This is a genomic window from Methylobacterium sp. 1A (assembly GCF_058072805.1).
The window spans coordinates 386,171-826,707 of sequence record NZ_JBYQVE010000001.1; the positions used below are offsets into that span (position 1 = coordinate 386,171).

Annotated in this window: 439 protein-coding genes, 4 tRNA genes, 4 pseudogenes and 1 riboswitch (1 of these 448 cut by a window edge); of the genes and pseudogenes, 220 read left to right on the forward strand and 227 right to left on the reverse strand. The window is 70.9% G+C overall.

What is annotated here, in order from left to right; all coding sequences use genetic code 11:
- On the forward strand, positions 1–195 hold the end of the coding sequence (locus tag ACX9MN_RS01835) for a DUF4194 domain-containing protein (RefSeq protein ID WP_020095807.1). Its footprint begins 432 nt before the window's first position; only the last 195 of its 627 coding nucleotides appear in the window; the start codon falls outside the window, past its left edge; it ends in the stop codon at positions 193–195.
- 168 nt (positions 196–363) lie between these two features.
- Here the strand turns inward: ACX9MN_RS01835 and ACX9MN_RS01840 are convergent, their stop codons facing one another.
- Complete coding sequence (locus ACX9MN_RS01840) at positions 364–2,040, reverse strand: methyl-accepting chemotaxis protein (RefSeq protein WP_489723601.1); 1,677 nt, start codon at positions 2,038–2,040, stop codon at positions 364–366.
- Positions 2,041–2,216: 176 nt separating this feature from the next.
- On the opposite strand from ACX9MN_RS01840, the gene ACX9MN_RS01845 reads away from it, so the two are divergent.
- Positions 2,217–5,654 carry an SbcC/MukB-like Walker B domain-containing protein gene (locus ACX9MN_RS01845; protein WP_489723602.1) on the forward strand — a complete coding sequence of 1,146 codons (3,438 nt, stop codon included), beginning with the start codon at positions 2,217–2,219 and terminating at the stop codon, positions 5,652–5,654.
- A gap of 70 nt (positions 5,655–5,724) precedes the next feature.
- Here ACX9MN_RS01845 and ACX9MN_RS01850 read toward each other — a convergent pair whose 3' ends face one another.
- Positions 5,725–5,940 carry a hypothetical protein gene (locus tag ACX9MN_RS01850; protein WP_042674010.1) on the reverse strand — a complete coding sequence of 72 codons (216 nt, stop codon included), beginning with the start codon at positions 5,938–5,940 and terminating at the stop codon, positions 5,725–5,727.
- A gap of 413 nt (positions 5,941–6,353) precedes the next feature.
- On the opposite strand from ACX9MN_RS01850, the gene ACX9MN_RS01855 reads away from it, so the two are divergent.
- The 3 genes from ACX9MN_RS01855 to ACX9MN_RS01865 are packed head-to-tail and all read left to right on the forward strand — an operon-like array spanning position 6,354 to position 8,494.
- Complete coding sequence (locus ACX9MN_RS01855; protein ID WP_489723603.1) at positions 6,354–7,484, forward strand: S1C family serine protease; 1,131 nt, start codon at positions 6,354–6,356, stop codon at positions 7,482–7,484.
- Positions 7,481–7,729, forward strand: a complete 249-nt coding sequence (locus tag ACX9MN_RS01860) for a hypothetical protein (protein ID WP_020095812.1) — start codon at positions 7,481–7,483, stop codon at positions 7,727–7,729. The genes ACX9MN_RS01855 and ACX9MN_RS01860 overlap by 4 nt, the downstream gene beginning before the upstream one ends.
- Before the next feature lie 3 nt (positions 7,730–7,732).
- Entirely contained in the window at positions 7,733–8,494 is a 762-nt protein-coding gene (locus ACX9MN_RS01865; protein ID WP_489723604.1) for a J domain-containing protein, read from the forward strand.
- Between the two features lie 138 nt (positions 8,495–8,632).
- Here the strand turns inward: ACX9MN_RS01865 and ACX9MN_RS01870 are convergent, their stop codons facing one another.
- Complete coding sequence (locus ACX9MN_RS01870; protein ID WP_091924950.1) at positions 8,633–10,102, reverse strand: D-alanyl-D-alanine carboxypeptidase; 1,470 nt, start codon at positions 10,100–10,102, stop codon at positions 8,633–8,635.
- A gap of 338 nt (positions 10,103–10,440) precedes the next feature.
- Here ACX9MN_RS01870 and ACX9MN_RS01875 point away from each other — a divergent pair, with 338 nt between their 5' ends.
- From ACX9MN_RS01875 to ACX9MN_RS01895, 5 genes are all read left to right on the forward strand, one after another.
- Positions 10,441–10,785, forward strand: coding sequence for a phasin family protein (locus ACX9MN_RS01875; protein ID WP_091679819.1), 345 nt, complete (start codon positions 10,441–10,443; stop codon positions 10,783–10,785).
- A 205-nt stretch (positions 10,786–10,990) separates the two neighbouring features.
- Entirely contained in the window at positions 10,991–11,377 is a 387-nt protein-coding gene (clpS, locus tag ACX9MN_RS01880) for an ATP-dependent Clp protease adapter ClpS (RefSeq protein WP_026605344.1), read from the forward strand.
- Between the two features lie 38 nt (positions 11,378–11,415).
- Positions 11,416–13,902: an ATP-dependent Clp protease ATP-binding subunit ClpA gene (gene clpA / locus ACX9MN_RS01885; protein WP_026605345.1), complete on the forward strand. Its 2,487-nt coding sequence runs from the start codon at positions 11,416–11,418 to the stop codon at positions 13,900–13,902.
- Positions 13,903–13,994: 92 nt separating this feature from the next.
- On the forward strand, positions 13,995–14,279 hold the full coding sequence (locus ACX9MN_RS01890; RefSeq protein WP_020095819.1) for a hypothetical protein: 285 nt from the start codon (positions 13,995–13,997) through the stop codon (positions 14,277–14,279).
- Between the two features lie 67 nt (positions 14,280–14,346).
- A complete protein-coding gene (locus ACX9MN_RS01895) occupies positions 14,347–15,645 on the forward strand; it encodes a flavin monoamine oxidase family protein (RefSeq protein ID WP_489723605.1) in 1,299 nt (432 codons plus the stop codon).
- A gap of 21 nt (positions 15,646–15,666) precedes the next feature.
- Here the strand turns inward: ACX9MN_RS01895 and ACX9MN_RS01900 are convergent, their stop codons facing one another.
- From ACX9MN_RS01900 to egtB, 3 genes are read right to left on the reverse strand one after another with little or no spacing between them, the layout of a single operon-like run.
- Positions 15,667–16,731 (reverse strand): adenylate/guanylate cyclase domain-containing protein, encoded by a 1,065-nt coding sequence (locus tag ACX9MN_RS01900; RefSeq protein ID WP_056525392.1) that lies wholly within the window; start codon positions 16,729–16,731, stop codon positions 15,667–15,669.
- Between the two features lie 27 nt (positions 16,732–16,758).
- Positions 16,759–17,733 carry an L-histidine N(alpha)-methyltransferase gene (gene egtD / locus ACX9MN_RS01905; RefSeq protein WP_489723606.1) on the reverse strand — a complete coding sequence of 325 codons (975 nt, stop codon included), beginning with the start codon at positions 17,731–17,733 and terminating at the stop codon, positions 16,759–16,761.
- Between the two features lie 18 nt (positions 17,734–17,751).
- The gene (gene egtB / locus ACX9MN_RS01910) at positions 17,752–19,020 is read right to left on the reverse strand and encodes an ergothioneine biosynthesis protein EgtB (protein ID WP_056525387.1); all 1,269 of its coding nucleotides are present in this window, start codon (positions 19,018–19,020) and stop codon (positions 17,752–17,754) included.
- Positions 19,021–19,314: 294 nt separating this feature from the next.
- On the opposite strand from egtB, the gene murI reads away from it, so the two are divergent.
- Positions 19,315–20,190: a glutamate racemase gene (gene murI / locus ACX9MN_RS01915; protein WP_205833387.1), complete on the forward strand. Its 876-nt coding sequence runs from the start codon at positions 19,315–19,317 to the stop codon at positions 20,188–20,190.
- Between the two features lie 113 nt (positions 20,191–20,303).
- Positions 20,304–21,020 (forward strand): cache domain-containing protein, encoded by a 717-nt coding sequence (locus ACX9MN_RS01920; RefSeq protein ID WP_489723607.1) that lies wholly within the window; start codon positions 20,304–20,306, stop codon positions 21,018–21,020.
- A gap of 59 nt (positions 21,021–21,079) precedes the next feature.
- Here the strand turns inward: ACX9MN_RS01920 and ACX9MN_RS01925 are convergent, their stop codons facing one another.
- Positions 21,080–21,271, reverse strand: a complete 192-nt coding sequence (locus ACX9MN_RS01925; protein ID WP_489723608.1) for a hypothetical protein — start codon at positions 21,269–21,271, stop codon at positions 21,080–21,082.
- 425 nt (positions 21,272–21,696) lie between these two features.
- Entirely contained in the window at positions 21,697–21,909 is a 213-nt protein-coding gene (locus ACX9MN_RS01930; protein ID WP_020095827.1) for a hypothetical protein, read from the reverse strand.
- A 242-nt stretch (positions 21,910–22,151) separates the two neighbouring features.
- On the opposite strand from ACX9MN_RS01930, the gene ACX9MN_RS01935 reads away from it, so the two are divergent.
- The 4 genes from ACX9MN_RS01935 (at position 22,152) to ACX9MN_RS01950 (ending at position 24,505) form a co-directional block, all read left to right on the forward strand.
- Positions 22,152–22,364, forward strand: a complete 213-nt coding sequence (locus ACX9MN_RS01935) for a hypothetical protein (protein ID WP_020095828.1) — start codon at positions 22,152–22,154, stop codon at positions 22,362–22,364.
- A 106-nt stretch (positions 22,365–22,470) separates the two neighbouring features.
- Complete coding sequence (locus ACX9MN_RS01940) at positions 22,471–22,728, forward strand: hypothetical protein (protein ID WP_042673854.1); 258 nt, start codon at positions 22,471–22,473, stop codon at positions 22,726–22,728.
- A 133-nt stretch (positions 22,729–22,861) separates the two neighbouring features.
- Positions 22,862–23,503 carry a DUF47 domain-containing protein gene (locus ACX9MN_RS01945; RefSeq protein WP_042673855.1) on the forward strand — a complete coding sequence of 214 codons (642 nt, stop codon included), beginning with the start codon at positions 22,862–22,864 and terminating at the stop codon, positions 23,501–23,503.
- Between the two features lie 15 nt (positions 23,504–23,518).
- Positions 23,519–24,505, forward strand: a complete 987-nt coding sequence (locus ACX9MN_RS01950) for an inorganic phosphate transporter (RefSeq protein ID WP_489723609.1) — start codon at positions 23,519–23,521, stop codon at positions 24,503–24,505.
- A gap of 30 nt (positions 24,506–24,535) precedes the next feature.
- Here ACX9MN_RS01950 and ACX9MN_RS01955 read toward each other — a convergent pair whose 3' ends face one another.
- The 4 genes from ACX9MN_RS01955 to ACX9MN_RS01970 all read right to left on the reverse strand — a co-directional run bounded on the left by ACX9MN_RS01955 (position 24,536) and on the right by ACX9MN_RS01970 (position 27,538).
- Complete coding sequence (locus tag ACX9MN_RS01955) at positions 24,536–24,901, reverse strand: GCG_CRPN prefix-to-repeats domain-containing protein (RefSeq protein WP_489723610.1); 366 nt, start codon at positions 24,899–24,901, stop codon at positions 24,536–24,538.
- A gap of 84 nt (positions 24,902–24,985) precedes the next feature.
- On the reverse strand, positions 24,986–25,249 hold the full coding sequence (locus ACX9MN_RS01960; protein WP_489723611.1) for a GCG_CRPN prefix-to-repeats domain-containing protein: 264 nt from the start codon (positions 25,247–25,249) through the stop codon (positions 24,986–24,988).
- A gap of 181 nt (positions 25,250–25,430) precedes the next feature.
- Positions 25,431–26,804: a sensor histidine kinase gene (locus ACX9MN_RS01965; protein WP_489723612.1), complete on the reverse strand. Its 1,374-nt coding sequence runs from the start codon at positions 26,802–26,804 to the stop codon at positions 25,431–25,433.
- On the reverse strand, positions 26,804–27,538 hold the full coding sequence (locus tag ACX9MN_RS01970) for a response regulator (RefSeq protein WP_020095835.1): 735 nt from the start codon (positions 27,536–27,538) through the stop codon (positions 26,804–26,806). Before ACX9MN_RS01970 ends, ACX9MN_RS01965 begins: the two co-directional genes overlap by 1 nt.
- Positions 27,539–27,689: 151 nt before the next feature.
- Between ACX9MN_RS01970 and ACX9MN_RS01975 the strand changes: the two genes are divergently transcribed.
- Positions 27,690–28,769: a tartrate dehydrogenase gene (locus ACX9MN_RS01975; protein WP_489723613.1), complete on the forward strand. Its 1,080-nt coding sequence runs from the start codon at positions 27,690–27,692 to the stop codon at positions 28,767–28,769.
- A 25-nt stretch (positions 28,770–28,794) separates the two neighbouring features.
- Here ACX9MN_RS01975 and ACX9MN_RS01980 read toward each other — a convergent pair whose 3' ends face one another.
- Positions 28,795–29,850, reverse strand: a complete 1,056-nt coding sequence (locus ACX9MN_RS01980; RefSeq protein ID WP_489723614.1) for a serine endopeptidase — start codon at positions 29,848–29,850, stop codon at positions 28,795–28,797.
- Positions 29,851–30,090: 240 nt separating this feature from the next.
- Between ACX9MN_RS01980 and ACX9MN_RS01985 the strand changes: the two genes are divergently transcribed.
- The 4 genes from ACX9MN_RS01985 (at position 30,091) to ACX9MN_RS02000 (ending at position 31,489) form a co-directional block, all read left to right on the forward strand.
- Entirely contained in the window at positions 30,091–30,552 is a 462-nt protein-coding gene (locus ACX9MN_RS01985; protein ID WP_489723615.1) for a cupredoxin domain-containing protein, read from the forward strand.
- A gap of 22 nt (positions 30,553–30,574) precedes the next feature.
- The gene (locus ACX9MN_RS01990; protein ID WP_489723616.1) at positions 30,575–30,976 is read left to right on the forward strand and encodes a thiol-disulfide oxidoreductase DCC family protein; all 402 of its coding nucleotides are present in this window, start codon (positions 30,575–30,577) and stop codon (positions 30,974–30,976) included.
- Positions 30,977–30,980: 4 nt separating this feature from the next.
- A complete protein-coding gene (locus tag ACX9MN_RS01995) occupies positions 30,981–31,196 on the forward strand; it encodes a hypothetical protein (protein ID WP_012317770.1) in 216 nt (71 codons plus the stop codon).
- Positions 31,197–31,354: 158 nt separating this feature from the next.
- A complete protein-coding gene (locus ACX9MN_RS02000; RefSeq protein ID WP_267965754.1) occupies positions 31,355–31,489 on the forward strand; it encodes a hypothetical protein in 135 nt (44 codons plus the stop codon).
- Between the two features lie 467 nt (positions 31,490–31,956).
- On the opposite strand, the gene ACX9MN_RS02005 is transcribed toward ACX9MN_RS02000, so the two are convergent.
- Positions 31,957–32,041: transfer RNA gene (locus tag ACX9MN_RS02005), tRNA-Leu, on the reverse strand.
- A gap of 67 nt (positions 32,042–32,108) precedes the next feature.
- Entirely contained in the window at positions 32,109–33,521 is a 1,413-nt protein-coding gene (gene leuC, locus ACX9MN_RS02010) for a 3-isopropylmalate dehydratase large subunit (protein WP_042673866.1), read from the reverse strand.
- 244 nt (positions 33,522–33,765) lie between these two features.
- On the opposite strand from leuC, the gene ACX9MN_RS02015 reads away from it, so the two are divergent.
- On the forward strand, positions 33,766–34,731 hold the full coding sequence (locus ACX9MN_RS02015; protein WP_447683647.1) for a 2-hydroxyacid dehydrogenase: 966 nt from the start codon (positions 33,766–33,768) through the stop codon (positions 34,729–34,731).
- Positions 34,728–35,639, forward strand: coding sequence for an AprI/Inh family metalloprotease inhibitor (locus ACX9MN_RS02020; RefSeq protein WP_489723617.1), 912 nt, complete (start codon positions 34,728–34,730; stop codon positions 35,637–35,639). Before ACX9MN_RS02015 ends, ACX9MN_RS02020 begins: the two co-directional genes overlap by 4 nt.
- Before the next feature lie 42 nt (positions 35,640–35,681).
- Here the strand turns inward: ACX9MN_RS02020 and ACX9MN_RS02025 are convergent, their stop codons facing one another.
- The 4 genes from ACX9MN_RS02025 to ACX9MN_RS02040 form a co-directional block, all read right to left on the reverse strand.
- Positions 35,682–36,296 (reverse strand): cytochrome b, encoded by a 615-nt coding sequence (locus tag ACX9MN_RS02025; RefSeq protein ID WP_091679862.1) that lies wholly within the window; start codon positions 36,294–36,296, stop codon positions 35,682–35,684.
- A 67-nt stretch (positions 36,297–36,363) separates the two neighbouring features.
- Entirely contained in the window at positions 36,364–36,930 is a 567-nt protein-coding gene (locus tag ACX9MN_RS02030; protein ID WP_489723618.1) for an NAD(P)H-dependent oxidoreductase, read from the reverse strand.
- Between the two features lie 184 nt (positions 36,931–37,114).
- The gene (locus ACX9MN_RS02035) at positions 37,115–37,774 is read right to left on the reverse strand and encodes a class I SAM-dependent methyltransferase (protein ID WP_489723619.1); all 660 of its coding nucleotides are present in this window, start codon (positions 37,772–37,774) and stop codon (positions 37,115–37,117) included.
- A 2-nt stretch (positions 37,775–37,776) separates the two neighbouring features.
- The gene (locus tag ACX9MN_RS02040; protein WP_056525341.1) at positions 37,777–38,940 is read right to left on the reverse strand and encodes a glycosyltransferase; all 1,164 of its coding nucleotides are present in this window, start codon (positions 38,938–38,940) and stop codon (positions 37,777–37,779) included.
- Positions 38,941–39,077: 137 nt separating this feature from the next.
- On the opposite strand from ACX9MN_RS02040, the gene ACX9MN_RS02045 reads away from it, so the two are divergent.
- Positions 39,078–40,289, forward strand: coding sequence for a DNA topoisomerase IB (locus ACX9MN_RS02045; protein ID WP_489723620.1), 1,212 nt, complete (start codon positions 39,078–39,080; stop codon positions 40,287–40,289).
- 35 nt (positions 40,290–40,324) lie between these two features.
- Here ACX9MN_RS02045 and ACX9MN_RS02050 read toward each other — a convergent pair whose 3' ends face one another.
- Both ACX9MN_RS02050 and ACX9MN_RS02055 read right to left on the reverse strand, forming a co-directional pair.
- Positions 40,325–41,011, reverse strand: coding sequence for a LuxR C-terminal-related transcriptional regulator (locus tag ACX9MN_RS02050; RefSeq protein ID WP_020095849.1), 687 nt, complete (start codon positions 41,009–41,011; stop codon positions 40,325–40,327).
- A gap of 212 nt (positions 41,012–41,223) precedes the next feature.
- Positions 41,224–42,120, reverse strand: coding sequence for a GGDEF domain-containing protein (locus ACX9MN_RS02055; protein ID WP_489723621.1), 897 nt, complete (start codon positions 42,118–42,120; stop codon positions 41,224–41,226).
- Positions 42,121–42,194: 74 nt separating this feature from the next.
- Here ACX9MN_RS02055 and ACX9MN_RS02060 point away from each other — a divergent pair, with 74 nt between their 5' ends.
- Positions 42,195–42,551 (forward strand): hypothetical protein, encoded by a 357-nt coding sequence (locus ACX9MN_RS02060; protein WP_489723622.1) that lies wholly within the window; start codon positions 42,195–42,197, stop codon positions 42,549–42,551.
- Here ACX9MN_RS02060 and ACX9MN_RS02065 read toward each other — a convergent pair.
- Both ACX9MN_RS02065 and ACX9MN_RS02070 read right to left on the reverse strand, forming a co-directional pair.
- Entirely contained in the window at positions 42,523–42,912 is a 390-nt protein-coding gene (locus ACX9MN_RS02065; RefSeq protein ID WP_489723623.1) for a hypothetical protein, read from the reverse strand. The genes ACX9MN_RS02060 and ACX9MN_RS02065 overlap by 29 nt on opposite strands.
- Positions 42,913–43,061: 149 nt before the next feature.
- Positions 43,062–43,292 (reverse strand): hypothetical protein, encoded by a 231-nt coding sequence (locus ACX9MN_RS02070; RefSeq protein ID WP_026605348.1) that lies wholly within the window; start codon positions 43,290–43,292, stop codon positions 43,062–43,064.
- A gap of 345 nt (positions 43,293–43,637) precedes the next feature.
- Between ACX9MN_RS02070 and ruvB the strand changes: the two genes are divergently transcribed.
- The 3 genes from ruvB (at position 43,638) to ybgC (ending at position 46,329) form a co-directional block, all read left to right on the forward strand.
- Positions 43,638–44,693: a Holliday junction branch migration DNA helicase RuvB gene (gene ruvB / locus ACX9MN_RS02075; RefSeq protein WP_042669274.1), complete on the forward strand. Its 1,056-nt coding sequence runs from the start codon at positions 43,638–43,640 to the stop codon at positions 44,691–44,693.
- A 367-nt stretch (positions 44,694–45,060) separates the two neighbouring features.
- Positions 45,061–45,786, forward strand: coding sequence for a DUF4142 domain-containing protein (locus tag ACX9MN_RS02080; protein WP_042669273.1), 726 nt, complete (start codon positions 45,061–45,063; stop codon positions 45,784–45,786).
- A 90-nt stretch (positions 45,787–45,876) separates the two neighbouring features.
- Positions 45,877–46,329: a tol-pal system-associated acyl-CoA thioesterase gene (ybgC, locus tag ACX9MN_RS02085; protein ID WP_042669272.1), complete on the forward strand. Its 453-nt coding sequence runs from the start codon at positions 45,877–45,879 to the stop codon at positions 46,327–46,329.
- A 3-nt stretch (positions 46,330–46,332) separates the two neighbouring features.
- On the opposite strand, the gene ACX9MN_RS02090 is transcribed toward ybgC, so the two are convergent.
- Positions 46,333–47,121 carry an HpcH/HpaI aldolase family protein gene (locus tag ACX9MN_RS02090; RefSeq protein ID WP_020093362.1) on the reverse strand — a complete coding sequence of 263 codons (789 nt, stop codon included), beginning with the start codon at positions 47,119–47,121 and terminating at the stop codon, positions 46,333–46,335.
- A gap of 308 nt (positions 47,122–47,429) precedes the next feature.
- On the opposite strand from ACX9MN_RS02090, the gene tolQ reads away from it, so the two are divergent.
- The 4 genes from tolQ (at position 47,430) to tolB (ending at position 51,371) form a co-directional block, all read left to right on the forward strand.
- Entirely contained in the window at positions 47,430–48,146 is a 717-nt protein-coding gene (gene tolQ / locus ACX9MN_RS02095) for a protein TolQ (protein ID WP_012317751.1), read from the forward strand.
- 27 nt (positions 48,147–48,173) lie between these two features.
- Entirely contained in the window at positions 48,174–48,620 is a 447-nt protein-coding gene (locus ACX9MN_RS02100) for an ExbD/TolR family protein (RefSeq protein ID WP_020093363.1), read from the forward strand.
- A 9-nt stretch (positions 48,621–48,629) separates the two neighbouring features.
- A complete protein-coding gene (gene tolA, locus ACX9MN_RS02105) occupies positions 48,630–49,967 on the forward strand; it encodes a cell envelope integrity protein TolA (protein ID WP_489723624.1) in 1,338 nt (445 codons plus the stop codon).
- A 66-nt stretch (positions 49,968–50,033) separates the two neighbouring features.
- On the forward strand, positions 50,034–51,371 hold the full coding sequence (gene tolB / locus ACX9MN_RS02110; protein WP_091976958.1) for a Tol-Pal system beta propeller repeat protein TolB: 1,338 nt from the start codon (positions 50,034–50,036) through the stop codon (positions 51,369–51,371).
- 231 nt (positions 51,372–51,602) lie between these two features.
- On the opposite strand, the gene ACX9MN_RS02115 is transcribed toward tolB, so the two are convergent.
- The 7 genes from ACX9MN_RS02115 to secA form a co-directional block, all read right to left on the reverse strand.
- Positions 51,603–52,835 (reverse strand): MFS transporter, encoded by a 1,233-nt coding sequence (locus tag ACX9MN_RS02115; protein WP_489723625.1) that lies wholly within the window; start codon positions 52,833–52,835, stop codon positions 51,603–51,605.
- 37 nt (positions 52,836–52,872) lie between these two features.
- On the reverse strand, positions 52,873–55,482 hold the full coding sequence (locus tag ACX9MN_RS02120) for a sensor histidine kinase (protein WP_489723626.1): 2,610 nt from the start codon (positions 55,480–55,482) through the stop codon (positions 52,873–52,875).
- 373 nt (positions 55,483–55,855) lie between these two features.
- Entirely contained in the window at positions 55,856–57,256 is a 1,401-nt protein-coding gene (gene ahcY, locus ACX9MN_RS02125; RefSeq protein ID WP_091679894.1) for an adenosylhomocysteinase, read from the reverse strand.
- A 158-nt stretch (positions 57,257–57,414) separates the two neighbouring features.
- On the reverse strand, positions 57,415–57,819 hold the full coding sequence (locus ACX9MN_RS02130; protein WP_056525297.1) for a hypothetical protein: 405 nt from the start codon (positions 57,817–57,819) through the stop codon (positions 57,415–57,417).
- Positions 57,820–58,126: 307 nt separating this feature from the next.
- Positions 58,127–60,070 (reverse strand): potassium transporter Kup, encoded by a 1,944-nt coding sequence (locus ACX9MN_RS02135; protein WP_489723627.1) that lies wholly within the window; start codon positions 60,068–60,070, stop codon positions 58,127–58,129.
- A gap of 114 nt (positions 60,071–60,184) precedes the next feature.
- A complete protein-coding gene (bioD, locus tag ACX9MN_RS02140; RefSeq protein ID WP_489723628.1) occupies positions 60,185–60,856 on the reverse strand; it encodes a dethiobiotin synthase in 672 nt (223 codons plus the stop codon).
- 7 nt (positions 60,857–60,863) lie between these two features.
- Complete coding sequence (gene secA, locus ACX9MN_RS02145) at positions 60,864–63,755, reverse strand: preprotein translocase subunit SecA (protein WP_489725203.1); 2,892 nt, start codon at positions 63,753–63,755, stop codon at positions 60,864–60,866.
- Between the two features lie 261 nt (positions 63,756–64,016).
- Here secA and ACX9MN_RS02150 point away from each other — a divergent pair, with 261 nt between their 5' ends.
- Complete coding sequence (locus ACX9MN_RS02150) at positions 64,017–64,940, forward strand: peptidylprolyl isomerase (RefSeq protein WP_489723629.1); 924 nt, start codon at positions 64,017–64,019, stop codon at positions 64,938–64,940.
- A gap of 46 nt (positions 64,941–64,986) precedes the next feature.
- On the opposite strand, the gene ACX9MN_RS02155 is transcribed toward ACX9MN_RS02150, so the two are convergent.
- Positions 64,987–65,145: a hypothetical protein gene (locus tag ACX9MN_RS02155; RefSeq protein ID WP_020093373.1), complete on the reverse strand. Its 159-nt coding sequence runs from the start codon at positions 65,143–65,145 to the stop codon at positions 64,987–64,989.
- A gap of 93 nt (positions 65,146–65,238) precedes the next feature.
- Positions 65,239–66,321, reverse strand: coding sequence for a ferrochelatase (gene hemH, locus ACX9MN_RS02160; RefSeq protein WP_020093374.1), 1,083 nt, complete (start codon positions 66,319–66,321; stop codon positions 65,239–65,241).
- A 292-nt stretch (positions 66,322–66,613) separates the two neighbouring features.
- On the opposite strand from hemH, the gene ACX9MN_RS02165 reads away from it, so the two are divergent.
- On the forward strand, positions 66,614–67,303 hold the full coding sequence (locus ACX9MN_RS02165) for a uracil-DNA glycosylase (RefSeq protein ID WP_489723630.1): 690 nt from the start codon (positions 66,614–66,616) through the stop codon (positions 67,301–67,303).
- Positions 67,304–67,328: 25 nt separating this feature from the next.
- On the opposite strand, the gene ACX9MN_RS02170 is transcribed toward ACX9MN_RS02165, so the two are convergent.
- The gene (locus ACX9MN_RS02170; RefSeq protein ID WP_489723631.1) at positions 67,329–67,742 is read right to left on the reverse strand and encodes a hypothetical protein; all 414 of its coding nucleotides are present in this window, start codon (positions 67,740–67,742) and stop codon (positions 67,329–67,331) included.
- Between the two features lie 285 nt (positions 67,743–68,027).
- On the opposite strand from ACX9MN_RS02170, the gene ACX9MN_RS02175 reads away from it, so the two are divergent.
- The 4 genes from ACX9MN_RS02175 (at position 68,028) to ACX9MN_RS02190 (ending at position 71,392) form a co-directional block, all read left to right on the forward strand.
- Positions 68,028–68,498, forward strand: a complete 471-nt coding sequence (locus tag ACX9MN_RS02175) for an AMP-dependent synthetase (protein ID WP_427509327.1) — start codon at positions 68,028–68,030, stop codon at positions 68,496–68,498.
- Positions 68,499–68,616: 118 nt separating this feature from the next.
- Positions 68,617–69,429 carry an enoyl-CoA hydratase gene (locus ACX9MN_RS02180; RefSeq protein WP_489723632.1) on the forward strand — a complete coding sequence of 271 codons (813 nt, stop codon included), beginning with the start codon at positions 68,617–68,619 and terminating at the stop codon, positions 69,427–69,429.
- Positions 69,430–69,569: 140 nt separating this feature from the next.
- Positions 69,570–69,890, forward strand: coding sequence for a hypothetical protein (locus ACX9MN_RS02185; RefSeq protein ID WP_020093379.1), 321 nt, complete (start codon positions 69,570–69,572; stop codon positions 69,888–69,890).
- Between the two features lie 65 nt (positions 69,891–69,955).
- A complete protein-coding gene (locus ACX9MN_RS02190; protein WP_020093380.1) occupies positions 69,956–71,392 on the forward strand; it encodes a phospholipase D-like domain-containing protein in 1,437 nt (478 codons plus the stop codon).
- Here the strand turns inward: ACX9MN_RS02190 and ACX9MN_RS02195 are convergent.
- On the reverse strand, positions 71,310–72,095 hold the full coding sequence (locus ACX9MN_RS02195; protein ID WP_170862974.1) for an endonuclease/exonuclease/phosphatase family protein: 786 nt from the start codon (positions 72,093–72,095) through the stop codon (positions 71,310–71,312). The two genes, ACX9MN_RS02190 and ACX9MN_RS02195, sit on opposite strands and share 83 nt — an antisense overlap.
- A 263-nt stretch (positions 72,096–72,358) precedes the next feature.
- On the opposite strand from ACX9MN_RS02195, the gene ACX9MN_RS02200 reads away from it, so the two are divergent.
- Positions 72,359–73,597 (forward strand): metallophosphoesterase family protein, encoded by a 1,239-nt coding sequence (locus ACX9MN_RS02200; RefSeq protein WP_489723633.1) that lies wholly within the window; start codon positions 72,359–72,361, stop codon positions 73,595–73,597.
- Positions 73,598–73,619: 22 nt separating this feature from the next.
- Positions 73,620–77,096, forward strand: coding sequence for an ATP-binding protein (locus tag ACX9MN_RS02205; RefSeq protein ID WP_489723634.1), 3,477 nt, complete (start codon positions 73,620–73,622; stop codon positions 77,094–77,096).
- Between the two features lie 47 nt (positions 77,097–77,143).
- On the opposite strand, the gene ACX9MN_RS02210 is transcribed toward ACX9MN_RS02205, so the two are convergent.
- From ACX9MN_RS02210 to ACX9MN_RS02230, 5 genes are all read right to left on the reverse strand, one after another.
- Positions 77,144–78,643 (reverse strand): carboxypeptidase M32, encoded by a 1,500-nt coding sequence (locus tag ACX9MN_RS02210; RefSeq protein WP_489723635.1) that lies wholly within the window; start codon positions 78,641–78,643, stop codon positions 77,144–77,146.
- Between the two features lie 44 nt (positions 78,644–78,687).
- Complete coding sequence (locus tag ACX9MN_RS02215; protein ID WP_489723636.1) at positions 78,688–80,490, reverse strand: ATP-binding cassette domain-containing protein; 1,803 nt, start codon at positions 80,488–80,490, stop codon at positions 78,688–78,690.
- A gap of 66 nt (positions 80,491–80,556) precedes the next feature.
- The gene (locus ACX9MN_RS02220; RefSeq protein ID WP_020093386.1) at positions 80,557–80,799 is read right to left on the reverse strand and encodes a hypothetical protein; all 243 of its coding nucleotides are present in this window, start codon (positions 80,797–80,799) and stop codon (positions 80,557–80,559) included.
- A 74-nt stretch (positions 80,800–80,873) separates the two neighbouring features.
- Positions 80,874–81,188, reverse strand: a complete 315-nt coding sequence (locus tag ACX9MN_RS02225; RefSeq protein ID WP_020093387.1) for a polyhydroxyalkanoic acid system family protein — start codon at positions 81,186–81,188, stop codon at positions 80,874–80,876.
- Positions 81,189–81,311: 123 nt separating this feature from the next.
- Positions 81,312–81,662, reverse strand: a complete 351-nt coding sequence (locus ACX9MN_RS02230) for a septal ring lytic transglycosylase RlpA family protein (RefSeq protein ID WP_100252147.1) — start codon at positions 81,660–81,662, stop codon at positions 81,312–81,314.
- A gap of 586 nt (positions 81,663–82,248) precedes the next feature.
- On the opposite strand from ACX9MN_RS02230, the gene ACX9MN_RS02235 reads away from it, so the two are divergent.
- The gene (locus tag ACX9MN_RS02235; RefSeq protein ID WP_489723637.1) at positions 82,249–83,439 is read left to right on the forward strand and encodes a site-specific DNA-methyltransferase; all 1,191 of its coding nucleotides are present in this window, start codon (positions 82,249–82,251) and stop codon (positions 83,437–83,439) included.
- Positions 83,440–83,539: 100 nt separating this feature from the next.
- Here ACX9MN_RS02235 and mutY read toward each other — a convergent pair whose 3' ends face one another.
- A complete protein-coding gene (gene mutY, locus ACX9MN_RS02240) occupies positions 83,540–84,883 on the reverse strand; it encodes an A/G-specific adenine glycosylase (protein WP_100252247.1) in 1,344 nt (447 codons plus the stop codon).
- Positions 84,884–85,017: 134 nt separating this feature from the next.
- Between mutY and ACX9MN_RS02245 the strand changes: the two genes are divergently transcribed.
- The 8 genes from ACX9MN_RS02245 (at position 85,018) to ACX9MN_RS02280 (ending at position 90,643) form a co-directional block, all read left to right on the forward strand.
- Positions 85,018–85,500, forward strand: coding sequence for a DUF721 domain-containing protein (locus tag ACX9MN_RS02245; RefSeq protein WP_020093391.1), 483 nt, complete (start codon positions 85,018–85,020; stop codon positions 85,498–85,500).
- A gap of 89 nt (positions 85,501–85,589) precedes the next feature.
- Entirely contained in the window at positions 85,590–86,234 is a 645-nt protein-coding gene (locus ACX9MN_RS02250) for a DsbA family protein (RefSeq protein ID WP_100252149.1), read from the forward strand.
- A gap of 191 nt (positions 86,235–86,425) precedes the next feature.
- The gene (locus ACX9MN_RS02255) at positions 86,426–86,800 is read left to right on the forward strand and encodes an AtpZ/AtpI family protein (protein WP_056525259.1); all 375 of its coding nucleotides are present in this window, start codon (positions 86,426–86,428) and stop codon (positions 86,798–86,800) included.
- Between the two features lie 74 nt (positions 86,801–86,874).
- Positions 86,875–87,630, forward strand: coding sequence for a F0F1 ATP synthase subunit A (locus ACX9MN_RS02260; RefSeq protein WP_020093394.1), 756 nt, complete (start codon positions 86,875–86,877; stop codon positions 87,628–87,630).
- Between the two features lie 66 nt (positions 87,631–87,696).
- Positions 87,697–87,924: a F0F1 ATP synthase subunit C gene (locus ACX9MN_RS02265; protein WP_007566773.1), complete on the forward strand. Its 228-nt coding sequence runs from the start codon at positions 87,697–87,699 to the stop codon at positions 87,922–87,924.
- A gap of 144 nt (positions 87,925–88,068) precedes the next feature.
- Entirely contained in the window at positions 88,069–88,647 is a 579-nt protein-coding gene (locus ACX9MN_RS02270) for a F0F1 ATP synthase subunit B family protein (RefSeq protein WP_020093395.1), read from the forward strand.
- Between the two features lie 15 nt (positions 88,648–88,662).
- Positions 88,663–89,148 (forward strand): F0F1 ATP synthase subunit B family protein, encoded by a 486-nt coding sequence (locus ACX9MN_RS02275; protein WP_170855147.1) that lies wholly within the window; start codon positions 88,663–88,665, stop codon positions 89,146–89,148.
- Between the two features lie 214 nt (positions 89,149–89,362).
- On the forward strand, positions 89,363–90,643 hold the full coding sequence (locus tag ACX9MN_RS02280) for an NAD(P)/FAD-dependent oxidoreductase (RefSeq protein WP_091976979.1): 1,281 nt from the start codon (positions 89,363–89,365) through the stop codon (positions 90,641–90,643).
- Between the two features lie 79 nt (positions 90,644–90,722).
- On the opposite strand, the gene ACX9MN_RS02285 is transcribed toward ACX9MN_RS02280, so the two are convergent.
- On the reverse strand, positions 90,723–91,592 hold the full coding sequence (locus ACX9MN_RS02285; protein WP_091976981.1) for a formate/nitrite transporter family protein: 870 nt from the start codon (positions 91,590–91,592) through the stop codon (positions 90,723–90,725).
- Positions 91,593–91,635: 43 nt separating this feature from the next.
- Positions 91,636–92,376, reverse strand: a complete 741-nt coding sequence (locus ACX9MN_RS02290) for a competence/damage-inducible protein A (protein ID WP_020093399.1) — start codon at positions 92,374–92,376, stop codon at positions 91,636–91,638.
- Positions 92,377–92,453: 77 nt separating this feature from the next.
- Between ACX9MN_RS02290 and sfsA the strand changes: the two genes are divergently transcribed.
- The gene (gene sfsA / locus ACX9MN_RS02295; protein WP_091924979.1) at positions 92,454–93,167 is read left to right on the forward strand and encodes a DNA/RNA nuclease SfsA; all 714 of its coding nucleotides are present in this window, start codon (positions 92,454–92,456) and stop codon (positions 93,165–93,167) included.
- On the opposite strand, the gene ACX9MN_RS02300 is transcribed toward sfsA, so the two are convergent.
- The gene (locus tag ACX9MN_RS02300; RefSeq protein ID WP_100252151.1) at positions 93,154–93,996 is read right to left on the reverse strand and encodes an FkbM family methyltransferase; all 843 of its coding nucleotides are present in this window, start codon (positions 93,994–93,996) and stop codon (positions 93,154–93,156) included. The genes sfsA and ACX9MN_RS02300 overlap by 14 nt on opposite strands.
- A 116-nt stretch (positions 93,997–94,112) precedes the next feature.
- On the opposite strand from ACX9MN_RS02300, the gene ACX9MN_RS02305 reads away from it, so the two are divergent.
- The gene (locus tag ACX9MN_RS02305; RefSeq protein WP_091679936.1) at positions 94,113–94,877 is read left to right on the forward strand and encodes an alpha/beta fold hydrolase; all 765 of its coding nucleotides are present in this window, start codon (positions 94,113–94,115) and stop codon (positions 94,875–94,877) included.
- Positions 94,878–94,881: 4 nt separating this feature from the next.
- On the opposite strand, the gene ACX9MN_RS02310 is transcribed toward ACX9MN_RS02305, so the two are convergent.
- The 12 genes from ACX9MN_RS02310 to ACX9MN_RS02365 all read right to left on the reverse strand — a co-directional run bounded on the left by ACX9MN_RS02310 (position 94,882) and on the right by ACX9MN_RS02365 (position 105,444).
- On the reverse strand, positions 94,882–95,643 hold the full coding sequence (locus tag ACX9MN_RS02310; protein WP_042673785.1) for an ABC transporter permease: 762 nt from the start codon (positions 95,641–95,643) through the stop codon (positions 94,882–94,884).
- A gap of 14 nt (positions 95,644–95,657) precedes the next feature.
- Positions 95,658–96,593 (reverse strand): ABC transporter ATP-binding protein, encoded by a 936-nt coding sequence (locus tag ACX9MN_RS02315; RefSeq protein ID WP_042673784.1) that lies wholly within the window; start codon positions 96,591–96,593, stop codon positions 95,658–95,660.
- A 171-nt stretch (positions 96,594–96,764) separates the two neighbouring features.
- A complete protein-coding gene (locus tag ACX9MN_RS02320) occupies positions 96,765–97,016 on the reverse strand; it encodes a hypothetical protein (RefSeq protein ID WP_056525243.1) in 252 nt (83 codons plus the stop codon).
- Positions 97,017–97,289: 273 nt separating this feature from the next.
- Positions 97,290–97,616: a hypothetical protein gene (locus ACX9MN_RS02325; RefSeq protein WP_100252152.1), complete on the reverse strand. Its 327-nt coding sequence runs from the start codon at positions 97,614–97,616 to the stop codon at positions 97,290–97,292.
- Between the two features lie 300 nt (positions 97,617–97,916).
- On the reverse strand, positions 97,917–98,234 hold the full coding sequence (locus tag ACX9MN_RS02330; RefSeq protein ID WP_447680647.1) for a hypothetical protein: 318 nt from the start codon (positions 98,232–98,234) through the stop codon (positions 97,917–97,919).
- Between the two features lie 261 nt (positions 98,235–98,495).
- The gene (locus ACX9MN_RS02335) at positions 98,496–98,879 is read right to left on the reverse strand and encodes an SUF system Fe-S cluster assembly protein (protein WP_020093409.1); all 384 of its coding nucleotides are present in this window, start codon (positions 98,877–98,879) and stop codon (positions 98,496–98,498) included.
- Positions 98,880–98,929: 50 nt separating this feature from the next.
- Positions 98,930–100,174, reverse strand: a complete 1,245-nt coding sequence (locus ACX9MN_RS02340) for a cysteine desulfurase (protein ID WP_489723638.1) — start codon at positions 100,172–100,174, stop codon at positions 98,930–98,932.
- Between the two features lie 203 nt (positions 100,175–100,377).
- Positions 100,378–101,700 (reverse strand): SufB/SufD family protein, encoded by a 1,323-nt coding sequence (locus ACX9MN_RS02345; RefSeq protein ID WP_100252155.1) that lies wholly within the window; start codon positions 101,698–101,700, stop codon positions 100,378–100,380.
- A gap of 3 nt (positions 101,701–101,703) precedes the next feature.
- Positions 101,704–102,456 (reverse strand): Fe-S cluster assembly ATPase SufC, encoded by a 753-nt coding sequence (sufC, locus tag ACX9MN_RS02350; RefSeq protein ID WP_020093412.1) that lies wholly within the window; start codon positions 102,454–102,456, stop codon positions 101,704–101,706.
- 15 nt (positions 102,457–102,471) lie between these two features.
- A complete protein-coding gene (locus tag ACX9MN_RS02355; RefSeq protein WP_100252156.1) occupies positions 102,472–102,711 on the reverse strand; it encodes a cytoplasmic protein in 240 nt (79 codons plus the stop codon).
- 25 nt (positions 102,712–102,736) lie between these two features.
- A complete protein-coding gene (gene sufB / locus ACX9MN_RS02360; protein ID WP_331297408.1) occupies positions 102,737–104,206 on the reverse strand; it encodes a Fe-S cluster assembly protein SufB in 1,470 nt (489 codons plus the stop codon).
- A 68-nt stretch (positions 104,207–104,274) separates the two neighbouring features.
- Positions 104,275–105,444 (reverse strand): cysteine desulfurase family protein, encoded by a 1,170-nt coding sequence (locus tag ACX9MN_RS02365; protein ID WP_020093415.1) that lies wholly within the window; start codon positions 105,442–105,444, stop codon positions 104,275–104,277.
- Between the two features lie 273 nt (positions 105,445–105,717).
- Between ACX9MN_RS02365 and ACX9MN_RS02370 the strand changes: the two genes are divergently transcribed.
- From ACX9MN_RS02370 to ACX9MN_RS02380, 3 genes are all read left to right on the forward strand, one after another.
- Positions 105,718–106,374: an alpha/beta hydrolase gene (locus ACX9MN_RS02370; RefSeq protein WP_010686946.1), complete on the forward strand. Its 657-nt coding sequence runs from the start codon at positions 105,718–105,720 to the stop codon at positions 106,372–106,374.
- Positions 106,375–106,459: 85 nt separating this feature from the next.
- Positions 106,460–106,846, forward strand: coding sequence for a response regulator (locus ACX9MN_RS02375; RefSeq protein WP_026604970.1), 387 nt, complete (start codon positions 106,460–106,462; stop codon positions 106,844–106,846).
- A 58-nt stretch (positions 106,847–106,904) separates the two neighbouring features.
- Positions 106,905–108,197 (forward strand): O-acetylhomoserine aminocarboxypropyltransferase/cysteine synthase family protein, encoded by a 1,293-nt coding sequence (locus tag ACX9MN_RS02380; RefSeq protein WP_100252158.1) that lies wholly within the window; start codon positions 106,905–106,907, stop codon positions 108,195–108,197.
- Between the two features lie 130 nt (positions 108,198–108,327).
- On the opposite strand, the gene ACX9MN_RS02385 is transcribed toward ACX9MN_RS02380, so the two are convergent.
- Together ACX9MN_RS02385 and ACX9MN_RS02390 are read right to left on the reverse strand one after the other, a co-directional pair.
- Positions 108,328–109,497, reverse strand: a complete 1,170-nt coding sequence (locus tag ACX9MN_RS02385; protein WP_091679956.1) for an acetyl-CoA acetyltransferase — start codon at positions 109,495–109,497, stop codon at positions 108,328–108,330.
- A 200-nt stretch (positions 109,498–109,697) separates the two neighbouring features.
- On the reverse strand, positions 109,698–110,267 hold the full coding sequence (locus ACX9MN_RS02390) for an NUDIX domain-containing protein (protein ID WP_100252159.1): 570 nt from the start codon (positions 110,265–110,267) through the stop codon (positions 109,698–109,700).
- A 129-nt stretch (positions 110,268–110,396) separates the two neighbouring features.
- Between ACX9MN_RS02390 and ACX9MN_RS02395 the strand changes: the two genes are divergently transcribed.
- The 7 genes from ACX9MN_RS02395 to ACX9MN_RS02425 are packed head-to-tail and all read left to right on the forward strand — an operon-like array spanning position 110,397 to position 114,617.
- Positions 110,397–110,900 (forward strand): hypothetical protein, encoded by a 504-nt coding sequence (locus ACX9MN_RS02395; RefSeq protein WP_100252160.1) that lies wholly within the window; start codon positions 110,397–110,399, stop codon positions 110,898–110,900.
- Positions 110,897–111,148, forward strand: coding sequence for a monovalent cation/H+ antiporter complex subunit F (locus tag ACX9MN_RS02400; protein ID WP_020093421.1), 252 nt, complete (start codon positions 110,897–110,899; stop codon positions 111,146–111,148). The genes ACX9MN_RS02395 and ACX9MN_RS02400 overlap by 4 nt, the downstream gene beginning before the upstream one ends.
- Positions 111,145–111,429, forward strand: coding sequence for a monovalent cation/H(+) antiporter subunit G (locus ACX9MN_RS02405; protein WP_100252161.1), 285 nt, complete (start codon positions 111,145–111,147; stop codon positions 111,427–111,429). The genes ACX9MN_RS02400 and ACX9MN_RS02405 overlap by 4 nt, the downstream gene beginning before the upstream one ends.
- Positions 111,426–111,677 (forward strand): Na(+)/H(+) antiporter subunit B, encoded by a 252-nt coding sequence (locus ACX9MN_RS02410; RefSeq protein WP_100252162.1) that lies wholly within the window; start codon positions 111,426–111,428, stop codon positions 111,675–111,677. The genes ACX9MN_RS02405 and ACX9MN_RS02410 overlap by 4 nt, the downstream gene beginning before the upstream one ends.
- Positions 111,674–112,450: an MnhB domain-containing protein gene (locus tag ACX9MN_RS02415; protein WP_100252163.1), complete on the forward strand. Its 777-nt coding sequence runs from the start codon at positions 111,674–111,676 to the stop codon at positions 112,448–112,450. The genes ACX9MN_RS02410 and ACX9MN_RS02415 overlap by 4 nt, the downstream gene beginning before the upstream one ends.
- Positions 112,447–112,866 (forward strand): sodium:proton antiporter, encoded by a 420-nt coding sequence (locus tag ACX9MN_RS02420; RefSeq protein ID WP_100252164.1) that lies wholly within the window; start codon positions 112,447–112,449, stop codon positions 112,864–112,866. The genes ACX9MN_RS02415 and ACX9MN_RS02420 overlap by 4 nt, the downstream gene beginning before the upstream one ends.
- Positions 112,863–114,617, forward strand: coding sequence for a complex I subunit 5 family protein (locus tag ACX9MN_RS02425; RefSeq protein WP_100252165.1), 1,755 nt, complete (start codon positions 112,863–112,865; stop codon positions 114,615–114,617). The genes ACX9MN_RS02420 and ACX9MN_RS02425 overlap by 4 nt, the downstream gene beginning before the upstream one ends.
- A 111-nt stretch (positions 114,618–114,728) precedes the next feature.
- On the opposite strand, the gene ACX9MN_RS02430 is transcribed toward ACX9MN_RS02425, so the two are convergent.
- From ACX9MN_RS02430 to ACX9MN_RS02440, 3 genes are all read right to left on the reverse strand, one after another.
- A tRNA-Thr gene (locus ACX9MN_RS02430) sits at positions 114,729–114,804 on the reverse strand.
- A gap of 109 nt (positions 114,805–114,913) precedes the next feature.
- The gene (gene aroB, locus ACX9MN_RS02435; RefSeq protein WP_100252166.1) at positions 114,914–116,053 is read right to left on the reverse strand and encodes a 3-dehydroquinate synthase; all 1,140 of its coding nucleotides are present in this window, start codon (positions 116,051–116,053) and stop codon (positions 114,914–114,916) included.
- Positions 116,054–116,072: 19 nt separating this feature from the next.
- Entirely contained in the window at positions 116,073–116,696 is a 624-nt protein-coding gene (locus ACX9MN_RS02440) for a shikimate kinase (RefSeq protein ID WP_020093428.1), read from the reverse strand.
- Between the two features lie 244 nt (positions 116,697–116,940).
- Here ACX9MN_RS02440 and ACX9MN_RS02445 point away from each other — a divergent pair, with 244 nt between their 5' ends.
- The 3 genes from ACX9MN_RS02445 (at position 116,941) to ACX9MN_RS02455 (ending at position 118,682) form a co-directional block, all read left to right on the forward strand.
- Positions 116,941–117,093 (forward strand): hypothetical protein, encoded by a 153-nt coding sequence (locus ACX9MN_RS02445; protein WP_012317685.1) that lies wholly within the window; start codon positions 116,941–116,943, stop codon positions 117,091–117,093.
- Positions 117,090–118,034, forward strand: coding sequence for a site-specific tyrosine recombinase XerD (locus tag ACX9MN_RS02450; protein ID WP_100252167.1), 945 nt, complete (start codon positions 117,090–117,092; stop codon positions 118,032–118,034). Before ACX9MN_RS02445 ends, ACX9MN_RS02450 begins: the two co-directional genes overlap by 4 nt.
- 129 nt (positions 118,035–118,163) lie before the next feature.
- Positions 118,164–118,682: a MarR family winged helix-turn-helix transcriptional regulator gene (locus ACX9MN_RS02455; RefSeq protein WP_170862975.1), complete on the forward strand. Its 519-nt coding sequence runs from the start codon at positions 118,164–118,166 to the stop codon at positions 118,680–118,682.
- Between the two features lie 63 nt (positions 118,683–118,745).
- On the opposite strand, the gene ACX9MN_RS02460 is transcribed toward ACX9MN_RS02455, so the two are convergent.
- Together ACX9MN_RS02460 and ACX9MN_RS02465 are read right to left on the reverse strand one after the other, a co-directional pair.
- Positions 118,746–119,111: a c-type cytochrome gene (locus ACX9MN_RS02460; protein WP_042673136.1), complete on the reverse strand. Its 366-nt coding sequence runs from the start codon at positions 119,109–119,111 to the stop codon at positions 118,746–118,748.
- A gap of 210 nt (positions 119,112–119,321) precedes the next feature.
- Positions 119,322–120,338 carry an NAD-dependent epimerase gene (locus ACX9MN_RS02465; RefSeq protein ID WP_100252168.1) on the reverse strand — a complete coding sequence of 339 codons (1,017 nt, stop codon included), beginning with the start codon at positions 120,336–120,338 and terminating at the stop codon, positions 119,322–119,324.
- Positions 120,339–120,484: 146 nt separating this feature from the next.
- On the opposite strand from ACX9MN_RS02465, the gene ACX9MN_RS02470 reads away from it, so the two are divergent.
- The 7 genes from ACX9MN_RS02470 (at position 120,485) to xseA (ending at position 126,555) form a co-directional block, all read left to right on the forward strand.
- Positions 120,485–120,715: a hypothetical protein gene (locus ACX9MN_RS02470; protein ID WP_020093433.1), complete on the forward strand. Its 231-nt coding sequence runs from the start codon at positions 120,485–120,487 to the stop codon at positions 120,713–120,715.
- A gap of 148 nt (positions 120,716–120,863) precedes the next feature.
- Positions 120,864–121,136 carry a hypothetical protein gene (locus ACX9MN_RS02475; protein WP_100252170.1) on the forward strand — a complete coding sequence of 91 codons (273 nt, stop codon included), beginning with the start codon at positions 120,864–120,866 and terminating at the stop codon, positions 121,134–121,136.
- 104 nt (positions 121,137–121,240) lie between these two features.
- Positions 121,241–121,498: a DUF6894 family protein gene (locus ACX9MN_RS02480; RefSeq protein WP_020093435.1), complete on the forward strand. Its 258-nt coding sequence runs from the start codon at positions 121,241–121,243 to the stop codon at positions 121,496–121,498.
- Positions 121,499–121,565: 67 nt separating this feature from the next.
- Positions 121,566–121,772 (forward strand): ribosome modulation factor, encoded by a 207-nt coding sequence (locus tag ACX9MN_RS02485; RefSeq protein WP_020093436.1) that lies wholly within the window; start codon positions 121,566–121,568, stop codon positions 121,770–121,772.
- A complete protein-coding gene (locus ACX9MN_RS02490; RefSeq protein ID WP_100252171.1) occupies positions 121,772–123,088 on the forward strand; it encodes an MFS transporter in 1,317 nt (438 codons plus the stop codon). Before ACX9MN_RS02485 ends, ACX9MN_RS02490 begins: the two co-directional genes overlap by 1 nt.
- A gap of 182 nt (positions 123,089–123,270) precedes the next feature.
- Positions 123,271–124,743 (forward strand): MDR family MFS transporter, encoded by a 1,473-nt coding sequence (locus tag ACX9MN_RS02495; protein ID WP_100252172.1) that lies wholly within the window; start codon positions 123,271–123,273, stop codon positions 124,741–124,743.
- 111 nt (positions 124,744–124,854) lie between these two features.
- Positions 124,855–126,555 (forward strand): exodeoxyribonuclease VII large subunit, encoded by a 1,701-nt coding sequence (gene xseA / locus ACX9MN_RS02500; RefSeq protein ID WP_100252173.1) that lies wholly within the window; start codon positions 124,855–124,857, stop codon positions 126,553–126,555.
- 49 nt (positions 126,556–126,604) lie between these two features.
- Here xseA and ACX9MN_RS02505 read toward each other — a convergent pair whose 3' ends face one another.
- Positions 126,605–127,357, reverse strand: a complete 753-nt coding sequence (locus ACX9MN_RS02505; protein WP_100252174.1) for a GNAT family N-acetyltransferase — start codon at positions 127,355–127,357, stop codon at positions 126,605–126,607.
- Positions 127,358–127,482: 125 nt separating this feature from the next.
- On the opposite strand from ACX9MN_RS02505, the gene ACX9MN_RS02510 reads away from it, so the two are divergent.
- Positions 127,483–128,910: an alpha/beta hydrolase gene (locus ACX9MN_RS02510; protein WP_100252175.1), complete on the forward strand. Its 1,428-nt coding sequence runs from the start codon at positions 127,483–127,485 to the stop codon at positions 128,908–128,910.
- Positions 128,907–130,454 carry a GMC family oxidoreductase gene (locus tag ACX9MN_RS02515; RefSeq protein WP_489723639.1) on the forward strand — a complete coding sequence of 516 codons (1,548 nt, stop codon included), beginning with the start codon at positions 128,907–128,909 and terminating at the stop codon, positions 130,452–130,454. The genes ACX9MN_RS02510 and ACX9MN_RS02515 overlap by 4 nt, the downstream gene beginning before the upstream one ends.
- Before the next feature lie 6 nt (positions 130,455–130,460).
- Here the strand turns inward: ACX9MN_RS02515 and ACX9MN_RS02520 are convergent, their stop codons facing one another.
- Together ACX9MN_RS02520 and ACX9MN_RS02525 are read right to left on the reverse strand one after the other, a co-directional pair.
- On the reverse strand, positions 130,461–131,177 hold the full coding sequence (locus ACX9MN_RS02520; RefSeq protein WP_100252177.1) for a GNAT family N-acetyltransferase: 717 nt from the start codon (positions 131,175–131,177) through the stop codon (positions 130,461–130,463).
- Entirely contained in the window at positions 131,174–131,800 is a 627-nt protein-coding gene (locus ACX9MN_RS02525) for an FMN-binding negative transcriptional regulator (protein ID WP_100252178.1), read from the reverse strand. The genes ACX9MN_RS02520 and ACX9MN_RS02525 overlap by 4 nt, the downstream gene beginning before the upstream one ends.
- Positions 131,801–131,898: 98 nt before the next feature.
- Here ACX9MN_RS02525 and pdxR point away from each other — a divergent pair, with 98 nt between their 5' ends.
- Complete coding sequence (gene pdxR / locus ACX9MN_RS02530) at positions 131,899–133,404, forward strand: MocR-like pyridoxine biosynthesis transcription factor PdxR (RefSeq protein WP_100252179.1); 1,506 nt, start codon at positions 131,899–131,901, stop codon at positions 133,402–133,404.
- Here pdxR and ACX9MN_RS02535 read toward each other — a convergent pair.
- From ACX9MN_RS02535 to ACX9MN_RS02575, 9 genes are all read right to left on the reverse strand, one after another.
- The gene (locus ACX9MN_RS02535; protein ID WP_100252180.1) at positions 133,376–134,650 is read right to left on the reverse strand and encodes a hypothetical protein; all 1,275 of its coding nucleotides are present in this window, start codon (positions 134,648–134,650) and stop codon (positions 133,376–133,378) included. The two genes, pdxR and ACX9MN_RS02535, sit on opposite strands and share 29 nt — an antisense overlap.
- A gap of 88 nt (positions 134,651–134,738) precedes the next feature.
- Positions 134,739–135,764 carry an ABC transporter ATP-binding protein gene (locus ACX9MN_RS02540; protein WP_091679999.1) on the reverse strand — a complete coding sequence of 342 codons (1,026 nt, stop codon included), beginning with the start codon at positions 135,762–135,764 and terminating at the stop codon, positions 134,739–134,741.
- Between the two features lie 8 nt (positions 135,765–135,772).
- The gene (locus ACX9MN_RS02545; RefSeq protein WP_100252181.1) at positions 135,773–136,828 is read right to left on the reverse strand and encodes an ABC transporter ATP-binding protein; all 1,056 of its coding nucleotides are present in this window, start codon (positions 136,826–136,828) and stop codon (positions 135,773–135,775) included.
- The gene (locus tag ACX9MN_RS02550; RefSeq protein ID WP_091680005.1) at positions 136,825–137,760 is read right to left on the reverse strand and encodes an ABC transporter permease; all 936 of its coding nucleotides are present in this window, start codon (positions 137,758–137,760) and stop codon (positions 136,825–136,827) included. Before ACX9MN_RS02550 ends, ACX9MN_RS02545 begins: the two co-directional genes overlap by 4 nt.
- Before the next feature lie 14 nt (positions 137,761–137,774).
- Positions 137,775–138,728, reverse strand: a complete 954-nt coding sequence (locus ACX9MN_RS02555) for an ABC transporter permease (RefSeq protein ID WP_056522601.1) — start codon at positions 138,726–138,728, stop codon at positions 137,775–137,777.
- A 159-nt stretch (positions 138,729–138,887) separates the two neighbouring features.
- Positions 138,888–140,510 (reverse strand): ABC transporter substrate-binding protein, encoded by a 1,623-nt coding sequence (locus ACX9MN_RS02560; RefSeq protein ID WP_091680008.1) that lies wholly within the window; start codon positions 140,508–140,510, stop codon positions 138,888–138,890.
- Between the two features lie 107 nt (positions 140,511–140,617).
- Positions 140,618–141,001, reverse strand: coding sequence for an oxalurate catabolism protein HpxZ (hpxZ, locus tag ACX9MN_RS02565; RefSeq protein ID WP_091680011.1), 384 nt, complete (start codon positions 140,999–141,001; stop codon positions 140,618–140,620).
- Positions 140,998–142,398, reverse strand: a complete 1,401-nt coding sequence (locus ACX9MN_RS02570) for an AtzE family amidohydrolase (RefSeq protein WP_100252182.1) — start codon at positions 142,396–142,398, stop codon at positions 140,998–141,000. The genes hpxZ and ACX9MN_RS02570 overlap by 4 nt, the downstream gene beginning before the upstream one ends.
- Positions 142,395–142,589, reverse strand: coding sequence for a DUF4089 domain-containing protein (locus ACX9MN_RS02575; RefSeq protein ID WP_020093454.1), 195 nt, complete (start codon positions 142,587–142,589; stop codon positions 142,395–142,397). Before ACX9MN_RS02575 ends, ACX9MN_RS02570 begins: the two co-directional genes overlap by 4 nt.
- Before the next feature lie 767 nt (positions 142,590–143,356).
- Here ACX9MN_RS02575 and ACX9MN_RS02580 point away from each other — a divergent pair.
- From ACX9MN_RS02580 to ACX9MN_RS02590, 3 genes are all read left to right on the forward strand, one after another.
- Entirely contained in the window at positions 143,357–143,737 is a 381-nt protein-coding gene (locus tag ACX9MN_RS02580) for a DUF6481 family protein (RefSeq protein ID WP_020093455.1), read from the forward strand.
- A 171-nt stretch (positions 143,738–143,908) separates the two neighbouring features.
- Complete coding sequence (locus tag ACX9MN_RS02585) at positions 143,909–144,214, forward strand: hypothetical protein (RefSeq protein ID WP_100252183.1); 306 nt, start codon at positions 143,909–143,911, stop codon at positions 144,212–144,214.
- A 104-nt stretch (positions 144,215–144,318) separates the two neighbouring features.
- Entirely contained in the window at positions 144,319–144,606 is a 288-nt protein-coding gene (locus tag ACX9MN_RS02590; RefSeq protein ID WP_100252184.1) for a hypothetical protein, read from the forward strand.
- 15 nt (positions 144,607–144,621) lie between these two features.
- Here the strand turns inward: ACX9MN_RS02590 and ACX9MN_RS02595 are convergent, their stop codons facing one another.
- The 4 genes from ACX9MN_RS02595 to ACX9MN_RS02610 form a co-directional block, all read right to left on the reverse strand.
- Positions 144,622–144,828, reverse strand: coding sequence for a hypothetical protein (locus ACX9MN_RS02595; protein WP_091680024.1), 207 nt, complete (start codon positions 144,826–144,828; stop codon positions 144,622–144,624).
- Between the two features lie 189 nt (positions 144,829–145,017).
- The gene (locus ACX9MN_RS02600; protein WP_100252185.1) at positions 145,018–145,683 is read right to left on the reverse strand and encodes an HAD family hydrolase; all 666 of its coding nucleotides are present in this window, start codon (positions 145,681–145,683) and stop codon (positions 145,018–145,020) included.
- Positions 145,684–145,837: 154 nt separating this feature from the next.
- Positions 145,838–146,275 carry a DUF2934 domain-containing protein gene (locus ACX9MN_RS02605; protein WP_100252186.1) on the reverse strand — a complete coding sequence of 146 codons (438 nt, stop codon included), beginning with the start codon at positions 146,273–146,275 and terminating at the stop codon, positions 145,838–145,840.
- A gap of 109 nt (positions 146,276–146,384) precedes the next feature.
- A complete protein-coding gene (locus ACX9MN_RS02610; RefSeq protein ID WP_091680183.1) occupies positions 146,385–146,852 on the reverse strand; it encodes an atp-dependent helicase in 468 nt (155 codons plus the stop codon).
- A 190-nt stretch (positions 146,853–147,042) separates the two neighbouring features.
- On the opposite strand from ACX9MN_RS02610, the gene ACX9MN_RS02615 reads away from it, so the two are divergent.
- From ACX9MN_RS02615 to ACX9MN_RS02665, 11 genes are all read left to right on the forward strand, one after another.
- Positions 147,043–147,609, forward strand: a complete 567-nt coding sequence (locus ACX9MN_RS02615; RefSeq protein ID WP_020093462.1) for a NifU family protein — start codon at positions 147,043–147,045, stop codon at positions 147,607–147,609.
- Between the two features lie 288 nt (positions 147,610–147,897).
- Positions 147,898–148,572 carry a tRNA (adenosine(37)-N6)-threonylcarbamoyltransferase complex dimerization subunit type 1 TsaB gene (gene tsaB / locus ACX9MN_RS02620; protein WP_026604975.1) on the forward strand — a complete coding sequence of 225 codons (675 nt, stop codon included), beginning with the start codon at positions 147,898–147,900 and terminating at the stop codon, positions 148,570–148,572.
- On the forward strand, positions 148,569–149,084 hold the full coding sequence (locus tag ACX9MN_RS02625) for a GNAT family N-acetyltransferase (protein WP_100252187.1): 516 nt from the start codon (positions 148,569–148,571) through the stop codon (positions 149,082–149,084). The genes tsaB and ACX9MN_RS02625 overlap by 4 nt, the downstream gene beginning before the upstream one ends.
- 4 nt (positions 149,085–149,088) lie before the next feature.
- Positions 149,089–149,955 (forward strand): lysophospholipid acyltransferase family protein, encoded by an 867-nt coding sequence (locus ACX9MN_RS02630; protein ID WP_020093464.1) that lies wholly within the window; start codon positions 149,089–149,091, stop codon positions 149,953–149,955.
- A gap of 343 nt (positions 149,956–150,298) precedes the next feature.
- A complete protein-coding gene (locus ACX9MN_RS02635; protein ID WP_056522564.1) occupies positions 150,299–152,035 on the forward strand; it encodes an L-lactate permease in 1,737 nt (578 codons plus the stop codon).
- 154 nt (positions 152,036–152,189) lie between these two features.
- Positions 152,190–153,527: a tRNA (N6-isopentenyl adenosine(37)-C2)-methylthiotransferase MiaB gene (gene miaB / locus ACX9MN_RS02640; protein ID WP_020093466.1), complete on the forward strand. Its 1,338-nt coding sequence runs from the start codon at positions 152,190–152,192 to the stop codon at positions 153,525–153,527.
- A gap of 37 nt (positions 153,528–153,564) precedes the next feature.
- The gene (locus ACX9MN_RS02645) at positions 153,565–154,671 is read left to right on the forward strand and encodes a PhoH family protein (RefSeq protein ID WP_091977046.1); all 1,107 of its coding nucleotides are present in this window, start codon (positions 153,565–153,567) and stop codon (positions 154,669–154,671) included.
- Positions 154,672–154,673: 2 nt separating this feature from the next.
- Positions 154,674–155,153: an rRNA maturation RNase YbeY gene (gene ybeY / locus ACX9MN_RS02650; RefSeq protein ID WP_100252188.1), complete on the forward strand. Its 480-nt coding sequence runs from the start codon at positions 154,674–154,676 to the stop codon at positions 155,151–155,153.
- 36 nt (positions 155,154–155,189) lie between these two features.
- Positions 155,190–156,323 carry a hemolysin family protein gene (locus tag ACX9MN_RS02655; RefSeq protein ID WP_020093469.1) on the forward strand — a complete coding sequence of 378 codons (1,134 nt, stop codon included), beginning with the start codon at positions 155,190–155,192 and terminating at the stop codon, positions 156,321–156,323.
- 88 nt (positions 156,324–156,411) lie between these two features.
- Entirely contained in the window at positions 156,412–158,043 is a 1,632-nt protein-coding gene (gene lnt / locus ACX9MN_RS02660; protein WP_244534924.1) for an apolipoprotein N-acyltransferase, read from the forward strand.
- Entirely contained in the window at positions 158,040–159,284 is a 1,245-nt protein-coding gene (locus tag ACX9MN_RS02665) for an MFS transporter (protein ID WP_100252190.1), read from the forward strand. The genes lnt and ACX9MN_RS02665 overlap by 4 nt, the downstream gene beginning before the upstream one ends.
- Here the strand turns inward: ACX9MN_RS02665 and ACX9MN_RS02670 are convergent.
- Together ACX9MN_RS02670 and ACX9MN_RS02675 are read right to left on the reverse strand one after the other, a co-directional pair.
- A complete protein-coding gene (locus ACX9MN_RS02670) occupies positions 159,236–159,712 on the reverse strand; it encodes a cupin domain-containing protein (RefSeq protein ID WP_091977050.1) in 477 nt (158 codons plus the stop codon). The two genes, ACX9MN_RS02665 and ACX9MN_RS02670, sit on opposite strands and share 49 nt — an antisense overlap.
- 85 nt (positions 159,713–159,797) lie before the next feature.
- Complete coding sequence (locus tag ACX9MN_RS02675) at positions 159,798–161,387, reverse strand: catalase (protein WP_020093473.1); 1,590 nt, start codon at positions 161,385–161,387, stop codon at positions 159,798–159,800.
- 136 nt (positions 161,388–161,523) lie between these two features.
- On the opposite strand from ACX9MN_RS02675, the gene ACX9MN_RS02680 reads away from it, so the two are divergent.
- From ACX9MN_RS02680 to ilvA, 5 genes are all read left to right on the forward strand, one after another.
- Positions 161,524–162,459: a LysR substrate-binding domain-containing protein gene (locus tag ACX9MN_RS02680; protein ID WP_100252191.1), complete on the forward strand. Its 936-nt coding sequence runs from the start codon at positions 161,524–161,526 to the stop codon at positions 162,457–162,459.
- A gap of 90 nt (positions 162,460–162,549) precedes the next feature.
- A complete protein-coding gene (locus ACX9MN_RS02685) occupies positions 162,550–164,040 on the forward strand; it encodes an argininosuccinate lyase (RefSeq protein WP_100252192.1) in 1,491 nt (496 codons plus the stop codon).
- Positions 164,041–164,150: 110 nt separating this feature from the next.
- Positions 164,151–165,209, forward strand: a complete 1,059-nt coding sequence (locus ACX9MN_RS02690; RefSeq protein WP_100252193.1) for an AbrB family transcriptional regulator — start codon at positions 164,151–164,153, stop codon at positions 165,207–165,209.
- Positions 165,206–165,553, forward strand: coding sequence for a diacylglycerol kinase (locus ACX9MN_RS02695; RefSeq protein WP_020093477.1), 348 nt, complete (start codon positions 165,206–165,208; stop codon positions 165,551–165,553). Before ACX9MN_RS02690 ends, ACX9MN_RS02695 begins: the two co-directional genes overlap by 4 nt.
- Before the next feature lies 1 nt (position 165,554).
- Positions 165,555–167,171, forward strand: a complete 1,617-nt coding sequence (ilvA, locus tag ACX9MN_RS02700; protein ID WP_331299481.1) for a threonine ammonia-lyase, biosynthetic — start codon at positions 165,555–165,557, stop codon at positions 167,169–167,171.
- Positions 167,172–167,205: 34 nt separating this feature from the next.
- On the opposite strand, the gene ACX9MN_RS02705 is transcribed toward ilvA, so the two are convergent.
- The 3 genes from ACX9MN_RS02705 to ACX9MN_RS02715 all read right to left on the reverse strand — a co-directional run bounded on the left by ACX9MN_RS02705 (position 167,206) and on the right by ACX9MN_RS02715 (position 170,297).
- A complete protein-coding gene (locus ACX9MN_RS02705; protein ID WP_020093479.1) occupies positions 167,206–167,865 on the reverse strand; it encodes an MgtC/SapB family protein in 660 nt (219 codons plus the stop codon).
- Between the two features lie 82 nt (positions 167,866–167,947).
- The gene (locus ACX9MN_RS02710; RefSeq protein WP_489723640.1) at positions 167,948–168,886 is read right to left on the reverse strand and encodes an EcsC family protein; all 939 of its coding nucleotides are present in this window, start codon (positions 168,884–168,886) and stop codon (positions 167,948–167,950) included.
- 25 nt (positions 168,887–168,911) lie between these two features.
- Positions 168,912–170,297, reverse strand: coding sequence for an AmpG family muropeptide MFS transporter (locus ACX9MN_RS02715; RefSeq protein ID WP_056522528.1), 1,386 nt, complete (start codon positions 170,295–170,297; stop codon positions 168,912–168,914).
- Between the two features lie 203 nt (positions 170,298–170,500).
- Here ACX9MN_RS02715 and ACX9MN_RS02720 point away from each other — a divergent pair, with 203 nt between their 5' ends.
- Together ACX9MN_RS02720 and ACX9MN_RS02725 are read left to right on the forward strand one after the other, a co-directional pair.
- Positions 170,501–171,577: a histidine kinase dimerization/phosphoacceptor domain -containing protein gene (locus tag ACX9MN_RS02720; RefSeq protein ID WP_100252196.1), complete on the forward strand. Its 1,077-nt coding sequence runs from the start codon at positions 170,501–170,503 to the stop codon at positions 171,575–171,577.
- A 57-nt stretch (positions 171,578–171,634) separates the two neighbouring features.
- Positions 171,635–172,072 carry a response regulator gene (locus ACX9MN_RS02725; protein ID WP_020093483.1) on the forward strand — a complete coding sequence of 146 codons (438 nt, stop codon included), beginning with the start codon at positions 171,635–171,637 and terminating at the stop codon, positions 172,070–172,072.
- 40 nt (positions 172,073–172,112) lie between these two features.
- On the opposite strand, the gene mutS is transcribed toward ACX9MN_RS02725, so the two are convergent.
- From mutS to ACX9MN_RS02750, 5 genes are all read right to left on the reverse strand, one after another.
- The gene (mutS, locus tag ACX9MN_RS02730; RefSeq protein ID WP_100252197.1) at positions 172,113–174,830 is read right to left on the reverse strand and encodes a DNA mismatch repair protein MutS; all 2,718 of its coding nucleotides are present in this window, start codon (positions 174,828–174,830) and stop codon (positions 172,113–172,115) included.
- A gap of 142 nt (positions 174,831–174,972) precedes the next feature.
- On the reverse strand, positions 174,973–175,281 hold the full coding sequence (locus ACX9MN_RS02735; protein ID WP_026604979.1) for a hypothetical protein: 309 nt from the start codon (positions 175,279–175,281) through the stop codon (positions 174,973–174,975).
- A gap of 237 nt (positions 175,282–175,518) precedes the next feature.
- The gene (locus tag ACX9MN_RS02740) at positions 175,519–176,376 is read right to left on the reverse strand and encodes an alpha/beta fold hydrolase (protein ID WP_100252198.1); all 858 of its coding nucleotides are present in this window, start codon (positions 176,374–176,376) and stop codon (positions 175,519–175,521) included.
- A gap of 70 nt (positions 176,377–176,446) precedes the next feature.
- Positions 176,447–176,650: a hypothetical protein gene (locus ACX9MN_RS02745; protein ID WP_020093487.1), complete on the reverse strand. Its 204-nt coding sequence runs from the start codon at positions 176,648–176,650 to the stop codon at positions 176,447–176,449.
- Between the two features lie 140 nt (positions 176,651–176,790).
- The gene (locus ACX9MN_RS02750; RefSeq protein ID WP_489723642.1) at positions 176,791–178,524 is read right to left on the reverse strand and encodes a patatin-like phospholipase family protein; all 1,734 of its coding nucleotides are present in this window, start codon (positions 178,522–178,524) and stop codon (positions 176,791–176,793) included.
- Between the two features lie 210 nt (positions 178,525–178,734).
- Between ACX9MN_RS02750 and ACX9MN_RS02755 the strand changes: the two genes are divergently transcribed.
- The 4 genes from ACX9MN_RS02755 to mmsB all read left to right on the forward strand — a co-directional run bounded on the left by ACX9MN_RS02755 (position 178,735) and on the right by mmsB (position 183,961).
- Entirely contained in the window at positions 178,735–179,484 is a 750-nt protein-coding gene (locus ACX9MN_RS02755) for an SDR family oxidoreductase (RefSeq protein ID WP_056522513.1), read from the forward strand.
- Between the two features lie 545 nt (positions 179,485–180,029).
- Positions 180,030–181,103 (forward strand): multiple monosaccharide ABC transporter substrate-binding protein, encoded by a 1,074-nt coding sequence (chvE, locus tag ACX9MN_RS02760; RefSeq protein ID WP_331299471.1) that lies wholly within the window; start codon positions 180,030–180,032, stop codon positions 181,101–181,103.
- A 99-nt stretch (positions 181,104–181,202) separates the two neighbouring features.
- A complete protein-coding gene (gene mmsA, locus ACX9MN_RS02765) occupies positions 181,203–182,738 on the forward strand; it encodes a multiple monosaccharide ABC transporter ATP-binding protein (protein WP_489723643.1) in 1,536 nt (511 codons plus the stop codon).
- A gap of 95 nt (positions 182,739–182,833) precedes the next feature.
- A complete protein-coding gene (mmsB, locus tag ACX9MN_RS02770) occupies positions 182,834–183,961 on the forward strand; it encodes a multiple monosaccharide ABC transporter permease (protein ID WP_331299480.1) in 1,128 nt (375 codons plus the stop codon).
- A 205-nt stretch (positions 183,962–184,166) separates the two neighbouring features.
- Here the strand turns inward: mmsB and ACX9MN_RS02775 are convergent, their stop codons facing one another.
- Positions 184,167–185,138 carry a polyprenyl synthetase family protein gene (locus ACX9MN_RS02775; protein WP_026604982.1) on the reverse strand — a complete coding sequence of 324 codons (972 nt, stop codon included), beginning with the start codon at positions 185,136–185,138 and terminating at the stop codon, positions 184,167–184,169.
- Between the two features lie 35 nt (positions 185,139–185,173).
- On the opposite strand from ACX9MN_RS02775, the gene mtgA reads away from it, so the two are divergent.
- Both mtgA and ACX9MN_RS02785 read left to right on the forward strand, forming a co-directional pair.
- Complete coding sequence (gene mtgA / locus ACX9MN_RS02780) at positions 185,174–185,944, forward strand: monofunctional biosynthetic peptidoglycan transglycosylase (RefSeq protein ID WP_489725204.1); 771 nt, start codon at positions 185,174–185,176, stop codon at positions 185,942–185,944.
- A 62-nt stretch (positions 185,945–186,006) separates the two neighbouring features.
- Positions 186,007–186,651, forward strand: coding sequence for a hypothetical protein (locus ACX9MN_RS02785; protein WP_091977071.1), 645 nt, complete (start codon positions 186,007–186,009; stop codon positions 186,649–186,651).
- A gap of 49 nt (positions 186,652–186,700) precedes the next feature.
- Here ACX9MN_RS02785 and ACX9MN_RS02790 read toward each other — a convergent pair whose 3' ends face one another.
- Positions 186,701–187,939: an argininosuccinate synthase gene (locus ACX9MN_RS02790; protein WP_020093496.1), complete on the reverse strand. Its 1,239-nt coding sequence runs from the start codon at positions 187,937–187,939 to the stop codon at positions 186,701–186,703.
- A 212-nt stretch (positions 187,940–188,151) separates the two neighbouring features.
- Between ACX9MN_RS02790 and ACX9MN_RS02795 the strand changes: the two genes are divergently transcribed.
- The 7 genes from ACX9MN_RS02795 to ACX9MN_RS02825 all read left to right on the forward strand — a co-directional run bounded on the left by ACX9MN_RS02795 (position 188,152) and on the right by ACX9MN_RS02825 (position 195,046).
- Complete coding sequence (locus ACX9MN_RS02795; RefSeq protein ID WP_489723644.1) at positions 188,152–188,778, forward strand: 2-hydroxychromene-2-carboxylate isomerase; 627 nt, start codon at positions 188,152–188,154, stop codon at positions 188,776–188,778.
- A 129-nt stretch (positions 188,779–188,907) separates the two neighbouring features.
- Positions 188,908–189,606, forward strand: coding sequence for a DsbA family protein (locus tag ACX9MN_RS02800; protein ID WP_056522497.1), 699 nt, complete (start codon positions 188,908–188,910; stop codon positions 189,604–189,606).
- Between the two features lie 216 nt (positions 189,607–189,822).
- Positions 189,823–190,395 (forward strand): F0F1 ATP synthase subunit delta, encoded by a 573-nt coding sequence (locus ACX9MN_RS02805; protein ID WP_020093499.1) that lies wholly within the window; start codon positions 189,823–189,825, stop codon positions 190,393–190,395.
- Between the two features lie 54 nt (positions 190,396–190,449).
- Positions 190,450–191,982 (forward strand): F0F1 ATP synthase subunit alpha, encoded by a 1,533-nt coding sequence (gene atpA, locus ACX9MN_RS02810; RefSeq protein ID WP_091977076.1) that lies wholly within the window; start codon positions 190,450–190,452, stop codon positions 191,980–191,982.
- Between the two features lie 134 nt (positions 191,983–192,116).
- A complete protein-coding gene (locus tag ACX9MN_RS02815; protein WP_489723645.1) occupies positions 192,117–193,007 on the forward strand; it encodes a F0F1 ATP synthase subunit gamma in 891 nt (296 codons plus the stop codon).
- 42 nt (positions 193,008–193,049) lie between these two features.
- A complete protein-coding gene (gene atpD / locus ACX9MN_RS02820; protein ID WP_020093502.1) occupies positions 193,050–194,504 on the forward strand; it encodes a F0F1 ATP synthase subunit beta in 1,455 nt (484 codons plus the stop codon).
- 140 nt (positions 194,505–194,644) lie between these two features.
- Complete coding sequence (locus ACX9MN_RS02825) at positions 194,645–195,046, forward strand: F0F1 ATP synthase subunit epsilon (RefSeq protein ID WP_020093503.1); 402 nt, start codon at positions 194,645–194,647, stop codon at positions 195,044–195,046.
- 7 nt (positions 195,047–195,053) lie between these two features.
- Here the strand turns inward: ACX9MN_RS02825 and ACX9MN_RS02830 are convergent, their stop codons facing one another.
- From ACX9MN_RS02830 to hrpB, 7 genes are all read right to left on the reverse strand, one after another.
- Complete coding sequence (locus ACX9MN_RS02830) at positions 195,054–196,292, reverse strand: CCA tRNA nucleotidyltransferase (RefSeq protein ID WP_489723646.1); 1,239 nt, start codon at positions 196,290–196,292, stop codon at positions 195,054–195,056.
- Complete coding sequence (locus ACX9MN_RS02835) at positions 196,289–196,546, reverse strand: DUF6111 family protein (RefSeq protein WP_020093505.1); 258 nt, start codon at positions 196,544–196,546, stop codon at positions 196,289–196,291. Before ACX9MN_RS02835 ends, ACX9MN_RS02830 begins: the two co-directional genes overlap by 4 nt.
- A 9-nt stretch (positions 196,547–196,555) precedes the next feature.
- Complete coding sequence (locus ACX9MN_RS02840) at positions 196,556–197,227, reverse strand: CoA pyrophosphatase (RefSeq protein ID WP_056522483.1); 672 nt, start codon at positions 197,225–197,227, stop codon at positions 196,556–196,558.
- Entirely contained in the window at positions 197,224–197,808 is a 585-nt protein-coding gene (locus tag ACX9MN_RS02845) for a DUF1285 domain-containing protein (RefSeq protein WP_489723647.1), read from the reverse strand. The genes ACX9MN_RS02840 and ACX9MN_RS02845 overlap by 4 nt, the downstream gene beginning before the upstream one ends.
- Before the next feature lie 90 nt (positions 197,809–197,898).
- Positions 197,899–199,122 carry an SMP-30/gluconolactonase/LRE family protein gene (locus tag ACX9MN_RS02850; protein ID WP_489723648.1) on the reverse strand — a complete coding sequence of 408 codons (1,224 nt, stop codon included), beginning with the start codon at positions 199,120–199,122 and terminating at the stop codon, positions 197,899–197,901.
- Positions 199,123–199,196: 74 nt separating this feature from the next.
- Positions 199,197–199,634, reverse strand: a complete 438-nt coding sequence (locus ACX9MN_RS02855) for a PaaI family thioesterase (protein WP_489723649.1) — start codon at positions 199,632–199,634, stop codon at positions 199,197–199,199.
- A gap of 41 nt (positions 199,635–199,675) precedes the next feature.
- A complete protein-coding gene (gene hrpB / locus ACX9MN_RS02860) occupies positions 199,676–202,141 on the reverse strand; it encodes an ATP-dependent helicase HrpB (RefSeq protein ID WP_489723650.1) in 2,466 nt (821 codons plus the stop codon).
- A gap of 185 nt (positions 202,142–202,326) precedes the next feature.
- On the opposite strand from hrpB, the gene ACX9MN_RS02865 reads away from it, so the two are divergent.
- From ACX9MN_RS02865 to ACX9MN_RS02880, 4 genes are all read left to right on the forward strand, one after another.
- Positions 202,327–202,974: a carboxymuconolactone decarboxylase family protein gene (locus ACX9MN_RS02865; protein WP_020093511.1), complete on the forward strand. Its 648-nt coding sequence runs from the start codon at positions 202,327–202,329 to the stop codon at positions 202,972–202,974.
- Positions 202,975–203,124: 150 nt separating this feature from the next.
- Positions 203,125–203,358, forward strand: coding sequence for a hypothetical protein (locus ACX9MN_RS02870; RefSeq protein WP_056522462.1), 234 nt, complete (start codon positions 203,125–203,127; stop codon positions 203,356–203,358).
- Positions 203,359–203,465: 107 nt separating this feature from the next.
- Positions 203,466–203,837 carry a hypothetical protein gene (locus ACX9MN_RS02875; protein ID WP_020093513.1) on the forward strand — a complete coding sequence of 124 codons (372 nt, stop codon included), beginning with the start codon at positions 203,466–203,468 and terminating at the stop codon, positions 203,835–203,837.
- 112 nt (positions 203,838–203,949) lie between these two features.
- Complete coding sequence (locus ACX9MN_RS02880) at positions 203,950–204,648, forward strand: YoaK family protein (protein WP_489723651.1); 699 nt, start codon at positions 203,950–203,952, stop codon at positions 204,646–204,648.
- Here ACX9MN_RS02880 and ACX9MN_RS02885 read toward each other — a convergent pair.
- From ACX9MN_RS02885 to ACX9MN_RS02905, 5 genes are all read right to left on the reverse strand, one after another.
- A complete protein-coding gene (locus tag ACX9MN_RS02885) occupies positions 204,638–204,886 on the reverse strand; it encodes a flagellar protein (protein WP_091977090.1) in 249 nt (82 codons plus the stop codon). The genes ACX9MN_RS02880 and ACX9MN_RS02885 overlap by 11 nt on opposite strands.
- Positions 204,887–204,988: 102 nt before the next feature.
- Positions 204,989–205,171, reverse strand: a complete 183-nt coding sequence (locus ACX9MN_RS02890) for a hypothetical protein (protein ID WP_020093516.1) — start codon at positions 205,169–205,171, stop codon at positions 204,989–204,991.
- A 25-nt stretch (positions 205,172–205,196) separates the two neighbouring features.
- Positions 205,197–205,283: transfer RNA gene (locus tag ACX9MN_RS02895), tRNA-Leu, on the reverse strand.
- Between the two features lie 33 nt (positions 205,284–205,316).
- Positions 205,317–206,510 (reverse strand): FAD-dependent monooxygenase, encoded by a 1,194-nt coding sequence (locus tag ACX9MN_RS02900; protein ID WP_489723652.1) that lies wholly within the window; start codon positions 206,508–206,510, stop codon positions 205,317–205,319.
- 12 nt (positions 206,511–206,522) lie between these two features.
- Positions 206,523–206,780: a zinc-finger domain-containing protein gene (locus tag ACX9MN_RS02905; RefSeq protein ID WP_020093518.1), complete on the reverse strand. Its 258-nt coding sequence runs from the start codon at positions 206,778–206,780 to the stop codon at positions 206,523–206,525.
- A gap of 200 nt (positions 206,781–206,980) precedes the next feature.
- Here ACX9MN_RS02905 and map point away from each other — a divergent pair, with 200 nt between their 5' ends.
- The 6 genes from map to ACX9MN_RS02935 all read left to right on the forward strand — a co-directional run bounded on the left by map (position 206,981) and on the right by ACX9MN_RS02935 (position 212,750).
- Positions 206,981–207,808, forward strand: a complete 828-nt coding sequence (gene map / locus ACX9MN_RS02910) for a type I methionyl aminopeptidase (RefSeq protein WP_489723653.1) — start codon at positions 206,981–206,983, stop codon at positions 207,806–207,808.
- Positions 207,809–207,814: 6 nt separating this feature from the next.
- Complete coding sequence (gene radC, locus ACX9MN_RS02915) at positions 207,815–208,561, forward strand: RadC family protein (RefSeq protein ID WP_091680120.1); 747 nt, start codon at positions 207,815–207,817, stop codon at positions 208,559–208,561.
- 96 nt (positions 208,562–208,657) lie between these two features.
- Positions 208,658–210,091, forward strand: coding sequence for a circularly permuted type 2 ATP-grasp protein (locus tag ACX9MN_RS02920; protein WP_020093520.1), 1,434 nt, complete (start codon positions 208,658–208,660; stop codon positions 210,089–210,091).
- Between the two features lie 65 nt (positions 210,092–210,156).
- The gene (locus tag ACX9MN_RS02925) at positions 210,157–211,104 is read left to right on the forward strand and encodes an alpha-E domain-containing protein (protein WP_020093521.1); all 948 of its coding nucleotides are present in this window, start codon (positions 210,157–210,159) and stop codon (positions 211,102–211,104) included.
- A gap of 21 nt (positions 211,105–211,125) precedes the next feature.
- Entirely contained in the window at positions 211,126–211,953 is an 828-nt protein-coding gene (locus ACX9MN_RS02930) for a transglutaminase family protein (protein WP_020093522.1), read from the forward strand.
- A 44-nt stretch (positions 211,954–211,997) separates the two neighbouring features.
- The gene (locus ACX9MN_RS02935; RefSeq protein ID WP_020093523.1) at positions 211,998–212,750 is read left to right on the forward strand and encodes a proteasome-type protease; all 753 of its coding nucleotides are present in this window, start codon (positions 211,998–212,000) and stop codon (positions 212,748–212,750) included.
- Between the two features lie 58 nt (positions 212,751–212,808).
- Here ACX9MN_RS02935 and ACX9MN_RS02940 read toward each other — a convergent pair whose 3' ends face one another.
- The 4 genes from ACX9MN_RS02940 to thiO are packed head-to-tail and all read right to left on the reverse strand — an operon-like array spanning position 212,809 to position 215,700.
- On the reverse strand, positions 212,809–213,465 hold the full coding sequence (locus tag ACX9MN_RS02940) for a thiamine phosphate synthase (RefSeq protein WP_489723654.1): 657 nt from the start codon (positions 213,463–213,465) through the stop codon (positions 212,809–212,811).
- Positions 213,462–214,265 (reverse strand): thiazole synthase, encoded by an 804-nt coding sequence (locus ACX9MN_RS02945; protein WP_489723655.1) that lies wholly within the window; start codon positions 214,263–214,265, stop codon positions 213,462–213,464. Before ACX9MN_RS02945 ends, ACX9MN_RS02940 begins: the two co-directional genes overlap by 4 nt.
- 2 nt (positions 214,266–214,267) lie before the next feature.
- Complete coding sequence (thiS, locus tag ACX9MN_RS02950; RefSeq protein ID WP_103985296.1) at positions 214,268–214,480, reverse strand: sulfur carrier protein ThiS; 213 nt, start codon at positions 214,478–214,480, stop codon at positions 214,268–214,270.
- Positions 214,477–215,700, reverse strand: a complete 1,224-nt coding sequence (thiO, locus tag ACX9MN_RS02955; RefSeq protein WP_489723656.1) for a glycine oxidase ThiO — start codon at positions 215,698–215,700, stop codon at positions 214,477–214,479. Before thiO ends, thiS begins: the two co-directional genes overlap by 4 nt.
- Positions 215,701–215,764: 64 nt before the next feature.
- Positions 215,765–215,893, reverse strand: a riboswitch (TPP riboswitch).
- 233 nt (positions 215,894–216,126) lie between these two features.
- Here thiO and ACX9MN_RS02960 point away from each other — a divergent pair.
- Complete coding sequence (locus ACX9MN_RS02960; RefSeq protein ID WP_244526933.1) at positions 216,127–216,633, forward strand: retropepsin-like aspartic protease family protein; 507 nt, start codon at positions 216,127–216,129, stop codon at positions 216,631–216,633.
- A gap of 397 nt (positions 216,634–217,030) precedes the next feature.
- Positions 217,031–218,152 (forward strand): glycosyltransferase, encoded by a 1,122-nt coding sequence (locus tag ACX9MN_RS02965; protein ID WP_244603205.1) that lies wholly within the window; start codon positions 217,031–217,033, stop codon positions 218,150–218,152.
- An 88-nt stretch (positions 218,153–218,240) separates the two neighbouring features.
- On the opposite strand, the gene ACX9MN_RS02970 is transcribed toward ACX9MN_RS02965, so the two are convergent.
- The 4 genes from ACX9MN_RS02970 to ACX9MN_RS02985 form a co-directional block, all read right to left on the reverse strand.
- Entirely contained in the window at positions 218,241–219,500 is a 1,260-nt protein-coding gene (locus tag ACX9MN_RS02970) for an adenylate/guanylate cyclase domain-containing protein (RefSeq protein WP_489723657.1), read from the reverse strand.
- A 76-nt stretch (positions 219,501–219,576) separates the two neighbouring features.
- Positions 219,577–221,559 (reverse strand): RNA polymerase sigma factor RpoD, encoded by a 1,983-nt coding sequence (gene rpoD, locus ACX9MN_RS02975; protein WP_020093531.1) that lies wholly within the window; start codon positions 221,557–221,559, stop codon positions 219,577–219,579.
- A gap of 198 nt (positions 221,560–221,757) precedes the next feature.
- Entirely contained in the window at positions 221,758–223,647 is a 1,890-nt protein-coding gene (dnaG, locus tag ACX9MN_RS02980; RefSeq protein ID WP_103985292.1) for a DNA primase, read from the reverse strand.
- A 100-nt stretch (positions 223,648–223,747) separates the two neighbouring features.
- A complete protein-coding gene (locus ACX9MN_RS02985) occupies positions 223,748–224,209 on the reverse strand; it encodes a GatB/YqeY domain-containing protein (protein ID WP_020093533.1) in 462 nt (153 codons plus the stop codon).
- Positions 224,210–224,401: 192 nt separating this feature from the next.
- On the opposite strand from ACX9MN_RS02985, the gene carA reads away from it, so the two are divergent.
- Positions 224,402–225,625 (forward strand): glutamine-hydrolyzing carbamoyl-phosphate synthase small subunit, encoded by a 1,224-nt coding sequence (carA, locus tag ACX9MN_RS02990; protein ID WP_489723659.1) that lies wholly within the window; start codon positions 224,402–224,404, stop codon positions 225,623–225,625.
- Between the two features lie 187 nt (positions 225,626–225,812).
- Positions 225,813–226,190 carry a hypothetical protein gene (locus ACX9MN_RS02995; RefSeq protein ID WP_020093535.1) on the forward strand — a complete coding sequence of 126 codons (378 nt, stop codon included), beginning with the start codon at positions 225,813–225,815 and terminating at the stop codon, positions 226,188–226,190.
- 33 nt (positions 226,191–226,223) lie between these two features.
- Here ACX9MN_RS02995 and ACX9MN_RS03000 read toward each other — a convergent pair whose 3' ends face one another.
- Entirely contained in the window at positions 226,224–226,658 is a 435-nt protein-coding gene (locus ACX9MN_RS03000) for a pseudoazurin (protein ID WP_489723660.1), read from the reverse strand.
- 308 nt (positions 226,659–226,966) lie between these two features.
- On the opposite strand from ACX9MN_RS03000, the gene carB reads away from it, so the two are divergent.
- The 7 genes from carB (at position 226,967) to ACX9MN_RS03035 (ending at position 235,070) form a co-directional block, all read left to right on the forward strand.
- Entirely contained in the window at positions 226,967–230,440 is a 3,474-nt protein-coding gene (gene carB / locus ACX9MN_RS03005) for a carbamoyl-phosphate synthase large subunit (protein ID WP_489723661.1), read from the forward strand.
- Between the two features lie 90 nt (positions 230,441–230,530).
- Positions 230,531–231,007 (forward strand): transcription elongation factor GreA, encoded by a 477-nt coding sequence (greA, locus tag ACX9MN_RS03010; RefSeq protein ID WP_170855149.1) that lies wholly within the window; start codon positions 230,531–230,533, stop codon positions 231,005–231,007.
- A 4-nt stretch (positions 231,008–231,011) separates the two neighbouring features.
- Positions 231,012–231,512, forward strand: coding sequence for a hypothetical protein (locus ACX9MN_RS03015; RefSeq protein WP_020093539.1), 501 nt, complete (start codon positions 231,012–231,014; stop codon positions 231,510–231,512).
- 51 nt (positions 231,513–231,563) lie between these two features.
- The gene (locus ACX9MN_RS03020; protein ID WP_020093540.1) at positions 231,564–232,613 is read left to right on the forward strand and encodes a mitochondrial fission ELM1 family protein; all 1,050 of its coding nucleotides are present in this window, start codon (positions 231,564–231,566) and stop codon (positions 232,611–232,613) included.
- A gap of 14 nt (positions 232,614–232,627) precedes the next feature.
- The gene (gene trxB / locus ACX9MN_RS03025; protein ID WP_020093541.1) at positions 232,628–233,608 is read left to right on the forward strand and encodes a thioredoxin-disulfide reductase; all 981 of its coding nucleotides are present in this window, start codon (positions 232,628–232,630) and stop codon (positions 233,606–233,608) included.
- A gap of 269 nt (positions 233,609–233,877) precedes the next feature.
- Complete coding sequence (locus tag ACX9MN_RS03030; protein ID WP_012317569.1) at positions 233,878–234,768, forward strand: LysR family transcriptional regulator; 891 nt, start codon at positions 233,878–233,880, stop codon at positions 234,766–234,768.
- A gap of 41 nt (positions 234,769–234,809) precedes the next feature.
- Complete coding sequence (locus tag ACX9MN_RS03035; protein WP_132366935.1) at positions 234,810–235,070, forward strand: YARHG domain-containing protein; 261 nt, start codon at positions 234,810–234,812, stop codon at positions 235,068–235,070.
- Positions 235,071–235,166: 96 nt separating this feature from the next.
- On the opposite strand, the gene msrP is transcribed toward ACX9MN_RS03035, so the two are convergent.
- The 4 genes from msrP to ACX9MN_RS03055 form a co-directional block, all read right to left on the reverse strand.
- Positions 235,167–236,120 carry a protein-methionine-sulfoxide reductase catalytic subunit MsrP gene (msrP, locus tag ACX9MN_RS03040; RefSeq protein ID WP_489723662.1) on the reverse strand — a complete coding sequence of 318 codons (954 nt, stop codon included), beginning with the start codon at positions 236,118–236,120 and terminating at the stop codon, positions 235,167–235,169.
- 161 nt (positions 236,121–236,281) lie between these two features.
- Positions 236,282–238,027: an AMP-binding protein gene (locus tag ACX9MN_RS03045; protein WP_489723663.1), complete on the reverse strand. Its 1,746-nt coding sequence runs from the start codon at positions 238,025–238,027 to the stop codon at positions 236,282–236,284.
- A 99-nt stretch (positions 238,028–238,126) separates the two neighbouring features.
- Positions 238,127–238,858 carry a hypothetical protein gene (locus ACX9MN_RS03050; protein WP_489723664.1) on the reverse strand — a complete coding sequence of 244 codons (732 nt, stop codon included), beginning with the start codon at positions 238,856–238,858 and terminating at the stop codon, positions 238,127–238,129.
- 47 nt (positions 238,859–238,905) lie between these two features.
- On the reverse strand, positions 238,906–240,417 hold the full coding sequence (locus ACX9MN_RS03055; RefSeq protein WP_091680146.1) for a leucyl aminopeptidase: 1,512 nt from the start codon (positions 240,415–240,417) through the stop codon (positions 238,906–238,908).
- 184 nt (positions 240,418–240,601) lie between these two features.
- Here ACX9MN_RS03055 and lptF point away from each other — a divergent pair, with 184 nt between their 5' ends.
- From lptF to rsmA, 5 genes are all read left to right on the forward strand, one after another.
- The gene (lptF, locus tag ACX9MN_RS03060; RefSeq protein WP_482960337.1) at positions 240,602–241,750 is read left to right on the forward strand and encodes an LPS export ABC transporter permease LptF; all 1,149 of its coding nucleotides are present in this window, start codon (positions 240,602–240,604) and stop codon (positions 241,748–241,750) included.
- An 8-nt stretch (positions 241,751–241,758) separates the two neighbouring features.
- The gene (lptG, locus tag ACX9MN_RS03065) at positions 241,759–242,847 is read left to right on the forward strand and encodes an LPS export ABC transporter permease LptG (protein ID WP_091977151.1); all 1,089 of its coding nucleotides are present in this window, start codon (positions 241,759–241,761) and stop codon (positions 242,845–242,847) included.
- A gap of 77 nt (positions 242,848–242,924) precedes the next feature.
- Entirely contained in the window at positions 242,925–245,504 is a 2,580-nt protein-coding gene (locus ACX9MN_RS03070; RefSeq protein WP_489723665.1) for an LPS-assembly protein LptD, read from the forward strand.
- A 110-nt stretch (positions 245,505–245,614) separates the two neighbouring features.
- Entirely contained in the window at positions 245,615–246,730 is a 1,116-nt protein-coding gene (gene pdxA / locus ACX9MN_RS03075) for a 4-hydroxythreonine-4-phosphate dehydrogenase PdxA (protein WP_489723666.1), read from the forward strand.
- A 10-nt stretch (positions 246,731–246,740) separates the two neighbouring features.
- Entirely contained in the window at positions 246,741–247,619 is an 879-nt protein-coding gene (gene rsmA, locus ACX9MN_RS03080; protein ID WP_489723667.1) for a 16S rRNA (adenine(1518)-N(6)/adenine(1519)-N(6))-dimethyltransferase RsmA, read from the forward strand.
- Between the two features lie 43 nt (positions 247,620–247,662).
- Here rsmA and ACX9MN_RS03085 read toward each other — a convergent pair whose 3' ends face one another.
- The 3 genes from ACX9MN_RS03085 to ACX9MN_RS03095 all read right to left on the reverse strand — a co-directional run bounded on the left by ACX9MN_RS03085 (position 247,663) and on the right by ACX9MN_RS03095 (position 250,684).
- Complete coding sequence (locus tag ACX9MN_RS03085) at positions 247,663–248,649, reverse strand: TIM44-like domain-containing protein (RefSeq protein ID WP_482960335.1); 987 nt, start codon at positions 248,647–248,649, stop codon at positions 247,663–247,665.
- 172 nt (positions 248,650–248,821) lie between these two features.
- Positions 248,822–249,919, reverse strand: a complete 1,098-nt coding sequence (locus ACX9MN_RS03090; protein WP_020093553.1) for a two-component system sensor histidine kinase NtrB — start codon at positions 249,917–249,919, stop codon at positions 248,822–248,824.
- 132 nt (positions 249,920–250,051) lie between these two features.
- Complete coding sequence (locus ACX9MN_RS03095) at positions 250,052–250,684, reverse strand: S24 family peptidase (RefSeq protein WP_489723668.1); 633 nt, start codon at positions 250,682–250,684, stop codon at positions 250,052–250,054.
- Between the two features lie 316 nt (positions 250,685–251,000).
- Between ACX9MN_RS03095 and ACX9MN_RS03100 the strand changes: the two genes are divergently transcribed.
- From ACX9MN_RS03100 to ACX9MN_RS03115, 4 genes are all read left to right on the forward strand, one after another.
- Complete coding sequence (locus tag ACX9MN_RS03100) at positions 251,001–251,351, forward strand: DUF952 domain-containing protein (protein WP_020093554.1); 351 nt, start codon at positions 251,001–251,003, stop codon at positions 251,349–251,351.
- A complete protein-coding gene (locus tag ACX9MN_RS03105) occupies positions 251,348–252,424 on the forward strand; it encodes a quinone-dependent dihydroorotate dehydrogenase (RefSeq protein WP_103985279.1) in 1,077 nt (358 codons plus the stop codon). Before ACX9MN_RS03100 ends, ACX9MN_RS03105 begins: the two co-directional genes overlap by 4 nt.
- A 199-nt stretch (positions 252,425–252,623) precedes the next feature.
- Complete coding sequence (locus tag ACX9MN_RS03110) at positions 252,624–254,921, forward strand: FdhF/YdeP family oxidoreductase (protein ID WP_489723669.1); 2,298 nt, start codon at positions 252,624–252,626, stop codon at positions 254,919–254,921.
- Positions 254,918–255,214: a hypothetical protein gene (locus tag ACX9MN_RS03115; protein WP_056522370.1), complete on the forward strand. Its 297-nt coding sequence runs from the start codon at positions 254,918–254,920 to the stop codon at positions 255,212–255,214. Before ACX9MN_RS03110 ends, ACX9MN_RS03115 begins: the two co-directional genes overlap by 4 nt.
- 78 nt (positions 255,215–255,292) lie before the next feature.
- Here the strand turns inward: ACX9MN_RS03115 and ACX9MN_RS03120 are convergent, their stop codons facing one another.
- A complete protein-coding gene (locus tag ACX9MN_RS03120) occupies positions 255,293–256,186 on the reverse strand; it encodes an HpcH/HpaI aldolase/citrate lyase family protein (protein WP_489723670.1) in 894 nt (297 codons plus the stop codon).
- Between the two features lie 215 nt (positions 256,187–256,401).
- Between ACX9MN_RS03120 and ACX9MN_RS03125 the strand changes: the two genes are divergently transcribed.
- Positions 256,402–256,743 (forward strand): YMGG-like glycine zipper-containing protein, encoded by a 342-nt coding sequence (locus ACX9MN_RS03125; protein WP_427509414.1) that lies wholly within the window; start codon positions 256,402–256,404, stop codon positions 256,741–256,743.
- A gap of 29 nt (positions 256,744–256,772) precedes the next feature.
- On the opposite strand, the gene ACX9MN_RS03130 is transcribed toward ACX9MN_RS03125, so the two are convergent.
- Together ACX9MN_RS03130 and ACX9MN_RS03135 are read right to left on the reverse strand one after the other, a co-directional pair.
- The gene (locus ACX9MN_RS03130) at positions 256,773–258,137 is read right to left on the reverse strand and encodes an MATE family efflux transporter (RefSeq protein ID WP_489723671.1); all 1,365 of its coding nucleotides are present in this window, start codon (positions 258,135–258,137) and stop codon (positions 256,773–256,775) included.
- Between the two features lie 142 nt (positions 258,138–258,279).
- A complete protein-coding gene (locus ACX9MN_RS03135; RefSeq protein ID WP_020093561.1) occupies positions 258,280–258,633 on the reverse strand; it encodes a DUF6460 domain-containing protein in 354 nt (117 codons plus the stop codon).
- A gap of 276 nt (positions 258,634–258,909) precedes the next feature.
- Between ACX9MN_RS03135 and ACX9MN_RS03140 the strand changes: the two genes are divergently transcribed.
- From ACX9MN_RS03140 to pdeM, 3 genes are read left to right on the forward strand one after another with little or no spacing between them, the layout of a single operon-like run.
- Complete coding sequence (locus ACX9MN_RS03140; protein ID WP_091680189.1) at positions 258,910–259,866, forward strand: alpha/beta hydrolase; 957 nt, start codon at positions 258,910–258,912, stop codon at positions 259,864–259,866.
- The gene (locus tag ACX9MN_RS03145) at positions 259,863–262,460 is read left to right on the forward strand and encodes a ligase-associated DNA damage response DEXH box helicase (RefSeq protein ID WP_132366993.1); all 2,598 of its coding nucleotides are present in this window, start codon (positions 259,863–259,865) and stop codon (positions 262,458–262,460) included. The genes ACX9MN_RS03140 and ACX9MN_RS03145 overlap by 4 nt, the downstream gene beginning before the upstream one ends.
- Before the next feature lie 41 nt (positions 262,461–262,501).
- The gene (pdeM, locus tag ACX9MN_RS03150) at positions 262,502–263,215 is read left to right on the forward strand and encodes a ligase-associated DNA damage response endonuclease PdeM (protein WP_091680165.1); all 714 of its coding nucleotides are present in this window, start codon (positions 262,502–262,504) and stop codon (positions 263,213–263,215) included.
- A gap of 9 nt (positions 263,216–263,224) precedes the next feature.
- On the opposite strand, the gene ACX9MN_RS03155 is transcribed toward pdeM, so the two are convergent.
- Both ACX9MN_RS03155 and ACX9MN_RS03160 read right to left on the reverse strand, forming a co-directional pair.
- Positions 263,225–264,685: a methyl-accepting chemotaxis protein gene (locus ACX9MN_RS03155; RefSeq protein WP_489723672.1), complete on the reverse strand. Its 1,461-nt coding sequence runs from the start codon at positions 264,683–264,685 to the stop codon at positions 263,225–263,227.
- Between the two features lie 208 nt (positions 264,686–264,893).
- A complete protein-coding gene (locus ACX9MN_RS03160; protein WP_020093566.1) occupies positions 264,894–265,880 on the reverse strand; it encodes a CorA family divalent cation transporter in 987 nt (328 codons plus the stop codon).
- A gap of 211 nt (positions 265,881–266,091) precedes the next feature.
- On the opposite strand from ACX9MN_RS03160, the gene groES reads away from it, so the two are divergent.
- Positions 266,092–266,382 carry a co-chaperone GroES gene (gene groES, locus ACX9MN_RS03165; protein ID WP_020093567.1) on the forward strand — a complete coding sequence of 97 codons (291 nt, stop codon included), beginning with the start codon at positions 266,092–266,094 and terminating at the stop codon, positions 266,380–266,382.
- Between the two features lie 71 nt (positions 266,383–266,453).
- Positions 266,454–268,094: a chaperonin GroEL gene (gene groL, locus ACX9MN_RS03170; protein ID WP_132366947.1), complete on the forward strand. Its 1,641-nt coding sequence runs from the start codon at positions 266,454–266,456 to the stop codon at positions 268,092–268,094.
- 100 nt (positions 268,095–268,194) lie between these two features.
- Here groL and ACX9MN_RS03175 read toward each other — a convergent pair whose 3' ends face one another.
- The 8 genes from ACX9MN_RS03175 to ACX9MN_RS03210 all read right to left on the reverse strand — a co-directional run bounded on the left by ACX9MN_RS03175 (position 268,195) and on the right by ACX9MN_RS03210 (position 275,500).
- Complete coding sequence (locus ACX9MN_RS03175; RefSeq protein ID WP_100252936.1) at positions 268,195–268,485, reverse strand: hypothetical protein; 291 nt, start codon at positions 268,483–268,485, stop codon at positions 268,195–268,197.
- Between the two features lie 295 nt (positions 268,486–268,780).
- The gene (fae, locus tag ACX9MN_RS03180; RefSeq protein WP_012317540.1) at positions 268,781–269,293 is read right to left on the reverse strand and encodes a 5,6,7,8-tetrahydromethanopterin hydro-lyase; all 513 of its coding nucleotides are present in this window, start codon (positions 269,291–269,293) and stop codon (positions 268,781–268,783) included.
- A gap of 238 nt (positions 269,294–269,531) precedes the next feature.
- Entirely contained in the window at positions 269,532–270,371 is an 840-nt protein-coding gene (locus ACX9MN_RS03185; protein WP_489723674.1) for a triphosphoribosyl-dephospho-CoA synthase, read from the reverse strand.
- Positions 270,368–271,276 (reverse strand): ATP-grasp domain-containing protein, encoded by a 909-nt coding sequence (locus ACX9MN_RS03190; RefSeq protein ID WP_020091842.1) that lies wholly within the window; start codon positions 271,274–271,276, stop codon positions 270,368–270,370. Before ACX9MN_RS03190 ends, ACX9MN_RS03185 begins: the two co-directional genes overlap by 4 nt.
- A 121-nt stretch (positions 271,277–271,397) precedes the next feature.
- Positions 271,398–272,372, reverse strand: coding sequence for a methenyltetrahydromethanopterin cyclohydrolase (gene mch, locus ACX9MN_RS03195; protein ID WP_020091841.1), 975 nt, complete (start codon positions 272,370–272,372; stop codon positions 271,398–271,400).
- Entirely contained in the window at positions 272,369–273,520 is a 1,152-nt protein-coding gene (locus tag ACX9MN_RS03200) for an ATP-grasp domain-containing protein (protein ID WP_489723675.1), read from the reverse strand. Before ACX9MN_RS03200 ends, mch begins: the two co-directional genes overlap by 4 nt.
- 22 nt (positions 273,521–273,542) lie before the next feature.
- Positions 273,543–274,436 carry an NAD(P)-dependent methylenetetrahydromethanopterin dehydrogenase gene (locus ACX9MN_RS03205; RefSeq protein ID WP_489723676.1) on the reverse strand — a complete coding sequence of 298 codons (894 nt, stop codon included), beginning with the start codon at positions 274,434–274,436 and terminating at the stop codon, positions 273,543–273,545.
- An 86-nt stretch (positions 274,437–274,522) separates the two neighbouring features.
- Complete coding sequence (locus ACX9MN_RS03210) at positions 274,523–275,500, reverse strand: beta-ribofuranosylaminobenzene 5'-phosphate synthase family protein (protein WP_489723677.1); 978 nt, start codon at positions 275,498–275,500, stop codon at positions 274,523–274,525.
- Between the two features lie 398 nt (positions 275,501–275,898).
- Here ACX9MN_RS03210 and ACX9MN_RS03215 point away from each other — a divergent pair, with 398 nt between their 5' ends.
- The 16 genes from ACX9MN_RS03215 (at position 275,899) to folK (ending at position 289,618) form a co-directional block, all read left to right on the forward strand.
- A complete protein-coding gene (locus ACX9MN_RS03215) occupies positions 275,899–276,969 on the forward strand; it encodes a formyltransferase (protein ID WP_489723678.1) in 1,071 nt (356 codons plus the stop codon).
- Positions 276,963–278,609, forward strand: coding sequence for a formylmethanofuran dehydrogenase subunit A (locus ACX9MN_RS03220; protein ID WP_100252943.1), 1,647 nt, complete (start codon positions 276,963–276,965; stop codon positions 278,607–278,609). The genes ACX9MN_RS03215 and ACX9MN_RS03220 overlap by 7 nt, the downstream gene beginning before the upstream one ends.
- Before the next feature lie 27 nt (positions 278,610–278,636).
- Positions 278,637–279,584, forward strand: a complete 948-nt coding sequence (gene fhcD / locus ACX9MN_RS03225) for a formylmethanofuran--tetrahydromethanopterin N-formyltransferase (protein ID WP_020091835.1) — start codon at positions 278,637–278,639, stop codon at positions 279,582–279,584.
- A 3-nt stretch (positions 279,585–279,587) separates the two neighbouring features.
- Positions 279,588–280,382 (forward strand): formylmethanofuran dehydrogenase subunit C, encoded by a 795-nt coding sequence (locus ACX9MN_RS03230; protein ID WP_489723679.1) that lies wholly within the window; start codon positions 279,588–279,590, stop codon positions 280,380–280,382.
- 84 nt (positions 280,383–280,466) lie between these two features.
- Positions 280,467–280,673 carry a hypothetical protein gene (locus ACX9MN_RS03235; protein ID WP_020091833.1) on the forward strand — a complete coding sequence of 69 codons (207 nt, stop codon included), beginning with the start codon at positions 280,467–280,469 and terminating at the stop codon, positions 280,671–280,673.
- A 78-nt stretch (positions 280,674–280,751) separates the two neighbouring features.
- Positions 280,752–282,410 (forward strand): sensor histidine kinase, encoded by a 1,659-nt coding sequence (locus ACX9MN_RS03240; protein ID WP_489723680.1) that lies wholly within the window; start codon positions 280,752–280,754, stop codon positions 282,408–282,410.
- Positions 282,407–283,111, forward strand: coding sequence for a response regulator transcription factor (locus tag ACX9MN_RS03245; protein WP_020091831.1), 705 nt, complete (start codon positions 282,407–282,409; stop codon positions 283,109–283,111). The genes ACX9MN_RS03240 and ACX9MN_RS03245 overlap by 4 nt, the downstream gene beginning before the upstream one ends.
- Positions 283,112–283,335: 224 nt before the next feature.
- Positions 283,336–283,425: a pyrroloquinoline quinone precursor peptide PqqA gene (gene pqqA, locus ACX9MN_RS03250; RefSeq protein WP_012317526.1), complete on the forward strand. Its 90-nt coding sequence runs from the start codon at positions 283,336–283,338 to the stop codon at positions 283,423–283,425.
- 33 nt (positions 283,426–283,458) lie between these two features.
- Positions 283,459–284,358: a pyrroloquinoline quinone biosynthesis protein PqqB gene (gene pqqB, locus ACX9MN_RS03255; protein ID WP_489723681.1), complete on the forward strand. Its 900-nt coding sequence runs from the start codon at positions 283,459–283,461 to the stop codon at positions 284,356–284,358.
- A 186-nt stretch (positions 284,359–284,544) separates the two neighbouring features.
- Positions 284,545–285,630 (forward strand): pyrroloquinoline-quinone synthase PqqC, encoded by a 1,086-nt coding sequence (pqqC, locus tag ACX9MN_RS03260; RefSeq protein ID WP_020091829.1) that lies wholly within the window; start codon positions 284,545–284,547, stop codon positions 285,628–285,630.
- Positions 285,627–286,772, forward strand: coding sequence for a pyrroloquinoline quinone biosynthesis protein PqqE (pqqE, locus tag ACX9MN_RS03265; protein ID WP_489723682.1), 1,146 nt, complete (start codon positions 285,627–285,629; stop codon positions 286,770–286,772). The genes pqqC and pqqE overlap by 4 nt, the downstream gene beginning before the upstream one ends.
- Entirely contained in the window at positions 286,769–287,494 is a 726-nt protein-coding gene (locus tag ACX9MN_RS03270; protein ID WP_489723683.1) for a hypothetical protein, read from the forward strand. Before pqqE ends, ACX9MN_RS03270 begins: the two co-directional genes overlap by 4 nt.
- Positions 287,475–287,837 (forward strand): hypothetical protein, encoded by a 363-nt coding sequence (locus tag ACX9MN_RS03275; RefSeq protein WP_489723684.1) that lies wholly within the window; start codon positions 287,475–287,477, stop codon positions 287,835–287,837. Before ACX9MN_RS03270 ends, ACX9MN_RS03275 begins: the two co-directional genes overlap by 20 nt.
- A gap of 97 nt (positions 287,838–287,934) precedes the next feature.
- Positions 287,935–288,771 carry a dihydropteroate synthase gene (folP, locus tag ACX9MN_RS03280; protein WP_331297458.1) on the forward strand — a complete coding sequence of 279 codons (837 nt, stop codon included), beginning with the start codon at positions 287,935–287,937 and terminating at the stop codon, positions 288,769–288,771.
- A 2-nt stretch (positions 288,772–288,773) separates the two neighbouring features.
- Entirely contained in the window at positions 288,774–289,151 is a 378-nt protein-coding gene (gene folB, locus ACX9MN_RS03285) for a dihydroneopterin aldolase (RefSeq protein WP_489723685.1), read from the forward strand.
- A complete protein-coding gene (gene folK, locus ACX9MN_RS03290) occupies positions 289,148–289,618 on the forward strand; it encodes a 2-amino-4-hydroxy-6-hydroxymethyldihydropteridine diphosphokinase (RefSeq protein WP_489723686.1) in 471 nt (156 codons plus the stop codon). Before folB ends, folK begins: the two co-directional genes overlap by 4 nt.
- Before the next feature lie 27 nt (positions 289,619–289,645).
- Here folK and xoxJ read toward each other — a convergent pair whose 3' ends face one another.
- The 6 genes from xoxJ to ACX9MN_RS03320 all read right to left on the reverse strand — a co-directional run bounded on the left by xoxJ (position 289,646) and on the right by ACX9MN_RS03320 (position 295,822).
- On the reverse strand, positions 289,646–290,491 hold the full coding sequence (gene xoxJ, locus ACX9MN_RS03295; RefSeq protein WP_244526844.1) for a rare earth element methanol dehydrogenase accessory protein XoxJ: 846 nt from the start codon (positions 290,489–290,491) through the stop codon (positions 289,646–289,648).
- Positions 290,491–291,102: a c-type cytochrome, methanol metabolism-related gene (locus ACX9MN_RS03300; RefSeq protein WP_020091821.1), complete on the reverse strand. Its 612-nt coding sequence runs from the start codon at positions 291,100–291,102 to the stop codon at positions 290,491–290,493. Before ACX9MN_RS03300 ends, xoxJ begins: the two co-directional genes overlap by 1 nt.
- 133 nt (positions 291,103–291,235) lie before the next feature.
- The gene (xoxF1, locus tag ACX9MN_RS03305; protein ID WP_026604740.1) at positions 291,236–293,041 is read right to left on the reverse strand and encodes a lanthanide-dependent methanol dehydrogenase XoxF1; all 1,806 of its coding nucleotides are present in this window, start codon (positions 293,039–293,041) and stop codon (positions 291,236–291,238) included.
- Positions 293,042–293,744: 703 nt separating this feature from the next.
- A complete protein-coding gene (locus tag ACX9MN_RS03310) occupies positions 293,745–294,032 on the reverse strand; it encodes a hypothetical protein (protein ID WP_020091819.1) in 288 nt (95 codons plus the stop codon).
- Between the two features lie 110 nt (positions 294,033–294,142).
- Positions 294,143–295,330: a ribonuclease D gene (rnd, locus tag ACX9MN_RS03315; RefSeq protein WP_056522182.1), complete on the reverse strand. Its 1,188-nt coding sequence runs from the start codon at positions 295,328–295,330 to the stop codon at positions 294,143–294,145.
- Positions 295,331–295,423: 93 nt separating this feature from the next.
- Positions 295,424–295,822 carry a hypothetical protein gene (locus tag ACX9MN_RS03320; protein WP_020091817.1) on the reverse strand — a complete coding sequence of 133 codons (399 nt, stop codon included), beginning with the start codon at positions 295,820–295,822 and terminating at the stop codon, positions 295,424–295,426.
- A gap of 144 nt (positions 295,823–295,966) precedes the next feature.
- On the opposite strand from ACX9MN_RS03320, the gene aspS reads away from it, so the two are divergent.
- The 4 genes from aspS to ACX9MN_RS03340 are packed head-to-tail and all read left to right on the forward strand — an operon-like array spanning position 295,967 to position 300,106.
- Entirely contained in the window at positions 295,967–297,811 is a 1,845-nt protein-coding gene (gene aspS, locus ACX9MN_RS03325) for an aspartate--tRNA ligase (RefSeq protein WP_100252948.1), read from the forward strand.
- A 20-nt stretch (positions 297,812–297,831) separates the two neighbouring features.
- Complete coding sequence (locus tag ACX9MN_RS03330; RefSeq protein WP_489723687.1) at positions 297,832–298,701, forward strand: glycosyltransferase family 2 protein; 870 nt, start codon at positions 297,832–297,834, stop codon at positions 298,699–298,701.
- Positions 298,701–299,777: an acyltransferase family protein gene (locus ACX9MN_RS03335; RefSeq protein ID WP_489723688.1), complete on the forward strand. Its 1,077-nt coding sequence runs from the start codon at positions 298,701–298,703 to the stop codon at positions 299,775–299,777. Before ACX9MN_RS03330 ends, ACX9MN_RS03335 begins: the two co-directional genes overlap by 1 nt.
- Entirely contained in the window at positions 299,774–300,106 is a 333-nt protein-coding gene (locus tag ACX9MN_RS03340) for a hypothetical protein (RefSeq protein ID WP_020091813.1), read from the forward strand. Before ACX9MN_RS03335 ends, ACX9MN_RS03340 begins: the two co-directional genes overlap by 4 nt.
- Here the strand turns inward: ACX9MN_RS03340 and ACX9MN_RS03345 are convergent.
- Positions 300,076–300,327 carry a DUF3297 family protein gene (locus ACX9MN_RS03345; protein WP_020091812.1) on the reverse strand — a complete coding sequence of 84 codons (252 nt, stop codon included), beginning with the start codon at positions 300,325–300,327 and terminating at the stop codon, positions 300,076–300,078. The genes ACX9MN_RS03340 and ACX9MN_RS03345 overlap by 31 nt on opposite strands.
- Entirely contained in the window at positions 300,324–300,986 is a 663-nt protein-coding gene (locus tag ACX9MN_RS03350; protein WP_427510105.1) for a CatB-related O-acetyltransferase, read from the reverse strand. The genes ACX9MN_RS03345 and ACX9MN_RS03350 overlap by 4 nt, the downstream gene beginning before the upstream one ends.
- A 66-nt stretch (positions 300,987–301,052) precedes the next feature.
- Here ACX9MN_RS03350 and ACX9MN_RS03355 point away from each other — a divergent pair, with 66 nt between their 5' ends.
- Together ACX9MN_RS03355 and ACX9MN_RS03360 are read left to right on the forward strand one after the other, a co-directional pair.
- Positions 301,053–303,380: an NADP-dependent malic enzyme gene (locus ACX9MN_RS03355; RefSeq protein ID WP_020091810.1), complete on the forward strand. Its 2,328-nt coding sequence runs from the start codon at positions 301,053–301,055 to the stop codon at positions 303,378–303,380.
- Between the two features lie 82 nt (positions 303,381–303,462).
- Positions 303,463–304,908 carry an acetamidase/formamidase family protein gene (locus ACX9MN_RS03360; RefSeq protein WP_020091809.1) on the forward strand — a complete coding sequence of 482 codons (1,446 nt, stop codon included), beginning with the start codon at positions 303,463–303,465 and terminating at the stop codon, positions 304,906–304,908.
- A gap of 12 nt (positions 304,909–304,920) precedes the next feature.
- Here the strand turns inward: ACX9MN_RS03360 and ACX9MN_RS03365 are convergent, their stop codons facing one another.
- The 5 genes from ACX9MN_RS03365 to ACX9MN_RS03385 form a co-directional block, all read right to left on the reverse strand.
- Positions 304,921–307,380 carry a methyl-accepting chemotaxis protein gene (locus ACX9MN_RS03365; protein WP_489723689.1) on the reverse strand — a complete coding sequence of 820 codons (2,460 nt, stop codon included), beginning with the start codon at positions 307,378–307,380 and terminating at the stop codon, positions 304,921–304,923.
- A gap of 458 nt (positions 307,381–307,838) precedes the next feature.
- A complete protein-coding gene (ppx, locus tag ACX9MN_RS03370; RefSeq protein ID WP_020091807.1) occupies positions 307,839–309,392 on the reverse strand; it encodes an exopolyphosphatase in 1,554 nt (517 codons plus the stop codon).
- A gap of 82 nt (positions 309,393–309,474) precedes the next feature.
- Positions 309,475–311,862 (reverse strand): RNA degradosome polyphosphate kinase, encoded by a 2,388-nt coding sequence (locus ACX9MN_RS03375; protein ID WP_020091806.1) that lies wholly within the window; start codon positions 311,860–311,862, stop codon positions 309,475–309,477.
- A gap of 98 nt (positions 311,863–311,960) precedes the next feature.
- Entirely contained in the window at positions 311,961–312,671 is a 711-nt protein-coding gene (locus tag ACX9MN_RS03380) for a P-loop NTPase family protein (RefSeq protein ID WP_020091805.1), read from the reverse strand.
- Between the two features lie 13 nt (positions 312,672–312,684).
- Positions 312,685–313,809 (reverse strand): AI-2E family transporter, encoded by a 1,125-nt coding sequence (locus ACX9MN_RS03385; RefSeq protein WP_489723690.1) that lies wholly within the window; start codon positions 313,807–313,809, stop codon positions 312,685–312,687.
- A gap of 143 nt (positions 313,810–313,952) precedes the next feature.
- Between ACX9MN_RS03385 and purM the strand changes: the two genes are divergently transcribed.
- Together purM and purN are read left to right on the forward strand one after the other, a co-directional pair.
- Positions 313,953–315,032, forward strand: coding sequence for a phosphoribosylformylglycinamidine cyclo-ligase (purM, locus tag ACX9MN_RS03390; RefSeq protein ID WP_489723691.1), 1,080 nt, complete (start codon positions 313,953–313,955; stop codon positions 315,030–315,032).
- Positions 315,032–315,682 (forward strand): phosphoribosylglycinamide formyltransferase, encoded by a 651-nt coding sequence (purN, locus tag ACX9MN_RS03395; RefSeq protein WP_489723692.1) that lies wholly within the window; start codon positions 315,032–315,034, stop codon positions 315,680–315,682. Before purM ends, purN begins: the two co-directional genes overlap by 1 nt.
- Before the next feature lie 141 nt (positions 315,683–315,823).
- On the opposite strand, the gene ACX9MN_RS03400 is transcribed toward purN, so the two are convergent.
- Positions 315,824–316,189, reverse strand: coding sequence for a hypothetical protein (locus ACX9MN_RS03400; RefSeq protein WP_020091801.1), 366 nt, complete (start codon positions 316,187–316,189; stop codon positions 315,824–315,826).
- Between the two features lie 173 nt (positions 316,190–316,362).
- Complete coding sequence (gene ndk, locus ACX9MN_RS03405; protein ID WP_091924736.1) at positions 316,363–316,785, reverse strand: nucleoside-diphosphate kinase; 423 nt, start codon at positions 316,783–316,785, stop codon at positions 316,363–316,365.
- A 268-nt stretch (positions 316,786–317,053) separates the two neighbouring features.
- Here ndk and ACX9MN_RS03410 point away from each other — a divergent pair, with 268 nt between their 5' ends.
- Positions 317,054–317,518 (forward strand): DUF2147 domain-containing protein, encoded by a 465-nt coding sequence (locus ACX9MN_RS03410; RefSeq protein ID WP_020091800.1) that lies wholly within the window; start codon positions 317,054–317,056, stop codon positions 317,516–317,518.
- A 6-nt stretch (positions 317,519–317,524) separates the two neighbouring features.
- On the opposite strand, the gene ACX9MN_RS03415 is transcribed toward ACX9MN_RS03410, so the two are convergent.
- Complete coding sequence (locus tag ACX9MN_RS03415; RefSeq protein ID WP_056521224.1) at positions 317,525–318,160, reverse strand: glutathione S-transferase N-terminal domain-containing protein; 636 nt, start codon at positions 318,158–318,160, stop codon at positions 317,525–317,527.
- Positions 318,161–318,400: 240 nt separating this feature from the next.
- Between ACX9MN_RS03415 and ACX9MN_RS03420 the strand changes: the two genes are divergently transcribed.
- The 5 genes from ACX9MN_RS03420 to ACX9MN_RS03440 all read left to right on the forward strand — a co-directional run bounded on the left by ACX9MN_RS03420 (position 318,401) and on the right by ACX9MN_RS03440 (position 322,702).
- Positions 318,401–318,709, forward strand: coding sequence for a hypothetical protein (locus ACX9MN_RS03420; RefSeq protein ID WP_020091797.1), 309 nt, complete (start codon positions 318,401–318,403; stop codon positions 318,707–318,709).
- Positions 318,710–318,835: 126 nt separating this feature from the next.
- Positions 318,836–320,875, forward strand: coding sequence for an FUSC family protein (locus ACX9MN_RS03425; protein WP_489723693.1), 2,040 nt, complete (start codon positions 318,836–318,838; stop codon positions 320,873–320,875).
- A gap of 23 nt (positions 320,876–320,898) precedes the next feature.
- Entirely contained in the window at positions 320,899–321,093 is a 195-nt protein-coding gene (locus ACX9MN_RS03430) for a DUF1656 domain-containing protein (RefSeq protein WP_020091795.1), read from the forward strand.
- Positions 321,093–322,148 carry an efflux RND transporter periplasmic adaptor subunit gene (locus tag ACX9MN_RS03435; protein WP_489723694.1) on the forward strand — a complete coding sequence of 352 codons (1,056 nt, stop codon included), beginning with the start codon at positions 321,093–321,095 and terminating at the stop codon, positions 322,146–322,148. The genes ACX9MN_RS03430 and ACX9MN_RS03435 overlap by 1 nt, the downstream gene beginning before the upstream one ends.
- A gap of 71 nt (positions 322,149–322,219) precedes the next feature.
- Positions 322,220–322,702 (forward strand): DUF3280 domain-containing protein, encoded by a 483-nt coding sequence (locus ACX9MN_RS03440; protein WP_103985179.1) that lies wholly within the window; start codon positions 322,220–322,222, stop codon positions 322,700–322,702.
- Between the two features lie 592 nt (positions 322,703–323,294).
- Here ACX9MN_RS03440 and gatB read toward each other — a convergent pair.
- From gatB to ACX9MN_RS03465, 5 genes are all read right to left on the reverse strand, one after another.
- Positions 323,295–324,767 carry an Asp-tRNA(Asn)/Glu-tRNA(Gln) amidotransferase subunit GatB gene (gene gatB, locus ACX9MN_RS03445; protein WP_091978070.1) on the reverse strand — a complete coding sequence of 491 codons (1,473 nt, stop codon included), beginning with the start codon at positions 324,765–324,767 and terminating at the stop codon, positions 323,295–323,297.
- A gap of 184 nt (positions 324,768–324,951) precedes the next feature.
- Positions 324,952–325,251, reverse strand: coding sequence for a hypothetical protein (locus tag ACX9MN_RS03450; protein ID WP_020091791.1), 300 nt, complete (start codon positions 325,249–325,251; stop codon positions 324,952–324,954).
- Positions 325,248–326,726, reverse strand: a complete 1,479-nt coding sequence (gatA, locus tag ACX9MN_RS03455) for an Asp-tRNA(Asn)/Glu-tRNA(Gln) amidotransferase subunit GatA (RefSeq protein ID WP_489723695.1) — start codon at positions 326,724–326,726, stop codon at positions 325,248–325,250. The genes ACX9MN_RS03450 and gatA overlap by 4 nt, the downstream gene beginning before the upstream one ends.
- A gap of 78 nt (positions 326,727–326,804) precedes the next feature.
- Positions 326,805–327,092, reverse strand: a complete 288-nt coding sequence (gene gatC, locus ACX9MN_RS03460; protein WP_020091789.1) for an Asp-tRNA(Asn)/Glu-tRNA(Gln) amidotransferase subunit GatC — start codon at positions 327,090–327,092, stop codon at positions 326,805–326,807.
- Between the two features lie 169 nt (positions 327,093–327,261).
- Positions 327,262–327,402 carry a hypothetical protein gene (locus ACX9MN_RS03465; RefSeq protein WP_012317484.1) on the reverse strand — a complete coding sequence of 47 codons (141 nt, stop codon included), beginning with the start codon at positions 327,400–327,402 and terminating at the stop codon, positions 327,262–327,264.
- Positions 327,403–327,574: 172 nt separating this feature from the next.
- On the opposite strand from ACX9MN_RS03465, the gene ACX9MN_RS03470 reads away from it, so the two are divergent.
- Together ACX9MN_RS03470 and ruvX are read left to right on the forward strand one after the other, a co-directional pair.
- Positions 327,575–328,144 carry an SMI1/KNR4 family protein gene (locus tag ACX9MN_RS03470; RefSeq protein WP_489723696.1) on the forward strand — a complete coding sequence of 190 codons (570 nt, stop codon included), beginning with the start codon at positions 327,575–327,577 and terminating at the stop codon, positions 328,142–328,144.
- Positions 328,141–328,653 (forward strand): Holliday junction resolvase RuvX, encoded by a 513-nt coding sequence (gene ruvX / locus ACX9MN_RS03475; RefSeq protein WP_489723697.1) that lies wholly within the window; start codon positions 328,141–328,143, stop codon positions 328,651–328,653. Before ACX9MN_RS03470 ends, ruvX begins: the two co-directional genes overlap by 4 nt.
- On the opposite strand, the pseudogene dprA reads toward ruvX, so the two are convergent.
- The 21 genes and pseudogenes from dprA to ACX9MN_RS03580 form a co-directional block, all read right to left on the reverse strand.
- A pseudogene (dprA, locus tag ACX9MN_RS03480) lies at positions 328,643–329,842 on the reverse strand (DNA-processing protein DprA). The gene ruvX and the pseudogene dprA overlap by 11 nt on opposite strands.
- A gap of 46 nt (positions 329,843–329,888) precedes the next feature.
- Positions 329,889–330,491, reverse strand: a complete 603-nt coding sequence (plsY, locus tag ACX9MN_RS03485; RefSeq protein WP_244534981.1) for a glycerol-3-phosphate 1-O-acyltransferase PlsY — start codon at positions 330,489–330,491, stop codon at positions 329,889–329,891.
- Positions 330,491–331,795, reverse strand: a complete 1,305-nt coding sequence (locus ACX9MN_RS03490) for a dihydroorotase (RefSeq protein WP_056521246.1) — start codon at positions 331,793–331,795, stop codon at positions 330,491–330,493. Before ACX9MN_RS03490 ends, plsY begins: the two co-directional genes overlap by 1 nt.
- A complete protein-coding gene (hisF, locus tag ACX9MN_RS03495; RefSeq protein ID WP_053620281.1) occupies positions 331,792–332,595 on the reverse strand; it encodes an imidazole glycerol phosphate synthase subunit HisF in 804 nt (267 codons plus the stop codon). The genes ACX9MN_RS03490 and hisF overlap by 4 nt, the downstream gene beginning before the upstream one ends.
- A 32-nt stretch (positions 332,596–332,627) precedes the next feature.
- Positions 332,628–333,371 (reverse strand): 1-(5-phosphoribosyl)-5-[(5-phosphoribosylamino)methylideneamino]imidazole-4-carboxamide isomerase, encoded by a 744-nt coding sequence (gene hisA / locus ACX9MN_RS03500; protein ID WP_489723698.1) that lies wholly within the window; start codon positions 333,369–333,371, stop codon positions 332,628–332,630.
- Positions 333,372–333,408: 37 nt separating this feature from the next.
- Entirely contained in the window at positions 333,409–334,068 is a 660-nt protein-coding gene (gene hisH / locus ACX9MN_RS03505; protein ID WP_489723699.1) for an imidazole glycerol phosphate synthase subunit HisH, read from the reverse strand.
- 19 nt (positions 334,069–334,087) lie between these two features.
- Positions 334,088–334,567, reverse strand: coding sequence for a DUF2628 domain-containing protein (locus ACX9MN_RS03510; RefSeq protein ID WP_026604734.1), 480 nt, complete (start codon positions 334,565–334,567; stop codon positions 334,088–334,090).
- A gap of 73 nt (positions 334,568–334,640) precedes the next feature.
- Positions 334,641–335,228 (reverse strand): imidazoleglycerol-phosphate dehydratase HisB, encoded by a 588-nt coding sequence (gene hisB, locus ACX9MN_RS03515; RefSeq protein WP_020091778.1) that lies wholly within the window; start codon positions 335,226–335,228, stop codon positions 334,641–334,643.
- An 84-nt stretch (positions 335,229–335,312) separates the two neighbouring features.
- A complete protein-coding gene (locus tag ACX9MN_RS03520; RefSeq protein ID WP_091678413.1) occupies positions 335,313–336,188 on the reverse strand; it encodes an S-methyl-5'-thioadenosine phosphorylase in 876 nt (291 codons plus the stop codon).
- Between the two features lie 300 nt (positions 336,189–336,488).
- The gene (locus ACX9MN_RS03525; protein ID WP_020091776.1) at positions 336,489–337,400 is read right to left on the reverse strand and encodes a cytochrome c1; all 912 of its coding nucleotides are present in this window, start codon (positions 337,398–337,400) and stop codon (positions 336,489–336,491) included.
- Between the two features lie 18 nt (positions 337,401–337,418).
- A complete protein-coding gene (locus tag ACX9MN_RS03530) occupies positions 337,419–338,705 on the reverse strand; it encodes a cytochrome b (protein WP_020091775.1) in 1,287 nt (428 codons plus the stop codon).
- A 13-nt stretch (positions 338,706–338,718) separates the two neighbouring features.
- Positions 338,719–339,303, reverse strand: a complete 585-nt coding sequence (gene petA, locus ACX9MN_RS03535) for a ubiquinol-cytochrome c reductase iron-sulfur subunit (protein WP_489723700.1) — start codon at positions 339,301–339,303, stop codon at positions 338,719–338,721.
- Between the two features lie 182 nt (positions 339,304–339,485).
- The gene (locus ACX9MN_RS03540; RefSeq protein ID WP_489723701.1) at positions 339,486–341,351 is read right to left on the reverse strand and encodes an ABC transporter ATP-binding protein; all 1,866 of its coding nucleotides are present in this window, start codon (positions 341,349–341,351) and stop codon (positions 339,486–339,488) included.
- A gap of 88 nt (positions 341,352–341,439) precedes the next feature.
- On the reverse strand, positions 341,440–342,027 hold the full coding sequence (locus ACX9MN_RS03545) for a protease inhibitor Inh/omp19 family protein (RefSeq protein WP_056521266.1): 588 nt from the start codon (positions 342,025–342,027) through the stop codon (positions 341,440–341,442).
- A gap of 171 nt (positions 342,028–342,198) precedes the next feature.
- Entirely contained in the window at positions 342,199–343,023 is an 825-nt protein-coding gene (locus ACX9MN_RS03550; RefSeq protein WP_024831121.1) for a succinate dehydrogenase iron-sulfur subunit, read from the reverse strand.
- Positions 343,024–343,108: 85 nt separating this feature from the next.
- The gene (sdhA, locus tag ACX9MN_RS03555; protein ID WP_056521268.1) at positions 343,109–344,926 is read right to left on the reverse strand and encodes a succinate dehydrogenase flavoprotein subunit; all 1,818 of its coding nucleotides are present in this window, start codon (positions 344,924–344,926) and stop codon (positions 343,109–343,111) included.
- A gap of 31 nt (positions 344,927–344,957) precedes the next feature.
- Positions 344,958–345,377 carry a succinate dehydrogenase, hydrophobic membrane anchor protein gene (sdhD, locus tag ACX9MN_RS03560; RefSeq protein WP_042674306.1) on the reverse strand — a complete coding sequence of 140 codons (420 nt, stop codon included), beginning with the start codon at positions 345,375–345,377 and terminating at the stop codon, positions 344,958–344,960.
- A 10-nt stretch (positions 345,378–345,387) separates the two neighbouring features.
- Complete coding sequence (sdhC, locus tag ACX9MN_RS03565; protein WP_026604731.1) at positions 345,388–345,789, reverse strand: succinate dehydrogenase, cytochrome b556 subunit; 402 nt, start codon at positions 345,787–345,789, stop codon at positions 345,388–345,390.
- Positions 345,790–345,918: 129 nt separating this feature from the next.
- A complete protein-coding gene (locus ACX9MN_RS03570; RefSeq protein ID WP_489723702.1) occupies positions 345,919–347,220 on the reverse strand; it encodes an SLC13 family permease in 1,302 nt (433 codons plus the stop codon).
- A gap of 224 nt (positions 347,221–347,444) precedes the next feature.
- The gene (locus tag ACX9MN_RS03575; RefSeq protein ID WP_489723703.1) at positions 347,445–348,023 is read right to left on the reverse strand and encodes a hypothetical protein; all 579 of its coding nucleotides are present in this window, start codon (positions 348,021–348,023) and stop codon (positions 347,445–347,447) included.
- Between the two features lie 155 nt (positions 348,024–348,178).
- Positions 348,179–349,672, reverse strand: a complete 1,494-nt coding sequence (locus ACX9MN_RS03580; RefSeq protein ID WP_489723704.1) for an AMP nucleosidase — start codon at positions 349,670–349,672, stop codon at positions 348,179–348,181.
- Between the two features lie 125 nt (positions 349,673–349,797).
- Between ACX9MN_RS03580 and tsaA the strand changes: the two genes are divergently transcribed.
- Together tsaA and ACX9MN_RS03590 are read left to right on the forward strand one after the other, a co-directional pair.
- Positions 349,798–350,307 carry a tRNA (N6-threonylcarbamoyladenosine(37)-N6)-methyltransferase TrmO gene (tsaA, locus tag ACX9MN_RS03585; RefSeq protein WP_489725205.1) on the forward strand — a complete coding sequence of 170 codons (510 nt, stop codon included), beginning with the start codon at positions 349,798–349,800 and terminating at the stop codon, positions 350,305–350,307.
- Complete coding sequence (locus ACX9MN_RS03590) at positions 350,304–350,996, forward strand: SGNH/GDSL hydrolase family protein (RefSeq protein WP_091978058.1); 693 nt, start codon at positions 350,304–350,306, stop codon at positions 350,994–350,996. The genes tsaA and ACX9MN_RS03590 overlap by 4 nt, the downstream gene beginning before the upstream one ends.
- 130 nt (positions 350,997–351,126) lie before the next feature.
- On the opposite strand, the gene guaA is transcribed toward ACX9MN_RS03590, so the two are convergent.
- From guaA to ACX9MN_RS03630, 8 genes are all read right to left on the reverse strand, one after another.
- On the reverse strand, positions 351,127–352,683 hold the full coding sequence (gene guaA / locus ACX9MN_RS03595) for a glutamine-hydrolyzing GMP synthase (protein WP_012317458.1): 1,557 nt from the start codon (positions 352,681–352,683) through the stop codon (positions 351,127–351,129).
- Between the two features lie 187 nt (positions 352,684–352,870).
- Entirely contained in the window at positions 352,871–353,290 is a 420-nt protein-coding gene (locus ACX9MN_RS03600) for a hypothetical protein (RefSeq protein WP_020091761.1), read from the reverse strand.
- Positions 353,287–353,679 carry a hypothetical protein gene (locus ACX9MN_RS03605; protein ID WP_489723705.1) on the reverse strand — a complete coding sequence of 131 codons (393 nt, stop codon included), beginning with the start codon at positions 353,677–353,679 and terminating at the stop codon, positions 353,287–353,289. The genes ACX9MN_RS03600 and ACX9MN_RS03605 overlap by 4 nt, the downstream gene beginning before the upstream one ends.
- Positions 353,680–353,918: 239 nt before the next feature.
- Entirely contained in the window at positions 353,919–355,286 is a 1,368-nt protein-coding gene (locus ACX9MN_RS03610; protein WP_020091759.1) for an NTP/NDP exchange transporter, read from the reverse strand.
- Between the two features lie 108 nt (positions 355,287–355,394).
- Complete coding sequence (locus ACX9MN_RS03615; protein ID WP_482959223.1) at positions 355,395–356,150, reverse strand: NADPH-dependent F420 reductase; 756 nt, start codon at positions 356,148–356,150, stop codon at positions 355,395–355,397.
- Positions 356,140–357,045 carry an aldo/keto reductase gene (locus ACX9MN_RS03620; protein WP_091924670.1) on the reverse strand — a complete coding sequence of 302 codons (906 nt, stop codon included), beginning with the start codon at positions 357,043–357,045 and terminating at the stop codon, positions 356,140–356,142. Before ACX9MN_RS03620 ends, ACX9MN_RS03615 begins: the two co-directional genes overlap by 11 nt.
- 114 nt (positions 357,046–357,159) lie before the next feature.
- Positions 357,160–357,498: a hypothetical protein gene (locus ACX9MN_RS03625; protein WP_056521301.1), complete on the reverse strand. Its 339-nt coding sequence runs from the start codon at positions 357,496–357,498 to the stop codon at positions 357,160–357,162.
- Between the two features lie 75 nt (positions 357,499–357,573).
- Entirely contained in the window at positions 357,574–358,029 is a 456-nt protein-coding gene (locus ACX9MN_RS03630) for a CHRD domain-containing protein (protein ID WP_489723706.1), read from the reverse strand.
- A gap of 259 nt (positions 358,030–358,288) precedes the next feature.
- On the opposite strand from ACX9MN_RS03630, the gene ACX9MN_RS03635 reads away from it, so the two are divergent.
- Together ACX9MN_RS03635 and ACX9MN_RS03640 are read left to right on the forward strand one after the other, a co-directional pair.
- Positions 358,289–358,365, forward strand: a tRNA-Met gene (locus ACX9MN_RS03635).
- Positions 358,366–358,633: 268 nt separating this feature from the next.
- A pseudogene (locus tag ACX9MN_RS03640) lies at positions 358,634–359,742 on the forward strand (IS5 family transposase).
- Positions 359,743–359,895: 153 nt separating this feature from the next.
- On the opposite strand, the gene ACX9MN_RS03645 reads toward ACX9MN_RS03640, so the two are convergent.
- Together ACX9MN_RS03645 and ACX9MN_RS03650 are read right to left on the reverse strand one after the other, a co-directional pair.
- Positions 359,896–360,273, reverse strand: a complete 378-nt coding sequence (locus ACX9MN_RS03645) for a hypothetical protein (protein WP_489723707.1) — start codon at positions 360,271–360,273, stop codon at positions 359,896–359,898.
- A 239-nt stretch (positions 360,274–360,512) separates the two neighbouring features.
- Positions 360,513–360,851: a hypothetical protein gene (locus tag ACX9MN_RS03650; protein ID WP_489723708.1), complete on the reverse strand. Its 339-nt coding sequence runs from the start codon at positions 360,849–360,851 to the stop codon at positions 360,513–360,515.
- A gap of 415 nt (positions 360,852–361,266) precedes the next feature.
- On the opposite strand from ACX9MN_RS03650, the pseudogene ACX9MN_RS03655 reads away from it, so the two are divergent.
- Together ACX9MN_RS03655 and ACX9MN_RS03660 are read left to right on the forward strand one after the other, a co-directional pair.
- Positions 361,267–361,536: pseudogene (locus ACX9MN_RS03655) on the forward strand (DUF433 domain-containing protein); the annotation flags it as partial.
- A gap of 395 nt (positions 361,537–361,931) precedes the next feature.
- Positions 361,932–362,678 carry a hypothetical protein gene (locus tag ACX9MN_RS03660; protein ID WP_489723709.1) on the forward strand — a complete coding sequence of 249 codons (747 nt, stop codon included), beginning with the start codon at positions 361,932–361,934 and terminating at the stop codon, positions 362,676–362,678.
- A gap of 136 nt (positions 362,679–362,814) precedes the next feature.
- Here the strand turns inward: ACX9MN_RS03660 and ACX9MN_RS03665 are convergent, their stop codons facing one another.
- Positions 362,815–363,210, reverse strand: a complete 396-nt coding sequence (locus tag ACX9MN_RS03665; protein ID WP_489723710.1) for a hypothetical protein — start codon at positions 363,208–363,210, stop codon at positions 362,815–362,817.
- Positions 363,211–363,480: 270 nt separating this feature from the next.
- Here ACX9MN_RS03665 and ACX9MN_RS03670 point away from each other — a divergent pair, with 270 nt between their 5' ends.
- From ACX9MN_RS03670 to ACX9MN_RS03685, 4 genes are read left to right on the forward strand one after another with little or no spacing between them, the layout of a single operon-like run.
- Positions 363,481–365,175: an AAA family ATPase gene (locus tag ACX9MN_RS03670; RefSeq protein WP_489723711.1), complete on the forward strand. Its 1,695-nt coding sequence runs from the start codon at positions 363,481–363,483 to the stop codon at positions 365,173–365,175.
- 21 nt (positions 365,176–365,196) lie between these two features.
- On the forward strand, positions 365,197–365,784 hold the full coding sequence (locus ACX9MN_RS03675) for a hypothetical protein (RefSeq protein WP_489723712.1): 588 nt from the start codon (positions 365,197–365,199) through the stop codon (positions 365,782–365,784).
- The gene (locus tag ACX9MN_RS03680) at positions 365,762–366,118 is read left to right on the forward strand and encodes a hypothetical protein (RefSeq protein ID WP_489723713.1); all 357 of its coding nucleotides are present in this window, start codon (positions 365,762–365,764) and stop codon (positions 366,116–366,118) included. The genes ACX9MN_RS03675 and ACX9MN_RS03680 overlap by 23 nt, the downstream gene beginning before the upstream one ends.
- A gap of 5 nt (positions 366,119–366,123) precedes the next feature.
- On the forward strand, positions 366,124–366,447 hold the full coding sequence (locus ACX9MN_RS03685) for a hypothetical protein (RefSeq protein ID WP_489723714.1): 324 nt from the start codon (positions 366,124–366,126) through the stop codon (positions 366,445–366,447).
- A 148-nt stretch (positions 366,448–366,595) separates the two neighbouring features.
- Here the strand turns inward: ACX9MN_RS03685 and ACX9MN_RS03690 are convergent, their stop codons facing one another.
- Together ACX9MN_RS03690 and ACX9MN_RS03695 are read right to left on the reverse strand one after the other, a co-directional pair.
- The gene (locus tag ACX9MN_RS03690) at positions 366,596–367,549 is read right to left on the reverse strand and encodes a BRO family protein (protein WP_489723716.1); all 954 of its coding nucleotides are present in this window, start codon (positions 367,547–367,549) and stop codon (positions 366,596–366,598) included.
- 2 nt (positions 367,550–367,551) lie between these two features.
- A complete protein-coding gene (locus tag ACX9MN_RS03695; RefSeq protein WP_489723717.1) occupies positions 367,552–368,217 on the reverse strand; it encodes a hypothetical protein in 666 nt (221 codons plus the stop codon).
- Between the two features lie 163 nt (positions 368,218–368,380).
- Here ACX9MN_RS03695 and ACX9MN_RS03700 point away from each other — a divergent pair, with 163 nt between their 5' ends.
- The gene (locus ACX9MN_RS03700; RefSeq protein WP_489723718.1) at positions 368,381–368,611 is read left to right on the forward strand and encodes a helix-turn-helix domain-containing protein; all 231 of its coding nucleotides are present in this window, start codon (positions 368,381–368,383) and stop codon (positions 368,609–368,611) included.
- On the opposite strand, the gene ACX9MN_RS03705 is transcribed toward ACX9MN_RS03700, so the two are convergent.
- From ACX9MN_RS03705 to ACX9MN_RS03805, 21 genes are all read right to left on the reverse strand, one after another.
- Positions 368,598–368,831 carry a hypothetical protein gene (locus tag ACX9MN_RS03705; protein ID WP_489723719.1) on the reverse strand — a complete coding sequence of 78 codons (234 nt, stop codon included), beginning with the start codon at positions 368,829–368,831 and terminating at the stop codon, positions 368,598–368,600. The genes ACX9MN_RS03700 and ACX9MN_RS03705 overlap by 14 nt on opposite strands.
- Complete coding sequence (locus ACX9MN_RS03710; protein ID WP_489723720.1) at positions 368,828–368,995, reverse strand: hypothetical protein; 168 nt, start codon at positions 368,993–368,995, stop codon at positions 368,828–368,830. Before ACX9MN_RS03710 ends, ACX9MN_RS03705 begins: the two co-directional genes overlap by 4 nt.
- A gap of 129 nt (positions 368,996–369,124) precedes the next feature.
- Positions 369,125–369,730 (reverse strand): hypothetical protein, encoded by a 606-nt coding sequence (locus tag ACX9MN_RS03715; protein WP_489723721.1) that lies wholly within the window; start codon positions 369,728–369,730, stop codon positions 369,125–369,127.
- A 2-nt stretch (positions 369,731–369,732) separates the two neighbouring features.
- Positions 369,733–370,089 carry a hypothetical protein gene (locus ACX9MN_RS03720; protein ID WP_489723722.1) on the reverse strand — a complete coding sequence of 119 codons (357 nt, stop codon included), beginning with the start codon at positions 370,087–370,089 and terminating at the stop codon, positions 369,733–369,735.
- Positions 370,089–370,388 carry a hypothetical protein gene (locus ACX9MN_RS03725; RefSeq protein WP_489723723.1) on the reverse strand — a complete coding sequence of 100 codons (300 nt, stop codon included), beginning with the start codon at positions 370,386–370,388 and terminating at the stop codon, positions 370,089–370,091. Before ACX9MN_RS03725 ends, ACX9MN_RS03720 begins: the two co-directional genes overlap by 1 nt.
- A gap of 1 nt (position 370,389) precedes the next feature.
- Entirely contained in the window at positions 370,390–370,599 is a 210-nt protein-coding gene (locus tag ACX9MN_RS03730) for a hypothetical protein (RefSeq protein ID WP_489723724.1), read from the reverse strand.
- Entirely contained in the window at positions 370,596–370,814 is a 219-nt protein-coding gene (locus ACX9MN_RS03735) for a hypothetical protein (protein WP_489723725.1), read from the reverse strand. Before ACX9MN_RS03735 ends, ACX9MN_RS03730 begins: the two co-directional genes overlap by 4 nt.
- 1 nt (position 370,815) lies before the next feature.
- Complete coding sequence (locus ACX9MN_RS03740) at positions 370,816–370,995, reverse strand: hypothetical protein (RefSeq protein WP_489723726.1); 180 nt, start codon at positions 370,993–370,995, stop codon at positions 370,816–370,818.
- A complete protein-coding gene (locus tag ACX9MN_RS03745) occupies positions 370,995–372,050 on the reverse strand; it encodes a glycoside hydrolase family 108 protein (RefSeq protein WP_489723727.1) in 1,056 nt (351 codons plus the stop codon). Before ACX9MN_RS03745 ends, ACX9MN_RS03740 begins: the two co-directional genes overlap by 1 nt.
- A 1-nt stretch (position 372,051) precedes the next feature.
- The gene (locus ACX9MN_RS03750; RefSeq protein ID WP_489723728.1) at positions 372,052–372,351 is read right to left on the reverse strand and encodes a hypothetical protein; all 300 of its coding nucleotides are present in this window, start codon (positions 372,349–372,351) and stop codon (positions 372,052–372,054) included.
- Positions 372,351–372,806 (reverse strand): hypothetical protein, encoded by a 456-nt coding sequence (locus ACX9MN_RS03755; protein ID WP_489723729.1) that lies wholly within the window; start codon positions 372,804–372,806, stop codon positions 372,351–372,353. Before ACX9MN_RS03755 ends, ACX9MN_RS03750 begins: the two co-directional genes overlap by 1 nt.
- Entirely contained in the window at positions 372,803–373,060 is a 258-nt protein-coding gene (locus tag ACX9MN_RS03760) for a hypothetical protein (RefSeq protein ID WP_489723730.1), read from the reverse strand. Before ACX9MN_RS03760 ends, ACX9MN_RS03755 begins: the two co-directional genes overlap by 4 nt.
- Positions 373,057–373,467, reverse strand: coding sequence for a hypothetical protein (locus tag ACX9MN_RS03765; RefSeq protein ID WP_489723731.1), 411 nt, complete (start codon positions 373,465–373,467; stop codon positions 373,057–373,059). Before ACX9MN_RS03765 ends, ACX9MN_RS03760 begins: the two co-directional genes overlap by 4 nt.
- Positions 373,468–373,564: 97 nt before the next feature.
- The gene (locus ACX9MN_RS03770) at positions 373,565–374,515 is read right to left on the reverse strand and encodes a hypothetical protein (protein ID WP_489723732.1); all 951 of its coding nucleotides are present in this window, start codon (positions 374,513–374,515) and stop codon (positions 373,565–373,567) included.
- Between the two features lie 146 nt (positions 374,516–374,661).
- Positions 374,662–376,650, reverse strand: coding sequence for a hypothetical protein (locus ACX9MN_RS03775; protein ID WP_489723733.1), 1,989 nt, complete (start codon positions 376,648–376,650; stop codon positions 374,662–374,664).
- 705 nt (positions 376,651–377,355) lie between these two features.
- On the reverse strand, positions 377,356–378,045 hold the full coding sequence (locus ACX9MN_RS03780; protein WP_489723734.1) for a helix-turn-helix domain-containing protein: 690 nt from the start codon (positions 378,043–378,045) through the stop codon (positions 377,356–377,358).
- A gap of 86 nt (positions 378,046–378,131) precedes the next feature.
- The gene (locus tag ACX9MN_RS03785) at positions 378,132–380,000 is read right to left on the reverse strand and encodes a hypothetical protein (protein WP_489723735.1); all 1,869 of its coding nucleotides are present in this window, start codon (positions 379,998–380,000) and stop codon (positions 378,132–378,134) included.
- Between the two features lie 2 nt (positions 380,001–380,002).
- Positions 380,003–380,494: an ABC-three component system middle component 2 gene (locus ACX9MN_RS03790; RefSeq protein ID WP_489723736.1), complete on the reverse strand. Its 492-nt coding sequence runs from the start codon at positions 380,492–380,494 to the stop codon at positions 380,003–380,005.
- Entirely contained in the window at positions 380,491–381,504 is a 1,014-nt protein-coding gene (locus ACX9MN_RS03795) for an ABC-three component system protein (RefSeq protein ID WP_489723737.1), read from the reverse strand. The genes ACX9MN_RS03790 and ACX9MN_RS03795 overlap by 4 nt, the downstream gene beginning before the upstream one ends.
- Before the next feature lie 115 nt (positions 381,505–381,619).
- The gene (locus ACX9MN_RS03800) at positions 381,620–382,204 is read right to left on the reverse strand and encodes a recombinase family protein (RefSeq protein ID WP_489723738.1); all 585 of its coding nucleotides are present in this window, start codon (positions 382,202–382,204) and stop codon (positions 381,620–381,622) included.
- Between the two features lie 373 nt (positions 382,205–382,577).
- Complete coding sequence (locus tag ACX9MN_RS03805; protein WP_489723739.1) at positions 382,578–382,922, reverse strand: response regulator; 345 nt, start codon at positions 382,920–382,922, stop codon at positions 382,578–382,580.
- Positions 382,923–383,142: 220 nt separating this feature from the next.
- On the opposite strand from ACX9MN_RS03805, the gene ACX9MN_RS03810 reads away from it, so the two are divergent.
- On the forward strand, positions 383,143–384,120 hold the full coding sequence (locus tag ACX9MN_RS03810) for a sensor histidine kinase (protein ID WP_489723740.1): 978 nt from the start codon (positions 383,143–383,145) through the stop codon (positions 384,118–384,120).
- A 379-nt stretch (positions 384,121–384,499) separates the two neighbouring features.
- Positions 384,500–385,537, forward strand: coding sequence for a patatin-like phospholipase family protein (locus ACX9MN_RS03815; protein ID WP_489723741.1), 1,038 nt, complete (start codon positions 384,500–384,502; stop codon positions 385,535–385,537).
- A 375-nt stretch (positions 385,538–385,912) separates the two neighbouring features.
- On the opposite strand, the gene ACX9MN_RS03820 is transcribed toward ACX9MN_RS03815, so the two are convergent.
- Positions 385,913–386,695 (reverse strand): FCD domain-containing protein, encoded by a 783-nt coding sequence (locus ACX9MN_RS03820; protein WP_489723742.1) that lies wholly within the window; start codon positions 386,693–386,695, stop codon positions 385,913–385,915.
- 253 nt (positions 386,696–386,948) lie between these two features.
- Here ACX9MN_RS03820 and ACX9MN_RS03825 point away from each other — a divergent pair, with 253 nt between their 5' ends.
- The 3 genes from ACX9MN_RS03825 (at position 386,949) to ACX9MN_RS03835 (ending at position 390,365) form a co-directional block, all read left to right on the forward strand.
- Positions 386,949–388,616 carry an L-lactate permease gene (locus ACX9MN_RS03825; RefSeq protein WP_489723743.1) on the forward strand — a complete coding sequence of 556 codons (1,668 nt, stop codon included), beginning with the start codon at positions 386,949–386,951 and terminating at the stop codon, positions 388,614–388,616.
- 82 nt (positions 388,617–388,698) lie between these two features.
- Entirely contained in the window at positions 388,699–389,844 is a 1,146-nt protein-coding gene (locus tag ACX9MN_RS03830; RefSeq protein WP_489723744.1) for an alpha-hydroxy acid oxidase, read from the forward strand.
- 299 nt (positions 389,845–390,143) lie between these two features.
- Positions 390,144–390,365 (forward strand): hypothetical protein, encoded by a 222-nt coding sequence (locus ACX9MN_RS03835; protein ID WP_430911147.1) that lies wholly within the window; start codon positions 390,144–390,146, stop codon positions 390,363–390,365.
- 687 nt (positions 390,366–391,052) lie between these two features.
- Here the strand turns inward: ACX9MN_RS03835 and ACX9MN_RS03840 are convergent.
- Positions 391,053–391,616 carry a TetR/AcrR family transcriptional regulator gene (locus ACX9MN_RS03840; RefSeq protein WP_489723745.1) on the reverse strand — a complete coding sequence of 188 codons (564 nt, stop codon included), beginning with the start codon at positions 391,614–391,616 and terminating at the stop codon, positions 391,053–391,055.
- Between the two features lie 514 nt (positions 391,617–392,130).
- Here ACX9MN_RS03840 and ACX9MN_RS03845 point away from each other — a divergent pair.
- From ACX9MN_RS03845 to ACX9MN_RS03870, 6 genes are read left to right on the forward strand one after another with little or no spacing between them, the layout of a single operon-like run.
- Positions 392,131–392,358, forward strand: coding sequence for a ferredoxin (locus ACX9MN_RS03845; protein WP_043074396.1), 228 nt, complete (start codon positions 392,131–392,133; stop codon positions 392,356–392,358).
- Positions 392,355–393,641 carry an NAD(P)/FAD-dependent oxidoreductase gene (locus ACX9MN_RS03850; protein WP_489723746.1) on the forward strand — a complete coding sequence of 429 codons (1,287 nt, stop codon included), beginning with the start codon at positions 392,355–392,357 and terminating at the stop codon, positions 393,639–393,641. The genes ACX9MN_RS03845 and ACX9MN_RS03850 overlap by 4 nt, the downstream gene beginning before the upstream one ends.
- Positions 393,642–393,676: 35 nt before the next feature.
- Positions 393,677–394,939 carry a cytochrome P450 gene (locus tag ACX9MN_RS03855; protein WP_043074394.1) on the forward strand — a complete coding sequence of 421 codons (1,263 nt, stop codon included), beginning with the start codon at positions 393,677–393,679 and terminating at the stop codon, positions 394,937–394,939.
- A complete protein-coding gene (locus tag ACX9MN_RS03860) occupies positions 394,936–396,060 on the forward strand; it encodes a catalase family protein (protein WP_489723747.1) in 1,125 nt (374 codons plus the stop codon). The genes ACX9MN_RS03855 and ACX9MN_RS03860 overlap by 4 nt, the downstream gene beginning before the upstream one ends.
- Positions 396,061–396,096: 36 nt before the next feature.
- Positions 396,097–396,708 carry a hypothetical protein gene (locus ACX9MN_RS03865; protein WP_427454413.1) on the forward strand — a complete coding sequence of 204 codons (612 nt, stop codon included), beginning with the start codon at positions 396,097–396,099 and terminating at the stop codon, positions 396,706–396,708.
- 3 nt (positions 396,709–396,711) lie between these two features.
- Positions 396,712–398,103, forward strand: a complete 1,392-nt coding sequence (locus ACX9MN_RS03870) for a Dyp-type peroxidase (RefSeq protein ID WP_489723748.1) — start codon at positions 396,712–396,714, stop codon at positions 398,101–398,103.
- 637 nt (positions 398,104–398,740) lie between these two features.
- On the opposite strand, the gene ACX9MN_RS03875 is transcribed toward ACX9MN_RS03870, so the two are convergent.
- Both ACX9MN_RS03875 and ACX9MN_RS03880 read right to left on the reverse strand, forming a co-directional pair.
- The gene (locus ACX9MN_RS03875) at positions 398,741–399,664 is read right to left on the reverse strand and encodes a diguanylate cyclase domain-containing protein (RefSeq protein WP_489723749.1); all 924 of its coding nucleotides are present in this window, start codon (positions 399,662–399,664) and stop codon (positions 398,741–398,743) included.
- Positions 399,665–400,388: 724 nt separating this feature from the next.
- A complete protein-coding gene (locus ACX9MN_RS03880; RefSeq protein WP_489723750.1) occupies positions 400,389–402,362 on the reverse strand; it encodes a methyl-accepting chemotaxis protein in 1,974 nt (657 codons plus the stop codon).
- 1,186 nt (positions 402,363–403,548) lie between these two features.
- On the opposite strand from ACX9MN_RS03880, the gene ACX9MN_RS03885 reads away from it, so the two are divergent.
- The 7 genes from ACX9MN_RS03885 to ACX9MN_RS03915 all read left to right on the forward strand — a co-directional run bounded on the left by ACX9MN_RS03885 (position 403,549) and on the right by ACX9MN_RS03915 (position 410,831).
- Positions 403,549–404,355: an AraC family transcriptional regulator gene (locus ACX9MN_RS03885; RefSeq protein ID WP_179239944.1), complete on the forward strand. Its 807-nt coding sequence runs from the start codon at positions 403,549–403,551 to the stop codon at positions 404,353–404,355.
- A 241-nt stretch (positions 404,356–404,596) separates the two neighbouring features.
- Positions 404,597–404,788, forward strand: a complete 192-nt coding sequence (locus ACX9MN_RS03890; RefSeq protein WP_043074405.1) for a hypothetical protein — start codon at positions 404,597–404,599, stop codon at positions 404,786–404,788.
- A 215-nt stretch (positions 404,789–405,003) separates the two neighbouring features.
- Positions 405,004–405,603 carry a TetR/AcrR family transcriptional regulator gene (locus ACX9MN_RS03895; RefSeq protein ID WP_489723751.1) on the forward strand — a complete coding sequence of 200 codons (600 nt, stop codon included), beginning with the start codon at positions 405,004–405,006 and terminating at the stop codon, positions 405,601–405,603.
- A gap of 582 nt (positions 405,604–406,185) precedes the next feature.
- Positions 406,186–406,398: a YtcA family lipoprotein gene (locus ACX9MN_RS03900; RefSeq protein ID WP_052516914.1), complete on the forward strand. Its 213-nt coding sequence runs from the start codon at positions 406,186–406,188 to the stop codon at positions 406,396–406,398.
- Positions 406,399–406,413: 15 nt separating this feature from the next.
- A complete protein-coding gene (gene mdtN, locus ACX9MN_RS03905; protein WP_489723752.1) occupies positions 406,414–407,442 on the forward strand; it encodes a multidrug transporter subunit MdtN in 1,029 nt (342 codons plus the stop codon).
- Positions 407,429–409,315, forward strand: a complete 1,887-nt coding sequence (locus ACX9MN_RS03910; protein WP_083461035.1) for an FUSC family protein — start codon at positions 407,429–407,431, stop codon at positions 409,313–409,315. Before mdtN ends, ACX9MN_RS03910 begins: the two co-directional genes overlap by 14 nt.
- Entirely contained in the window at positions 409,308–410,831 is a 1,524-nt protein-coding gene (locus ACX9MN_RS03915; RefSeq protein WP_244573431.1) for a TolC family protein, read from the forward strand. The genes ACX9MN_RS03910 and ACX9MN_RS03915 overlap by 8 nt, the downstream gene beginning before the upstream one ends.
- A gap of 76 nt (positions 410,832–410,907) precedes the next feature.
- Here ACX9MN_RS03915 and ACX9MN_RS03920 read toward each other — a convergent pair whose 3' ends face one another.
- The 8 genes from ACX9MN_RS03920 to ACX9MN_RS03955 all read right to left on the reverse strand — a co-directional run bounded on the left by ACX9MN_RS03920 (position 410,908) and on the right by ACX9MN_RS03955 (position 420,814).
- On the reverse strand, positions 410,908–411,852 hold the full coding sequence (locus ACX9MN_RS03920) for an electron transfer flavoprotein subunit alpha/FixB family protein (protein ID WP_043074428.1): 945 nt from the start codon (positions 411,850–411,852) through the stop codon (positions 410,908–410,910).
- 70 nt (positions 411,853–411,922) lie between these two features.
- The gene (locus ACX9MN_RS03925) at positions 411,923–412,672 is read right to left on the reverse strand and encodes an electron transfer flavoprotein subunit beta/FixA family protein (RefSeq protein WP_059409523.1); all 750 of its coding nucleotides are present in this window, start codon (positions 412,670–412,672) and stop codon (positions 411,923–411,925) included.
- A 64-nt stretch (positions 412,673–412,736) separates the two neighbouring features.
- On the reverse strand, positions 412,737–413,045 hold the full coding sequence (locus tag ACX9MN_RS03930) for an SCP2 sterol-binding domain-containing protein (protein ID WP_043074401.1): 309 nt from the start codon (positions 413,043–413,045) through the stop codon (positions 412,737–412,739).
- Positions 413,046–413,109: 64 nt separating this feature from the next.
- A complete protein-coding gene (locus tag ACX9MN_RS03935; RefSeq protein WP_059409522.1) occupies positions 413,110–414,894 on the reverse strand; it encodes an acyl-CoA dehydrogenase C-terminal domain-containing protein in 1,785 nt (594 codons plus the stop codon).
- Positions 414,895–414,898: 4 nt separating this feature from the next.
- Complete coding sequence (locus tag ACX9MN_RS03940) at positions 414,899–417,220, reverse strand: 3-hydroxyacyl-CoA dehydrogenase/enoyl-CoA hydratase family protein (RefSeq protein WP_043074400.1); 2,322 nt, start codon at positions 417,218–417,220, stop codon at positions 414,899–414,901.
- Positions 417,220–418,356: a thiolase family protein gene (locus ACX9MN_RS03945; protein ID WP_059409521.1), complete on the reverse strand. Its 1,137-nt coding sequence runs from the start codon at positions 418,354–418,356 to the stop codon at positions 417,220–417,222. The genes ACX9MN_RS03940 and ACX9MN_RS03945 overlap by 1 nt, the downstream gene beginning before the upstream one ends.
- Before the next feature lie 274 nt (positions 418,357–418,630).
- Positions 418,631–419,062, reverse strand: a complete 432-nt coding sequence (locus tag ACX9MN_RS03950) for a MerR family transcriptional regulator (RefSeq protein ID WP_043074399.1) — start codon at positions 419,060–419,062, stop codon at positions 418,631–418,633.
- A 30-nt stretch (positions 419,063–419,092) separates the two neighbouring features.
- A complete protein-coding gene (locus ACX9MN_RS03955) occupies positions 419,093–420,814 on the reverse strand; it encodes a long-chain-fatty-acid--CoA ligase (RefSeq protein WP_489723753.1) in 1,722 nt (573 codons plus the stop codon).
- Positions 420,815–421,419: 605 nt separating this feature from the next.
- On the opposite strand from ACX9MN_RS03955, the gene ACX9MN_RS03960 reads away from it, so the two are divergent.
- Positions 421,420–422,733 (forward strand): OmpP1/FadL family transporter, encoded by a 1,314-nt coding sequence (locus ACX9MN_RS03960; protein WP_043074398.1) that lies wholly within the window; start codon positions 421,420–421,422, stop codon positions 422,731–422,733.
- Here the strand turns inward: ACX9MN_RS03960 and ACX9MN_RS03965 are convergent.
- Positions 422,734–423,578, reverse strand: a pseudogene (locus tag ACX9MN_RS03965) (DUF4113 domain-containing protein); the annotation flags it as partial.
- A 656-nt stretch (positions 423,579–424,234) separates the two neighbouring features.
- Between ACX9MN_RS03965 and ACX9MN_RS03970 the strand changes: the two are divergent.
- Together ACX9MN_RS03970 and ACX9MN_RS03975 are read left to right on the forward strand one after the other, a co-directional pair.
- On the forward strand, positions 424,235–424,585 hold the full coding sequence (locus tag ACX9MN_RS03970) for a hypothetical protein (protein ID WP_489723754.1): 351 nt from the start codon (positions 424,235–424,237) through the stop codon (positions 424,583–424,585).
- A gap of 226 nt (positions 424,586–424,811) precedes the next feature.
- Entirely contained in the window at positions 424,812–425,144 is a 333-nt protein-coding gene (locus tag ACX9MN_RS03975; RefSeq protein ID WP_489723755.1) for a hypothetical protein, read from the forward strand.
- A 70-nt stretch (positions 425,145–425,214) separates the two neighbouring features.
- Here ACX9MN_RS03975 and ACX9MN_RS03980 read toward each other — a convergent pair whose 3' ends face one another.
- Both ACX9MN_RS03980 and ACX9MN_RS03985 read right to left on the reverse strand, forming a co-directional pair.
- Positions 425,215–426,012, reverse strand: a complete 798-nt coding sequence (locus ACX9MN_RS03980) for a hypothetical protein (protein ID WP_489723756.1) — start codon at positions 426,010–426,012, stop codon at positions 425,215–425,217.
- A gap of 84 nt (positions 426,013–426,096) precedes the next feature.
- A complete protein-coding gene (locus ACX9MN_RS03985; RefSeq protein ID WP_489723757.1) occupies positions 426,097–426,900 on the reverse strand; it encodes a hypothetical protein in 804 nt (267 codons plus the stop codon).
- Between the two features lie 143 nt (positions 426,901–427,043).
- Between ACX9MN_RS03985 and ACX9MN_RS03990 the strand changes: the two genes are divergently transcribed.
- The 11 genes from ACX9MN_RS03990 to ACX9MN_RS04040 all read left to right on the forward strand — a co-directional run bounded on the left by ACX9MN_RS03990 (position 427,044) and on the right by ACX9MN_RS04040 (position 432,884).
- Positions 427,044–427,337: a hypothetical protein gene (locus ACX9MN_RS03990; RefSeq protein WP_489723758.1), complete on the forward strand. Its 294-nt coding sequence runs from the start codon at positions 427,044–427,046 to the stop codon at positions 427,335–427,337.
- Positions 427,338–427,399: 62 nt separating this feature from the next.
- Complete coding sequence (locus ACX9MN_RS03995; RefSeq protein WP_489723759.1) at positions 427,400–427,648, forward strand: hypothetical protein; 249 nt, start codon at positions 427,400–427,402, stop codon at positions 427,646–427,648.
- Between the two features lie 77 nt (positions 427,649–427,725).
- Positions 427,726–429,573: a ParB/RepB/Spo0J family partition protein gene (locus ACX9MN_RS04000; protein WP_489723760.1), complete on the forward strand. Its 1,848-nt coding sequence runs from the start codon at positions 427,726–427,728 to the stop codon at positions 429,571–429,573.
- Positions 429,574–429,629: 56 nt separating this feature from the next.
- A complete protein-coding gene (locus ACX9MN_RS04005) occupies positions 429,630–430,010 on the forward strand; it encodes a hypothetical protein (protein WP_489723761.1) in 381 nt (126 codons plus the stop codon).
- The gene (locus tag ACX9MN_RS04010; RefSeq protein ID WP_489723762.1) at positions 430,010–430,177 is read left to right on the forward strand and encodes a hypothetical protein; all 168 of its coding nucleotides are present in this window, start codon (positions 430,010–430,012) and stop codon (positions 430,175–430,177) included. The genes ACX9MN_RS04005 and ACX9MN_RS04010 overlap by 1 nt, the downstream gene beginning before the upstream one ends.
- 135 nt (positions 430,178–430,312) lie before the next feature.
- Positions 430,313–430,570 carry a hypothetical protein gene (locus tag ACX9MN_RS04015; protein WP_489723763.1) on the forward strand — a complete coding sequence of 86 codons (258 nt, stop codon included), beginning with the start codon at positions 430,313–430,315 and terminating at the stop codon, positions 430,568–430,570.
- A 157-nt stretch (positions 430,571–430,727) separates the two neighbouring features.
- Complete coding sequence (locus ACX9MN_RS04020; RefSeq protein WP_489723764.1) at positions 430,728–431,156, forward strand: hypothetical protein; 429 nt, start codon at positions 430,728–430,730, stop codon at positions 431,154–431,156.
- A gap of 94 nt (positions 431,157–431,250) precedes the next feature.
- On the forward strand, positions 431,251–431,508 hold the full coding sequence (locus tag ACX9MN_RS04025; protein WP_489723765.1) for a hypothetical protein: 258 nt from the start codon (positions 431,251–431,253) through the stop codon (positions 431,506–431,508).
- 114 nt (positions 431,509–431,622) lie between these two features.
- On the forward strand, positions 431,623–432,105 hold the full coding sequence (locus ACX9MN_RS04030; protein ID WP_489723766.1) for a hypothetical protein: 483 nt from the start codon (positions 431,623–431,625) through the stop codon (positions 432,103–432,105).
- Positions 432,096–432,521, forward strand: a complete 426-nt coding sequence (locus ACX9MN_RS04035; RefSeq protein ID WP_489723767.1) for a DUF6011 domain-containing protein — start codon at positions 432,096–432,098, stop codon at positions 432,519–432,521. Before ACX9MN_RS04030 ends, ACX9MN_RS04035 begins: the two co-directional genes overlap by 10 nt.
- A gap of 12 nt (positions 432,522–432,533) precedes the next feature.
- Positions 432,534–432,884, forward strand: coding sequence for a hypothetical protein (locus ACX9MN_RS04040; RefSeq protein WP_489723768.1), 351 nt, complete (start codon positions 432,534–432,536; stop codon positions 432,882–432,884).
- Here the strand turns inward: ACX9MN_RS04040 and ACX9MN_RS04045 are convergent.
- The 4 genes from ACX9MN_RS04045 to ACX9MN_RS04060 form a co-directional block, all read right to left on the reverse strand.
- The gene (locus ACX9MN_RS04045) at positions 432,881–433,432 is read right to left on the reverse strand and encodes a hypothetical protein (protein WP_489723769.1); all 552 of its coding nucleotides are present in this window, start codon (positions 433,430–433,432) and stop codon (positions 432,881–432,883) included. The two genes, ACX9MN_RS04040 and ACX9MN_RS04045, sit on opposite strands and share 4 nt — an antisense overlap.
- A gap of 146 nt (positions 433,433–433,578) precedes the next feature.
- Positions 433,579–433,761, reverse strand: coding sequence for a hypothetical protein (locus ACX9MN_RS04050; protein ID WP_489723770.1), 183 nt, complete (start codon positions 433,759–433,761; stop codon positions 433,579–433,581).
- Positions 433,762–434,106: 345 nt separating this feature from the next.
- On the reverse strand, positions 434,107–434,667 hold the full coding sequence (locus ACX9MN_RS04055) for a metallophosphoesterase family protein (protein WP_489723771.1): 561 nt from the start codon (positions 434,665–434,667) through the stop codon (positions 434,107–434,109).
- Positions 434,668–434,841: 174 nt separating this feature from the next.
- Positions 434,842–436,368, reverse strand: a complete 1,527-nt coding sequence (locus ACX9MN_RS04060) for an integrase family protein (RefSeq protein ID WP_489723772.1) — start codon at positions 436,366–436,368, stop codon at positions 434,842–434,844.
- 747 nt (positions 436,369–437,115) lie between these two features.
- On the opposite strand from ACX9MN_RS04060, the gene ACX9MN_RS04065 reads away from it, so the two are divergent.
- A complete protein-coding gene (locus ACX9MN_RS04065) occupies positions 437,116–440,361 on the forward strand; it encodes a PAS domain S-box protein (protein WP_489723773.1) in 3,246 nt (1,081 codons plus the stop codon).
- The last annotated feature ends 176 nt before the right edge of the window (positions 440,362–440,537 follow it).

Here is a 440,537-nt window from a genome sequence, read left to right on the forward strand (position 1 = left end):
CGCAACGAGCCCCCCGAGGAGGGCCGGCTCGCCGACATCCTGCGCCTCTACGCCAAGCGCGGCGGCCTGCGCCTCGGCGAGCGCGACCGGGTCGAGCGGGTCACGCCGCTGTCGCTCCTGCCGGGGCTGACGGTGCTGGCCTCCGACGCCTGGATGGAGCGCCTGCGGGCGTGGTCCGAGGCCGGCGAGGCCTGATTCCGCCGTCCGGTCGACCAGTTCGGCGCCGTCTTTGCGAGCGGAGCGAAGCAATCCAGCCGCGCCACGCTCACGGATGTCGCGCTGCCCTGGGTCACTTCGCTGCGCCCGCGATGACGGGGTGAGATACGTCAACCGCGACGTGCGGCCGAACCCACGTGACCGCGCTCAGGCCGCCCGGACCGTCGCCAGGAAGTGCTCGACCTCGCTGCCGAGATGGGCCGCCTGGCGGGCCATCTCGGAGGCCGAGGCCAGGACCTGCGCGGCGGCCGCGCCGGTTTCCTCGGCGGCGCCGGCGACGCCGCTGACATTGACGGTCACCGACTCGGTCCCGGTCGCGGCCTCGGCGACGTTGCGGACGATCTCCTGCGTGGCCGCGCCCTGCTCCTCCACCGCCGCCGCGATGGAGTTGGCCATGCCGCTGATCTCGCGGATGCGGCCGGCGATGCCGTCGATGGCCTGGACGGCCTGGCCGGTCGAGCCCTGGATCTGCGCGATCTGGGCCGAGATCTCGGCCGTCGCCTTGGCGGTCTGGTCGGCCAGCGCCTTCACCTCGGTGGCGACGACCGCGAAGCCGCGGCCGGCGACGCCGGCCCGGGCCGCCTCGATCGTGGCGTTCAGCGCCAGCAGGTTGGTCTGGCTGGCGATCGCCGAGATGAGGTCGACCACTTCGCCGACCCGGCGCGCGCCGGTGCTCAGGGCTTGGACGAGGTCGGCCGTGGCGGCGGCCTCGCGGACGGCGGCCTGCGCCAGGTCCGCCGAGGAGCCGACCTGGCGGCCGATCTCGTTGACCGAGGAGCCGAGCTCCTCGGCCGCCGCCGCGACCGTGGTGACGTTGGAGGAGGCCTCCTCGGCCGCCGCCGCCGCGCTGGTAGACTGGCCGGCCGTCTGCGTCGCCGTCGCGGTGAGGCTCTGGGCCGTGGACTGGAGCTGCGTCGCCGCCGACGTCACCGAGCCGACGATGCCGCCGATGGCGGATTCGAACCGGTCGGCGAGTTCGCGCGTCGCCTGCCGGCGCTGCACCTCGGCGCCGGCCCGGGCCTGCGCGGTCTCGGCCTCGAGGGCGCGGGCGTGGAGCAGGTTCTCCCGGAATACCGCGACGGTCGCCGACATGGCGCCGATCTCGTCCCGCCGCGCCGCGTAGGGGATCTCGGCCTGGGTGTCGCCGTCGGCGAGCCGCCGCATGGACAGCGTCATCCCGGAAAGCGGCCGCGACACGCCCGTGAAGGCGTACAGCATGGCGCCGAGCGCGATGACGAGGCTGACGAGCAGGCTCACGACGGTCGTCCGGACCGCGTCGGCCTGGCTGTCGCGGGCCGCGCGCCCGGCCGCCTCGCCGTTCCGGATGTTCAGGTCGGCGAGGGCGCGGGTCGCGCTGGAGGCCGCGAGGTAGTTGGCGTTCATCGGCCCGCGGAAATAGGCGAGCGCCTGGTCGTGCTGGTCGGCCGGGAAGGCGCGCAGACGGGTCCAGTCGGCCTGCTGCACCGCCAGCTTGGCGAGCAGGTCGTCGTAGATCCCCTGCTCCTCCTTCGACGCCACCAGGCTGCGGTACGCCTCGGCCTTGGCCTGGCGGTTCCGCATCATCTCGTCGGCGTTCTTCAGGCTGGTCTCGCGCTCGGCGTCGGTATCCGCCGTCACGTAGCGGAACTGCCACAGTCGCGAGCGCATCACGAGGGCGTTGATCGCCTGGGCCTCGTTGATCGACGGCACGGCGTTGTCGATCAGCTCCGCGAGCCGCTGGTCGACCGCCTGCATCTTGTAGAGGGTCACGCCGCCCTGAACGATCGCCGCCAGGAGCAGGAGGGCGAAGAGGCCGCTGAGTTTTGCTTTGAGACTGAGACGCATCGGTCGGTTCCGGTCGTGCAGGCGAGACCCGCAGGACATGAACAGTTTGTGCTAACAGGGTTATAACCTGAGGTAGGATCAGGCTTCACGGGTTCGCGTGTGTCGGCTTGCATACGCGGCCGAGTCCGGCCAACTGGGCCGCTCATTCCTCGCCACCGACCCGACCCACCGACACCGTGTACGTCCTCACCGACATCGCCATCTCGAACTGGTACCTGATCCGCCGCGAGCAGATCCGCCTGCGCGGCGCCGCGGCGCTGGTCGGGCCGACCGGCGCCGGGAAGTCGACGATCTTCGACGCGGTCGGCACGGTGCTGGCCGGCAACAACGCCAGCCGCCTCGCCCTCAACGCCTCGGCCTCCGGCCGCAGCGCCCGCACCGTGCGCGACTACTGCCTGGGCTGGATCAGCGACCCGGCGGAGGGCGGCCGCCCGACGCGGGAATCCTGCGAGACCGTGCTGGTGCTGGTCTTCGAGAACCCCGATTCCGGCCGCGTGGTCTCGGTCGGCCTCGCCCTGGCGGCGCGGGCCGCCGAGCCGAAGGAGACCGTGCTGTCGCGCTTCATCGCGGTCGGGCACCGGTTCGAGGTCTCCGACTACGCCCGCACCGCCCCCGGCGGCACCTACACGGCGCCCTGGAGCGAGATCGCCGCGGAGCTGCGCGCCCGCGCGTCGAGCTTCACCGAGTACCGCACCTCCGGCGAGCGCTTCACGGCCGACGTGCTGGCGACCCTGCGCGAGGGCGCGCCGGCGCCGGAGCCGCGCCACTTCCTGCGCAGCTTCGCCAACGCGGTGGCGTTCAAGCCGATCTTCGACACCAGCGCCTTCGTGCGCGCCTTCGTGCTCGAGCCGGAGCCCCTCGACGTCGAGCGCGTGCGCCACTCCATCGCCAACTGGCGCCGCCTCCGGGAGACCATCGCCGAGCTGGAGACCCGGCTCGGGCGCCTGCGGCGCCTGCGCGACCGCTACGAGGCCTGGGGCGAGGCGGTCCTCGCCGCCGCGACGCACGAGCTGCGGGCGGCCAGCGCCGATCTGCGCCGCCGCAGTCTCGACCTCATCGCCGTCCGGGGCCGCCTCCGCGAGGGCGCCGACACCCTGCGCATCGCCCGCGAGCGCGTCGCGGCGAGCCGCGGCTACGTCCGCGAGATCGACGGCGAGATCGCCGAGAAGAAGGCGCTGGCCGCCGCGGGCGCCGCCGAGGGCCGGCTCGCGGCCTCGACGCTCGGCCTGTCCATGCTGGAGCGCGACCGCAAGGAGCTGATCGGCCGGATCGGCGACCTCGTCGCCCTCGTCGGGCAGATGGCCAAGCTCCAGCCGGTCACCCCGATCCTGCGGCAGAGCTGCCCGCAGGCTGCCCGCCTCGCCGAGGCCTGCGCCCGGGCGGGCCTGCGCCGGGACTCCTCGCCCGAGGAGATCCTGCGCCCCGACGGCCCGCTGGCCGAGCTGGCCGACGGGCTGGCGCGCCTGCCCGACTTCGACGAGGCCCTGGAGCGGGCCGCCGAGGACGCGGCGCTCAAGGCCCGCGCGCAGGAGAGCGAGGCCGAGCGCACGGCGCCGCGCACCGGCGGCGGCCCGGCGGCGCGGCTGTCCTCCGACACGGTGGCGTTCCGCGGCGAGCTGGGGCGGCGCGGCATCGACGCGCTGCCGATCTGCGAATTGGCCGAGATCGTCGACCCGACCTGGGGGCCGGCGCTCGAAGGGCTGCTCGGGCGCGCCCGCGAGGCCCTGGTGGTCGCCCCGGACCGGCTGAGCGAGGCCCTCGGCGTGCTGCAATCGGGCCGCGACCGCTTCAGCCGCTGCATCCTGGTCAAGACCACCGACACCGCCAAGCAGCGCGTCCGCCGCTACGACGACGGTCCGCTCACCGTGATCGAGACCAGCGACCCCCACGCCGAGGCGTTCCTCGGCGTGCGGCTCGGCGGCTACGACCTCGCCCGGGACGATGCCGAACTGGCGCGCCTGTCCCGGGCCGTGGCGCCCAGCGGCCGGACCACGGCCGGCATGGCCTACACGGTCACCCGCAGCGTCGACCTGCTGATGACCCGCGGCCATCGCGGGCCGACCGCCGACAGCCGCCGCGCCCACGAGATCGCCGTCGCGGAGGCGCGGCGCCTGCGCGGCGAGGCCGCGGTCCTGCGCGAGGCCGCCCGGACGGCCGCCGCGATCCGGGCCCGCGTCGCCCGGGGCCTCGACGCGGTGGAGGCGCTGCGGGCCGAGCTCGACGGGCTGGAGGGGCGGCGGCGCACGCTCCAGACCGAGCGGGAGGGGATCGAGAAGCGCGACACGGCCGGGCTCGCCGCCGAGATCGCCGCGCTGACCACCGAGCGGGTCGGCTACCTGCGGGAATTGTCGGAGGAGCTGGAGCCGAAGCTCGACCGCCTGCTCGCCGACGAGGCGGCCCTGCGCGCCCGGATGGGGCCAATGCGCGAGGCCGTCCGCGCCGCCCTGTCGGCCCGCCGGGCGGCCCTGCGCCAGCTGAACGCGGGCGACGCGGCGCGGGTGCGCCTCGCCCGGGCCGAGCCCTTCGACCTCGGCGCGGTCGCCGAGGCGCGGCGGGCGCTCGCCGGCCTCGACGCCAAGGCGGCCGGGGCGCGGGTGAGCGCCGAGCGCGGCCTCGCGCGGGATTCCGCCGAGGCCGCCCGCTCGCACGGGCGGATCGCCGAGCGCGAGCTGGCGGAGGCCTGCGCCGCCTGGCGGGTCGAGAACCCGCTGGCCTCGGGGGACGCCCCGGCGATCGACGGCTTCGCCTGGGTGCGCCGGGAATACGAGGCGGTCGAGGGGCACGAGCTGCGCCGCTACCGGGCGCAGGCCGAGCGGGCCGAGTCCGAGATGCGCCGCCTCATGACCGAGGACCTGCTGACGCGCCTCGCCGACCGGTTCGAGCGGGTCCATGCCCGGCTCGCGGCCCTGAACGAGCGGCTCTCGGCGCGCAGCTTCACCGGCCAGACCTACGCGTTCGAGGCGGCGGTGGACCGCCGCTACGCCGCCGTCCACGCGCTGGCCACCGAGACCGCCCGCTCGCCCGAGGCCGCGCAGGCGCTGCTCGCCGGCGAGGCGGAGGGGCCGATGGCGGCCGCGCTCGAGGAGATCACCGCGCTGATCGCCGGCGCGGACGACGCGGCGCGGCTCGCCGATTACCGCAACTACTTCGTCTACGAGATCGGCATGCGCGACCGGGCGGGCAACCGCACCACGATGTCGGCCCGGGCGCTGCGCGGCTCCGGCGGCGAGGCGCAGGCGCCGTTCTACGTGGCGATCGCCGCGTCGCTCGCCAGCGCCTACTATCCGGGCGACCGGCCGGGCGACGAGAATCCGGGGCTCGGCCTGTGCCTGCTCGACGAGGCGTTCTCGAAGCTCGACGTGCGCAACAGCCAGGCGCTGGTCGATCTCTACCGCGCCTGGGGGCTGCAGCTGCTGATCGCCGCCCCCGAGGACAAGCGCACGACGCTGACCGAGGTGATGGACACGATCGTGACGGTCTACAAGAGCCCGGATCTGACCTCGGTCCGGATCGAGGCCGAGCACCCGCTCGAGGCGGCCCGCCGGGCGCTGCACGCGATCAACCCCGACCAGGTCGGGATCGAGGGCTTCCGCCAGTCGGACGCCGCGGAGTGAGCCCGCGGGGCACCGGGGCGGGGCTTCGCGCCGCCGTCCCCGGTATCCCCGTTCTCCGGGAGATCGATCGTCAGTTCAGGTAGGTGCGGATCCAGTTCGGCGAGAGGATCTCGCCCTCTTCGGTGATGATCCAGGGCTGCTTGGCCGGGTCGGCCAGGGCGCCGGCCGCGGCGGCGATCGCCTCCCGCAGGGTCCGGTAGCGCTCGGGCTGCGCGAGCGGGGCGCTCGCCGGGGCCGTGCGCCAGATCGTCAGATCCGCGGGCCGTTCCAGAGCTTCGGTTTCCATGGGTACTCGTCCTTCCGAACCGTTTTGGACCGTTCAGATCGCCGCCGCCGGGCTCTGCCGAGGGGCTGCGGCGATCGATGGTCTGAGCGTCAATGCAAGCATCTCTGCGGCAGCTTTGCGATCAATTCGGGCGGTTCTCGAAACCAGCATCCGGTGCCGAGGCACGAGTTCGGGCGCGGTTCGGTGTTCCATGTCCGTATTGAGCGCGACTGAGCTGCCCTGGACTTGCGAGAATTGTGGCTCCTGAATGATGACCATTCCGTTAGCCAGTCTGCGCCGGTCGCCGACGTGCGCCAGAACACGTCAGGGGCCTGTCGGCGGCGGCGCCCCTCTGTGTTGACGCCCCGATCCTGAACGCGCACTTAAGGCTCGGCCCGTCGGGGCCCGCCTACGCGCTTCTCTCGGAGTCACCCGTGCCGGATCGTACCGTGCGCATCGTCCTCGCCGCGGTCGTGGTCCTGCTGGCGCTCTACGTCGCCCAGCCCTACCTGCAGCCGCTGCTCTACGCGGCCGACACGCCCCGGGCGATCACGGCCCGCGGCGATCTGGCGCCGGCCGAGTCCTCGACGGTCGCGCTGTTCGAGCGCGCGAGCCCGTCCGTCGTTCACGTTTTCGCGCAGGGCGCCGCGCAGAACCGCGACCTGCTCGACCTCGACGACCAGGGCGGCGAGCAGGGCGGGACGCAGACCGGCACCGGCTTCGTGTGGGACGGCGCCGGCCACATCGTCACCAACACCCACGTCGTGCAGAACGCCGCGCGGAGCGGCGGCTCGGTCTCGGTCCGGATGAGCGACGGCGAGGTCGTGCCCGCCACCCTCGTCGGGATGGCGCCGTCCTACGACCTCGCGGTCCTGCAATTGGGGCGGGTGCGCCACATGCCGCCGCCGCTGGCGATCGGCACCTCGGCCGATCTCAAGGTCGGGCAGTCGGCCTTCGCCATCGGCAACCCGTTCGGCCTCGACCACACGCTGACCACCGGCGTCATCAGCGCCGTGCGCCGCCGCATGCCGACGAGCGAGGGCCGCGAAGTGTCCGGCGTCATCCAGACGGACGCGGCGATCAACCCGGGCAATTCCGGCGGCCCGCTCCTCGATTCCGCCGGCCGGCTGATCGGCGTCAACACCGCCATCGTGTCACCGTCCGGCGCCAGCGCCGGCATCGGCTTCGCGATCCCCGTCGACGTGGTGAACCGGATCGTGCCGGAGCTGATCAAGGCCGGCCGCGTGCGCAATCCCGGCATCGGCATCATCGCCGCCCAGGAGGCGGCCACCGCGCGGCTCGGCATCGACGGCGTGGTGATCGTGCGGGTGCTGCCCGGCTCCCCGGCCGCGCAGGCCGGTCTGCGCGGCGTCGACCCGCAGACCGGCGACCTCGGCGACGTGATCGTCGAGGCCAACGATCGCCCGGTCCACCGCCTCGCGGACCTGACCGCGGCCATCGAGGAGGCCGGCCTCGGCGCCGGGGTGACCCTCAAGGTGGAGCGCGACGGCCGGATCCGGCAGGTCCGCGTCACCACCGCCGAGGTCGCGGAGAACCGGCGATGACGCGCGCGGCCCTCCTCCTGACCCTGATCCTCCTCGCCGCCGCCGCGCGGGCCGGCGAGGCGCCGACGCGCGCGCGCCTCTGCCCGGAGAACCTGCCCGAGGGCGTGCGTCTCCCGCCGCAGCCCGGCTGCGACGCGAGCGTGCGCCCGCCGACGCCGCGCCGGCCGGGCCACTTCGATCTCGGGGACGGGACGAGCATCCAGATCGGCGGGAGCGCGTCCGCCCTCTACGGCGTGCGGCGCTGAGCGATGGTGCTGTTCGCCGGCCTGCTCGCCTGCCTGACCCTGTGGTGGCTGTCGAAGAACTCGGGCGGCCTCGGCCGGAGGCTCCGCGGCGGTCTCCGGGCGGGCCTCGGCGCCGCCCTCGGGCGGTCGCGTCTGCCGACCTTCGGCGCCTTCGCGCTGCTCGCGGCCGGGTTCCTGCTCCTGCGCGGGAACTTCGTCCTCGCGGCACTGCTCGGGCTGAGCGGCGTCTGGATGATCGAGGGCCAGGCCGCCATGACCGCGCGGCTGCGCCGGCTGATCCGGCCGGGATCCGGCGAGCGCCCGCGCGACCCGGAGGACCGCCGCTTCCGCACGGTCCTGATCGACGCCCTCGTGCGCCCGGACGGCAGCCTGCGCACGGGCCGCGTCATCGCGGGGCCGGGCGCCGGCGCGTGGCTCGACAGCATGCCCACCGGGGCCGTGGTCGAGCTGCTGCGGCTCTGCCGGATCCGCGACGCCGCCGGCGCCGCCCTGCTAGAGCCGTATCTCGACCGCCGGTCGCCCGGATGGCGTGTAGACGCTGAGGGCGATCGCGACCCGCGGCCGCGCCGTCCGCCGCATCCAGGGGCGATGACGCAGGAGCAGGCGTACGAGATCCTGGGGCTTCAGCGCGGGGCGACCGCTGAGGAGATCCGGTCGGCCCACCGGTCTCTCATGAAGCGCGCCCACCCCGACCAGGGGGGCAGCGCCGAGGGCGCGGCGCGCGTCAACGCGGCCCGGGACAGGCTTCTGAACCGACATCGCTGAACTCCACGCGCGTTGTCAGAGAGTTACCGATCGTCGGCCGCGGACGAACTCGGTCGCGGCCGTTCCGTATCCGGCGCGCGGGCGCGCCGGTGGCTCGCGAAACGCGGCGCGCGGGCGCGCCGGCGGGTCTCGCGGGTCTCAGCTCCGGGTGGCGAAGCAGCTGAAGCCGCTGCGCTTCAGGGCCGAGCAGGCCTCCTGGGCGGAATCCTGCTCGGCGAAGCCCGAGAAGCGGGCGCGGAACAGCGTGGTGCCGCCGTGCTCGACCTTGACCGTGTAGGGCGCGGCCTTCGACAGGCTGCCGCCGACCTTGGCGCGCGCCTCCGAGAGCATCGTCCGGGCCTTGGACTCGTCGTCCATGGCGCCGAGCTGGATCACCCAGGCGGTCGGGACGACGCGGGCGCCGGAGACCGCCTTCGGCGGCTCGTCGCGCTCGAGGGAGGCCACCCGGGCCGTGGACTTGGACGCGCCCGGGAAGGGCGGCTGGGCGTTGCCGCCGCCGGCATAGGCCTGGGCCGCCTTCGGGATCCCCTGCGGGCCGGGCTTCCAGGTGCCGCCCGGCGTCGTCGTCTTGGCGGGGGACAGGTCGAGGGGCTCGCCGGTGGTGCCGGTCGTCTCGACGTCCTCGTCGTCCGCCGAGGCGACCTGCGTGCGGGTCCGCGAGACCGCGTCGGCGACGACCGCCGGGCGGGCGCGCTCGGCGACCTCGGTGACCGGCGCCGAGATCCGGGCGCCGGCATAGGCGCGCGGCAGGCTGGCGCGGACGAGGTCGGCCATGATCCGGTCGCGGCTCGCGCCGGACTTGCCGCCCAGCACGATCGCCACGATCTGGCGCCCCTCGGACTTCGCCGCGGTCATCAGGTTGAAGCCGGAATCCCGGGTGTAGCCGGTCTTGATCCCGTCGACGCCCTGGACGTTGCCCAGCAGGCGGTTGTGGTTGCCGATCACCCGGCCGCGGAACGCGAAGGACCGGGTCTGGAAGTAGCGGTAGTAGTGCGGGAACCGGTCCTGGATCGCCCGGGCCAGCACGGTCAGGTCGCGCGCGGTGGTCAGCTGGTCCGGATCGGGCAGGCCCGAGGCGTTGGCGTAGTGCGTGCGGCTCATGCCGAGGGCGTGGGCCTTCGCGGTCATCATCTGGGCGAAGCGCTCCTCGGAGCCGGCGATGTTCTCGCCGATGGCGCAGGCCACGTCGTTCGCCGACTTCGTCACGATCGCCTTGATGGCGTCCTCGACCGAGATGGTCTGGCCGGGGCGCAGGCCGAGCTTGGACGGCGCCTGGGCTGCGGCGTGGGCCGAGATGGTCAGGTCGGAATCGAGGGCGAACTTGCCCCGCTCCATCTGCTCGAACAGCATGTAGAGCGTCATCACCTTGGTGATCGAGGCCGGGTGCCGCAGGGCGTCCTCGTTCACCGCGTGCAAGGTCTTGCCGCTCTTCACGTCCACGACCATCGCCGCGTAGGGCGGGTTGTAGCCGCCGCCGGCGCGGGCATGGTGGTGGTGCCGACCGCGCCGGGCGTCGGCCGGTGAGGCCATGGCCGTCAGGACGGCGGCGGCCAGGATCGCGGCCGGGAGCGCTGGAATCGTCCGGGAGCGGCCTACTACGCTACGCATCACGCCTGATTGCCTCGCGAGACCGGATCTGGCCGGTCGTATCCCCTGCAGAGCCTTCCGCCGATCACGTGGCCCCGCTGCATCAGTGGAGAGTTAGGCAAGTGCAGTTACAGGCCCGTTAATGCGATCGCGGCGAGTGCCGGATCGTGCCGGTCCGGCATCCGCTTACCGGCCGTTCCCGACCCGCTGTTGCCGGTCGGCCATGCCGTGCCGGTCGCGGCCGGCCGCTCTTACAGGCCCGAGCTTGACGCTGGCTGTCGTGCCGCACACTCTCGCGGCGATCCGAAACTGTCGGTCGCGGATGGCGGGCCGGCTCGGCGGCGGACCGGAGATCGGCGATGCAGAGACCCCCTGCCCTCCCCCTGAGCCCGGTCGCCTCCGGCTTCGGGACGCCCCTGCGGCGGTTCGGGATCGCGAGCCGGGCGGCCCAGACCCTCGGCATCGAGTATCTCGACTCGGTCAAGAAGGCCCTCGACGATCTCGGGGCGACCTGGGGGGCGCTGGCGGCGGCCCGCAGCCCGACCGAGATCCTGGCGGTGCAGGCCGCGTACCTGCAGCGGGCCGGGGAGCGCGCCGCGGCCCGCTCGGCCGCCGCCGGCGACGCGATGCTGGGCCTGACCGGCGCGTTCCTGCGGCCGAAGGCGGTGGCGCCGGCCGCGGCCCGTCCCGGCCCGGCGCGCTAGCGGGTCGGCCATCATGCATCGGGGACGCGCGGTGCAGGGCGGACAAGTGCGCACAGGCGTCTGGCGAAGTCGGCTCACCGTCTGTAGATTAAACGGCGTGGAGCTGAGCGCTGCTCCCGGCAGGCCAGGATCAGGATCGGCCGTGAGGGCCGGCGGCGCCCGCTCCGAGCAAGGGATCGGTTCGACGCACATGAGACAGGTCCCCATGCAGGGCACCGCGAGTTCGACCAGGGAGCACCGGCCGGCGCGTATCGCGGTCACGGCATCCGGTTCGCGCACGCCCGGGGGCGACGACCGGTCCAACACCGCGATCATCACGCGCACGAAGCCGCGGACCAAGCGGCCGAGTCTGTACCGGGTACTCCTTCTGAACGACGACTATACGCCGATGGAGTTCGTGGTCCTGGTGGTCGAGCGGTTCTTCAACAAGAGCCACGAGGACGCCTACCAGATCATGATGCACGTGCATCAGAACGGGGTCGGCGAGTGCGGGGTCTTCACCTACGAGGTGGCGGAGACCAAGGTGACGCAGGTCATGGACTTCGCACGCAAACACCAACATCCTCTCCAGTGCGTTATGGAAAAGAAATAGGCGCCGCTCGCGGTAGGCACGAAGGACAGAGGCCAGCTTTGCCAAGCTTCTCACGCAGCCTAGAACAAGCCCTCCACCGCGCCCTGGCGCTCGCCGGGGAGCGCCGGCACGAATACGCGACGCTGGAGCATCTCCTGCTCGCCCTGGTGGATGACCAAGATGCGGCCGCGGTCATGCGCGCCTGCAACGTCGAGATCGACACGCTCAAGCGCAGCTTGGTCGACTACGTCGACACCGAGCTCTCCAACCTCACCGGCGATGGCCGGCAGGACGCCAAGCCCACGGCCGGGTTCCAGCGCGTGATCCAGCGCGCCGTGATCCACGTCCAGTCGTCGGGCCGCGAGGAGGTGACCGGCGCCAACGTGCTGGTGGCGATCTTCGCCGAGCGCGAGAGCCACGCCGCCTACTTCCTGCAGGAGCAGGACATGACCCGCTACGACGCGGTCAATTACATCAGCCACGGCATCGCCAAGCGGCCCGGCGCCTCCGAGGCGAAGCCCGTGCGCGGTGCCGACGAGGAGGGCGCGTCCGAGCGTCCGAGCGACGAGGGCGATCCCCGCGGTGCCAAGAAGAAGGGCGACGCGCTCGACGCCTACTGCGTCAACCTCAACAAGAAGGCCCGCGACGGCAAGATCGACCCGCTGATCGGCCGCGAGAGCGAGGTCCAGCGGACGATCCAGGTCCTCTGCCGCCGGCAGAAGAACAACCCGCTGCTGGTCGGCGATCCCGGCGTCGGCAAGACCGCGATCGCCGAAGGTCTGGCGCGCAAGATCATCCAGCACGAGGTGCCGGAGGTTCTCGCCGACGCGACCGTCTTCTCCCTCGACATGGGCACGCTGCTCGCCGGCACCCGCTACCGGGGCGACTTCGAGGAGCGCCTCAAGCAGGTGATGAAGGAGATCGAGGCGCACCCGAACGCCATCATGTTCATCGACGAGATCCACACGGTGATCGGCGCCGGCGCGACCTCGGGCGGGGCCATGGACGCGTCGAACCTGCTCAAGCCGGCGCTCGCCTCCGGCACGCTGCGCTGCATCGGCTCGACCACCTACAAGGAGTACCGCCAGTACTTCGAGAAGGACCGCGCCCTGGTGCGGCGCTTCCAGAAGATCGACGTCAACGAGCCGTCGATCCCCGACACGATCGAGATCGTGAAGGGCCTGCGGCCGTACTTCGAGGAGTTCCACAAGCTCAAGTACACGACCGAGGCCGTGAAGGCCGCGGTGGAGCTGTCGGCCCGCTACATCAACGACCGCAAGCTGCCCGACAAGGCGATCGACGTGATTGACGAGACGGGCGCCTCGCAGATGCTGGTGCCGGAGGCGCGCCGCAAGCGCACCATCGGCATCAAGGAAATCGAGGCGACCATCGCCACGATGGCCCGGATCCCGCCGAAGACCGTCTCCAAGGACGACGCGGTGGTGCTCCAGCACCTGACCGAGAACCTGAAGCGCGTGGTCTACGGACAGCCGAACGCCATCGAGGCCCTGACCTCGGCGATCAAGCTGGCCCGGGCCGGCCTGCGCGACCCGGACAAGCCGATCGGCTCGTACCTGTTCGCGGGCCCGACCGGCGTCGGCAAGACCGAGGCCGCCAAGCAGCTCGCCGCCTCGCTCGGCGTCGAGATGCTGCGCTTCGACATGTCGGAGTACATGGAGCGCCACACGGTGAGCCGCCTGATCGGCGCGCCCCCCGGCTACGTGGGCTTCGACCAGGGCGGCCTGCTCACCGACGGGATCGACCAGCACCCGCACTGCGTGCTCCTCCTCGACGAGATCGAGAAGGCGCATCCGGACCTGTTCAACATCCTGCTGCAGGTTATGGATCACGGGAAGCTAACCGACCACAACGGCAAGCAGGTCGATTTCCGCAACGTCATCATCATCATGACGTCGAACGCGGGCGCCTCGGACCTGGCCAAGGCGGCCTACGGCTTCACCCAGTCGAAGCGCTCCGGCGACGACGTCGAGGCGATCAACCGGCTGTTCGCGCCGGAATTCCGCAACCGGCTCGACGCGATCATCTCGTTCGGCCACCTGCCGAAGGACGTGGTGGCGAAGGTGGTGGACAAGTTCGTCCTCCAGCTCGAGGCGCAGCTCGCCGACCGCAACGTCACGATCGAGCTCTCCGATGAGGCCCGGGACTGGCTGGTGGAGCACGGCTACGACGACGCGATGGGCGCGCGCCCGATGGCCCGGCTGATCCAGTCGACCATCAAGACGCCGCTCGCCGACGAGGTCCTGTTCGGCAAGCTGAAGGACGGCGGCGCGGTCCGCGTGGTCGTCCGCAAGCCGGAGGACGGCGAGGCCAAGGCCGGCGCCAAGGACAGCCTGGGCTTCGACTTCCCGGCGGGTCCCGTGACGCCCAAGCCCGAGAAGGACGTGACCAACGCCGCCAAGCGCCACAAGCGCGCCAAGCCCCGCACCGCGGCCCGGAAGAAGACGCCGAAGGACAACAAGGGCGGCGGCGGCAGCTCGGGCGGCGGCGTCCGGACCGTGCCGAAGGTGCCACTCGTGCGCGCCTAATGGTGTGCAGGCCGGCCGGCGGCCTTCCGGACTCGGGGGCCGCCGGTCTATGACCGCCGCGACGCGCATGCGCCGCGGCGAGGAGGCGCCCGATGACTGACAACCTGCACGAGGGACCTCTGTCCCCCGTCGCGCAGCCGGCGCCCCCCAAGAAGCTCACCCGGCGCGAGGAGCGGCGCCGGCGTCGCCAGCGCCGCCGGCGCGGCGAGGAGGTGCTGGCCTGGGTGCTCGTGCCGTTCATCTGCTTCGGCATCTACTGGGGCATCGCTGCCGGCTTCGACTTCTTCGGCACCTCGCCGGGCCAGGTCTGGGACCAGCTGATGCAGGTCAAGGCCATGATGGAGAAGCGTTCGGGTCCCCAGGGCGCGCGCGGCTAGCGCGCCGCCGCGGGTCCCGGCGCGCGGGAGGCGACGCCTCCGGAGACGGTTCCGAGCGGGCGCGCCCATGACACCGACCCGTCGATCGCTGCTCGCCGCCCCCCTCCTGGCGATGCCGGCCCTCCGGGCCCGCGCCGGCGGCGGATCCGTGGTCGTCGTCGGCGCCGGGGCCGCGGGGCTCGCGGCCGCCGCCCTCCTGCGGGCGGCCGGGCAGAGTTTCACCCTCGTCGAGGTCCGGGACCGGATCGGCGGCCGCGCCTTCACCGACCGGGCGCTCGGCGACGCGTGCCGGTTCGACGCCGGCGCCGAGTACATCCACTGGGCCGAGCGCAATCCCTGGGCGCCCATCGCCCGGGCGGCCGGGGCGCACGTCGCTCGCGAGGACGGCTGGGCGCGGCGGCTCGTCGTCGACGGCCGTCCCGCCACCGTCGCCGAGGCGGCGCAGCGGCGCGCCGGCTTCTCCGGCCTCGACGCGCTGCTCGCCCCGAGGGGCGGCGACCCGTCCCTGGCGGAGGCGGCCCGGGCCGGCGGCCCCGACGCCGCCCTGGCGGCGGCCGGCCTGAGCCGGCTCTCCCTCGGCGAGGATCCCGAGCGGGTCTCGGCCGTGGACTACGACCGGCTCTGGTCCGGCTCCGACCTCTGGATCGACGGCTACGGCGACCTCGTGGCGCGGCACTTCGCCGACCTGCCGGTCAGCCTCGGCTGCCCCGTGCGGGCGATCGACTGGTCGGGCCGCGGGGTCCGGGTCGAGACGGCGCGGGGCACGATCGCGGCCGCCGCCGCCATCGTCACGGTGCCGGTCGGGGTGCTGAAGGCCGGGGCCGTGGCGTTCGCGCCGGACCTGCCGGACGCCGCCCGGACGGCGCTCGACGGCCTGTCGATGGGCGCCTACACCAAGATCGGCCTGCGCCTCGACCCCGCGCGCCTCGACGGTGCCGACCTCGGCGACGCGGTCTCGGTGGCGACGGGCGGCCCGACGATCTACTTCGAGATGCAGCCCTTCGGCCGGTCCCTGGCGGTGGCCAATCTGGGCGGCGACCTCGCGCGCGACCTGTGCCGGGCCGGCGAGGCGGAGGCGGTGGCGCTCGCCACCGAGCGCCTGGTCGCGGTCCTCGGCGGCGGCGCCCGCAGCGCCGTCCAGGCCGGGCGCCTCGCCGGCTGGTGGACGGACCCGCACGCACGGGGCTCCTACTCGATCGCCGCCCCCGGCCACGCGGAGGCCCGCGACCGCCTGCGCGCGCCGGTCGGCGGGCGCGTGTTCTTCGCCGGGGAGGCGCTGGCGGGCGGCGGCGCCATGACGGTGGGCGGGGCGACCCTCGACGGCGAGCGCGCGGCCCGGGCGGTGCTGAAGGCGCTCGGCGCCTGACGGGCCCGTCGCCGCGGCGGTTCAGGCGGTCGCGGCGCGGCTCGGAAGCGGTCGCGCCGGTGCCGCGACGGCGGCCCGGCGCCGGATCGCCGCCACCGCCAGGGGCTCGGCGCGGCCGCGCAGGGCGTGGGCCCCGAGATCCTCCGCCACGAGGTCGTCCGGCAGCGGGCCGAGCCGGGCGAGGAGGTCGGCCGAGACGAGGACGTCGACCCCCAAGGTCTTCGACAGGGCCTCCAGCCGGGCCGTCGTGTTCACGACGTCGCCGAAATACGCGATCTTGTGCCGCTCCAGCCCGATCTCGGCGGTCACGACCGGGCCGCAATGCAGCGCGGCGCGGAACTGCGGCACCTGCCCGAAGCGATCCCGCCAGCTCTCCGCCTCGGCGGCGAGGCGCTCCTGGAACGCGAAGACGCAGCGCAGGCAGGCGGCGTCGCGCAGGCCCCGCTCCATCGTCCAGGTCACCAGCGCGAGGTCGCCGACGTAGTCGTCGATCGAGCCGCGGGCGCGCGCCACCGGCAGCGCCAGGGCGTTGAACACCTGCCCGAGATAGGCCTGCGCCGCCCTGTCGCCGTGGCGGTCGGCGAAGCGCGTCGACCCGGTCACGTCGAGGAAGAGGAAGATCCGCTCCTCGCTGATCGGCCGGTGGTAGCGCCCGATCAGCAGGTTGGCGAAGACGCCGGGGCCGATCAGGTCGCGGACCCGGAACACGAACACCACCAGGGCCGAGATGCCGAGCGCGTAGAGCAGGCCGGACTGCGACATCAGCATCGCGTTCCGCTCGCTGTACATGAAGCGGAACAGCTGGTTGAGCACCGTGCTGGCGACCGCGTTCCCGACCACGATCAGCGCGATGTAGAGCGCCACGGTGGCGAGAAGGAACAGCGGCGTCGCGAGGCCGCGGATGCGGTCGCGCAGGCGCGGCGCCAGCAGCTGGCGCTCGTAGAGCAGGATCGGCGTGCCGATGATCGCGCCGCGGATCGCCGTCCCGGTCAGCGGGGCGATCCCGAAGATCACCCCGTAGAGGAGCCCCGCCAGGGCTCCCAGGGCGGGCGCCACCAGCAGGAACCAGCGCGGGCCGAAGCGCATGGGTTCGCGTGCCCCGCCCGGCCCCGCTCAGTCCAGCCGGAGCGCGTGGACCGAGAACAGCTGGTCCGGGTCGGTCCAGACCGTCAGCCACGTCCAGCCCGCCCGCTCGGTCAGCGCGCGGAACGTGGCCGGCGTGTACTTGTAGCTGCTCTCGGTGTGGATCGTCTCGCCCGCCGCGAACGCGAAGGTGTCGGCGCCGACCCGCACCGCCTGGGCGTCGCGGGCGACGAGATGCATCTCGATCCGCGAGGCGTCGGTGTTGAACACCGCCCGGTGGCTGAACGCGCCGGGCTCGAAGCGGCCGGCGAGTTCCCGGTTGATCCGGGTCAGGAGGTTAAGGTTGAAGGCCGCCGTCACGCCCTGCGCGTCGTCGTAGGCGGCCTCCAGCACCGCCGCGTCCTTCACGAGGTCGACGCCGACGATCATGTGGGCGCCCGGCCCCAGGATCCGCCCGAACCGGCGCAGCAGCGCCTCGGCCTCGTGCGGGTCGAAGTTGCCGATGGTCGAGCCCGGGAAGAACCCGGCGCGCGGCAGGCCGTTCAGGCTGTCCGGCAGGTCGAAGTCTCGGGTGAAGTCGGCCACGACCGGCTCGACCCGCAGGTCCGGGAAGTCGCCCCGCAGGACCTCCGCCTGACCGCGCAGGAACTCGCCGGAGACGTCCACCGGCACGTAGGCCGCGAGGGTGTCGAGGTGGCGCAGGAGACGGCGCAGCTTCACGGTCGAGCCGCTGCCGAACTCCACCAGCGCCGCGTGGGCCGGCAGCAGCGCGGCGATCTCGGGCCCGCAGGCGTCGAGGATGCCGATCTCGGTCCGGGTCGGGTAGTATTCCGGGAGCCGGGTGATCGCCTCGAACAGCGCGGACCCGGCCTCGTCGTAGAAGTATTTCGGCGACAGGGCCTTCTGGGGCTTGGACAGGCCCGCGCGGACGTCGTCGAGGAAGCTCAGCGGCGGCGCGTCCAGCGTGACCGGCGTCGCGTCGGCGAAGGTGGGCTTGATGGTCAAGGGCGGCTCCGGGGCGCGTCAGGCGGCGTCGGCGAGGCGCAGGCCGGTGAACTGCCAGCGCTGGTGCGGATAGAAGAAGTTGCGGTACGGCAGCCGGGCATGGCCCTCGGGGGTCGCCACCGACGAGCCCCGCAGCACGAACTGGTTGGCCATGAACTTGCCGTTGTACTCGCCGAGCGCCCCCGGGAGCGGCCGGTACCCCGGGTAGGGAACGTAGGCGCTGCGGGTCCATTGCCAGACGAGGCCGAAGGCGTCCGGCAGACTGCCGTCGCGGGCCGCGACCTCCCACTCGAACTCGGTCGGCAGGAAGCGGCCGGCCCAGCGGGCGTAGGCGTCGGCCTCGTAGTAGCTGACGTGGGTGACAGGGGCGTCGAGATCCACCGGGCGCTCGCCGCCCAGCGTCATGGTCGCCCACCCCTCCCCGTCCCGGCGCCAGTAGCCGGGGGCCTCCCAGCCCTCCGCCGGCCCGGCATACCAGCCGTCGGAGAGCCACAGCTCCGGCTTGGCGTAGCCGCCATCCTCCATGAAGGCGAGCCACTGGCGGTTCGTCACCAGCGCCCGGTCGAGGCGGCCGGCCGGGATCAGCGTCTCGTGCCGGGGCGACTCGTTGTCGAACGAGAACCCCTCGCCCGCATGCCCGATCCACGCGATCGCGCGGTCGAGGGTGACCTGGCCGGCCTGCGCCGCCGCCTTCGGGAAGCGCCAGTCCGGGTCGTAGGCCGGGTTCAGCGGGTTCTGCGCGAAGGCGTGCAGGATGTCGGTGAGGAGGAGCTCCTGGTGCTGCTGCTCGTGGTAGAGGCCGATCTCCAGGATCGGCAGCACTGCCTCGAGCGCGCGCTCGGAGGCCTGGCCCAGCAGGGCCTCGACCGCCCGGTCGATATGGGCGCGGTAGGCCGCGACCTCCGCCATGGTCGGGCGGGTGATCATGCCGCGCTGGATGCGCGGCTGACGGGGACCGGCCGCCACGTAGTACGAGTTGAACAGGTAGTGCAGCCGCGCGTCGTAGATCGCGTAGCCCGGCAGGTGCTCCCGCAGCAGGAACTGCTCGAAGAACCACGTGACGTGCGCCCGGTGCCACTTGGTCGGGCTGGCATCGGCCATCGACTGGACCTGCTGGTCTTCCGGCGAGAGCGGCGCGGCGCGGCGCTCGGTCTCGCTCCGGACCTGCCGGTAGGCGGCGATCCAGGCGGCCCGGTCGATCGGCCTGGCCGTGACGTGCGGCGGCGGGAAGGCCGGTGCCGCGGGGTCGCGTCTCTCGTCCGGGCGCAGTGCGGCTGTCGCTGCCATGACGATGATCCCTTTTTTCGGGCCTGACCGAGAACCGTCTTCTCGACCCCGGCCGGCGCGCAGAAGATATGTTCCGGCCGTGTTCCGACAACCTCTGCAAGAGCGGACGCGGCGGCTTCGCGTGCGCCTGGTCGGCGCGCGGTCGCCGCTCGGCCCACCGGGCCTCTTCGCCGCGTCGGCGCGCCGGTTAACGGAACGGGTTGGGGATCACGGGTCTTTCTCTCGCCGCAGTGACACCGCCTTAACCCTCGCTGCCGAGATTTTGGGACGCTCTTCGAGGAGTCCGGGGTTCTCATGCGGATCGATCTGATGGCCGGGGCCAGCCTGTCCGCCGCCGCTCTGCGCTGCGCCGCAGAGCCGACCATCCTGGTGTTCGATTCCGGCCTCGGCGGCCTGACCGTCCTCGACGCGGTGCGGCGCGCCCGCCCGGATGCCCGCTACGTCTATGTTGGCGACGACGCCGCCTTCCCGTACGGCCGGCTCTCGGAGGCGACCCTCGTCGCCCGCGTCCTCACCGTGATGGAGCGGCTGGTCGCGACCCACCGGCCCGACCTCGTGGTCATCGCCTGCAACACCGCCTCGACGCTGGTGCTCCCGGCGCTGCGCCAGCGCTTCACGACGCCCTTCGTGGGGGTGGTCCCGCCGATCAAGCCCGCCGCCGAGGCGACGCGCTCGCGGCTCGTGACCCTGCTGGCGACGCCCGGCACGGTGGCGCGCTCCTACACCCACGACCTGATCGCGACCTACGCGGGCTCCTGCGCGGTGACGCTGGTCGGCTCGCAGAACCTCGCCGGCTTCGCGGAGACCGAGCTCGCGGGCGCGCCGGTTGACGACGCCACCCTCGCCGCCGAGATCGCCCCCTGCTTCGTCACCGAGGCGGACGGGCGGCGCACCGACGTGGTCTGCCTCGCCTGCACCCACTATCCGCTGCTGCTGCCGCGCCTCCAGGCGGTCGCGCCCTGGCCGGTGACCTGGATCGACCCGGCGCCCGCCATCGCCCGGCGCGTCGTGCAGCTGATCGGCCCCCTCCCCCGCGAGGCGGACCGGCACGGCTCGGCGCTCGGCGCCTTCACGGCCGGCACCTGCCTGACTGACGCCCTGCGCGCGGCCCTCGCCGCCCGGGGCATCGGCGACGTCGCCGTGGAGGCGGTGCCGCTGCCGATGCAGTGAGGCAGTGCGGCGTCTCTCGCCCTGTCATCCCTTGTTCGGGTGATGACCGGTTCAGGCTGACAGGTCTCTCATTCCACCGGTTCGACACGTCATGTTGAAAGCGGGAGAGGCCGATGGCGTCCAGGGCTTCGAGACTGGCGATCCTCGCGCTGCTCGGACTGGGACCGGTCGCGCCGGCCCGGGCCTGCGGTGACGGTGAGGCTCCGGTATCCTGCGGCGATCCGAGCCCGAATGGCTTCGCCTCCTGGATGCTCGGCCGCGTCGATCGGGCCCTGAAAGCCGACCGGACCCGGGCGCTCCAGGACTTCACCGACGGCACGCGCGGGTTCCGCACCGCCGACACCTACGTGTTCTGTATCGATGCGGACGGCGTCATGACCGCCCACCCGAACCCGATCCTGAAGGGGCACGACGTCCGCGACCTGCACGACCGGACCGGCCACCACTTCATCCGCACGATGCTGGACACGGCCAGGCCCGGCCAGATCTCGGTGATCCGCTACCTGTTCCCCAAGCCGGGCAGCACCGTCGAGGAGCCCAAGACCACCTACTACACCCGGGCCGGGGACCAGACCTGCGCGGTCGGCGTGTACGACGCCGACGCCGCGGCCCCGACGGTCGCGACGCCCGAGGGCCGCGTCGCCCTGCTGCGCCAGAAGCTCGACGGCCAGATCCCGAGCAGTGCCCGCGCGGACTGGACCGCCTTCCTGGAGGCCCTGAACGCGCAGGGCGCCGAGAAGGCGACGGCGATCGCCGAAGCCCGGCGCGAGCTGAGGGCGGCCGCGAGTGCGCTGGATCAGGCCGGGCTCGGCGCGGCGCGCGGCGAGTAGGCGGGGCGGCCGGGGGCGGCTCGGGCGCCGCGTCGGGGTCGCCTGTCAGGCCGTGCCCGTCACCGCAGGATCTGGGCGCCCGCGATCTGCGCCGTGGCGACCGGGGCCGCGTCGGCCTCGGCGGGAACGACCAGATGGACGAACAGCATGCCGGCCGCGACGATGAGCGCCAGGGCGAGGATGCGCCACAGTTCCAGGATCGGCTCCTGCGCCGGGGAATCCTGAATCGCTCGGTTCGTCTCGCTCGGCATCGCTTCCGCTTTCCCGCCTGTGACCCTCCGGATCGGACACCCGGAGGATGAACGCTTGGTAAAATCCGCCCCGATCGGCCCGGCCCGCCGAGGCGGGCTCGGCGGGGAGCGGGGGGCCGGCGTCGGGATCGTCGCCGCCACCGCGAGGCAGAGGGAGCGGGCGCTGGCGATCGCCTCGCCGACCGGGGCCGTGTCGCAGCGGAATGGGGCCGCAGCAGGACGGGCCCGGTCCCGCGGCGTGCGGTGCCGCACCCGCTGACGTTGCGGCCGGGGCGCGGTCCCGGTCACGAGGCCGAGCGCGGAGGCCGCACCCCGTCGTCTCGGATCCACCCGCACGTCCCGGAAGCGAGTGGGACGGGCTCGGGTGAGACGTCGATGGCCGGCGCGGATCCGGGCCGGTCCCGGTGCCCGCAGGTCCGGTCGACCTACGCGGCGGCCGGCAGGGCGGCGACCTCGCAGCTGTCGGCGCGCAGGCGCCAGTCGACCACCCGGGCCCCCGCGCAGAGCAGCGCCTTGGCCTGCCAGACGGCCGACACCTCCGACGGCGCCCGGACCAGGATCGCGCGCTGCCGCACCCGGTGCTCGTGGCCGGTATCATCCGCGACGGTCTTGTAGAAGGTGACGCGATAGAGGCGCATGGTCCGGGCTCCGGTTGGGCGCGGGGATCTTGGGAGACCGGGGCGGCGCGCGCATTGATCCCGCGCAAGGACGGGACGCCCGCCACGCGCGCGGGCGTCGCGGGTGGGCGCAATCAGTTGTCGACAGTTGAATACGGGGCGATACAGGGCGTTGATTACATTCGCGGGAATGGTCTAGCTTCATCAGCAATCGTCCGCAGTCCGGAACGGTCCGCGGCGGGGCTCCAGACCGGGAGTGCCTGATGTTCGAGAGCGTGTTCTGGGGTGCGGTACTCGTCGCGCTGATCGGTTCGGCCGCGCTGGTGGCGATCGGCGCCAGCGTCCAGCCGCGGTTGGGTCGCAAGATGGAGATGGACGCGCGCCTCGCCGATCCGCGCCGCACCTTCGGGCGCAAGCGGCGCTGGGCGCGTCCGCCGCGGACGATGCGGCGCCCCGGCCTGCTCCCCATGCGGTGACTAGCGCTGCACCAAAGACGTACATCTCCCGCCGCCGGCTCGCGTGATAGCTACCTGTTCACTGCGGAAATGCAGTGTTCACGCCGGGCTGGAGGGATCGGTACTGATGAGCGTGCGTCAGATTTGTGATCAGGTTCGGATCGCCGAGCAGGCCTTCACCGCCGCGCTCGGCAACATGAAGGCCGCAGGCCTGCGCGAGTCGCTGACCCGCGAGCTCCAGGAGATGGAGAGCGCCGAGATCGACGCCGGGCAGGACGCGGCCGCGGCGCGGTCGGCCTCCTGGAAGCGGGTCAAGATGCTGCACGGGCTCGGCTACCCGGTGGATTTCGGCTGGCTCCACGCCGCCGCCAGCCCGGTCCGCTGAGCGGCGCCGGCCGGCGCCGCCCCGCTGGCAGATTGTTTGCCGGCTCCCGGATCGGGTCGGCGCTCTCGCCCGTTGTGCCTGCCGGGTGTCGTCGCACCCGGCCGCCGCGCCGACCTCTCGATCCGGACACGCCATGCTGGCTTGGTTTCGCGCCCTGATGCCGCGGGAGGACCGGTTCTTCGATCTCTTCGAGCGTCACGCGCGGACGCTCGAGGACGGCGCGGCCGCCCTGCGAGGACTTCTCGACGGGACTCAGGCCGTCCCGGCTGCCTACGCGGCGATCGCGGCCCACGAGGACGCGGCCGACGGGATCACCCGCGAGGCGCTGCTGGCGGTCCGCCGGACCTTCATCACCCCGTTCGACCGCGGCGACATCCAGGCCCTGGTCGGCTCCCTCGACGACGCCATCGACCAGATGCTCAAGACCGCCAAGGCGGTCCAGCTCTTCGAGGTGACCACCTTCGAGCCGGCGATGCGCGAGATGGGCGCGGTCATCCAGGAGGCCGCGCAGGTCACCGCCGAGGCGCTGCCGAAGCTGCGGGCCCTCGGCGAGAACGCCGCCGCGCTGAACAGCCTGACCGAGCGCGTCATCGAGCTGGAGGGGCGGGCCGACGACCTGCACAATGACGGGCTGAAGGCCCTGTTCAAGGCCTCGGGGCGGGACCCCATGGCCTTCCTCGTGGGGTCCGAGCTGTACGGCCACCTGGAGAAGGTCATGGACCGGTTCGAGGACGTGGCGAACCAGATCAGCAGCATCGTCGTCGAACATGTCTGAGCCGCAGGTCGCCGCGTGACGCTCCTCGTCGTCCTCATCGTCCTCGCCCTGGTCTTCGACTTCCTGAACGGGCTGCACGACGCCGCGAACTCCATCGCCACGATCGTGTCGACGCGGGTGCTGGCGCCCCGTTACGCCGTGTTCTGGGCGGCGTTCTTCAACTTCGTGGCCTTCCTGGTCTTCGGCCTGCACGTCGCCGGCACGGTCGGCTCGGGCATCATCGACGTCGCCACGGTGGACGACCGGGTCATCATGGGCGCGCTCGGCGGCGCCATCACGTGGAACCTGGTCACGTGGTACGCCGGCATCCCGTCCTCCAGCTCCCACGCCCTGATCGGGGGCCTGCTCGGCGCCGGCATCGCCAAGGCGGGGGTCGGCGTGATCGTCTGGCCCGGCGTCATCGCCACCAGCGCCGCCATCGTCCTCTCGCCGGCCCTGGGCTTCGCCCTCGGGCTGCTGCTGATGCTGGCGGTCTCGTGGATCTTCGTCCGCTCGACGCCGCACGCCGTGGACCGCCTGTTCCGGGGCCTCCAGTTCGTCTCGGCCTCGCTCTACTCCCTCGGCCACGGCGGCAACGACGCCCAGAAGACCATGGGCATCATCGCGGCCCTGCTCTACGCCCACGGCGAGAGCGGGGCGTTCCACGTGCCCCTCTGGGTGGTGCTCTCCTGCCAGACCGCCATGGCCCTCGGCACCCTGATGGGCGGCTGGCGCATCGTCCACACGATGGGGTCGAAGATCACGCGGCTGTCGCCCATGCAGGGGTTCTGCGCCGAGTCCGGCGGCGCCGCGACGCTGTTCGCTGCGACGGCCTTCGGCATCCCGGTCTCGACCACCCACACGATCACGGGCGCCATCGTCGGCGTCGGCGCCGCCCGCCGGGTCTCGGCGGTCCGCTGGAACGTCGCGCAGGGCATCGTGATCGCCTGGGTGATCACGATGCCGGCCGCGGCCCTGGTCGCGGCCCTGACCTACGCGGCGTCGGGGCTCGTCCTGCCGTAGGGGACGGGCGCGGCCGGATCCGGCACGGGGTCACCAGCGATGGTGCCAGCCGCCGTGGTGCCAGCCCCCGTGCCAGCCACCGTGCCAGCCCCGATGCCAGCCGCCGCGCCATCCCCCATGCCATCCCCCATGCCAGCCGGCATGGCGGAAGCCGCCCCAGCGATAGCCGCCGCCCCACGCGAAGCGTCGGTGCCAGCGGTACCCGTAGTGCCACCGGTAGCCGACGCGCGGATAGACCGGGACGTAGACGAACGGCCTGTAGCCCAGATTCGGCCGGCACCAGCCGTAGACGTTGCGGTGGAAGCCGGGCCCGCAGCCGTCGCGCGCCTCGGCGCTCGAGCCGGCCAACAGGACCCCCGCGGCGAGCGCCACGGGCAGGACGAGAGTGCGGATCATGACCCAACTCCGGGAGTGTCTCCACGGGAGTCCGGCCGCGGGGCCGGACGCGGAACGGGGGACGCGATCGAGCGTCCCGGCGTCTCAGTTCGGCCAGCAGCGGCGGCCGTAGGGGCCGATGTGGAAGCCCGCCGGGCACGAGCGGCCGCGGATGTAGCCGCCCCACTGGCCGCCGGTGCGGCAGCCGCCGTACGGGCCGCGATGGCCGTAGGGACCGCAGCCGCCGTAGACCTGGATGATCCGGGCGCCGTCGGCGCTGTCGGAGACGGCGTCCTGCACCAGCGGCAGCGCCGAGGCGGGCACCGCGAGGCTCACGAGGAGGGCGGCGGGAGCGAGAACCTTCAGCATCGGTGATCTCCTTCTGCTCGATCGGTCAGCGCGGCCCGGGGCCGGCTGCCGCCGCCGGGACGGAGGATCCGCCGCGGCGTGTGAGCGAAGGTTCGTCCACGCGCGCTGCCCGGATGTGACCGGGGAGCGCCGTCCTGTAACGATGTGTAACGGCCGGTTGCGGGCCCGTTGCGGGCCGCCTTCAGGACAGGCTCGGCAGGGTCACGACGAGCCGCGCGCCGCCGTCCGCGCCGGCCTCCGCCACCACCGTGCCGCCGTGGGCCTCGGCGATCTGCCGGCTGATGGCGAGGCCCAGGCCTGTCCCGCCGGTCTGCCGGCTGCGCGAGCGCTCGACCCGGTAGTACGGGCTGAACACCGCCGTCCGCTCCGCCTCGGGAATGCCCGGCCCGTCATCCTCGACGACGATCCGGCACACCGTCCCGGCCCGGCTCACCGCCACCGCCACCGAGGAGCGTCCGAACTTGACGGCGTTCCCGATCAGGTTGGCCACGACCCGGCGCAGGGCGACCGCGTCGCCGGCCACGGTGGCGTCCCGCACCTCCTCGCCGGTCAGGCTGATCGTGGCGCCCTGGGCGGCGTGCTCGGCCACCTCGACGGCGACGAGATCGGCGAGATCCACCGGCGCCCGGGTCGCCTCGACGGCAGTGCCGCGGGCGAACCCCAGGGACGCCTCGATCAGCTCGGTCATGGCGTCGAGATCCGCCACGAGCTTGTCCCGGAGCAGCGGCTCCGCCACCACCTCGGCGCGGAGGCGCAGCCGCGTCAGGTAGGTTTTGAGGTCGTGCGAGATGGCGCCGATCAGCAGCGAGCGCTCGGCCATGAGGCCGGCGATCCGCTGCTGCATGCCCTGCACCGCCTGGGCGAGACGCCGGATCTCGGGCGCCCCCCGGGGCGCGCTCACCCGCTCCGGGGCGCGGCCGTCGAACCGGGAGACCGCGTCGGTCAGGCGGCGCAGCGGCGCGAGTTCGTGGCGCGTGCCGACCAGGACGAGACCGGCCGCCGCGGCGCCGAGCACAGCCACCCAGAGGCTCAGCGGCTGGCCGAACAGCCACGGCATGAGCGAGCGATGATGCTCGGCCGCGCTGATCACGGCGTACCGGCCGTCGGGCAGCCGGTAGGTCGCCAGCGCGAGGCGTCCGATCGGCCCGGCGCGCTCGGCCTGCGCGATGTTGGCCGGATCGACGCCGCGGCGCAGCAGGGCGGCGTCGGTGTAGGCCTGGACGCGGTCGGCCGGCTCGGCCGTCATCCGCCGGATCCGGGTTTCCAGGCGGGGCTCGCGGATCAGGTCGACGGTGTCGGGCGGCGCGTCGACGATCTCGGCCCGCAGCACCTCGCCGCTGACCGCCTTCAGGATGGCCGGCCTCTGGGCGGAATCCGCGTCGCGCAGCAGCGTCATGATGCCGGCGGCCTGGTCGACCCGCGGGAAGCGCGAGCCCGAGGGCAGCCGCTCCTCCCGGCGCTGCCAGTGATCCAGGGCCACGGTGGCGAGGACGAGCAGGGAGAGGGCGCCGAGCAGGAGCAGCATGATGCGCCCGAGGAGCCCGACGCGGCCCATCACGGCGTTCCGGAGCGGACCGGAGCGGCCAGGATGTAGCCGGCATTGCGCACGGTCTTGAGCAGGGACGCGGCCTGACTGCCCGAGGCGTCGAGCTTGTGCCGCAGGCGGCTGACCTGGACGTCGATGGTGCGGTCGAAGGCGTCGGCGGTCCGGCCCCGGGTCCAGTCGAGGAGCTGGTCGCGCGAGAGCACCCGCTGCGGCCGGGTGACGAAGCAGTGGAGCAGGTCGTACTCGGCGCTGGTCAGCGGGATCTCGGCGGCGGGATCGCCGGTGATCACGGTGCGGGCCGCGAGATCGACGACGAGGTCGGCGACACTGAGACGCTCGGAGGCGGCCGCGGCGGGATGGCCGCCGGCGCCATGGGCCCGTCGCAGGACCGCGCGGATCCGGGCCAGCAGGACCCGCGGGTTGAACGGCTTCGAGACGTAGTCGTCGGCGCCCATCTCCAGGCCGAGGACCCGGTCGATGTCCTCGTCCTTGGCGGTCAGCATCACGACGGGCGGCCCACCGGCGTCGCGGAGGCGGCGGCAGATGGAGAGGCCGTCCTCGCCGGGCAGCATCCAGTCGAGGACGACGAGGTCGGGCGCGGGGCCCGCCGCGATCAGGCGGTCGAGGGCCGCGCCGCCGTCGAGGGCGACGGCGCGGAACCCCTCGCCCTCCAGGTAGCCGGCGAGCAGGGCGCGGATGTCGGGATCGTCCTCGACGATGGCGATGGTGGTGCCCTCGTGCATGGGGCGAGCATAGGGGCGGCCGGCGGCACGGCAACGCGAAACTGCACAGTGTCACAAAACGTTACACGTCCCGATCCGGACACCGAGCCCGCGCCCACCGTCACGCGCTCGCTTTCTCGTCTCGCCCCCGAAGACACACGAGAAGACACCCATGACGAAGACCTACACCATCGCGGCCATCCCCGCGGACGGCATCGGCGTCGAGGTCATCGCCGCCGGCATCGAGGTGCTCGACGCGCTGGCCGAGAAGACCGGCGCCTTCGCTTTCCAGTTCGACCATTTCGATTGGGGCTCGGACTACTACAAGAGGCACGGCGCGATGATGCCGGCCGACGGCCGTGACCAGATCCGGAACCACGACGCGATCTTCTTCGGCGCGGTTGGGGCGCCGGACGTGCCCGACCACATCACCCTCTGGGGCCTGCGGCTCGCGATCTGCCAGCCCTTCGACCAGTACGCCAACGTCCGCCCGACCCGGATCCTGCCGGGCATCACCAGCCCGCTGCGCAACGTCTCGGGTCCGGAACTCGACTGGGCGATCGTGCGGGAGAACTCGGAGGGCGAGTACGCCGGCGTCGGCGGACGGGTCCACCAGGGCCATCCCAACGAGGTCGCCACCGACGTCTCGATGATGACCCGCTCGGGGGTCGACCGGATCATCCGCTACGCGTTCGAGCTCGCCCGCTCCCGTCCGCGCAAGCTGCTCACCGTGGTCACCAAGTCCAATGCCCAGCGCCACGCCATGGTGATGTGGGACGAGATCGCCGCCGCGGTCGCGAAGGACTTCCCGGACGTGACCTGGGACAAGATGCTGGTCGACGCCATGACGATGCGCATGGTGACGAAGCCCGAGACCCTCGACACGATCGTGGCGACGAACCTGCACGCGGACATCCTGTCGGACCTCGCGGCGGCGCTCGCCGGGTCGCTCGGCATCGCGCCGACCGCCAACATCAACCCGGAGCGGACCTACCCGTCGATGTTCGAGCCGATCCACGGCTCGGCCTTCGACATCGCCGGCAAGGGCATCGCCAACCCGGTCGCGACCTTCTGGACGGCGTGCCAGATGCTGGAGCACCTCGGCGAGAAGCCGGCGGCCGACCGGCTGATGCGCGCGGTCGAGCGGGTCACCGCGGATCCGAACCTGCACACGCCGGACCTCGGCGGCACGGCGACGACCCGTCAGGTCACCGACGCGGTCATCGCGGCGATCCGGGGCGACAACGCCTGAGGCGTGCCCGGGTGTCCGGGCAGCCTCAGGGCGCCTCGCTCGCGAGATCCGGGCTCCGGGTGCCACAGGCCCGGCAGAAGCGCTCGAAGGTGCTCTTGCGCTGCGCGCAGGACGGGCAGTGCGCGAAGATGCCGAGCCCGCAATGGGGGCAGAAATTCGTGCTCGCGTCGTCGAGGGCGATCGGCCGCTCGCAGCCCGGGCACGCCTTCTTGGCGAGGCGCGCCAGGGCCTGATCGGTGGCGATCTCGATCCGCCGCTCGGCGTCCGGGCGCGCCTCCACCACGGCCTGGCGGGCGCGGTAGGCGTGCAGCGCGTTGATCGCCGCCCGGCCCGCGACCAGGGTGACGATCACGCCGACGCCGTACTGCACGTAGCCGCCGTAGCTCGGCATGTAGGGCACGAGTTCGACGAAGAACGCGAAGGCCGCCGCGAAGGCGAAGCCCCACACGAAGGGCCAGTTGCGGGTGCGGCGGCGCTTGAGCAGGAGCCATCCGGCGAGGGCCAGCAGCGGCAGGGTCAGGGCGAGGCGATAGCCGAAGACGCGCAGCTCCTGGCCGCGCTCGGCCGCGTCGAGGCGCGTCTGCGCGGCGGCCCGCAGATCGGTGTCCACGCGCAGCTGCGCCGCCTCGCGCTCCGACAGGTCGAGCCCCGTCCGCGCCAGGGCCGCGAGCCGCTCCTCGATGGTGCGCTCGGCGGCCTTCAGCGCGTCGAGCTGCTGCGTGCGCGCGATGAGCCCGGGATCCTGGTCGACCCGCTGCGTGGCGTCGCGGGTCTTCAGCCAGTTGGCGAAGGTCTCGCGCGCGCCCTCGGAGGCGGCCTGCGCAGCCTCGAGGGCGAGCTGGTCCTGCTCGACCGTCCGGCGGTTGTCGTCCTGCTCCCGGCGGATCTGCTTGAGGGCCTCGGCCGACGCCGTGCCCTGGTCGGTGTCGAGGAACTGGTCGAGAGTGTAGCGGTGCTCAACCTGCGGCAGATCGCCGACGACCAGCGAGCCGAGCCCGATCAGGAACCACGCGAAGACCAGCGCGACGAGCCAGAGCGCCAGCGTGAACCAGCGTTCGGAGAGCCTTGTACCGGACCGCACGCGAATCGACCTCGCCGAAAACCGAAGCGGGTCCTTATACCGCGCGACGCGCCCGGGATATGCCGGCTGGCCCGGCTTCCGGGCCCGCGGCCGCGAGCGCGGGCAACTTCCTGCCGCGACCGGGATCGCTCGCATCCGCCCGGGTGCGGCGTTGCGCCCGGGAACGTCGCGGACCGAGCCGCCTTTCCCGGCGGTGTGCTCGGCGGAGCGCGCTGCCCCTCCAATCGGGACTGAACCCACATGCTGACACTCGCGCGCGGATCGGCGACGCTCCTGGCTCTCTCCGCTGTCCTGGTCGCAGGGCCGGCCCTGGCTCAGGGCAAGCCCCTGCCGCCGCCCGCCACAGACGCGATGCCGCCCGTGGAGCTGACGATCAGCCTGAAGGACGGCAAGCCGGTCTGCGACCCGGCCGAGCTCAAGCTTCCGGCCGACACCAACGTCGCACTGAAGATCGTGAGCAGCGCCGACGCGCCGGTGACGATCACCGCGCCCGGGCAGTTCGAGAACGGCCTCGTGCTGCACGCCGACGGAGACCTCGTGCATGTCGCCAGCGAGAAGGGCTACACGGTCAAGCAGAACGGCAAGGGCACGCTGCGCCTGCGGACGATGAAGGCCGGGCAGGAGGAGTACGCCTGCACCAGCACGCGCAACGCCGACGCGCCCTTCAAGGGCAAGCTCGTCCTGAGCCCGCCCGCGAACTGAGCCCCTGAGCACCGGCGCGGCCATGGCCGAGGATCGCTCCGACGGGCGGCTCAGCGTCTACTACGACGGCGGCTGCCCACTGTGCCGGGCCGAGATCGACCAGTATCGCCGGTGCGCCGGCGCGGACCGGCTCGCCTTCGTCGATGTCGGCTCCGGGGCGCCCGAGCTGGCGCTCGGCGCGGATCTCGACCGAGCTCGGGCCCTGCGCCGCTTCCATGTCCGGACCGCGGACGGGCAGCTGATCTCCGGAGCCGCCGCGTTCGCGCGCCTCTGGCGTACCCTGCCCGGCTGGCGCTGGCTCGGCTGCCTGGTCGACCTGCGCGTCCTCGGTGTCCGGCCGATTCTGCCGGTCGCCGAGCTGGCCTACCGGCTGTCGCTGCCGCTGCGACCGCGCCTAGCCCGGCTGATGGCCCGCCTCCGGTGAGCCGATGGCGACCCGCTGCGTCCACTATGTCGGCTTCCGGGACGACCGGTACTGGAACGCCTACCGGATCTTCGGCGGCCCGCGCGTGATCCACCGGCGCTGGGATTTCTACGCGACCCGCGACGTCGGACCGGACGACGTGGTGGTGTTCGCTGAGGGTGACGAGACGCAGCCCGTCGCGGACAGGAACGCCACGGATCTCGACGAGCGCTGGCTGTAGCGGTCACGCGGGGCGTGCCCCTGCCGGGAAATGGGCTCCCGCGGATGCCGCCGCGTCTCCGTGCCGGAGGAAACCCCAGCACCTTAAGAGGTATTGCGCCCCCACAACAATTCGCGAGAGTAGCGGTGAGCTTCCACTCGCAATCGAGGAGGTCCGCGGTGGTCGAGATCCGTATATCGGAGGACAACGACGGCCGCTGGACGGTCTACGCGCCGGGGCTGGTGGTCACCGATCTGACGCACGAGGAAGCCCAGGCTTTCGCGGCGAGCTACCGGCGCGTCACCGCAGCGTGATCGGGAGAAGCCGGCGCGGCCGTGCCGGCGAGTTTGCGTGGATCCCCGGAGGGACGTCACGCCGCCGCGAGCACGGCGCTGTCGCAGCGTGGGGCACGAAAAAACCGCCGCGGCCGGAGCCGGGCGGTTCGAGGTGATCTCGCTGGGGGAATGTCGAGACCTCGTCTACGCGCGGGATGGCAGCGCGGTTCCGGTCTCCAGTTCGAACGGTGCCCCCTGAGGCCCGGACGACCACTCCTACGGCCGTGCCTCCTCGCCGCTCCGTGATCGCATGGCTCGCCACAGCCGAGGAAACGGCGGCACAGCGCCGGGGCCGGTCGGTCGGACGGGGCGACCGATACGCGGACAGTGGGTCGGGCTTTGACGGCCCGAGAGGCGGGACGGGCGCCCGCATCCTCGGTCCGCAGATCCCGCACCCCAGAAACAACAAAGCCCGCCATTGCGTTGGCGGGCTGCTGTCAGGCATTTGGTGCCCAGGAAAGGACTCGAACCTTCACCTCTCGCGAGACTGGTACCTGAAACCAGCGCGTCTACCAATTCCGCCACCTGGGCTCGCCGTCGGCCATCGGCCGGCGACGGCTCCGTTTAGGCAACGGAGCCGCCGGCGTCAATCGCGATTTCAGCCCTGCGGCCACTCCCGGATGTCGACGAAGTGTCCGGTGACCGCCGCGGCCGCCGCCATGGCCGGAGAGACGAGGTGCGTGCGTCCGCGGGGACCCTGGCGGCCCTCGAAGTTGCGGTTCGACGTCGAGGCGCAGCGCTCGCCCGGACGCAGCTTGTCCGGGTTCATGCCGAGACACATCGAGCAGCCCGGCTCGCGCCAGTCGAAGCCCGCCGCCTTCAGGATCTTGTCGAGACCCTCGGCCTCGGCCTGCGCCTTCACGAGGCCGGAGCCCGGCACGATCATCGCCGAGACGCCCTCGTGCACCTTCCGGTCGCCGACGACCCGCGCGACCTCGCGCAGATCCTCGATGCGGCCGTTGGTGCAGGAGCCGATGAAGATCCGGTCCAGGGTGATGTCGGTGATCCGGGTGCCCGGCGTCAGGCCCATGTAGGCGAGCGCCTTCTCCTTCGACTGCCGCTTGTTCTCGTCGGCGATCTCGGACGGGTCCGGCACGCGGCCCTGGATCGAGATCACGTCCTCGGGGCTCGTGCCCCAGCTGACGATCGGCGGCAGGTTGGCCGCGTCGAGACGCACCTCGCGGTCGAAATGCGCGCCGGCGTCGGTGACGAGGCTCTCCCAGTAGCGGCGGGCCGCGTCGAAGGCCGCGCCCTTCGGCGCCTTCGGGCGGTCCTTCACGTAGGCGAAGGTCGTCGCGTCGGGGGCGACCATGCCGGCGCGGGCACCGCCCTCGATCGACATGTTGCAGATCGTCATCCGGCCCTCCATCGAGAGCGCGCGGATCGCCTCGCCGGCATACTCGATGACGTGGCCGGTGCCGCCGGCAGTACCGATCTCGCCGATGATCGCCAGGATGATGTCCTTCGCGGTCACGCCGGGCGGCAGCGTGCCATCGACGGAGACGCGCATGTTCCGGGCCTTGCGCTGCACCAGGGTCTGGGTGGCGAGCACGTGCTCGACCTCCGAGGTGCCGATGCCGTGGGCCAGCGCGCCGAAGGCGCCGTGCGTCGAGGTGTGCGAATCGCCGCACACGATCGTCTGGCCGGGCAGCGTGAAGCCCTGCTCGGGGCCGATGATGTGGACGATGCCCTGGCGCCGGTCGAGGGCGTCGTAGAACTCGATGCCGAAGTCTCGCACGTTCTCGGCGAGCGCCTCGAGCTGCGTGCGGCTCTCGGGATCCTCGATGCCCTGCGAGCGGTCCGAGGTCTGGACGTTGTGGTCCACGACGGCCAGCGTCTTCTCCGGATGGCGCACCTTGCGGCCGGCCACGCGAAGACCCTCGAAGGCCTGCGGGCTCGTCACTTCGTGGACGAGGTGCCGGTCGATGTAGAGGAGGCTGGAGCCGTCCGGCTGGACATCGACGACGTGGTCGTCCCAGATCTTGTCGTAGAGGGTGCGCGGGCTGGTCATCGGTCTTCGTCTTCGGCGATTGGGGTCGGTGCAGAACTCTCGCGATGATGCGTGGTCCTTAGTAGGCATCGCGCGCGGTTTTCGAAAGAGGCGAGCCCTGTGCCGGCCGAACGGCCGCCCGGCTGATCCGCGCGGTTGTCACCGCCGGCCGCTCCTGCGCGCTGGCGCCCCACCCCGCACAGGCTCTATGCCGGGACGGGGGAGGCGGCCGACACCGACGCGCGGCCGAACGTGGGAGTGAACGATGGCTGAGGCCCCGGTCGAGATCCTGTTGCTCCGGAAGATGCACCCGCTGGTGGAGAAGGCCTTCGCGGGGCGGTACGGGGTCCACCGGCTGGCGGAGGCCGCGAACCCGGAGGCCCTGCTCGCCGAGATCGGCCCGAGGATCCGGGCGCTCTGCGTCGGTGGCGGGGTGGACGGGGCGCTGATGGACCGGCTGCCGAACCTCGAGCTGATCGCGAATTTCGGCGTGGGCTACGACGCCGTCGACGCCGCCGGGGCGCAGCGGCGCGGGATCGTCGTCACCAACACGCCGGACGTCCTCACCGACGAGGTCGCCGACCTCGCCCTCGGCCTCACCCTCGCCACCCTGCGGCGGATCCCCCAGGCCGACCGCTACCTGCGGGACGGCCACTGGCCCAAGGCGCCCTTCCCGCTCACGGCATCGCTGCGCGGGCGGCGGGTCGGCATCCTCGGTCTCGGCCGGATCGGGCGGGCGATCGCCCACCGCCTGGAGAGCTTCGGCGTCGCGATCGACTATCACGGCCGCAGCCGGCAGGCCGACATACCCTACACGTATCACGATACGTTGATCGGCCTCGCCCGCGCGGTCCACATCCTGATCGTGGTGGCGCCCGGCGGCGCCGACACGCGCAACCTCGTGGACGCGGCCGTGCTGGAGGCGCTCGGTCCCGAGGGCATCCTGATCAACGTCGCCCGGGGCACCCTGGTCGACGAGGCGGCGCTGACCGCGGCGCTGAAGGCGGGCACGATCCTCGGCGCCGGCCTCGACGTCTTCGAGAACGAGCCGCACGTGCCCGCGGATCTCGCCGCCCTCGACAACACGGTGCTGCTGCCGCATGTCGGGTCGGCCTCCGAGCACACCCGCGCGGCGATGGCCCAGCTCGTCGTCGACAACGTCGTCTCGTGGTTCGAGGGACGGGGTCCGCTGACGCCCGTCGCCGAGACACCCTGGAGACCGACCGCGTGAGACAGGCTCGGGCCGCCCTGCTGGCCGCATCGGCGCTGATCGCGGCCGCCGCGATCGTCCGACCGGCCGCCGCCCAGGACGTGCCCGCCGCCATAGACGAGGCCGCACCGCCGTCCCCTCCTCCGGCCGCGGAGACGCTCGCGGCGCCCCCGGCTCCGACCGCGCCGCCGAGCCTCCCCGAGAAGCTCGGGCAGGTGCCGGGAACCTGGGACCTGTCGCGGGACGGCACCAACCGCCGCTGCGTCATGACGCTGGTGCTCGACAGCGGCGAGGCGGGGCAGCGGCTGCGCTTCCCGGCCGGATGCCGACGGGCCCTGCCGGTCCTGAACAGCGTCGCCGGCTGGCTCTTCGTCGACGGGGCCGTCCGCCTCGTCGACCGCAACGTCCGCCCGGTCCTCGATTTCGCCAAGCGGCCGGACCAGCGCAGCCTCGTCGCCCAGGCCGAGGGCGGCGAGCGCTACAGTCTCGTTCCCCTCGACATCGTCGCGATGCGGCCGGCCGACGCGGCCGCCGCGCCCGAGACCGCGCCGACGGATCCGGCGAGCCCGGCCCCCTCCCCGCTCCAGACCGCGGCCCCGGTGCCGGCCGAGCTGCAGCCGCCGGCGACCGCTTCGGCCGCGACCGCCTCGGCGGGGCCGGCGCCGGGCCTCTACGCCCTCGACCGCTTCCAGCAGCGTGATACCTGCCGGATCAACCTCGACGGGGTCGGCGGCGACGTGCGCATCGTCCCCGGCTGCCACGACAGCGGCCTGGAGGTGTTCGATCCGGTGCGCTGGCGCTACGCGAAGGGCCGGATGACGCTGACCGCCAAGCGGGGCCACAGCATCGACCTCGTGCCGAGCGGCGACGGCCGGTGGCGGCGCGATCCCGAGGTCGGCACCACCTTCGTCCTGCGCCGCGTCGATTGAGCGCACCGCGCGACGACGGCCGCGCGCTCAATGACGGGCGCGTCAGCGCGACGAGCCGCGCCCGTCCTGGACCGGCAGCATCCGCTCCAGCAGACCGTCGCGGCGGATCACCAAGTGCCACGCCGTGCCGGCGACGTGCAGCAGGACCAGGGCGTAGACGAGCCACTGGCCGAACACGTGGATCGACTCGAAGATCTTCTGCGTCGCGTCGTCCTTCGGCAGTCCCGGGATCGTGAACAGCCAGAAGTACGGCGTGTCCCGCCCGGACAGCGCGCTCAGCAGGTAGCCGCTGATCGGCATGATCAGGAAGATCGCGTAGAGCAGGAAGTGGTTGACGCGCCCGATCAGCGTCAGCAGCCGCGGCGCCTGCGGGTCCGGCGGCGCGGGCCGGATCATCCGCCAGAGGATCCGCACGACCACGATCGCGAGGATCGTCAGGCCGACCGACTTGTGCAGCACGAACATGCTGCCCTTGGCGGGCGTCGGCGGCAGGCTGATCGCGACCCAGGCGAGCGGCAGCACGGCCAGGACCAGGGCGGCGTTCAGCCAGTGCAGCGCCTGCGAGACCGGATGGTAGCGCGGCAGTCCGGACGCCGTGACGTAGGTGGCGGGCAGCGCGGTCGGCGCCTTGCCGGCCGTGAGCGGAGAGCCTGACATGATCCCTCGCGGATGAGCGTGGTCCCGCTTCGATCTAGGGCTCGCCTCCGGCCGGAATAGTCTCCCGTCAGACGGATACGCCGGTCGCGGTCGTCCGCGACACGTCGAGCAGGGCGGCGAGTTCCGCGGCCGCGGCGCGCAGCCGGATCGCCACGGTCTCGTCGACGATGCGGCCGTCCACCAGGTCGTCCGACCCGGCATAGACCGAGGTCGGCGCGACGTGGGCCGCGAAGAAGCCGAACAGGGGTCGGAGCCCGTGCTCGACCACCAGGGCGTGGCGCAGGCCACCGCCCGTCGCGGTCAGCGCCACCGGCATGCCGATCATCCGGGCCGGATCGACGAAGTCGAAGACGTGTTTGAACAGCCCGGCATAGCCGCCCTGGTAGACAGGCGTCCCGACGATCAGCGCGTCCGCCGCCTCGATCGCCTCGACGAGGCGCGCGGCGGGCGCCGAGAGATCGTCCCGCTGCGTCGCGCCGAGGCCCGGGCCGGCATCCATCAGGTCGTACACGGTGAGGTCGATCCCGCGCAGGCGACCGAGTTCGGCGCCGAGGGCCTCGACCAGGATGCGGGTGCGCGAGGGTCGCTTGGCGCTGCCCGAGAAGGCGACGACGCGGGCACGGCTGGGCTTCACACTCGACTCGACACTCACCACGAAACCTTCCGCCGCAGCACGCCCTGATCCGGGACTCCGAATACCCTGGCGCATGCGCGGCACGCGACGCGGGTCGATTCGACGGTAACGCATTCCCGCGCCGGATAAAGCCTCGGCGCGGCCGCGCGGGCGGCGGTCCGGCGGGACCGTCTCGGCGGATCCGTCATCCGCGGAGCCGCCAGACGTGGCTGCGCTTGATCTCGGAATCCTCCAGCGCGCGCGAGACCGGAACCTCGTAGGTCGCGAGGCAGTCGAGGCGGTCCCGCGGAAGGTAGGTGCGGCCCGGATCGCCGATCAGCACGGTGACGCCGCGCGCCTGCAGGCGAACGAGCCAGGCGGTCACGGCCTCGGCGAGGTCGCGCTCGTAGAACACGTCGGCCGCCAAGACGAGATTGGCCCGGGGATCCGTGGCGAGGAGATCGTCGGCGATCGCGGCGACGCGGTCGCCGACGCCGTTGGCCGCGGCGTTCAGCCCGATCGCCGCGACGGCGAAGGGGTCGAGGTCGCTGGCGACGACGTGGCGCGCCCCGGCGCGGGCCGCCGCGATCGCGACGAGGCCGGACCCCGAGGCGAAATCCACCGCGCGCGCGCCGTCCGCGACGTCCGGGTTGTCGAGGACGTAGCGGGCGAGCGCCTGGCCGCCCGCCCAGGCGAACGCCCAGAACGGCGGCGGCAGCCCGATCGCCTGCAACTCCTCCTCGGTCCGCTGCCAGAGATCGGTCGCCTCGTCGGCGACGTGCAGGCGGATCTCGGGCGCGTGGGGGACGGGCAGCAGGCGGGTGTTGGCGCGGATGAAGCCGGCGGGATCGTCCGGTGCGCGCACGGTCAGGCCTCCAGCAGGTCGCGCCACACGGCGCGGACTTGGTCGGTCACCGCCGTCTCGGTGAAGCCCCCGGTCTCGATCCGCGCCCGCGCGGCCGCGCCCAGGCCGGCGACGAGACCGGCATCGCCGCTCAGGCGCGCCAGGGCGGCGGCCAGAGCCGGCGCGTCGTCCGGGGGAACGAGCAGGCCCTCGACGCCGTCGCGCACGAGGCTGCGGCAGCCCGGGACGTCGGACGCGACCAGCGCCCGGCCGCAGGCGGCGGCCTCCAGCAGCGTCCGCGGCAGGCCCTCCCCGCCGCGCGAGGGCAGGCAGGCGACGTGGTGGCCGGCCCAGACCCCCGCGACGTCGGTCGTCGGCCCGTGCCAGACGATGCCGTCGCGGCTCCAGGCGCGCAGGGTATCGGCGCCGATCGCCCGCCGGTTCGACGGGTCCGGCGCGCCGTACAGCGCCAGCTCCACCGGCGCGCCCTGGCTCCGGGCGAGGCGGACGGCCTCGACGGCGACGTCGATCCCCTTCGACCACAGCATCCGGGCGACGACGGCCACCCGCAGCGGCGGCATCGGCGGCAGCGGCTGCGGGACGAGGATCGCGGGATCGACGCCGGCGCCGCCCACCACGGTCACCGACCGGTCGAGCGGGTCCAGGCCCAGGGCCAGGGCGTCGTCGGGGTTCTCGAAGAGGAAGCGCGTCCGCGACGAGGCCAGCGGCCCCCGGATCAGCGCCCGCAGGGCGAGGCGCGCCGCCCGGCCGAGGCGGTCGCTCCGGGCGCCGACGAGCCCGAGGCCGGTCAGGGCGAAGACGCGGGACGGGATGCCCGCCATGGCGGCGGCCGTGCCGCCGACCAGGATGCCGCGCAGGGCGATGCAGTGGACGATGTCGGCCTTCAGCGCCTTGAGGATCGCCGCGAGCTGCCCGGCCGCGTAGCCCGCGGCCATCGGGTTGAGGCTCGCCCGCTCGGCCTCCAGATTGACGACCTGCGCGCCGGTCGCCTCGATGGCGGCCCGGTGCAGGCGGACCCGCGTCACCACCGCGACCGAGAGACCCATGCCGACGGCGGCGCGGGCCATCGGCAGGAAATGCGAGGCGAAGAACCAGTCCTCGGTCACCACGAAGACCAGGCGGCGCATCGGAACGGGCAGGTTCCCGGGTTCGGCATCGGACTGCATCCGTCCCCTCTAGCACGGCGGCGGGGCCCGTCCTGCGACGGATGTGCAGGCCCGGAACGGCGATCCCGTGCCGCCGGTTGTCCAAGGCCTTCTCGCCGGGCGAGGCAGCCCGGCGGCGTCGATGGGAGGGGCTGTTCATGGCGTGCGTCGAGACGGCGGAGAGCGGCGGAGACCTCCGCGCCGCGGCCGAGGAGGCCGGGCTCGTCTACGTCGATGACGGCCGGCCCGGGCTGACCCGCCGCCGGAGCGGGACCGGCTTCCGCTACTGCGACGCGAAGGGTGCGCCGGTGCGCGACAAGGGGGTGCTGGCCCGCATCCGCGGCCTCGCGATCCCGCCGGCCTACACGGACGTCTGGATCTGCCCGCGCCGGAACGGCCACATCCAGGCGACCGGCCGCGATGCGAAGGGGCGCAAGCAGTACCGCTACCACCCGGACTTCCGGCAGGCGCGGGAGGCCAACAAGTTCTCGCGGATCATGGCCTTCGCGGACGCGCTGCCCGGGATCCGCCGGCGCGTCGACGCCGACATGAGGCGGCCGGGCCTGCCCCGCGACAAGGTGCTGGCCACCGTCGTCCACCTGCTGGAGACCACGCTGATCCGCGTCGGCAACGACGACTACGCGCGGACCAACAAGAGCTACGGCCTCACGACCCTGCGCGATCCCCATGTCCGGATCGAGGGTTCGGCCCTGTCGTTCCGCTTCAAGGGCAAGAGCGGCAAGACCTGGGACGTGTCGCTGAAGGACCGGCGGGTCGCCCGGATCGTCAAGGCCTGCCAGGACCTGCCGGGCCAGGAGCTGTTCCAATATCTCGACCCGGACGGCACCCAGCGCGACGTCACCTCCTCGGACGTGAACGCGTACCTGCGCGAGATCACCGGCGAGGACTTCACCGCCAAGGATTTCCGGACCTGGGCCGGCACGGTGCTGGCGGCGCTGGCGCTGCGGGAGTTCGAGAGCTTCGACAGCGAGGCCGGAGCCAAGCGCAACATCCGCGCGGCCATCGAGAACGTCGCGGGCCGCCTCGGCAACACGCCGACGATCTGCCGCAAGTGCTACATCCACCCGCAGATCCTCGACTGCTACCTGGAGGGCGGCCTGCTCCTGCAGGTGAAGGACGCGGTCGAATCGGAGCTGAGCGAGGACCTGTCGAGCCTGCGGCCCGAGGAGGCGGCGGTGCTGGGCCTCCTGCAGGCGCGCCTCTCCGCCGCCGAGGACGCCGTCAAGGCCGGAGGTCGGGTCAAGCCGGCGGGCGCGCGGAAACGCGGGGCGAAGACGCCAGAGCGGTCCAAGAGCGGGACGGCAGCCAAGCGCGCGTCCGGTGCCCGGAAGGCGGCCGCGGCCGCTTAGGGGGGCGGTCTCGCCGAGACCGCCCGATCCCCCTCTCAGTGCCGGGACTGGTTGTCGTTGCCCGAGGACCGGTTGTCGGTGCCGCGCCGAACCTGATCGCTGGAATCGACCACGGGGGCCAGGCCGAGCTGGCGGGCCAGCGAGACCAGGTCCTTGAGCCGGCCGGTCTGGGTCTTGCGCCGCAGGTTGAGCCGGTGGGTCTCCACCGTGCGCACGCTGAGCGCCAGCCGCCGCGCGACCTCCTTGTTGCTGAACCCGGAACTCAGGAAGCGCAGCACCTCGGCCTCGCGGGGCGTCAGCCCGAGGCTCTCGCCCGCCTCCGGCGGCATCGCCACCGGCTGCTCCGGCGGGACCAGCACGTCCGAGCCCTCCGCCAGCGCCAGCAGCGCCGCGCCGAGGTCCCGCGGCGACTTGGAGCGCGCCACGAAGGCGTCGGCGCCCGCCGCCAGCAGGGCGCGGAGGTCGTCCGCCGTCAGCGCGCCGAAGGCGACCAGCGTGCGCAGCGCCGGCTGGCGCTCCTTCAGGGCGACGATGCGGGCGATCCCGTCGGCCAGCCGGATCTCGTCGAGGAAGACCAGGGCGACGCTGCTGCCGGCGTCGGCGCGGTCGAGATCGGCCTCGCCGATGGTGTGGAATTCGGGCATGTGCTCGAGGGTGGCGCGAACCGTCGCGCTCAGGTCCTCCGGCTCATCCAGGATCAGGACGCCAACGGCCGTACTCATGACCTCGCACCTCTCTCTCCCGGCTTGATACAGGCGGCCGGGATCGAAGGCGAAGTTCCAAGATCCGTTCCAGCAACAACTCGCGAATATTAAGCTTTATATTGGCCGAATCGCTCCCCAGAAACGGATACTCGGCGAATCAATGCGCCGATCTGGGACGACGGTGGGACACCGCTCGACGGACTGTGCCAATCCGGGACGGGCGGTCCGGTTCAGCCCGCGACGGCGCGGATACCCTCGCTCTGATCGGGCACCACCCGGTTCCGGCCGCCGCCCTTCGCCGCGTAGAGCGCGACATCGGCCCGCTTGACCAAGGCCTCGACGCTGTCGCCGTCGCGCCACGTGCTGACGCCGAAGCTGCAGCTCAGCGCGATCGGACCCCGCGCCCCGCGGATCCGCAGGGCCTGGACGTCGGCGCGCAGGCGCTCGGCCTGCGCCACGGCCTCCGCGAGCCCGCGGCCGGGCAGGATGACCGCGAATTCCTCGCCGCCGAGGCGTCCCGCGATCCCGGCACCGGCGATCAGCTCGGCCACGGCCTTGATCGCCACGTCGCCGACATCGTGCCCGTGCTCGTCGTTGATGCGCTTGAAGTGATCGATGTCGAGGAGGATCGCCGAGACGGCGCCGGGCCTCGGGTCTCGCGCCGCGGCGGCCCGCGCGCGCTTGAAGAAGGCACGCCGGTTGTAGGAGCCGGTCAGCGGGTCCGTCTCGGCGAGGCGGATCAGCTCCTCCTGCATGGTGGTCAGGCGCTCGGCCGCGCGCAGGCGCGCGTTCAGCTCCTCGGCGCTCGGCGGCTTCTCGATGAAGTCGTCGGCGCCGCTGTCGAGGGCCTCGGCCAAGCTGCGGACGTTGCGGGCCGACGACATGGTGATGACGTGCAGCGGCCCGCGGGATTCGGCGAGGAGCCGGGCCGACCAGCAGAGCTCGAGCCCGCAGAGCGGCCGCACCTCCAGGCTGGTGATGAGGACCCGGACCGCGGGCGTCGCCGCCAGGAACTCCAGCGCCCGCTCCGAATCCGTGAACGGGTGCACCGCGTGGCCGCGCGGCTCGATCAGGGACGCGATGATCTGCAGCACGACGCGGCTCGAGTCGACGATGACGATCTGCATGGCGTGACCCGCACCCGATATCCGCGGTGTAAGCTGGAAGGCTTAACCGCCCCCCAACGGAGCTGAACCCCGGTATGAGCGTGGCCATTACCACTCCGGATCGGCGCTATATCGTTGTCCGGGCGCGTCTGTGGCGCCGCGCGAATCCCGACCTGTCGGAAACCTGTCGGGCCGCGCTGGTGCAGCGCCTGATGGCGGCGCGCCGGGGCGTGAAGGAGGCCAAGCGGGCCGAGCGCGCGGGCGAGACGGGCGCCGCGGAGGCGCTCGCCGCCGCCAGGGCCGAGGTCGATGCGGCGAAGGTCGGACTCGGCGAGCGCGGGCCGGTCTGGTGGACGGACGGCGCGCCCGACCTCAACCGGCACCTCGTCCGCAACACGCCCTACGCGGCGTGGTTCGCGGCGCTCAGCGACGGGGAACCTGAACCGCGATGACCCGGGCCCCCGCGACCGGGTCGGCCTCGACGGCGCGCGCGCCGCGGCGGCCGTAGGGGGCGGCGTTGATCACCGTCAGGGTCGGCTCGGCCGCCGGAGCGGCCTGGATGCCGGTCACCGTCGGGACGCCGTAGGTGCCGTAGCTCCAGGGCGTGGGCACGATCTGGGTCGGGCGCGGCACGCGGGTCAGCGGGGCGCCGATATAGGTGCCCCGCACGAACTCGCCGGCAAAGCCCGGATCGGCGGCGTAACCGGGCGCGTAGGCGACCGGAGCGTAGGGATCGGTGCTCCGGAAGGTCTGCGCCGACGCGGGCGCCGCCGCCGCCAGAGCGAGCAGGGTCACGATCGTCCGGTTGGCCATGGGTCCGGCTCCGAGGGGTGTCGGCGGGCGCGGTGCGCGCCGGGTGCGGGGCCAACAGACCGGATCACCGGCCGTTCCGCGTCTCCAGTCGCGCAGAGTGCGTAACGGTCCCGTCATGCCCAGCCGATCGGCCCCCGGGTGCGCACCGGTCAGCGGCAGGTGGTGATCCGCCGGACCACCCAGCCCTCGCCCTCGATCCACAGACGGCGGCGCGCCCGGCTGCATGTGACGTCGTCCTCCCGCTCCGCCGAGACGGGATGAACCTGCGGGTTGGCCTCGGCGACCTTGGTCTCGGCCGGGCCGTTAGCGGCCTGGGCCGCGAGCGGAACGGCGAGCATGACGGTGCCGGCTGCGGCGGCAGCGATCGTACGGAGTTTCATCGGGGAGAAGCGCCCTGCGGCCATGCTTGGAGGTTTGGTCCAGGAATGCGCGGGCCGGCGGTTCGGTTGCATCCCGGTTGCGTCGATCGCGACGGCCCGTGCGCTCGCTCACATCGCCGGTGGCGCCACACGGGCTGACGCCCGGCCACGACACTTGGCCACGACACTTGGCCACGACACTTGGCCACGACACTTGGCCACGACACTTGGCCACCTTGCCCGGCCGCGGCGCTTAGACTTCCCGGCTTTCACGGGTAAGGAAGAACAAAACCGGACGCGCCGGTGCCCAGCCGTCCTGCGAGACCGCCCATCGCGGGCCGCGGCACGGTCCACGAAGCAGGGTTCATGAGCAAGTCGAAGCCTCCGACCAACGCGCTCCTGACACCGGAGAAGCGCACCGAGGACGTCGATCAGACGATCCGCCCCCTGAGCCTGTCCGAGTTCATCGGTCAGCGCGCGGCGCGGGCGAACATGCAGGTGTTCATCGAGGCGGCGAGGAAGACCGGGCAGGCGCTCGACCACGTGCTGTTCGTCGGGCCGCCGGGCCTGGGCAAGACCACGCTCGCTCAGATCGTGGCGCGCGAGCTCGGCGTGAACTTCCGCTCGACCTCCGGGCCGGTGATCGCCAAGGCCGGCGACCTGGCCGCCCAGCTCACCAACCTGGAGGAGCGCGACGTCCTGTTCATCGACGAGATCCACCGGCTCAACCCGGCGGTCGAGGAGATCCTCTACCCGGCCATGGAGGATTACCAGCTCGACCTGATCATCGGCGAGGGCCCGGCGGCGCGCTCGGTCAAGATCGAGCTGCCGAAGTTCACGCTGGTCGGCGCCACGACGCGGGCGGGGCTGCTGACGACGCCGCTGCGCGACCGGTTCGGCATCCCGATCCGGCTGGAGTTCTACGAGATCGACGAGCTGGAGCAGATCGTGGCGCGCGGCGCGCGGGTGCTGGGCTTAGGGATGTCGGCGGAGGGCGCCAACGAGATCGCCCGTCGGGCGCGGGGCACGCCGCGGATCGCGGGGCGGCTCTTGCGGCGGGTGCGGGACTTCGCGGTGGTGGCGGAGGCCGAGACGGTGACGCGGGCGATCGCCGACCGAGCGCTGCAGCTCTTGGACGTGGACGGGGCGGGTCTCGACGTGATGGACCGCAAGTACCTGAGCCTGATCGCGCGCTCGTTCGGGGGCGGGCCGGTGGGCATCGAGACAATCGGGGCGGCGCTGTCGGAGCCGCGGGACGCGATCGAGGACATCATCGAGCCCTACCTGATCCAGCGCGGCTTCGTGCAGCGCACACCCCGCGGACGCGTCCTCACCCGACACGCCTACCGGCACATGCAGATGCCGGAACCGAAGCGCGAGACGCCCGGGCAGTTCGGCTTCTTCGGTGACGGAGAGCCCTGAGGACCGGTCAACGCGTCTCCATGCATTGCATTCGGACCAGCATTTCACCGGGCACATGCACGGATCGCGCGATGCTGCGCGCGGCAGACGGGTGAGTTCCGCGTCGCGATCTCGGCAAGTCGCTGCCGTAACAGCCATTTTGTCGATCGTCTCGGAACAATATTGCCAAGCTTAGGCGGGGATCTCGTCGATCACGTAAGTGTAAAAACTGCCGGATCGCGTGGAACAGCGCCGAAACGCGACAGTTGGGGAGGCGACCGCGCCGGGTCCGCTCGGCGCCGGCAAGGCTGTCCCGATCAGGGTCCTGCCCTCCGATCGCGGCAGATCTTCGCGATCTCAAGAACAACGTCAGGGATAAACTTCCGCCATGAAGAAACTCACGCTCGCCGTGCTCGGCCTGTCCGTCGCCGCCATCTCGGCGCCCGCCTTCGCGCAGGACGCCCTGCCGATCCGCGTGCTGCCCTTCGCCAATCAGGACGGCGTCGGCGCCGCCGCGACCGAGACGCCCGCCTTCCGGGCCGAGGCGCTGCGTTCGGACGCCGCCAGCATCGAGGCGAGCCGGATCGCCCTCCAGCGGTCGCGCAACCCCCGGGTCCGCAACTACGCCAACCGCGTCCTCGTCGAGCGCAAGGCGACCACCGACGCGCTGCTGCCGCCGAACACCTCCCTCACCCGCAACGGCTCGGTGGTCTCCGACAACCAGGGCATCCGCACCGACCTGAGCAACCCGGTCGGCCTGGTGCTCGCGCCGGTGACGGTGGCCGCCAACATCGGCACCGGCATCGTCGGCGGCGCCCTCGGCGCGGTCGGCATCGTCGACAACAGCCCGGCCGAGCCGGGCCGCCGCGTGGCCCTCGGCGAGCGCGGCCAAGCGCGTCTGGCGCAGCTCCAGGCGGCCCCGAACGGCCGGGCCTTCGACCGGACCTACATCGACCAGCAGGCCCGCTCGGACGCCCGCACCCTGGCGCTCTACGACGCCTACGCCAAGCAGGGCGACAACGCTCAGGGCCGCAAGTTCGCCACCGAGGCCCTGCCCTACATCGCCGACGAGCACGCCCACTCGGCGAGCCTCGCGGCCCGCATCGGCGGCTGAGCGCCGCGCATGGCGTGATCTGCGCGAGGGCCGCCCCAGGGCGGCCCTCGTCGTGTTGCGCCGTCGCACCGCCCGTCGCTAAAGGGGCGCATGAGCGCGATCGAGCCCGCCAGTGACGGACCCGCGGAGGACGGTGCCCCGCCCCACCGGATGGGCGTGCGCGTCTACTACGAGGACACAGACTTCTCCGGCTTCGTCTACCACGCCAGCTACCTGCGCTTCCTCGAGCGCGGCCGCACCGAATTGTTGCGGGAACTCGCCGGCGACCAGTCGGACCTGCACCGCGACGCACGCGGCCTCGTCTTCGTGGTGCGGCGCATGAGCCTCGATTTCCTCCGGCCGGCCCGGATGGACGACCTGCTCACCGTCGTGACCCGCACGCGCGCCCTACGCGGCGCGTCGATGCAGCTCGCCCAGGATGTCCGACGGGGCGACGAAGTGCTGGTCTCCGCGGAGGTCACGGTCGCCTGCGTGCGGGACGGCCGCGCCGTCCGCCTCCCGGACGCGCTGCGGCGGCGGCTCGCGCCCGGCGAGGCCGCCTAGACCTCAGCCGGCCCGCGCCGGGTCGGCCTCGCAGAGCACCCGCGCGAAGGCGTTGACGATGGTCAGCGCGTCGTACTCGACCGAGACCAGCTGGTAGCCCATCCCGACCATCTCCCGGGCGCGCGCCGGCGACGGCGCGAAGGCGCAGGGAATCTTGCCCGCCGCCCGGGTCTTGCGCGCGATCTCCCCGAGGGCCGCCGTGACCGCCGATCCCAGCGGGTCGATGGCCGCCCCCTTGGACAGGGCGATCGACAGGTCGGCAGGGCCGACCAGGACGCCGTCGATGCCCGGCACGGCGAGGATCGCCTCCAGGTCGGCGATCCCCGCCTCGGTCTCGCACATGGCGATCGTGAGCGCCCGATCGTTGGCGCCCGCGAGGTAGTCCGCGCCGTTCCGGAGCCCCGAGAGCCACATGGCCCGATCCGGTCCCCAGCTCCGCTGCCCAACCGGCGGGAATTTCGCGGCCGCGGCCAGGGCCTCGGCATCCGCGACGGTGTTGATCATCGGCGCCACGACGCCGGCGGCGCCCGCGTCGAGCATCCGCGAGACCATGGCGAAGTCGCCCACCGGCACGCGCACCAGGGTCGATTTGCCGGCGAGGGCGACCTCGGTGATCGCCGCACACGACGTCTTGTAGTCGTAAGTGCCGTGCTGCTGATCCAGCAGGACGGCGTCGAAGCCGGCGCGCGCCAGGAAGCCGGCCAGCATCGGGTCGGCGATCATGGACCAGCCCAGGAACCGGGCCGGGCCGGTGGGCAGCAGATCGGGCAGGCTGGGAACGGGGAGGGTCATGCGCGTCCTGCGTATCTCAGGGCTGTCGACTCGGCGCCGTGGGCCGCGACCATACGGGAGGCGCTTTCGGCAGGTCCAGCCCGGACGGCCCGTCGGACGGCGGCACATGCCTCAGGATCGCCCGGATCGAAACCGATCCTTAACCCTGCCGCGCCCTTAACGGAGGCGATGCCACGGCGGGGCGCGGGGGCCGTCGACGGCCCTTACTTTCGACAGATTCGCGGGCGACAGCGTTGATATCGCTCACGGATCCGGCGGACGCGGGCCTCGCCCGGCGCATCGCGATCCGGAGCAGGAGACCTCGACGGATGAACCCAGCCGACGCGATGCAGGCCGCGCCTGTCGCCGACATGACGCTGCTCGGCCTGTTCCTGCAGGCCCACTTCGTCGTGAAGATCGTGATGATCGGGCTGCTCAGCGCCTCGATCTGGTGCTGGTCGATCATCGTCGACAAGACGCTGCTGTTCCGCCGGACCAAGGCCGAGATGGACGCGTTCGAGGACGCGTTCTGGTCCGGCCGCTCCCTGGAGGAGCTGTTCCGCTCGTTCAACGATCGGCCGGCCACGGGCCTCGCCGCCGTCTTCGTCGCCGCCATGCGTGAGTGGAAGCGCTCGTTCGAGGGCTCCGGCCGGCAGATCCAGTCGCTGTCGCAGCGCATCGAGAAGCAGCTCGACGTCACCATCCACCGCGAGGTCGAGCGGCTCGAGTCGCGCCTGCTGTTCCTCGCCTCGATCGGCTCGGCCGGCCCGTATATCGGCCTGTTCGGCACCGTCTGGGGCATCATGACCGCGTTCACCTCGATCGCGGCCTCGAAGAACACCTCGCTCGCGGTCGTCGCCCCCGGCATCGCCGAGGCGCTGTTCGCCACCGCCATCGGCCTGTTCGCCGCGATCCCGGCGGTGCTCGCCTACAACAAGCTCCAGGCCGAAGTCTCCAAGGCGCAGTCGCGGCTGGAGAGCTTCGCCGACGAGTTCTCCGCCATCCTCTCCCGCCAGATCGACGAGCGGCTGCCGCTCGCCGCCTGAACCGGCTGATCCAGAGGAGACCGATCCATGGGCATGGCAGCGGGCGCATCGCAGGGCGGCAAGCGCCGCCGGCGCCGGGGCCGCCGCGGCGGACCCATCAACGAGATCAACATGACGCCGTTCATCGACGTCGTGCTCGTGCTCCTGATCATCTTCATGGTCGCGGCGCCGATGATGACCGTGGGCGTGCCCCTCGACCTGCCGCAATCCAAGGCCTCGCCGCTCAATTCCGACGTGAAGCCGATCACTCTGTCGATCCGCCAGACCGGCCAGGTCTTCCTCGGCGAGGACGAGCTCACCGACGACTCGATCGTGCCGAAGCTGATGGAGACCGCCAAGACCGGGACCGAGGAGCGCGTCTTCGTCCGCGGCGACAAGCGGGTCGATTACGGTCGCGTGGCGCAGGTGATGGCGATCGTGACCGGCGGCGGCTTCAAGAAGGTCGCCCTCGTCACCGAGCCTGAGCATCAGTAGGGCCGTCCCGTGGAGTTCCGCTTCGACCGCAAGGAACCGGGTGTCTGGATCTCCGCCGGCACCCACGTCGCGCTCCTCGCGCTGGCGCTGGTCAGCGTCGCGGCCCCGGCCCTGCCGGAGGCCCAGGAGGGCGTGCCCGTCGAGGTGATCACCGAGAACCAGTTCTCCGAGATCACAAAGGGCGAGCGTCAGGCCGACAAGCCGATGCCGAACGCCACCTCGCGGGCCGACCGCAAGGCCGAGAAGCTCGAGGACCGCGAGCCCGAGAATTCCAAGCAGGACGCGCCGACCGCGCCGACCCGCACGGCCGAGATGAAGCTCGCCAACGCGGACGAGATGCCGCTGCGCGCCGAGCCCGATCCGCAGGAGGCGGCCCAGGCCGCCAAGGCGGCGGAGAAGGCGGCGCAGGAGAAGCGCGACGCCGAGAAGGCTGCCGCCAAGGCGGCCGAGAAAGCGGCCGAGAAGGCCGCCGCGGAGAAGGCTGCCGCCGCCAAGGCCGAGGCGAAGGCCAAGGCCGAGGCGGTCGCGAAGGCCGAGGCCGAGAAGCGCGAGCAGCTCGAGAAGCTGATCGAGAAGCAGGAAGCCGAGGCCGCGGCGGCCGCCCAGAAGGCCGCCGCGAAAAAGGCCGAAGCTGCCAAGGAAGCGGCCAAGGAAGCGGCCAAGAAGGCCGCCGACGCGAAGGCCAAGGCCGAGGCCGAAGCCGAGCGTCAGAAGGAGATCGCGGAGGCCAAGGCGGAAGCCGAGCGCGAGAAGGCGGAGGCCGCCGCCAAGGCGAAAGCCGAGGCCGCGAAGGCCGAGGCGGCCGCCAAAGCCGAGGCGGCCGCCAAGGCGAAGGCGAAGGCCATGGCGGACGCGAAGGCCAAGGCCGATGCCGAGGCCAAGGCGCGCAAGCAGGCCGAACTCGCCGACAAGTTCAACGCCGGCGACATCCGCTCGATGCTCGCCTCGAAGGCGCCGTCGCAGTCGACCGGCGCCACAGGCCACGCGGTGCAGAAGGTGGCGGCGCTCGGCGCGGCGACCGGCAACGCGCAGCGCCTCTCGCCGTCGCTGCGCGACGCCCTGGTCGGCCTGCTCCAGCAGCAGATCGAGCGGTGCTACTCGGCGCCCCCCGGCGCGGCCCAGGGCGTGGTCCTGCCGGTGCTCGACATCCGCCTGAACCCGAACGGCTCGCTCAGCACGGAGCCGCGGATCATGCGCGGCGGGGCGAGCGCGGTCGATCAGTCGATCGCGCAGGCCGCGCTCCGGGCGGTCCGCCGCTGCGCGCCGTACAACATTCCGGCCACCTATGCGCCGTACTACAACGACTGGAAGGCTATCAACGCGGAGTTCGAGTTCACGGCGACCTGAGGTCTTCCAGCCAGTGTCCCGCCGTCCCCGCGTTCCCGTCTGATCGTCACTCGGATCCGACCCACCATGCTGCACCTCCCCTCCGTCGGGCGCCTCCCGACGTCCTATGCCGCGCGCCTGCTCGCGCTCCTCGTGATGCTGACGGGCCTCCTGGCGGGGCCGGCCCAGGCGCAGCTGCAGCTGCGCATCGGCGGCGGCAACTTCCAGCCGATGCCCATCGCCATCGCGGATTTCGGCGGCGACCCGAGCCTCGCGGGCCTCGTCTCCGGCGTGGTCACCAACGACCTGCGCCGCTCCGGCTACTTCACGCCGCTCGACCACGCCCGCTTCCCCGAGCAGCCGAACTTCGACGCCGCGCCGAACTTCGAGAAGTGGCGCGCCACCGGCGTGCAGGGCCTCGTCACCGGCCGGGTCGTCCGCGAGGGCGGCCGGGTCAAGGTCGAGTTCCGGCTCTGGGACGTGACCAACGGCCAGCAGATGACCGGCCAGCAATACGGCACCGACGCCGCCAACGTCCGGCGCACCGGCCACCTGATCGCCGACGGGGTCTACACCAAGATCACCGGCCTCGGGCCCTGGTTCGACAGCCGCATCGCCTTCGTGGACGAGACCGGCCCCAAGGAGAACCGCCGCAAGCGCCTGATGGTCATGGACCAGGACGGCGCCAATGTCCGGGCGATCACCACCGGCGAGATGTCGATCGTGGCCCCGCGCTACTCGCCGGCCACGCAGGACATCGCCTTCATGGCCCAGGCCACCGGCCACCAGCCGCGGGTGCAGATGATCAACCTGGAGACCGGCTCCCGCCAGGCGCTCGGCAACGTCGATTCGATGAGCGCGAGCCCGCGCTTCTCGCCGGACGGCCGCAAGATCGTGATGAGCGTCCAGCAGGGCGGCAACGCCGACATCGTCACGATGGACCTCGCCTCGAAGGCCCAGCGCTCGATCACCAACGGCATGGCGATCGACACCTCGCCGACCTACTCGCCGGACGGGTCGCAGATCGCCTTCGAGTCCGACCGCGGCGGCTCCCAGCAGGTCTACGTGATGGGGGCGGACGGCTCGAACCCGCACCGGATCACCTTCGGCCCCGGCTCGGCCTCGCAGCCGGCCTTCTCGCCCCGAGGCGACCTGATCGCCTACACCCGCCAGCGCAACGGCGGCTTCGCCATCTGCGTCTCGAAGCCCGACGGCTCGGGCGAGCGCGTGCTCACCGAGGGCTTCCACAACGAGGGCCCGACCTTCGCGCCGAACGGCCAGTACGTGCTGTTCTTCCGCGATCCGGGCGGCCAGGGCGGCGGCAAGCTGTTCATGGTCGACATCACCGGCAAGGTGGAGCAGCCGGTCCCGACGCCCGCCTACGCGTCCGACCCGACCTGGTCGCCGCTGCTGTCGGGCCGCTGAGCCCGTCGCGGAGCCCGTCGCGGAGCCCGGCTCACGAGGCGGGCTCCGGGGCCGTTCCCGATTCTGGTGGAACGGTTCGGCAGGACGGCGGCTCCAATCGAGAGAGCTGCGCCTTACCCCTCCCCCACACGGGAGAGGGGACCCGCGTTTCGTGCGGCGCCGGCTCGCGGGGCCACGATCGCCACGGCCGTCATCCGGGACGCGTCGCGTCCCGAGCCGCGCGACGGCGCGCTAGCCCTGCACCATCAGCCGGTCGCGCGCCTTCAACGCCGGGAAGAGCCTGCCCCAGAGCAGCGCGACCCCGACCGTCGCGGCCCCGCCGACCACCACCGCCGGGACCGCGCCGATCGCGGCGGCGAGCAGCCCCGATTCGAACTCGCCGAGCTCGTTCGAGGCGCCGATGAACACCGTGTTCACCGCCGAGACGCGGCCGCGCATCGCGTCCGGCGTCTCGCCCTGCACGAAGGTCTGGCGCACGTAGACCGAGATCATGTCGGCGGCGCCCGTGACGAACAGGCAGGCCATCGATAGCGGCAGCGACGTCGACAGCCCGAACGCGACCGTGGCGGCCCCGAACACCGCGGCGGCGCGGAGCATGCGAACGCCCGCGTGGCGCCGCAGGGGGTAGTTCGCCAGCAGCACCGCCATGGCGACAGCCCCGAAGGCCGGCATGCTCCGGAGCGCGCCGAGGCCGAGCGGGCCGACGTGCAAGACCTCCGCGGCGTAGATCGGCAGCAGCGCCGTGGCGCCGCCGAGCAGCACCGTGAACAGGTCGAGGCTGATCGCCCCGAGCACCACCGGCTGGGAGCGGATGTAGTCGATCCCGGCCGAGAGCGCCGCCCAGGTGATCGGCGGCCGCTCGCTCACCGCCGCCGGCCGGTAGCGGATCAGCAGGGTCAGGGCGCTGGCCAGGGCGAAGCTGCCCCCTGCGCCACCGAACACGACGGCGGGTCCGAGGGCGTAGAGGAAGCCGCCGAGCGCCGGCCCCATCACCGACGCGCTCTGCCAGAGGGACGCGTTCCACGCGATCGCCGAGCCGAAAAGCGGCCCGGGCACCAGGGTCGGGAGCAGCGCCTGCAGGGCCGGGTTGGCGAAGGCCCGGGCTGTGCCGACGACGATGACTAGGGCGTATATCGGCCAGACGGAGTGCACGCTCGCGAGGGCGCAGGCGAGGAGGCCGAGGCTCGCGGCGCTCTGGAGCGCGAAGGCGGCGGCGCCGACGAGGCGCCGGTCGTAGGCGTCGGCGACGTGGCCGGTGATCAGCGCGCACAGCACCGCCGGCAGGAAGCCCGCGAGGCCCACCAGGCCCAGCGCCAGGGCGGAATGGGTCAGGTCGTAGACGTACCAGCCGATCGCCACCGCCTGCATCTGGTAGGCGAGGCCCGTGAGGAACCGGGCCGAGCCGAACAGGCGGAAGTCGCCGATGCCGAAGACGGCCCAGCCGGAACGATCATGCGCGGACATGCCTCCTGCTGCGCGGGACCGGCCGCGGAATCAAGCGCTACGGTGACGTTCGCCGGTCGGATGTCGGCGGCTCCGGCCTGCTCGACTGCAGCGTCAGGGTCGGCTTGCGCGGCGGCGGCGGCGGCGGCGGAGGCGGCGACAGGACGGGCGGCTCGGGTTCGAGCGGCGGCGCGCGCCGGCCCTCGCCCGCGAGGTCGGTGGGGAACGTGCAGGTGACGCGGGTGCCGCTGCCCGGCGCGGTCTCCAGCTGCACCCGTCCCCCGTGCAGCTCGACGAAGGAGCGCACGATCGACAGGCCGAGGCCGACGCCCCGGTGGCGGGTTCCGAGGGTGTGGCTCTCGAAGCGGTTGAACACCGAATCGGCGATCTCGGGGGGCATGCCCCGGCCGTGGTCGCGCACGCTGAGGAGAAGCTCCTGCGCGGTCCGGCGGGCATGGACCTCCACGCGCTGGCCGGCATCCGAGAAGCCGACGGCGTTCGAGAGCAGGTTGAACAGGATCTGGCGCACCCGCTTCCCGTCGGCGTGGACGCTGCCGATATCCTCCGGCACGTCGAGGGCGAGGGTGATGTGCGATTCGGCGAGCCGGTCCTCGATGCCGCGGACGGCGGCCTCGACGGTGGCCTGGACGTCGACCTCCTCCCGCTGCAGCTCCAGCGAGCCGGCGTCGATCGAGGCGAGGTCGAGGATGTCGTTGATGATGACGAGCAGCGCCGCAGAGGAGCGCATGATGTGGTCGGAATACTCGCGCTGGCGCTCGTTGAGCGCGCCGACGGTCTCGTCGCCGAGAAGCTGGGTGAAGCCGATGATGTTGGTGAGCGGGGAGCGCAGCTCGTAGGAGACGTGGTGCACGAAGGTGTCGCGCAGCTGCGCGGCTTTCTCCAGGGCATCGTTCTTCTCGGTGAGCGCCCGCTCGACGTTCACACTCGCCGTGACGTCGATCAGGGTCAGGAGCGTCGCGCCCTCCGGGAGCGGCTGCGCGGCGCAGTCGAGCACGGTGCCGTCGACCACCTCGAGGCGGCACGTCCGGGCCGTGCGCGATTCGAGGCCGACCACCGCGTCGCGGATGTCGAGCCACGGCTCCTCGACGGGGGCGAGCGCCCGGCAGGCGGCGATCACCGCGTCCACGTGCGGGCGCTCCTCGATCATCTCCGGGTCGAGCCGCCAAACGGTGAAGAAGGCGCGGTTGGCGAGGGACAGGCGCCCGTCCGCGCCGAACACGGCCACCGGCTCGGCCAGCGTATCCAGGGTCTCGGCCTGCAGGCGGCGCAGGGCGTTGTAGCGGGACTCGGCGTTCAGGCGGTCGGAGACGTCGTCGAACAGGTAGGTCAGGCCGCCCTGCGGGTTCGGGTCCGCGACCACGCGCAGGGTTCGGCCGTCGGGCAGGTACCACCAGGTCTGGTTCGCCTCCGCGGCCCGGTAGGCGGACAGCACGCCCTGCTTCCAGCCGCGGAAATCCGCGTGCTCCTCGAGCTTCCGCTCCGCCCGCAGGTGGTCGAGGATCTCGCCGTCGGAGGGCCGGCCGTCGAGGAAGGCCTGGTCGAGGTCCCAGAGCTGCCGGTAGGCGGCGTTGTGGAAGATCAGCCGCTGCGACACGTCGAACATCGCGACCGCGGTCGGCAGCTGGTCCAGGGTCCGCACGTTGGCGTTCATCTGCCGCTGCAGGTCGGCGCGGACGCTCTCGAGTTCCGACACGTCGATGGCGATGCCGACGCGGCCGGTCTCCAGCCCGGTCTCGAATACGTCGAGCATCCGCCGGTTCCCGGCCACGATGGCCGAGAGGCGCGGGACGCTCCGGGTCAGGCCGGCGAACCGGGCCGCCTCCTCGCGGGCGATCGTCTCGCGGGCCGGCCGGTCGAACAGCTCCAGGCCGGCATCGAGGGCGGCCTCGCGGCTCTCCGCCTCGACCGCCGCCACGTAGGCGGCGTTGATCCAGCTCAGACCACCGTCGCGGTTGCGCCGCCAGACCGGCTGGGGGATCGCGTCGAGGAGCCCCGACAGGGCCGAGAGTCCCCGGCGGCTCTCGTCCAGGGTCGCGCGCAGGTCGGCGATCTCGCAGCGCTCCTGGCTGGTCTCGCGCAGGCGCAGGAGCGCCCGCCCCGCCACGGCCTGCCCGTGGGCCTCGATGTTGCGGCCGGTCTGGGTCCGCAGGCTCAGCGCGAAGCTGGTGCCGCGCGCCCGCAGGGTCTCCACGGCGGTCTCGACGGCGGCCGCGTCCGCGGCGACGAGCCACGTGCCGAAGGCCAGGACGCGGCGGGCGTAGCCGGAGGTCGGCCGCTCGCCGTGGATCGCGAGGCTGATGTCGCCCTCGACCACCGGCTCGCTGCGATGATCCCAGGTGACGATGATCTGCCGCTCGGCGTTGAGGAGCATCTCGGCCCGGTCATGGGCGCCGCGCAGGACGTCGAGGGTCGCGGCGAGCTCGCGCTCGCGGCGGGTCCACCGGCCGCGCTCGTAGAGGTGGAGGAGCGACAGGATCACCGCGAAGGCGACGAGGCCGCCGAAGATCGCCAGGGCGGCCACGCTGTGGATCTCCCGCGCGGGATGCGCGGCGGTGGCCTCCGGCAGCTCGGCGAAGGCCGCGCTCGCCGTCGTCAGCGCGAGCGCGCCCACGCCGATCCGAACGTGTGTCGCACGACCGACACCCATGGTTTGCCCCGCCCCCGTACCCGATGGCTGTCCGACCGGCGCGCGTCGCCGCGCGGCGCAGAAGGCACCGTTCCCGCGGCGATTCTCCCGAACCGCCGCAGCCCCATCGATCTAAGATTCGCCCGCACTCTAGGTGCGGCGGAATCGCCCCGGAAGGGGAACGAAGCGTGGCTTTGGGCAAAGTCGGCATAATCAGCCGTTAACGACACACAGAAGACACAGTTCGATTCGGCCGTCTGCGCTTGACAAACGAGAAGGCCCGGCGCAGCGCGCCGGGCCTCCAAGTCTCTCCACCGGGCCGCGCCGCCGGATCGCGGCGGCACGGGGTGCCGGCCCCGGAAACGAGGCCGTCCGCGCCACCGGCGATGCGGGCTCAGTAGCGGTAGTGCTCGGGCTTGAACGGGCCGCTCTCGGAGACGCCGATATAGGCGGCCTGATCGGGGCGGAGCTTCGAGAGCTTCACGCCGATCTTCTCCAGATGCAGGGCGGCGACCTTCTCGTCGAGGGTCTTCGGCAGGGTGTAGACCTGCTTCTGGTACTTGCCCGGGTTGGACCAGAGCTCAATCTGGGCCAGCGTCTGGTTGGTGAACGAGGCCGACATCACGAAGGACGGGTGACCGGTGGCGTTGCCGAGGTTCACCAGGCGACCCTCCGACAGGAGGATGATGCGGTGGCCGTCCGCGAAGGTGATCTCGTCCACCTGCGGCTTGATGTTCGACCACTTGAGGTTCTTCAGGCCGGCGACCTGAATCTCGTTGTCGAAGTGGCCGATGTTGCAGACGATCGCCCGGTCCTTCATCGCCCGCATGTGGTCGATGGTGATGATGTCCTTGTTGCCCGTGGCGGTGACGAAGATGTCGGCGCGCGGGGCCGCATCCTCCATGGTCACGACCTCGTAGCCCTCCATCGCGGCCTGGAGTGCGCAGATCGGGTCGATCTCCGACACGAGCACGCGGCAGCCGGCGTTGCGCAGGGACGCGGCCGAACCCTTGCCCACGTCGCCGAAGCCCGCGACCATCGCGACCTTGCCGGCCATCATCACGTCGGTGCCGCGGCGGATGCCGTCGACCAGCGACTCCTTGCAGCCGTACAGGTTGTCGAACTTCGACTTGGTGACCGAGTCGTTCACGTTGATCGCCGGGAAGAGCAGCTTGCCCTCCTTGGCCAGCACGTAGAGGCGGTGGACGCCCGTGGTGGTCTCCTCGGAGACGCCCTTGATGCTGTCGGCGAGGCCGGCGAACCAGCCCTTCGGCTTCTCGGCGAGCTTGCGCTTGAGGAGCGCGAAGAAGACCTCCTCCTCCTCGCTCTCCGGCTTGTCGAGGAACGCGGTGTCGCCGTTCTCGGCGCGCAGGCCGAGATGGACGAACATGGTCGCGTCGCCGCCGTCGTCGAGGATCATGTTCGGCATGCCGCCGTCGTGCCAGTCGAACAGGCGCGAGGTGTAGTCCCAGTACTCCTCCAGGGTCTCGCCCTTCACGGCGAAGACCGGGATGCCGGCGGCCGCGATGGCGGCGGCGGCGTGGTCCTGGGTCGAGTAGATGTTGCACGAGACCCAGCGGATGTCGGCGCCGAGCGCCTTCAGGGTCTCGATCAGCACAGCGGTCTGGATCGTCATGTGGAGCGAGCCGGCGATCTTCGCGCCCTTCAGGGGCTGCGCGGCGCCGTACTCCTCGCGGACCGCCATCAGGCCCGGCATCTCCGTCTCGGCGATCGAGATCTCCTTCCGGCCGTAATCGGCCAGCCCGATATCCTTGACGATGTAATCCTTGGCCATGAGTCGATGGCTCCGTGTTCGCGTTGCGGGTCGGGGCAACCCCCTACCACCGCGCGGCCTACGAAGCAATCAAGACATAAAGATGTCTTTATGCGTTCTGATCGGCGGGGCGGCCGTGCGAACGCCCGCCCCGCTCCGGATCAGGTCCCGCCCGCCGCTCAGCGGGTCGGCCTCGCCAGCCACCCGAGGCCGAACGCGACGGCGGCCACCAGGGCGAGGGTCGTGCCGCGGTTCTCGTCCGCGCGCGCCGCGAGGGTGCGCCCGTGGCGCACGGCGCGGTCGCGGTAGTGCTGGCCGCGCTCGAGCGCTTCGTCTGCCAGGGCGTGCCCGCGCTCGCTGGCGTCGCGGAACCGAGCGCGCCCCTCCTCGACGAGGTGCTCGCCGCCGTCGCGCAGGTCGCGGACCGTATCCCGGGCCTCGCCGTAGGCGTACTGGGCAGCGCCGGCGGCCTGATCGTAGGCGCCGTCGAGCTGGTCGACGGCCCGGCCGCGCACCGCGCCCGCCGCCGTCTTGATCCGGCCGCGCAGATGGCGAACGCCGCCCTCGAGGTGATCCCTGTTCATGCTGTCTCTCCATTCCGGCGCGCACCCCGGGGGCGCGACGCCTGCGTCGGGGCGGAACGACGGCGGAAGGCTACGGTTCCCTGAGGAGCGGCGGAACGGCCTCAAGTTTCCGTGCATCGGCGAGCCGGCGCTGGAAACAGGTCCGGACCGGCGCAGCGTCCAGGAGGGGCGCGGCGTCAATCGCCGGGATCAGATCGAGGCACATCGCGGCCGGGCGGGTGCTCCGATCTCTGCGCACGACTCCGCCTGTTCTGGACCGCGCCGCCGCGGTGACTTGCCGGGCGGCGGGAATGTCTCGGGCCGGGGCCTAGATCTCGATCTCGGTGCCGACCTCGACGACTTGCCGGGTCGGCACCCCGAAGAAGGCGCCGGTGCGCTCGGCGTTGCGCTGCATGAAGGCGAACAGGTTCTCCCGCCAGGGCGCCATGCCCCGCTTGTCCCGTCGCGGGATGATCGTCTCGTGCCCGACGAAGACGGTCATGTCGTCGAGGACGTGCGGCGGCAGGTGGCGCGATTCCACCGCGCAGGCCAGCCCCTCGGGGATCGAGGCCTCCTCCATGAAGCCGTAGCGGAGGATCACCCGGTAGAAATCCGGCGCCAGGATCGTCACGTGGGCGCGCCGGTCCCGCGGGACGGTGGGCGTCTCCTCGTAGAGCGCCGTGATGATCAGGATGCGCTCCATCAGGGCGTGGTTGCGCTCGACGAAGCGCGAGAGATGCAGCGGGATGCCGTGCTCGGCCGCCGAGAGGAACGCGGCCGTGCCCGGTAGCCGCAGCAGGTCACGGTGCTGGAGACCGCCGAGGAAGACGTCCTCCGGCAGGCGCAGGGCGGCCCTCGCCTCCTCGACCAGCTCGTTTCCCTTCTTCCAGGTCAGCATCATCGCGGCGACGAGCCCGGCGAGCACCAGGGGAAACCAGCCGCCCTCGAGGATCTTCACGCTGTTGGCGGCGAAGAACACGAGGTCGATGGCGAGGAAGAATCCGTTGACCGCGAAGACCAGGATCGGGTTGTAGCCCCAGCGGAGCGCGATCAGCGCGGCGAGCAGCGTGGTGATGCCCATCAGCATCGAGACCGCGATGCCGTAGGCGCCGGCCAGGGCGTCGGAGGAGCCGAAGACCACCACGGCCGTCAGGGTCGCCACGGCGAGCAGCCAGTTCACCGCCGGCACGTAGATCTGGCCGCGCTCCTCGTGCGCCGTCTGGACGATGCGCATGGCCGGCAGGAAGCCGAGCTGGACCGATTGCTGGGTCAGGGAGAACACGCCCGAGATGATCGCCTGCGAGGCGATGATGGTCGCCATCGTGGCGAGCGCCACCAGGGGCAGATGGCCCCAGTCGGGGCTGAGGCGGAAGAACGGGTTCTCCAGGGCGTCGGGCGCGGCGATCAGCAGGGCGCCCTGGCCGAAATAGTTGAGCACCAGCGCCGGCAGGACCAGCGCGAACCACGCGATGCGGATCGGCAGGGCGCCGAAATGGCCGAGATCGGCGTACATCGCCTCGCCGCCGGTCACCGCCAGGAAGGCCGCGCCGAGCATCGCGAAGCTGACGTGCCAGCCGGCATGGAGCATGAAATCGACGGCCCGGAACGGGTTGGCCGCCGCCAGAATCTCGGGCTTGGCGACGATCCCGGCGATCCCGAGGAGCCCGAGGACAACGAACCAGACGAGCATGACCGGTCCGAACACCCGGCCGATGGCGGCGACGCCCTTGTGCTGGACCAGGAACAGACCGACCAGGATCACCAGCGTGATCGGCACGACGTACGGCCCGAGTGACGGCGCGTCGACCTTCAGGCCCTCGATCGCCGAGAGCACCGAGATCGCCGGCGTGATCGCGCCGTCACCGTAGAGCAGCGCCGCGCCCACCAGCCCGACCACCAGGAGCAGCGCCTTCCACGTGCCAGGCCGGGCCTGACGGGCGCCGAGCAGCGCCAGCATGGCGACGATGCCGCCCTCACCCCGGTTGTCGGCGCGCAGGATCAGCACCGCGTATTTCAGCGACACGATCAGGATCAGTGACCACAGGATCAGCGACACCGCGCCGGTGGCCGCCGCAGCAACCGAGGCGCCGCCGGCGGTCGCGGCCTTCACGGCCTCCTTGAACGCGTAGAGCGGGCTCGTGCCGATATCGCCGTACACGACACCCAGCGCGCCGAAGACGAGGGCCGGCCGGAGCCTGTCGCGCGCCGCTCCCGCGTCGACCGGGCCGGTCTCGGATCGGGGACTCGCCGTCGGGGCAAGGGTCTGGCTCACCGCAGGATTCCCCCACGGCGCCACCCGGCCTCGACCATTCGTGCGCCGGGCGCGACGCCGCAGCGGTAAAGCTAGGGGCAGCGGCCGCGCCGTCCAGCGACGCTGTCGCGGCGCTCAGATCGAGCCGGTCAGCCCCTCCGGGCAGGCGTCGCCACGGCGCAGACAGAATACGGGCGCGCCGGCATGACGGGCGATGGCCGCGGCCACGGTCGCGGCGGGCGCCGGCGCGCCCGGGCTCTCGCTGACCACCACCGCGCGCAGCGACACATCGTGGAGCCGCAGGGTCTCGCAGGCCGTGAGCGCGTGGCTGATCGCCCCGAGATAGCTCCCCGAGACGAGGAGCGCCGGGACGCCGAGCGCGCGGAGCCAGTCCAGGCCAGTGGCGGCCTCCGTGACCGGGCTCATGAGCCCGCCGACACCCTCGATCAGCAGCGTGTCCTGGGTGCGGGCGATCTCAGCCCGGCACCAGCCGACGAGGTCGGCGAGGTCCAGGGTGCGCCCCTCCAGCACGGCGGCCTGATCCGGCGAGAGCGGTGCCGAGAACCGCCAGGGCGAGCAGGCCTCCACGGCCTCCTCGTCCAGGGCGAGCCCCTGCGCGTCCAGCAGCCGGGCGGTGTCGCTCTCGACGAAGCCGGGATCGCTCAGCGGCGGGACACCGCTCGCGAGCGGCTTCACCGTCCGCACCGTCCGGCCCTGAGCCCGCAGGCGGCGGGTCAGGGCGGCGGTGACGTAGGTCTTGCCGATCTCGGTCCCGGCCCCGGCGATGAACAGCGCCCGCGCGGGCATCCCCGCCTCAGGCCTGGAGGCTGCCGTGGCAGTGCTTGTACTTCTTGCCCGAGCCGCACGGGCACGGCTCGTTGCGGCCGACGCGGCCCCAGGTGGCGGCGTCGGTCGGGTCGCGCTCCAGCACGGCGCCGTCCGCCGTGAGGCCCTGGGCGGCGAAGCCGTAGGCCGGCCCCCCGCCGCCGTCGCTGCCCGAGCCGAGACCGGCGTAGTCCATCTCGTTCTCGCCGGTGACCGGGTCGAGATGCTGGGCGAACATCGGCGGCAGCGCCGGACCGCCGGGCGGGTACTCCTCCTGCGGCTCCTGCATCATGATCTCGACCCGCGAGAGCTGCGCGGTCACCTGCTCGCGCAGGGCGGTCACGAGACCGTTGAACAGGTCGAAGGCCTCGGACTTGTACTCGTTCAGCGGGTCCCGCTGGGCGAAGCCGCGCCAGCCGATCACCTGCCGGAGGTGGTCCAGCGTCACGAGGTGCTCGCGCCAGAGATGGTCGAGCGTCTGCAGGAGGACCTGCTTCTCGATATAGGCCGTGACCTCGGCGCCGTTCTTCTCGGTCCGCTCGGCGTAGGCGGTCTCGGCCGCCTTGAGCAGGCGCTCGCGCATCTCCTCGTCGGCGATGCCCTCCTCCTTGGCCCAGTCCTCGACCGGCACGTCGAGGTTGAGGATCTCCTTCACCTGCTCGCGCAGGCCGGCTACGTCCCACTGCTCGGCGTAGGCGTTCTCCGGGATGTGGCGGGCGACGAGGTCGTCGATCACGCCCTCGCGCATCTCGTCCACGGTCTCGCGGACGCTGTCCTGGCCCATGAAGTCGCGGCGCTGCTCGAACACGACCTTGCGCTGGTCGTTCATGACGTTGTCGTACTTGAGCACGTTCTTGCGCATGTCGAAGTTGCGCGCCTCGACCTTCTGCTGCGCCTTCTCGATGGCCTTGTTGATCCAGGGGTGGATGATCGCCTCGCCCTGCTCCAGGCCGAGCTTCTGCAGCATCCCGTCCATGCGGTCGGAGCCGAAGATGCGCATCAGGTCGTCCTGAAGCGACAGGTAGAACTTCGAGCGGCCGGGATCGCCCTGGCGTCCGGAGCGGCCGCGGAGCTGGTTGTCGATGCGCCGCGATTCGTGACGCTCGGTGCCGATGATGTAGAGGCCGCCGGGCAGCGCCTTCTTGCGGCCCGCCTCCGGATCGGCCGGCTCGCCCGAGGCCAGCACCTTGGTGCGGTTCTCGGCGATCTCCGCCTTGATCGCCGCGATGGCGGCGTCGCGCTCCGGACCGTCGGCGAGGTGGCCCAGCTCCTTCTCGATCCGCATCTCGAGGTTGCCGCCGAGTTTGATGTCGGTGCCGCGGCCGGCCATGTTGGTGGCGATGGTGATCGCGCCCGGCACGCCCGCCTCGGCCACGATGTAGGCCTCCTGCTCGTGGAAGCGGGCGTTGAGCACGGCGAAGCGCTTGGTCACCCGGCCCTCGCGGGCGGCGGCGTAGACGTCGGTCAGCGCGTTCGGGTCGGAGTAGTCGAGCAGGCTGTAGCCGGCCTTCTTGAGCATCTCGGCGAGGTGCTCCGACTTCTCGATCGAGCCGGTGCCGACCAGGATCGGCTGGTGGCGCGCATGCGCCTTGTCGATCTCGGCGATGATGCCCTCGTACTTCTCGCCGACGGTCCGGTAGACCTCGTCGTCCTCGTCGACGCGCTCGACCTCCTTGTTGGTCGGGATGTCGACCACGTCGAGCTTGTAGATCTCGGCGAACTCGTCGGCCTCGGTCGAGGCGGTTCCGGTCATGCCGGCGAGCTTCTTGTAGAGGCGGAAGTAGTTCTGGAAGGTGATCGAGGCGAGCGTCTGGTTCTCGGGCTGGATCGTGACCCGCTCCTTGGCCTCCAGCGCCTGGTGCAGGCCTTCCGAGTAGCGCCGGCCCTGCATCATGCGGCCGGTGAACTCGTCGATGATCACCACTTCGTCGTTCTTGACGATGTAGTCCTTGTCGCGGGTGAACAGCGTGTGGGCGCGCAGGGCCTGGTTCACGTGGTGGACCAGCGTGACGTTGTGGGCGTCGTAGAGGTCGCCCTCTTTCAGGAGGCCCGCCTCGCGCATCGCCTCCTCGATGAACTCGTTGCCCTCCTCGGTCAGCGAGACCGTGCGCTGCTTCTCGTCGAGGTCGTAGAACTCCTTGCGCAGGCGCGGCATCAGCGCGTCGACCGCCACGTAGAGTTCCGACCGGTCATCCACCGGCCCTGAGATGATCAGCGGCGTGCGCGCCTCGTCGATCAGGATCGAATCGACCTCGTCGACGATCGCGAAGTTGTGCCCGCGCTGTGCCAGCTGGGACAGCTCGTACTTCATGTTGTCGCGCAGGTAGTCGAAGCCGTACTCGTTGTTGGTGCCGTAGGTGATGTCGCAGGCGTAGGCCTCCTTGCGCTGCGCATCGTCGAGCCCGTGCACGATCGTGCCGACGGAGAGGCCCAGGAACCGGTAGACCTGACCCATCCAATCGGCGTCGCGCGAGGCGAGGTAGTCGTTCACGGTGACGACGTGGACGCCCTTGCCCTCCAGGGCATTGAGGTAGACCGGCAGCGTCGCCACCAGGGTCTTGCCCTCGCCGGTCTTCATCTCGGCGATGCCGCCCTCGTGGAGCACCATGCCGCCGATGAGCTGCACGTCGAAGTGGCGCTGGCCGAAGACGCGCTTGGCCGCCTCGCGCACCGTGGCGAAGGCCGGCACGAGGATGTCGTCGAGACTCTTGCCGTTGGCGAGTTCGGCCTTCAGCATGTCGGTGCGGGCGCGCAGGGCCTCGTCCGAGAGGGCCTGGATCTCCGGTTCCAGCGCGTTGATCTGCGCGACGCGCGGGCGGTAGCCCTTGACGCGGCGGTCGTTCGAGGAGCCGAAAATCTTCTTGGCGATGGAGCCGAGCATCATAGACCTGCGGACGCGCGAGCCCGCCCACGGGTGAGCGTGGCGGGCCGGCCTGGACGGAGTTGGCCGGGCTTATAGAGGTAAACATCGCCCGGCGCACCTGGAAGGGGCAGCCCTCAACGCATGCCGGTACGGTCACGGTTCCGGCACCGGTGAAATGGCCGCGCTTGCCTTCTCGCCCGACGCGGGCCACCTGTGCCGCGGCGCGACGCCCGGCCGATCCGGCGCGACGCCGAGACGTGAGCCGAGGACTTCGCCCGTATGCCGAACACCGCCCTTCTCCGGCGCGTCAGCGCGCTCGCCGTCATGATCGCGATGCCGGGACTGGCGCTGGCCCAGGCACCCCAGAAGGCCCCGACGCCGGCCGCCAACACGCCGGCCGCCGCCTTGCCCGCCGCGCCGGCCGCGGCGCCGAGCGCCGACGCGGTCGTGGCGAGCGTGAACGGCAAGCCGATCACGCAGGGCGACCTCGCCATCGCGGCCGATGACCCGGCCCTGTCGCTGCCCGGCGTCGACGAGGCCCAGAAGAAGAGCCTGCTCGTCGACTACATGGTCGACCTCCGCGTCGGCGCGCAGGCCGCCGAGGCCGCCAAGATCGGCGACTCGCCGGAATTCAAGCGCAAGCTCGCCTACTTCCGCGACAAGCTCCTGCTCGACGACTACCTGGAGCAGGAGGCCAAGCGCGCGGTCACGCCCGAGGCGGAGCACGCGATCTACGACCAGACCGTCAAGCTGATGAAGCCCGAGGAGGAGGTGCACGCCCGCCACATCCTGGTCGACAACGAGGCCGAGGCGAAGAAGATCGCCGCGCGCATCAAGGGCGGCGAGGACTTCGCCAAGGTCGCCGCCGAGGCGTCCAAGGACCCGGGCTCGAAGGCCGAGGGCGGCGATCTCGGCTGGTTCACCAAGGAGCGGATGGTGCCCGACTTCGCCAACGCCGCCTTCGCGATGAAGCCCGGCCAGGTCTCCGACCCGATCAAGACCCAGTTCGGCTGGCACGTGATCAAGGTCGAGGAGAAGCGGACCAAGCCGCAGCCGACCTTCGACGAGCTCAAGGAGCAGATCGACCAGCACCTGATCCGCAAGGCGCAGCAGGACATGATCCTGAAGCTCCGCTCGGAGGCCAAGATCGACCGCGCCGACGCGCCGCCGGCGGCTCAGGCCGCGCCCGAGCCGAAGAAGTGACGGTCCGGGGCTGACCGGCGCGGCCCTGCGGGGCCGCGCCGTGTCGTCAGTACGGCCGATCCGGGACGAGGTAGCTGGATCGCGCCGGGGCCGGCTGGGGCGTGATGCCGAGGGCCGAGAGTTCGGCGCCGCGGCGCCCCTCGGCGATCCTGTCGAGCACCGCGATCAGCAGCCACGGACACGCGATGCCGATGAAGAACGCCATGTGATCCTCCCGCGCCGAACCGATGGGCCCGTTCGGCTTAGGAAAATAATAGGCGGGCCGGGCCGCGCCGCAAGCGGCATCCCGGCCGGGATCTCAGATCCAGCCCTGAAGCTCGCGGCGCACGACGTGCTCGATCACCCGCATGCCGAGGTCGCTGTCGTTCAGGCAGGGGATGTAGGCGAAGCGCTCGCCGCCGTTCTCCTCGAAATAGTGCCGGTTCTCGCCGTCGAGCTCCTCGAGGGTTTCCAGGCAGTCCGCCGTGAAGCCCGGGGCGACGATCGCCATCCGCTTCACGCCCGACTTCGCGAGTTCCATCACCGTCTCGTCGGTGTAGGGCTTCAGCCACTCCTCGTTGCCGAAGCGCGACTGGAAGGTGACCCGCATCTTCTCCGGAGACAGGCCGAGCGCCTCGCGGATCAGGCGCCCGGTCTTGTGGCACTGACAATGGTACGGGTCGCCCTTGAGCAGGTAGCTCCGCGGCACGCCGTGGAACGAGGTGAGGATCACCTCCGGCTCGAAGTCGAGCTTGGCTAGGCCCTCGCGGATCGAATCGGCCATGGCGGCGATGTAGACCGGGTCGTCGTGATAGGGCGGCGAGACCCGCACCGTGGGCTGCCAGCGCATGTCCATCAGCGCCCGGAAGGCCTGATCGCAGGCCGTGGCCGAGGTCGCGGCGGCGTATTGCGGGTAGAGCGGCACCAGCAGGATCCGGTCGCAGCCCTGGTCGAGCAGCGCCTGGATCCGGCCGGCGACCTCGGGCTTGCCGTAGCGCATCGCCCAGTCGACGACCACCGACTCGCCCATGGCCGCCTGGAGGCGCTCGCTCTGGCCGCGCGTGATCGTCTTCAGCGGCCCCTCGTTGAGCGCGTTGTTCCAGACGCTGGCGTAGTCGCGGCCCTTCGGCCCGGGGCGCTTCGTCAGGATGATCAGGTTGAGGAGCGGCCACCAGATCAGCCGCGGCACCTCGATCACCCGGCGGTCCGACAGGAACTCCTTGAGATACCGGCGCATCGGCCAGTAGGACGTGCCCTCGGGTGTCCCGAGATTCATCAGGAGCACGCCGACGCGGCCCCAGGCCACCTTCGGGTGGTCGGCCGGAAGGGTGTTCGCCGCGGGCTGCAGCGGTGCGAGGGGCCGGCCATTCGCCAGCGCGGCGGGTTCGACGCGTTCGTTCATGGCAGCGTTCCGGCGCCGCGCGCCGAGATCCTTCCTCTGGCTTCCGATATCCGGCGGCCGGCGCGTACGCCCTGGTACGCCTCGGCTTGGCCGGCGCTTAAACCCCGTCGGGTGCGCTTCCATGTAGGGTGCGAAGCCGCCCGGCGAAGGGCGGACGCGACATGCCGCACCGAGACAGGCCGCGCGCTCGACCCCCGTCCCTAAACACGGGCGGCTCCCGGCCGCAACCGCCGCGCCGATGACGGTGCGCGTCCGCCTCCTATCTCGGCGTGGAAACCGATCGCGAGAGACCATGGCCGCCACACCCGTCGCCGACGCCCTCACGGCCTTCCGCGTCTCCGGTTCGCCCTGGCTGAGCCTGCCGTTCTTCGCCGGCGGGGAGGCCGACGCGGTTGCGGCGCGGGTCGATGCCCGAATCGCCGCGGGCGCTCGCGTCCTGCCGGCACCGGACCGGATCTTCCGCGCCCTGGCCGAGACCCCGCTGCAGGACGTGCGGGCCGTGATCCTCGGGCAGGACCCCTACCCGACCCCGGGCGACGCAAACGGCCTCGCCTTCTCGTTCGTGGGCTCCGGTCGCCTGCCCGCCTCGCTGAAGGTGATCCTGGCGGAGGCGGGATCCGACCGCGCCGCCGGCGGCGACCTGACGCCCTGGGCGCGGCAGGGCGTGCTCCTGCTCAACAGCGCGCTCACCGTCGAGTCCGGCAAGGCCGGGGCGCACCTGCGCTACGGCTGGGCCGCGCTGACCGATCAGGCCGTGAGCGCCGTCTCGGCCCGCGCGGAGCCCGCCGTGTTCCTGCTCTGGGGCGCCCAGGCGCGGGCCAGGGCCGCGCTCATCGACGCGACCCGCCACGGCGTGTTCGAGAGCGGACACCCCTCGCCGCTCAACCGGGCGCGGGATTTCCCCGGCTCCGACCCGTTCGGCCGGGCCAACCGGTGGCTCGCCGCGCACGGGCGCCCGCCGATCGACTGGCGCCTCGGCTGAGGCCGGCGGCGATCCCGCGAATGCGCTATTGCGGCTTGGCGGTCTCGGCGGGCTTCGCCGGCGCGGCGGGGTCCTGGCCGGCGGGCAGGAGCACGTTCTTGGCCACCGTGCCCTCGGGCCCGTACTCGCCGGCCACCGCGAGGCAGGCCTGGTCGCGGTTCTGCGCCATCTGGTTCGACATCAGCGTGAACATGGTCTGCACCCGGTTGCCGAACGGTCCGCGCGGCTGGACGTCGCCGATCTGCACGTTCTGCTTCGCCAGCAGGGCCTCGAACTGGTCGCTGCCGATCCGGTAGCCGCAGACGTTCGAGGCCGCGAAGATGTAGGCGGCGAATTCCAGGGCCCGCGGCGACGGGGCGTTCCGGATCTGCGCCTGCGCCGGCAGGGCCGCGAGCGTGACGGCGGCGAGGAGTGTGATCCGGGTCGTTGTGGGGCGCATGCGCGGCGGTTCCTCGATCGGGGGCGGCCTCTCGCGGGCCGCCTCTGGCGGGCGGGACATAGGCCGGACCCGCGCGCGCGCCAATGCGACCGAAGATGCGACCCGAGATGTCGGCAATTCACCCGTCCCGGTTCACGGCCCGTTCGCCATAGGTCCAGTCGCCGGCCCGCGCGTCGACGAAAAGACGGTCGTTTTTCGACGGAACGCCCGGGTGAGAGAGAGTGTTAACCTGCTCGCGTCACGCCAGGACCTGCAGTGTGTCCAGATTCAGGCGGTCCGCATCGCATGTACGGCGTCCATCACCCGGCGGCCTCCATCCCACTCCCGGCTCGCGACGCCGACCGGCGCGCCCGGCCGGGTGCGCAAGGAGCCGCCAGCGCGGAGCGGCGCGGCGCGCCGGCGGTGCCGGTCGCGGCGGTCTGTCCGCACCGCGTCTCGCGCTGGGCCTGGGGCGAGGGCCTGCGGGCCGGGCAGGCCGTGGCGCTCCTGGTGCAGGATCTCGGGCAGGTCGAGGCCATGCGCCTCGGCCTCACCCGTCTCGGGCTGCGCGTCGTCTGCCTCGACTGCGCCGGCCGCGACCAAGCGCTGGCGGAAAGCCTCGCGCAGTCGGGCGCCGAGCTGGTCGTGGTCGATACCGCGCTCGCCGACGCCTATGCCGGCGTGATGGGCCGGCTCACCGCCTATCCGGCGGTGTGGTGGAACGGTCCGGGCGCCGACTACGCGAGCCTCGACCTCGCCCTCGCCGAGCACGCCTGACAACCGCCGCATCGCGGATCGCGCGCCGCGGCACCGTCGCGGACCTGAACCCTGCGTGCTACCGTCCGACGACGCGACCGGCCCCGTGCCAGGGAGGCCGGCGCCGGGAGACGTCGCCATGACCGCAGCCCTTGCCACGGCCCACGCCGCCAGCCCGGAGACGCCGGTGCTGTTGCGCATCCACGCCGACGGGGTCGCGACGCTGACGCTGAACCGGCCGCAGGCCCGCAACGCCCTGTCGATGGCCCTGATGGGCGCGCTCCAGGAGCAGCTCGATGCGATCCGCGCGGATCCGTCCGTGCGGGTGGTGATCCTGCAGGGGGCCGGCCCCGCCTTCTGCGCCGGGCACGACCTCAAGGAGATGCGCGCCGATCCGTCCCGCGAGGCGACCGAGGCGGTGTTCCGCACCTGCGCGCGGCTGATGCTGAGCCTCACGCGCCTGCCGCAGCCGGTGATCGCCCGGGTGCACGGGATCGCCACCGCCGCCGGCTGCCAGCTCGTCGCCACCTGCGATCTCGCCGTGTGCGCCGAGACCGCCCGCTTCGCCACGCCGGGGGTGCAGATCGGCCTGTTCTGCTCGACCCCGATGGTCGCCCTGTCGCGCGCCGTATCGCGCAAGGCCGCCCTGGAGATGCTGCTGGTCGGTGAGCCGATCGACGCCGCGGAGGCCCAGCGGATCGGGCTGGTCAACCGCGTCGTGCCGGAGGCGGAGCTCGACGCGGCGGTGGGCGCCCTGGCGGCCCGGATCGCCGGGAAGGCCCGGCGCGTCCTGGCGATCGGCAAGGAGGCGTTCGGCCGGCAGATCGAGATGGGCCTGGAGGACGCCTACGGCTACACCGCCGAGGTCATGACCCGGAACATGATGATGGCCGACGCGCAGGAGGGGATCGACGCCTTCCTGGGCAAGCGGCCGCCCCGCTGGGAGCCGTGAGCCGGCGTCCCGGTCCGCGCACTGGCGCGATACGACGCAGGCCCTCCGGCGCGGCGCGCATAGGTGATGGCGCCGCCCTGCCCTAGGATGAGGGGCCTGTCCGACCCTGCCGGGCTCGGCGCCGCCACGCGGAACGGCTGATGAGCACCCTCGACCTGCTCGGTCTGACGCTGTCCTTCTACGGCACGATGCCGCCGCCGCGGCCCCCGCGGCCGAACCGCAACGGCGCGACCTGGGCGGCCGCCGTGATCTTCGGCGGCGTCTGCCTCGCGACGATCGGGCCGATGATCACCATCTGGAGCTTCCACCGGCCCTATGCCGAGGCCAAGGCGCGCTGCATCGCCTCCGGCGGCCGGGTCCTGTACGGGGCCCTCGACGGCAGCGGACCCTATCGCTGCGAGCGGCCCGCGGCCGCCGCGGCCGCCGCGCCCATTGCGCATCCGGCCAAGCCGGCGGATTAATCCGCCCGCCGCATGCGCTTCAGGTCGATCCGGCGCCTCCCGACGCGAACCCGGATAGCCTCACCTTGGAAAACGCGATCACCCGCTGGGTCCAGTCGACCGCCCTGATGCGGTCGGATGTCGAGGCCCTGATCGGCTTCGCGCTGGCGATCGGCGTCACCCTGCACGCCCTGCTGCGCAAGCGCCGGGTCAGCGTGGCGGTGGGCTGGATCGGGCTCGCGTGGCTGTCGCCGATCTTCGGCACCGCCCTGTACCTGACCTTCGGCATCAACCGGGTCTCGCGCCGCGCGCGGCGGCTGCGGACCAAGCCGTCCGACGCGACGCAGCTGCCCGACACCGACGACGCCGTGGTGCCGGAGGCGCTCTGGCCCCTCGACCGGGCGATCCGGCGGATCACGAGCCTGCCGGCCTTCGCGGGCAACACCGTGCAGATGTTCCGCAACGGCGACGCCGGCTATCCGCAGATGCTGGCGGCGATCCGCGAGGCGCGGTCCAGCATCGGCCTGTCGAGCTACATCTTCCGGGACGACGCCACCGGCCGCGAATTCTGCGACGCCCTCGTGGAGGCGAAGGCCCGGGGCGTGCAAGTCCGCGTCATCATCGACGGGATCGGCGGTGGCTATTTCCGCGCGCCGGTCTACCACCGCCTGACGGCCGCCGGGGTGCCGGCGGCCCTGTTCATGCACTCCGCCCTCCCCTGGCGGATGCCGTTCCTTAATCTGCGCTCGCACAAGAAGCTGCTGATCGTCGACGGTCGGATCGCCTTCACGGGCGGCCTCAACATCTCGCACCCGAACCGCGTCGCCCTGAAGCCCGAGCACCCGATCCGGGACACGCATTTCCGCCTGACCGGTCCCGTGGTCGAGCAGCTCGCCGCCGCGTTCGCGGCCGACTGGGCCTTCGTGGACGGCGAGATCCTCGACGGCCCCCCGTGGTTCGTCGACCTCGAGCCCTGCGGACCGAGCGTCGCCCGGGCGGTGACCTCCGGCCCGGACGCGGACGTCGAGAAGATCGAGCAGGTCATCCTCCAGGCGCTCGCCTGCGCGCGCCGGTCGGTGCGCTTCGTGACGCCCTACTTCCTGCCCGACGAGCTGGTGACCGGCGCCCTGGCCCAGGCCGCGACCCGGGGCATCACCGTCGACGTGATCATCCCGCGGGTCAGCGACCATCCCTACATCGACTGGGCGACCCGGGCGCATCTCGACCCGCTGCTGCGGGCCGGCGTGAACGTCTGGCTCGACGAGCCGCCTTTCGACCATTCCAAGGCGATGGTGGTCGACGACATCTGGTGCTTCGTCGGCAGCGCCAACTGGGACATGCGCAGCTTCCGGCTCAATTTCGAGCTGAACGTCGAGATCATCGACGCCGACCTCGCCGCCGACCTCGACCGGTTCATGCGCGGCAAAATGGAGGCGCGGCTCAGCCGGGAGGATCTCGCCGCGCGCGGCCTGCCGATCCGTCTGCGCGACGCAGGCGTGCGACTGCTGCTGCCATACCTTTGAACCGGGCGGGGGCGTGCGCCTCCGGCGCCGGGCCGAGATGGACGACGATCGGCCGGTGATCGGAGCGTCCCCGCGGCAGCACCGCGTGCGCGTGGCAGACGAGCCCGCGGGCGAGGCAGCGGTCGAGCCGCAGCGGCAGCACCTCGACCATCGCGTGGGTCGATTGCCGCGGTCCGACGTCGCGGAAGCCCGGGATCAGCGCCGGTCCGACGATATTGTAGTCGCCGAGCACGGCCGCTCGCGGCGGCAGCTCGCTGACGATGCGCCGCAGCTGGCGCCGGTTCAGCATCTGTCCGTGCGACAGGTGGACGTTGGCCACGCCGAACTCGCCGAGATCGAGGATCTGGCAGACCCGGTGCACGAGGGCGCCGGAGGGGAGCGCGATGACCCGGGGCGGCGCCGCCCAGGGCTTCGGGCTCCACATGGCGAGCCCGTGGATCCGGCCCGGCAGGGGCGCCCAGGCGTAGTGGCCGCCGATCCGGTCCAGCAGGAAGCCGATGGCGCGGGTCGCCTCCTGCATCAGCAGCAGGTCGGGCTTCTCCTGCGCGACGAGGGCGGCGACGTCGTCCACCGCCGCGCCGGTGCGCCGCAGCAGGTTCCAGCTCACGATCTTGAAGGGCTGGTGCGGCCGCTCGGCGGGGCGGATCGGCGTGACGGGCGACGGTGCGGGGGTGGAGCGGGCCGGGCGTGCAGCAGGATTCATCGGGCCGGTCTCGTACCTCAACGCGCGGCGCTCCCGCCACCGCCACGCTCTAACGCGCCCGGAGCCGGGACGTTCGACCGCTTTCGCGCCGGGCCCGGGCGCGCCGCGGTCGGCGCCGGCGCGGTCCGACCTGGGCGCCCCACAGCCCATCGCCGGGCGACGCTTGAGGCGGACCCGGTCGGCGGCCTAAGAGCCGGCATGGCGACGCCGGCCGCTCCGAGAACCGCCGCGCGCCGCCATCCCACCGATCCCGTCCGGAGGCCATGACGGCGTTCAGCTTCATCCATGCCGCCGACCTGCACCTCGGCAGCCCGCTGTCGGGCCTCGCCGCGCGCGACGCGGAACTGGCCCGGCGCCTCGCCGCGGCGAGCCGGCAGGCCTTCGAGGATCTGGTGACCCAGGCGATCGAGCGGTCGGTCGCCTTCGTGGTTGTCGCGGGTGACGTCTACGACGGCGACTGGGCCGACACCACGATCGGTCTGTTCTTCGCCCGGCAGGTCGCCCGCCTCGACCGCGCCGGTATCCGGACGATCCTCGTGCGCGGCAACCACGACGCCGAGAGCGTCATCACGCGCTCGATCACGCTGCCGGCCTCCGTCCACGTCTTCCCGACCGCCCGCGCCGGCACCCTGCGCCTCGACGCGCTCCGCGTCGCGGTCCACGGCCGCAGCTTCCAGGGCCGGGCGGTGGAGGAGAACCTCTCGCTCACCTACCCGGCCGCCGTGCCGGGCTGGTTCAATCTCGGGGTCCTGCACACCTCCTGCACCGGCCACGCTGCCCACGAGACCTACGCCCCCTGCTCGGTCGCCGACCTCGCGGCCCGGGGCTACGAGTACTGGGCGCTGGGCCACATCCACGAGTACGCGGAGCTGTCCCGGGATCCCTGGATCGTGTTCCCCGGCAATCTCCAGGGCCGGAGCGTGCGCGAGTGCGGCGAGAAGGGCGCCGTCGTAGTCGACGTCTCCGACGGTCGGGTGACCGGCGTCAGCCGCCTGCCCCTCGACCGGGCGCGATTCGAGCAGATCACGGTCGACCTCGCGGCGGTGGCCGACGCGCGCGGCGCCGTCGAGGCCGTCGAGGCGGCGCTGAGGCCCCTGGCCGGGATCGCGGCGCGCCGGCTGCTCCTGGTCCGCGTCCACCTCGCCGGGACGACCCGGGCCCACGACGCCCTCGCGGCCGATCGCGAGTCCCTGACGGCCGAGATCCAGGCGGCCGCGCACCGGCTGCACGAGGACATCTGGCTGGAGCGCCTGAAGATCGAGACCCGCCGCCCGCGCGCCGCGGCGGAGCCGACCGGCGCCACCATCGACCCCGCGGCCCTGCTCGCCGACCTCGACCGCGACCCCGAGTTCCGCGCCCGGGCGAAGGCGGCGCTGGCCGAGATCGTCGGCCGGATGCCGGGGACGGCCGCCGCCGAGGCCGACCTCGACGCGGAGTTCGACGCGCTCTGCGCCGAGGCCGAGGCCCTCGTCCTCGGACGCCTCGGCGGCCGGCACTGCTGAGGCGCGCGCCCATGGACCCCCGATGCGCCTGATCCGCCTCGCCTTGGAGCGCTACGGCGCCTTCACGGACCGCACCGTCGCGTTCCGGCCCGACGCGCGCCTGCACGTCGTGCTGGGCGCCAACGAGGCCGGCAAGAGCACCGCGCTGGCGGCGGTCACCGACCTGCTGTTCGGCTTCGGGAAGACCACGCCCTACGCCTTCCTGCACGACATGCCGCAGCTGCGCCTCGGCGCGGAGATCGCCGCCGCCGACGGACGCCGGCTGTCTTTCCGCCGCCGGAAGGGCAACAGCCGCACCCTCATCGACGCCGCCGACGCGCCGCTCGCCGACGACGCGCTGGCGCCGTTCCTCGGCGGCCTGTCCCGGACGGTGTTCTGCCGGGCCTTCGGACTCGACGCGGCGAGCCTCCGGGCCGGGGGCCGCGAGATGGTCGACGTGGAGGGCGAGGTCGGCGCGAGCCTGTTCGCGGCGGGCTCGGGCCTGCGCGGCCTCACGGAGCTGCAGACGACGCTCGACGCGGAGGCCGACGCCATCTTCGCCCCGCGCCAGGCCAAGCACCGGACCTTCTACCAGGCGCTGGAGCGCCACGAGACGGCCCGGCGGGCGATCCGCGAGCGGGGCCTGCGCGCCGGCGACTGGCGCGCCCTGAACGACGAGATCGCCGCGGCGGCCGCGCAGCTCGAGGCGCTCCGGTCCGAGCAGAAGGCCGGCGCGGTCGCGCGCGCCCGGCTGGAGCGGTTCAAGCGCGTCCGCCCGATCATCGCCGAGATCGACGCGCTGGAGCGGCGCATCGCCGCCGAGACCGACCTCGTCGACGCGGATCCCGCCTGGATCGCCCGCCTGGGGGCGGCCCTGGACGCGTGCCGCGCCGCGGACGCCGAGGCGGAGCGGGCCGAGACCGCGCGCGACCGGGCCCGCGGCGAGGCCGAATCGGTGCCGGTCGAGCCCGGGCTGACCCATCGGGCGGACGAGATCCTGGCGGCGTTCAGCGGCACCCGGGAGTTCGAGAAGGGCGGCACCGACCTGCCCCGCATCGAGGGCGACGCCCACAAGGTCGGGCTGGATCTGGAGCGGCTGCGCGCCCGGATCGGCGTACCCGACCTCGCCGCGCTCGAGGCCCGCCAGCCCCCGGACGCCGCGCGGGCGCGGACCGAGCGGCTGATCCGCGACGGTCGGACCCTGGCGGCCGCCGAGGAGCAGATCGCCCGCGACCTCGCCGCCGCCCGCGCCGAGCGGGAACGCCTCGCCCGCGAGGTGGAGGCGGCCGACGCGGCCCGGGATCCGACCCCGCTCCGGGAGGCGCTGAAGCCCCTCGCCCGACTGCACGAGTGGATCGCCGCCCGGGACACCCTCGACGGCGCGATCCGCCGGGAGGCGGCGCTGCTGCGCAACCAGGCCGAGCGGCTGTCGCCGCCGGTGCCCGACCTCGCCGCCCTCGTGCGGACGCCCCTGCCCGCCCCCGACACGGTCGCGCGCTACCGTCAGGGCCTCGAGGCGAAGACCCGCGAGCACGAACGGGCCGCCGACCGGTGCGACGCGGCCCGCCGGCAGGTCGCGGTCACCCGGGCACGGCTGCGCGAGCGCGAGGCCGGCCGGCCCGTCGCCACCCGGGAGCGGCTCGACGCCCTGCGGTCAACCCGCGACGCGGCGTTCGCGCCGCTGCGCGACGCCCTCGCGGCCGGCCGGGCGGCCGCCGTCGCCGAGGTCGCGGCCTTCGAGCGCGCGCTCCTCGAGGCCGACCGCGTCGCGGACGAGCGCGCCTCCGACGCCGCCCGGGTCGCCGCCCACGCGGCCGACCTGGAACGGCTCGCCGCCGAGGAGGCGGAGGCCGCGCGAGCCGACGACGTCCTCGCCGGTCTCGCCGCGGAGATCGCGGCGGGCGAGGCGGCGTGGCGCGAGGCGTGGCGGCCCGCCGGGCTCGTGCCCGGTCCTCCGACCGAGATGGCGGCCTGGCTCGCCGAGGTGGAGAGCCTGATCGAGGCCGAGCAGCGCCTCGCCGCGCAGCGGATCGAGGCCGACCGGCTCCTGGCACGGATCGAGGCCGCGCGGGGGCCCCTGGCCGACCTGCGCAGCCGCGCCGGCCTCGACGCCGCGCCGGACCTCGAGATCGCCGCCGCGCTGGACGGTCTCGAAGCGCGGATCGCCGCCCTGGCGAGCCGCTGGGAGGCCAACCTGCAGACCGCCGGCCTGCTGCGCGCGGCCGGACTGTCCGTCGGGCGGCTGGAGGCGAGCCTCGCGGAGACCGCCGCCCGCCGCGCCGCCTGGCGGGCCGACTGGGAGGCTGCGCTGCTGCCCCTCGGCCTCGATGGCACGGCCGGTCCGGAGGAGGCCGAGGGCGCGCTGGAGGCGTGGCGCAGCGTGCCCGACCGGCTGGCGGAGCGGGCCGCCCTACAGCGCCGCTCGGCGGGGATCCGCCGGGACATGGAGGCGTTCCGAGCCAACGCCGCCGCCCTGGTCGAGGCCCTGGCGCCCGACCTCGCGGAGGTGTCGCCCGCCGGCGCGGTCCGATCGCTCCACGGCCGCCTCGTCGCCGCGCAGGCCCGCGAGGCGCGCCGCGCCGAGCTCGACCGCCGCCGCGACGAGGCCGAGGCCGCCCATCGCGGCGCCTGCGACTCGCGCGACGCGGCGCGGGCGACGCTCACCCGGCAGGTGGCCGAGGTGATGCCGGACCTCGCTGCGGCACCGACGCCGGAGATCGACCGGCTGTTCGGCCGCCTCAGCGCGCGCGAGGCGCTGCGCGCCGAGCGCCTGCGGCTCCGCGGCACGCTCGCGGGCGCGGCGGACGGGCTTCCGGAGGCCGAGCTGCGCGCCGGCCTGGAGACCGTGTCGCCGGAGGCGATCGAGGCGGAGCTGGCGCGGCTGTCGCTCGAGGCCGACGAGCAGGCCGAGCGCGGGCAGGTCATCTTCGCGGACCGTGACCGGGCGGAGCGGCGGCGGGCGGAGCTCGAGGGCGGCACCGGCGCCGAGCTGGCCCTCGCGGAGCGCAAGGCCGCGGAGGCGGATCTCCAGGCGGCTTCCCGATCCTGGGCCGTGCTGCGACTCGCCGGGCTGATGCTCGGGCAGGCGGTCGCCCGCCACCGCGCGGGACAGCAGGACCCGCTCGTCACCCGGGCGGGCGCGCTGTTCCAGGCTCTCACCGGCGGCGCGTTCTCCGGTCTGGCGCAGATCTACGACGAGGCCGACACGCCGAAGCTCGCCGGGCAGCGCGCCGGCGGCGGCACGGTCGCGATCGAGGGCATGAGCGAGGGCACCCGCGACCAGCTCTATCTCGCCCTGCGGTTAGCCTATCTGGAGGATTACGCCGGCCGCGCCGAGCCGGCCCCCTTCATCGGCGACGACCTGTTCTCGACCTTCGACGAGACCCGGACCGGCTACGGACTGGACGCCCTGGCCGCGATCGGCACGCGGGTCCAGCCGATCCTGTTCACGCACCACCGCCACGTCGCGGATATCGCCCGCGACCGGCTCGGCGACGCCGTCGACGTGGTGACGCTCTAGGCGTCGCCGGCGGAGGGGTCGTTCGTCCCCTCCCCGGCCACCGCGTCTCAGGCGCCCGCGCCTCCGAGGTAGCGCGCCTCCAGATGGGCCCGGAACGCCGCCGTGCCGAGCCTCGTCCCGGTGGCGCGGGTGAGGAGGTCGTCGGTGTCGAGCAGGCTCCCCACCGCGTGGACATGCGTGCGGAGCCAGTCCCGCAGGGGGCCGAAATCGCCCTGCGCGAGGCAGCCCGGCAGCGCCGGCTCGGCCGCGCGGGCCGCCCGGAACAGCTGCGCGGCCGCCAGGGCGCCGAGGGTGTAGGTCGGGAAATAGCCGAACGCCCCGCTCGGCCAGTGGATGTCCTGGAGGCAGCCGACCCGGTCGTCGGGCACCGTGAGCCCGAGGAGGTCGCGCAGGCCGTCGTTGAACGCCCCCGGCAGGTCGCGCACCGCGAGGTCGCCCGCGATCATCGCGGTCTCCAGCCGGTAGCGCAGCAGGATATGGGCCGGGTAGGTCGCCTCATCGGCATCCACCCGGATGAAGCCGGGCGCCACCCGGGTGTTGAGCGCGTGCAGGTTCTCCGGCGACCATTCGGGCCCGGATCGCCCGAACGCCGCCTGCAGGAGCGGCGCCAGGAAGGTGAAGAACTCCCGGCTCCGGCAGGCCTGCATCTCGACGATGAGCGACTGGCTCTCGTGCAGGCTCATGCCCCGCGCCGCGCCGACCGGCTGGTTGCGCCACGCCGCCGGCCGCCCCTGCTCGTAGAGGGCGTGCCCGGTCTCGTGGAGAACGCCCATCAGCGCCCGGCCGAAATCGGCCGCGTCGTAGCGCGTCGTGATCCGCACGTCGTCGGTGGCGCCGCCGCAGAACGGGTGCAGGCTGATGTCGAGCCGGCCGCGGGTGAAGTCGAAGCCGACCGCCGCCATCAGCTTCAGGCCGAGATCGCGCTGCACCGCCACGTCGAACGGGCCGGCGAGCGGGAGCGGTGCCGGCCGGGACGCCTGGATCTCCCGGGCGCGGGCGATCAGGGCCGGCAGCCAGTCGGTCAGGTCCGCGAAGAGCGGGTCGATCGTCGCCCGGCGCATGCCGGGATCGTAGCTGTCGAGCAGCGCGTCGTAGGGATCGAGGCCGAGGGCCGCGCCCTTCGCCTGGCCGATCTCCCGCTGGAGCCGCAGCACCTCGGCGAGGTGGGGTTCGAGGCGGCCGAAGTCGGCGTCGCGCCGCGCCTCGCGCCAGACCATCTCCGAGCGGGACACGGCGCGGGAGCTGGCCTCGACGAGGTCGCGGGGGACCGCCGTGGCGTGTCCTTGCGCGCGGCGCATCTCGCGCAGGTTGGCGGCGGCCCAGGGTTCGAGGCCCCCGCCCTGCTCGGCCGCCGCCAGCTCCTCGGCGGCCTCGGGGGCCGTGAGCATCCCGTGGGCGAGCCCGCGCAGGATCGCGAGCTGGTCGCCGCGGGCCTCGGCGGCGCCGTCCGGCATCAGCGTCTGCGCGTCCCATCCGAGGATGCCGGCCGCGCCCTCCAGGGCGGCGAGCCGGGCGAAGCGCTGTTCGAGGGTCTGATAGGCGGTCATGCGGTCTCCGGTCGGGTACGTCTCGCGGCGCGACGGTGCGGCTCTCACCCCGCCTGAAGCATCTCCAGTTCCAGCCAGCGGTCCTCCGCTTGTGACAGCTCGGTCTCGGCCTGGGCCAGCATGGTCGAGGCCTTGTCAAACCGGGCCGGGTCGCGGGCGTAGAGCTCGGGGTCGGCGAGGATCGTGCGGAGCTGGGCGATCGCCGCCTCGAGCTTCTCGATGCGGGCCGGCAGGGTCTTCAACTCGTGCTGGTCCTTGAAGCCGAGCTTGGGCTTGCCCGACGGCTGGGCGGCCGGCGCGGCGGCGCGCTCGCGCGACTCCTTCGCCTTCGGCGCGACGGTCCGCGCCTCGACGCCCTGGCCGCGCTGGACCAGCATGTCGCTGTAGCCGCCGGCATACTCGACCCAGCGGCCGGCGCCCTCCGAGACCAGCACGCTGCCGGCCACGCGGTCGAGGAAGTCGCGGTCGTGGCTCACCAGGATCAGCGTGCCCTGGTAGTCGCCCAGCATCTCCTGGAGCAGGTCGAGGGTCTCGAGGTCGAGGTCGTTGGTGGGCTCGTCGAGGACGAGGAGGTTGGCCGGCTGGGCCAGGGCGCGGGCGATCAGCAGCCGGTTGCGCTCGCCGCCGGACAGCACCGAGACCGGCGTGCGCGCCTGCTCGGGCGTGAACAGGAAGTCCTTGAGATAGCCGATCACGTGGCGGCTCTGGCCGTTCACCGTGACGCTGTCGCCGCGGCCGCCGGTCAGCACGTCGGTGACGGTCATGCCGGGCTCGAGCACGGCTCGGGCCTGATCGAGCACCACCGGCAGCAGGTTGGTGCCGAGCACCACCTGCCCGGCATCCGGCGCGAGCCGGCCCATCAGCAGGTTGATCAGGGTGCTCTTGCCCGCGCCGTTCGCCCCGACGATGCCGAGCCGGTCGCCCCGCATCACCCGCAGGGACAGCCCGTCGACGATCCTGCGCTCGCCGTAGCTCTTCGCGATGTCGCGGGCCTCGACGACGAGGCTCCCGGAAGATTCGGCGTCCGAGGCCTGCATGCTGACGCTGCCCACGGGGCGGCGCACCTCGCGGCGGTTCTGCCGGAGTTCGTGCAGGTTGCCGAGGCGGCGGACGTTGCGCTTGCGCCGCGCGGTGACGCCGTAGCGCAGCCAGTGCTCCTCGGCGGCGATCTTGCGGTCGAGCTTGTGCTGGTCCCGCTCCTCCTCCTCGAAGAAGGCGTCGCGCCACGCCTCGAAGCTGGAGAAACCCTGGTCGATCCGGCGGGTCTCGCCGCGGTCGAGCCAGATCGTGGCCCGCGACAGCGCCGAGAGGAATCGCCGGTCGTGGCTGATGAGCACGAGGGCCGCGCGGGTGCCCTTCAGCTCCGTCTCGAGCCACTCGATCGCCGGCAGGTCGAGATGGTTGGTGGGCTCGTCGAGGAGCAGCACGTCGGGCTCGGGGGCGAGCGCCTGCGCCAGCGCGGTGCGGCGCCCCTCGCCGCCGGAGAGCTTGCTCGGATTCTCCGCGCCGGTCAGGCCGAGGCTCTCCAGCAGGTAGCGGGCGCGGTGGGTCGATTCGCCCGGCGGCAGACCGGCCTCGACGAAATCCAGGGTGGTGGCGAAGCCCGTGAAATCGGGTTCTTGCGCGAGGTAGCGGATCGTCGTGCCGGGCTGGACGAAGCGCCGGCCCCGGTCGGGCTCCGTGAGGCCCGCGGCGATCTTCATGAGCGTCGACTTCCCCGACCCGTTCCGGCCGACGAGGCAGGTGCGCTCGCCCGGCGCGATGGCGAGGCTCGCGCCCGTGATCAGCGGCGTACCGCCGAAGGTGAGCGCGACGTCCTGGAGGGTGAGGAGCGGGGGAGCGGCCATGGGCCGGCTTATGGCAGCGCGGGGCGGCCTGTTCAAACAGAGCCGCCCCCGTCGGTCGGCGCCCGGTCAGGCGATCGGGTTGGCCGGTCCTGTCGGCGGGCTGATCTCGGGCACGCCCGGATCGTTGACGGGGATCTCGGGCGGCTGGATGCCCGGCGCCTCCGCCGGGGTGTTCCCGGGGATCTCCGGCCCGGGCGGCTGGGTCGGCGCCTGCGGCGGATCGTAGGGGCGGTCCGGCACCGGCGTCGGCTGCGGCGGCACCTCGGGGACCTGCCCCGGGTCGGCGAGCGTGAAATCGGGCACCGTCATCCTCCGCGAGACCGGCGGTGCACAGCGGCACCGGTCCCGCGGAAACAGAGTGCGGCGGATCCGGTTCCGGAGGGCTACTTCTTCGTCAGCAGGAGGTTGCCCTCCTTGCTCGCCACCTTCTGGATCTTCTCGGCGAACAGGGCGAGGAGGAACGGCAGCTTCACCTCGAGGCGCACGCTCTCCGCGCCCACGTCAATCGTGCCGGCGATCTTCTGCGCCACCGCGGACACGCCGAAATCGAGCCGGTCGCCCGTCCAGGCGAGCTGGTCCACCGTGATTCCGCTCTTGGCCAGGAGGGCCCGCGCCTGATCCGTGCCGTGCTCCAGGCGCCGCTTGGCCTCGTCGCGGCCGAGGTCGTGCGGGATGTCGACGATGAGGGGCTTGGGCATGGGTGGGTGATCCGAGCTGAACCCGGCAGCAGATGGTGCGTCCGGGTCCGGCAGACAACGCCCCGGAGGCTGCGCCGCCCGCGCGGGCGGAGGCGCGCCGGGGCGCTCGATGCCCGTGAAGGGTCAGTGCACGACGTGCAGCGACACGTAGCTGACGCCGCCCATGCCGAGGGCGCGGGCGGAGCCGCGCGACAGGTCGATGATGCGGCCGCGCACGAACGGACCGCGATCGTTGATGCGCACGACGATCGAGCGGCCGGTCCGCTTGTTCTCGACGCGGACCCGGGTGCCGAACGGCAGGCTGCGATGGGCGGCGGTCAGTCCGTTGGGGTTGAAACGCTCGCCGTTGGCGGTGCGATGGCCGCTCCCGTACCAGGAGGCCGCTCCGCTCTGGGCGGCAGCCGGGAGGCTTGTTCCGACGACGGTGGACAGCATTCCAAGCGAGACAACGAGCTTACCGAAACCGAACGACATTCTCGACGCATTCCCATTGTTTTTGTCGGGGCGGCGCCAGTCGTGCCCGAAACGGGCCGGAATATGGCAGGCTTTTTCGGGCTGTCGGGGTCACATTTTGGCCGATTTCGCGCTGGTCATCCCCATTACATGGCGGCTTATTTCAGTTTATTTCCGCTCTTGTTGCGGGTGATGCATTGGCGTGTGGTTCTGCGTATTCAGCAAGAACTGCTCGCCTCCGTCGGGGAGGATGCAAAATAGGACATCATTCTTAAGCCTTGCGCGGAGCGTGACCCTGCGTCCCGCTGAGGTGGAAGCGCGACCCGCCCGGCGCCCCTGGCACGACGATGATTGTCGTGCGCGGCTGTTTCCCAAGCACAGGCTGCCGCGGCCGCGCGCGACCCGCAGGGATAGAGTGTTGTCGCCCGATCCCGGCGGCGCGGCGCAGCCGGGTAACGGTTGCTTAATCTGTCGGAGGATTGTCCGGGCGCCCGGTCGGCAAAATCTGCAGCCCCAGAACGGGACGCGCCGGACGCGAAATCGACAACGTGACCTTTACCGTACCCGGCGCATGGTCTGCCGGTCAGTCGCGTAACCGGTGTTTGCCATGGCTTCCCCGCGTACCGTGGCTGCCGACGCCGTCGCCCGGAAACAGGTCTCGCGTGCCGGGCGGCCCGCGTCGGCGCCACGGATGGGTCTCGTACCCGCCCAGCGTTCTCTGCCCCTCGACCAGGTACTCGTCGGGGACTGCATCGCGGCCATGAACGCCTTGCCGGCGTCGAGCGTCGACTGCGTGTTCGCCGACCCGCCCTACAACCTTCAGCTCGGCGACGCCGGCCTCCTGCGCCCGGACCAGAGCCGCGTCGACGCGGTCGACGACGACTGGGACAAGTTCGCGACCTTCGAGGCCTACGACACCTTCACCCGGGACTGGCTCGCCGCCTGCCGCCGCGTGATGAAGCCGAACGCGACCCTCTGGGTGATCGGGTCGTACCACAACATCTTCCGGGTCGGGAGCGCGTTGCAGGATCTCGGTTACTGGATCCTCAACGACATCGTCTGGCGCAAGGCCAACCCGATGCCGAACTTCCGCGGCAAGCGCTTCACCAACGCCCACGAGACCCTGATCTGGGCCTCGCGCTCGGCCGACTCGAAGGGCTACACCTTCCATTACGAGGCGCTGAAAGGGGGCAACGAGGACCTCCAGATGCGCTCGGACTGGTTCATCCCCATCTGCACCGGCGAGGAGCGGCTGAAGGATGCGGAGGGCCGCAAGGTCCACCCGACCCAGAAGCCCGAGGCTCTGCTCGCCCGGACGCTGCTCGCGGCGACCAATCCCGGCGACGTGGTGCTCGACCCGTTCTTCGGCACCGGCACGACCGGCGCCGTCGCCAAGCGCCTCGGCCGCCGCTTCATCGGCATCGAGCGCGAGGCGACCTACGCCGAGGCGGCCCGGGAGCGGATCGCCGCCGTGGAGACCCTGTCGAGGGCCGCCCTCATGGTGGCGCCGACCAAGCGCGCCGAGCCGCGGGTCCCGTTCCTGTCGGTGATCGAGGCGGGCCACATCCGCCCCGGCGAGACCGTGACCGACGAGCGCCGCCGGTTCCGCGCCACGGTGCGCCCGGACGGCCAGCTCGACAACGGCCTCGTCATCGGCTCGATCCACAAGATCGGCGCGCTCGTGCAGGGCCTGCCGGCCTGCAACGGCTGGACGTTCTGGCACGTGGAGCGCGGCGGCAAGCCGGTGGTGATCGACAGCTACCGGGCCGGTCTCCGGCAGGCGATGGCCAACGGCTGAGCCAGCACACCGTCTCTGCGAGCGGAGCGAAGCAGTCCAGCAGCGCCACGCAGACAGATGTCGCGCTGCCCTGGGTCGCTGCGCTCGCGATGACGGTCGGCTACCGCTTCCGGGCCGGCCCCGGCCGCCGCGGCGATGACCGGGCCCGCGCCGGTGCGGGCGATGGCTCGACCTCGCCTTCGAACAGTTCGTCCGTCTCCTGCGGCGGCACCGGCGCCGCCTTCGGCTGCGGCTTCGGGACAGCGCGCACGCGCGGGCGCGGGTCCGGATCCGGCATCGAGACCGGTGGCTCCATCGCCGCCAGCAGCGGCATCGGCGGCGGTTCCTTCCTCGGGCGCCCGCGCGGCTTCTTCTCGGGCTCCGGCTTCGGGTCGAAGGCGTGCGCCAGGACCTTGCGCATGAGGCCGGGCAGCGGTTCGTCCGCGAGGGCGCCGCGCGGCGTGAAGCGCATGCCGGCCGGAGCCGGCGTCGCCAGCGCGACGCGGGCCACGAACACCGTCAGCTCCAGGGGAAAATGCGTGAAGCCGTGGCGGACGAGGCCCGGGAGCCGCTTCCAACGCGCGTCGAGGGGCGCGTCCAGCAGGGCGGCGGCCACGTCGTAATCCGGCTCCCAGGCGCTCCCCGGCGGCTCGGCCATGTTGCCGAGCAGCCCCTCGGGGGCGCGGGTCCGCAGCAGCACCGCCTCGTCGCCGCTGCGGATCGCCACGAAGGCGGCGCCGCGGCGGAGCGCCCCCTTGGCGACCCTGATCTTGCGCGGGAAGGTCTCCTGCGTGCCCAGCGACCGCGCCCGGCAGGGCCGCATCCACGGGCAGAGCGCGCAGGCGGGGCGCTTGGGCGTGCAGATCGTCGCGCCGAGATCCATGAGCGCCTGGGCGAAGTCGCCCGGCCGCTCCTGCGGGACGAGCGCCTGCGTCAGGCGGCGGATCTCCGGCCGGCTGCCCGGGAGCGGGGCCGCCACCGCGTAGGCCCGGCTCAGGACCCGCTCGACATTGCCGTCGACGGCGGCCTCCGGCCGGTCGAACGCGATCGCGGCGATCGCGCCGGCCGTGTAGGCGCCGATTCCCGGGAGCTTGCGCAGGCCCTCGGCGGTGTCGGGGAAGTGGCCGCCGGCCGCCGCGACCGCCTTCGCGCAGGCGTGCAGATTGCGCGCGCGGGAATAGTAGCCGAGGCCGGCCCAGGCCGACATCACCGCCTCCTCGGGCGCCTCGGCCAGGGCGAAGATGTCGGGGAAGCGCGTCAGGAAGCGCTCGAAATACGGCCGCACCGCCGCGATGGTGGTCTGCTGCAGCATCACCTCGGACAGCCAGACCCGGTAGGGATCGGGGACTGCGCCGGCGAGCGCCCGCCAGGGCAGCACCCGCCGATGCCGGTCGTACCAGGCGAGCAGGTCGTCGGCGCGCGGTCCGGGACCGGCTTCAGGATCCGTGGCTGTGCGAGGCGGCATGGGCGGGTCGACAGGGGTCGCGCTGCATAGCCGGAGCGCCGCGGCGATCATAGGGCGGCGAAAGCGCCGGCGCGTGCTCCCTTCGTCAACCATCCTGCGCTAACCTTCTCCGGATCCACGGGGCCGGAACCACCATGGCGCGCGTCAAACCGCTGGCCGAACTGATCGAGAGTTGCATCGGGCCGGCCTTCGCGGCGCAGGGTTTCGCCTCGACCGACATCCTGGCCGCGTGGCCGGAGATCGTCGGCGAGCGGCTGGCGCGCTACTGCCGCCCGTCCAAGCTGGAATGGCCGAAGCGCCGCCGGAGCGAGTCCGCCGCGCCCGAATCCGGCACGCTGGTCGTGCGCGTCGAGGGCGTCTTCGCGCTCGAGTTGCAGCATCTCGCGCCGGTGGTGATCCAGCGGATCAACGCCCATTACGGCTGGGCCTGCGTCTCCCGGATCGTGCTGCAGCAGGACCGGGTCGGGCGCGCCGGCCGGGCGCCCGCCCGCGCGCGGGTCGATCCGGCCGCCGCCGTCGAGGTCCAGCGCGCCGTGGCGGGAATCGCCGATGACGGCCTGCGCGCGGCCCTCGATCGCCTCGGCACCGCCGCCGTGGCGACGCGCCCGGAGCGGTGAACGGTCGATTCGGTCACCTTGCCAGGACGGTCGCGCCCGAGTACCGGCATCCGGACGCCACGACTGATCAATCCGGCGGAGCCTGCCCGATGACGACGCGACGCGACGCTCTCAAGTTCTCCGGCCTCGCCCTCGGCGCCGGCCTCGCCCTGCCGTATCTCGGACGTCCCGCCCGGGCGCAGAATTCCGAGATGGCGGCCCTGCTGCAGCCGGGCCCCCTCGGCGACGTCTGGCTCGGCCCGGCGGACGCCAAGTGCACGATCATCGAGTACGCCTCGATGACCTGCTCGCACTGCGCGGCTTTCCACCGGACCACGTGGCCGACCCTGAAGGAGCGCTACATCGACGCCGGCAAGGTGCGGTTCACGCTCCGCGAATTCCCCCTCGACCCGCTGGCCACCGCGGCCTTCATGCTGGCGCGCTGCCAGGGCGATGCCAAGTACTACCCGATCACCGACCTGCTGTTCGATCAGCAGGCGGCCTGGGCCTTCACGCCGAAGCCCGTGGACGCGCTGGAGCAGATGCTCCGGCAGGCGGGCTACAACAAGCAGACCTTCGAGGCCTGCCTGAAGGACCAGAAGATCTACAGCGCGGTCAACGCCGTGAAGCAGCGCGGCCTCGACGTCTTCAAGGTGGATTCGACCCCGACCTTCTTCATCAACGGCGAGCGCTACACCGGCGAGATGACCGTCGAGGGGATGGAGAAGGTGATCAAGCCGATCATCGGCGCCTGATCGGCCCGCCGGGGCCTCGCGCGCGGCGCGGCTCCGGCGCATCGCACAAAGTTGGAATACCAAAATAAAATCAATTACTTACGGTGTATGGGGTTCGCCTTGACACTCAAGATAGGCGAAACTATGGTGCGCCCCGCTTGCTGGGGGTGTCCAGCCGGTTCCACAGCTTCCCGCCCGATGAGTTTTGAGCCGTGAACGGCGACGATCCGAGGGACGGGAGAGGGACCGAGCAGACGCCGACGGACAGCGAACTCTCCGCGAGGCTCAGACGTCTCGAGACGCAGATCGAACGGAAGCGGCCGCAGGCTGCTCCCGGTCATTCCACGCGCCCTCGGGACGGCGGGCCATCCTCGCTGGGCCAGGCCATGACGCTCTCCACGGAGTTCGTCGCGGGCGTGATCGCGGGGGGCATACTCGGCTGGATCGTCGATCATGTCTTCGGGACGAAGCCCTGGGGCCTGATCGTCCTCCTGATGCTGGGGTTCGTCGCGGGGGTCTACAACGTGATGCGGGCGTCGGGTTTCGCCGGCGCGCGTCCGGGACGGCGCGATCGGCAGGAGCCATAAGGCGCGCCGGTCAGTGGGGAATGTGGGGCGGCCGACACCCGTCGGCGCGCCGGACAAGAAGGGCGGAAGCGGGAATGGCGGTCACGATCGACCCGATCCATCAGTTCGAGCTGAAGCCGCTCGTGTCGCTGGGCCATATCGGCCACCAGCAGCTCGCGTTCACGCAGTCGGCCCTCTACATGTTCGCCGCCGTCGGCGTGATCGCGCTCATCACCATCGTGGCGACCGCGTCCCGCTCGGTCGTTCCGGGCCGCATGCAGTCGCTGGCCGAGATCTTCTACGAATTCATCGCCGACACCGTGCACCAGGCGACGGGCGACGGCGGCAAGCGGTTCATGCCGCTCGTGTTCTCGCTGTTCATGTTCGTGCTCGTCCTGAACCTGTTCGGCATGATCCCCTACGCCTTCGCGGTGACCAGCCACCTGATCATCACCTTCGGCCTCGCCGCGCTGGTGATCTCCACCGTGGTGATCTTCGGCGTGATGAAGCACGGCACCCACTTCTTCGGCCTGTTCGTGCCGTCGGGCGTGCCGAAGCCGCTCCTCGCGATCCTGGTCCCGATCGAGGTGATCTCGTTCATCTCGCGCCCGATCAGCCTGTCGGTCCGTCTGTTCGCCAACATGCTGGCCGGCCACATCGCGATGAAGATCTTCGCGTTCTTCGTGGTCCAGCTCCTTCTCGCGGGCGCCTGGAGCGTGCTATCGCCGCTCCCGCTGTTCCTGACGATCGCGCTGACCGCTCTCGAGTTCCTCGTTGCGGCGCTTCAGGCCTACGTCTTCGCGACGCTGACGGCGATCTACCTCAACGACGCCCTTCACCCCGGCCACTGATCGGCCGGCTCCACCCGCCGCAAACGTCACCGCACGTTTCGATCTGAAGAGACCTCAGGAGTTACCATGGATCCCGTCGCTGCGAAGTACATCGGCGCCGGCCTCGCCTGCCTCGGCATGGCGGGTGCGGGCATCGGCCTCGGCAACCTGTTCGGTCAGTTCCTCGCCGGCGCCCTTCGCAACCCGTCCGCGGCCGACGGCCAGCGCGCCACCCTGCTCCTGGGCTTCGCCCTCACCGAGGCGCTCGGCATCTTCTCGCTGCTGATCGCGCTGCTGCTGCTCTTCGCCGTCTGATCGGCGCCAGAGGCCGCGGTCCCCGCGGTCTCCTCCCGGGCCCCGGCCCGATGAACGGGTGGACGCTCCCGCAACGGGGCGTCCGCCTTCGTCCGTCACCGCGCCGGCGGTGGCCTCAGCGAACGGTGTCAGTGTAGCGGTCTCATGGCGCAGCCCAATCCCCTCACCACGCCGCCCCCGGGCGCCGACACGCAGGTCGTGCCGGGCCATGTCGAGCATACGGAAGCGCATTCCGGCGCCTTCCCGCCCTTCGAGACCTCGGGCTTCCTGGCGCAGCTGATCTGGCTCGCCCTGGCCTTCGGCCTCCTCTACTACCTGATGGACAAGATCGCGCTGCCGCGGATCCAGTCGATCCTGCACGCCCGCGCCGAGCGCCTGCGTGCCGACCTGGACCAGGCGCAGGCGATGAAGGCCGAGGCGGATGCCGCCGGCGTGGCCTTCGAGACCGCCCTCCGGGACGCCCAGGGCAAGGCGCGCGACATCGCGCAGACCACCCGGAACGAACTGGCCGCTGAGGCCGAGACCAAGCGCAAGGCGCTGGAGGACGAGCTGAACGCCAAGCTCTCCGCCTCCGAGGCGACGATCCGCACGCGGACCGAGGCCGCCATGGGCAACGTCCGCTCGATCGCGGGTGAGGCCGCGTCGGCCATCGTCGAGCGTCTGACCGGGCAGGCCCCGGACCGGACGAGCCTCGACCGCGCCCTCGACGCCACCGCACACTGACGGGATCCCACGATGCTGCTCGAAGCCGAATTCTGGGTCGCCGTCGCGTTCGTCATCTTCATGGGCATCGCCTGGAAGGCCGGCGCCTTCTCGACGATGCTCAAGGGCCTGGACGGGCGCGCCAACCGCGTCCGCCACGAGCTCGACGAGGCCAAGCGCCTGCGCGAGGAGGCCGCCGCCGTGCTGGCCGACTACAAGCGCCGCCGCGCCGAGGCCGAGAAGGAGGCCGAGTCGATCGTCGCCGGTGCCCGCGAGGAGGCCCAGCGCGCCGCCGAGGAAGGCCACCGCAAGCTGGACGATTTCCTGGCCCGCCGCACCAAGGCCGCCGAGACGAAGATCGCCCAGGCGGAAGCCCAGGCCGAGGCTCAGGTCCGCGCCGCCGCCGCGGAGGCCGCCGTGAAGGTCTCGGAGACGATCCTGCGCGAGCGGATGCAGGGTGACGCCGCCCAGAACCTGATCCGCGCGAGCCTCGGCGAGGTGCGGACCCGCATGCGCTCCTGATCCGGAGGCAGCAGCGCGACGTTCACGAAAGCCGCCTCCGGGCGGCTTTTTTCATGGTCGACGGCCCCTGTCGGCCGACGCGATCCCGCCCGGCGCGGGATCGGGGGACGGGCCGCGCAGGACGCGCTTCCGACGCCGGGCGGAATCGGCGCGCGCCGCGGCGAACATCGAGGCCGTGACCGGCGTTCCCGACCCGTGAGGATGCGGAGACGTCATGGCGGAGAGACCACGGATCGTGATCGTCGGCGGCGGCGTCGCCGGGATCGAAGTGGCGACCAGCCTCGGACGCGGCGGCCGGGCCGACGTCACCCTCGCCGATCGCAGCCTCTCGCACGTCTGGAAGCCGATGCTGCACACCTTCGCGGCGGGTACGGCCCGGGCCGACCGGCAGAAGGTGGATCTCTTCGCCCAGGCGCGCCGCAACGGCTTCCGCTTCCAGCCCGGCGCCCTCGTGGGCATCGACCGGGCGGCCAGGCGCGTCCGGCTCGCGGTCGAGGCCGCGGAGGGGGTTCCGGAAGTGGAGCGCGCCTACGACCTGCTGGTGCTCGCCATCGGCAGCCGCGCCAACGATTTCGGCACGCCGGGCGTGGCCGAGCATTGCCTGACCATCGACGACCTGACCGAGGCCGAGCACTTCCACGAACAGCTGCGGTGCCATCTCCTGGCCCGGCTCGACGGCGGCGGCCTGCTGGAGATCGCCATCGTGGGCGGCGGTGCGACCGGCGTCGAGCTGGCCGCCGAGCTCAAGCACGCCATCAACCTCTTCGCGGCCTACGGCTCGCCCGACCTGCCGGGGCGCCTGCGCCTGACGCTGATCGAGAGCGGGCCGCGCCTGTTGCCGGCCTTCCCCGAGAAGGTGTCGCGCGCCGCCGCCCGAACCCTGTCGGATCTCGACGTGGAGGTCCGGACCGGCGCGACGGTGACGGCCGCGGACGCGGACGGGTTCATCCTGAAGGACGGCCGCCGCATCCCGGCCGGGCTGAAGGTCTGGGCCGCCGGCGTCAAGGCGCCGGACGTGCTCGCCGGCCTCGACGGCCTGGAGCGCTCGCGGGCCGGGCAACTCGTCGTCCGCCCGGACCTGCGCACGACCCGGGATCCGGCCATCATCGCCCTCGGCGACTGCGCCAGCCTCACCGACTCCCGGACCGGCCACCCCGTTCCGGCAACGGCGCAGGCCGCACGCCAGCAGGCGCAGCATCTCGCGCGCCATCTCGGCCGCGCGCTGGCCCGCGGGGATGCGCCCGACGCGGACCTGCCTCCGTTCCACTATGCCGAGAAGGGCGCGATCGTCTCGCTCGCGGATTTCAACGGCTGGGGCACGCTCGGCCGCTACACGTTCGGCGGCGGGCGCCTGAACGGGCTCTCGGCGCGGCTGACGCACGACCTCCTCTACCGGCAGCACCAGATCGGGCTCTACGGGCCGCTGCGCGGGACGATGACGTGGGTCCTCGACGATCTCGACCACCTGATCAGCCCGCCGGTGCGGCTCGACTGAGGCGGCCGGCGCGGATCCGGCGTCGCGGGCGGCGCGCGGTGCCGCCGGCGGCCCGAGTCCTCGGTCCAAGTCCTCGGTCTCAGTCCGGACGCTCGCCCTCGACCGCCTTGGTCTCCTCGACCTCGGGGGCGACCTGCCCGTAGTTCAGCACCGCCACCAGCGCCACGCCGCCGAACGTGTTGCCGAGCAGCGTCGGCAGGAAGAACTTCACCGCGTAATCGTGCAGCGACGCGGCGCCCGTGACCACGAGGTAGAAGGCCTCGACGGAGCCGGCCACGATGTGGGCGAGGCTGCAGAGCGCGACCAGCCACGTCATCAGGAGGATCACGAACGGCGCCGCGCTGGCGGTGGCCGGCAGGAACCAGACCATCAGGGCGATCATCCATCCGGCGAAGACGGCCTTGACGAAGGTCGCCCAGAACCCGTGCGCGATGGCGTCGTGGCTGATCTCCGCGAAGGCCCTGAGGACCGGCGGCTCGAAGGCGCCCGAATAGGCCAGCACCGTCGCGATCGCGAGCGTGCCCAGGATGTTGCCCGACAGCACAATCGTCCAGAGCCTGACGACGCGGAGCGCCGTCTTCACGGAGCGGTCGTGCAGGAGCGGCAGGATCGGCGTGATGGTGTTCTCGGTGAAGAGCTGCTGGCGCCCCAGGACGACGACCAGGAACCCGACCGCGTAGCCCATCGAGCCGACGATCTTGGCCCAGTCGGTTTCCGGCAGGTGGCTCCGCAGGACGCCCGGCACGATCAGCGACAGGGCGATGCTGAGCCCGGCCGCGAAGGCCGAGAGGAACAGCGCGAGGCCGTGGCGCCGCAGCTCCTCGTCGCCCTCGAGCCGGATGACCTCGTGCAGGACGTAGGCGTCGGGCCGGCCGATCTCGGAGACTTCCTTCAGCAGCTCGTCCCGGCGCGTCTCGGGGTCGGCCCGCTTGTCCCTATCCCGCACCATCCGACAGCTCCGCTACGCAACACGATCGATCGGACGGGACGAGTCAGGCCGAGAGCCGCGCCAGCAGGGCCTCGACGGCGCCGCGCGCCTCGGCGAGGGCCTCCGGGTCCCGGCTGCGCACGACGATCCGGTTGCGGAAGCCCTCCGGCGTGATCGCCGGGTACGAGCCGATGGAGACGGCTTGCCGCGCCCTCGCGATCTCGCCGAGGCCGCCCGCGTAGCTGCCCTCCGGGAGGCCGGCCGCCTCGATCGTCTCGGACAGCATCGCGGCGCCGCCCGTCAGCGTCGGGGCGATCGAGTCCAGCATGGCCTGCATGATGCTGGGCACGCCGGCCATCACGTGGACGTTGCCGATGCGGAAGCCCGGCGCCTTCGAGACGGGATTGGCGATCAGGTCGGCCCCGAACGGGATCCGCGCCATGCGCAGGCGGGCCTCGTTGAGATCCTCGGGTTTGTGCCGCTCCAGCAGCATCGCCCGGGCGCGCTCGTCGACGTCGATGCCGACCCCGAAGGCCTCGGCCACGCAGTCGGCGGTGATGTCGTCGTGGGTCGGGCCGATCCCGCCGGTGGTGAACAGGTAGGTGTAGCGGGCGCGCAGGGCGTTGACCGCCTCGACGATCATGGCCGCCTCGTCGGGCACGATCCGCACCTCGCGCAGGTCGATCCCGGCGGCGGTGAGGAAGTCGGCGATGGTGCCGATGTTCTTGTCCTTGGTGCGACCCGAGAGGATCTCGTCGCCGATGACGAGGATCGCGGCGGTGACGGATTCGGAAGGCTGGCTCATGGAACTCTGGCGTCGGGCGGGTCCTGCAGGCAGATAGCGCGACCGCGGCCCGCGACTACGTGAACCCCGAGGATCCCATGCAGTTCGCCGCGTCGCTGGTGCCGGGACGGCTCGTGCAGCGCTACAAGCGCTTCCTCGCCGATATCGACACCGATGACGGCCGCGTCACCGTTCACTGCCCCAATCCCGGAGCCATGCTCGGGCTCAATACGCCGGGCGCGCGCGTGCTGCTGTCGCGCTCGAGCAACCCCGCGCGCAAGCTGCCGCTCACCTGGGAACTGGTGGAGGCCGACCTCCCCGGCGGGGCGCAGTGGGTCGGCATCAACACGATGCGGCCGAACGCGCTCGTGGCCGAGGCCTTCCGGGCCGGCGCGATCGCGGCGCTCGACGGCCACGACGCGCTGAGGCCCGAGGTGCGCTACGCCGCGGCCAGCCGGGTCGACTTCCTCGCGAGCGGCGCGGCTACGGGGCCATGCCACGTCGAGGTCAAGAACTGCCACCTGATGCGGCGGGCGGGCCTGGCCGAGTTCCCGGACTGCAAGGCGGCCCGCAGCGCCCGGCACATGCGCGACCTGGCGCAGGTCGTGGCCGAGGGCGGTCGCGCGCTGGTGGTCATCGTCGTGCAGATGCGGGCCGAGGCCTTCGACGTCGCCCGGGACATCGATCCCGCCTTCGACCGGGCGTTCCGCGAAGCGCGCGCGGCGGGCGTGGCGGTCCGCGCCTATCGCTGCGCCGTCGCGCCGGAGGGCGTCGCCATCGCCGAGGAGATCCCGGTGATCACGCCGGCCTGACGGCGCCGCGCTCGAACATCAGGTTGAGACGCGAGCGCGCGATCTCGCGGTAGCCGTAGCGCCCCAGATGCCGCAGCAGGTCGAGCTGCCACTGGCCGGTGCCGTTCTCGACCAGCAGGATCCGCGGCAGGAGCGCGTCCGGCGCCTCGCGGAGGAACGGCTCGAGGATCAGGTCCTCGGCTCCCTCGACGTCGAGCTTGATGGCGTCGACGCGGTCGAGGCCCTCGCTGCGCAGCAGGTCGAGGAGCGTCACCGCCGGCACGGTGATCCGCGCGCCCTCGTTGGTGCCGACGATGCGCAGGCTCGACTCGCCGCGGTTGCGCGGATCGATGAACAGGGTCAGCTCGCCGGCCTTGTCGGCCACCGCGCAGGCGACCGCCTTGACGGTGTGGAACGGGTTCTGGGCGATGTTGTAGGTCAGGCGGTCGAACACGTCCGGCTGCGGCTCGACGGCGACGATCCGCGCCCCCGGCCCCGAGAACGCGGCCACGCAGAGGGCGTAGGCGCCGACATTGGCGCCGATGTCGAGGAACACGCAGTCCCGCGGCAGGCGCTCCTGCAGCAGCGCCCGCTCCTCCGGGTCGAAGAACTGCGGGGTGAAGAGCACCTTCTTCTCGCAGTTGTTGTTGTACGGGTGCAGCCGCATCCGCGCGCCGTAGCGGGTCACGTCGAGGGGCCTGCCCCCGAGGCGCGCGATCGCGATCCGGCGCAGGAACAGCGCGAGGCGCCGCCCGTACCAGGACTCGGCCGGGATCCGGTTCGTGCGGCGGGTGATCGCCGCCACGAGGCCGGACGGTTCGTAGGTGCCGTAGGGCTGCGTGTCCGTCATGACCGGGGCGGTTTGCCAGCCGGCGCTCCGACCCGCAAGCGGATCGATCCGCGTTGCTCCCGCGCGCCCGGGTGGTCTAAGCCGTGGCCGAGCTTGATGAACACAGGTTGCGTGGCATGGAGACCTTCAATTCCGACGGCGTGCGGATCGCCTATATCGACGTCCCGCCGGCGGACGGTCCGGGCAAGCCGATCCTGCTGATCCACGGATTCGCGTCGAACCACGCGGTCAACTGGGTCAACACCCAGTGGGTGAAGGCCCTGACCCAGGCCGGCTACCGCGCGATCGCGCTGGACAACCGCGGCCACGGCGAGAGCGAGAAGCTCTACGATCCGGCCGCCTACAGCTCCGAGGCCATGGCCGGCGACGCGGTCCGGCTCCTCGACCATCTCGGGATCGGGCGCGCCCACGTCATGGGCTACTCGATGGGCGGGCGGATCACCGCGCATCTCGCGCTCGACCACGCGGACCGGGTGCGCTCGGCCCTGATCGGCGGCCTCGGGATGCACCTGATCGAGGGCAAGGGCCTGCCCTCCGGCATCGCCGAGGCCCTGGAGGCGCCCGCCGGGACGCCCGCGCCCAACCCCACGGCGGCGGCCTTCCGGATGTTCGCCGAGCAGACCCGGAGCGACCTGCGGGCGCTCGCCGCCTGCATGCGCGGCTCGCGCCAGACGCTCAGCCGGGGCGAGCTCGCGCAGATCGAGGTGCCGGTCCTGGTCTCGGTCGGGACCCTCGACACGGTCGCGGGCTCGGGGCCGGCCCTCGCCGCCCTGATCCCGGACGCCCGGGCGCTCGAGATCGAGGGCAAGGACCACTCCACGGCGGTCGGCGCCAAGCCGCACCGGGACGGGGTGCTGGCCTTCCTGGCCGCGCAGCCCTGAGGCCTCAGCTCTTCAGCCGGTAGCCCGTGCGGAAGATGTAGGTCACGAGGCCGAGGCAGATCACCAGGAACAGCGCGGTCATGCCGAGGCTGACCGCGATGTTCACGTCCGCCTTGCCGAAGAACGCCCAGCGGAACCCACTGATCAGGTACACGACCGGGTTCAGCAGGCTCACCGCGTGCCAGAACGGCGGCAGCATGCTGATCGCGTAGAAGCTGCCGCCCAGGAAGGTCAGCGGGGTCACGACGAGGAGCGGGACCAGCTGCAGCTTCTCGAACCCGTCCGCCCACAGGCCGATGACGAAGCCGAACAGGCTGAACGTCACCGCGGTGAGCAGCAGGAACCCGATCATCCAGAGCGGGTGGTCGATCCGCAGCGGCACGAACAGGGCCGAGGTGGCCAGGATGATCAGCCCGATCAGGATCGACTTCGAGGCCGCGGCGCCGACGAAGCCCAGCACCACCTCCAGCGGCGAGATCGGCGCCGACAGGATCTCGTAGATCGTGCCGGCGAAGCGCGGGAAGTAGATGCCGAACGAGGCGTTGGAGATGCTCTGCGTCAGCAGCGAGAGCATGATCAGGCCGGGCACGATGAACAGCCCGTAGGGCACGTCGTCGACCGCCGAGACCCGGGAGCCGATCGCCGCGCCGAACACCACGAAGTACAGGGTCGTCGAGATGACCGGGGCCAGGATGCTCTGCCCGGCGGTGCGCCAGAAGCGTCCCATCTCGAACAGGTAGATGGCCCGGATCGCCGGCCAGTTCATGCTGAACGCCGCGCTCATGGCTGTGCCCTCTCCTCGCGCACGAGGCCGACGAAGATGTCCTCCAGCGAGCTCTGCTCGGTGTGGAGGTCGTTGAAGCGGATGCCCGCCGCCGCGAGGCCGGTCAGGAGCCCGGTGATGCCGGTGCGCTCGGCGCGGGTGTCGTAGGTGTAGACCAGCTCGGTCCCCTCCCCGCCGAGCGCCAGGCCGTAATCGGCGAGTTCCGGCGGTACCGCGGCGATCGGCTGCTGGAGGTGGAGCGTCAGCTGCTTGCGCCCGAGCTTGCGCATCAGCGCGGCCTTCTCCTCCACGAGGATGATCTCGCCCCGGCGGATCACGCCGATGCGGTCGGCCATCTCCTCGGCCTCCTCGATGTAGTGGGTGGTGAGGATGACGGTGACGCCCTGCTGGCGCAGGTCGCGCACGAGGCGCCACATGTCCTGGCGCAGCTCCACGTCGACGCCCGCCGTGGGCTCGTCGAGGAACAGCACCCGGGGCTCGTGCGACAGCGCCTTGGCGATGAGCACCCGCCGCTTCATGCCGCCCGACAGGGTCATCAGCCGGCTGTCGCGCTTGTCCCAGAGGGACAGCGCCCGGAGGATCCGCTCGATATGCCCGGGATCCGGCCGCAGCCCGAACAGGCCGCGGGAGAAGCTCACGGTGTTCAGCACCGTCTCGAAGGCGTCGGTGGTGAGTTCCTGCGGGACGAGCCCGATGGCCCGGCGCGCGGCACGGTAATCCGCCGCGATATCGTGGCCGTCGACCAGGACGGTCCCCGCACTCGCGGTGACGATCCCGCAGACGATGTTGATGAGCGTGGATTTGCCCGCTCCGTTCGGACCGAGCAGCGCGAAGATCTCGCCGCGCTCAATGGCGAGGTCGATGTCACGCAGGGCTGTGAAGCCGGACGTGTAGGTCTTCGACAGCTTCGAGATGGAGATGATCGGCATCAGAGCCTGGTGCGAGCGGGAGCGTGCACGGGTCCGGCAGCTATGCTCAGGCGCCGGACACGCGAGGGGCCGGCCGAGCGGGACGCCTCCGGCGGCGGGCGCCCCTATAGCATGGTGAATGACCGGCGCTGACCGAGCCCGTGTGCGCCACCGCACCGCGAGGGCGCCCGCCGCTCACCGGCGGCCGAGGCGCTCCGCCAGCGCGAGGCACTCCTTGCGGAGTTCCGGATCCTCGATGCGCGAGAACGCGGTCAGCAGGGCGGCGCATTCCGCGGCGCTCGGGCCGCCGGCTGCCGGGGACCCCGGCGGCCCGCGGAAGATCGAGACCGGGACGTTCAGCGCGTGGGCGATCTGGCGAAGCAGCACTTCCCGCTCGTGAGCGGAGTTCGCCGTGCCGTCGAGATCGAATCCGCCCGCGTCCGTCATGATCTCTTCGAAACCAGTCCTTCGGCCGAGCTCGGATGCACGGGATGCCCACAGACGCTGCTCACGCGGCGCGCGGCACGACCATCCACACTTTCTCGGCGGGTGCAACCTACCGTTATGGTATCAGCTTGGCAGGGCCGCACTGTCCAGAACGCGCGGACAGCCACCCCGGACCGAGATCTTGTGCCGCTCATCTGTAATCGGCGAAGTCGGTTCAGCCTCCGTTCCGAATCAACATCCAGAAATACAATTGCCGGTAGCATGGTTCCGGCGCTAGGCCGCTCGCCGAAGCGTGATCAGCGCGGCCAGACCGACAAGCGTCGCCGCACCGAGGATCCGGCGCCAGGGATTCACGCCGCGCAGGAGCTCGTCAATCGCCCACCATGTCAGCGCGATGTCGGCCCCGAAGGACAGAGCGGAGGCCGGCAGCCAGGGGGCCAGCTCTCCCCTGTCCCGAGCCAGCCAGGCCGCGAGGCTCAGGCCCGCGAAGAGCCAGAGCGGCAGGTTCGGCCACTGCGCCACGGTGATCGCGCCGGTGGTCCTGTCGCGAAACATCCAGTCGACGGCCCGCCCGAAGGTTGTGCGCGGACGTGGAGACATGGCTCGAACCTTCGTGAGCTCCGGCCGGCGCAGATCGTGCCGCCCCGCCGGACCAGAATGAGCCGACGGCTCCGGAAGAGGCCTTAACACATCGGTAACGTTAGCGAACGGAAACCGTCGGTAAATCCCTAACGGATCCTGAAAGGACTCGCGAAAAATTCGTTAATCTGGTGATCATCGGTCATCGGAACGGCGGCCAACCAGCCGAACATCGAGGATCGATCATGAGCGCCCGTCTCGAAGACCTGAAGTTCATGCTGACGCTCAGCGCCGTGGTCCTGCTCGGCAGCGGCCTCGACGTCATCCTGCGCTGATCGCGCCAATCAACCCGGCGCGCGGCGCCGCGCCGCCGGACGTGAAGGCGCGTCCGAGCGCCGCGCGGGCGGCCGACGGCCGAGCCTCCGGAGCACCGCCCCGGCCGGTCGTGTACGGGACGGCGATCAGCCGCGCGGCAGCGTCCGCGGGACGGCGCATCCCCCCTATCTCGACAATCGGGATCTGTCCGGAGCGAAGGAAGCTCCGCAAGTCCGCGGCCCGCGCCCGCCGCTCCGTCCGCATCTTGAGCACGGCGATCACGAGGCCGGCCAGCCCGGCCGCCTCCAAGAACGCCGCGACCACGTAGCCCGCAGCCATCCGCTTCCACCAACTGTATCGAGGAGAGGCCGCCCTCGCGGCGGCCGCCACCGATCTGCGGGGTCATGGTTAGCGGGGCCTTAACGGCTGCGTAGAAGTCCGCAGATCGCGCCGGCGTCGACACTCGCCGCCCGCGACCGGGGCGCGGTGCGAGCCTTTCCCGTGCAGCGATAATCGGGCGCCGCGCAGGGTCCGCGCGTCGCGCCCGGGAGTCCCTTCGGGAAGCCGTGACGCTCCGCGGGGGCGCTACCACATGTCGAGGGCGACGCGGGCCTCGTCGGACATGCGGCTCTGGTCCCACGGCGGGTCGAAGACCATGGTCACCGCGCAGGACTGGACCCCCGGCACGGCGGACACCGCGTTCTCGACCCAGCCGGGCATCTCGCCCGCGACCGGGCAGCCGGGCGCCGTGAGGGTCATGTCGATCGCGACGACGCGATCGTCGCCGATATCGACCTTGTAGATCAGGCCGAGCTCGTAGATGTCGGCCGGAATCTCGGGATCGTAGACCGTCTTCAGCGCCGCGACGATGTCGTCGGTCAGGCGGTCCAGTTCCGCCTGCGGGATCGTCGAGTCGCCGGCGACGTCGGGGGCGTTCTTGCCGCCCGTGATGGTGGCGTCGGTGCTCATCGCTTCACTCTCCCCGGGCCCGCGCGGGCGGGACCAGCCTCATCCCAGTATCAGGTGAACAGCATTTCTGCTCTGCCGAGCGCCTCGGCAAGGGCATCGATCTCGGCGGTCGTGTTGTAAAGCCCGAACGAGGCGCGGCAGCTCGAGGTGACGCCGAAGCGGTTGAGCAGCGGCATCGCGCAGTGGGTCCCGGCCCGCACCGCCACGCCCTGCCGGTCGATCACCGTGGCGATGTCGTGGGCGTGCGCGCCCTTCATCTCGAAGGCGATCACGCCGCCCTTGCCCGGTGCGGTGCCGATGAGGCGCAGGGAATTCATCGCGCCGAGGCGCTCCTGCGCGTAGGCCGTGAGCTTCGCCTCGTGGGCGGCGATCGCGTCGCGCCCGAGATTCATCATGTACTCGAGCGCGGCGCCGAGACCGACCGCCTCGATGATGGCCGGGGTGCCGGCCTCGAACCGGTGGGGCGGATCGTTGTAGGTGATCGCGTCCTCGCTGACCGTCCGGATCATCTCGCCGCCGCCCTGGTAGGGCGGCAGGCGCTCCAGCCATTCCTTCTTGCCGTAGAGCACGCCGATCCCGGTCGGGCCGTAGACCTTGTGGCCGGTGAAGACGAAGAAGTCGCAATCGAGCGCCCGCACGTCGACGGGCTGGTGCACCGCGCTCTGGGCCCCGTCGAGCAGGACCGGCACGCCGTGGGCATGGGCGATGCGCACGATCTCGGCGGCGGGCGTCACCGTGCCGAGCACGTTCGACATGTGGGTGATCGCCACCATCTTGGTCCGCGGCGAGAACAGCTTCTCGTATTCCTCGACCAGGAAATTGCCCTGGTCGTCCACCGGGGCCCACTTGATCACGGCGCCCCGGCGCTCGCGCAGGAAGTGCCAGGGCACGATGTTGGAGTGGTGCTCCATGATCGAGAGGATGATCTCGTCCCCCTCCCCGATCAGGCCGGCCCAGCCCATCGACGAGGCCACGAGGTTGTAGGCCTCGGTGGCGTTGCGGGTGAAGATGATCTCGTCCGTCGAGGCGGCGTTGAGGAACTGGCGCGTGGTCTCGCGCGCGCCCTCGAAGCCCTCGGTGGCGGCGTTGGCCATGTAGTGCAGGCCGCGATGGACGTTGGCGTAGCCGGTCTCCATGCAGGAGACCATCGCGTCGATCACCTGCCGGGGCTTCTGCGCCGAGGCGGCGTTGTCGAGGTAGACGAGCGGCTTGCCGTAGACCTGCTGGCCCAGGATCGGGAAATCCTTCCGGATCGCCTCGACGTCGTAGGTGGGGGTGAGGACGGGTGCGTTCATGGTCGCGACCTTCCGAAGACTTCGCCGATCCCGGGAACAGCCCTCATCCTGAGGTGCCGGAGCGAAGCGGAGGCCTCGAAGGAGGCCTCCAGCTAGCGTTGCGATCCCCGGATCCCGCCTGTAGGGCCCGCTGCCGCGGTGGCCTCGGGATGGGATCAGGCATCGAGAAGGGCCGGTCCGCGGAGCGGACCGGCCGGGTCCGATCAGCCGCGCGCCTGGAGCCAGGCCTCGATCTCGCCGATGAGCGCCGCGCGGGCGCCCTCGTGCGTGACCGCCTCGACGGCCTCGCCCACGAAGGCCTGGACGAGCAGGCTCTCGGCGGTCGCGCGCGGCAGGCCGCGGGCCATCAGGTAGAACAGCAGGTCCTCGTCCGGCGCACCGCAGGTGGCCCCGTGGCCGCAGGCGACGTCGTCGGCGAAGATCTCCAGCTCCGGCTTGTTCATCATCTGCCCCTCGTCGGTGAGGAGGAGGCAGTCGGACTTCATCTTGCCGTCGGTCTGCTGGGCGGCCTGACGGACGATGATCTTGCCCTGGAACACGCCGGTGGCGTCGCCGTCGATGATCCACTTGAACTGCTCGCGGCCGACGCCGCCGACAGCGGCGTGATCGGCGAGCAGCGTCGAGTCGGCGAGCTGACCCTTGCGCAGCATGGCGGCGCCGTTGACCACGACGTTGGTGTCGTCGCCCGCGACGTGGACGAAGATCTGGTGGCGCGACAGGACCGCTCCGGTCACGAGGTTCACGGTCTCGACCTGACCCTCGGCCTCGACCTTGAGCGACAGGGTCGAGAGCGCGATGGCGGCGTCGCCCTGCTTGTTCAGGCGGGTGTGCCGGAAGGCGGCCTTGGGGCCGACCACCACGTCGAGGGCGTCGTTCGGCTGGCAGGTGAGCCCGTCCGGACCCTCGTGGCTCTCCAGGAGGCCGAACTCCGCGCCCTCGCCGATCTGGACGAGCACGCGGGTCGCCGTCGAGAACGGCGTGTTCCCGGCGCCCACGAAGCGCAGGTGCAGCGGCCGCGCCGGCTTCGCACCGGGCGCCACCGTGATCAGCGCGCCGTCCGCCAGGAAGGCGGTGTTGAGCTGGTAGACCGGGTTCTCCCGGGCCTGCGCCACCGGCGCGAGCTGCTTCAGGTCGACATGCGCCTTCGTCAGCGCCTCGGACATCGGGACGACCGTGACCCCCTCGGGGATCCGGTCGAGATCCGACAGCTCGCGGACGAGATGGCCGTTCACGAAGGTCAGGCGCGCGGCCTCGATGCCGGAGAAGCCCTTCGCCCCCGCGACGGCCGCCCGGGCGGCGTCGAGGCTCGGCGCCTCGGCCGGGGGCGCGGCCTCCGTGATGGCGGCGCGCAGGTCCGTGTACTTGAAGGCCTCGACCCGCCGGCTCGGCAGGCCGGTCGCCTCGAAGAAGCGGAAGGCCTCCTCGCGGGCGATCGCCTTCTCGCTGGCGAAGCTCTGGCGGGCCGACTCGAACAGCTTCGACAGGCCGGCCTCGGCGGGGGAGCGGAGGTTCGTGACGTCGGCCATGGCTCAGGCCGCCTCCCCGGTGCGGTACTCGGCGTAGCCGGAGGCCTCGAGCTCGAGGGCGAGCTCCTTGCCGCCGGTCTTCACGATCTGACCCTTCGACATGACGTGCACGGTGTCGGGCACGATGTGGTTGAGCAGGCGCTGGTAGTGGGTGATCACCAGGAACGAGCGGCCCTGGTCGCGGAGCGCGTTCACGCCCTCGGAGACGATCCGCAGGGCGTCGATGTCGAGGCCGGAATCGGTCTCATCGAGCACGCAGAACTTCGGCTGCAGCAGCGCCATCTGGAGGATCTCCATGCGCTTCTTCTCGCCGCCGGAGAAGCCGACGTTGAGGGCGCGCTTGAGCATCTCCTTGTTGATCTCGAGCTTGTCGGCCGCGCCGTTCACCGCGCGGATGAAGTCCGGGGTCGACAGCTCGGCCTCGCCGCGCGCCTTGCGCTGCGCGTTCAGGCAGGCCTTGAGGAAGGTCATGGTGCCGACGCCGGGGATCTCCAGCGGGTACTGGAACGCCAGGAAGATGCCGGCCGCGGCGCGCTCGTCGGCGGCCATCTCCAGAACGTTCTGCCCGTCGAGCAGGATCTCGCCGTCGAGAACCTCGTAATCCTCCTTGCCGGCGATGACGTAGGAGAGGGTCGACTTGCCCGAGCCGTTCGGGCCCATGATCGCCGCGACCTCGCCGTCGTTCACGGTCAGGTTGAGGCCGTTCAGGATGCGGTTGTCCTCGATCTGCACGACGAGGTTCTTGATTTCCAGCATGTCAGTCCAAGTCCTTCAAAACCATTCGTCCCGCATCGCCCGCAGGAACGCGGCGCTCCCGGCCGGGTAGCCGGAGAGGTCGCCGATCACCGCGTCGATGCCGCACCGGGGACAGAGGGCGGTGCCCTCATCGGCGATCCAGCCCGCGATCTCGTCCGGCGCGAAAACCTCGAGGTAGAAGAAGCACCCGCACAGGACGCTGCTCCGGACCTCGTCGGCGTGCCGCGCGCTGTGCCGATGGGCCGCGCGCAGCACGTCGTCGTCGTATCCGCCCAGGTGGTCAGCCCACCGAGCCTTCCAGGCTGATCGAGATCAGCTTCTGGGCTTCGACGGCGAACTCCATCGGCAGCTGCTGCAGCACGTCCCGCACGAAGCCGTTGACGATGAGCGCGGTCGCCTCCTCCTCGGAGAGGCCGCGCTGCTGGCAGTAGAACTTCTGCTCCTCGGAAATCTTCGAGGTCGTCGCCTCGTGCTCGAAGACGGCCGAGGCGTTCTTCGACTCGATGTAGGGCACGGTGTGCGCGCCGCACTGGTCGCCGATCAGCAGGGAGTCGCAGTTCGTGAAGTTGCGCGCGCCTTTGGCCTTCCGGTGCGCCGAGACGAGGCCCCGGTAGGTGTTCTGCGACCGGCCGGCCGAGATGCCCTTCGAGATGATCCGGCTCGTCGTGTTCTTGCCGAGATGGATCATCTTGGTGCCGGAATCGACCTGCTGCATGCCGTTCGACACCGCGATCGAGTAGAACTCGCCGCGGGAATCGTCGCCGCGCAGGATGCAGGACGGGTACTTCCAGGTGATCGCCGAGCCGGTCTCGACCTGCGTCCACGAGATCTTCGAGCGGGCGCCGCGGCAGTCGCCGCGCTTCGTCACGAAGTTGTAGATGCCACCCTTGCCCTCGTTGTCGCCCGGGTACCAGTTCTGAACGGTCGAGTACTTGATCTCGGCATCGTCCAGGGCGACGAGTTCGACCACCGCGGCGTGGAGCTGGTTGTCGTCGCGCTTCGGGGCGGTGCAGCCCTCGAGATACGAGACGTAGGAGCCCTTGTCGGCGATGATCAGCGTGCGCTCGAACTGGCCGGTGTCGCGCTCGTTGATGCGGAAGTAGGTCGACAGCTCCATCGGGCAGCGGACGCCCGGCGGGATGTAGACGAACGACCCGTCGGAGAAGACGGCGGAGTTCAGCGTCGCGAAGAAGTTGTCGGTCACCGGCACGACCGAGCCGAGGTACTTCTGCACCAGCTCGGGATATTCCTGCACGGCCTCGGAGATCGGCATGAAGATCACGCCGGCCTTCGACAGCTCCTTCTTGAAGGTGGTGGCCACCGAGACCGAGTCGAACACGGCGTCGACCGCGACGCGGCGCTCCGGCGCGATGCCTTCCAGCACCTCGACCTCGCGCAGCGGGATGCCGAGCTTCTCGTAGGTCTTCAGGATCTCGGGATCGATCTCATCGAGCGATTCCGGGCCCTGCCGCTTCGGGGCGGCGTAGTAGTAGATGTCGTTATAGTCGACCTTGTCGTAGGAGACGCGGGCCCACTCCGGCTCCTTCATGGTCAGCCAGCGCCGGTAGGCGTCGAGGCGCCACTCCAGCAGCCACGCGGGCTCGTTCTTCTTGGCCGAGATGAAGCGGACGACGTCCTCGGAGATGCCCTTCTCGGACTTCTCCATCTCGATCGTGGTCTCGAACCCGTACTTGTACTGGTCGAGGTCGATCGAGCGGACCCGATCAATGGTTTCCTGCACAGCAGGCATCAGCGTCTCCTAGGCATCTCCGGCGTCAAGGACCGGGAAGCGTCTGTCGGAAAGCGGGGGGGCGGCGCTCAGGCCGCCTGGCCTCGCCGTCTATATAGGGTCTCCAAGACCCGTTCGAAGGCGTCGAGGAAGCATGCCACCTCCTCGTCCACCGTGTTCCAGCCGAGGCTGACGCGCAGCGCCCCCCCGGCGAGGTCGGAACCGACGCCCATCGCGGCGAGCGTCGCCGAGCGCGCGACCTTGCCCGACGAGCAGGCCGAGCCCGACGACACCGCCACGCCGGCGAGGTCGAGGGCGATCAGGGCCGAGGGCGCGTCGAGCCCCGGGACCGAGAAACTCAGGGTGTTGGGCAGGCGCGGCGCCCCGGCGGCGAACACCACCGCGTCCGGCGCCATGGTGCGCACGCCGGCCTCGACCCGGTCCCGGAGCGCGGAGAGGCGCGCGGCCTCCGCGTCGAGCGCCGCGCGGGCGATCCGGGCAGCCTCACCCATGCCGACGATGGCCGGCAGGCACTCGGTGCCGCAGCGCAGCCGCCGCTCCTGGCCGCCCCCGCGCAGGAAGGCGCTCTCCAGGCTGACGCCCTCGGCCAGGACCAGCGCGCCGACCCCCTTGGGCGCCGCGAACTTGTGGCCCGAGAGGGTCAGCGCGTCGAGGCCGAGCGCCGCCATGTCGAGGGGGATCTTGCCGACGGCCTGCACGGCGTCGCTGTGAACCAGGGTCCGGCCGTGCGCCCGCGCCAGGCCGACGATCTCGGCCAGCGGCTGCACCGCGCCGGTCTCGTTGTTGGCGGCGTGGACCGAGAGGAGCAGGGTCTCGTCGGCGAGAGCACCCAGGCGCGCCTCCAGGGCGGCGAGATCGACCACGCCCTCGGCGGTGACCGGGACTTCCTCGACGGCCGCGTCCGGGAACCGGTGACCGGCCGCGACGCAGGGATGCTCCGTGGCGGAGTGGAGCAGCCGCCTCGGGGCCGCCGCGCCGCCGCGACGGAGGGCGCCCGACAGGACCGCGTTTGCCGCCTCGGTTCCGCCGCTGGTGAAGACGACCTGCTCGGGCTGGGCGTTCACGAGCGCCGCCACCTGGGTGCGGGCCGCTTCGAGGGCGGCCCGGGCCGCCCGCCCCTCCGCGTGGATCGAGGACGGGTTCCCGGGGAGCGTGAGCGCGCGCGCGACCGCCTCCGCGACGTCCGGGCGGACCGGCGCGGTGGCGTTGTAGTCGAGATAGGCGCGTGCCCGGCTCATCCGCGTTCCGTTAAGCCCTCTGCTGCGGCGCGTCACAATTCCTTGCCCGCGCGCCGGCTCGCCGTGCTAAGGCGCGCCGAGACAATGAGATCCCGCCGACCCGGCACGGTCGGCGTGGCAGCCAACGCGGTGCATCGGACGGGTTGTTTAGAACAGTTCTAATCGCCTAGAACTGTTCTAAGACTGCTTTTATGGTGCGCGCGCGACGAGTCAAGGCTGCTGCGCCGCCGGGCCGATAGCCCGGCGGGCGATCTCCGGAGCGAGAGACGAGCGATGCCCGAAGTGATCTTCACCGGCCCGGCCGGCCGCCTGGAAGGCCGTTACCAAGCCCCCAAGAAGCGCGGCGCGCCGATCGCCATCATCCTGCACCCGCACCCCCAGTTCGGGGGCACGATGAACAATCAGATCGTGTACAACCTGTTTTACACATTCGCCAATCGCGGTTTCGCGGCCCTGCGCTTCAATTTCCGCGGAGTCGGACGCAGCCAGGGCTCGTTCGACCACGGCTCGGGCGAGCTGTCGGACGCTGCGGCCGCCCTCGACTGGGTTCAGTCGGTCAACCCGGAGGCGAAGTCCTGCTGGATCGCCGGCGTGTCCTTCGGCTCTTGGATCGGGATGCAGCTCCTGATGCGCCGCCCCGAGATCGAGGGATTCATCTCCATCGCCGCCATGGCGAACCGCTACGACTTCACCTTCCTGGCTCCCTGCCCCTCCTCCGGCCTGTTCGTGCACGGCTCCGAGGACCGGGTCGCGCCCGCCCGCGAGGTCATGCCGGTGATCGAGAAGGTGAAGACCCAGAAGGGCGTCATCATCGAGCACCAGATGGTCGAGGGCGCCAACCATTTCTTCGACGGCAAGGTCGAGGAACTGACACAGACGGTCGACACCTACCTAGACAAGCGCCTCGGCAAGCGCGAGGAGGCGGCCTGACGGATCCGATCCCGCGCCTTGACGGGGGGAGCCCCGGAGGAATAGGGCGCGGGTTTCGGAATTGAGACGCACCTTCGCAGGTCTGATGTCAGATAGCCCGTCCGACCACCCCGTCGTTCTCCTCGTGGAAGATGACGGCCTCCTTCTGATGGAGGCCTCGGACACCCTCGCGGATGCGGGCTTCACCGTCGTCGAGGCGACGCATGCCGACAAGGCGCTGAAGGTTCTGGAGAACCGCGACGACGTCGGGGTCCTGATGACCGACGTCGACATGCCGCAGGGGTCGATGGACGGCTTCGCCCTGGCGCGCCTCGTCGCGCATCGCTGGCCGTCGATTCCCGTGCTGGTGGTGTCGGGCATGGGCACGCCCGGTCCCAACGACATGCCGGAGGGCGCCCGGTTCATCCCGAAGCCCTACGAGCCGACCACCCTGGTCCGGACCCTGCAGGCCTTCATCCGCCGCGCGGCTTGACGCACGGATCCGCTCGGGCTGACACCCGGTCCGGGCCCTGAACACCCGACCGAGAGCCATGACGGACCAGAACCGACCGCACCGCTTCGCGACCCGGGCCATCCACGCCGGCGCGGCGCCCGATCCCGCCACGGGCGCCCGGGTCCAGCCGATCTACTTCACCAACGGCTTCGTCTTCGACTCGACCGAGCAGGCCGCCGACATCTTCGCGGGCCGCCGGACCGGCTTCTCGTATTCGCGCGGATCCAATCCGACCGTCGCCGCGCTGGAGCGCCGGATCGCCGACCTCGAGGGCGCGAAGGCGGGCGTGGCGGTGTCCTCCGGACAGTCGGCCATGCAGCTCATTCTGATGACGCTGTTGAAGAGCGGCGACGCCTACGTCGCGTCTCCGCGCCTGTTCGGCGGGTCGCTCGGCCTGATGCGCCGGCTCGACGGCCGCTACGACCTGAAGCCGCGCTTCGCGCGCGGTATGGCCCCGGAGGATTTCGAGGCGGCGATCACCCCGGACTGCCGGGCCATCTTCTGCGAATCGATCGTGAACCCCTGCGCGTCGGTGGTGGACCTCGACGGCATCGCCGCGGTGGCCCGCCGCCACAACCTGCCGCTCGTCGTCGACAACACCCTCGCCTCGCCGGCCCTGATCCGGCCGATCGAGCACGGCGCCGACATCGTCTGGCACTCCACCTCGAAGTTCCTGAGCGGCTCCGGCCAGACCATCGGCGGCGTGATCTGCGACGCCGGCGGCTTCGACTGGGCGAAGGCCGGCGGCTACAACCTGATCACCGAGCCCTGGCCGGACTATGACGGGCTGGTGCTCACCGAGGCCTTCCCGGCGACCCCCTTCGCGGCGGCGTGCCGGTTCTTCGGCCTGCGGGACCTCGGGCCCGGCCTGTCGCCGATGAACGCGTTCCTGACGCTGATGGGGATCGAGACTCTGCCGCTGCGCATGGAGCGGCATTGTGCCAACGCGCGAGCGGTGGCGGCCTTCCTGAATGATCACCCGGCCGTGGCCTGGGTGAGCTACCCGATGTTGCCGGGCCAGACCGGCGAGGACCTCGCCCGCCGCTACACCCCGGACGGGCCGGGCTCGATCTTCACCTTCGCGCTGAAGGGCGGCGAGCCGGCGGCGCTGCGGTTCATCGCCGGCCTGGAGCTGATCTCTCACTTGGTGAACATCGGCGAGATCAAGTCGCTGGCGATCCACCCGTCCTCGACCACGCACCGGCAGCTGCCGGAGCACGAGAAGGCCGCCGCGCAGGTCGGGCCCGAGACCGTGCGGTTGTCGATCGGGCTGGAGAACGAGGCCGACCTCATCGCCGATCTCCAGCAGGCGCTGGATCGCCTCCTCTAGTCCGTCATCGCGAGCGCGGCGAAGCGACTCAGAGCCGCGCGATCTCGACGATCGTGAGGCCGCTGGATTGCTTCGCGCTGCCCGCGAGGACGGCCACGGCGGGCAGGGATTGGCCGCAACCGGGACGGCCTCAGCGCCGCCGCTCCAAGATCGACACGTAGTTGGCGACCGCCGCGCCGCCCATGTTGAAGATCCCGGCGAGCTCCGCCCCGGGCACCTGCATCTCACCGGCCTCGCCCATGAGCTGGAGGCAGGCCATGACGTGCATCGACACGCCGGTCGCCCCCACAGGATGACCCTTGGCCTTCAACCCGCCGGACGGGTTGATCGGCAGCCGGCCGCCCTTCTCGGCGAGTCCCTCGCGCACCACGCGAAAACCCTCGCCCGGGGCGGCGAGGCCCATCGCCTCGTACTCGATCAGCTCGGCGATGGTGAAGCAGTCGTGGGTCTCCACGAAGGAGAGGTCCTCATTGGCGATCCCGGCCTGGGCCCGCGCCCTCTCCCAGGCCATTCGCGCGCCCTTGAACTCCACCGGGTCGCGGCGGGACAGGGGCAGGATGTCATTGACGTGCGCCCGGGCGCGGAAGCCGATCGCCCGCTCCAGGCCCTCGGCGGTCTCGGCATCGGCCACCACAAGCGCCGCCGCCCCGTCCGAGATCAGCGAGCAGTCCGTGCGCCGCAGGGGGGCGGCCACGTAGGGGTTCTTCTCCGAGACCCGGTTGCAGAAGTCGAAGCCGAGGTCCTTGCGCAACTGCGCGTAGGGGTTGCCGACGCCGTTGCTGTGGTTCTTGGCGGCGATGCGGGCCAGCTCCTCGCTGCGGTCGCCGTAGCGCTGGAAGTAGCCCGCCGCGATCCGCCCGAACACGCCCGCGAAGCCGCCCTCGATGTCGGCCTCCTCCTTCCGGTAGGAGGCGCCCAGCAGGATGTCGCCGGTCTCAGCGACGGTCTTGGCGGTCATCTTCTCGGCGCCGATCACCAGGGCCACGCGGCCGCGGCCGCTGTCGACGAAGTCGAGGGCCGCGTAGAGCGCCGCCGACCCGGTGGCGCAGGCGTTCTCCAGGTGGGTCGCCGGCGCGTGGGCGAGGCCCGGCCGGTTCACCGCCACCAGCGAGCCCTCGAAGCCCTGCTTCGAGAAGCCGGTGTTCATCGAGCCCACGTAGATGCCGTCGACCTGCGACTCCTCGACGCCGGCATGGGCCAGCGCCTCGCCCGAGACCCGGGCGATCAGCCCCTCGACATCGGGCTCCTCGAGCTTGCCGAAGGGGGTGTGGGCCCAGCCCACGATGCAGGCGCGCGTCATCCGGTGACCTCCCGTGTCCGGCCCGGACGATGGGCCTGCGGCGGCCGGCGATCAAGACATGCGCGGATTGTTCGACGCGCCGGACACGCCGGACGAAACCCGCCCGGGCCCGGCTCAGCGCAGGTGAAAGGCCACCCACGCGACGCCGACGAGCACTAGCGCGGTCAGCAGCCCCCGGGCGAGCGCGCGTCGGCGGTGTCTCACGGGGCGAACAGCTCCGGGTGGCGTGCGCGGAGCGCCAGGATCAGGGCCAGCGTCTTCAGGTCGGTGATCTTGGCGCGGTCGGCGCGGGCGGCGAGCTCGGCCAGCGGCATCTCGACCACCCGGATGTTCTCGTGCTCGCCCTCGGCCCCGCCGCCCGCCTCCGCGCGATCCGCCCGGCCGTAGGGCGCGAGGTAGAGGTGGATCTTCTCGGTGGTCAGGCTGGCGCAGGAATAGGTGGCGCCGACGAACTCGAGCGCCCACAGGCGCAGGCCCACCTCCTCCAGCGCCTCCCGGCGGGCGTTCTCCTCCGGGCTGCCGGCGTCGATCAGGCCCGCCGGTGCCTCCAGCTGGACCTGCTCGCCGGCCGCGAACAGCGGCGGCACCCGCAGCTCGCGCACGAGCGTCGCGACCTTCCGCTCCGGGTCGTAGGGCAGGATCCCGACCGAGTTGCCGTGGTCCTCGATCTCGCGCTCGACGACGGCGCCGTCGGCGAGGCGCACCCGCGCGATCCCGAAGCGGCTCCAGCCCTCGTGGACGAAGCGGATAGTGAGGATCTCGGCTTTCATGGGCACTCCCACTCCTCATCGCCCTACACGGAACCGTGTCCCCGGGTTCCGGGAACGCCGACGACCGCGGCCACGTTTGGTCGGACACGCGCATGGTCACGCTTCCGCGGGGCGCGCCGGTCAGGATCGATGCGGGCAGGATCGACGCAGGCAGGACCGATCGGCGGGATCCGGAAGCGTTCGCGGCGGGACGGCGCCGCGATCTGGGTCGTCCTCGCGCTCACCTACATGGTCTTCGCCGGCTCGGTCAGCCTGAACGAGGGGATGGCCGCCGTCGGATGCGCCAGTCTCGGCACGCTCTGGTGGTGGGGCGTCGGACGGCCCGGCGGGCTGCGCTTCCGCTTCGACCGGGCGTCGCTCTACCCGCTCGGCCCGGCCGTCCGCGACATGCCGCGCCAGACCGCCCGCGTCGGGCTGCACCTCCTGCGCGCGATCCTCGGTCGCGCCGGCGGCGGCGCGACCCGCGAGCGGAGCGCCGCCGAGATCGCCTGGGCCACGCCGGAGGGCGACGCCGCGCCGGCGGCGCGGGCGGTCGGGTTGCTGGCCGCGTCGCTCGCCCCCGACAGCTACGTGCTCACCCTCGACCGCGCGCACGGAACGGTGGTGACGCACGGCCTTGAGGAGGCTCGATGAGCGTCTGGACGGTCGCCATCCTGGCGCTGCTGCCGCCGCTCGCCGTGGCCGCGGTCCTCGCGTGGCGGGGTCGGCCCGGCCAGCGTTTCGCCGCCTACCAGCTCGCCGGCAGCGTCACGGTCCTGATCCTGACGCTCATGGCTTTCGCCACCGACCAGGCGTCGATCACCGATCTCGCCCTCACCCTGGTCCTGCTCAACCTGCCCGGCACGATGCTGCTCGCGGTCTTCCTGGAGCGCTGGATATGAGCGTCGCGATCGGCTCGGTCCTGGTCCTTGCCGTGGCGTCCGCTTGGCTCGCGGCCCTCGCCCTCTGGCGCCTGCCCCGGGCGCTCGACCGGATTCACGCGCTCGCGTTCCTGAACGTCGCGGCCGCGATCCTCGTGACGGTGGCGGCCTTCCTGGCCGACGGCGTCTCCGGGCGCTCGCTCAAGATTCTGGTGATGATGGTGGTGTTCCTCGCCTGGGCGGCGGTGCTGTCGCACGTGTCCGGCCGGGCCGTGCTGATGCGCGAGAGCCGCTCGGCATGACGGTGATCCTGCCGCTGCTCTTCCTCTTCACAGCGATCTCCGGCACCGCCGTGGTCCTCGTGCGCGATCCTGCGCGGCAGGTCTTCGCCATCGCGGTCAACGGGCTCGTCCTGGCGATCCTGTTCGACGCCCTCCAGGCCCCCGACGTCGCGCTCTCGGAGCTGGCGGTCGGTTCGGCGGCGGTGCCGCTCCTCTTCCTCGTGGCCCTGATGGCCGTGCGGACGCAGCCGCCCGAGGAGGAATCGTGAGCCCGCGCGCCCGCGTCGCGCTCCTGGCCGTCGCGGGCCTCGTCCTCCTCCCGGGCGCGGCCGCGGTCATCGCCGGCCTGCCGCCCTTCGGATCGACGATCGCCCAGTACGGCGCGCGCATCAACGCGATCGTTCCGGAGGCCCGGCACGTCGCCAACATGGTCAGCGCGATCAACTTCGACCTGCGCGGCCTCGACACCCTCGGCGAGGAGTTCATGCTACTCGCCGCCATCACCGGGACGGTGGTGCTGCTGCGCGGGCGGCGCGGCGAGGGCACGACCGGGCGCGCCATGCGCCGGCCCGGCCGGGCCGTGATCCCGCGCTCCGAGGCCGTCGTGCTCGCGTGCCGCGTCGCCAGCCCGCTCACCGCGCTGTTCGGCCTCTACGTCGTGCTGCACGCGACCGTCACGCCGGGCGGCGGCTTCCAGGGCGGCGTCATCCTCGCCTCGGGCACCCTCCTCATCTACCTCGGCGAGGGCTATGCCGGCTGGCGCGACGCCATCCGCAGTCACTGGCTCGATGCCCTGGAGGGTGGCGGCGCGCTGCTCTTCGCCCTGTGCGGGCTCGTGCCGATGCTCACCGGCGCCGCTTTCATGCAGAACATCCTGCCGCTCGGCACCTTCCGCGACCTGTTCTCGGGCGGCCTGATGCTCGTCGAGAACCTCGGCGTCGCCCTGGCGGTGACGGGCGGCTTCACGCAGCTCTTCCTGGAATTCATGGAGGAGACCCGCGCGGCCGACGCGCCCGAGGAGCCGGGGGAGGAATCCGCGTGAGTGCGGTCACCAGTGTCCTGCCCTACGCGGTCGCCGCGTGGCTGTTCGGAATCGGCCTCTACGGCATCGCCACGAGCCGCAACTTCATCCACCTCGTGGGCTGCCTCGGCGTGTGCCAGTCGGCGACCTACGTGCTCCTGCTCGGCCTCGGCTATCGCTGGGGCAGCATCGCGCCGATCTTCTACGACCACCCGCCGGGGACGCCCGCCGTGGACCCGGTCATGCAGGCGCTGGTGCTCACCGACATCGTGGTCGGCGCGACGCTCACCGCCCTCCTCCTCGTCCTGACCATCCAGGCCTACAAGCGCGGCGGAAGCCTGGACCCGGAGAAGCTCCGGCCGATGCGCGCGGGCGGCCGGTCCGGGCGCGATGCCGGAACCAGCCGCGCGCGCGACGCGGAGCGGGGCGGCCCGTGACCGTCCTCCCGGCCGCCCTCCTGCCCCTGCCCGTCGCGATCCCGCTCGTGGTCTGCGCCGCGATGCTGGCGACCGCGCACGTCCTGCCCGGCCGCCTCCCCGACATCCTGGCGACGCTGGCGGCGCTCACCGTCGCGGTGCTGTGCGGCATCATCGCCAGCCACGCCGCCGGCGGGCCGCTGGTCTACTGGTTCGGCGGCTGGGAGCCCCGCGACGGCGTCCACCTCGGCATCGGCTTCTCGGTGGACGAGGCCAGCGGCTGGGTCGCGGCCTTCATCGGGCTGCTCTACGCCCTGACCTTCGTGTTCGCCTGGGGCTTCTTCGACCGCACCCACGGCCACTTCCACATCCTGATGCTGCTGTTCCTGGCCGCCATGGTCGGGTTCTGCTTCACCCGCGACATGTTCAACCTGTTCGTGTGGTTCGAGGTGATGAGCGTCGCGGCCTTCGCGCTCACGGCCTACCATCTGGCGGAGTCGTCGCTGGCGGGCGCCATCAACTTCACGGTGGTGAACAGCCTCGCGGGCTTCCTGATGCTCGGCGGCATCGGCCTGATCTACGCCCAGACCGGCACGCTCGACTTCGAGGGCATCGCGGCCGCGGTGGCGCGGGGCGGCCGGGATCCGGTGGTGGCCGGGGCGTTCTGCCTCGTCGCGGCCGCCCTGATGATCAAGGGCGCGATCGTGCCGTTCCAGTTCTGGCTCGCCGACGCGCACGCGGTCGCGCCGAGCCCGGTCTCGGTGATCTTCTCCGGATCGATGGTCTCGCTCGGCCTGTTCGGGCTCGCGAAGGTGAGCGCCGTCGTGTTCGGCGGCTCCGATCAGGTCCAGCACGCCCTGCCGGGGCTCCTCATCGGCCTAGGCAGCTTCACCGCCCTCCTGGGCGGCTGGATGGCGCTGCTGCAGCGGCACCTCAAGCGGCTACTCGCCTTCTCGACCATCTCGCACGCCGGCATCATGCTCACCGGCCTCGGCGCCCTCTCGGTCGACGGGACCGGCGGGATGCTCGTCTACGTGGTCGGCCACGGGCTGGTGAAGGGCGCCCTGTTCATGATCGCTGGCATCCTGCTCGCCACCCAGGCCAGCATTGACGAGATCGCCCTGCGCGGCCTCGGACGGGGGATCTGGCCCGCCGGCGTCGCCATGGCTCTGGCCGGGCTGCTGCTCTGCGGCCTGCCCCTCGGTGTGCTCGACCAGGGCACCCGCCTCGTCCAGGGCGCGCTCTGGCAGCAGGGGCACGGGGTGGCGCTGGCGGCCGGTGCCATCGGCGCGGCGCTGACCGGGGCCGCGGTGCTGCGGGCCGCGGGCCGGATCTTCCTCGGGCTCGGGCCCGATCCCGGCGACGAGGCCGGCGCCCCGAGCGCGGACGAGCGCGAGAAGGCCAACCGGCCGCTCTGGCTGATGCTGGCGCCGTGCTGCCTTCTCCTCGCGCTCGATATCGGTCTGCCGGCGGCTCTCATCGAGCACGCCCTGCCGCGGGCGGCGTCGGCCTTCATGCACCGGCCAACCGTGCACGCGCTAGCGGAGGGGCCCGGCTGGCTCCCCTGGGCCTCGGTCGCCGCCGCCCTGGCCGGCGCGGGCTACGGGCTGTTCCGCAAACACCTGCCCGCGTTCGTGGTCCGGCCGGTCAGCGCGACGCAATCGGCGCCGACCCGCGTGCTGGAAATGCTCCATAGCGGCTTGATCGGCGATTACGCCGCCTGGCTCGCCGTGGGCGTGGCGGCGATCGCGGCCGTGCTGGCCATCGCCTGAGCGCGCCGGTCGCCGCGCGCCTCAGCCGAGGGGCTCACGCGGGCTCGAGCCGGCACAGGCCATCGGCCAGCGGCTCGCTCGTGTATGCTTTCGGGAAACGCCTGGGGGAAATGGTGCCGCAAGAGGGATTCGAACCCCCGACCCCCTCATTACGAATGAGGTGCTCTACCAGCTGAGCTATTGCGGCCCTGGCCCCGACGGGACCGTCGGCGGCGCGCGGTGACCGGCGCCGGACGTGGCAGGCTCATAGCGGCCTGGCCTGCGTTAGGCAAGGCCACAGCAGGCGCTCGCGAGCGTCAGGCGGCTTGGTCCGACGCCAATTCATCCTGCAGGAACGCTGCCACCTCCGCCCGGTCCACGCCGGGGGCGATGAAGCTCTGGCCGATCCCCCGCGCGAGGATGAAGGTCAGCGCGCCGTCGCGGACCTTCTTGTCCTGGGTCATCGCGTCGAGGAGCGCCTCGGCGTCGCCGCACCCGCCCGGAACGGCCTGCAGACGGGTCGGCAGGCCGGCGAGCGCGAGATGGTTGGCGACCCGGCCCGCATCCTGGCCGGCGCAGAGCCCGAGGCGTGCCGAGAAGCGGAAGGCGAGCGCCATCCCGATCGCGACGCCCTCGCCGTGGACCAGGCGGGCGGAATCGTAGCCGGTCAGGCGCTCCAGGGCGTGGCCGAAGGTGTGGCCGAGATTGAGCAGCGCCCGCTCGCCGTCCTCCCGCTCATCGCGGGTGACCACCGCGGCCTTGGCCCGGCAGCAGGCGGCGACCGCCTGCTCGCGCTCCGGGCCGCCGGCGAAGATCCCGCGCCAGTTCGCCTCGCACCAGTCGAAGAAGCCCGGATCGGCGATCAGCCCGTACTTGGCGACCTCGGCGTAGCCGGCGCGCATCTCGCGCTCGGACAGGGTGTCGAGGGCGGCCGTGTCGGCCAGGACGAGGCGCGGCTGGTGGAAGGCGCCGATCAGGTTCTTGCCCAGCGGCGCGTTGATGCCGGTCTTGCCGCCGACCGAAGAATCGACCTGCGCGAGCAGGCTCGTCGGCACCTGCACGAAGCGCACGCCGCGCCGCAGGGTGGCGGCCGCGAAGCCCGCGAGGTCGCCGACCACGCCGCCGCCCAGTGCCACGACGAGGTCGCCGCGCTCGACCTTGAGGGCGAGCAGACCGTCGCAGACCTCCGCGTAGCCCGCGTAGGATTTGGAGGCCTCGCCCGGCGCCACCGTCACCACGCCCGCCTGGAGGCCGGCGCGCTCCAGGCTGGTTCGCAGCCGCGCGGCGTAGAGCGCGCCGACCGTCGCGTCCGTCACGATCGCTGCCCGGCGGGCCCCGAGCGCGGCGACCGCGGTGCCGGCGGTGTCGATCAGCCCGCGTCCGATCTGGATGTCGTAGGCGCGGTCGGCGTCGAGGGGCACGTGGACGGTCAGGAGGTCCGGACGGGGCTCGGTCATGGATCGGTTCGCTCGGGTCTCACTGGGCGGCCACGGGGATGGATCCTTCGCCGCTGAGATGGGCATCCAGCGCCTCCAGCACGTCCTGGACGACCCGGTCGTGCGAGACCTCCCGCGAGATGACCATCACGTCGGCTGCGGCGTAGACCGGGTGGCGCACGGCCATCAGGTCTCGCATCGTCGCCTCGGGATCCTCGGTCTGCAGCAGCGGGCGGTTGCCGCGCTTGCGCACGCGCCGCATCAGCACGTCCAGATCGGCCTTCAGCCAGACGGAGACCGCCGATTCCGCGATGCGCGCGCGGGTCGCCTCGCGCAGGTAGGCGCCGCCGCCCGTCGCCAGGACCAGCGGACCGGCCCGCAGCAGGCGCGAGATCACCCGCTCCTCGCCGTCGCGGAAGCTCGGCTCGCCGTAGATCGCGAAGATGTCGGGGATCGTCAGGCCGGCCGCGGCCTCGATCTCGATGTCGGCATCCTTGAAGATCAGGCCGAGGCGGCTCGCTAGACGGCGGCCGACGGTGCTCTTGCCCGCTCCCATGAGGCCCACGAGCACGATCGAGCGCAGGCCGAGCGCGCGGCGCAGACGCGCCTCGATCGGTTCCCCCGCCTCCTCCCCGCTCATGGCCTCCTGCATCGACTCCTGCATCGCATCCGTGCGGCGTCCCCGCCTCTCCACCGGCCCCCGCGCGCCTGTCGCCCGGGCAGCCTCACATCCTGCGGCAGGCTCTTAGCGCGATTCAAGCGGCCTGCGAAACGCATCCCTGTGTCGTCGTGGGCCTTGTCAGCGCCTCGTTCACGTGGTCGAACCCGGGCATCGGCGGCGGCTCGGAGAAGGCCTTCGCCCGCCCCCTCCCCGCCGCCAGCGCCCGTCTGCCCGAGGTTCGACCGACGTGCCGACCCTGTTCCGTTTCTTTGCCACCCTCGCGATCCTGGCGGGTCTGGTCTACGCGGCCATGTTCGCGCTCGCGCATTTCGTCCAGCCGACGCCGCGGGAGATGAGCGTGACCATCCCCGCCTCGAAGCTGCAGCCGGGCAACCGTTGAGCGGGCCGGAGGGCAGCGGCGACGCCGCCCGGGCGCCCCGCCCCGAGGTCGCCGAGTACCTCGACATGCTGGCCGCCGAGCGCGGTGCCGGACTGAACACCCTGAGCGCCTACCGCCGGGACCTGGACGATTACCTCGACTATCTCGCGCGCTCGGGCACGGCGCTCGGCGACGTGGAGGCCGGCACGCTGCGGGCCTTCCTGATCGACCTCGAGACCCGGGGCCTGAAGGCGTCCTCGGCGGCGCGGCGCCTGTCCTGCGTGCGCGGTTTCCACAAGTTCCTCTATGCCGAGGGCGGCGCCGAGAGCGATCCGAGCGTCGCGGTGTCCGGTCCGCGCCGCGGGCGCGCGCTCCCCAAGGTGCTGTCCATCGCGGAGGTCGACCGGCTGCTCGCCACGGCGCAGGCGGCCGCCGCCGCCGATCAGGCCCCCGGCCCGGCCCGGCGGGCACGCCGGATGGCGTGCCTGCTCGAGTTGCTCTACGCCACGGGCCTGCGCGTCTCGGAACTGGTCGCCCTGCCCCGCGCGGCGGGCGCGACGCGCGAGCGCTACCTCATCGTCAAGGGCAAGGGCGGCCGCGAGCGCCTCGTGCCCCTGACCGATGCGGCCCGCACCGCGATGGCGGCGCATCTTCCGGCCGTGCCGGAGGACAACCCGTGGCTGTTTCCCGCCGACAGCGACAGCGGCTATCTCACCCGGCAGGCCTTCGCCCGCGATCTCAAGGTGCTGGCCTCGGCAGCGGGGCTCCACCCGGATCGGGTGAGCCCCCACGTGCTCCGCCACGCCTTCGCGAGTCACCTCCTGCAGAACGGCGCCGACCTGCGCATCGTCCAGGAGCTGCTCGGCCACGCCGACATCTCGACGACGCAGATCTACACGCACGTCCTCGACGAGCGCCTGAAGGCGATGGTCCGCGATCTGCATCCGTTGATGGATGGCTGAGCGCTGCCGGGCGGATGGTGTGGCAACTCTCGGTCGGTCGCCCCAATTGTATACGTTTAGCGAACTGCCTAGAAGTAGCCCCTCGCCATACCGGTACGCGAGCCAGCCTTTACCAGAGAGAGTTTTCCTATGTCAGGCCCCACGGCCTCGCAGATCGGCATCGAGCCGGATCGAGCGGGGCACACGCGTGCCGACCAGCTTTCGCAGCGGGAGCGGCAGCGCCTCGACAATCAGCTGTGCTTCGCGGTCTACGCCGCCGCGCACGCGTTCGGCCGCGCCTACCGCAACCTCCTGGGGCGCCACGAACTCACCTATCCGCAATACCTCGTCCTGCTGGTCTTGTGGGAGCAGGACGGATTGTCGGTCAAGGAGATCGGGAACCGCCTGTTCCTAGACTCGGGGACGCTGACGCCGCTCCTGAAGCGCCTGGAAGCCTCCGGGCGGGTGCGCCGCGCCCGCGACCGGGTCGACGAGCGTCAGGTCAGCATCTTCCTCACCGCCGCCGGCGAGGCCCTGCGCGAGGAACTCGCCTGCCTGCCCGACGAGGCGGGGGGCATGACCGGTCTCGATATCCAGGGCCGCAAGGACCTGCTTCACGATCTCGTCACGCTCAGGCTGAGCCTGCAGGCCGGCCTCACGACCGACTAGGGCGCGGCCGGAGCGCCGGGAGCGGCCGGGCGGCCGCTCCCGGTTCGTGCCGATCTTCGCGTCTCAGGACTGCGTCTTGAGGTAGGCGATGACGTCGTTGATCTTCTTGTCGTCGGGGTAGCCCTGGAAGATCATCTTGGTGCCGGGCACCTTCGCCTTCGGGTTCTTCAGCCACTCGTGCAGGTTGGCCTCGTCCCAGGTGATGCCGGAGTTCTTCAGGGCGGCGGAGTAGTTGTAGCCCTCGTAGGTGCCCGCCTTGCGGCCGACGACGCCCTTCAGGTCAGGACCCACGCCGTTCTTCTGGAAGTTGTGGCACGCCTTGCAGGGGGCGAACGCCTTCTCGCCGGCCGCGGCGTCGCCGGCGTCCTGGGCCTGCGCGGCGAACGGCATCACGACGGCAAGGACGGCGCCGAAAACGAGTGAACGCATGGATTTCCTCCTGTTGGCCGCCGCTTGGGCAGCGATGCGGGCAGAGCTTGCCTGCCTGGAACAGCTCTAAATGAATGTGCCCGGCGCGCGCAACGGCCCAGTCTGGGATAGCCGTCATCCGGGGCCGGTTGGCGGCTGCTGCGGGCCGCCGCCCCACTCAACACCGCGTGAACGGATTGGCTCCGTGCGACGGCGCGCGGCGCCGTTCCCTCAGATTCCGTGATAGGTCCGATACCAGTCGACGAAGCGCCCGATCCCCGTCTTCAGTGGCGTGGCGGGCCGGAAGCCGGCGTCCCGCACGAGGTCGTCGATGTCGGCGTAGGTCGCCGGGACGTCCCCGGGCTGCATCGGCAGGAGGATCTTCTCCGCCTTGCGGCCCAGGGCGTCCTCGAGGAGCGCGATCATATCCAGGAGCGCCACCGGCTCGTTGTTGCCGATGTTGTAGATCCTGTAGGGGGCGGAGCTGGTCCCGGGATCCGGCGCCGCGCCGCTCCACGCGAGGTCCGGCGCGGCCGGCCGGTCGGCCAGGGCCCGGATCCCCGCGACGATGTCGTCGATGTAGGTGAAGTCCCGGAGCATCCGCCCTTCGTTGAACACGCGGATCGGTTCGCCCGCCAGGATCGCGCGGGTGAACAGGTACAGCGCCATGTCGGGCCGGCCCCAGGGGCCGTAGACGGTGAAGAAGCGCAGGCCCGTCGTCGGCAGGCCGTAGAGATGGCTGTAGCTGTGCGCCATCAGCTCGTTCGCCTTCTTGGTCGCGGCGTAGAGGCTGAGCGGATGGTCGACGTTCTGGTGCACCGAGAACGGCATCGCGGTGACGCCGCCGTAGACGGAGCTGGAGGACGCGTAGAGGAGGTGTCCCACGCCGCCGTGGCGGCAGGCCTCGAGGACGTTCAGGAAGCCGACGAGGTTGCTCGCCGCGTAGGCGTGCGGATCGGTGAGCGAGTAGCGCACGCCGGCCTGGGCCGCGAGGTGGATCACCGTGCGGAACGCGTGGCGGCGGAACAGCGCGTCGAGGCCGCCGCGGTCGGCGAGGTCGAGGCGCGCGAAGCTGTAGCCCGGGAAATCCGGGAGGCGTTGCAGCCGGGCTTCCTTGAGGCGCACGTCGTAATAGGCGTTGACGCTGTCCAGCCCGACGACCTGCCGGCCCTCTTCGAGGAGGCGCAGGGCGAGCTGGTTCCCGATGAAGCCGGCCACGCCGGTGATCAGAACAGGTGGCAGGGACATGCGCGCGGACCGACGGGCTGACTGGCCGCCCGGGGTCGAGCTGTAGCATGGGGTATGGGCGCGACAAATCGGTGTCCGACATGAGCCTGCCGACGCTCCGAGCGGCCTGTCGCGCGGGCGCGTGACGCGCTAGGCTCGCGGCTGCCGTGCAGCCCGATCCGAGACCGCTCCCCGACAGCCTGACGCGCCTGCTGACCGTGCCCGAGCAGCGCCCGGTCCGGGCGCGTCCCGAGCCTTCGCGGAGGGAGCGGGCTTCGGAGCCGCGCTCCGCACACGCGGCGCTGGAAGCGGCGATCCTCCGCGGCTTCGTGTTCGGTCTCTCGGGGCTCGTCTGGCTCGTCGTGCTGGCGCTGTCGGTCCGGCATATCGCGCACTGATCGCGCCCCGAGCCCCCCGCAGCCCCGGCGTGACGCTGTGGATATCGGTGGTGCGCCTGTTCGCCCGCGTCCTCAATCAGTACGCGAACAGCCAAGTTCGCTATTGAGGCGGCCAGACCGGGGGCGGCTCGACGGCGAGGATGGGACGATGTCTCTGACAGGGCGTTTCTGGTTCCGGAAGACCTGGACGGGGCGGCTGGTGCTCCTGGTCGAGGAGGAGCGCCCCCGCTGGTTCGGCCGCGGCTCCGGCAAGCCGCGCTGGCGCAACGCCAAGCTCCTCGATTTCGCCGAGCCCGAGCTGCGGCCGCTCATGGCGATGGAGAAGCAGCACCGCGCGGGCGGTTCCAGCGGCCAGGTGCGGGCGCTGCGCCCGGTCCCGGCCGCGCCGGCCGCGCCGGCCGCGCGCGCCGCGCACGGCTGAGGGCCGAGGCAGGGGCGCGCGCCGCATCTGGTCCGACGCGCGGCTATCACCACCTGTCGTGGGTCGCTCCGCCCGGGGCGGCACTCCTGCAATCGGTGAAGACCATGCCGCGCTACTTCTTCCACACGCAGATCGGCGAGGACGTCATCTCCGACCCGACCGGGATCGAGCTGCGGGATCCGGACGCGGCCTGGGAGGCGGCGCGGGAGACGATCCGCGCCGCCCTGCGCCAGCCGCAGGATCAGGCCCGGCTGATGACGGCGTGCCTCGTGGTCACGGACGACGACGGCGAGGTCGTGCTGGAATTCCCGTTCAGCGAGGCCGTGGCGCTGCCCGCCGACGCGGACCCGACGCGTCACTGAGATCGGCGACGCGCGCGCTCCGCGCCCTACATCGCGCCGCAGCCCACCGGAACGGAGCTGCGCCCGTATGGATACGCCACCGAACGACCTCGATGCCCGCGCCCTCGGCCGGGCCGCGCCCGCCAAAGGGCTCGCCCGGGAAGCCTGCCCCTACGCGGAGGGGACGGAAGCGCGCGCGCTCTGGCTGGCCGGTTACGACGCGGCCCTGGCGGAGGGCGAGACGCCCGTGACCGGCGGTCTCGCCAAGCACCCGGTCGACGGGTCGGCCCGCTGATGGACGCCCGGACCGCACCGCATCCCGGCGCGCATCATTCGACTCTCGACCGCAAGTCGGTCGGGGCCGTCGTCCTGGGCAACGCCCTCGAATTCTACGACTTCACCGTCTACGCCTTCTTCGCCAAGCCGATCGGCGAGGCCTTCTTCCCGGCGAACGACCCGACCCACAGCCTGCTGGCATCGCTCGCCCTGTTCGGCATCGGCTACGTCATGCGGCCCATCGGCGGTGTGCTGATCGGCGCCTTCGCGGACCGGGCCGGCCGCAAGCCCGCGATGCTGATCACCATCGCGCTGATGGCCGTCGGCATGCTCATGCTGGCCGCCTGCCCCTCCTACGCGACGATCGGCGGCTGGGCGCAGGTCATCGTCATCGCCGGACGCCTCGTGCAGGGCCTCGCCCTCGGCGGCGAGGTCGGTCCCTCGACCGCCTTCCTGCTGGAGGCCGCGCCCCCGGACCGGCGCGGCTTCGTGACGAGCTGGCAGATCGCCAGCCAGGGCTGCGCGGCCCTGTTCGCCGGGATCATCGCGACCGCCCTGGCGCTCGCGGTCGGCGACCAAGCGATGGCGCAGTGGGGCTGGCGGCTGATGTTCGCCCTCGGCCTGTGCGTCGTACCGGTCGGCCTCGTCATCCGCAGCCACCTGCCCGAGACCGCCGGCGCCGAGGAGGATCCGCACGCGGCGGCCTCGACGATGGCGGTGGTCGGCCGGCTCCTGCGCGAGCACGGCCGCCTGCTGGGCCTGACCTTCCTGGTCATCGCGGCCTCGACCGTGTCGAACGCGGTCGGCACCAACATGCCGGTCTTCGCGGGCGCGACCCTCGGCCTGAGCGAGACCGCCGCGACGGCGGTGCCGATCGCCCTCGGGCTCGCCTCGGTGATCTTCCCGCTGCTCGGCGGCTGGCTGGCCGACCGGTACGGGCGGCGACCGGTGATGATCTGGCCGCGGGCGCTGATCCTCATCCTGGCGGTCCCGGCCTTCGCCTGGGTGGTGCGGGCGCCGAGCGCTGCCAGCGTCTACGCGGTCACCTTCCTGCTCTCGGCGCTGTCGTCCATCAACGCGGCGGCCGTGATCGTCGGCATTCCCGAGGCCCTGCCGCGGGCGGTGCGCAGCGCCGGGTTGTCGATCGTCTACGCGGTCTCCGTCTCGGTGTTCGGCGGCAGCACGAACTACGTGGTGAACTGGCTGATCGCCGCGACCGGCGACCGGCTCGCGCCGGCCTACTACCTCGCCGCGTTCAGCCTCGTCGGGACGATCGCCGCGTTCCTGCTGCCCGAGACCCGCGGGAGGGACCTCGACGCCGACGCGGAGGCCTGAGTCGGTCGCGCCTGGGCATTTCGCATTATGTATGCACGGGCTGCATCGGGGCGCGTCATCCATGCGCCCATCGCGGGGCCGACGCCGAGCGCATGTGCGCCCGCGCACGGATCTCGCCGCGAAGAGGCCGGTTGCCCGAGCCAACGCTAGGTGTGCAGGCGCGGCGGGCCTAGATCGGCCCGATGCCCAAGTCCTTCGAGACGCGCCGCCCGCTGGTCCTCGCCGCGGTGATGGCGTCGATGTTCATGATCGCCATCGAGGCGACGATCGTCTCGACGGCGATGCCGCAGATCGCCGGTCATCTCGGCGACCTTCACCTCTACGCCTGGGTATTCGCGTCCTTCCTACTGACGCAGACGGCCACCACGGTGGTGTTCGGCAAGCTCTCGGACCTCTACGGACGCCGGCCAGTCCTGCTGTTCGGCATCGCGGTGTTCCTGGCGGGCTCCCTCCTGTGCGGGCTCGCGTGGTCGATGCCCTCGCTGATCCTGTTCCGCCTCATCCAGGGCGTCGGCGCAGGGGCGATCCAGCCGGTGAGCCTGACCGTCATCGGCGACCTTTACGCGGTGCGGGAACGCGGCAAGGTCCAGGGCTACCTCGCGAGTGTCTGGGGGATCTCGTCGGTCGCCGGCCCGCTGGTCGGCGGCCTGATCATCGGCCACCTGAGCTGGCCCTGGATCTTCTGGATCAACCTGCCGATCGGCGTGATCGCGGCCGGCCTGTTCCTGTGCTTCCTCCACGAGGGCGTCGAGCGCCGCCCGCGCCAGATCGACGCGATCGGTGCGGCCCTGTTCACCGCCGCCATCGCTGCGCTGATGATCGCACTGACCGAGGCGGGCGAGTCGGCCGAAGCGGCCCTGTGGCCGGCGCTGGCCTTCGTGGTGGCCGCGACACTGTTCGTCGTCCAGGAGCGGCGCGCGCCGGACCCGATGCTCGACATCCGCCTATGGTTGCAGCGCCCCATCGCGACCGCCAACACCGCGACGCTGCTCTCCGGCATGACGGTGATCGGTCTCACGGCGTTCCTGCCGATGTACGTGCAGGGCGTCATGCGGCAGTCGCCCCTGATCGCCGGCCTGACCCTGACCCTGATGGTGCTCGGCTGGCCGATCGGCGCCACGACGGCGGCGCGCAGCTTCGTGCGGTTCGGCCTGCGCCCGATCCTGCTGGTCGGCGCGACGCTTCTGCCCCTCGGCGCGGTCGCCTTCGTGGCCCTCGGGCCCGACACCTCCCCGGCGGTGGCGGCCTGCGGCTCGGTCGTGATGGGCCTCGGCATGGGCTTCCTGTCCACGGCCGCCATCGTGATCATCCAGGACAGCGTCGCCTGGGCGCAGCGCGGGGCGGCGACGGCCTCCAACATCTTCTCGCGCAACCTCGGCTCGACGCTCGGCGCGACCGTCCTCGGCGCGGTGCTGAATTACCGGCTCGCGAACCCGTCGAGCGGCCCGGCGGTGAACTCCGATCAGCTGCGGCGCCTGCTCGACGATCCGGCAAGCCTCGGGGCCGGCGGCGAGGCGATCCGGGCCGGCCTGGAGCACGCCCTGCACGGCACGTTCTGGACGGTGTTCGCCGTGGCGGGGCTGACCCTGCTCCTGTCGCTGCTGGTCCCGCCGGTGGCGATCTCCGACCGGCCGCGCGAGCTCGCCGTCGAGTGAAGGGAGCGGCATTCGCCGAGGGAGAGGCGCCGCAGGCGCGGCGCCGGCCGAGCGATCCCGTCTCCACAGCGGGCCTTTGACTGTCCCGCCGGAGGCCCCTAGCGTCGGCTCATGCCCCTCGTGCCGCCCCCGCGCCCCGCAGCCCAGCAAGCGGCGGACATCCCTCCGACCAGCGTGCTCAACGCCAACCAGCCGGAATGGTCGGTCGGCGAGCTCGCGGGCGCCCTGAAGCGCACCCTCGAGGACGCCTTCGGGCACGTCCGGCTGCGCGGGGAGATCTCCGGGTATCGCGGCCAGCACGGCTCGGGCCACGCCTACTTCTCCCTGAAGGACGGGCAGGCGCGGATCGACGCGGTGGTCTGGAAGGGCGTGTTCGGACGCCTGCGCCAGCGGCCGCAGGAGGGGTTGGAGGTCGTCGCCACCGGCCGCATCACGACCTTCGCGGGCAAGTCCTCGTACCAGATCGTCATCGAGAGCCTGGAGCCCGCGGGGCTCGGCGCCTGGATGGCGCTCTTGGAGGAGCGCAAGAAGCAGCTCGCGGCCGAGGGCCTCTTCGCGCCGGACCACAAGCGGCCTATCCCCTACCTGCCGCGGGTCGTCGGCGTCGTCACCTCGCCGACCGGCGCGGTGATCCGCGACATCCTCCACCGGCTAGAGGACCGCTTTCCCCGTCCGGTCCTCGTCTGGCCGGTGCGGGTCCAGGGCGACGGCGCGGCCGAGGAGGTCGCGGCCGCGATCCGCGGCTTCAACGCCCTCGCGGCCGGGGGGCCGATCCCGCGCCCGGACGTGCTCATCGTGGCCCGCGGCGGCGGCTCGATCGAGGATCTCTGGGCCTTCAACGAGGAATGCGTCGTCCGCGCCGCCTTCGCGAGCGCGATCCCGCTGATCTCGGCGGTGGGGCACGAGACCGACACCACGCTGATCGACTACGTCTCGGACCGCCGCGCGCCGACCCCGACGGGCGCCGCCGAGATGGCGGTGCCGGTCCGCGCCGACCTGATCGCCACGGTGGCGGACCTGTCGGCCCGCGGCCGGGGGGCGGTCGGGCGCCGGGTCGACCGCGACCGGTCGGACCTGCGCGCCCTCGGACGCGCCCTTCCGAGCGCCGACGCCCTGCTGGCGGCCAAGCGCCAGCGGCTCGACCTCGCCGAGGCGCGCCTCGCCCCGGCGCTGGCGGCGGGCGCGAGCCGCCACCGCGCGCGGCTCCAGCTGCTCCTCGACCGGATGGCCCGCCGCTCGCCCGACGTGGCCCTCGCCAACGCCCGCGCCCGGCTGGCGCGGATCGACCACCGGCCGCTCCACGCCCTGCGCAACGACGTCCAGCGCAAGGGCGAGGCCCTGGTCCAGCTCGGGCGCCGCCTCGTCGTCGCGCGCGAGGCCAGCCTGGAACGGGCCCGGGCGCTGCAGGCGCGCCGCACCGACCGGCTCCTCGCCCTGTCGGAGCGCCTCACCCAGGCGGGCGCGCGCGGCATCGAGCGTCGTCGCGACCGGCTCGACGGTCTGGCGGGCCTGCTCGGCTCGCTCAGCTACCGCGCGGTGCTCGACCGGGGCTACGTGCTGGTGCGCGACGCCGCGGGGCTGCCCGTCCGCCGCGCCGCGGAGGCGGCGGCCGCCCAGCGCCTCAGCCTGCAATTCGCCGACGGGACCGTGACGGCCGTGCCCGACGGGACGGCCGATCCGTCCCTGTCGGCCGCTCCATCCCCGGCCGCGAAGCCCGCTCGGCGCGGCGGCGCGGCCGCGCCGGCGACGGCCGGCAAGCGGACCGGCGCGAGCTCCGCCCCGACGCGGCAGGGCTCGCTGTTCGACGCCTGAAACGGTCGCCGCGGCCGGATGTAAGGGCCGGCCCGCGACCCCCCGCGTCTCAACCGGGCTCCGGTCCGACCCGGTAGTGATAGCGGTACAGTTCGCGCTCGAATCCGAGGGCGCTGTAGAGCGCCCGCGCCGGCGTGTTCGCGGCCACGACCTGCAGGCAGGCGGCCCGGGCGCCCTCCCCGCGGCCCCAGCGCAGCAGCGCGCCGACCGCGCGCCGGGCATGGCCGCGGCCGCGCAGGAGTTCGGGCGTCGCCACCGCCTCGATGACCATCAGCTCCCGGTCGAGCACCCCGAAGGCGATGGCGCCGATGCACCCCTCGGCCGCGGCCGCCGCGAAGGCCCGCGGCAGGGCCAGGGCCGCGACGGTGTCGCGGAACACCCGCGCGGCCGCTTCATCCGCGCGGTTCACCGCGTCGCGCAGGGCCAGCCAGTCCGGCCCGGGCGCCGCGGCGACCGCCACGGCCGGATCGGGCGCAATCGGCAGGTCGTCGAGACCGCGGATCAGCGTGCAGGTCTCGTCGACCACATCGTAATCGCTGCCGGCGAGGAGCGGCTCCATCTGCGGGGCGATGGCCGGCACGCGGAAGATCGGGCGCTGCCCCAGGCGGCCGTAGATCGCGCGCGCCGCCGCGATGGCCGGTCCGGGCGCGCCGCTCCCGCGCATGGGGTTCACGGAATTCTGCCGCTTCGAGCGGCCGCCGGCGGCGCGCAGCAGGTAGCCGTTGACCAGGAGCTCGCGCGGGCTCGGCCAAGCGTTGAGGCAGGCCTCCTCCACGCGCCAGGCCTGTTCGAGATCCGCCATCGCCGCCTCCTCCGATGCTCCTGATCGCACGCGGCCACGACTCGGCCAATGAGTCCGAGACAAGACTTCGGCCATGCGGCGTCGCGTACGCTTGAAGCATTCCGGCGCCGCGCGATGTCTCGCCGATGTCCGAGCCCGAAGTCCTGTTCTGCCTGCACTTTCTGGGCGGAAGTGCCCGAAGCTGGGAGCGTCTCGCGCGCGCCCTCGACGGGACGCCGTTGACTTGCGTGCCCGTAGACTTGCCGGGCTTCGGCGATGCCGCCGGCACGCCGGGCTACTCCGTCGCCGCCATGGCCGATCACGTGGCCGAGGCCATCCGCGCGCGGGCTCCGGCGCGCTACGCGATTGCCGGCCACAGCATGGGGGCCAAGGTGGCGCTGGCGCTCGCGCGCCGGGCCGAGGATGGCGAGGCGGGGCTGGCGGGGCTCACCGACCTCGTCCTGGTCTCCGGTTCGCCGCCGAGCCCGGAGCCGATCCCGGAGGACCGGCGCGCCGACATGCTCGCTTGGATCGACGCGGATCCCGAGACCCGGCGCCGCGAGGCCGAGGCCTTCGTGCGCGCCAACGTGGGCGACGGCCTGGATCCCGAGAGCGAGGCGCGGGCGGTGGCCGACGTCCTGCGGGCCGAGCCGGCCGCCTGGAAAGCCTGGCTCGAGGAGGGCGCCAACGAGGATTGCTGCCGCCGGGTCGGCGTCCTGCGCACCCCGGCGCTGATCCTCGCGGGGTCCGAGGATGCCGATCTCGGGCCTGACGCGCAGCGGGCCCTCACGGCGCCCCACCTCGCGCACCATCGTCTCGTCACCGTGGACGGCGTCGGCCACCTCCTGCCGCTGGAGCGGCCCGCGGCCCTGGCCGACCACCTGCGCGCCCATCTCGGTGACCGGCCCCGGCCGCCCATCGAGGCCGGCCCGGCGGTGCCGCCGGACTACGCGGCGCTGATCGCCTCCGAGCGCGTGAACAGCCGCCTCCGTGAGGCGCTCGCGGAACGCGCCGCGCCGGGCGATCCCGCCTATCGGCCGGCGGCCCTCGACCCGGTGGAACTCGCGATCCTGCGGGCCGCCCTCGCCCGCGTCGTGCCGGTGCCGCACCTCGATCTGGCCGGCCGCCTCGACCGGCGGCTTTCCTCCGGCGACGGGGACGGCTGGCGCTTCTCGACCCTGCCGCCGGACGCGGAGGCCTACCGCGCCGCCCTTCGGACGCTCGACGCCGCCGCCCGCATCGCCCGCAACCGCCCGTTCGTGACCCTCGACGCGGCCGAGCAGGACGGGCTGCTCACCCTGTGCGCGCGCGCCGCGCTGAAGGTTCCGGAGAGCCTCGGCGGCCGCCTCGACGCCGACCGGATGCGGTTCTGGTTCGAGGATCTCCGCGCCGACGCGGTCCGCCTCTGGCTCGGCCACCCGGCGGCCCTGGCGCGGATCGGCTTCTCGGGCATCGGTGCCGGCGGCGACCGGCCGGGCGAGATCGCGGACGGCCTGCCGGGCTTCCACGCCGTCGGACTCGACGCGCCGGAACCCTGGGAGCCGCGGGCGCTGCGGACGGAGGCGGGACGATGAACCTCGCGGGGATGCGGACCTACCGCGCGGACGAGGCCGTCGACGCGGTCGTGGTGGGGACCGGTGCCGGCGGCGCGCCGCTCCTCGCGCGCCTCGCCGCGGCGGGGCTGAAGGTCGTGGCCCTGGAGGCCGGACCGAACTTCACCCCGGAGCGCTTCGCCTTCGACGAGACGCTGGCCGACGAGATCTACTGGACCGAGGAGCGGCTGAGCGGCGGCTCGACCCCGGAGGCCTTCGGGGCGAACAACAGCGGCACCGGCGTCGGCGGCTCGACACTGCACTGGGGCGCCTTCGTGCCGAGGGCCGACGCCCGCGACCTCCGACTGCACACGGAGAGCGGCGAAGGGGTCGACTGGCCGCTGACCTACGAGGACCTGCTCCCGTTCTATGAGCAGGTCGAGCGGTTCCTCGGCGTCTCGGGCGCGCAGAGCTACCCGTGGGACGCCGGCCGCCGCTATCCCCTGCCCCCGGTCCCGCGCAACGGGCCGGCGCAGATCATGGCGCGGGCCTGCGAGGCCCGCGGCATCCGGTGGGCGGACGCGCCCGCCGCCGTGGTCTCGCGGGACTTCCAGTCCGAGGACGGGCCCCGCCGCAACGCCTGCATCAATTGCGGCTACTGCCACCAGGGCTGCCGCACGGGCGCCAAGGCCAGCATGGACGTGACCTACCTGCCCTACGCGGTCGCCCACGGCGCCGAGATCCGGGCCGAGGCCTTCGTCCATGGCCTGGAGCGGGGCGCCGACGGCCGGATTACCGGCGTGGTCTACCGGCAGGACGGCGCGGAGCGGCGGCAGCGCTGCGGCGCCGTCTTCCTCTGCGCCGGGGCGGTCGAGACGCCGCGCCTGCTGCTCCATCTCGGCCTGGCCAATTCCAGCGGCCAGATCGGGCGCAACTACATGGGCCACGTGGCGACCCAGGTCTGGGGCACCTTCGACCACGAGGTGCGCATGAACCGGGGCTATCCGTCCTCGCTGATCACCGAGGACTTCATCCGCGCCGGTGCCGACTTCGCCGGCGGCTACCTGATCCAGAGCCTCGGCGTGGTGCCGTTGACCTTCGGCAGCTCGGCGGCGCGGGGGCGCGGCCTGTGGGGGCAGCCGCTGCTCGACTACCTCGACCGCTACAACCACTTCGCCGGCATCGGCATCAACGGCGAGACGCTGCCCTGCGACGCCAACGTGCTGACCCTTGCCGACGAGACCGACGCGCACGGGATGCGCAAGGCCCATATCAGCTTCGGCTACAGCACCAACGAGAACCGCCTCAACGCGCACGCCACCAAGGTCATGCGCGATCTCTGGGAGGAGGCGGGGGCCGACGACGTCTGGGTGCTGGAGCGCGTCGCCCACACGCTCGGGACCTGCCGGATGGGCCGCGACGGGACGAGCGCCGTCGTCGACCCGCACGGCCGCAGCTTCGACATCGACAACCTGTGGATCTGCGACGGCTCGACCTTCCCGAGCTCGCTCGCGGCGAACCCGGCCCTGACCATCATGGCGCTCAGCCTGCGCAGCGCGGAGGCGTTCCTGACCGGCGGCTCCTGAGCCGGCTCAGCCCGCGGCGGCGCGCAGGTCCGCGAGCCCGCGCCGCTGGCGACCCGCCCCGTCGAAGTTCGACGGGTCCAGCCACGCCGCGAAGCCGGCGCGGGCTCGCGGCCACTCGGTATCGGTGATGGAGAACCACGCCGTGTCGCGGGAGCGGCCCTTCACCACCACGGCGTTGCGGAAGATGCCCTCGAAGGTGAAGCCGAGCCGCAGCGCCGCCGCCCGGGACGGGGCGTTGAGGCTGTCGCATTTCCACTCGTAGCGCCGGTAGCCGAGCTCGTCGAAGGCCCGGGCCATCATCAGCGCCATGGCCTCCGTGGCGGCGGGCGCCCGCTGCAGCCGGGGGCCGAAGTGGAGGTGGCCGACCTCGATCACGCCGTTGGCGGGATCGATCCGGAGATACGAGGCGATCCCGAGGGCGTCGCCGCTCTCGGGATCCAGGATCGCGTGGAACAGCGGGTCCTCGCTCGTCTGCTGCCGCGCGAGGCGCGCCCGGTAGGCCTCCGCGCTCTCCGGCATCTCGTCGCCGAGATAGGTCCAGCCGCGCGTGTCGGGGGCGGCCCTGTAGGTGGCGTAGAGTGCGTCCGCGTGCGCCGCGGCGTCGAGCGGTACGAGCCGGCAGAAGCGGCCCTCCAGGGGCGTGCGCGGCGGCCGCGGGCGCGGGCTCCAGTCCGGCAGCGCCGGGCCGACGGGCTGGCCGAAGCCGTTGAGGCGCGCGCTCACAGCCCGCTCCGCTCGGCGACCAGGCCGGCGAGACCCGCCTCGCCCTCGGCGCGCAGCCCCGCGATGACCCCGTGCCGGTCGGCCTCCGGCCTGTTCTGGCTCATCTTCCACTTCCCCTCGATCCGCATGATCGGAATCTCGATGCCGATGATGCCCCGAACCTGCGCGGCGACGAACGGCGCCGGCGCGTCCGCGACCGCCCACGGCTCGGCCCGGGACGCCTCGCGCAGGGCGGTGAGGTCGGCGATCTGGCGCCCGAGCCAGTCCGTATCCTCGATCATCCGCGGCCGGCCCCAGGCATGGACGGTGGCGTAGTTCCAGGTCGGGACCACCCGGCCGTGCTCGCGCTTGCTCGCGTACCAGCTCGGCGTGACGTAGCCCTGCGGCCCCTGGAACACGATCAGGCACTCCTCTGCCGCGGAGAGATCCTGACCCTGCGGGTTGGCGCGGGCGAGATGCGCCCGCAGCACCCCGTGGGGACCGTCGTCGTCCAGGAGGAACGGGATCGGATTGGCGGTCAGGCCACCCGCGCCGGCGGTCACCAGCAGGCCGAGGGGGTTGGCGCGGATCAGCGCGTGCTGCGCGGCGCGTGAATCGTCCCGGAAATGGGGCGGCTGGTACATGGGCCTGTCCTGCGGCGATCTTGCGGATCCGGGCTTGACCGTTCGGCGGTCCAGGCGAAAGGTCCAATTCTCGCACCGCGACTGGACCAGTTTGCCGCATGGCCCGGGCTCCCCTGCCCCTGACGCTCACCCTCGACACCGCGGCCGCGGCGCCGCTGCACGCGCAGCTCCGGGAGGGCCTGCGCGCGGCGATCCTCGAGCGCCGGCTGCCGCGCGGGGCCCGGCTCCCGGCCTCGCGGGTCCTGGCCGCCGACCTCGGCTGCGCGCGCGGGACCGTCGTCCTGGCGCTGGAGCAGCTGACCGCGGAGGGCTACCTGACGGCGCGGCCGGGCTCCGCGACGCGCGTCGCCGCGACCCTGCCGGACGACGCGCTGCCCGCGCCCGGCCCCCTCCGCCGCCCGGGTGACGAGCCGGCCCCGACCCTGTCCCGTCGGGGCACCCGCCTCGTGTCCGCTTCGAGTCGGCGCTACATGGCGGGTCCGGGCGTGCCCGACGCCTTCGCGCTGGGCCGGCCGGCGCAGGACGCTTTCCCCTTCGAGGTCTGGGGTCGCCTGCTCCAGGCCGAGTGGCGCCACGGCCCGACCGAGCGGCCGGACCCGCGCGGCTCGCCGGCCCTGCGCGGCGCCATCGCCGCCTACCTGGCGCAGGCGCGCGGCGTCGCCTGCGAGGCCGACGACGTCATCGTCACCGCGGGTATCCGACAGAGCCTGCGCCTGCTCGCCGAGCTGCTCCTCGATCCCGGCGAGACCGCCCTGGTGGAGGAGCCCGGCTTCCCGGGCATCGCGCAGGCCCTCGCCGGCGCCGGCCTGAACCCCATCCCCGTCCCGGTCGGACCCGGGGGCCTGTCGGTGGCCCTGGCCGCCGCGGGGGCGCCCGGCGCGCGGCTCGCGGTGGTGACGCCGGCCCACCATTACCCCCTCGGGCACGCCATGAGCCTGGAGAACCGCCTCGACCTGCTGGCCTGGGCCGAGGCGGTCTCGGGCTGGATCGTGGAGGACGATTACGACGGCGCCTACCGCTACGCCGGACGCCCGCTCGCGCCGTTGCGCGCCCTCGATCGCGGCGGCCGGGTGATCTACGTCGGCAGCTTCTCGAAGCTGCTGCTGCCCGCCCTCGGCCTGAGCTACCTCGTGCTGCCCCGCGGCCTCGTCGCGCCGGTCAATCAGGCGCTGGCCGAGACGGGCCCCGCCCCGTCCGGGATCGGCCAGTGGGCGCTGGCGCGCTTCATCGAGGACGGCCACCTCGCCGGCCATCTGCGCCGGACCCGCCGCCTCTACGCCCTGCGCCAGGAGGCGCTGATCGAGGCCGCGCGCCGCCACGCCGGGGACGTCGCGGCGATCGCCGCGATGGAGGGTGGGATGCACGTTATCGCCCGGCCGGGGCCGGCTTGGCGCCCGGCCCTCACCGACGTGGCCGCCGCGGCGGCGCTCGGCCGCGCGGGGATCTCGGCGGTCGCGCTCTCGGCCTACCACGCCGGCCCGGCGGAGCCGGGCCTGCTCCTCGGCTACGCCGCCGTGCCCGAGCGGGCGATCGAGCCGGCGGTGCGGCGCATGGCGGAAGTCCTGCGGGCGGCGGTCAGTGGAGGATCGCGCCCGTCTCCATGAACCGGTTCAGCCGCTCGATCAGCGGCGCGACCATCACCCGCTCGTACTGCGGCAGCAATCCACGCCGCGCGTGGGCCACGTTGGCCTCGGCCTGCTCGCGGGCGAGGCGGTGCCAGCGCGCCCGGTCGTCCCGGCACGCGGCCCAGGCGCGCTCGATCGACCGGAACACGAGCGGCAGCCGCTCGGCCGGGTCGGACACGAGGTCGTAGTGGTGGTCAATCAGGCCGCCGAAGGTCTCGAAGCCCAGCTCGGACAGCCGCGCGACGGCGCGCGGCGCGCCCACCGTCACGAAGGGCAGGCCCGTCGCCGCTGCCTTGATCGCCTTCTCGGTGATCCGCTCGACGCCCGGCTCGAAGAAGTCGGTCTCCGAGATGACGGTCAGGTCGCACGCCGCGTAGGCCTGGGTGTCGAGGGTCATGACCATGTCGGTGCCCTGATCGGCATCGATCCGCCGCGCCCGGCGCGGGATCCAGCTGCCGACATCGGCGAGCAGCGGCCCGAAGGCCGCCTCGATCTCCGGCGGCGCGTGGAAGACGTTGATGCCGCCCGCCTTCGGGTTGTCCTCGCCGATGCCGTGGAAGGAGATCAGCCCGTCGCGGTCCAGCCCGCTGAGCTGGAACCAGCGGTAGAGCAGCACCCGGTGCCAGCGCAGGGCCGCGTTCTGGCAGAGGAACCGGGCCGGGCCGGCGGCGCGGGCGAAGGGCGCGTAGCCGGTGCGGTCGAGGGGGTGCTGTGGGAAGAGCCGCGGACCCTCGGCGTCGTCCAGCCAGAGGGCGACCTGGAGCGGGAAGAACTCGAAGGTCCAGAACCGCAGGCCCTCGCCGTAGAGGCGCTCGTAGTCGAGCCGCAGCAGCCGGTTCTGCGTGACCAGGATCACCCGCTCGCGCGGGATCCCGCGGTCTTCGAGGTTCCGGTGCAGCGCTTCGAAGGTCGGCGCGTGCAGGCCCGGCCCCTCGTTCGAGAGGTCGAGGAGCAGCGCGGCGCGCCCGGCGCGGAGGTTCTCGGCGTCCCCCGGTTCGAGGAGGTCGAGGCGCCCGTTCGCCTCCGGGAAGCCCAGGCGCACGAAATCGAGGACCGGCAGGCAGAGGACGTGGTTCGCCGGGCCGGGTTGGGCGGTGACGGTGACCCGCTTGCCCAGCCAGCCGAGGGCCGCCGGCAGGAAGTGCCCGGCCTCGCCCCGCGGGACGAGCAGGATCTCGGACGGGACTGGCCCGGATAGGACTGGCCCGGATAGGACTTGGCTCATCGTGACGCCCGCGCGGCCGGTTCGGACGCGGTCCGCCGCCGCGGGACCGCGCCGAGCCGGATAAAGCCTCGGCGCGGGTGCGTCGAGGTCAGGCCGGGACCGGCTCGGCGGCGCGCACCGGGGTCGGGCCGGCCCGGTAGGCCGCCGAGGCCTCCTCGGTCCGCCAGCAGGCGACGCGGTGGCCGGGGGCGATCTCGACGACCGGCGGCATCTCCCGGCGGCAGCTTTCCTCGGCCAGGAAGCAGCGCGGCGCGAACGGGCAGCCCGGCGGGCGGTTGGCGAGGTCGGGCGGGCTGCCCGGAATGGTCTGGAGCCGGGAGCCCTTGGCGAGCGCCCCCTCCGCGCGGCTGCGCAGCAGGCCGATCGTGTAGGGGTGGTGCGGGTTCAGGACCACCTGATGCGCCGTGCCGGTCTCGACGATCTTGCCCGCGTACATCACGGCGATCCGGTCGGCGACCTCGACCGCCGCGCCGAGATCGTGGGTGACGATCACGATCGACAGGCCGAGGTCGCGCTGCAGCTCGCGGAGCAGCAGCAGGACCTGGATCTGCACCGTGGCGTCGAGCGCCGTGGTCGGCTCGTCGGCGAGCAGGACTTGCGGCCGGCAGGCCAGCGCCAGCGCGATCATGGCCCGCTGGCGCATGCCCCCCGACATCTCGTGCGGGTAGTTGTCGAGCCGCCGCTCCGGGCTCGGGATCCGCACCCGCTCGAACAGGGCGAGCGCCCGCTTCCGCGCCGCGTCCTTGGAGATCGTCTCGTGGCGCAGGATCGCCTCGGTGATCTGCCGGCCGACCGTGTAGACCGGGTCGAAGGCGAGCAGCGGCTCCTGGAAGATCATCGAGACGTCGCCGCCGCGGAAATCGGCGAGCTGGCGCCGGGTCAGCGCCTGCACGTCCTTGCCGGCGGCCCGGATGCCGCCCTCGATCCGGCTGCGCCCCTCCGGGAACAGCCGCAGGATCGCCCGCAGGGTCACGCTCTTGCCGGAGCCGGATTCGCCGATGAGCGCCAGCGCCTGCCCGCGCTCCAGGCTCAGGTCGACGCCGTCGACGACCTGCACCTTGCCGAAGGCGACGCGCAGGTTCTCCAGGGCGACCGCGGGTTCTGAACCGGACATCGGGGTGCTCATGCTGCCAGCGCGCCCGCAAGCGCCGCGGAGTGGCCGGAACCCGGCTGGCGGGCGAGGCAGGCGACGCGGTGCAGCGGCCGGATCGTGTCGAGGGGCGGCTCCGTCCGGCCGCAGACGTCCTCCGCCAGGGCGCAGCGCGGGTGGAAGCGACAGCCCGACGGCGGGTCGATCGGGTTCGGCGGGTCGCCCGCGAGCAGCGCCGCCTGAGTGCGGTTGTCGGGATCGAGCGACGGCATCGAGGCGAGCAGCGCCTCGGTGTAGGGGTGCGCCGGCGCGTCGAGCACCGTGTCGGACGGGCCGATCTCGGAGACCCGGCCGAGATACATCACCATCACCCGGTCGGAGATGAAGCGCACGACGTTCAGGTCGTGGCTGATGAAGATGTAGGTCAGGCCGAACTCGGCCTTGAGGTCGAGGAGAAGGTTCAGGACCTGCGCCTCGACCGACTTGTCGAGCGCCGAGACCGCCTCGTCGAGGAGCACCAGCCGCGGCTCCAGGGCGAGCGAGCGGGCGATGTTCACCCGCTGGCGCTGGCCGCCGGAGATCTCGTGCGGGTAGCGGCCGGCGAAGCGCTTCGGCTCCAGCCCGACCCGGGCGAGCAGCCCGCGGGCGCGCTCCACCGCCTCGCGGGCGGGCACGCCGTTGACCTTCGGGCCGAAGGCGATCGACTGCTCGACGGTCATGCGCGGGTTGAGGGACGCGTAGCTGTCCTGGAACACCATCTGGGCCTGGCGGCGGTAGGACCGCCAGGGCATGGCGCGCTCGCCGACCGGCTGGCCGTCGTACAGCATCGTGCCGGCATCGCGCTCGATCAGGCCCATGAGCAGCTTGGCGGTCGTCGACTTCCCGCAGCCGGACTCACCGACGATGCCGAGCGTCTCGCCCTTCAGGACGTCGAAATCGACGCCGTCGACCGCGCGGACGACCTGCTTCTTGCCCCCGGCCTTGCGGACCGGGAAGTGCTTGACGAGGCCCGAGACCGACAGGAGCGGCTGGGCGGGTCCGCCGCGGTCGCGGGCGAACGGGTCGGGGGCGTCCGGGATGACGCTCACTGGCGAATCTCCATGGCGGACCGGAGGCCGTCCGAGAACAGGTTGAAGGCGATCGAGACGACGAAGATGCAGACGCCCGGGAGGGCGGCCACGACCGGGTTCACGTAGATCGCCGTGCGCAGGGTGTTGAGCATCAGGCCCCATTCGGGCTCGGGCGGGCGCACGCCGAGGCCGAGGAACGACAGGCCGGAGGCTAGGATCATCGAGACCGAGATCAGGCTGGTCGCGTAGACGAAGATCGGCCCGACGACGTTGCCGAGCACCTGCACGCGCATGATCGTCAGGGCCGAGGCGCCTGACAGCTTGGCGGCGTCGATGTAGTCGCGCTTGCGGATGCCCGTGGTGACGCTCTCGGCGACGCGGGCGATCTGGGGCACGAACACGCAGGTCAGCGACACGATCGAGTTGAAGATGCCGGCGCCGAGTGCCCCGGACAGCGCGATCGCCAGCAGCACCGACGGGAAGGCGAAGAAGACGTCGATGGTGCGCATCAGGATCGTGTTGGTCCAGCCGCCGACGTAGCCGGCGAGGATCCCGATCGCGGAGCCGATCACGAAGGCGATCAGCACCGGCGTGACGCCGATGAACAGCGACAGCCGCGAGCCCAGCATCAGCCGGCTGATCATGTCGCGGCCGAGCTCGTCGGATCCGAGCCAGTAGGTGGCGTCGCCGACGTGCCTGAGGCGGCGCAGCATGGAGCCCTTGTAGGGGTCCATCGGGGTGATCCAGGGCGAGAGGATCGCGATCAGCACGACGATCAGGATCACGGCGCCCGCGCCCATGGCGACGGGGTCGCGCACGAGCCGGTGGCCGACATGGCCCCAGAAGCCCCGCGACGGGGCGAAGGCGGCCTCGGGCCCGTGGGTCACGTCCTCGGCGGCGAGGACGCCGCCGTCGAGGGCCACGGAGGCCGCGGTGACGGGAACGGTCATCGTCGGGCTCCGGCTCAAGCGCGCTCGATGCGCGGGTCGAGGGCGGTCTGCATCACGTCCACCAGCAGGTTGAGGAGCACGAAGAACATCGCCAGCACGAGGATCGAGCCCTGGAGCAGGGGCAGGTCGCGCTGGAAGATCGCGGCGTTGAGAAGGAAGCCGGTGCCCGGCCACGCGAACACGGTCTCGACCAGGATCGAGCCGCCGAGCAGGTAGCCGAGCTGCAGGCCCATGATGGCGAGCGCGGTCGGGGCGGCGTTGCGCACGACGTGGCGGAACACGCCGCGCTCGTCCATGCCCTTGGCGCGCAGGGCCTCGACGAAGTCCTGGGACAGGATGTCGGCCACCAGCGCCCGGACCGTGCGGGCGATGATGCCCATCGGGATCACCGACATCGTGATGGCCGGCAGGATCAGGTAGCGCAGGTGCTCGAAGTCGGGCCGCCAGTTGCCGGAGCCGTCGGGCCCGGCCCCGGTGGGCGGCAGCCAGCCGAGATTGGCCGAGAACACGATCACCAGGACCATGCCGAGCCAGTAGTGCGGCACGCTCACGCCGAAGACCGACACGGCCGAGGCGGCCCGGTCGGCCAGGGAGTTGCGGTGATAGCCCGCCACGAAGCCGAACAGGGTGCCGAAGGTGAAGCCGATCACGGTCGCCACCGAGGCCAGGATCAGCGAGTTCACCACGGCGCGGCTGACCTCGCCGAGCACCGGCCGGCCGGTGGCGATCGAGGTTCCGAGATCGCCGTGCAGCACGTGCCACAGCCAGATCAGGTACTGGACCGGCAGCGGCTTATCGAAGCCGTAGGCGGCCCGCATCTCGTCGATGGTGGCCTGGGTGGCGTCGGCGGGCAGGACCGCGCTCAGGGGATCGCCCGGCGCGAGGTGGACGAGGAGGAAGCAGACGACGCTGACCCCGAACGCCACGGGCGTCACGTAGACCAGACGTTTGAGGATGTAGAGCAGCATTCAAGGGCCTGTTGTCTACTCAGCCGAGACTATTCCCCTCCCCTTGTGGGGAGGGGTCAGGGGTGGGGGTGGTTCAGGAGGCACCGCAACGCCCTATCCTGCACCACCCCCACCTCCGGCTCCTCCCCACAAGGGGGAGGAGAGAGGCGCCCCGTTACGCTACCGCCCCGCGGTCGCCATCGTAATCTTCGAGAAGTCCTGGAACCAGTTCTGCGCCTGGACGAAGCCCTTCACCTTGGGGCTCATCGCGCGCGGATTGACGTCGTGCGTGATCATGATGAACAGCGCGTCGTCGACGTACTTCTCGTGGACCTTCTCCAGGACTTTCGTCTGCTCGGCCTTGTCGAAGGTGTTGCGGACCTGATCGAACAGCTTGTCCATCGCCGGATCGCAGTAATAGCCCCAGTTCGTGCCGTTCGGCGGGGCGAAGTTGCACTGCAGGTGGCGGATGAAGCCGGTGAAGGGGTCCTGGATGAAGTACGAGTAGTTGATCGCCGAGACGCCGCGGGAGATGTCGGCCTTGGCCCCGGCCCGCCAGATGTTGATCAGCGTGTTCCACTCCACGACCTCGTAATCGACCTGGATGCCCACGTCGGCGAGGTTCTGCTGGACGAACTCGTTCATCGGCAGCGGCTGCATCTGGCCCGAGCCCGAGGCCGAGATCGCGACCTTGAGCTTCAGGGGCTTGGCCGCGCTGTAGCCCGCCTCGGCCAGCAGCTTCTTGGCGGCCTCCGGGTCGTACTTGATGTCGAAGGTCGGGTGGCCGAACCACTGGTGGCCGGGCGGCATGAAGCCCTTGGCGGGGATCGCGAGGCCGCCGAGCAGCTCCTTCAGGCCCTCGCGGTCGATGGCGAGGTTCGCGGCCTTGCGGACGCGGATGTCGTTCCAGGGCGAGCCCTCGACCCGCGACAGGTGCCACGTCCAGTTATGCGGGTAGGCGTTGGTGACGATGGTGAAGCCGGCGCTCTTCAGCGAGGCCACGGAATCCGGCGCGGGCGCCTCGATCCAGTCCACCTGTCCGGAGCGGAGGGCGGCGGTCCGGGCGTTGGCCTCCGGCAGCGGGATCAGCACGAGCTTGTCGAGCTTCGGCACGCGGTCCTTGTCCCAGTACTCTTTGAACGGGACCATCTCGGCCCGCTCGCGCGGGGCGAACAGGGTCAGCTTCCACGGGCCGGTGCCCGAGGGCTGCTTGGCGAAGGCGTCCCAGGACTTGCCGAGCTTCTCCCACTGGGCCGGCGACGACATCATGATCCAGGCGATCTGGTAGGGCAGCGTCGCGTCGGGGGCCTTGGTGGTGATCTCGACGGTCAGCGGGTCGACCACCCGGTAGCTCGCGACCGCCGGGATGCGGGTCTTGCCCTGCGCGGACTGGCGCGGGTCGTATTGCGGCGCGTCGGCCTTCAGGAGCTTGTCGAGGTTCCAGACCACCGCGTCGGCGGTGAAGTCCGAGCCGTCGTGGAATTTCACGCCCGGCCGGAGCTTGAAGGTCCACTTGGTCTTGTCGGTGGCGTCGACGCCCCAGCTGGTGGCGAGCCCCGGCACGAGGTCGGAGGCCAGCTCGGCGCTCGACAGGTCCCAGTTGATGAGGCCGTCATAGACCGTGTAGCCCATGAACCGCATGCCCTCGCCGCCGTTGTCGGTCTGGCCGGTGGTCAGCGGGATGTCGGAGGCGGTCATGCCGATCCGCAGCGTCCCCTGCGCGAGGGCAGCGGTGCTCGCGGAGAGCGCCAGGGCACCGGCCAGCGCCGCACGGGCGCCGAGTTTTCTCAGACGGGACAGCATCTTGGGTCGGGTACTCGCGTTGGTCCGCGCCAGACGGCGCGGAATACGCTCGACCGTATGCAAGCCCGCGGCCACACGCCCCCGCCGGGGCGCGGGCCGCTCCGCGGCTAGTCCGCATCGATCAGGCTCACGTGGGCTGCGACCACCCGCCAGCCCTCCGGGAAGCGCGCCCAGGTCTGGCTCTGGCGACCGATCTTCCCCGGTGCGCTGGCGCGCGTGAACAGCGTCATCGCGGTGGCGAAGTCGCGCCCGTAGGTGGTGATCTGCGTCCGCGCCAGGGTCCGCTCCAGGCCCACCGGGGAGCGGGCCCGGCGGAAGGCGCGGATCGCGTCCATGCCGTAGAGGTTCTCGCCGATCCCGTAGCGGATGGTCAGCGGATCGTCCCGGAACAGCGCCTCCAGGGTCGGGACGTCGTTGGTGGTGAGCGCCGTCTCGTAGGCCCGGAACGCGGCCTCGACCTCGGCCTTCACGGCGGGATCGTCGATGATCATCGGGCAAGCTCCGCGATGGGCGCCGTGCTGACGCCGGTCCGTTCGAGATAGCGCGCCGCGCGCAGGACGAGATCCTCGCGCCAGGGCGCGGCGATGATCTGGACGCCGAGCGGCAGACCGGCGTCGAGCCGGACCGGCGCCGCCACGACCGGGAGGCCGATGAAGCTGACCGGCTGCGTGAACACGCCGATATTGGCGCGCACCGGCAGCGTCACGCCGTCGAGGACGAAGTGGGTCTGGCCGCCCCTCGGCGCGCGGCAGGGCGTGGCCGGGGCCAGGATCACGTCGACGGTCTCGAACAGCTCCAGTACCCGCGCCCGGTACCAGCGGCGGAACCGCTGCGCCCGCTCCACGTGGGGCGCCGGGATCATCGCCCCGGCGATCAGCCGGTCGCGCACCGCCGGGTCGAAATCCTGCGGCCGGGTGCGGAGACGGTCGAGGTGGAGCGTGGCGCCCTCCGCGGCGGTGATCAGGTAGGCGGCCGCGCGAGCGCGGTGGGCCTCCGGCAGCTCGACGGTGCGCCGCGCGCCGAGCGCCTCGGCGGCGCGCGCCACCGCCGCGAAGGCTTCCGGATCGCCGTTGCGGGCGAAATGGCCGCCGGCCACCGCGACGCGCAGGCCGTCGATCCCCGCCTCGAGCCGCGGCAGGACCGGTTCCGCCGGGCGGAGCGTCGCCACCGGATCGTCCGGATCGGGGCCCTGCATGGCGTCGTAGGCGAGCGCGAGGTCGGTCACGCTCCGGGCCATCGGCCCGAGGTGGTCGAGGCTGCCTACGAAGGGGAAGCTCCCCGCGCGGGTCAGCCGGCCGTAGGTCGGCTTGAGGCCGTAGCAGCCGCAGAACGCGGCGGGGACGCGGATCGAGCCGTTCGTGTCCGAGCCCAGCGTGAGCGGCACCATCCTGGCGGCGATGGCCGCGCCCGAGCCGCCCGACGAGCCGCCGGTCATGTGATCCAGGGCGTGCGGGTTGTGGGCGTCGCCGTCGTGGATGTTCTCGCCGGTGAAGTCGTAGGCGTACTCGCCCATGTTGAGGGCGCCGACGAGGATCGCCCCCGCGGCCTCCAGGCGTCGGACCAGGGCGCCGTCCCGCTCCGCCGGCGGCCGCTCCCGGTTGATCTTCGATCCGGCGCGGGTCGGCAGGCCGTCGATGTCGATCAGGTTCTTCACCGCGAACGGCACGCCGGCCAGCGGGCCCGGCGACGCCCCCTCGCGGCGCGCCGCGTCCTGCGCGTCGGCCCGGGCCAGGGCACGGGCGGACAGCACGTCGGTGAAGGCGCCGACCCGGTCGTCGAGGCGCCCGATCCGGTCGAGCGCCGCCGTGACGGCCTGCCGCGCGGTGGTCCGGCCATCGGCGATCGCTGCGGCGATCGCCGTTGCCGTCGAGGGATCGCTCGCGCTCACGCTTCGAACCTCGGGGCCGCGTCGATCTCGTCGGCGAGCGGGAAAGCCTCCACCAGCTCGGCCGCCGCGGCCAGGACGCGCAGATTCGCGGTCACCGGGGCGATCCACGCGGGGTCGAGGGTGAGGCCGAGGAGGGCCGCCGCGGCCGCGGCGTAGCTCTCGGGATCGTACGGGGGGCGGGTCTCGGACATGGAACTCCTCAGGCCGTTCGCGCGGGACGCGATCGATCGCGGCAAGCAGGCCCTGTGCCGCGAGCCCGCGCGCAGTGCCGCGAACCGGCGCGCCCGCGTGCCTAGATCATAGGCAGGCAGGGACGTGCTGGCGATGGATTCGATGCGCTCCGATCCGCGTGCACAAGAATTAGGCGGCGGTGGGAGGGCCGTTTCTGGGCACGCCCGCGCGCCGGAGCGGAATCGCGACCCCTCGCGGGATCGAAGGTCCGGCAACGAATTCGCTGTCGATTTTGCAGGTCTGCTTTGTGATGGAAGTATAGGTCCGTCCAGCGGACAGCTGCGCGACGGGCGCCGGGCGAACACGAATCTTGTCTTCGCCCGGCGCGCGACCCATCTAGGACTGGCAGGCAAGTCCAGGGGATGGATGCGCGCCCACCTGTCGAGCACCGAAGCCCTTGCCGGCTGCCGGCCTGAGGTATTTCCGCACCGCGGCTCGAAACTCTTACAGAGTGGGCCGGGATTGTCGCTGGACCGGCCGCCTGCGCAGGTCTCGCCGATTGCATCTCGCGTGAAGCTCTGATTAAGGGCTCTGCGATCTTCGAACAATGGTCCGACCCGAGCGTTCAGACGCAGGCCGAACGCTCGGGTCGGACCATCGGTACAGCCGGTGGATCGGTGCGGTTCCGGGGCGCGGGGATGGCGTCGGAACCTGCAGACTCCGTACGTGCCCGGCCCCGCCGGATGTCCCCGCGACACGCGAGACGTACCCAACTGAGAAAGGTCAGATGAGCGCATTCGACTACAGGAATTTCGACGACCGTCGCCAGAACTCGCAGAACGCGAAGGCCGCCCTGCTGGCCAAGTTCAAGGCGCGCCCCCCGTCCGACGACCCCGAGGTGATCGCCAAGGCGAAGGCCCGCGCCGAGGTTGCCAAGGCCCGCGAGGAGCGCTCCCGCGAGCGCGAGGCCGCCCGGATCGCCGCCGAGCGGAAGGCCGCCGAGGAGAAGCGTCAGCGGGAGGAGGCGGAACTCGCCGCCCAGATCGCCCGCGAGGCCGCCGAGCTGGCCGCCGCGCAGGAGCGCAAGTCGGCCGACCTGGCCGCCAAGAAGGCCCAGCGCGACGCGCGCTACGCGGCCCGCAAGGCGAAGGTCAAGACCAAGCGCTGAGCGCAGGCCGTCGGCTCACCCGAGCTTCGGACGCCCACGACGCCCGCCCCCAAGGCGGGCGTCGTCGCGTTCGGGGGAGCGTGTCCGCACGCGGCAACCAACGCGCGCGGCAACGCGTTGAGGGCGGCCGAACCGCGACGCGCCCGTCCGGCGCGGGCAGCCGAGGCCGCGATGCTTTCCCGATCCCGACAGGTTCTCCCCGCGGTCCTCGTCCTCGCCGCCCTGTCCGCCGCCGTCGCGCCCCGGACGGCCCGCGCGCAGGGGGAGGACTCGGTGATGGCCTGCGAGACGCTGATCGCCGCCCGGCGGATCGACGCGTCCTCGGGCAGCGGTGGCCCCGTCCCCACGGAGGCCGGCTGTCGGCGGATCCCGCGCAGCGCGATCGGCACCGTGGAGCAGCGGGCCCTGATCGGCGGGGCGCCCTACGAGTGCCTGACCGTCGCGGGCGGGGGGGCGTGCCGTTGGATCGTGCCCTGACGCGAAGGCTGTCGATTATTGCCGGAGCCCGCACTCTGACCAAGCTTCACGGGTGATCGAGACGCTCTATCTGTGTCTCGAGCGAGTGAGGTCCGAACGTCAGTATGCCGAGTACCCTGGCAAGCACGCGCGTATCGATCGTGGCAGCGACCTGGATCGTCTCGGCCCTGGCCGGCGGGGCCGCCCGGGCGGAGCCGCCGATCCGGAGCCCGGAGGACGCGGCCTGCCGCAACGACGCCCGCGCGAAGGTGTTCTCGGCGCCCAACCCGCAGGGTCTCGAACTCGAGGAGATCGGGCGCCGGATCTACTTCGCCTGCATGGACCGCGTCGCGAAGGCGGCCGCACCGGCGGCGAAGCGGGGTGGCCGGCGCCATCGGCACCGGCGGCATTGACCCGCGACGCGGGGGTCAGGCGTCGAGCGGCGCGCCGATCCGGGCGCGGAGCCGCAGCCGCAGGGCCTCGTTACCGCCTTCGGCATCGAGGGCGGCCATCAGGCGGAGCAGCTGGCTGAGCGGGGTCGACCGGCTCTCGACCGCGTCGGCGATCTGCTCCGGCAGCGACTTGGCGACCGGTACGAAGCGCGGTGCCGGGCCGGCCTGGTGAGTCTGGGGCATGCGAGGCGCTCGTCCTTCGAAGGAGTCCAGATTGGCGGGCGGGTCGCTACGCCTTTCGATCGACGGGCACCAGTCCTTTTCGCGTGAATACGTAGCCGGCATCGCTCCGCGTCACCGCGCTGCAACAGCGTGGCGGGAATGTGTGGACGACGCCGGACCCGCCGCGGAATCCGCTTGCCGGGCCGGCGCTCAGCCGCCCGCCAGCGGCGACTCCGCGAATCGGTCGAGCAGATTCTCGGGGTCCCGGTAGATCGCCGCGCAGCCGGCCGCCCTCAGGTCCGCCTCCGGAAAGCCGCCGCAGAGGAGGCCGACGGTGCGCAGGGCCGCCTTCGCGGCGGCTTCGGCGTCGTAGGGGGTGTCGCCGACGACGATGATCGCGTCGGGCGGGACGCCGTCGAGCTTCGCCAGGGCGGCCTCGAAGATGTCGGGGTGCGGCTTGGACCGGTCCGCGTCGTCCGAGCTCGTGGCGACGTCGACGAGGTCGCCGATCTCCAGGATCTCGGTGTAGTGCTCGACCTCGGAGCGCTTGCCCGACGAGGCGAGCGCGATCTTCAGCCCGGCGGAGCGGATGTGCTCGAACAGCGGCCGGACACCCGGGAACGGCCGGACCTCGGACAGGTAGCGCCGTTTGAACAGGTCGGAGCGGTAGGCCTCGATGGTCTCGCCCTCCCGCGCGATCCGCTCCTCCGACAGGAAGACCGGCATCAGCTCGTCGCCGCCCTTGCCGATCTGCCGGCGGACTTCGGCGAAGCCGGTTTCCACGCCGAAATGCGCGAAGGCCTCCACCCAGGCGCGGGCATGCAGGTCGACGCTGTCGAGCAGCGTCCCGTCGATGTCGAAGATCACCGCGCGCATCGCAGCCCCGTCGCGGAGCCCTGCGCCCGCATCAGGCCGGACAACCTGCCGGCGCCCGGCCTGTTCCGCGCCGGGCCCACGAACGACGGAAGCCCGCCCCTGCGCGAGGGGCGGGCTCCGGGAAAGGCCGGGGTGGCGCCGCGGCGCCGACCCTTCAGTGCATCGAGGCCGGGGTCCGGGCAGGCTTCGCCTTGGCGGCGAGGCCGGCGGTCACCGCGGCCTTGGAGGCGCGGGCGGGCTTCGGGGCCGCCGGCTTCGCGGCGGCCTTCACGGCCGCGGGCTTGGCAGCGGCGGTCTTCGACGCGGCGGGCTTGGCAGCGGCGGGCTTGGCAATGGCGGTCTTGGTGGCAGCGGTCTTGGCGACCGGCTTGGCGACCGGCTTGGCGGCGGTCTTCACCGGCGCGGCCTTCGCGGCGGCCTCGACGAGCTTGGCGGCCTCGACCGTCTCGGACGCGGCGGCCGCGAGCATCGCGTTCGCGCGCAGCTCGGACTCGGCGCGGATCCAGTGGGCCGCAGCGTGCCCGTGAATCCGGCCCTCGTTCTCCCAGATGTAGTAGGCGCACTCGCGCACGTGGTGCTCGCTGATCAGCATGCGGTCGATCTCCTGTCCGTCCCGGGGACGACGATGGGAGAGCCGGGTTAAGCGTCGGTTAACCCTGCCGCCGGCGACCGGTCGCGGTGCGCGCGCGCTTCGGGCCGCCCTACTGGGCGATCCCCAGCACCCGCCGCGCCTCGGTCAGCAGCACGGCGTGCCGGGCCGCGCCAGGACCCTGATCCGGCGCCTCGCGGCCGGCCCGGGCGATCAGGTCCTGGAAGCGCCGCCGGTCGAGGGCGCGGTGCCCGATGCTGGCGAGGACCGCGCCCAGGACGGTCCGGACCGCCTCGGTGCGCTCGTCGGCCATCGCGGCGGCTTCGGACGCGGCCGCGTTCGCCTGCGCGTCCACCTGCGTCTCGGCCCGCGCGGTCGTGGCCGCCTCCGCGCGGGTCTGCGCCTCCGCGAGCGCCGCGGCGAGGCGCTGCCCCTCCTGCCAGGCCTGGTCGTGCTGATGCGTGCGCAGCGCGAGCAGCACCTTGAGCGAGGCCGCTTCCGCGCGCGCCGCGTCCAGCTTGGCTTGGGCCTCGCGCAGATCCTTCAGCAAGTCCTGCGCGAGGGTCTGGTCCGCGGTCATGTCCACTGCCGGCTCCTCTGGCGTTCGACGGCGTTCGTCCTGTCGCGCCGTCGGCCGAATGTCCACTCTCGCGCGCCGGCGGGACCGGACGACAGGTTGAGAAAATCCGATCGCCGGTCCACATGGGAGGCGGCGCCTCGCGGCGCCTGTCCCGGCCGGCCTTGAACCGGCGCAGCGGAGTATCGCCACCATGTTCATCCAGACCGAAGCCACGCCGAACCCGGCCACCCTGAAGTTCCTGCCCGGCCGCGTCGTGCTGGCGGAATCGACCTTCGAGGCGCGGGACGCCGAGGCCGCCGCCCGCTCGCCCCTGGCCGCGGCGCTGTTCACCGTCCCGGGCGTGGCGGGCGTCTATTTCGGCCACGATTTCATCTCGGTGACCAAGGCCGAGGACGGCTCGGACTGGGCGCAGGTCAAGCCGGCGGTGCTCGGCGCGATCATGGAGCACTTTCAGTCCGGCGCGCCCGTGATGGCCGAGGGCGGCCACGGCGAGATCGAGCCGGGCGACGAGTTCTACGACGAGGCGGACCACGACACCGTCGTGACCATCAAGGACCTGCTCGAGACCCGGGTGCGCCCGGCGGTGGCGGGCGACGGCGGCGACATCACCTTCCGCGGCTACAAGGAGGGCGTGGTCTATCTGGAGATGAAGGGGGCCTGCTCGGGCTGCCCGTCCTCCACGGCGACCCTGCGGCACGGCGTGCAGAACCTGTTCCGGCACTTCCTGCCGGAGATCCGCGAGGTCCAGGCGATCTGAGGATTCGCGCCCGCGCCGCGGTGCGGGCGGCACGCCGGAGGGCCGGAACGGCCCTCGGCTGCCCCCCGGCTCCCGCCTTCGCGGCGGAGCCGGGGGCCGGTGCGCCGGACCCGTCCGAGGCCGCGGGCGCGCACCGGCGCAAGCCGGCAACACTCCACCGGTGATCCGCCCGGTGCGGGCGCCCCGCCGCTGACGAGGCGTCGGTTTTGCTCTAACGCTGGAGGCTCTTCGCGCCCGTCGCGGCGCAGGGAGGCAACCGTCGGCGCGGACCGGCCTGTGGGAGTGAGCGTGCGTATCCTGGCCATCGACACAGCGCTGGACACCTGCGCCGCCTGCGTCATGGCGGAGGAGTCCGAGGCGCCCCTCGCCGCCGAGTCGCTGCCCATGGCGCGCGGCCACGCGGAATCCCTGCTGCCGCTGATCGAGCGGGTGATCGCTCGGGTCGAGGGCGGATTTGAGGCGATCGACCGGGTCGCCGTGACGGTCGGGCCCGGCAGCTACACCGGGCTGCGGGTCGGCCTGTCGGCGGCCCGCGCCATCGGCCTCTCGACCGGCAAGCCCGTCGTCGGCGTCGGCACCCTCTCGGCGCTCCTCGCGCCGCTCCTGGCCGACACCGTCGCGGGCACGATCGCCGCGGTGATCGACGCCCGCCACGGCGCTGTCTACGTGCAGGCCCTCGGGCCGGGCGACGGCCTCGCGCCCGCGCATCTCGCCGTCGAGGCGGCGGCCGAGCAGCTGGGCGACGGCCCGGTGGTGCTGACCGGCTCCGGCGCGCCGATGCTGGCCGCCGCGCTCGCCGCACGCGGCGTCGCGGCGCGCGTCGCCCATGTCGGCGGTCCCGATATCGCGGCGGTGGCCTCCCTCGGCCTCGTCGCCGACCCGGCGCAGGCCCTGGCGCGGCCCCTCTACCTGCGGGGGCCGGATGCCCGGCCGCAGGACCACGCGCGGATCGCACGGCGATGACGCGCCCGCTGCCCTTCTGGCCCTTCGACTGGTGGTTCGCGTGGTGGGACGCGCTGACCCCGGAGCCCTACGTCGCGCCGCTCCGCGACGCCGCGCAGGCCCCTGCCCTCGCCCGCCTCCACGCGACCGCCTTCGCGCGGCCCTGGGACGCGCACGAGTTCGAGCGGATGCTCTGCGAGCGCTCGACCCACGCGCACGCCCTCTGGCGCGCGGGCGTCCTCCAGGGCTTCGTGCTCTCGCGCCGGGCCGCCGACGAGGCCGAGATCCTGACGGTCGTGCTGTCCCCGGCTCTGCGCGGCGGCGGCCACAGCCGCACGCTGCTCCGCGAGCACCTGGCGAGCCTCGCCCTCGACGGCGTCGCCCGGGTGCATCTGGAGGTCGACGAGGGCAACGCTCCCGCGCTGCGGCTCTACGCCCGGCACGGCTTCCGGCAGGTCGGTTCGCGCACCGGCTACTATCTCAAGGCCGACGGCAGCCGGGCGACCGCGCTGACGATGAGCGCCGACCTGTGACGCCGTGAGCCGCCTCGGCATCGCCTGGCGCGTCGCGGCCCTCGCCCTCGCCTTCGCTGTGCTGGGACCGCCCCACTGGATCGCCCTGCGCCTCCTCGGCCGCCGCGCGACCCTGGCGCCGATCCTGTTCCACCGCGTCTTCCTGTGGCTGTTCGGGGTGCGGGTCACGCAGAGCGGGACGCCCCCGGCCCCCGGCGAGGCGGCTCTGGTGCTCGCCAACCACGTCTCGTGGCTCGACATCATCGCGGTGGGCTCGCTGCGGCCGCTCTCCTTCGTGGCGAAGTCCGAGATCGCCGGCTGGCCGCTGATCGGCGTCCTCGCGGGGCTCCAGCGGACGATCTACATCGACCGGCAGCGCCGCGGCGCGACCGCGAGCGTCAGCACCGCCATGGGCCACCGCCTGGCCGAGGGGGAGCTGGTCGTCCTGTTCGCGGAGGGGACCACCGGCGACGGGACCCGGCTCCTGCCGTTCCGCTCCTCCCTCGTCGGCGCCGCCCGCGCGGCGCTGCAGGCCGAGGCCGGGCGCGGACGGGTGCGCCTCCAGCCGCTCGCCATCGCCTATCCACGGCGCAACGGCCTGCCGGTCACGCGCGCCGAGCGCGCGGAGATCGCGTGGTACGGCGACATGGAGCTGGTGCCGCACCTCGCGACCTTCGTGCAGGGCGGCCCCATCGACGTGCACGTGGTCTGGGGCGCGCCGATCCCCTTCGAGGCGACCACCGACCGGAAGGTCGCCACCGCGGCCGCCGAAGCCGAGGTGCGCGCGGCCCTGCGGGGCGCCGGCACGGGCGCCGGCACCGCCCCGGCACCCGACACGCGGCCGGCCGCCCCGGGGATCGGTCTCCAGGGGCCGGAGATCGCGCCGGTCTGAACCCTCGGCGCTGCGCCGGACGCTGCTCCCGCGTCGGGATCCGGAGCCGGCGCGCCCGCGACCCCGGCACCGTGGGAGGCGCGCGCGGCCTGCTTTTCCACGCCTAAGCTCCTGGACGCGAACGGAATCCTGTCTCAGATCCAGATTTTACGCCTGGTCCGGACGGGTCTGATCCTTTCGAGACCAGCTCGTCGCTGTTCGACCGGGCGGATCCGCCGATCCGCGCGAGAGTAAGCCGGTGGAATCACCGTCAGAATACATGATTCAACGCATTGAGCGGCCGGAACACGTCTGCTAGCTAGGCCGCAATCCGGAACAGACGGAAATTATTGGAGGACGCCCGGTGCAAACCTGGAACCAGGTTTACGACCCGTTCGGGAGCCCGTGGCTCTCGACGCTCGCCGCTTCAGTGCCGGTCATCGCACTGCTCGCCATGATCGCCAGCGGGCGCGTGAAGGCCCATATCGCGGCGGTCATCGCCCTCGGCCTCGCCATGCTGGTGGCCATCGTCGGCTTCGGCATGCCGACCGATCTCGCCACCCGCGCCGCCATCCTCGGGATGGTCACGGGCTTCTTCCCGATCGGCTGGATCATCCTCAACGTCATCTTCCTCTACCGGCTCACGGTGGAGAAGGGCTGGTTCGCGATCCTGCAACAGTCGGTGGCGGGCATCACCGCGGACCGACGCCTCCAGCTGCTCCTGGTGGCCTTCGCGTTCGGCGCCTTCTTCGAGGGCGCGGGCGGCTTCGGCACGCCGGTCGCCGTCACGGGCGCGATCCTGATCGGCCTCGGCTTCTCGCCGCTCGCCGCGTCCGGCCTGTCGCTGATCGCCAACACCGCGCCGGTGGCCTTCGGGGCGCTCGGCGCGCCGATCCAGGGCCTCGCCTCGGTCACCGGCTACCCGCCCGAGATCCTCGGCGCGATGATCGGCCGGCAGCTGCCGCTGTTCTCGCTGATCGTGCCGTTCTGGCTGATCTGGGTGTTCGCGGGGTTCCGCGGCATGATCCGGGTGTGGCCGCCGATCCTGGTCTGCGGCGCCTCCTTCGCGGTCGCGCAGTTCCTGATCTCGAACTACGTCAACCCGTGGATCGTCGATATCGGCGCCTCGCTCGCCTCGATGCTCGCGCTCGTGCTGTTCCTGAAGGTCTGGCAGCCCAAGGAGATCTGGTCGTCGCCGGCTCTGCGCGGCCACGATCCGTCGCTCGCCGTCGCCGGTCCGCGGCCCGTGGCGCTCGGCGCCGGCGTGCCCGGCACGCCCCCGGTCCATACCGGCGCCCGCACCGCCTCGCAGGGCGAGATCCTGATGGCCTGGGTGCCGTGGATCATCCTGTCGATCGTCGTGGCCATCTGGGGGACCGGCTGGTTCAAGGGCATCGTCAACCCGCTCTTCACCTGGAAATACGAGGTGCCGGGCCTGCACAACGTGATCATGAAGGTGCCGCCGGTGGTGGCCAAGCCGGTGCCGGAGGGCGCGGTCTTCCTGTTCACCTACATGTCGTACACCGGCACCGGCGTGCTGATCGCGGCGATCATCTCCGGCCTGATCATGCGGTTCTCGCCGCTACGCCTCGTCACCGCCTACTTCGAGACCATCTGGGCCCTGCGCTACTCGCTCATCACCATCGCGGCGATGCTCGCGCTCGGCGTCCTCACCCGCTACGCGGGCGTCGACGCCACGCTCGGGCTGGCCTTCGCGGGCACCGGCATCCTCTACCCGTTCTTCGGGACGCTGCTAGGCTGGCTGGGCGTGGCGCTCACGGGTTCGGACACGGCCTCGAACGTGCTGTTCGGCGGCCTCCAGAGGATTACCTCCGAGCAGCTCGGCCTCTCGGGCGTGCTGATGGCGGCGGCGAACTCGTCGGGCGGCGTGATGGGCAAGATGGTCGACGCCCAGTCGATCGTCGTCGCCTCCACGGCCACCGGCTATTTCGGCCAGGAAGGCAAGATCCTGCGCTTCGTGTTCTGGCACTCGATCGCGCTGGCCTGCCTCGTCGGGCTGTTCGTGATGCTGCAGGCCTACGTGCCGTTCTTCCAGCAGATGGTCATCGACCTGCCCGCGGCGGCGCCGGCCGCCCACTGAGGCCGGTTCGACCGGCCAGCCTCTGACCGGCCGCCCGCGGGCGGCCGGTCGCGTTTCGGGCGCCGCGACGGCCCCCGCGATCCGTGCTACAGGCCGCGTGCCGGGCCCCGCGGGGCGGGTGCAAGGATCATCGGACGGTTCGGGACGGCGCGCGTTGAAGAAGGCTTTCGTCAAATCCTACGGTTGCCAGATGAACGCCTACGACGCGGCCCGCATGGCCGACGTCCTCGGCGCCGAGGGCTACACGGCGACCGACACGGTCGAGGACGCGGACGTCGTCGTCCTCAACACCTGCCACATCCGCGAGAAGGCCGCCGAGAAGGTCTATTCCGAACTCGGCCGCCTGCGCGTGCTCAAGGGTGAGCGGAAGGCGCAGGGCCTCGACACGCGCATCGTGGTCGCGGGCTGCGTCGCCCAGGCCGAGGGCGCCGAGATCCAGGCGCGCCAGCCCGCCGTCGACGTGGTCGTCGGCCCGCAGAGCTATCACCGGCTGCCGGACCTGCTGGCGCGCTCCCGCGAGCGCCGCGTCGTCGACACCGAGTTCCCGGTCGAGGACAAGTTCGACCACCTGCCCCGCCGGCGGACGCTGGGTTCGTCGGCCTTCCTCACCGTTCAGGAGGGCTGCGACAAGTTCTGCGCCTTCTGCGTGGTGCCCTACACGCGGGGCGCGGAGGTCTCGCGCTCCGTGGCGGCGGTGCTCGCCGAGGCCGAGAAGCTCGCCGACGGGGGCGTCCGCGAGATCACGCTGATCGGCCAGAACGTCAACGCCTATCACGGCGACGGCCCCGACGGCGCGCCCGCGGGCCTCGCCGACCTGGTGCGCGCGGTGGCGAAGATCCCCGGCATCGCGCGGATCCGCTACACGACGAGCCACCCGAACGACTTCGACGACGCCCTGATCCGGGCGCACGCCGAGGTGCCGGCCCTGATGCCCTACCTGCACCTCCCGGTGCAGTCGGGCTCCGACCGGATCCTCGCCGCGATGAACCGCAAGCACACCGGCGACCAGTACCGCCGGCTGATGGACCGGATCCGCGCGGCGCGGCCCGACATCGCCCTGTCCTCCGACTTCATCGTCGGCTTCCCCGGCGAGACCGACGCGGACTTCGCCGAGACCCTGCGGCTCGTGCGCGACGTCGGCTTCGAGAGCGCCTTCTCGTTCAAGTACAGCCCGCGCCCCGGCACGCCGGCCGCCGACCGCACCGATCAGGTGCCGGAGGCCGTGATGGCGGCCCGGCTCGCCGAGCTGCAGGCGCTCCTCGACGGCCAGCGCCACGCCTATCAGCGGGCGGCCGTCGGCCGGGTCTTCGACGTTCTGGTCGAGAAGCCCGGGCGGCACCCCGGTCAGGTCGCGGGCAAGACGCCGCACCTGCTGGCCGTCCAGTTCGACGCCGCGCCTCACCATATCGGACAGGTCGTGCCCGTGCGGATCACCGAGGCAGGGTCCAACAGCTTGTTCGGGGAACTCGTCTCCGCGGCTGCGGCGGCGTGAGGAGCGGAGCGGTCGGGATGATGGCGAGGATGGCGGCTTGAGCGCGTCGGACGGTGCGGGCGCGCGCGGCGCGCTCAAGGGGCGCGGCCCGGCGGCGCGGCCGGCCGGATCGGACGAGGCGGTCGAGGTGCCGCTGACCTTCGACGACAACCGCCTCGCGAGCCTCGTCTTCGGCCAGTACGATCAGAACGTCGCCCATATCGAGCGCCGGCTGGAGGTCACCGCCACCGCGCTCGGCAACCACCTCGTCATCAAGGGGCCGGCCGACGCCGCCGAGACGGCGCGGCGGGTGTTCCAGAAGCTCTACGCCCGGGTGCGGACCGGCGGCAGCACGCTGACCCTTGGCGACGTGGACGGCGCCATCCGTGAGGCCACCGCGCAGGCGACCCTGTTCCCGGCCGAGGTCATCGCGGCCGAGGCCGACAGGCCGCATTTCGAGCAGATCGCCACCCGCAAGCGCGGGGCCGTGCGGGCGCGCAACCCGGCGCAGGACGCCTACATCAAGCTCCTGCGCACCAACGAGCTGGTCTTCGCCGAGGGCCCGGCCGGGACCGGCAAGACCTGGCTCGCCGTCGGCCACGCCGTGTCGCTCCTGGAGCAGGGCCATGCCGAGCGGCTGATCCTGTCCAGGCCCGCGGTCGAGGCCGGCGAGCGCCTGGGCTTCCTGCCGGGCGACATGCGCGAGAAGGTCGACCCCTACCTCCGCCCGATCTACGACGCCCTGTACGACTTCATGGAGGCCCGCCACGTCGATCGCGGCCTCCAGACCGGCCAGATCGAGATCGCGCCGCTCGCCTTCATGCGCGGCCGAACCCTCACCAACGCGGTGGTGCTGCTCGACGAGGCGCAGAACACCACCTCCATGCAGATGAAGATGTTCCTCACCCGCCTGGGCGAGGGCTCGCGCATGATCATCACCGGCGATCCGAGCCAGATCGACCTGCCGCCGGGCCAGAAATCCGGCCTCGTGGAAGCGGTCAGCGTGCTGGAGGGCGTCGAGGGGATCGGGCACGTGCGGTTCAAGGACGTCGACGTGGTCCGCCACGACCTCGTCCGCCGGATCGTGACCGCCTACGAGCGCGCCGCCCACGGCAGCGCGGAGGCCGACCGCAACCCGAATCCCCGCCGCCGGCCCCTGGCGTGACCATGCCCCACGAGATCGACCTCGCCGTCGAGGACGCGCGCTGGGAGACGGCGGTTCCGGATCTCGAGGCCCTCGTCACCCGCGCCGTCGAGGCCGGGCTCGCCGTCGCCCCCGGGAGGCCGGACGGTCCCGTCGAGGTCAGCGTCCTGCTAACCGACGACGCCGCCGTCCAGGAACTCAACAGGACCTGGCGCGGCAAGGACAAGCCCACCAACGTCCTGTCCTTCCCGGCCGCCCCGCAGCCGCGGCATGCCGGGACCGCCGCGCCCCTCGGCGACGTGGTCCTTGCGTACGAGACCCTGGTGCGCGAGAGTGCGGAGCAGTCGAAGCCGCTCCAGAATCACCTCGCCCACCTCCTCGTCCATGGCACCCTGCATTGTCTCGGTCAGGACCACGAGATCGGCGAGGCCGAGGCCGATGCCATGGAAGCCCTCGAGGTCGCGGCACTCGCGACCCTCGGCATCCCGGATCCCTATGCCTGAGCGCGCGACGTCCGAGCGACCCCAGACCCGAGAGACATGAGCAACGATCGAAGTCGCGGCGCGGCCCTGGCCGCGCCCAGTTCCACCGAGGGCGAGTCCCAGCACCGGGAGCCCTGGTACGACCGCCTGCTCCAGGCGCTCCATCTCAAGCCGCGCGATTCGCTGCGCGAGGGTCTTGAGGAGGCGCTGGCGGAGCCGGACGCCGGCGAGAGCGGCCTCACCCCGCTCGAGCGCGTCATGCTCAAGAACGTCCTCGGCCTGCACAAGGTGCGCGTCGACGACGTGATGGTCCCCCGGGCCGACATCGTCGCCGTCTCGAACGACACGAGCCTCGGCGAGTTGCTCAAGCTGTTCCGCACGGCCGGCCATTCCCGGCTGCCGGTCTACGGCGAGACCCTCGACGATCCCCGCGGCATGGTCCACATCCGCGACCTCGTCGACCACATCGCCGCCAAGGCCGAGCCGGCCCGGCGCAGCGCGCCCGCCGTCTCGAAGCCCGCCGAGGTCGCGGCCGACGGCGCGGCGGACGCGCCGGCCGCGCCGCGCCCGCGCCGGCCGGCGTCGCGCCTGCCGCGCGGCCTGGACCTCGGCAAGGTCGACCTGACGACCACGCTGGCGGCGGCGCGCATCCAGCGGCCGGTCCTGTTCGTGCCGCCCTCCATGCCGGCGATCGACCTGCTGGTGCGGATGCAGGCGACCCGCACCCACATGGCGCTGGTCATCGACGAGTACGGCGGCACCGACGGGCTGATCTCCATCGAGGATCTGATCGAGGTCGTGGTCGGCGATATCGAGGACGAGCACGACGTTGCCGAGGACAAGTACGTCCAGCGCGTCGAGGGCGAGGGCGAGGTCTTCGTGGCCGACGCGCGCACGCCGCTGGCCGAGGTCTCCGAGGTGACGGGCGTCGACCTCGTCGCGGCCGTCGGCGAGATGGCCGAGGAGATCGACACGCTGGGCGGCATGATCGTGACGCTGGCGGGCCGCGTCCCGTCGCGCGGCGAGCTGATCGCCGGCCCCGGGGACCTCGAGTTCGAGGTGCTCGACGCCGATCCGCGCCGCCTGAAGCGGCTCCGGTTCCACAAGGGCGCGGCGCGCATCGGCAACGTCGTGCCGCTCGCCCTGCCGCCGCCCGCGAACGCCCCGGTCGCCGAGACGCCGCACCCGTGACGGTCGCGGCGTGACGGGTCTGGTGGACGGTTTCGCCCGGTCGCCCGCGGCGGCCGGCGCACCGATGCGCGGGCCGATCCCGGGTCCCATGTCCGATCCGGAGCGGGCGCGCGTCCCCGGCGCGGTGCTGGCGATCGCGCGCCTGACCGGCTGGCGCCGGCTCGGGCTGGCGTGGCTCGCCGGCGCCCTGGGCGCGCTGGCGATGCCGCCCTACGGGCTCCTCCCGGCCCTCGCAGTTTCCCTGACAATCGCGGTCTGGCTGCAGGACGGGGCGGCCGCCGGCCGGACGACACTCCGGCGGTTCGCGCCCTGCTTCCTCATCGGCTGGGCCTGGGGCTTCGGCTACCTCACCGCCGGTCTCTGGTGGCTGGGCCAGGCCTTCCTGGTCGAGGCCGACGAGTTCCTCTGGGCCCTGCCGCTCGGCGTGATCGGCCTGCCCTTCGTCCTCGGCCTGTTCTACGGCGCCGGTTTCGGCGCCGCGGGCCTGCTCTGGGGGCGGGGCGCGGCGCGGATCGCCGCCCTGGCCTTCGGGCTCGGCGCGGCCGACTGGCTGCGCGGCCACCTGTTCACGGGGTTCCCCTGGAACACCCTCGGGATGGCGCTGGCCCAGAACCTCTGGCTGATGCAGGGGGCGGCGGCGATCGGGCTCTACGGCCTGTGCATCCTGGCCGCGCTGGTCTGCGCGGCGCCCGCGACGCTCGCCACCGGCGCGCATCCGCGCGCCCGGTTCGGGCCGAGCGTCGCCGCCGCGATCGTGCTCGCCGGCCTGGCGCTCTACGGGGCCGAGCGGCTCGGTCCGCCCGACCCGGTGGTCGCGGGTGTCCGGCTGCGGCTCGTCCAGCCCAACCTGCCCCAGGACGCCAAGTTCAGGCCCGAGAACCGGGCCGACATCGTCGACCGCTACATCGAGCTGAGCCAGCGCCCGACGGAGGCCGGTGCGCCGGAGCCGACCCACATCGTCTGGCCGGAATCGGCCTTCCCGTTCCTGATCCAGCGCGACCCCGACGCCCTGGCCAAGGTGGCGGCCGGCCTCAAGCCCGGGCAGCACCTGATCACCGGGGCGGCCCGCGCCGAGGAGCCGCTGCCGGGCGAGCGCCTGCGCTTCTACAACGCCGTCCTGGTGATCGGCCCGGACGGCCGGATCTCCGACAGCTACGACAAGGTCCACCTCGTCCCGTTCGGGGAGTACCTCCCCGCGCCTCTCGACGCCGCCCTGCGGGCCGTGGGGCTGCGCCAGTTCGTGGCGATCCCCGGCGGGTTCTCGGCCGGGACGCTCGCCGGGCAGCGGATCCTGACGGTGCCGGGCCTGCCGCCGGTCGCGGCGACGATCTGCTACGAGGCGATCTTCCCGGGCGCGATCCTGCCCGCCGGGCACGCCGCGCCGTCCCCGCAGCCGCCGGGGCTGATCCTGAACGTCACCAACGACGCGTGGTTCGGCGACACGCCGGGGCCGCGCCAGCACCTGGCGCAGGCGCGCCTGCGCGCCGTCGAGGAGGGTCTGCCGCTCGTGCGCGACGCCAATACCGGGATCTCCGCGGTGATCGACCCGCACGGCCGCGTCGTCGCCCGCACCGCGCTCGACACCGAGACCTGGCTCGACGCCGACCTGCCCGCCCGCATCGTCGGCGGCACGCTCTACGGTCAGTTCGGCGACGCCGCCTTCGCGCTGATGCTGGCCGCCTGCCTCGGCGGGGCCGTGATCGCGCGGCGGCGCCCGTGAGCGCGGACCGGGCGACCGCCAACCGGTTCCTGCTCGGCCTCGCGCTGATGCTGGTCGCGTTCAACCTGCGCCCGGCGCTGAGCACGGTCGGCCCCCTGCTGGCGACGATCCGGGACGGCACGGGGCTCGGCGCCGGCGGCGCCGCCATCCTCACGACGCTGCCGGTCCTGTGCCTCGGCATCGCCTGCGCGCTGGCCGCGCCGCTGATCCGCCGGATCGGGCCCGACCTCGCCGTGCTCGCCGGCTCGACCATCCTCGTCGCCGGCCTGACGCTCCGCGGTCTCGGCGGCCTCGTGCCGCTCTTCGCCGGCACGGCGCTCGCGGCCATCGGGATCGGGCTCGACAACGTCCTGCTGCCGGCGCTGGTGAAGCGCGATTTCGCCGGCAACGGCGGCCTGATGACCGGCCTCTACACGATGACCCTGTGCCTCGGCGCGGCCGCGGGCGCCGGGGCCTCGGTGCCGGTGGAGCACGCCCTCGGGGGCGGCTGGCCCTCCGCCCTGGCGATCTGGTCGCTGCCCGCGCTGGTGGCGGCCTTCGTGTGGATCCCGTTCGCCCGCCGGACCGCCTCGACCGCCGCGCCCTCCGCCGGGCGGCTGCTCCGCAACCCGCTCGCGTGGTGGGTGACGGGCTTCATGGGCCTGCAATCCTCGCTCGCCTACATCCTGTTCGGCTGGCTGCCGCTGCTGCTGCAGGGCCGCGGGCTGACGCCGCTGAATGCCGGGCTCTACGCCTCGCTGGCGACGCTGGTTCAGGCGCCGGGCGCCCTGCTCGTTGCCATGCTGGCGGCCCGCGCCCGGGACCAGCGCGCCTGGATCGTCGTGATACCCGGCCTGACGGCCGCCGCCTTCGTGGTCCTCGCCTTCGGGGCGGATTCTCTGCGGATCCCCGCCGCCTGCGCGCTGGGCTTCGGGATCGGCGGCTGCTTCGGGCTGGGCCTGACCCTGATCGTGCTGCGCGCCGCGGACGCGGCGAGCGCCGCCGGCCTCTCGGCCATGGCGCAGGGCATCGGCTACACCTGCGCCGCGCTGGGGCCGCTGGTCTTCGGTCTCGCCCACGAGGCGACCGGCGGCTGGGCCGTGCCAGGCGCCCTGTTCGTCGGCATCACCGTCGCGGCGATCCTGATCGGGCTCGCCGCCGGACGCGACCGGAAGGTCAGCGCGGCCGAACCCGAGCCGCGGGATCCGGCCGCTCAGCCGCTGACCGAACTCCAGCCGGCGAACCCGGCCAGCGGTTCCTGATCGTAGCGGGCCATCAGGTCGGTCATCGCGGCGGCGTCGCCGAGCCGTCCCTCCGCTGCGAGGCGGGCCAGACCCTCGAAGAAGCCCTCGCGGCCGAGCGCCGGCGCGAAGCTCAGCGTGAAGCGCACCGTGCGGTCGCCGCGATTGGCGAAGGCGTGCGCGACGCCGGGCGGGATCAGCGCGAAGTCGCCGGGTCCGAGGTCGTGATCCGCACCGTCGACGTGCAGGGCGAGCCGGCCCGCCTCGACCGAGAAGGTCTCGGTCAGCCGGGCGTGGCGATGCAGTCCCGCGCCCGGCGTCCGGGGATCCATCGCGACGCGGTAGATGCCGAGGCCGTCGCCGGTCTCGTCGCTGCGCGCGAGATAGGAGACCCGCATGCCGCCGATGACGGCGTTCGGGCCGGGCCCGCGGTGCACGACACTCGCCATCTTCGCCCCCGTCCGTTCCGCAAACGAGAACCCCGCGCGGCCGGGTGACCGCGCGGGGCTGTGTCGATGAGCGCGCGCGCGAGGCTTACTCGGCGGCGACCCGGTGCGCCTGCGAGCCGTCGGTCAGGGTCTCGGACTGCAGGCGCTTGCCCGGGGCGGCGCGACCCGGCAGCGGCGGCAGGGCCTTGGCCTTCTCCAGATCGATCCCGGCGCCTTCGGCGACGCGGCGGCCGTAATCCTCGTCGGCGTGCCAGAAGTGCCAGACCATCCGCAGCTGGATCGGCTCGGGGCACTGCTTCATGTCGGCCACGAGGTTGGCGATCAGGTCGTCACGCTCCCAATCCTGGAACGAGCGGTACCGGACGCCGGCTTGGGTGTAGTCGTCCTCGGTCCGCGAGGTCTGGTAGCGGCCGAGGCGGCCCTCCACCGGCTGGTGGTAGTCCTTGGCGGGCTTCGGCGCCTCGCGCAGGCCCTCGGCCAGCGTCGACGGCTCGTAGTTGATGTGCTTGTTCGGGCCGGTGCCGTCGACCGTGTAGGCCATCTGACCGTCGCGCTGGTTCGAGTAGACCTTCACGCCGGGCTGCGGCGCGTTGATCGGCAGCTGGAGGTAGTTGGCGCCGACGCGGTAGCGCTGCGTGTCCGAGTAGGACAGCGTCCGCCCCTGCAACATCTTGTCGTCCGAGAAGTCGATGCCGTCGACCAGCACGCCGGTCCCGAAGGCCGACTGCTCGACCTCGGCGAAGAAGTTGTCCGGCACGCGGTCGAGCACCATGCGGCCCACCGGCAGCAGCGGGAACTGGTCCACCGGCCACAGCTTCGTGTCGTCCAGCGGGTCGAACGACAGGTGGTCGTTCGGGCCATCCGGCATGATCTGGACGCAGAATTCCCACTCGGGGAAATTGCCGGCCTTGATGTTGTCGTAGAGGTCGCGGGTCGCGTGGCCGACATCCTTGGCCTGGATCTCGGAAGCCTGCTGCGAGGTCAGGTTGCGCACGCCCTGCTTCGGCTCCCAGTGGAACTTGCAGAGCACCGCCTCACCCTGGTCGTTGACCAGCTTGTAGGTGTTGACGCCCGAGCCTTCCATCTCGCGGTAATTGGCCGGGATGCCCCAGGGCGACTTCAGGTGCGTCACCATGTGGATCGACTCGGGGTGCTGGGCCACGAAGTCGAAGAAGCGCCACGCCTCCTGCCGGTTCGTCACCGGGTCCGGCTTGAACGCGTGGATCATGTCGGGGAACTTGATCGCGTCGCGGATGAAGAAGACCTTGAGGTTGTTGCCCACGAGGTCCCAGTTGCCGTCGACGGTCTTGAACTTGACCGCGAAGCCGCGCGGATCGCGCTCGGTCTCCGGGCTCTCCTTGGCGCCGGCGACCGTCGAGAAGCGCACGAACATCGGCGTCTTCACGCCGGTCTCGTTCAGCACCCGGGCGCGGGTGTACTTGGAGGCCGGCTCGTCGCCGATCTTGCCGTAGGCCTCGAACCAGCCGTGGGCGCCGGCGCCGCGGGCGTGGACGACGCGCTCCGGGATCCGCTCGCGGTCGAAATGCGTGATCTTCTCGATGAACTGGTAGTTCTCGAGCGTGGCCGGGCCCCGCTCACCGACCGTGCGGGTGCTCTGGTTGTCGCGGACCGGATGGCCCTGGCGGGTGGTCAGGATCGGGCGTTGATCGCTCATGCGTACCGTCTCTCCGTACTGCGAAGGCTCTCGGTGGACATCGGAGTCAGCCTGGAACCGTTCTGGTGAAGGGTTATGACCGGGGCGTGACCCCGAGGCAAATGCATCGTCACAAAGGTTCTGATAGACGCAGCCTATGAATCTGGCCGGCCTCTCCCTCCGCGATCTCGAATACGTCGTCGCCGTCGCCGACGAGGGGCATTTCGGCCGGGCCGCCGAGCGCTGCAACGTCAGCCAGCCGACGCTGAGCGTGCAGGTCCGTAAGCTGGAAACCGCGCTCGGCCTGACTTTGTTCGAGCGCTCGAACCGGCGGATCCTGCTCACCGAGGCGGGCCAGGCCATCGTCAGGCAGGCGCGGGTCGTCCTGGCGGAGGCGCAGCGGCTCCTGGCGCTGGCCAGCGAGGGCCGCGGCTCGCCGCTCACCGGGCGTCTCGTGCTGGCGGCGATCCAGACGCTCGGCCCCTATTTCTTCCCGCTGGTGCTGCGGCCCCTGCGCGAGCAGTACCCGCTGCTGATGCTCTCGCTGTCCGAATCGCGCACGGCCGACATCGTCGAGGGGCTGCGCGACGGGCGCATCGACGCGGCCCTGGTCTCGCTGCCGCTGCCCTCGCACGGGCTCGCGGTCTCGCCGCTGTTCGTCGAGCCGTTCTGGCTCGCCTGCCCGGCCGAGCACACCCTCGCCCGGGGCGGCGCGCTCTCCGCCAACGAGATCGCTGGGCCGGACCTGCTGCTCCTCGACGAGGGCAACTGCCTGCGCGACCAGACGATCGCGGCCTGCGGCGCCGGCTCCTCGGTCGGCCGCCACGCGACCAGCCTGGAGACGCTCCGTTCGATGGTGGCGGCGGGCGCCGGATACACGCTGCTCCCGGCCCTGGCGGTGCCGGCGAGCCCCGATCCCAGCGGCCTGACGGTCACCCGCGCCTTCGACGTCGACGGTCCCGGTCGGACCATCGCGCTGGTCTGGCGCGCGAGCGATCCGCGGACCGCCGGCCTCGCGAGCCTGGCCGCCTTCTTCCGGGCGCACGCGCCAGCGGGCACGGCCGCCTGCCGCGACGGCGAGGCCGTCGCCTGAGCCGCCGCGGACGCCCACCTTGAGCGGTTGTGAATAGGAAGAGGAGCCGCGACCGGTCTATCAGGACGGGTGACGACAGGGAGCGGCTCGATGCGGAGCACGATGGTCTGGGCCGTACTGGCGCTGCTGATCCCCGCGGGCGCGCGCGCCGAGCCGAAGGACAGCTTCGCCCGGATCGACCAGATCAACCGCGCCTCCCTGGTGATGACGGTGGAGACCGGCATCGTGCCGCGGGCGCTGGGCGCGACCGTCGCCCGCACCCTCGACCAGGTCGCCGCCGACGCCGCCAAGCCGGGCGCCGAGCGGCCGGACGATTACCTGCGGATCGAGCCGCTGATCACCGCCATCGCGGGGGCCGACGCCACGCGGATGCATTCCGGGCGCAGCCGCCAGGACATCATCCCGACGGTGCTGAAGCTCGAGCAGCGCGACCGGCTCCTGAACCTGGCCAAGGCGCTCGACGAGACCCGGGCGGCCCTGCTGGCAGTGGCCGAGCGCGAGGCCGACACGATCGTCCCGGCCTACACCAACGGGGTGCAGGCCCAGCCGACGACGCTCGGCCACGTCTACCTGGGCTACGCATCCGTCCTCGCCCGCGATGCCGACCGCCTCCGGGAGACCTGGGCGCGGCTGAACCTGTCGCCCCTGGGCGCGGCCGCCCTCGGCACGTCGAGCTTCCCGGTGGATCGCGAGAGGCTGGCAGCGCTACTCGGCTTCGACGCGCCGGTGGAGAACAGCTACGATTCCGGCCAGCTCGCGCCCATGGACATGGGGCTCGAGCTGACCGGGCTCGCGGCGAACCTCGCCACCACGGCCGGCAGCTTCGCGCAGGATCTCTACGCGCAGTACCACCAGACCCGGCCCTGGATCCTGCTGCGGGAGGGCGCGCTCACCGGGCCGAGCAGCATCATGCCGCAGAAGCGCAACCCCGTCGCGCTCTACAGCCTGCGCATGAAGGCCAGCGACGTCGTGGGGGCCGCCCAGGCCTTCGTCGTCATGGCGCACAACGTCGATTCCGGCATGCCGGACTACAAGCGCAACCAGGCCGAGCCGCCGGGGCGGACCCTGGCCGAGGCCGCCGAGATGTGCCGGCGCTGGACGCGCGTCCTCGACGGGCTGGTCGTGGACCGGGCGCGCGCCGCCGACGAGGTCGCGGCGGACTACTCCACCACCACCGAGCTCGCCGACACGCTCCAGCGCCAGGCCGACGTGCCGTTCCGGCTCGGCCACCACTTCGCGTCCGAGCTCGTGAGCTACGGCCGCAGCCACGACCTGCGCCCGGCCGACCTGCCCTTCCCGGAGGTGCGGCGCATCTACGCCGAGGCCGCGGCGGGGTCGGGGCTGAAGCCGGACCTGCCCCTCGACGAGGCCCGCTTCCGGGCGGCGCTGTCGGCCCGCGGCATGATCGACGCCGCGAAGGGGCTAGGCGGCCCGCAGCCCGCGGAGGTCCGGCGGATGCTGGGCGCCGCGCAGGCGCGGCTGCGGACCGACCGCGACTGGCTCGACGCCCGCCGCAAGGGCCTGGCCGATGCCCGGGCGCGCCTCGACGCCGCCTTCGCGGCCCTCACGCGCGAGCCCTGAGTTCCGCGCGGGGGCGCCGTGCCGAAACTCTGCCGTGACAGGGCCAATATTGCGGTATAGCGCGCGCCTGACGCCTGCCGGCTGAAGCGGGCCTCTCCCGATCGGTCGCCTTGCCCCCTCTCCGCACCCTCGGCCTCTGGGCCGCCCTCGCCGCCGCGTCGGCGGCCGTGTCGTACGGCCTGATGCAGGCGCAGTTCCCGGCCGCGCTGCTGCTCGGGCCGATGATCGCGGCCATCGCCTTCGGCGTCGGCGGTTCGCGCCTGCGCGTCCCGCGGCCCGCGTTCCAGGCCTCCCAGGCGGCGATCGGCTGCCTCGTCGCGCACGCCGTCACCGGGCAGATCGCCCAGACCCTGATGGAGGACGGGCCGCTCATCGTCGCGGTCGTGCTGGTCACCGTCGCGGTCAGCGGCCTCGTCGGCTGGATCCTGACCCGCCTGCGCGTGCTCCCCGGGACCACCGCGGCCTGGGGCTCGTCCCCCGGCGGCGCCTCCGCCATGGTGGCGATGGCCGAGGATTTCGGCGCCGATCCGCGCCTCGTCGCCTTCATGCAGTACGTGCGCGTCGCCGCCGTGGTGTTCTCGGCCTCGCTGGCCGCCCGCTTCCTGATGGAGGCCCCGGTCCCGGGGGCGTCGGCCGGCGCCGGCGAGGTCACCGGTCCGCTCTCGCTGCTGGCGACGCTCGTTGTCGCCGCCGTCGGCGCGGGCGCGGCGCTCGCCCTGCGGGTTCCGGCCGGCGCGCAGATCGGGCCGATGGTGCTGGGCAGCCTGCTCCACGCTACCGGGCTCGTCCGGATGGCGCTGCCGGTGCCGCTCCTCGAACTCGCCTACGCCTGCATCGGGATCTACGTGGGGCTGCGCTTCACCCGTGAGACGCTGCGCCTGACCGTCACCGCCCTGCCGGGCATCCTGGCGGCGACCTTCTCGGTCATCGCCCTCTGCGCGGCGTGGGGCTGGGGACTGACCCTCCTGCTGCCCATCGACCTGCTGACCGCCATCCTCGCCACGAGCCCCGGCGGCCTCGACTCGGTGGCGATCATCGCGGTCGGCTCGAAGGCGGACGTCTCCTTCGTGCTGGCCGTCCAGACCCTGCGCCTGTTCGTGGTGCTGCTCACCGGCCCGCTGCTCGCCAAGTGGATCAGCCGGTCCGTGCCGGAGGCCGCCATCCGATGAACGCCCTGGTCCTCGCCTTCCTCAATTCCTGGCGCGGCCTGCGCCACGGCGCGCGCACCGAGCGGGCCGTGCGCCAGGAACTCGTGCTCCTGGCGCTCGGGATCCCGGTCGCGCTGTTCCTCGGCGCGACGCTCTGGGTGCGCGTCGCCCTGATGGTCAGCCTGCTGCTGATGCTGGCCGCGGAGTTCCTGAACACCGCCGTCGAGAAGCTCTGCGACCACGTCCATCCGGGCCATCACCCGATGATCGGGACCGTGAAGGACCTCGCCTCCGCCGGCACGTTCATGGCGCAGATGGCGGCGCTGCTCGTCTGGGTGGCGGCGCTGGTGGACCGTCTCGGCTGACCTGCCGCGCGCGGGGCGCGCTCGCATCCGCGGGCCGGAGGGTCTATCTGGCCGGCATCGCCCCGCGCATCGGCCGAGACTGCACACCGTGACGGACTACATCCGCAAGATCCTCACCGCCCGCGTCTACGACGTCGCGATCGAGAGCCCCCTCGATCCGATGCCGCGCCTGACGCAGCGGCTCGGCCGGCCGGTCCTGCTCAAGCGCGAGGATCTCCAGCCGGTTTTCTCGTTCAAGCTGCGCGGCGCCTACAACAAGATGTCGGGCCTGCACCCCGACCAGATCGCCCGCGGCGTCGTCTGCGCCTCGGCGGGCAACCACGCCCAGGGCGTCGCCCTCGCCGCCGCCAAGCTCGGCGCGCGGGCCGTCATCGTGATGCCGCGCACCACCCCCTCGATCAAGGTCGATGCCTGCCGGGCGCGCGGGGCCGAGGTCGTGCTGCACGGCGACGCCTTCGACGAGGCCCTGGCGCAGGCCAAGATCCTCGAGGCCGAGCAGGGCCTGACCTTCCTGCACCCCTTCGACGATCCGGACGTGATCGCCGGCCAGGGCACCATCGGCAAGGAGATCCTGGAGCAGCATACCGGACCGATCGAGGCGATCTTCGTGCCGGTGGGCGGCGGCGGGCTGGCCGCCGGGATCGCGACCTTCGTGAAGTACCTGAGGCCCGGCACCAAGGTGATCGGCGTCGAGCCCGAGGACGCCGCCTGCATGGCCGCCGCGCTCGCGGCCGACACCCGGGTCAGCCTGCCGAGCGTCGGCCTGTTCGCCGACGGCGTCGCCGTGCGGCAGGCCGGCGAGGAGACCTTCCGGCTCTGCCGCGAGCATCTCGACGAGGTCATCACCGTGGACACCGACGCCATGTGCGCCGCGGTCAAGGACATCTTCGACGACACCCGCGCGGTGTCCGAGCCCTCCGGGGCGCTGAGCCTCGCCGGCGCCAAGCTCTACGCGGAGCGCGAGGGCGGCGACGGCACGCTGATCGCCATCTCGTCGGGGGCGAACCTGAACTTCGACCGCCTGCGCCACATCGCCGAGCGCGCCGAGATCGGCGAGCAGCGCGAGGTCCTGATCGGCGTGACGATCCCGGAACGTCCGGGCGCCTATCGCGCCTTCATCCAGGCCCTCGGCCCGCGCGCCGTCACCGAGTTCAACTACCGCCACGCCCCGGGCTCCGAGGCGCAGATCTTCGTGGGCATCAACGTCGGCGGCGGCAAGCGCGAGAAGCAGGCGCTGATCGGCTCCCTGCGCGACGCCGGCTACCGCGTCCTCGACATGAGCGACAACGAGATGGCCAAGGTCCATGTCCGCTACATGGTCGGCGGCCGGGCCGTGGGGGTGGCGCACGAGCGCCTGTTCCGCTTCCAGTTCCCGGAGCGGCCGGGCGCGCTGATGAAGTTCCTCGAAGCGCTGGGCCCGGACTTCGACATCACGCTGTTCCACTACCGCAACCACGGCGCCGATTACGGCCGGGTGCTCGCCGGGATCGCGGTGCCGCCGGCCGAGCGCGCCCGCTTCGACGCCGTGATCGAGGCGCTCGGCTACCCGGCCACCGACGAGACCGAGAACCCGGCCTACCGCCTGTTCCTCGACGGCGAGGGCGCCGGGGCGCTCTGAGCCCCGGCGGCGGCTCGCACCGCATCACCCGCCGTCAGCTCTCCGCCACGTCGACGGAGGTGACGTCCGGCATCGCCCGCAGCTTCGCCGCGATGGTCTCGAAGCTCGTCCGCGACAGGCGCACGAAGGTGACGGTGACCTCGTCGAGGTCCGGGTCGGGGCCCGGATGGACCGTGAAGGTCCGGACGCGCGAGGCACGCTCGCCGGTCGCCGCCTGGAGGGTGTCGATCGACATGGTGCCGCGCTTGGCGGTCAGCCGCAGCGTCTGGGCGCGCATCCGGTCGCGCCAGCGCTCCTCGAAGGGCTTCACGCCGGCCAGGATGCCGACGATGAGCGCCGTCGCGGCGAGGGCCGGCACGTAGAGGCCGCTGCCGATCGCCAGCCCGATCGCCGCCACACCCCAGAGGCTCGCGGCCGTAGTGAGGCCCTTCACGACTTCGCCCCGCAGCAGGATCGTCCCCGCGCCGAGGAAGCCGATGCCGGAGACGACCTGCGCGGCGATCCGGGACGGGTCGAGGACGACGTGCTCGGCGCCCAGCACGTCGGCGAAGCCGAAGGCCGAGACTAGCATGATCAGGCAGGAGCCGACGCAGACCAGCATATGGGTCCGCAGGCCGGCCGCCCAGAGCAGCCGCTCGCGCTCCAGGCCGACCACACTGCCGAACAGCGCCGCCAGCGCCAGCCGGGCCACCATCTCGCCGTTGCCGATCAGGACCGCCTCCGTGCCTCCGCCCCGTGCGGATGGCGCGGATCCTTGCGGCTTTACCGCGGGCGGATCAAGCGATCCCGAGGGCCGCCTTCTCGACCTCGTAGGCGGCCCGCACCGCGGCGGCCCCGTAGGCGCGCTCCAGGCGCCGCACGGTGAAATGCGCCCGCGCGGTCGATTGGAAGTGGTTCATGAAGGCGGTGTTGACCGCCGCGCCGCCGAAGGCGCCGAGGATCGGCACCGCCTGCGCGGCGACCTTCTGGGAGACGACCAGACCGAAGCGCGCGGCGATCTGGGCGGTGAAGCGGATCAGCGCCGGCGCCGACTGGTCGAGGAGCGTCTTGCTCCCGGCGTAGCGCGCCGCCTCCGACAGGGTCTTGGCCAGCGCGGCGCGGACCGCGAAGTAGCCGCTCTCGGTGAGCGCCGAGCCCGCCTCGGTCTCCGCCATGGCCCGGCCGCCGAGGGCGAAGACCTGCACGCAGGCGAGCGCGCCTTCGGGGGTCTCGAGATCCTCCCCCTCCTCCCGGGCGATCTCGGCGATCGAGCGCAGCATCAGCGTGGTCGAGACCGGCAGCTCGACCGCCAGCGTCGCGAGGCCGAACGCGCCGCCGACCGCGCCCGAGAGCGCCGCCATCGCTCTGTGCTTGGCGTCGCCCGAGCCGAGCAGCCGCGCGAGACGGCTCTCGGCCTTCGCGGCGACGGCGCCGAGACCCTCGCCCTCGGCGGGGACGAGTTCCTTGCGCGGCAGCGTCGCCAGCGCGACGCGCAGCGCGCCCCGCATGGCCACCTCGGTGCTGCGGCTGACGGCCTCGGTGACCGGGGTCGGCAGCGATCGGCCGATGATGTCGAGGGGCGCGCCGGCCGCCGCGGAGAGCCGCGCCGCGAGGCTCGGACGCTCTAGCACCTGCACGGCGCGGCGCAGGGCGGCGAGGTCCGCGTCGCTCAGCGCTATCTCTGGCGTCTCGGCCGGCAGCGTCTCGCCGGCGCGGGTGAGGTCGCTCGTGCTCATCCGTCGATCCCTGGATCTGTCCCGCTCACGCGGCCCCGGGGGCGCGCGCCGTGGTAGGAAGCTCGGGCCCCGGGATGCGGTTCCCCGGCTCCTGGGCGTCCCGCGCCGGGGCCGCGGCCTCCACCCGACCGCTCCGGCGCCCGACCGCGAGGCAGAGCACGAGGACGGGGATTCCCACGAGGGAGGTCATGACGAAGAAGGCCGGGTAGCCGATCGCCGCGACCACGAAGCCCGACGAGCCCGCGATCAGCTTGCCCGGCAGCGCGTAGAGCGAGGAGAACAGCGCGTACTGCGTCGCCGCGTAGGCCGGGCTGGTGAGGCTCGACATGTAGGCGATCAGCACGATCCCCGCGAAGGAGCCGCAGAAGTTCTCGATCGAGATGGCCACGGTCAGGCGCCAGATCTCGGGCGCGCCGGCCGCCAGCCACGCGAAGGCGAGGTGGGAGGCGGCGGCCAGGAAGGCGCCCAGCAGTAGCGTCGGGAACAGGCCGAAGCGGGCGAGCGCCCAGCCGCCCGCGAAGCCGCCCGCGATGCCGACCCAGATGCCGTAGAGCTTGGTGACGGTGGCGATCTCCTTCAGGTCGAAGCCCAGCGTCCGGTAGAGCGGGCTCGCCATGACGCCCGACAGGAAGTCGGGCAGCCGGAACAGGGCCACGAGCAGGAGGATGCCCCAGAGCGCGCCGCCGAACCGGCCGTGCAGCTCGGTCAGCGGCTCCAGGATGGCGCGGCGCATCGACCAGAACCGGGACCGGCCGGGCGTCTCGGCGGGGGCCGCGCGCGGTCTGTCGAAGGCCGGGGCCAGCAGGGCGGCGATCATCCCGACCAGCATGAGGGCGGCCATGATCAGGTAGGCCAGCGTCCAGCCCCCCGCGGAGGCGATGAACAGCGCGCCCGCGCCGGCGCTGATCAGGCCGAGGCGGTAGCCGAGGTTCGAGGTCGCCGCCAGGATGCCCTGGAAGTCGCTGCCGGCGGCGTCGATGCGCCAACCGTCGATCACGACGTCCTGGCTCGCCGCGCAGAACGCCACCAGGAAGGCCCCGAGCCCGAGGAGGGCGAGGTTGGTCTTCGGGTCCGAGAAGGCCATCAGGATCAGGCACAGGGCGACCGCGGCCTGCGTCGTCACCATCCAGGCGCGGCGGCGCCCGAGCCGGGCGCTCAGCACCGGCACGTTCAGGCGGTCGATCGCGGGCGCCCAGAGGAACTTCAGCGAGTAGGGCAGCGCCACGTAGCTGAACAGGCCGATCGCCCGCACGTCGATGTCCGAGAAGGCGAGGCGGAGCGTGAACGTCCCCAGCACCAGGAGCAGCGGCAGTCCGGACGAGAATCCGAGTGCCAGCATGAGCGCGATCCGCCGGTCCTCGACGATGTCGCGGAGCCGGAAGCGACGCGTCGCCTGTGGCTGGTTCGCCATGGCATGGAACTCCTGAGCGTTCGTGGCCTTGATCCCGCGAAATCGTGGCAGCCTTACGCCGCACCTGTCTCCGCTGGATCGTGCTGTCTTGCGCCCCAATCTTGGTAGAAGCTTGCTTAACGCGGTGTCCACGTCCCGCGGTCGGAGCGCGATGGTGGCGCCGCCGGACGAACGGGGCCACCGCCTGACTGTGGAATGATGCGTTGAGTGCCCGATCCGAGACCGGTCCGCCCCTCGCGACGCTGGTCGACGCGTTCGCGTCGAGCCCGTCGCCGATGGTCATCACCGATGCGCGCGCGCCCGACAACCCGATCGCCTGGGCGAACGACGCGTTCCTGAGCGCCACGGGCTACGCCGCCGACGAGATCGTCGGGCGCAACTGCCGCATGCTGCAGGGGCCGGCCACGGACCGGTCGACGATCCAGCGGATCCGCGCGGCCGTCGAGTCCGCCGAGGCGATCTCGGTGGAGCTGCTCAACTATCGCAAGGACGGGTCGTCGTTCTGGAACGCGATGACCATCACGCCGGTGCGCGACGCCGAGGGGCTCGCCTACTTCTACGCCGCGCAGGCGGACATGACCCATGTCCACCAGATGGAAGTGTCGATGCGCGGCACCAACGACGAGCTGGAGCGCCTCGTCGCGGCGCGGACCCAGGACCTGACATCGGCGCTGGAGCAGAAGACCGCCCTCCTCCACGAGGTCGACCACCGGGTGAAGAACAATCTCCAGGTGATCTCGTCGCTGATGCTCCTGAAGGCCCGGCGCACGCCCGAGGGCGAGGCGCGCGACGCGCTCCAGGGCATGGCGGAGCGGATCGGCGCCCTCTCGACCGCCCACCGGATGCTCTACTCCGAGGGCGACTGCACGCACTTCAACCTCGGCGACTTCGCGGCCGAGTTCCTGGCCGACATGAATGCCGGCCTGGACCCGGAGCGGCGCCGGGTGGAGGCCGATGTCGAGCCGATCGCGGTGGCCGCCGCGATGGCGGCGCCTCTCGCGCTGATGATCCACGAATTGACGGCCAACGCCCTGCGCCACGCCTTCCCGGGCGAGCGCGAGGGGCGCGTGTCGATCGTCGCCCGCCGCACCGAGGGCGGGATGCACATGACGATCCGCGACGACGGCGTCGGCGTCGCCGCGGCGGCCCCGAACCCGGCGGGGTTCGGGCGCAATCTCGTGGAGATGGTGGTTCGGCAGATGCGCGGGACCATCGCCTGGGCGGATGCCGGCCCGGGCACGACCGTCGAGATCGACATCCCGCTCCAGCAGCCGGCTTGAGAAATCGACGTGGAGGCATCAAGCTCGTCGGCCGCGGGGCCGGAGGACGAAGAGCGCATGGGGACCGGGAACGCCGCCGCGGACGCCGCCCTCCGCATCCTCGTGGTCGAGGACGAGGCCCTGATCGCCCTCGAGCTGGAATGCCTGCTGGACGATCTCGGGCACGTCACCGTCGGCGTCGCCGGCAACGCGACGGAGGCCATCGCGATGGGCCGGTCCACGGCGCCCGACGTCGCCCTCGTCGACATCCACCTCGTCGACGGCCCGACCGGCATCGACGTGGCCCGGGCGCTCTCGGCCGACCGGCGCACCACCGTGGTGTTCATGACCGCCAACGCCAAGCGCATCCCGGCCGATTTCGCCGGCGCGATCGGGGTGATCGCCAAGCCTTATTCCGAGCGCGTCGTGGCCAGCACCCTCGACTACGTGGCCGATCGCCGGGCCGGCCGCGACGGGCCGGCCTGCCCGGACGGGTTCTCGCCCGCGCCCGTCTGAGATTCTTCGGGTCAGGCCCCCGGCGCGCGGCCCACGGGTCTCAGCCCCGCGCCGCCCGCTCGCGCTTCAGCCGGTACAGCGCGTCCAGCGCCTCGCGCGGCGTCAGCGCGTCCGGGTCGATCCCGTCGAGCAGCGCGCCCAGCGGATCCTCCGGCGGCGGCTCCGGCGGCGGGGGTGGCGCGAGGGCCGCGAAGAGCGGCAGGTCGTCGATCCGGGCGCGGGCGGGACGGCCCCGCTCGGCCTTCTCCAGGCTCTTGAGGATCGCCCCGGCCCGGGTCACGACGCTGCCCGGGAGGCCGGCGAGCCGTGCCACCTGCAGCCCGTAGCTGCGCTCGGCGACGCCCGGCACGACCTCGTGCAGGAACACGACGCCGTCCCGGTGCTCGGCCACCTTCAGGGTGGCGTTCTCCAGCCGCGCCAGCCGGTCGCCCAGCGCCGTCAGCTCGTGGAAATGCGTGGCGAACAGCGCCCGGCAGGCATTCACCTCGTGGAGGTGCTCCAGGCAGGCCCAGGCGATCGACAGGCCGTCGAAGGTCGCGGTGCCGCGGCCGATCTCGTCCAGGATCACCAGGGAGCGCCGGGTCGCCTGGTTGAGGATCGCCGCGGTCTCGACCATCTCGACCATGAAGGTCGATTGCCCCCGGGCGAGGTCGTCGGCGGCGCCGACGCGGGAGAACAGTCGGTCGACCCGGCCGATCCGCGCCTCCGCGGCCGGCACGAAGGCGCCGATCTGGGCGAGCACCGCGATCAGCGCGTTCTGGCGCAGGAAGGTCGACTTGCCGCCCATGTTGGGGCCGGTGATCAGGCGGATCCGGCCGCGCGTGTCGCCGGACAGGTCGCAGTCGTTGGCGATGAACGGCTCGCCGGCCCGGCGCAGGGCCGCCTCGACCACCGGGTGGCGGCCGCCGACCACGACGAAGCTGAGCGAGTCGTCGACCACGGGACGCCGCCAGTCGAGCTCGACGGCGAGTTCCGCGTGGCTCGCCGCCACGTCGAGCCCGGCCAGCGCCTCGGCCACCTCGGCGACGGGCTCGGCCTGGGCCAGCACACGGGCCGCGAGGTCGTCGAAGACGGCGGCCTCCAGAGCCAGGGCCCGGTCGGAGGCGCCCGAGATCTTCGATTCGAGTTCGCCCAGCTCGACGCTGGTGAAGCGCATCGCGTCCACCATGGTCTGGCGATGGACGAACTCGCTCTGCAGGCCCTTCAGGCAGGCCTCGCCGACCGATTGCGGGACCTCGATGAAGTAGCCCAGCAGGTTGTTGTGCTTGATCCGCAGGGTCCGGCAGCCGGTCTGCTCGGCGTAGCGCGCCTGAAGGGCCGCGATCACCTTGCGGGAATCCTGTCCGAGGGTCCGCGCCTCGTCGATCTCCGGGTGGTAGCCCGTGCGGACGAAGCCGCCGTCGCGCCGGCTCAGGGGCAGCTCGTCGGCGAGCGCCGCCGCCAGGGTCGCGATGAGCGCCCGGTCGGCCTCGGCCAGATGCTCGGCCAGCCGGGCGAGTTCCGCCGGGAGGCCGTTCATGGCGGCGAGGCGCGCGCCGAGATCCGCCGCGACCGCGAGGCCGTCGCGGATGGCCGCGAGGTCCCGAGGACCCGCGCGACCGAGCCCCGTCCGCGAGAGCGCCCGCGCGAGGTCGGGCGCGCGGGCCAGGGCGTCGCGCAGGAAGCCGCGCAGGCGCGCGTCCTCCACCAGATACGCCACCGCGGCGTGCCGCCGGGCGATGGCGTCGAGATGGGTCAACGGGCCCGCGAGGTGCTCGGCGAGCAGCCGCGCCCCGTTCGCCGTCACGGTCCGGTCGATCGTGGCGAGGAGGCTCCCGGCGCGCTCGCCCGACAGGGTGCGGGTGAGTTCGAGATTGGCCCGCGTCGCCGCGTCGATCGCCAGGGTGGCGCCGCCATCCTCGCGGGTCGGGACCGCCAGGGGCGGACGGGCCGCGAGCTGCGTCCGGGCGATGTAGAGCAGCGCCGCCCCGGCGGCCGCGATCTCGGCCCGGGTGAACTGGCCGAACCCCTCCAGGGTCGAGACCCCGTACTGCTCGCGCAGGCGCCGCTCGGCGGCCGCGGGCTCGAGCTCGGCCTGCGCCAGAGGTACGACGGCCGCGCGGCTCTCCTGCCAGAGGCGCGCCAGGGCCGGATCGGCGTGGATCGCCTCCGACAGGACGATCTCCCGCGGGTCGTGCCGGGCGATGGCGCCGGACAGGTCGCCGCCCGCGACCTCGCTGAGGGAGAAGCGGCCCGTGGAGATGTCCACCGCGGCCAGGCCGTAGGCGACCGCCCCCTCCCCCGTCTTCCGGCGGCCGATGGCCAGGAGGAGGTTGGCGCGGGCCGGGTCGAGGAGCCGGTCCTCGGTGATCGTGCCGGGCGTGACGAGCCGCACGACCTCGCGGCGGACCACGGATTTCGGCCCGCGCTTCTTGGCCTCGGCCGGATCCTCGGTCTGCTCGCACACCGCCACGCGGTGGCCGAGGGCGATGAGTCGGTTGAGATAGTCGTCGGACCGGTCGACCGGCACGCCGCACATCGGGATCTCGCCGCCCGCGTGCTTGCCGCGCTTCGTCAGGACGATGCCGAGGGCCCGGGACGCGATCTCCGCGTCCTCGAAGAACAGCTCGTAGAAGTCGCCCATCCGGTAGAACAGCAGGCAGTCCGGATTGGCGGCCTTGATCTCGATGTACTGCGCCATCATCGGCGTCGCGCCGGCCGGGTCCAGGCCGGGCGTGGGCGTCGTGTCGGCGGCGGGGCGGACGGCGGTTCTGGCCATGCCGCCTCTTAGCAGAGCGACGCCGGCGAATCAGGCCGGGCGAACCGATGCGACTGGGGAGAAGGCGCCCGGACTCCGCATCGCCGGTGGATGGCGCCCGGATCCGCCACAGCCTGCGCGGAATCCGGGCGCGGTCGCGATGTCAGTAGCGCGGGCCGCCCGTGGTGTTGCCGAGCTGCTGCTGGTAGCCCGGGCGCGACGGGTTGCGGGCGTTCGGGTTGCCGTGGCGCATCGTGTTCATGCGCCGCATCCGGCGCTCGTGCCGGGTCGAGTGATGGCGGTGCATCCGGTGATGATGCATGCGGTGATGGCGATGCATCGCCACGGTCTCGACCATGTCGGATCCGGCGAAGCCGGGCTGCGCGATCGCGGGCGCGGCCTGCGACGCGACGGTTCCGGCCAGGAGGCCGCCGAAGACCACACCCGCGGTCAGGAAAGAACGAAAAGACATCGTGGAGTAGCTCCGATCAGCCCTCATGGGCCACCACCAAGTGACAAGTGCTCGTCATGTTCCGGAGCGGCGAGCGAAAAATAGTACGTGGCTTCCGAGAAGCGAACGGATTACCGCACCGCCCGACGCGCGTCCGCACTCGCCGGCGCGGAGACTTGCGAGATCCGGCCGTGCATTGAATATCGCTCTACAACTTGCCCGCGTGGACCGGCCCGCTTTCACGCGGGTGCAAGGCGGCTAGCGGAGGAACGCGCCGAGGTCGGCGTTGACCGCCTCGGGCTCCTCGTGGGCGAGCCAGTGGCTGGCCCGCTCGTACCAGCGGAGCCGGCCGGCGTCGCAGTACGCGAGGCTCGCCTCCGCCAAGCCGGGCTGCAGCGCCGTATCCCGTCGCCCCCAGAGGATCAGCACCGGCACGCGCACCCGCGGCGGCCGCGCCCGGGGCAGCTGCACAAGGGCCCGGTACCAGTTCAGCATGCCGGTCATCGCGCCGGGCCGGAGCCACGCCGCGACGTAATGGTCGAGATCGGCCTGCGCGAAGGTGCCGGGCCAGCTGGAGGTCGTCAGCGCGCGCCGCAGGGCCCGGCCGCGATCCGCCGTGAGCAGCCGCTCGGGCAGGCGCGGGAGCTGGAAGAGGCCCACATAGGTGCTGCGCAGCCACTGACCGGGATGGCGCCGCATGTAGGCGCCGACGATCGCGGGATGCGGCGCGTTGAGGATCGCCAGCCGGTCGATCCGCTCGGGGTGGCGGCTCGCCACCCACCACGCGACGAGGCCACCCCAGTCGTGGCCGACGAGCCGCACCGTGGGCGCGCCGTAGGCGTCGGCCAGGGCCAGGACGTCGCCGGCTAGCCGGTCCAGGTGGTAGGCGGCGATCCCCGCCGGCTTGTCGCTGAGGCCGTAGCCGCGCTGATCCGGTGCGATGATCCGCAGCCCCGCCTCGGCGAGCGGCCCGATCTGGTGGCGCCAGCCGTACCAGGATTCCGGGAAGCCGTGCAGCAGGATCGTCGGCGGCCCCGTCTCGGGGCCTGCCTCGGCCACGTGCAGGCCGACCTCCGGCAGGGCGATCCGGCGAAACCTCACTCCCGCGACGGTCATCCTCGCGCGCGCTCCGTCATGTCGGGCCCCCCCGCGGCGGAGAACGCGCGCATCCTCCGGTCCGGTCCGCTCAGAAGCCGAGCGCGGCGCCGTCACCGGCGTCCGGGGAGAGCTGGTCGCGCAGACGCTCCGGCGCGGTCCGCGTCCAGAGGCACAGCAGCACGAAGGCGGCGCCGTGCAGGAGGGCGTGCGGCCCGGAATGGTCGGCTGCGGCGCGCCGGTCCGGCGCGGAACCGGGCACGGCGCCGGTCGGGGTCTTGGCAGGATGGGTCATGGTTCCGGTCTCCCGATGACGTGTTGCACCGGAGATCGTCGGCGGATGGTCCGGGTTACAGGGCCGCGGGCGCCGCGCGTGCGCCGCCGCACGCGGACATCTCAGCGCACCGGGTCAGAGCACCGGGTCAGCGCACCCGTTCAGCGCATCGGATCGAGCCAGCGCGCGAGGGTCCCGGTCGCGATGCCCGCGCGGGTCTCCCGGTAGCCGAGCTCCGCCGATTCCCGGAAGCGCGACCACGCCCGCAGGTCGATGCCGGAGAGCTGCGGCTTCAGCACGGCGGTCGCGTGGGCCGCCGCCATCAGGCTCTGCGCGTCGCTCGACACGGTGGCGGCGCGCAGGAGCAGCGGGGCCAGGCCCGGCATCGCCAGCGGCGAGCCGATCAGCCTGCGCATGAGCCGGCCGCTCCACCCGCGCCGCGGCATGTCCTGGAACGCCCGGTCGGTCCCGACATCGACGGCCAGGACCGGTCCGCGCTCCAGCCCGGCGGCGACGTCGGCCGGCAGGTTGTTCATCATGCCGCCGTCGACCAGGACGCCCTCGTCGCACAGCACGGGCGGCAGGAGGCCGGGGATCGCGATGCTGGCGCGCAGGGCCTTCGGCAGGTCGCCCGAGCGGTGCACCATGGTGTTGCCGGTCGTCAGGTTCGACGAGACGCAGAAGAACGGCAGCCAGAGGTCCTCGATGCGCACGCCGCCGTAGCGCGCCGCGAGGCCGGCATCGACCTTGGCGCCGCGGGTCAGCGCGTGCAGCGGCAGCGTGTAGTCGTTGATCGGGTTGCTGGTGGCGAAGAACGCCTCGATCTGGGCCTGGATCTCCGCGACGCTCCAGCCCATGGCGAGGCTCGCCGCGATGATCGCGCCCATGCTGGTCCCGCCCACGAAGTCGGGCGCGCAGGACACCTCGTCGAGGGCCTTGAGCACCCCGAGATGGGCGAGCCCACGCGCCCCGCCGCCGCCGAGGACGAGGCCGCGCGCCGACCCGCTGGCGAGCCGCGCGAGGCGATGCAGATCCCCCCGGTCGCCGTCCCGGACCTGGATGCGCATCGCCGCGGGCAGCGCGGCGACCTCCGGATGCAGGGCCCTCGGGCGCCGGGCCGCGGGGTCCTGGCGCACGACGAGGTCCATGCGGATCCAGTCGGAGCGCACCCGGTCGAGATAGGCCGCCGCGCCCGGCCGCGGCGGCGCGCCGGGCTCGGCGAGGAGCAGGACATGGTCGCCCCGCCGCTGGCTCTGGCGGCACCAGGGGCAGTCGATGTCGTGCGCCGCGAAGATCGTGCGCGCGTGGGCGCCCTCGAAGGCCTGGAACCACGCCTCGTCGGCGCCCTCCGGCCAGTCGGTGAGGCAGCCGGTCTGCCCGGGCAGCAGGGCGTCGAAGGCGGCGGCGAGCTGCCGCGCCACCCGCGCCGGATCGGGCCCCTCGGTCACGGCCAGGATCGTGAAGATCCGCGGCGCGTGGTGGACCGAGTGGCCGTCGTAGATCGCCCGCAGGCGGTCGGCGAGCATCCGGGCGAAGTAGAGGAGCGTGTGCGGGTGCTCGGCGATCACCGCCTCGAAGGCCCCGCGGGTGAGTTGCAGGAGGTGCGAATCGCGCAGCGCCATCACGGTCGCCGCCCGAGGGGCGTCCGACAGCAGGGCCATCTCGCCGAAGGTCTCGGGCGGCCGCAGGCGCGCGATCCGGGTCGGCCGCCCGGCATGGTCGCGCGCCGAGACGCCGACCGCGCCGGAGACCAGCGTGTACAGGGCGTCCCCGGTCTCGCCCTGCTCGAACAGGGTCCGGCCGCCCGGCACCGCCACCGGCACCATCCGGGCCCGCACGGCCGCGACCGCCGGCGCGTCGAGGCCGGCGAGGAACGGGATCTCGGGGGCGCTCACGCCGGGACCGCCGCGTCGCTCGTCCCGCGCAGGCCTGCCGACGAACCCTGCCCCATCGTTCCGTTCCCGTCCCCGTGTCTTTCGACCACCATAGCGCATGGCGGCCGCCGGTACGCCCCGTGACCGCGGCCCGCATCTGAAACGCCGGTGCCTTCGCGCGGCGGCGGCCATCCGCTACAGGCGGTGAAACACCGGAACCGGGAGGAACGCATGTCGGGGCTTGAGCGGATCGCGATCGTGACCGGGGCCGGGACGGGTGTCGGCAAGGCCGCCGCCCTGGCGCTCGCCGACGCCGGATGGCGCGTCGTCCTCTCGGGGCGGCGTCAGGCTCCCCTCGAGGAGGTCGCCGCGCGGATCGGTCACGGGGCGGTGGCGGTCCCGACCGACGTGACCGATCCCGACTCGATCGCCGCCTTGTTCGCGCGGACCAAGGCGGAGTTCGGCCGGCTCGACCTGCTGTTCAACAATGCCGGGATCGGCGCTCCGGCGGTCCCGCTGGAGGATCTGCCCCTCGAGACCTGGCGGCAGGTGGTCGACACCAACCTCACGGCGCTGTTCCTGTGCACGCAGCACGCCTTCCGGATCATGCGCGACCAGGATCCCCGGGGCGGCCGGATCATCAACAACGGCTCGATCTCGGCCCACGCGCCCCGACCGAACTCCATCGCCTACACGGCGACCAAGCACGCCGTGACCGGGCTGACCAAGGCGACCTCCCTCGACGGCCGGGCCTACGACATCGCCTGCGGCCAGATCGATATCGGCAACGCCGACACGCCCATGGGCGGCAAGATGAAGGCCGGCGTCCCGCAGGCGGACGGCTCCCTGCGGGCCGAGGCGGTGATGGATCCGGACCATGTCGGTCAGGCCGTGCTGTCCATGGCGAGCCTGCCGCTGGAGGCCAACGTGCAGTTCATGACCATCATGGCCACCAAGATGCCGTTCGTCGGCCGCGGCTGAACCAACGCGGTTTTCGGGCCCGCGCGGCGACGCCGCGCTGAACTGCTTGGCGGTGCGGACACGCGATCCGGCCTGCCCTGATCCGATCGAGCGGACCGGTCGTCGCCGCCGTGCCGATCGGCCGGCCGCGCCCCGTGGCCCGCGCGACCCCATCGCGCCGACCGGCGATCGAACTCGGACCTGAACCCGCGGCGCGCTCCACACACACCTGAGATCGCGCCGCGAGACGGGGCGCCGCGCGTGCCGATTGACGGACCCTTCTATAACTCATACAAATCGAATGCTCGAGCTTCTCAAGGTGCGGGCTTGGCCCTCGAAGAGGCTGCCGGCGGCGCCCGGATTGCGCCTCTGCCTGCCAACCCGGCCAAGTTTGCCGGATCGGCTCCCGCAGGGATATTCGGTCGGGCAGTGGATGAGTGTCGGCCATAGACTAGATAAGTAAAACATCGAGTTGTAATTATAAAAAATAATCAATCGACAATAACGGAAGCACGGACTCGCTTCGATTGAAGTCGAAGTCCGGCTGCGCAGCGATAGGGGGGATTATGATCGCCAGGCATACGGTTCTCAAATACATCCTGGGCCTGTCGCTCATCGGCGCGTGCGCCACGGCATCGGCGCAGGCGGCCGGCGGGGATTCGATCGGGGTCGCCATGCCGACCAAGTCATCGCAGCGCTGGATCGACGACGGCAACAACATCGTCAGGCTTCTGAAGGCCATGGGCTACAAGCCGGATCTGCAATACGCGGACGACGACATCCCGACCCAGCTCGCCCAGATCGAGAACATGCTCACCACCGGCGTGAAGATCCTGGTGATCGCTTCCATCGACGGCACGACCCTCAGCGATGTGCTGTCGAAAGCGAGCGAGCGCGGCGTCAGGGTCATCGCCTACGACCGGCTCATCCGGGGGACGCCGAACGTCGATTTCTACGCCACCTTCGACAACTACAAGGTTGGCGTTCAGCAGGCGACATCCATCGTCGACGCCCTCGGCCTGAAGGACGGGAAGGGGCCCTTCAACATCGAGCTGTTCGGCGGTTCGCCCGACGACAATAACGCATACTTTTTCTACGACGGCGCCCTGTCGGTGCTGAAGCCCTACATCGACGCGAAGAGGCTCGTTGTGCGCTCGGGCCAGTTCGGCATGGACAAGGTGTCCACCCTGCGCTGGGACGCCGCGACCGCCCAGGCGCGGATGGATAACCTGCTCTCGGCCTATTACGGCAACGCCCATCTGGATGCCGTGCTCTCGCCCTACGACGGCATCTCCACGGCGATCCTCTCGTCGGTGAAGAGCGTGGGCTACGGGTCCGGCGGCGTGAAGCTGCCGGTGATCAGCGGCCAAGACGCCGAGCTGCAATCGGTCAAGTCGATCATCGCCGGTGAGCAGACGGCGACGATCTTCAAGGACACCCGGGACCTGGCCAAGGTGACGGTGGCGATGATCGACGCCATCGAGGCGGGCCGACAGCCCGAGGTCAACGACGTGAAGACCTACGACAACGGCAAGAAGATCGTCCCGTCCTACCTGCTCACGCCGGTGATCGTTACCCGGGCCAACTGGAAGCCGGCCCTGATCGACACGGGCTACTACACGCTCGACCAGCTCAAGTGACCGATGCCGGGGCGGAGCCCGGTCGCTCCGCCCGATCCGATCCCCGCCGCGACGACTGTCGCGCGGGCCGAACGTGCAGTCCGAGCTGGTAGGCGCCGCATGCAGCCCGTTCTCGAAATGCGGGGAATCACCAAGACCTTCCCCGGCGTGAAGGCCCTCGCCGACGTCAACCTGACGGTCGAGCCCGCCGAGATCCTCGCCCTGGTCGGCGAGAACGGCGCGGGGAAGTCGACGCTGATGAAGGTGCTGAGCGGCGTGTATCCCTACGGGTCGTACACGGGCGACATAACCTACGAGGGGCGGCCGGGCCGCTTCCGGGACATCACGGACAGCGAGCGCCTCGGCATCGTGATCATCCACCAGGAACTCGCCCTGGTGCCGTACCTGTCGATCGCCGAGAACATCTTCCTCGGCAACGAGCCGGCCCGGTTCGGGGTCATCGACCGGGATCGTGTCCAGGCCCGCGCCCGCGCGCTGATGGCGATGGTGGGGCTCGACGAGAGCCCCGACACCCTCGTCACCCATCTCGGGGTCGGCAAGCAGCAGCTCGTGGAGATCGCCAAGGCGCTCTCCAAGGAGGCGAAGCTCCTGATCCTCGACGAACCGACCGCGTCGTTGAGCGAGACCGACAGTGAGGCCTTGCTGCAGCTCCTGCTGCGCTTCAAGGCGCAGGGCATCGCCTCGATCCTGATCTCCCACAAGCTGAACGAGATCGCCAAGGTGGCCGACCGGATCACGGTCCTGCGCGACGGCAGCACCGTCGAGACCCTCGACTGCCGCGGCGGCGCGATCGACGAGGACCGCATCATCCGGGCGATGGTCGGCCGCACGCTGGAGAGCCGCTACCCGGTCCGCACGCCGCGGATCGGCGCAGTGCTGATGGAGGTGCGCGACTGGACGGTCCACCACCCCGTCCACGCCGACCGGGCGGTGGTGCGCGACGTCGACCTGAGCCTGCGCCGGGGCGAGATCGTCGGGATCGCGGGCCTGATGGGCTCGGGCCGGACCGAGCTCGCCATGAGCCTCTTCGGCCGGTCCTACGGCCGGGACATCCGGGGCACGGTCCGGATCGAGGGTGTCGAGGTCGACGTCTCGACGATCGACCGGGCGATCGCGGCCGGCCTCGCCTACGTCACCGAGGACCGCAAGCAGCTCGGGCTCGTGCTGGGCGAGGACATCGCCCGGAACACCACCCTGGCGAACCTGCCCGGGATCTCCACCGCCGCGGTGATCGACGAGGCGGCCGAGCACCGGGTCGCGACCGGCTACCGCACCAAGATGCGCATCCGCTCCGTCGGGGTGACGCAGCAGACCGTGAACCTGTCGGGCGGCAACCAGCAGAAGGTCGTGCTGAGCAAGTGGCTGTTCACCCGGCCCAAGGTGCTGATCCTCGACGAGCCGACCCGCGGCATCGATGTCGGCGCGAAGTACGAGATCTACAGCATCATCAACGAGCTGGCCGAGGACGGCCGCGGCGTCCTCCTGATCTCCTCGGAGATGCCGGAACTGCTCGGCCTCTGCGACCGCATCTACGTGATGAACGAGGGGTGCTTCGTGGGCGAATTCGACCGCGCCGAGGCCAGCCAGGAAGCGATCATGCGCGCCATCATGCGCTCCAGGGGGCCGAACGGATGACCGACATCACAGTGAGCAAGTCCGTGAGCCCCGGCAGCGACCTCATACCGGCCGCCGCCGCGGGCGAAGTCCGGGCCGAGCGCGGCCGCCTGCCGATGGCGCAGCTGCGCGCCTACGGGCTCGTCGTCGCGCTGGCGGCGATCACGCTGTTCTTCGAGGTCGCGACGGGCGGCGTCCTGTTCCAGCCGCTGAACCTGACCAACCTGATCCTCCAGAACAGCTACGTCGTCGTGATGGCGCTCGGGATGCTGCTGGTCATCGTGGCCGGGCATATCGACCTGTCGGTCGGCTCGGTGGTCGGTTTCGTGGGGGCGCTCGCCGCCCTGCTGATGGTCCGCTTCCACGTCGACCCGTTCTCTGCGGCCCTCCTGTGCCTCGCGGTGGGCGCGGTCATCGGCGGTCTGCAGGGCTACTTCGTGGCCTACCTCGCCATCCCGAGCTTCATCGTCACCCTGGCCGGCATGATGGTGTTCCGCGGCCTGACGCAGGTGCTGCTGCAGGGGGCCTCCATCGGACCGTTCCCGGAGGTGTTCCAGCTCCTCGCCAAGGGCTTCCTCGTCAACGGCGCCGGACCCTGGACCGCCGTCCTGATCGCCGCCGCGCTGGTCGCGACGCTGACCGGGCTGAACTGGCGACGGCGGCAGGCGCGGCTGCGGAACGGGAGCCCGGCCGAGTCCCCGGCGGCGTTCATCGGCCGCAACGGCGTGACCGCCATCCTGATCCTGGCCTTCGCCTGGCAGATGAGCGCGTACCGGGGTCTGCCCAACGTGCTCCTCGTGCTGCTGGCTCTGGTGACGCTCTACGGCTTCGTGACGACGCGGACGACGATCGGGCGCCGGATCTACGCGCTGGGCGGGAACATCAAGGCCGCGCGCCTCTCGGGCATCAAGACCGAGCGGCTGACTTTCCTGACCTTCGCCAACATGGGTGCGCTGGCGGGCCTCGCCGGCATGATCTTCGTCGCCCGGCTCAACACCGCGAACTCGAAGGCCGGCGTCGGGATGGAGCTCGACGTGATCGCGGCCTGCTTCATCGGGGGCGCCTCGGCGGCCGGCGGGATCGGCAAGGTCTCGGGCGTCGTGATCGGCGCCTTCATCATCGGCATCATGAACAACGGCATGTCGATCCTGGGGATCGGCGTCGACTGGCAGCAGGTGATCAAGGGCGTCGTCCTGCTCGCCGCCGTGTGCCTCGACGTCCACAACAAGACCAACCGGCTCTGACCGGCGCCGCGCGCTCCGCGGCCCCGCCTCGGATGGCCCCGATCGGGACGGCGCGGGTCCGCCTCGCGGAGGGTTTCGATCCGGCGGTGCCGCGATCGCTTGTGGCGTGCCTCGCGTGGTCGTGGCGCAGTGTTCGCGGAGGTCGGGCCGCCGGGCCCGGCCCGGCCGCCCGAGGCGGCGGCCGGGTTTCCCCCGCCCGGCGCGATCAGGTCTTGCGGGCGACCGTGAAGCGGGCGGCGTCGCGCAGGACGCGGGCGCCCTCCCCCCAGGACGACACCGCGTCCTCGCAGACGCCGACGAGGCGGTCGCACTCGGCGCGGGCCCCGTCGATGCCGAGACGGTCGACGAGCGTCGCCTTGCCGGCATCCTTGTCCTTGCCGGTGGCCTTGCCCATGGCCTCGGGCGAGGCCTCCCGGTCGAGGATGTCGTCGGCGATCTGGAAGGCCTGCCCCAGGGCGAGGCCGTAGCGCAGGAGTGCGGCCTGCTGGTCCTTGTCGGCACCGCCGACGATCGCGCCGGCCTCCACCGAGAAGGCCAGGATCGCGCCGGTCTTCATCGCCTGCATCCGCAGGGTGTCGTCCACGTCCATGTTGGCCGCGCCGAACCGACCCTCGGCGGTGAGGTCGAGGAGCTGGCCGCCGACCATGCCGCCGAGGCCCGAGGCCCGGGCGAGGCCGAGCACGAGGTCGGCGCGGATGCGCGCATCCGGCTGCCAGGTCGGGTCGGCCACGATCTCGAAGGCCAGCGTCTGCAGGGCGTCGCCGACGAGGATGGCGGTGGCCTCGTCGTAGGCCTTGTGGACCGTGGGCTTGCCGCGGCGCATGTCGTCGTCGTCCATCGCCGGCAGGTCGTCGTGGACGAGGCTGTAGCAGTGGACCAGCTCGACGCCGGCACCGGCCGCCAGCGCGGCGGCCTCGGAGCCGCCGAGCATCCGGGCGGTCTCGATGGCGAGGAACGGCCGGAGACGCTTGCCGCCGCCGAGCACGGCGTGCCGCATGGCCTCCATCAGGCGGGGCGGCCGGGCGATCTCGCCGGCGCCGACCGCGGGGCCGAGCCGCTCGACCAGGAAGGTCTCGACCGTGCCGGCGACCTCCGTCAACCTGTGGGTAAAATCGGCGGCCGGCGTGACTGCCTTGACCGAACCGGTCGGTGCCTGCGTTGAGGGGGTCGGGGTCATCGGGCTTACGTCCGGTCCTGGCCTTGCGAAAACCAATCGGGTGTCAGTTGGGCGGGGACGGACTCACGGTGGACGGGGCTCGACGCAGGCGGGAGACGGCAGGTCGCGACCTCCCGCTCGCGCGCCCGCGCCGTTCCCGTCGCGTCCGACAGCTTGTGGGAGCGCTGCTGCTGCTCCCCGCCGTCGGGTTCGTCCTCGCGCTGACGTTGGCGCTCGTCTATAGCGCGGTGATGCCGCCGTCGACCCTGATGCTGGGACGGTGGTTGACGCTTCAGCCGGTGAGTCGGGATCCGGTCTTGCTCTCCGCCATCGCGCCGGCCCTGCCGCAGGCGGTGATCGCCTCGGAGGATCAGCGCTTCTGCCTGGATCACGGGGTCGATTTCGGCGCGATCCGCGACGTGGTCGAGGACGAGGATTCCCCGAGCCGCGGCGCCTCCACGATCGCCATGCAGACGGTGAAGAACGTCTTCCTGTGGCCCGGCCGCTCCTACATCCGGAAGGCCATCGAGATCCCGCTGGCGCTGGCGCTCGACACGCTCTGGGGCAAGCGCCGGATGATGGAGATCTACCTCAACGTCGCCGAGTGGGGCGACGGGATCTACGGCGCGCAGGCCGCGAGCCGGCACTGGTTCGGCAAGGACGCGAGCCGGCTGACCCGCAACGAGGCCGCCCTCCTCGCCGCCGTGCTGCCGAACCCGATCACCCGCAGCGCCGGCCGGCCCTCCCCCGGGGTGCGCCGCCGGGCCGCGCGGATCCAGGCGATGATGGGACAGATCGACGGCCTCACGGGCTGCTTGCGGCGGTAGCAGGGGGCGACTCGCCTCTGTAAGACGGGCCTTCCAAGCGTGAGAGCCGGGACCGATACACGATGAGCGATGCCGTCTACGACCTGAGCCTGGAGCGCATCGCCCTGATCCGCCGGATGGTCGTCGCCTGGGACGGCGCCGAGCCGGGGGCGCCGACCATCCACCCGGCCGCCCCCTATGGCAGCCTCGACCGCGACGGCGACATCGCCAACGTCACCGGCGACGACGAGGGCGCCGAGGAGGAGCACCGGTCGCTCGAGGACGGCCTCGCTGTCTTCGTCCAGAACGGGCAGCTGAAGCCGGGCCGGTACCAGTACCACAACGGTCTGGCCAAGCTCGATCCGGGCGCCGTGGGCGACGTCTTCCGGGACGCGGCCACCGGCGAGACCCCGGACGTCATCACCTTCGCGGTGACGCCCGAGCACCTCGCGCTGATCCCGCAGCTGAATATCGGGTGGAACGCCGAGCAGGGGGTGCCGCGCGTCGACCCGGAGCGGCCCTACGGCGCGGACGGCGCCTACACCGCGGCGATGAAGCGCCTTCTCGCCGCCGTGCCGGGCGCGGCCGCGAACGACGACGAGGACGCGGAGACGCGGCTCGTGCGCCTCCATCGCGAATTGCAGCCGGCCCTGCAGATCTTCCTGCGCTACGCCGATCTCGGGCCCGGCGACTTCCGTCGGGCCGCCGAGCGCTGGCTCCCCGCCTGACGGCTACCTCCGGTCGCCACCGCCCGCACGGCGGCGACCGGCACCGGGCTCAGCCCTCGCGCTTCTTGCGCTGGGCCAGGGTGCGCAGGCGCAGGGCGTTGAGCTTGATGAAACCCGCCGCGTCGCGGTGATCGTAGGCGACGGCGCCCTCCTCGAAGGTCACGAGGTCCTGGTCGTAGAGCGAGTGCGGGCTCTCGCGGCCGATCACGTGGACGCCGCCCTTGTAGAGCTTCAGCCGCACCGTGCCGGTGACCTTCTCCTGGCTCTTGTCGATCAGGGCCTGGATCATCTCGCGCTCCGGCGAGAACCAGAAGCCGTTGTAGATCAGCTCGGCGTATTGCGGCATGAGCTGGTCCTTGAGGTGCGCGGCCCCCCGGTCCAGCGTGATCGACTCGATGGCGCGGTGCGCCGGCAGCAGGATCGTGCCGCCCGGCGTCTCGTACATGCCGCGGCTCTTCATGCCGACGAAGCGGTTCTCCACCAGGTCGAGCCGGCCGATGCCGTTGGCGCGGCCGAGCTCGTTGAGCTTGGTCAGCAGGCTCGCGGGCGACAGAGCCTCGCCGTCGATCGAGACGGCGTCGCCGCGTTCGAACCCGATCGTGATGACCGTCGGCTGGTCGGGCGCCTCCTCGGGGGAGAGGGTGCGCGAGTAGACGTAGTCCGGCACCTCGACGGCCGGATCCTCCAGCACCTTGCCCTCCGAGGAGGCGTGCAGGAGGTTGGCGTCCACCGAGAACGGGCTCTCGCCGCGCTTGTCCTTGGCGATCGGGATCTGGTGCTGCTCGGCGAAGGCGATGAGCTGCTCGCGCGAGCGCAGGTCCCACTCGCGCCAGGGTGCGATCACCGTGACGTCGGGCTTCAGCGCGTAGTAGCCGAGCTCGAACCGGACCTGATCGTTCCCCTTGCCGGTGGCGCCGTGGCAGACCGCGTCGGCGCCGACGCGCTCGGCGATCTCGATCTGCTTCTTGGCGATCAGCGGCCGGGCGATCGAGGTGCCGAGCAGGTAGACGCCCTCGTAGACGGCGTTCGCCCGGAACATCGGGAAGACGTAGTCGCGGACGAATTCCTCGCGCAGGTCCTCGATGTAGATGTTCTCGGGCTTGATGCCGAGCAGCTCCGCCTTGCGGCGCGCGGGCTCCAGCTCCTCGCCCTGGCCGAGATCGGCCGTGAAGGTGACGACCTCGCAGCCGTAGGTGGTCTGCAGCCACTTCAGGATGATCGATGTGTCGAGGCCGCCGGAATAGGCCAGCACGACCTTCTTCACGGGGCTCTTCGCGGGGACGGACATGGGACTTCCGGAACTGGGCGAGGGATCTGGCTCGGCGTTTGCGGCTTATCGCGGGTGTCACCGGCCTGCAACCGGCGCGCCGCCTCGCGCGTAGCCGAGATGCCGGAGGATCGGCCGCGTTTCGCCTCACGACGGCCTTGCGGTTGTGTCAGAAACGGCGCGGGCGTTGCAGGTCGTCATCGCCGCGAGAGTGCATCGGAGAAGCGAAGTCTATGGCGCGCCAGCCAATCCTGGAGTTCTGGTACGAATTCGCCTCCACCTACTCCTACCTCGCGGCCATGCGCGTCGAGGCCGCCGCCGCCGAGGCGGACGTGGCGATCCGGTGGCGCCCCTTCCTGGTCGGGCCGCTCTTCGCCGCGCAGGGCTGGACCACCTCGCCGTTCAATCTCTACGCGGCCAAGGGCAAGAACATGTGGCGCGACGTCGAGCGCGAGGCCGCGCGCCTCGGCCTGCCGCCGGTGACGCGCCCCGCCCAGTTCCCGCAGAACAGCCTCAGCGCGGTGCGGGTCGCGATCCTCGGCCAGGACCAGCCCTGGCTGGTGCCGTTCTCGAAGGCGGTCTTCACCGCGAGCTTCGCCGAGGGCCGCTCGATCGCGGAGCCGGCGGCCGTCGCGGATATCCTCGATTCGCTCGGGCTCGACGGCACGCAGACCGTGCGGGCCGCCGCCGCCGAGGCCAACAAGACGAAGCTACGGGTCAGCGTCGAGGAGGCGCGCTCCCGCGGGATCTACGGGGCGCCGACGTTCCTGGTCGATGACGGCGAGCTGTTCTGGGGCAACGACCGGCTCGAGCAGGCCCTGGCTTGGGCGACCGGCGACCGGCCGAAGGGGCTGCGCTAGGCCGCGCCCGCCCCGCGGTAGCGCGACGTTCACGGCCGCTCGGCCATGAAACCGACTCGACCCCCTGGTTCTGGTCCGGCTCCGCTTCGGCGCGGCCGGAGCGGGACAGCGATGCCCCGGACGAGTCCCATGCCTGTTTCGAAGCCTGTCTCGCGACGTCTCCTGCTCGCCGCAGCCGCCACCTTCGGTGCCGGCCTGACCGGCGCCTCCGCGCAATCCTACGGCCAGCGGGTCGCGGTGACGGGCGACGACGGGCGCGCGGTGGCGAACTCGATCCTGCCGGGCGAGATCACCGGGCAGATCCCGGCCCTGCGCGGCGTGACCTATGTCGGGCCGCGGGATGCCGGGACCACGCTCTACGAGTTCTTCGACTTCAACTGCCCGTACTGCCGGAAGGCGGCCGCCGACGTGGTCGCCCTGCACGACAGCGATCCGGAGCTGCGGATCGGGCTTGTCCACAACCCGATCCTGTCGCCGCAATCCGCCCAGGCCGCCAAGGTGATGCTGGCGGTGCAGCGCAAGCTCGGCTCCGAGGCGGCGTGGCGCTTCTACCAGACGCTGCTGGGCAAGCCCGGCCGCATCGACGGGCCCGGCGCGCTCGCCGTCGCCGCCACGATGGGGATCCCGCAGGCGGAGGTCGAGGAGATCGCCGACAGCGAGGAGGTGCGCGCGGCGCTGAAGAGCCAGATGCGGATGGCCGCGGATCTCGGCCTCTACGCGACGCCGTCCTACGTGATCGGCAACAGCGGGATCCTCGGGCATCCCGGCGCCGGCGCCATGGCCAAGATGATCGCGAGCGTGCGGCGCTGCGACCGGCTCGCCTGCTGAGGCGGGACCCGCGTCACACTTCCGCCGTCCTGACGCGCAGCGACGCGCGCCTGCCGTGTTGCGCGCGGCCATGCTGGCATGCTAGGCGGTCGCCGCGCCGCGAGGACAGTTCTCGACCTGTCCGTTGCCGGCGCGATCCCACGTCCCGAACGGTCTCGCACCGCGCTCCAGCCGGAGCGCGCGGAGCGGACGGGCAACCAGAGAAGAGAGCGACGGGTGGCGCAGAACGGTTCCGAGGCTGGTCCCCTGGTCGCAGGCGTGGCGGGCCGGTACGCTTCCGCCCTGTTCGAGCTCGCGCGCGACGAGCGCCAGGTCGACGCGGTCGCCGAGTCTCTCGATCAATTCGACACGCTGCTGAAGGAGAGCGCGGATCTCCGCCGCCTCGTCCGCAGCCCGGTCTTCAGCGCCGAGGAGCAGGCGGCCGCCATCGGCGCCGTGCTCGACAAGGCGGGCATCGGCGGCCTCGCCGGCAATTTCATCCGCCTCGCGGCCTCGAACCGCCGGCTCTTCGCCCTGCCCGACATGATCGACGCGTTCCGGACCCTGGTCCAGGACTCGAAGGGCATCGTCCGCGCGCAGGTCCGGGTGGCCGAGAAGCCCTCCGACGCGGTGATCGAGGAGATCAAGGCGTCGCTGCGCGACATCGCCAAGGCCGATGTCGCCGTCGACCTCGTGGTCGATCCCAGCCTGATCGGCGGCCTCGTCGTGAAGATGGGCTCGCGCATGGTCGACGCCTCCCTCAAGACCAAGCTCAACGGTATCCGCCTCGCGATGCGGGCCGCGCGGTAAGCGCCCCCATCCGACCCGAACACGCATAGACGCATCAGCGACAGAGGCCCGAGTATGGACATCCGCGCCGCCGAGATCTCCGCGATCCTGAAAGAGCAGATCAAGAACTTCGGCGAGGAGGCCGAGGTCTCCGAGGTCGGGCAGGTCCTGTCCGTCGGCGACGGCATCGCCCGCGCCTACGGCCTCGACAACGTCCAGGCCGGCGAGATGGTCGAGTTCGAGTCGGGCGTGCGCGGCATGGCCCTGAACCTCGAGCAGGACAACGTCGGCATCGTGATCTTCGGCTCCGACCGCGAGATCAAGGAAGGCCAGACCGTCAAGCGGACCGGCGCCATCGTGGACGTGCCGGTCGGCAAGGGCCTGCTCGGCCGCGTCGTCGACGCCCTCGGCAACCCGATCGACGGCAAGGGCCCGATCCAGTCGACCGAGCGTCGCCGCGTCGACGTCAAGGCTCCGGGCATCATCCCGCGCAAGTCTGTGCACGAGCCGATGGCCACGGGCCTGAAGGCGATCGACGCCCTGATCCCGGTCGGCCGCGGCCAGCGCGAGCTGATCATCGGCGATCGCCAGACCGGCAAGACCGCCATCGCCCTCGACACGATCCTGAACCAGAAGCCGGGCCACACCGCCGGCGGTGACGAGAAGGCCAAGCTCTACTGCATCTACGTCGCTATCGGCCAGAAGCGCTCGACGGTGGCCCAGTTCGTGAAGGTCCTGGAGGACCAGGGCGCGCTGGAGTACTCCATCGTCATCGCCGCCACGGCGTCCGACGCGGCCCCGATGCAGTTCATCGCGCCGTTCGCCGGCTGCGCCATGGGCGAGTACTTCCGCGACAACGGCATGCACGCCGTGATCGTGTACGACGATCTGTCCAAGCAGGCCGTGGCCTACCGCCAGATGTCGCTGCTGCTGCGCCGCCCGCCGGGCCGCGAGGCGTATCCGGGCGACGTGTTCTACCTCCACAGCCGCCTGCTCGAGCGCGCCGCCAAGATGGGCGACGCCGCCGGCAACGGCTCGCTGACCGCGCTGCCGGTCATCGAGACCCAGGCCAACGACGTCTCGGCCTACATCCCGACCAACGTGATCTCGATCACCGACGGCCAGATCTTCCTCGAGACCGACCTGTTCTACCAGGGCATCCGCCCGGCGGTGAACGTCGGCCTCTCGGTGTCGCGGGTGGGCTCCTCGGCGCAGACCAAGGCGATGAAGAAGGTCGCCGGCAAGATCAAGGGCGAGCTCGCGCAGTACCGCGAGATGGCCGCCTTCGCGCAGTTCGGCTCGGATCTCGACGCCTCCACCCAGGCGCTCCTGAACCGCGGCTCGCGGCTCACCGAGCTCCTGAAGCAGCCGCAGTTCTCGCCGCTGAAGATGGAAGAGCAGGTCGCGGTGATCTACGCCGGCGTGAACGGCTACCTGGACAAGATGCCGGTCAGCAAGGTCCGTCCCTTCGAGGACGCGCTGCTCAGCACCCTGCGGTCCAAGCACAAGGACCTGCTCGACTCGATCGCCGCCTCCAAGGACCTGTCGGACGAGAACGCCGGCAAGCTGAAGAGCGTCGTCGAGAGCGTCGCCAAGTCGATCGGCTGATGTGAGGCCCCTCCCCGCGGGGAGGGATCTCGGGTCGTGCGTGGGGATCCCGGTCCCCGCCGCACCGCCCGCACTTCCGGCTCCTTCCCGCCGAGGGAAGGAGAGGCCCATAGAACGGACCTGGACCTCACCCGATGGCGAGTTTGAAGGACCTGCGCAACCGCATCACCTCGGTGAAGGCGACGCAGAAGATCACCAAGGCCATGCAGATGGTCGCCGCCGCCAAGCTGCGCCGGGCGCAGATGGCCGCCGAGGCGGGCCGTCCCTACGCCGAGAAGATGTCGGCGGTGCTCGGCAACCTCGCGTGCAACCTCGTCGGCGGCGTCGGCGCCCCGCGGCTCCTGTCCGGGACCGGCTCCGAGCAGACGCACCTGCTCGTGGTGTGCACGGGCGACCGCGGCCTCGCCGGCGCGTTCAACTCGTCGATCGTCCGCCTCGCGGTGCGCGAGCACGCCCAGAAGCTCGCCGCCGAGGGCAAGACCGTCAAGATCATGACGGTCGGCAAGAAGGGTCTCGACGCGCTGCGCCGGCAGTACCGCGACCAGATCGTCGAGAGCATGGATATCCGCGGCAACCGCCCGGTGGATTACGAGTTCGCCGCCTCGATCGCCGACAAGATCCTGACCCGCTTCGAGAACGGCGAGTTCGACGTCGCGACCCTGTTCTACTCCGAGTTCCGGTCGGTCATCTCGCAGATCCCCACGGCGCAGCGCCTGATCCCCGCGGAGCTGCCGGCGGTCGACACGACCGCGAAGGCGGCGGCCGGCAACGCCGCCCTGGAATTCGAGCCGTCCGAGGAGGCGATCCTCGAGACGCTGCTGCCGAAGAACCTGACGGTGCAGATCTACCGGGCGCTCCTGGAGAACGCCGCCTCCGAGCAGGGCGCGCGCATGAGCGCCATGGACTCGGCGACCCGCAACGCGGGCGAGATGATCAAGAAGCAGACGCTGATCTACAACCGGACGCGTCAGGCCATGATCACCAAGGAACTCATCGAGATCATCTCGGGTGCGGAAGCCCTCTGAGGCACCGCGACCCGACCGCACAGCTTGAAGGGTAGGTTAACGATGGCGAACACCGCACTCCCCGGCACCGGCTCCAACAAGGTCGGCAAGATCACCCAGGTCATCGGCCCCGTGGTCGACGTGCAGTTCGAGGGCCACCTGCCCGAGATCCTGAACGCGCTGGAGACCAAGAACAACGGCGCCCGCCTCGTCCTCGAGGTCGCCCAGCAGCTCGGCGAGAACACCGTCCGCTGCATCGCCATGGACACGTCCGAGGGCCTGACCCGCGGCCAGGAGTGCACCGACACCGGCGAGCCGATCAAGGTTCCGGTCGGCATGAACACGCTGGGCCGCATCATGAACGTCATCGGCGAGCCGATCGACGAGGCCGGCCCGGTCCAGGCCGACACGTTCCGCGCGATCCACCAGCCGGCCCCCTCCTACGCCGAGCAGTCGACCGAGGCCCAGATCCTCGTCACCGGCATCAAGGTGGTGGACCTGCTCGCCCCCTACGCGAAGGGCGGCAAGATCGGCCTGTTCGGCGGCGCCGGCGTCGGCAAGACCGTGTTGATCATGGAGCTGATCAACAACATCGCCAAGGTGCACTCGGGCTACTCGGTGTTCGCCGGCGTGGGTGAGCGCACCCGCGAGGGCAACGACCTCTATCACGAGATGATCGAGTCCAAGGTGAACGTCGACCCGAAGGAGCACGGCTCCGCCGAGGGTTCGAAGTGCGCCCTGGTCTACGGCCAGATGAACGAGTCGCCGGGCGCCCGCTCGCGCGTCGCCCTGACCGGCCTCACGATCGCCGAGCAGTTCCGCGACGACGGCCAGGACGTGCTGTTCTTCGTCGACAACATCTTCCGCTTCACGCAGGCGGGCTCCGAGGTGTCGGCGCTCCTCGGCCGCATCCCTTCGGCGGTGGGCTACCAGCCGACGCTCGCCACCGACATGGGCGCCCTCCAGGAGCGCATCACCACCACGACCAAGGGCTCGATCACCTCGGTGCAGGCGATCTACGTGCCGGCCGACGACCTGACCGACCCGGCGCCCGCCGCCTCGTTCGCCCACCTCGACGCCACGACCGTGCTGTCGCGCTCGATCGCCGAGAAGGGCATCTACCCGGCGGTGGACCCGCTGGACTCGACCTCGCGCATGCTGTCGCCGGCGATCCTCGGCGAGGAGCACTACGACGTCGCCCGTCGCGTCCAGCAGACCCTGCAGCGCTACAAGGCGCTCCAGGACATCATCGCGATCCTGGGCATGGACGAGCTGTCCGAGGAGGACAAGCTGACCGTGGCCCGCGCCCGCAAGATCGAGCGCTTCTTCTCGCAGCCCTTCTCGGTGGCCGAGGTGTTCACCGGCTCGCCGGGCAAGCAGGTCGCTCTCGAGGACACCATCAAGGGCTTCAAGGGCCTGGTGAACGGCGACTACGACGACCTCCCGGAGGCCGCCTTCTACATGGTCGGCACCATCGAGGAGGCCCAGGAGAAGGCCAAGAAGCTCAAGGCCGCGTAAGACGACACCCCCTTCCCCGCGCGGGAAGGGGACAGAGGCCGCGCGGGCGACCCTGACCGGTGCCGTCCGCGCAGCCTTTTTCCGAGACGCTCCGCCCGCTTGGCGGGGCGCGCGCCGCCGATCCGGGAACACGTCAGGCCATGGCCACCTTCCACTTCGATTTCGTCGGCCCCGAGCGGACGCTGTATTCCGGCGAGGTGACCGCCGTTCAGCTGCCCGGCACCGAGGGCGAGATGACCGTGATGCCGGGCCATGCGCCCGTGCTGACCTCCCTCCGGGTCGGCGTCATCGTGATCACCGAGAGCCAGGGCAGCGGCAAGCGGATCTACGTCCGCGGCGGCTTCGCCGATATCGGCCCGACGGCCGTGACCGTGCTCGCCGAGCGCGCCGCCCCGATCGAGGAGCTGACGCACGAATCCCTCGACCGCGACATCGAGGCGATCGAGATGCAGCGCGACGCCACCGAGGACCTGCAGAAGCGCGAGGAGCTGAACGGCCAGATCGTCCAGCTCCAGGAGACCAAGGCGCTCCTGAAGCTCTGAGCCTCGTTCAGCGGGCGCTCTCCAGCGCCCGCGCCAGCAGGTCGGCCCGCGCTGCCGCGTCCGTCGGGCAGCCCCGCTCCAGCCAGATCCTCCGCGCCGCGGCCAACCCGCGACCGATCCCGGGCCCCGGCGCGACACCGGCCGCGACGAGATCTGCCCCCGCCAGGGGAAAGGCCGGCGACGCCCCCTCCCCCTCCAGGGCCCGCAGGGCCGCCCGCGCCGCCTCCGTCACGGCGGGCCGCGGCTCTCCGGCCAGGATCGCCAGCGCGTCGGCCAGGCACGACAGGCCGTGCTCCGCCGCCAGGGCCCGCGCCGCGACCGCGTCCAGCACCGCGCATCCGTGGAGATCGGCCAGCGCCGCGGCGTAGCCGAGCAGCTGCCCGTGCTCGTTCTTCGACAGGCGCAGCCGCTCGCGCAGCCGGTCGGCGTCGTGCCGGGCGCCGACGGCGAGGGCCGCGAGGCGCGTCACCGGAGGCAGGCCCGCGGCTGCGGCCCGTTCCAGCCGCCCGAGCTCCCCGACGCCGCCGGTGATCCGCGGCAGCAGCCCGGTCGTGCTCAGCGTCGTCACCATGGCCGCGCCGCCGGGGGCCGCGAGCAGCTTCAGGAATTCCGCGCGTACGCGCTCGCGAGAGAGCCGGTCCAGGCTGTCACGCGCGGCCACGCAGGCCGCCAGGGCCGCGGCGTCGGGCGCCCCGGCGCCGAACCGCGCATGGAAGCGGAAGAAGCGCAGGAGCCGCAGCGCGTCCTCGCGGATCCGGGTCGTGGGGTCGCCGATGAAGCGCACCCGCCCGGCCGCGAGGTCGGGCCTGCCGCCCACCGGGTCGTGCAGGGTTCCGTCTGCACCGAGGGAGAGCGCGTTGACGGTGAAGTCCCGGCGCTCGGCGTCGCGGCGGAAGTCGATGCCGAAGCGGACGACCGCGTGCCGCCCGTTGGTCTCGACGTCCTCGCGCAGGGTCGTGACCTCGATCGGCCCGTCCTCGGTCACCAGCGTGATGGTGCCGTGCTCGATGCCGGTCGGCACCGCCTTGAGGCCAGGCGCTCGCTGCGCCGCCCGCATCACCGCCTCGGGCCGGTGCGTCGTCGCCATGTCGATGTCGGCGGTCGGTGCGCCGAGGAGTGCGTCGCGGACGCAGCCGCCGATCAGCCGGGTCTCCGCGCCCGGCGCGTCCAGGGCCGCGAGGACGCGGCGCACGCCCGGGCGTTCGAGCAGGGCCGCCAGCCCCGCCGGATCGAGGGCGCGGCTCACCGGAAACCGCCGGGGACGAGGCGGCCGTTCTCCATGTGGGTCGGCACGTAGCCCCCGGGGCGGCGCTCCGAGAACAGGCCCTCGTAGACGAGGGTGCCGATCACCACCGCCAGCCCGGCCAGGACCAAGCGGAACAGGTGCGCGTCCCAGTGCACCCGGCGCAGGGGATTGCGGCCGGACAGCAGCAGGTAGACGAGGAACAGCGCGAAGGGGATGAGGAAGAGGCCGAACTCTTCGAGGATGCGGCGGAGCATGCGGTCAGCCTAACGCGCTGCGCGGTCGGCGTCGCCCGGCGCCGCCTCCGGGTAGAGCCGTTCCCGCAGATTGTTCAGGATCCCGGCGGTGACGCCCCAGATCAGCCGCTCGCCGAAGGTCAGGGCGTAGAACCAGCGCTCGCGGCCCTGCCACGCGCGGGAGCGCAGGCGGTAGCGCTCCGGATCCATGAGGAACGGGAGCGGCACCTCGAAGACGTCGGCCACCTCGTCCGGGTTCGGCGTCAGGACCGCGCCGGGATCGACCAGGCCGATGACCGGGGTCACGAGGAAGCCGGTGCCCGAGAGGTACGGGTCGAGATAGCCGAGGAACCGCACCGCCTCGGGCGGCAGCCCGATCTCCTCGTAGGCCTCCCGCAGGGCCGCGTCCGCAGGCCCGGGATCGGAGGGATCGATCTTGCCCCCCGGCAGCGCCACCTGCCCGGAATGGTCGCGCAGGTTGGCGGCCCGCATCGTCAGGATCAGGGTCGGACCGTCCGCGCGCGGCACGACCGGCACGAGGACGGCGGCCCGGCGGTGCGGCGGCGGCGGGATCACGGCCGTCCCGTCCGGATCGAGGCTGTGGTCGCCCCGGGGATTGGAGGTCGGATCGTCCGGTCCGGGCGGGTCCGGCGACAGGCCGGCGGCGGCGCGGGCGAGGAAGTCGGCGAGCGGGTCGCTCACGCGGCGGCGACCGGCGCGATCGTGTGGAAGGCGCCGCCGGCCCACAGGCCCAGCCAGGGCTTCCCGTCGACCAGACGCTCCTCGGCGAGGTCCACGAGGTCGTAGGTGAGCGCGCGGGTCACGAGCGCCCACAGCCCGCGGCGGACATGGAGGTAGGGCTTCAGCGCCCCGTCCGGCGCCTCCTCGAAGCGGAGGGCGTGCTCGGCGTCGACGCTCACCAGGTCGTCGACGTTGGTCCGGAACGAGACCCGCCGGTCCGTCCCGCTCCCGTCCACCGCCATCTCGACGGCCACGAAGGCCGCGTCGTCCACGGTGATGCCCACGCTCTCCACCGGCGTGACCAGGACGGTCCGGCCGTCCGGCTCGCGCCGCAGGATGGTGGCGAACAGCTTGACCAGCTTGTCCCGTCGGATCGGCGAACCGTTGTGGAACCACGTCCCGTCCGCGGCGATGCGGATGTCGATGGCGCCGCAATAGGGTGGGTCCCACCGCTCCACCGGCGGCAGCCCGCGCTTCGGCAGATCCCCGAGGGCCGCGCTGAGGCGGCTCAAGGTCGGGTCGGGGGCGGGATCCTCGCTCATGCCCGTGACAGATAGCGTCGCGATGCCCGGTCAGCCATGGCCGAGAGGAGGATCGGCGCCGGTTCCGTCCCGGATCGCAGGTTCGCGATCCTAGGCCGGCCCGGCGCCCTGGGTATTCACCGTCAGGGCGTAGAGCGACTGGCTCGCCGCCATGAACAGGCGGTTGCGCTTGGGGCCGCCGAAGGTCAGATTCCCGCACACTTCCGGCAGGCGGATCCGACCGATGAGCTTGCCCTGGGGCGTCCAGACGGTGACGCCGTTGTAGCCCACGGCCCGGCCGGCATTGCTCGACACCCAGAGATTGCCGTCGACGTCGGTCCGCAGGCCGTCGGGCCCGCATTTCACCCCGTCGACGACGCAGTCCGAGAAGAGGCGCTTGTTCGAGAGCGCCGCCCCGGCCCCGACGTCGAAGGCATAGATCTCGCCCTTGCCGCCGGGTCCGGTATCCCCGGGACCCTTGCCGGTGGAGCAGACGTAGAGCGTCCGGTGATCGGGCGAGAAGCACAGGCCGTTGGGGTCGGGCACCTCGTCGTCGGTCAGAACCCGGTCGACCCGGCCGGACGGGTCGATGCGGTAGACCGCGTTCGGGAGCTCGCGTCGCCGCGGGACGGTCCCGGCGGGCTGGCCGAGCCGCGGATCGAGATGGCCCTGCCGGTTGCTCGGGCCGCCGGCGACGTCGGGCAGGCCCTCGTAGAGAAGCGCCCCGTAGGGCGGATCGGAGAACCAGTAGGCGCCGTCCGGGTGCTGGATGACGTCGTTGGGCGAGTTGAGCGGCTTGCCCTCGAACGAATCGGCCAGGACCGTCGCCGAGCCGTCGAGCTCGTAGCGGACGACCCGCCCGGTGGCGTGCTCGCAGGTAAGCTGTCGCCCCTGGCGATCGAAGCTGTTGCCGTTGGAGTTGTTGCTCGGCATCCGGAAGGTGGAGACGTGCCCGTCCTCCTCCAGCCAGCGCATCTGCCGGTTGTTCGGGATGTCGCTCCAGACGAGGTAACGGCCGACCGAGTTCCAGGCCGGTCCCTCCGCCCAGAGGGCGCCGGTCCAGAGCCGGCGGATGGCGCTGTTGGGCACGATGTAGGGCTCGAACGCCGGGTCGACCGTGACGATGTCCGGATCGGTGAAGTAGGTGGTCGGGGCGGCGCCAGGCCGGAAGTCGCGCGGCGGGCTCGTCACCGTGCTGGGCGGTTCCGGTCGGGCCGCCGCGTCGCCGGCAGTGACGGCCAGGGCCCCCAGGCCCGCGAGGATCGTGCGCCGGGATCGCGGGGCGGACCCGCGTTCAGCCGCGATCCCGGATGCGTCGGTCGGCGACGGTCGCATGCGATCCTCCCCCGCACATCGGGCCTCTGCGCCGCGATGCGCCCGGGCAGGTTAGGACCGTCGTCCTGCGCGGGTCAATCGGGACGGCGCCTCAGGATCTTCCAGACGCCGTCCGCCGAGGCGAGGAGACGTGTGCCGTCGCGGACGTCGCCGCGCATGAACACCAGGGAGCCCGTGCGCTTGACGACCTGCGGCCGGATCTCGATCCAGTCGCCGAGTCGGCCGACATCGATGAACTTCATCTCCAGCTGGATGGTCACGCAGTTGGCGCCCCCGGCGGCGCGCATCGCGGTCTCGCCGAGGGCGCGGTCGGCGAAGCTCATCAGCATGCCGCCGTGGACCACGCCGATCAGGTTGGCGTGCTTCTGATCGGCCCGGAACGCGTAGGCGCCGTCCGCGCCGCGGACGCGCAGCGGCTCGACATGGGCGATGAAGCCCTTGTCCTCCACCAGAGTCCAGCCTTCGGCGGGGTCGTGGGCGGCGGGGTCGTGGGCATCCGTGTCGGTCGTCATCGCGTCGGGTCCGTTCGTGTCGGGGTCTCGGAGGTCGGCTGTCAGGTTCCCCGGGGCTTGGCCCGGCGGGTCGGGGCCTCGCTGAGCGGGTCCTCCGGCCAGGGATGGCGCGGGTAGCGCCCGCGCATCTCGGACCGCACGGCCGCCCAGGATCCGCGCCAGAAACCCGGCAGGTCCCGGGTGATCTGGATCGGTCGCTGCGCCGGCGACAGCAGGTGCAGGACCAGCGGGCGCCCGCCGGCCCTGGGATGCCGGTCGAGGCCGAACAGCTCCTGCACCCGGACCGCCAGCGCCGGCTCCTCGGCCGTGTAATCGACCGGGATGCGCGAGCCGGTCGGCACCTCGACATGAGTCGGCGCCTCCGCGTCGAGTCGGGCGCGCAGGTCCCAGGGCAGCAGGGCCTGGAGGGCGTCCGCGAGGTCGCTCGCCGTGACCGACGCCAGGGCGGCGCGCCCCACCACGGCGGGCGCCAGCCACGTCTCCGCCGTGCGGGCCAGGGCGTCGTCCGACAGGTCGGGCCAGGCCGCGCCGTCGGCGGCGTGTAAGAAGGTCACCCGGGCCCGCCACTGCGCCAGGGCCGGCGTCCACGGCAATCGGTCGATCCCGAGATCGGCGATGCCGCGCGCCAGGATCGCGGCGCTGTCCGTATCGGGCGGCACCGGCAGCGTCCGTGACCCGAGACTGACCGCGCCGAGCCGCCGGACCGCCCGCGCCCGCAGGGCGGCCGCCTGCGGATCGAAGGCGATCTCGGTGCGCGACTCGATCTGGTCCGCGAACAGGCGCTCGATCGCCTCGGTGCCGATCGCCGCCGCGGCCAGGATCCGGGCGTTCCCGGCCGAGCCGGCGAGGTCGGCGACCACCAGATGGGTCTCGCGGGCGAGCGGGCTCGCCGGGTCGAGGCGCCCGGCCCGACCGCTCGCCATCACGAACTCGCCCTCGCGGCCGCGCGCCCGGGCGACCCGGTCGGGGTAGGCGAGCGCCAGGAGCGGCCCGGCGGCGGCCGGGCCGGCATCCGGACTCGCCGACCCGCCGGCCCCGGCGATCCGGGCCCAGCCCTCGGCGAGCCGGCGCATGTCGGCGGCGCGCCCGCCCCGGTCGCGGCGGAAGCGCTCGACCCGGTCGTCGAGGTCGGCCCCGTCGCCGCCGAGGCCGCGCTCGACCAGCACGGCGGCGAGGTCGGCGGCGGCCCGCGCCTGGCCGGTACCGGCCGCGACCGTCACCATCCGGGCGAGCCGCGGCGGCAGCGGCAGCGCCCGCAGGCGCGCGCCGACCGGCGTCAGGCGGCCGTCGGCGTCGAGGGCGCCCAGCTCACTCAGCAGGGCGCGGGCCTCCGCCAGGGCCGGCGCCGGCGGCGGGTCGAGGAAGGCGAGCGCGCCCGGGTCGGTCACGCCCCAGGCGGCGCAGTCGAGGAGCAGCCCGGCGAGGTCGGCCGACAGGATCTCGGGCCGCGTGAACGGCTCCAGGGCGTTGGTGCCGGCCTCGGACCAGAGCCGCCAGCATAGGCCGGGCTCGGTGCGGCCGGCGCGGCCCCGGCGCTGGTCCACCGAGGCGCGGGAGGCGCGGGCCGTGACCAGTCGGGTCAGGCCGAGGCCCGGCTCGTAGACCGGAACCCGCGCCAGCCCCGAATCGACCACGATCCGGACGCCCTCGATGGTGAGGGAGGTCTCGGCGATGCTGGTCGCGAGGACGACCTTCCGGGTGCCGGCGGGCGCCGGCGCGACGGCGCGGTCCTGCTCGGCGGGCGTCAGCGCGCCGTAGAGGGGCGCGAGCTGCACGTCGGGGTTGACCTTCTCGGCCAGCAGGTCGGCGGTCCGGCGGATCTCGGCCTGCCCGGGCAGGAACACCAGGATCGAGCCCGGATCCGCCCGCAGGGCGCGCAAGGTGACCTCGGCGACCGAGTCCTCGATCCGCCGGTTCGGATCGCGCTCAGCGTAGCGGGTCTCCACCGGAAAGGCGCGGCCCTCGGAGGCCACGACCGGGGCGTCGCCCATCAGCCGCGCGACCCGGGCGCCGTCGAGGGTCGCCGACATGACGAGGATCCGCAAGTCTTCCCGCAGGCCGCCCTGCGCGTCGAGCGCCAGCGCGAGGCCGAGATCGGCGTCGAGGGAGCGCTCGTGGAACTCGTCGAACAGGACGGCGCCGATCCCGGAGAGTTCCGGATCGTCCAGGATCATCCGGGTGAAGACACCCTCGGTGACCACCTCGATCCGCGTGCGGCCCGAGATCTTCGAGCCGAGGCGGACCCGCAGGCCGACCGCGCCGCCGACCGGTTCGCCCAAAGTCTGGGCCATCCGCGCGGCGGCGGCCCGGGCCGCGAGGCGGCGCGGCTCCAGCAGGACGATCTTGCGCCCGTCGAGCCAGGGCGCCGCGAGTAGGTCGAGGGGCACGCGCGTCGTCTTGCCGGCGCCGGGGGGCGCCACCAGGACGGCGGCGTTCCGCGCGGCGAGCGCGCGGCGCAGATCTGGGAGCGCCGCCTCGATCGGCAGCACGGGTGCGGGACCGGCCATCGCGGCCGCTGATGGCGCGGTGCGGCGCCGAGCGCAACCGCGCCGGGCCCGGGACCGCGACGCGTCCGGCATTCCCGTGACGCCGCGCGCGATTCGACACGGGCTTGCCGCCCCGGGCCCTGGTGGCCGCGCGGCGCCGCCGCGATCGTGCGGCGCGACTGCACAGATCCAACGGGAGCGAAACGATGACCCTCCGCCGCCGCGCGCTGACTCTGGCCGCCCTCGCCCTGGCCCTGCCGCTGGCGACCCCGCTGGCGACGGTGGCGGCGCGGGCGCAGGACCGGCTGCCGACCATCCCGCCCCAGGACTACACGCCCGAGCAGAAGCAGGCGGCCGAGGCCTTCGCGCAGGCGCGCGGCAAGCCGCCCTTCGGGCCGTTCGAGCCGCTCATGTACTCGCCGGAGGTGATGACGCTCGCCCGGTCGATGGGCGACTACCTCCGCTTCAAGCCGAAGATCGGCACCACGCTCTCGGAGCTGGTGATCCTGATGACCGCCCGCCGCTGGACGCAGGACTACGAGTGGTACGTCCACGCGCCGATCGCCGAGAAGGCCGGCATCTCCGCCGACATCATCGCGGCGATCCGCGACGGCCGCCGGCCGGCGAAGATGAGCGACGACGAGACCCTCGTGTACGATTTCACCGCCGAGCTCCAGGACACGAAGCGCGTCTCCGACGCGACCTTCGCCCGCGCCGAGGCCCGGTTCGGCAAGCCCGGCGTCGTCGATCTGGCGGCGATCTCGGGCTACTACACGTTCCTGGCGATGGAGCTGAACGCGGCCCGCTACCCCATTCCCGCCGACGGCAAGCCGCTGCCGCGCATGCCCGAGTGAGCCGGCTTATCCACAGTCGTCCGGCAGCGGAAACAGCGTTGTCCACAGGGTTTGGCCGGTCACGCGCGGCCGGCCCGGCCGCCGTTGACGGAACGTTAACCCTTATGGCTTGTTCTCTTTTCGTTCCCGGACGCGACGAAGGAGAACCCGATGCTGACCCAGGTCCTGGCCCAGCGCGACGATCACGTATGCCCCGTCGAGGCGATCAGCACCGCGTATCTCGGCTTCGCGGGCGGCGATGCCGGGATCGCCCTGCGCTGCGCGATCGCCGACGCCCTGTCCGACCTGATGGAGGCCGAGCGGCGCACGCGCGAGCGCAGTCGCCTGATCTCCCGAGGCTACATCCGCACCGCCCCCGACATGGAGGCCGGACCGGCAAGCTGAACCGTGGCTGCAGGCCGGCTTCAGCATCGGTGCAGCGCGGGCGCGGCATTGTCCCTTGTGTGATCCGGGGCGCCGCAGGCGCTCCCCGCACTCACCGGAGACAGGTCATGACACGCATCGCTCTGCTCTCGGCCGCCGCGCTGATCGGCGCGGGCACCCTGGCCTCCACCGCCGCCGAGGCCCGCGGCGGCGGCGCCATCGCGGCCGGCATCATCGGCGGCCTCGCGGCCGGCGCCCTGATCGGCGCCGCGACCCAGGCCCACGCGGCGCCCGGCTACGGCTACGGATACGCGGATTACGGCTACGCCCCGGCTCCCGTGGTCGTGCGGCGGCCCCCGGTCTACCGCGTCTACGAGGAGGACGCGCCGGTCTACGCCACCCGCCGGACCGTGACCTACGAGCGGGTCCCGGTCGGCTACGGCCCCGCCCGCCACTGGGGCGGGGATTACGAGGGCGGCTACGGCTATCGCGGCTGGTGAGCCGGGGGTTGCGCCCGGCGCCGTGACGGCGCCCGGGCGCGTGGCTTAAGACGGTGGCGGCGCCGACCGAATCGGGTTCTCGGCACCCCACCGACGGGTCATCGACGGGTCCATGCTGGTCCACGAAGGCGAGACGCGCACCCCCGAGGCCGACAGGGCGCTCGCCCTCTCCCTCGCCGGGGTGGCCGGCGCGCTGAACACCGCCGGCTTCTACGCGGTGGGCCTCTACGCCTCGAACATGACCGGGAACGTCTCGGCCATCTCGGACAGGACCGGCACGGGCGACCTGCTCCTCGCCCTGCAGGCCGGTCTGCTCGTCGTCCTGTTCGTGCTCGGCGCCGCCACCGCGACGCTGCTGATCCGCCGCCGCCGCCGCGGGCACCGACCGGGCGCCTACGCCTACGGGGTCTGCGCGGAGGCGATCCTCCTCGTAGGCGTCGGCCTGGTCGTGCTGCCGCTCCACGAGCCGGCGCGGAGCCACGCCCTGGTACTCGGCCTGAGCTTCGTCCTGGGCCTTCAGAACGCGGCCGTGACCAAGATCTCCGAATCGCGGGTGCGGACCACGCACGTGACCGGCATGATCACCGACATCGGCATCGAGCTCGCGCGCTGGCTGGACCGCGGGACGCCCGGCGCGGATCCACTCAAGCCCCACGATCCGGAGCGGCTGCGGCTGTACCTGCTGACCGTCGGCGCCTTCCTGGCGGGCGGTGTGGTGGGGGTCGTGGCCTACCGCCTCGTCGGCGTGGCCCTGCTCTTCGCGGCGGCCGCGATCCTGGCCGGACTCGCCCTCCCCGCTCTCAGGCGGTGACGTCGAGGAGCTGACCCATCATGCGGTCGGCGGAGCGCGCCACAGCGGCGTTCAGCGCGAAGGCCGACCGCGACCCGATGAGGTCCAGCGCGGCCCCCGACAGGTCCACCTGCGCGGCCGGCGGCAGAGCCGTGTCGCCGGTGGGCGCGCCGCTCGCCGCGATGGTCTCGGCCGCTCTCCCGAGCCGGTCGGTGGCCCGGGTCATGCCGGTCGCGGCGGTCTGAAGGGCGTCGATCATACCGGAATCTCCCCGCCGCCACTCTGGCAGGGACACGACAAGGGCCGGTTTCGGCGATCGCTCAAATGCGATCCATCCCGAGCGACGGCCGCCGCGTCCGCCTCACCCCTTCGGCGCGCACACGGTCACCGGAGAGGCGCCGCCGTAGGGCCGCTCCGCCTCGGCGATCTGCTTCGCGGCGGCCTCGCAGGCCTGTTTCGTGTTGAACTCGACCGATCCGATCGCGGAGCCCGAGCCGGCGAGCATGATGATGAGCACGTAGACCACGCCATTCCCCTCCGGCATCCCGGTCCGGCGTCGCGCTGCGTGCTGGTGCGGACGGCGGGACTCGAACCCGCACGGCCTCGCGGCCGCAAGATTTTAAGTCTCGTGCGTCTACCGGTTCCGCCACGTCCGCATGCACCCTCGGTAGCGGGGGCGGCGGGTCCGATCAAGCGGGGGGCGTCCAGCCATACAGCCAGGCGTAGCGGTCGCGCATGCCGTCCGGGCCGAGACGGGCCATCACGGCGTCGCGCAGGAACGCCACCACGCCGCCGGCGTGGTAGGTCCGGCCGTTGCTCCGCGCCGCTTTCTGAACCCGTCGCACCCGTGCGGTCCGCGCGCCCGAATACGCCGCGAGCGCGGCCGGAACGTCGGCGTTGTCCGCGAGGGCGCGCGTGAGGACCGCGGCGTCCTCGATCGCCAGGGCGGCCCCCTGCGCGAGATAGGGCAGCACCGGGTGGCCGGCATCGCCGATCAGCGCGAGCCGGTCGCGGGCGAGCGGGCGCGCCACGGCCCGGTCGGCGAGCGACCAGACCAGCCAGGAATCCGGCAGGCTCAGGAGATCGCGCAGCGGCGCGGCGCTGCCGCGCAGGTGCCCGCGCAGCACGGCCGGCTCCCCGAGCCGGCCCCAGCCCTCGTCGCCCACCGCCTCGGGCACCACCGCCACCACGTTGAGGAACTGGCCGTCCCGCACCGGGTAATGCACCACGTGCCGGCCGCGGCCGAGCCACAGGCCGGTGGCGCCGCCGCGCAGGTCCTGCGGGACCGCCTCCATCGGGATGAGCGCGCGCCACGCCGCGGCCTGACCCGGGCGGAGCGGCGCCGAATCGAGATGCGCGCGCAGCCGGGACCTCAGCCCGTCCGCGCCGATCGCGAGGTCGAAGGCGACCGGTTGGGCCCCGCTCGCGCCCTCGACGGTGAGGACGGCCTCGGACGTCGTCTGGGACACGGCCGTGACGGTGCGCCCCATCATCAGGCGGATAATCGAGCGGCTCCGGAGCGCGTCGAGCAGCAGCGTCTGCAGGTCGGCGCGGTGGATCACGTAGTAGGGCGCGCCGAAGCGGCTCTGCGCCTGCGCGCCGAGCGCCACGCCGCCGATGCGGCGGCCGCTGTCCAGGGCCCGCACCTCGACCGCCGGCGGCTCGCTCGCCGCCCGGCGCAGGGCCGCCGAGAGCCCGAGGCCCGCCAGAACCCGGCTCGCGTTGGGCGAGATCTGGATCCCGGCCCCGACCTCGCTGAAGCCGGTCCGGCGCTCGATCACCGTGACGGCGTGGCCGGCATCCGACAGTGCCAGCGCCGCCGTCAGGCCGCCGATCCCGGCCCCGACGATCCCGATCCGCAGTGATGGACTGCCAGAAGGCACGGTGGGCGGCGCCTACTCCGCCGCGACCTTGGCGTCGTCCCGCCACACGCAGGCCTGCGGCTCCGCCTCGTCGGCCTTCAGGCCGGCCCGGTAGCGGTAGAGCGTCGAGCAGTACTGGCAGATGATCTCGCTGTCGGCGCCCATGTCGAGGAACACGTGCGGGTGGTCGAACGGCGGCAGCGCGCCGATGCACATGAACTCCTTCACGCCCACGGTGATCACCGGCACGCCCGGCTCGTTGTGGAAGTGCGGTACCGCCTTGCCTGCCATCCGGCCCTCGCCTGCCCCGCGACCGACCGCGCGGCGAATCTGCCAGCGCGCTCCCGGGCGTCTCGCGGCCGCTTATGCCGCCAGCCCCGCGACCGGCGCAAGCCTCGCCCGACCTACGACCGATGCGGCTTGGACTCCCGAGCCCCGCGCCGTACATAGGGCGAAGCCCGATTGACGCCGCCGCGAAAAAAGTCCCGATCATGCAGCAGGAACAGGCCAGTGCGCAGGGTGCGCGCCGCGCCCCGGAACCGCCGATCCACGGTCCCGAGGGCTTCGAGGGCATGCGCCGGGCGGGGCGGCTCACCGCCGAGGCCCTCGACCTGCTGATGGAGGCGACGCAGCCCGGCGTCACCACCGAGGAACTCGACAGGCTCGCCTACACCTTCGCCATGGACCACGGCGCCTATCCGGCCTCGCTGCTCTACCGCGGCTATCCGAAGTCGATCTGCACCTCGATCAACCACGTGGTCTGCCACGGCATCCCCAACGACAAGCCGCTGCGCGAGGGCGACATCGTCAACCTCGACATCTGCCTGATCCTCGACGGCTGGCACGGTGATTCGAGCCGGATGGCCTATGTCGGCGAGGTGCCGCGCAAGGCCCAGCGCCTGTGCGAGATCACCTACGAGGCGCTGATGCGGGGCGTCGCCGTCGTGAAGCCCGGCGGATCGACCAACGACATCGGCCGGGCGATCCAGTCCTACGCCGAGGGCGAGCGCTGCTCGGTGGTGCGCGATTTCTGCGGCCACGGCCTCGGGCGCACCTACCACGACGCGCCCACGATCCTGCACTACGTCGAGGCCAGCTACGACGTGCCGTTCAAACCCGGCCAGTTCTTCACGATCGAGCCGATGATCAATCTGGGCCGGCCCGCCGTGAAGGTCCTGGGCGACGGCTGGACCGCCGTGACCCGCGATCGCTCGCTCTCCGCCCAGTTCGAGCACACGGTCGGTGTCACCGAGACCGGCGTCGAGATCTTCACGATCTCGCCGAAGGGGCTGCACCAGCCCGTCAACCCGGCCGCCTGACCGGCCGTGCCCGAGCGGCAGGACGACGGTGAGGCGGGGCTGTTCGCCGACAGCGCCACCCCGTCGCCGGTCGAGAAGGAGACGCCGCACTACCACGGTCATCGCGACCGCCTGCGGGAGAAGTTCTCCGCCGCGGGGCCCGACGCGCTGCCCGATTACGAGCTGCTGGAGCTCGTCCTGTTCCGGGCGATTCCCCGGCGCGACGTGAAGCCCCTCGCCAAGGCGCTGGTCGCCCGGTTCGGCAGCTTCGCCGAGGTGGTCAGCGCCGAGCCGGCGCGGCTCATGGAGGTGGAGGGCGTGAGCGGCGGGGTCGCGTCCGACCTCAAGGTGATCGAGGCCGCGGCGCGGCGGCTGGCCCGGGGCGCGATCCGCGAGCGCGCGCTCCTGGGCTCGTGGAGCGCCCTGCACGAGTACCTGCGCGCCACCATGGCGTTCGCCCCGCGCGAGGAGTTCCGCGTCCTCTTTCTCGACAAGCGCAACCACCTCATCGCCGACGAGGTGCAGGGACGCGGCACAGTCGACCACACGCCGGTCTACCCGCGCGAGGTCGCCCGACGGGCGCTCGAACTGTCGGCGACGGCCATCATCCTGGCCCACAACCACCCGTCCGGCGACCCGGCCCCGTCGGCGGCCGACGTGGCGATGACCCGCGAGATCGTGGCCGTCCTGGCGCCGCTCAAGATCGTGGTCCACGACCACGTGATCCTCGGCCGAAACGGTCACGCCAGCCTGAAAGGCCTGAAGTTGATCTGATCCTCCGGCCTCCTTGAGCGTTATCGCCCGCGGATATAGCCATGATCGGGTGGCGCGCCTCTTGCCTCAAGAGCGGGAGCGTACGGGAGGAGCGAGATGGCGGTGACGGCCTTCGACGAGATGAACGGGATCGGCGCGGCCGATCCGGCGGCCGTCCGCGACGCCTACGGCCAGCTCAAGGCTTGGCTCGACTCCACGCCGCCCGAGCATTTCAACACCCGCCGCAGCCAGGCCGAGCTGCTGTTCCGCCGGATCGGCATCACCTTCGCGGTCTACGGCGACAACGAGTCGACCGAGCGGCTGATCCCGTTCGACATCATCCCCCGGGTGATCACCAAGCCGGAATGGGCCTTCCTGGAGCGCGGGCTGACGCAGCGGGTCACCGCCATCAACCTGTTCCTCAAGGACATCTACGGCGCCCAGGAATGCATCAAGGCCGGCATCATCCCGGCCGACCTCGTCTACCGCAACGCCCATTACCGCATGGAGATGCGGTCCTTCCGCGTGCCGCACGACCTCTACGTGCACATCGCCGGCATCGACATCGTCCGGACCGGCGAGAACGACTTCTTCGTGCTGGAGGACAACGCCCGCATCCCGTCGGGCGTCTCCTACATGCTGGAGAACCGGGAGGTGATGCTACGCCTGTTCCCGGACCTGTTCTCCAAGCACCGGGTCGCGCCGGTGGAGAACTACCCGGACGCCCTGCTCGCCACCCTGCGCAGCCTCGCGCCGGGCTCGGCGACCCGGGACCCGACCGTCGTGCTGCTGACCCCCGGACGCTACAATTCCGCGTTCTACGAGCACTCGTTCCTGGCCGACAAGCTCGGCGTCGAGCTGGTGGAGGCGTCCGACCTCTTCACCAAGGACGACGTCGTCTACATGCGCACCACCGAGGGGCCGCGGAAGGTCGACGTCATCTACCGCCGCCTCGACGACGACTTCCTCGACCCGCTGGTCTTCCGCCCGGACTCGGTGCTCGGCGTGCCCGGCCTGATGAACGCCTACGAGCGCGGCTCGGTCACCCTCGCCAACGCGGTCGGGACCGGCATCTCGGACGACAAGGCGGTCTACAGCTACATGCCGGAGATCGTGAAGTTCTTCACCGGCGAGGAGCCGATCCTGCACAACGTGCCGACCTATCGGTGCCGCGAGAAGGACGCGTTCGCGTACGTGATGGACAACCTGTCCGACCTGGTGGTGAAGGAGGTCAACGGCTCGGGCGGCTACGGGATGCTGGTCGGGCCGCATGCCAGCAAGCGCGAGCTCGACGACTTCGCCAAGAAGCTCAAGCACGCCCCGGACGGGTTCATCGCCCAGCCGACCCTGTCGCTCTCCACCTGCCCGACCTTCGTGGCCTCGGGCGTCGCGCCCCGCCACGTCGACCTGCGGCCCTTCGTGCTGTGCGGGGCCGACAAGATCCGCATCGTTCCGGGCGGCCTGACCCGGGTGGCGCTGAAGGAAGGCTCCCTGGTGGTCAATTCCAGCCAGGGCGGTGGCACCAAGGATACCTGGGTGCTCGACGCCTGAGCTCCGCGATATCCGGACGTTCCGAGGCGCGGACACCGTGGTCCGCACGACTTGGCTGAAGACCGATGCTCTCCAGGACTGCCGACAACCTCTTCTGGCTCTCCCGCTACGTCGAGCGCGCCGACTTCGTCGCCCGCATCCTCGACGCGGCGCACCGATTCGCGTCGCTGCCGACGAGCTACGGCGGCGGCGGGAGCAACGAGTGGGAATCGGCCCTCGCCTCGGCCGGCGACCCCGACGCGTTCAAGACCCATTACAGCGCGATCAACGCCGACACGGTCTGCGACTTCCTGGCCTTCAGCCCGCACAACCCCTCCTCGATCCGCTCCTGCATCGAGGCGGCCCGCGAGAATGCCCGCTCGGTGCGCACGGCGCTCACCACCGAGATGTGGGACGCGATCAACGGCGCGTGGCTGGAGCTGCGCAACTACGCCGGCAAGGACCTGAACCGCGACGAGTTCGGCCGCTTCCTCGACTGGGTGAAGACCGTCTCGCTGACCTTCGACGGCTCGGCGTTCCGGACGATGCTGCGCAACGACGCCTTCTGGTTCACCCGGCTCGGCACGGCGATCGAGCGGGCGGACAACACCGCCCGCATCCTCGACGTGAAGTACCAGATCCTGCTGCCGCACGACGAGACGGTGGGCGGCAGCCTCGACTACTTCCAGTGGACCACGATCCTGCGCGAAGTGTCGGCGTTCAACGCCTACCACTGGGTCTACCGGGAGAGCATCAAGCCGCTGCTGGTGGCCGACCTCCTGATGCTCAACAAGCAGATGCCGCGCTCCTTCGCGAACTGCTACGGCGTGATCGTCGAGTATCTCGACCTGATCGCCGACGCCTACGGCCGCCGGGGCCCGAGCCAGCGCCTCGCCGGAAACATGTTGGCGAAGCTGGAGGGCGAGGATATCGACCGGGTCTTCGCCACCGGGCTGCACGAGTTCGTCGAGGCGTTCATCGCCGAGAACAACAAGGTGGGCGAGGCGATCGCGAAGCAGTATCTGGTCGGCTGAACAGGACGGACAGGACGGCGCATGCGCATCCGCGTGGTTCACGAGACCATCTACACGTACGAGCAGCCCGCCCGCGGGCTCGTGCAGGTCCTGCGGCTGACGCCGCGCGACCATGATGGGCAGTACGTCCGTGGGTGGCGGATCGACACCACCGTCGACGGGCGGCTGACCGCCCGCGAGGACGGGTTCGGCAACGTCGTCCACTGGTTCACCCCGGACGAGCCGGCCGACGCCCTGACCATCCGGGTCACCGGCGAGGTCGACACCGACGACACGCACGGCGTCGTGCGTGGCACGGTGGAGCGCCTGCCGGACGAGTTCTACCTACGCGACACGGACCTGTGCGCCGCGAGCCCGGAGTTGCACGCCTTCGCGGAGCGCGTCGCCGCCGAGGACGACGGTGCGACCTTGGCCCGACTCCACCGGCTGATGGGGGCTGTCCACGGTGCTGTGGCCCACGAGCCCGGTCCCGCGAGCGGCGCGGTGCCGGCCGGCAAGGCGTTCGCGGCGGGCCGCGGGATCTGCCAGGATCTCGCCCACGTGCTCATCGCCGCCGCCCGCCACATCGGCATCCCGGCGCGCTACGTCGCCGGCTACCGGGCCCGGGAGGACGGGCAGGCGGATGTCGAGGCGCCCCACGGCTGGGTCGAGGCCCTGGTGCCGGATCTCGGCTGGGTGGCGTTCGACCCGTGCTACGATGTCAGCCCGACGGACAACTACATCCGCGTCGCCACCGGCCTGGACTATCTCGGGGCGGCGCCGATCCGCGGCAGCCGGACCGGCGGTGGCACCGAGACACTGGACGTGAAGCTCCGGGTCGAGCAAGGCAGGGCCGCCGCTCAATCCTGACCGTCCCGACCCCGGTCCGCCGACCGCACGAGAGCCCGAAAACGATGACCTACTGCGTCGGTGTCCTGGTGGAGGAAGGGCTGGTCATGGTCGCCGATACCCGCACCAATGCGGGGCTCGACGACATCTCGACCTACCGCAAGCTCCACCATTTCAACGTGCCGGGCGAGCGGGTGATGATGCTCGCCTCCGCGGGCAACCTCTCGATCACCCAGTCGGTGCTCAGCCTGCTCCAAGAGGGCGTGCCCGGTGAGGAGGAGGGTGAGCCGCCGCAGAAGCTCGTCGAGGCGCCGACCATGTTCCAGGCGGCGCAGCTGATCGGCCGGGCCATCCGGCGGGTGCGCGCCATCGAGAAGGACGGGTTCGAGGCGGCCAATATCCGGTTCTCGATCTCGCTGCTGTTCGGCGGCCAGATCGGCACCGGCGAGATGCGGCTGTACCTGATCTACTCCGCCGGCAACTTCATCGAGTGCAGCACCGACGCGCCGTTCCTCCAGATCGGTGAGCACAAGTACGGCAAGCCGATCCTCGACCGCGCCGTGAAGTACACGACCGACCTCTACGACGCCCTCAAGGTGAGCCTGGTCTCGATGGATTCGACCATGCGCTCCAATCTGGGCGTCGGCCTGCCGATCGACATCGCGGTCGCTCGCCGGAACGCGCTGACGCTCGAGGTGAACCACCGGATCGAGGCCGGCGAGGGCTACTTCCACGATCTGCGCGAGCGCTGGTCGGCTGCGCTGCGCGCGGCGCACCGGGCGATCCCGCGCCCGCCCTACGGACCGTCCAACGCCTAGGGCAATTACAGCATCGGCCGTCTTACTCCGCTGCGCTCGCCGGGACGGGGGCAGATTTCTACGTGGCTGTCCGAGCCGCTGAAGACTCCGCGACGCCCCAGGCTTCCAGAAGCGCCCGCGTCGCCTCGGCCGGATCCGCGGCCCGCATCAGGCCGCCCATGACGGCAAGACCCGCCGCCCCCGCCGCGCGACAGGCCCCGATCATCTCGGGCCCGACACCGCCCAGGGCCACGATCGGCAGGCCCGCCGCCCGCGCGGCGGCGATCCCCTCGGACCCGAGCGCCGGCCCGTAGCCGGGCTTGCTCGCGGTCGTGTAGATCGGGCTGAGGGTCACGTAATCGGCGCCGGCCTGCGCGGCAGCCGCAGCCTCGCGCGGCGCGTGGGCCGAGACGCCGATCAGCGCGAGCGGACCGAGTGCCGCCCGCGCCGCCGCGACGGTCTCCGGTCCCGAGCCGCCGCCGAGATGCACGCCGTCGGCACCGAGGGCGCGCGCGAGCGCGACATCGCCTCCGATCGTCAGGACGCCGTTCGCGGCCCGCACGCGCTCGGCCACGCGCGCGCCGAGGCGCAGGCGGGCATCCGCCTCCAGGTCCCGGTCGCGGAACCAGATCCAGCGCCCGCCGCCGTCGAGGACCGCCTGCACGGTCTCGGCGAGGGGCCGCGGATGCCCGTGCCGGTCCGTCACCGCGAGCAGCGGCGACGGCAGCGCCCTCACGAGCCGACGAGGCCGAGCTGCGGGCTCGACGGCTCGGCCCGGCCGCGGCGGGGGATCCGCCCGGCGAGGTAGGCGTCGCGCCCGGCCTCCACGGCCCGGCCCATGGCGCGAGCCATCCGCACCGGATCGTCGGCCTTGGCCACGGCGGTGTTGATGAGGCAGGCGGAGACGCCGAGCTCCATGGCGATCACCGCGTCCGATGCGGTGCCGATGCCGGCATCGACCACCACCGGCACCGTCGCCCGGCGGCAGATCAGCTCCAAGTTGGCCGGATTGGCGACACCCATCCCGGAGCCGATCAGCGAGCCCATGGGCATCACCGCGGCGCAGCCGAGATCCTCCAGGCGCTGGCACACGATCGGGTCGTCGTTGCAGTAGGGCAGCACGACGAAGCCGTCGTCCACGAGATGGCGGCAGGCCTCGATCAGCTCCATCACGTCCGGGTAGAGCGTCTCGCGGTCGCCGATCACCTCGACCTTGATCCAGTTGGTGTCGAGCGCCTCGCGGGCGAGCTCGGCGGTCATGATCGCGTCCCGGGCCGTCTCGCAGCCGGCGGTGTTCGGCAGGAAGCGCTTGCCCTTCAGGATCTTGACCGTGTCCGAGCCGTGGCCCTGCAGCGAGACCCGGCGGATCGAGGCGGTGACCACGTCGGCGCCGCTCGCCGCGACGGCGTCGCGCATGATCGCCTGCGTCGGGTAGCCGGCGGTGCCGATGAACAGCCGGGACGACAGCCTCACCCCGGCGATGGTCAGGCTGTCATCCCCGCCCTCGGGGCGCGGCGGCAAGTGACTCTGGTCCATGCTCAACCTCCCTGCATGGCGCGGACGATCTCGACCCGGTCGCCCTCCGCGACCGGTGTCTCGCCCCAGTCCCGGCGGCGCAGAACGCGGCCGTTCAGCGCGATGGCGACGCCCTGCGGGCTCTCGATGCCGCTCTCCTCCGCCTCCAGGCGGAACAGGGCGTCCACCGTCTCGACCGCGCAGTCGCGCGGCTCACCGTTGACGAGGAGTTTCATGCCGAGGCCCTCAGCGCTTCCGGCTGGCCGAAGCGCGCGCGGGTGAAGGGACGCGCCACCTCCGGCAGCGCGCCGCGCAGCACCAGCGCGGCAATCGCGTCGGCGGTGACCGGGGCGAGCAGGTAGCCGTTGCGGTGATGCCCGGTGGCGGCGACGAGGCCAGGGGCGATCGCGTCGAGGATCGGTGCGTCGTCGTCCGAGGTCGGTCGGTAGCCGCTCCACACAGCCTCCACCTCCATCTCCTCGATGCCGGGCAGCACCCGGCGGGCGCCCTCCAGCAGGGCGTAGAGCCCGCCCGCGGTGACGCCGGGACGGAAGCCGCAATCCTCCACGGTCGCGCCCACGACGAGCTGGCCGTCGCTCTTCGGGGCCATGTGGACCTGCTCGGTCCAGACCATCCGCGCCAGGGTACCGGTCCGGGCGGTGGTGCGCAGGGCCAGGGACTGGCCCTTCAGCGGGCGGACCGGAAGGGCGAGCGCGTCGGGCAGCAGGCCGCCCTCCCCGCTCCAGGCGCCGGAGGCGAGGACGACGGTCTCGGCCGCGACGACGCGGTCGCCGGCGCGGATCTCGGTCACGCGGCCGCCCGACCAGTCCAGGGCGGTGACGGGGGTCCGCTCAACCAGGATCGCGCCGGCGCGGCGGCAGGCCTCGGTGAGGGCGTCCATGACCAGACGGGGATCGACCTGATGGTCGAGCGGGCAGTGGATCCCGGCGGTGACGGAGGGGCGCAGGCCCGGCTCCAGGCGCCGGACCTCGCTGCCCGGCAGCCACGTGGCCTCGAGCCCCGAGCGGCGCTGAAGGTCGAAGCGGAAGCGCAGGCGCTCGACCTCGTCGCGGCCGACCGCCAGCACCAGGGTGCCGTCGGCGCGGTAGTCGATCGCCCGGCCGGACTCGGCCTCCAGGGCGTCGCGGAACGCGGGCCAGAGCCGCAGCGAGTCCAGGGCGAGCGGCAGCAGCGGATCGGAACCCGGCTCGTGCTCGGCGGCGGGGGCCAGCATGCCGGTGGCCGCGAGGCTCGCGCCCGCCCCGATCGTGTCCCGCTCCAGCACCGTCACGGCGCGGCCGGCCCGGGCGAGGCGCCACGCGATCGACAGCCCGATCAGCCCGCCGCCGACCACGGCGACGTCCGTTCGCGCCGGAAGGGTCGCCGGCGCGACGCTGCCGTCCGGGTTGCGGCGGCGGCCGATCGGTGAGGCGGGTCGGTCGAGGGGCACAATCATCTCCGCGGATTGCCGTCGCGGAGATCGGGCCGTGCGCTTCGGTGAGAAGCTGTGGCCTGCCTTTCAGGCGGCCGCGGTCCAATCCCTACGCCGGTATGAGCCGGATCAGGTTCGAAGGATTTCCGCGCCGCAGGTCCTGACGGACGTGCCAGCGGTTTCTCAGCCCCTTGCCGGGGATCTCCCTGGAACAGACGCAGATGTGGCTCCCCGGCCGCTGCCGGTCAACCCCGCGCCGCGAGCATCCAGTCGTTCCCGCGACAATCCGCGGATCCCGGTGACGATCTGGACACCAAGCGGAGCGGAATCGGCGCGCACGCCGCGGCGGCGACCGCGATCGCGCACCATCCCTTCACCGGTCTGGCATCTCATCACCGGGATTCCGGAACGTCTCCGGTCGCCGGCACCCCACGTCACGGGCGGACTCGCGTGCGCGCAATCCTATTGATCTGCCTGCTCGGCTTCCTCGGTGTCACGGCCGCCTTGAAGCTGCGCGACGGCATGAGGCCGGCGCCGGTGGCCCTCGCCGTCACGCCGCCGCCGGAGCCCGTTCCCGCAGTCGACGCCGCCGGTGTGGCTCTCCAGGCCGGGCGCAACGGCCACTTCTTCGTCAACGCGCTGCTGGACGGCCGCTCGCTGCCGATGATGGTCGATACGGGAGCGAGCGCCTGCGCGTTCTCCGAGGAGGATGCCGCGCGGATCGGGATCCGAGTTACTCCGGCCGATTTCACCCGCGTCTGGAACACCGCGAACGGCACGGTCCGCGTGGCGCCGATCCGGATCGCCATCGTGCAGATCGGATCGATCACGGTCCGGGACGTCGATGCGGTCGTGATCCCGCGCGGGCTCCTGTCGACGAGCCTGCTGGGCATGTCGTTCCTCAGGCGTCTGCGCGATTTCGGCATCTCCGGCAGCACGATGACGCTCAGGGGCTGAAGCGGCCGGAGATCGACGCTGATCTGTCTGGTCGAGGCGCGCCTGTGGCGGGCCCCGGGCCTGCACCACGGGATCGGCTGCGGGCCCAACGCCCGCGCCGATGACCTACGGCGTTCGGGCCTCGTGCCAGCCCGATGGCGGGTGTCTCCTGATCCGCTCGACCAGTCTATCGGTCGCGGGTATTTGCAGTCATAAGACTGTGAGCCGGAGTATTTATATATAACTGGCCGATTATATGTCGTTTCAGATATTTAATCCAAATTTTGCCGAAGAATATGTTTGTTTTGTCAGCGCATTACAGCAATGCTAGGAGCGTTCATGACTGCGCATCCGACGCGTGAGCGCACGACGGGACGGCTTCGGTATGAAGAATCGCGGATCGACGATCTGTTTGTCCATGATCGTGAAGGACGAGGCCCACGTTATCCGGCGTTGCCTCGATTCTGTTCGTCCGATCATCGATCATTGGATCGTCGTCGATACCGGCTCGACGGATGGAACCCAGGATGTCGTCCGTGCCGCGCTCGCGGACATACCGGGTGCCCTGGTCGAGCGCCCCTGGGTTGATTTCGCCTTCAACCGGAACGAGGCCTTGAAACTCGCGCGGCGTCACGCGCAGTACGCATTGATCATCGACGCCGACGATGAGCTGATCATCCCGGCGGACTTCACGATGCCGAAGCTGCGTGCGCCCGGCTATCGGTTCGAGATCATCGACGCGCACACGCGGTACTGGCGCAACCAGCTGGTCAGCACCCGGGAGAACTGGCGTTACCGGGGCGTCCTGCACGAATTCCTCAGCTGCCCCGGCGTGACAGAGACACCGATCCTCCCCCTCGCGATGCGTCGGGGCGACGACGGTGCCCGCCACCGCGACGCGACGGCGGACGCGCGGGATATCGCCGTCCTCGAGAAGGCGCTGGCGGTCGAGACGGACCCCTTCATGATCGCCCGGTACACGATGTACCTCGGCACGACCTACGACGCCGCCGGCGAGTACCGGAAAGCGCTCGCCTGCTTCCTGAAGCGGGCCGATCTCGGCGGATGGGACGAGGAGGTCTATTTCAACTTGCTGATGGCCGCGGTGAACGCGGAGCGCCTCGACGAGCCGGAGGACAGGGTGCTGCAGCTCTACGAGCGCGCCACCGCAATCCGTCCGGGACGGGCGGAGGCGCGCCACGGGGCCAGCCGATTCTGCAGGCTGAGGAAGCGGTTCGCGGAAGGCTATCGTTACGCCGAGGCGGGCTTGGCTCTCGAGCTTCCGAGCGAGGGCATCTCCCTGAACCCGTGGGTCTACGAGTACGGCTTGCTCGACGAGTTCGCCCTCAACGCGTACCACAGCGGCCAGTTCAGCGCCTGCGGACATGCCTGCCTGAAGATCCTCGAGCAGGCGCATGTCCCGCGGGAGGTCGCCATACGCGCCGGCGCCCTGGCCCGGGACGTGATGGCGCAGATGATCGATCCGGTCTGGGGTTGCCGGCACACACCCTACGCTATGCCGTTCGTGCCGACGTGGTGAACCCGCACCGCGCGGATCGGCTGCGGGCCTCAGATCTCGGCTTATCTCCGCGAGCGCCGCGTGACGTCGGGACCGATCAAAGGGCCGCTCAGCTGGACTTGCGCGGGCGCAGGAATTTCGGCCGGAACACCGCCATGGGCTCGTCGAAGCCGTTGAGCCGGTGCTCTCCCATTGGGATCGGGTCTCCCCAGAGGAAGTCCACGAAGGGCTTCGACATCAGCAGCGGCTCGCCGAGGGCGCGGTTCAGCTGCGCGATGCGGCTCGCGAGGTTCACGTCGCGGCCGATCACCGTGAAGTCGAGGCGTGAGCCGGACCCGACATTGCCGTAGGCGGCCTCGCCGTGGTGGAGCGCGATGCCCGCGGCCACCGGCACCGGGAACTGGTGCAGGGCGTTCGCCTCGTCGAGGGCCGCCAGGGCGTGCTGGGCCGCCGTGAGCGCGCCCTTGGCCGCGCCGCCCAGATCGTCGCCGGTTTCCCGGAAGATCGCCAGCAGGCCGTCGCCGAGATACTTCAGGACCTCGCCGCCCTCACGCTCGATCGGCGGCACGAGGCAGTCGAAGAACACGTTGAGCAGGCCCACCGCCTCCTCCGGCGTCATGTCGGCGGTGGTGCGGGTGTAGTCGCGCATGTCGGCGAACAGGATCGCCGAGCGGATCCGGGTCACCTGCCCGCGGCGGATGTCGCCGGCCAGGATCGCCCGGTGCGGCTCGTCGCCGACATAGAGCCGGAGCACGTGGTCGAGCTGCTTGTTGAGGACGCGCATCTCCATCACGGCCGCCAGCGCCGGCATGACGAAGCGGAGGATCGCGATGTCGTCGTCCCGGAACCCCTCGGGGGCCCGCGTGGCGAAGGTGATGCCGTTCTGCGTGCCGTTCGTGAAGAACAGGGGCGCGACGACGTAGTGGGTGTAGCCGCCGGCCTTCAGGTCGGGAACGATCGCGTAGGCTTCGTCCGGGGTCTTCGACAGGTCGAGGATCAGCCACTCGCCGGTCTCGTGGACCGTGTGGAACGGGCTGTTGAGGTACGCGTCCGTCGAGCGGGCCCCGTGGGGGAACAGCCGCACGGTGGTGCCGCCGTCCCGCGTCCAGATGCGGCCGACTCCGGCATATTCCGAGTGCAGGGTGTCGATCGCCGTGGAGGCCCGGTCCACCGGCACGCCGATCGCGATCAGGCGCTCGGCGAGCCCGGCCAGCATCTCCTCGGCGTTGGGCATCCGCGCGCCCTCGCCGAGAAGCCAGTCGCGGATGCCCACGGAGGGCTGGAGCGCGCCGAAGGGCACGTCGTCGGCCTCCGAGCCGTCCGCGAAGGCCGTCGGGGATCCGGGCGTTGGCGGGCGGCGTTCGAGCATGGCGCCAGACTGGATGCCGCGCGGCACCGAGGCAACGCGGGCGACGGGGAAGCGCCGCGCGGTTCGCGGCGCGGGCTCAGTTGTCCAGGAAGCTCCTGAGCTTCCGGCTGCGCGAGGGATGCTTCAGCTTCCGCAGCGCCTTCGCCTCGATCTGGCGGATGCGCTCGCGGGTCACCGAGAACTGCTGGCCGACTTCCTCCAGGGTGTGGTCGGTGTTCATGCCGATGCCGAAGCGCATGCGCAGCACGCGCTCCTCGCGCGGCGTGAGCGAGGCCAGCACGCGCGTCGTGGTCTCGCGCAGGTTCGACTGGATCGCCGCGTCGATCGGCAGGACGACGTTCTTGTCCTCGATGAAGTCGCCGAGGTGGCTGTCCTCCTCGTCGCCGATAGGCGTCTCGAGGGAGATCGGCTCCTTGGCGATCTTCAGGACCTTGCGGACCTTCTCCAGCGGCATGGCCAGCTTCTCGGCCAACTCCTCCGGGGTCGGCTCGCGGCCGATCTCGTGCAGCATCTGGCGCGACGTGCGGACGATCTTGTTGATCGTCTCGATCATGTGCACCGGGATGCGGATGGTCCGGGCCTGGTCGGCGATCGAGCGGGTGATCGCCTGCCGGATCCACCACGTGGCGTAGGTCGAGAACTTGTAGCCGCGGCGGTACTCGAACTTGTCGACCGCCTTCATCAGGCCGATGTTGCCCTCCTGGATCAAGTCCAGGAACTGCAGGCCGCGGTTCGTGTACTTCTTGGCGATCGAGATCACGAGGCGCAGGTTCGCCTCGATCATCTCCTTCTTGGCCTGACGGGCCTCGCGCTCGCCCTTCTGGACCATGTTGACGATGCGGCGGTACTCGCCGATCTCCAGGCCCGTCTCCGAGGCGAGGTCGAGGATCTGCGCGCGCAGCTCCGCCACCTGCCGCGAGCCGCGCTCGACCAAGTTCTTCCAGCCCTTGCCGCCGAGCGTACCGACGCGCTCCATCCAGTTCGGATCGAGCTCGTAGCCCTGGTAGTGGCGCAGGAACTCGTCGCGAGCCACGCCGTGGCTCTCGGCGAAGCGCATCAGCCGGCCCTCGTGGCCGATCAGCTGCTTGTTGATCGAGTAGAGCTGGCCGACTAGCGCCTCGATGCGGTTGTTGTTCAGAGACAGGGACTTCACGTCGGCGACGACGATGTCCTTCAGCTCGATCTGCTTCTGGTTCTGGGCCGGGGTGTTCTGCTCGCCGGCGGCCTTGCGCTCGGTGCCCTCGATCTGGAACTTGCGCAGCTTGCGGTAGTTCGCGGCGATCGCGTCGAAGGTCTCGAGGACCCGCGGCTTGATCTCCGCCTCCATGGCGGCGAGCGAGACGTTGTTCTCGAGGTCGTCCTCGTCGTCGCCACCCTCCGGCGGCGCGGGCGGCTCCGCATCGTCCCCGCCATCCTCGCCCTCGGCGATCTGCGGCGCGTTCTTGCCGTCCGGGCCCGCGTAGGTCGCCTCGAGGTCGATGATGTCGCGCAGGAGGACCTTGCCCTCCACGAGCTCGTCCCGCCAGATGATGATCGCCTGGAAGGTCAGCGGGCTCTCGCAGAGGCCCGCGATCATCGCCTCGCGGCCGGCCTCGATGCGCTTGGCGATGGCGATCTCGCCCTCGCGGGACAGGAGCTCCACCGAGCCCATCTCGCGCAGGTACATGCGTACCGGATCGTCGGTGCGGTCGGTCGGCTCCTTGGTGGTCGTGGCGACCGCGACGGCGCGCGCCGGCGCGACCTCGGCGACCTCGCCGCCTTCGGCCTCCTCCTCCTCGCCGTCCGCGGCCTTCTCGCCCGCGGCCTCGTCGGTCTCCTCGGCCTCGACGACGTTGATGCCCATCTCGGAGAGCTGCGAGAGCACGTCCTCGAGCTGGTCCGGATCGGACTGCCCCTCGGGCAGGACCTCGTTGACCTCCTCATAGGTCACGTAGCCGCGCTTCTTGGCGAGCTTGACCATCCGCTTGACCGAAGCATCCGTCAGGTCGAGGAGCGGCCCGTCGGTCTGCTGCTCGGGGGCAGCGTCCGTCTCGTCCCGTTCCGTTGCCTTCGTCGCCATGATCAGCCTATTGTTTCGCACGCGGCGCGTAGCGGAGGCCCCGATGAGGCCAGTCCACGCCGTCGGCGCCGCTGTATGAGATCGGCGCCGGATCGCTCCGGTCGCCGTGAGTCGTCGGTTTCCGTATGCAAGCCCGAGGCTTGACCGATTGTTAACTATGGCGGGACACGTCACCCCGCCACCGCCATGACACAGGCATCACACGGCCGTCGAGTCGCTCGACACCGGTGCATCGGCCTCCGCCTCGGCGGCGATGACGGTTTCCAGCCTCGCCTTCACTTCGCAGAGCCATGCCCACCCGGCATCGGTCGGATCGTCCTCAAACGCCTGCCGTGCTTCGCGAAGTTCGCTATGTAGCGCTCCTGCCTGCCGGTGCAAGATCATCGCCTGTCGGAGCGCGTCTGCGCGGTGGGCAGGATCGGCGTGCGGGGCCAGGGTCGTGCGGTCCCGCGAGCGGGCCAAGGCGAGGATTCGGTCGGCCGCCCCTGTGAGTCCAGCGCGATTGATGCGGTTCTGCAACACCTCGGGCGCCGTGTCCTCGTCCTCGGCCGCGCAGGCCAGCAGGACCGACAGCAGCGCCCGGGCGTCGGGATCGGCGAAGTCGAGCTCGGCCGCCTCCTCGCCGAACTCCGCCATCATCTCGGGATGGGCCAGCAGGGTGCCGACGATCACCGCCTCGCGCACCGGGGCGGCGCCCGTGAAGCCCGCCGAGGCCGTCACCGAGGGACTCGGGCTCCCGGTGATGCGCGGCGAGACGGGCTCGCCGGGCCGGGCGAAGCGCTGGCGTCCGCGCGGGGCCGCGCCGGCGGCGCGGTTGGCGCGGGGCGACAGGCCGCGCAGGCGCTCCTCGACATCGTCGCGATAGTAGCGCCGCACGGTCTCGTCGCGAATCGTCGCGACGGTGGTGCGCAGGGTCTGGGTCAGGCCGGCTCGGCGCTCCGGCGTGTCGACCGGTCCCGCCTCGAGGGCGCGCCGCCACAGCAGCTCCGAGAGGGGAAGCGCGGCCGCGAGCACCTGGTCGATGGCCGTCGGGCCGCCCGAGCGCAGCAGGTCGTCCGGATCCTGGCCGCCCGGCAGCAGCGCGATCCGCAGCGAGCGGCCGGGCTCGAGGAGCGGCAGCGCGATGTCGAGGGCCCGGAAGGCCGCCCGCTGGCCGGCCTTGTCGCCGTCGAAGCACAGGATCGGCTCGTCGGCGTGGCGCCAGAGCAGCCCGAGCTGGTCCTCGGTGAGAGCGGTGCCCAGTGGCGCCACCGTCTCGGGATGGCCCGCGAGCGTCATGGCGATGACGTCGACGTAGCCCTCCACCGCGATGATCGAGCCGCGATCATGCGCGGCCTTGCGGGCGCCGTGCAGGTTGTAGAGCGTCCGGCCCTTGTGGAAGAGCGGCGTCTCCGGCGAGTTGAGGTACTTGGCGCGCACCTCCTTGGCGAGCGCCCGGCCGCCGAAGGCCACGACCCGGCCGCGGGTGTCGGTGATCGGGAACATCACCCGGTCGCGGAAATAGTCGTAGGGGACGGAGACCCCCTCCCCCGCCGCGAGCAGGCCGAGTTCGACCATCAGCGCCTTCTCGACCCCCTGCCCGGCGAGGTGGTCGCGCAGGGCGTAGCGCTCGCCCGGCGCGTAGCCGAGGCGGAAGGCCCGCTGCGTCTCGTCCCGCAACCCGCGCCGCTCGAGATAGGCGCGGGCCTCGCTGCCCTGGCCCGACCGCAGGCGCTCCTCGAACCAGCGCGCGGCCATCTCCATGACCTCGATCGCCCCGGCCCGCTTCTGCTCGCTGGCGCGGTTGTCCTCGGTGGGCGCCGGCAGGCTGACGCCGGCCTCGCCCGCCAGCCGCTCGACCGCCTCGGGGAAGCTGAGGCCCTCCGTCTCCATCAGGAAGGTGAAGATGTCGCCGTGCTTGGAAGACGAGAAGCAGTGGTAGAACTGCTTCTGGTCGTTCACGTAGAAGGACGGCGTCTTCTCGGCGTTGAACGGCGACAGGCCGCGCCACTCGCGTCCGGCCTTCTTCAACTGCACGCGGCGGCCGACCACCGACGAGGCCGGCAGCCGGGAACGGATCTCTTCCAGGATGTGGGGCGGATAGCGCACGGGGCCTGGGACGGGTTGCGTGAACCCGCTCCTATAGCGCGAGAGGCTTGACCGAGTCCCTCACACGCCCGGAATCCGGTGGAGGATTGCGGGGAGAGGTTCAGCCCTTCGCCGCCAGCGCGGCCTTCACCAGGCCGCTCGCCTTGCCGAAATCCATGCGGCCCGCGAAGGTGCCCTTCAGGGCGGCGATCACCTTGCCCATGTCCTTCGGGCCGGCTGCGCCGGTCTCGAGGATCGCCGCCTCGACCGCGGCCTTCGTCTCGGTCTCGTCCATCTGCTTCGGCAGGAACGTCTCGACGATGGCGATCTCGGCGCGCTCGTTGGCGGCGAGTTCCGGCCGGCCGCCCTGCTCGTAGACCGCGGCCGATTCGGTGCGCTGCTTGATCATCTTCTGGAGCAGCGACAGGATCTCCTCGTCGGAGATCGGCTCCTTGCCGTTGCCGCGGGCCTCGATGTCCCGGTCTTTCAAGGCGGCCTGAATCATCCGGACGGTCGCCAGCCGCTCCTTGTCGCCGGCCTTCATGGCCTCCTTCATCTCGGTGGTGAAGCGCGCGCGCAGCATCTCGATGAACCTTCCAACGGTCGAAGCGGGGGGCTGGCCTGCGATTTGCGGGTGTTGAGCCCTGCCGGCAGCGGAGCCACATTGACCCCATCGCGGGCCGCTCGCTAAGAGCGCCGCACACGATCATGCCGCAAGCCGAGAGCGCCGCAACCCGGCGCCCGCCTTCGGCCGGACATAAGCGAGACTCAGCCCATGCTGCAAGACGCCGCCGCGCATGCCCCCGAGCCCCAGGCTCCCGAGCCCTGGGCCGAGCCCGTCGCGACGGCCCTGCTGGTGCTGGCGGACGGCACCATCCTGGAGGGATTCGGCATCGGCCAGACCGGCGTGGCCGACGGCGAGGTCTGCTTCAACACCGCGATGACCGGCTACCAGGAGATCCTGACGGACCCGTCCTATGCCGGCCAGATCGTCACCTTCACCTTCCCGCATATCGGCAATGTCGGCACCAACGACGAGGATCTGGAGAGCCTGGAGGCGGCACCGGCCTCGGGCGTCCGCGGCACCGTCATCGCTTCGGCGGTGACGAACCCGTCGAACTGGCGGTCCTCGTCGCATCTCGACGGTTGGCTCAAGGCGCGCGGCATCGTCGGCATCACGGGCGTCGACACCCGGGCGCTCACGGCCCGCATCCGCGACCAGGGCATGCCCAACGCCGTGATCGCCAACGATCCCCAGGGCAATTTCGACCGCGAGGCCCTCAAGGCCCGCGCGGTGGCCCTCGCCCCCATGGAGGGGCTGGACCTCGTTCCGCCGGTGACGAGCCGCGCGCCGTCGGAATGGTCCGAGACCGTCTGGGCGCTGGGCAACGGCTACGGCACGCGCGCACCCGGCGAGGGCCTCAGGGTCGTGGCCATCGATTACGGCGTGAAGCGCAACATCCTGCGCCTCCTCGCCCAGGCCGGCTGCGACGTCACCGTCGTGCCGGCCACCACGACGGCCGAGGAGATCCTGGCGCTGAAGCCGGACGGCGTGTTCCTGTCGAACGGCCCCGGCGACCCGGCCGCCACCGGCGCCTACGCGGTCCCAGTGATTCGCAAGCTCTTGGACCAGAAGGTGCCGACCTTCGGCATCTGTCTCGGCCACCAGCTGATGGGTCTCGCCCTCGGCGGCCGGACCGTGAAGATGGGCCAGGGCCACCACGGTGCGAACCACCCGGTGAAGGACAAGACCACCGGCAAGGTCGAGATCGTGTCGATGAACCACGGCTTCGCGGTGGACCCGGACAGCCTGCCGGAGACGGCCGTGGAGACCCACGTGTCGCTGTTCGACGGCTCGAATTGCGGCCTGACCCTCACCGACCGCCCGGCCTTCTCGGTGCAGCACCACCCGGAGGCCTCCCCCGGCCCGCGCGACAGCCACTACCTCTTCGAGCGTTTCGTGACGCTGATGCGCTCGGGTGAGCCCGAGCGCGCCTGACGCGTCGTCTTCGCGAGCGCGGCGGAGCCGCGACGCGCGGCCTTTCAGTCCTGCGTCCCGACCCCAATCGGGCCGCGGCGGGGCCATAAAATCCGCCAGATCGGACGGCTTAAGGGAGCCCACGACGGCCCCTGAACGGCGGCGCATCCGCGCCCGGCGACGGCGGCCCGTCGCAGGGGATTGCCGGATGACCATCGACGAGGCGCGCGACGATTTCTCCCGCCTGCACCGCAGCTTCACCTTCCATCTCGGCGTCGCCGCGGGCCTGTCCTGGCTGACCGCCCTCTACGCCGCCGTCTACGCCCCCTGGGTGCGCAACATCCGGGCGCTGATCGATCCGACCGGCGGCTTCGACCGCGTCGAGAGCACGGTGTCCTACCTCTTCGCCATGCCGGCGGTCCTCGCCCTCGCCTGGGTCTCGGTCTATTTCGGCCGCGAGGCCCTGCGCCGCGCGCAGACGCTCTCGAACGTCGCCGTGGAATTCGCGGCCGCCGCATTGGTGGCCTTCGGGGTGTTCTACCTCTCGATCGACCGGGCGGTCGCCGCGCTCCACGCCGGCTTCTGAGACGGATCGGGGCGGCCAGAGCCGCCCCGGCGCCTACTGGACCTTCTCGAACAGCGGCTCGAACCGCTTGGTGGCCAGCTTGTTCTGCGGCACCGCCCGGGCCGCCTCCAGATTGTCGGGCCTGTCGCCGACCTGGACGAGGCCGACCATCCCCATGATGTAGTGCGGCGAGCACTTGATGCCGTAGAGGCCGGGCTTGTCGAAGGTCACGGCCTCCTCCTTGCCGACCACCGTCTTGAACGGCACCGCGCCCTCAGGCGCCATCCCCTTGATCAGCTCGGCATTGTGACCCTTGTCGGCCGGCACGAACCGCACCGTGTCGCCGGGCTGGATTTTCACGAAGGCCGGGTCGAAGACCATCATCCCGCCCGGACCGCTGTTCAAAGTCTTGATGGCGACCTCCGAAGCGTTCGCGCCCGTCATCGAGCCGATCAGAAGTATCGCGTAGAGTGTCTCTCGCCTGAGCATTTTCAGTCTCGAACGATGATGATGTCGATCAGCGCGCTGGCCGAGCCATCGGAGCTTAAGGTCCGGCGTCGATTTCCTGCAAGAAATCGATGAATTCTCGTGAGAATTTATAAATCCTCCAAATCGAAGGATCGATGCCGCATCCATGCGCCGGGCGCGCGGCCAGACTGCGCGGTTGTCCCGGCCTTCCAATGCGCCCGTCGCCCGTGTAAACGCGGGGCTCAACGACATTCCCGCCACGCGCGTCCGGGAGCAGGGCTCACTCGAGCCGTGCCCGATCGGGCGCGCTTGGCCTGAGAAGGCCCACGATGCCCAAACGCACCGACATCTCCTCGATCCTGATCATCGGTGCGGGTCCGATCATCATCGGACAGGCCTGCGAGTTCGATTATTCCGGCACCCAGGCCTGCAAGGCGCTCCGCGAGGAGGGCTACCGCATCGTCCTGGTGAACTCGAACCCCGCGACCATCATGACCGACCCGGACATGGCGGACGCGACCTACGTCGAGCCGATCACCCCGGAGATCGTCGCCAAGATCATCGAGAAGGAGCGCCCCGACGCGATCCTGCCCACGATGGGCGGCCAGACGGCGCTCAACTGCGCCCTGTCGCTGCAGAAGATGGGCGTGCTCGCGAAGTACGGCGTGCAGATGATCGGCGCCACCGCCGAGGCCATCGACAAGGCCGAGGACCGGAGCCTGTTCCGCGACGCCATGACCAAGATCGGGCTCGACACCCCGAAATCGGCGCTCGCCAACGCGTCCGCCGCCAAGAAGGCGGACCGTCAGGCCTACCTGGCCGAGATCGCCAGGATCGAGGCGGCGAACAGTGATCCGGCGGCGCGCCAGGCCGCGCTGGCGGCCTACGAGAAGAGCTGGGCCGCGGGCGAGACCGAGCGGCGCAAGCGCTACGGTGAGCACGCGATCGGGCAGGCGCTGATCGCGCTGGCCGAGGTCGGGCTGCCGGCGATCATCCGGCCGTCCTTCACCATGGGCGGCACCGGCGGCGGCATCGCGTACAACCGCGAGGAGTTCCTCGACATCGTCGAGCGCGGCATCGACGCGTCGCCGACCAACGAGGTGCTCATCGAGGAGAGCGTGCTCGGCTGGAAAGAGTACGAGATGGAGGTCGTCCGGGACCGGAACGACAACTGCATCATCGTCTGCTCCATCGAGAACATCGATCCGATGGGGGTCCACACGGGCGATTCGATCACCGTCGCGCCGGCGCTGACGCTCACCGACAAGGAGTACCAGGTGATGCGCGACGCATCGCTGGCGGTGCTCCGCGAGATCGGCGTCGAGACCGGCGGCTCGAACGTGCAGTTCGCGATCAACCCCGAGAACGGGCGCATGATCGTGATCGAGATGAACCCGCGCGTCTCGCGCTCCTCGGCGCTCGCCTCCAAGGCCACCGGCTTCCCGATCGCCAAGGTCGCGGCCAAGCTCGCGGTCGGCTACACGCTCGACGAGATCGCCAACGACATCACCGGCGGCGCGACACCGGCTTCGTTCGAGCCGACGATCGACTACGTCGTCACCAAGATCCCGCGCTTCGCCTTCGAGAAGTTCCCGGGCGCCGAGCCGACGCTGACCACCGCCATGAAGTCGGTGGGCGAGGCCATGGCGATCGGCCGCTGCTTCGCCGAATCGCTTCAGAAGGCCCTGCGCTCGCTCGAGACCGGCCTGACCGGCCTCGACGACATCGAGATCGAGGGCCTCGGCAAGGGCGACGACCACAACGCCATCAAGGCGGCGATCGGCACCCCGACCCCGGACCGGCTGCTCAAGGTCGCGCAGGCCCTGCGGCTCGGCGTCAGCCACGAGCAGGTCTACGCCTCCTGCAAGATCGACCCGTGGTTCCTGGAGCAGCTCCAGGCGATCATCGACCTCGAGAACCGCGTGAAGGCCCACGGCCTGCCGAAGACGGCCGGCGCCTTCCGCCAGCTCAAGGCCGCCGGCTTCTCGGATGCCCGCCTCGCGGTGCTGGCCAAAACCGACGAGGCCGCCGTCAGCACGGCCCGGCGTGCCCTGGCGGTGCGCCCGGTCTACAAGCGGATCGACACCTGCGCGGCCGAGTTCAAGTCGCCCACCGCCTACATGTACTCGACCTACGTGGCGCCGTTCGCGGGCGCGGTCGTGGACGAGGCGGAGCCCTCGGATCGCAAGAAGGTCGTGATCCTCGGCGGCGGCCCGAACCGGATCGGCCAGGGCATCGAGTTCGATTATTGCTGCTGCCATGCCTGCTTCGCGCTGTCGGACGCTGGCTACGAGACCATCATGGTCAACTGCAACCCGGAGACGGTCTCGACCGACTACGACACCTCGGACCGGCTCTACTTCGAGCCGCTGACCGCCGAGGACGTGCTGGAGATCATCGAGACCGAGCGGCAGGCCGGCACCCTGCACGGCGTGATCGTGCAGTTCGGCGGCCAGACCCCGCTGAAGCTCGCCCGCGCCCTCGAGGCCGCTGGCGTGCCGATCCTCGGCACCTCGCCCGACGCGATCGACCTCGCCGAGGACCGGGACCAGTTCAAGCGGCTCCTCGACAAGCTCGCGATGAAGCAGCCGAAGAACGGCATCGCCTACTCGGTCGAGCAGAGCCGGCTGGTGGCCGAGACGCTCGGCCTGCCCTTCGTGGTCCGCCCGAGCTACGTGCTCGGCGGCCGCGCCATGGCGATCATCCGCGACGAGACGCAGTTCGCCGACTACCTGCTCGACACGCTGCCGAGCCTGATCCCCTCCGAGGTGAAGGCCCGCTACCCGAACGACAAGACCGGCCAGATCAACACGGTGCTGGGCAAGAACCCGCTCCTGTTCGACCGCTACCTGTCGGACGCGGTCGAGGTCGATGTCGACGCGGTCTGCGACGGCAAGGACGTGTTCATCGCCGGCATCATGGAGCACATCGAGGAGGCCGGCATCCATTCCGGCGATTCGGCCTGCTCCCTGCCGCCGCGCTCGCTCTCGCCCGAGATCGTGGACGAGCTGGAGCGGCAGACCAAGGCCATGGCGCTGGCGCTCAACGTCGTCGGCCTGATGAACGTGCAGTACGCCATCAAGGACGGCACGATCTACGTGCTGGAGGTGAACCCCCGCGCCTCGCGCACGGTGCCGTTCGTCGCCAAGGTCATCGGCGAGCCGATCGCCAAGATCGCGGCCCGGATCATGGCGGGCGAGCCGCTCGCGACCTTCGGCCTCAAGCCCAAGACCCTGCCGCACATCGCCGTGAAGGAAGCGGTCTTCCCCTTCGCCCGCTTCCCCGGCGTCGACGTGCTGCTCGGACCGGAGATGCGCTCCACCGGCGAGGTGATCGGGCTCGACGCCAGCTTCGGCGTGGCCTTCGCCAAGAGCCAGCTCGGCTCGGGCACCCAGGTACCGAAGGCGGGGGCCGTCTTCGTCTCGGTGCGGGATGCCGACAAGGCCCGCATCCTGCCGACCATGAAGCTCCTGTCCGATCTCGGCTTCACCATCCTGGCGACCGGCGGCACGCAGCGCTACCTCGCGGAGAACGGCGTTCCGGCCGAGCGGATCAACAAGGTTCTCGAGGGCCGGCCGCACGTGGTCGACGCCATCAAGAACGGCGGCATCCACCTCGTCCTGAACACCACCGAGGGGGCCGGCGCCCTCTCGGACTCGCGCTCGCTCCGGCGCGCGGCCCTCTTGCATAAGGTGCCGTATTACACCACTCTAGCCGGCGCGATGGCCGCGGCCGAGGGGATCAAGGCCTATCTAGAAGGCGATCTCAAGGTCCGCGCGTTGCAGGAATACTTCGCGGCCTGAACCTCAGGGTTCCGCTGACTTCATTTCATGGCCCGGGGAGAGTGCTGCACTCTCGGCCGGGCCTCTTCATTGTGGCGCGAGACGATGGCGATAGACAAGGTTCCGATCACGGTGCGCGGGCTGGCAGCCCTCGAAGAGGAGCTGAAGCACCGCCAGCAGGTGGAGCGCCAGCGCATCATCCAGGCGATCGCGGAGGCCCGCGCGCTCGGCGACCTGTCGGAGAACGCCGAGTACCACGCCGCCAAGGAGGCGCAGTCCCACAACGAGGGCCGCGTCCTCGAGCTCGAGAGCATGATCGCGCGGGCCGAAGTGATCGACGTCACGAAGCTCTCGGGTGACAGGATCAAGTTCGGCGCCACCGTGAAGCTCGTCGACGAGGACACGGAGGAGGAGAAGACCTACCAGATCGTGGGAGAGCCGGAGGCCGACGTGCGCTCGGGCCGCGTCTCGATCACCTCGCCGATCGCCCGCGCGCTGATCGGCAAGGGCGTCGGCGACACGGTCGAGGTCACCACGCCCGGGGGCGGCAAGTCCTACGAGGTCGTCGCCGTCCAGTACGGCGGCTGAGCCGATGCGCCCGCGTACGTGGGGCCGGCTCGCCGGCCTGCTCCTCGGTGCCGTCGCGGGGTCCGCGGCGGCGAGCGACTTTCCGCCGACTCCGGTCTTCTCCGACGTCCGGGTCGACGTGCGGCCGCTCCTGAACAAGGGCGCGGGGCTGCAGGCCGAGGCGCTGGCCGGCGACCTGACCGACGCCCTGCGGAAGAACTTCGCCGGTCGGATCGGCGGCCGCGGGCCGCGCCTCGTTGTGGTCGTGACGAGCCTGTCGCTCCGGCCCTATGTCGGCAGCGGTTCCCTGCGCGGCCTGGGCGGCAACTTCGAGACCGACTACATGGAGGGCGAGGCGCTGCTCGTCGGGCCCAAGGGGCAGGTGCTCGGGCGCTACCCGCAGATGACCGCGACGCCGTCGAGCTACGGCGGCGCGTGGTACGATCCGCAATTCGAGCAGCGCCGGCTCGCCGCCATCGCCGACATCTACGCCCAGTGGCTCGCCCGCGACCTGCCGCGGGATTAGAAGGCGGCCGCCGGCCCCGGTCGGCAGCGTGGGGCGTATCCGGTGAGGAGCATGGCAAGCATCGACGTGTCGGAGGCGCAGAGCGCGCCGGTCAGCAATTCGGACCCGCGGCGCGAGCGCCTGCCCGAGCTCGCCCGCGCCCGCGCCTGGATCGTCACGGACGGCAAGGCCGGCGACGAGAACCAATGCGTCGGCATCGCCGAGACCCTGGGTCTCGACTTCGAGATCCGGAAGGTGCCGGCCTCAGGACCATTCGGCTGGATGGCGCCCTGGGGGCCGATCGACCCGCGCGAGGGCCCGCGCCGCCGGGCCGGCGCCCTGTCGGGCCCCTACCCCGACATCCTGATCGCCTCCGGCCGCCGGTCGGTCCCGTACCTGCGGACCGTGCGGCGCGCGACCGGCGGCCGGACCTTCACGGCCTTCCTGAAGGATCCGCGGACCGGCGCCGACAGCGCCGACTTCATCTGGGTGCCGGATTACGACGATCTGCGCGGTCCCAACGTCTTCACCACGCTCACGGCGCCGCACCTCGTCACCGCGGCGCGCCTGGCCGCGGCCCGGGCCCGGCCGGATCCGCGGCTCGCGCGCCTCGACGGCCCGCGGGTGGCGGTGCTGGTCGGCGGCGACAGCCGTCACCTGAGCTACCGCAAGACCGACATGAACCGCCTCGTGGAGGATCTGCGCGGGCTGGCCGCGCAGGGCTGCCGGCTGATGGTGACGATCTCCCGCCGGACGCCGAACCCGCTCCGCGACGCCGTGAAGGTGCTCGCCGCCGAGACCGGGGGGTTCCTCTGGGACGGGAGCGGCGACAACCCCTACGTGGCCATGCTGGCGCTCGCCGAGGCGATCGTCGTGACCTCCGACTCGGCCAACATGGTGAGCGAGGCGGTGTCCACCGGCGCGCCGGTCCTGCTGTTCGACCTGCCGCGTACTTATATCCGGCATCGGCGCATGTTCGCCGGGCTGGCGATCGCCGGGGCGCTGCGACCGTTCACCGGTCAGTTGGCAGATCTGACGTACAAGCCGATCGACGCGACTCCGGTGATCGCCCGGGCGCTCGCCGACGCCTATGCCGCGCGCCGCGCGGCCGGACCGGCCTGAGGAGACCGAGACAGATGGCCCACACCCACGCCAAGCTCGTCATCATCGGCTCGGGACCCGCCGGCTACACGGCGGCGATCTACGCCGCCCGCGCCATGGTCGAGCCGCTGCTGATCTCCGGCTTCCAGCCGGGCGGCCAGCTCATGATCACCACGGATGTCGAGAACTACCCAGGCTTCGCCGAGGCCATCCAGGGCCCCTGGCTGATGGAGCAGATGCGCCTCCAGGCCGAGCACGTCGGTACCCGGATCGTCTCGGAATACATCACGAAGGTCGATCTCAAGCAGCGGCCGTTCCGCCTCGAGGCCGATTCCGGCGAGACCTACTCGTGCGACGCCCTGGTCATCGCCACCGGGGCGCAGGCCAAGTGGCTCGGCATCCCGTCCGAGGCGGCGTTCCAGGGCGGCGGCGTCTCGGCCTGCGCGACCTGCGACGGGTTCTTCTTCCGCGGCAAGGACGTCGTGGTGGTCGGCGGCGGCAACACCGCGGTCGAGGAGGCCCTGTACCTCGCCAACATCGCCAGCAAGGTGACGGTGGTCCACCGCCGCGACAGCTTCCGCGCCGAGCGGATCCTTCAGGAGCGCCTGTTCAAGCACCCGAACGTCGAGGTGCTGTGGCACCGCGAGATCGCCGAGATCTGCGGCGTGCAGAAGCCGGCACCGAACGTGACGCACGTCCGTCTCAAGGATCCGCGCTCGGGCGAGATCAGCGAGGTGAAGGCCGACGGCGTGTTCGTGGCGATCGGCCATCAGCCGGCGACCGCCATCTTCGAGGGTCAGCTGCCCATGCGCCACGGCGGCTATCTCACCGTGAAGCCCGGCACGACCGAGACCGAGATCCCGGGCGTGTTCGCCGCCGGCGACGTCACGGACGACGTCTACCGCCAGGCGATCACCGCCGCCGGCATGGGCTGCATGGCGGCGCTGGAGGCGGAGAAGTTCCTGGCCAATCTCGAGATCGGTGAGAGCCCGGTCCAGGCCGCCGCGGCGGAATGACGGCCGGACGGGCCTCCGCACCTCCCGCGCGAAGCCGTCAGGCCCCGCATTTCAACAAGTTCGCGCTGCTTATGCTTGCGCAGGACCATGCACCGTGTGCATAGGAGTGCTGACTGCGCCGGGATGCACCGATTGCATGCCCGCGCGGTGTCGGGAGCGGCCATCCGCACGCGGCACCGCGCAGTTCGCCCGGTGATCTGCCCGCCGCTTCGCGCCCCTTCTCCACCCCGGGCGCGACCCGCGGGCGCGCGCTGGTAGGGGTTCTCGCCTTGGACTGGGACAAGATCCGGATCTTCCTCAACGTCGCGGAGGCGGGGAGCTTCACCAAGGCGGGTGACGATATCGGGCTCAGCCAATCGGCGGTCAGCCGCCAGATCAGCGCCCTGGAACGCGAGCTGAAGGCGCCGCTCTTCCACCGCCATGCCCGCGGCCTCTTGCTCACCGAGCAGGGCGACCTGCTGTTTCGCGCCGCGCGGGACATGAAGCTGCGCCTGGAGAATACCCGGGCCCGCCTCGTCGAGACCTCCGAGCGGCCGACCGGCGACCTGAAGGTCACCACCACGGTCGGCCTCGGCACGTCCTGGCTGTCGCAGCGGGTCGGCGAGTTCCTGGACCTCTACCCGGACGTGCGCATCGAGCTGATCCTCACCAACGAGGAGCTCGATCTGGCCATGCGCGAGGCCGACGTGGCGATCCGCATGCGCCGCCCGGCGCAGCCGGACCTGATCCAGCGGCGGCTGTTCACCGTGCACTACCACGCCTTCGCCAGCCCGGATTACGTGAAGCGGTTCGGCGAGCCGAAGACCATCGAGGAGCTCGACGACCACCGCCTCGTCTCCTTCGGCGGCAACGAGCCCTCGTATCTTCTGGCCGCCCACTGGCTCGCCGATGCGGGCCGCGAGGGCCGCGAGCGGCGCCAGGTCCACCTGACGGTGAACAATATCGGCGCCCTGCAGCGCGCCATGGAGGCCGGCGCCGGCATCGGCATCCTGCCCGACTACGCGGTGGATGGCGGCCAGCAGCTCGTGCAGGTTCTGCGCGAGACCGAGATGCCGAGCCTGGAGAGCTACCTCGTCTACGCCGAGGAGATGCGCTCGGTCGCCCGGGTGCAGGCGTTCCGCGACTTCCTCGTCTCGAAGGCGCAGCGCTGGACCTACTGAGCATCCGATGGTTGGATCCGTCTCCTCACGGAGACGATTCGATGCGTGCTGCTCTCTACGCTCTGATCCTCGTCGCGGGCTCCACCGGCGCGATGGCGGATGACTGCGCGGAAGCTTGGTACCAACGCAACCTGATCTACAAGCAGGCCGGCTACTGCTTCACCACGCCGCGCGCGATCCGGACCTTCGGCAACGCCGATTGCCGGTACGACGCCATGGATCGCGTGCCGCTCTCGCGCCAAGAGCAGGCGACTGTGGCGGATCTGCAGGCCTTCGAGCGGGCCCATGCCTGCCCGCGCTAGGCCGCGGACCGTCGACCTCGTCGGCCGGGCAGCGTAGGAGCCGCGTCGTCGCTGCGGAAGCCGCGCCAGATCAGCACGGCTTCGGCAGGCGCGTGCTCACACGAACAGGCGCTCGCCCTCGAGGCCCTTGTAGAGGCCGGCGACCTGCTCGCCGTAGCCGTTGTAGATCAGCGTCGGCACGCGCTGGTCAGTGCCGAGGACGCGCTCGGTCGCCTGGCTCCAGCGCGGGTGCGGCACGGCCGGGTTCACGTTGGCCCAGAAGCCGTACTCCGAGGCCTGCAGACCCTCCCAGAAGGTCTTCGGCCGGTCGGCCGTGAACGAGATCTTCACCAGTGACTTGGCCGACTTGAACCCGTACTTCCACGGCACCGCGACGCGGATCGGCGCCCCGAACTGGTTGGGCAGCGGCTTGCCGTAGATCCCCGTGACCATGAAGGCGAGGTCGTTCCCGGCCTCAGCCAGGGTCAGGCCCTCCGTGTAGGGCCAGGGATAGAAGAACGCCCGCTGGCCGGGCGCCATCGCCTTGTCCATGAACGTCTCGAAGCGGATGTACTTCGCGCCGGAGGCGGGCTTGGCCAGCGCCACGAGCTTCGCCAGCGGGAATCCGGTCCAGGGCACCGCCATCGACCACGCCTCGACGCAGCGGTGACGGTAGAGACGCTCCTCCAGGCCGATCTTCCGGATCAGGTCGTCGACGCCGATCTCGAACGGCTTCTCGACGAGCCCGTCGATCTTCAGGGTCCAGGGCTGCGTCTTAAGGGCGTTGGCCGCCGGCAGCACCGTCTTCGACGTGCCGAACTCGTAGAAATTGTTGTAGTCGGCGCTGAAGCGCTCCGGGGTCAGGGGGCGGTCGAGCGTGTAGGCGGGGTTCTGCGGCGCCGGGTAGAGCGGCTGGTCGCCCGCCGCCGCAAGGGCCGCGCGTCCGCCCAGGAGCGAGCCGGCCGCGAGCCCGGCCGCGCCGCCGATCAGGGCCCGCCGATTGAGGAAGACGGCCTCCGGCGTCGCCAGGTGCTCCGGAATCTCCCAACCGCGCCTGCGCTTGATCAACATGGCCGTCTCCTCGGATCTCCTGCCTGCACAACCCACAGATCGGCCGCGGCCGACAGGGGCGCAAGCGCCGCAGCCTGACCTTTCGGCGAACGGCGCGCAGGAGTTACGCCGCCCGTGAGCGGCACCGGGACGCAGGCCGTCTTCCGCCGCGCGGACGACGCTCAGGCCGGCGGCGTCTCGTCGCGCAGCATCCGCCGCAGCACCTTGCCGACATTGGTCTTCGGCAGGGTCTCGTGGAGCACCACGCGGCGGGGAACCTTGTAGCCGGTGAGCTGTGTGCGGGCATGCGCCCGCAGGATATCGGTGGAGACCGACGGGTCCTTCAGGACCACGTGGGCCACCACCATCTCGCCGGTCTCCTCGCTCGGCGCGCCGACCACCGCGCATTCGAGCACGGCCGGGTGGGCCGCCAGCACGTCCTCGACCTCGTTCGGATAGACGTTGAAGCCGGAGACGAGGATCATGTCCTTCATCCGGTCGACGATCCGGACCTGGCCGTCCGCCTGCAGGATCGCGACGTCGCCCGTCCGGAAGAACCCGTCCGCGGTCATCGCCCGCGCGGTCTCCTCCGGCCGATTCCAGTAGCCGCGCATCACCTGCGGGCCGCGCACGCAGATCTCGCCCGGCTGCCCGGCCGGGAGGGGTTCGCCGGAGACGGCGCGGATCGAGACCTCCGTGGAGGGCAGCGGGTAGCCGATCGTGCCGGAGAAGTCGCGCATGCCCCGCGGGTTGACGCACACGACCGGCGAGGTCTCCGACAGGCCGTAGCCCTCGATGATCGTGTTGCCGGTCAGGGCCTTCCAGCGCTCGGCCACCGCCCGCTGGACGGCCGTGCCGCCGCCGACCACGAAGTCGAGGTGGGCGAAATCCACCGTGCCGATCTTCGGATGGTTGATCAGGACGTTGAACAGCGTGTTCACGCCCATCAGGTGGGTGAAGCGCGTGCGGCTCAGGGTCTTGACCATGCCGTCGCAGTCGCGCGGATTGGGGATCAGCAGGCAGGAGCCGCCGCTGCGCATGAACTGGAAGAAGCACGCGGTGAGCGCGAAGATGTGGTAGAGCGGCAGCGCCGTGACCACGCAGCGCGCGACGCTCGGATCCTTCGAGTTGAACCAGAGCTGCGACTGCTCGACGTTCGCCATGATGTTGCGGTGGCTCAGCATCGCCGCCTTGGCTATGCCGGTGGTGCCCCCGGTATATTGCAGGAAGGCGAGGTCCTCCGGGTCGACCGCGGCGGACGCGCGCGGCATCGTCCGGCCCTGGCGGAGCACGGTGGCGAACGGTATCGCCAGCCCTTCCGGCAGGCGGAACGGCGGCACCGCCTTGCGGACGTGCCGGCTCGCGAGGTTGATCACCCGCCCCTTCAGCCCCAGCCCGTCGCCCGGACCCACGAGGACGACCCGCTCCAGGGCCACGTCCGGCAGCGCCGCCGCGATGGTGGCGCCGAAATTCTCCAGGACGATCAGGATCCGCGCGCCGGAATCGTTGATCTGCTGCACGCATTCCCGGGGCGTGTAGAGCGGGTTGGTGTTGACCACCGTTCCCCCCGCCAGGAGGACGCCGAAGATCGCCACGGCGTAGGCGGGGACGTTCGGCAGCATGATCGCCACGCGGTCGCCCTTCGCCAGACCCTGTCCGCGCAGCCAGGCCGCGAGGTCGCGCGCCTGCTGGCCGAGGGTCGCGTAGGTCATGGTCGAGCCGAAGCACAGCATCGCTGGCCGGCTTGCGAAGGCGGTCACGCTGCTCTCGAACAGGTCGACCAAGGTCCCGAGGCCCGCGACGTCGATCTCCGCCGGCACGCCGGGCGGATAGAAGGGCAGCCAGGGCCGGTCGGAGGCCCCGTGGCCCGGCATCGCTCCGGCCGTGGCGGCTCGAGCGCCGTGCTCCATCACGTTCGCCTCATGCATCGCGATGCCTCCCGCGGGCCCGACTCTCGGGGGCCGAGTCCCGCAACGCCTGTCGCGCGGACTCTGCGGGAACGGAGGCCGACCCGCAAGGCAGGGGGGTCAGAGGGCTGGACGATGCCGGCGCAATGTCGCCAGCACGGTGTGGGGCAGGGCCGCCGCGATCAGCAGGCCGGCGGCGAGCGCGGCCTCCTCCGGCCGCATCGCACGCCGCGGCCAGGGGCCGACGCCCAGGTCGCCGGCGAGGCCGATCAGGATCGCGCCGAGCCACAGGGTCAGGAAGGCGAGCGCGCCGTAGCCGACCCGGCGCAGCCGCGGCCGCAGGGGCCGGTTGGCCGCGATCGCGAACAGGCCGAGGACGCCGCCGAACGTCAGCGCGCCCACGGCGGCGCCGAGCCCGTAGGCCAGCCACAGGGGCTGGTGGGTGAGGAAGGCCATGCCCCCGGTGGCGAAGGCGCCGCGCAGGACGAGCCCGCCGAAGGTCGGGTAGAGCCCGGCGGCGAGGAGCGCGGCCGCGCCCGCCAGTCCGAACACGATCCGGCGCGGCGCGGAGCCCGGGCCCGGGCCCGTCACCACCCGCGCGAGGTGGCCGAGCCCGTAGACCAGCGCGAAGGCGAAGAGCGGGTAGCGGGCGATGAAGTAGCCGAAGATCCAGGGCTCGAGGGCCTCCGGCACGGCGTCGCGCTGGCTCAGGCCGGTCGCCGCGACGAGAGCCAGGGCGGCCAGCATGGCGAGGATCGGCCCCGCCGCTGCCAGAAGACCGCCGGACCGGCCTCCGGACGTCCCGGCGCCCGGGCCGACCCGGTCGAGCGCGGCGTTGGCGTGTACGGCCATGCTGGGATCACCCGGAGAGGCGCGGGGTCGGGACCGCCGCGGCCGCTCTAGCGGGCCTCGTAATGGTCGCGGATCAGCCGGTCGAGGAGGCGCACGCCCCAGCCCGCGCCCCAGCTGCGGTTGATCTCGCTGGCATTCGACGACATCGCGACGCCGGCGATGTCGAGATGCGCCCACGGAACGTCCTCGACGTAGCGCTTGATGAACGACGCCGCGGTGGCGGCGCCGCCGTGGCGGCCGCCGGTGTTCTTCATGTCGGCGAACTTGGAATCGATCGCCTTGTCGTAGGCGGGGATCAGCGGCATCCGCCACACCTTCTCGCCGGTCGCCTCGCCGGCGGCGTGGATGTTGCCCGCCAGCGTGTCATCGTTCGAGAACATGCCGGCGATGTCCTGGCCCAGCGCCACGATGATCGCGCCGGTCAGCGTCGCGAGGTCGACGATCGCCTTGGGCTTGGTGCTGCGGATGACGTGGGTGATCACGTCGGCCAGCACCAGCCGGCCCTCGGCGTCGGTGTTGATCACCTCGATGGTCTGGCCCGACATGGAGGTCAGGATGTCGGACGGGCGGTACGAGCCGCCGTCCGGCATGTTCTCCACGATGCCGATGGCGCCGACCACGTTGCAGCGCGCCTTGCGGGCGGCGAGCGCGTGGAGCGCCCCGACCACGGCGGCGGCGCCGCCCATGTCGCCCTTCATGTCCTCCATGCCGCCGCCCGGCTTGATCGAGACGCCGCCGGAATCGAACACGACGCCCTTGCCGATGAGGGCCACGGGCGCCTCTGCCGCGGGGCCGCCGTTCCAGCGCATGATCACGATCCGCGGCTCGCGGGCCGAGCCCTGCGCCACCGCGAGCAGCGCGCCCATGCCGAGTTCCCGCATCCGGGCCGGCTCCAGCACCTCGATCTCGACGCCGAGCTTGGCGAGTTCCGAGGCGCGGCGGGCGAACTCAGCCGGGAAGAGCACGTTCGGCGGCTCGTTCACGAGGTCGCGGGCCAGGACCACGCCGTCGGACAGGCTCTTGGCGCCCTCGCCCTCGCGGGCGGCCGCGCCGTGATCGGCGAGCAGCAGGGTCAGCGCGGTGACGGTCTTGTCGTCGGCGTCGGGCTTCTTCTTGGTCTTGTAGCGGTCGAACGCGTAGGTCCGCAGGCGCGCGCCGAGAGCGAACTCGCCGGCCTGCGCCGCCGTGACCGTCGCGCCCGGCCAGTCGAGCACCACGCGGGCGGTCCGTCCCGCCACCTTGCCGGCGGTGAAGCCGCCGAGCGCCGGCCAGTCGGTCTTGGCCCGGTCCTTCTCCGAGCCCAGGCCCACGACCACGAGGCGGTCGGCACCGACGCCCGCCGGGGCCGGCAGGGACAGGGCGCTGAGCGAGCGGCCCTTGAACTTCTCGGAGGCCGCGGCGCGGGCCACGAGATCCGCCCCGGAGGCGCCGAGCGCCTCGCGGGCGGCCGACCCGAGCGACAGGTCGTCGCCGACGAAGACCACGAGATCGCCGGATCCGCCGGGGCCCTGGCCGCTCTGCTCCAGGGGACCGAAACCGACCTCGATACCGTCCGCCATACCCGTCGCCCTGCCCGTTATTCCGGAGCCGTACTACGCACCCGCGCGCCGAGGCGCGGGCGATCCGCCCTGTGTAGCCGCTGAGACGGAGAACGCAACGCGGCGTGACAGCCCTGGAATCGCCCCTTTTGTCGGGTCCCTGCCGCCTCGAGGGCGCGAGAGGACAAGCGGGACTGCCGGGCCGATGAGGCAGATCGAGCGCTACATCTTTCGGATCGCCCTGGGCGCCACCCTCGCCTGCCTGATCGGGCTGACGGGCACCATCTGGCTGACCCAGGCCCTGCGCGAGCTCGATCTCGTGACCGCCAAGGGCCAGACGCTGCTGGTCTTCCTCTTCGTCACCGGCCTGTCGCTGCCGACCCTCGTCGTCGTCATCGCTCCCGTGGCGCTGTTCATCGGCACGATCTACGCGCTCAACAAGCTGAACGGCGATTCCGAGCTGATCGTCATGTCGGCGGCCGGGATGCCGCCGCGCTCGCTGCTGCGGCCCTTCCTCACCCTGGCGCTGTTCGTCAGCTTCCTGGTGGGATTCCTGGTCGTGGTGGTCATGCCCGCGAGCTTCCAGGAGCTGCGCGACGTGATCACCCGGGTGCGCGGCGATTTCATCGCGAACGTCGTCAAGGAAGGGCAGTTCACCCAGCTCGACAACGGCATCACCTTCCACTTCCGCGAGCGCGGGCCGGGCGGCACCCTCAAGGGGCTGTTCATCCAGGACCGGCGCGAGGCCGGGAAGACCAAGGTCTACCTCGCCGAGCGCGGCAACGCGGTCGACGTCGACGGCCAGAGCTACCTGATCCTGGAGAACGGCAGCGTCCACCAGCAGCAGAAGGACTCCCGCGATTCCTCGATCCTGACCTTCGAGCGCTACACGATCGACCTCGCGGCCTTCGCGCCCCCGGATTCCGACACGATCTACAAGCCGCGCGAGCGCTCGACGGCGCAGCTCCTGTTCCCCGACACGACGGAGGGCTACTACAAGCTGCAGAAGGGCCGGTTCCGGGCCGAGCTGCACGACCGGCTCTCCGCCTGCCTCTACCCGCTGGCCCTGGTCTTCATCGCCTTCGCGGCTCTGGGCGATCCCCGCACGACCCGGCAGGGGCGCGGCGTCGCGATCGCCGGCGCGATCGTCGCCGTCGTGGCGCTGCGCATCGGCGGCTTCGCGGCGGTCAGCGCCGCCGCGCGCAGCCCCGCGGCGGTCCTGGCAGTCTACGGCGTGCCGCTGCTCGCGATCCTTCTGTCGAGCTTTCTCATCTTCTACGGACCCCGGGTGCGCGCCTTCAACGCCGCCCTGGCCCGCGCCGTCCGCGGCCCGCGCCTCGCGCCGGCGGCCTGAACCCGATGATGCTGATCGGTCCCACCCTCGGGCGGTACTTCGCCGCCCGGTTCCTCCGCACGGTGCTCGGCGTCTTCATCACCGTGTTCGCGCTGGTCTACACGCTCGACTTCGTCGAGCTGCTCCGCCGCGCCGGCGAGGCCCAGGGCGCGTCCGCCGGCCTGATGGCGCAGCTCTCGCTCTACCGCACCCCCGCGGTGGCGGAGGGCGTCCTGCCCTTCGCGGTCCTGTTCGGCTCCATGGCGGCCCTGCTCCAGCTCTCGCGCAAGCTGGAACTGGTGGTCGCCCGCGCGGCCGGGATCTCGGCCTGGCAGTTCCTGCAGCCCGGCTTCTTCGTGGCCCTCGCCCTCGGCGCGCTGGCGGTCGGCGTCTACAACCCGGTCTCCGCGATGCTGAAGCAGCGCTCCACCGAGATCGAGGCGAAGATCTTCGCCAAATCCACCAAGGCGAGTTCGGGCAAGGACCTCTGGATCCGACAGAAGGGCCTCGATGGCGAGGCGATCCTGCGCGCCGAGACCGCCATCGAGGGCACGACCACCCTGGCGGGCGTGTCGGTCTTCACCTTCGACGGCGCCGGCAAGTTCGCCGAGCAGCTCGTCGCGGCCCGCGCGACGCTCCACGACGGCTACTGGGAGCTCTCCGATGTGCGCGTTCTCACACCGGGCACACCGCCTGAGTCGTTCGACACCTACCTGATCGCCTCGAACCTCGACCCCGGACAGGTGCGTCAGGGGTTCACCCCCCCGGAATCTGTGCCTTTCTGGCAACTTCCCACAACGATCGCGCGGACCGAGCGGGCCGGTTTGGACGCCACCCGCTACCGTCTCCAGTACGATGTCCTGTGGGCACGGCCGGTGCTGTTCGTGGCCATGGTCATCGTCGCCGCAACCGTTTCCTTACGGTTCTTCCGCTTTGGTGGTGTCGGTAAACTCGTCCTCGGTGGCGTCGCGGCCGGCTTCGCCCTCTACGTGGTCCGACAGGTCATGGAGGGGCTCGGAGCATCCGGACTCGTCGCCGCACCGGTGGCGGCCTGGTTCCCGGCCGTGGTAGGCAGTCTTCTCGGTACGCTCACGCTTCTGTACCAGGAAGACGGCTGACTTCCGCGATCCTTCGCGGGACGGGAGACGGGTGTTGAGGTTGGTGGCGGCAGACGTCACAGGGGTTGGGACGCGCGTTGCGTAAGGTCGCCGACATCCTGCGGAAGGCTGGTTTCCGGGCCGCGCTGGCGCTCGCCGCGCCGCTGGCCGGGGGCCTATCCGCCCATGCCCAGGGCCTGCCCGCCGTCGCGGCCGGCAAGCCCGGCGACAAGCTGCTCGTCGAGGCCGACGAGCTGATCTACGACAACGACCGCAACACCGTGACGGCCCGGGGCAACGCCGAGCTGCATTACGGCCCCCGGACCTTGCAGGCCGACCGCGTGCGCTACGACCGGAATTCCGGCCGGGTCTTCGCCGAGGGCAATGTCCGCCTCACCGAGGCCGACGGCGGCGTCGTGACCGGCGCGCGCATGGAGCTCACCGACGACTTCAAGACCGGCTTCGTCGACGCCTTCCGCGGGCAGCAGACCGTGCAGCGGAAGTTCGAGACGGTGCGCACCCGCTTCTCCGCGCCGCGGGCCGAGCGCCTGAACGGCGAGCAGACGAGCTTCGAGTCCGGCAGCTACACGGCCTGCGAGCCGTGCAAGGACAACCCTGAGACGCCGCCGCTGTGGCAGATCAAGGCGAAGAAGATCATCCACGACAACGAGACCCACACGGTCTACTTCGACGACTCGACGCTTGAGATCGCCGGCATCCCGGTGGCCTACCTGCCGTATTTCGAGGCGCCGGACCCGACGGTGAAGCGCAAGACCGGCTTCCTGACGCCGCGCTTCGTCACGACGACCGCGCTCGGCAACGGCGTGTCGCTCCCGTACTTCATCAACCTCGCGCCGAACTACGACCTGACGCTGACGCCGACCCTGCTCAGCCGCCAGGGCCTGCTCGCGCAGGGCGAGTTCCGCCAGCGGATCGACAACGGCTTCTACAACATCCGCCTGTCGGGCATCTCGCAGACGACGCCCTCGGCGTTCCTGCCGAGCCCCCTCGGCGCCGGCGAGCGCGACTTCCGCGGCTCCGTCGAATCGCAGGGCCGGTTCTACATCAACCCGCGCTGGCGCACGGGCTGGGACCTCGTCGGCGTGACCGACAAGTGGTTCCTCGACAATTACCGGATCCGCAACCAGAACATCACCACGGACTATTTCCGTGAGGCCACCTCGACGGCCTTCCTGATCGGCCAGGGCGACCGCTCGTGGTTCGAGGCGCGGGGCTACTACTTCAAGGGCCTGTCGAGCTTCGACTGGCAGAAGCAGCAGCCGATCGTGGCGCCGGTGATCGACTACGACAAGCGGATCAACGGCCCATCGGAGATCGGCGGCGAGGTGCGCTTCCAGGCGAACATCACCAGCCTGACCCGCGAGACCACGCAGTACCAGGGCCTGCCGCGGACCTCGAGCTACCTGTTCTCGCCGAGCGTCAACGGCGTCAGCTTCCCGCTGTACCAGACCTGCACGGTCTTCCAGCGCGGCCTGTGCGCCATCGACGGGCTCGCCGGCACGAACACCCGCGCCTCCGCGGAGCTGTCCTGGCGCCGCAGCTTCATCGACGATCTGGGCCAGAAATTCACGCCCTTCGCGTACCTGCGCACGGACGCGTTCTTCAACAGCACGAGCTTCTCGGGCTACCAGAACGACCTCGTCCCGCAGGTCGCGCACGTCGATCAGGGCTTTGCCGGGCGGGTCATGCCGGCGATCGGCCTCGACTACCGCTACCCGTTCGTCGCCAATTTCGGCGCCCTCGGCGTCCACACCCTGGAGCCGATCGGCCAGATCATCGCGCGGCCGTCGGAGACCCGGATCGGCCGCCTGCCGAACGAGGACGCGCAGAGCCTCGTCTTCGACGACACCTCGCTGTTCGAGTGGGACAAGTTCTCGGGCTACGACCGGGTCGAGGGCGGCGTGCGCACCAATCTCGGCGGCCAGTACTCGGTCGTGACCCCGTCCGGCTGGTACGCGAACGTCCTGTTCGGCGAGTCCATCCAGCTCGCGGGCGTCAACTCGTTCCGCCGCGGCGACATCGCCAACACCGGCCTCGATTCCGGACTCGAGACGCAGCGCTCGGACTTCGTCGGCCGTTTCCAGGTCTCGCCGAACCAGAACATCACGTTCATCAGCCGGGCCCGGTTCAACCAGTCCGACTTCCACGTGGCGCGGTTCGAGACCGGCGCGACGGCGCGGTTCGCGCCGTTCCTGCCGCTCACCGTCTCGGCCTTCTACTCGTACTACGAGGCGCAGCCTCTGCTGGGCTACAGCCACTACCGCGAGGGCATCACCGCCACCGCGACCTACAACATCACGCCGAACTGGTTCGTGTCGGGCTCGCTGCTCGTCGACCTGACCCACTACCTCGACGTGCGCAACACCTACACGGACGCGCTGAGCTCCTACCTGGCGAACCCGATCGGGACGGTGCCGATCTACCAGAATCCGGGCCGCTTCTACCTGTCGGGCGCGAGCTTCGGCGGCGGCTATCAGGACGAGTGCACCACCGTCTCGCTGAACTACATCAACTCGCCGATCGCGACCGCGACGGGCGTCCGCGAGCGCAACCAGACGGTGCTGCTGCGAGTCGAGCTGAAGACCCTGGGCGAGGCCGACCTGCGCCAGAACGTCGGGACCGCCACCACCGCCGACGGCATCGCCTCGATCCGCTGAGGAACCGGGACCGGCGACGCGCCGATCCGGCGCGTCGCCCGCCGCGATCCCGCCGCTCGGTCTGAGCCGCCGAGGATGCGCCCGCGCCGCGCGGGCGCTATAGAGCGCCCATGCCGCCCCTCGCCCTCACCCTCGGAGATCCCGCCGGCATCGGCCCGGAGCTGGCGCTCAGCGCGTGGCTCGGGCGCGGCGGGGCGGATCCGTTGCCGCCGTTCTTCCTGGTGGCCGATCCCGACTTCGTCGAGCGCCTCGCCCACCGCCTCGACCGCCCCGTCCCGGTGGCGGAGGTCGATCCCGAGACGGCCGCCGAGGTGTTCCCGCGCGCGCTCCCCGTGGTGCCCTTGCCGAGCGGCGCCCGCGTCGCGGCCGATCCCGGCGTCCCCGATTCCGGCAACGCCGGCGCGACCATCGAGTCGATCACCGCGGCGGTGGAGTTCGTGAAGGCCGGGCGCGCGAGCGCGGTGGTGACCAACCCGATCGCCAAGTTCGTGCTGACCCGGACGGGCTTCGCCCATCCCGGGCACACCGAGTTCCTGGCCGCCCTCGCTGTGCCGCCCGGCGTGACGCCGCCCCGGCCGGTGATGATGATCTGGAGCGCCGGCCTCTCGGTCGTGCCGGTGACGATCCACGTGCCGCTGAGGGACGTGCCGGACCTGCTCACCCAGGAACTCGTCGAGGAGACCGCCGCGATCGTCGCCTGGGACCTGCGGGAGCGGTTCGGCCTGCCCGAGCCGCGCCTCGTCCTCGCCGGCCTGAACCCGCACGCGGGCGAGGCCGGAACGATCGGCCGCGAGGACCGCGACGTCCTCGCCCCCGCCGTGGCGCGCCTGCGGGCGCGGGGCATCGACATCCGCGGGCCGCTCCCCGCCGACACCCTGTTCCACGCCCGCGCCCGCGAGACCTACGACGTCGCCCTCGCGCCCACGCACGATCAGGCCCTGATCCCGATCAAGACGATCGCGTTCGACGACGGCGTGAACGTCACCCTCGGCCTGCCCTTCGTGCGCACCTCGCCGGACCACGGGACGGCCTTCGACATCGCCGGCCAGGGCGTCGCCCGGCCGGACAGCCTCGTGGCGGCCCTGCGCCTCGCCGACCGGCTGGCCGCCAACGCGGCGGCGCGGAGCGAGGCCCCCGCCGGGGCCGAGATCATCCCGTTCAGCATCTATGCCGGCCGTCCCCGGCCCGTCGGCGCCCGCCACTTCGATCCCGAGGACGAGCTGTGAGGCAGCCAGCATGAGCGCCGGGGACGGTCTTCCCCCGCTGCGCGAGGTCGTCGCCCGCCACGGCCTGGAGCCGAAGAAGGCGCTCGGCCAGAACTTCCTCTACGACCTCAACCTGACCGGCCGGATCGCCCGGGCGGCCGGTCCGCTCGCGGGGGTGACCGTGGTGGAGGTCGGGCCGGGCCCGGGGGGGCTGACGCGCGCGCTCCTCGCCGAGGGCGCCGCCCGCGTCGTGGCGATCGAGCGCGACCCGCGCGCCCTGCCGGCCCTCGCCGAGATCGCCGCCCACTATCCCGGCCGGCTCGAGGTGGTCGACGCCGACGCGCTCGCCTTCGACCCGCGGCCGCTGGTGGGCGAGGCCCCGGCGCGGATCGTCGCCAACCTGCCCTACAATGTCGGCACCGCCCTGCTCACCGGATGGCTCGACGGCGACGCCTGGCCGCCCTGGTGGGACCAGGCCGTGCTGATGTTCCAGCGGGAGGTCGCCGAGCGGATCGTCGCCGGCCCGGAGGAGCGGGCCGATTACGGCCGGCTCGGCGTCCTCTGCGGCTGGCGTACGGAGGCCGAGATCCTGTTCGACGTCAGCCCCTCGGCCTTCGTGCCGCCACCCAAGGTGACCTCGAGCGTGGTCCGGCTGGTGCCGCGCGCCCAGCCCCTGCCCTGCCGCGCCGGCGCGCTCGAAGCCGTCACCCGGGCGGCCTTCGGCCAGCGGCGGAAGATGCTGCGCCAGAGCCTCAAGGCCTTGACGCCCGAGGCCGGCGCCCTGCTGGCCGCCGCCGGCCTGTCCGAGACCGCGCGCGCCGAGGAGATCCCGGTGTCCGGGTTCGTCGATCTCGCCAATCGGTGGGACGCGCATAGAAAAGCCGGCGCCCCGGTGGGGACGTCGGCCTGACGAAGAGCCGTGACTCCGGCCCTGAGGCCGGAGCGTTGCCGGGTCAGCGGGTCTGCTGGATCGCCGAGAGCACCCAGCCGCGGCCGGGCTGGCGCAGGAAGGTCCAGAGCTCCGTCGCCTCGGACGAGTCCGTGGAGACGACGCGGCCGCTCGCCCGCTCGATCATCACGTCCTTAAGAGCGTAGCGCATGGCCACGGTCGCGTAGTCGGTGCGGTCCTCGCCCCAGGCCTCCGCGAGGTCGCCCTGCAGCAGCTTCACGTCCGAGATCTTGTTCACCACGCCGCGGGCCGCGTTGCCGCGCAGCTCCTCGTCGAAGTAGCTGACCATCTCGGGCGTCGACAGGTTGCCCAGGGTCACCCGATCCTCGCGCGAGTAGGCATCCTGGATGTCGCCGAGCAGACGCTCGAAGGCCTGGTAATCGGCCGGGCCGATCTGCACCGGGCGCGTCTGCGGCGGGCGCTGCCCACCGCCGAACATGCCGCCGGGAGCCGGGCCGCCCGGAGCGCCACCCGGAGCGCCGCCCATCGGGCCGCGGGCGCCCGGCTGATCGTCGAGCGACGAGCGGGCGTAGGGCGCGCCGGCGCCGGCCGGCTCGTTCCGGCGGCGGAAGAACCGCAGGGCCAGCATCACCACGAGCACGACGAGACCGACCTGGAACAGGAGGCCGATCATCGAGGCGAGGCCACCGAGACCGCCGAAGAAGCCGCCGCCGAGCAGCGCGCCGATCAGGCCGGCGCCGAGCAGGCCCGCGAAGAAGCCGCCGCCGAAGCGGCGACCGGGCGCGGCCGGGGCCTGCATGCCGGGGCTGCCCATGCCGGGCGAAGGCGCGGTCTGCGAGCGCTGCATCGTCGTGCCGCCGCCCGGAGCGGTCGGCGTGGCGGACGGCGCCGTGTAGGTGCGCGAGCCGCGGGACCCGACGGACCCGCCGCCGCCCGGACGGGCTTCCACGACGGGTGCCGCGACGGTCAGCGCAGCGGCCAGCGCCAGGAGGGCGGCCACACGCCGGCGGCGCGAAATCTCAGTAAACATGTACACGCCTCAGAGGACGAGAACCGGGTGGCGCGGAGCGCCAGTGACGATATGGGAACGGTCGGGCAGCGGTTTTAGTCCTGCCCGCCGTCGCCCGGGCGACGTTTTCCACCGGATCGCCGCTGCGCATTCCGAGCCCGCCCGTCGCGCCCATCGCGTGAATGGCACGGCTCTAGTGGAGCGTGCGCTCCGGGGCGGCCGGGAAGGAGAGGCGCACCTGCGTCCCCTCCCCGCTGCGGCTGTCGAGGGTGATGGTCCCGTTCTGCCGCTTCATGAGGCCGTGGACGATCGCGAGGCCCGCGCCGCGCCCGGCCTCGTGGCTGGTCTGGAACGGCGCCAGGGCCCGGGCGAGCATCTCGGGCGACATGCCCTGCCCGGTGTCGCCGACCGCGATCCCGACGCTCCCCTGGCCCGGCTGCTGCAGGGAGCGGTCGCCGGGATCCACCCGGAAGGTCGACAGGGTCAGCGTCCCGCCCGACGGCATCGCCTCGCAGGCATTGGCGACGAGATGCCGCAGGGCGAACTCGATCTGTGTGGGATTGCTGATCGCCCGCGGCAGGCCCGGCGTCGCCGCCACGGTGAGGCGGATCCCGGGCGGCAGGTCGGGCTCGAGGCGGGCGGCGAGGTCGGCCACGATGGCGTCGAGGTCGACCGACCGGACGTCCGGCGCGATGCGGCGCGAATAGGCGAGCAGGTGCCGGGTCAGGATCGCCGCGCGCTCGGTGGCGTCGGCCGAGCGGGCGATCGCCCGCTGGACGAACGGCTCCTGCCGGTCCCCGAGCCGCCGCTTGAGCCCGTCGATGTAGCCGATCAGGATCTGCAGGAAGTTGTTGAACTCGTGGGCGACGCTGTTGGTCAGGAGCCCCAGCGCCTCGCGCTGGCGGGAGAGCGCGAGCGCGCCCTCGGCCTCGCGCCGGGCCGTCTCGTCGCGGATCTGGCCGATGCGGAACGGGGTCCCGGGCAGGGCCGCCGTCTCCAGGCGTGCCCAGAAGCTCGTCCCGTCCGCGCGGCTGGCCAGGAATTCCTGAGGCTCGGTGCCGGCGGGGTCGAGGGGCGCCGTGCGCTGCGCCAGGATCAGGTCGAGTCCCTGCGCGACGAGCCGCTCCGCCGGGTAGCCGGCGATCCGCTCCAGGGCGGGATTGGCGTGGCGGACACGGCCCTGCGGATCGAGCACCAGGCTGGGCGTCGGCAGCGCGTCGAGGAGCGCGCGGGCCTCGTCCGCCAGCGACCCGCCTTCGGCCGCGCTGTGATCCGTCCCGGGCTGCGCCATGCTGCGTTCGCGCTCAGCGGATGCGGAAGGTCCGCGACGGGCCAGCGATAGCGATGAACGGCCTCACGGCCAAGCGTGGATCCGCGGGTGGATCCGTGCGTCGAACGGCGTGCCGACCCGTCCGGGCACCGCCTACTGGCGCACCCACATCACCCGGGCCATCCAGGCCACCTCGCCGAGATTGAGGACCCGGACCTCGTGCTCGGGGTTCAGGGAGGCCAGTTCCACGGTCCGGGCGGTGCGCCGCCGCAGCTCCTTGGCCAGGACCTCGCCGCCGTGCAGGCGGACCACGACGCGGTCGCCCTTGCGCACGCTGGCCGTCGGCGACACGATCAGGACGTCGCCGTCCCGGAACAGCGGCAGCATGGAATCGCCCTGGATCTCCAGCGCGAAGGCCCGCTCCTCGCCGAGATCCGGAAACTCGATCTCCTCCCAGCCGGCGCCCCCGGTGGGCATGCCCTCGTCGGTGAACAGGCGGCCGGCCCCGGCCTGGGTCAGGCCGATCAGCGGCACCATCGTGCGGGCGGGGATCTCGCGGGCCTCGATGAGCCGCAGGAACTCGTCGAGGCTCGAGCCGGTGGCGGCCAGGACCTTCGACACGGATTCGGTGGACGGCCAGCGCTTGCGGCCGTCGGCGCCCACGCGCTTCGACCGGTTGAAGCTGGTCGCGTCGAGGCCGGCGCGGCGGGCGAGGCCCGAGGCCGAGTAGCCGTGGCGCTCGGCGAGCCGGTCGATGGCGTTCCAGATCTGCTCGTGCGACAGCATAGCGGGCTCGGAAGCTCAGCCTGAGCGGGCCGGCACCCCCGTCTCACCAGCCGGGATCCGGCTGCCTCGGAGGCACGGAGACGGTTCGCCCGCCGGGTCCGTTCGACACCCGCCGGGTACGCGCGGAGATACTTGACAATCTGCTTTCCGGATCCGCTCTGCCGGTCCGGACGGGGCTGTGTGACGTCCAGCCTAGTCGTAGGAAAGTAGAACTACGGGCGGCAGATTGCAATCGCTCCTCGAATCGGGCGCGGCGCGGCGCGGTTGCCGCCGCGGCCCGGCGCCTCTATCGCAGCGTCGTCTCCGGGGAGCTTCGATGCCGCTCATCTACAAGATCTGTCCGCGCCCTCTGTGGCGCGAGGCCGAGGCCGCGGGCCGGTTCACGGGCGCCCCGATCGATCATCAGGACGGCTTCATCCACTTCTCGACGGCCGCCCAGGTCGCCGAGACGGCGGCCCGGCACTTCGCCGGGCAGGACGACCTGCTCCTCGTCGCGGTCGAGGCCGACGCCCTCGGCGACGGCCTGCGCTACGAGCCCTCTCGCGGCGGCGACCTGTTCCCGCATCTCTACGGCCCGCTACCGCTGTCCGCCGTGGTCGCGGTGGACGATATGCCGCTGGGCGCCGACGGCCGGCACGCCTTCCCCGCCGGGATCCTGCCGGCATGATCGCGGCCGCCTTCCCCCTCGTCAGACCGCTGCTGCACCGCCTCGACGCGGAGCGCGCGCACGACCTGACCCTCGCCGCCCTGGCGCTCCTGCCTGCGGGGCCGCGGCCGGCGGACGACCCGCGCCTCGCCGTCGACCTGCTCGGCCGCCGCTTCCCCAACCCGGTCGGCCTCGCGGCCGGCTTCGACAAGGGCGCGCGCGTTCCCGACGCGCTGCTGGGCCTCGGCTTCGGCTTCGTCGAGGTCGGCGGGGTCGTGCCGCGGCCCCAGCCCGGCAACCCGCGGCCGCGGGTCTTCCGCCTCCCCGACGACCGCGCCGTGATCAACCGCTTCGGCCTCAACAGCGAGGGGCTGGAGGTGGTGGCCGACCGTCTGCGCGCCCGGAGGGGGCGAGCCGGTATCGTCGGCGTCAACATCGGCGCGAACAAGGAATCCGCCGACCGCCTCGCCGACTACGCCGCCTGCACCGCAGCCCTCGCGCCGCTCGTCGACTTCGTCACGGTCAACGTCTCCTCGCCCAACACGCCGGGCCTGCGCGACCTCCAGGGTGAGGCCTTCCTCGACGAGCTGCTCGCCCGCACGGTCGAGGCCCGGGACGCGGCAGGCGCCGGCGCGGCGGTCCTCCTCAAGATCGCCCCCGACATGGCGCTCGACGCCCTCGACGCGGTCTGCGCGACGGCGCAGCGGCGCGGGGTCCAGGCCCTCGTCGTGTCCAACACCACGGTGGCCCGCCCGGCGAGCCTGCGCGAGCAGGGTCTCGCGCGGGAGACGGGCGGCCTCTCGGGGCGGCCGCTCTTCGGCCCGGCGACGCGGATGCTCGCCCAGACGCGCCTGCGCGTCGGGGACGCGCTGCCGCTCATCGGGGTCGGCGGCGTGGATTCGGCCGAGGCGGCCTGGACCAAGATCCGGGCCGGAGCGAGCCTCGTGCAGCTCTACTCGGCGCTGGTCTACGAGGGGCCGGGCCTCGTCGGGCGCATCAAGGACGGGATCCTGCGGCGCATGAGCGAGGCCGGCATCGCCTCGCTCCGGCAGGTCGTCGGGCGCGACGCCGCCGACCTCGCCCGCGGGGACTGAGCCGGCGCGGGCGAGCCGGTCGCGGCGCCGCGCCGGACAATCTTCTTGGGGTCGCAGTTTAGAAAGGCTTTGCACAGCGGGAGCTTAGCCTGTGCCCCGTGCATGAGGGGCCTGCGCCGGCACGCCATTGTGAGGGGGTCGGAGAGGCGCTTATCTCGCGGTTGCGAGACACATCGCGTCAGCCAATCCAGGACGGTTCATGGCCCAGTCTGAAGGGTCCACCAAGCGCTCCTCCGCCGCCGGCGGCTGGGGTGCTCTGAAGAGCTGCGGCAAGCACCTGCTCGGCAGCCGCGCACCCCTCACCGGCGCCCGCGCGCTGCTGAAGGCGAACCAGCCCGACGGGTTCGACTGCCCCGGCTGCGCCTGGGGCGACCCGGAGCACGGCTCGTCCTTCGAGTTCTGCGAGAACGGCGTGAAGGCGGTTTCCTGGGAGGCGACGGACAAGCGCACGAAGCCGTCCTTCTTCGCCAAGCACACCCTGACCGAGCTGCGCACCTGGAGCGACTACGCCCTGGAGGGCCAGGGCCGCCTGACGCACCCGATGCGCTATGACGCTGCGAGCGACCGCTACCTGCCGGTGAGCTGGGACGAGGCCTTCGCGGAGATCGGCGCGACCCTGCGCGGGCTCGACCATCCGGACCAGGCCGAGTTCTACACCTCGGGCCGCGCCTCCAACGAGGCGGCGTACCTGTACCAGCTCTTCGCCCGCGCCTACGGGACCAACAACTTCCCCGACTGCTCGAACATGTGCCACGAGGCGAGCGGCGTCGCGCTGATCGACGCCATCGGCATCGGCAAGGGCACGGTCCTGCTGGAGGATTTCGAGAAGGCGGACGCGATCTTCTGCGTCGGCCAGAATCCCGGCACCAACCACCCGCGGATGCTCGGCGACCTGCGCCGGGCGGCCGAGCGCGGCGCCAAGGTCGTGGTGCTGAACCCGGTCCGTGAGCGCGGCCTGGAGCGCTTCGCCGACCCGCAGAACACCGTCGAGATGCTGCGCGGCGCCAGCCGCCCCATCGCCAGCCACTACCTGCAGCCGCGCTCGGGCGGCGACATGGCGGCCTTCCGGGGCATCGCCAAGGTCGTGTTCGCCCGCGACGCCGAGGCGCTGGCGGCCGGCCGGCCCTCGCTCCTCGACCGCGCCTTCCTCGAGCACCACACCGCCGGGCTCGAGGCCTACCGCGCCGCCGTCGAGGCGACGTCCTGGGACGCGATCCTCGACCAGTCGGGCCTGACCATGGACGAGATCGCCGCGATGGCGGACGTCTATCTGGGCGCCCAGCGGGTCATCGCGACCTGGGCCATGGGCGTGACCCAGCACCGCCACTCGGTGGCGACGATCCGGGAGATCGCCAACCTGCTGTTCCTGCGCGGCCATATCGGCCGGGCCGGCGCGGGCCTCTGCCCGGTCCGCGGCCACTCGAACGTGCAGGGCGACCGCACGGTCGGCATCAACGAGCGCCCGTCCGCCGCCTTCCTGGATTCGCTGGAGCAGCATTTCGGCCTCGCCATGCCGCGCCGGCACGGCCACAACGTCCTGGCGGCGATCCGGGCCATGCGCGACGGCACGGCGAAGGCCTTCATCGGGCTCGGCGGCAACTTCCTGCGGGCGACGCCCGACACGCCCGTCGTGGCGCAGGCGCTGGCCTCGTGCCGGCTCACCGTGCAAATCGCCACCAAGCTCAACCACGCCCACCTCGTGCCGGGCGCGGTCGGCTACCTGCTGCCCTGCCTGGGCCGAACCGAGATCGACCGGGGCGCCGAGGGCAAGATCCAGATCGTGACCGTCGAGGATTCGATGAGCATGGTCCACGGGTCTGGCGGCATCAACAAGCCGGCCTCGAAGGAGCTCCGCTCCGAGATCGCCATCATCGCCGGCATGGCGCAGGCGACCGTCGGCTCCGCCGCCATCGACTGGGCCGGCTTCGCCGCGGATTACGACCGGATCCGCGAGGCGATCGCCGCCACGATCCCGGGCTTCACCGGCTACAACACCCGGGTGCGCAAGCCGCGCGGCTTCATGCTGCGCAACCTCGCCGCCGAGCGGGTGTTCGAGACGGCGACCGGCCGGGCCACCTTCTCGGCCGACGCCCTGCCGGCCGAGACCGAGCACCAGGCCGCGCGGAAGACCCGCGACACGTTCGTGCTGCAGACCTTCCGCAGCCACGACCAGTACAACACGACGATCTACGGCCTGGATGACCGCTACCGCGGCGTCTACGGCGAGCGCCGCGTGATCTTCGCCCATCCGGACGATCTCGCGGAGATCCGCGACCGGCTCGGCGACCGGGTCGACGTCGTCGGCACGCACGACGACGGCATCACCCGCCGGGCGGAGGATTTCCGCCTCGTGCCCTTCGACATGCCGCGGGGGGCGCTGGCCGGCTACTATCCGGAGCTGAACGTGCTCGTGCCGCTCTCCACCTACGGCGAGAAGAGCGACACGCCGACCTCCAAGTCGGTGCTGGTCACCCTGCAGGCGCGCGCGGCCGCGTGAGCGCGGAGCCCGACGAGGCGGCGTTCGTCGCCGCCCTCGACCGGGTTTCGGCCGCCCGCCCGGATCTCGACCCGCTGGCGGCGGGCCTCCTGGCGGCGCTCGACCTCGGTCTGCCGGGCGACAGCCGCGCCTTCGCCCGCACCTTCGGGGTGGAGCACGCCCTGGTGCTGCGCGCCCTCTCGGGCCTGGACGAGGCGGGCCTCGTCGCCGTCACGGCCCGCGACGGGCGCACCCAGCGGACGCGCTACACGACCGCCGATTCAGGGCCGTCGGTGCCGTCATCACGCGCGTAGCGAAGTGACCCAGGGACCGCGACAGACTCGGGCGCGGCGCTGCCCTGGATCGCTTCGCTCCGGCGAGGACGGACGCGCTCAGAACCCCTTCGCCTTGATCGCCTCGGCCCAGGTGACCGCCCGCCGGTTCACGCCGAGATGCTGCCGCTCGTAGAGCCGGCCCTCCAGCTTGATCGCGCCGCGCTTGGCGTATTCCGGGCGCTCGAACGCCTCGATCACCAGCTTGGCCCGGCGCACCTCCTCCTCGGTCGGAGCGAAGGACGTGTTGGCCGGCTCCAGCTGCGTCGGGTGGATCAGGGTCTTGCCGTCGAAGCCCAGGTCCCGGGCCTGCCGGCACTCGTCGCGGCAGCCCTCTGTGTCGGCGATGTCGTTGTAGACGCCGTCGAGGATCGCGAGCCCCTCCGCCCGCGCGGCGGCCAGCGCCATCATCATCCAGGGCAGCATCGGCACGCGGCCGGGGACGATCTTGGCCCAGGTGTCCTTGGCGAGGTCGTTGGTGCCGAGCACGAGGCAGGTCAGCCGGTTGCGCGGGTCGCGCTTCGCCCGGGCGATCTCCTGGATGTTGAGGATCGAGGCCGGGGTCTCGACCATCGCCCAGATCGCGATGCCGTCCGGCGCGTCGAGGGATTCGAGCCGGTCGGCGATGCTCTCCAGCACGGCGGGGGACGAGACCTTCGGCATCAGGATCGCGTCGGGCTCGGCCTCGATGGCGGCGTGGAGATCCGCCTCGCCCCACGGGGTCTGCGGGGCGTTGACCCGGATGACCAGCTCGCGGCTGCCGTAGGCGCCGCTCTTGACCGCGGCGCAGACCTGATCGCGGGCGAGCTCCTTCTCCTCCGGGCCGACGGCGTCCTCGAGGTCGAGGATGATGCTGTCCACCGGCAGGGACTTGGCCTTGTCGAGCGCCCGCTGGTTCGAGCCGGGCATGTAGAGCACGCTGCGGCGCAGGCGCAGATCGGTGGTCGTGGCCATCGGCTTCTCCCTCCTGGGCCGTCGCGCGGCCTCCCGTCGTTGCGCTGCACCCTAAAGCACGAACCCGGCCGCGCCACACCCTAAAGGTCGGGGCGGGTGAGTCCCCGCGCGGTTTGATACCGCGCCGTCTCTCCGCAGATCGAAGCCGCGGTTTGGTCATGTTCCGCCGCTTAAAGGCCGGACGAAACCAATTCTCGAAGTCCGGGATCTCTACGATGCGCAAAGTCTTGGTCACCCTCGCCTTGCTCGGGACATTGGCGGCACCTGAGGCGGCCCGGGCCCAGAGCCGGACCACCCTCGGCGTCGGCTCCGGCGCGGTCGCGGGGGCGCTGGTCGGCGGCCCGATCGGCGCCGTCGCGGGGGCCGTGGTCGGCGGCTTCGTGGGGAACTCGTCGGAGCGCGGGCGCCGGCACGTCCGCCGGGGACGCCGCTACGGCTACGCGGCCCCGCGCCGGTCCTACCCGCGGCGGGCGGAGGCCGCCGTACCGCGGACCACCGGCTCCGTGGCCCGCGCCGTGCCGCCGGCCCAGCCCACCACCTGGAAGGATCCGCGCTAGCACGTCTCGAGGTCGCGCTCGGCTGCCGCCTAGGCCGCCGGTTCGAGGGCGGCCGCGGCCGGCGTCCGGAACGTGTCCCGGGCGAGGCGCGGGAACGCGATCGCCTGTCCGAGGCCCCGGGCGCCCAGGAAGCTCACGAAGGCCAGCCACAGCCCGGTATTGCCGAAGCCCAGGCTCTCGACGAGCGCGAGGATCGCGCAGTAGGCGGCGAGCGCGCACACCATCAGGTTGCGCATCGCCCGCGTCCAGGTCGCGCCGATATAGATCCCGTCATACGCGAAGGGCGCCGCGGCGGCGAGCGGCGCCAGGGCGGCGAGGACGAGGTAGGACCGGGCCGCCTCGCGCACCGGGCCGTTCGTGGTCACGGCATCGATGAAGGCCGGGCCGCCCGCCAGCGACACCAGGCTGACCGCGAGGCCGAAGCCGAGGCACCAGCGCAGGCTCAGGGCGGCGGCCGCGTCGAACGCCTCCCGGTCCCGGGCGCCGACGGCCTGGCCGCACAGGGTCTCGGCCGCCGTGGCGAAGCCGTCGAGGAAGAAACCGCCGATCAGGAAGAGATTCCACAGGACCGAGTTCGCGGCCAGGACCACGTCGCCCTGCCGGGCGCCCAGCGCCGAGAACAGCACGATGCCGGTGATCAGCGCGAGCGTCCGCAGGATGACGTCGCCGTTGACGCTGAGCGTCCGGCGGAGCGCCGCGGCGTCGCGGAGGTCGCGCAGCGGCACCCGAAACGGTCGGGAGCCGAGCCGCGCCAGGAGAATCAGCCCGAGGCCGAGCCCGAGCGCCTCGGCGCCGAGGGTCGCCAGCGCCGCGCCGGCGAGGCCTAGGCCGAAGCCCAGGACCAGAATGAGCGTCAGCGCGACGTTGGTCAGGTTGATGGCGATCTGCAGCAGCAGGCCGAGATCGGTGCGCCCGCGCCCTAGGACCGAGCCGAGCACGCCGTAGCTCGCCAGCACGAAGGGCGCGGACAGGATGCGGATGTGGAAGTAGGTCGCGAGACCGGCGATCACCGCCGCGCTCGCCCCGCTGATCGCGAAGGCGAGCTGCGCGAGGGGACCCTGCAGGACCACCAGGACGAGCCCGATCAGCGCGCCCGCCGCCAGCGCCCGCGCCAGGATGCGGTCGACCTCGGCGTCGTCGCGCCCTCCGACCGCCTGCGCGGTCAGGCCGGCGGTCGCCATGCGGAGCGCCCCGAACGACCAGAAGATCGCGTCGAAGATCACCGCGCCGAGGGCGATGGCGCCGAGCAGCGCCGCGTCGCCGAGCCGCCCGATCACCGCCGCCCCGACGAAGCCGAGCATCGGCGTCGTGACGTTGGCGATCGTCATGGGCAGCGCCAGGGCCAGGACGCGGCGGTTCGTCGGGCGGGCCGAGCTGGCGACGGTGTGAATCATGCCGCACGCTAAGAAGCCGCGCCCTCCGCGCAAAGCGGGGTGATCGCATCGGCGGGTTGCGATGGCGGGCGGCCGAACTGCCCGAACCGCCGGCGCGCCGGGCCGTCGGGGCGAGACCGGGCCGGATCGGTCCCGGACCCCGTCAGCGAGAGACGGCGAACAGGCGCGCGATCAGCCAGAGCGGCACGACCACGATCGCCCCGGCGACGATCCAGCCGCCGAAATCGTGGAGCGACGCCAGCCCGACCTCCACCAGCGCCCGAGCCGAATCGTAGACGTGCCAGAACAGCCGCCCCGGCGTCAGACCGAGCATCGACATGAAGGCGCCGACCAGCACCGACAGGAACAGGAGCCGCAAGAACACGCCGGCCGGCGAGCCGCCGAGGAACCGCCGCAGCGCCGAGGGGCGCGACCGGTAGCTGTCCGCGCCGTAGGGGGCGTTCGGCGGGGCGCCCTGCTGATAGCCTTGCCGGCGCCGGTCGTGATCGACGAGCATTGCGTCCTCGTGAAGCCTCAGGGCCCTCGGATCGGCGACGAAGCGGGCGGAACCGTGACCGGCACACCACACCGCGTCGAAACTCGAGCGCGGATCAGGCGTTGGCGGGTTTCTCGCGCGCCGTGCAGATGGCAAGCGGCGTCGCGCGCGCCAAGATGCCGGACGGGGTGAACTACGCCGCGGGACTCTCGCGGCGCGGCCTCGGCCAAAGGAAGAACTCCCGGGAATCGGGAATTGGTGTGAGAGGCTCTGAGTGCCGACGGGACCATACGCACGATGATCGACCACGCCCTGTTCGACCCGGCGACGATCGATCCCGAGACGCTCCGGCTCAATGCCGAGATCGTCGCGGCGCACGCCGCGCTGCCCGATCCCTGGTCGCTGCCGATCGCCGAGGTGCGCGAGCGGCGCCGTCTCGGCACCAAGGCGGCGCCCGCCATGCCGCACAGCGCCCGGGCGGAGTGGCTGACGATCGACGGGCCCGGCGGCCCGCTCAAGCTCCGCGTCGTCCGGCCCAAGCCCGGCACGAAGCTGCGCGGCGCCTACCTGCACATCCACCGCGGCGGCTGGGTCTGGGGCTCCGCCGATGAGCAGGATCCCTGGCTGGAGCGCATCGCCGACACCTGCGGCTTCGTCGCCCTGTCGGTCGAGTACCGCCTCGCCCCCGAGCACCCGTATCCGGCGGCGCTGCTCGACTGCGAAGCGGCGGCCCTGTGGCTGGCCGGTCCGGGCAAGACCGAGTTCGGCATCCACGCGCTGACCATCGGCGGCGAGTCGGTGGGGGCGCATCTCGCCGTGATGGTGCTGCTGCGGCTGCGCGACAAGCACAACCTGCCCCGGGCCTTCCGGGGCGCCAACCTCAACGCCGGCTTCTTCGACCTCGGTCTCACACCGTCGGTGCGGAACTGGGGCGAGGAGCGGCTGGTCGTGAACACCCGCGATCTGACCAAGTTCGCCGACGGCTACGTCCGCGAGGGCATCGACCGGCGCCGGCCGGACGTGTCGCCGATCTACGCCGACCTGAAGGGTCTGCCGCCGGCCCTGTTCACCATCGGCACCGCCGACCCACTCCTCGACGACACGCTGTACATGTCGGCGCGCTGGGCGGCGGCGGGCAATGGCGGCCACACGGCGATCTATCCCGGCGGCTGCCACGTCTTCGCCCGCTACCCGAGCCCGATGAGCGAGCGGGCGCTGGAGCTGATCGACCGCTTCCTGATGGCGCTCGCCTGAGCGACCCGTCCGAGATCCTGCCGGAGCGGTTCCGCGCCTGGTTCGCCGGGCGCGGCTGGGCGCCCCGATCGCACCAGCTCGATCTCCTGCGGATCGCCGGCGCCGGCCGCTCTGCCCTGCTGGTGGCGCCGACCGGGGCCGGCAAGACGCTGGCCGGCTTCCTGCCGAGCCTCGTGGCCCTCGCCGAGCGTGGCCCCCAGCGGAAGGCGGCGGGCCTCCACACCCTCTACGTCTCGCCCCTGAAGGCGCTCGCGGTCGACATCGCCCGCAACCTCGACGCGCCGATCGCCGAGATGGCGCTGCCAATGCGCGTCGAGACCCGCACCGGCGACACCCCGGCCCACAAGCGCACCCGCCAGATCAGCCGGCCGCCGGACATCCTGCTGACCACGCCCGAGCAGCTGGCGCTGCTGATCGCCCATCGCGAGGCGGCGGAATTCTTCTCCGGATTGCGCTGCGTGGTGCTCGACGAGCTGCACGCGCTGGTGACCTCGAAGCGCGGCGACCTGCTGTCCCTGGCACTGGCGCGGCTGCACCGGCTGAGCCCCGGCCTCGCGGCGATCGGGCTCTCCGCCACGGTGCGGGAACCGGACGAGCTGCGGAAGTACCTGGTGCCGCAGGGGCCGCTTCCCCCTCCTCCCGCCGCGCGCGGGGACGGCGCGGCCGATCCTGACGCGTCTCCTCCCCCACCCCGACCCTCTCCCGGACGGGACGGGGAGTCCGTCGCGCCGCCCATGGCCGATCTCGTCACCGTCGCCGGCGGCGCGAAGGCGGACCTGCGCATGCTCGATCTCGGCCGGGCGCTGCCGATCTCCGGCCACACCGCGTGGCACTCGATGCCGGCGATCTACGACCTCATCCGCGAGCACCGGACCACGCTGGTCTTCGTGAACACCCGCCTCCAGGCCGAGTACACGTTCCAGGAGCTGTGGCGGCTCAACGACGACGCCTTGCCGATCGCGATCCACCACGGCTCGCTCGATGCCCAGCAGCGCCGCCGGGTCGAGGCCGCCATGGCGGCGGGCCAGCTCCGGGCGATCGTCTGCACTGCGACCCTCGATCTCGGCATCGACTGGGGCGACGTCGATCTCGTGGTCAATGTCGGCGCGCCGAAGGGGGCGAGCCGGATCATGCAGCGGATCGGCCGGGCCAACCACCGGATGGACGAGCCCTCGAAGGCCTACCTCGTTCCGGGCAACCGCTTCGAGATGCTGGAGTGCCAGGCGGCCCTCGACGCCGTGGAGGAGGCCGCCCAGGACACGCCGGACGCCCGCCAGGGCGCCCTCGACGTCCTCGCCCAGCACGTCCTCGGCATGGCCTGCGCCGACGCCTTCGATCCGCTCCACCTCTACGACGAGATCGTCTCGGCCGCGCCCTACGCCGGGCTGACCTGGGAATCGTTCGAGCAGGTCGTCGACTACGTCGCCACCGGCGGCTACGCGCTGCGCGCCTACGAGCGCTTCGCCAAGATCCTGCGCGGGCCGGACGGGCTCTGGCGCGTGCGCGACGCCCGCACCGCCCAGGCCTACCGGATGAATGTCGGCACCATCGTGGAGGCGGCCCGGGTGAAGGTCCGCCTCGGCCGGACCCTGCGCGGCAAGCCCGGCACGGTGCTGCCGAAGACCGGGCGGGTGCTCGGCGAGATCGAGGACGAGTTTGCCGAGACGCTGACGGTGGGCGACACCTTCCTGTTCGCGGGCGAGACCCTGCGCTTCGAGGGGCTCGCCGAGGACGAGTGCCTGGTCACCCGCGCGCCGGCTGGCACCGACCCGGCGATCCCGTCCTACGCGGGCGCGAAGTTCCCGCTCTCGACCTTCCTGGCCGCCCGGGTGCGCGCGCTGATCGCCGACCCGTTCGAGTGGGACCGTCTGCCCGAGCAGATCGGCGCCTACCTGCTGCAGCAGCGCCGCCGCTCGGTCCTGCCGGGCGAGCGCGACCTCCTCGTCGAGACCTTTCCGCGCGGCAAGCGCTACTACCTCACGGCCTTCCCGTTCGAGGGCCGCCTCGCCCACCAGACGCTCGGCATGCTGCTGACCCGGCGGCTGGAGCGTTCCGGCCTGCGCCCGCTCGGCTTCGCGGCCAACGATTACGGCATCGCCATCTGGTCGACCCGCGACGTCTCGGAGCGCGCCGCGATCGATCCGGACTTCATCGGCGACCTCTTCGCCGTCGACATGCTGGGCGACGATCTTGAGGCGTGGCTCGACGAATCCGCGATGATGAAGCGCACCTTCCGGCAATGCGCGGTGATCGCCGGCCTGATCGAGCGCCATCACCCGGGACAGAAGAAGTCCGGCCGGCAGGTCACGATCTCGACCGACCTGATCTACGACGTGCTGCGCAAGCACCAGCCCGACCACCTGCTGCTGCGGGCCGCGCGGCAGGATGCGGCAACCGGACTCCTCGACGTGAGGCGCCTCGGCATGATGCTAGAGCGCATCCAGGGGCGAATCATCCACAGGTCTCTCGACCGGGTCTCGCCGCTCTCCGTGTCCGTGATGCTCGAGATCGGGCGCGAGCGGGTCTACGGCGAGGGCGCCGACGAGATCCTGGCCGAGGCCGAGGCGGAGCTTCTCCAAGAGGCTCTGTCCTGACCGTCGATCCGCCCTCCCCCGACGACACCGAGGATGCGATCTTGGCGGCCGGCCTGAGACTCGAGAAGACTCCCAAGCACCCCACCCTGCAGCTCGCGGGCGAGACCCTGGTGCTGGACCTGTGCGGCGGCCTCTGGCTGCCGGAGCACCGGACGCTGATCGTGTCCGATCTCCACCTGGAGAAGGGCTCGTCCTACGCGGCCCGCTCCGGCCAGTTCCTGCCGCCCTACGACACCCGGGAGACGCTCGCCTGCCTGCACGAGGCGGTGGTGCGGCACGATCCGGCCCGGGTGGTGGCGCTGGGCGATTCCTTCCACGACGCCCGCGGTCCCGAGCGCATGGAGCCGGGCGACCGCGCCCTGGTGGCGGCCCTGCAGGAGGGCCGGGACTGGGTCTGGATCGCCGGCAACCACGACGCGGCCGTGAACGAGGGCGTCGGCGGCCGCTACGCGGACGCACTGACGCTCGGCGGCCTCGTCCTGCGCCACGAGCCGAGCCCGGAGCCCGTGCCCGGCGAGATCGCCGGCCACCTCCATCCCTGCGGGAAGGTGGCGATGCGCGGGCGGGCGGTGCGCCGCCGCTGCTTCGTCACGGACGGCACCCGCCTCGTCATGCCGGCCTTCGGCGCCTACGCCGGCGGCCTGAACGTCCGCGACCGGGCGATCGAGAGCCTGTTCCCCGACGGCTTCACCGCCCATCTCCTCGGGGACGGGCGGGTCTTCGCCATCGGCCGGGCGCAGCTCGCCCGGGACTGAGTCGCCCGATCAGGCCGTCTTCATGAACCGGATCACGCTCTCCGACAGGCTCGTCGAGTGGCCGGCGAGGCTCTCGGCGATGCCCTGGACCGTCTGGGCGAGCTGACCGGTGGCGTTGGCGGCCTCGGAGACGCCGCCGATATTGCCCGCCATCTCGTGGGTCGAGACCGCCTGCTCCTCGACGGCGCTCGCCATCGCCAGGGTGAGCTTGGACAGTTCGTCCACCGCGGCCGTGATCATCTCGATGGCGCCGACCGCGTCGCCGGTCGCGCTCTGGATCGCCGAGACCTGTTGCGTGATCTCGCCGGTCGCCTTGGCGGTCTGCTCGGCGAGCGCCTTCACCTCGGAGGCCACCACGGCGAAGCCGCGCCCGGCGGCGCCCGCGCGGGCCGCCTCGATGGTGGCGTTCAGGGCGAGCAGGTTGGTCTGGTCGGCGATCGACTTGATCATGCCCACCACCGCGTCGACCTTGCGGGCGTTCTCGGCGAGCTGGCGCATGGTCGCGTCGGTGGTCCCCGCCTGGGCGGCGATCTGCTGCGCGCGCTCCGAGACCCGCCCGACCTGGCCGGAGATCTCTTGGATCGCGCCGTTCATCTGCTCGGAGTTCGACGCGACCGACGACGCCTTGTGGCGCGCGGATTCGGCCGACTGCATCAGGCCCACGGCCGAGCTCTGCATCTCCTGGATGGCGGAGCCGACGGCCTCGACGACCCGCTTGACGTCGGTCTCCATGTTCACCTGCGCGGTGACGACCGCCCAGGTCAGCATCGGGCCGAGGTACTGGCCCTTCTCGTCGTTCACGGCCGTGACCCGTAGGTTGAGGGTCTCGGGCCCGACCTTGATCTTGGTGCTGTGCGGCAGCCGGCTCGCGTCGGCCAGCATCGTGCGCTGGTGGCTGGGGTTCTTGTGGAAGATGTCGAACGAGCGGCCGAGCATGTCGTCGACCTTCACCGGCAGGTGCTGGTCGATCGTGCCGAGGGTCTTGCGCGACGTGGCGTTCATGTAGTCGATCTTGAAGTTGTCCTTCAGATCGGCCGTCATGACCGCCACGGGAACGTTGTCGATCATCGTCAGGAGCCGGTTGATCTCCTTCTTCTTCGCCGAGATGTCCGCGGCGAACTTAACGACCTTGATCGGCTTGCCGCGCGCGTCGAGGACAGGATTGTACGTCGCCTCGAGCCAGACCGAGTCGCCCTCCTTGTCGAGGCGCAGGAACTCGCCCGTGACGTACTGGCCGTCCTTCAGCTTGCTCCAGAACGCCGCGTAATCGGCGGACTCGGCGTAGCTCTTGTCCACGAAGATGCGGTGATGGCGTTTCTGGACATCGCTGAGGCCGTATTTCATCAATCGCAGGAAGTTCTCGTTCGCGTGAAGGACCGTTCCGTCCATCGAGAACTCGATGATCGCCAGCGAGCGGTCGAGCGCGTCGATCTTGGCCTGGGCTTCATTGAAAACAGTGCGATTGAACATGGTACGGCTCGCGTTCCCCCGGCGTGGGGTGTAGCCTCACAGCGTTAATGAATCCCTTATTCTGGCATTCGTCCAGTTTAAGAGTTGCCTGACGGAAATCGAATGCTTGTAGCGCCGCGCCCTCTGTGCGTCCGTAACCGGACCGACGCCATCGTCGAGATTGCATTCAAATATAAACTCAGTCAGGGCCGAAGCATACTTACGAATATCAGAACCAGCCGCGCATGCGAAAGTATACGATCGGCGCGACCGCGCTGATGAGGATCAGGCCGAGCGCGTAGGGATATCCGAGCGCCCAATCCAGCTCGGGCATGTGCTTGAAATTCATGCCGTAGATCGACGCGATCAGCGTCGGCGGGACGCCGACCACTGAGACGACGGTGAGGACGCGGAAGACGTTGTTCTGCTCGATGGTGATCAGGCCGAGGGCCGCGTCGAGCAGGAACTGCACGTTCTCGGCGAGCCGCGTCTCGAACTCGTCGAGGGATTCGATGTCCCGCTTGATCGTCTCGAAGCGCGCATCCTCCGGCAGGCCGAGGCTGTCGCAGGCCGCGGCGACGAACGGGATGATCCGTTCGAGCCCGAGCAGGCTCGACCGGATCTTGCCCAGAACCTTCCCGCGGTTGCTGATGCCGCGCAGGATCCGGCGCAGGGCGAGGTCGCGGCGCCGGGGCGGCGGGCTCTCCAGGCGCCGCCGCTCGGCACCGCGGACGTCGAAGTCGAAGATGCGGGTCGAGAGCGTGTCGAGCTCGGAGCCCATATCCTCGAGGGCGTCGGCGAGGCTGTCGACCAGTTCCTCCAGCACGACGAGGAAGATCTCGCTCGGCGTCGTGCTGCCGTCGCCGTCGGCGATACGCTTGGCGGACGCCTCGATGGCGCGCAGGTCGTGGAAGCGGATCGTGACGAGGTGATCCTTGGTCAGCAGGAAGCCCAGCGGCTTCAGCTGCGACGCGCTCTGCTCGAACGTGATCATCGGGGTCGAGAGCGAGAGGCCGCCCTTGACCCGGCGCAGGCGGCTCGACGTCTCGACCTCCGAGAGCGCCGCCCGCGACGGCACCCGCAGGCCGGTCGCGGCCTCGACCGCCGCAGCCTCTTCCGGCGTGGGGTCGTTCAGGTCGAGCCACACGGTGTCGCGCGCGATCGGGCCGCCGGGTCGCAGCGCCACCGGGCCTTCGGGTCCGTGCAGGCTCAACATGAGAGCGCGTTATCCATGAGGGGGAACGGGGCCGCCGGCGCGTCATCGCACCGTCGCGCGGGGGTGCGACAGCCTTGACTCGGAACCCGCCCGCGCCTATCTCGCGGCCGTCTTTGGCACTCGCCGAGACAGAGTGCTAACAGTCGAGTTTGCGAGCGGTCCCGCCGGCCGCATCAACGCCAACTCAAGACCTGAAGCAAGAGGGCAGCTCATGAAGTTCCGTCCGCTGCACGACCGCGTGGTCGTCCGTCGCATCGAAGGCGAAGAGAAGACCAAGGGCGGCATCATCATCCCGGACACCGCCAAGGAGAAGCCGCAGGAGGGCGAGGTCGTCGCCGTCGGTCCCGGCGCCCGCGACGAGGCCGGCCGCGTCAACGCGCTCGACGTGAAGGCTGGCGACCGCGTCCTGTTCGGCAAGTGGTCCGGCACCGAGGTCAAGATCGACGGTCAGGACCTCCTGATCATGAAGGAATCCGACATCATGGGCGTCGTCGCCGCCTGATCGGGTCACCCGCCATCGCCCTTTGAGGCCGTCCCGGCCTTGGGGTTCAACAACCAGCTAAGAGGCACACAATGGCAGCGAAAGACGTTCGTTTCTCCGCCGACGCCCGCGATAAGATGCTGCGCGGCGTCGACATCCTCGCCGACGCGGTGAAGGTGACGCTCGGCCCGAAGGGCCGCAACGTCGTGATCGAGAAGAGCTTCGGCGCCCCGCGCATCACCAAGGACGGTGTGACGGTCGCCAAGGAGATCGAGCTCGCCGACAAGTTCGAGAACATGGGCGCCCAGATGGTGCGCGAAGTGGCCTCGAAGACCAACGACATCGCGGGTGACGGCACCACCACCGCGACCGTGCTGGCCCAGGCCATCGTCCGCGAGGGCGCCAAGTACGTCGCCGCCGGCATCAACCCGATGGACCTGAAGCGCGGCATCGACCTCGCCACCCAGGCCGCTGTGAAGGACATCATCGCGCGCGCCAAGAAGGTCTCGACCTCCGACGAGGTCGCCCAGGTCGGCACGATCTCCGCCAACGGCGACAAGGAGATCGGCGAGATGATCGCCCACGCCATGCAGAAGGTGGGCAACGAGGGCGTGATCACGGTCGAGGAGGCCAAGACGGCCGAGACCGAGCTCGACGTCGTCGAGGGCATGCAGTTCGACCGCGGCTACCTCTCTCCGTACTTCATCACGAACGCGGAGAAGATGGTCGCCGAGCTCGAGGACCCCTACATCCTCATCCACGAGAAGAAGCTCTCGTCGCTCCAGGCCATGCTGCCGGTGCTCGAGGCCGTCGTTCAGACCGGCAAGCCGCTCCTGATCATCGCCGAGGACATCGAGGGCGAGGCTCTGGCCACCCTCGTCGTCAACAAGCTCCGCGGCGGCCTCAAGGTCGCGGCCGTCAAGGCGCCGGGCTTCGGTGACCGCCGCAAGGCGATGCTCGAGGACATCGCGATCCTGACCAAGGGCCAGATGATCGCCGAGGACCTCGGCATCAAGCTCGAGAACGTGACGCTCCCCATGCTCGGTCGCGCCAAGCGCGTGCGCATCGAGAAGGAGAACACCACGATCATCGACGGCGTCGGCGAGAAGTCCGACATCGAGGGCCGCATCTCGCAGATCAAGGCGCAGATCGAGGAGACCACCTCGGACTACGACCGCGAGAAGCTCCAGGAGCGCCTGGCCAAGCTCGCGGGCGGCGTCGCGGTGATCCGCGTCGGCGGCGCGACCGAGGTCGAGGTGAAGGAGAAGAAGGACCGCGTCGACGACGCCCTCAACGCCACCCGCGCGGCGGTCGAGGAAGGCATCGTCCCGGGCGGCGGCACCGCGCTGCTGCGCGCCAAGAAGGCGGTCGCCGAGCTGAAGTCCGAGATCCCGGACGTGCAGGCCGGCATCAAGATCGTCCTGAAGGCGCTCGAGGCCCCGCTCCGCCAGATCGCCCAGAACGCGGGCGTGGAAGGCTCGATCGTGGTCGGCAAGATCACCGACAACACCTCCTCGGAGACCTTCGGCTTCAACGCCCAGACCGAAGAGTACGTCGACATGATCCAGGCCGGCATCGTCGACCCGGCCAAGGTGGTGCGCACCGCCCTGCAGGACGCGGCCTCGGTCGCCGGCCTGCTGGTGACCACCGAGGCGATGGTCGCCGACGCGCCGAAGAAGGATAGCCCTGCTCCGGCCATGCCGGGCGGCGGCATGGGCGGCATGGACTTCTAAGTCCGAGCCATCCGCTGAGACGAAGGAAGGGGGTCGCCGCGAGGCGGCCCCTTTTCTCTTGGCGCCGGCCTGCCGCGGTGGCCCGCGGGGCGCAGGTCGGTCAGAGGCCGCGACGCGACGCTTCGGCCGCGAGGCGCGCCCGCACGGTGGCGATCAAGGATTGCCGGACGTGCTCCGTCGCCTGGAACGGGATATCGAAGTTCAGGCTGTGGTAGATCAGGGATCGGATGCTGTCCTGATCGGGATCGTCCGCGCCTGTCTGCATGAAGTCGAGGATCCAGGCATGGATCGCCGCGTGGTCGGACGTGTCGGGATCCGCGGCGAGGACCAAGTGGCCGCCGTGAATCCAGTCATCGCGCTGGGTTGCGGACACTTCGTCCGATGCAGGCATGACCTCACCTCGCGGCTCTGCCCGGTGCGGCCGGGACGATAGAGTTTTCGCGCGCGCCGATCCCGTTCTCCACCAGCGACCGCGGAGCTTCGACGCCGCGTCACCTGTACGTCGGCGCCTCGCCCGGCCGCGATGTGGCGCGGCGGTCCGGGCGGTGGGCGATCAACAAAAAACGGGACGGCTCGCGCCGTCCCGTTCAGGGGCCTAATTATCGGCCAAGGAAGATCGAAGCCAGTCGCTGGAGCAGGCCCCGCGGTGCGGGCGGAGGCTCGCTCTGCCCAGGACCGTCCCCGATCTAAGCGTTGGCGGCGAAGGGGTGCTGCGCCGAGTTGCGCTGCTCGGTGACCGTCGAGGCCTTCGGCTCGCCGTTCACGGCGCGCTGGATCGACAGCTTGGTGGCCTCGTAATTGTACTTCTGGATCTTGGCGTCGTCGGCCGCCTCCCAGTGGATGAACACGCCGACCAGGATGTACAGGTCGTCGGCCTCGTCCGCCGGGATGATGCCCTCGGCCACCGCGTCCTGCACGGCCTTGGCAACGCCGTGCTGGGCCGGGCCGAACATCTGGACGGCCTGACGGGCGTCGTTGATGGTGACCTTGTTGAACATCAGAGTGTTCGGCTTGCACGGCAGGTTCGGCGCGATGACCGCGAGCAGGCTGGTGAAGCCGTGCTTGTTGTTCACGAGGCCGTTGCAGAAAGCCGTCTCGGCCGGCGAACCGCGCGGTCCGATGATGAGGTCGATGTGGGCGACCTCGTTGCCGTCGCCGACGAGCGCTTCGCCGACCTGAACCTTGGTGATCTTCGCCATTCGGTGTCTCTCCCTGGATTCCGAAATAGAGCCGCGCGCCGGGCGGTGCCGCGGCCGGGAAGCCATCCTTGTTATCGGCGCCCGACCATGCCGGCCGAGCCGGTTGGGCCGAGCCGGTTGGGCCGGACAGCGCGGCGGACCCTACAGCGGGCCCCTGCGGCTCACAACCCGCGCAAGGCCCTGACACGAAGGAATTTCCATCCGCCCGGCGCTATGGACACCGGATCGTGCACGCGGCTCAGGCCAGCCGGGCGCCGGCGCCCGCGAGCGCGTCCCAGAACAGCGTCGCGACGGTGAAATCCGCGCTCGTGCCGGGATTGATCGACCGCGCCTTCAGCGACGCGTCGAGGGCCAGGAGCGCGTCGACCGGCCGCGCGGCGAGGTCGATCCCGGCGAGTGCCGCCTCGACTTCCCGGCGGACGACCTCGGCCGCGGCCGCGCCGTGCTTGCGCGCGACGTGGCTGTCCGGGACGGCGCGCAGGAAGGCGAGGTGGATCGCGGTCGTGCACCAGGTCGGGTCGAGCCCGGCGGCGCGGGCCTCGCGCAGGGCCGCGAGCCCGATCGCCGGCACGTCCGCGAACCCCGTGACGTAGGCGCGGGCGATCCGGTCCCGGTCGGCGGCCTCCGCCATGGCGTCGCGCAGGGCGCCGGGCGCCGCCTCGGCGACGTCGTGCCGGGCGGCCTCGCCGAGGCCGCCCGGATTCGCGCGGCGGATGCCCGCGAAGACGGCCTCCGAATCCGTGCCGTCCAGCGTGTCGAGCACCGCAGCGACGGTCCGGTTCTCCTCGGCCGCGACCGCGAGCGGCGCGCAGAGCAGCAGGATGCCGAGATTGGTGTTCTGGCCCACCGCCGCCACCGTGGCGGCGACGCCGTCGCGGACCCGCGCCCCGACGCCCGTGCCCGGCCGGGCCAGGGGCGGGGCCGAGACGTCGGCGCTCGTGACGAAATCCGCCAGCACCATGCGGTGGCCGGGCGCGTAGGCGTGGACGTTGCCGGGCTTGAGGGCGTCGAGCTCCGCGAGGCAGGCCGCCCGGTAGAGCGTGCCGATCAGCGCCGCGTCGAGGCCGGCCCCGCTCATGCCACCACGAGCCGGGGGCGGCTGGCGCCGCGGGCCGCGGCGAGGAAGCCGCGCACCACCGCGGCGGCGATGTCGGCCTCGCAGACGGTCTGGAGCCCCGACCAGGCCGGCATGGAATTGACCTCGAGGACCGAGAACCCGCCCTCCCCGTCCTCGACGAGGTCGACGCCGGAATAGTCGACCCCGACCGCGGCGGCCGCCGCCTCGGCCAGCTCGGCGGCGGCGCGCGGCATCGCCCAGGGCAGCGGCCGGCCGCCCCTGTGGACGTTGGTGATCCAGCCGTCGCCCTCGCGGATCATGCCGGCGATCGCCCGGCCGTCGCAGACGAACACCCGGTAGTCGCGCCACAGGCCGTCCCGACGCGGCACGTAGCGCTGGAGGTAGTACACCCGGGCCACCGCCTCCTCGTCGGGCAGGTCCTCCGGGCGCTCGATCAGGGCGAGCCCCTCCCCCTGCGAGCCGAACAGCGGCTTCAGGACCAGCGGCGCGCCCGGCCGCGCCTCGGCGGCGACCAGGGCCGCGGCCGCCTCGCGCTTCGAGAACACCCAGGTCGCCGGGGTCGGCAGGCCGGCCCGGTCGATCAGAAGCGAGGTCGCCGCCTTGTCGACCGAGCGCTCGATCGCGGTCGGCGCGTTCCAGACGGTGACCCCCGCGGCGACCAGGGCGTGCAGCACGCCGAGCCGCATCGTCGTCGCCTCGAAGGTGCCGCCCGCGATGGTCCGCATCAGGACGCCGTCCGGCAGAGCGTCGGCGAAGCCCGGCACGCGCAGCGGCTCGCCGCCGCCCGTGACCACCGCCACGTCGGCGAGGGAGAACAGCACCGGCTCCACGCCGCTCGCGCGCAGGGCCGCGAGCAGGCGGTTCTTGTGCCAGGTGCCGTTATCGGCCGCGAGCCCGATGCGCATGGGGGTCCTGATGGGGTCCTGATCGTCACGGGGCCGCCCGCCTCCGGGGCGGCCCGAGGTTCTGTCGCTCGGTGGATCGGACTGGGGTCCCCGCCGCGCGGGAGGGGCGCCCCGCGTGCCCTCAGGCGAAGGACGCGTCGACCAGCGTCGGCTCCAGGCGGCCGCCGCGGTAGGTGGCGCCGGAGCGCACCGACGTGACGATCGCCTCGGCCGGCGAGAACAGGGCGCCGTCGATCTTGTAGAAGTCGCCGTTCACCCGCGCGAAGATGTCGGCGAAGGGCGCGCCGTGGTCGCTCGAGGTCGTGGAGGGCAATTGCTCGGCGAGCTGCTTCGCGTCGGCATCGTCGGCGTCCACGAAGAGCTGGACCCGGCCGCCGTAGATGATCGCGTCGTTGGTCCGGCCCATCGCCTTGATGAAGTCCGGGTGCGGCGGCGACAGCGGCGCCGAGCCGATCCCGTCCACGATGGCGTGCAGGTCGAAGCCGACCGTGTGGGCCTTGTGGAGGGCAACCTCCAGGACGCGGGCCACGACCTGCGTGGAGCCGGCGAGGCTCTGGGTCGGCGCGAAGATGAAGGTCAGGTCCTCGGGCTTGAGGCCGGAGGCCTCCGCGACCTTGGCGACGACGCTCTCGGGCGGGCCGCCGGCCGCCTCCAGTACGAGGGCGGTCTTGGTGGCGGAATCGCGGAAGCCGAGTTCCTGGTACAGCTCCTCGACGGCCGCTACCGCGCGGCCCGGGCCCGAGCCGAGGGCGAAGAAGCCCGAATCCCCGGTCTCGTCCGCGAGGCTCCAGCCCGCGTACTGGCTGCCGAGGCAGGCGAGCACCGGGTCGGCGGAATGGACCGTCACCGAGTACGGCCAGGACGCGATCGGCCCGCTCGGCGCGATCGTGACGGTGCCGAGGCCGCCGAGGCAGATCTCGGCGATGCGCCGCCCGGCCTCGATCGAGCCCCGCGCCTGCGCGCCGGCATCGACCATGCGGGCGCCGCCGGCGGCCTGCGACACGGAGAGCCGCAGGGTCGCGGCGTCGGCCACGAGCCGCTCGACCAGGGGGCCGGAGAGCGCGTTGATGCTGGGATAGGACGGGCTGGCACTCATGACGGGGCTTCCTCGGGGTGTGTTTTCTTCGCCGCGCAGACGGCCCGCAGGTGTGCCGTCCGCGTTTCCAACAGGGCGAGCACCTCCGCCCGGTCCGCGCCTTCGGCCAGCACCGTGCAGAGCGGCGCGTCGCGGCGGACCACCGAGCCGGGGCACGGGCGGTCGCGCACGCAGTCCGGCCAATCGAGGTCCGGCACAGGCGCAAGCTCACGGTCCGCGTAACAGATCTGCGCGGCCGCCGCACCCGCCGGATGCGGGCCGGGCTCCGGCATCGTGCCGAGGCAGGCGGCGATGTGGGCCGCGAGCAGCGGCGCCCCGCGCCTGTCGAGGACGTCTAGGGTCGCGCCGGGCCTCGGGTTGATCTCCGTGAGCCACCACTCGGTCCCGTCGACCAGCAGGTCGGCGCTGGCGAGGCCGCGCAGGCCCGTCGCGGCGACGATCCGCTCGGTCCCGGCGGCGACGGCCTGCACGACGTGGGCGGGGAGCGCCGGGGATTCGCCGGCGCCGCGGGCGAGCGCCCCGGCGTAGCGGAACGGGCGGATCGGCGACGGCGCGCACCACTGCTCGGTGACCGCGAGGACGCGGATCGCGCGGCCGTCGGCGAGGACGTTCAGGGCGTGGGGCCGCCCCGGCACGCGCGCCTGGAGATAGTGGCCCGCCGGCGCGGGCGACCGGGTGGCCGGCCGGATGTGGCTGCCGCCGGAACCCCCGATCCGCTTGACCAGCCAGCCCGCGGGGTCCGCCGGCGGCGCGGCCGTCACGGCCGGATGCGGCACGCCGAGGCGCGCGCACAGGGCCGCGAAGGCCACGGGATCCTTCAGGGCGGCGACGGTCCCGGCCGAGGCGCCGATGAGCCGGTGCCGCGCGGAGAGGCGCGCGATCAGGTCGGGGGCGTCCTCGAAGCCGCTGCCCAGGATCAGGCCTACCGGGTTCCCGGCCAGCGCCGCGAGGTCGTCGAGCGCCGCCAGGGTGGCGTCGGCGGCGGGGCCGGTGCCGAAGCGGCCCGGCAGTTGCCGGTAGGCCTCGGCCAGCGTGCGGGTGTCGGAATCGCCGAACAGGTCGGCGACGTAGGGCCGAAGCCCCGCGCGCCGCGCTGCCTCGGCCAGGGCGCGCCCGGCCTGCGCGGCGATCAGGACCGCGTCCGCCATCGGCATCCGGTCCGGGAGCGGCCTAGCCGGCGATCTCCACGGCGAGCTCGTAGGCGTCGCGGAAGTCGAGGCACAGCGGCGTGTCGGAGGCGAGCATCCGGACGAACAGGCGCCGCTGCGTCTTGTACTTCACGTCGCCGACGGCCAGCGCGCCGATGCCGACCCCCTTGCCGGTGGGCAGCGCGACGTCCACCGCGTTGACGTCGATCCCCGCGATGCCGGCGGGCGGCACGGCGTTGACGTCGGACGCCACGAGCAGCTTCGGCGCGGATTTCAGATCCTCCGCGGTGAGGATCGGGATGCCCGCCGGGCCGGCCGAGAGGATGACGTCGGCGTCGCGGATGGCCGCGCGCCGGTCGTCGGGTGTCGTGCCGTCGACGGCGCCGACCTCGATGCCGAAGCGCCATTTCATCGTGAAGGCGATCTTCGAGACGCGCTCCTCGCCGTCGTGGCCGACCAGGACGGTGGTCGCGCCCTGCAGGGCGCCGATCACCGCGGCCACGTAGGCGACGACGCCCGCGCCGCCGAAGATCACGATGCGCTTGCCCTTGAGGTCGGTGTTGAACTTCTGCCGCAGGGCGCGGGAGACCTGCGCCACCATGGCGGCGCCGGTGGTGAACGAGCCCGCCGGGTCGGCGAACACGTGGTTCACGAAGGGCGGCACGAAGGCCTTCTTGGCGCGGTCGACCATGTCGAGGGCGTCCTCGGCGTTCTTGCCGCCGATGAAGATGCCCGTCCGCGTCCCGTCGGCCGGCGACCGCGAGAAGATCGAATCCTGCGTCAGGGTGACGACGTCGGCGAGGCTGACCTCCGCGTAGGTCACCACCGTCTCGAAGCCGGCATCCACGGCCATGTTCACGTCGAACGGGCTCATGTGCCGGAGCGGCGTCAGCATGTGGAGGATCGAGCGGGCCATGGAATCCTCGTGCGGCGCGCGAGAGAGGCGCCTTCCCTCCGTCCAAACCCGGAGCGGCGCCCCGGGTCAAGCCCGGGGCGGCCGGCTCACGCCGGACCGGTTACCGAAGCGCCACCGTTTCGGCCCCGGGCGATGACGAACCGGAGGGGGCCGCCCCGATCGAGGTCGGCCACCAGGGCGCGGGCCTCCGCCTCGGACGGGACCAGCGCGAAGCCGGTCGGCCCCCAGGAGGACTGGCCGTAGCCCGCGACGCCCCGCGCGGCGACGCTGGCGAGCGCCTCCGCCACCGCGGTGCTGGCGTAGCGGCCGCCCTGATGGGGCGCGAAATGGTCGCCGATCAGCGTCTGGATCCGGGTGATGCCGGCGCCGAAGCCCTGCGGCTCCGCCAGGGCGACGGCGGGCAGCACCTGCATCAGCGCGATCCGGCAGATCTCGGCGGCCTGGGCCTCGGGGAAGCGCGGCAGGTCGCGGAACGCCTCGACCTCGCGCGTCCCGTGCACGCCGGCCATGCTCGGATCGAGGATCAGGACGATCCGCCAGGCCTCGGGATAGGGCAGGCGCGCGATGACCGGCGGCGGCCCGCCATCCGCGCCGCGACCGCCGTCGACGATGAGGCCGCCCTCGGTGAAAGCGCACAGGCCGACGCCGGACCGGTTGCCCCGGTCCAGGGTCGCCGCGAAGGCCTCCGCCGCGAAGGGCTCGCCGTTGAGGCGCGCCATCGCGGCCGCCACCGCGAGGGCGAGCTGCGTGCCGGAGCCGAACCCGGCATGGGCCGGGATCACCCGCTCGACCGCGACGGCGACGTCCCCGCCGCGCCCGAGATGGGCGGCGGCGGCCTCGACGTAGCCGCGCACCCGGTCCGCCTCGGGTCCCGTGACGTCGGGACGGACCGCCCGGCGGGCGGTCAGGACCAGGGACGGCGCATCGATGGCCAGCCCGATGCTGCCGAAGCGGCGGCCGAGCCCGCCGTGCAGGTCCAGGAAGCCGAAATGCAGCCGCGCCGGCGCCTCGACCCGCACGGTACCGTCCGCCGTCGCCTCGTTCCGTTCGGGGACCTCGCCCAACGCTCTTCCCTCGAATCCCGTCTCGAATCCCGCAGGCCCGGCCCCTGCGCGGCGCGCTTGTCACACGCGGCCCGGAACCGGGCAACGTGGACGCGCGCGGATCGTGCCCGCCGACGGCGCAGGACTGATCGATCGCGGAGAGCGCGCGCGGCGGTGAACCGATACCCGCGATTCACTTCCCGACGCGCATCGCCGCCGGACCCCCTTGCCGCGGTGCGCGGATGAAGGCAAACCTAGGCCCGCGACGGCGCGCCGAGTTTGCCGCCTGCCCGGACATGCCGGGCGGATGAGCCATTCCGATTCGGTGGGGAACCCTCGGGCTCGAGGGGCACCCGCTTCGTCCGGTCTTACGGCCGTCGCCCGCTCCGAAACCAAGCAAGAACGTTGCGAGAGGGAGCATGGCAGCCTGGGTGAAGGGTGGCGCGACGGACGCGGGCACCGCCATCGAGGCGGCCGCATCCCTCCTCGCCAAAGCGCGCGCGCCGGTGATCGCCGGCCTCAGCGCCGACGTGGCCGCGATCCGCGCGGCCTACGATCTCGCGGGGCGCATCGGCGCCTCCGTCGACACCGCCGGCGCGGCCGGCACCTACGCGGACCTCGGCGCGCTGAGCCGGTCCGGGGCGCTGACCTCGACACCCGCCGAGGCCGTCGGGCGCGCCGACGTGGTGCTGGTGGTCGGCGCCGCCCCCTGGCAGGCGCCGCTCCTGAAGCGCCTCGTCGACGGCAAGCCCGGCCGCGGTCGCGCCGCCGGGTCGGACCGCATTCTGCTGGCCGTCGGTGCCAACGCCACCGCGTCCCTGTCCTGGCCGGCCGAGGGCGGGCTGACCGAGGCGGTCGGCGTGCTGCGCGCCCACGCCCGCGGCCACCTCGCCGGCGATGATCTCCCCGGCCAGATCGCCGCGCAGCTCGCCGCCGCGCAGTACGGAATCCTCCTCTACGACGCCGCCGAACTCGGCGAGGTCGGCATCGAGATGCTCCAGGGCCTCGCCATGGAGCTCAGCGAGACGACGCGCTGCTTCACCCTCGCGGTCGGCGGCACCGGCCAGGACCGGGCGGTGGTGCCGGTCTCGGCCTGGCTCACCGGGCAGGCGCCGCGCAGCGGCTTCGGGCGCCGCGTGCCCGAGCACGATCCCTGGCGCTTCGACGCCACCCGGCAGGTCGCCGCCGGCGAGGTCGACGCCGTTCTCTGGCTCGGCGCCGTCCCGGTGTCGCGCCCGGACTGGCTGTCGAACGTCCCCTCCGTCGCGCTGGTCGCGGACGGTGAGGCCGGGGCCGCCGAGGTGGTGATCGCGGTCGGCCAGCCCGGCCGCGACCACGGCGGCGTGTTGTGGAACGAGCAGCGCGCCGCGCTGACCTTCTGGCCGGCCTCGGCGCCGTCGGATCTGCCGTCGGCCGCGTCGGTGCTGGGCGCCCTGAAGGAGCGCCTGGTCACGGGCCCGGCCGCGTCGAGGAGTGAACCCGCATGCTGAGCGTGATCCGGGGCGGGCGCGTCGTCGATCCGACCGCGTCCCGCGATTCCGTGGGCGACGTCTGGATCGAGGACGGCCGCGTGATCGATCCGCCGGGCCGCGAGCCCGACGCCGTGATCGACGCCGCGGGCTGCGTGGTGATGGCGGGCGGCGTCGAGGTGCACTCGCACATCGCCGGCGGCAACGTGATCACCTCGCGGCTGCTCCTGCCCGACCTCTACGTCAGCGAGGCGGCGCCCGACGGCCATCCTTTCGCCCACGCGGGCGGGGCGGCGGCCTGGATCGGCTCGACCTACGCGCGGATGGGCTACACCACGGCCGTCGAGCCGGCGATGCCGCCGACCCACGCGCTGGGCACGCAGCTCGAACTCGCCGACATCCCGCTGCTCGACCGCGGCGCCCTGACCGTGATGGGCAACGACGACCAGCTCCTGCAGCTCCTGCGCGAGGGCCAGGGCGGCAACGCCGTACGCGACCTCGTCGCCCTGTCGGTCGCCCAGTCGCGCGGCCTCGGGGTCAAGTGCATCAACGCGGGCGGTGCCTCGGCCTTCAAGGACGGGGCCCTGCGCCTGTCGCTCGACGACGAGATCCCCTGCTACGGGCTCTCGACCCGGCAGATCATGGGCTCGCTCCTCGACGCGGTCGAGGAGATCGGCGTCCCGCACCCGCTGCACGTCCACTGCAACAACCTCGGCCTGCCCGGGGCCGACGACAGCTTCATGGCGACGCTGGACGCGGCGGAGGGACGGCGCATCCACTTCGCCCACGCGCAGTTCTACGCCTACGGCGCGGTCGATCCGGCCAATCCCGGCACCGGCGGCTTCCGCTCGGCCGCCGAGCGGATCGCGCAGGCGATCACCGACAACCCGAACGCCACCCTCGATATCGGGCAGGTCGTGTTCGGCCAGACCGTGACGGTGTCCCTCGACATCCTCCGCCAGTTCGCCGGCCGGAAGGGCGCCAAGCCGAAGAAGTGGGTCCTCAACGCGGGCGACGCCGAGGGCGGCGGGGTGGTGCCGTTCCTGTACCGGCCCCGGGGCCCGACCAGCTCGCTGCAATGGGCGATCGGCCTGGAGATCATGCTGCTCTCCACCGACCCGGAGCGGACGATCCTGACCACCGACCACCCGAACGGCGGCCCGTTCACCCAGTACCCGCGCATCATCCACCTGCTGATGGACAAGTCGGAGCGCGACCGCGAGATCGCGACGCTGCCGAGCGTGGTCGGCGAGCGGTCGAGCCTCCCCGGGCTGGAGCGCGAGTACACGCTCTCGGAGATCGCGCAGCTGACCCGGTCCGGACCGGCGAAGCTCCTCGGCCTCGCCGACCGGGGCCACCTGCGGGCCGGCGCCCGGGCCGACGTCGCGGTCTACCGCGACGACGCGAACCGCACCGCGATGTTCACCGCCGCCAAGCTCGTCCTCAAGGACGGCGTGCCGATCGTCGAGGACGGCGAGGTCGTGGAGTGGCGCGCCGGCCGCACGCTGTCGCTGACCGTCGAGTCCGACAAGGCCATGGCGAAGCGCGCCGACACCTACCTCACGGAGCGGTTCGGCGAGGGCCTCGACAGCTTCGCCGTGCCCGACGCGGCCTTCGGCGAGGGCCGGGAGAACTTCGAGGCGGTGCCATGCCGGGCGTGATCAGCGGGGCGAGCCGCGGGAAGTACGATGTCTGACCTCACCCTCAACGGCATCCCGGTCGTCGACACCTTCGCGGAGGCGTTCGACGTGGCCGGCACGGCCATCATCGTCACGAATGACACCGCCAAGTGGGCGATGATCGCCGCGACCACGATGACCGGCTTCGCCACCTCGGTGATCGGCTGCGGCGCCGAGGCCGGCATCGACGCCGAGCTGTCGCCCGAGGAGACGCCGGACGGGCGGCCGGGCGTGCGCATCCTGCTGTTCGGCTTCGAGCCGAACGGCCTCAAGGACCAGCTGATCAAGCGCGTCGGGCAGTGCATCCTCACCTGCCCGGGCACCGCCTGCTACGCGGGCGTCGACGGGCCGACCAAGATCAAGCTCGGCGGCGCGATCCGGTACTTCGGCGACGGCTTCGCGGTGGCCAAGCGCCTGCCCGACGCCACCGGCAAGGCCCGGCGCTACTGGCGCATCCCGGTGATGGACGGCGAGTTCCTCTGCGAGGACTCGGTCCGGGCCGTCGACGGCGCGGTCGGCGGCGGCAACCTGCTGTTCCTCGGGCGGAACCACGCCGAGACGCTCAAGGTCGCCGAGATCGCCGTCGAGGCCGCCAAGGCGGTCCCCGGCGCGATCCTGCCGTTCCCGGGCGGCATCGTCCGCTCCGGCTCCAAGGTCGGCGGCCGGACCAAGGGCATGATGGCCTCGACGAACGACGCCTACTGCCCGACCCTGAAGGGCCGCGCCGGCTCGGCGCTCCCGGCCGAGTGCGGCGTGGTGCTGGAGATCGTGATCGACGCCCTCACCTCGCAGGGCGTGTCCGACTCGATGCGCGCCGGCCTGCACGCCGCCACCGAGATCGGCGGCAAGCACGGGCTGATCGCCGTCACGGCCGGCAATTACGGCGGCAATCTCGGCCGCCACCACTACCACCTGCGCGACCTGATCGCGCGCGACAGCGCCAAGCCGGAGGGCTGAGCCGTGAGCACCCTCACCCTGCGCGCGGCCCCGCCCGAGCGCCTGGACCTCCTGAACGTCAACCCGCGGGCGCTCAGCCGCCTGTCCCAGGGCGAGGCCGAGCGCCTCGAGATCGGGACGACCCGGACCGGCGTGCGCCTCGGCGACTGCTTCGCGGTCGCGCTGGACGGCTCCGACACCCTGACCATCGAGGGCGGCCACGAGCGCCTCGACCGTGTCGGGGCGTCGCTGTCCGAAGGTACGATCCGGGTGACCGGCGATGTCGGCCAGCGCCTCGGCGCCGGCATGGCGGGCGGCAGCCTGACCGTCACCGGCCATGCCGGACCCTACGCGGCCTCCGGTGCCACCGGCGGCACGATCACCGTCGAGGGCGATGCCGGGGACTATGCCGGTGGCGCGGTCTACGCCGCGAAGGCCGGCCTCGACGGCGCGACGCTGATCATCCGCGGTAGCGCCGGCGCCCATCTCGGCGACCGGATGCGGCGCGGGACGATCGTGGCCGGGCGCGCGGGCGCCTTCGCGGGCTCGCGCATGATCGCCGGCACCCTGGCGGCGCTCGCGGTGGGCGATTATCCCGGCTTCGGCATGCGCCGCGGGACGCTCCTCGTCGGCAGCCACGGCCGGATGTCGCCGACCTTCGTGGAGACCGGGACGCACGACCTCGTGTTCCTGCGGCTGCTGGCCAAGGCCCTGCGCGGCCTGAGCGCCGAGCACGCCGACCTCCTCGGCAAGCCGCTGCGCCGCTACTCCGGCGACCTCGCGACGATCGCCAAGGGCGAGATCTGGGTCGCGGCCTGACGCCGCCTGGGCAAGGGGCGTGGACGCGTCCTATGCTCCCCGCCAAGCCGGCCCGCACGAGGCCGGCAGCCCGGGGAGGCGCCCATGCTGCTGCTGCTGTCGATCTGTCTCGTCGCCCAGCCCTCGACCTGCCGCGAGGACCGGATCGAGATGTCCTTCGAGAGATCGAGCCCCTTCGTGTGCCTGCGCAACTCGCAGAGCGCGCTCGCGACGTGGCAGGCGGCGCATCCGGAATGGCACGTGGAGCGGTGGCGCTGCGCCGCGAAGGGCAGCCTGCCGAAGGACCTGTGACGGGACGTTGGTTCGGCGCTCCGGCGGTGCCATGCTCGGGCCCGCCTGCACGGCGGGATTGAGGGCGGGACGGGGACGATGCGCTCGCTGAAGGTCCGCTTCGCGCTGCTGCTCGGCGGCACCGCCATCGTGGTGATGCTGGCCGCCGCGGCCGCCTTGGCGGCCATCGGGGCGGCGGAGCGCACCGTCGACCGGACCCTCGAGGCCCAGCGGCGCCTGGAGCTGCTGGCCGAGCTGTCCGGCCGCCTGACGCAGTTCGGTCTCGCGGCGGTGGAGACCGTCGGCAATCCCGATGGCCAGCCCGAGGCGATGGCGATCGCCCGCGACAACGCCGACCGCGCCCTGACCACCGTGGACGAGGCGCTCGCCAAGAGCTTCCCGCCGAGCGACGACCCGGCCGACCGGATGCAGTACGCCGCCCGCACCCGCCCCATGGCGCAGCTGCGCGCGGCGCGCGCCGTGCTGGACCGGCAGGTGTCGCTGATCAGCCGCCAGACCGAGCCGGAGCGGCGTCAGGACGCGATCAAGGGCGCGCTCAACGGTTTCGGTGCCATGACCGGCCAGCCGCTCTCCTTCCTGATCGAGGCCGAGCGGCGCAGCATGGCGCTCGGCTCCGAGGAGGCCCGGGCGCTCTCGGAGCGCCTGCGGGTGGCGGCCGCCGCCGCGGTGGCCGCGGCCCTCGTGCTGCTGGCGATCCTCTACCGCGGCGTCACCCGGCCGACCCTGGCCCGCATCGAGGAGGTCCGCCGCGCCGCGAGCGCCATCGGCCACGGCGCCCTGGACACGCGCCTCTCCGTCGCCACGCGGGACGAGCTCGGCCTGCTCATGACCAACGTCAACCGCATGGCCGCCCGCCTCGCCCGGCGGGAATCGCGGGTCGCGGCCGACCGGGCGGCGCTGGAGGACACCGTGGCGGCCCGCACCGCCGATCTGCGCGCCGCCAACGCCCGGCTCGAGGCCGTCGATCAGTCCCGCCGCCGCTTCTTCGCCGATGTCAGCCACGAACTGCGCACGCCCCTGACGGTGATCCTGGGCGAGTGCGACCTCGCCGTGCGCGGCGCGTCCCGGGGCACCGATCCGGGACCGGTCTTCGCGACGATCAAGAAGCGGGCGCAGCGCCTCAAGCTGCGCGTCGAGGACCTGCTGCGCGTCGCGCGCTCGGAATCCGGCGAGATCGCGTTCGACAAGCGCCGCCTGGGGCTGGCCCAGGTCCTGGCGGAGGCCGTGGACAACATGAGCTCCGAGGCGGCGCGCCGCCGCGTCGGTCTCACCCTCGATCCCGGCACCCGGGACGTCGAGTGCCTCGCCGACCGCGAGTGGATGCGCCAGACCGTCGAGAGCCTCGTCGACAACGCGCTCCGCCACGCCGCCGGTCTCACCCGGGTCGAGGTTGCCCTTTCGGCAGGGCCCGGACCGGTCGGACGGATCACCATCACGGATGACGGACCGGGCTTCGGCGCGTCGGAGGACGCGCTGTTCGAGCGCTTCAAGCGCGGCTCGGGCGCCGGACCGGACGAGACCGGGTTCGGCATCGGGCTCGCGCTGGCGCGGTGGATCGTGGAGCAGCACGGCGGCACGATCCGGCTCGGCCCCGGGACGGACGGGCGCGGGGCCCGGGTCACCCTGGACATCCCGGCCTGCGATCCGGCATGGGAGACGGGCCCGGTCGACGGCGCTGCCGTTGGCGCCCAAGTGGGCGCCCAACTGGGCGCGCAGGTGAAGGAGTCGGCCGCATGACGCGGATCCTGATCGTCGAGGACGATATCGACATCCGCGGCCTCCTCGCCCGAGGGCTCGAGGCCGAGGGATTCGAGGTCGGGACGGCGGCCTGCGTCGACGAGGCCCTGAAGGCGGCCCACGACCCGGCCCCCGGCGCGGTGCTGCTCGACATCAACCTCCCGGACGGTTCGGGCCACGACGTCTGCCGGTCCCTGCGCGAGGGGGGCTTCCCGGGCGCGATCCTGTTCCTCTCGGCCCGCGACGAGATCCGCGACCGGGCCGAGGGCCTGGCGCTCGGCGCCGACGACTACATCATCAAGCCCTTCGAGTTCGACGAGCTGGTCGCCCGCCTGCGGACCCACCTGATGCGCCGCGAGCAGGCGGAGGCGCCGCGCTCGCGCATCACCGCCGGCAAGCTGATGCTCGACCTCGAGACCCGGCAGGCGAGCTGCGGCGAGGCGAGCGCCCGCCTCACGCCCCGCGAGGCCGACCTGCTGGCCATGCTGATGGAGAATATCGGCAAGCCGGTCTCGCGCGCCGACATCTTCGACCGGCTGTGGGCGAGCCAGGGCGGGCTCTCCCTCAACGTGGTCGACGTCTATATCGGCTACCTGCGCTCCAAGATGGCCGATTTCGTGCGCTACGGCGGGCCCGGCCTCGTCACCGTGCGGGGTAAAGGATTCATGCTGGAACTGCGCGGTCCCGACTTCCGGCAGTAGGCCCCTGTACTTTAGTCGCAGGCTCGCCCATTTCGTGATGGTTTCCGGACGCTTAGGAAGTCTCTCACGAAAAATTTGGGAGGATCCGGCAACTTAGTGCTTGAAGCCCGCGCGTGAATCGTCGATACCTCTCCGGCGCCGGAAATGAGAGCGCCATCAGTGTCTTAGGGTCCTCTTAGGAACCGCGTGACACTCGGTGTAGATGTTGCCTGAGGAGAAACACCATGAAGTGGGCTGCCCCGATCGTGTCCGAGATCTGCGTCGGCATGGAAGTGACGAGCTACGAGTCGGCCGAGATCGACACCTTCAACTGAGTTTCACGGGCCGGGGATCTCGGGAGCCGCACCATGCGCGTCGTGATCCTCGGTTCCGCGGCCGGCGGCGGCCTTCCCCAGTGGAATTGCCGCTGCCCCATCTGCACGCTGGCGCGGTCCGAGCCGGACCGGGTGCGGCCCCGGACCCAGTCGAGCATCGCGGTCTCCGCCGACGGGTCGGACTGGCTGCTGATCAACGCCTCGCCGGATATCCGGCAACAGCTCTTCGACAATGCGCAGATGCATCCGCGCGAGGGCCTGCGCCACTCGCCGATCCGCGCCGTGCTCCTGACCAACGGCGACGTCGACCATGTCGCGGGTCTCCTGACCCTGCGCGAAGGTCAGCCCTACACGCTCTACGGCACGCGCGGGATCCTCGATTCGGTCAATGCCAACCGCGTCTTCGACGTGATGGCCGAGGGCGTCGTCGCCCGTCAGCCGATCGGCATGGACGAGCGCTTCGAGCCCCTCCCCGGCCTGGCGGTCACCCTCTTCCCGGTCCCCGGCAAGGTGCCGCTCTGGCTCGAGGACGAGACCATGCAGATCGGTGCCGAGACCGAGACCACGGTCGGCGCCCTGATCGAGGCTGGTGGCCGGCGCCTCGCCTACATTCCCGGATGTGCCCGGGTGACGGACGGTCTGCGCGCGCGCATCGCCGGCGTGGACGCGCTGCTCTTCGACGGGACCGTCCTGCACGACGACGACATGATCCGGGCCGGCGTCGGCACCAAGACCGGCTGGCGCATGGGTCACGTGCCGATGCGCGGCGAGAACGGCTCGATCGAGGCCCTGGCTTCGGTCGAGATCGGGCGCCGCGTCTTCGTGCACATCAACAACACGAACCCGGTCCTGGTCGAGGGCTCGCCGGAGCGGGCCGATGTCGAGGCGGCCGGCTGGACCGTGGCGCATGACGGGCTGGGTCTGACGCTTTAGGACGCCGCGCCGACGGCCTGCCGGATCCCCGCGCCGCGGCCTTGTGCGCGACGGACGCTCGCCGGCGATGGTTGGGCGCCCGGGGGGACGGCACTATATCGTGGCTGAGCCCGGACAGTCGCCCCGCGCACGAGGGCGGGATCGGAACACAGGAAACGCGACCTGAGGACGGACGCCGGACACGCCATGAACGCCATTTTCCCGACCCCCGATGCCGCCGACAGCCAGCGTCTCCTGAGTCCCGAGGAACTGGAGGCGGCCCTGCGCGACATCGGCGCGCGCCGCTACCACAACCTGCACCCGTTCCATCGGCTGCTGCACGACGGCAAGCTGTCGAAGGACCAGGTCCGGGCCTGGGCGCTGAATCGCTACTACTACCAGGCGATGATTCCTGTGAAGGACGCCGCCGTGCTGGCGCGGATGACCGACGCGTCGCTGCGGCGGATCTGGCGCCAGCGGATCGTCGACCACGACGGCGACCACGAGGGTGACGGCGGCATCGAGCGCTGGCTCAAGCTGGCCGAGGGCGTCGGCTTCGACCGCGACTACGTGCTGTCGACCCGCGGCATCCTGTCGGCCACGAAGTTCTCGGTGGAGGCCTACGTCCACTTCGTCTCCGAGCGGACGCTCCTGGAGGCGATCGCCTCGTCGCTGACCGAGATGTTCTCGCCGACGATCATCTCCGAGCGCGTCGCCGGGATGCTGAAGAACTACGACTTCATCACCAAGGACACGCTGGCCTATTTCGACAAGCGCCTGACCCAGGCGCCGCGGGACGCGGACTTCGCCCTGGACTACGTGAAGCAGCACGCCACGACGCCGGAGCTGCAGCGGCAGGCGATGGCGGCGCTGACGTTCAAGTGCACCGTGCTGTGGACGCAGCTCGACGCCCTGTACTTCGCCTACGTGGCCCCCGGCATGGTCCCGCCGGACGCGTGGCAGCCCGGCGAGGGTCTGGTGGCCGAGGCGTCTCAGGCCAAGCCTGGAGCGGCCGGCGGGAAGATGGCGGCCGGCGACCGTCCGCGGCTGCCGCGCGGCGTCCGGCTGCGCAACGACGAGACCCGCGGCAAGTGGGTCCTGCTCGCCCCCGAGCGCACCTTCGACCTCGACGACAACGCCGTGGCGGTCCTGAAGCTCGTGGACGGCGCGCGGAGCGTCGCCGACATCGCGGACGAGCTGGGCAAGACCTACGCAGCCGATCCCCGCGCCATCGAGGCCGACATCCTGGTGATGCTCGACGGCCTCGCGGAGAAACGGGTTCTCGAGCGATGAACGCGCTGACGCCGAACCGCCCCGACGCGCCGGCCCCGGTCGGTCTGCTCGCCGAGCTGACCCACCGCTGCCCGCTGCGCTGCCCGTACTGCTCGAACCCGCTCGAGCTCGACCGGCGGTCGGGCGAGCTCGACACGCAGACGTGGCAGCGCGTGCTCGGGGAGGCGGCGGCGCTCGGCGTCCTGCACGTGCACCTGTCCGGCGGCGAGCCGACGGCGCGCAACGACATCGTCGAGATCGCCAAGACCTGCGCCGATCTCGGCCTGTACTCGAACCTGATCACCTCCGGCGTCGGCGGGGCGCTGGGCAAGCTGCAGGCGCTCTACGACGTCGGCCTCGACCACGTGCAGCTGTCGGTGCAGGGCGTCGACGCGCAGAACGCCGAGAAGATCGGCGGCCTGAAGAACGCGCAGCCGCAGAAGTTCGAGTTCGCCGCCAAGGTGGTCGAGCTCGGCCTGCCCCTCACGCTGAATTCGGTGATCCACCGCGGCAACATCCACGAGGTGGCGGGCTTCATCGATCTCGCGGTGAGGATGGGCGCCAAGCGGCTCGAGGTGGCGCACACGCAGTATTACGGCTGGGCCTACGTCAACCGCGCCGCCCTGATGCCCGACAAGGCGCAGGTGGACGAGTCGATCCGGATCGTCGAGGCGGCCCGGGAGCGCCTGAAGGGCCAGCTCGTCATCGACCTCGTCGTGCCCGACTATTACGCGAAGTACCCGAAGGCCTGCGCGGGCGGCTGGGGCCGCAAGCTGATGAACGTCACGCCCCAGGGCAAGGTCCTGCCCTGCCACGCGGCCGAGACGATCCCGGGGCTGGAGTTCTGGAACGTCAACGACCGCTCGCTCGGCGAGATCTGGCGCGACTCGCCGGCCTTCACGGCCTATCGCGGCACCGACTGGATGAAGGAGCCCTGCCGCTCCTGCGACCGGCGCGAGAAGGACTGGGGCGGCTGCCGCTGCCAGGCGCTCGCGCTCGCCGGCGACGCGGCGGCCACGGACCCGGCCTGCTCGCTCTCGCCGCTCCACGCCAAGGTGCGGGCGCTCGCCACCGAGGAGGCGGCCGAGAACCCGCCCGACTACGTCTACCGGACGATCGGCAGCAACGTCCGGTCGCCGCTCAAGGAGGAAGTGAACTCGTGAGAAGTCTTGTCGTGAGGGGCCTCGCCGCGACGTCGGTCGCGCTGGCTCTGGCCGCGCTGCCGGCCCTCGCCGAGGACGCGCCGAAGCCCGCCACCGTCACCCCGGCGAACGCCGCCGCCCCGCCCTCCGCGGCGGATCTGCTGTTCGACCAGCCGCACATGAAGAACACGGCCGCGGGCTCGACGCTGACCTACGATTACCTGCGCCGCTCGGGGATCTCGAAGGGGCCGTTCGGGGCGCCGCTCGAGGACACCATCCAGCTGAAGGTGGCGCCCGGGAAGACCGCCGAAGGCCGCGACATCAGCGTCGTGATGTTCTCCGGGCTGAACCGGATGCCGGCCGGCCCGTTCGAGGACATGGCAGGCAACCCGGTCGTCTCGCTCTTCCTCGAGAACCATCTCCGGGCCGTCGCGAAGGTGCTGGAGGCGAACCCGCGCTACCTCAAGCTCGCGATCCGCAAGGGCCTGCGCGAGAAGGCGACGGTGACGCCGACCAAGGTGGACATCGGCGGCCGCGAGGTCGACGGCTGGCGCGTGGTCACGAAGCCGTTCGCGGGCGACTCGATGGCGCAGCGCATGCGCGGCATGGACGACATGACCTATACTTTCGTGACCGCGCCCTCGGTCCCGGGCGAGATCGTCTCGATCGAGGCGTCGTCGAAGAGCCCCGACGGCGGCGAACTGCTTGAGGAGAAGCTGAGCTATGATCAGAAGGCTGGCTGAACGGGGCGCGCTGGCCGCCCTCGCCCTCACGCTGTCGGGCCTGACCGGCTGGGCCGCCGAGGAGAACGACTACCCGACCGACGCGCGGGTCGACTACGTGTTCGGCTGCATGGCCGCTAACGGCCAGACCCGCGAGAGCCTGCAGAAATGCTCGTGCTCGCTGGACCAGCTCGCCGCGATCCTCCCCTACGACAAGTACGTTCAGGCGAGCACGGTGCTCTCGATGCGGCAGGGCATCGGCAACCGGGCGAACGAGTTCAAGTCGACCAAGATCTTCGACGACAAGGTCGCGGACCTGCGCCGCGCCCAGGCCGAGGCCGAGATCCGCTGCTACCACGGCTGACGGGCAGGTCTGAGCCGCACGGCGAGGCCGGCGTTGCGCCGGCCTCCCGATTCGCGCACACCGGCTCCCGAACCGCGCTCGTGAACGGGACCCGCCTGTGACCCCCTCTTCCCGCCTGTCCGACCTGCTGCCGGCGCTCGGCGGCCGCACGCTGGTCATGGGCATCCTCAACGTCACGCCCGATTCCTTCTCCGACGGCGGGCTGTTCGCCGGGGAGGCCGAGGCCGTGGCCCAGGCCGAGCGGCTGGTCGCCGAGGGGGCGGCGATCCTCGACGTCGGCGGGGAATCGACGCGGCCCGGCCACGTTCCGGTCCCCGCCGAGGAGGAGCAGGCGCGCGTCGTGCCGGTCATCCGGGCCGTGGCGCCGCGGCTGCCGGTGCCGATCTCGATCGACACCTACAAGGCCTCGACGGCGCGCGCCGCGCTCGAGGCCGGCGCGCGGATCGTGAACGACGTCTGGGGCCTCCAGCGCGAGCCCGACATCGCCAACGTCGCGGCCGCCCACGGCGCGCCGGTCATCATCATGCACAACCGCGAGACGATCGAGCCGGAGCTCGACATCGTCGCCGACATGCTGGCCTTCTTCGAGCGGTCCCTCGCGATCGCCCACCGGGCGGGCCTCGCGGATTCCGAGATCGTGCTCGACCCGGGGGTCGGGTTCGGCAAGACCTGGAATCAGCATCTCGAGGCGCTGCGGCGGCTGCCCGAGATCCGCGCCCTCGGCTTTCCGGTCCTCGTCGGCGTCTCGCGCAAGTCGCTCCTCGGACGCCTGCACGACCGCGAGACCCGTCCGGCGGACCGCCTGCACGGATCCCTCGCCGCCCACGCCGTCGCGGCGACCCTCGGGGCCGACATCGTGCGCGTGCACGACGTGGCCGCGCATATCGACGCGATGCGCGTCGTCGACGCCGTGATGCGGCCGGAGGCGCGCTGAGCATGGCGGGCGACCTGATCCGCGTCACCCGGATCGCCGTGTTCGGCCGGCACGGCGTGCTGGTCGAGGAGGCGGTGCTCGGTCAGCGCTTCTACATCTCCCTGGAAGCGGAACTCGATCTCGGCCCGGCGGGCCGCTCCGACGACGTGGCCGGCACGGTGAGCTACGCGGATCTCACGGCGGTGGCGGTCGCGATCGCCACCGAGCGCCGGTTCAACCTGATCGAGGCCCTGGCCGAGACGGTCGCCGCGGAGATCCTCGCGCGCTTCGCGCAGGTCGACGCCATCACCGTTCAGGTCGACAAGCCGAGCGCGCCCGTCCCCGCCATCCTGGACAGCGTCGGCGTCGCGATCACGCGCCGCCGCGGAGCCGGTCGATGAGGGCGTATCTCGGCATCGGCAGCAATGTCGGCGACATGGCCGCGATGCTCGACCGCGCGGTCACCGGTCTCGCCGCGATTCCGGGCATCGACGTCGTGGCGCGCTCGGCCGACTACCGGACCCCGCCCTGGGGCAAGACCGATCAGCCGTGGTTCCTGAACGGGGCCGTGGCGGTCGAGACCGATCTCGATCCGCACGGGCTGCTCGACGCCTGCCTGCGGGTGGAGCACGACCTCGGCCGGATCCGCGAGGAGCGCTGGGGGCCCCGTGTGATCGACATCGACGTCCTGGCCTACGAGGGCGCCAGCATCGAAGACGCGCGCCTCGTCCTGCCGCACCGCTACGTGCGCGAGCGGGCCTTCGTGCTCGTCCCGCTGGCGGAGATCGCGCCCGACCTCGTCATCGGCGGCGAGCGCGTGGTGGACGCCCTGGCGAAGCTCGACTCGACCGGTATCGCGCGCGCCTGATGGCGGCGCGCGCCGCGGCGCTGCGCGTCAGCGCTCGCCGGGGGCGACGAGCTTGTTCTCTTCCTCGTCGAGGAGCGGCACGTCGTAGTCGCGCAGGACCTTGTCGATGTCGGCCTTGCGCTTGCGCAGGATGGTGTTCAGCGAGCGCTTCCAGTCGTTCTCGCCGATCCGGACACCCATGGCGATCCGGTACGCCATCGGCGGACGCTCCGGCTCCTTCAGCAGCGGCACGACGCTCATGGGCGTGCCGGACTGCTTGGCGAGCCAGCCCGCCGCCGGGCCCCAGAGGACGGCCGCGTCGATCTCCTTCGCGGCCAGGGCCGCGACGATCTCGGCAGCGACCGTCTGGTGCTTGCGGGACGGGTCGAGCTGGTAGGGCGCGTAGGCCTTCATGGCCGAGACGAGGCCCAGTTCGCCCATCCGGTTGACCGGCGGCGTCCCGGCGATCACGCCGATGCTCTTGCCCTTCAGCCGCGGGTCGTCGAGGGCCGTCACACCGTCGAGTTCGCCCGCGCGGGTGACCAGCGTGTAGGCCGATCGATAATAGGGATTGGTGGTCTGGACGAGGTCGCTGCCGAAGGCTTGGCCCATGATGACGTCGCAGAGGCCGGTTCCGAGCGTGTTGCGCACGAAGCCCGGACCCTGCGTCAGCCAGTAGTAGCGGACCTTGATCTTCAACTCGTCGGCGATGATCGCCGCGATCTTGTTCTCGAAGCCGTCCTCCTTGCGTTCGGAGAACGGCATGTTGCCCGGATCACCGCAGACGCGCAGCACGTCCGTGGTGACGGTATCCGGCAGATGCTGGGCGAGCGCGCCCTGCGCCCCGAAGACGGTCAGGGCGCAGAGAACGGCGATCCGGGCAGGAGACGACATCAGCCGCCCATGCATTCCTTCTCCGCCTTCTTGGCGGTCTCGGGCTTGCCCTCGTGCTCGGAAGGACGGATACGCCCGATCGCGCCGGAGGCGCGCGCCTTGAGATATACGTAGAGGTCGTCCGAGTAGCACATGACGTTCTTGTTGTCGCCGAAGGCCGGCATGACCTTCTGCTCGGCGGCGTTCACTTCCTGCTTGCCGCCCGCCAGGATGCCGATGAACTCCTCGTAGGAGAGGTGCTTCAGCGAGTCCTTGAGGGCCGGCGCGTAGGTCGAGCCCATGCCGTCCGGGCCGTGGCAGACGTGGCACTCGGCGTGATAGCGGCGGTAGCCCGAGTAGGTGTACCAGTCGAGCATCTTGCCGTCCTGGGTCACGTGGAACGTCGGGTGGCCCTCGGCGTCGAAGTACTTGCCGTCGTCGACCTTCACGGCCGCGTCCTTCTTCAGGAGCTTGTCATCCTGCTCGGCGGTCTTGTCGTTCGCGTTCAGCGAATTCGCCAGCTTGGGGTCGGCGGGCTTGGCATCCTCAGCATGTACGGCAACCGTCGAGACGGTCGCTAGGGCGAGGGCGGCGATAACCGGCCGCGTTACGATCTTGCTGAGGTTGAGCAACGCATGTGTCTCCCTTGATCGAGGCTCTTGGTCTCCCTCCGAGACGCAGCCTCTTGCGAGAAAGTCTAATCACAAGGATGCCGGCGCGGGAACCCGCGCCGGCACCATTTTTCACTTCAAACCCTGCGGCCGATTAGTTCGGCAGGGCGAAGACCGTCAGCTGACCGCCGAGGTTGGTGTACTGCGACAGAGCCGCGTAGCCACCCACCGCGCCGAGGCCGGCGTTCGGGTCGGTCAGGCCGGCCGCGAGGCCGATGCCGGCCCAGCCGCCGACGCCCGAGAGGACGCCCACGTACTGCTTGCCCTTGTGCTGGTAGGTCATCACGTTGCCGATGATGCCCGACGGGGTCTTGAACTTGAACAGCTCCTTGCCGGTCTTGTCGTCGACCGCCTTCAGGTAGCCCTCAAGCGTGCCGTAGAACACGACGTCGCCAGCGGTGGCCAGAGCACCGGACCACACCGAGAACTGCTCGGGGTTCGTCCACTTGATCTTGCCGTTGACGCCGTCCCACGCGATGAAGTTGCCCATGCCGCCGTGCGAGTTCGGGGCCGGGTACATCGAGAGGGTCGCACCGACGTAGGGCTGGCCCGGGGTGTAGGTCACCCGGAACGGCTCGTAGTCCATGCAGACGTGGTTGGTGGGCACGTAGAACAGGTTGGTCTTCGGCGAGAAGGCCGCAGGCTGCTGATCCTTGGTGCCCAGCGCCGCCGGGCAGATGCCCTTGGAGTTGGTGTCCTCACCGTTCTGCTCGGTCGAGTACTTCGACACGACCAGCGGCCGGCCGTAGTTCTTCGAGCCCTTGTCCATGTCGACCTTGGTCGCCCAGTTGACGGCCGGGTCGAACTTCTCGGCGACGAGGAGGGTGCCGTCCGCGCGGTTCAGCGTGTAGCCGAAGCCGTTACGGTCGAAGTGGGTCAGGAGCGGCTGCTCCTTGCCGTCGATCTTCTGATCCGTGAGGATCATCTCGTTGATGCCGTCGTAGTCCCACTCGTCGTGGGGGGTCATCTGGTAGACCCACTTGGCCATGCCGGTGTCCGGGTTACGCGCCCAGATGGTCATGGACCACTTGTTGTCGCCCGGACGCTGCTTGGGGTTCCAGGTCGAGGGGTTGCCCGAGCCGTAGTACATCAGGTCGAGCTTAGGGTCGTACGAGAACCAGCCCCAGGTGCAGCCGCCGCCGGTCTTCCACTGATCGCCTTCCCAGGTCTTCAGCGAGGAATCCTTGCCGATCGGCTTGCCGAGCGAGGTGGTCTTCTCCGGGTCGACGATCAGCTGATCGTCCGGGCCCTCGGAGTAGCCGCGCCACACCTTCTTGCCGGTCTTCAGGTCGTAGGCGGTGACGTGGCACTGCACGCCGAACTCGCCGCCCGAGATGCCGACGATGACCTTGTCCTTGACCGGCAGAACCGTCGCGGTGTTGGTCTCGCCCTTCTTCGGGTCGCCGTTCACGACCGACCAGTTGACCTTGCCGGTCTTGGCGTCGAGCGACACGAGGGTAGTGTCGGCCTGGTGCAGGAGGATGGCGCCGTCGGCGTAGGCCAGACCACGGTTGACCGTGTCACAGCACATGACCGGGATCACGGACGGATCCTGCTTCGGCTCGTACTTCCAGACGATCTTCGCGTCGTGGTCGAGGTCGAGGGCGTACACGATGTTCGGGAACGGCGTGTGCACGTACATCATGTTGCCGACGACGAGCGGCGAGCCCTCGTGGCCGCGCAGCACGCCGGTCGAGAACGTCCAGGCGACCTGCAGGTCCTTGACGTTCTTGGCGTTGATCTGGTCGAGCTTCGAGTAGCGCGTATTCGCGTAGTCTACCGTCTGAAGAACCTGTTCCGCCGGGTTGGCGATGCCCTTCATGACGCTTTCATTGGCCAGCGCCGGCGCGGCGACGGCCGCGACACCTGCGCCGAGCGCAAGGAGATGTACCGCTCTCATGGGTTCCTCCGACAAGTCTTGAGAGTTCTCACGGCGCGCGAAGAGAGTGGCGTCGCTCGGACTCCGACCTGACTGTTTGCGACAGGGATGGACGCCTCGGTAGCGGGCATAGTGGACTTCGAGGAGATCTACTGATCCCCTAGCCAGGAGCCGCCATCCCTGAGGCGTCTCCCTCGAAACCGAGGCTTGCCCGGACCTTAAGAGATTTTTGAGCGCCGTCAACTCGCTGTTCGACGCCTGTGGGCACACGGTGAAAGCTTCTTTTCGGGTGACACAGGCGCGACGGATGTCATGCGTTTGCGAAAAGAAATGTTGCGACGCACAAGAGATGCTGCCTGCTCTGGCCTCGGTCTCACGGGGATGTGTCCGTTTCCCATGCAGACCTTGCAAACAGGCGAGCTTTGCTGCGCTTAAGCATGCGTCCCCCGCGCGGTGGGCGGGATTCAGGTGCGCCCGGGCGCGCGGCCGATGTGGGTCGCCGGACTGCAGTGCAAGACGCTTCGGCGGCTATGAGTTGCCGAATTTTCCCGAAAGCCCGCTGTGCGCCCAGTCGCCGCATCCCGTTTTTCCGCGGATCCCGGGCTGATCGGTGGGGTTCGCGCGCGAAAAATTGCCGAATCATCCCGCTTCTGAGAATCGGGATGGGTCGCGCGCGCGGACCAGGAGGTCTCTTTCAGGATCTGCGGAACGGCTCTTGCCGGCGTCAGACCGCGCCGACCGGCCCGGTGCTCTCGAACTCGGCCGTGTCGCCGATCAGGTCGGTCACGGAGATGTTGAGGCGACGGCCGTTGGACAGGCGGAGCTGGGCATCGGGCTCGAGCCAGACCGGTCGCAGGCCCGCATAGCTGCCGTACAGATTGCCGTAGGCGACGACACCGCCTTCGCGCCGCTCGACCACGACCCGGTAGCGGACGCGGACGGCCTCACACCCTTCGGCCGACACGAGACCGCGTCCCGTCAGCGTCTTGAGGATCTCGTTCGGCTCGAACATACGCAGGACGCAGGGGCGGGATTAAGCGGCAACCTAATTGCCATTTAATCCCGGACCCGCGGCGAGTCACGCCCGCCAGTGCGGATTGTGCGGTCAGTGCCGGTGCGGCGTCATCGGTCCGGGTCGGCGCCGCCGCCGACAGGTTCGGCCTCCAGGGGACGGACCACGATGCGACCGGACTCGACCGAGAGGGCCAGCCGTCCCTGCTTCAGCGCCAGCGCCTTCTCGCCGAACAGCGTCCGGCGCCAGCCCTGCAGCGCCGGGACCTCGGCGTCGTCGTCGTCGGCGACCGCCTCCAGATCGTCGACCGTGGCGATGATCTTCGGCGCCACGCCCTCGGCCTCGCAGACCGCCTTCAGCAGCACCTTCAGGAGCTCGACGATCGCGCCGTTGCCGCCGCTCCGCCGCACGCGCTCGGGCATCCGGACGGCGCTCGTGTCGCGGGCGAGACCGCGCTCCACGGCGGCGACGATGTCGGCCCCGGTCCGGGAGCGCTCGAAGCCCGCCGGGATCGTCCGCAGCCGCCCGAGCGCCTCCGCGCTCCGCGGCGCCGCCGAGGCGATATCGATGACCGCCTCGTCCTTCAGGACGCGCCCGCGCGGCACGTTGCGCGTCTGCGCCTCGCTCTCGCGCCAGGCCGCGACCTCCATCAGCACGGCGATCTCCCGCGGCTTGCGCATGCGGCCGGAGAGGCGGCGCCACGCCTGCGCGGGATCGGCGCGGTAGGTCTCGGGAGACGTCAGCACCGCCATCTCCTCGTCGAGCCACGCGCCGCGGTCGGTCCGCAGCAGCTCGGCGACGAGGACTTCGTAGATCTTCACCAAGTGGGTGACGTCGGACAGCGCGTAGGTCAGCTGCGCCTCCGAGAGCGGGCGCCGCGACCAGTCGGTGAAGCGGGAGGACTTGTCGATCTTGGCCTTCGCGACGTCATTGACGAGCTGCTCGTACGAGACGGAATCGCCGTAGCCGCAGACCATGGCGGCGACCTGCGTGTCGAAGAACGGGTGCGGCAGGATCCCGCCGATCAGCCAGATGATCTCCAGGTCCTGGCGGGCGGAGTGGAACACCTTGACGGTGCCCTCGTCGGCCATGAGGGCGATGAACGGCCCGAGGTCGATCCCCGGCGCCAGCGGATCCACCAGGACGCCGGTCCCGTCCGGTGCCGCCATCTGGATCAGGCACAGTTTCGGATAATACGTCGTCTCGCGCATGAACTCCGTGTCGACGGTCACGAAGGGCTGCTCGGCGAGACGTGTGCAGATCTGGCGCAGCGCGTCAGTGGTGGTGATCAGGTCCATGCACCGGCTATACGCAACCGCGGCGGACATGGGGAGACGCGGCTTCGCAGGTCCCCATCTTTCACGCGTTCACGCGCGGCCCGGCGACCGCGATCACGCCACGGCCGCGACCGCCGCCTTCCGGCGCGCCCGCGCCTGCCGGCGAATCCGCAGCGCGTCGGCCCGACGCTGCGCCTCGGCGCGCGCGAGCAGGCGGTCGAGGATGCCGGTCTCGATCCGCTCGCCGGTGGCCCCGTCGACGAGGCGGCGGATCCGGTCGACCCGGAACCCGCGATAGCCGCCGCGCCGGGCATCGATGCCGCCGAGCAGCGTCCGCCCCGGCCCGAGCCTGAGCTCGCGGGCGTCGAGGGAGCGGTTGCTCCAGGCCCCGGCCGCGTCCTCGTAGACGAGGTCGAAACGGCCCTCGAGGGGCAGCGTCCGCCACCCGGCCGCGGCGCGTTCGGGCGCCGCCTTCGCGGGGCGCTCCAGATCGAAAAAGAGGTTGTCGTTCATGGAGATGATATGGGGATTCGGGGTCTTCTGCGGTAGGCCGGCGGGCGAGTCGCGCGCGGCTTTCGGCGCCGTTCTGCGCGCCCCGCGCTTGACTTGGGGGGCCTCGCGTGAATGGTGCCGGCCTTCCCACAGAAGAAGCCCGTCATGCACCGTTACCGTTCCCACACCTGCGGGGCGCTCCGCCCGTCCGATGTCGGGCAGAGTGTCCGCCTCTCCGGCTGGTGCCACCGCATCCGCGACCACGGGGGCGTGCTGTTCGTCGATCTGCGGGACCATTACGGCCTGACCCAGTGCGTGATCGATTCCGACTCCCCGGCCTTCAAGGCCGCCGAGGCCGTGCGCTCGGAATGGGTCGTGCGGATCGACGGGCGCGTGCGCACGCGCCCGGCCGGCACCGAGAATGCCGAGCTGCCGACCGGCGCGGTCGAGGTCTACATCGACGACCTCGAGGTGCTGGGGCCGGCGGGCGAGCTGCCGCTGCCGGTCTTCGGAGACCTCGAGTATCCGGAGGAGACGCGGCTCCGGTACCGCTTCCTCGACCTGCGCCGGGAGAAGCTCCACGCCAACATCATGAAGCGCGGCGCGATCATCGACTCGCTCCGCCGCCGGATGCGGGACGGCGGCTTCTTCGAGTTCCAGACCCCGATCCTGACAGCCTCCTCGCCCGAGGGCGCCCGCGACTACCTCGTGCCGTCGCGGGTCCATCCCGGCAAGTTCTACGCGCTCCCGCAGGCGCCGCAGCAGTTCAAGCAGCTGACGATGATCGCGGGCTTCGACCGCTACTTCCAGATCGCCCCGTGCTTCCGCGACGAGGATGCCCGCGCCGACCGCTCGCCGGGTGAGTTCTACCAGCTCGACATCGAGATGAGCTTCGTCACCCAGGAGGACGTGTTCCAGGCGGTGGAGCCGGTGCTGCGCGGCGTGTTCGAGGAGTTCGCCGAGGGCAAGCGCGTCACCAAGGAATTCCCGCGGATCACCTACGCGGACTCGATGCTGAAATACGGCGTCGACAAGCCGGACCTGCGCAACCCGCTGATCATCGCCGACGTCTCCGACCTGTTCGCCCGCGAGGACGTGGCGTTCAAGGCGTTCAAGGGCGTGGTCGCTTCGGGCGGCGTCGTCCGGGCGATCCCGGCGACCGGCGCGGCGAGCCAGCCGCGCTCGTTCTTCGACAAGCTCAACGACTGGGCCCGCTCCGAGGGCGCGCCCGGCCTCGGCTACGTCGTGTTCGAGGAGGAGAACGGCGCGCTCACCGGCAAGGGGCCGATCGCCAAGTTCATCCCTTCCGAGGTTCAGGCCCTGATCGCCGAGCGCTCCGGCGCGAAGGCGGGCGACGCCGTGTTCTTCTCCGCCGGTCCGGAGGCCAAGGCGGCTGGGCTCGCCGGCAAGGCGCGCGTCCGGATCGGCGACGAGCTGGGCCTCTGCGACAAGGACCAGTACGCGTTCTGCTGGATCACCGACTTCCCGATGTACGAGTGGAGCGAGGAGGAGAAGCGGATCGACTTCTCCCACAACCCGTTCTCGATGCCGAACATCGACCGCGAGGAGTTCCTCGCGCTCGACCTCGACGCCCTCGCGAGCGAGGACGAGAACGGCGCGAACACCAAGCGGATCCTCGGGATCAAGGCGTTCCAGTACGACATCGTCTGCAACGGCGTGGAGCTGTCCTCGGGCGCGATCCGCAACCATCGTCCGGACGTGATGGAGAAGGCCTTCGCCATCGCGGGCTACGGGCACGAGGTGCTGGAGCAGAAGTTCGGCGGCATGCTCAACGCCCTGCGCATGGGCGCCCCGCCGCACGGCGGCATCGCGCCGGGCGTGGACCGCATCGTCATGCTCCTGTGCAACGAGCCGAACATCCGCGAGGTCGTGCTGTTCCCGATGAACCAGCGCGCCGAGGACCTGATGATGGGCGCGCCCTCCGAGGCGACCCCCAAGCAGCTGCGCGAGCTGCACATCCGCCTCAACCTGCCCGAGAAGAAGGCCTGAGGCGCCCATAGTCCCCCGCGGTGGCGAGCCTCGTCGCGGTCGTCGTCGCCCACGACAGCGCCGACGTGCTGCCGTCCTGTCTCGCGGCGCTCGCCGGTGAGCATGTGCCGGCGATCGTCGTGGACAATGCCAGCCGGGACGCCTCCGCGTCGGTCGCGGAGGCGGCCGGCGCGCAGGTGATCCGCAACGCCCGCAACGAGGGCTACGGCCGCGCCAACAACCGGGGCGTCCGCGCGGCCGAGACGGCGGAGCACGTCCTCGTCGTCAACCCGGACGTCGTGCTGCGGCCGGGCACCGTGGACGCCCTGCTGGACGCGGCCCGCACCTGGCCGGATGCCGGGCTGATCGCCCCGCGCCTCGTCGAACCCGACGGGCGCTTCTTCTTCCAGGCGCGGTCCCTGCTCGCGCCCTACCTGACCAATCCCGCGGGCCGGCTCGCGCTGCCGCAGGGCGATGCCTGCGCGCCGTTCCTCTCCGGGGCCTGCCTGATGATGCCGCGCGCCCTGTTCCTCGATCTCGGCGGCTTCGACGAGAACATCTTCCTGTTCTACGAGGACGATGACCTGTGCCGGCGCGTGGCCGACAGCGGCCGCGCCCTGATCCACGTCCACCGCGCCGAGGCGCTGCACGGTCGCGGCCGATCGTCGGCGCCGGAGCCGGGACGGGTGTTCCGCGCGCGCTGGCATCAGGCGTGGTCGCGCGCCTATGTCAGCCGGAAGTACGGCCTCCCGGACCCGAGCCTCGCCGTCCTGGGCGCCAACCTGCCGAAGGCGCTTCTGTCGGGTCTGGTCCTCCGGCGGGCCGGGCTCGAGCGTTACGGCGGCTCGGCCGCGGGTGCCCTCGCCTTCCTGCGCGGCCGGACCGCGCTGGCCCGCGAGGGTCTGACCTGATGAGCGCGCCGACGATCGCGACCGCGCTGGCGCGCGGGCGCAACGGCTTCACCGGCCTGCGGCTGATGCTGGCTCTGGCCGTCGTTGTGTCCCACGCGTTCAGCGTCGCGACCGGCGCGGCGGGCGACGAGCCCCTCGCCCGGCTCACTGGCTACACGCTGGGCGAACACGCGGTGAACGGCTTCTTCGCGGTGTCGGGTTTCCTCGTCACCATGAGCTGCGACCGCCGCGGGATCCGGGACTACGCCCTCGCCCGGACCCTGCGGATCCTCCCGGGACTCGTGGCGGCGACGCTCGTCGTCGCGCTCGGGCTCGGCGCGGCCCTGACCCGCCTGCCCGTCACCGAGTACTGGCGCGATCCCGCCCTGTGGTCGTTCATCCGCGGGACGCTGACGACCTTCAAGAGCAACGCCGCCCTCCCCGGCGTCTTCGAAGCGAATCCCTACCGGGCGCCCCTCGGCACGGTCTGGACGCTCAAGTACGAGGTGCTGTGCTACCTCGGCGTCCTCGCCGCCGCCCTGTGCGGCCTGCTCCGGCGCCGGTGGTCGGCGCCCCTGATCGTGGCCGGCCTGACGCTCGCCCTGACGATCGCCTGCGGCCTCCGCGGTCCGGACCTGCCCAAGGGCACCGAGACGGCGCTGCGCCTGCCGCTGATCTTCGCGGCCGGGGCGTGTCTCTACCTGTGGCGCGACCGCCTGCGTGTCTCGGCGGCGGCCCTCGCCTGCCTGGTCTTCGGCGCCTTCGTCCTCGCGCGGACGCCGGCCTACCCGGCCCTGCTGTTCCTCGCCGAGGCCTACGGCGTGGTCTGGCTCGCCCTCGGCCCCCTCGCGCGCGGCCTGTTCGACCCTGCGGCCGACCTCTCCTACGGGATCTATCTCTACGGCTGGCCGGTCCAGCAGGCCCTGCACGCCTTGTGGCCGGCCGCCTCCGGGCCCGCGCTGCTGGTGCCGGCCCTCGCCCTCACGCTGCCGGTCGCGGCGCTGTCCTGGTACGGGGTCGAGCGGCCGGCCCTGTCGCTGAAGGCGCGCGCGCTCGGGCGGGGCCGCCTCGGCACGATCGAGCCGGCCGGGCCGTGACCGCCGACGGGCCTCTCCCGCCGCTGAAGACGCTCGCTCGCGCGGCGCGGATGCTGGAGGCGGACGGCTTCGCGATCGTCGCCCGGAACGAGCGCGGCGACAGCCTCTACCTGCGGCGACCGGACTGCGCCTGGCACCTGCGCGTCTCGAACCACCGGCGCACCGCCAAGCAGCGCGCCCGGCGCTCCGATATCCTCGCGAGCCTCGTCATCGACGGGCCGCGCTCCTCGGATCAGATCGGGAACCTCGTCCGCGAGGCCGTCCGGAACTTCGAGGCCGCCCTGGCGCGGGTGGCGGATCAGGCGTCCGCGGCGGGGTCGCGGAAGTAGGGCTCCACGGTGCCCTTCAGCTTCACCGTCATCGGGTTGCCGGCCCGGTCGAGGGCCTTGCCGGCCGAGAGGCGGACCCAGCCCTCGCTCACGCAGTACTCCTCGACGTTCGTCTTCTCGACGCCCTTGAACCGGACACCGACCCCGCGCTCCAGCACCTTCTCGTCGTAGAACGGGCTGTTCGGGTTGGAAGCGAGGCGGTCGGGGGGCGTGTCGGTCATCGTCCGGATCTCGGATGGTCTTCGTGGAGGGCTCCGCCGGTACGGGAATCCGGGCCCGCGCGCAACGCCGCGAGCAGGTCGGCGATCCGCCCGCTCTGGAGCAGCGGCACCAGCCGCGTCACCGCGTCGTGCGGGAGGTCCCACCATGCCGCCGCCACGAGCGCCTCGACGGTCGCCGCGTCGAAGCGGTGGCGCACGACCTTGGCCGGGTTGCCCGCCACCACGGCGTAGGCCGGCACGTCGCGGGTCACCACGGCGCGGGCCGCCACCACGGCCCCGTGCCCGACGGTCACCCCCGAGAGGATCATGCAGCCCGATCCGAGCCAGACATCGTGCCCGATCACCACGTCGCCCCGGGAGGCGTGGAAATCCTCCGGCGCCGCGGCGTCCGGGAACAGCCCGCGCATCGCCGCGAACGGATAAGTCGACGCCCAGTCGAGGCGGTGATCGCCGCCGAGCAGGATCTCGACCTTGTCAGCGATGGAACAATAGCGGCCGATCGTCAGCCGCCGCCCGCTCTCCGGGAAGCGGACTTTTGGACGCCCGTACGAATAAGCGCCTATGGAGAACCCGTGGGTCCTCGCCAGCTCGGCGAGGTGGATCCGGGTCTCGTTGTGCGGGTTGCGCCCCCTGCGCAGCCGGTGCAACAGACCGGTCATGACGCGAGCCCGCGCGCTGCGCGACCGCGTCGTCCTCGGTGAAAAAGGTGAGCGGGAGCGTGGGCGATGGCCGATAACATGTCCGAGGACCTCAAGGCCGGGGCGCTCGTCTACCACCGCCTGCCCAAGCCCGGGAAGCTGGAGATCCAGGCGACCAAGCCGCTCGGCAACCAGCGCGACCTCGCCCTGGCCTACTCGCCCGGCGTCGCCGCGGCCTGCATGGCGATCCACGACGACCCGCAGCAGGCCGCCGAACTCACGGTGCGCCAGAACCTCGTGGCGGTGCTGTCCAACGGCACGGCCGTGCTCGGCCTCGGCGATATCGGCCCGCTGGCCTCGAAGCCCGTGATGGAGGGCAAGGCCGTCCTGTTCAAGAAGTTCGCCGGCATCGACGTCTTCGACATCGAGGTCGACCAGAAGGACGTGTCGAAGCTCGTCGACGTCGTCTGCGCCCTCGAGCCGACCTTCGGCGGCATCAACCTCGAGGACATCAAGGCGCCCGAGTGCTTCGAGGTCGAGGAGCAGTGCCGGGCCCGGATGAACATCCCGGTCTTCCACGACGACCAGCACGGCACCGCGATCATCGTGGCCGCCGCCGTCCTCAACGGCCTGGAACTCGCCGGCAAGAACCTGTCCGACGTCCGGATCGTCACGTCCGGCGCCGGCGCGGCGGCTCTGGCCTGCCTCAACCTCCTCGTGTCGCTCGGGGCGACCCGCGAGAACATCACGGTCACCGACATCAAGGGCGTCGTCTACAAGGGCCGCGCCGAGCTGATGGACCGGTGGAAGGACGTCTACGCGCAGGAGACCGACAAGCGGACGCTCGCCGAGGTGATCCCGGGGGCCGACGTGTTCATCGGCCTCTCGGCCGGCGGCGTGCTGAAGCCCGAGTACCTGAAGGAGATGGCCGAGAAGCCTCTCATCATGGCTTTGGCCAATCCCTACCCGGAGATCATGCCGGATCTGGCCGAGAAGGAGCGGCCGGACGCGATGATCTGCACCGGCCGGTCGGACTTCCCGAATCAAGTCAACAACGTCCTGTGCTTCCCCTACATCTTCCGCGGCGCGCTCGATGTCGGCGCCCACAAGATCAACGAGGAGATGAAGAAGGCCGCCGTGAAGGCGATCGCGGGTCTGGCTCACGAAACGACCTCGGACGTGGTCGCCCGCGCCTACGGCGGCGAGGCCCGGCCGTTCGGACCCAAATCCCTGATCCCGAGCCCGTTCGACCCGCGCCTGATCCTGCGCATCGCCCCGGCGGTGGCCAAGGCCGCGATGGATTCCGGCGTCGCCGGCCGGCCGCTCCCGGACCTCGACGCCTATGTCGAGAGCCTCGACCGGTTCGTGCACCGGTCCGGCCTGATCATGAAGCCGCTGTTCTCGAAGGCGAAGGCCGAGCCCAAGCGCGTGATCTACGCCGAGGGCGAGGACGAGCGCGTGCTCCGCGCCGTCCAGGCGATCGTCGAGGACAAGGTCGCCCTGCCGATCCTGGTCGGCCGGCCGCGGGTGGTCGAGACCCGCCTGAAGCGCTTCGGCCTGTCGATGGTGCACGGCCGCGACTTCGAGCTGATCGATCCCGAGGACGATCCCCGCTACCGCGCCTACGTCCAGACCTATCTGGAAGTCGCCGGTCGCCGCGGCATCACGCCGGACGCGGCCCGGACGCTGGTCCGCACCAACAACACGGTGATCGGCGCCATCGCGGTCCGCCGCGGCGAGGCCGACGCGCTGATCTGCGGCCTGGAGGGCCGGTTCGAGACGCGCCTGCGCATCATCCGCGACGTGATCGGGCTCGCGCCGGGCGTGGAGCAGTGCGCCGCGATGAGCCTCGTGGTGACGCATAACGGCGCGTACTTCCTGGCCGACACCCATGTTCGCCAGAACCCCACGGCCGAGGAGATCGCCGACGTGGCGCAGGCCTGCGCCAGCCACGTCAGCCGGTTCGGGATGACGCCGAAGATCGCGCTCCTCAGCCACTCCGATTTCGGCCAGTCGGATTCGCCCTCCGCGATGAAGATGCGCGACGCCCTCGCGCTCCTGCACACGCGGAATCCCGAGCTGCAGGTCGACGGCGAGATGCAGGCCGATTCCGCCCTCAACGAGATGGTGCGCGAGCGCGTCCTGCCGGGCTCGCGCCTCAAGGGCGCGGCCAACGTCCTGATCTTCCCGAACCTCGACGCCGCCAACATCGCCTTCCAGTTCGCGAAGGTGCTGGCGGACGCGCTGCCGGTCGGCCCGCTCCTGATCGGCCCGGCCAAGCCCGCCCACATCCTGACGCCGTCGGTGACGGCGCGCGGCATCGTCAACGTCACGGCCGCCGCCGTGGTCGAGGCCCAGGCGGACGAGGCCGTCGCGCGCGCCGAGGAGGGCGGCGTCGGCATGCTCTCGGAGTGAGGGACGCCCGTCGGCGGCCGCCAGCGTGGCCGTCGATTTGCTTGCCCGTCCCGGGACCACGAAATCACCGGGAGACGACGCGATGTGCGCGGGCGACGATCCAACCTGCCACGCCTTCGAGGAGCACCGCCGCCGGTTCCGGCGGGATCTCGAGCCTGAGCGGCGCGCCTTCCTGAAGAGCGGCTTCGCGGCGACCGGCGCCGCGGCCGCGGCCCTCGCGGCGGGCGGTCCGTCGCTCGTGAGCCCGGCCCTGGCCCAGGCGAGCGGCGCCAAGATCGCCGCCACGGCGCATTACCACCTGCCGGCGAATGCCGAGACGGTCCACTGGGGCTTCTTCAGCCGCAGCCTCAAGCCCAAGGTCGAGATCGGCTCGGGCGACTTCGTCACGATCGAGACGCTCACCCACCAGGCGAGCGACGATGCCGAGCGCATGATCCAGGGCGATCCGGGCGCCGAGAGCGTCTATCTCTGGACCAAGGACAAGATGGGCGTCTCGCCCCGCGGAGCCGGCGCCATGGATGCCAAGGTCGGCCCCGGCGGTGGCCTCGGCGTGCACATCTGCACCGGCCCGGTGGCAATCCGCGGCGCCGAGCCCGGCGACGTCCTGGAGGTGCGCATCCTCGACGTCGCCCCCCGCCCCTGCGCCAATCCCAGGTACAAGGGACTGGCCTTCGGCAGCAACGCGGCGGCGTGGTGGGGCTACCACTACAACGACCTGATCACCGGCGATAAACCCCGGGAGGTCGTGACCATCTACGAGGTCGACGCCACCGGCGAGCGCGACTGGGCCCGGGCGGTCTACAGCTTCCGCTGGCCCGGCGTGACCGACCCGTTCGGCGTCTCCCACCCGACCATCGACTATCCCGGCCTGCCGGTGGACCACACGAAGACCCAGAAGACCTTCGAGGTCCTGAAGGGCATCCGCGTGCCGATCCGGCCGCATTTCGGCACGATGGGCGTCGCGCCCGCCGAGGCCGACCGGGTGAACACGATCCCGCCGAGCTACACCGGCGGCAACATCGACAACTGGCGGATCGGCAAGGGCGCGACCCTCTACTACCCGGTGGCGGTGCCGGGCGCCCTGTTCTCCGTGGGCGATCCCCACGCCAGCCAGGGCGATTCCGAACTGTGCGGCACCGCGATCGAGTGCTCGCTCACCGGCACCTTCCAGTTCATCCTGCACAAGAAGGCGGACCTGCCCGGCACGCCGCTGGAGGCGCTCGACTTCCCGATGATCGAGACCCGGGACGACTGGGTTCTGTCCGGCTTCAGCTACCCGAACTACCTGCGGGATCTCGGTCCGGACGCGCAGAGCGCGATCTTCCAGAAATCCTCGATCGACCTCGCCATGCGCGACGCCTTCCGGAAGATGCGCCAGTTCCTGATGCACGCGAAGGGCCTCACCGAGGACGAGGCGATCTCGCTGATGTCGGTGGCGGTCGATTTCGGGATCACGCAGGTCGTGGACGGCAACTGGGGCGTCCACGCCGTGGTCAAGAAGGCGATCTTCTCCGATCGCGTCGCCTGACGCCTGACCCGGTCACGCGGCCTTCGCGGCTCCGGTCATCGTCATGAGGCCGGCGATGACCCGGTAGGTCTCGGTCCAGGCTTCCCGGACCTCCGGCGTGAAGTCCGGGCCGAGCCCCTGCTCCAGGGTCCAGAGCAGTGCCGCCCCGACCGCCTCGAAATGCGCCTGCAGCGCGCCGTAGCCGACGTGCCGGTCCCCGAGATCGCGCACGGCGGCGACGAGCGCCTCCGGCTTGTCGAGGTTGGCCACCGCCAGTGCCAGCATGGCGACGAGTTTGCGCTTCTGCGCGGTCATGTCGTCCGGGAAGAGCGACCGGACCTGCGGCGCGATGTCGAACAGGCGTCCGTAGAACAGCTCTGCCGCGGTGTCGCCGAGCGCCTGCACCGTCGCGAAGCTGCGCTGCACGATCGCGACCTGGGCGGCGGAGACCGCGTAGGACACGCGAACGCTCGCCAGGAACCGTTCGACCTCGGCGGTCAGACGGTCCGACTGGTCCGACAGGGCGGAGGCCGCCGCGAGAACCTGGCTCGCGGCCAGGCCGGTGCCCTCGGCCGCCTGCGCGACGCCGGTCATGGTCGTGGTGACCTCGCCTGTGCCGGTGGCCGCCTGCCCGACGTTGCGGACGATCTCCTGGGTCGCCGCACCCTGTTCCTCGACAGCCGCCGCGATCGTGGTCGCCGCCCCGTTGATCTCGCGGATCCGCGCGGTGATCGCCGCGATGGCCTCCACCGCCTGCCCGGTGGACGCCTGCACCTGCGCGATCTGACCGGAGATCTCGTCGGTGGCCTTGGCGGTCTGCGCGGCGAGGGCCTTCACCTCGGAAGCCACCACCGCGAAGCCGCGGCCGGCTGCGCCCGCGCGGGCCGCCTCGATGGTGGCGTTGAGCGCCAGCAGGTTGGTCTGCTCGGCGATCGACGAGATCAGCCCCACGACGGCACCGATCTGGTCCACGGCGCTGCTCAGGTCCTGGACGCGCGCGGCGGTCCGGTCGGCCTCGGCCGCGGCCCTCTGCGCGAGATCCGCCGATCCGTCGGCCTGCCGCCCGATCTCCTGGACGGAGGTGCCGAGCTCCTCCGCGGCCGCCGCCACGGTGTTGACGTTGCTCGAGGCCCGCTCGGCGGCGGCCGCGACCGCCGTCGACTGCCCGGCCGTCTGGGTGGCCGTCGCGGTCATCGTCTGCGCCGTGACGTGCAGGGCGTTGGCCGAGGACGCGACCGAGCCGATCATGCCTCCGACGGCCTCCTCGAACCGTTGCGCCATCTGGCGCAGGCTGTCCCGGCGCTGGTCGTCGGCGTCCAGCCGCGCCCGCTCGGCCCCGGCCTCGAGGTCGCGCGTGCGGATCAGATTGTCCCGGAAGGCCTGCACGGCCACCATGATCGGCGCGAACTCGTTCCGGTACGCTCGCACCGGGACGGCGACGGCGGTGTCGCCCCCCGTCAGCGCGCGCATCGCGGTGGCGATGATCCGGAGGGGGCGCAGCACGCCCCCGAACAGAGCCATGAGGCCCAGCCCGACGAGCAGCAGGACGGCCAGCAGCGCCGCGGCACTGTGCAGGAGAACGCCGTCCGCCTCCGCGGCGAGGCTCTCGGCCCGCGCCACCATCTCGGCGAGGGCGGCATTAGCGAGATCGACGATCGTCATCTGCTCGACGCTGTTTCGCTTACGGAGGTCTTGGAACGCGATGGGGGACGCGCGATGCTGGCTCAGGGCGTCGAAGATCGCGCGCGCCGCCTCCGCCGCCTCGCCCTCGAAATTGCTGCGCTTGGCCTTCTCGAACGCGGACCGCACGGCGTCCGAGCTCTGGGCGGCGGCCTCGCTGGTGCTCGACCACGCCGACTGGACCCGCGCCCGCTCCTCGGCCGCCGCCACGGTCTCGGGCAGCGACCACGACGTTCCCGCCGCCAGCGAGGTCTGCACGCGCAGGGCGACGTTCCCGATCGCGACACGGGTCGCCCAGGCAGACCGCTTGAGGACGAGGTAGTGCTGCAGGACGGCGTCGGAGCGCGGAATAGCCGAATCCACGGCGTCCGTGGTCGCCGTCAGCGCGTCGAGAAGTTCCTGAAAGGCCGTCAGCACGGCGGGCAGCAGCGCCGGGTCCCGCTTCGGCTTCGGTACGCGCAGGGCTTCATCGATCCGGGGGCGGAGCAGGTTCACGGCGTCCTGAGCCGCGTTGAGCCTCGCCATCGTCGCCGTCACGGAGGGCAGATCCCGGTCCCGCAGCAGGTCCTGAACGCTCGCGAAGCCCGCGACCATCGCGTCCCGGTTCGTCGCGTAGGCCTTCAGGCTCTCCGGGTCGGCGGAGGCATCCCCGCCCAGGGCGAGCGCTGCCCCCCGCTCGAGGCGTGTCGGCAGGATCGTCCCGAGCAGCTGGCGACTCGCGCGGGTCAGCGTGACCGCGTCCCGGGCCTGTCGCGCCTGAAGACGCGCGTCGAATAGAGCATTCCCCGCGTAGGCCAGTAACATCATCGCCATTGCGAGTATCGTCGTGCACATGACGACTCGAATCGAGACATAGCCAAGCCATCTCATCGCGTGAACATTCCGATGTGCGAGTGGGATCTGCGTGTTGCTCGCATCATAGGGCGAACGGCGCGCGCGTTCACGCTGCCGCTCGGCAGTGTTCGACAGTCTATCGCACCGACGTATTTTGCGAGCGGTGCGCTCTATTCCGGATTCAGAGGAGAATCGACATCAACCAATAAAAAAGTTGGGTTCGTGAATTAAGCCGGCGTTACCGCGGCGATGTCGGTCGGCAGGCGCACGCTCACCGATCCGGCGGCGTGCGGTGAGCGCCGGTGCGACGGTCATGAGGCCGCCCTCGGCCTCGGCACGCGTGAGCTCTCCCGCGCGACGGGCCCGGGCCATCGTGCGAGACCGGACCGCGGCGACGAGCGAGGCCCTGCCCGGGTTCGGCGCCCGCGCCGCGCGGATCAGGGCGCGTCGTCCGCGAGCTCGACCCGCCCGTCTAGGCCGATGATGCGCCCGAGGCCGCGGACGCGGTTCAGCAGGCGGTCCCCGTTCAGGGCCTCCCAGTCCCGCGGCAGGCGCAGCACCACCCGTCCCTCCTCGACGGTGAGCGGCGCCCGTCCGAGGGCGCCGTCCATGCCGGCCGAGATCGGGAAGGCGATCCGGAGCAGGGCGCCCAGGAGGCGGGCGCGCTCGAACAGGCGCGGGCCGGCCACGCTCCGGAGCATCGGGTTCGCCTTCTCGGGGGCCAGGCCGGTGTGCCTCAGGGACACCGCCAGGGCGAGATAGGCCCGGCCCGGATGATCCACGCCGACGAACGCGGCATTCTGGATCACCGCGATGCTCTGCTCACCGCGGTAATCCGGATGCGCCCGCCAGCCGACGTCGGACAGCAGGCAGCCGGCGTGCCGCAGACGGCGCTCGTCGGTGGTCTCGTGGCCGTCCAGGGTCGCGACGAACCGGTCCGTCCAGGTGATCAACTCCTCGCCGTGGCGGGGCGAGCGCGCGCGCAGAACGTTGAATTCCGACGCCGAGGCCAGCAGCGGATCGATCAGACGGGTGTCGCGGTCGAGCTGCTCGAACAGCAGGCCCTCGCGCACGCCCGATGCCGAGATCGCCACCTCGCGGGGGCGCCCGACCCGGATGATCTCCTCGAGGACAACGGCGCCGTAGGCGAGGAGCGGGCGCCGCGCCTCGGAGATCGCGTCGACGTCCTGCAGCAGCGCCACGTCGGTCTGCTCGACGACCTGCAGGAAGCTGAGTTCGTCGGTGGGCTCCACCGTGTAGCCGTGCATCACGTGGACGGGGTAGCCGCGGGCCGCCTGGTGGAGCCGCGCGATCGCCCGCCACGTGCCGCCGACCGCGTAGAAGGTCCGCCCGCGCAGGGTCTCGAGCTGCGGGGCGGCCTTGCGCATGTACTCGCGGACGATCTTGGCGGCCTTCTTGACCGAGCCGCCGGACAGGTCCTGCAGGGCGAGGCCGCCGAGGGGCATGGTCACCCCTTGTCCGACGACCGCCCCGCGGACGTCCACGAGTTCGAGCGAGCCGCCGCCCATGTCGCCCACGACGCCGTTCGGCGCGTGGAATCCCGAGACCACGCCGAGGGCCGACAGCTCGGCCTCGCGACGTCCGGAGAGGAGCTGGATCTCCTGGCCACAGGCCGCCTCGGCGGCGCGGAGAAAGTCGGGACCGTTCTCGGCGTCCCGCGCCGCCGCCGTGGCGAGGACGTAGACCTGCCTGACGCGCATCGTCTGGCACAGCACCCGGAACCGCGCCAGGGCGGCGAGTGCGCGCGTCACCGCCTCCTCGTTCAGGCGGCCGGTCGTCAGGACGTTGCGGCCCAGGCCGCAGAGCACCTTCTCATTGTAGAGCGGCGTCGGCGCCCGGGTCAGTCCGTCGTACGCGACGAGGCGGACCGAGTTGGAGCCGATGTCGATGATCGCCACAGGATGGCGCGCGGTGCTGTCGATCGCCTCCGCGTCGTGCGCGAGGGTGAGGTTGGCAAGAGGGCTGCCCAAACGTCCGAGTCCTTCATCAGCACGGCGCGCCTGCCGGCGCGCCGTGCGGGAGGTTTAGCCCAGCGACGCCGCGCAGCGAAACTCAGCTGCGTTGGGCGCGGCGGCTCAGCGCCCGCGGGCTCGACTTCTTCGAGGCCTTGCCGCGCCCCGAGAGGCTGGGATTGGTCATGAAATACTTGTGTGCGTTGAAGGGCTCCTCGCCCTCGGCGGGCTGGATCCGCTCGCAGCCGCCCGAGGCCAGGAGCCGCCAGCTCTGACGATTGTCGAGAAGGTTGGCCAGCATGATCTGGTCGAGCACCTGCTGATGCACCGTCGGATTCGTGATCGGCAGCAGCGCCTCGACTCGGCGATCGAGATTCCGGCTCATCAGGTCGGCGGAGGAGATGTAGACCGTTGCCTTGGGGTGCGGCAGCCCGACGCCGTTGCCGAAGGCGTAGATTCGCCCGTGCTCCAGGAAGCGCCCGACGATCGACTTCACCCGGATCGTCTCCGACAGCCCGGGGATGCCCGGGCGCAGGCAGCAGATGCCGCGGACCACGCAGTCGATCTGAACCCCGGCCGCCGAGGCGTCGTAGAGCGCGTCGATGATCTGGCTGTCGACCAGGGAGTTGCACTTGATCCAGATGGCGGCCGGGCGCCCGGCCTTCGCGTGCGCGACCTCGGCCTCGATGTGCTCGAGGAGCTTGTTCTTGGCGGTCAGCGGCGAGACCGCCATGCGCTCCAGCTCGGCCGGCTCGGCGTAGCCGGTGATGAAATTGAAGATCCGCGACACGTCGCGCGCGATCGCGGGATCGGCCGTGAAGAACGACAGGTCCGTGTAGATGCGCGCGGTGATCGGGTGGTAGTTGCCGGTGCCGACGTGACAGTAGGTGACGAGCTTGTCGCCCTCGCGCCGGACCACCAGCGACAGCTTGGCGTGCGTCTTCAGCTCGACGAAGCCGAACACCACCTGCGCGCCGGCCTTCTCGAGGTTGCGCGCCCAGCGGATGTTGGCCTCCTCGTCGAAGCGCGCCTTCAGCTCCACGAGGGCGGTGACGGACTTGCCGAGTTCCGCGGCCTCGGCGAGGGCCGCCACGATCGGCGAGTTGGACGAGGTCCGGTAGAGAGTCTGCTTGATCGCGACCACGTTCGGGTCACGGGCGGCCTGCGCGAGGAACTGCACCACCGAATCGAAGGATTCGTAGGGGTGGTGGACGATGAAGTCCTTCTGCCGGATCGCCGCGAACACGTCGCCGCCGCTCTCCCGGATGCGCTCCGGGAAGCGGGGATTGTAGGGCTTGAACTTCAGGTCGGGCCTGTCGATGCCGACGACCTGGGACAGCTCATTCAGGGCCAGCATGCCCTCCACGAGGAAGATCGCGTCCGCGGCGATCTCCAGTTCGTCGGCGACGAAGCTGCGCAGATCCTCCGACATGCCCGCCTCGACCTCGAGACGAATCACGACGCCGCGCCGCCGCTGCTTCAGCGCCGTCTCGAAATGCAGGACGAGGTCCTCCGCCTCCTCCTCGATCTCCAGGTCGGAATCGCGGACCACGCGGAACGCGCCGCTGCCCTTGACGAGGTAGCCCGGGAAGAGCCGCCCGGTGAACATCCCGATCACCTGCTCGATGGTGATCAGACGGGCGGAAGTCTCGCTGTCGCTCACCGGCAGGCGCACGAAGCGGTCGATGACGCCAGGCAACCGGATCAGCGCGCGCAGCAGCCGGCCGTCCTTCGGCCGCACCAGCATCAGCGCGATGGTGGTGCCGAGATTCGGGATGAACGGGAACGGGTGGGCCGGATCGATCGCCAGCGGCGTCAGGACCGGGAAGACGTGGTTGAGGAAGTACTCCTCCAGCCACGCCGCCTGCTCGGCCGTGAGGGCCGCGGGCTCGACGATGTCGATGTCGCTCGTGTGCAGCTCTGTGCGCAGTTCCCGCCAGCGGGCCTGCTGGTCGGCGGCGAGGCGCGACACCTCGGTGCCGATCCGGACGAGTTGCTCGGACGGCGACAGGCCGTCCTGCGACGGGACCGTGATCCCCGCCCGGACCTGATCGATGAGGCCGGCGACGCGGACCATGAAGAATTCGTCGAGGTTGTTGGCCGAGATCGACAGGAAGCGGAGGCGCTCCAGGAGCGGGTGGTTGGGGTTCGACGCCTCTTCCAGCACCCGCCGGTTGAACTGCAGCCAGGACAGCTCGCGATTCACGTACCGCTCCGGTGAGTGGCGCAGGGTTCGCCCGGCTTCCACCACCGGCTCGCGAGCCGCGCCGACCGGCGGCTCCGCGGGAGTCGCGGCCGCCGAGGCCGGCCACTCGTCGTTGGCGTCCGGAATGGCTTCCGCCGGAGCCGCCGCCTCCGCGACCGGATCGGCCTGCAGGCGCTTGGGCGCGACCGCCCGCCGCGTCGCCGGATTGGCCGTCGCGCGCCGACGGGGCTCGGGCGCCTCATCGGCGGCGTCGCGGTCCACGGGCTTCTGCGTCGATTCCATCCCGGATCCCTGTCTCTGCTCCTCGCGGCGGCGGAGCGTGTATCACCCTAGACCGGCGGCCTTCACGACAGTTTCGTGACGGCCACTGTATTCCTCCTTCAGGCGTTCGGGTCCGGCTCGTCCTCCAGCCCCATGCGGCGCAGGACGGCCAGCGCGAGCGGCCGGCTGATGCGGCGGCCGCGCCCGAGGGCGTCGCGGTCGAGCTCGGCGACGACGTCGCGGGCTCGGCCCAGCGACCGGTCGATCCGCAGGGCCAGCGCCTCGATGACGCCGAGATCGACCACCAGCTGCCGGTCCACGAACAGCTTGACCAGGACGGCACGCAGGAGCGCGTCGTCCGGCGCCTCGATGGCGATGCGCGGCGCGAGGCGAAGCCGCGAGCGCAGATCAGGCGTCGTGAGGCCGAGGGCGTCGATACCCGTGGCGCTGGTCAGCAGAACCGGGCAGCCTCGCTCGCGGGCGCGGTTGAGCAGGTGGAACAGCGCCGCCTCGTCGCGCCGCTCCGCCCGGTCGATGTCCTCCACGACCAGCGCCCCGTTGGAGACGAGGTGCTGGACCGCGTCGGCACCCAGCTCGGCGGCCGGGAGGGTCCAGGCGTGGGCCCGCTCGGCCCAGATCGCCGCGAGGTGGCTCTTGCCGCTGCCGGAGGGGCCGGTGAGGACCAAGACGCTGTCGGGCCAGTCCGGCCACGCCTCGATCAGCGCGTAGGCGGCCTCGTTGGCCGGTCCGACGAGGAAATCCTCGCGCCCGTAGCGGGGGTCGAGCGGCAGGTCGAAGGCCAGCTGCCGGGGTGGGGCGTTCTCGCGCATAGGCCGCTCAGGATCATCCCGCGCCCGCGGAGGTCAAGGCCGAAGCGTCCTTGCCCTCGTGCTTGATCAGGATCGGCTGCCCGGCGTGGTAGAGGCGGCTCTCCAGGTAGCGGGCCAGGGCGAAGCGGACCAGCACGCCGATCGAGGCCGCGATCGGGACGGCGAGCAGCAGCCCGACGAAGCCGAACAGCGTCCCGAAGGCGAGCAGGGCGAACATCAGCCAGACCGGGTGCAGCCCCGTGGAATCGCCGACCAGCTTCGGCGAGATGACGTTGCCCTCCAGGAACTGGCCGACGAGGAAGACGGCGACGGTCAGGCCAAGATGCAGCCAGTCTCCGGAGGGCCAGAACTGGACGAGCGCGACGCCCACGGAGAGCATGAAGCCGGTGAGCGTACCGACGTAGGGGATGAAGGTCAGGAACCCGGCGATCAGGCCGATCAGCACGCCGAAGTTGAGGCCGACCAGCCAGAGGCCGACGGCGTAGAAGCTGCCCAGGATGAGGCAGACCAGGGTCTGGCCGCGGACGTAGCCGGTGACCGCTCCGTCGATCTGGCGCGCCAGCTCCCGCACCGTCGCCCGGTGCCGGGGCGGCACCCAGCCGTCGATGGCGGCGACCATCCGGTCCCAGTCGACGAGGATGTAGAAGGCGACGACCGGCGTCACGACCAGCAGAGAGGCGATCGAGATCAGCGCCTGGCTGCCCGACCAGAGCGATTTCAGGAAGGCCAGGAGCCACGTGCCGGCCTGGGTGGCGAGCGTCCCCACGGAGGATTGCAGCTCGTTGAGGACGTTCGCGCCGCCGACGCGCTCGAGCAGGGTCCCGGACCGCTCGGCGATGATCGCCTGGAGCCGCGACACCATTCCGGGCAGCGCGTTGACGAGCGCCACGACCTGGTTGGCCGTGAGCGGGATCAGGATCAGCAGCGTCACGACGAGGACGACGACGAACAGCGCCAGGATCAGCAGGCTCGCCGCCAGCCGCCCGAGGCCGAGCCGCTCCAGCCGGTCTGCCAGGGGGTCGAGGAGGTAGGCCAGCGTGATGCCGGCCACGAACGGCAGCATCACCTCCCGCAGGAGGTAGACGATCAATCCCAGGGCCACGACAGCGGCCAGCCCGATCACAGCCCGTGCGCGCACGATGACGCTCCCCCCAGCAGCACACCACGCCAGCGGGCAGAGTGGGTATGCGGAGCGCGCCGATCAAGGCGCCGCCGGCACGACTCGCGCGGCGCGCGGGAAGCCGCTAGAGCGGGGCCAGTATTCAGCGAGGTGGCGCGGGCATGACGGCCAAGGACGGCAACGAGCCGAAGACGGGGCTGACCTACGCGGCGGCGGGCGTCGATATCGATGCCGGCAACGCCATGGTCGAGACGATCAAGCCGCTGGTGCGCTCGACCCGGCGCCCGGGCGCCGACGCCGAGATCGGCGGGTTCGGCGGCCTGTTCGACCTGAAGGCCGCGGGCTTCCGCGACCCGATCCTGGTCGCGGCCAACGACGGCGTCGGCACGAAGGTCAAGATCGCCATCGAGACCGGCCGCCACGACACGATCGGCATCGACCTCGTGGCGATGTGCGTGAACGACATCATCGTCCAGGGCGCCGAGCCGCTGTTCTTCCTCGACTACTACGCGACCGGTAAGCTGATCCCCGGCGTCGGCGCCGACATCGTGCGCGGCATCGCCGAGGGCTGCCGGCAGGCCGGCTGCGCGCTGATCGGCGGCGAGACCGCCGAGATGCCGGGCCTCTACGACGGGTCCGACTACGACCTCGCGGGTTTCTCGGTCGGCGCCGCCGAGCGCGGCGCGCTGCTGCCGCGGCCCGGCATCCGGCCCGGAGACGTCGTGCTCGGCCTGCCCTCCTCCGGCGTCCATTCCAACGGCTTCTCGCTGGTCCGCCGGATCGTCGCGAAGACGGGTCTCGGCTGGGACGCGCCGGCCCCGTTCGCCCCGGGCCGCAGCCTCGGCGAGGCGCTGCTGGAGCCGACCCGGATCTACGTGAAGCCGCTGCTCGCGGCGCTGGGCGCCACCGACGGGATCCGGGCGCTCGCCCACATCACGGGCGGCGGCTTCCCCGACAACCTTCCCCGGGTCCTGCCGGACGATGTCGGCATCGCCGTCGACCTCGATGCCGTGACCCCGCCGCCGGTCTTCGGCTGGCTCGCCCGCGAGGGCGGCGTCGCCGAGGCCGAGATGCTGCGCACCTTCAACTGCGGGATCGGCATGGTGGTGATCGCCGCCGCCGACGCGGTCGACGACGTCGACGAGGCCCTGACCCGGGCCGGCGAGACCCCGGTCCGCCTCGGACGGATCACGGCGCGCGGCCCCGAGCCGGTGACCTTCAGCGGCCGCCTCGCCCTGTGATGGCGTCCGCCCGCAAGACCCGCGTCGCGGTCCTCATCTCGGGGCGCGGCTCGAACATGCTGGCGCTGCTGGAGGCCGCGAAGGATCCCGCCTTCCCGGCCGAGATCGTGCTGGTCCTGTCGAACCGCCCGGAGGCCGCCGGCCTCGCCCGGGCGGCCGAGGCGGGCATCCCGACGCAGGCCATCGATCACCGGGCCTTCGCCGACCGGGCCGGTTTCGACGCCGCCCTCGACGCGGCGCTGCGGGCGGCCGAGGTCGACCTCGTCTGCCTCGCGGGCTTCATGCGGATCCTGACGACCGACTTCGTTGCGTCCTGGGCCGGCCGGATGCTCAACATCCACCCGTCGCTCCTGCCCCTGTTCAAGGGCACCCACACGCACCGGCAGGCGCTGGACGCGGGCGTGCGGCTTCACGGCTGCACGGTCCACTTCGTGGTGCCGGAACTCGACGCCGGACCGATCGTCGCCCAGGTTGCGGTCCCGGTCCGCCAGGACGACGATCCCGACAGCCTCGCCGACCGCGTGATCGTGCAGGAGCGGCGGCTCTACCCCGCGGTGCTCGCCCTGGTGGCGGGCGGCCGCGCCCGTCTGGACGGCGATCGCGTCGTGATCGACGAGAGGGCGCCGGACGGCGCTCTGTTCAGCCTCTAGGCGGCGGTAGCACGGGCGTTTCCGTCCGCGCGAGCGGGGCGCCGCGATCCGGCCGCGCCACGCTCGCCATGTTCCGCCCCCGGGGCTGCTCCGCCGACGAAGACGGTGCGCGGACCCGGAGGCCTTCGAAGCTCTGGGCGCTCAGACCGGGCGCTGGAGCTTGCAGCTGTCCAGGGCCGAGAGCGCCTTGGCGCGGGCGGTGTCGTTGAAGTAGCCGGTGGTCCGGTAGGCCTCGATCTCGGAGGCGTCGAGGCTGCGCAGCGTCTGCCGCGCGTAGCAGCCGCAGGGGCGCTCCAGGGAGGCCTCGCTGGCGCTGGTCATGCGGGCCTGGACGACCGTGCAGGCGTGGCGCACGCGGCCCTCGAGGTTGGTCTTGCTGGCGGTCTTGAGAGCGGGGTCCGGCTCGTACTGCTGGAACGGGGCCGAGGATCCGCCCGCGAGGGCGGCGGTCGCGCCGAGGGCGAACAGGCCGGTCGCGATCAGCAGGGGCAGGCGGCGCATCGTCATGGTCGGGGTCGTCCGGGGGCTGAGATTGGCTAAGCTCGGCCGTTGGACGCTCCCGGGCTCCGTCCCGTCAAGGACGACCCGGTCACACAGGGCGGCATTCCCGGCGCCGCCGGGTACGGGGCGCGCGAATGGCGGGTCGGTGTGCCCAACCCGCCACCGCGCGTCGCCTCGCCTCAAGCGGCGATGTCGGAATCCTTGAAGAACTGCGCGATCTCGAGCTTGGCGTTCTCGGCGCTGTCGGAGCCGTGGACGGTGTTCTCGCCGACGGACTCGGCGAACCTCTTGCGGATCGTGCCCTCGGCGGCCTGGGCCGGGTTCGTGGCACCCATCACCTCACGGTACTTGGCGACGGCGTTCTCGCCCTCGAGGACCTGAACCACGACCGGGCCGGAGGTCATGAAGGTCACGAGCTCGCCGAAGAACGGGCGCTCCTTGTGCACCTCGTAGAATTTCTCGGCCTGCTCCTTGGTCATGCGGATGCGGCGCTGGCCGACGATGCGCAGGCCGGCCTCCTCGATGACGGCGTTGACCGCGCCGGTCAGGTTCCGCCGCGTCGCGTCGGGCTTCAGGATCGAGAAGGTGCGCTCGGTGGCCATGGTGCGTCCGGTCTGTCTGTGGAAAAGATCTGCGGCGCGCCGGCGATCCGGACACGCCGCGGCAGCGAGAATTTCGCTTCGGCGCCGGGCTTATAGCGGGCGCCCCCCGGTGCCTCAAGCTGCCCGGCGCGCCCTGGCGGGGCAAGCGCGGCCGTGGCTCTGCCGCAACACCGCCGAAAAATCGCCCGATTGCGGCGGCTCAGTCGCGCACCAACCGACTTCGTCCACCCCTCGGGCGCCCGCGGCGCCCCAATCCCGGAGACGAACCATGCGACTCGCTCTCAGCGCCAGCCTGCTTCTCGCCGGCCTCACCGCCGCCTCCGCCGACACGGGCAAGGACCCGTCCGGCACCTGGCTCACCGGCGACGGCCGCGCCAAGATCCGGATCGACCGCTGCGGCCCCGGCCAGAAGCTGGTCTGCGGCAAGGTCGTCTGGCTCAAGACGCCGACCTTCGACAACGGCGCCCCGCGCACCGACCTCAAGAATCCCGACCCGAAGAAGCGCGCCCGTCCGGTGATCGGTCTCCAGCTGATCGAAGGTCTGAAGCCGGACGACGCGAAGTTCACCGGCGAACTCTACAATATCGAGGAAGGCAAGATCTACACGGTCAGCCTCGAGCGCGAGAGCGAGGCCGAGCTCAACGTGTCGGGCTGCATGCTCAAGATCCTGTGCGGGTCGCAGACCTGGACCCGCGTGCCGGACGTGAACCAGCAGGCCGCCAACAAGAACTGAGCCCCGTTAGATCGCCGCGAGGCCGCGCTGCACCGCCGGCCTCGCCAGGATGCTCTCGAGCCACCGGGCGACGTTCGGGAGGGTGTCGATGTCGACACCCTGCTTGAAGTTGAGCTTCGCCCAAGTGAACGTCGCGATGTCGGCGACGGAGTAGTCCTCGGCCAGGAAGGCGCGCCCCTCGAGGCGCCGCTCCAGCACACCGTAGAGGCGCTTGGCCTCGGCGGTGAACCGGTCGATCGCGTAAGGCAGCTTCTCGGGCGCGTAGATCTTGAAGTGGTGTGTCTGCCCGAGCATCGGCCCGAAGCCCGCCACCTGCCAGAACAGCCACTCGTCGACCGCCACGCGGGCGCGCTCGTCGGTCGGGTAGAACTGCCCGGTCTTCCGGCCGAGATACTGCAGGATCGCGCCTGATTCGAAGACCGAGATCGGCTGTCCGCCCGGACCGTCCGGATCGACAATGGCCGGGATCTTGTTGTTGGGCGAGATCGCCAGGAAGTCGGGCGCGAACTGCTCGTTCTTCGCGATGTCCACCGGAACGATGCGATAGGGGAGCCCGCACTCCTCCAGCATAATCGGGATCTTCCAGCCGTTCGGCGTACTCCATGTGTGGACGTCGATCGGCCGCCCGGACACCGCTGCCATGCTTTGCCTGCTCCTGGACCCGATCGTCGGCGGCGCGGTGGTCCTCCGCCGTTTCCGAATTGCCCCGGCAGTGAAGACGATTTCCCGGCCGCGCTCAAGGGCACCGCGCCCGTAGACGCGGTCGCACGGCGAAGCTGCGCCGGGGCTGGCGGCGGCGGCGCGGCCGGGCTTGCCGGCGCCGCGGGAGAGCGGCGAGATTGCGGCTCGGGCGCCGGAACGGCGCCCGAGGGGGAACATCCGATGATCGATCGTCTCGTCAGGATCGCGGTCCTGTCCGCGCCGCTGCTCGCCGCCTGCCCGGCTCTCGCCAAGGAGCCACCTGCCAAGGAATCACCCGCTAAGGAAGCACCCACGAAGGCGCCGCCCGCCGCCGAGGCGCCGGCCGCCAGGGCGCCGAGCGCGGGCCAGTCCGCCGCCCGCGATCGCCAGAAGACCTGCGGCACCGAGTGGCGCGCCCTGACCGACGCGCAGAAGGCGGCGCAGGGACCGAAATGGCCGCAGTACTGGAGCAAGTGCAACAAGCGCCTGAAAGGTGGCGACAAGGCCTGATCGGCTAGAACCGCGGGGCGTTCCGTTCGTTCGAACATCCGCGGCGGGTTGGCAGGAGGCACGAGGCGATGACGGACCCTTCTCCGTCCGGTCGGGCGGTGGACAGCGCGCCGCGCGGGGTCCGGCATGGCTGAGGCCCCCGCCGGCTCCGTCGCGGATCGCCGCCCCGAACCGCTCGGCGACCGCGTCCTGGCGTTCCTCGATGCCTGGGTGCCGAAGCCGGCCGCCTGGGCCTTCGCGCTGCGGATCTGGATCGCCATGATGCTGGCGCTGGCCGCCGCATTCTGGCTCCAGCTTGACAGCGCCTCGTCCGCCGCCACCTGCGTGGCGATCCTCGCCCAGCCCAAGCGGGGGCAGGCGATCTCGAAGGCGGTCTACCGCCTGCTCGGCACGCTCGTCGGCGCGGCGGTGGCGCTCGTCTTCATGGCGCTCTTCGGCCAGGACCGGGTGCTGCTGCTCCTCAGCTTCACCGTCTGGCTCGGCCTCTGCGTCTTCGTCGCCCAGTTTCTGCAGGACACGCGGGCCTACGGCGCGATGCTGTCCGGCTACACTGTGGCGATCATCGCGCTCGGCCAGATCGACGATCCGCAGGGGACCTTCGACGCCGCCGTGTCCCGCGTCGCCGCGATCGTGCTCGGCATCGTCGTGATCACCTTCATCAACGACGCCCTCGCCTCGCCGAGCACGTGGCGGGCGCTGCTGCCGCAGCTGCGCGCGGCCTGGGACCAGACGCGCGGCTACGCCCGCGAGACTCTTGCGTCGGGGGATCTCGGCGCCCCGCGCACCGCCGCGCTGATCCGCGCCATCGCGCCGATGCGGGCCGATGCCAGCGCCATCGCGGGCGAGCTGGACGACGGCCGGTACCGCGCGGCCGGCGCGCGCAGCTGCATCGCCGCGCTCTACGTGATGGCGGCGTCGATCCGCGGCCTCGGGGCCGCGGCCGCGTCCCTGCGCGATCCGAGCCCGGCCGTCGCGGAGGCGATGGCGATCTGCCGGCGGGTGGCCGACGCGCCCGATCCCGACGCCCTGGACCGCGACGACGAGCGCCTGCGCGACCTGGTCGACGCGGCCATCCGCGACGGGACCCGTCCCCTCGACGAGGTCGTTGTGCTCCAGCGCGCCCTCGACTTCGTCTGCGCCGCGACCTTCGCGCAGGACGGCATCCGCGCCGTCGCCGACGGCCACAGGCCCCTGCGCGACGCCGAACTGCCGACGCACCGCGACTTCCCGGTCGCCCTCCGCGGCGCCCTGCGGGTGGCCCTGAGTTTCGCGGTCACCGCCGCCACCTTCGCGGCGCTCGGCCTGCCCCAGGCCTCGTTCGCACTGGTCCAGGTGGCCGCCACCGCGGCCCTGTCGTCGATGACGCCGGACCCGAAGAAGTTCGCGAACGGCGTCGTCGTCGGCATGACGCTGGCCGCCGCCCTGGCGGGCATCGCCCGGTTCGCGCTCCTCAACGGTGTCCAGGGCTTCCCGATGCTGGCGCTCGTGATGGCGCCGGTGATCTTCCTGGGCTGCTTCCTCTCGCTGAACCCGAAGACCTTCGGGGTCGGCTTCATCCTGATTGTGTTCTTCCCCGTCCTGCTGGGGCCCTCGAACCCGCAGACCTACGACGCCCTGAGCTTCCTGCTGAACGCGTTCCTCGTCGTCGTGGCGGCCGTGATCCTGTCGATCATCGTCCGCCTCATCCTGCCGATCTCGCCGGCCCAGCAGCGGGTCTTCGCCCTCGGTTCGGCGCGGCGGGCGCTCGCCGACGCCCTCGTCGGCCAGGGCGGCGACGCCACCACCCGCACGAGCCTGAATGCCGACCGGCTGTTCCAGTTCGCCGCCTACAGCTCGGGGAGCGCGGCGGTGCGGCAAGCGAACCTGCACCACGCCTTCGCCCTCGCCCGCCTGGAGGCCGCCGCCGCCCGGGCCCACGCGGAACTGCGCCGCCTCTGGTCGGTCGGAGCCCTGCGCGGCGCGATCCCGCGGGCGCGGGACGCCCTCGCGGCAGGCGACGATCGCGGGCTCGAGATGGCGGCGCGCGACCTGATCCGCGCCGCCTCCAGCCAGGACCGGGCGGTGCGGCTCACGACGGCCCGTGTCGCCAGCGACCTCGTCACCGCGTCGCGAACCATCGTCCGCCACAGGCGATTCCTCCAACGCCTCGACATCGCGCTATTCTGATTGCCGCTTCTTCCGGGGTAACCATGCACGAGGACATCCATGTCGGCGGGGTGCTGGTCACGGCCTTCGTCGCTTACGCGCTCGCCGCGTTCGTGATCTTGGTCGTCCTTCGCCTCGTCTTCGCCCGCATCCGCTTCAGCCGCTACGTCGCCAACGCCCCGCTCGCCGAAGCTGGCCTCTACGTCTGTGTCCTCGCCCTCCTGATCGCGTTCATCTGATGCCCGACACGACCGCCGACGAGGACGATCCGAAGTCCGCCGCCCGCGACGGCGCGCTCGGGCGGAGCGACCCCCTGCCTGCAGTGCCGCGCCGGGGCCGGGCCGCCAAGGTGTTCCGCCTCGCGGCCACCGGCGTGATCCTGCTCGCGGCGATCCTGGCGGGAGCCTTCGTGTGGGAATTCTACGTGGCGGCGCCCTGGACGCGCGACGGCACGGTCCGGGTCCAGGTCGCCAACATCGCCCCGCAGGTCGCCGGTCAGATCGTCGAGGTCCGGGTCCAGGACAACCAGAACGTCCGCAAGGGCGACGTCCTCTACGTCATCGACCCGGTCGATTTCGAGGTCGCCGTCACCTCGGCGGATGCCGAGGTCAAGAATCGCGAGGCCGATCTGCAGGTGAAGAACGCCGAGTCGGCCCGGCGCCAAGCGCTCTCGACCGTGTCGACCTCGATCGAGGAGAAGCAGCGATTCGCAGGCGCCGCGAAGATCGCCGAGGCGTCGCTGGAGAGCGCGCAGGCGCAGCTGCGGCAGGCCAAGGTCAATCTGGAGCGCACCCAGGTGAGGTCGACCGTCAACGGACGGGTGACCAACCTGCTGATGCGGGTCGGCGACTACGCCCGGACCGGCACCTCGAACATCAACGTGGTCGACACAGACTCCTTCTGGATCGACGGCTATTTCGAGGAGACCAAGATGTCCAACATCCGCGTCGGCGACCCCGCCGACGTGAAGCTGATGGGCTTCGATCCGCAACTGACCGGCACGGTCCACAGCATCACGCTCGGCATCTCCACGGCGAACGCCGCCGCCAGCACGCAGGGGCTGCCGGACGTCAACCCCGTCTACACCTGGGTGCGCCTCGCCCAGCGGGTGCCGGTCCGCATCCGCATCGACCACGTCCCGGCGGGCGTCCCGCTCATCGCCGGCATGACCGCGACGGTGTTCGTCAACGGCGGCCGCGGCCCGGCACCGAGCTGGTTCATGGACCTGCGCGACCGCGTCTCCGGCCTGGCAAAGCCGGCGGCCAGCCCCACCCGGGAGGCCGACCGGCGCTGAATCGCCGCGCGGACGCGACCCGGTTGGCGGGGGCGCGGTTTCCCGGACACGCATCCGCGCCGGAGATCACGATGAACCGACTGCTCGCACTCGCCACCGTCCTGCTGGCCGCGGGACCGGCCGCGGCCGCGCCCCCGCGGGCCGCGGTATTCGATTTCCAGTTCTCGAACCTATCGCCGGTGCCGGGTGACGCCGCCGACACCGCGCGGCTGAAGCGGGTCAGCGCCGAACTGCGCGACCTCCTCCAGAAGAAGGGCCTGTTCGTCGTGGTCTCGACCGAGCCGGTGCGGGATGAGGTCACCAGAAGTGCCGACCTGCGCCGCTGCAATGGCTGCGCGGATGACTTCGCCCGCAAGCTCGGCGCGGATGTCGCGATCACCGGCGAGGTGCAGAAGGTCTCGAACCTGATCCTCAACCTCAACGTCTACGTGAAGTCCCTCACCGGCGACGCGCCCGAGAAGGCCTACAGCGTGGACCTGCGCGGCGACACGGACGAGTCCTTCGACCGCGGCATCCGCTTTCTGGTCGAGAACAATATGGGCGCCGGCAAGTAGCTTGCGGGCCAATCAATATTTCGCAGCGCCACGGGATCGATCCAAGTGATTGAGCTCGCACGCGCTGCGGTGCGGTGGCGGGGGCAAGTGGATCGAAAAAGCCTTTTGCCGAGAAAATAGCTATTGACCGACTTGGAGGACGGGCGCAGTCTCCATCTGTGCTTAGCGAGAGCGGGCACGGACCGGCACGAAATTTTGACGCGATCAGGTTTCGCAGCGGTGTCGGTCGTCGGAAGCTGGAGGAGACAGGGATGACTCCACCGCAGCGGAATGCCGCCTAGACGGTTCAGGGAAAGGTTCGGCCCGAGACCTAGCGGCACAACACGAACAGCCGGACGGACGCGGCTCCAGGGGCGCAGAAGCGGCCACGCATGGCACGCCTTCGAATGCGCGAAAGGCCCCACTTCGAGCCGTTCCGCCGCGGTTTCTCTTCGAGGATCTGTTCGTGGCCCACCTGCCCGGCATCGCCGCGGCGGGATCTCGTCGTGGCTTTGGCGAGCATGGGACTGGCCGGCGACGTCGAAGCGACGGCCATCCGATCCCGGCACTCATCCTGAGGCCGGGCGCGGACTGGCCGCTCGCCGCGGAAGGCTCACTCGATCCCGAGCTTCGCCTTGAGCAGCGCGTTCACCGCCGCGGGGTTCGCCTTGCCGCCGGTGGCCTTCATGGTCTGGCCGACGAACCAGCCGAGCAGGGTCGGCTTCTCCTTGGCCTGGGCGACCTTGTCGGGATTCGCCGCGATGATCTGGTCCACCGCCGCCTCGATGGCGCCCGTGTCGGTCACCTGCTTCATGCCGCGGCTCTCGACGACGGCGCGCGGGTCGCCGCCCTCGGTCCAGACGATCTCGAACAGGTCCTTGGCGATCTTGCCGGAGATGACGCCCTCGCCGATCAGGTCGATGATCGCCCCGAGCTGGTCCGCCGAGACCGGGGTCGCGTCGATGGACAGCCCCTCCTTGTTGAGGCGCCCGAACAGCTCGTTGATCACCCAGTTGGCCGCGGCCTTGCCGTCCCGGCCCTTCGCCACCGCCTCGTAATAGTCCGCGGAGGCGCGCTCGGCGACCAGCACGCCGGCATCGTAGGGCGAGAGGCCGAAGGCCGAGACGAACCGCGCCTTCTTGGCGTCCGGCAGCTCGGGCAGCCCCTCGGCCAGGGCGTCGACGTAGGCCTGGTCGAATTCCAGCGGCAGCAGGTCCGGATCGGGGAAGTAGCGGTAGTCGTGCGCCTCTTCCTTCGAGCGCATCGAGCGCGTCTCGCCCTTGGTCGGGTCGAACAGGCGCGTCTCCTGGTCGATCTTGCCGCCGTCCTCGAGGATGGCGATCTGGCGCCGCGCCTCCGTCTCGATCGCCTGCCCGATGAAGCGGATCGAGTTGACGTTCTTGATCTCGCAGCGCGTGCCCAGCGGCTCGCCGGGGCGGCGCACCGAGACGTTCACGTCGGCGCGGAGCGAGCCCTTCTCCATGTCGCCGTCGCAGGTGCCGAGGTAGCGCAGGATCGTGCGCAGCTTGGTCACGTAGGCCTTCGCCTCCTCTGACGAGCGCAGGTCGGGCCGGGAGACGATCTCCATCAGCGCCACGCCCGACCGGTTGAGGTCGACGAAGCTCCGGGTCGGGTCCTGGTCGTGCAGCGACTTGCCGGCATCCTGCTCGAGGTGCAGGCGCTCGATGCCCACGGTGATGGACGCGCCGTCGGCCAAGTCCACCAGGACCTCGCCCTCGCCGACGATCGGGTCCTTGTACTGCGAGATCTGGTAGCCCTGCGGCAGGTCCGGATAGAAGTAGTTCTTTCGGTCGAACACGGAGCGCAGGTTGATCTTGGCCTTCAGGCCGAGGCCGGTGCGCACCGCCTGGGCCACGCACTCGGCGTTGATCACCGGCAGCATCCCGGGCATCGCGGCGTCGACCAGCGACACGTGGTCGTTCGGCTCGGCCCCGAACTCCGTCGAGGCGCCGGAGAACAGCTTCGCCCGGCTGGACACCTGGGCGTGGATCTCCATGCCGACGATCACCTCCCAATCGTGGAGGCCGCCCTTGATCAGCTTCTTGGGGTCGACGGGTGCGTTCATGGTCGGTCCGAAAGGCGGCTGGCGTTCGAGGCGTCGCCGTCTCTGCGAGCGCAGCGAAGCGATCCAGGGAAGCGCGAGGCTTCCAGGCGTTGCACCGCCGGATCGCTTCGCTGCGCTCGCAGAGACGGCGGAGGCGCCGCATGCGTCGAGCGAGAGATTTTCTAGGAGGCCCCTGCCCGCAGGGTCAAGCGCGGCGTCCGACCGCCTGCCGGGCACCGTAGCCCACGACGGCCCAGAGCAGGGCCGCGACGGCGCGGACCGGGAAGAAGGTCGGGCCGTCGCGGGTGATCGGCGCCGGCCACGGGATGCCGGCCGCGCTGACCGCGTAGGAGAACAGCACCGAGAAGCCGAGCGCCGCGATCGCCGCGATGAAGACCTTGCCGAACTGGCTGGCGGTCCAGCCGAGATAGACCGCCACCACGATCAGCGCCGGATCGAACGCGGCCCAGATCCAGACCGTCCAGGGATAGTACGGGACGGTCATGACCACCACGGCTCGGGCAGGACGGTGCGACCGGCCGCGTCCTCGATCACCTGGGCGACCGCGAACAGCGTCTCCTCGTCGAAGGGCCGGCCGATGAGCTGGAGGCCCAGCGGGAGGCCCTGGCCGTCGAGCCCCGCCGGCACGGCGATGCCCGGCAGTCCGGCCATGTTCACCGTCACGGTGAACACGTCGTTGAGGTACATCTCCACCGGGTCGGCCGAGGCCTTCTCGCCGATGCCGAAGGCGGCCGACGGCGTCGCCGGCGTCAGGATCGCGTCGACCCCGGCCGCGTAGGCGGCCTCGAAGTCGCGCTTGATCAGCGTGCGGATCTTCTGCGCGCGGACGTAGTAGGCGTCGTAGTATCCGGCCGAGAGCACGTAGGTGCCGATCATGATCCGGCGCTTCACCTCGCGGCCGAAGCCGGCAGCGCGTGTGTTCTCGTACATCCCGGCGATGTCCTTGCCGGGCACGCGCAGGCCGTAGCGGACGCCGTCGTAGCGGGCGAGGTTCGACGAGGCCTCGGCCGGGGCCACGATGTAGTAGGCCGGCAGCGCGTAGGCGGTGTGCGGCAGCGAGATCTCCCGGATCGTCGCGCCGGCGGCCTTGAGCCACGCCGCGCCCTCGTCCCAGAGCTTCTGGATTTCCGCGGGCATCCCGTCGACCCGGTACTCCTTCGGGATGCCGATGGTCAGGCCCTTCACGCCGCGCGACACGGCGGCCTCGAAATCGGGCACCGCGAGGTCGGCGCAGGTCGTGTCCCGGGCGTCGGCGCCCGCCATGGAGCCGAGCAGGATGGCGCAATCGCGCACCGTCCGGGCGATCGGGCCGGCCTGGTCGAGGGAGGAGGCGAAGGCCACCGTGCCCCAGCGCGAGCAGCGCCCGTAGGTCGGCTTGATCCCGACCGTGCCGGTGAAGGCGGCGGGCTGCCGGATGGAGCCGCCGGTATCGGTCGCGGTGGCGCCGAGGCAGAGGCGCGCGGCGACCGCCGCGGCGGAGCCGCCCGACGAGCCGCCGGGCACGATCGGCGCGTCCGATCCGGCGCGCCGCCAGGGCGAGACCACGTTGCCGTAGGCGCTGGTCTCGTTCGACGAGCCCATGGCGAACTCGTCGAGGTTCAGCTTGCCGAGCATCACGGCGCCGTCGCGCCACAGATTGGCCGACACGGCCGATTCGTAGTGCGGCTCGAAGGTCTCGAGGATCTTGGAGCCCGCCGTAGTCGTCACGCCGTGCGTGCAGAACAGATCCTTGATGCCGAGGGGGATGCCCTCGAGCGGCCGCGCCTCGCCGGACGCGATCTTCTGGTCCGAGGCCTCGGCCATCGCCAGGGCGCGGTCCGGGGTCTCCCGGATATACGCGTTCAGGGCGCGGGCCTTGGCCATGGCGTCCAGATGGGCCTGGGTCAGCTCGCGGGCCGAGATCCGCTTCGCCTTCAGGGCGTCGCGCGCTTCGGCCAGGGTAAGTTCGTTCGGATCCACGCTGTTCACGTCCCCGCGCGCGCCGCCGCGCGCCTGCCCGCCAGAAATCCGGTCCGCAAGGTCCGGGCCGTCCTCGGCCTACTCGACCACCTTCGGGACCAGGAAGTAATTGTCCTCGGTCTCGGGTGCGTTGGCGACGACGTCGGCGGCGCGGCCGCCCTCCGTGACGACGTCCTCGCGCTTCTTCATCGCCATCGGCGTCACCGAGGTCATTGGCTCGACGCCCGCGACGTCGACCGTGCCGAGCTGCTCGACGAAGGACAGGATGGCGTTCAGCTCGCCCTGCAGGGGCCCGACTTCGTCGTCGGTGACCGCGATCCGCGCCAGATGCGCGATGCGCCGAACCGTCTTCTCGTCGACCGACATGCCGTCCCGTTCGTCCCTGCCCGGGAGCGCTCTCCCGAAGTCGGTCGCGCTATAGCATCGGCGCTCGACGCACCGCAACGCGGGTGGGCTATGCCGCGCCGCCCGCAGGGCGGCTGGCCGTTCGGGACCCGCCTGACCGCGCGCTCGGCGCGGGCGGGCGACGGGCGGATCAGGTCACGACGTGGTGGGGCGTCACCGACATCTCGATGGTGATTCCCGGTTGCCGGACCGGCTGGATCATGGCTTGGGTGAAGCCCGCGACCAGCACCTCGAAGGCGAGGAGCAGCATCCAGCGGTGCTTGCGCGGCATCGCCCGCCGGCGGCCGGACGGAGCGGAAGAGGAGAGCTGGCCGTTCGTCGACAAGGCGGACCCCTACAGCGTGGTTTAACGGAACATTAACCTACCTAGACGCGAACGGCTCCGCGCGCACCGGGGGCGATCTGCGGAGGAACCGAAGTCTGTGGACGGTGGAGCGGGAGCGATGTGGGAGACGGTCTTCGAGGAGCTCGCGCCGGGCTTCGTGCCGGACGAGGTGGCCCTCGACCGTGCGGCGGAGGCGCTGGGCTTCGCCCTGCCGGCCTCCTACCGCGACTATTGCCGGACCTGCGGCGTCGGCCTGGCGGGCGGGCAGTTCCGCGTCGCCGTGCCGGCACCGTTCGAGGCCTGCGATCTGGTGAGCCAGGCGGCCCTCATCGCCCACAGCGTCGGCGCCGCGGTCGCCATGCTGGAGGACGGGGCGGAGCCGCACCGGTTCGACGTCGACGGCGGCGACGCCGGCGTCGTCGAGCGCGCCTGCTTCTTCGGCGCGGGCGAGGACGGCAGCTTCCTGTTCTGGGACGTCACCGGGACCGACGGCGAGTACGACGTCTGGCTGCTGGCGCCTGACCTGGAGACGGTACGGTTCGGCGGCGAGAGCCTCGACGACTTCTTCACCCGGGTCACGGCGCCGTCCGCGACCCTGGTCCTGGGACCGGGCTCGGAGCCCCTCCCCGCCCGGTTCGAGGGCGTCACCGAGGCCATTCTGGCGCGCGCCGCGCGGGCGGAACCATGAATTTCGACGCGATCCGCGCCTTCGCGGCCGAGTCTCGCGGCGGCGCCCGCCTGATCGGCATCGATCTCGGCACCAAGACGATCGGCCTCGCCCTGTCGGATCTCGGCCGCCAGATCGCGACGCCGCTGGAGACAATCCGCCGGGTGAAGTTCACCCCCGACGCGCAGCGGCTCGCCGCCCTGTGCCGGCAGCACGCGGTCGGCGGCCTCGTCGTCGGGCTGCCGCTCAACATGGACGGGAGCGAAGGGCCGCGGGTGCAGTCGACCCGCGCCTTCATGCGCAACCTCGCGCCGATCCTCCCCCTGCCCCACGTCTTCTTCGACGAACGCCTCTCGACCGCCGTGGTCACCCGCGCGCTGATCGAGGCCGACGCCTCGCGGGCGCGGCGCGGCGAACTCGTGGACAAGCTCGCTGCCGCCTACATCCTCCAGGGCTGCCTCGACGTCATACGCAACCTCGCGGACGCCGATGCGGACGACGATCCCGAAGAGGACTCCCTCAGCGGCTGACCAGCGAGACGGTGCCGCTGCCGTGGCGCTCGATCCGTCCGTCGAGCTCGAGTTCCAGCAGCACGCTCTGCACGGTCCGGGCACCGACCCCGGCGCTCCGCGCCAGCTCATCGGTGCCGACCGGGCTCGGGCCGAGCAGGGCCACGATCCGCGCCCGGTCGTCCTCGGCCTCGGGCGGCTCGTCGCGCGCGGGATTGTCGGCGGACGCGCCGTCGGCTCGCTCCGGTCCCGGGTCGAGAGCCGCGTCGAGCGCGATCTCGTCTTAGAAATCCGGCTGCTCGGCCAGGTCCGGCCGCCCGCGCGCCGGGGCTGCCTCGGCGTCCGGGCCGCGCTCGATGATCGGTCCCAGCACCTCCAGCACGTGGTCCACCTCGGAGACCAGGGTGGCGCCCTGGCGGATCAGGTCGTTGGTGCCCTCGGCGCGCGGGTCGAGCGGCGAGCCGGGAACCGCGAAGACCTCCCGGTTCTGCTCCAAGGCGTAGCGCGCCGTGATCAGCGAGCCGGAGCGGCGCGCGGCCTCCACCACCACCGTCCCGTAGGACAGCCCGGAGATGATCCGGTTGCGCCTCGGGAAGTCCCGCCCCCGGGGCTCCCAGCCCATCGGCATCTCCGCGAGGACCGCGCCGCCCTCCGCCAGGATGGCCTCGACCAGAGTCGCGTGGCTCGCCGGGTAGATCCGGTCCTGGCCGCCGGCCATGACGGCGATCGTGCCGGTCCGGAGGCTCGCCCTGTGGGCGCGCGCGTCGATGCCGCGGGCGAGGCCCGAGACCACCGTGAGGCCTGCCTCGCCGAGCCCGCGGGCGAGCCGCTCCGTGAAGGCGAGCCCCGCCGACGATGCGTTCCGCGAGCCGACGAGGGCGGCGGCGGGCCGATTGAGGATCGATGCGCCGCGCAGGGCCAGAAGCGGTGGCGCCGCGTCGACCTGTGTGAGGAGCCGCGGGTATTCCGCCTCGCCGGTGGCGATCAGCCGGCCGCCGAGGCGGGTCAGGGCCGCCAGCTCGGCCTCGGCCTCAGTGCGGGTTGGTGGCACGATCCGCCGCCCCTGGCGGCCGGTGAGCTCCGGCAGGGCGTCGAGGGCAGCGGCCGCGCCGCCGAAACGGTTCACGAGCCTCCGGAAGGTGCGGGGGCCGACGCCCTCGGTCCGGATCAGCCGCAGCCAGTCGAGCCGCTGGGCCTCGGTGAGCTGCATCCACCACCCCCACACCTGCCCGAAGGTCGGCGCGGCGCGCCGGCACTCAGCCCTTCTGGCCGATGCGCCCCTCGGTGCCGGACGCGAGTCGGCGGATGTTGGGCGCGTGCTTCCACCATAGCAGCAGGCCGAGGAGCAGGAACAGCAACGCCTGCGTCGGGGCACCCAGCGCCCAGAGGACGAGGGGTGTGGCCGCGGAGGCGGCGAGCGCCGCCAGCGACGAGTACTTGAGCGCGAAGGCGAGACCGAGCCAGATCGCCGCGAACGCCGCGAGGGCGGGCGGGCTGAAGGCGAGGAGCACCCCGATGAAGGTCGCGACGCCCTTGCCGCCCTTGAAGCCCAGCCAGACCGGGAAGAGGTGGCCGAGGAAGGCGCCGAGCCCGGCCGCGAGCGCCGGGCCCTCGCCCAACTGCCGGGCGATGAGGACTGCCGCCGTGCCCTTGAGGGCGTCGCCCAGGAGCGTCGCCGCGGCGAGGCCCTTGCGGCCGGTGCGGAGCACGTTGGTGGCGCCGATATTGCCGGAGCCGATCGCCCGCACGTCGCCGAGGCCGGCGAACTTCGTGAGGATCAGCCCGAACGGGATCGAGCCCAGGGCGTAGCCGAGGGCGAGGCCGCCGAGGGCGGCCGGGGTCGCGAGATCGGGGGGCATCATGCGGCGGCCGCGAGGTCGTCGACCGCGTGGACGATCCGGCCACCGACCAGCGTCAGCACCGCCGCGCCCTGGAGGCGCGCCTCGTCGAAGGGGGAGTTCTTGGAGCGCGACTTTAGCCGGCGCTTGTCGAGGACGTAGGGGAGATCGGGATCGATCAGCACGAGGTCGGCGGGGGCGCCGACCGCCAGCCGGCCGGCCTCGCGGCCGAGGATGCGCGCCGGATTCACGGTGAGCGCGGCGACGAGCTTGGGCAGCGCGAGGTCGCCGGTGTGGACGAGGCGCATGGCGGCGCCGAGCAGCGTCTCGATGCCCAGCGCCCCGTCCGCCGCCTCGGCGAAGGGCAGGCGCTTGGTCTCCACGTCCTGCGGGTTGTGGTCGGACACAATCACGTCGATCACGCCCTCGTCGAGGGCGCGCACCACCGCCTGACGGTCGGTCTCGTGGCGCAGGGGCGGCGAGAGCCGGCAGAAGGTGCGGTAATGGCCGATGTCGTTCTCATTGAGGACGAGGTTGTTCACCGAGACGCCGCAGGTCACCGGCAGGCCGTCCTGCTTGGCGCGGCGGACGATCTCCACCGAATCGGCGCAGGAGATCATCGCCGCGTGGTAGCGGGCGCCGGTCAGCCGCACGAGGCGGATGTCGCGCTCCAGCATCACGGTTTCGGCCTCGCGGGGGATGCCCATGAGCCCGAGGCGCGAGGCGAGCTCGCCCTCGTTCATGACGCCCTCGGCGACGAGGGCGGATTCCTCCACGTGCTGCACGATCAGCGCGTCGAAATCCCGGGCGTAGGTCAGGGCGCGGCGCAGAACCTGGGCATTCGCCACGGCCCTGAGCCCGTCGGTGAACGCGACCGCGCCGGCCTCCTTAAGCAGGCCGAACTCGGTCATCTCCCGGCCGGCCAAGCCCTTGGTGATGGCGGCCGCCGGCAGGACGTTGACGCTCGCCGTGTCGCGGGCGCGGCGGAGCACGAAGTCGACGATGGCCGGCTCGTCGATCACCGGATTGGTGTCGGGCATGCAGACGAGCGTCGTAACGCCGCCCGCGGCCGCCGCGGCACTCGCCGAGGCCAGGGTCTCGCGGTGCTCGGCCCCCGGCTCGCCCACGAAGGCGCGCATGTCGATCAGCCCGGGGGTCAGCACGCGACCGGCGCAGTCGACGCGCTTCGCGTCGGCCGGAGCGCCCGGCGCCGCGCCGGCGGCGATGTCGGCGATGCGGCCGTCCCTCACCAGCACCGCGCCGGCGGTCTGGCGACCGGTCTCGGGATCGAGGAGGTCGGCGTTCGCCAGAAGGTAGCTGCTCACAGGGGCGCCCTCGCGGAAGAGGCCGGGCCGTCGAGGCGCATGGCGAGGCCGGCCGCCGCCATGTGCGCCTTCGCCTCGGCGACGCTCGCCTGCCCGAAATGGAAGATGGAGGCCGCCAGGACGGCGCTGGCGCCGCCCTCGGCCACGCCGGCCACGAGGTCGTCGAGGCCGCCGACGCCGCCCGAGGCGATCACCGGCACGGTGACGGCATCGCTGATCGCCCGCGTCAGGGCGAGATCGTAGCCGGAGCGCGTCCCGTCCTTGTCCATGGAGGTGACGAGCAGCTCGCCGGCGCCCTTCTCAGCCACCAGCCGCGCGAAGGCCACGGCGTCGATCCCGGTCGGGTCGCGGCCGCCATGGGTGAAGATCTCCCAGGCGGCCGGCGTGCCGGGGGGCGAGACGCGCTTGGCGTCGATCGCCACCACGATGCACTGCGCGCCGAACTTCTCGGCGGCCCGGGCCACGAGGTCGGGATCCTTCACCGCGGCGGTGTTGATCGCGACCTTGTCGGCGCCGGCGAGCAGCAGCGCGCGCACGTCCTCGACGGTGCGCACGCCGCCGCCGACGGTCAGCGGCATGAAGCAGGCCTCGGCGGTCCGGCTGACGATGTCGAGCAGGGTGCCTCGGGCCTCGCGGCTCGCGGTGATGTCGAGGAAGCACAGTTCGTCGGCGCCGGCCGCGTCGTAGACCTTGGCGGCCTCGACGGGGTCGCCGGCATCGCGCAGGCCCTCGAAGCGCACGCCCTTCACGACGCGCCCGTCCTTCACGTCGAGGCAGGGAATGATGCGGGTCTTCAGCACGGGCGGCGTCTCATGTCGCGAGCCTCTGGATATCACGCCGCCGGGCCGCGCGCCGCAGCGATCGCCGCCAGGGCCGCCTCCGGATCGATGCGGCCGTCGTAGAGCGCCCGGCCGGTGATCGCGCCGGCGATCAGGGCGCAGTCGGGCTGCAGCAGCCGGTGGACGTCGTCGATCGACGCGAGGCCGCCCGAGGCGATGACCGGGATGCGCACGGCCTGGGCGAGCGCCAGGTTCATCTCGACGTTGAGGCCCTTCAGGATCCCGTCGCGGGCGATGTCGGTGTAGATGATCGCCGCGACGCCCGCGTCCTCGAACCGGCGCCCCAGCTCCTCCGCGGTCATGCTGGAGGTCTGGGCCCAGCCCTCGACGGCGACGCGGCCGTCCTTGGCGTCGATCCCGACCGCGATCTTCCCGGGATACTTGCGGGCCGCCTCCCGGACGAAGCCGGGATCGCGCACCGCCGCGGTGCCGATGATCGCGCGGGCAACGCCCTTGCTCAGCCATCCCTCCAGCGTCTTCATCTCGCGGATCCCGCCGCCGAGCTGGACCGGGATCGTGACCCGCGCGAGGATCGCGTCGACGGCCTCGGCGTTCCGCGGGGCGCCCGCGAAGGCGCCGTCGAGATCGACGACGTGGAGCCAGGAGAAGCCCTGCGCCTCGAAGATCGCGGCCTGCGCGGCCGGATCGTCGCCGAAGACCTTGGCCTGCGCCATGTCCCCCTGGATGAGGCGAACGCAACGCCCCTCTTTCAGGTCGATCGCCGGGTACAGGATCACGGGCGCTTCCGTCCTTCTTGCCTGGGCCGAACGGCGCTCACGGGCGCCAGTTCAGGAAGTTGGCGATGAGCGCGAGGCCCAGCCGCTGGCTCTTCTCGGGGTGGAACTGCGTGCCGGCGACGTTGCCGTGGGCGACGAGGGCGGTGACCGGGCCGCCGTACTCGGCGCGCGCGACGACGTCGTCCGGACGCTCCGCCTGCAGCGCGTAGCTGTGCACGAAGTAGGCGTGCAGCCCGTCCTCGCCGGTGGGAATGCCGGCGAGCAGCGGGTGGTCGCGCTCGGTCCGCAGGGTGTTCCAGCCCATGTGGGGAACCTTGAGGGCCGGATCCGAGGGCCGGATCGGACCGACGTCGCCGGGGATCCAGCCGAGCCCAGGCGTGGTCTTGTACTCGAGCCCGCGGCTCGCCAGGAGCTGCATCCCCACGCAGATGCCGAGGAACGGGCGGCCCGCCCCGTGGGCGACCCGCGTCATCGCCTCGACCATGCCGGGGACGGCATCGAGCCCGCGGCGGCAATCCGCGAAGGCGCCGACGCCGGGCAGCACGACGCGGTCGGCCGCGGCCACCACCTCCGGGTCCGAGGTCAGGCAGATCCGCGCGTCGCGCCCGCTCTCGCGGGCGGCGCGCTCGAAGGCCTTGGCGGCGGAGTGGAGGTTGCCCGACCCGTAATCGATGATCGCGACGGTCTCGGTGGTCATGCGCGTCTCGCCCGGGAGCTCACCGGGCGCCTTCCTGGGCGGGGAACAGCCCGATCACCGGCTCGGCCCGCCGGCTGGGGCCGCTCGGGAACGGGGCCCGGGGGGCGCCCGGGATCGCCTCGATCCAGCGGTTCAGCGCCCGGGCCTCGGCCTCCTCGGGCGTCGCGGCGACCACCGCGTCGCGCGCCGGCCAGCCGCGCCGCGCCAGGGTCCAGCGGCGCAGGCTGGAGGCCTCGAGGCCGATCAGCCAGGCTGCCAGCAGGGTGACGATCAGGCCGGCACCGGCCGGGAGCCCGAGGGCAATGCCGGCAGCGGCCAGCGCCACGAGGCCGACGAGGACGAGCAGGGCGGCGAGCCAGAGGCGGTGGAACAGGAACCACAGCACCGTGAAGGCGAAGGCCGGCCAGGAGAAGCCGTCACGTACCAGGAGAGCCCGGTCGAGCCCGACCGTCTCGCCGGGCCGCGCATCGGCCGGCAGGTGGAGCGTGTAGCTGCGCATCCGCATCGCGAAACTCCGACAGCGCGCGCCGCGACGGCCGTGTGGCCGATCCGGGCGCCCGACGACAACGGGTCTACAGAGAGCCCTTGGTTGAGGGAACGCGCCCCTCCTCCCGCGGATCGATCGCCACGGCCTTCCGCAAGGCGCGGGCCAGCCCCTTGTAGCAGCTCTCCGCGATGTGGTGGGCGTTGTCGCCGTAGAGGGTCTCCACGTGGAGCGTCAGGCCGGCATTCATCGCGAAGGCCTGGAACCACTCGCGCACCAGCTCGGTGTCGAACTGTCCGATCTTCTCCACGCGGAACGTCGTGCGGAACACCAGGAAGGGCCGGCCGGAGATGTCGACGCAGACCCGGGTCAGCGCCTCGTCCATCGGCAGGTGGATGTCGGCGTAGCGCGTGACCCCGCGCTTGTCGCCGAGCGCCTTGGCGAAGGCCTGCCCCAGGGCGATGCCGCAATCCTCGGCCGAGTGGTGCTGGTCGATGTGCAGGTCGCCGTCGACCTTCACGTCCAGGTCGAACAGGGCGTGCCGCGCCAGCAGATCCAGCATGTGGTCGAGGAAGCCGATGCCGGTGGCGATCTTCGACCGCCCGGTCCCGTCGAGATTGACGGTGACCGCGATATCGGTCTCCGCGGTCTTCCGGCTGATGGAGGCGCTGCGCATTTCGGTCTGGACTTCGCGTCGGGGGCGGCCCGGGCCGCCCGCGCCTTCTAGAGGGACTCGTCGCCGAATGGAAAGGCCGGCCGGCTAGCCGTTGAGAACCCGCCCCGCCACGGCGTCGAGCTTGGCGAGCAGCGCCGGATCCCGGACGGCGGGCGCCGTCATGATCGCGCCGTCCAGGGCCCGGTGCGAACCCGCCGGGCACGGCTCCCGCTCGCCCGGGAAATCGCGAGCGAGACGGGCGACGAGCCGCGCCGCCTTGTCGGCGTTGGCCCGGGCGACGGCGATCACCGCGGCGACGTCGACGGCATCGTGGCCCGGGTGCCAGCAATCGTAGTCGGTCACCATCGCGATGGTCGCGTAGGTGATCTCCGCCTCGCGGGCGAGCTTGGCCTCGGGCATGTTGGTCATGCCGATCACGTCGAAGCCCTGGGCCTTGTAGGCGCGGGATTCGGCCAGCGACGAGAATTGCGGCCCCTCCATGCACACGTACGTGCCGCCGCGATGGACCGCGATGTCCTCGGCCTTCGCGGCCTGGGCGATCCGCGCCTGCAGGCCGGGGCCTACCGGGTGCGCGAGGGAGACGTGGGCGACGCAGCCGTCGCCGAAGAACGACGAGGCCCGGCCGTGGGTGCGGTCGACAAACTGGTCGACGAGCACGAAGAGGCCCGGGGGCAGGTCCTCGCGGAAGGAGCCGCAGGCCGAGAGGGCGACGAGGTCAGTGACCCCAGCCCGTTTCAGGGCGTCGATATTGGCGCGGTAGTTGATGCCCGACGGCGAGAGCCGGTGCCCCCGCCCGTGGCGCGCCAGGAACACGACCTTGGTGTCGCCGATGCGCCCGATCCGCAGGGCGTCCGAGGGCTCGCCCCAGGGCGACGCCACGCGCTCCTCGCGCACGTCCTCGAGACCCGGCAGGTCGTAGACGCCGGACCCACCCATGACACCCAGTACCGCGGCGCTCATGCCGGACTCCCTCAACGCGCGACGCCTCGGCAGCGCGGCCTATCCCACCCGGCACCTCGTCCTCGGGTGCCGGAGCCATGCGGAGGCCTCGACGGAGACCTCCGGACGCCGCTCTGATCCCTGAAGCCCTCCTGCGAGGCCCGCCGACGCGGTCACCTCAGGATGAGGTGGTGCAGGGGGCGGGCAGTCTCGTGAGGCGGACCGTCGCGGCGGGCGAGCGGTAGCATGGAGCGCCGGCCGAAAAAAAGATGGGCCTCCGCGAGGGAGGCCCATCCGAACTGCGAACCGATCCGGCCCGCCTCAGTAGGTCTTGTGCAGCTCCGGCTGGAGGCCGTGGACCTCGCCGCCGACATCCGCCCAGATCTTCTTCTTCACGTAGTAGAGCAGGCCCGACAGGATGATCAGGAACAGGATCACCCTGAAGCCCAGGGCCTTGCGGTCCATCATGTGCGGCTCGGCCGCCCACATCAGGAAGGCCGAGACATCCTTGCCGTACTGGTCCAGCGTCTCGGGCACGACCGGCTGGCCCTGATCGTTCTTGGGGTAGGAGACCTGCCCGTCGGTGATCGGCGGCGGCATCGCGATGATGTGGCCCGGATAGTACTTGTTGTAGTGGCCGCCCTCCGGCAGCGCGAAGTCCTTCGGCGGATCCTGGTAGCCGTTGATCAGGGCGTGGATGTAGTCCGGCCCCTGCTCCGAGTAGCCGACGAGCGGCAGCCAGTCGGTCAGGAAGTAGAGCGAGCCGCGGGAGAAGGTCCGCGCCTTGGCGATGACCGAGAAGTCCGGCGGGGCCTTGCCGCCGTTGGCCGCGGCCGCAGCCTGATCGTTCGGGAAGGGCGGCGGGAAGGTGTCGGCCGGGCGGCCCGGCCGCTCGAACATGTCGCCGGCGTCGTTCGGCCCGTCCTTCACCTGGTAGGTCGCGGCCAGCGCCTTGACCTGCCCGGCGGAGAAGTGCGGCCCGCCCTCCTGCGCGAGGTTGCGGAAGGAGACCAGCTTCATCGAGTGGCAGGCGGAGCAGACCTCCTTGTAGACCTGGAAGCCGCGCTGCAGCTGCGCGGTGTCGAAGCGGCCGAACACGCCGGCGAAGCTCCAATTCACGCGGGCCGGGATCGGCCCGCCATGCCCTTCCTGGGCGGAGACCGGCACGGCGCCGATCAGCAGGGCCGCCAGGGCGGCCGCGGCGGTCGTCGAGAGGACGCGGGTCATCATCATGGTCCTGTCGTCAGCCCGTCAGCCTTTGGTGGTCGGAGCGGCGGCGGCGCCCGCCGGCATGCCGGATCCGGTCACCTGCTTGCCCGGTCCGGTCACGCTCTCGAGGATCGAGCCCGGCAACTTCTTCGGCGTCTCGAACAGGCCGCAGAGCGGCATGACGATCAGGAAGTGCGCGAAGTAGTAGGCGGTGCAGACCTGGGCGGCGAGCACGTAGCCGCCCTCCGGGGGCTGCGAGCCGAGCCAGCCGAGGAGGAGGGTCGCGCCGATGAACACCCAGAAGAACTGGCGGTAGATCGGCCGGTAGTTGCACGACCGGATCCGCGACGTGTCGAGCCACGGCGCGAACGCCAGGATGATCACCGCCGAGAACATCAGGATGACGCCGCCGAGCTTGCTCGGGACCGCGCGCAGGATCGCGTAGAACGGCAGGAAGTACCATTCCGGCACGATGTGCGCGGGCGTCACCGCCGGGTTCGCCTGGATGTAGTTGTCGGCGTGGCCGAGATAGTTCGGCTGGTAGAACAGGAACCACGCGAACAGGATCATGAACACGCAGGTCGCGAACACGTCCTTGACCGTCGCGTAGGGCGTGAACGGCACCGCGTCCTTGCCCGACTTGATCGGGATGCCGGCCGGGTTGTTCTGCCCGGTGACGTGCAAGGCCCAGACGTGCAGCACGACCACGCCGGCAATCATCCACGGCAGCAGGTAGTGCAGCGAGAAGAAGCGGTTCACGGTCGGGTTGCCCACCGAGTAGCCGCCCCACAGCAGGGTCTGAATCGTGTCGCCGACCACTGGGATCGCCGCCAGGATGTTGGTGATGACGGTCGCGCCCCAGAAGCTCATCTGGCCCCACGGCAGCGTGTAGCCGAGGAAGGCGGTCGCCATCATCAAGAGGTAGATGACGACGCCGAGGATGTAGAGCACCTCGCGCGGCGCCTTGTACGACCCGTAATAGAGGGCGCGGAACATGTGCACGTAGACGGCCACGAAGAACATCGAGGCACCGTTGGCGTGCGCGTAGCGCAGCAGCCAGCCGTAGTTCACGTCGCGCATGATCTTCTCGACGGAGGTAAAGGCACCTGTCGCCGAGGGCTCGTAGTGCATCGCCAGCCAGATGCCGGTGACGATCTGGATTCCCAGGAAGGCGGCGAGGATCGCCCCGAAGGTCCAGAAGTAGTTGAGGTTCCGCGGAACCGGGTAGGCGATGAAGGACGAGTGCACCAGCCCGGCAATGGGCAGGCGCGCCTCGAACCATTTGGCCACGCGGCTCTTCGGGACGTAGGTGCTGGCTGTTCCGCTCATGCTTCCGTCCTCCTCAGGCCGCTTCCTTGCCGCCTTCGCCGATCCGGATCTTGGTATCGGTCTGGAAGGCGTAGGGCGGGATCGGCAGGTTGATGGGCGCCGGTCCGTGGCGCACGCGACCCACCGCGTCGAATTGCGAGCCGTGGCACGGGCAGGCCCAGCCCTCGAAATTGCCCTGGTGGCCGATCGGCACGCAGCCGAGATGCGTGCAGTTGCCGTAGACCACCAGCCAGTGGTCGTGGCCATTCTTGACCCGCGTCGGGAAGGCGGCCGGGTCGATCATGGCCGAGAGCGGGACCGCCTTCATGTCGGTCACTTCCTTGGCGGTCAGCTTGCGCACGAAGATCAGCTTGCCGCGCCAGAAGACGTTGATGATCTGACCGTCCTGGATCGGTGTCAGGTCGACCTCGATCGGCGCGCCGGCGGCGATCGTGTCGGCGTCGGGCGCCATGGAGGAGATCAGCGGCCAGACGACGGCTCCCGCCCCGACCGCCAACCCGGCGCCCGTCGCCAGGAACAGAAAGTCACGGCGGCTGCCCTCATGACCAGAGCCCGCGGCAGCGGCGGCTGATGTGTTCGCCAAGGTTCGGAACTCCATGCGTCGGCGTCAGGGCCGCAGGTGCCCTCGTCCCGGCTCGTCCCGGGAACAAAGCATTATGGTTCTAATCTGAGCAATGAGACCGTCTGCCGCCCCCGAGTCAAGCCGCAGTGTGCGGCGCGGCGATAAGGTCGCCCCTCGATCGTAGCGGTATGTTGCCGGCAATCTCGCTCCTCCGACGCTCAGGCGACGGCGCTGTCGTACCGGGCCGTCCCGTCGTCGAGAAAACCGCCCGACTGCCGCGACCACAGCCCGGCATAGACGCCGCCGGCGGCGACCAGTTCGGCGTGAGTCCCCTCCTCGATGATCCGGCCGCGGTCGATCACGACCAGCCGGTCGAGGGCCGCGATCGTCGACAGGCGGTGCGCGATGGCCAGCACGGTCTTGCCAGCCATCAGCGTGTCGAGGGATTCCTGGATCGCCGCCTCGACCTGGCTGTCGAGCGCCGAGGTCGCCTCGTCGAGAATCAGGATCGGCACGTCCTTCAGCATGACGCGGGCGATGGCGATGCGCTGGCGCTGGCCCCCGGACAGCTTGACGCCGCGCTCGCCGACCTGGGCATCGTAGCCGCGCCGGCCCTTGTGGTCGACGAGATCGGCGATGAACGTGTCCGCGTGGGCGAGCCGCGCGGCCCGCTCGATCTCCGCCTGGGTGGCGCCGGGGCGGCCGTAGGCGATGTTGTCGCGGATGGAGCGGTGCAGCAGGGAGGTGTCCTGGCTGACCATCGCGATGGCCTCGCGCAGGGATCGTTGCGTCACCGTCGCGATGTCCTGGCCGTCCACCAGGATCCGCCCGCTCTCCACGTCGTAGAGCCGCAGGAGGAGGCCCGCCAGGGTCGACTTGCCGGCGCCGCTGACGCCGACCAGCCCGACCTTCTCGCCCGGACGGATCGTCAGGGAGAAATCCTCGATGACGGTGGCGTCGCCACGCCCGTAGTGGAAGCCGACCTCCTCGAACCGGATCTCGCCGCCGGTGACGGCGAGCGTCCGCGCGTCCGGCGCGTCGACGAGGGCGTGCGGCCGGGCCATCGTCTGCATGCTCTCCTGGACCACGCCGACATTCTCGAAGACGCCGCGCACGGTCTGCATGACCCAGCCCGACATGGCGATGAGCCGCAGCACCAGGGCGAGCCCCGCCGACGCCTCGCCGGTCGTCATGCCGCCGTCGCGCCACAGCACGAGGCAGGCCGCGCCGGTCGCGATCAGGAGCCCGCTGTTGAGCAGGCCGAGGAGGCTTGTCGTCAGGGTGACCAGCCGGAACTGGTGGAGATAGGCGGCGGTGTGGACTTCCACGGCGTCCTGCACCGCGGCCCGCTCCTCGCGGTCGCGGGCGAAGAGCTTCACCGTCAGAATGTTGGTGTAGCTGTCGACGATGCGGCCGATCAGCGTCGAGCGGGTGTCGGCGGTCTTGTGCGAGCGCGCGCGGGCCCGGGGCACGAACCACGCGGTCAGGGCCGCGTAGGCGGCGATCCAGAGGAGCACCGGGACGGCGAGCCACGGCGAGATCGCGCTGAACAGCCCGACCGCGGTGATCGCGTAGATCGCCACGTACAGGAGCGTGTCGATGAAGACGACGGCGAGTTCCCGCACCGCCGGGCCCACCTGGACGACGCGGTTGGCGAGTCGTCCCGAGAAGTCGCCCTGGAAATACGAGAGCGCGTGCCCGAGGGTGTAGAGATGCGCCCGCCAGCGGATCTGGCTGGTCGATTGCGGCACGACGAGCTGGTTGGACAGCACCTCGTGGGCCCAGATCGACAGCGGTCGCACCACGGCGATCAGCAGGACCACCAGCCCCAGCTCGACCGCGTGGTCCGACAGCACCGTCGCCCGGTCGGCCGAGCCGAGCAGGTCGATGAACCAGCGCATCACGAGGTAGAGGGAGGCCTCGACCGTGCCGGCGATCACCGCGATGACGAACAGCGCCGCCAGGGCGGCGCGGATCGGGCGCAGGTAGAACCAGGCGAAGCCGAGCACCGACCGCGGCGGCATCCGCGCCTCGTCGAAGGGCGCGAAGGGGTCGACGCGGCGTTCAAGCCAATCGAGGAACATGTTGATGGGGGCGTGACGCGGCGGGAGCCCCTCATGTAAGCGCCTCCCGCCGCGCGCCAACCGCGCGGCGTGGTCGCGCCGCCCGGCCTCAGCGGTTCAGGGCGAGGGCCGCGCCGGACTTGGTGAGGGCGCCTTCCAGGCCGCCGCCGCCCTGGCGCAGCCGCGCCGCCACCGAGCCGCCCGGCTGGTAGAGGTAGACCTCGCCGTCGCGGAAGTCCCAGGCCGAGACCCGCGCGAGATCCTTGTTGGCGCAGCCCGAGGCCGTCGCCCGGTAGAGGTCGAGGGCCGGGGTGCTCGAGAGCGTGACCTTGCAGTTCGCACCGGTCGCGTCCCGCGCATCCCAGCTTCCGACCACCGATGAGCGGCCGCCCGTGGCGACCGGCGGCGGCGGCGCCGGCGGGGCGACCGGCTCGGCGATCACGGTGGGGCCGCCGGCGGGCGGCGCGGCCGCCTGGGCACCGGGCGGGGGCGGCGCGTCGGGGCTCGCCGCGACGCCGGGCGGCGGCGCCAGCGGGGCCGCCGTCACCGTGCCCGACGGCATGGCCGGCACCGTGTCCAGGGACGCCTGGGGCGACGGCCCCCGGGTGCGCGGCCCGTCGAGGCGGCTGGAGGCGCAGGCGCCGAGGCTGGCGGCCAGACAGAGAACGGCGAACGTCGACAGGCTCGGGCGCAGCATCGGTCCACTTCGGGTCAGGATTCACGGCGCGGAGGCGCTTCGATCCTGACTCCGTGGCAATTGCGCTGTCCGCAAGGCAGCCCTCTCAGCCCGGACCAACTCTGCTGCGGAGAGCCGGCCTTTTCGGACGGGTGTGGCCCTGAGGCCTCAACACCCGACTCGACTGCACGATCAGAGCGTGCGCTCGACCATCATCTTCTTGATCTCGGCGATGGCCTTCGCCGGGTTCAGGCTCTTCGGGCACGTGTTGGCGCAGTTCATGATCGTGTGGCAGCGGTACAGCCGGAACGGGTCGTGCAGCCCGTCGAGGCGGTGGCCCGTGTTCTCGTCGCGCGAGTCGATCAGCCAGCGATAGGCCTGCAGCAGGGCCGCCGGGCCGAGGAACTTGTCGCCGTTCCACCAGTAGCTCGGGCACGACGTGGTGCAGCACGCGCACAGGATGCACTCGTAGAGGCCGTCGAGGCGGGAGCGGTCCTCCGGCGTCTGGCGCCACTCCTTCTCGGGCGCGGGCGTCTCGGTCTGGAGCCAGGGCTCGATGGCGGCGTGCTGGGCGTAGAAATTCGTCAGGTCCGGCACGAGATCCTTGAGGACCGGCATGTGCGGCAGCGGGTAGATCCGGATCGCACCGTCCTTGTCCTTGCGGGTCATCACCGGCAGGGCGTTGTCGGGGCTCTTGCACTCGTCGATGCCCATCGTGCAGGCGAGCGCGTTCTGCCCCTCGATGTTCATCGCGCAGGAGCCGCAGATGCCCTCGCGGCAGGAGCGGCGGAAGACCAGCGTCGAGTCGACCTTGTTCTTGATCCACAGCAGCGCGTCGAGGACCATCGGGCCGCAATCCTCGCGGTCGACCTGATAGGTGTCGATCCGCGGGTTGGCCCCGTCATCCGGGTTCCAGCGGTAGATCTTGAAGGTCTGCAGGTTCCTGGCGCCGGGCGGGGCCGGCCAGGACTTGCCCTGGGTGATCTGGGAATTCTTCGGAAGGTTGAACTGAGCCATGGTTCTCGACGGCTTCCGCTGGAGCAGGACGCGGCGGCCGGAGGGGTGAGGCCCCGCCGCCGCAGTCGTTGTGCAGAGTTGCAGATCAGTACACGCGCGCCTTGGGCTCGATGTACTGGATCTCGTTGGACATCGTGTAGGTGTGGACCGGGCGGTAATCGATGACCACCTGGTGCTGGCCCTCGTCGAGCCAGGACAGCGTGTGCTTCATCCAGTCCTTGTCGTCGCGGTCCGGGAAGTCCTCGCGCGCATGGGCACCGCGGGATTCCGTGCGGTTGGCGGCCGATTCCATCGTCACCACCGCCTGGCCGATCAGGTTGTCGAACTCCAGAGTCTCCAGGAGGTCGGTGTTCCAGACCAGCGACCGGTCGGTGATCTTCACGTCGGCGGCGGCGTTCCAGACCTTGTGGATCAGGCCCTTGCCCTCCTCCAGCACCTCGCCGGTGCGGAACACGGCGCAGTTGTTCTGCATCGTCTTCTGCATCTCGGCACGGAGCTCCGCGGTGGGGGTCGAGCCGTTGGCGTAGCGGAACCGGTCGAGACGCTCGAGGGCCTTGTCGGTCGCGCCCTTGGGCAACTCCATGGCCCGGCCGTTCGGCTCGACGATCTCGGCGCAGCGCTTGCCGGCGGCGCGGCCGAAGACCACGAGGTCGATCAGCGAGTTCGAGCCGAGGCGATTGGCGCCGTGGACGGAGACGCAGGCCGCCTCGCCGATCGCCATCAGCCCCGGGACCACCGTGTCGGGGTTGCCGTCGCGCAGCGTCAGCACCTCGCCGTGATAGTTCGTGGGGATGCCGCCCATGTTGTAGTGGACGGTCGGGATGACCGGGATCGGCTCCTTGGTCACGTCGACGCCCGCGAAGATCCGCGCGGATTCCGAGATGCCCGGCAGGCGCTCGTGCAGGATCTTCGGGTCCAGGTGGTCGAGGTGCAGGTAGATGTGGTCCTTGTTCTTGCCGACGCCGCGGCCGTCGCGGATCTCCATGGTCATGGAGCGCGAGACCACGTCGCGCGAGGCGAGGTCCTTCGCCGACGGCGCGTAGCGCTCCATGAAGCGCTCGCCCTCGGAATTGGTGAGATAGCCGCCCTCGCCGCGGGAGCCTTCGGTGATCAGGCAGCCCGCGCCGTAGATGCCGGTCGGGTGGAACTGCACGAACTCCATGTCCTGCAGCGGCAGGCCGGCGCGCAGCACCATGGCGTTGCCGTCGCCCGTGCAGGTATGGGCGGAGGTCGCCGAGAAGTAGGCGCGGCCGTAGCCGCCGGTCGCCAGGATGGTCATCTGGGCGCGGAAGCGGTGGATCTCGCCGGTGGCCTGATCGAGGGCGATGACGCCGCGGCAGCGGCCCTCGTCGTCCATGATCAGGTCGAGGGCGAAGTACTCGATGAAGAAATCGGTCTGGTTCTTCACCGCCTGCCCGTAGAGGGTGTGCAGCATCGCGTGGCCGGTCCGGTCGGCCGCCGCGCAGGTGCGCTGGGCGGTGCCCTTGCCGTAATCGGTCGTCATGCCGCCGAATGGGCGCTGGTAGATCTTGCCCTCCTCCGTGCGGGAGAACGGTACGCCCCAGTGCTCCAGCTCGTAGACGGCGGCGGGCGCGTTGCGCACGAGGTACTCGATGGCGTCCTGGTCGCCGAGCCAGTCCGATCCCTTCACGGTGTCGTACATGTGCCAGCGCCAGTCGTCCGGGCCCATGTTGCCCAGCGAGGCCGAGATGCCGCCCTGCGCCGCCACCGTGTGCGAGCGCGTCGGGAACACCTTGGTGATGCAGGCGGTGCGCAGGCCCGCTTCCGAGCAGCCCACCGTGGCGCGCAGTCCTGCGCCGCCCGCGCCGACGATCACGACGTCGAAGGCGTGATCGTGGATGGTGTAGGCAGGCCCGCTGCCGTTTGTGCCGTTGGCGGCCATGTTCGGCTCCTCGAGATCGATGTTGGCGGGGTCAGGCCGGCTGTCCGAAGCCGATGCGCAGGACCGCGTAGAGGCAGGCGACGGCCACGACGACCGCGTAGGCGTTGTTGGCGAACACCGCCGCGATCTTCGTCGCCGGCGCGTGCACGTAGTCCTCGATGATCACCTGCATGCCGAGGCGCATGTGGACCGTGACCGACAGTAGCGCCAGGATCAGGAGGATCGACACCAGAGGGGTCGCGACGAGGAGCCGCGCCTCCGGGTAGCCGCGGCCCGCCATCTTGGCGATGATCACCACGAAGCTCAGCATCAGCACGACGTTGGCGACGGCGGTCAGCCGCTGCAGCCACCAGTGCCCGGCGCCGTGATGGGAGACGCCGAGGCCGCGTACGCGGGCGCGCGGCGTGCGGATCGAGACGCGCGTGTCCTGCCGGACCTCTTCCTTAGCCATGTCGTCCTCCTCAGCGGACCAGAAGGGCGACCGCCCAGATGACGAGGGTGAGAGCCACCGAGCCGATCAGCGTCAGCCGGGCCATCGAGAGGCGCTTCTCCCGGTCGAAGCCGACGCCGGTGTCCCAGATCAGGTGCCGGATGCCGCCGAGCATGTGGTGCATCAGGATCCACGTGTAGACGAACAGGATCAGGCGCCCGAAGATCGAGCCGAAGAACCCGGCCACGTAAGAGTAGCCGGCCGGTCCCGAGGCCAGAGCCACGAGCCAGATCGCGACGAGAGCAGTCCCGCCGTAGAGCGCGGTGCCGGTGATGCGGTGGAACACCGACATCGCCATCGTCCAGGTCCAGCGATAGATCTGGAGATGCGGCGACATGGGCTGAGCCACTGTCGGGCGGGCGGTGGGTGCCATCGTGTTGAAGCCTCGCAGCTGCGAACTGGACCGTCTCTAATCTGGTAGCGCTAGAGCCTGAGCGGGCAACCCGCAATCCGTCATGGTGCGGCGCAATGTGCCCTCTGGGGCGACACTTTGCCGATTCTGTCACTTCAGCTGTCCCAGGAGGCGCCACCACGCGTAGTCGAGCGGCGCCGCCACGAGGAGCGACAGGAAACCGAAGCTCAGGGTGAGCCGGGTCGCGTCCCGGAGACGGACCCGCCCCAGCTCGCTGGCGAACACGATCGGGGGCGCCTGATAGGGGAAGAACAGGGTCGAGTAGCCGATCACCTGCAGCGAGACGACCGCGAAGGATGACAGGCCGCTCGCCTCCGACATCTCGCCCGCGAGCGCCGTGTACAGGGCCGGGGCGCCGTTGGCAGTGACGAGGAGGGTAAGCACCGTGGCGATGCCGGTGAGCACCGCGAAGTTCTGCGTCGGCGCGTCGTGCGCCAGGGGGGCGACGGTCAGCAGCAGATGGCCGAGGCGCTTGCCGAGCCCGGTCTCGTTGACGAGGGCGACGAGGCCGAGCAGCGCCGCGATGTAGAAGCAGGTCCGCAGGTTCACCTGTTGGAACGCCTCCGGCGGCAGGACCCCGATCCGCGGCAGCAGGCAGACGACCGCGGCGGCGAGGCCGACCCAGGCGGGGGCAAGGCCGTGGAGGCTGTCGGTCATCCAGAGGATCAGCGTGCAGGCGAGGATCACCGCGAGGCGCCGCTCGGGCGCGGACAGCGGGGGCAGATCTGGCAGGGCCGGAGCGGCGGAGCCGAGGTTGTCCGGGAACAGCCGGACGATGAGGCCGACGAGCAGCACGCCCTTCACCAGCGCCAGGACCGGGGCATGCAGAAGGAAGTAAGAGAGGTACGACAGGTGTAGGCCGAGCAGGTGCTCGGCCGAGCCGGCCATCACGAGGTTCGGGACGTTGGCGGGCAGGATCGCCGCAGAGAGGATCGGGGTGGCGAGGCCGACGGCCAGGACCGCACCCGTCCGCCCCGGGCGCCCGGCCGCGAGGCCGAAGGCGTCGCAGAGTGCGAGGGTGACGGGGATCATCAGGGCAATGCGGCCCAGATTCGACGGCATGACGAAGGCGATGAGGAAGCTCAGCGTCACCAGCCCAGCGATGAAGCGGCCGTAGGAGCCGGAGAGCCGCAGGGCGAGGGTGCGCGCCATCCGGGCGCCCAGGCCGGTCCGGGTCATGCCCTGCCCCACTACCATGCCGGACAGGACCAGCCAGAACGCGGAGGATGAGAAGCCCGAGAACACCGTCGCGGCCGAGCCGAGACGCAGCAGCATCGCCAGTCCGAAGAAGGCGAGTGCCGTGACGAACTCGGGCAGCAGCGCGGTCGCCCACAGGCCCATGCACAGCACGAGCAGCCCCGCCGTCGCCGCAATCAGTCCCTCGCCGCTCACCGCGATCGTCCCCGCACCACGCTACGCCGGAAGCGGCATCCTCATCGGATTGGAACGGTTCGCAATTCGGGACTTGTTGAGCGAGCCTTCGCCTGCGGCGAAGGCTGTGGATCCGGTGGGCCGATCTGGCCCAGGGGTCCTCACGACATTGCCCGACCGAAGGCCGGCCGGGCGTCGCGCGGTTTCGAGGATGCGCCGCGGGGACGAGACCCGCGCCGCCTGACTCAGTAGCCGTAGCCGTAGTAGCCGTTGCAGGCAGCCGGGTCGTAGGCGCCGTAGCCGTAAGTGTAGGCGCAATTGTCGTAGCCGTAGTCGAGACCGCCCAGGCCGTAACCGACGCCGAGGCCGAGCCCGAGGCCGGCGAGTCCGTAGCCGACGCCGCGTCCGTAGCGGTGGCCGTAATAGCCGCGGTTGACGAAGCCGCGACCGGCGATCCCGCGGTTCCCGACCCCGCCGAACCGGCCGGCCTGGTTATATCCGCCGGCCTGCAGGCCGCCGGTCCGGACGCCGCCGACGCCGGCCACGCCGAGCCCGGCCCCGCGGAAGCCGCCGCCCAGTCCGCCGACCCGCGCCCCGCCGACGCCGTTCTGGAAGGCGCCGCCGCCGAAGCCGCCGTTCCGGAACGCCCCGCCGCCGACACTGCCGCCGCGGAAGCCGCCGCCGAAACCGCCACCGTGGAAGCCGCCCCCGCCAAATCCACCGCCGTGGAAGCCACCGCCGCCGAAGCCGCGGGCATCGGCGACGGTCGGCGCGAGCGCGACGGCCGTCAGGAGGGCGGTGGAGACGAGTGCGATACGAGTCATGGGAAAGCTCAGCCTGATGTGTGGTGCTTTAACCACTCAACCCGGCTCTAAGGCGGCTGTATCCAAGCTTGAGTATGACCGATGGCGTGGCAGTCGGTCGCTGAGTTGGCGATATGTACGTCGGGCTCGAACGTCACCCTGGACTTCACGAAGTCTCACCGGAAGGGCGGTTCATCGAAACTGCGCAGCTTGCGCGAGTGGAGACCTTGCCGATCGGCCCGAAGAACGTCGAGGGCCGCCAGCCCGACCCGGAGGTGCTCCGAGACGGCCCGATCGTAGAAGGCGTTGGCGGCACCCGGCAGCTTGATCTCGCCGTGGAGCGGCTTGTCTGAGACGCAGAGCAGCGCGCCGTAGGGAACGCGCAGGCGGAAGCCCTGGGCGGCGACCGTGCCGCTCTCCATGTCCACCGCGACCGCGCGGGACTGGTTGATCCGACGCCGCTCCTGGCTGAAGCGCAGTTCCCAGTTGCGATCGTCGTAGGTCACCACCGTGCCGGTGCGCAGGCGCCGCTTGAGCGCGTCAGCCTGCTCGCCCGTCACCGCGGCGGCGGCGTCCTGAAGGGCGACCTGCACCTCGGCGAGGGCCGGCACCGGCACGTCCGGCGGCACGAGCTCGTCGAGGATACGGTCGCGGCGGAGGTAGGCGTGCGCCAGCACGTAGTCGCCGATGGTCTGCGACTGCCGCAGGCCGCCGCAATGGCCGACCATCAGCCAGCAATCCGGGCGCAGCACCGCGAGGTGGTCGGTGATCGTCTTCGCGTTCGAGGGGCCGACGCCGATATTGACCAGCGTCGTGCCCTGCTGGGTCCCGTCGGAATCGCGCGCCACCAAGTGGTAGGCCGGCATCTGATGGCGATGCCAGGGCGAGGCGGCGATCACAGCGGCCGGGTCTGCATCGGCCACCTCGGCACGGGTCACGGACACGCCACCCGGCAGGACCAGCCGCTCGAACCCCTCCGCGCCCGAGGCGAGCCGCTCCAAGCCGTGGCGGACGAACTGGTCGACGTAGCGGTGATAGTTGGTGAGCAGGATCCAGGGCTGGACGTCGCGCCAGTCGCAGCCGGTGTAATGGACGAGGCGCCGGAGCGAGTAATCGACCCGAACCGCGTCGAACAGCGCCAGGGGCAGCGGCTCGCCAGGGATCTGGTCGAACAGCCCGTCCGCGATCTCGTCGCCCACGAGCGACAGGAGCGGCACCGGGAAGTAGGTGGCGAGGTCCGCGCCGTCGACGGTCCGCCCGCGCGCGTCCAGCCCGGCCTCCAGCACGTAGGGATAGGGAATCTCCTGCGCGCTGAGACCGACCTCGAGGGCGATGCCGTAGTCGGCGATCAGCGGCTCCAGCTGGCGGGTCAGGTACGTCCGGAAGAATCCCGGATGCGTGATTGTGGTGGCGTAGGTGCCGGCGGCCTGGAGCTTGGCGGTGGCGCGCCGGACCCGGGGCAGCGGCCCGTCCGGGCGGTAGCTGATCCGCAGTTCCGGGTAGCGGAAGGCGAGACGCTCCGTGGCGTCCGGCGGCGGCCCGCCGGCGAGGTAGCGCTCCAGCGCGATCCGCAGGGCGCCGGCCGCGTCGTCGTAGAGCTCGACCAGCCGGTCGATGGCGGTCGCGGCATCCGCCACCGCCTGCATCGGCCGCAATTCCCGCTCGATCATGTCGCCTCCGTTCCTCCTGCCGGATCTACACCCCGCGCCATCCGGGGGCGAGATGCAGGGTTGCGAGCCGCGGACACATGGCCGACAAGCCGGCCGGCGCGGAGCGCGGCGGCGAGGACGCGGGCATGGACAGGGGGCTGGACGCAGATGAGTTCGGGACCCGTCCCGGTGAAGAGAGGGCCGCCCTGCCCGCGACCTTCGACGCGGGCCTCCACTTCATCGGCCGGCTGCGCACGCCCTGGCAGGCGCGGTCCGACTGTCCGAAGAACGGCCAGCAGGCCGACGCAATCTGCACCGTCGAGGTCGATCCGGCCTACGCCCCCGGCCTGCGCAACGTCACGGGCTGCACGCACCTGATCCTCCTCTACTGGATGGACCGGGCGACCCGCGGCCTCGTGATCCAGCGGCCGCGCCACGCCGACGGCCCCAGGGGCACGTTCTCCCTGCGCTCGCCCGCCCGTCCCAACCCGATCGCCCTGTCGGTCGTGGAACTGCTCGGCCGCGTCGGCGACACGCTCCGCGTGCGCGGGCTCGACTGCCTAGACGGCACGCCGCTCCTCGACATCAAGCCCTACTACGCCTCGACGGACGCGCGGCCCGACGCCCGGGTCGACCGGGCCGGGGCCGAGCCGTGAAGCGCGTCGTTTCCCTCGTTCTCGGCGGGCTCGCCCTCCTGGCGATCGGCGGCTTCGCCGGGTGGCGCCTGCACCGGCCGGGGGCCGACGCACGGGCCTACGCGGAGATGCGCCTGATCGCCGTGCAGGTCAGCCTCGACGAGGCGCCGCCGGACTACGTGTTCTGGGCCGGCGATTCCCAGGTGGAGCTGCAGCCCGGGAGCCAGCGGCCCTGCGGGCTCGATTTCCTCAACGGCGGGATCAGCGGCGCGACCGCGGGCAGCTACGCGGACTACCTCGCGCGCCTGACCTTCAAGGTGCAGCCGCGGCTCGCGGTCCTGACCATCGGGACCAACGACATCCTGGTGAAGAACAACCCGCAGCTGCACAAGCCGACGGAGCAGTTCGAGGCCGCCACCGAGACGATCGTCAAGCGGCTGCAGACCCTCAGCCCGCGCGTCGTGGTGACCGCCCTCCCCCCGGTCGGTCGCGAGATCGGCAAGCTGGTCGATGCCGGCGCGGTCGCGGATTACTCGCGCCGGTTGCAAAACCTCTGCGGGCGGCTCGGCTGCGTCTTCACGGATCCGTTCGCCGCCCTGCGCGACGGCGATACGGGTTACGCCAAGCCCGGCGCCCTGCGCGACGGGCTGCACCTCGCGGCGTTCCGGCCGGCGCTGAAGGCGGTCGAGCCGGCGCTCTGCACCCCGTGAGGATCGGCGCCGCGTCATCGCGAGCGGAGCGAAGCAATCCAGGAGCGCGACACGGATCGAAGCGTCACGTTGCCCTGGGTCGCTTAGCTCCGCTCGCGATGACGGCGCGGGAATCGGGCCGGACGCCGGCTCACTCCCACTCGATCGTGCCGGGCGGCTTCGAGGTGATGTCGTAGGTCACCCGGTTGATGCCCTTCACCTCGTTGATGATCCGGGTCGCGACCCGGCCCAGGAAGGCCATGTCGAACGGGTAGAAGTCGGCTGTCATGCCGTCGACCGAGGTGACGGCGCGCAGCGCGCAGACGTGGTCGTAGGTGCGCCCGTCGCCCATCACGCCGACGGTCTTCACCGGCAGGATCACCGCGAAGGCCTGCCAGATCGTGTCGTAGAGGCCGGCCTGCCGGATCTCGTCGAGGTAGATCGCGTCGGCCTTGCGCAGGGCCTCCAGCTTCTCGCCGGTGATCGTGCCGGGGCAGCGGATCGCCAGGCCCGGGCCCGGGAACGGGTGGCGGCCGACGAAGCCCTCGGGCAGGCCGAGCTCCTTGCCGAGCACCCGGACCTCGTCCTTGAAAAGCTCGCGCAGCGGCTCCACGAGCTTCATGTTCATGCGCTCGGGCAGGCCGCCGACATTGTGGTGGCTCTTGATCGTCACGGACGGGCCGCCGGTGAACGACACGCTCTCAATCACGTCGGGGTAGAGCGTGCCCTGCGCGAGGAACTTCGCCCCGCCGATCTTCTTCGATTCGGCCTCGAAAACGTCGATGAACAGGCGGCCGATCGTCTTGCGCTTGATTTCCGGGTCGCTGACGCCCTCCAGAGCCGCGAGGAACATCCCCGACGCCTCCACGTGGACCAGCGGGATGTTGTAGTGGTCGCGGAACAGTGCCACGACCTGCTCGGCCTCGCCGAGGCGCAGGAGCCCGTGGTCGACGAACACGCAGGTCAGCTGATCGCCGATCGCCTCGTGGATCAGCACCGCCGCCACGGCCGAATCGACGCCGCCCGAAAGGCCGCAGATCACCTTCTCGGAGCCGACCTGCTCGCGGATCTTGGCGATGGCCTCTTCGCGGTAGGCGCCCATGGTCCAGTCGCCCGAGCAGCCCGCGACATCGCGCACGAAGTTGCGGATCAGCAGGGCGCCGTGGGGCGTGTGCGCCACCTCCGGGTGGAACTGGACCGCGTAGTAGTTGCGCGCCTCGTCGGCCACCGCCGCGAAGGGCGCGTTCCTAGAGATCGCCACGGTGGTGAAGCCGTCCGGCAGCTTGGTGACGCGATCACCGTGGCTCATCCAGACCGGGTACTTCTCGCCCTTGTGCCAGACGCCCTTGAACAGCGGGCAGTCGGCCAGGATCTCGACCTCGGCGCGGCCGAACTCCGCGTGGTGGCCGCCCTCGACGGCGCCGCCGAGCTGGGCCGCCATGGTCTGCTGGCCGTAGCAGATGCCGAAGACCGGGACGCCCGAATCGAACACAAGCTGGGGCGCGCGGGGCGAGGCCTCGACGGTCACCGATTCGGGGCCGCCGGAGAGGATCACGCCCTTGGGCTTCTGCTCGCGGAACGCGGCCTCGGCCTTCGTGAAGGGCACGATCTCGCAGTAGACGCCCTCCTCGCGCACCCGGCGGGCGATGAGCTGCGTCACCTGAGAGCCGAAATCGACGATCAGGATCTTGTCGTGGTCGGTGTTCATCGCGGGCGATTATCCGAAGCCCGCGGCGCGTGCAACGCACAAGTCCGGATTGTCCGGCCTTCCGACGTCCCGTCACCGACGGAATGCTTGACCCGGCCGTCAGGTCCCGCGCGTCGCCGTCGCCCCGTCGGTGCCGGCGCGGCCAGCCGCGCGCGGCGGTCTCGGCTGGCCCGACGCGCGCCAGTTCTCAGTCGAAGTTGCGGACCTTGGCCGAGCCACCGAGGCTGATCGCGGGCTTCGCGGCGGCGCCGGCGAGGCTCACCTTCTTCTGGCCGGGCGGGGTCTTGGCGCGCAGCTGCGGGGCGGGCTCGGGCGTCGGTCGCGACGGCTTCAAGTGCGCCTGGCCGTGGATCACCGAGCCGATCTCCCCCGCCACGCGGATCAGGTCGTCGCGCTCGCAGGAGCGGGCGACCTTCAGCCCGAGCTTGTGCATGTGGCTCTTGCCGTAGAGGTAGGCAGCGAGCTGCGCGCGCTTCAGCGGCGGGATCTGCTCCAGGATCAGCGGCAGGTCGAAGTCGTCGGCCCGGTACACGGAGCCCAGAACCTCGAGGGTCACCGGGCAATCGACTTCGGGCTCGGCGCCGCTGGTCGGATGCGCTTGCGTCATGGATGCCTCTCGGAGGTCGATGGATCGGGACCGGGCTCGGATGCCCCGGAGCCGGGGTCGAGTTCAACCCCTATCGGAACGGTGAGGTTCGCAATCCTGTCCTGCGCGGGTCCTGTCGTCGGTGGCGGGACCGGTTCGGGCTTCCAGGCGCCCAGGCAGCCGGTGCAGACCGATTCGATCACCGCGCGGGCATGGGCCTGCCGGCGGGCCCAGAGCATCTCCCGGGCGAGGCGCGCCGCCTCGGCGTCCGGCAGCGGGCGGATGCGGATGAAGAGCGGCTCCTGCGCGGCGACGGGTGCCGGTGTCAGGGCGAGGAGCCCGAGCAGCGCCATCGCGGGATCGGCGGCACGCCACCGGCGCCGCGGCGCCGACCATGCGGGTCCCGCCATGTCACTCTCCCGCCCGGAACGAGCGCGATACCTCACCCGTCAGGGTAAACCGCCTCTTAACGGCCGCCGCGGCCGCGCGGAACTTCACCTCGGGAAGCCGGTAGAACCAGGGGGGACCGAGCGGGAGACGGCTTGATGCCTCAGATGTTCGACTGGATCTTCTTCGCGATCATGCTGCCGTTCCCGGCCTATCTGGTCTGGGACTTCATGCGGCATCGATAGGCGGGGCGAAACGGCGCTCACCCTCCGGGCGAAGCGGCCGCACGGCCGACCGGCGCGGTCCGTTCGGGCTCGATGCCCGGCTCCGCCGCCTGCTCGGCCCGCCGCCGCTCCTGCGCGCGCCCGAGCCAGACGCTGTTCACGAGCCACGCCATCGACAGCGGGATCGCGGCGCCGGCCACGCTGGCGCTGCCGAGCCCCATGCCCTGGATGCCGGTGAACGACCACGCGCCGACCTGATCGCCCAACCGGTAGACCACCGTGTCGATGAAGCTCTTCGCCTTGTAGCGGTCCTCCCGGGGGACGACGGTGAACAGCACCTCGCGCACCGGCCGGGCGATCGCGAAGTTCCCGGCCCGGCGGAGCACCTGGAACGCCACGATGACGCCGATCGTCGGCCAGAGCGCGAGCGCCGCGAAGCCGAGGATGCTGAAGGCCGGGAGGATCGCCAGCGTGAGGGCGACGCCGATTCGGTTCACGATCCGGCCCGTGAGGAACAGCTGGATGCCCAGCGTGAGGACGTTCACCGCGAGGTCGACGCTGGCGAAGAACGCCGTCTGCGCGCCGCGGTCCGGGAAGCTCCGCTTCGCGATGCCCGCCTGCTCGAAGTACAGGAACGTCGAGGTCACCGAGAACAGCAGCAGGAACAGCGAGATGTTGAGCAGGTAGGGCGACGCGAGAGTCCGGGTGACGCCGGCGAGCACGCTTCCGCCGATCGTCCGGTCCTGCCCGTCCTCGGCGCCCCCGTCGCGGCCCGGCACCTCGTGCAGCTGCGTCGACAGCGCGGCGAGCCCGCGCATGCAGAACACCGCGACCTCGAGGAGCACCACCGCGCACAGCATCAGGCCCCAGGTCGGGACGTTCTTGGCCAGGATCGCCGTGGTCGCCGAGCCCGCGATGGCGCCGAGCGTCGCGCCGGCCGCGATGAAGCCGAACAGCCGCTTGCCCTGGGCGTTCGAGAACACGTCGACGATCGTCGCCCAGAAGATCGAGACCACGAACAGGTTGAAGATCGACAGCCAGACGAAGAACACCCGGCCGATCCACACGCCCCACTCGGCAGGCGCGAGGTAGAGCGTCAGCGCGAAGGCCAGGATGTTGGCCGCGAAGAACCGATAGGTGATCGGCACGAACCGCGCCCGCGGCATCCGTTTCACCAAGTAGGCGAAGGGCAGGTTGAGGGCGAGCATCCCCACGAGGGTGGCGGTGAACAGCCAGGGCAGGTTCTCGATGCCGCCGGCGACGCCCATCTGGTCCCGGATCGGGCGCAGCACGTAGTAGGCGGCCAAGATCGAGAAGATGTAGGCCCACGACCAGGCCAGCGCCCGGCCCTCGCCGGGCTGAACGTCGATCAGGCGCGCGAGCGTGCCGCGGGCGGGTTCAGGCATGGGCCGATCTCACCGGAATGGGCTTCTTCCCCGGACGGGCCTCCCTCGGGGAAGGCTCGGTCGGACCCCTCGCCGTTGCGGGGCCCGGCAAGGGGCCGGGCGACGCGCCTACTTCGCCAGTCCGAGTTTCTCGCGCATCTCCGGCGCGGTGACGTCGTGACCGAAGCCCGGGCTGCCCATGGCGAACTTGTCGGCATCCTTGAGCGGGCCGACCACCACCGGGTCGAACCCGGCATCGCGGACGAGGCCCTCGGCGACCTTCAGCGCCTCCGGGTCGTCCCCGGCGATCGGGATCGCCATCCGCCCGCCCGCACGACCCTTGCCGCCGTCCGCGCCCTCCTTGGCGAAGATCTTGTAATTGGCCGCGTTGAAGGCGCGCACGATCTTGGCGCCGGGGAAGTACTTGGCCGAGGTCGCGCCGATCCCGCTGGCCTGGACCTCATCGTAGAGCGCGCCGTCGCGCTTCTGCGTGGCGTTGCCGGCATCGAGGACGACCTTCCCCTTGAGGGACGGGCCGATCTCCTTCGCGAGGTCCGGATAGGCCTTGTAGGGGACGGCGATGAACACGGCGTCGCCGAACTTGATCGCCTCCTCGGGCGTGCCGGCCCTGGCCTTGGGCCCGAGCTCCGAGACCATCGCGGCGAGCTGCTCCGGGTGGCGGGAGGCGAACATGACCTCGTGGCCGTCCTTGACCCAGAGCGACCCGATCGTGCCGCCTATGTTCCCGGCGCCGATCACGCCGATCCGGATCTTCTTCGCGCCGTCCTGGGCCGCGGCGGGCACGGAAGCGGGCAGAGCGGCGGCCATGGCGAGGCCGGCCGCGAGGGTGAGCGCCGCGCGGCGCGAGGTGAGATCAGACCGCATCGATGAACGTCTCCATCTGCTTGCGCTGCGCCGCGTCGGGAAGCTTGCCCCGCGCGGCCCCGAGGTTGTCCTCGACATAGGCGGCCTTCGCCATGCCGGGGATCGGGCAGGTCACGGCCAGGTTGCCGAGCACGTATTTCAGGAAGAACTGCGGCCAGCTCGCGCAGCCGAGATCCTTGGCGACCGCCGGCAACTCCTTGCCCTGGACCGCCTTGAACAGGCGATCGCGGCCGAACGGCACGTTGGTCATCACCGCCACGCCGCGATCCGCGGCCAGCGGGAGCACGCGCTCCGCGGCGGCACGGTTGTCGATGGCGTAGTTCACCTGGATGAAGTCGAGGCTCTCGCGCTTCATGACGGCCTCCAGGGCGTCGAGCTGGTTGTCGCGCCAGACCGTGACGCCGACGTACCGGACGCGCTTCTGCGCCTTCAGATCGCGCAGAACCGCCAGATTCCCGGTCACGTCGATCAGGTTGTGGACCGCCACCAGGTCGAGGGTGTCGACCTTCATGCGCTTCAGCGATCGGTCGAACTCCGCCAGCGTCGCGTCGCGGCCGGTCGTGTCGACCTTGCTGGCGAGGAAGATCTTCTGGCGCAGGCCGGGCTCCGCCAGGATCAGGCCGAGGACGTCCTCGGCGGTGCCGTAGCTCGGGGCCGTGTCGATCACCGATCCGCCGAGTGCGACGAAGGTCTTCACCGCCTCCTTCAGGGGCGCCACCGCCTCGGGCGTCGGCTCGACCTCGTAGCGCCGGGACGTGCCGATCCCGATGGCCGGAAGCGTCTCGCCGGTGGAGGGTATCGGGCGGCGGATCAGCGGCTCGGCCGCCGCGGCGAGGCGGCCGGCGAGCGGGGCGATAGCGGCTGCGGCGATAACGGCGCGACGGGATACGGGCATGGCCGGCCTCCGACGGATTCAGGACCCGCCGGGAGATAGGGCGCGTCCGCGCTCTGTGTATTCTTAATTCTCACGCTTCCGCGAGGGACGCGCGCTGCACCTTCGAGGCTCGGGCTAATCTTCCTCGGGCGGGTCCTCGAATTCCGCGCCCTCGGTATCGGGGGCGATGCGGAACCGGTACTCGTCGATCGCCAGGAACGCCCGGTGGGCGACCTGTGGGTCGATCCCGTCGCGGACGACCAGGGTCTGGAAGTCGATGAACAGGCGCGCGACGCGGGCCTCCTCCGTAAGGGTGGCCAGGGCGGACGAGCTCGCGCCGGCGCGCATCATGTAGCGCTTGGCCTCTCCGGCCGCGTCTGGCGCGGGCAGGACGACGACCTGCCCGGCGGTTTCCGGCTTCAGTTCCGCCCAGCGGACGGGCGTCCAGGCGATGATGGCGTCGGTGTGCTTCATCGAAGGCTCCGGCAGGTGGACGGGGATCCGCCTACCGGGCGCGGCCGGGAACGTCGAGGCTCCCGGCGTTCCGGATCAGGGTGCGCGCTCCATCTGGCCGCGGATCTCGCCCTTCGGGTTCGCGGCGGTGTGGAGGTTGAAGTAGACCTTCCCCGCCTCGAGATCGGCGGCCTTGGCATCGTCGAGGGTCGCCTCGCCGGTGAAGGGGCTGCTCGCCGCCGTCACCGGCACGAGCACGCCGGCATTCTCGCCCGCCTTGGCCGGCCCGTGGAAATGGGCGGCCGTGACCGGCCCGGTGAGGCCGCTGTACTGGCCCGACCAGCTCAGGCGCTTGGTGGCGGGATCGAAGGTCGCGGTGATCTCGCCCTTGCCGGAGGACGCGGTTGCCGGCACCTCGCTGCCGCCGGTGAGCGCCGCGCGGTAGGTGACGTCCTTGCCCGCGGCGAATGCCGGACCCGTGGCGAGCGGCACCCCGAGGACGAGAAGGGCGGCGAGGCTGGTGGTCCAGCAATGGCTCTTGCGCGCTGTCATCGAACGCTCCGCGATCTGACGGGCCGTCGAGCGGCCCGTGCCAAACCTAGCGGGCCGGGACGGGTCGGACATGGCGGACGGGCTGTCGCCGAGCGATTCTCGGTGACAGCCAAGCGTTTCCCTCCCGCGCGCGACGGCACGCGGCCTGCCCGACCTCCGGAGGCGCGATTTGCTCACGGGAAGACGTTGACACGGCACGCCCGCTCTTCCTATACCGCCGCCACTGCACGCATCGTCTCGATGGACGGTCGCGGCTCGTGGCGGGGTAGCTCAGCTGGTTAGAGCAGAGGAATCATAATCCTTGTGTCGGGGGTTCAAATCCCTCCCTCGCTACCAAAAATAATCTAAATAGTGCAGGCATTTACGTTCTAGGCCCTGGACCCATCGTCCGGGGCTTTCTCGTTCTCGGGCGGATCTCGGGCGGACTTTTTTGCACGCTTGCCGGGCGATCCGCCCGATTCCGAGCGTTCGGGCGGACCATCGGGCAGCCTCGCACCGCCCCTGTGTCCCGTTCCAGGGCACGGCCCAGCCGAACACCTCCAAAAACCTCGCGGTTTGAGCGGTTTCGTGGTGTGATGGCGTCGGCGGTCGGTGAGGTGCTGCGATGCGCGGTCAGCCCGGTTTTTCGACGTCGATGAGCGTCAGAAGGATCTCTCGGCCAAGGGCGACGCTCTGGAGCGGTTGAGCCGCATCGTCGATTTCGAGCTGTTCCGGGACGACCTCGCCCGTTCCGTGTCTCGTTCAGACGGATCGAAGGGCGGTCGTCCACCATTCGACCTCGTCTTCATGTTTAAGGTGCTGATCCTCCAGGCCAGCCACTCGCTGTCGGACGAGCGCACGGAGTTCCTGATCACGGACAGGCTCTTCTTCATGCGCTTCCTTTTCATGCGCTTCTTTGGGCTCGGGCTGTCCGACCCGGTGCCCGACGCCAACACGATCTTGACCTTTTGCGAGGCGCTCACCCGGGCCGAAATTGCGGGAAAGCCGGCCATCGCAGTTCTGTTTTCGGCCTACGAGGCGGCCCCGCGGCACGCAGGTTTACTGGCGATGGGTGGGCAGATCGTCGACGCGACCGTGGTGGCCGCGCCCAAGCAGCGCAACACCGAGGCCGAGAAGGCGGATCTGAAGGCCAGCCGTGTGCCCGACGCCTGGAAGGCCAAGCCGGCCAAGCTCGCTCAGAAGGACCGCGAGGCGCGCTGGACGATCAAATGGTCGAAGGCCACGCCGGCCGAGGACGGGGCGAAGCGCGTGGACATTGCCGTGCCGGCCTTCGGCTACAAGAACCACGTCGGCATCGACCGCCGTCATGGGCTGATCCGGGCCTGGACCGCCACCGACGCGGCTCGCCACGACGGGGCGCAGTTGCCCAACCTGGCGTCGAAAGCCAACACCGCCGGCGACGTCTGGGCTGACACCGCCTACCGCTTGAAGGCTAACGAGGCACACTTGGCGGGCAACGGCTTCCGCTCCCGCATCCATCGCAAGAAGCCACCGGGCAAGCCGATGGCCAGGAACGTCGCCCGGGCCAACGGTGAGAAGTCGAAGGTCCGCGCGGCCGTCGAGCATGTCTTTGCCCGGCAGAAGGGGCCGATGGGGCTCGTGGTGCGGCCCATCGGCTTGGTGAGAGCTCGGACGAAGATCGGCTTGGCCAACCTGTTCTACAACATGACCCGTGCGGTGTGGCTCATCGGCTACCACGCGAGGACTGCCTGAGGGTCGGGATCGAGGGCTTATCGCCCCGCCTGGGACCAGCGTGAGGACAGCATCAGATCGCCAAAGCGCTCAGCATCCCGCTGAACCCTCCCAGGGACCGCCGTCATCACGGTAATTGGAGGTCCCCAGCCGGTTGCCGGCGACGATCTGCGGTCACTCAGTCCAAGTGAGGCCGAGGCCGAAGGCGCGCCCGTCCAGATGCGCCTCCACCCACCGGGCGTCCGGATGCCGGTCGTAGACGTCGGCCGCGAACGTGGCCGCCTCCGCCGACTCGAACAGGTAGTATGCCACGGGGAGGTGCTCGGCCTGGCCCCGCTCCAAGATACGCTGGAGGTGCGCGACACCCCTGACGACAAGATAGCCGATCCCGCCGCGCTTCTTGCGGTACACGCCGATGACGACGGGGGCGCCGAAGAGATCGTTCATGTACGCGGCTGGGTCGCCGCCGGACCTCCTTAGCTCAGCGACGCGGCCCACGTGTTCGGCCCCCGTCGAGAACATGTTCGTCAGTTGCTGTTGGGTGAAGGGCATATCTGTCAGCCTCTTTAGACCGGCGGCGCCGGCGAGGCCTGCTGATATAAACACATCCCCTTTCACGAAGCTTAGCGAAAAAATGGATTTATTTGCAATAAATTGTAGTGATCTTGTCGGTTCATAGTATTTGGTCAAATTTGAGAGATGTTTCTGGATGTTTGTTCATTTTCGCGGGCGCACAGGGGGCACACAGACCGGTGGCGTGATCCCATTTTAAGGCAACCTCCGGATTTGCCTTAAACAGGCTTCACCCCGCCGGTGACCTCAGCCACGATGGAGTCCAGCGTCGAGAGCCTGGACGGCACGACGATCCGGGCCTCCGGATCCCCGGCGAGCGACAGGCCAAGCTGGAAGCCCCCGGGGGCGTAGACGATCACAGAGTTGAGCTCGGACACCCAGGCCCCCATCATCCGGATGGCCTCCGCCGCGAGGGCGGCGACGAGGCGTGCCTTGACAACCTCGATGTCCGCCGGCCGGGTCACCGGGGGCTTCGGGCGGTCCCAGTCCGGGTGAATGACAACGGCTTGGGGCAGCGGCAGGCGGAGGGGTGTCTCGGTGTAAATGCGCAGCCTCAATCCTTCCTGATGGCGTCGAAGATCCGGTTGATGCTGTCAAGGCGTCCGGCCTCACCCCGGCCGACGTGCCAGCCGCGGCAATGCTGGCAGCGGTAGGGGTTCACCATCCCCTTGCCGGCCCGCGCCATCCGCCTGGCGTGTACGACGGCCCCACCGACATCGGCGTGTCGGACCTTACCCTCGCAGGATCGCCGGCGACCCATGCCTCAGCCCCAGGCCGACCACACGGCCGGCAGGGCGCCCCCCGTCCGGATTCGAGCGCCCCGGACCGCCAGGCGCACTAGCGCGAGCTCGGTGTGCCCGCCCCGGGGGGCCAGGGATCCCGCCTCGTCGGCTGGCCTCTCTGGCACGTGCCACGGCACGTACTCTGACACGTGCCGCGGCACGTGCCGGGCTTGCTTCTCCGAGGGGGCGGATTCAGAATCCGTGGCATGCCCGACGATTTGACAGACGATCTGCGAGCCGCCGCCAATCGCCTGGACGCGCTCCAGGGTCGGTCCTCGAATGTCGAGCGCGCCTCCCCGAGCGATCCGATCGTCGTGCGCCGCCCCGGCGTCATGGAGGGGCCGCGTGCTTCCGGGGCACCCGCGTCAACGTCGAGACCTTGTTCGTGAACCTCGTCTCGGACGACTTGGACTCCATCGTGGATGAGAGCTTCCCTACGTTGGACCGGGACGACTGCATCGCGGCCCTGGAGCGGGGGGCCGTCCTCGTCGCCGAGGCCGGCCTGCTGACGCGCGAGGAAGCGCAACTCATGTTCGGCCTGCTGGCCAGCAAGTGGCACATCAGCCTCGACGGTTTCCTCGCCGAGTACCCGGAGTTCAACCGGGACCGCTGCGTCGCGGCGCTCCGGTACGCGGGGGCCGCACTCGCCGCCGAGGTGGAGTTCGAGCAACAGGCGGACCGCCTCGACGCGGCCGCCTCGCTCGCCGTGCGGATCCTCAGGCGAACCGGGCTCGGCGGCGGTTTCGCGATCGCGCTCTGCTCCGAGGCTGAGACGGAGGCGGACGTGTATCGCTGGCTGGCTATCTCCTCGGCGGGGATGCCCTGGCCCGGGCCGCCCGCGGGGAGGAGCCCTGAATGCCCGACGATGAGTATCCCCCCGACTCGATCCGCGTCCTCGCCGGCCTGGAACCCCGGCCCCAGGGCGAGCTGGTCGGCATCGAGCCTGAATACTGGTGGGCGAGCATCGACGGGGTGGGTCCCCTGCCCGTCGCGGTCTGGCGCGATGCCGGGGACTCCGAGGATCCGCCCCAGCCCTGGGGAGCCGAGCGCCTCGGCGTCGAGGGCGTTCTCTGGCCGGACCGCGTCCGCCTGATCGCCAGGGCGCTCCCCCCAGGCGGCCGGATCGCCCTGCCCGTCGAGGACCTCAGCGACCGCGAAACGGACCCGACCATCCCTCCCCCTGGTGACAACCCTCAGGGCTTGGCGACCTTCGACCCCATGGAGCACCCCAGCTATCGCACTGCGGCGCGAACCTTCCTCGACGGCTATCTTCAGAGCAGGGGCATCGCTCCCTGTGAATGGCCTGAGGATCAGGGGGCAGCCGATGTCGTCGGCGAGGCCCGCTACTCCGTCGAGGACGGCCCCGGCAGCGGCACCCGCGTCGAGCTCAGCGTGAGCGTGCTCGTTGGGACGGAGCGGTCCACGGTGTTCGTCGTCGACCCGCTGACCGGGCGCGCCCTTGCCCGCGAACTCGTCCATCACGGCGGAGAAGCCGGGGCGGCCGCCGTCGCGGTGTCTGCCGCCCTCCGGAGATGTCTGCCGGGCGCGCCAGGCGGCGTGGCCGGCGGATCCCGGGAAGCGGCGGGCGAGCCGATCGAGTAGGTCGGCTGAGGGTGCGGGGCGGCTCATAGGCATGCCTCCACCGTGCGGTCCAGCGCCGAGAGGATCCCCGTCGCGAGGACGCCCATCAGCAGTACGGCCGACCCGGCCGAGCAAACGATGAGGGTGAGCTCGCCCATCAGGCCGGGTCCCTCTGGAGGAGCCCGTGGCTCTCCAGGACGACCGTGACCGCCCCGGCGATCTGGCGATCGTTCAGGCCGTCCAGCCGGGCCCGGTCGAGGACCTGGCGGACGAGGCGGATGGGCGACGTCTGCCCGATGAACTGCCCGAAGAGCACCCGCTCGACCTCGGGGCGCGCGTCGGCGGGCAACTCGGCAAGCCCGTCGATGACCAGGTCGTGCAGGGTCACGACCGGCCGCATCAGGTCGGTGACGCCAGCCTCGACGAATGCCTCGACCGCCTTCTCTTCGCCGCAGCGCGCAGCGCGGACCACCTGACGGAATGCCGTCTGCGCGGCATCCGGCATGCGGTAGAAGTCCCAGGCCGACCTGTGCTCCCAGTATTTGTACGCCATCGCCCCCTCCTCGCCGACCAACCTCGCGAGGATACCACTCTGAGCGATTCGGAACGGCACAGGCAGGGCGCCCATCGCCCAGGGAAAACCTAACCCTGTCCGAGACTTCCGATTGCTTCGCGGGGCCGCTCCGGGCATGGTGGAGCCTCAACGGAAGGACGACCCCGTGACCCTCGCTCGCTGCTTAAAACGGATAGCCCGCCGCCCCGCCTGAGCCCCCGAGCTCGGCGCCCGCCTGCGCGTGCCCTCCGTTTCCAGCGAGCCTCCCCGATGTCCAAGATTTCCGACGCTGCCAAGCGCAGCGTGCGGCAGCACATTGCGCTGTTCCGCGACCCCCGTTGGCCGCACGACGACTTCCCGGTCCCGTCCACGCTAGATGTCCTCTCGGGCGCGGAGTTCGTAGGGGGCGACGTCTACGCCGACCTGAAGGCGGTCTGCCTGCCGCTCGTCGCGGAGGACTGCCCGCATAAGCTGCCGACGGAACTGGAGATCTCGCTCAGCGCTGCGGTCGCGGCGCCGACGACGACCGCCATCCGGAGGATCGAGCAGGCCTGCGACGACATCCTCGCGTTCGTCGAGGTCGGCAAGTCGACCGTTCTCGCCGAGACCGCCCGCGCCATCGAGGACCTGCACGACCGCTGCAACGTGTGGCTGGCGGCGATCGGCTCCCCGGAAGCGGCCCGGCGCTGCGCGATGCTGTGCGTCCGCCACGTCAAGAGCAGGCCGGTCACGGGCTACGTCGACTACATCAGCTACGGCCTGATGCGCAGCGCGATCGACTACCTAGCGACCGCGGACGCCCTCGATGGGCACGACGAGGACGAGGTCGATGTCGCGGTCTACCTGCCCGAGGGCAGGCACGTGCAGATCTCCATGACGACGCACCTCGCCCGCGGATTCGCGCACACCCTCGGCCTCGTCTTCGATGTCCTCGACGAGCCGCCGGTCCCCGCGGAGCCGTCCCTGGACGACCTCGCGGAGCTCAACGGCATCGTCTCCGAGGATCGCGCCGGGATCCAGCCGTTGCCGCGGATCATGGAGGATACCCGCGAGGACGGGGAGACCTACTCCGACCCTGTCGAGGACCTGCCGACGGTCCCCACGGCCATCCTCGTCGGTGACGTCAGCCACGTGAAGAAGGGCCAACGCGGCGACGATCCCGTCAAGGAGGCCGAGGCGATCGTGCGGGTGGCCCTGCCGCTTGTCACGCCGCCGGCCGACCTCGCGGCGATCCGGGCCGAGCTGCTCGCTGACTGCCCCCACGGACAAGCGATCATCGACAGGCTGCTGCGCCCGCTCGCATCCCAGGCCGTCGTCAGGAATCCGCCGCTGCTCCTCGTTGGCGAGCCCGGCGGCGGCAAGACCCGGCTGGCGCGCCGCTATGGGGAGGTCCTCGGCCTGCAGCCGGCGGTCTACTCCATGGCCGGGGTGACGGACTCTGTCTCGATCGGCGGCGTGGCCCGGGGGTGGAGCACGGGCGGGTTCTCGGCCCCTGTGCGCGAGCTCATCCGGACCAGGATCGCCAATCCGATCCTTGTCATCGACGAGGTCGATAAGATCGGCACGTCCAGGCACAACGGGAACGCCTGCGACGCGCTCATCAACCAGCTCGGCGTCGAGACGGCGGCGCGCTACCGCGACGTCTATCTCCAGGCCGACGTCGACCTGTCGCACGTCCAGTGGATCCTCACGGCCAACACGCTCGACACCGTCCCCCGGCCGCTTCTCGACCGATGCGTGGTCCTCCGGCTGGACGAGCCGGGCCCGGAGCACCTGCGCCAGCTAGCGACGTCCATCCTCGCGGATGTCCGCGCCGACCGGGGCCTCGACGAGGCATGGGTGCCCCCACTCGATGGGATCGAGTGGGCTGCCCTGCAGGAGCATTGGCCGGGGGGCAGCCTGCGCGCCCTGCGCCGACTCGTTGAAGCGGCGATCGATGCCCGCGACGCCGGCCCCCTGCAGTGATCCTTGGCGATGGAGACCGACATGACAGACGTGATCCGCGTCGAGGCGCTGGCTTTTCTCACCGGTGCCCTGGGCGAGAACAGCGCCGGCATCAGCAACACCGGTATCGACATGACTGGCGCCGGGCCCCGCGTCAGGTGGGACGTGCCCCGCCTCTCGCGGCCCCGCGTCTCAGACCGCGGCCGGGTCTACCGAGAGGGCGTCTCGGAGCTCGTCTCGCGGATGATCGCCCTGCGCTGGCAGGGCAGCCAGTCGCCTCGGGTACCCCCGAAGGAGAGCTACCTACAGCTGCATGACGACTACCCCGGCGTCTTCACGACGACGCTGGAGACCTCGTCGGGATGGCACTGGATGCTCGCAGCGGCGGCCGAGTGGATCCTGGAGGACGGCAACCCGGCGGCCGCCGGCCACGTGACGCGCCAGGTGAAGAGCAAGTTCGCGGAGTTGCGCTGGTACGTCGGCGGCCCGACGTCCGAGCGGATGCGGGAGATCATCGTCGCTGCGGAGTGGCTGTCGGGTGCCGTCTGCGAGACATGCGGCGCGCCGGGATCCCTGCGCCGAGGCGGCTGGGCCGTGACGGCGTGCGATGAGCACGCCCGGAAGCGCTGACGTCTACCGGAACCTCACCCGCGGGTCTTGGAGTGTCCGCGTCGAGGGCCGGGTCGTCGGTCACGTCCCAGCGATCGCCCTGATCGGCGTGACGCTCCGGGCTTCGGACGCGGCCCGCCTGCGGTGCCTCCGGACCGGGGCCCGGGACGTCCACGCTTGGGCCCGGGGCCTCCCCCTCGTCGGCGTGCCCCGGCCGGGCGGGGCCGTCCGATTCCGCTACTGCCTCTGCCAGCCGGGATTCCGCCTCCCGGACGGCTCCTCCCTCATCGCGGCGGCCGCCGTCTGGCTCGAAGCCGACGGGTCCGCCTGGTGCCTCGCCCCCAGACAGGAGTGACCGTCATGCGTACTATCGCCCTCGCTGCTGCCATCGCCGCCGCCGGCCCCCCCGCGCTTCCCGCCCCGGGGATGTACTGCCCGGTCGGAGAGGGCTACGGGCCCGTCTTCGTCGGCCCCGCGCCTACGGACATCTCCGCAGATGGGATGGAGTGCCATGACGCGCGCGTGGTCGCCGGCAAGATCCGGGCGACGTGCTTCACGAACTCGGCGAGCGACACGGGCGGGACGTACGCGCTCGACATCGAAGTCCTGCCGACGGGCGAGCTTTCTCGCTACGGCACCCTGTTCCGGCGGGTGCCCCGCCCCGGCATGTGCCCCGCGAAGTGAGGGAGGACATCAATGACCGAGGACCTGGTCGAGATCCTGACACCCGACGGCTTCGTGGGCTTCTAGGGCAAAGGAAGCAAACGGCGTTTCGGTATCATTACGTTGCATCGGTCCGCGGGGGCGGCGCGGGGCCGCCCCCGGGCGTGGTTCAGGCCTTCCTCGGCTTGCGCAGGTCGAGGCGGCCCTGCGCGAGCTCGGCTTCGAGGACGCGCTGGCCGGCGGGCGTGATGACGAGCTGCCGGGTCTCGACGACCTGCCCCGCGACGTCGACAACGCCCATCGCGTGCTCGACGAAGCCTCGCTCCTGCCCCCAGATCGTCGCCATCCAGGATCCCCGCTTGCCGATCTCGCGGCTGTTGCGCCGGCAGATCCAGCCTCGCCGGTCCAGCAGCTCGAACACCCTCTTCGGCTTCAGCCGGGTGTCGCGGGCGAAGTCCGTGATCGTCTTGGATCCCCTCGCGCCGGCGATGCGCTCGTAGGCGACCGCCTTGGGTTGCAGGACCTCCACGCGGGCCGCCGAGGCCTCCGCGCGGTGGGTCACGACGGTCAACGCCTTGCCCATGTCCAGCATCTCCTGATTCGAGAGGCAGGCCACGTCCTCGGCCTCGATGCGGGCCCGGCGCTCCGCCTCGGCGATGGCGCGGAGGCGGTCGACCTCGTCGAGCTTGCTGACGAGGATGCGGCGCAGGACCTGGTTATCGTCGAGGTCTGGCGCCCCGTACGAACCCCGGCGCCGGACCTCGGGCAGGACCTCGGACGTCACGAAGCGCCGGAAGCGGTGTGGGACCGTTCCGGGGGTCGTGGCCCCCCGGCAGCGGAGGATAAGCGTGTAGAGGCCGCTCTCGCTGATGATGGAGACTTCCTGGGGACCGCCAGGGGTGTCGGTTAAGGCGACCCCCTTCTCGTCGGCGTCGAGCTTCTGGATCGCGTCGCGGTGATTGGCGATGTCGAGGGCCGCGCAGGCCTCCTTCGCGACGAACCAGGGCGCGCCGTCGCGAATGATGACGGTGAGCGGCCGCAGGTTGAACCTGAAGCCCAGGGCCTGGACGGACGTGGCGGTCGGGACGGGGGCGCCCATCAGGGCGGGGGTGAGCGCGTTCATGATCAGGCGACCCTCGGACCGGGGTTGGTGGGCTGGGCGGTGTCGACGGCGAGGCACACGAAGGTGAGCTCGTCCGGGAGCAGGAATCCTGGGCGCACGTGCGTCCCGACGACGAGGGCGCGGTCGACGCCGGGCGTGCCCTCGACGTACCGGCTGGCCTTGGCGATGCTGGACTTCCCGACGCCGCCGGGGGCGTAGAGCCACGGTAGGACGCGGCCGTCGGCGAGCTCGACCCAGCCGTCGAGGTCGTGGGTGCGGGAGTAGAACGCGACGGCCTTGGCGGGGCGGGCCCCGGGGATGAACAGGCCCGGGTTCTGCCTGAAGGCGCCGCACAGCATCGTCATCATGACGGCGTCGACCTTCTCCTGCTCGATCTCGCAGAGCAGGTCCCGCGTCTCCTCGATCGGCATGGCGCGGTAGGCCCGCTCCATGACCATCGAGTGCAGCTCGTGCAGGAACGTCGCCGGCCGGGTGCGCAGCGCGGCGTGGGTCTCGGCCGGGGTCAGCTCGGCGAGCAGGGCCTGCCCCTCCAGGAAGCGGGCCTCGTTGACGAGCTCGGCCGCGCGCAGGGCCACGGCCTGCAGCTGGTCGAGGGACGTCATGCTCAGGAGGTCGAGGGGACGCGCGAGGAGCGTGTCCATGGTATGCTGCGGGATGGGTTCGGACATCGTGGGTCGCTCCGTGGTGTCTGAAGGCCTCCGGGGCTCCACCCCCGGGGGCCGCCTTCCGTTAACCCCTCGGTAACGAATCGACGGCACACACAGCGTACGCCTTTGCAGTTGGACTGCAAAATGCCCTGGCGGTTTCCGCGGGCCCGTGGCACGCTTAGGCATGATCCCGACCTCCACGCAGTTTCGAGCCGCCCGCGTCCTCCTGGAGCTCAGTCAGGACGAGGCGGCCGCGCGCGTCGGAGTGTCCGTTCGGACGCTGATCACCGTCGAGCAAGGCGGCGGATCCCGCTCCACGAAGGAGCGGGTCATGGGCGGCTACATCGGCGAGGGGATCGATTTCTCGACGTCCGAGGACGGCAGGACCGTGTCGGTCGGCCTCAGGCGGCGGTGAGGGTACTCACCCGGCGAGTACCCTTCGCGGGCGAATCGGTCAGCCCGATCCCGACATAGACAGCCCGGCCGGCGACGCGCCCCAGCACGGCGGCGATCCTGTCCCGGGCATCGGCCTTCTCATCCATTGAGTAGCCCCGGATGGGCTCAGGGCCGCCCATGCTGCGCAGCAGGTCGACCTGGCGCGCGAGGGCATGCCGATCGGGTGCGGGCAGCGTCACGGGCGATCCCCGGCCGAGGCCGCGCGCAGGTCCTGGACAGCGCGCTCCAGGGCGGCCTCCCACGCCCCGGGGAGCGCCCGGTCGGCGGGCAGCTCCATGGACCGGCGACGCCCATCGACCAGGGCGGCCGCGGCCGCGATGACGGCGGCGACTTCCGGGCTCACCGGCGGGCGCGGCCGCGGCGCCGAGGGTAAGCTCGACGTGCGGGGCGACCGAGGCGGTGGTGTCCACCCGTGGGGCGCAGGCGCCGAGGCAGAGGGCAGCCGCGAGGGCCACGGCGAGCAGGATCCTGGTCACTGGTTCACTCCACGTCTGAGCACGCCCAAGGCGTCGCGCATGCTCCGCGTCATCGGGGCGTTCCCCGGGGGGCCCTCCCCCTTGCCGGCGGGCAGGCACGCGACCCGGGCGATCTTCGCGGATTGGGTCGCCCGGCGCGCGGCATCGAGGGCCTCGGCGTAGCGGGCGTCCGAAGCGAGGTTGTCCCGGCCGCGCTTGTCGACCTCGGCCGCGAGGCGGGCCTCGGCGCGGTGGAGGCGGCCGGCCGCGTCGGCATTCCCGTTCGCCAGGGCCTCCCCGGTGGTGGCCTTGGCCTGCCATGCGGCGGTGACGCCGGCCTGCGCGGCCTCGCCCTTCCGGTAGGCGTGCCACGCGGATCCGAGCACCAGGCCGAGGAACAGGAGCGCGCCGACACAGGCGAGCGCCACGTCGACGGCGAACCGGGGGCGCCGGGTTTGGGCCCTAACAGCGGCCCCTGCCGCGGCGGAGATGGTCTCGACTGCACCGCCGGCGACGGCCTCGACGGCGTCCACGGCCGGGGCGAGACGGGGCCGCGGAAGGGCGATGGCCGGGAGCTTGGGACGCCAGGCCAGGACGGCCCGGATGGTGGCGATGGCGTTCATGGTCAGGCCTTTCCCTTCCGCTTGGCGCGCCGGGACGCGACCTTCGCGAGCATCAGCTCGCCGTGCAGTCGCGTGGCGATGTTGGTAGACTTGGCGAGCTTGGCGCCCTGCATCGCCACCAGCTCGTCACGGGCGTCCTCGTAAGCCGTCTGGACATCCTCGATCCCCGCCGTGGAGAACCGGGTCTGGATGTCCTCGACCCTGCGGGTCATCCCGACGGCGGGCTTCTCGGCTGGGACAGGGGCCGGCTTCGACCTGGTGCCCCAGACCTCTGCGGCGAGCTCGCTGGCCAGCATCGGGATCCCAAGGGCCATCCCGGTCCAGAAGGCGGCGAGCTTGAAGGGGTTCAGGGCGTCCATCAGGAGCGACCCTCCGCGACCTTCTTGGAGATCCGCCCGGGCAGGCTCGGGTCCGTTAGCTCGACAGGCTTCCACGGACCGTCCGGCCAACCTTGGACATCCACCGACAGCACCTCGCAACGGGATACCTCTCCGTCCGAGTAGACGACCGAGCGGACCTTGAAGCTGCGACCGGTGTCCATCGGCTCGCCAAGGACCTCCCGTCCGTCAGGGCCCGAAGCCTTGAGGATCAGGCACGTGGTCTCGCCGAAGACCTGCTCGATGAGGGTGGCGGGCGTACATTTCATGGCGGCGTCCATGTCAGTGCACCTTCCTAGCGGCGGCCTCGGGCGAGGCGGGGGTGAAGGGGTGGGCCTCGCCGTCGTGATCGACTGTGAAGGCGGGCAAGCCCTGGCAGTGGCAGGGCTTCCGGTGGGCGCGGGCCCGCAGCACGGAGCAGACCTCGGTGACCAGGTGGTCGAACGCCAGGTAGGCGAACAGCGCGACGAGGCAGATAGCGGTGGAGGTCACGAGGCGGCTCCTGTCGGCTCGGTGGGCGGGGTGAGAGGCTCCCAGGGGCCGCCCTGGACGGCCTGGACGTCGATCGCCTGCACGACCTGCCCGCCCAGGGCGCAGGTCACGCGGATCGTCCGCCCGGTCCGCATCCAGTGGCCAGGGTCCGTGGGGTGGGGCAGCTGCTCGTCGAACGTGACGACGTAGGAGGCGGGCGCGGGCGCGTCGGCCATGTCAGGACCCCTTCTTCCGCGGGGCGGCCGGGGCCGGCATGGTCGGCAGCACCGGAGCGGGCCCCGGCGCCTCGGACGGGCACGCGAATCCCGGCCGGACGCCGCCCGACGGCGTCGGCCACGCCAGGCTCAGGCAGAGCCGGAACGCCAGCGGCAGCGCGAGGGGCAGCGGGCTCGTCATCAGGCCGCTACCGTCTCGGCCGCGACGGCGTGCTCGACGTGCGTCGGCTCGGGCTCGGCCGGCAGCTCCGGCAGGTCGTGCTCCTGGATCGAGACGATCGCCGGATCCGTCTCTGCCGCCGGCGGGATCTCCGTCCCGGCCGGAAGCTCGGCAACGTTGCCCTCGACCAGCGTGGCAGGGGCCTCAATCGAGGCCCCTACAGGATCCGGGGCCCGGGCGGCGCGCGGCACACGCGGGATGTCGCCGTTGCCCTGCGCCAGCTGGACGGCCTTGGCCAGGCCGGCCAGGATCCCGATGACCGTCAGGATGGCGAACGCCCACTTGAACATCAGCGCGATGTCCTGGAGGGCCGAGATCGTCGTCGCGTACTCGGAGGCCTGCTCGCCGACGGCCGAGGCGAACGAGAGGATGACGGCCTTGCCCGGCAAGGTGCGGGACACCGCGACCTTGCCGCCGACGCCCCGGGCCGACGGGGCCGTCTTGGTCGGCGGCAGCGAGAAGGCGTAGACGTGGGACTGGGTGGAGGCGAGCCGCTCGGCCGCGTACTGGACCTCGGAGACGCGCCGGGCCCAGCCCTTGCCGTACCGGCCCCACCCGTCGAGCGTGCGCAGGTACTTGAGCCGCATGGCCGACAGGTCGTCGACTAGGCGGGGGACGTCGTTCACGCCGCGCAGCGCGTCGAGGGTCTTGGCACCGATGCCGCCGTCGATGTCGCCGGCGTACAGCCCGCGGGCCTTCAGGAGCGTCTGTAGGAACCGCGCGGCACGCCCGGCGCCCGAGTTCACGGCGAAATCGAACAGGGCGTAATCGAGCCCGGCCGGCAGCAGGTCGCCGCGGATTCGATCCCAGAACTCGGCCCTGTAGATGGCCGTGGCGTCCCAACGGGTCAGGTGGCGGACATCGTCGGCCGAGACCGCATGCCCGAACCACGCGGCGAGGGTCGCCTGCGTGATGCCGAGGTTGGTCGGCCCGCCCTTGTCCTTGGGGTCGTTCACGTACCCGCCCTCGTGGGCGAGGACGTAGTCGATCGCAGGGTTGAAGGTGCTGCGCGCCATGTCAGGTCCTCGGGCGGTTGCGGCGGCCGGGCTGGGCCGGCAGCGCGTCGCGCAGCAGGTCGCCGTGCTCGTGGAGGGCCCGGGTCAGGTCGGTGCCGGTCCGGACCAAGGTGAAGCCGAGCTCGCGGTCGGTCTCGGACAGGGCGGCGCGCGGGGGCTCCGCGGTCGCGGCGGCCGGGAGCTTCCGGAACCGGCCCCACAGGTAGAACATCCCCGTGCCGATCCCGCCGGCGACGATGCCGAGCGCGTTCAGGACGTCGGTAGGGATCGCGACGAGCAACGCGTACGCACCGGCCAGCATCAAACGGTCTCCCGGCGGTGAATGGCGGCGCGCTGGTCGTTGCGGCCCTGGTCGAGGAGGGAGCGCCCGGCGGCGTAGACATCGAACAGGCCGAGGGCCGCGTAGACGAGGACGCCCGTGTTCACGCCGGGGTAGGAGTCGTCGGAGAAGAGCCGGGACAGCGAGAACCACACGACCGCGCCGGCCGCCGCGCCCGCGAACCGCAGGGTCGGCGAGCGTCGCCAGTTTCCGTTCACCCACAGCCCGATCATGCGGACCACGGCGACCAGCAGCAGGCCCATGCCCCACGTCCCCTCGGGGGCGACGGCGGCCATGTTCACGAAGACGGGCCGGCTGAACGTCGAGCCCGGCAGCAGCAGGGCGATCGAGAAGGCGGCCAGGATCATCGAGGCCAGCCACTCGCCCTCGCGGGACACGTGCGGGACCCGGTGAGGGTTGTAGGGGCCCCAGGTCATGCCTTCACCTCGGGCTCTGCGGCGGGGGCCGGGGCCTCGGGCTCGGCCGCCGGGGCGGGCTTCGCCTTCGCGGCGGCCGCGGGCTTCGCCGGCTCGGGCTCGACGATGTCGGCGTGGCGGACGATGCCGCGCTGGCCGCAGCGGCCGCAGTGGACCTCGGACCAGTCCATGCCGGCGCCGAGGAGCGGGCGGATCCCCTCGCGGCAGGCGGCCAGGCTCTCGCAGCCCTCGAAGCTGAAGGGAGCGTCCGTCATGGCCTGTAGTCCGCGTGGAGCACGCACCGGGCCGTCGAGGCCGGGGCCTCGTCTGGGGCCCGAGGTTCGCGCATCTGGTTCTTGGCCAGCACCGTCACGACGGCGCCGTCCCGGATGACGAGCTTCAAGCCGTTGACGATGACGGCCTGCGCCTGGTTGGCGACCCCGATGCCACCGAGCTTCGACAGGGTCTGGCGGACCCGGCGGACGTTGACCCCGCGGCGGCCGAGCTCGGCCAGCGCCGAGGTGTCGTCCATGCCCTCGTCGACGATGACGCCGACGGCGCGCTCGGCGAAGCGCCGGACCGCGTGGTCGGTGGCCCGGGCGCGGATCCCGCGGGGATTGCCGCGCTGGGGCTGGCTGACGAAGGTGGACGGCACGGTTGCCGGCGTAGGGGCTGGGGGCACGGGGATCGCTCCTGTGCCCCGAGCGTCCCCCCGACCGCGGTATTCGGCTAGCCGCGGTTCCCCATGTCGTGGGCCTCCCGGTCCCGGCCGGGGGGCGTCAGCGGAGGTAGGTGCCCTTCTTCATCATGTGCGCCAGGTTCTCGTTCAGCTGCTGGCTCATGATCTCCGGCACGCGCGAGGCGGCGTCCGAGCAGGCCTCATCCCACGGCTTCTGAAGGATGGGCTTGTACCGGGCCTTGTCGACGGCGAGGAACAACACCCTGGGGTGATCCGTGTCCTTGAGCCGGCGCCCGATCCGACGCAGGTCGCCGCCCCGGGTCTGGATGACCGTGTCGAGGGCCGAGTGCCCCCGGTGGAGGACGTCCTGCTCCGTCACGGGGACCCGGGGCGGCCGGGCGATGAACCCCTCGTGGGCCTGCCCGTGGATCTTGATGGCCCCGTAGTAGACCCCCCACCGCCCCTGCGTGCCAGACTTCCTCGGCGCCCGGTCGGCGGCCGTTTCGCGCACGAGTCTGCTGAGGAAGGCACGGGGCACGCCGCCATCCTTCGTCGGCCTCACGCCCTGGGTCTTGGTGATGTTGTCCCACCAGGGGATCAAGATCTTCCGCTGCGCCATGCCGACGTCGCCGGGCAGGCGGACGTTGTCCTCCATGCCAAAGAGGTACTTGAGGTACGCCGACTGCTTGGGCTTGACGTAGACCTGGGCGAACACGTCCTCCGCGTTGCGCTCGCCCCGCTCCAGGGCGCTCAGCTCCGACTTGCTGAGGCCCTTGTAGGCGACCGCGGACTCGGTCCACGGAGACCGCCGCTTCAGCTTGTTGTAGAAGCGGAGGCGGATGCCCTGAACGGCCGTCTTGGCGACCTCATCGACCGCCCAGCCCGCGGCTCTGCGGCACTTGGCCATGTCCCGGGCATGGTCCCCCATGCCGACCGTGGCGACGAATTGGTCGCGCCACCTTTCGATCTCGCTCGCGAGGTCTACGGCGAGGTCAACGCCCTCGAAGTCGCCGAAGTTGAAACCGGAAGAAGATTGCTTGCGGCGTACCATGCCGGGGAGGCTGGCATGCCGGGCGTGTCCTGGTCAGCGCCACGCGTGGGCCCGACATGACAACGCCCGCCCCGGCGGACCGGCTGCGGGCGTGTCGGATGTGCTGCATCCACCTCGCTGAAGGCCGGTGGACTATACTGCCCGGCCTAGGCAGCCACAAGGGCGGGATGCCAGCGTCGGGGCGTGGACCACCCACCGGACGCGTCCCGGTAGCACTGCGCCTCAAGGGCCGGATCCAAGGGCGGCAACGGAGGCGTCAGGCGGGCCGCTACGGGGGTTCTGCCCGAGATCCGTCGGATGGGTCGGGGTGAGCGGCTGGGCCGCCTGGTGGCCTCTGCGACGAGCCCCAGACGGGCAGACTCGGCCAGCGCCGCATCCTCGGGGTTCAGGTCCTCGGCGGGGGTCAGGAGGATCATCTGGTCGTGGTTCCAACCGCGGCCCCAGACGCCCTCGATGCCCAGCCATTCCCACTCCCCGGTGGCGGTCGAGACGACGGAACAGAACCGGGAATGCCGGGTGACACGAACCTCGCCTGGCTGGACCGTGATGGAGGCAGGGGAGGTGGCGGCAGCGCCTCTCGGGCCAGGGGCCACTATACGCCGTGACTCTTCGTGACGGTCACCGGCTTCCGCTTCGATGGACGCCGCGGCGGGGACCGAGATTGCCTCGATGGCGGCGATGCGGACGAGTTCGGCCTCGCCCAGCACGATCGCGGACTTGAGCCAGTTCACGGAGGAAGGCCGCCCGGCCGCCCTGAACCCTGCGCAGATCTGCGTCAGGGTGAGGCCGGCCCCGAGCGCCTCGATGGCGGTGATACCGTCCTGCGCCTTCTGCTGCAGGGCGAGGTCGCGCGTCATGCGGTCCGGGTTGCGGGCGTCGCGGCTGTCCCGCTGGCGCTCGGCATCGGAGCGGCCGGCCTTCGACCCATCGGGTCTCAGGACCAACAGGGCGGCGGCATCGGCTTCTTCCTGGCTGATGCCTAACTCATGGACCATCCTCTCGTAGGACCAGTCGTAGAAGCTCGGCCGTTCCTTGCCTTCGTACTCACGCTTCTCGCCGGCGGCGTGGGCGATCATGCCCGCCTCGACCCCGCTGAACGCCATGACGAGCTCGCGCTCGGGCAGGCCGCAAAGCGGCGCGAGACGCTCCGCCCACGTCTCGGCATCGCCACCATCGGTCTGCGATAGGGCGGTGGCCGCGAACACGGCCCACAGCATCCGCGTCCCAACCCTGAGGGCCTTGCGGTGGTCTAGCAGCGCCATCAGGTCGTCGAGGACCAACCTCCATTTGTTGGCGGCGAACGGCCGAGGCTTGCGGGGTACGGCCGTGTCAGTCTTGACCGGGGCTGGCTCGAACTTTCGGGCTTCGCGGATCTCGGCGATCTCGCGCCGGGTGTAGGGACAGGTCGCGTCGGCCCAAGCATCGAACGGGACGGTGCTGATGTCCGCGATCGCGGCGGGCCATGCCGGCCGGCACATCTCGCCGCTCTTTGGATTGATGCTGCCCCACACCCGCAGGACACGGGCGGCATCGCAGCAGCCGCGGTCGAGGCCGAGGCCCTTCAGCAGTTGCCAGAGGGGCAGCATGCGGTGCTGGAACTCGGAGACGCGGACATCGACCCTGCGATTGGACACGTTGCCGTCCGCGTCGAGCCGGGGCCCGCGCAACCCCTTCATGGCACGCTGCCAGCGGCACAAGGCCTGCCCTGACACGCCGTCGAATGCCCATACGATGTGGATGCCACGGCCGCTGAAAGTGACCCAGGACGGCTTCGGGATACCAGATGCCTCAAGCGCGGCGAGGACGAGGAACACGATCTCCTCGTGAGGCCGGTGCGCGTGGGGCAGGCCATCCCGCGTGTAGTCGAGGTCGAGGAAGCCTGCGCGAACCGCCCGGACGCAAGCGCTGTGGCGGCGGCGGGTAAAGCGGTTCATGCTGACGTACTGGACCTCGGCCTCTGCGACCTGCTTGGCGATAGCGCGCGTCGTGGCCGGGATCATGCCCTCGTCCCAGACGCCGTCGGCCGACTGGCGCGCAGTCGCGAGCAGCCCCGGCGACCCATCAGGGTGCAGCCGGTTGAGATGGGCCTTGGCTAAAGCGAGACGGTCGGGGAACGGGAGGATGGTATCGGTCATCTTCAGCGAAGGTCTGTTCGTCGCTGGGGCAGCACTCCCGTCGACGCCGTCAAGGTACGCGCGTCGCTGGCCAGAACCAAATGGCTGCCCTGCGGCCGACTACTGAGCCTGCCCGCCCCTAGGAGGCGTCCCGTGGCAGGGGGCCGCCCACTCCACGCATGGGCCATCGTGCGCGAATCGGACGCCTCGCATGACGGGCGCGCCGTGACCTGGATCGGGACACGCACGCGCCGGCACGGTCGCCCCCGTGGTCGGGGGAGACGAGGTCGAGGGCATGCGCGCGTGGAGTGGACGGACGCCGTCGGCGGAAAGTGACCACGCCTCGACGAGGGGAGCCTGCCCCCAGCCCCTCCCGGGACGAGGAGGACCCCTCGTGTCCAGATGATAGGCATGCCACATGTCCCGGCAGGTGGTCGCCGAATTTGGCAATGAGCTGATTTGGCGCACAAGTTGGCCGCGCGCGTTTGGCGCGGGCTATTCCTCGAAAGGGGGTGAACTCGGGCCGATCTGGCTGAGCGGCTACACCTTCAAGCGGATCGGGTCGGCGTACGAAAATAGCGTACAGTCCGTGCACGTCGTGATCGTCCGAGGTGACGATTCTGTACGAGGTCGGGTCACACCAGATGCCGGGACCGAACATCTAGGTTCCGCCAGTGATCTCCTACTCTGACGTACATTTATGCCCTTGCCCAGACCTACCAGAAGCTACCACGTAATCGACGCGTTCCGTCGCACCCGGATTGCTCTTGGCAGATCATCGAGCGAACTCGCCACTAGGTGAACAAGTGTTGCCCGGATCGCGCCATCGTCGGCGAAGCCGCCGATGCGGACCCGACGCGTCCCGGCACAAAGACCGATGCCCTCGGCGGCCAAGGTATCGATCAGCTCCTGAAAGTCGGCGTTGACGCCGAGCTTTTGGGTCTCGCTGTAGCAGTCGTGGACATCGCCGTAGTCCTGGAAATAGTCCCGCAGCGTCGCCAGCGCGGCATCGGCGGAGGGTGTCATGTCGACGAGTTGAGAGTGCTGCCAGCCTTCAGCCGCCTCAGCGAACTCCCGTAGCTGACGCCCGTTGGCGACGAGCTTGATCTCGACCTCGACCGACTCATGCAGGAGACGCTCGTGCTCCGCCTTGATCCGTTCGTAGTCCGGCAGGGGCCAGGGCATGTTGAAGGCGTCGAGGACCTGGAATTCGAGCGCGCCCGCCAACGCCCTTCGCGTGTCGGTGCTGCTCGGTTCACCGCGTTCGACCCTCTGCACCGTACGGACGGTCACCCTGGCAATTTCTGCCAGCGTCTCCTGCGTCCAGCCGCGGTCGTAGCGAAGGGCCGCGACGACGGCCCCGATCTCACGGCTGGTCAGCAATCTGTCGACTTGATCTGTATCGGTCTCGCCCATCGGTCATCCCCTTCGTTCGTGGGGAGGAGATTGCCTCGATCCCTTCGGATCGGCCACGACACGGACCCGACAGTCCATTCCCTGGCCTATACGCGGAAGAAGCCCTTCCGATCTCCCACACCCCTTTCGCCGGCGAAGATCGTGATCCTCGCATCGGGTCCCAGGTCGATCGGGGGGGCGTCATTCTCGATGATGACGTACTGGACGCTGCCGGCTGTGCGGATCAGGTAGTCGTAGAAACGATGCTTGAGCTGCGTCTCGCTGAGCACCCGCTCGTCCTCAGAAAGCTCCCCGTATTTCGACGTGTGGGGATCCCGGAAGCTCAACAGGGGGCTGTCGAGCGCGATGATGCCCGGGTGAGGCAGGCCGTGCCGACGGCAGTAGACCAGGACCCCAATCTTGAACGCCGCCTGCATCAGGCCGCGAACCCCCTTGCCGTTCCCGCGGCGGTTCTCGCCGTTGAGCAAGATGTCGTGGTTCTTGCTGTCGAATGACACCCTCGGCGGCCCAGGAAACTGCCAATCCGTTAGAATGGCCTGCACATCTGCCGCGAACTCGTCGCCGACGCTCCCGCTGACGCCCGGCACGACGCTTCCGCGAGGCAGGGTGGTTGGCCGGAAGGCCTCGATCTCCCTCTTGCGTGCCTGAAGGTCGTCGATCCGTCGCTGCACGGACAATCCACGACGGATGCGTTCCCGCTCTCGATCGTGGCGCTCGTAGGAAGAACGGATCGAGCTCTCCAGGGGCAGCTCGGCCTCGATGGCCTGATCGATCTTTTCAACCTCCGCATTCCACCCCGCAAGCGACGAGCCGAGAGTGTCTTGCCTCCCGACCAGGTCCACGACCGTCCGCCGGAGTTCGACCTGCTCCAACCCGATCTTTGCGATCTCCGCCTCGACGGCCACGTGCGTCCGGCCTATCTCGTCGAGGCCGTGGCTGTGGCGCTGATGCTCCGGATCGGCGCCGCAGTGCGGGCACGGGCGACGGGCCCCAGCGAGCAGCGCCGCCCCGCCCTCTGCGAGGGAAGCCAGCCGGGCGACGTCGCTTTCGTAGACCGCGGCAAGCAGGTCGAAGCGTCCGAGCGTCAGCGTGATCTCGGTCAGCCTATCTTCCAGGCTGGCGACCGCATCCATGGCCGTCCGCCGTTCGGATCGGAGCGAGTCGAGTTGATCCTGTCTGGCAGCCGCCTCCAGCGAGACTGCCTCGATCGCCTCCTCGACACGCTCTTCCTGTTCCTCAAGGCTTGATGCGTCAGGCCACCCCTGTGACAACTCCTCCTCCGCGGCCGCCAGAAGCTCCACGATAAGTTCGAGCTTGCCGGCGTTTCCCCTCCGCTGTGTTTCGGACTTCTCCATCGTCACCGTCGAGGAACCGTCGATCCCGGTGAGAAGGAACTTGAAGACGTTCTTGTTGAACGTATCGCCGGCACGGGGGTCGATCTCGGTGGGGCTTCGTTCGGCCATCATGCTTGTCTCGTCCGTCAGGACGTAGGGAGCGAAGTGGCGAAAGGTGAAGGTGTTCTTCTCGGCGTTGAGGGTCCGGTCGATCAGCTTGTCCCTGATGCCAAGCTCGCCGAGCAGGAAAGCTGATATGCTGAGGTTCCTCGTCGACTTATGATCTGCCGAAAGGGTCCGAATAGGCTGCCCTGGATCCCGCGGGTCAACGTCACCATCGTACAAGTCGAAATGGCCGCCGGAGACCGAGCGCGCGAGCGTAACTCGGCCGCTGGTCGGCAAATCGAGTGTGAGCCAACCGCGCTCGTAACCATTGAGGAACCGGATCTCGGGCAGGGATCCGGCGCCGAGCATGAAATCGAGCGCCGCTAGGACGAAGGACTTGCCGGCGCTTGAGGCACCCCAAACGAGGTTGATCCTGGGCACGAAGTCGAGATCCGACATGGGGACGGCGCTGCCGGTGAAGGCCATCCGGCGGAGGAGGAACCGTCGAGAGGTCATAATTAGGCTCGCCGCGCCGGTCCCTCGACCGCACCAAACGCCTCGGCCCAATGACCGATCCGTTCGCGCAGCCGATCCTTGAACCCGTCCTTGCTGTGGCGGTCCACCTCGTCGCGGATCCACGCGGAGCAGCGCTTCAGGTGTTCCGAATAGGGCGTCTCAAGGAGCTCGACGTAAGCGGCGGCCTCGTCGGTGGCATGATACGAGATCCCACCGGCATCATGGGTCTCCCCGACCAGATGACATTGTTGCATGAGCTGCAGGCTCTGCTGGATCAGGCGTCGGCGTACGAGCAGTTCTCCTTGCCGCTCCGGTACTGGAGGGTGGAGGCTTTCGGGACCGCCGTGGTCCCCCGTGTGGACGACGACATGGTCGAACAGGATCATCTCAGGTAGGTCGGCCCCCACCGGCCGCAGATGCTCAAGGACGACCACTGCGCGGATGCCCGTCTCTAGCAGCGAGTTGTAGAGCCGGCCGAACCCGTCGAGCCTCATGGCATCCACTTCATCGTCCCCTCGTTGGCGAGGTGGTGACACACGCCTTGCCGCACGGGCGCCCGTGCGAGCTTGCCCCCGATGGCCGCCGGCATAAGCGAGGCATGATCCATCACGGCGCATAGCCGATCGAATCCGGTCATGTGCTTACGGCGGTGGACGCCTATCACGCCATGGTAAACATCCTTCTGGAAAGCATCGAGCGCCGCCGCATCGGTGTTGTCGCGGTGGAACCGTTTGAAGAAGGAAGCCTCGAAAAAGCGCGTGCGCTGGTCGCCAAGATCGGGGCCGTACTCTCCGTCCGCGAGGACGGCATCCACAGTGGCAAAGGGCGCACCGCGCGCCTCGCCGTAGGCCCGGCGAAGCTGGTCGAGATACTCGATCTCCTCCGGTTGCAGATCCGCAGGCGCCTCTCCGGCCGGTGCCTCCCCGGGAGGTAACCTAAGCACGCGGCCCAACGCCGGCCCCGCGGCGGGATGCTTCACAATGTCGGTCGCGGACAGGTATGAGACCTGGCTGAAGTCGTAGGCCTCGATGAGTGCCTTGAGCTCTGGTGTTAGTGGGGTCGGCTTGCCGCCGCGGGCGGTGATGCCGGTCTTGCAGTGGGTATCCCACTTCGCCAACAGTTCGGCCTTCAAGTCCGAAGGATTGAGGATTAGGTCGCGCAGGGTCCCCGAGAGGCCACGGGGCGAGACGAACACGTACTTCGTGGGAAGCGTCTTGTACGCGCCGCCTCCGGCGTGGTGGTAAAACACCTTGCCGAGTTCGACGAGCGCCTCCCCCACCCCGAGCGCGCTGGCATATGTTTTCCGCTTGGACTGGTAGAGGTGCCAAGGGCCCTCGTGCTTCGCATCCGTCAGGAATCCGACGACGTCGCGTCCCTTGTCGTTGGCCTGCCCCAGCCGATGGACGGCGACGTACCCTTCGCCGATGCGCTCGGCGAACAGCTCGATGAACTCCTCAAGCTGATCGTCCTCCAGCTCCTTCAAGCTAATGGCGAGGCTTTTCACGATCCCGATCCAGGAAGGATGTCCGGTCTAGCGCCTGACTTTCGAAGGCGAGCCAGTAAAGACCGATGCCCTGCCGGACCGCAACCTGTACGAGCCTTTCAGCCCGGGATATCGATCAACGCGACGTACCTGGCTGGCGGGCGAGCGTTCGATAGACCGTGAGGCGAGACACCGCGAACAGCTCGGCCAGATCCCCGATCGCATACTCGCCCGTGTCGTTCATCCGGCGCACCTCGCTCTGCTGTTTCTCCGAGAGCTTAGGCTTCTTGCTGCGCAGCTTGCCCCGGGTCCGGGCGATCGCCATCCCCTCGCGGGTGCGCAGGCGTATCAGGTCGCTCTCGAATTCGGCGAAGGTGGCGAGGACATTGAAGAACATCTTCCCCATCGGATCGGCCGGATCGTAGACGCTCGCCCCGAGCGCCAGCCTGACGCCGCGCCCGGCCAGCGTATCGGCGATGGCGCGGGCGTCGGGGACGGAGCGCGCCAAGCGGTCGAGCTTCGGCACGACGAGGGTGTCGCCAGTCCTGACGGCGGCGAGCGCTTGGTCCAGCCCCGGTCGGGTTCGGTTCGTCCCCGTCAGGCCGTGGTCGGTGTAGATCCGCTCGGGCGCGACGCCCGAGCCTTCTAGGGTAGCGCGCTGGGCCGCGAGGTCCTGCCGGTCGGTCGAGCAGCGGGCGTAGCCGATCCGGATCGTCGTCATGACCGGGAGTGTACGTTTGGCCCCCCGCCAATGAAAGGATCAGCGTACTGGTCTTGTGAGACGATCGCCTCCTTCGATGAGCCGGATCCCGGGAGCCGGGTCCTGGGTGTCCGCTAGCCGATCCCGTTACGGACGATCGTTATGCCCGGTTGTGGCCGAAAGCTGTCGGTCCGCTTCGGAGCAGTACGACCGGAAAAGCGGACGGCCTCCTATCGACCCTGGTAAGACACAACAACGCAATATCTGCCGAGCTGAAAGCAGACGCGCTCTGCCGGTCCCGTTGGAGCTGTGTCGCTCGTAGCTGGCCGCTTCCACCGCCGTGCCATAATGGGCCTACTACGCAGGATATTTTCGCCGATCACAGTCCCGTCGGTTAGCGGGCATGGACGATGGCTTCAACGATTTCCTTCGTGCCGTAGGGTTTGGCCACGAACAGGCCGTGGTCTGGCACCTCTTCGTTGGCGAGACGCTGCCGCCCGGAGGTCAGAATAAGTTGGATATCGGGCCACAACGCGTGAACGCGTGCGGCTAGGGTTTTGCCGCACATGGACCCGGGCATGTCGATGTCAGTGAACAGCACGCCGATGTTCGTATGGCGCTTCAGGATGGCCCAGGCCTCGTCAGCATCGCAGGCCTCGACCACCGCCAAGCCAGCATCTTCCAGCATCTCGACAGCGTACAGGCGCACGAATTCGTTGTCCTCGACGACGAGGACCATCGAGGTATTCAAAGGGGGCTTTGCGGACATCACGCATCAACTTGGATCCCGCAGGTTGGTTTCCGCCGCTCCATCCAAGACCGGAAGCGGCGCGTAGTCCCGTTCACTGCGGGGAATGACGGCGGGCAGAAGCTAGACCGGAGCCGGAACGTCGTCTGCGAGTTATGTCCCGGCGTCGTACCGGGCGTGTTGTCCCGATAGGCATGCACCCGAGGAGCGCATGAACGAGATTCCCGAATTGACGAGCGACGGCTGGACGCTGGCAAATTTCACCGGCGCGATCCACCGGGGCGGCGTCGGCCTCTGGGCGTGGTCGCCGACCCAGCGGAAGGCTCAGCTCGACAGCCTATGCTGTGAGTTCTGGGGGGTCTCGGAAACCGTCATCGACATCGACGCGCTATTCGCGCGCGTCAGCGCCGACGACCGCACAGCGATGGTGGAGGAATGGGCGGCCAGCGAGCGGAACCCACATCCCTACAGTTTCGACTTCCGCATCGGCGATGGTGCGGACGCACGCTGGATCTCGGCGCGAGGCGTCGGCGGGGATGCCGGTCGGGTCGGGGAATGGATCCAGGCCATTTTCCTCGACGTCACTGACCGCAAGAGGGCCGAAGAAGCCGAGCGGCTTCTAACTGCCGAGCTCGCTCACCGCGTCTCGAACATGTTTGCGGTGGCCCGGGCGCTGACGTCCATCGTCGCCCGAGACGCCAAGTCGGCGCCACTATTCGCTGAAGACCTGTCGCGGCGGTTCGGCGTGCTTCACGAGGCGACGGCCCTAGCGACGCGCGCGCAGCGTAACGACCACGGAAACGTCCCGATGGTCGTCCTCGCAGAGCGCATTTTGGCACCGTACCGGAACGGCGCCAATATCGAGATCGACATTGACGACACGGTGGTCGTTCCCCCAAACAAGATCAATGACTTCGCGATGATCTTCCACGAACTCGCCACTAACTCCGCTAAGTACGGTGCCCTGTCGGGAGGCGGGTCACTGAGAGTTCAGGGACAGATGGGCGGCGATGGGTTGCGCGTGACGTGGCACGAAGGTCCAGCGGATGCCGACGTGCCCAAGGCCGATGGGACTGGGTTCGGCTCGCGGCTACTCAAGCAGACTATCGAGCGCAGCTTGAGCGGTCGCTTCGAGCGCACCATCGACGGGAGTGGCCTACGCTTCGAGATGACCGTCCCAAAGGCCTGACGCACGGACCGCTTAAGGTGCGATGTCAGCAGCTCTATCGGATGGTACGTACGCCCACGCCAGGTGCCCTATGGCCGACTTAGCCAATTGGCGGGCATCCGCTCTTCCGATCTATTTCTCAAGAATCCGACGGACCGAAATCCACCCGAAGCTGCCTCGGCATCAAGTTCGCCTCAGCATGTCGGAATGCGCTGCGACCATGGCTGCCACGATGCTCGCGTAGACGCGCCAGCGAAGGATCGGTGGATGGTCTTAAAGGCAGATTACCCCGGGCAATACCAAACGGCCTACGACGTCACAGGGGGGCATAACAGGGCAGCTATAACTCTCCTCACGCGTTGCGGCATGAGTTTGCTGCAGCGCATGATCAGGTGATTCAATGACTGAAACGAAACCGCGGGTCGCGCTGGGGCTCCAGGGGGGAGGCTCCTACGGTGCCTACGGATGGGGGGTGATCGACCGACTCCTAGAGGAGCATGTCGAAATCGTCGCCGTCAGCGGCGCGAGCGCGGGTGCGCTCAACGGCTCCGCCTTGGTGTCGGGACTCGCCGTCGGTGGCGACGACGGAGCCAGGGATGCGCTGACCCGCCTTTGGCAGACTACGGCCGATCGATCGCCGCTGCGGAGCTTCGATGATTTCGGTGCCTTCGCACCGATGCTGAACCCATTCCTCACGCACTCGTTGGCCGCTTTCCGTGAGGTCTCGCCCTACTTCGCGCCGTTCCTGCCATCCATACGTGACATGCACCTGCTGCGCTCGGTGGCGCGCGCGAGCCTTGATCTGGATCTGGTCGCCCGGCAGACGCGGGTGCCGTTCTTCGTGTCGGCAACCGATATCCTGTCTGGCGCGGCGCGGGTGTTCACAGGGAACGAGGTGACGCTGGATGCGCTGATGGCTTCGTGTTGCCTACCGGAACTGTTCGCACCGGTGGAGATCGCCGGGCGGCGGTACTGGGACGGCGGCTACTCAGCCAATCCCGCGCTGGAGCCGCTGGTGTACGGCGGGCATGGTGCCACCGACCTCATCGTCGTACAGCTGACGCCGTTCGTCACGGAGGACGTCGGCGTATTGCCGTCAGAGCGGGCGGGCCGCGTGAGCGACATTAGCTTCAACGCATGTCTAATCCGCGATCTGAAGACCCTTGCCGAGCTCAAGCGCTATGCCCTCGCATCGGTTACGCGGGACGCGCACATGCAGGCCGTGGCGGACATCAATATCCATCTGCTCCATGCACCGGGCGAACTGTCGAGCGGGGGCGTGAGCAAACTCGACACGCGCTGGTCGACGCTGACTGGCTTGCGCGACCTCGGTCGCGAGACAGCAGAGCGATGGCTCGCGGACGTAGGTGAGCGGATCGGCTCGGGTTCGAACCTGCAGGCTCTCGAAGAGGCGGTGAACGCGCCTCACGCAGCCTGAGTCGAAGCTCAGCCTGTCTCCTACGTGAAGACCGTGGTGCGGGGTGTCATCCCCGCTCCGCTACCGAAGCGCAGCTTTATACCGGCTGCGGCGGTGTAGTTGCCCTGGCTGCCCCCAAGGCAGCGGTTCGACGTCGGTAGTGGGCCCGTCGGTTGAAGACGCCAGCAGTCTGTCGATCTAAGGCAGTGCATGCGCAGTGCTCACAGAACTAGGTTGGCCTAGCCCATCTGGGCCGCGGACCAACCTATAACGAAACCCGGTCATTCCGCTTCCGACCCAACTAAGTCATTCACATACAGCCATGCGGATCCCGAAAGCGGACGCATGTTTCGCGGTGTCACGATGCGTCAAAGGCTTTACTGCGCTGATCAGAGCCTATCGCTCGACTTTCTGACGTGTCGAAACCCGACCCCCATTCAGCCTGCGCAAGGATACCTGCAGACGCGCTTCCGATGCCTTGATCTCATTTAGGGCGTGGTGCGTGTAGTGGATGTGTGCCTCAGCGGCATTGCCGGCTTCCTCCGCGTTCCCGGCCATCACGCTGTCGAAGATCGCCCGATGTTGCGCACGCAGTTGGTCGCGCGTCTCCGGACGGGAGAACAAGGTCTCGCGGTTCTCGATCACACCCTGACGGAGCAGGCCGGACAACGCCCGCATCGTGTGCAGCACAACGAGGTTGTGGCTCGCCTCGTAGACCGCGATGTGCAGGTCGACATCCGCCTCCGCCTCCTCGCGCCGGACGCCGCTCTCGTGAGCGCGGTCGATGCGATCCATACAGAGGCTGAGCCGCTCGCGATCGACGCTGTTCGCGCGTTCGGCCGCGAGGCGGGCCGCTAGCCGTTCGGTCGTCGCCCGGAACTCCAGGTAATCGTCCACGACCTCCGCATGGGAGGCGATGAGCGCGATCAGCGGGTCCGTGATCCCGCGGCCGAGGGCGGCCACCGAGCGTCCGGTGGGCGTTTGGACGATGAGGCCTTCGTCCTCCAGGATCTTGATGCCCTGTCGCAAGGTCGGGCGCGACACGTTGAGCTGCACGGCCAGATCACGCTCGGGCAGCAGATGATCGCCGGGGCTGAGAGAACCCTCGCGGATCAGGTCCTTCAGGTGGCGCGCCGTGCTCTCGGCAGCGCTCGCCCCCTTGATCGGGTCCTCCTCCATCTCCCGCCCCCACTCACCCGTACCAACCCGCCCGGCCTGACAACTGTAGCTCGGGCAAGCGCCATGTCCAGTTGACATGATTGGTAAAATAGTTTTACCAGAACATTGCCTGCGGTTTAATAATGAGCCCTGGCGTCGGTTCAGCTCGATGAAGGCGGCCCTGGTTCTGCGCGCGTACGCCACACGCGCGGGGCGACGATAGGTGCTGGCTCGATCACGGCTCGGATCGGACCACCATCGGGAGGACCATGCCTTGAGTTGGAACCAAGTCTACGATCCCCTGGGCAGCGCGCTCTGGTCGACGGCGCTCGCCGCCCTGCCGATCGTCGTGCTGCTTGGCGGCATCGGCCTGCTGCACCTGAAGGCGCACGTCGCGGCTCTGCTGGGCCTCGTCGTGGCGCTCTGCGTCGCCGTGATAGGCTTCGGGATGCCGGCCCCGATGGCCGGGGCCACCGCCGTCTACGGCGCGGCGTTCGGCCTGCTGCCGATCGGCTGGATCATCCTCAACGTCATCTTCCTCTACCGGCTTACGGAGCGGACCGGGCAGTTCGACATCCTGCGCGACTCGATTGCCGGCATCACGCCGGATCGGCGGCTGCAACTCCTGTTCATCGCGTTCTCGTTCGGCGCCTTCTTCGAGGGTGCGGCCGGCTTCGGCACGCCGGTGGCGGTGACGGCCGCGATGCTGATGGGCCTCGGCTTCACGCCGCTGGCCGCTGCGGGCCTCTCGCTCATCGCCAACACGGCGCCCGTCGCCTACGGCGCGCTCGGCGCTCCCGTGATCGCGCTCTCAGCGGTCACGGGGCTCGATCTCATCGCGCTGTCCGCGATGATCGGCCGGCAGCTGCCGTTCTTCTCCCTCCTCGTGCCGTTCTGGCTGATCTGGGCGTTCGCCGGCCGCAAGGGCATGCTGGAGGTCTGGCCGGCGCTGCTCGTGGCCGGTCTCTCGTTCGCGGTTCCGCAGTATCTCGTCTCGAACTTCCACGGCCCCTGGCTCGTAGACGTGGTCGCGGCGATCTGCTCGATGGCGGCGCTCGCCGGCTTCCTGCGCGTCTGGCAGCCCGCTCGCATCTGGACCGCAACCGATGTCGCCGCAGGAACGGCTCCGGTCGCTGAGCGGCGGACTCACTCCCCCGGCACGGTGTTCCGCGCCTGGCTGCCCTGGCTGATCCTGTCGCTGTTCGTCTTCGCCTGGGGCACGCCGCAGTTCCGCGCCTGGCTCGACGCCCTCTGGGTGTGGAAGATGCCGGTGCCCTACCTGCACAACCTGGTCTTCAAGATGCCGCCGGTTGTCGCCGCGAGTCACAGCGAGGCCGCGATCTATACCCTCAACCTGCTCTCGGCGACGGGCACCGGCATCCTGCTCTCGGCGATCGTGGGCGGCCTGATCCTCGGCTTCAGCCCGCACAAGCTGCTGCGCGAGTACGGCCGCACCGCTTGGCTCGTGCGCTACTCCCTGATCACGATCTCGGCGATGCTGGCGCTGGGCTACGTCACCAAATACTCGGGCACCGACGCGACGCTGGGCCTCGCCTTCGCGCAGACCGGCTGGATCTACCCGTTCTTCGGGGCGATGCTCGGCTGGCTCGGCGTGGCGCTGACGGGTTCTGACACGGCCTCGAACGTGTTGTTCGGCGGCCTGCAGAAGATCACCGCGGAGCAGCTCGGCCTGTCGCCGACCCTGATGGCGGCCTCGAATTCCTCGGGCGGTGTCATGGGCAAGATGATCGATGCGCAGTCGATCGTCGTCGCCTCCACGGCGACGCAGTGGTACGGCGGAGAGGCGAAGATCCTGCGCTACGTCTTCTTCCACTCGATCGCGCTCGCCTGCCTCGTCGGCCTCCTGGTGATGCTGCAGGCCTACGTGCCGCCATTCACCGCCATGGTGCCGGCCGCGGCGATCCCGACCCTCGCTCATTGAGGCTGCCGGGCCGGGGGCGAGCGATCCCTCCCGGCCATCCTTCTGCTCTGGCGATGGCGCCACGCGCCCACGGGGATCCGAGATGCGACTGAAGAGCTGCCACAGCTTCCACGATTTCCGCCGCATGGCGAAGGCCCGGCTGCCCGGGCCGATCTTCGATTACATCGACGGGGCGGCCGACGACGAGGTCACGTACCGGCGCAACACGACGGCCTTCGACCGGTGCGACCTGGTGCCGAACGTCCTGCGCGGCGTCGGCGATATCGACCTGTCCGTGACGGTCATGGGCCAGCGGCTCGCGCTGCCGGTCTACTGCTCGCCCACGGCTCTTCAGCGGCTATTCCATCATCAGGGGGAACGCGCCGTCGCCGCTGCGGCGGGCAAGTACGGGACGATGTTCGGCGTCTCCTCGCTCGGGACCGTAAGCCTGGAGGAAGCGCGTCGCATCAGCGGCGGTCCCCAGGTCTACCAGTTCTACTTCCACAAGGACCGCGGCTTGAATCGCGAGATGATGGCCCGGGCCAAGCAGGCCGGCATCGAGGTCATGATGCTGACCGTCGACAGCATCACGGGAGGGAACCGCGAGCGCGACAAGCGGACGGGCTTCTCGATCCCGTTCCGGCTTACCCTCGCCGGGATGATGCAATTCGCGATGAAGCCGGCCTGGGGGATCAACTATGTCACGCACGAGAGCTTCAAGCTCCCGCAACTTGATGGCCACGTGGATATGGGCGGCGGGGCACTCTCTATCAGCCGCTACTTCACCGAGATGCTCGATCCCAGCCTGTCATGGGACGACGTCGCCGCCATGGTGCGTGAGTGGGGCGGCCAATTCTGCCTGAAGGGCGTGATGTCGGTGGAGGACGCCAAGCGTGCGGTCGACATCGGCTGCACCGGCATCATCCTGTCGAACCACGGCGGGCGCCAGCTTGACGGCTCACGCACGGCCTTCGACCAGCTCGCCGAGATCGTGGACGCGGTCGGCGACCGGATCGACGTGATCATGGACGGCGGCGTCCAGCGCGGCACCCATGTCTTGAAGGCGTTGTCAGTCGGAGCGAAGGCCGTCGGCCTCGGACGCTACTACCTGTTCCCCCTCGCTGCGGCTGGTCAGGCCGGGGTCGAACGCGCATTGGACCTGATGCGGTCCGAGATCGAAAGGGACATGCGGTTGATGGGTTGCGCATCCGTCGATCAGCTGACCCGGAGCAACTTGCGCTTCTCCTGACGGGGTCCGGGCTTGCCGCTGTCGCGGGCCGTTGCAAGGCACCGCGATGCGGTTGAGCGCGGGTCCGCGAATCCTAGGAAAGACGGAGCATCGCCGGTCGTCCAGGCTTTTCAGCCGGATCGCAATCGGGATGCGCGCCCGAGGGGATCGAGCCCTTGGAAGATGTCCGGCGCCGTGTCGCAGCCGACGGGCCGGATCAACTTGGTCCGGTCGATCATCGGCTCCCGCATCGACGGCAGCTCGGGCGTGGCGCTTAAGCCGGGTGAAATACGGCTCACCGGAACGTTGAGGAGGTCATCTTGCGTCCGCTCACGCCGCACGAACTCAAGATCTTGGCGGCCCTCGACGACGAATTCATGAGCGCATCAGTCATCAAGATCCGGTCTGGCCACTCCAGCTCCGATCCCATCGACGGCGTCTGCGCGGCCTGCATCGAACTTGAGCGAAGAGGTCTGGCGGAGCGGACAGGGTCAGGTCGACGGTCGAAAAACCGCTGGCGTCGATCGCCGCAGATCAACTGAGCTTGAATTGGGAAATTATATATCGAAGACAAATTTCTAGATTTATTGGTTTTAGTTTAACCTTTCTTACTTCGATATTTAAGCTCGGAGGGGTTTGTATTAAAGCGAATTTTTGCTATTTGATTACTCGAATTAAGATCTGTCGCTTCGCTTTCGGCATGAATTTGCTGCTGCCGAGCGTCCGCTTTTCCCGATCTGTGCCCGAAACCGGAACTGCAGAAATCCACCCGGCGCAGTCATTCAGACCCCGTCCACGGGACGGGATCTGGCCGAAAGCGGTCTGGCAGCTTTCGGTCGCGCGAGGCGCTAAACCGGACACCGCAGCGTTCTCGCTGCCGGCTACCGACGGATACCTTTTCTCGACATTTGAATTTCCGACGCAGTATTCCAAGAGAATCCGGCAGCCTCGGCGGGCGCAACACATGCATAGACCGCGTTTGTTGAAAAACTTTCCTTTTATCTGCATCGCTGAGCGCGCTACCTATCGTTGAATTCCGATTGGGCAAGCAATGTGGAACAGCGCAGCTAGAACTCATCCTTGCCGGTCAGCTCACAGAGAGAAGCTGGAACTGTCCGTCCGCTACAGATGCGCCTTTAGACAACAATCGCCGGCATCTTCTCCTGACACCGACCGAAGACAGAGATATGATTTTGTATAATAATTCTGCATATGTTTAACCGATACTATTATTTATTTTTGCACCAGGCCAGAAACATTCTGACACCTTCTCTTACTTGATCTTCAATTTCTATTGAAGAAGGACGCTCACCTAGAAGCATTCGCTCTCGGATCTGTCCTGTCGTCACGGACACAAACAACTGAACGGCGGTCGAGACATCCTTGATCACGAGCACACGTCGAGCGACTTGATCGGTGAGATACGCCGTCACGACTTCACGGAACGCGTCGGTGCTCTCTCGATAAAGCGTTACGAGGTGGGGGAAGCGACCGGCTTCCGTGATGACAAGCCTGTAGAGTCCGAACTCACGCTCCGATGTCCAATGGTAGGCGGTGGTCAGGGCAAAGGTCGTCAGACCTTGCTCGGGGCTGATTGAGCCATCCATCAGCTCCTGTGCCAGTCCTTCGCGCGAGGCTTCCGTTAGGTGAACCACGACTGCCAGCAGCAACTCGTCCTTTGTGGCGTAGCGCGCGTAGATCGTCTTGGGCGAAACTCCTGCGGTACGGGCTACACGCGCGATATTTGCCCCCTCATAGCCGTATGTCAGAAACTCGGCAGTGACGATGTCCATCAGCCGATCCTGACGTGCCTGGATCGTTGCCGCGCGCGGGCGTCCGGGGCTGAGGGCACGCTTCCGCGACGCCAACGGCGACGCCTCTTTCTGGCTTGTCGTCACTGCATACCTCCCCGTGACATTCCTACTTGAAAAGGAACTTATTATTTCCTTTATGGTTCTACGACGGGGGCGCATCCAGAGAGCCGCATCATGTCGCGTTTGACCCTCCTAATCCTATTCCTCGTCGTCGGTACCAGTCTCAACGGCGCCGCTGCCGAGACAAGTATCACGGAAGCGACCTTGGCGTGTCGCAGCGACGTCCTGCGCCTGTGCGCTGAGGACGTGCCCAACCGTCCGGCGATCATCGCCTGCATGCATCAACACCGCGAGCAGTTGAGTGCTCGGTGCGGTGCCGTGTTCGATGAGGGGACGAGCGCGCCATCCTCCGCCGGGAGGTCACACGACTGACGCTCCGCGTCCTCCAGTGACTGCCGCCACCGGCGCTTGCCCCTTCGACGGAGTGTCATCCATGAAGGTCGTCGTCGACCTCAACCGCTGCCAAGCTTACGCGCAGTGCATCTACGCCGCTCCCGACCACTTCGCCCTGCATGGTGCAGAAGCGTTGGTCTACGACACGGCACCCGACGAAGCCGCTCGAGCCGAGATTGAGCGCGCGGTGCAGGCCTGCCCGGTGCGTGCCATTACTGCGACGAGCGACGTTCCGGCCCTTATGCCGCATAAAGTGGGCGACCGATGACAGCGCCCACCGAAGCTCCTCGCCAGATCGTCATCGTCGGCGCCTCGCTCGCGGGCCTGTCCGCGGCGCACGCACTGCGTGACGTGGGCTACGAAGGCAGGATTGTTCTGATCGGTGACGAGAACGAGCCGCCCTACGATCGTCCGCCGCTGTCGAAGCAGGTGCTCCGCGGCCTGTACAGCGCGGAAACATCCCTGCCGCAACGGGCCGATCTGAACGCCACGTTCCGCCTCGGGGTCGGTGCATTGGGGCTCGATACGCTCGCACATCGTATCTACCTCTCGGACGGCACACAGATCGTATACGACCGGCTGCTTATCGCGACCGGGACTCGGGCACGCCCGTGGCCGAACGGTGCGGAAGCAGCTTCCTCGAACGTGTACACGCTTCGCGGCCACGCGGACGCAGAGCATCTTGCGCGTGGCCTCGCCGGGAAACCGCGCCGCGTGCTCATCATCGGTGGCGGGTTTATCGGCTGTGAGATCGCGTCGTGCTGCCGCGATCTCGGCCTCGACGTGACCCTGGCGGTGCGCGGTGCGCTCCCGTTGGTTCATGCCCTGGGTTCCGTCACGGCCGCTTTCATGCGGGACGTAATCCGCGACCGCGGCGTGGACCTCCGACTGGAGTCAGAAGTCGCGCGATTTCAACCCGACGCGGATAGCCGGGTCGTCGCGGCCATCCTGCGCAACGGCCAACGGATCGAGGCCGATTGCGTCGTCGCTGCCCTCGGCGCCCTGCGCAACACTGAGTGGCTGGCCGGTGCAGGCTTGGCGGTTTCGCCTAAAGGCGTCCGGGTGGACACCCACTGCCGCGTCCTCACCGCCACTCGGGCAGTTGTGCCGGATGTCTTCGCGGCCGGCGATATCGCTCACTGGCCGAGCGCCATCTACGGCAACCGCCTCCTCGCCGTCGAGCATTGGGGCAACGCGGTCGCTCAAGCGGAGACGGCAGCCCGGAACATGGTCGCCGGTGAAGCGGGACTAATCCCCTACGACCACCTGCCGGACTTCTGGTCGCAGCAGTTCGGCCTCAACATCAAGCTCGTTGGCCTGCCGACCGGGGCCAACCAATTCGCCGTCGTGCAGGGTTCGTTGCGGGATCGCCGGTTCATCGGCGTGTACGGCGCGCAGGGGCGAACTGTGGCCGCTGTCTCCGTAGACAGCGCCCGCTGGCTGCCCGCCTACCGGGCGGCGGTGGCGGAGGCGACGCCTTTCCCACCGATCGTCGGCGCTCTCGACCAAGCCGACATCCGGCCTCAACCGCTGGCCCGGGCCGTGTCCTGACCGCATCCCGCACCACCGTCCGACAGGAGCTCACCGTGAACGGCACGCTGTTCCAGCAGATCCTCGATCCGGCCAACCGCGCCGACCCGTACCCGCTCTACGCCGAGATGCGCCGGACGCCCGTGAGCCGCCAGGACGACGGCAGTTACGTCGTGAGCACTCACGCGGAACTCTACCGCCTCCTGCACGATCCGCGCATTAGCTCGGAGGATCTGCCCGATCCGCCTCTATTCCGCTGGACCGGGCATCCACTGAGCGATCTGTTCGTGCGCCCGGTCCGCAGCCGGATCACCGCGCGCCATCGTCCCTTCATCTTCCGCGATCCGCCAGACCACGACCTCCTGCGCCGGCAGGTCATGCGCGAGTTCGCACCTGCTCGCGTGCGGGCGATGCACCGTAAGGCGGAGCAGCTCACCCACGCCCTCCTCGACGGGCTGCGGGACCGGACCGACCTCGATCTGGTCGACGATTTCTCCTACCCCCTGCCAGTCACGGTGATCTGCGAGCTGCTCGGCGTCCCGCGCGAGGACGAGCCCCGGTTCCAGGGGTGGGCGACTCAGCTCGCCACCGCCCTCGAACCGGACCGGCGTACGGACCGCGAGAACGCCGGCAGGACTGAGGAAGCGTTTACTGCGATCACCGACTACCTGCAGGGATTGATCAAAGAGAAGCGCCGGGCGCCGCAGGACGACCTGCTCTCCGGGCTCGCAGCCGAGCACGACGGCGAGCGGATGAACGACCACGACCTCGTGGCCACGGCCGTCCTCCTCCTGGTCGCGGGTCACGAGACGACCGTGAACTTGATTACCAACGGCGTCCTTACGCTGCTCCGCTTCCCCGAGCACCTGGAACGCCTGCGCCGAGAGCCGGAAGTCGCGCCGCGGCTGATCGAGGAGTTGCTGCGCTACGAGCCGCCCGTCCACTATCGCACGCGGCTGGCGCGCGCCGACATCGCGATCGGTGGAACCACGATCCCGGAAGGGGCGCCGGTGGTGCTCCTGCTCGCCTCCGGCAGCCGCGACCCGCTGCGCTTCGCTGATCCGGACCGCTTCGTTCCCGACCGCGCGAACAACCAGCACTTCGGGTTCGGCGGCAGCCTGCACTACTGCGTGGGCGCGCCGCTCGCGCGGATCGAGGCGGAGGTCGCACTCGTGGCATTGGCCCAGCGGCTGCAAGCGCCGCGGCTTCTCGCCGACCCACCGCCATACCGCCCCGGCGCCTCGCTGCGAGGCCCACGGCACTTGCTTTTGGCCATCGACGCCGTCACACCGAGCGCATCGGCGGAGCTCGCGGCATGAGTACGCTCGACGGGAGTTCTCACCGCGACGCCGGAAGGCCCTATCTTCGCTACACGCCGGATGTCGAGGTTCAACAACCCGATGAGGCGGCCCTGACGGCCGAAATCCTCAACGTCATGGCGCGCTCGAACCATGTGGCGTTCGAGCGGCATCGTCACGCGGTTCGCGACGCCCACGCGAAGAGCCACGGCATCCTCACGGGCGAGCTTGTCATATCTGACGGGCTGCCGGCATACCTGCAGCAGGGGATCTTCGCACGACCCGCCGTCTATCCCGTCGTCGTGCGCCTGTCCTCCGCGCCCGGCGACATCCACTCCGATACAATCCCGGCTCCGCGCGGCATGGCGATCAAGGTGCTCGGGGTCAAGGGCGAACGCCTTCTGCATGAGGATGCGGGAGGCAACCAAGACTTCCTGCTGGTCAACATCCCCGTACTCAGCTTCGGTACCATCCAGGCCTACAGGCAGCTCGTCGATCTCCTGGAAAAGAACGCCCGAAATCCAGCCTTCCTGCAGCGGGCGCTCGCCGGCGCCGCGCGCGGGATCGAGTCGGCGGCCGAAGCGATCGGTCTCATGCCCGGCGCGACCCTGCGCGGGTTGGCCCGGGACAACGCGCACCTGCTCGGCGAGACCTACCACTCCATGGCGGCGCTCCGCTTCGGCGACCACGTCGCCAAGATCAGCGCCGCGCCGTTGTCCGCGAACGTGAGGGCGCTGGCGGGCAAGGAAGTCGGCCCGGTCGACGATGGGACTATGCGCAATCTCGTAGTCGAGCACTTCCGGACGGCAGGGGCCGAGTATCAGCTGCGTGCCCAGCTCTGCACCGATCTCGCGGCGATGCCAGTCGAGGATGCGTCGGTGCTCTGGCCGGACGATCTCTCCCCGCATCAGCCGATTGCGACCCTGCGGTTCCCACCGCAGGATGCCTACTCTCCGACCCGGCGTGTCTACGGCGACGACGTGCTCTCGTTCAATCCTTGGCACGGCATCCAGGAGCACCGGCCACTCGGCTCGATCATGCGCGTGCGCATCGCCGCCTACGAACGGTCGAGCGCACGTCGACACATGCTGAACGCACAGCCACGCGTCGAGCCGACGTCGATCGAGCAGATACCTGACTGAAGGGATCTCGAACCCCAGACGCGACAGGAGCCACCGATGACCGACAGCCACGACGCCCCGCAGATCGACGAGACCCGTCTCCAGGCGATCCGCCGCCGGATCGAGGAGGTTGCGGGCGACGCGCCGCAGCTCGCCAAGCTTGCGCTCGAACAGATGATGACCAAGCACAATCCCGACTTGAAGGGCTCCGCGGGCTCGGCCGGGCGGGTCGGTGCACAGTCCGGCAACGTCTCGGAGCTGACGGCGATCGCCAGGCTGAAGCCTGGAGGCGCCGAACGGCTGCGGCGCATCTTCGGCCTGGTCAACGGCAACTTCGACGGCGCGCAGAAGGTCGGCACACTCCACGACATGCGCTTCGCCTTCTTCGACGATGACACGCGCATCCTGTTCGCCACCACCTACGACGGCGACTGGGACACGTACATCAACGACTTCGCCACCAAGATCCCGGATCTGATGGATCTGCTGTTCCAGTCGGTTGAGGGCTGGCCGGGGATCAAGAGCCCGAAAGTCAAGGACTTCATCGCCGGACATCAGATCACCGCGGCCGGCTGGTTCGTGGCCAACCCACAGGTCACGGTCGTCGACGTGCGCCGGCTCCAGCGCTTGGAGCGCGCGTTCAACGAATTCCTGGACAAGGTGGGTTGAGGCATGTCGATCATCGAACGACTCGCATCGCGCTTCCGCAGAGACACCGTCTCGCTGGAGCTCGACGACATCCAGGCGCTGATCCTGCGCAGCCGTCCCGAGCCGTACGTCGGCATCCACGCCATGCTCCACTTCGACGACGCGGAGGGTGCGCGCGACCTGCTCGGACGCCTTGCTCCCCACATCGCGTCGGCCGACACGTGGACCGACGAACTCGATTACTGGATCGGCGTGGCCATCAGCTACGAAGGGTTGAAGGCCCTTGGTCTGCCTGAGGCCCAGCTCAAGACCTTCCCGCTGCCCTTCCAGCAGGGCATGGCCGCACGCGCGCCGCAGCTGCGCGATCAGGGGCTCAACGCGCCGGAGAACTGGGACGCGGTGTTCACGCCCGGCCGGTGCCACCTCGCGCTGACCATCTATGCGGTCGACGATGCCGCCCTCGATAGAGCACTCGCGAGCGCCCGCGCGGAGCTCGACCGTGCTGTGGGGGTGACACTTCTCGGAGAGCACCGCTTCGGCGCGCCCGAGGGCGCGAAGAACCCGTTCGGCTTCCGAGACTCAATCTCGCAGCCAGCGATCGAGGGCAGCGGCGTCGCCCCGCTGCTCGGCGAGGCACGGCCGATCAAGGCTGGCGAGTTCATCCTAGGCTACCCGAGCGAGACCGGCGTGCCACTCGCGATGCCTGTGCCAGCCGTCTTGGGGCGGAACGGCACCTTTGTGGTGCTGCGCAAATACCAGAGCCGCGTCGGCTGCTTCAACGCCTTCCTGAAGGCCAACGGCGAGACGGCGGAGGCGCGTGAGCGCCTCGCCGCCAAAATGTTCGGGCGCTGGCGCTCAGGCGCACCCCTTACCCTTGCGCCCGACACTGACGATCCCGAACTCGGCGCTGATCCGCGCCGCAACAACGACTTCGCCTACGCGGACGACCCGAGAGGGCGTCTCGTCCCGCTCGGCTGCCATATGCGCCGGCTCAACCCACGCGACGCCGAGCTGACGCTGCTCACCGACGTCAATATCCACCGCATCATCCGCCGCTCCAGCACCTTCGGGCCTGTCTACTCCGAGGACGTGGTACCGGCGGACGATGCCAAGGGCGAGCGGGGCATCTTCTTCATCTTCGTCAGCGCGCGCGCTTACGATACGATCGAGTTCATGCAGCAGGAGTGGATCAACCGCGGCAACTTCATCGACCTCGGGGAGGAGCGAGATCCGGTCGTGGGGTTGCACGAGGGTGAGCAACGCTTCACGATCCCGCAGACTCCGGCACGCAAGCGCATCGACGGCGTGCAAACCTTCAACGTCATGAAAGGTGGCGAGTACCTATTCATGCCGAGCCTCTCGGCGCTGAACTGGCTAGCCAAAGCCGGATGGCGCAATGCTTCCAAACACGACTGACATAATTGGTCCCAGTGCGGTATGTCGAAACTAAATCGGTCAGATAATGGGCCGAGAAGAATCATTCAATTTAAATCGAAATCCCCGAGTCTCATCTGTTGCAGCGAGCCGCGCGAACACAAACCTGTTGCGATGATCAGCCGATCGCAGGGAAGAATACCGACTGTCTCGCGAGCGGTGCTCGTCGTACTGCTATTTCGTAAGCTGCCCTTACGCGAATGGCCTATCGAGCCGGTAGCGTCCGCTTACGGGACGTCGGCAGGACCTTCTGAATGACCGGGACGGGCGCCAAGCCGAATGTCCGGTTCTGCGCGAGGTGGCGATCCGGCTTGACGTAATCTGGCCGTAAGCGGAGCGGCCGCTTCGAAGAAGGGCGGCCAGAAAAGCGGACGGCCTCATATCGACCCAACTCGGTCGTCGGTGACGCTGTCGGCGCTTCCCAAAAACGGACATCCGTCGGCTATCTGGGTAGTCCGTTCGGTGTGGAAAGCAGAAGTCAGTCCCTCGCCACGAATCGGAAGTTCTTCATCCGGCCCAACCTCGACCTAGACTACGCCGGTTTCTCAAAACATCATGATGCGGCCATTCCCAAAAACGCTCAGACTGCAACGAGATGAAGCGTTATTGAATGTCCGGCTCAGGCGGCAGCGAGTTGAGCATTCGAAAGTCGCCAAGCTTTCCGGCCGCCACGCTTCGCCTCGTATAGAGCTTCGTCAGCATACCTTATCAGCGTCTCACCGTCAGTGCCGTTCAGGCCCCAGAGTGCCACGCCGATACTGGCGCTGACTGTTGTTATGGTCTTCCCTTGCACCGTGTAGGGCTCGGCAAGCGAAGTCAGGAACTTCGCCGCTAAGCTTGCAACTCGCTCGCGATCATTGATCGGAGCGGTAACGATCGCGAACTCATCGCCGCCAAGGCGGGCTGCGTAATGAACGCCCATGGTTGCAGCGCGTAGGCGATGTGTGACCTGCCTCAGGAGTTCGTCGCCACCTGCGTGGCCGTATGTATCGTTGACGAGTTTGAAGCCGTCGAGGTCGATCGCGAGCACAGCAAACGGCTTGCCGTCTGTGATGGCTGTAGCGGTCGCGCGTTCGATCTGTTCTTGAAAAGATAACCGATTTGGGAGGCCAGTTAGGCCATCGTGAGCGGCCAGGTGGCGAGCTTCACGTTCTGCGAGCATGCGAGCAATCAGACTCTGCCCTGTATGGCGACAAGCCTCGAAGTAGCTTAGCCCGTAGAGCGGCACGAGAAGGCCACCGAGCATGCCGCCGGGATCGCCGGATGAGAGGAAGGCAGCGGATAGTGCTGTTAGTAGGACGGCGCCGGTAGTTACAGGGATCCAGGGCAGGCAAGAAAGCCGGGTAGCCGACGCGCCGCCGCACATGCCCATGGAAAGACCTGTCCAGAGCGCCCACTCACCAGCGAAGCTGCTGTGGAAGCCAATGTTGGTCTGAATCCCCGTTATAACAGCAAAGCCTATCGCGCCGACTGCATACCTAACCTCCCAACGCTTCGCGGAGCACAGATCCAATGCGTCGGGGTCACGGGGAAAGCGCAGCAACACTCCGATTCTCAGAGCGGCGAACGTAAGCGTCCATGCGAGAAGAGCCAGGGATAGCCAGGACCCGCCGGAGCGCCAAACCGCGAAGATTCCCGCGATGCAGATACAACTCGTCCCTGACGCTACTTGTGGCAGCGCCGTGTAAAGCAGTCTTACAAGCTCTACACGAAGCTCTGCTGGTGGATAAGTGAGCGAACTTAAGGAAGCCATATGACTTAGATATTACAATAAATCTAAAAAGAAACCAAACGATCGAGCTTAAAACAATGTTAATGCGCCTTGTCTTGTTAATTCGAGTGGTGGCGCTTATCTTCCGAACTCGCGCCGACGGCATTTATCGAGAATGCTTTTGCCCGCGCCAACGGTTCGCCTGATTGCTGAGTGGTCCTTAGCCCTGTTTTTGGAAGCAGGTGCTCAGTTTCAGACCCGCAACAGCCGTGCTGGACGGCCGTCGGCCCTTCCCAAAACGGCCGTACGCTGGCCGTGCGGCGACTTCGACTCTGGGTCGTGATTGGGGACGGAGACGATATCCGCCTCCATTGGTTGCTCCCCGAAAGCGAACCGGCGGAAAACCACCCTCAGCGGCCCGCCTGCTTCCAGCCCACAGCAGCCGTCCGACACACTGCTGGCGCTTCTCGAAAGCGGCCCTTCTACGAGCAAGTGACGGGGATGCGGCTTCAGTTTTATCAACAACTGGTTGCGGACTGATGCGAAGCGTTTGTTGTCACGCAACGCCTCTCACCTGTGTCGAGGTTGATGGCGCGAACTGCGCGTGTATCGCGGAGCCAACGCTGTGCCGCGTTTCGCACTGGAACCGTCGGCCGTCAGCGTCGACGATCAGCGTGAACTGCTGCGGTACGATCTTCAATGAAGGAGCGTGCAGACGTGCGCCGCCCTCCGTCAGGTCTCGGATCATGCAGGGGATACGATCCCCTCCGGGCAGGACAATATGGGCCGGGAGGAGAACGCGTGCTCGCCGTTCAGAGCGCCGCTCTTCCATACCCACCGTCCAGTCGTCCAAGCTCGTGCTGATGCTCGATACGCTGGTCGCCGCGCGATGCATGCTGGCCAGGATATCCCCGGTCATACGCGACTGCTCATCCATCGATCCGCTGACGCCCTCGACATGCGAGCTGATCGTGCCGATCGAGGCCGTGATCTGGGCGAGCGTGTCCGCGACTTCGGCCGAGATGGTTTGCATCCCGACGACCTCGGTGCTGATCCGCGTCGTGGCAGCCGCGGCCTGCCCGGCCAATTCCTTCACCTCCGTCGCGACCACGGCAAAACCCTTGCCGGCCGCTCCTGCCCGCGCGGCCTCAATCGTGGCATTTAGCGCTAGCAAATTGATCTGCTGCGCGATCCGCGCGATCATCGCGGCGACATCGCCCATGGCCCCCGCGGCGGCCTTCAACCTTTCCGTCGCCGCATCGGCAAGGTCCGCGCGACCATGGATGTCGTCCACCACCTCTCTCGACTGGGCCATGCTGCGGGAGATCTCGACGGCCGCAGCGTTCATCGTCTCGGCGGAGCCGGTGATCGCATGCACGTGGTCCAGGGCGCGTTCCGCCGCATCGACGGCCACGGAACGCGCCTGCATGTTGGCGGTCACGTCGGTGGCGTACTTCACGATCTTGATCAGGCGGCCGACCGGATCGAAGATCGGATTGTAGCTGGCCTGGATCCAGATCGATCGGCCATCCTTGCCGACCCGCTGGTACATGCCGGCGGAGAACTGGCCGTCGCGCAAGCGATCCCAAAAACCCGCATACTCGGGTGATTGCGCATAGCCGGCATCGACGAACATCGCGTGCGGCCGCCCGCGAATCTCCTCAAGACGATACCCGACGGTTTTCAAGAAGTTCTCGTTCGCGCTCAGTACGGTGGCATCCGGCGCGAACTCGATGACGGCCTGCGATCGATGGACGGCGGCGAGCTGGCCCGTCGCATCCGCGGTCCGGAGCTTCTCAGCGGTGATGTCGGTGGCGAACTTCACCACCTTGGTCGGCACACCGTCGCGATCGCGGATCGGGTTGTAGGTGGCCTGGATCCAGATCTCACGACCACCCTTGGCGATGCGCCGGAACTCTCCCGTGGCGAACTCACCGCGTCCAAGGCGCTCCCAGAAGGTGCGGTACTCGGCGCTGCCATGATCCACGGGATCGACGAACAGGCTGTGATGACGGCCCTGAACCTCTTCCAAGCGATAGCCGACAGCGGCGAGGAAGTTCGCGTTGGCTGCGAGGATCGTCCCGTCGAGGGTGAACTCGATGACGGCCTGGGATTGATGGAGAGCGGCGAGCTGACCGTCGTGGTCGATGTTGCTCATGACCTGTGCGGTGACGTCCGAGGCGAACTTGACGACCCGCGTCACACGACCCGCCCGATCCAGGATCGGATTGTACGTGGCCTGGATCCAGACGAATTGCCCGCTCTTCGCGACGCGCTTGAACTCCCGGGTCTGCGGCTCACCCCGGCGCAGGGTGTCCCAGAACAGGCGGTACTCGTCGCTGTCGCGCTCAGCAGCAGGCACGAACAGGGTGTGATGCCGACCTTCGACCTCGGCGAGCGTGTAGCCCATCAGCGTGAGAAAATTGGCGTTCGCTGCTTTGACCGTTCCATCGGGTGTGAACTCGATGCGCGCACGCGACCTGTCGATTGCTACCATGAGGGCACGAAGGTCCGTGTCAAAGAGCGGCACGCAACTTTCCTTAGGTCAGTTATTGAGCTGATTGTATAGTTCTGAACAAAATTCCCTTACATAGGATGAATGACGATTGGTTTCGTTTCTTTACTCACGGTTGCATTACGCTAAGACATGCTCGCCTTGATAAGCATGGCTGCTTAACCCAGAAAAATGCAAGCTCTGTCGATGCAACACCTCACGTTTTCGTGAGGATGCGTACGACCGTTCCGCTGACGCTTCACGTACTACGGTTTTGGTGATTGTAAGGCGGCTCTGCGCAGGTTCCGCGAGGGCGGGACCGCGACCTCCGCAGTGATGCCTCTACCGCTCGAAAGCGGTCTAGCAGCTTTCCACCCAACCCAACCATTCTGAGGCGCCCGCCAACGCGACTGAAGCTGGCCGAAAGCGGAATGGCTGCTGTTAGGCTCAGATTGCGGGCAAGCGGACGTTCAGCGCGGCTAATTTAATGGGCTCAGAGTGCCGTCCTCAGGACCATCCACATCATACCACTGAAGGTCTGCATCAAGTTGCGAATCGGGCGTGACGCTGCTGATGCTGGCGCAAGCTGACGCCCAGTTTTTGCGCTCCGGACCAATGATATGTTTTGCAACTCAAAGTTATTCTTAAAGCAGATCCAACTTAACCGGAGGATACGATCGTCAACCTGAGGCTGATTTAGGTCTTGCGTGCGCTGGATTTGATCGCCTTGACCTCCCCAAGGGCATCCTTGGCGAAGTCCCGCCCTGTGGCGGTAACCACCAAGCCGGCCCTAGCCGCGCGTGCCGTCAGATGGCGAACTCGACGTCCGGCACCACCGCGAGCCGCTCGGGCAACGGCGCCTCGAGCGTGAACCGCACCCAGCCGGGCGGTAGTCGATCCCGGCCTTGCCGCCCATCTCGGACGCGAGCGCCCGCTCGATCAGGCGTAAGCCCAACCCGGCGGTCGTCTCTCTGATCGAGGCCTCGGCCGGAAGTCTGTGACGCGCAGGGTCGCCGATCCGCATCGCGCCCGGCAGACGCACCCGTACCCGCATCATGCGCCGTTGCACAAAGGGCCCGAATTCCGCTCCTTGGTCATCCGGACGACCAAGCTTCGACCTTCCGCGGCAGGATCCCGTGCACGTCCGTCCCGCAGCCTTTTGAAGCTTGCAACTTGCGCGGACCTATATATGTACGTGTGAGCATATATGGGGACGGTGACGATGCTGGCTGAGGGGTCAATCGGCGCTCGACGGACGTCGCGGCAGGCATTCCTGTTCCCCGGGGCGGCGCTGTTCCTCGGCCAGGCCACCGATCAGCGGCTGCATCGCCACAGGGCGTTCGAGGTCGCCATCCCGCTGGAAGGCCATCTGCGCATCGAGACGGCGCGCGCCCCGGGCATCGGTCCCGAGGCAGGCGTCCTCGCGCCACTCGAACATCATCGCGTCATCGCGACCGGCAGGACCGCCTTCCTGTGGGTGGATCCTGAAACCCGTGCGGCCCGCGCCTTGGCGCAGGTCCGCCCCTCCGTGGACGGCAAGGGGCACGAGCGGTTGGTGTCACTGCTGCGCGAGATGGACCGTTCGGAGCCGACCCATGACGAGGCATGGGCGCTGCTCGACCTCTGGCGTTCGATCTGGCTCGACGGACTGCCGCAGTTGCCGCGGCTGGACCGCCGCGTGTCAGAGGTTGTCGATCTCATCGATTCCGCGCCGGTACCGCTGGCCAACCGCTACGAGGCTGCCGACCAGGTCGCCCTCTCTCCGAGTCGGTTCTCGGCGCTCTTCACCCAACAGGTCGGCATGCCGCTCAGGAAGTACCTCCTCTGGCGGCGCCTGCTCTTTGGCATTCGCCGCCTCGGCAACGGGGCTTCGGTGACGTCGGCCGCGGTCGAGGCCGGCTTCGCCGACGGCGCGCATTTCAGCCGGGTTTTCCGGGCGACCTTCGGATGCAAGCCCTCGTCGCTCGCGAACATGAGGGTCGTCGCGAGCGAAGCCCACCCGATCTCGCCGCGACCCCGACCGAGCTAGGACGCGGCCCCGTCTCGCGGGACCGTCGTATCGTTCAAGGAATTCCCGTCGCCCGGCCCAGATGTAGGTGCAACCAGCGCAAGACCGGGTCGAGGGCGAAAGCCCCCACGTCAGGTATCCGCATTTGCGCGGAGCTCTTGCAGAAACATGGAGATCATCGATGAGAGCCGTAGGCCCCCGTAAAAAGCACCTTCCCACCGCGCTCGTCGGACTGGTGCTGACGTGCCTCGTCGGATCGGTCATGCAGGTCGAGGCACAGGAGTTTCACGACACCCCGTCGGAGACGATCCGCGACCGCCAGGCATGCACCTCTGACGTCATGAATCTCTGCCGGGCCTTCATCCCGAACCGGACCGCCATCACCAACTGCCTGGTCGAGAACATCGACCATCTCAGTCCGGCCTGCCGCACCGTGATCGCGAGCCGTCGATGACCGCGGCACCACTCGACCAGCCCCTGGCCGGCGACGGGGTGGGCGGCGAGGCCGGTCACGGTCATCCGCCCTCGGTGGGCCGCCGCGTCTGCTTGCAGCGTCGACGCCCGACGTTATATGTACGAAAGGACACTTATTCGGCGGGTGGGATGGTTTCTCGACCCAGAGGGCCGGCCGAGGCGGGAACCCGTCCGCGCGGCCGCAGGACCAAAGACATGCCGGACGGTCGGCAGGCCCTTCTCCGTGCGGCGACCCTCGCGTTCTCCAACGACGGCTTCGACGGAGCCGACATCCGGAGCATTTCCATCGCTGCGGGGGTCAGCCCGAACCTGGTTCGCATCCATTTCGGCAGCAAGGCGGAGCTCTGGGAAGCCTGCCTCGACTTAATCGTGACGGCGACGACGCCTGTCATCGACGAGGTCGGAAAGCTTTCCAGGCAATCGGATAGGCCCCTTTACAAACGTCTGAGCAATCTCATCACCACGGTCGCGAACTTCTACGCGGTCCATCCGGAGGTAAGGGATTTCGTCTTCCACCACGGGTCGGACGCCCCCGAGCGAGCGGTGATGGTGACGGAGCGCCTCCTCAGGCCGGCCTACGAGGCCTGCCGTTCGTTGTTCGCAGCCGGCATCGAGGCCGGGATCGTGCGCAGCAGCCATCCGGCCCTGTTCTTCTCGCTGCTCAACGGTGCCGTGGGCCAGCCGCCCGCCTTCCCGGCGATGCTGAATCGGCTCGCGCCCGACATCGACGTCGAAGAGGCGCGCAGGCGCATGGCCGAGACCGTGGTCGCATCGCTGCTTCACCGGGCCGCCTGACCCGACCAGCCTTCTCCCGACGTCGATGGCGCCGGACCGAGCGACGGGACGCCGGCATCACCAGCCGGGTCCCGGCTGGCCAGCGGTCCCGGGCACGATGGTGAAGATTGAGAGAGCCGCCATGCCGCTCACCTTCGTTCGACGTCCATCCTCTCACGGAGGCCGACCACGCCTCCGCATAGGACGCTGGGCCTTCGGCTTCGCCCCCTCGCCGGAAGTCCAGCCAGCAGGCCGCGCGGGCAATAAGCCCGATCCCCGCGCGGCCTCCGACCTCGCCGACTTCCGGGGGGCGGTCCGCGGCAAGGAAAGCCTTCGCCGGTGCCGGTGGACCGAAATCCAGCCGCGGCAGGATCATCGGCTACCCCCGTGCCGAAGCCATCACTTGTTCGAAGAACTTCGAACCCATCGCCTTAAGCCGCGGTGGAGAACTTCGTCTCGGCTGCCGCCAGCGACGGCAAGTCAGTCGTATCGTTCAAGCGTTCAGGGCCGCCTGCCCGTAGCGTCCCTGCTCCGGCCCGAGGGCCGAAGCACCATCGGCCGGGGGGCTCAGTGAATGTGCCGGCTTCCCGGACGATGGCAGTGATGCAAGCCGCGGCACCGACCTTCAGCCTCTTCGGGGCCTTCTTCCCTGCGTGGCTCGTCTGCGCGGTCGCGGGGATCGTCGGCGCGTTGTCGCTCAGGGTGGCATTCTCCGTCATCCAACTCGACGACGGCATCCCGTTCAAGCTGCTGACCTACACCTGTGCGGCCTTGGCCATCGACTGTGGCCTCTGGCTGCTGCTGTTCGGCCCGTGAGCGATATGCGGCCGCATGGTTAAGGCACTCCTCGGCAGGCTCGTCGCCCTCGCGATCATCCTCACGGCGGTCGGCGTAGGCTGGAGCTACTACCGCGCGACGCAGCACAACCCGACCTCCGACGATGCGTCCATCGATGCGGACGTGGTCCACATGGCCGCCTCGGTCGGGGGACGGATCGTCGAGTTGCCGGTGCAGGAGAACCAACTGGTCCGGAAGGACGAGGTGGTGTTCCGCATCGACCCGGAGCCCTACCGCCTGCGCCTGGAGGCGGCCCTGGCCGAGGTGAAGGCCGGCGAGGGCCTGCTCGCGAGCCAGACCCGGGCCGTCGCCACCGAGCGGGCGAACGTGGAGATCGCCGATCAGCAGGTCGTGCGCGCCCGTTCAAACCTCGAACTGGCCACGAACACCCTGGCGCGGATCAAGCCGCTGCATCCGAAGGGGTACGTGTCGGATCAGCAGGTGGACGATGCCGCCACGGCCAAACGCAACGCCGAGACAAGCCTGACCCAGGCGATGCAGCAGGCCGCCGCCGCCCGCGGCGCGGTCGGTGACACGGAATCGGCGAAGGCCAACCTGGAGACCCGCAAGGCCACGGCGGCCCTGGCGGCGCGTGACCTCGCGAACACGGTCGTCAAGGCGCCCCACGAAGGCCGCGTCACCGGCCTCACCGTCAAGTCGGGGGAATTCGTCGCCCCCGGCCAGTCGCTCTTCACCCTGATCGTCACCGACGAGTGGTTCGCCGTCGCCAACTTCCGCGAGACCGAACTCAACCGCATCCGGGGCGGCGGGTGCGCGGTCGTGTACTCGATGATCGACCGGACTGTGTCCATCAAGGGACGCGTCGACAGCATCGGCTACGGCGTCTCGGGACAGGACCGGGTGAACCTGCCGCGTTCGGTCCCCATCGTCGTCCGTTCCGTCGACTGGGTCCACGTCGCCCAGCGGTTCCCCGTGCGCGTGAAGCTGGAGAACCCGCCGGAGGATCTCGCCCGGCTGGGCGCCAGCGCCATCGTCAGGATACCCCGCGATGGCGACTGCTGAAGCACGCGGCCCGTCGCCCCTCCTCGCCGAGTTGGCGCCTTTCCCAGGCCGCACCGGGATGGCCCTGCGGGTGACCGCGGTGTCCGTGCTCGTCGTCCTGGCATCGATGACCTTCAAGGTCCCCGAGACCGCGGTCAGCGTCTTCCTCGTCCTCTTCCTGCAGAAGCCCGACAGCGCGACCACCGTCCTGATGTGCATCGCCCTCTCGGTGCTGCTGCCCATCATCGTGGGGATCATCTTCGCCGTCGCGATCCTGACCCTGGACTTCCCCCAGGCGCGGGTCGCCGCGATGGTCCTGCTGTCGTTCGGCATCCTTTGGTTAGCCTCGGCGAGCAAGCTCGGCGCCCTGGGCAACACGATAGGCCTCGTCCTCGCCTACGGCATCGACCTGCTCGGCAAGGGCGCCAACGGCGAGCTCGTGACCCGGGGCCTGCTTTATGCCCTGCAGTTCTCGATGATGCCGCTCGCGGTGTTGATCGCCTTCAACCTGCCCTTCGGCCGGCATCCGGAGCGGCTCGCGAGGGAGGCGCTGGCGGAACGCCTCAGGCTCGCTGCCGCGTGCTTCGAGGACCCGGGCCGCGCGGATGCCATTCGCGTCGTGGACCTGGACGATGGCGCGATCCGGAAGCTGGTACGTCTGGCCGGTCTCCTGGGCCGTCTGAAGCGGACGTCGGCGGCGCGGCTGGGCGCCCTGATGCCCGTCAGTCGGGCGCTCCTGATCAGGCTTGCCGCCGGTGGGGGCGCCGGACAGCCCACGGACCGTCCCGACCTCGGCGCCCGGTGCCGGGACCTGGCGCAGACGGTCGAACACGGGCGACCGACGACAGGGGGCGCAAGGCCGGCCGTCCAGCCGGGAGACGCCCTCGGGGATCTGGTCACGGAAGCGGAGGAGGCTTTCGCGAGCGGCCGGGCCGCAGCGAAGCCGAAGGTCGCGAAATCGGGATTCCTCAAACCCGACGCGTTCTCGAACCCCGACCACGTCCGCTACGCGCTGAAGACGACGTTGGCGGCGATGGCCTGCTACCTCACCTACGCCATCCTCGACTGGCCGGGCATCCACACCTGCATGATCACGTGCTTCGTGGGGTCGCTGCTCACGGTCGGCGAGACCAACCGGAAGCTGGTCCTGCGCCTATCCGGCTGCCTGATCGGCGCGACGCTCGGCCTCGCGACCCTCGTGTACGTCCTGCCGCACATCGACGGCATCACCGGCCTGCTCGTCGTCGTCGCCGCCGTCGTCCTGCCGAGCGCGTGGGTCGTCGTCGGCAGCGAGCGGATTTCGTACATGGGCATCCAGATCGCCTTCGCGTTCTGCCTGTGCGTGCTGCAGGGCTTCGCGCTGAAGACGGATCTGACCGTCGCCCGCGACAGGATCATCGGCATCGTCTTCGGCGACCTCGTGATCTTCCTGGTGGCGACCCGGCTCTACCCCGTTTCGATCCTGCCGGAGGTGGAGGCGACGGTGCGCCGCTTCCTCGCCGGCATCCGCGGCCTCGTGGCGAGGGAGGAGACCGGTCCCGTCGGCCAGCGTTCCGACCCCGGCGCGCTGGAAGCCCTGGAGCGCCTGCGGGACCAGATCGACGCCCTGGCCTACGAGCCGGGCGACGGCCCCGAACGGGCGCGGCCCGCCACCGACATGCTCGACGCCGGGGAGCGTCTCTACGAGCGCGCGGCCCGCATCGGATCGCTCGCCGCGGAGCACCGCCCCCCCGCCATGGCCGGTGCCCGAGCCATGGCGGCTGCCGTGGACGGGGCGATGCACGAGGCGGACGACCCCGAAGCGCCCGCAAGGGGCGCCCCGGACGTGGCCGGGTTCGCCGAGGCGTGGCGGACGCTCCGTTCGGACGCAGCGAGGCGTCACGCACATGCTTAGGATACTCCGTCGCGCCTTCGGTCTGGCGACCGTCCTCCTCACGGCGGGATGCGCGACGTCGTCCCTGGACCTCGCCCCGGCGACGCCCGGCACGCCCTTCGTGCCGCCGGGCGCACCGGCGCCCATCGAGATGAGCGAGGTCGATTTCGGTCTCCCGGCCAGGCCTGCGCTCGCGGTCGTTCAACCGCCGCCGGCCACAGACCCCGTCCGGGTCCACACCTTGCCGGAACTCATCGACATCGCGCAGACCACGAACCCGACGACCCGCATCGCATGGGAGCAGGCCCGGCAGGCGGCTTTGGCGGTCGGCATCGTCAAGGCGAGCTACCTGCCGGTCGTCACCGCCACGGTCCTCGGCGGGTATCAGTATACCTCGTCGAGCCAGACGCTGCCGCTCACCGGCCGGACCGGCAACCTCGGGACCGAGGCTACCGGCACGGTCTCGACGGCAGCCTTGCAGTGGCTCCTGTTCGATTTCGGGCAGCGTGACGCGCTGGCGAAGGCGGCCGGCAAGCTGTCGCTCGCCTCGAACATCTCGTTCAACGCCGTCCACCAGAAGATCATCTATGACGTCGGGCGGCAGTTCTACGAGTTCGGCGCCGCCCGCGAGCGCGTCCGCATCGCGGGTGCGTCGCAGCGTGACGCGCGGGCCGTCCTCGACGCCGCCGAGAGCCGCCTGCACCAGGGCGTCGGGACCACCGTCGAGGTCGCGCAGGCCAAGCAGATGCTCGCCCAGGCCGACTTCGACCTGGTCCAGGGCCGGAACGCCGAGCGGGATTCCTACAACGGCCTCATCGGCGCGATGGGCGTGTCGCCGGTCACGCGGATCCGCGTCGAGGACGCTTCCGTCCATCCTCTGCCCCCATTGGTCGGTGCCCCCCTGGAAACGCTCGTCGGAACGGCCCTGCGCCACAGGCCGGACCTGCAGGTCGCGGTCGCGACCGCACAGGCCAGCCGCGCCGGCGTCGCCGCGGCGGAAGCCGACTTCCTGCCGAAGGTCTTCACGTCGGTCTCGGGGAACTCCGTGAACGGCCGGCTGAGCGTGACGTCGTTGCCCATCGTGGGGAACGTCGGGAGCTCCGCCCTTGGCACGTCGCCAGGAAGCAGCAACGTCACCGTGCTCGGCGGCGTTTCCGTGCCGATCTTCGACGGAGGCGTGCGGGCCGCGCGCCTCGAAGAGGCGAGGTCCCGGACCGCGCAGGCCGAGGACACGTTCATCCGCCTACAGCAGGACGCGGCGCGGGAAGTGGTCGTGTCGGTCGACGCGCTGAAGAGCGCGCTCGCCGCGTTCCGCGCCGCTACCACGCTCGTGGCAGCGTCCGCGGTCAGTTACGACGCGACCCTGTCTGCCTATCGCAGCGGCGCGGGGACGATCACGGCGGCGCTGGAGGCGCAGAGGGCTCTCTTGGCGGCCCGGAATGCGCGGGGCCAGGCCCATGGCACGGCGCAGATCGCCGCCGCCACGCTGGCTTTCGCCATGGGTAGCGCGACCAACGCCCGGGCTTTCTCACGATGACCGCGGCGCCGCCGTCCCGACGACGATCTGCACTTGGCGTGCCGCCGGGACCTGCTTACTGAATGAGCCTCTAGCTTTAAGCTTTAGCGATCTCGGATCGCAGCTCCGGGACGACCTGGAACAGATCGCCAACGAGGCCGTAATCGGCAACTTGGAAGATTGGCGCGTCCTCATCCTTGTTGATCGCGACGATGATCTTCGAGTCCTTCATGCCGGCCAGATGCTGGATCGCGCCGGAGATGCCGACCGCTACGTAGAGGTCCGGGGCCACGACCTTGCCGGTCTGGCCGACCTGCCAGTCGTTCGGCGCGTAGCCGGCATCCACGGCTGCGCGCGAGGCACCCACCGCCGCGCCGAGGCTGTCAGCTAGGGGCTCGATCAACTCATGGAACTTGTCCGACGATCCTAGCGAGCGGCCACCCGATACGATGATCCGCGCGGAGGCCAGCTCCGGGCGGTCGGACTTGGCGATCTCCTCGCCCTTGAAGCTCGAACGGGCCGCGTCAGGCGCGGCGGCGGAGACCGGCTCGATCGGGGCCGCGGCTCCACTTTCCTCGGCGGCCTTGAAGGCCGCGGTGCGCACCGTGATCACACGCTTGCCGGTCGGCGTCTGCACGGTCTGGATCGCATTGCCGGCGTAGATCGGCCGCTCGAAGGTGTCGGGTGCGATGACCTTGATGATGTCCGACACCTGCGCCACGTCGAGCAGGGCGGCCACGCGCGGCAGCACGTTCTTGCCCGTGGTCGAGGCCGAGGCGATGACCGTCTCGTAGGGGTCGGCGATCGACGCTATCAAAGCCCCGACCGGCTCGGCGAGATCGTGATCGTAGACCGCATCCTCGGCAACGAGCACCTTCTCGACGCCGTCGAGCTTGGCGGCCGCTTCCGCCACGGATTTCGATCCGGAACCGAGCACGAGGGCGTGGATCGGTGCGCCGATAGTCTTGGCGGCGGTCAGCGCCTTGAGCGTGCCGTCCTTGATCCGGCCGTTGCCGTGCTCGACGAAGAGAAGTGTGGTCATGTGCGTGCGAACCCCTGTGTGTGCGGGCCGCGCTCGACCGTAGCGGGAGCGCGGCCACGGTTGCGTAGACTTATATGACGCCGGCCTCGACCTTGAGTTTCTGTACCAGCTCGGCCGCGGAGCTGACTTTGACGCCGGCTGACCGGCCCGGCGGCTCAGCAGTCTTGAGCACCGTGAGCTTCGGCGTCACATCGACACCGAGCGCGTCGGGCGCGAGTTCTTCGAGCGGCTTCTTCTTCGCCTTCATGATGTTTGGCAGGGAGGCGTAGCGCGGCTCGTTCAGGCGTAGATCCGTCGTGACGATCGCCGGAAGCGTCAGTGTCACGGTCTGCAGGCCGCCATCGACCTCGCGGGTCACGTCGAGGCTGCCCTCGCCGAACTCGATCTTGTACGCGAAGGTGCCCTGCGGCCAGCCGAGCAGGGCGCCGAGCATCTGCCCGGTTTGGTTTGAATCGTCGTCGATCGCCTGTTTGCCGAGGATGACGAGTTCGGGATTCTCCTTTTCCACGACCCCCTTCAGGAGCTTGGCGACCGCGAGCGGCTCGCAGTTGACGTCGGTCTTCACCAGAATAGCCCGGTCGGCGCCCATGGCGAGCGCGGTGCGCAGAGTCTCCTGCGCAGCCTGCGGGCCGATCGAGATGGCCACGATCTCGGTGACCTGGCCTTTCTCCTTGAGCCGGATCGCCTCCTCGACGGCGATCTCGTCGAAGGGGTTCATCGACATCTTGACGTTAGCGAGTTCGACCCCGGAGCCGTCGGCCTTTACGCGGATCTTGACGTTGTAGTCTACAACCCGCTTGACGGGCACAAGAACCTTCATCCTGTCTCTCCTGAAGATCTTCGATGGCTGCACGCGCAGACCGGCGTCACCTCCAGCGCACGCATCACTGATCGAGAAGACCGGCGAGCTTCATCGCCACGCCCTGCGAGCCCTGGACCTTGAGGCGGCCGGTAGAGAATGCGATCGTCGGGCTCAGCTTGCCCCGCACCAGCTTAAGAAGGTTGTCGGAACTCAGCTTCATCACCGTATCGGCCTCGCCGCCCTCGCCGGTGGAGACGTTCACGCCGCCGCCGGTCGCGTCCACGAGGATGCTGCCGCCATCGGTGAGATCGAACCGGACCCGGTAGCCGAGGGCACTGAGCGCCTCCGACCGTTGCTCGATGCAATCGACCAGTTGCCCGAGATCCGCCATTGCTCTTCTCCGCATCGCCTCGAATGAATGCCCCCGCCCGGTTTTCGGCCGAGGAAGCTTCCCGTCAGAACATCGCCTCGTCGAGCGCCATCATCGCGCCCTTGCCGGACTTCACCGCCGCCAGCAGGCCCGCGACCTGGGGCAGGATGCGCTCCATGTAGAAGCGGGCCGTCGCGAGCTTAGCCTCGTAGAAGTCGCGCTCGTCCGTCCCGGCCTCGAGCGCGGTGTGGGAGACCTTGGCCGTGCGCAGCCACATGTAGCCCAACGCCACCAACCCGAAGAGACGCAGGTACTCGGTGGCGGCGGCACCCGCCTCCTCCGGATCCTTGAGGCCCCGCTGGGCGATGTGAGCGGTGGCGAGTTGTAGGGCGCCGAAGGCCTTCGACAGGGGCTGGGCGAGGGGGGCGAGGTCGTCGTCCTCGATCGCCTCGTCCAGGGCAGCGAGCACCGGGTGGAAGAAGCTGCGCAGGTAGCGGCCGGCATGGGCCGGGAGTTTGCGGCCGACGAGGTCGAGGGCCTGGATGCCGTTTGTGCCCTCGTAGATCATCGAGATCCGGGCGTCGCGGACGTACTGCTCCATGCCGTGGTCGCGGATGAAGCCGTGGCCGCCGTAGACCTGCATGCCGATGCTCGCCGATTCGAAGCCGAGATCGGTGAACAGCGCCTTCACGATGGGGGTCATCAGGGCGGAGAAATCCTCAGCCCGCCGCCGCTCGGCCGGATCGGGATGGTGCTCCATCACGTCGAGGCTTCGGGCGACCCAGGCGCCGAGCGCCCGGCAGCCCTCGTTGTACGCGCGGATCGTCATCAGCATCCGCCGCACGTCCGGGTGGACGAGGATCGGGTCGGCGGGCAGGTCCGGCCGCTTGGCGCCCGAGAGCGCGCGGCCCTGGAGGCGCTCCTTCGCGTAGGCGATGGCGCCCTGGTAGGCGGCCTCGCCCGCGCCGAGCCCCTGGATGCCGACCGACAGGCGCTCGCTGTTCATCATCGTGAACATCGCGCGCATGCCCTTGTGCGGCTCGCCCACGAGCCAACCCGTGGCGTCGTCGAACGACATCTGGCAGGTGGCCGAGGCCTTGATGCCCATCTTGTGCTCAAGGGCGCTACAGGTCACGCCATTGCGCTCGCCCGGCGAACCGTCCGCCCGCGGCAGGAACTTCGGCACGAGGAACAGGCTGATACCCTTCACGCCCTTGGGCGCGTCGGGGATCTTGGCCAGCACCAAGTGGATGATGTTCTCGGTGAGGTCGTGGTCGCCCGCCGAGATGAAGATCTTCGAGCCGGTGACGCGAAAGGACCCGTCGTCCTGCGGCACGGCCTTGGTCCGCAGGAGGCCGAGATCGGTGCCGCAATGGGGTTCGGTCAGGCACATCGTGCCGGACCACGTGCCGTCCACGAGCTTCGGCAGGTAGGCCGCCTTCAGCTCCTCCGAGGCGTGGCCCTCGATCGCCTGATAGGCCCCGTGGCTGAGGCCGGGATAGAGGCCGAAGGACAGGTTCGTGGAGCAGATCATCTCCTCGACGAGCTTGTTGATGCCCGCCGGCAGGCCCTGGCCGCCATAGGCGGGGTCCGCGCCCATGGCGGTCCAGCCGCCCTCCCGGAACGCCTTGTACGCCTCGGGAAAGCCCTTCGGCGTACGGACGACGCCGTTCTCCAGGCAGCAGCCCTCCTCGTCGCCGGAGGCGTTCAGCGGCAGCAGGCGCTCCGTGCAGAACTTGCCGGCCTCCTCCAGGATGGCGTCGGCGACGTCGGGGGTGAAGTCTTCCAGGCCCGGCAGGGGCTGGGCGTCGGCGTGCAACTCGTGCAGCACGAAGCGCATGTCGCGCAAGGGAGCCTTGTAGGTCTGCATCGGGTCAGTTCCTCACCGGCCGGCCGGTTTCGATGACGCTCTCGAAGCGGTCGAGGGTCGCCTCCGTCCGCACGAGGCGCATGAAGCTGTCACGTTCGAGTTCGAGGATTGCATCCTCGTCCAGCGCATCCAGGATGTCGGCCTCGCCCCCGGAGAGCACTGAGGCCAGTTCCCCCGCCACGACGAGGTCGTGCTTGGTGGCGATGCCGCGACGGGCGAAGCCCTCCGCCGCCATGCGCATGGCGACCCCGCCCGCGGGGCCGGGCAGCGTCACAGTGACGGGCTTGGGTGCCTCGTAGCCCTCGATGAGCGACAGGGCCTTGGCCTTGGCGTCGGCGAGCAGCCGGTCGCGGTTCATGGTGATCCCGTCGCTCTCGCGCAGGAACAGGAGGTCGCGGGCCTCCTCCGCCGACTTGGCGACCGTGGCGGTCGAGATCGTCTCGAACACCTTGGCGGCGGCGGGCATCGGCCCCCTCGGCAGCTTCGGCGACGATTGCCAGCGGGCCAGCATCTCCTTGCAGCCGCCCCAGGCCGGCACGAGCCCGACGCCCGCCTCCACGAGGCCGATATAGCTCTCGGCATGGGCCTGCACGGCATCGCTGTGCAGAAGGATCTCGCAGCCGCCGCCAAGCGCCATGCCGGCGGGGGCGCTCACCACCGGGAAGGGCGCGTATTTCAGCTGACCGTAGGTCTGCTGACCGAGGCTGACCAGCTTCTCGATCTCGCCCCAGGCGGCGATGTTGGCGGCGAACAGGGCCAGCCCGAGATTCGCGCCGACCGAGAAGTTCGAGCCTTCGTTGTAGACGACGAGCGCCTTGTACTTATCCTTGATCAGCTTGATGGTCTTGCCGAGCAAGACCATGATCTGCTCGTCCAGCGCGTTCGACTGCGAGATGAACTCGAAGCAGACCACGCCGTCGCCGATATCCCACAGGGCGGCGGAGCCGTTCTTGAGGAGTGGCTTGGCGGACAGTTTGATGTCCTCCAACCGCAGAACGCCCTCGGGGCGGACGACATCCTTGTAGCCGCCCTCGGCCTGCAGCACCTGCCGACGGCCGTTCTCGACCCGGTAGAAGGTCTGGCCGTTGAGCCCGGCGAGGATCGGCGGGACGGCATGGCCGTCCTTCGCCAGCCGCTCGGCCACGTAGGCACCGCCGATCCTGTCGGTCAGCTCGAACGGCCCCCACTTCCAGTTGTAGCCCAGGCGCATGGCCTCATCGATGGCGGCGACCTCGTCGCTCGCCTCGCCGACGAGCCCGGCGGCATAGGCCAACGTCGGGCCGATCACCTTCCAGGCGTAGTCGCCGGCGCGGCCCTTCAGGTCGAGCACCGCGCGCGGGCCCTTGGCCTCCTTCAGCGCCGGCAAGTCGGCCTTCGCGGAGGGCCTGTACTCACCGGTCTTTAGGTCGATGGCTTCCTTGGTCTTCTGCCCGTCCTTCCGGTTCAGGCGGTAGAAGCCGCCCTTGCCCTTGCGGCCGGTGAAGCCCTCCGCGATCAGCTTCGTGACCACCGGCATCTCGCGATAGGTGGCGTGGAATGCGTCCTCCGGCGGCAGGGCCGCCCGCAGGCTCTTCGTGGTGTGCGGGATCAGGTCGAGCCCGACGAGATCGACGAGGCCGAACACGCCGGTCTTCGGGATGCCGAAGGGGCGGCCCATCACCGCGTCCGCCTCCTCCACCGGCACGTCGAGGTCGTCGGCCGCCGCGATGGCGTTCTGGATCCAGAAGATCCCGAGCCGGTTGGCGATGAAACCCGGCCGGTCCTTGCAGCGGACGATGCTCTTGCCGAGCTTGCGGTCGGCGAAGTCCGCCACGGTCTGGGCGAGCGCCGGATCGGTCTTCGGCCCCGTCACGATCTCCAGAAGCCGCATGTAGCGCGGCGGGTTGAAGAAGTGGGTGATGAGGAAGTCTCGCTGGAATGCCTCGGGCATCCCTTCGACCAGCGCGTCCAGCGGAATGGTCGAGGTGTTCGACGAGACCGCCGTGCCGGGCCGGCGCACGGCGTCGATCCGCTTGTAGAGCGCCTGTTTCGCGTCAAGCCGCTCGATCACCACCTCGATGATCCAATCGACCTCGCCGAGGCGGTCGAGATGGTCCTCGACGTTGAGCGTCTCCACGAGCTTGGCGGCCCGCGGGGACATGAAGGCGGCGGGCTCGGTCTTGAGCAGCTTCGCGATGGCGCCCTCGGCCAGCGCGTTCCGGCCGGCGGCGCCCTCGGGGACGATGTCCATGAGGAGCACCGGCATGCCGGCATTGGCGACATGGGCGGCGATGCCGGCGCCCATGACTCCGGCGCCGATGACGGCGACTTTGCGGATCCCGGTCATCAGATGCGCTCCAGAACGGTGGCGATGCCCTGGCCGCCGCCGATGCACTGGGTGGCCAGCGCGAAGCGACCGCCCTCGCGGGACAGGAGCGAGGCCGCCTTGCCGACGATGCGGGCCCCTGTGGCGCCGAGCGGATGGCCGAGCGCGATGGCGCCGCCGTCGATGTTGACGATCTTTTCGTCGAGGCCGAGGTCGCGCATGCAGGCGAGCGCCTGGGAGGCGAAGGCCTCGTTCAGCTCGACCACGCTTAGGGCGTCGGCGGCGATGCCCGCCCGGGCCAAGGCCTTGCGCGAGGCGACGACGGGACCCATGCCCATGATCTCCGGCTCGCAGCCCGCGACCGCGACCGAGGCGACCCGCGCCAGCGGCTTCAGCCCGTGACGGTTCGCGAAGCCTGCGCTGCACACCAGCACCGCCGAGGCGCCATCGGTCAGCGGCGAGGACGTGCCGGCGGTGACTGAGCCGTCCTGCTGGAAGGCGGGCTTGAGGCTGGCGAGACCTTCGGCGCTGGCATCCGCCCGGATGCAGCCGTCCGTCTCGACCGTGCCGCCCTTGGTGGCGATCGGGACGATCTCGGCGGCAAGCCGCCCTTCTCCCTGCGCCTTGGCCGCCTTGTGGTGGCTCGCCACCGCGAAGGCCTCCTGATCCGCACGGGAGATCTCCCAGCGGCGGGCGACGTTCTCGGCGGTGTCGCCCATGCCCATGTAGGCGCCGGGGCGCTTCTCATGGAGAGCCGGGTTCGGCATCGGGTTGAAGCCCATCATCGGCACGCGGCTCATGCTCTCCACACCCGCGCAGACGAAGGCCACGCCCGCGCCGAGGGCGATCTGCCCCGCCGCCATGTGGACCGACTGCATCGACGAGCCGCAGAAGCGGTTCACCGTGACGCCGCCGACGCCGAGGTCGAGATCGGCCATCAGGCCGATCAGGCGGGCGATGTTGAAGCCCTGCTCGCCCTCGGGGAAGGCGCAGCCGACGATCAGGTCCTCGATGTCCTTCGAGGGGATCCCGATGTCGGCGACCAGCTTGCGCACCACCTGCGCGGCGAGGTCGTCGGGACGGACCCGGGCGAGCGCTCCCTTCTTCGCGGGTGTGAAGGGCGAGCGGGCATAGCCCGCGATGACGATGTCGGTCATGTTTACCTCCCGGAAAGACTACGATGAGAGAGCGCCGGCGACGTCGCGGCTGCGGGCAGCCGCATCGCCTCCGCGAAGCCCTGGGCGCATGGGCTTGTGAAGTGCGGCCCTACCCACGCCTCCAGGGCGGGATGCAGTCCCGGGGATGCGGCCGGAAAGCCTGCCGGCGCCCGGCGGTGGCATCCCGCGGGCAGGCCGGCGCTGCGTCCGACTGAATCCTCGGTGCGCAGCAGTTCTTCGTCGCGAGACCGGCGACGGTTCTTGCGAGCCCTTGCTAGCGCGCGCGCCGCGTCTTGTCGGGCTCCGCGTCGTCGAGGCCGGCCAGAGCGTAAAGCCTGAGCTTCTCCAGTTCGCCGAGCGTCTCGATGAGCGCCTTCTGCTGATCGACGAGTTGATCGATCCGGCCCTGAACCTTCTTCAGAAGGTCGCGCCACTGCTCTCTCTGGGTCGGATCGGCCGCGTAGAGGTCGAGATATTCCTTGATCTCGCGGAGCGAGAAGCCCAACCGCTTGCCCCGTAGGATGAGGATCAACCGGACCTTGTCGCGATGGGCGAAGATGCGGGTATTCCCGGCGCGCTGCGGGGTCAGCAGCCCCTTGTCCTCGTAGAAGCGCACCGTCCTCGCCGTAACCCCCAATTCCGTGGCGAGTTGGGTCACGGTGTACAGCGTTTCGGACACAGACGGCCTTTTCGTGAAGAACGTCATCGTATGCCCCGAGGGTCCTTAGGGTCAACATCATGCCGAAGCCCGCCTGTTCATGGCCGCCAGCCCGGCCCGTTCGCGCTCCTCCGCGATCAGTTCCTTCTTCGACAGCTTGCCGACCGCGGTCTTCGGCAGGCTTGTCCGGATCTCGATTTCCCTGGGCATCTCGATCTTCGAGATACGCTCGGAGAGGAAGGCGCGAAGCTCATCGGGCGTCGTCGGGAACCCGGCGCGCAGCTTCACGAACGCCTTGGGACTTTCGCCGCGGTACGCATCCGGGATGCCGATCGCGACCACCTCTTCGACGGCCTCGTGCTCGTACAGTGCATCCTCGATCTGGCGCGGATAGACGTTGTATCCGCCACAGATGATGAGATCCTTGATCCTATCGACGAGGAACAGGAATCCCTCCGGATCGCGGTAGCCCACGTCCCCGGTCCTGAGCGCCCCGTCGACCAGAACCTCAGAGGAGTCGGCCGGACGGCGCCAGTAACCCGCCATGATCTGCGGGCCCCGGATGTAGACTTCGCCCTTTGCGCCAGCCGGCATCAGCCGATCGGGGCAGTTCGGATCCCGGATCTCGATGGTCGTGTCCACCAGTGGCAGGCCGACCGAACCCGCGCGACGCCGGGCGTCGAACGGATTGACGCTGACGACGGGCGAACTCTCCGTCAGCCCATAGCCTTCCGACAGCCGGCATCCCGTCAGCGCCTCGAAACGGGCCCCGACCTCGGCGGGCAGCGGCGCGCCGCCCGAGATGCACAGACGGATGGAGCGGAGATCGACGTCGGCCGTTTCCGCCGCCTTGTTGATCGCCGCGAAGATCGTCGGGACGGCCGGGAAGAACGTGGGCTTTGTTCGTGCGATCGTGGCGAGGAGTTCCTCGATCTTGAATTGCGGAACGAGGACGATCTGGGCGCCCATATCGAGGGCCAGATTCATCGCGACGGTCATCGCGAAGACGTGGAACAGCGGGATCACGGCGAGCACTCGCTCTTGTCCGTCGCGCAGCCCTCCGCCCTGCATCAGGGGCGACAACTGACGAACGTTTCCGGCGAGATTGGCGTGGGTCAGCATCGCACCTTTGGGCACGCCGGTCGTCCCGCCGGTGTACTGCAGCAGCGCGACATCGTCCGGACGCGGTGCGGGACGTCGCTGGGTAGCGCTGCGGCCGGACAGCAGCTTCGAGAAGGAAACGTGCCGCGCATCGTCATGAACGCGGGCCTTTTCCGTCCGCTTGAACAGCCGATAGAGAACGCCGCGGCCGAAGGGCAAAGCATCCGCAAACGGACAGACGACCAGATGGCGAAGACCGGCCTCATCCGCCACGGCGGCGACGGGGCCATAGACCCGTTCTATGTCGGGCAAGACCATGATCGTCGTGTCCGAATCGAGGATCTGCGCTAGGCACTCCCGCGGGGTATAGAGTGGATTGTAGTTGACGACGGTTCCGCCGGACTTGAGAATGGCGAAGTAGAACACCACCGAATACGGCGAGTTCGGCAAGCACAGACCGACCTTAACGCCGTGTCCGACGCCGAGGCGGATGAGGCCCTCGGCCACGCGATCGGTCAGCTCGCCGACGTCACGATAGGTCCACTTCCGCCCGAAAAAATCGAGCGCCGGCCTGTCCGCGAAACGACGCACGGCCTGGTCGAATACCTCCGGCAACGTGTTCGGCTCACTGGCGGACAGACGTGGTGCCGAGGGTGCGGCTGCTTGCCTGCAACCGCCATCATCGTGGGTGGCCGACATGTTCCCCCCTTCCTGCGTCGCTCTCTTCGGAAGCGCTTCGTTCGAGCAGGTCTGGATTGACGTATACGTTAGTCTATATCCGCATAGGTAAACCAAACGCAAGCCCCCACCCCGGCATTCGATCGCGGCGGTGTCCGGTCGAACTTGGGTTCTGCCGCGCCCGACGGATGACGGGACGCCGGTGGTCGACCTTCGAGATCTCGCTGCCGACGAGGATCCGAGGCGCGGCCCGCCGTTCCGTGCCGAGATCGGCGGCCCTCACACCGCGCGCGCGAATATTTGCGCAACACGTCGTTGTGCGCTGCAGCGAGAGCGCCGTTGGTGCCCAAAGGCCACATCCATTGGCGATTACATTCGGCCGATCGAATTTCGGTGAGAAAGGGGCAATCCGTGCTTGCAACTTTTTGCAGCATTAGTCAGCATCATGACGTATAGGTTATGTTAGTGCCACAAGCCGGCGCGATGAGTCGGTCTCGGCACCTCGGCATCCGATCTTGCCAGCCGCCGTTTCTCCCGCCCGTGCCTGCTAAGCCTGGGCGCTCCGGAACGGACTCAAAATTCGAAATCCGCATCGGCTCAATCAGCGGATTCGTGTGGGGGAAACCATGAATTCACGCCTTCGCATCGGCTCGATTGCCGTCCTCACCGCGCTCTGCGCCGTTACGGAAGCATCTGCGGGCGCATTCGGCCTGCGGGAGCAGAGCACGCAGGCCCAGGGCCTGGGATTCGCGGGTGCGGCGGCCGGCTCCGGCGGCGTGTCGTCGATGTTCTGGAACCCGGCCGTCATCACGATGCGGCCTGGCTTCGTCACCGAGCAGAACCTCACGTATCTCGGTCCCTCTGCGACCATCACCCCGTCCACCGGCACCAACCCGGCCTTCGGGGGCCTCGGCGGCTCGGGCGATATCGGCCAGGGCGCGGTGCTCCCGGCGGGTGCAAGCTCTTACCAAATCAACGACCGCCTCTGGCTCGGCATCTCCACCGGCGCGCCGTTCGGCCTGACTACCAAGCCGAACGAGGTCTGGGCCGGCGAGGTCTACGGTCGCTCTTCGCGAATCTTCTCGCTGGTCTTCAACCCGGTCGTCGGCTTCAAGGTGAACGAGTGGCTCTCGGTCGCCGCCGGTCCGAACATCGAGTATTTCCGCCTAACCCTGCGCCAGGCCCTGCCGCTTCCCGGCCTGCCCCCGACGGCCTATCCCAGCTCCTTCCTGAAGGGTGAGTCCTGGGGTGTGGGCTTCACCGCGGGCGTGAACATCACGCCCTGGGAAGGGACGGCGCTCGGCATCGGCTACCGCTCCTCGGTGCATCACGACATCGACGGCTCGATCGGCGTGCCGATCCTCGCCCTGGCGCCGCTGGCCGGACAGGTGCGCGCAAACTTCAACACGCCGGAGAAGCTCAGCGTGGGCCTGACCCAGGCGGTGAGCCCGATCGCCCGCGTGTCCCTCGGCTTCGAGTGGGACAACTGGTCGAGGCTCGGCACCGTCGGCATCGTGTCGAAGACGCTGGGCGTACCGGTGAACTCCCTGCCGCTGAACTACAAGGACGGGTATTACTACTCGATCGGCGGTGAGTACGACGTGAACGCCGCCCTGACGGTGCGCGCCGGCTTCGGCTACGAGACTTCGCCGATCGACTTCAGCAACCGCTCGGTCCGCCTGCCGGACGGCGACCGCTACAGCCTGAACGTCGGTGCGAGCTACCGCTGGAACAATCAGCTGACGCTGAACGCCGCCTATTCTCACCTCTTCCTGGACCGCTCGCGTATCCTCGCGGGCATCGGGCGGGACTACAACGTTGGCAACATCGCCTTCGCGGGTGTGGTCGATTCGAGCGTCGACATCGTCTCGGTCGGCTTCCGCTACGCCTTCGGCGCCCCGCCGCCGCCGGCGCCCGTCCCGCTGGTCCGGAAGAACTGATCAGGTTTCCGCCCAGCATTTGTCTTGACGGTAAATCGCAGCCTTCCAGGCAGATCGTACGGGATTGTCCGCCGCAACGACCAGGATCTCGTCCAGCCGGGTCGTGTAGCGCGGCGAGCGCATCTCGAACTTGGTCGACCATGCCCGCGCCGGGGTGAACCCGGCCGCGGCTGGGACGACCGCCCCGCGCCCGAAGCGCCGGTTGCAGGCATCGAGCGCCGCCATCAGCGCGGCCCCCGCTCGCGGTCGAGCTGGCCGAGGCCGGGTATCGCTCGCTGGGAGGCGTGGAGAGGCAGGAGGTCCGTCGTGACCACTCCGGCCTTCGAATAACAAAAGCCGTCCCGCCAGGTCTTGCGGACGCCATGCAGTGCGGCCTTCACCAGCACCAAAGTGTCGTTCGACGATTCCGGCAGGGTCACCACCGTCGAGACCGACCGCTGCAGCCGAGTCCGTTCGTGCTCGGAGGTGCGGAAGAAGACCGTGACGTGGTCGGTTCCGAACCCCTCCCGGCGGAGCTTTTCCCCGAGCCGGGTCGCGTTGGCGGCGACCGCCTGCTCCATCGTTGCGTGATCCTCGACCCGGTCGGACAAGCTCCGGTTCACGGCGCAGCCCTTCCGAGTCGCGGCGACCTCCTCCAGGTCGAGACAGGCCTCGCCGCGTAGCTGCCGCAACAGCCGCTCGCCGACCACTGTCATGGCCTTGCGCACCGCCCGGGGGTCGAGATCGCGCACGTCGGCGGCGCTCTCGCACCCCAGCGCCCCAAGCTTGCGGGCGTTCACCGGGCCAACGCCCCAGATGTCCTGCGTCAAGTTCTGGGCCATCCAGTGGTCGTGGGCGGGTCGGTCCGGTCGTAGCCCGAACGGCTCTGTCAACAAGTGGAGCGGGAATACGGGTATCGGCACCCGCCATGTCTGCTTTGGAGATGCCATCGAACCCCTGCGAACGACTGGCTTGGGCGCTAAGCGGGATGTCAGCTTTCCGCGCCCGACGAGCCGTATAGATCCGGGGCGACGAGATGATCGCCCGCTACGACGCCCTCGGGCCGGGCCGACGCCGCCTGGGCTCGGGACGGCTTGGCCGCGCAGGTCGCCCTGACGCACGCCGGGCCGCTCCAGGACTACCTCGACCGCCTCCGCCCAACGACGCCCTCGGCCAAGCCGTGCCGCCTCACCCGCCCGGGCTGACCCTGGGGATGCGGGACAGCCACGCCAGGAGCCAGTTGAGGGCCGGCGACATCGCCGGCTGGGGTTGGGACTGCCTCTGCGCCGCCGCCGCCAGCCTGGACCACGAGGTCGTGGTGACCTTGCGCCCGCGAGTTCGCGCCGAAGCGTAGTCCGCCGTCGGGCTGACGTGCGCCCGCCGTCGGGCGGTGTGCGCCCCCTGTGCGCCCATGAAAATGAACAAACATTCAGGAAACTTGGACATGTCCGCCCCTGCCGAGACATGTCAATGGTAGCTTGCGAGCTGACGCGGCATCCTTCTCACGCACAAGGAGGCCGTCATGCGCATGAAGAACTCGTCCCTGTCGGAGGCCGAGCGCGTCGCCCGCACCCGAGACCTCGGCCGCAAGCGCAAGTCCGGGGAGCGGGAGCGGCACCGCGACGCCGGCCGGCCGATCGCCGCCACGGTCGACCGGGCCGTCGTCGACGCCGTCCGCGATTTCCTGGCCGCCGATCCAACCGGATCCCGCCCCATCCCCCCGGACGCCCTCATGAGGACGATCGCCCTGCATCTGCTCCGGCGCTCGCACCGTGCCTACGAGACCGGGACGGATGGCGGGACATTCTCGCGCGAGGGCGTCGAGGCGGCGCTGCGGGACCGCCTCCTGACCCCGGTATCCAGGGCCGCATAGGGGGTCCTGGAGGTCAGCCAAATTCGCGTTACCAAGATCTCGTGATGCGTTTCTTTGAGCGGAGGTAACGTACACGTAATCCCCGGGCTCAGAACACTCACTGGACACGTCCCGGCATTTACCTCCGGCCAGGGATACCTGTCGAAAGGCGGGCGAGCCCTCTGGACGAGGGAGTCCGCCCAGGCACATCTTAGGGGCATACACCGCCGCCGATGGAGCCCCCCCGATGAACGCGATCGCCGCCGAAGTGACTATCGACGTCGCCGGGAAGTTCGCCTCCATCGGCAGCGCCATCAACCTCGGGCTGCAGATCGCCAAGGCTGAGCGGCGGGCCCGGCGGGACGAGGCCGTCGATTCCGTGACCAGGCTCGCCTATCGCCTGCAGGACGCCCGCGCCGACCAGGGCGAGGCCGAAGAGCGGGCCGCAGCCGCCGAGGCCCGGCTGGCCGCCATCGAGATGATGCTCGCCCGGTCCGTGGCCGAGGCGGACGTGCTGCGCGAGGCGCTCGCCGCCGAAATGGAGCTGACGGCCGGCCTGCGCGAGATCATCGGGCACTGAGGCTGAGGGGTTCTGAAACGAGAAGGGCCGCCGGGTGACCGGCGGCCCTTCGTCGTACTGGGCGGTGTCTTCAGCCGAAGGCGGCTCGGGGGCCCGCCCACCGGGGGGCGTAGTCCTCATCGTCGTCTGCGGTTGGCAGCACTGCGGGGCGGGGCCCGCGCTTCATCATCTCCGCGACTTCCGCCCGGTCCGTTCGAGCCCGCGCCCGGATCTCCGCCAGCAGCCGACGGGTGTCCAGGGCCGCCGGCGAAGGCTGAGTGGACAGCGGGGGCACGAGCGGGATCCCCTCCATCTGCGAGCGACCCTGTACGTGCGCGGCGACGTGGCCGATGTGCGCCCCGGCGATATGTCGAAGGTCGGATGGCGAGAGGCCCCGCAGCCAAGCGGCAACGTGGGGGGGCAGGTCGTCGTCGAGAAATTCGGCGCGCTTGGCGTCACCCGCAGTATGAGCCTCGGCCGAGCGCTGGACCGCCCCCCCGATCATCATCGCCGCTTGCAGCTCGGCCCGGGCAGCGGGCGCGATGCCCGCCATCGGATCCGACGGGGCGGTGGTGGCACGGCTGTCTCGGGCGACAGCAGCGTCCGCGACGTCCCGGGGACCGACGGGCCGGCGGGGGATCATGGCGCCGAGCACCCCGCCGATGCCGCTGGCGGTCAGGTCGAGGGCCCGGAGCGGCCCGGCCAGGCCCCGGCCGGCAACGTGCGCGACGTGGCTGGCGCCGTCCCGGACGCCCCGGGCGACCATCCGGACGTCGCCGGCGATGGCGGCGCCGGCTTTCTTCGCGCCCCCGAAGAGGGCGCGGATCATCGCCATGACCATCGCGGCGATGGCGGCGGCGGCGCGGGCGAGCTGGTTCTTCAGATTCATGATGTCTCTCCTTCACGGCGGGGGGAACGGTGTGCCGTGGAAGGAGCGTGCCTCTCACGGATGAAAGCCACAAAGCGGGACATGTCACGCCGGAAAGAGGCGGTCCCGGAGCGCCGGGGGCAGCTGACGCCGGTGCGCGCGGACGAGCGCCCAAGCGTGGGCGGCCTGCACGACGTCGAGCGAATCAGTGGCCGCCAACTGGTGCCCCTCGGCCGACGCGACGGCGCTCCAGCCGACGCCGTTTCGCTCCCTCGCCTGGTCGCCATCGAGCCCTGACAGCACCCGGCAGGCAGCGAGCAGGTTGGCCCTGACGTCGGGATCCCGCACGGCCGCAACGTCCTCGGGCGCGGCAGGCTGGGCGAGCCGGCGGTCCACGGCCGCGACGACGTCCCGGGCCTCGGCCATGAGCGCGTGGGCGAGGCGGGCCTGCCCGGGCGATAGCCGCCGCGCCCCGGCCAGCCCCTCGGCCAAGGCCGCCTTCGATCGGTAGTAGTAGCGATGCCGGGCGAGCCCGTTGGCAAGGGCGTCCTGCACAGCCACGAGGGCGTCCTCGTCCACGGGCCGATTCGTCGCCGCGACGCGAGCGTGGTGCGCCAGGTCCTGCCGGACGTCGGCCTCCCACCGCACGATCCGCTTCGCCAGGTCGGGCATCTGCGCCGCGGCCGAAAGGTCCCATTCGATGATGCGGTCCCGGACGGACAGGCCGGCCTTGGCGGTGGCGTTGGGGAACCGTCTCAGGAGGCAGTCGCCCTGCTCCGTGCGCCCGGCGATCCAACGCCCGTGGCCCGCCCGGCGCCACGCCAGGTCAAGCAACGCTGGTGGCTCCGCAAGAGTTGAAGCGCTCTTAGCGCCAAGGATCGGGCAATCTATCCTTTGCAGCATCAGCATCTAAAATCTTCGGCAAATGATACTGAACGGCGTTTCGCTTCCCGACCCAAAAAAACTGTCGGCGCCCTCATTTTCGCCCTTGCGCTCATTTTCACAAGTGCTTCAATAGAAAGAAATTCGCACACCCAACCGAGGACGACTTGATGAGTAGTGAAGCGCCTTTCGGCGTCGGCTCCCTCGTGCCGATCGTCGGCTACGGCGAGATCGTCGCCCTGATGCGGGCCGGCGTCGCGCAGGCAGGGTCCCAGCGCGCCTACGCGCAGGCGTTCGCCATCCACGAGGGCGACCTGTCGCAGGTCTTGCGCGAGCGCCGGCTGCCGACGGAGCGCATGGCGCTCTTCGTCGGGGTCGAGAGGCAGTTCGTCCGGGTCTCCGCACCCATGAGCCCGCTCTGGGTGCCCCCAGCCGCCCGTCGTGGGGGCGTGTCGTGCAGCTGACCCCGCGCCAGATCAGGATCCGCATCGCCGCGGCAGCTCAGCAGGCCGGGAGCTCCAAGGCCGTGGCAACCGCCGCAGGCGTGAGCAAGACGCGCGTGTCGAAGAGCATCGAGACCGACGCGAACGTGCCGAATTCTCTGCTCTCCGCGTGTGGCATGTGGCGGGACGAGCACGGCGACGTCCGTCTCGTCGGCGACCTCGGCCCGGCGCGGGTCCAGATCCTCGTCGTGCAGGCCTCGGGCGTCGCCGGCGTCGCGGCCGCGATCGCCCTCGCGTCGGCCGCCCTCGGCAGGGGTGAGCTGCCCTCCTGAGCTGGCTCCCCCGCCGACGCGCCCGGCGGCAGGGGCGCCCCCGCTATCCCCCCAATCGACCCTGATGGTGCTGCATCATGATCAAGACCCTTCCGCTCAACGTCCTCTGCCACGGCCACGACACCTCGGCGCCCGAGGGTGTCGTCAACGTGCGCCTCGCCGGCCGCGAGGATGGCATCGATCAGCTGGCCGCCTCGATCCTCGCGCTGGGCCTGCTCCAGCCGCTGACGGTCGTCCCCGGCGCCGGCCAGGCTCACTACGTCGTTGACGGCAACCGCCGCCTCGCGGCCCTCCGGACGCTCGCCTGCGACGGCCGAATCCGCACGGATGCGCCGGTGGCCGTCATCGAATGCGACGCTGGCGACGCACGAGAGCTAGGGCTTGCCGCCAACATCACCCAGGCCCGCATGCACGAGGCCGACCAATACAGGGCATTCCACACCCTCAGGCAGGAAGGGATGGACGAGGCAGACATCGCGGCCCGGTTCGGCATCGAGGCCGTCCGGATCCGCCGGATGCTCGCCCTGGGCCAGCTCGCCGACGAGGTGCTGGATGCCTGGCGCGCCGGGGACTTCGGCCGGGATCCGGTCGACACCGTGCGCTCATTCACGCTGGCGTCGTCGCTCGACGAGCAGCGCGCCGTTTTAGAGAAGCTCCGCGGCGCCGGCCGGCTCTACGCCCACTGCGTGCGGACAGAGCTCGGAGTGGGGGACCACGACCTCAGCCGCAACCTCTCCTTCGTCGGCCGGGATGCCTACGTCGCGGCGGGCGGCGGGATCATCGAGGACCTGTTCGGTGACAACCACCGCGTTGAGCATCCCGCCCTCCTGAAGCGCCTCGTCGACGAGCTGGTCGCGGCCGAGGTGGGGTGGCTCGTCGCCGATGGCTGGTCGTGGGCGGCCCTCGACGCGAGCCTTCCGGACAACGCCCGCTGGTCTTGGCAGACCCTCCGCGCCGAACCGCGCGCGGCCACCGCCGCGGAGACCGCCCGCCTTGAGGAGCTTCGGGCGATCGTCGAGGCCGACGGAGATGCCGACAGTGTCGCCGCGGCCGAGCAGGAGGTCGAGGACATCGAGCTCGACCGCCAGCAAGACGGCTACACGCCGGAGCAGAGGGCGCGCTCGGGCGTCATCCTCCGTATCGGCCGGGGCGGCAAGGTCGACATGACGCTGGGCGTCGTCCGCCCTGCGACGGCGGCCGTCGCGAAGGCATTCGCCGCGATCGAGGGCGGGGATGCCGCCAAGGCGCTCGCGGATGCCAAGGCCGAGCGGCCCGAATCCGTGGCGATCTCGGCGGCCCTGACGCTGCGGCTTTCGCAGCAGCGCACGCTCGCCATGCGCGACGCGATGCTGGCCTCGCCGCAGGTCGCCCTTGCCGCGCTGCTCGCCACGGCGATCGCCCAGGACCCCTACGGCTCGCCTGTCCGCATCACCCTGAATGGGTACAACGAAGCGCCCGGGGGCCCGGCCGCCGACGCGGAGAAGTTCGAGGCCGCCTTCCAGCGGCTTGCGGACATGCCCCTGGATGCGCTGCTAACGGTCGCCGCCGGCGTGGCAGGGAAGGCGCTCGACCTGCAGATCCAGGCGGTCGGCGCCGTCCCGTCGAGCGCCAAGGGGGCCAAGGCCCTGGAGGCCCGCCTCGACGCCACGCGGATGGCGGAGGCGACCAGGGAGCGCTGGGACGCGGCCGACTTCTTCAAGTCGGCGCCCAAGGCCGTGGCGCTGCGCGCCGTCGCGGAGGCCCTGGGGCAGCCCGAGGCGGACCGGATCGCCGGATCGACGAAGCCGGAGATCGCCGCGGTCGCGCTGGCCCGCGTCGTCCCGACAGGCTGGCTGCCGCCTGAGATCCGACCCGTCGGCTACGCGGTGGCCCGGTCGGCCGAGGCGGCCCCCACGCCGAAGCCGGCTCGCAAGAAGGCCGCCTGATCAGCGCCGGGGCGGCCGCCCGGTCGCCCCGGATCCCCAGCACAGGAGATCGCCCCATGATCGAGACCGCCTCCGATACCGCCATCCCCACCCTGATGCAGGGCCTCATCGACATCGACGACCCCCAGGCCCTGGTGGACGCCCATGCCGCCGCGGTCGCCGCTGGGCAGGGCCCCCTCTCCGAGCAGGTCGCCCGCTACGCGGCGCACCTCGGGCAGGAGTTGCGCGCCACGTCGGCCCGCGTCGACCACGACCTCCGGCACACACACGAAGGCACCCACGAGGAGCTCTGGGCCGAGAGCGACGCGGCCGTCGACAAGTTCTCGATCCTCGTGGCGGTCCCTGCCTTCAAGGAGGCGATGGAGGTGATGTCCGAGGACGACGTCAACGCGATCTGGTGCCAGTACGGCCCCTTCGAGGACGGGGACGACGAGTGATGCCCCGCTTCGTCGAGGACCTCGATCGGGACCGGGACGACGACGACACGCCGCCCCCGCAGTTCCAGTGCCCCTGCTGCCAGGAGGTCCTCCACGTCGACGAGGCCGTCGTTTTGGAGCGGCACCCCGAGATGCCGTGCATCTGCATGAACTGCGTCTGCGGCTGATCACGAGGCCGTGAGGGTTAGAACTTTCTAACCCAAGCCCTGGACAAGCGCCGATTGCGGTTATAAGTTTCAAACCGTAGAGGGGTAGATCAAACCAGCTTGATCCACTCCGGGCGCCAAACAGGGACCTGCACCATGTCGAACCGCATCTCGATCACCGTGACGGCGCCGATGTCGGAGCCTGTCACGACGCGTCACCGCACCGTCACGGGGGCGGCCCGCCGGCTCGCCTACCTCGATCGGGAGGCCGACGACGTCCACGCCGCCTGGGGCCGCGGTGTCTACTGCGTCGCCGTCGAGGTCGACGGGCGCCACGTCCCCGACGATGAGCTCGACACCTGTGACGGGAATTACGCCACCGTGCTCTCCGCCAAGATGCGCGAGGCCGCCTGAAGCGAGAGCCCCGGGGCCCAGCGCCCCGGTCCTTCTCGGGACCGTTCGATCCGGATTCGAGCGGTCCCGACGAGGGCCGATCCGGTCACTCCGCACCCCCTGAGGGTTGCCCTTTCCCACCGCCGGCCCAGGGCACCGGCCTCGGGAGACTTTCGCGATGACGCACCTCTACATCACCGACAGGTCCGGCTTCGGCGCCTTCCCGCTCCGCGTCCTGGAGCGGTACGACAGCCGCGAGGCGATGGTCGCCCGCTTGGCCGAGATCGCGGCCGTGCGGGACGACTACGACGGGGAGCTGAACTTCCTGTCGTCGGCCACGCACGTCGCCAGCTCCGAGCTGAAGATCTCGGTCGGCAAGTGCCTCCCCATGGACCGCACGAAGGCGTCCGACATCCGGACGGGTGCGGCAAGCGCCGAGGCCCTCCCGGTCGTCCGCGCTTTCGCCGCCCGGATCGACCGCCTCAGGGAGGAGGATTTCCAGGAAATGACCCCGGAACTTCAGGACGAGGCCCGGCGCGCCATGGCGGAGATCGATGAAGAGGAGGCGGCTGCTCGCCGCGGCCGTAGGCGCCACGGTTGGCGCTGAGACCCGCCTCGGGGGAGCCGCCGCGATCCGCGGGTGTCGGCTCCCTCGCACGGGCCTCAGACGAGCGTCCCAGCAATCATCACGGAGGCCAACGATGAGGGTCGGATTCGACAACGACGGCGTGGACTTCGACGACGGGGTGCGCCTGATTACGGAGGGCGAAATCCGCCTCGACGGCGCCTTCGTCGTCACGGTCGGCCTCTACAGGAAGCAGCCCGACGGGAGCGCCTACGTCCGCGAGGCGACAGTGCGCGTGCCGACTGGGCCTACGGCGCGATCCATGGACGCCAAGAAGCTCCGCACCGCCGTCGAGCGGCGCATCCGGGACCTCGACGACCTGCCGGTCTACTGAGCCGCCCCCCGGGGGCCAGCGCCCCAGCCCTTCGCGGGACGCCCTGCACGGGCGGCGCGCCGAGGGCCGACAGGCATCCCTCGTGAGAGGATACCCCAATCAGGAGAACCAACTATGGCCAGGCGCCGCGTGCCCAATGACTACATCCTCAAGCACACCATCCGTGCTTCGAAAACTTTCGCTGACGCCGCACAGCGGCTCGGCCTGTCCCAGACCTGCGTCAGGAAGCATGCCTGGCGGATCTACGCCCGCCCGCAATTCCGCTACGGCGTCGAGAAGCTTCCGAACTCGGACTTCGAGATGCGTAACCTGTTCAGGGCGAGCCGCGACAACGGGGGGCTGGCCCCCCTTGCCAGGCGGCTGGGCGTGACGCGGCAGCTCCTCGCCGAAGAGTGCGACCGGGTCGGCGTCAACGGCCGCATGCGGGTGCGGCAGGGGCTGCCCGACGATCGGACGCTCCGGCGCGACATGCTGGCTTGCGAAAGCTTCGCAGCGCTCGCCCGGCAGTACCACGTCCGGGACTGGACGATCCGGAATCAAGCCAAGCGGCTCGGCATCCCGTCGCCTTCGAAGAGGGGGATGGATTCGTGCCTGTGATCCAGACGAACCCGAACCCCGCGACGCACTGCGGCTGCTGCGGCCGCGCGCTGACCGACGCAGTCTCGGTCCGTATCGGACTCGGCCCTGTCTGCCGCACCAACGCGCCGGCGCCCGAGTTCCGCGACCTGTTCACCACCCGCTCGGACTACGAGGTCGAGCTCGACGGCGAGTTCGTCCTCGTCACGGACCTCGACCGCGGCGGCCGGTCGGTGACGAATGACGCCCCCGGCGTGGTCGGCGACTTGGTCCGAGCCGGCCTACTCCGCCCCGGCATGCGGATCCTGTACCAGGACAGCCGCGCGGTCTGGGACGAGATCGTCGTCCGGGACGGCCGCCATCTGGGGTTCGCCCCGATCAACGAGCGCGACCGTACCGAAGCGGTTTCCCGCGCCCGTTCATCCCCCGAGCACTGAGGAACCAGTCCGATGACACCCCGTCCCAAGCAGGGCACCGAAGCGGCGGTGAAGCGCCGCGCCGCCAAGCCGGACCTTTCCCGGCTGACAGACGAGCAGCGAGCTTGGCTGGAGCTAGTCGTCATATTCGGGGAGGCTGCCTGGGGGGAACGGTGGCACACGCCCATGGCCCAGGCGCTCAGCGAAGTCAGAGGGCGCCCCATGTCGCCGATGCAGGTCCTCAGCTGGACCGCCGGTCGCCGGCCGGTGCCCGAGCAGGTCCGCTCGGAGCTGAAGACGATCGCGGGGCGTATTGCCGAACACCTGCAGCGCCGCACCGACGTGATCAGGGGTTGGCCCGGCGGCTCCTCGGGCTGGGCCTAGGGGGCGAGGTCGCCGAGGGCGTCGTCATCCTCGGCAGGAATAGGGCCCTGCGGCTCCGGCGGGCGCGGATAGCCGAGGAAATCGAGGCCCTCCAGTAGGTGGATGTAGGCGCCCAGGGCCATGGTGTCCTTGTCTCCCCCGCCTATGGCCCAAACACGATCGCGCGTCATGCACACCCAGTGGTGAACCCACCTGAAGGCGTTGACGTGGTCCTGCGGTCGGTAGGGGTCGAAGAATCCCTCATGGGTCTGCGACAGGAAGTAGTCGCCGCGGTCGTTCCAGCCGATCGGCTGCCAGATAAGCACATCGGGCGGCCCATCCTCCACGAGACAGCCCTGCTTGAGTATGCGCCGCTGACGCTCCGGAGCCAGCATCTCGGCGCGCAGGGCGTCTCTAACCGGAGCGAGCTGGAAGACGGGATGGCCCGCTAGCGCCGCGATCCCCTCCGGGACGGGGTCGACCCACATGATGCGCGTCGGCAGGCTCGGGTCTTTCCGGCGCGGCCCAGGGCGGTGATAGGCGAGGGCTCGGATGAGGCGACGAGGCATGCCCCATCCTGGCAGCCTGGACTTACCGCCCCGTCTACGCCGCCTCGGCGAGCGCGGCCGCTGCCCCTGCCCCATACCTTGGGAGAGATCTTCCAGCTCGCGCTCGGCCGTCTGCCCGTCAGATCCTGACGGGACGCCCCGGACCCCTACCGGGGCTCCCACGCCTGGGGCGTCAGCGAGTGGAGCGCATCGAGGTCCGGGGCGGACATGGCCTCCCGGTAGGCGTAGATGTCGTCGGCGAGCACCGCGAATCCGTTGCCCTCGGAGCCGCCCCAGACCGCTGACGCCGTGTGCCTCGTGAGCGCGACGACCGAGAAGTCGCGGCTCATCTTCCCGTGCATCCCGTGGTCCGAAAGTCTGATTTCGACGTCGACCGGCCACGGATCGAAGACGAGCACGAAGCGGAGATCTCCGTCTCCTCAGGGAAGCGGGCCTCCCAGGCATCGCAGACGGGCGCCAAGGCCGCCAGCGTCGCCCTGTGCTCAGCGCTCAGGTGGACGTGCTGCCATAGCGGCCGATCGACGTAGCTCTCCCCGGCCGGGATCCTGCGGGCGACGAACTTCATCGGCGGCCGTCCGTCGGGATCGGCCTCGTGGAACCGGTGGCTGATGGGTCGGGCGGTGCGGGTGCGCCAGGGCATGCCCCGTCGTGGCAGCCTGACGTTACCGCCTCGTCTACGCCGCTTCGGCGAGGGCGGCGGCCGCCTTTGCCCCCGCCTCCCGGGCGGCCGTCTCCGCCAGGGCCTCCCGGATTTCGCTGAGCTGGACGGGGGCCCAGGCCCAGCAATCGACCCCGACGTCCAGGCTCGCCGACGTACCGGGCAGGCTGCCGTGCGAGTGCCCGTAGAGGTGCAGGTCGCCTCGGTGCATGCCGTACCACACGCGCTGCGCGTAGTGCCCCAGGACCATTGAGACGCCGTCGACCGTGACGAGAGCCCGCTCCTGCTGGCTTGCCCAAGGCAGTGCCTTCTCCCGCGCGTTGTCGTGATTGCCCCACACCAGGTGCTTCTTGCCGGCGAGGCGCGAGAAGATGTCCCGGCACCTCTCGGCTGACGCGCCGTAGGCGAAGTCGCCGAGATGCCAGACTTGGTCGCCCGGGCGGACGCGGCCGTTCCAGCGCGCCACGAGGACCTCGTCGTGCTCCTCGATCGACTTGAAGGGGCGGGGCCGGGCCATCCTCGATCCGAGGATACCGACGTGGCCGAAATGGGTATCGGACGTGAACCAGACCGTCATGGCGGCCTCCGGGCATAGGGGAACGCGTGCCGGCCGGGGCGTCCCGGCGGCGGTGGCTGGCCTCAGGCCAAGCGGCGTTTGCCTATGCGGAGGAGCGTGTTCATGGCGGCAGACTCGGGCATCTGGACCGGCCGGGCAAGGGGGGCGACCGGCAGGATAGGGGTTATCCCTGGGCTACGCGGCAGTGGCGAGCTCCTCGGGTATGTCCCCCTCCCCCGCCTCGGGCTTGCTCCGCTTGCCCTTGCCGGCGAGCTCGCGCTCCCGGCGCCGACGGGCTAGCTCGGCGCCGAGCTCGATGGCCGGGGGGAGCGCCGAGGCGGCGGCCGCGGCCTGCTCATCCGCCCACGCGCACCAACGCGCCATTAGGGGCTGCTTGATGTCGAGACGATCGTCATCGGTGTAATGGCGCTCCAGGACGTCGTCGCTCCTGTAGCCCTCATTGTGGTCAAGGATCATCTTGACCGTGTCGCGCGGGATCCTGAGCGTCGCCTGACAGACCGTCGACAGCCCGCGGCGGAGGTCGTGCGGTGAGGCGGCGATGCCCATGTCGAGGATCCTGTGATTGATCGCCGCATCGGAAAGGTGGCCACCGGAAGCGGCGCCGATCCGGGCCGCCCGGACCTGCGGGAATAGGAAAGCGCTCCCGGCGGCCGTGGCCCGAGCCATCTGCTGCTGCACGAGATCCCACAGGGCCGGGGGCAGCGGCAGGGCGTGCCTATGCTTGTCCCCGCGCTTGGCCGCGGTCTTCCGGTGCGCAGGTCCCATCGACCAAACGCCCCAGCCGGGCACTTCCTCCCACGGGACGAAATCCTTGACCAGGGCCTCGACGACGGGACGCCGCCGCTGCCCGGTCAGGACGAGAAGCTGAAGGGCCGAGGCGACCGTCGGGTTGAGGACGCCGGTCCGGGCCACCGCCAGGATGCGCCCGATCTCGCCGGGCTTGGCCGTATACCCGCCCGGGACCTTACCGTTCGCCCGCAGCTTGTCGCCCGGCGTCCGCTCGGGCGCCCGCAGGGTGGGGATACCGGCCTCGACGCCCGAGCGCTTTCGGTGCTCATGCCGCGCCAGGTAGCTCCACATTGGTCTCAGGACGGACGCCAAGTGCTCGGCGTGTCGCTCTCGGCCGCTGGCATGCACCGCGTGGACGACCGTCGCGAGGTCCTCGATCGTGATGCGCCGGACCCGCCGTCCGGCGAAGGTCGCGAGCTCGGGCGAGTGTAGCAGCTTCCGGTAGTCCGTGTACGTGGCCGACCGCCTGGTGCGCGCGACCTCCGCCAGGAACGCCGCAAGGGCCTCCTCCCAGGTCCACTCGCCGGCTCGCTGGATCTGGTCCTCCCAAGCCTCGACGAGGGCGGGGTCCCGAGGCGCCGGGTTCGGCTCCTTCGGGGGGAGCTTGTGCATCTGCCGGAGCCGGCCCTCCAGCCAGCGGTCGTCCGGGACCCCGAGCCGGTCGACGAGCCGGCGCCTGGCCTCCGTGGCGATCACGCGCGCATCGGTGAGCCGGAGCATGTCGGTCGAGCCGAGAGTCAGCCTGTGCGTCCGATGTCCGGATTCGAACTTGAATGCGTACTTCACCCCACGGGGCCCGACGCGCATCAGCAGCCCGGGGCAGCCGGCGTCGATCAGGTCGTACGCCCGGCCCTTGGGGACGGCGTCGGCGATCCCCTGCTTGACTAGGGCCTCGGTGAGTTTGACGGGCATGCGAGCGGCTCGGGCGGATCTCGGGCGGACGTTCTCGGACGGATCGCCGCCCGGGCTCATCCCCTCCGCTACCAAGCTCCCCTTGCCAGATCCTTGATCGAATACGATAAATACCTGGGCTTCGTCGTTTTCCCGTGCATGTCGATGCGCCCGGATGGAGCCCAAAACCGCCCGTCACGAGGAATCATAATCCTTGTGTCGGGGGTTCAAATCCCTCCCTCGCTACCAACAGTTTCATTAGTCGACGTCTATAAATTTCAAGTCTCATCTGAGCGTACCGACCTCTGTGTCGGATCTGGGCCGCAGCCGGAACGCTGATCCTGAGGATCGCAAATTCTTCCGCGAGCGGCCGGTCTCCAGCACGATCAGTTCTTCGCTCGAGCGCTTTGGTCGCACGCGAAGCCACTCACTTTTCAATCCCGTCTCGCTTGCCGCGAAGCAATGGACGTCTGGACTTGCTTCAGGATCTTGTGCGGCTTGCTTTCGAGGACGGGGATCGGCGCGTCGAGCGCTACCGACCTTTCGATCTCGGCCGGCCCGACAGCTGATCGGGTCGCGACCCTTCAAGGCAGGCGAAGGTTGATGCCGGCGAACACCGTCCCGTCTTGAAAGTTCAGGACGGTGTCCGTCCATCGCATGACGCGGCGGCCACGATTGCCGGGCGGACCGCGGCTGCCGGTCCGGACCGGCGGGCGACCGTGATCTCTCTAAACGGAACCGGCCTGGACTGGATGGCTTGGCCTCCTGATGCACGACTTCGAAGAGACGCCGGCCATTCGGGAGACGGTGAAATCGATCGGCCCGGACGTCGGCGCGATGTCGCGCGCGCAACTTGAGGCGGAGGTGCTGCGCCTGCGCTCGAGGCTGCCGGAAGCAGGGGGCGAGACCGTCGGCCGGGAGGTGCGCCCGGTGCATCGGACCGCCGGGCAGGACGCGCCAGCGAGCGAATGGCGCCACCGGGTCGTCTTCGACAACGTCAGGGACTTCGCCATCGTCGTCACCGACCGCGACGGCTCGGTCATCGACTGGAACCCCGGCGCCGAGCGGATCTTCGGCTGGACGTCGGAGGAGATGCGCGGGCAGCCCGCCGACCGGATCTTCACGCCCGAGGACCGTGCGGAGGGGCGCCCTGAGGCCGAGATGCGGCTCGCGACGAGCGAGGCGCGCGCCTCCGTCGAGCGCTGGCACCTCCGCAAGGACGGCAGTCGCGTCTGGACGTCGGGCGAGATGATGCCGCTGCTCGACGAGGCCGGTGCGCATCGCGGGTTCACCAAGATTGTCCGCGACCGCACGGCCGAGCACGAGGCCGCAAGGGCGCTGAGGGAGCGCGAGGCCCACCTCCGGCATACCGTCGAACTGAATCCCCAGGTGCCGTGGACCTGCGACCCGGCGGGCAACATCACCTCGTACTCGAACCGCTGGCTGGAACTGACGGGCCAGGCACCCGGCGAACCCGACGGCGCGGGCTGGATGAAGGCCCTGCATCCGGAGGACGTCCCCCACACGGTCGCGGTGTTCTCGGCCTGTCTCGCCTCGGGCGAGCCGGTCGACGTGGACTATCGCATCAACATCGCGGCGACCGGCACGTACCGCTGGATGCGGGCGCGCGCGCGTCCCCGCCGCGACGGAGCCGGCGCCATCGTGGCCTGGTACGGGGTGGTCGAGGACATCCACGACCGCCGCCTGGCCGAGGCGGCGCTGCAGGAGAGCGAGGCCCGTTACCGGACGCTGTTCGAGACGGTCGAGGTCGGGTTCTGCATCCTCATGATGCGGTTCGACGCGGACGGACGGGCCGTCGATTACCTGATCGAGGAGGCCAATCCGGCCTTCGCCCGGCAGACGGGCGCCGACGTCGCCGGCCGCTGGGTCAGCACGTTCGCGCCCGACCTCGAACGGCACTGGTTCGACAGCTACGGCCGCGTCGCCCTGACCGGGGAACCCGCCCATTTCGAGAACTACGCCGCCGTGTTCGGGCGCTGGTTCGACGTGCGTGCGCACCGGGTCGGGGACCCGCGCGACCACCGCGTCGCGGTCTTCTTCAGCGACATCACCGCGCGCAGGAGCGCCGAGTTGCTGGCGGAGGCCAGCGCGCGCGAGCTCCGGCTCATCACCGACGCGCTGCCGGTGCTGATCGCGTTCATCGACGCCGGCCACGTCTACCGCTTCGCCAACGAGGCCTACAAGGACTGGTTCTCCGCCCCGCCCGGCGATGTCGTCGGACGCGATGTCCGCGAGCTGCTCGGCCCGGCCGCCTACGCCGTGCGGCGACCCTTCATCGAACGGGCGCTCGGGGGTGAGCCCGTCACCTTCGAGACGGACTGGCCGCACCGCGACGGGCGCCACCGCGTCGCCGAGATCCGCTACCTGCCGCGACGGACCTCCGGCGGCCGCGTCGACGGTTTCCACGTCTTCGTGCAGGACGTGACCGTCCGGGTGCAGACGGAGGCCGACCTCGCCCGCCAAGTCGCCGCCCGAACTGCCGAGCGCGACCAGATCTGGCAGGCCTCGTCCGATCTGCTCTGCGTGGCCAACCTCGACGGCTACTTCGTCGGCCTCAACCCGGCCTGGTCGCGAACCCTCGGGTGGACCGACGCCGACATGAAGGCGCGGCCGTTCCTCGATTTCGTCCACCCCGACGACGTCGCGTCGACCGTGGCGGCGGCGGGGGGACTGTCGCGCGGGGAGGCCCAGCTCACGTTCGAGAACCGCTACCGCCGCAAGGACGGCAGCTATGTCTGGCTGTCCTGGAACGCGGTGCCCCGCGACGGGCTGATCTACTCGTCCGTGCGCGACGTGACCGAGATCAAGCAGCAGGCCGAGGCGCTGGCCAAGACGGAGGAGGCTCTGCGGCAGTCGCAGAAGATGGAGGCGGTCGGCCAGCTGACCGGCGGCCTCGCACACGATTTCAACAACCTGCTCGCGGGCATCTCCGGTTCCCTGGAACTGATGCAGACGCGGATGAGCCAGGGGCGGATGGGTGACCTCGACCGCTACATGAGCGTCGCCCAGGGCGCGGCAAAGCGGGCCGCCGCCCTGACGCATCGCCTGCTGGCCTTCTCCCGCCGCCAGACCCTCGACCCCAAGCCCACCAACGTGAACCGCCTCATCCACGACATGGAGGAGCTGGTCCGGCGCACCGTCGGTCCGGCCGTCCACTTGGAGGTCGTCGGTCTCGCGGGGCTGTGGCCGGCGCTGATCGACCCGGGCCAGCTGGAGAACGCGCTGCTCAACCTGTGCATCAACGCCCGCGACGCGATGCCGGACGGTGGTCGCATCACCATCGAGACCGCCAACAGGTGGATCGACGAGGTCGGCGGCCGCCAGCACGACCTCGCGCCCGGCCAGTATCTCGGCGTCTGCGTGACCGACACCGGCACCGGCATGGCGCCGGACCTGATCGGAAAGGTGTTCGAGCCGTTCTTCACCACAAAGCCCACCGGCGAGGGCACGGGCCTCGGCCTGTCTATGGTTTACGGCTTCGCCAAGCAGTCCGGCGGGCAGGTGCGGATCTACTCCGAGGTCGGCGCGGGGACGACCGTCTGCCTCTACCTGCCGCGGCACTACGGCGAGGCCGACGAGGACGCGGTCGCGCGCAGGCTTTCCGAGGTCGAGCAAGTGGGCCAGGGCGAGACGGTGCTGATCGTCGACGACGAGCCCTCGGTGCGCATGCTGGTCACCGAGGTGCTGGAGGACCTGGGCTACACCGCCATCGAGGCCGCCGACAGCGTCGCCGGCCTGAAGGTGCTGCAGTCGGATGTGCGCATCGATCTGCTGGTGACGGATGTCGGCCTGCCGGGGGGTATGAACGGGCGACAGATGTCGGACGCCGGCCGCGAGCGGCGACCGGACCTGAAGGTGCTGTTCATCACCGGGTACGCGGAGAACGCCGTGCTCGGGAACGGCTACCTGCGGCCCGGGATGCAGGTCTTGACCAAGCCGTTCGTGCTGGAGACCCTCGCCTCCCGCATCAAGGACCTCATCGCCGAGACTTGAACCCCTCGTCCGAAAGGGCCGCGCCCCCAGAGGGCAGCCGACTGCTCGTGCAACGGAAGCGGGCGAGCCCTGGGGTGCCGCCAGCGAGGTGACCGCCTCGGGGATCGGTCGCCTCGTCCGTGATCCGGTTCCCCGGGCCCGTCGCGCACATGATCGCAGGGCAGGCCGCGGGACGA

What these genes read in the sequence shown, in the direction of transcription:
- ACX9MN_RS01840 (WP_489723601.1), bottom strand. Translation starts at nt 2,040, where the DNA reads ATGCGTCTCAGTCTCAAAGCAAAACTCAGCGGCCTCTTCGCCCTCCTG.
- ACX9MN_RS01850 (WP_042674010.1), bottom strand. Translation starts at nt 5,940, where the DNA reads ATGGAAACCGAAGCTCTGGAACGGCCCGCGGATCTGACGATCTGGCGC.
- ACX9MN_RS01860 (WP_020095812.1), top strand. Translation starts at nt 7,481, where the DNA reads ATGACGCGCGCGGCCCTCCTCCTGACCCTGATCCTCCTCGCCGCCGCC.
- ACX9MN_RS01865 (WP_489723604.1), top strand. Translation starts at nt 7,733, where the DNA reads ATGGTGCTGTTCGCCGGCCTGCTCGCCTGCCTGACCCTGTGGTGGCTG.
- ACX9MN_RS01870 (WP_091924950.1), bottom strand. Translation starts at nt 10,102, where the DNA reads ATGCGTAGCGTAGTAGGCCGCTCCCGGACGATTCCAGCGCTCCCGGCC.
- ACX9MN_RS01875 (WP_091679819.1), top strand. Translation starts at nt 10,441, where the DNA reads ATGCAGAGACCCCCTGCCCTCCCCCTGAGCCCGGTCGCCTCCGGCTTC.
- clpS (WP_026605344.1), top strand. Translation starts at nt 10,991, where the DNA reads ATGCAGGGCACCGCGAGTTCGACCAGGGAGCACCGGCCGGCGCGTATC.
- ACX9MN_RS01890 (WP_020095819.1), top strand. Translation starts at nt 13,995, where the DNA reads ATGACTGACAACCTGCACGAGGGACCTCTGTCCCCCGTCGCGCAGCCG.
- ACX9MN_RS01895 (WP_489723605.1), top strand. Translation starts at nt 14,347, where the DNA reads ATGACACCGACCCGTCGATCGCTGCTCGCCGCCCCCCTCCTGGCGATG.
- ACX9MN_RS01900 (WP_056525392.1), bottom strand. Translation starts at nt 16,731, where the DNA reads ATGCGCTTCGGCCCGCGCTGGTTCCTGCTGGTGGCGCCCGCCCTGGGA.
- egtB (WP_056525387.1), bottom strand. Translation starts at nt 19,020, where the DNA reads ATGGCAGCGACAGCCGCACTGCGCCCGGACGAGAGACGCGACCCCGCG.
- murI (WP_205833387.1), top strand. Translation starts at nt 19,315, where the DNA reads ATGCGGATCGATCTGATGGCCGGGGCCAGCCTGTCCGCCGCCGCTCTG.
- ACX9MN_RS01920 (WP_489723607.1), top strand. Translation starts at nt 20,304, where the DNA reads ATGGCGTCCAGGGCTTCGAGACTGGCGATCCTCGCGCTGCTCGGACTG.
- ACX9MN_RS01925 (WP_489723608.1), bottom strand. Translation starts at nt 21,271, where the DNA reads ATGCCGAGCGAGACGAACCGAGCGATTCAGGATTCCCCGGCGCAGGAG.
- ACX9MN_RS01930 (WP_020095827.1), bottom strand. Translation starts at nt 21,909, where the DNA reads ATGCGCCTCTATCGCGTCACCTTCTACAAGACCGTCGCGGATGATACC.
- ACX9MN_RS01935 (WP_020095828.1), top strand. Translation starts at nt 22,152, where the DNA reads ATGTTCGAGAGCGTGTTCTGGGGTGCGGTACTCGTCGCGCTGATCGGT.
- ACX9MN_RS01940 (WP_042673854.1), top strand. Translation starts at nt 22,471, where the DNA reads ATGAGCGTGCGTCAGATTTGTGATCAGGTTCGGATCGCCGAGCAGGCC.
- ACX9MN_RS01945 (WP_042673855.1), top strand. Translation starts at nt 22,862, where the DNA reads ATGCTGGCTTGGTTTCGCGCCCTGATGCCGCGGGAGGACCGGTTCTTC.
- ACX9MN_RS01955 (WP_489723610.1), bottom strand. Translation starts at nt 24,901, where the DNA reads ATGATCCGCACTCTCGTCCTGCCCGTGGCGCTCGCCGCGGGGGTCCTG.
- ACX9MN_RS01960 (WP_489723611.1), bottom strand. Translation starts at nt 25,249, where the DNA reads ATGCTGAAGGTTCTCGCTCCCGCCGCCCTCCTCGTGAGCCTCGCGGTG.
- ACX9MN_RS01965 (WP_489723612.1), bottom strand. Translation starts at nt 26,804, where the DNA reads ATGGGCCGCGTCGGGCTCCTCGGGCGCATCATGCTGCTCCTGCTCGGC.
- ACX9MN_RS01970 (WP_020095835.1), bottom strand. Translation starts at nt 27,538, where the DNA reads ATGCACGAGGGCACCACCATCGCCATCGTCGAGGACGATCCCGACATC.
- ACX9MN_RS01975 (WP_489723613.1), top strand. Translation starts at nt 27,690, where the DNA reads ATGACGAAGACCTACACCATCGCGGCCATCCCCGCGGACGGCATCGGC.
- ACX9MN_RS01985 (WP_489723615.1), top strand. Translation starts at nt 30,091, where the DNA reads ATGCTGACACTCGCGCGCGGATCGGCGACGCTCCTGGCTCTCTCCGCT.
- ACX9MN_RS01990 (WP_489723616.1), top strand. Translation starts at nt 30,575, where the DNA reads ATGGCCGAGGATCGCTCCGACGGGCGGCTCAGCGTCTACTACGACGGC.
- ACX9MN_RS01995 (WP_012317770.1), top strand. Translation starts at nt 30,981, where the DNA reads ATGGCGACCCGCTGCGTCCACTATGTCGGCTTCCGGGACGACCGGTAC.
- leuC (WP_042673866.1), bottom strand. Translation starts at nt 33,521, where the DNA reads ATGACCAGCCCGCGCACCCTCTACGACAAGATCTGGGACGACCACGTC.
- ACX9MN_RS02015 (WP_447683647.1), top strand. Translation starts at nt 33,766, where the DNA reads ATGGCTGAGGCCCCGGTCGAGATCCTGTTGCTCCGGAAGATGCACCCG.
- ACX9MN_RS02025 (WP_091679862.1), bottom strand. Translation starts at nt 36,296, where the DNA reads ATGTCAGGCTCTCCGCTCACGGCCGGCAAGGCGCCGACCGCGCTGCCC.
- ACX9MN_RS02040 (WP_056525341.1), bottom strand. Translation starts at nt 38,940, where the DNA reads ATGCAGTCCGATGCCGAACCCGGGAACCTGCCCGTTCCGATGCGCCGC.
- ACX9MN_RS02045 (WP_489723620.1), top strand. Translation starts at nt 39,078, where the DNA reads ATGGCGTGCGTCGAGACGGCGGAGAGCGGCGGAGACCTCCGCGCCGCG.
- ACX9MN_RS02050 (WP_020095849.1), bottom strand. Translation starts at nt 41,011, where the DNA reads ATGAGTACGGCCGTTGGCGTCCTGATCCTGGATGAGCCGGAGGACCTG.
- ACX9MN_RS02055 (WP_489723621.1), bottom strand. Translation starts at nt 42,120, where the DNA reads ATGCAGATCGTCATCGTCGACTCGAGCCGCGTCGTGCTGCAGATCATC.
- ACX9MN_RS02060 (WP_489723622.1), top strand. Translation starts at nt 42,195, where the DNA reads ATGAGCGTGGCCATTACCACTCCGGATCGGCGCTATATCGTTGTCCGG.
- ACX9MN_RS02065 (WP_489723623.1), bottom strand. Translation starts at nt 42,912, where the DNA reads ATGGCCAACCGGACGATCGTGACCCTGCTCGCTCTGGCGGCGGCGGCG.
- ACX9MN_RS02070 (WP_026605348.1), bottom strand. Translation starts at nt 43,292, where the DNA reads ATGAAACTCCGTACGATCGCTGCCGCCGCAGCCGGCACCGTCATGCTC.
- ruvB (WP_042669274.1), top strand. Translation starts at nt 43,638, where the DNA reads ATGAGCAAGTCGAAGCCTCCGACCAACGCGCTCCTGACACCGGAGAAG.
- ACX9MN_RS02080 (WP_042669273.1), top strand. Translation starts at nt 45,061, where the DNA reads ATGAAGAAACTCACGCTCGCCGTGCTCGGCCTGTCCGTCGCCGCCATC.
- ybgC (WP_042669272.1), top strand. Translation starts at nt 45,877, where the DNA reads ATGAGCGCGATCGAGCCCGCCAGTGACGGACCCGCGGAGGACGGTGCC.
- ACX9MN_RS02090 (WP_020093362.1), bottom strand. Translation starts at nt 47,121, where the DNA reads ATGACCCTCCCCGTTCCCAGCCTGCCCGATCTGCTGCCCACCGGCCCG.
- tolQ (WP_012317751.1), top strand. Translation starts at nt 47,430, where the DNA reads ATGAACCCAGCCGACGCGATGCAGGCCGCGCCTGTCGCCGACATGACG.
- ACX9MN_RS02100 (WP_020093363.1), top strand. Translation starts at nt 48,174, where the DNA reads ATGGGCATGGCAGCGGGCGCATCGCAGGGCGGCAAGCGCCGCCGGCGC.
- tolB (WP_091976958.1), top strand. Translation starts at nt 50,034, where the DNA reads ATGCTGCACCTCCCCTCCGTCGGGCGCCTCCCGACGTCCTATGCCGCG.
- ACX9MN_RS02115 (WP_489723625.1), bottom strand. Translation starts at nt 52,835, where the DNA reads ATGTCCGCGCATGATCGTTCCGGCTGGGCCGTCTTCGGCATCGGCGAC.
- ACX9MN_RS02120 (WP_489723626.1), bottom strand. Translation starts at nt 55,482, where the DNA reads ATGGGTGTCGGTCGTGCGACACACGTTCGGATCGGCGTGGGCGCGCTC.
- ahcY (WP_091679894.1), bottom strand. Translation starts at nt 57,256, where the DNA reads ATGGCCAAGGATTACATCGTCAAGGATATCGGGCTGGCCGATTACGGC.
- ACX9MN_RS02130 (WP_056525297.1), bottom strand. Translation starts at nt 57,819, where the DNA reads ATGAACAGGGATCACCTCGAGGGCGGCGTTCGCCATCTGCGCGGCCGG.
- bioD (WP_489723628.1), bottom strand. Translation starts at nt 60,856, where the DNA reads ATGCCCGCGCGGGCGCTGTTCATCGCCGGGGCCGGGACCGAGATCGGC.
- secA (WP_489725203.1), bottom strand. Translation starts at nt 63,755, where the DNA reads ATGCTCGGCTCCATCGCCAAGAAGATTTTCGGCTCCTCGAACGACCGC.
- ACX9MN_RS02150 (WP_489723629.1), top strand. Translation starts at nt 64,017, where the DNA reads ATGCCGAACACCGCCCTTCTCCGGCGCGTCAGCGCGCTCGCCGTCATG.
- ACX9MN_RS02155 (WP_020093373.1), bottom strand. Translation starts at nt 65,145, where the DNA reads ATGGCGTTCTTCATCGGCATCGCGTGTCCGTGGCTGCTGATCGCGGTG.
- hemH (WP_020093374.1), bottom strand. Translation starts at nt 66,321, where the DNA reads ATGAACGAACGCGTCGAACCCGCCGCGCTGGCGAATGGCCGGCCCCTC.
- ACX9MN_RS02165 (WP_489723630.1), top strand. Translation starts at nt 66,614, where the DNA reads ATGGCCGCCACACCCGTCGCCGACGCCCTCACGGCCTTCCGCGTCTCC.
- ACX9MN_RS02170 (WP_489723631.1), bottom strand. Translation starts at nt 67,742, where the DNA reads ATGCGCCCCACAACGACCCGGATCACACTCCTCGCCGCCGTCACGCTC.
- ACX9MN_RS02175 (WP_427509327.1), top strand. Translation starts at nt 68,028, where the DNA reads ATGTACGGCGTCCATCACCCGGCGGCCTCCATCCCACTCCCGGCTCGC.
- ACX9MN_RS02180 (WP_489723632.1), top strand. Translation starts at nt 68,617, where the DNA reads ATGACCGCAGCCCTTGCCACGGCCCACGCCGCCAGCCCGGAGACGCCG.
- ACX9MN_RS02185 (WP_020093379.1), top strand. Translation starts at nt 69,570, where the DNA reads ATGAGCACCCTCGACCTGCTCGGTCTGACGCTGTCCTTCTACGGCACG.
- ACX9MN_RS02195 (WP_170862974.1), bottom strand. Translation starts at nt 72,095, where the DNA reads ATGAATCCTGCTGCACGCCCGGCCCGCTCCACCCCCGCACCGTCGCCC.
- ACX9MN_RS02200 (WP_489723633.1), top strand. Translation starts at nt 72,359, where the DNA reads ATGACGGCGTTCAGCTTCATCCATGCCGCCGACCTGCACCTCGGCAGC.
- ACX9MN_RS02205 (WP_489723634.1), top strand. Translation starts at nt 73,620, where the DNA reads ATGCGCCTGATCCGCCTCGCCTTGGAGCGCTACGGCGCCTTCACGGAC.
- ACX9MN_RS02210 (WP_489723635.1), bottom strand. Translation starts at nt 78,643, where the DNA reads ATGACCGCCTATCAGACCCTCGAACAGCGCTTCGCCCGGCTCGCCGCC.
- ACX9MN_RS02215 (WP_489723636.1), bottom strand. Translation starts at nt 80,490, where the DNA reads ATGGCCGCTCCCCCGCTCCTCACCCTCCAGGACGTCGCGCTCACCTTC.
- ACX9MN_RS02220 (WP_020093386.1), bottom strand. Translation starts at nt 80,799, where the DNA reads ATGACGGTGCCCGATTTCACGCTCGCCGACCCGGGGCAGGTCCCCGAG.
- ACX9MN_RS02225 (WP_020093387.1), bottom strand. Translation starts at nt 81,188, where the DNA reads ATGCCCAAGCCCCTCATCGTCGACATCCCGCACGACCTCGGCCGCGAC.
- ACX9MN_RS02230 (WP_100252147.1), bottom strand. Translation starts at nt 81,662, where the DNA reads ATGTCGTTCGGTTTCGGTAAGCTCGTTGTCTCGCTTGGAATGCTGTCC.
- ACX9MN_RS02235 (WP_489723637.1), top strand. Translation starts at nt 82,249, where the DNA reads ATGGCTTCCCCGCGTACCGTGGCTGCCGACGCCGTCGCCCGGAAACAG.
- mutY (WP_100252247.1), bottom strand. Translation starts at nt 84,883, where the DNA reads ATGCCGCCTCGCACAGCCACGGATCCTGAAGCCGGTCCCGGACCGCGC.
- ACX9MN_RS02245 (WP_020093391.1), top strand. Translation starts at nt 85,018, where the DNA reads ATGGCGCGCGTCAAACCGCTGGCCGAACTGATCGAGAGTTGCATCGGG.
- ACX9MN_RS02250 (WP_100252149.1), top strand. Translation starts at nt 85,590, where the DNA reads ATGACGACGCGACGCGACGCTCTCAAGTTCTCCGGCCTCGCCCTCGGC.
- ACX9MN_RS02260 (WP_020093394.1), top strand. Translation starts at nt 86,875, where the DNA reads ATGGCGGTCACGATCGACCCGATCCATCAGTTCGAGCTGAAGCCGCTC.
- ACX9MN_RS02265 (WP_007566773.1), top strand. Translation starts at nt 87,697, where the DNA reads ATGGATCCCGTCGCTGCGAAGTACATCGGCGCCGGCCTCGCCTGCCTC.
- ACX9MN_RS02270 (WP_020093395.1), top strand. Translation starts at nt 88,069, where the DNA reads ATGGCGCAGCCCAATCCCCTCACCACGCCGCCCCCGGGCGCCGACACG.
- ACX9MN_RS02280 (WP_091976979.1), top strand. Translation starts at nt 89,363, where the DNA reads ATGGCGGAGAGACCACGGATCGTGATCGTCGGCGGCGGCGTCGCCGGG.
- ACX9MN_RS02285 (WP_091976981.1), bottom strand. Translation starts at nt 91,592, where the DNA reads ATGGTGCGGGATAGGGACAAGCGGGCCGACCCCGAGACGCGCCGGGAC.
- ACX9MN_RS02290 (WP_020093399.1), bottom strand. Translation starts at nt 92,376, where the DNA reads ATGAGCCAGCCTTCCGAATCCGTCACCGCCGCGATCCTCGTCATCGGC.
- sfsA (WP_091924979.1), top strand. Translation starts at nt 92,454, where the DNA reads ATGCAGTTCGCCGCGTCGCTGGTGCCGGGACGGCTCGTGCAGCGCTAC.
- ACX9MN_RS02300 (WP_100252151.1), bottom strand. Translation starts at nt 93,996, where the DNA reads ATGACGGACACGCAGCCCTACGGCACCTACGAACCGTCCGGCCTCGTG.
- ACX9MN_RS02305 (WP_091679936.1), top strand. Translation starts at nt 94,113, where the DNA reads ATGGAGACCTTCAATTCCGACGGCGTGCGGATCGCCTATATCGACGTC.
- ACX9MN_RS02310 (WP_042673785.1), bottom strand. Translation starts at nt 95,643, where the DNA reads ATGAACTGGCCGGCGATCCGGGCCATCTACCTGTTCGAGATGGGACGC.
- ACX9MN_RS02320 (WP_056525243.1), bottom strand. Translation starts at nt 97,016, where the DNA reads ATGACGGACGCGGGCGGATTCGATCTCGACGGCACGGCGAACTCCGCT.
- ACX9MN_RS02325 (WP_100252152.1), bottom strand. Translation starts at nt 97,616, where the DNA reads ATGTCTCCACGTCCGCGCACAACCTTCGGGCGGGCCGTCGACTGGATG.
- ACX9MN_RS02335 (WP_020093409.1), bottom strand. Translation starts at nt 98,879, where the DNA reads ATGAGCACCGACGCCACCATCACGGGCGGCAAGAACGCCCCCGACGTC.
- ACX9MN_RS02340 (WP_489723638.1), bottom strand. Translation starts at nt 100,174, where the DNA reads ATGAACGCACCCGTCCTCACCCCCACCTACGACGTCGAGGCGATCCGG.
- ACX9MN_RS02345 (WP_100252155.1), bottom strand. Translation starts at nt 101,700, where the DNA reads ATGGCCGACGTCACGAACCTCCGCTCCCCCGCCGAGGCCGGCCTGTCG.
- sufC (WP_020093412.1), bottom strand. Translation starts at nt 102,456, where the DNA reads ATGCTGGAAATCAAGAACCTCGTCGTGCAGATCGAGGACAACCGCATC.
- sufB (WP_331297408.1), bottom strand. Translation starts at nt 104,206, where the DNA reads ATGCCTGCTGTGCAGGAAACCATTGATCGGGTCCGCTCGATCGACCTC.
- ACX9MN_RS02365 (WP_020093415.1), bottom strand. Translation starts at nt 105,444, where the DNA reads ATGAGCCGGGCACGCGCCTATCTCGACTACAACGCCACCGCGCCGGTC.
- ACX9MN_RS02370 (WP_010686946.1), top strand. Translation starts at nt 105,718, where the DNA reads ATGCCCGAAGTGATCTTCACCGGCCCGGCCGGCCGCCTGGAAGGCCGT.
- ACX9MN_RS02375 (WP_026604970.1), top strand. Translation starts at nt 106,460, where the DNA reads ATGTCAGATAGCCCGTCCGACCACCCCGTCGTTCTCCTCGTGGAAGAT.
- ACX9MN_RS02380 (WP_100252158.1), top strand. Translation starts at nt 106,905, where the DNA reads ATGACGGACCAGAACCGACCGCACCGCTTCGCGACCCGGGCCATCCAC.
- ACX9MN_RS02385 (WP_091679956.1), bottom strand. Translation starts at nt 109,497, where the DNA reads ATGACGCGCGCCTGCATCGTGGGCTGGGCCCACACCCCCTTCGGCAAG.
- ACX9MN_RS02390 (WP_100252159.1), bottom strand. Translation starts at nt 110,267, where the DNA reads ATGAAAGCCGAGATCCTCACTATCCGCTTCGTCCACGAGGGCTGGAGC.
- ACX9MN_RS02395 (WP_100252160.1), top strand. Translation starts at nt 110,397, where the DNA reads ATGCGGGCAGGATCGACGCAGGCAGGACCGATCGGCGGGATCCGGAAG.
- ACX9MN_RS02400 (WP_020093421.1), top strand. Translation starts at nt 110,897, where the DNA reads ATGAGCGTCTGGACGGTCGCCATCCTGGCGCTGCTGCCGCCGCTCGCC.
- ACX9MN_RS02405 (WP_100252161.1), top strand. Translation starts at nt 111,145, where the DNA reads ATGAGCGTCGCGATCGGCTCGGTCCTGGTCCTTGCCGTGGCGTCCGCT.
- ACX9MN_RS02410 (WP_100252162.1), top strand. Translation starts at nt 111,426, where the DNA reads ATGACGGTGATCCTGCCGCTGCTCTTCCTCTTCACAGCGATCTCCGGC.
- aroB (WP_100252166.1), bottom strand. Translation starts at nt 116,053, where the DNA reads ATGACCGAGCCCCGTCCGGACCTCCTGACCGTCCACGTGCCCCTCGAC.
- ACX9MN_RS02440 (WP_020093428.1), bottom strand. Translation starts at nt 116,696, where the DNA reads ATGCAGGAGTCGATGCAGGAGGCCATGAGCGGGGAGGAGGCGGGGGAA.
- ACX9MN_RS02455 (WP_170862975.1), top strand. Translation starts at nt 118,164, where the DNA reads ATGTCAGGCCCCACGGCCTCGCAGATCGGCATCGAGCCGGATCGAGCG.
- ACX9MN_RS02460 (WP_042673136.1), bottom strand. Translation starts at nt 119,111, where the DNA reads ATGCGTTCACTCGTTTTCGGCGCCGTCCTTGCCGTCGTGATGCCGTTC.
- ACX9MN_RS02465 (WP_100252168.1), bottom strand. Translation starts at nt 120,338, where the DNA reads ATGTCCCTGCCACCTGTTCTGATCACCGGCGTGGCCGGCTTCATCGGG.
- ACX9MN_RS02475 (WP_100252170.1), top strand. Translation starts at nt 120,864, where the DNA reads ATGTCTCTGACAGGGCGTTTCTGGTTCCGGAAGACCTGGACGGGGCGG.
- ACX9MN_RS02480 (WP_020093435.1), top strand. Translation starts at nt 121,241, where the DNA reads ATGCCGCGCTACTTCTTCCACACGCAGATCGGCGAGGACGTCATCTCC.
- ACX9MN_RS02485 (WP_020093436.1), top strand. Translation starts at nt 121,566, where the DNA reads ATGGATACGCCACCGAACGACCTCGATGCCCGCGCCCTCGGCCGGGCC.
- ACX9MN_RS02490 (WP_100252171.1), top strand. Translation starts at nt 121,772, where the DNA reads ATGGACGCCCGGACCGCACCGCATCCCGGCGCGCATCATTCGACTCTC.
- ACX9MN_RS02495 (WP_100252172.1), top strand. Translation starts at nt 123,271, where the DNA reads ATGCCCAAGTCCTTCGAGACGCGCCGCCCGCTGGTCCTCGCCGCGGTG.
- xseA (WP_100252173.1), top strand. Translation starts at nt 124,855, where the DNA reads ATGCCCCTCGTGCCGCCCCCGCGCCCCGCAGCCCAGCAAGCGGCGGAC.
- ACX9MN_RS02505 (WP_100252174.1), bottom strand. Translation starts at nt 127,357, where the DNA reads ATGGCGGATCTCGAACAGGCCTGGCGCGTGGAGGAGGCCTGCCTCAAC.
- ACX9MN_RS02510 (WP_100252175.1), top strand. Translation starts at nt 127,483, where the DNA reads ATGTCCGAGCCCGAAGTCCTGTTCTGCCTGCACTTTCTGGGCGGAAGT.
- ACX9MN_RS02515 (WP_489723639.1), top strand. Translation starts at nt 128,907, where the DNA reads ATGAACCTCGCGGGGATGCGGACCTACCGCGCGGACGAGGCCGTCGAC.
- ACX9MN_RS02525 (WP_100252178.1), bottom strand. Translation starts at nt 131,800, where the DNA reads ATGTACCAGCCGCCCCATTTCCGGGACGATTCACGCGCCGCGCAGCAC.
- pdxR (WP_100252179.1), top strand. Translation starts at nt 131,899, where the DNA reads ATGGCCCGGGCTCCCCTGCCCCTGACGCTCACCCTCGACACCGCGGCC.
- ACX9MN_RS02535 (WP_100252180.1), bottom strand. Translation starts at nt 134,650, where the DNA reads ATGAGCCAAGTCCTATCCGGGCCAGTCCTATCCGGGCCAGTCCCGTCC.
- ACX9MN_RS02540 (WP_091679999.1), bottom strand. Translation starts at nt 135,764, where the DNA reads ATGTCCGGTTCAGAACCCGCGGTCGCCCTGGAGAACCTGCGCGTCGCC.
- ACX9MN_RS02550 (WP_091680005.1), bottom strand. Translation starts at nt 137,760, where the DNA reads ATGACCGTTCCCGTCACCGCGGCCTCCGTGGCCCTCGACGGCGGCGTC.
- ACX9MN_RS02555 (WP_056522601.1), bottom strand. Translation starts at nt 138,728, where the DNA reads ATGCTGCTCTACATCCTCAAACGTCTGGTCTACGTGACGCCCGTGGCG.
- ACX9MN_RS02560 (WP_091680008.1), bottom strand. Translation starts at nt 140,510, where the DNA reads ATGCTGTCCCGTCTGAGAAAACTCGGCGCCCGTGCGGCGCTGGCCGGT.
- hpxZ (WP_091680011.1), bottom strand. Translation starts at nt 141,001, where the DNA reads ATGATCATCGACGATCCCGCCGTGAAGGCCGAGGTCGAGGCCGCGTTC.
- ACX9MN_RS02575 (WP_020093454.1), bottom strand. Translation starts at nt 142,589, where the DNA reads ATGTCCGAGACCCGCCCCCCGTACGATCCCGAGAGCTACGCCGCGGCC.
- ACX9MN_RS02580 (WP_020093455.1), top strand. Translation starts at nt 143,357, where the DNA reads ATGAGCGCATTCGACTACAGGAATTTCGACGACCGTCGCCAGAACTCG.
- ACX9MN_RS02585 (WP_100252183.1), top strand. Translation starts at nt 143,909, where the DNA reads ATGCTTTCCCGATCCCGACAGGTTCTCCCCGCGGTCCTCGTCCTCGCC.
- ACX9MN_RS02590 (WP_100252184.1), top strand. Translation starts at nt 144,319, where the DNA reads ATGCCGAGTACCCTGGCAAGCACGCGCGTATCGATCGTGGCAGCGACC.
- ACX9MN_RS02595 (WP_091680024.1), bottom strand. Translation starts at nt 144,828, where the DNA reads ATGCCCCAGACTCACCAGGCCGGCCCGGCACCGCGCTTCGTACCGGTC.
- ACX9MN_RS02600 (WP_100252185.1), bottom strand. Translation starts at nt 145,683, where the DNA reads ATGCGCGCGGTGATCTTCGACATCGACGGGACGCTGCTCGACAGCGTC.
- ACX9MN_RS02605 (WP_100252186.1), bottom strand. Translation starts at nt 146,275, where the DNA reads ATGCTGATCAGCGAGCACCACGTGCGCGAGTGCGCCTACTACATCTGG.
- ACX9MN_RS02610 (WP_091680183.1), bottom strand. Translation starts at nt 146,852, where the DNA reads ATGACCGCGGACCAGACCCTCGCGCAGGACTTGCTGAAGGATCTGCGC.
- ACX9MN_RS02615 (WP_020093462.1), top strand. Translation starts at nt 147,043, where the DNA reads ATGTTCATCCAGACCGAAGCCACGCCGAACCCGGCCACCCTGAAGTTC.
- ACX9MN_RS02625 (WP_100252187.1), top strand. Translation starts at nt 148,569, where the DNA reads ATGACGCGCCCGCTGCCCTTCTGGCCCTTCGACTGGTGGTTCGCGTGG.
- ybeY (WP_100252188.1), top strand. Translation starts at nt 154,674, where the DNA reads ATGCCCCACGAGATCGACCTCGCCGTCGAGGACGCGCGCTGGGAGACG.
- ACX9MN_RS02655 (WP_020093469.1), top strand. Translation starts at nt 155,190, where the DNA reads ATGAGCAACGATCGAAGTCGCGGCGCGGCCCTGGCCGCGCCCAGTTCC.
- lnt (WP_244534924.1), top strand. Translation starts at nt 156,412, where the DNA reads ATGTCCGATCCGGAGCGGGCGCGCGTCCCCGGCGCGGTGCTGGCGATC.
- ACX9MN_RS02670 (WP_091977050.1), bottom strand. Translation starts at nt 159,712, where the DNA reads ATGGCGAGTGTCGTGCACCGCGGGCCCGGCCCGAACGCCGTCATCGGC.
- ACX9MN_RS02675 (WP_020093473.1), bottom strand. Translation starts at nt 161,387, where the DNA reads ATGAGCGATCAACGCCCGATCCTGACCACCCGCCAGGGCCATCCGGTC.
- ACX9MN_RS02680 (WP_100252191.1), top strand. Translation starts at nt 161,524, where the DNA reads ATGAATCTGGCCGGCCTCTCCCTCCGCGATCTCGAATACGTCGTCGCC.
- ACX9MN_RS02685 (WP_100252192.1), top strand. Translation starts at nt 162,550, where the DNA reads ATGCGGAGCACGATGGTCTGGGCCGTACTGGCGCTGCTGATCCCCGCG.
- ACX9MN_RS02695 (WP_020093477.1), top strand. Translation starts at nt 165,206, where the DNA reads ATGAACGCCCTGGTCCTCGCCTTCCTCAATTCCTGGCGCGGCCTGCGC.
- ACX9MN_RS02705 (WP_020093479.1), bottom strand. Translation starts at nt 167,865, where the DNA reads ATGGTGGCCCGGCTGGCGCTGGCGGCGCTGTTCGGCAGTGTGGTCGGC.
- ACX9MN_RS02710 (WP_489723640.1), bottom strand. Translation starts at nt 168,886, where the DNA reads ATGAGCACGAGCGACCTCACCCGCGCCGGCGAGACGCTGCCGGCCGAG.
- ACX9MN_RS02715 (WP_056522528.1), bottom strand. Translation starts at nt 170,297, where the DNA reads ATGGCGAACCAGCCACAGGCGACGCGTCGCTTCCGGCTCCGCGACATC.
- ACX9MN_RS02725 (WP_020093483.1), top strand. Translation starts at nt 171,635, where the DNA reads ATGGGGACCGGGAACGCCGCCGCGGACGCCGCCCTCCGCATCCTCGTG.
- mutS (WP_100252197.1), bottom strand. Translation starts at nt 174,830, where the DNA reads ATGGCCAGAACCGCCGTCCGCCCCGCCGCCGACACGACGCCCACGCCC.
- ACX9MN_RS02735 (WP_026604979.1), bottom strand. Translation starts at nt 175,281, where the DNA reads ATGTCTTTTCGTTCTTTCCTGACCGCGGGTGTGGTCTTCGGCGGCCTC.
- ACX9MN_RS02740 (WP_100252198.1), bottom strand. Translation starts at nt 176,376, where the DNA reads ATGACCGTCGCGGGAGTGAGGTTTCGCCGGATCGCCCTGCCGGAGGTC.
- ACX9MN_RS02745 (WP_020093487.1), bottom strand. Translation starts at nt 176,650, where the DNA reads ATGACCCATCCTGCCAAGACCCCGACCGGCGCCGTGCCCGGTTCCGCG.
- ACX9MN_RS02755 (WP_056522513.1), top strand. Translation starts at nt 178,735, where the DNA reads ATGTCGGGGCTTGAGCGGATCGCGATCGTGACCGGGGCCGGGACGGGT.
- chvE (WP_331299471.1), top strand. Translation starts at nt 180,030, where the DNA reads ATGATCGCCAGGCATACGGTTCTCAAATACATCCTGGGCCTGTCGCTC.
- mmsA (WP_489723643.1), top strand. Translation starts at nt 181,203, where the DNA reads ATGCAGCCCGTTCTCGAAATGCGGGGAATCACCAAGACCTTCCCCGGC.
- mmsB (WP_331299480.1), top strand. Translation starts at nt 182,834, where the DNA reads ATGGCGCAGCTGCGCGCCTACGGGCTCGTCGTCGCGCTGGCGGCGATC.
- ACX9MN_RS02775 (WP_026604982.1), bottom strand. Translation starts at nt 185,138, where the DNA reads ATGACCCCGACCCCCTCAACGCAGGCACCGACCGGTTCGGTCAAGGCA.
- ACX9MN_RS02785 (WP_091977071.1), top strand. Translation starts at nt 186,007, where the DNA reads ATGAGCGATGCCGTCTACGACCTGAGCCTGGAGCGCATCGCCCTGATC.
- ACX9MN_RS02790 (WP_020093496.1), bottom strand. Translation starts at nt 187,939, where the DNA reads ATGTCCGTCCCCGCGAAGAGCCCCGTGAAGAAGGTCGTGCTGGCCTAT.
- ACX9MN_RS02795 (WP_489723644.1), top strand. Translation starts at nt 188,152, where the DNA reads ATGGCGCGCCAGCCAATCCTGGAGTTCTGGTACGAATTCGCCTCCACC.
- ACX9MN_RS02800 (WP_056522497.1), top strand. Translation starts at nt 188,908, where the DNA reads ATGCCTGTTTCGAAGCCTGTCTCGCGACGTCTCCTGCTCGCCGCAGCC.
- atpA (WP_091977076.1), top strand. Translation starts at nt 190,450, where the DNA reads ATGGACATCCGCGCCGCCGAGATCTCCGCGATCCTGAAAGAGCAGATC.
- ACX9MN_RS02815 (WP_489723645.1), top strand. Translation starts at nt 192,117, where the DNA reads ATGGCGAGTTTGAAGGACCTGCGCAACCGCATCACCTCGGTGAAGGCG.
- atpD (WP_020093502.1), top strand. Translation starts at nt 193,050, where the DNA reads ATGGCGAACACCGCACTCCCCGGCACCGGCTCCAACAAGGTCGGCAAG.
- ACX9MN_RS02825 (WP_020093503.1), top strand. Translation starts at nt 194,645, where the DNA reads ATGGCCACCTTCCACTTCGATTTCGTCGGCCCCGAGCGGACGCTGTAT.
- ACX9MN_RS02835 (WP_020093505.1), bottom strand. Translation starts at nt 196,546, where the DNA reads ATGCTCCGCCGCATCCTCGAAGAGTTCGGCCTCTTCCTCATCCCCTTC.
- ACX9MN_RS02845 (WP_489723647.1), bottom strand. Translation starts at nt 197,808, where the DNA reads ATGAGCGAGGATCCCGCCCCCGACCCGACCTTGAGCCGCCTCAGCGCG.
- ACX9MN_RS02850 (WP_489723648.1), bottom strand. Translation starts at nt 199,122, where the DNA reads ATGCGACCGTCGCCGACCGACGCATCCGGGATCGCGGCTGAACGCGGG.
- ACX9MN_RS02855 (WP_489723649.1), bottom strand. Translation starts at nt 199,634, where the DNA reads ATGACGACCGACACGGATGCCCACGACCCCGCCGCCCACGACCCCGCC.
- hrpB (WP_489723650.1), bottom strand. Translation starts at nt 202,141, where the DNA reads ATGGCCGGTCCCGCACCCGTGCTGCCGATCGAGGCGGCGCTCCCAGAT.
- ACX9MN_RS02865 (WP_020093511.1), top strand. Translation starts at nt 202,327, where the DNA reads ATGACCCTCCGCCGCCGCGCGCTGACTCTGGCCGCCCTCGCCCTGGCC.
- ACX9MN_RS02870 (WP_056522462.1), top strand. Translation starts at nt 203,125, where the DNA reads ATGCTGACCCAGGTCCTGGCCCAGCGCGACGATCACGTATGCCCCGTC.
- ACX9MN_RS02875 (WP_020093513.1), top strand. Translation starts at nt 203,466, where the DNA reads ATGACACGCATCGCTCTGCTCTCGGCCGCCGCGCTGATCGGCGCGGGC.
- ACX9MN_RS02880 (WP_489723651.1), top strand. Translation starts at nt 203,950, where the DNA reads ATGCTGGTCCACGAAGGCGAGACGCGCACCCCCGAGGCCGACAGGGCG.
- ACX9MN_RS02885 (WP_091977090.1), bottom strand. Translation starts at nt 204,886, where the DNA reads ATGATCGACGCCCTTCAGACCGCCGCGACCGGCATGACCCGGGCCACC.
- ACX9MN_RS02890 (WP_020093516.1), bottom strand. Translation starts at nt 205,171, where the DNA reads ATGCCGGAGGGGAATGGCGTGGTCTACGTGCTCATCATCATGCTCGCC.
- ACX9MN_RS02905 (WP_020093518.1), bottom strand. Translation starts at nt 206,780, where the DNA reads ATGGCAGGCAAGGCGGTACCGCACTTCCACAACGAGCCGGGCGTGCCG.
- map (WP_489723653.1), top strand. Translation starts at nt 206,981, where the DNA reads ATGCAGCAGGAACAGGCCAGTGCGCAGGGTGCGCGCCGCGCCCCGGAA.
- ACX9MN_RS02920 (WP_020093520.1), top strand. Translation starts at nt 208,658, where the DNA reads ATGGCGGTGACGGCCTTCGACGAGATGAACGGGATCGGCGCGGCCGAT.
- ACX9MN_RS02925 (WP_020093521.1), top strand. Translation starts at nt 210,157, where the DNA reads ATGCTCTCCAGGACTGCCGACAACCTCTTCTGGCTCTCCCGCTACGTC.
- ACX9MN_RS02930 (WP_020093522.1), top strand. Translation starts at nt 211,126, where the DNA reads ATGCGCATCCGCGTGGTTCACGAGACCATCTACACGTACGAGCAGCCC.
- ACX9MN_RS02935 (WP_020093523.1), top strand. Translation starts at nt 211,998, where the DNA reads ATGACCTACTGCGTCGGTGTCCTGGTGGAGGAAGGGCTGGTCATGGTC.
- ACX9MN_RS02945 (WP_489723655.1), bottom strand. Translation starts at nt 214,265, where the DNA reads ATGGACCAGAGTCACTTGCCGCCGCGCCCCGAGGGCGGGGATGACAGC.
- thiS (WP_103985296.1), bottom strand. Translation starts at nt 214,480, where the DNA reads ATGAAACTCCTCGTCAACGGTGAGCCGCGCGACTGCGCGGTCGAGACG.
- thiO (WP_489723656.1), bottom strand. Translation starts at nt 215,700, where the DNA reads ATGATTGTGCCCCTCGACCGACCCGCCTCACCGATCGGCCGCCGCCGC.
- ACX9MN_RS02965 (WP_244603205.1), top strand. Translation starts at nt 217,031, where the DNA reads ATGATCGTGAAGGACGAGGCCCACGTTATCCGGCGTTGCCTCGATTCT.
- ACX9MN_RS02970 (WP_489723657.1), bottom strand. Translation starts at nt 219,500, where the DNA reads ATGCTCGAACGCCGCCCGCCAACGCCCGGATCCCCGACGGCCTTCGCG.
- rpoD (WP_020093531.1), bottom strand. Translation starts at nt 221,559, where the DNA reads ATGGCGACGAAGGCAACGGAACGGGACGAGACGGACGCTGCCCCCGAG.
- ACX9MN_RS02985 (WP_020093533.1), bottom strand. Translation starts at nt 224,209, where the DNA reads ATGCTGCGCGCGCGCTTCACCACCGAGATGAAGGAGGCCATGAAGGCC.
- carA (WP_489723659.1), top strand. Translation starts at nt 224,402, where the DNA reads ATGCTGCAAGACGCCGCCGCGCATGCCCCCGAGCCCCAGGCTCCCGAG.
- ACX9MN_RS02995 (WP_020093535.1), top strand. Translation starts at nt 225,813, where the DNA reads ATGACCATCGACGAGGCGCGCGACGATTTCTCCCGCCTGCACCGCAGC.
- ACX9MN_RS03000 (WP_489723660.1), bottom strand. Translation starts at nt 226,658, where the DNA reads ATGCTCAGGCGAGAGACACTCTACGCGATACTTCTGATCGGCTCGATG.
- carB (WP_489723661.1), top strand. Translation starts at nt 226,967, where the DNA reads ATGCCCAAACGCACCGACATCTCCTCGATCCTGATCATCGGTGCGGGT.
- ACX9MN_RS03015 (WP_020093539.1), top strand. Translation starts at nt 231,012, where the DNA reads ATGCGCCCGCGTACGTGGGGCCGGCTCGCCGGCCTGCTCCTCGGTGCC.
- ACX9MN_RS03020 (WP_020093540.1), top strand. Translation starts at nt 231,564, where the DNA reads ATGGCAAGCATCGACGTGTCGGAGGCGCAGAGCGCGCCGGTCAGCAAT.
- trxB (WP_020093541.1), top strand. Translation starts at nt 232,628, where the DNA reads ATGGCCCACACCCACGCCAAGCTCGTCATCATCGGCTCGGGACCCGCC.
- ACX9MN_RS03035 (WP_132366935.1), top strand. Translation starts at nt 234,810, where the DNA reads ATGCGTGCTGCTCTCTACGCTCTGATCCTCGTCGCGGGCTCCACCGGC.
- msrP (WP_489723662.1), bottom strand. Translation starts at nt 236,120, where the DNA reads ATGTTGATCAAGCGCAGGCGCGGTTGGGAGATTCCGGAGCACCTGGCG.
- ACX9MN_RS03045 (WP_489723663.1), bottom strand. Translation starts at nt 238,027, where the DNA reads ATGCATGAGGCGAACGTGATGGAGCACGGCGCTCGAGCCGCCACGGCC.
- ACX9MN_RS03050 (WP_489723664.1), bottom strand. Translation starts at nt 238,858, where the DNA reads ATGGCCGTACACGCCAACGCCGCGCTCGACCGGGTCGGCCCGGGCGCC.
- ACX9MN_RS03055 (WP_091680146.1), bottom strand. Translation starts at nt 240,417, where the DNA reads ATGGCGGACGGTATCGAGGTCGGTTTCGGTCCCCTGGAGCAGAGCGGC.
- lptF (WP_482960337.1), top strand. Translation starts at nt 240,602, where the DNA reads ATGAGGCAGATCGAGCGCTACATCTTTCGGATCGCCCTGGGCGCCACC.
- lptG (WP_091977151.1), top strand. Translation starts at nt 241,759, where the DNA reads ATGCTGATCGGTCCCACCCTCGGGCGGTACTTCGCCGCCCGGTTCCTC.
- pdxA (WP_489723666.1), top strand. Translation starts at nt 245,615, where the DNA reads ATGCCGCCCCTCGCCCTCACCCTCGGAGATCCCGCCGGCATCGGCCCG.
- rsmA (WP_489723667.1), top strand. Translation starts at nt 246,741, where the DNA reads ATGAGCGCCGGGGACGGTCTTCCCCCGCTGCGCGAGGTCGTCGCCCGC.
- ACX9MN_RS03085 (WP_482960335.1), bottom strand. Translation starts at nt 248,649, where the DNA reads ATGTTTACTGAGATTTCGCGCCGCCGGCGTGTGGCCGCCCTCCTGGCG.
- ACX9MN_RS03090 (WP_020093553.1), bottom strand. Translation starts at nt 249,919, where the DNA reads ATGGCGCAGCCCGGGACGGATCACAGCGCGGCCGAAGGCGGGTCGCTG.
- ACX9MN_RS03095 (WP_489723668.1), bottom strand. Translation starts at nt 250,684, where the DNA reads ATGCTGTCGCACGAGCAGATCTGGAACGCCATCGACCGGCTCGCCGAG.
- ACX9MN_RS03100 (WP_020093554.1), top strand. Translation starts at nt 251,001, where the DNA reads ATGCCGCTCATCTACAAGATCTGTCCGCGCCCTCTGTGGCGCGAGGCC.
- ACX9MN_RS03105 (WP_103985279.1), top strand. Translation starts at nt 251,348, where the DNA reads ATGATCGCGGCCGCCTTCCCCCTCGTCAGACCGCTGCTGCACCGCCTC.
- ACX9MN_RS03110 (WP_489723669.1), top strand. Translation starts at nt 252,624, where the DNA reads ATGGCCCAGTCTGAAGGGTCCACCAAGCGCTCCTCCGCCGCCGGCGGC.
- ACX9MN_RS03120 (WP_489723670.1), bottom strand. Translation starts at nt 256,186, where the DNA reads ATGGCCACGACCACCGATCTGCGCCTGCGCCGCAGCGTGCTCTACATG.
- ACX9MN_RS03125 (WP_427509414.1), top strand. Translation starts at nt 256,402, where the DNA reads ATGCGCAAAGTCTTGGTCACCCTCGCCTTGCTCGGGACATTGGCGGCA.
- ACX9MN_RS03130 (WP_489723671.1), bottom strand. Translation starts at nt 258,137, where the DNA reads ATGATTCACACCGTCGCCAGCTCGGCCCGCCCGACGAACCGCCGCGTC.
- ACX9MN_RS03135 (WP_020093561.1), bottom strand. Translation starts at nt 258,633, where the DNA reads ATGCTCGTCGATCACGACCGGCGCCGGCAAGGCTATCAGCAGGGCGCC.
- ACX9MN_RS03140 (WP_091680189.1), top strand. Translation starts at nt 258,910, where the DNA reads ATGATCGACCACGCCCTGTTCGACCCGGCGACGATCGATCCCGAGACG.
- ACX9MN_RS03155 (WP_489723672.1), bottom strand. Translation starts at nt 264,685, where the DNA reads ATGTTCAATCGCACTGTTTTCAATGAAGCCCAGGCCAAGATCGACGCG.
- ACX9MN_RS03160 (WP_020093566.1), bottom strand. Translation starts at nt 265,880, where the DNA reads ATGTTGAGCCTGCACGGACCCGAAGGCCCGGTGGCGCTGCGACCCGGC.
- groES (WP_020093567.1), top strand. Translation starts at nt 266,092, where the DNA reads ATGAAGTTCCGTCCGCTGCACGACCGCGTGGTCGTCCGTCGCATCGAA.
- groL (WP_132366947.1), top strand. Translation starts at nt 266,454, where the DNA reads ATGGCAGCGAAAGACGTTCGTTTCTCCGCCGACGCCCGCGATAAGATG.
- ACX9MN_RS03175 (WP_100252936.1), bottom strand. Translation starts at nt 268,485, where the DNA reads ATGCCTGCATCGGACGAAGTGTCCGCAACCCAGCGCGATGACTGGATT.
- fae (WP_012317540.1), bottom strand. Translation starts at nt 269,293, where the DNA reads ATGGCGAAGATCACCAAGGTTCAGGTCGGCGAAGCGCTCGTCGGCGAC.
- ACX9MN_RS03185 (WP_489723674.1), bottom strand. Translation starts at nt 270,371, where the DNA reads ATGAGCGGGGCCGGCCTCGACGCGGCGCTGATCGGCACGCTCTACCGG.
- ACX9MN_RS03190 (WP_020091842.1), bottom strand. Translation starts at nt 271,276, where the DNA reads ATGCGCATCGGGCTCGCGGCCGATAACGGCACCTGGCACAAGAACCGC.
- mch (WP_020091841.1), bottom strand. Translation starts at nt 272,372, where the DNA reads ATGAGTGCCAGCCCGTCCTATCCCAGCATCAACGCGCTCTCCGGCCCC.
- ACX9MN_RS03200 (WP_489723675.1), bottom strand. Translation starts at nt 273,520, where the DNA reads ATGGCGGACGCGGTCCTGATCGCCGCGCAGGCCGGGCGCGCCCTGGCC.
- ACX9MN_RS03205 (WP_489723676.1), bottom strand. Translation starts at nt 274,436, where the DNA reads ATGGCCCGCTCGATCCTCCACATGCTGACGCCGCTCCGGCACATGAGC.
- ACX9MN_RS03215 (WP_489723678.1), top strand. Translation starts at nt 275,899, where the DNA reads ATGGCAGCCTGGGTGAAGGGTGGCGCGACGGACGCGGGCACCGCCATC.
- ACX9MN_RS03220 (WP_100252943.1), top strand. Translation starts at nt 276,963, where the DNA reads ATGCTGAGCGTGATCCGGGGCGGGCGCGTCGTCGATCCGACCGCGTCC.
- fhcD (WP_020091835.1), top strand. Translation starts at nt 278,637, where the DNA reads ATGTCTGACCTCACCCTCAACGGCATCCCGGTCGTCGACACCTTCGCG.
- ACX9MN_RS03235 (WP_020091833.1), top strand. Translation starts at nt 280,467, where the DNA reads ATGCTGCTGCTGCTGTCGATCTGTCTCGTCGCCCAGCCCTCGACCTGC.
- ACX9MN_RS03240 (WP_489723680.1), top strand. Translation starts at nt 280,752, where the DNA reads ATGCGCTCGCTGAAGGTCCGCTTCGCGCTGCTGCTCGGCGGCACCGCC.
- ACX9MN_RS03245 (WP_020091831.1), top strand. Translation starts at nt 282,407, where the DNA reads ATGACGCGGATCCTGATCGTCGAGGACGATATCGACATCCGCGGCCTC.
- pqqA (WP_012317526.1), top strand. Translation starts at nt 283,336, where the DNA reads ATGAAGTGGGCTGCCCCGATCGTGTCCGAGATCTGCGTCGGCATGGAA.
- pqqB (WP_489723681.1), top strand. Translation starts at nt 283,459, where the DNA reads ATGCGCGTCGTGATCCTCGGTTCCGCGGCCGGCGGCGGCCTTCCCCAG.
- pqqC (WP_020091829.1), top strand. Translation starts at nt 284,545, where the DNA reads ATGAACGCCATTTTCCCGACCCCCGATGCCGCCGACAGCCAGCGTCTC.
- pqqE (WP_489723682.1), top strand. Translation starts at nt 285,627, where the DNA reads ATGAACGCGCTGACGCCGAACCGCCCCGACGCGCCGGCCCCGGTCGGT.
- ACX9MN_RS03275 (WP_489723684.1), top strand. Translation starts at nt 287,475, where the DNA reads ATGATCAGAAGGCTGGCTGAACGGGGCGCGCTGGCCGCCCTCGCCCTC.
- folB (WP_489723685.1), top strand. Translation starts at nt 288,774, where the DNA reads ATGGCGGGCGACCTGATCCGCGTCACCCGGATCGCCGTGTTCGGCCGG.
- folK (WP_489723686.1), top strand. Translation starts at nt 289,148, where the DNA reads ATGAGGGCGTATCTCGGCATCGGCAGCAATGTCGGCGACATGGCCGCG.
- xoxJ (WP_244526844.1), bottom strand. Translation starts at nt 290,491, where the DNA reads ATGTCGTCTCCTGCCCGGATCGCCGTTCTCTGCGCCCTGACCGTCTTC.
- xoxF1 (WP_026604740.1), bottom strand. Translation starts at nt 293,041, where the DNA reads ATGAGAGCGGTACATCTCCTTGCGCTCGGCGCAGGTGTCGCGGCCGTC.
- ACX9MN_RS03310 (WP_020091819.1), bottom strand. Translation starts at nt 294,032, where the DNA reads ATGTTCGAGCCGAACGAGATCCTCAAGACGCTGACGGGACGCGGTCTC.
- rnd (WP_056522182.1), bottom strand. Translation starts at nt 295,330, where the DNA reads ATGGACCTGATCACCACCACTGACGCGCTGCGCCAGATCTGCACACGT.
- ACX9MN_RS03320 (WP_020091817.1), bottom strand. Translation starts at nt 295,822, where the DNA reads ATGAACGACAACCTCTTTTTCGATCTGGAGCGCCCCGCGAAGGCGGCG.
- aspS (WP_100252948.1), top strand. Translation starts at nt 295,967, where the DNA reads ATGCACCGTTACCGTTCCCACACCTGCGGGGCGCTCCGCCCGTCCGAT.
- ACX9MN_RS03335 (WP_489723688.1), top strand. Translation starts at nt 298,701, where the DNA reads ATGAGCGCGCCGACGATCGCGACCGCGCTGGCGCGCGGGCGCAACGGC.
- ACX9MN_RS03345 (WP_020091812.1), bottom strand. Translation starts at nt 300,327, where the DNA reads ATGACCGACACGCCCCCCGACCGCCTCGCTTCCAACCCGAACAGCCCG.
- ACX9MN_RS03350 (WP_427510105.1), bottom strand. Translation starts at nt 300,986, where the DNA reads ATGACCGGTCTGTTGCACCGGCTGCGCAGGGGGCGCAACCCGCACAAC.
- ACX9MN_RS03355 (WP_020091810.1), top strand. Translation starts at nt 301,053, where the DNA reads ATGGCCGATAACATGTCCGAGGACCTCAAGGCCGGGGCGCTCGTCTAC.
- ACX9MN_RS03360 (WP_020091809.1), top strand. Translation starts at nt 303,463, where the DNA reads ATGTGCGCGGGCGACGATCCAACCTGCCACGCCTTCGAGGAGCACCGC.
- ACX9MN_RS03365 (WP_489723689.1), bottom strand. Translation starts at nt 307,380, where the DNA reads ATGGCGATGATGTTACTGGCCTACGCGGGGAATGCTCTATTCGACGCG.
- ACX9MN_RS03375 (WP_020091806.1), bottom strand. Translation starts at nt 311,862, where the DNA reads ATGGAATCGACGCAGAAGCCCGTGGACCGCGACGCCGCCGATGAGGCG.
- ACX9MN_RS03380 (WP_020091805.1), bottom strand. Translation starts at nt 312,671, where the DNA reads ATGCGCGAGAACGCCCCACCCCGGCAGCTGGCCTTCGACCTGCCGCTC.
- purM (WP_489723691.1), top strand. Translation starts at nt 313,953, where the DNA reads ATGACGGCCAAGGACGGCAACGAGCCGAAGACGGGGCTGACCTACGCG.
- purN (WP_489723692.1), top strand. Translation starts at nt 315,032, where the DNA reads ATGGCGTCCGCCCGCAAGACCCGCGTCGCGGTCCTCATCTCGGGGCGC.
- ACX9MN_RS03400 (WP_020091801.1), bottom strand. Translation starts at nt 316,189, where the DNA reads ATGACGATGCGCCGCCTGCCCCTGCTGATCGCGACCGGCCTGTTCGCC.
- ndk (WP_091924736.1), bottom strand. Translation starts at nt 316,785, where the DNA reads ATGGCCACCGAGCGCACCTTCTCGATCCTGAAGCCCGACGCGACGCGG.
- ACX9MN_RS03410 (WP_020091800.1), top strand. Translation starts at nt 317,054, where the DNA reads ATGCGACTCGCTCTCAGCGCCAGCCTGCTTCTCGCCGGCCTCACCGCC.
- ACX9MN_RS03415 (WP_056521224.1), bottom strand. Translation starts at nt 318,160, where the DNA reads ATGGCAGCGGTGTCCGGGCGGCCGATCGACGTCCACACATGGAGTACG.
- ACX9MN_RS03420 (WP_020091797.1), top strand. Translation starts at nt 318,401, where the DNA reads ATGATCGATCGTCTCGTCAGGATCGCGGTCCTGTCCGCGCCGCTGCTC.
- ACX9MN_RS03425 (WP_489723693.1), top strand. Translation starts at nt 318,836, where the DNA reads ATGGCTGAGGCCCCCGCCGGCTCCGTCGCGGATCGCCGCCCCGAACCG.
- ACX9MN_RS03430 (WP_020091795.1), top strand. Translation starts at nt 320,899, where the DNA reads ATGCACGAGGACATCCATGTCGGCGGGGTGCTGGTCACGGCCTTCGTC.
- ACX9MN_RS03435 (WP_489723694.1), top strand. Translation starts at nt 321,093, where the DNA reads ATGCCCGACACGACCGCCGACGAGGACGATCCGAAGTCCGCCGCCCGC.
- ACX9MN_RS03440 (WP_103985179.1), top strand. Translation starts at nt 322,220, where the DNA reads ATGAACCGACTGCTCGCACTCGCCACCGTCCTGCTGGCCGCGGGACCG.
- gatB (WP_091978070.1), bottom strand. Translation starts at nt 324,767, where the DNA reads ATGAACGCACCCGTCGACCCCAAGAAGCTGATCAAGGGCGGCCTCCAC.
- ACX9MN_RS03450 (WP_020091791.1), bottom strand. Translation starts at nt 325,251, where the DNA reads ATGACCGTCCCGTACTATCCCTGGACGGTCTGGATCTGGGCCGCGTTC.
- gatC (WP_020091789.1), bottom strand. Translation starts at nt 327,092, where the DNA reads ATGTCGGTCGACGAGAAGACGGTTCGGCGCATCGCGCATCTGGCGCGG.
- ACX9MN_RS03465 (WP_012317484.1), bottom strand. Translation starts at nt 327,402, where the DNA reads ATGCCGCGCAAGCACCGCTGGATGCTGCTCCTCGCCTTCGAGGTGCTG.
- ACX9MN_RS03470 (WP_489723696.1), top strand. Translation starts at nt 327,575, where the DNA reads ATGTGGGAGACGGTCTTCGAGGAGCTCGCGCCGGGCTTCGTGCCGGAC.
- ruvX (WP_489723697.1), top strand. Translation starts at nt 328,141, where the DNA reads ATGAATTTCGACGCGATCCGCGCCTTCGCGGCCGAGTCTCGCGGCGGC.
- plsY (WP_244534981.1), bottom strand. Translation starts at nt 330,491, where the DNA reads ATGCCCCCCGATCTCGCGACCCCGGCCGCCCTCGGCGGCCTCGCCCTC.
- hisH (WP_489723699.1), bottom strand. Translation starts at nt 334,068, where the DNA reads ATGACCACCGAGACCGTCGCGATCATCGATTACGGGTCGGGCAACCTC.
- ACX9MN_RS03510 (WP_026604734.1), bottom strand. Translation starts at nt 334,567, where the DNA reads ATGCGCAGCTACACGCTCCACCTGCCGGCCGATGCGCGGCCCGGCGAG.
- hisB (WP_020091778.1), bottom strand. Translation starts at nt 335,228, where the DNA reads ATGCGCAGCGCCTCCATCAGCCGGAAGACCGCGGAGACCGATATCGCG.
- ACX9MN_RS03520 (WP_091678413.1), bottom strand. Translation starts at nt 336,188, where the DNA reads ATGAGCGCCGCGGTACTGGGTGTCATGGGTGGGTCCGGCGTCTACGAC.
- ACX9MN_RS03525 (WP_020091776.1), bottom strand. Translation starts at nt 337,400, where the DNA reads ATGATGATGACCCGCGTCCTCTCGACGACCGCCGCGGCCGCCCTGGCG.
- ACX9MN_RS03530 (WP_020091775.1), bottom strand. Translation starts at nt 338,705, where the DNA reads ATGAGCGGAACAGCCAGCACCTACGTCCCGAAGAGCCGCGTGGCCAAA.
- petA (WP_489723700.1), bottom strand. Translation starts at nt 339,303, where the DNA reads ATGGAGTTCCGAACCTTGGCGAACACATCAGCCGCCGCTGCCGCGGGC.
- ACX9MN_RS03540 (WP_489723701.1), bottom strand. Translation starts at nt 341,351, where the DNA reads ATGTTCCTCGATTGGCTTGAACGCCGCGTCGACCCCTTCGCGCCCTTC.
- ACX9MN_RS03545 (WP_056521266.1), bottom strand. Translation starts at nt 342,027, where the DNA reads ATGCTGCGCCCGAGCCTGTCGACGTTCGCCGTTCTCTGTCTGGCCGCC.
- ACX9MN_RS03550 (WP_024831121.1), bottom strand. Translation starts at nt 343,023, where the DNA reads ATGGCTCAGTTCAACCTTCCGAAGAATTCCCAGATCACCCAGGGCAAG.
- sdhA (WP_056521268.1), bottom strand. Translation starts at nt 344,926, where the DNA reads ATGGCCGCCAACGGCACAAACGGCAGCGGGCCTGCCTACACCATCCAC.
- sdhD (WP_042674306.1), bottom strand. Translation starts at nt 345,377, where the DNA reads ATGGCTAAGGAAGAGGTCCGGCAGGACACGCGCGTCTCGATCCGCACG.
- sdhC (WP_026604731.1), bottom strand. Translation starts at nt 345,789, where the DNA reads ATGGCACCCACCGCCCGCCCGACAGTGGCTCAGCCCATGTCGCCGCAT.
- ACX9MN_RS03575 (WP_489723703.1), bottom strand. Translation starts at nt 348,023, where the DNA reads ATGACTCGTATCGCACTCGTCTCCACCGCCCTCCTGACGGCCGTCGCG.
- ACX9MN_RS03580 (WP_489723704.1), bottom strand. Translation starts at nt 349,672, where the DNA reads ATGATCGAGCGGGAATTGCGGCCGATGCAGGCGGTGGCGGATGCCGCG.
- tsaA (WP_489725205.1), top strand. Translation starts at nt 349,798, where the DNA reads ATGGACAGGGGGCTGGACGCAGATGAGTTCGGGACCCGTCCCGGTGAA.
- guaA (WP_012317458.1), bottom strand. Translation starts at nt 352,683, where the DNA reads ATGAACACCGACCACGACAAGATCCTGATCGTCGATTTCGGCTCTCAG.
- ACX9MN_RS03600 (WP_020091761.1), bottom strand. Translation starts at nt 353,290, where the DNA reads ATGACGCAAGCGCATCCGACCAGCGGCGCCGAGCCCGAAGTCGATTGC.
- ACX9MN_RS03605 (WP_489723705.1), bottom strand. Translation starts at nt 353,679, where the DNA reads ATGGCGGGACCCGCATGGTCGGCGCCGCGGCGCCGGTGGCGTGCCGCC.
- ACX9MN_RS03610 (WP_020091759.1), bottom strand. Translation starts at nt 355,286, where the DNA reads ATGCCTGAACCCGCCCGCGGCACGCTCGCGCGCCTGATCGACGTTCAG.
- ACX9MN_RS03615 (WP_482959223.1), bottom strand. Translation starts at nt 356,150, where the DNA reads ATGCGGTCTGATCTCACCTCGCGCCGCGCGGCGCTCACCCTCGCGGCC.
- ACX9MN_RS03620 (WP_091924670.1), bottom strand. Translation starts at nt 357,045, where the DNA reads ATGCCCGTATCCCGTCGCGCCGTTATCGCCGCAGCCGCTATCGCCCCG.
- ACX9MN_RS03625 (WP_056521301.1), bottom strand. Translation starts at nt 357,498, where the DNA reads ATGAAGCACACCGACGCCATCATCGCCTGGACGCCCGTCCGCTGGGCG.
- ACX9MN_RS03630 (WP_489723706.1), bottom strand. Translation starts at nt 358,029, where the DNA reads ATGACAGCGCGCAAGAGCCATTGCTGGACCACCAGCCTCGCCGCCCTT.
- ACX9MN_RS03645 (WP_489723707.1), bottom strand. Translation starts at nt 360,273, where the DNA reads ATGCCCTTCACCCAACAGCAACTGACGAACATGTTCTCGACGGGGGCC.
- ACX9MN_RS03660 (WP_489723709.1), top strand. Translation starts at nt 361,932, where the DNA reads ATGCCCGACGATGAGTATCCCCCCGACTCGATCCGCGTCCTCGCCGGC.
- ACX9MN_RS03665 (WP_489723710.1), bottom strand. Translation starts at nt 363,210, where the DNA reads ATGGCGTACAAATACTGGGAGCACAGGTCGGCCTGGGACTTCTACCGC.
- ACX9MN_RS03670 (WP_489723711.1), top strand. Translation starts at nt 363,481, where the DNA reads ATGTCCAAGATTTCCGACGCTGCCAAGCGCAGCGTGCGGCAGCACATT.
- ACX9MN_RS03675 (WP_489723712.1), top strand. Translation starts at nt 365,197, where the DNA reads ATGACAGACGTGATCCGCGTCGAGGCGCTGGCTTTTCTCACCGGTGCC.
- ACX9MN_RS03680 (WP_489723713.1), top strand. Translation starts at nt 365,762, where the DNA reads ATGAGCACGCCCGGAAGCGCTGACGTCTACCGGAACCTCACCCGCGGG.
- ACX9MN_RS03685 (WP_489723714.1), top strand. Translation starts at nt 366,124, where the DNA reads ATGCGTACTATCGCCCTCGCTGCTGCCATCGCCGCCGCCGGCCCCCCC.
- ACX9MN_RS03690 (WP_489723716.1), bottom strand. Translation starts at nt 367,549, where the DNA reads ATGAACGCGCTCACCCCCGCCCTGATGGGCGCCCCCGTCCCGACCGCC.
- ACX9MN_RS03695 (WP_489723717.1), bottom strand. Translation starts at nt 368,217, where the DNA reads ATGTCCGAACCCATCCCGCAGCATACCATGGACACGCTCCTCGCGCGT.
- ACX9MN_RS03700 (WP_489723718.1), top strand. Translation starts at nt 368,381, where the DNA reads ATGATCCCGACCTCCACGCAGTTTCGAGCCGCCCGCGTCCTCCTGGAG.
- ACX9MN_RS03715 (WP_489723721.1), bottom strand. Translation starts at nt 369,730, where the DNA reads ATGAACGCCATCGCCACCATCCGGGCCGTCCTGGCCTGGCGTCCCAAG.
- ACX9MN_RS03720 (WP_489723722.1), bottom strand. Translation starts at nt 370,089, where the DNA reads ATGGACGCCCTGAACCCCTTCAAGCTCGCCGCCTTCTGGACCGGGATG.
- ACX9MN_RS03725 (WP_489723723.1), bottom strand. Translation starts at nt 370,388, where the DNA reads ATGGACGCCGCCATGAAATGTACGCCCGCCACCCTCATCGAGCAGGTC.
- ACX9MN_RS03735 (WP_489723725.1), bottom strand. Translation starts at nt 370,814, where the DNA reads ATGGCCGACGCGCCCGCGCCCGCCTCCTACGTCGTCACGTTCGACGAG.
- ACX9MN_RS03740 (WP_489723726.1), bottom strand. Translation starts at nt 370,995, where the DNA reads ATGACGAGCCCGCTGCCCCTCGCGCTGCCGCTGGCGTTCCGGCTCTGC.
- ACX9MN_RS03745 (WP_489723727.1), bottom strand. Translation starts at nt 372,050, where the DNA reads ATGGCGCGCAGCACCTTCAACCCTGCGATCGACTACGTCCTCGCCCAC.
- ACX9MN_RS03750 (WP_489723728.1), bottom strand. Translation starts at nt 372,351, where the DNA reads ATGCTGGCCGGTGCGTACGCGTTGCTCGTCGCGATCCCTACCGACGTC.
- ACX9MN_RS03755 (WP_489723729.1), bottom strand. Translation starts at nt 372,806, where the DNA reads ATGACCTGGGGCCCCTACAACCCTCACCGGGTCCCGCACGTGTCCCGC.
- ACX9MN_RS03760 (WP_489723730.1), bottom strand. Translation starts at nt 373,060, where the DNA reads ATGACGGACGCTCCCTTCAGCTTCGAGGGCTGCGAGAGCCTGGCCGCC.
- ACX9MN_RS03770 (WP_489723732.1), bottom strand. Translation starts at nt 374,515, where the DNA reads ATGGTACGCCGCAAGCAATCTTCTTCCGGTTTCAACTTCGGCGACTTC.
- ACX9MN_RS03775 (WP_489723733.1), bottom strand. Translation starts at nt 376,650, where the DNA reads ATGACCGATACCATCCTCCCGTTCCCCGACCGTCTCGCTTTAGCCAAG.
- ACX9MN_RS03780 (WP_489723734.1), bottom strand. Translation starts at nt 378,045, where the DNA reads ATGGGCGAGACCGATACAGATCAAGTCGACAGATTGCTGACCAGCCGT.
- ACX9MN_RS03785 (WP_489723735.1), bottom strand. Translation starts at nt 380,000, where the DNA reads ATGACCTCTCGACGGTTCCTCCTCCGCCGGATGGCCTTCACCGGCAGC.
- ACX9MN_RS03790 (WP_489723736.1), bottom strand. Translation starts at nt 380,494, where the DNA reads ATGAGGCTCGACGGGTTCGGCCGGCTCTACAACTCGCTGCTAGAGACG.
- ACX9MN_RS03800 (WP_489723738.1), bottom strand. Translation starts at nt 382,204, where the DNA reads ATGACGACGATCCGGATCGGCTACGCCCGCTGCTCGACCGACCGGCAG.
- ACX9MN_RS03805 (WP_489723739.1), bottom strand. Translation starts at nt 382,922, where the DNA reads ATGGTCCTCGTCGTCGAGGACAACGAATTCGTGCGCCTGTACGCTGTC.
- ACX9MN_RS03810 (WP_489723740.1), top strand. Translation starts at nt 383,143, where the DNA reads ATGAACGAGATTCCCGAATTGACGAGCGACGGCTGGACGCTGGCAAAT.
- ACX9MN_RS03815 (WP_489723741.1), top strand. Translation starts at nt 384,500, where the DNA reads ATGACTGAAACGAAACCGCGGGTCGCGCTGGGGCTCCAGGGGGGAGGC.
- ACX9MN_RS03820 (WP_489723742.1), bottom strand. Translation starts at nt 386,695, where the DNA reads ATGGAGGAGGACCCGATCAAGGGGGCGAGCGCTGCCGAGAGCACGGCG.
- ACX9MN_RS03830 (WP_489723744.1), top strand. Translation starts at nt 388,699, where the DNA reads ATGCGACTGAAGAGCTGCCACAGCTTCCACGATTTCCGCCGCATGGCG.
- ACX9MN_RS03840 (WP_489723745.1), bottom strand. Translation starts at nt 391,616, where the DNA reads ATGGACATCGTCACTGCCGAGTTTCTGACATACGGCTATGAGGGGGCA.
- ACX9MN_RS03845 (WP_043074396.1), top strand. Translation starts at nt 392,131, where the DNA reads ATGAAGGTCGTCGTCGACCTCAACCGCTGCCAAGCTTACGCGCAGTGC.
- ACX9MN_RS03850 (WP_489723746.1), top strand. Translation starts at nt 392,355, where the DNA reads ATGACAGCGCCCACCGAAGCTCCTCGCCAGATCGTCATCGTCGGCGCC.
- ACX9MN_RS03860 (WP_489723747.1), top strand. Translation starts at nt 394,936, where the DNA reads ATGAGTACGCTCGACGGGAGTTCTCACCGCGACGCCGGAAGGCCCTAT.
- ACX9MN_RS03865 (WP_427454413.1), top strand. Translation starts at nt 396,097, where the DNA reads ATGACCGACAGCCACGACGCCCCGCAGATCGACGAGACCCGTCTCCAG.
- ACX9MN_RS03870 (WP_489723748.1), top strand. Translation starts at nt 396,712, where the DNA reads ATGTCGATCATCGAACGACTCGCATCGCGCTTCCGCAGAGACACCGTC.
- ACX9MN_RS03885 (WP_179239944.1), top strand. Translation starts at nt 403,549, where the DNA reads ATGCTGGCTGAGGGGTCAATCGGCGCTCGACGGACGTCGCGGCAGGCA.
- ACX9MN_RS03890 (WP_043074405.1), top strand. Translation starts at nt 404,597, where the DNA reads ATGCAGGTCGAGGCACAGGAGTTTCACGACACCCCGTCGGAGACGATC.
- ACX9MN_RS03895 (WP_489723751.1), top strand. Translation starts at nt 405,004, where the DNA reads ATGCCGGACGGTCGGCAGGCCCTTCTCCGTGCGGCGACCCTCGCGTTC.
- ACX9MN_RS03900 (WP_052516914.1), top strand. Translation starts at nt 406,186, where the DNA reads ATGCAAGCCGCGGCACCGACCTTCAGCCTCTTCGGGGCCTTCTTCCCT.
- mdtN (WP_489723752.1), top strand. Translation starts at nt 406,414, where the DNA reads ATGGTTAAGGCACTCCTCGGCAGGCTCGTCGCCCTCGCGATCATCCTC.
- ACX9MN_RS03910 (WP_083461035.1), top strand. Translation starts at nt 407,429, where the DNA reads ATGGCGACTGCTGAAGCACGCGGCCCGTCGCCCCTCCTCGCCGAGTTG.
- ACX9MN_RS03915 (WP_244573431.1), top strand. Translation starts at nt 409,308, where the DNA reads ATGCTTAGGATACTCCGTCGCGCCTTCGGTCTGGCGACCGTCCTCCTC.
- ACX9MN_RS03920 (WP_043074428.1), bottom strand. Translation starts at nt 411,852, where the DNA reads ATGACCACACTTCTCTTCGTCGAGCACGGCAACGGCCGGATCAAGGAC.
- ACX9MN_RS03925 (WP_059409523.1), bottom strand. Translation starts at nt 412,672, where the DNA reads ATGAAGGTTCTTGTGCCCGTCAAGCGGGTTGTAGACTACAACGTCAAG.
- ACX9MN_RS03930 (WP_043074401.1), bottom strand. Translation starts at nt 413,045, where the DNA reads ATGGCGGATCTCGGGCAACTGGTCGATTGCATCGAGCAACGGTCGGAG.
- ACX9MN_RS03935 (WP_059409522.1), bottom strand. Translation starts at nt 414,894, where the DNA reads ATGCAGACCTACAAGGCTCCCTTGCGCGACATGCGCTTCGTGCTGCAC.
- ACX9MN_RS03940 (WP_043074400.1), bottom strand. Translation starts at nt 417,220, where the DNA reads ATGACCGGGATCCGCAAAGTCGCCGTCATCGGCGCCGGAGTCATGGGC.
- ACX9MN_RS03945 (WP_059409521.1), bottom strand. Translation starts at nt 418,356, where the DNA reads ATGACCGACATCGTCATCGCGGGCTATGCCCGCTCGCCCTTCACACCC.
- ACX9MN_RS03950 (WP_043074399.1), bottom strand. Translation starts at nt 419,062, where the DNA reads ATGACGTTCTTCACGAAAAGGCCGTCTGTGTCCGAAACGCTGTACACC.
- ACX9MN_RS03955 (WP_489723753.1), bottom strand. Translation starts at nt 420,814, where the DNA reads ATGTCGGCCACCCACGATGATGGCGGTTGCAGGCAAGCAGCCGCACCC.
- ACX9MN_RS03960 (WP_043074398.1), top strand. Translation starts at nt 421,420, where the DNA reads ATGAATTCACGCCTTCGCATCGGCTCGATTGCCGTCCTCACCGCGCTC.
- ACX9MN_RS03970 (WP_489723754.1), top strand. Translation starts at nt 424,235, where the DNA reads ATGCGCATGAAGAACTCGTCCCTGTCGGAGGCCGAGCGCGTCGCCCGC.
- ACX9MN_RS03975 (WP_489723755.1), top strand. Translation starts at nt 424,812, where the DNA reads ATGAACGCGATCGCCGCCGAAGTGACTATCGACGTCGCCGGGAAGTTC.
- ACX9MN_RS03980 (WP_489723756.1), bottom strand. Translation starts at nt 426,012, where the DNA reads ATGAATCTGAAGAACCAGCTCGCCCGCGCCGCCGCCGCCATCGCCGCG.
- ACX9MN_RS03985 (WP_489723757.1), bottom strand. Translation starts at nt 426,900, where the DNA reads ATGCTGATGCTGCAAAGGATAGATTGCCCGATCCTTGGCGCTAAGAGC.
- ACX9MN_RS03990 (WP_489723758.1), top strand. Translation starts at nt 427,044, where the DNA reads ATGAGTAGTGAAGCGCCTTTCGGCGTCGGCTCCCTCGTGCCGATCGTC.
- ACX9MN_RS04000 (WP_489723760.1), top strand. Translation starts at nt 427,726, where the DNA reads ATGATCAAGACCCTTCCGCTCAACGTCCTCTGCCACGGCCACGACACC.
- ACX9MN_RS04005 (WP_489723761.1), top strand. Translation starts at nt 429,630, where the DNA reads ATGATCGAGACCGCCTCCGATACCGCCATCCCCACCCTGATGCAGGGC.
- ACX9MN_RS04010 (WP_489723762.1), top strand. Translation starts at nt 430,010, where the DNA reads ATGCCCCGCTTCGTCGAGGACCTCGATCGGGACCGGGACGACGACGAC.
- ACX9MN_RS04015 (WP_489723763.1), top strand. Translation starts at nt 430,313, where the DNA reads ATGTCGAACCGCATCTCGATCACCGTGACGGCGCCGATGTCGGAGCCT.
- ACX9MN_RS04020 (WP_489723764.1), top strand. Translation starts at nt 430,728, where the DNA reads ATGACGCACCTCTACATCACCGACAGGTCCGGCTTCGGCGCCTTCCCG.
- ACX9MN_RS04025 (WP_489723765.1), top strand. Translation starts at nt 431,251, where the DNA reads ATGAGGGTCGGATTCGACAACGACGGCGTGGACTTCGACGACGGGGTG.
- ACX9MN_RS04030 (WP_489723766.1), top strand. Translation starts at nt 431,623, where the DNA reads ATGGCCAGGCGCCGCGTGCCCAATGACTACATCCTCAAGCACACCATC.
- ACX9MN_RS04040 (WP_489723768.1), top strand. Translation starts at nt 432,534, where the DNA reads ATGACACCCCGTCCCAAGCAGGGCACCGAAGCGGCGGTGAAGCGCCGC.
- ACX9MN_RS04045 (WP_489723769.1), bottom strand. Translation starts at nt 433,432, where the DNA reads ATGCCTCGTCGCCTCATCCGAGCCCTCGCCTATCACCGCCCTGGGCCG.
- ACX9MN_RS04050 (WP_489723770.1), bottom strand. Translation starts at nt 433,761, where the DNA reads ATGAGCCGCGACTTCTCGGTCGTCGCGCTCACGAGGCACACGGCGTCA.
- ACX9MN_RS04055 (WP_489723771.1), bottom strand. Translation starts at nt 434,667, where the DNA reads ATGACGGTCTGGTTCACGTCCGATACCCATTTCGGCCACGTCGGTATC.
- ACX9MN_RS04060 (WP_489723772.1), bottom strand. Translation starts at nt 436,368, where the DNA reads ATGCCCGTCAAACTCACCGAGGCCCTAGTCAAGCAGGGGATCGCCGAC.
- ACX9MN_RS04065 (WP_489723773.1), top strand. Translation starts at nt 437,116, where the DNA reads ATGCACGACTTCGAAGAGACGCCGGCCATTCGGGAGACGGTGAAATCG.